Raw genomic sequence first — 461,373 nt, 5'->3', positions numbered from 1 at the left:
CCATATCAGCAGCTTGCACTTTTTCCGATTGGACTATCTCTAAAATTGCTGTTTCTAAAGCATCGATTCCTTGATTTTGGGCTGCGGCTGTGACAATTTTAGATTTTGGATTTGGGATTTTGGATTGAAAAATTTTTCTATCGCTTTCTTCTACTAAATCGATTTTATTAATCACTATAATCAACGGACGGTGTTGTACCTTTTGATAAATTTCTTCATCACCTGCTGTCCAACCTGCGGAAGCATCGATGGTCAGCAAGACTAAATCAGCTGCATTTGCAGCACGGCGCGATCGCTCGACGCCAATTTTTTCTACTTGGTCTGTTGTTTCCCGAATCCCCGCTGTATCTAGCACTTGTACGGGAATTCCCCCAACAACTAACTGAGATTCGACAACATCGCGGGTTGTGCCAGGTAAATCAGTCACAATGGCGCGATCGCTCCGGCTCCAAGCGTTCAATAAACTCGACTTACCCACATTCGGACGCCCGACAATTGCCACTTTTAAACCAGTGCGTAGCAACTCACCTCGATCTTTGGTTTGTAATAACCTAGTTATTTCTGCGGCAATTTTATCAATTTCTGATATAATCCCTTTATCATCCAACGGAGGTAAGTCTTCCTCAAAATCAATCCGAGCTTCAATTTCTGCCAAGATATCTAAACAGTTAGCGCGTAACTGCCGAATCGGATGAGCTAATTTTCCTTGTAAACCAGCTAAAGCACTTTGAGCCGCTTGGGGCGATTTAGCTCCGACTAAATCAGCAATACCTTCGGCTTGAGTTAAATCTAATCGTCCATTCAAAAAGGCGCGGAGAGTAAATTCTCCCGGTTGCGCTAGTCTAGCGCCATTTTCCAAACACAGTTGTAATACCTGTTGCACTGCGATAATTCCCCCGTGGCAATGGAATTCCACTACATCTTCACGAGTGTAAGAACGGGGTGTTTTCATCATCAACAACAAAGCTTCATCCACTATTTGTTGCGTCTGGGGATGGCGAATGTAACCGTAGAGAATCCGGTGACTTTCCCAAACTTGTCGCCCTGGTGTATGAAAGAGACTTTGGGCGATTGCCATTGCTTGAGAACCGGACACCCGCACAATCCCAACACTACCCTGTTGGGGGACAACAGCAGTGGCGATCGCGGCTATAGTTCCAGTAGTAGCAAACAGTTCTGACATGAGCGCCCTTTATAAAAGTGAGGAGTGAGGAGTGAGGAGTTAGGAGTAAAAATCATAACTCATAACTCATAACTCCTAACTCATAACTCATAACTCATAACTCATAACTCATAACTCATAACTCATAACTCATAACTCATAACTCCTAACTCCTAACTCCTAACTTTCTAAATAGTGAGTATTTAGACTAATGAGATACCAACTGGCAAGGTAAAATTTACCTGTAGGTCATGCCTGATAGTAAAGAGTTATCAGTGAAGAGTTAGAGATGAAAATCATAACTCACAACTTATAACTTATAACTTTTAGAGAGAGGAATGTACTGTGGAGCAAAAGATTGACTGCGCTGTAGCCTGTGTTAATGGGTGTGTTTTAGGGGATAAATGCCCCAATACCGAGTTTAAAGAGTCAGCCGCAAAATTTATTGAAGAGACTCCCTTAGAGAAAATGCTGGAGTTGGCACAAGAACGTCTGCGGAAAAAAATGACGGAACCGCCAAAATGGGTATTGCCTGAAGATCCATAGTATTTGGGGCAACAGACACAAGCAAAACAGCGTGGAAGTTAAATTGTATCTGGATCTATATTTAATTCTCGCAGTTTTGCTGCCAAGCGATCGCTACGTTGTTTCTGGTGTTGTGCCACTTCTTCCGGTGTGGGAATCAGTTCTCCTTCACGAGTGTAAAAGCGTAATTTTTCTTGAACAACCCCTAAATATAAACCTAGCTGTTGACTCCATAACCAGCCTTGGGGATTTTGTTCTAGCGGTTGATATTTACCATCCAGCAAATGGAACCCTGAAAATTCTAACGTTTCTGGGTCAAACCAGAAGTAATCTGGTGTGCGAAATATATCTATTTAAAATTCAAAACTGGTTAGGGTTAAAGCATTCCACAGCACCTAATTATTACGTGAGTTCCACAGACCTCTCCCGGACAGCCTCCCTCTCCTAAAAGGCGCTACGGTGTACACACAAGTCTGAAGTTGTTCAATAATCTGGGTTTTACCCCACCCTAACCATTGCTTGAATTCAACAAACGATCGCCCGAATTCAACAAACGACCGCCCGAATTCAACAAACGACCGCCCGAATTCAACAAACGATCGCCCGAATTCAACAAACGATCGCCCGAATTCAACAAACGACCGCCCGAATTCAACAAACGACCGCCCGAATTCAACAAACGATCGCCCGAATTCAACAAACGACCGCCCGAATTCAACAAACGATCGCCCGAATTCAACAAACGATCGCCCGAATTCAACAAACGACCGCCCGAATTCAACAAACGACCGCCCGAATTTAATATATTTATTGCATAAATTCTCAAAACCTCCCCCCAAACCTGATTTACTAAGGTTTTAGCTTTAGTTTTACCCGACTGGGGGAGAGGTCAAAATAGCACTCGTCGAACTCCTAAGAAAAAAGGCAGGAGGCAGGAGGCAGAAGGCAGAGGGGAAGAGGATTTGACTTGTTTCTTTCGCCCTTCCCGCAGGTGCGCCTCCGTTGGAGACTCACGTTAATTATTCATCACCGCATCTAAAAGCACATTCGCATCAAAGCGGACTACATCAGTGCAAGGTAGCCCCGTTTCTGCTATTGTTTGAGCGATGCTTTCCTGAGCCGCAGATTCATCTAAATGGGCTGTGTTCAATGCTATACCCGCTACAGATACACTTCCAAAAGCACCACCAGCATTAGCAACAGCTTCATACAGCCGAATCACCTCTGGTAAAGGTGGAATGATGACATGGGGATGATTGCGGACATGGACTTGTCCCGCCCGATGTACTAACAGCAGTTGGGTTGGTTGCGAACCACGGATTAGGGGTAGAGTTGCTGTTGAACCAGGGTGTAGCAGCGAACCTTGTCCTTCAATGTGCAAGATGTCGTAGTTTTTGCCATAGCGCATAACAATCTGTTCCACAGCACCGGCGGCAAAGTCTACCCGCACGGCATCTAAAGGCACACCGTCTCCTTCTAACATCATCCCAGTTTGCCCTGTGGCGAGGAATTTAGAACGCCAGCCCCGCAATTTTGACGCCCAATGTAACTCTAGGCTAGTTGACATTTTACCAATCGCCATGTCGGTTCCCACTGTCAACACCCGTCGGCACGGAAGGGTACGTGCCATTCCACTAGCAACGCTGATATTAGATGGTTCTTTGCGGACATCCCAAATTAGTTGCCCTGGTTTGAGCAGTGCATTTAATTCTGGCATACTTGCCATTGATGTATGTAAACCATTCACCAAAGACATGCCCGCTTCTAAAGCGTCTTTGATTTCTAGCCAGTAATCATCTGGTACAGCACCACCTCCTGGAGCAATACCAATTACTAAAACTTCCGGTTTGTACTCTAGGGCTGCGGCTACCGATGCCACAATCGGCACATCACGCTTGATACCTGTTAATTCTGGTAGGGATTTACCAGCACACTCGCGATCGATTACGGCTACAATTGGGGCTTCACTGTAACGTAAAATTGCTAGCCCTGTTTTGCCGTGAGTCCCAATAGTCCCTTCATGTAGCAAGATAGCTACTCGTTGATTAAATGGTAGACGCACTGTGTTGTACTCCCAAACCTGGTAAATCGTTTGGCAAAACTTTTCCTTGTTTTAGTAATGCACCTGTAAAAGGGTCATCAATTAAGTTCAGGTGACTGTCTAAATCTAAATAATCAGCTAGTGGTGCTAGCTGTAATGCTGCTGTATTAGCTAGCGAACTGTCAGAATAGCAACCGAACATTACTTGCAAGCGATATGCTCGTGCTGTATGTACCATTCGCATTGCCTCTGTTAGCCCCCCTGATTTCATTAGTTTGATATTAATGCCATCCACGTAATTTGCCAAATTGGGAATATCAGCGCTGGTGAAACAACTTTCATCGACAAAGATAGGTAAAGGAGAGTGTTGTTTGAGTTTGGCTAAACTTTTTTCTTCTCCCCGTGGCAATGGCTGTTCTACATACTTTATACCTAAATCAGCCAGCCAATTGCACATGGCGATCGCATCTTCTAAACTCCAACCCCCGTTGGCGTCAACAAAAAACTTTAGTTCTGGCGCTTCTTCTCGTACTGCTAAGAGCATTTTTTGATCTGCATCTATGCCATCTGGGCTACCTAGCTTCACCTTAAAAAGACGGACATCTGTAAATTGTAACCAGTCTCGCGCTCTCGCCCTAGCGCCTTCAGCTGAATTAATCCCAATTGTGACTGAAGTCGGGACTATTTGATTGCGATCGAGTCCCCAAAGTTGCCACAAAGGTAAACCTACGCGCTTACCCAACCAGTCATGCATTGCCATATCCAAGGCAGCTCTTGCAGCAGAAGGAATTTGGTTTTGTGTTAAAACTTGCTCAATTTCCTGACGTTGTAAGGGACTGAATGCTTGTAACAGAGGCACAACTTGCTCTAGAGTATCTTTGATTGCATCAGTTGATTGCCGATGATTACCCACACCAAACGGCGATGCTTCCCCCCAGCCTACGATATCATCATATAAAATCTTCACCCACACATTCGTTGTTTGTGCCGTTGTACCCCGACTAATGGTCAAGGGAAATCTCTTGTTTACTGTAAATAAATTTACATTTATTTGCATACTTATTCTGCATATTATGTTATTGCAAAAGCCAGTGTAAGTTCAAAATTTAAATTATCGGATACATCTGTTATACTTTTTTACATTCATTGCAAACTTTTTATACATACATTTTATTTGTTACTTAGTTTATGAACAACTTAAAAAAATGGAAGATTTTAAAATCAAAAATGGTTTTAGATAATCTTTGGTGTCAGGTAAGGCAAGATGAAATAGAATTACCAAATGGTAAAATTATAGATGATTATTTTGTCAGTATTAAGCCTGACGTTGCAATGATTTTACCTATCACTAGTCATAGAGAAATTATTTTTGTCCGGCAATATAGACACGCAGTCGGTGAATTTTTCTTGGAACTGCCAGCAGGTAATTTCGATCCCACAAAAGAGAGTGCAGAGGTAGCGGCGATTAGAGAACTGAGAGAAGAGACTGGTTATATTCCCCAAGAATTTAAAAAAATTGGAACTTTATACGATAAGCCGAGCAAAGATACCAATCAAATACATTTATTTTTAGCAGAAAATGTGAGCAAAGACGGAGAGCAGCAACTAGATATTACAGAAGAGATTGAAGTTGTACTTATTCCTGTAGAATCAGTTTTAGATAAAATTGCCCAAGGTGAAATTTCTGTTGCCGGAACTATTGCGGCTCTCTTATTAGGTTTAAACTTGCTAAATTATTAATAATCATCTAAAAGTAATTATTATGTTTATCTTTACAGTAACTGCTGATACTTTCCTGAAAGTTCGTCCAAGTGAGTTAGCGGAACTAGCTGAAGATGAAAAACTTCTCATTCAAGTCAAAAGTACATTAGAGGTTATTTCTTATGTTGAGGAGGAAGAATATTACAGAATTATCTTGAAAAACTCTATCAATGGGAAAGATACATGGTTTATCCGTAAGAAGTATATTAAAATATCTGTTTTACAGGATTTATCTGAATACACTCCAAAACCCGCGACATCTGATGCACCACCAGACGTGTTACTATACCAACCTAGACCTACAAGCCAACAAGCTAGACCTAAAAGCCTGACAGACTTGGTAGAGACTCAAGGCTCTACAAGTTTTTGGAAGAAGCTGTTATCGGCTAATATCAACTTAGAAAATATTCGTAAAGCCTTGAAATTTTTGGGTGACGATTTGGATAGTAAACCCATTGAGTTAAAGGTAGGAGCAAATAGTAATGTTCCAGTAAATGAGTTGGGTTGGGATAGTAGCGATATCAAGGATGAAGAAGAAGTTATTAAGCAGTTAAAAGCGCAACTACAAAAAACCCCAACTATTCAAGAACGATCTCCACAACCTGCTGATATAACGAAAGATTTGGTGGATTGCAGTGTGTTCAGTCCTTCTTCTGTAACTCCAAACGATATGTTCCTCGTCCAAGTATTTGTTCATCTTCCTGAACAAGTTGAATTTGCCAAACAGAATGCTCAACAATTTGATCCTGATGCTAAACAGTTAGGAGCAAGAAGTTTAGGATTACCTATTCAACGCGGAAGTGAACTCACTTTTAACCTGTCCATTCCAAAACTAGAAGTAGATGAGCCAATTCAAAAGTTGAGTTGGAATGGTAGAGCAGATTCTATTCAATTTGGGGTCACGGTTCCTGCTGATATCACTCAGAAAACAGTCATTGGAACTGTTACTGTAAGTCAAAATACAATTCCCCTTGGTCATCTAAAATTCAAGTTATCGATTATTGCTTCTGCATCTTCTACATCCAAAGACCCTCATCTAGTAGGAGAAGTTGCTCGACATTATAGAAAAGCATTCGTCTCTTACTCTTCTAAAGATCGGATAGAAGTTCTTAAAAGGGTGCAGGGACTAGCTGTAAGTGGTATTACAGTTTTTCAAGATATCCTTAATTTAGAACCTGGCGATCGCTGGGAGCAAGAACTTTATCGCAACATTGATGAGTGCGATTTGTTTCTACTATTTTGGTCTACTGCTGCGAAAGAATCACCGTGGGTACTTAAAGAAGTCTTGTATGCTCTTGAGAGACAAGGTTCTGATGGATTGCGTTCCCCGGAAATTATTCCTGTAATCATAGAAGGGCCACCGCCTGTTCCCCCACCTCCTGAATTGCAGAATCTCCATTTTAATGACAAACTTCTTTACTTGATAGCGACACCTAAATAGCAGACAGTAATCGAACAATTCACTTGAAGTGCACTATTAAAAGCTCGTTGTTGGTAGGCGATTATTTTCAGTTTTTTATCTTGCCCATTGCCGCAAAATATAATCATAAAAAGCCTCTTTATCTACCTTATCCATTGCATAGATTTTCCGACCACCAGGAACTACTTTAGTCCGCCCTTGACTAATACCAGTGGTGATAATTTCTGTTTCCCATTCGCGCAATTGATAAAATTCTGGATGTCCTAGATAAGCCGTTGCCAACACATCCCAAAAATAATAATCTTGAGGAATAACTAGTGCATAACATTGTCCGGCTAAATCAGAGATGGGATAGTGGCGTTGTCGTCCCATTTTGTATACTAGCTCCGATGTGACTGGGACATTGTTAGTTAAATCCAAAGGACACATAATAATTTCAATTTTGGTTTGCCATACCCGCGCTGCTGAAACCGCATCCCAATAAACATTCCATTCGGCAGAACCATCTTGTCCAGGTTCCAGACTTTTTTCCACATTCCCACCAACATTTAACGCACCCCCCATCCACACAATTTTGTGAATCTTGGCTTCAATGTCTGGTGCTTTGTCTAAAGCCACTGCTACCGTTGTCAACGGCCCAGTGACCATCAACGTTACGGGACTTGATGCGCCGCGTAACACCTGTATCATGAAATCTTGACCTGTTTGAGCAACCAATGGCGTAGTAATGGTTTCCCTTTGATTGAGAATGGGGAGATGGTCAACGATAAACGAATCACGGCGATAGAGAGTAGGAAATGGATTGATCCCGCGCACAGTGCTTTTTGCTACCGGGATATGAGAAAATCCCATCAAATCTATAATTTTACGTGTGGCGCTAACAGCCGGTTGAACGTAGCAATCTGCTGGAGTGACAACAACACCAAGGAGTTCAATACGATCCATCGTCAACAGCAGCATAGTTGCTAAATAATCATCTACACCGCCATCGTGATCCATTAATACTAGTTGTTTTGTCATAAAAGGAGAATTATATGGATGAGTTTATGAAAGCTGCAATTCAAGAAGCAAAACAAGGCAGACAAGAAGGGGGAATTCCTATTGGTTCGGTTCTTGTCAAGGATGGCAAAATTCTCGGCAGAGGACACAATAAACGCGTGCAAGACGGCGATCCTGTTACCCACGCCGAAATCGATTGTCTCCGCAATGCTGGGAGAGTTGGCAGTTATAGAGGGACAACACTCTATTCAACTTTAATGCCGTGTTACCTATGCGCTGGGGCAGTGGTACAATTTGGCATTAAAAAAGTCATCGCTGGAGAATCTAGAACTTTTCCTGGTGCTAAAGAATTTATGGTATTTCACGGTGTGGACGTTATCGATCTTAATCTTGACGAATGCGAACAAATGATGAGTGAGTTTATTGAAACTAACCCCGAACTTTGGAATGAAGATATTGGTAAATAGTCATTTGTCACTTGTACTGAGCGACTTGTCCTGAGCGTAGTCGAAGGGAGTCGAAGTATTTGTCATTGGTCATTGGTCATTGGTCACTTGTACTGAGTTTCGACTGCGCGGTAATCGAGCGAAGTCGAGATTCAACTACCGCGTAGTCGTTGGCGTGGTCACTGAGCGTAGTCGAAGTGCAGCCTCTCTAAGAGTTGTATTGGTCATTAATTATCTATCCTCCTCTGCTCCCCCGGTTACTGAGCGTTGGTCATTGAGTTTCGACTGCGCTCAACTACCGCGTAGCCGAAATGAGTCGAAGTATGCTCCCCTGCTCCCTACTACCCACTATCCATCTTTTAAGGATAGATATTTTAAAATCAGCTAGTATAAAGAGTAATGTGATGCCAGGAAATAGTCACTGCGTTTACTGTCTTGAAATAGACATTTAATTCCAGAAGGTATGGAATTAGATTTGAGAAACAAACCTCAGAGATAATTGAGCAAAACTATCATATCATGTCCGCATAATTAGTTATAATTTAGATAGCTATTGCACCCCTAAAATCATAGCGATCGCAATATCTGTCTGAAGTTCAGCAGATTAGGAAAATATTGATAATACTTAAGAAAGAAGCTGCTGATTATTTTATATTACACAATAATTTTAGTTACTGTAATTAGCTAAAATTTAAAAGTGTGAAAATGGCAAATTTAACTGAATTTTCATTATTTGCTCCTCGCAACAAAGGAGCAGCTTTAATTGGGTCTTTTTCAGATTGGAAAGAAATTCCCATGTCAAAAGATGAAGATGGTTATTTTCGCACGAAAATACAATTGGAAGACGGTGTTTATCAATATAAATTTCGCATTCAAACCAAAAGCCCAAATTTTGCACTTGATGAATGGATAGATATCATTGACCCCAAAGCGACAGATGTTAATGAAACAGAAAAATACGGCATAGTACGCATTCAAGATGGGCAACGCATTGTTGATAATTACCTTTGGCAAAATGATGAAACGCCGTTGCCTGATAACCGAGAATTAGTTATATATGAAATGCACGTTGCCGATTTTACTGGTGATGAAGTTGATTCTAACGAGCGAGGCAAATATTTAGGGATAATTGCTAAGTTAGATTATCTTTGCGAATTGGGAATTAATGCAATTGAATTAATGCCAGTTAATGAGTACCCTGGTGATTATAACTGGGGCTATAAAATTCGCCACTTCTTTGCTACAGAATCTAGTTACGGTTCAACAGAAGATTTAAAGCGGTTGATTGACGAGTGTCATGGTAGAGGCATTCGCGTTTTTATGGATGGAATTTATAACCATACAGATGAAGAATGCCCTTTAATACTAATTGACCGAAATTACTGGTACTACGAACACAAACATTATCCTGAAGACCCAAATAATTATTGGGGACCAGAGTTTAACTATGATAATTACGACAAAAACTTAAATATTAAACCTGCATGGGAATACATCGGCGATGTGGTAAAATTTTGGATTCAGGAATATCACATTGATGGAATTCGCTTTGATGCAGTGCGGCAATTGGCTAACTTTGAATTTTTCAACTGGCTGACTAAGGAAGCGAAAAATTATGCTGCACCTAAAGAGTTTTACAACATTGCTGAACACATTCCCGATACAAACACTGTAGTCAAGCCAGATGGCCCATTAGATGCTTGTTGGCATGAAAGTTTTCGCTACTTTATAATTCCATATATTTGTGGGAAATCATTTGAATTAGAACAACTCAAGCAGATTTTAGATCCCAAACAGCAAGGTTATGCGATCGCTACCAATGTAATTAATTATTTGGCAACCCACGATCGCGAACGTGTATTACGAGAATTAGGCAATTGCGGCATCTTTGACGCCGCCGCATTTGAACGAGCTAAGTTAGCTGCTGCTGTGTTAATGACAGCGATGGGTATACCGATGCTGTGGATGGGAGAAGAGTTTGGCGAATATCAGCAAAAAAGCGAAGATGTGACCAAACCGCAAAAGATTAATTGGTCTTTATTGTCAAACGCTCAGAATCATGATTTATTTGAGTATTATCAAAAGTTGATTGCTCTACGCCGACAAAATCCAGCTTTGCAAAGTGATAATATTAAGTTTTTCTTTGAAAATGCAGATAATAAAGTGCTGGCTTACACCCGTTGGGATGAGCATAATTCTCATGTCATTGTCGTGGCAAATTTCTCCGACCAAAATCTAAATCAATATAAAATTTCAGACTTCCCAACTGCTGAGTATTGGCGAGATTGGGTTAGCAATCAAGAAGTGAAATCTAAAGAGGATGGTTTAGTTACTGACTTACCAAGCTATACAGCTAAAATATTTGTTTCAAATTCACAGTAATGTAGTCTGTAGCTTTTTAATGTCAAAAGGTTATAAATACATTGTCGCAAGCAGTGCGTTCACTGGAGGTGTTGGCGCAGCCATCGCTCGTCAAACAAACTGCTTGCGTCGCAACAAAGTAATAAAACTAGCGATGGGAGCAACAGCAAATAAAATAATATCGTGTCCGATCGGATCAGCCCAAAACCCAGATTGTAGAGACGCGATTTATCGCGTCTTGAAAGACCAATCATCTACACCAATAACCCTTAACCCAAGCGTATTGTGTGTGACATAACACCATCTGCGAATAAGGCATTAGGCAGTAATTAACAGGAGGCTTTATGGTAATTGTTGACAATTTGCGCTTTCCGTTGACGCTTTTGACAGCACTAGGCTGCGGGTTGGTGGCTGGCGTCTTCTTTGCCTTCTCGACTTTCGTGATGAATGCCCTTGCCCGACTCCAGCCAAAGGAAGGCATTATTGCCATGCAATCGATCAATATCACTGCGATCAATCCGTTGTTCATGTTGGCACTCTTCGGAACGGCTGTGGCTTGCATCTTTCTAGCGATTTCCTCGGTGTTAAAGTGGCATCAACCTGGTGCTGCCTATTTGCTTATCGGTAGCCTCCTGTATCTCATTGGCACTGTTCTAGTGACGATCGCCTTCAATGTGCCACTGAATGATGCCTTAGCGATCGCCAAACCGGATAGTACTGAAGGCGCAAACCTATGGGCTAGATATCTTACCAATTGGACGTTCTGGAACCACGTTCGGACAATAGCGGCACTTGCGGCAGCACTTATACTCGGACTGGGCGATCGCACGGTGAAATAGAAATGATCGATATGTATGATACCCTTTGCTCGGTAAAATGAAGCTATATGAGTATTCAAGCAGCATACGATAATTGGTCAGCCACATACGATGCTGACGAAAATCTGACGCGCGATCTCGATCGAATCGTCACCAGAGAAACCTTGATGGGTTTGAAGTGTAAATCAGTCGTAGAAATTGGCTGTGGCACTGGTAAAAATACGCTTTTGCTTTCACAAATTGCTCTGAAAGTTTGTGCGATCGATTTTTCAGCACAGATGATCGAAAAGGCAAAAGAGAAAGTGAGGTCTGCGAATGTAGTGTTTATTACCGAAGACATTACCAAGCAATGGACTTGTGATAATGAGTCTGCCGATTTGGTCACTTGTAATCTTGTTCTAGAACACATCGAAGACCTCAGCATGATATTTTCAGAAGCATCTCGTGTCTTAGTCAAAGGAGGACACTTTTTCATCTGTGAGCTTCATCCATTTAAGCAATATCAAGGAACAAAAGCTAATTTTCAAAGACAGCAAGAGTCCGTTGAAATTCCGGCATTTGTGCATCATCTATCGGACTTTTTGAACACAGCGAAAGTTCATGACTTCCAACTTGAAGACTTCAAAGAATGGTGGCATGAACAAGATAAAAATAAACCACCAAGGCTTGTGTCAATCTTGTTGAGAAAGTAAAGACAATTTTGGTGTATTGAAATTTAGAGCAGTTGCAGAGATACTTGCAAGAGTGATAGAAGATGAGCGATTAATTATGGAATTTCCAAAACAGGTAGAGAATATTTCTGTCAGCGCTGACAATACTTTAACATCAGAATTCTCGAAAAAGATTCATCACTCATTAACACAGCGAGATCCTCAGTTTATTGAATCATTGATGCCTATATGGTCATGGTTTTACCGTTATTACTTTCAAGTAAAAACTGATGGATGGCATCACATCCCAACAACAGGGAAAGTACTACTGGTTGGCTCTCACAATGGGGGAATGGCTTCTCCAGATTTAATAATGATGATGTACGATTGGTTTTCGAGATTTGGAACCGAGCGTTTGGTGTATGGTCTAATGCACCCTTACGCTTGGAAAGTGAGTCCAGAAATAGCAGGATTAGCTCAGAAATTCGGAGCAATTGTTGCACATCCCAAAATGGCTAGCGCGGCTTTCGATCGAGGTGCTAGCGTTCTGGTATATCCTGGTGGACAATATGATATGTTTCGTCCTCATAGCCAACGTTATAAAATTCATTTTGCCGGTCATCAAGGGTTTGTCAAGCTAGCTTTAAAACAAGAAGTTCCAATTATTCCTGTAATTTCCGTAGGCGCTCATGATAGCTTGATCGTATTATGTGATTGCTATGATTTCATCAAACAATTGCATCAGTGGGGATTGCCGTGGTTATATGAATTAGACCCTGGTGTTTTCCCAATTTACTTAGGTTTGCCTTGGGGCTTGTCTATTGGCCCTCTGCCAAATATTCCTTTACCTGTGCAAATTCACACTCGTATCTGTCATCCAATTATTTTTGAAAGATATGGTCAAGATGCAGCTAGAGATCGTAACTATGTGAATGCTTGTTATGAAATAGTTCAAAGTCAAATGCAGGAAGAGTTAAATAATTTGGTTAGAGATACTCAGAAATCTAATTAAACCTCGTCTACCTTGAAAACCGTAGTTTTGTAGGTTGGGTGCAGCGATAGCGTAACCTAATATAAATAAGGTGGTAATGTTGGGTTGCGTTTCACTCCACCCAACCTACATAAATATATCTTTTAATATTTTTTAAAAAACTCTAGGTTTCAACATAGATGAGCTTTAAAACACGAATATTAGTGATGAAGTGACTTCTCACCCAGTAATTCCAAAAGCGATCGCTCCATAACTTCACTGACAAATTTATTTCCTTGCAAGTTGAGGTGAATGTGGTCGTGAAACAAACCTTGGGGGTTGGTAGTTGAATTAAAATTCGGTAAAAAGTCTATATAGTTAATTTGCTGTGCTTTGGTAAAATCGCTCAAGCGCTGACGTGCTTTAATTTCGTAATCGCGGGGGCCTGGTTCACCAATTTCTCGTAGTAAAGGAGTCATCACCAGCAGAAATTTGCTGTTGGATTGGCGAGTCAAGGCTTGAATTTTAGCGATCGCTTCCAAATTAATCCCCACGCGATCGCCTGATTCATTTTGCACGGCTTGCAGTTCAGGAATTGGCTTTTGCTTGACGATATAACGCTGCCACACTTCCACTAATGCCAAGGGAGGTTTACGATCGGGATAATTGCGATCGCGTCCTACTGGTAATGAAGTAGGAGGAGTAGCAAACAAATCATCGGTATTAATTAATAACACCACTGCTTGCGCGTTAAAATTGCCAAACTTCTCCAAATAAGCTAATTCATTTCTTGGCCCCCAAGAATTTGCTGAAGCATTTAGCACTTCTACTTCCTGATAATTACTATTAATAGATGATGCTAGAGAACGGATCATCAAACTAGATATTGTATTAGTCTGATCTGTCCACCAGCCACCATTAGCAATAGAATCACCTAAGAGGAGAATTCGCAGCCCAGAAGGTGCAGGTATCTTTTTTATCGGACTACCTCGCATAGAATATTCATTAATTTCAATGCGATTCCCAAAACGACGGGTACGTTGGTTAGGAGCCAACAAATAACCAATTTGCTCATCGCCAATATAAATTAGGGGATTACCAAAACCAAACAGCGATCGCAATCCAACCTCAATTACCAGAAACAATCCCACAACCACCGCCAAAATTACGCTCAGTGCTATTTTCACCTACTCACACCCTCTGATACTGAGTTGCTTTTCAATGATACTGGGGGATTGGTGATTGGGGATTGGGGATTGGGCATTGGGCAATGTTATTTTCATTGTCCCCTTGTCTCCTTGTCTCCCTTGTCTCCTTGTCCCCCTTGTCCCCTTATCCCCACTCCCCACTTCTAAATTTTTAAAGTGAATTTAACGTCATCCGCAAAGAGAAGGACTACAATCAAGACGGACAAATATTTCATGCTCCAACAACAGAGGATTACAAAGCTGTGTCCGACTTAAATCGCGGAATTATGAAATTTAAGGGTGCAGATTCCCCTAAAGTAGTCACTATCTCTACCGTGTTGCTTCTGGGATCGATCGCTGCTCTCGTAATCTGGGCGCTGCAAGCTGCCTATGCGCTAAACTAAAACCATTAGTAGTCTAGAAGGACACTTGTCTTAAACGGTTTCCGTCTTAACCAAGTGTCCATTTAGCAACTAATAAATAAACCCCCCTAATAACCATCAAAAATTTCAGAAAAACTTTAGATTTTAGATTTGAGGTTTTAGATGGAAAATTTAAATCTAAAATCCAAAATCCAGAATGTTTGAACCTTGGGGTATCTTAGTTATTTTAATTGTCTGCCCCCTTTTGGGCGGATTACCCCTGATTGCATGGATAACTTACGCCCTCAAACGGAAGCAGTTATCACAAGTTGGTACAGGAAATATTAGTGTATCAGCTGCCTTTTATCATGGGGGTAAAATTGTCGGAATTCTGGCAGTCTTGTCAGAAGCATTTAAAGGAGTTGCGGCAGTCTTACTCACCCGCATTTTCTTCCCAGATGGATCGTCTTGGGAATTGCTTGCCCTAATCGCTCTGGTAATCGGTAGATATTGGATAGGCAGAGGAGCAGGTACGACAAATGTTGTCTGGGGATTTGTCGTACACGATCCACTGGTAGCGATATTTGTATCTTTCTTTGCAGGTATTACTTTTACAATTCTGCAATCAAGAAAGTTAGTCAAATTTGGGGTTTTGCTACTTTTTCCTTTGTTTGTGGCACTTCTGCACTTTAGCGATATTCCCAGAATACTTGCTGCTGTAGCCTTAGCTGGTTTAATGGGCTGGATTTACACCAAAATTCCTGATGATATGAAACTGCCAGCCCAAGAGGCACAAACTGAATCTCTTGCGATGTTGGAATTTTTACGCGGCGAGCGCACAATGGTTTCTCTAGATGAAGAGTTGAATGCTGCCATAGTCGGAGAAAAGGCAGCAACATTATCTCAAATTAAGCGCTGGGGCTATCCAGTGCCGAAAGGATGGGTGCTAGCACCTATCGACAATCCAGAAGGGTTAACAGAATTTCTCCAGCCATCAGAATTATCCCCCTTGGTGGTGCGTTCCTCCGCTATTGGAGAAGACTCAGAATACGCTTCTGCTGCTGGACAGTATGAAACAGTTGTAAATGTTACTAGCCAAGAGGCATTACAAGAAGCGATCGCCCAAGTTCAAGCTTCCTACAATCATCCCTCCGCTGTCCAATATCGACGCGATCGCGGCTTAAATGATACAGCAATGGCTGTGTTGATTCAGCAACAAGTTCAGAGCGTGTATTCTGGTGTTGCTTTCAGCCGCGATCCCATTACCCAGCAAGGCGATGCAATCATCATTGAAGCCCTTCCAGGCAGCGCGACGCAAGTCGTTTCGGGAAAAATCACACCAGAACAATATCGCGCTTTTGTCGTTGAAACAGAAAATTCTTACTCTGTACAATTAGAGGGGTCAAGGACGAGTCCCGCAATCATTAATTAAGCAAGTTGCTTACCTTACTTACCGACTCGAAAAACGTTATCATGGCACTCCTCAAGATATCGAGTGGAGTTATGATGGGCAAACGCTTTGGGTGTTGCAATCTCGACCAATCACCACTCTGTTGCCCATCTGGACACGCAAAATCGCTGCGGAAGTGATTCCTGGAGTAATTCACCCCTTAACGTGGTCAATCAATCGTCCTTTAACTTGTGGAGTTTGGGGAGAATTTTTTACTTTAGTTTTAGGCGATCGCGCTTTGGGGTTAGATTTCACCAAAACAGCAACTCTGCATTATTCCAGAGCCTACTTTAATGCGTCCCTCTTAGGAGATATTTTTCTGAGAATGGGGCTACCGCCGGAAAGTCTGGAATTTTTAACCAGAGGAGCTAAATTAAGTAAACCTTCCTTGCAGTCAACTTGGGAAAATTTGCCAGGACTAGGAAAGTTGCTGAAGCGGGAATTGAGTTTAGAAAAGGACTTCAAGGAAGATTATCACAAACGATTCATTCCTGGGTTGTCGCAGTTGGCGCAGTCAGATATAGATAGCTTGGAACCACCCGCGTTGTTGGCAAGAGTTGATTTTATTCTGGAGTTGCTGCGTTATGGAACGTATTACAGCATTTTAGCTCCCTTGAGTGCCGCTCTGAGACAGGCGATTTTTCGGGTAAAAGATGGGCAAATCGATCATAGCGTCACTCCAGAAGTAGCGGCATTGCGATCGCTCAGTGCGATCGCAACAGATGCCAAGCAGATATTGGTTGAGTTTGAGCCACAGCAAGTATTTGAGCAATTAAAGCAAACCCCCGAAGGAGAAAAGATCCTCCAAGAATTTAACGAATTGCTGCAAGATTACGGCTACTTAAGCGAAGTAGGAACCGATATCTCCGTTCCCACTTGGCGGGAAAATCCCCAAATGATTCAGCAGATGTTTGTGCAGTTAATGCAGGGGAACGAACCACAAGCAGGTGCTAAAGACGCAATTAATAGTATCTTTGCCAGTAAGCGCAAACGCTCTTTTGTGCAACGCCGCGTGGATATCAAAGGACGAGTCACCGAAGTTTATTCCCGGCTTTTAGCTGAATTGCGTTGGAGTTTTGTGGCTTTAGAGAAAATTTGGTTAGAGTCTGGTTTACTTAGGCAAACAGGCGATATCTTTTTTCTCAATTTTGATGAAGTGCGGCGTTTAATTGGAGATGAAGATTCCAGCTTAATCGAACAGTTAAATGAGTTAGTGGAATTTAGGCGATCGCAATTCCTGCAAGATAGCGAGATTATTCAAGTACCTGTTTTAGTCTACGGCAATACACCTCCTCACCCCTTAGCTCCCTCTGAACTCTACTCTGACCAAATTTTACAAGGCATTGGAGCCAGTCACGGGCAAGCCGAAGGTAGGGTGAAAGTGTTGCGAAATTTACAAGAAGTGCCAGAAGTCGATCGAGATACGATTCTAGTAGTACCTTATACAGATTCCGGCTGGGCACCATTATTATTAAGGGCTGGAGGATTAATTGCCGAAGCTGGAGGAAGACTTTCTCACGGTGCGATCGTTGCTCGTGAGTATGGAATTCCCGCCGTCATGGATGTTCGCGGTGCTACATGGATCTTGCAAGATGGTCAACGAGTCAGGATTGATGGGTCTAGGGGTATTGTGGAATTATCTAACGATTTAAGACCCGAATGATTACCACTTCCTTGAAAGACTTGCCTGAAGAATCGGTTTCTCACAATGCCGAAATCAAGAAAAAGGTGATGTTACGCTTCGGCGATTTACCTCACCTAACTAACTTTTCTCAAGCACGTTTTGCTCCTGGACAAACCGCACCAGCACACGCGCATCAAGATATGTGCGAGGTATTCTTTGTAGAAGCTGGTTCAGGAGTAATTCACATTGATGATACAGAATACCCCTTGCTTCCGGGAAACTGCGTAGCCATTGAACCGGGAGAAGTACACGAAGTTGTCAATAGTGGCTCAACCGAACTTGTTTTGACATACTTTGGTTTGCGAGTCGAAAAATCGAGCTAATCATTAGACCTCTTGGCATTTGTGCCTTTTGCAAGAGGTCGGGAAATGGGGAAAGGTGAAAGGGGAAAGGGGAAAGGTTTTGAATACATCCTTTCCCCTTTACTCCTTATCCTTTCCCCAGACCACAAGGAAAGTGAAAAATGCTTATCCGAACCGTATTGACCCCCTCTTGGACACGGAGAGGAAAGTCAAAACCCTAATTTCTCGTTGCTCATCCCTTTCGCCGTGGGAGAGGGAGGCTGTCCGGGAGAGGTTCATCGAACTCACGTTAATATACCAAGGGTGTCGCCCCGCGCATCTGACGCAAAGAATTTATACAAGCAGGACAATCACAACCAAATAAGTCGATTGCCACATTGCTTTCTTCATCATTAAACTCCAGCATGGGAGCATCTTCTTGAGAAAACTCTATTTCACGTTGATAGTTAGGAATTTGAGCCAATACAGAAGCCCTGGCACATACTAAACCCACTTTATGTTTATTGCGTATACAAGATAGACGATCTGTGCTTTTGACTCCTGGTTCTGGCTCCATAGCTTGTGCGTGATTCAGCATTACTCCCATAGAGAGAAGAGAGCTAATCAGCACTGGAGAAGAAAGCAAACTCAGTATGAATTTGTTCATTGGTTTTCTTGAAAAACAATCTCGATTGCTCAGATTATCCGATTAAATCTTACAGTGCAAGTAAATGTGTATCAGGAATAGCCCAAAATTCAGATGTAAAGACAATACTTTTCGGTTAAAGGGGAAAGGGAAAAGGTTTGAATTTACCTTTATCCCTTACCCCGATGTTGGATTTTTTGGCGTTAGGGACTGACAAATAAAAAAATATACAACTTTTCTTGTAAGGTGGGCGTCTCGCCATTGGTGTCAAATTAACGTGAAACCGAACGTCCGCTAGGGATTAAAATCCCTGTCTCATAGCAAAAGTCCTCACTCAGAGGACTGAAGATTACAGTCCATTTTAATGGACTTGGGTTATTAGACTGCCGTTTTAACGGTGGGCGGACGCTTCAGTCAAAGTAGAAGTTGCTACAAGCTGCGCAAAACACGGAAACGCGAAGGCAGAAGTTGTTACAGGCTGCGCGAAACACCGAAACGTGAAGGCAGAAGCTCTTACAGGCTGCGCGAAACACCGAAACGTGAAGGCAGAAGCTCTTACAGAGAAGACGGAAGTTGTTACAGGCTGCGCGAAACACCGAAACGTGAAGACAGAAGCTCTTACAGAGAAGACGAAAGTTGCTACAGGCTGCGCGAAACACAAAAGTGTTAAAGCAGAAGTTGCTAAAGGGAAGGCAAAACAGAGAAGTTTATTGTTATACGAGGACTTTAATACTCAAAATAAGGGCTAGAGCCGCTTACTACAAACTACAAATCCGATTTTTCTGTGACACTTGCGTAAGTCCTATAATAGGATTTTCAACAGACTTTATCAAAAATTAAAGAGGTTGATAGTCAAAGTAGGTATTTTTTGAGCGCTATTGATTGCCATGTTTATCTTCAATAAAAAATATTTTTATCTCACACTTTTACTATTTTTAATAGAGGTATGTATTGCAGTTTTTATAAATGATAGTTTTATTCGTCCTTTTATCGGTGATGTTTTAGTAGTTATATTAATTTATTGCTTTGTCAAAGCTTTTTGGAATATACATTCATCCATAGTCGCTTTATCAGTTTTTGCCTTTGCTTGTGCAATCGAGATTCTGCAATATTTTAATTTTGTAAATAATTTAGGATTACACAAATACAAGGTTTTGGCTGTTGCTTTGGGAAGTGTATTTGATTGGAAAGATATTATTGCTTATGCAATAGGTATCATAATAGTCCTATGGTTGGAAAATAGAACATGATTACTCGATCGAGTATTTTGCGGCGTTCAATAGGGGGAGTAAATTCACGAAAAATATTCTAAATTCCATCATATCTATCTCCAATACAAGTCAGTATAAGAGCTATGATTTGGCTGTTAACCCAATTAGATTACAAGATTATTTTCTTGGAATGAGGCTGCGTAGGCGCAGCCCGCCGTAGGCATCGCAACCAAGTTGTGAAGACGTACAGCTTTATCATCTTTCCAATCACAGGGTTGTCCGATTACTCACTTCTCTCATATTTTTATAACAATCTTTTGGTTTTACTTATTTATTATTTTTAGGAGAATATAAACTGGGATGCATTGGTTTTCTTCGTTTTACTTGAAGATTATAAGGCATTTCAAAAACTAATTTATTACCCATCACATAGTATTGAAATCGACGTTTGATAATATCGTTAAATCTAGAAAGAAAATCATAAAAAATGATCGGATTTTTTCGGAATTCTCTCAATGCTAATAACCAATTTCCTTGTTTGAGAGGCAATAAAACTTGATTGTAAGCTAAATTTTTGTTATAAACTGCAAGATTAGAAGACAGAGCACGCATTAAAGCTAGATTTTTTTTCACAACTTTTTGCTGCATAAAAGAATAAGTAGCTATGCAAGATTGATTTAGACGTTTTAATCGGCTTTCACGTACAAGAGAAGAAGTGCGTGAACGGTAGAAATAATAGGCTTCTGGCACTAGAAAAAAGCGAGCGCCATTAATTAAGCATTTCATGTCAAGCCAAAAGTCCTCAGCTATGCTTAGGGTTTCATCGTACTCAATGCTGTGTTTAACCAAAAATTCTCGTTTGAACATAGGCTTACTTAAACCAAGATGTAGCCCTGGTTTTCCATAGACATCTGTCTCTACGAAATAAACGATATCAATTTGGAGAATTTTATCTATATGTTCTCCACTTTCTTGAATCAATGTACTCCAAGGAGATGTTGCACCATCTTTGATAAAATAAACATCGTCTGCAATCATATCTGCATTTGCTTGTTCTGCCAGCAACACAAGCTTTTCTAATCTTTCATGAGCATACCAGTCATCTGAATCCAGAACAGCAATCCATTCTCCTTGGGCTGCTTTGATAGCAAGATTACGCGCAGCAGAAACCCCAAGGTTTTGTGGATTAACTATCACTTTGAGACGTTCATCGGTAAAACTCTTGGCAACTTCTACAGTTTTATCAGTTGACCCATCATCGACAACGATAACTTCAAGTTCAGCGAGTGTTTGATTTAAGACTGACTCTATTGCCTCCTTAATATAAACTTCAGTATTGTAGGCAGGGATAATTACAGAGACTTTAGGATTCATCAAACTAAACTCCTGACTAATCGCTATATGTTTAGATTAGAATGTTAAAATTCCAATGAAAATTTGTTGAAGTAAAAATTCAGAAGTCAAAATCAAGACACTTAAGGATTCCTTAGCGTTAGCGTTAGCGTCACTGCAAGAGAAGCCTTTGGTAGAGAAGGAGCTTCGCTCTCAATCGGGAACTTAGACCCATTAATGAATTCTTATATCACCAAATTTTCTTGTTTTGTGAGGTTCTTAAAGCTGATGATTTCTTTGCTAATTGTCCAGAATTCAGAATAAATTATGAATTTTGAGAAATGTATTTTGTTTGATAATAATTTATTTTTTCATAGCGTAATCATCAATGATTTTTACTTATTTATATTCCAGATAAGTGAGACTTATTGGAATTTTTGTTTGTATGAACTACATACACGAGTTGTATAGTAGCACAACTGTGACTGCTGTTGTAAAAATTCAAAATTTTGATGATGTACCAGTTGCTGTTGCACGTTTTTGGGAACTTTTATGCATGTTCCTCAGATTTTCTTGTGTGTATAGCGACGCGGCGTATAAACCCAGATATTACCATCACGGCGCTTGATAGTTCGGGTTTTTGTGGAACCAACGAGAATAATTGTCCGCATATCAGCGCTTGCTGGCGTTAACTGCTCAAGTGCGATCGCTTTTACCGTTTGTCCTGGGCGGCCGAGATTCCGGGCCAATACTACTGGTGTATCTGGTGTTCGATGTCGCAGCAAAATATTTCTCGCTTCTGCCAGTTGCCAAGTACGCTCTTTGGAAACAGGATTGTAGAAAGCAATAACGAAATCAGCCTCAGCAGCAGCCGTAATTCGTTGGGCGATCGCAGACCAAGGTTTCAAGATATCAGAAAGGGAAATAGCACAGAAGTCATGCCCAAGGGGCGCACCAATGGCTGCTGCTGCTGCCTGCATTGCAGAGATGCCTGGGGCCACATGAATGTCGATACTGTCCCATTCGGGTTTAGCATAGCGATCGCATACCTCAAAAACCGCTGTTGCCATTGCATAGATACCGGGATCGCCAGATGAAACTACAGCTACATATCGCCCAGATGCAGCCAAATCTAGGGCCATTTTTGCTCGTGCTTCTTCTTCGCGGTTGTCAGATTCATGCCGTTGCTTGCCATCAGCCAGAGAACCAATTAAATCTAAATAAGTTTTATAACCCACTAGGTCAGTTGCCGACTTGAGTATCTCCTTCACTTCGGGAGACATCCACGGCGAACCACCAGGGCCCGTGCCAATAATCGCTAACCGTCCGCGTGGCTGACCGATGGTATTGGGGTCAATTACTTGAGGGGCAATAGCGATCGCAATGTTAGCAGAAGGAGAAGATAAAGGGGATGTACCTGTGGCGGCGATCGCTGCGGCTTGGGCGGGGCTATAACCTTGTGAAAGTAGACTTTCTAGCTGATTTGGGGTAAAAAAGCGGGTGGGCACTTTCAAGGCGCTAGCTACGGCGTGGATTGCGGGATCGGCGGCGGCGATGGGTGCAAATATCCCGGCGACTGATGCTGTTTCTAGTTTGGCATCAGCTAGTAGCTGTGGTACTAAAGCTACTGCATCATCAATCATGCCACTCATTGCGATCGCGATCGTTGCTGGATGGTAGACAAGGCAGTTGGCTGTAGGAGTCACCAAACGTTCTGTAACTTGGATGGTCAAATCTCCCTTGGGATCTATCGGTAATTTACTATCGCTTAACCAAGGTGCTATTCCTTCGAGATTAACTTGCGCCCCAGCTAACACATCTGAAATAAATTTCTTCGCATCGTCTGGGTTTGCTAAATGGTATCCAGAGGGAGGAGATAACAGCGTTGTGCCTAAACGTAAATCGCCTGTGGTCGTAATTGCAGCTTTGACATCCAGGGCTTCGGCAATGCGACGCGCTAAATCGTTTACTCCACCAAGTCCGCCCAAAAGAGGGACAACAGCACTACCATCTTCAGCTACAGCTAGCACTGGTGGTTCCTGTCGTTTATCCGAGATTACCGGAGCTAACGTCCTAATTAAAATGCCGGCAGCACAAATGCCAATCAACGGCCTTCCCTGCACAAATAACTCGCGCAGCGTCTCGCCAAAATTCGTAAAGCTAATATCAACCCCAGATGTGCGACCCTCTAAACCGTATAGCGTTGCCCCTGGTAGGACAGTGATTATTTTGCGTGCTACTGTCACGCTATTTTGACCTAGTATTAAAATGGCGGGTGCAACATTCATTATCATAAGTAGATATCTTGCAAAATTTGATATCCTTCAAATGAAACCACAGATTTAGTCATATAGTAGCTTTTTTAAACCTATTTTGGGTTTATCCCATATTAGGTTTTAGAATTTAACAGAGTTTAGCAATATCTACTAACTTTTATCGAGATCGAACAAACCATCGCCAGAAAAAAGGCGAGCTAAGGTGCCTAAATCAGTTTTCAGTGAAGATTACAATCGGTTTCGCCAGTTACTTATAGAAGCTCGGAAAGCTGCCAAGCTTACTCAAACAGAGTTGTCAGCCAAGCTAGAGCTTCCACAATCTTATGTATCAAAGTATGAACGTGGAGAACGTCGTCTTGACGTGATTGAATTTTTACAAGTTGCCCAAGTTCTGGAAATCGATCCGCTTGCTTTTATTAAAGAACTGTTGAAATACCAAAAGGAGACATAATAATCATTATTCAGTATGTTGACTTTAACGCAGCAGATACAATCATTAATACCCAATACCAGAACGAATGGCATGAGATTAGTAATACTCTTACTAGAATGCCTTTGCACATCAAGGCTTCAGATCAAGCTGGAATTCAGGGTAATACAATATTTGATCCAGTAGGTACGAACGAATATATTAAAGCTGCTTTTATTCATGATGGTTGGCAATCAAATATTTTCATTCCAGCACCTTATAAATTTTTAGGTACAGATGTTGATTTGGCCAAATCTGGCATCATCATTGAAATTCAATTTTCTCACTATGCCTATTTACTCAATAACACTTTGCGTTCAGAATTGTTTTTCAAAGCTAAAACTGAATTTGTTGGATACCCGACTAATTTGGTAATTATAGTAACAAAGGCTCTGATGTTTCCTGCTTCTAATAGCACTCTTTATTACGAGCAAGCTCTTAATCAGTTAAAAGCTTTGACTAAATACCAAGTTTTTGATGTACCAATCAGATTGGTTGGATTATTTTAACAACAAAATACAATAGTACCCATCATCTGGACTGAGTATTCATCTAAAAGATATTCTAGAACTGTGAATACTAGAGTTAGTCGCCAATGCCAAATCATTGCTGGACGTTCAGCCCGTAGTCGTTGTCTGCTTCGCTTATTGTAATAATTTCTCTATTAACTCCATAATCTCAGTTCAGTTTGTTCTACTTCTTCTATTTTTTTTAATATTGGATTTTGCAAAGAGGTCTTTTGACCGTTACCATTAAGCTTTGGATCTATTGGAATCTCTTCACCTCTTAGATTAGCTGCAAAAGCAGATTCTTCATAGATTAATCTATCTTCCATTTCTTGCAAGTGATACTCTTCTGGAGAAATTTTTGCTTTGCTGCGTTCTGAAGCTTTATTTCCTACTTGCACATCAAATTTAAATTTATCAATAGATTGACCAGTTTTTTCAACATAATCGCGTAATGTTTTTAAATTTGGAAAACAACCATTTTTATCTGGATTACCACTGAGACGACGCAACGCAACTTGATGATACTTTGGTTCAATTTCTGAGCCGATAAAATGGCGTTCATGGTTTCTGGCAACCACTGCCGCAGTACCAGATCCCATAAATGGATCTAGAACAAGATCATTTTTGTTAGTTGTAGCTAAGATAATTCTAGCTACCAAGTCTTCTGGAAATTGACAGGGATGTATAGTTTGTTCTTCATGGTTGTGTTTCACATTCCGAAATAGCCAAATATCACCAGGATTTTTTCCGTCTGGATTGCATGAAAGTTCCCCCTTCCGATTTCCCCGATAATGTTTCTTATTTTGATACTTTTGGGGAACTCTAATAGCATCTAGATTAAATTTATAGTTATCTGATTTAGTAAACCAAAGAATAGTTTCATGTCTACAAGAAAACTTTTTTTGGGCATGAAGACCATGTTGCCTAGCCCATATAATCCGGTTGCGAGGAATTAATCTGCATGACTCTAAAATCGGAAAAAAGCGAATATCCAAAGGAATTAGCATTCCTCGGTCAGAAAAAGCACCAACTTGCCAAAATAGCGAACCTGTATTTTTGAGAATCCGGCTACACTCAAGCAGAACGGCTGTTTGTTCTGCCAAATAAATCTCAAGAGCCTGTCTTGATTCGTATTCTTTGCCTAGATTATAAGGTGGAGAAGATATAACTAAGTCAACACATTCATCTGGCAGATTACTCAGCAGTTGTAAGCTATCCTCTAAGAGAATCTGGTCTAAGGGTAGATTCTCTCTATTAATCTTCATTACGATACCTACCTCGCAAGTAATACTAGGCTTTTGTCATCATAACCTATTTTAGGTTATTAGCAAATTATTAAGAAAAATATCAATAATAAGTAGAGTATAGTAGCATACTTCCTTTAGGGCTTTACCTTGCTACCGTAGACATACCAAAAGGCGATGTAAAGGCGATCGCACTCCTAATTCTCTCAAAAAAGTGCGATCGCTTATTAAATTAGAGATTGGGACTCCAACCAAATATCTAAAGAATTTCTTTCCCAATCCCCAATCCCAACTCAATTAGCTTTACGTTCTTTCAGCACTTGATCTAGCAAGTCTCTAGCAGGTTGTGCTTTAGCCAACGCTACTTGATGGTCATTATAAGCACGAACAAGGCGAGAAAGACCGCTCACACCTGTCTTGAGTTGCTCCAGTTCTTCACCAGCAACTAGTTCTCCATCAAGCATCCGCCCAATCAACGGTTTGATATCGCCCACTTCCTGCCGGACTTTTTGGAGCTTTTCTAGAGAACTCAGTAAGGTTTTTAGTGAGTTCAATATGTCATCAATATCCTGGGCATCCTCCACTGGTTCAGGCGGATTTTCAATTGCGATCGTATTTTTGTCTGAAGCTGTAGGCAATTCCTCTACAGACGTTTCACTTGTAACCCCGTTTGACCGTGCCATCAACGCTTCCTCAAGGAATTTTTCTCAGTGTATCGCTGATTTCAAGTTGCCAAAGATAGTATTGTTATAATTCGTTAAATAAATACTTGTACAAATTCAACTCTACGTTGCGATCGCGAAACCAAAAAATTCCTTTAGCTTTAAATTGGGGCTATTTCATTCTATTTTGAGGATTCAATTGGTATAGGTATAAGTAAAAACAACGGACAACATATAAACACAGCAATAATGATTGATTTTGAACCTTGGGACAGGTTGTTGCGTCAGTATGTCGATCGCCAAGGTCGTGTAAACTATATTGCTTGGAAAACTGAGCAACCTGAAGCGCTAGCTGATTGGTTGTCCCAGTCAAAAAAATCTGGCTTTTACAGCTAATAGCAACACTTCTGAGCAATTGGCATTGTGGATCAACCTTTACAATGCGTTCACCATTTCGGCAATTTTAGAAAGATACCCGCTTGAGTCAATTCGTCCGCGAATCTTAGGCATTCCCAACTGGTTGGCTTTTTTGTGGTTCTTCCAACGTCGTGCTTATTATATATTTGACAAGCATTACAGTTTAGCCCAAATAGAAAACCAAATTCTGCAGAATCAATTGCAGGAGCCACGAATTCATTTTGCAATTGTCTGCGCTTCCGTTGGTTGCCCGTTACTGCGGGCTGGAGCTTATTTTCCTCAACAAGTTACTCAGCAGTTAGATGAAGATACCCGTCGCTTCATTAACAATCCTGAAAAAGTCCGTTATGACTCAGATAGTAAAACGCTCTACTGTAGCAAAATCTTTAAATGGTATCGTCAAGATTTTCTTAAGGTTACACCCTCTATTCCAGAATATATCCGCTCCTACCTAGAAATAGACCTGCCAATAAATGCCTCAACGCCAATTTCCTATCTCTACTATGACTGGAGCCTGAATCAGCGAATATCTTGATAAAATTGTTTGAGATAATTTGCATCAACGCCAATTCCCCACAAAAAACCGATATAAAGGTAGATTGCGTTTGCTTTCCAGCTACCCCATTTTGCGACGCGGCGATCTGAAGAGTGAACAATGCGGTTCACTAGATAAATACGTCCTTTTTTAACCAATCTCAGGCATAAATCTCCATCTTCCATAATCGGTAATGCCTCATCAAATCCGCCGCAATCCCAAAAGTCAGTGCGACGACAAAACATTACCTGATCTCCAAACAACAGACGCAATCCTCGAAAAAACAGGTGAGGCTTAAATAGCAATGGTGCATAGAAGGTTTTTAAATAATTATGTAGAGAGATGCCCCAGCGAGTCGTTTGAGATCCACTCATCAGAGAAATGAACCCCCCACAGGCAATGGTTGACTCTACTAGAGTTTGCTCGATTACAGCGATCAGGTCATCCGGCACCCAAGTATCTGCATGAAGAAAGCAAAGAATATCTCCAGTCGCAGCCGATGCTCCGTAATTCATCTGAATAGAACGCCCACGTCGCTCAGATGAAAGAACTTGTACGCCTAGCGACTGATTGAATGACTCAAAGCATTGTTTTGCAACTGCCACTGTCTCATCATCGCTGCCACCATCTACTACTATCACTTCAAAAGCAGGCGGATTAAGTAAAGTCAATTGCCGCAATGTCCGCTCTAAGCTAACTGCTTCGTTTAAAGTAGGAATGACAATCGAAACTTGAGACATGCAGTATAAGTAGTTTTATCGTTGCTTTTATTCTACTTGCTTAATGTTGACAAGCTCTTAGTCCAAAGGTCAACGAATTTTGGATTTTAGATTTTGGATTTTGGATTGACCCCGACCACAAGGAGCAAGGAATTTTAGATTTTGGATTTTGGATTGAGTTTTAATCCAAAATCGCAAATACCAAAATCTAAAATTGAAGCGGGACGGGGCATGAACCAAAAAAATCTAAAAGAACGTGAATTCGACAAGTCTTATTTAACCTCTCCCCCAACCCCTCTCCGTGTCGGAGAGGAGAGCAAAAAGCTTAATTTTTCGTTGCTCCTCCCTTTGGGTTTCAAAGAAGGAGGCTGTCCGGGAGAGGTTCATCGAACTCACGTTAAAAGACGCTCGCGGACTCGCTAACGCTCCACTATCGGCAATCTAAAATCTAAAATTGGTGCGGTCAACATTCCTGAGCATGGTAAGTAGCTTTTAGTAGTTTTCCCCAAATTGCATTGTAAGGATGTACAACCTTTGTTGGATGACCATTTTGAAAGATCGGCCTGCCTTCGTTTGCCCACTGAAAAATTCCACCACTCAAGTTATAAATGCACTTAATCCCGGCTTCATCCAGTTTTTGGGCTAATTTTGCGCTCCGGTAGCCAACAGCACAGTACACAACAATTGGTCTATCTTGGGAAACTGTTGTAACTGCTGCTAAGTCCTCTATGAGAGGATCTATGCGTACTGCTGTTTCGAGATGACTGACTGCATACTCAGTCTGACTTCGTGCATCTAGTAATAATGGACGGGGTTTTGCAGAATCTAATAGTAATTGAGCTAATTGGTTACAATTAATTTCCTCAATAGTAGGAAACTGAAATCCAATCAGAAGTTTAAGAAAGTTAAATGTGAGCGATCGCACTTGTGAAAAGACTCTCTGATTGAGAAACAATACTGACGGGGGCTGTGTTTAATGTTTAAATATTTAATCGGAAAAACTCAAGTCTACAAAACAAACAGATAACTCATCAAGATTAGTTTATTTCCAAGTAAATATACTTATAATAATTACAGCATTTACTAATCACCTGCGATGATTTATGGCAATTCTTCAACTGATTGAACCCGAAGTTAAAAATCTGGGTGGTTTTTCTGCCCGCCGCAGTTTGCCATATCCTAATCGCCAAACGGTTGGGCCGTTTATATTTTTCGATCATCTTGGCCCGTCCGTTATGCCCCCCAATCAAGGCATCGATGTCCGACCACATCCTCATATTAATCTGGCAACGGTAACTTATTTATTTGATGGTGCTTTAATGCATCGCGATAGTTTGGGTACTGTACAGGAAATCCAACCAGGTGCAGTCAACTGGATGACGGCGGGAAAAGGGATTGTCCATTCAGAACGCTCGCCTGACTTTGACCGTCAGCAAGAAGCTACTATTCATGGCATTCAAACCTGGGTTGCCCTGCCTGTTGAACAAGAAGAAACCGAGCCAACGTTCATTCACTATCCGGCTGAAATCCTTCCTATCTGGGAAGAGAATGGCGTTACGATCAAACTTATTGCTGGGCAAGCATTTGGCTATACCTCACCTGTAAAAGTTCTTTCACCTATTCTCTATTTGGATGCAGTGTTGCCTGCCAACACCCACTTCACTATCCCTACAGATTATTCACAAAGGGCAGTATACAGCGTCACGGAGGGATTGAGGATTAATGATGAACCGATGGAGCAATATCGTCTCGCTATTCTAGAGCCAGGCGATCGGGTTGAAGTTTCTGCTACAACTGCTGCTCGATGTATTGTTATTGGCGGTGAGCCGTTAGGTACACGCTACAAATGGTGGAATTTTGTCTCTAGCCGACCAGAGCGAATAGAGCAAGCGAAAGCTGATTGGCGCGACTCTCGTTTTACTAGCGTGCCAAATGAAACAGAGTTTATTCCACTGCCAGAAGTGGTAACAGAAGCTAATCCTTTTTCATAAGTGTGTCACACTTGGACATTTACTATCTTGCTTTAAAATGGCCAATTTTAACCCAAGTTGCTAGTTACTCTTATGGGCGATCGCTTTGAGATAGTTACAGCTATTTTCAAGTAAAAGACCATACAGTAGGGGCGCAAGACCTTGCGCTTCTACAACAGATGTGGTTTCAATACTTGTCGGGTTTTGGGGAAAAGGCAAAGAAAAAAGCTTTAACCTTTTCCCCTTTCCCCTTTCCCCAATTCTAAGTTCAAAATCCAAGACCTGAGTAGTATTGACAGTTATGCCACTTGATAGGTGTATAGAGTTTCATCTGCATATTATATGGTGAAATATGGTAGCAACTGCTGTGAGGCAAAGCCAAATGACACTTATACAATTGTGGCGATTTATCACAATGATGTTGGCTTCCTTCAGTCTAGGCTTGTCTATGGCTCATTTGTTAGAACTACCGCGAAGAATGCAATTTGACCAACAACTCTGGGTAAAAGTAACCGTTTTTGAAAATGTTTATCGGTATTTTGGCTCAGTTGGCGCCGCATTTGAAATTGGCTCAGTTCTAGCAGCAATTGTGTTGGGGTTCCTCGTCCGTAAACGTGGCTCAACATTTTATTGGACGTTAGTAGGAGCGATTTTTTTAGTGCTGGCTCTTGTGAGTTGGGTAATATTTGTAGCCCCCATGAACGCGGAATTTGCAACGTGGCTGACTAATCGCGTCCCGTCAAACTGGACGCGATATCGTAACCAATGGGAGTATACACATGCAGTCAATGCCTTGCTCAAAATAATTGGCTTCAGTTCGCTAGTAATTTCTGTGCTGGTTGAAACAGCAAAACGAAAGGTTGCTCATTCTAATCACTTGTAAGAAAGTTCAAGTTGGTGATTATTTTAGATAGCACTTGCAAGTTAACCTCACAAATCAAGGAGATAGCCCAATAGGGTTCGGATAAGCATTTTGAACTCAGAATAGGGTTTGGGGAAAAGGGAAATGGGTTTGCGGTTAAAGGTTTTTAATTCCCCTTTAACCGAACCGTATTGGGAAATAGCCCACTAGTTCGGGCATTGCTAGAATCACTTGTAGGTGACTGTAGCGATCGCAAATCCAATTGCTAAAAATAGAAAGTAAAAGCCTAGTCATTAGGTAAATCAGCGATGTTTATTTTAAAGGTAATAATCGCAATTGTTTGGAACATTGCGATCTTTGGTGGTTTACTATTCTTGCCAGCAGGAACATTAGACTGGTGGCGTGCTTGGTTATTCCTCGGCGTTGTCGAAATTGCGACGATCGCCACGATGATTGGTGTTTTCCGAGAGAATCAAGACTTGCTCAATGAACGGTTCAAGCCTCCTATCCAAAAGGAACAACCACTTCCCGACAAAATTATAACCAGTTTGTTGCTGATCGCGTTCCTCGGTTTGGTTGCCTTCATTCCTTTATATGTGTTTCGATTTCAGCTGCTGGTGAAGCCAGGAGCGATCGCTTCGGCTGTGGGATTGATCTTTTTTATTGCAGGTTGGTGGATTATCTCTGCTTCCTTCAAAGCTAATACATTCGCGATCCCTGTGGTGAAGCATCAGGTAGATAGGCAACAAACGGTCATCGATATGGGAGTCTATAGCATTGTACGGCATCCGATGTATGCAGGGGTAACTCTGGTGATGATTGGGATGTCTCTGTGGCTGGAGTCTTACGCTGCGGCATTGCTAGCGATCGTTCCCATTAGTTTACTAGTTGTGCGGATTGCCTTTGAAGAACAATTTTTGAAGCAAGAACTCAAGGACTACGACGCTTACACCGAAAAAGTTCGATACAGGCTGTTACCGTACCTCTGGTAACTCAGAATTTAAGGTGCATCGTGAGTGTAAAGTCACTGGGACAAGAGGGAGCAAATTGTTGAAAGTCAGCGTCAGCAGTAGATAATTCAACTAAAGTTTTAGGTGTAAATAAATGCACAATGGTTTTAGGAGTAAACTGCCACTACTGCTGACATTCTGCTTATTTACTAGCTTTTTGCCTGCCTCTGGCTCAGTTTTATGTCCAGCCGTTGCCTCTGACGAATACTATAAAGTAGCGAGAAATTATGGCAGAGATGGACGTGCCGGAACCGATGGGCGATCGGGTAGAGATGGTAGCAGCGGTGAAAACCAAAATATTTTTGTCAATGGATCGCCTGTAAATCTTGATTTGTCGGGTAAAGATGGTGAAGACGGGGAAGACGGGGAAGATGGTTATCAACCTGACTGTGGTTCCCAACGCGGCGATCGCGCCAGCCATGATATAAATGCACCAGACGGTGGTAGTGGCGGTAATGGTGGCAAAGGAGGAGATGGGGGAAATGGTGGTTCTCTCACAGTCTATTACAGCAATTTGGCAGACTTACGGAATATTTCTGTTCGGGCTACTGGTGGGGAAGGCGGGCGCGGCGGTAGAGGTGGCAACGGTACGGAGGGCTGTCACTGTCACAGACGGAGATGGGAAGTAAAAACCTGCAAGGGAACTCCTGGTAGCCCTGATTACAAGTGTACTGAAAAGGTTTATCGATGTAGCGATGGTAGCGATGGGCGAGATGGCAGCGATGGTAGCGATGGTAGCCAAGGGCGCTTAGGAACTTTGAGTATTGTCAATAGCAAGGAACCTTTGGCAGCTGATACTCCAACTGTGCAGCTAGCAATGTCGGAACTGGTAAACAAACAGTTCCACCTCTCCAAGAATAAGTGGAATCAACGCACAGGCGCAGCTTCTCTACTTGCGCCTGGTTCTGCGATCGCCGATGATTACCTTGAGTTTGAACAGCGTCTAGAAGAGGCTTTTCAAATAGTTTGGCAAGAAAGACAACCCATTACCAGCTTTGGCAATCAAGACGTAACACTAAATTTAACTGATAGCAAACAAGTAGAAATTACTTTTTCTGAGGAATTATGGGTTGAAGGTAACAGCAAAAGTGAAGCTAACTTAACAACATTTACCGTTAACCATGCCATTCCCAAAAAAGATGTCACGCGGTTAGCTGTGGCAGAGTTTGCCGATGCCGGACAAAATCTCAATTTAAAAATAGTTGATTTGGCAGCCAAGTCTGATGCTATTAATACTCAATTTCGCGTCAAATTCCGCGCCCAAGATAGCTTGCACGGTTTTTCTGGCTACAAAACTGAATTTGAAGGGGATATTCCCACAGAACTTGTGACTCGTGACTACAACCGTTTTACTCTAGCTTTGGGCAAGCTAAAAATTCCTGACGAAGCTTTACGCCCTGGTGTCAACGTTGATATTGAAGTCGTAGCAACTCGTTCTTTAGGAATACGTTCTGCCAAGCAAACTATTAGCTGGCAGGGTGCAATCCGCAAGCCTAGATAAACTTTAAGAAGATTTTTTCCCATCTGAAACCATTTGCGAGAGAATATAGGCTGCAAAATCTAATAACTGATCTAGCAAAAAGCCAATGATGCCGATGTATAAGATTTCCTGGATTATGTAATCAGTATTGCCAGCTTTATAAGCATCCCAGAGGGTAAAGCCAAGTCCTCTTGGGCCTGTTAACATTTCTGTGGCAATAACGATAAACCAGGCTACCCAAATGCTAACTTTCAAAGCATGAAATATATGAAAAATAGCTACTCGAAAGTTATTATTCTGTCTCTTGAAATGCCGCATCCCTATTGCTGTGTTAATAATCATCGTCCAAAGAGTTCCCAGAAAAACTACTACAATAGCAGCCGAGTCGCTCTCTTGAAACGTAATGAGGGCAATAGGTAGCAAAGCTATAGGAGGGATACTATGTGGTATCTGAAATATCAGCCGAAATAGCTGATAAACCATGCTATTTATTCCGATTAAATATCCAATGAAACCACCCAATACAACTGCTGGAATATAACCAACAAATAACCGTTGCAGGCTAGCTAAAATGTCTAAAAACATATTATTTTCTCTGCCTCAGTTCTCATGGAAAACATTCGGTAAATACTGCGGCAACAACACAAAACAGGGCTGAGAAAAATGTATTGGATGACACATTCTATTTTGTTGCTAAATTTTTTTTATATCTTCTCCTCGTTAATTATTAATTAAAAAACTTAGGTATTATTACGATGTGATAGTAGTAGTACAAAGAAGAGGTAAAGCTTGACTTGACTAAACTTTATCAGAAATGCAAAGTTTAATTAGTAAATTAAATACAATTTCTATAATTTATCAAATAAGGCAGTTATTGCTAGAGCTTACGTGCGTAGTTTACCGCCGTAGGTCTTACCCTGAGCCTGTCGTACTCCTTCGGAGAAGCAAGCTACGCGGAGCGTCTCGTAGAGAAGGGCATCGCTCCTTGATTATCTAAGCTGATGGAACGAGCCAGAAAAAGTCTTGAACGACATATAAAAATCAATTGGATGGGTATCCAAACCCCAACCAATTGTAGACACTTGTAAATAATGACACAGATGGCTAGTTATCTTTAATAAAAGACGCGATCGCCTTTTTGATCGGAGAACCGGAATCGTCTCTGGTGTAATACGTAAGACCTTGATCGATGAATGCAGAGGTAGTATCTATTAACTGCTGAAGAATCTCGGAATTAGTATTATCTATTTCTGGACTAACTTTTTCTCCAGTAAATTTATTTTTCCGTTCTTCTGGAGGTAAGACAATGCGAGGATCTTTATAAGTCTCTTTTGGTTTGGGTTTAAATGTCTCATTTAAGTCAAACTGAAGACGTAAGTAACGTTTAGACTCATATCCACCCATAATTTGTCGGCAAATCGTACTATCAATCTCAGATGTAGGTTCCATGAAGATGTTAGTAAGATTTTTGATCCAGTCTAAGCCTCTCCATTTGCTGATTTGCTTATATTGATATGGCTCGCCAGTTTGACCTGTGCCAATAGAAAGGATAGAAATATCTTCTAATCGCAAATTATCTAGTTTATATTGTTGCTTGATTTCTGGAGATACTGAAGACTGGCTAATCCTCATCGCTAAACTCAAAGCTGCAAGAGCAGGGTTATTAGCAGAAACTCCTCCATCAATGTGTGGGAATTCCCAGTCACCAAATTTTTGTTTATCTACAGGTTCTAATTTATATGGTGGAAAAAAAGTAGGTGCTGAGGCAGAAGCGGTACATATTTCCCATAAATAACAGTCATCGTACCATCTGTCTCCTAAATCGGGATGACAATTTGTAAAAAAGGTTGTGTTGCGATATAGCGTATCGTAAGCAAGAATCAAAAGAATAGGTTTTTCGATATCCTTGATTCTTGTGGATTTATAGGCATCTTTGAGGACACTAGTAATTCCATCATGAGAATATTTAGATGGAGAAAATACCTCAATAATTGATTTGATGATGGACGGAAAATTTTTGTAGCGCTCTTTTATCTCCAGAGGAAATATATCTTTACCTCTATTTTTATACATTTTAATGAGTTCATCACTCTGCTTTCCAATAGCAATTCCTCCTGCTAATATCGAACCAGTAGAAGTACCAGCAACCATGTCAAAATATTCGTGTAAAAACTCTCCTTTTCCCTGATTTCTAATTTCTTGTTCTACTTGTTGAAGTATTCGTGCTGCAACTATTCCACGAATACCGCCACCGTCTAAAGCCAAAATTTTGAAGGACATAGCAATTCTCTTTGATTATTTCTGTGGACAAGCATCATGAGATGAATCACAATCCGATTCCATTAGCTTGTTTACTCTTATCCGACTTATTCGATTTATCCGACTGGAAGAATACCTAAGTTTCTTTTTAACGAAGTGCCTTCTCTACGAGACACTACCTATAGCTGGCTTTTGCGTAGAGGGGGTACGCGTAGCATTGGTGTTAACTTAACGTGAAAGAGACGCGATGAATCGCCGTCTCTACAATAGTCAATCTTTCGTCTTGACGGCGATTTATCGTGTCTTTGTGATATTTAACTTGAAACACTTAGAGATAGCAAAGTTCTACGTTGTGAGGTCAAAAAATATCCCACCCGCGCAATCTGGCGTGAAGGGTGGGGAGGAATATATCTTATGTAGTTGCTGTCAAGTTAAATGAATATTTGCTACAAGAAAGTTAAAGCTTGACCCCGCACTTGCGTATTTACCTGGCCTTTGTCATAAACTATTTCACCGCCGACAATGGTGGTTTTAGCCCAGCCGGTTAGGTTCCAGCCTTCAAAAGGACTCCAATGGCATTTGGTTAAAAGTTCCTCGCGCTGTACTGGGCGGTATGTGTTTAAATCTACAAGCACTAAATCGGCATCATAACCAGGGGCGATCGCTCCCTTATTCGGAATACCATAAGCCACAGCTACAGCTTTAGACATCCAGTTTACAACTTGAGCCACAGTACACTTGCCCTCCATTGCCGCAGTTAACATCAAAGCCAGGGAAGTTTCCACCCCAGGCATTCCTGAAGGACTATTGGGATATTCTTGAGCTTTTTCTTCTAAGGTGTGCGGTGCGTGATCTGTCGCAATGAAATCAATCACACCATCGCGCAAAGCTTGCCAGAGAACTTCGTTATCGTGGGGCGATCGCAAAGGTGGATTCATCTGTGCTAATGTGCCAATTGTTTCATAGGCACTAGTATTTAATAACAAATGCTGTGGTGTCACCTCTGCTGTCACCCAACTCGGTTTCTCCTGACGCAGCAAATCTGCTTCTTCGGCAGTTGACATGTGGAGAATATGCAGACGACGTTGATATTTTTGAGAAAGTTTTAATGCTAGTTGGGTTGCCAGCAATGCCGCTTGATTATCTTGAATTTGCGAGTGAACGGCTGGATCGTGAATATTGGCAAATTCTTGGCGGCGTTGGTTGATTCTAGCTTGGGTCTTCGGCATGAACGGCAATTAAGCGATCGCCTTTGGCAAATATCGCCTCCAATGCTGTTTCGCCATCAACCAACAACTGACCATGCATCGACCCCATGAAAATCTTAATTCCTGGTGTTGGCTTTGCTAAAAGCAAATCTGGTAAATTCTCTGCTGTTGCCCCAATAAAAAAGCCATAATTAACTAAGGATTTGTGTGAGGCCCGTTCTAGCTTGTCGTCTAAAGCCTGTTGTGTCGTAGTTAGGGGGCGCGTATTGGGCATTTCTAAAAAAGAAGTGACTCCCCCTTTAGCACAGGCACAACTGGCGGTGAATAAATCTTCCTTGTGTTCTAGTCCAGGTTCTCGGAAATGCACCTGCGGATCGATAACTCCTGGCAACAAAGTTAAGCCTTCTGCGTCAATTTCAGTGACTAGTGCTGTTTGGGAGATTTCTGGCGCAACTTCGACTATTTGGCGATCGCGCGTCAACACATCCCCAACCATCAGTTCACCATCGGGTAAGATTATGCGAGCGCGGCGAATCAGTAACATTTTTGGAGATGACATAGGGATAACCAAGTTTGGACAGCGAGCTATGTATTACAGAGAACCATGCTTTTAGGTTAAACTTATTCGCGATCGGAGTAACCAATTTTTGCCGCGCCTTAAAAAAAAGTTTATTTTTAACAACAGAGGCAGCAGGAGTTTAAGTCCCCCACAAAATCTCCGATTTGGTGGACTGCAATTAGATAAGGTTGAACGCGAGAGCGTCTTATATAAAAGCCTTACCTAAATTCAAACCTTCTACCCCCTGCGTGGTTGTTGAGCGTAGTCGAAACACTGCCCCCTGCCTCCTTCCTCCTTCCCAATCCACAATCTAAAATTGGTAGTCAAGATGCAAACATAACTAGGAAATTAAAATTTTCCCGTTAAGATTAACAGATAAAGTTTCACTAGGTGAGTTAATTACCTACATCTTTCGTTAAATTAAGTAATTTCATGCATAATCAAGTGTCTGATAACAACTCTAGTCAACAACCCGATAATTCTTGGATCGCAGAGCTAGGTAGAACAATTGTATTGAGCATCGTTCTAGCTCTAGGAATTCGTACCTTTGTTGCTGAAGCACGCTGGATTCCTTCTGGTTCAATGGAACCGACTCTGCATGGTACGCCAAACCAGTGGGAGGCAGACAAAATTATTGTCGATAAGTTGAAGTATAAATTTGCTGACCCACAGCGGGGAGATATAGTAGTATTTTCACCTACGAAAGAGCTACAAAAAGAACAATATCAAGATGCTTTTATCAAACGTATAATTGGCTTACCTGGAGAGAAAATACAACTTAAGGATGGCAAAGTATATATCAACGACAAACCTCTCCCAGAATCTAATTACCTCAGTTCTGGGCAGACTACAGTTATTGATGTTTGCCAATCAGGACCACAGCCACCTTTTTTGGCCAAACCCCAGACTATACCAGCCGATTCATATTTAGTACTGGGTGATAATCGTAACAGTAGTTATGACAGCCGCTGCTGGGGTGTTGTCCCTCGACAGAATATCATTGGACGTGCTGTAGTTCGCTTCTGGCCTTTAAATCATGTTGGCGGAATCGATAAATCGCCAATATATCCATAAATTAACAAACAATATTGCTCAAATAGCTGATTAACAAAAGAATTTTAGATTTTAGATTGGGGACTACTAAATCACCAATCTAAAATCCAAAATCCGTCTTGAAAAATTCAGTTTGCTCTTTGCAAGATACTGCGACTTTTCGCCAAATCTCAAATCGAAATATTGCTATGACCGAAAACGACTCATGATACAAAGCAACTAAATTTATTTATGGGTGTCTAAAATGTTTTGATTTTGAATACTTCGACAAGTTCAGTACAAGTTTTGAAATTTTGAATTCGGAGCGAAGCGACGTGACGCCTTACCTAGCTAAGATTTTACTGTATCCAGTTAAATCACTGGATGGTGTTGAAGTTGAGAACGCTAGAGTTCTTGCCAGTGGCGCACTAGAGTATGACCGCGAGTTTGCCCTTTTTGACGAACAAGGTAGATTTGTCAATGGTAAGCGTCATGCTAAAATCCATTTAATAAGGGCACAATTTGCACTCTTAAATAGAACTATCTCGTTGCAAATTCCCGATCGCAACTTACAACAAATTTTTCACCTGGATGAGGAACGGCAAGCATTAGAAGCAACTTTGAGTGATTATTTTGAGTTTGCTATCACATTGAGACAAAACTCTTTGATGGGTTTTCCTGACGATACACACTCACTTGGCCCAACGGTAATTAGTACGGCCACATTGGCAAAAGTAGCTTCTTGGTTTCCTGGTTTAAGTGTGGATGAAATCCGCCGTCGGATGCGTGCCAACATCGAAATTGGTGGTGTACCAGCATTTTGGGAAGATCGGCTATTTAGCGAACAAGGTGATTTAGTCTCTTTTCGAGTGGGAGATGTAGACTTTTTTGGGGTTAACCCATGTCAGCGTTGTATAGTCCCCCCCCCAACACGCGATTCTTACTTAGGGAAAGCTTACCCAAACTTTCAAAAAATCTTTACAACCCAGCGACAAGCAACTTTGCCAAATTGGGTTGCTTCATCGCCTTTTAATCACTTTTATCGATTGAGTATTAATACTCAACTACCCCCATCATCAGCCGAAAAAATTTTACAAATTGGTGATGAAGTTGACATAAATGTATAAAAAAGTTAATATTTAGTCAAAATAAAAAATACAAAGTAAATTTTCTTGGATTTTTTTTGTTTATGCTGTGTATTTGCATAACAATTCTAAAATTGCTGTAATTAAATATAAGTTCTTGTACAAGTCCAGGGGTTTCCAGACCAGAAAATCAATACATCAGCAATTAAAAATTAAATTTAGGATTGGGTGTTAATGGTGACCTGAATTTTAGAATGGCATACTGGAGCTTATTGGTTAAATTTCAGTTCATCTGAGAAAATTTGTGGAAATATTGCCAGATAAAACTGAGCAAATTTAAGTGCGATCGCCTACCCACGTAGGCAATTTCTATAGTGGACAACTCCTGTGCAAAGTTTGAAAATTAGACGTTGGAGGAAGTTAGCCAGTCAAACAATTATAAATATTTCGTACTATTTTATACTAAAAATATAAAATTTTCATAAAGAGCCATGTCTGCCGTAATTATACTTATATAGAATGTAGCTAGCACGGCAAAATGCACCTAGTAGATGCTGGGGAAGAATAAAACTAAAATGTTATCCAAACTTCAGCCCGTCAAATCATTTAATCGCTTAGTTGGCAAAGTTTATGCCAAGATGCCCCTGAGATATGTTCTGATTGTGCCTTTTATCTTGCAAATTTGTGGTGCGGTGGGACTTGTGGGCTATCTTTCGTATCAAAACGGGCAAAAAGCGGTAAGGGAGCTTGCTACTCAATTAGAAAATGAAATCTGCGATCGCATTGAACAGCATCTCGATAGCTATTTAACAACTCCAAAGCAAATTAATCAAATCAACTTAGATGCAATTGATCTAGGTTTGCTCAACCTTTCGGACTTTCAAACCACCGGCAATTACTTTTGGAAACAAATGCAGGTTTTCAATGTTGGCTACAACAGCTTTGCCAATCCCAAAGGTGAATTTATTGGTGTTGAGCGTCTAGATAATGGCCAGCTCTTAATTAATGAAGTTAGCGCCAAGCGTGGTACAGGCAAACTCTATGTTTATCCTACAGACAAGCAAGGAAATCGCCGCCATTTACAGCAAGTCAAAAATTACGATCCTCGCTTAGAAGCTTGGTATACAGATCCAGTCAAGATAGGCAAACGAGTTTGGAGTCAAATTTATCAATGGGAAGATAAACCAGAAGTTTTATCGATATCTTCCAGCTATCCTGTTTACGATAAAAATCGTAAATTTGTTGGAGTGATTAGTGTTGATTTGCTCTTATCACAAATTAGCAAGTTTTTAACTAAGTTAAAAATCAAAGAGTCGGGTAAAACTTTTATTTTAGAGCGTTCTGGTTTCATAGTGGCTTCTTCTACTAGCGAGTCACCATATACGATCGTTAATGGTAAAGGAGAACGTCTATCAGCATTAGATAGTCAAAATTCTTTAATTAAACTTACAACACAGTCTTTGATCGAACGCTTTGGTAGTCTGAAGTTGGTTGTGGGGAAGCAACAGCTAAGTTTTACTGCCGATGGAATGCGTTATTTTGTACAGGTAAAAAGCTGGAGGGACGAACTGGGTTTAGATTGGCTAATCGTGGCGGTGATTCCCGAAGGCGAATTTATGGAGCAAATTAATGCCAACACCCGCATCACTATTTTGCTGTGCATAGTTGCTTTTTTAGTGGCTACAAGAATTGGGATTTTGACTGCTCGTTGGATAATTAAACCGATTTCACAATTAAACAGATCGGCAAAGAAAATTGCTGAAGGTGAATGGGAGGAAACACCAGATATTCAGCGTTCCGATGAACTGGGAGAACTAGCTAAATCATTTGAAACTATGGCAAAGCAACTCCAAGCATCCTTTAGCGCTTTAGAAGCAAAGAATGCCCAGATGCAAGTTTTAAATGAGGCGCTATCTCATAATCAGAATCAGCTAACTCAATTTTTAGAAGCCATACCAGTCGGTGTATTTATCATCAATGCTGAAGGTGAACCTTATTATACAAATCAGATTGGGCAGCAAATTCTCGGTCAAGGAGCGATCGCAGAAGTTAAAGTCGAAGAATTATCAGAGATATATCAAGCTTACCTAGCCGGGACAGATCGACTTTACCCCAGCGATCGCTTGCCGATTTTGAGAGCATTGCTTGGGGAAAGCATCAGGGTTGATGATATGGAAATTCGCTATTGTGGGAAGATTACTCACATTGAGGTTTTAGGAAAGCCAATTTATGATGAATCAGGGAATGTGGCTTTTGCGATCGCCACATTTTTTGATATCACCCAACGCAAACAAACAGAAAAGTTATTAGCAGAATATAATCGCACCTTAGAGGCTCAAGTAAAAAAACGAACTGAAGAGTTCCAGCAAGTTATTCAGCAACTGCAAACCACCCAAGAAGAACTAATTCAATCGCAAAAAATCGCTGCACAGGAACAACAAGCAGCCGTTCGGGAAGCGGCGCGAAGTGCTGCCGCCAACCTTGCCAAAAGCGAATTCCTGGCTAACATGAGCCACGAACTGCGTACCCCACTCAATGCCATTCTTGGTTTTACCCAAGTCATGAGTCGAGATTATTCGCTATCTAGCGAACATCAAGAAAACTTGGCAATAATTAATCGTGCTGGCGAACATCTACTCAAATTAATTAATGACATTCTCGAAATGTCTAAAATCGAAGCTGGCAAAATCACTTTAAATTCCAGCAGCTTTGACTTAATTCATTTGTTGAAGAACTTAGAAGAGATGTTGCACTTGCGTGCTGCATCTAAAAATTTAGAATTACTGTTTGAATATGCGCCAGATATTCCTAAATACATAGAAACTGACGAAAATAAACTGTGTCAAGTATTGCTCAACCTCTTGGGAAATGCGATTAAATTTACCGAGAAAGGGAGTGTGACGCTACGGGTGAGACTAGGAGCAGGGGAGCATACTTCTCTACGAGAGGCTACGCCAACGACTACGCTCAGTAACCGGGGGAGCAGGGGAGCAGGGGAGCCGGGGGAGCAAAATCTTTCTTATCCTTCTCTTCTGTGCTTTGAGGTACAAGATACTGGCTGTGGTATTGCCCCACAAGAACTTGACTTGCTGTTTGAGGCTTTTGAGCAAACTGAAATCGGCAGAAAATTTCAACAAGGAACAGGACTGGGTTTAGCGATTAGCCGTAAATACGTGCAACTGATGGGAGGAGATATTACTGTCAGCACGATGCCTGGTGTCGGTAGTACATTTGCCTTTGATGTTCAGATTGCTCTAACTTGCCCTAGAGAAATCCCGATCGACCAAATAAAATCACAAATTAGAGCTTTAGCACCTAGTGAAAAAGTATACCGTATCCTAGTAGTTGACGATTCCAAAGAAAGTCGTATATTGCTAATTAAAATTCTCACAGCTCTTGGCTTTGAAGTTAATGAAGCTACAGATGGTAGTGAAGCGATCGCTAATTGGGAATCTTGGCAACCACACTTGATCTTTATGGATATGCGAATGCCAGTTATGGACGGTTACGAAGCCACAAGAATTATTAAAGCTAGAGAAATCGGGCATGGGACAGCCAATACGTCGCGGAAGTTCCCAAAATTAAAACAACTGGTGTCATCGGGGAGTCAGTACCTTGCTGAGGAGTTAACCGATTCCGGCGAGGGTGAGGTTCTGAAAGTTGTATGCAAATCTTCTACACCCGAAACAACTGGTGTTATAGAAAATGATGCTTCTGGTGCGTCCACTTGGCGATCGCGGATGCCAACAGCCTTGGCTCCCCCTTACGACTCCTCTAGAACAATGCCAGATCGCTGCAATACAAATACAATCATTATTGCCCTAACTGCTAGCGCCTTTGAGGAAGAACGCCAGAAAATTTTGTCCATTGGCTGTGATGATTTTATTCGCAAGCCATTCAAACAGGAAGTATTATTGGAAAAACTAAGCAAACATCTGGGTTTAAAATATACCAATCAAGTAGAAACCACAAACACAGTAGTTGTCGATCGAGCTACACAGATTTTTGTAAGTGTTGCCGAACTCCTGGGGTCAATTATCACAAATGCCACCTGAGTGGCTCCAACAGGTTCACTATGCCGCAGCCAGCTGTAGCGATGAACTGATTTTAGAGTTACTCAAACAAATTCCATCAGATAATGCTCAAGTTTTCCAAGTTCTCAGGGATTTAGCAAATAACTACCAGTTTGAGAAAATCATGGAATTGACTACAACAAACTTAGAATGAATTACGAGCATTTAGACCCTAATAAAAAAGATATTTTGATCGTTGATGATATGGCGGATAACCTCCGGGTTTTATCCTCTATATTGACAAGGGAAGGGTATAACGTTCGTAAAGCTTTGAACTGGCAAATGGCACTGACAGCAACTCAAACATTATTACCTGATTTGATTCTACTCGATATTATGATGCCAGAAGTAGATGGGTATGAAATTTGCCAGACCTTTAAAGCTTGGGATCTAACAGCCGATATTCCAGTAATTTTTATTAGCGCTTTAGATGATGTTTTTGACAAAGTTAAAGCCTTTAAAGTGGGAGGTGTAGACTATATCACCAAACCTTTTGAGTTTCAAGAAGTTTTAGTGCGCGTGCAAAATCAACTGGCATTGAGATCGGCGCGATTAGAAATCTTGAAATTAAATGTTGAACTAGAAGATCGGGTAAAACAACGGACTGGAGAGCTAGAAAAAACTCTCCAAAAACTTCAACAAGAAATCGATTCCCGCCAGAAATTGCAAAGTCAACTGCTAGATATAGCACTGCATGATCCCCTGACTGGATTATCAAACCGAGTTTTGTTTATTAGGCGACTAGAAAATGCTCTAAATCGCGCCAAGCAAGAATCTAGTTATCAGTTTGCAGTACTTTTTTTGGACTGCGATCGCTTCAAAGTTGTTAATGATTCTCTTGGTCATCCGGTAGGAGATGAATTGCTGATAGCCATTGCTCACCGCTTACAAGCATGTATCATACCTGCTGATACTTTAGCACGATTGGGCGGGGACGAATTTGGAATTCTTCTAGAAAATATCACAGATGTCAATATAGCAATCCAAGTTGCAGAAAGGATTTTGCAGCAGTTATCACTTGCTTTTCAACTGTCAAGATATGAAGTATTTATGAATGCCAGTATTGGCATTAGTTGGGGCAATAAAGATTACGATCGCCCAGAATATTTGCTGCGAGATGCTGATACGGCAATGTATCGGGCTAAGGCTCAAGGAAGGGCCAAGTATCACGTTTTTAATCCAGCAATGCATCAGGAAGCTATTCAGCTTTTAGAGTTAGAAAATGACTTGCGGAGGGCTGTGGAAAGGCGAGAATTTCTCGTTTACTATCAGCCAATTATTTCCCTGGTTACAGGTAGAATTTCTGGATTTGAAGCCTTGGTACGCTGGCAACATCCGATTCGTGGTTTGGTTTCTCCCATAGAGTTTATTCCTGTAGCCGAAGAAACAGGTTTGATTAATGCGATCAATACTTGGGTATTACAGTCAGCTTGTCATCAATTAAGCATTTGGCAACATTATCCAGTCACGCCAGAACCTCTAACTATGAGTGTCAATTTGAGTGCAAGATTATTTTTGCAGCCGAATTTTCTAGAACAGATTGACCGAATAATTTATGAAAATCAAATAAATCCTGCATATTTAGAATTAGAAATTACCGAAAGTGTAATTATGGAAAATACTGATGCAATCAAAATAATTCTTGAACAACTAAAGCAGCGAAAAATTAAGTTAATTATGGATGACTTTGGTACAGGATATTCCTCTTTAAGTTATCTGCACAGCTTTCCTTTAAATGCACTTAAAATTGATAAATCTTTCGTCAAGCGGATGCAGGATAACAAAGAGAATATGGGGTTAGTACCAGCAATGATTGGTATTGCGAACTCAATGGGGATGAGTGCGATCGCTGAAGGTGTCGAAACACAAGAACAGTTAGCCCAATTGAGAAGTTTAAACTGTAATTTTGCCCAAGGATATTTATTTTCTAAACCCGTAGAACAACGACTAGCTCTTGAGTTGCTCGCTTCAGCACCTCAATGGTAGCTATCAAGTAGCACCTGGAAAAAATTTCATTTTCGATCCTTGGCTAGATAATCTGTGAGTGCTATTTATTACAATCATGACAACAATTCATCATGTTGCCAAAGGTGATAAGTGGCTAATAGCTTCGATAATCTGCAAAACTCTCCAGCCACGTGAGAGTTAAACTATAAATATAAGTATTTCGGTGAAATCGGTCAACAAATTTTAGGGTGATTTCAAAGAAGGATTTACTATCCTTAATAATTATACGCGTAACTTTGATCGATAATGCATTTTAATCAAACTAACCATCAGAAAAGAAATATTTTGGTGGTCGATGATACCCCAGATAATCTGCGGCTTTTATCAGCGATGTTGACTGCACAAGGTTTTGAAGTTCGCAAAGCCTTAAACGGTAAAATGGCACTGACTGCATGTCAAATGGTTTTGCCCGATGTGATTTTGCTGGATATCAATATGCCAGGTATGGATGGCTACCAAGTTTGTCAACAACTAAAAGCTGACCATAAAACTAGTGAAGTCCCAGTAATTTTTATTAGCGCTCTAGATGATGTTGTCGATAAGGTAAAGGCATTTGATGTTGGTGGTGTAGATTATATTGCCAAACCTTTTCATGGTGCAGAAGTGGTGTTGCGAATTGAAAATCAGATTAATTTACGCTTGCTCCAAGTTAAACTGCAAGAACAAAACTTTTTACTCCAACAAGCTCTTGACGACTTGAAAGCCTCTCAAGTTCAACAAATTCAGAACGAAAAGATGGTGGCGCTGGGACAGTTAGTAGCTGGACTGGCTCATGAGATTAATAACCCGATCAGTTTTATTTATGGAAATCTCCAATATGCTGGCCAATATGTAGAAGACCTAGTGAAGATAATTGAGGTTTATCAGCAAGAATATCCCAAACCCACACCAAAAATTCAGCAGATAGCCAGAGATATAGACTTGAATTTTATCATTAAGGATCTGCAAAATCTGATAGGTGCAATGTATAGAGGCTCCGATCGCATTCAGGAAATTGTACTGGCGCTACAACATTTTTCTCGGCATGATGAAGCAGAGATGAAACGGGTCAATATCCATGAAGACATCGAAAACACTTTAGTGATGTTACAACATCGGCTCAGGGAAACAGCCAATCGTCCGGCAATTGTTGTAGTGAAAGATTATGGTAACTTGCCCCTAGTCACTTGTTATGCGAGTGAACTCAATCAAGTATTTATGCATTTGTTGAATAATGCGATTGATGCAATAGAAGAGGGAGTAGAGAACGGAAAGTGGAGAGCAGAAAATCAATTTCCAGATGAAGCAATGGGGAATGAAGCATGGGGAATAGGGAATCAATCTTCTCCTCCCCAAATTTGGATTCATACAGAGGTGACAGACTTGAACGTAGTCAAAATTGCGATCGCTGATAATGGTCTTGGTATTGAAGAGTCGTTGCGATCGCGTTTATTCGATCCATTTTTTACCACAAAACCTGTGGGCAAAGGTAGTGGACTAGGATTATCTATTAGCTATCAGATTATCGTCCAAAAACACCGAGGAAATATAAGCTGTAACTCATCTGTGGGCAAAGGAGCAGAGTTTGCAATCGAAATTCCCATAGAGCAGCCTGATATCTCATCGCAATTTTCAAAATCCGAAAAGGGATTGGGACTGGGGATTAGGGAGATGGAGAGCAGAGAAGCAGAGGAGCAGGGGAAGCAGGGGAGCAGGGGAGAATAATAATTCCTGACCAATGACCCAATGACAAATGACCAATAAATCTAATTAATCAACAATTCTGGTGCTACCAATCCTTTTTGAATAGCTAAGACTGCGGCTTGAGTGCGATCGCGTACTTCTAGTTTTTGTAAAATAGCATGGACATGAACCCGCACAGTACCAGGGGCAATGTAGAGAATTTCAGCAATTTCTTGATTGCTTTTGCCAGCTGCTACCAGTGCCAAAATTTCTTGCTCCCGCTTCGTTAAAGGATTTTCTAGAGATTCCTCAGTTTTTGCAGACTGCACCGCCATCGAATTGCCCTCAAAAGCGGCTCTAATTTCAGTTGTTGCCGTTTGATCCCACCAAGAAGCGCCCGCAGCAACCGATCGCACTGCTAATATCAAAGACTCAGCCGGAATACCTTTAAGACAGTAACCTTGCGCCCCGGCGGCAATTAACCGCGAAATCAGTGGTTTTTCAGAACGAGACGTTAAAACGAGAACTGGTAAATTTGGGTGCTTCTGCTTGATTTGGCGACAAGCCTCAATCCCGCCAATTCCCGGTAAACCTATATCCAGCAAGACCAAATCTAGAGGATAGTGATTGGCGAATTCTACAGCTTGTTCCCCATCTTCCGCTTCTGCGACAATCTCCAAACTGGTTTCTTGTTGCAACCGCATTCGCAAACCAAGGCGAAATAATTCATCATCTTCAACTAGTAAGATTTTTGTCATTGGTAATTGGGCATTGGGCATTGGGCATTGGGCATTGGGCATTGGGCATTGGGAAAGAGGAGGCAGGAGGCAGAAGTTTTTTAATGCATGAATTTTGAATTTTGAATTTTGAATTTTGAATTTTGAATTGATTTCTCATCTCCCCGGTGGCGGACAAGCTGGGAGTCGGAAAGCAAACAGTGCGCCGCGTGGTGAGCGATTCTCTGCCCAAATTGTACCCCCATGAGCAGTAATAATTTGCCTAGTCAAATAAAGTCCTAGCCCAGAACCAGAGACGTGGCGATCGCTATTTCCTTGATAAAATCTCTCAAATAAGTGAGGTAACTCTTTTTCGGTAATCCCGGAACCAGTATCGAGTATTTTTACCACTTGATCGCTAGAATAACCTTCAAATACTACTTCCACTTTACCGCCACGAGGGGTATGGTTAATGCCATTACTCAGGAGATTGCTGAAGACTCGCCCAAGTTGCAAAGAATCGCCATTTACCCAGAGAAAGCTGCGAAAATCTGATTCGCCATAGTGCAGAGAAATATAAACCTGGCGTGTTTTCGCTAGTTCTGTTAGGGTAGCAACGATTTCTTCCGCTACTGTCACCAAGTTAACTGGTGATATCTGTAGTTTCAGCCCTTCAGCATCATTGCGGTACACATCTAAAAGTGTTTGGACTAATTGCAATGTACTCTGATGACTACGAGCCATTGTTTGTAATACTTTTGCTTGCATGGGCGTGATTTCACCGAATTGCTCATTTTGAAAATATTTCAGCGTTTCAATTGCTCCTAATAAAGGTGTTTTCAAATCATGCGTTAGGGTAGAAACAAAATCTTCACGCATGATAGCTAGTTGTTCTTGGGAGCGTAATTGTGCTTGGGTATAAGCGATCGCTTCTTCATTGCGGTGGTTGCGATCGCTTAACCAACCTGTTACCATCAACGCCAACACTGCAATCAGCCTATTTGCCAACGTTGGAGAATTAATCATTTCTCCTCCGGGAACAAACAAATTCAATAATGTTAATCCTGTTGCTGCTAGAGTGATCCCCAAAACTGCTCTCCGATTCAATCGAGAATCTGCTAACAAAATCGTTCCCGTGTAGAGGTAGCCAAATACGTACTCTGGGGGTGTCAAATATTCTAGTATTATCACGATCGCAAAAGCGATCGCTATTAGTCCATAGGTCTTTCCCCGCTCATTTATAGCTTCTTTCATAGTCCATAATCGACTTAACATCGTCATTTATGATTTACTAAAAAATTGTGATTCTCCAATCTGTATAACTATTTAATTCACCAATTATGAGTTATCTGTAATCTATATCTGCAAATGCCAACTTCAGAATTAACCCGAAAATTACGATTCTCCAAATGCAATAAAGAAGACTGGAGAATAAAAACTGGGTAATTGCCCACAAGAAGCAGCGTCTCTACCACTATCTTCCCAAACCCTAATCCCATTAAGAAAATACTTTATGATATTTATATTCTTTGAAAGTAGCAAACTTGCAAAATGTATTGTATAAACAAATAGTCCTAAGTAGTGAGATAGATAAATTAAGAGTCAAAATTAAATATTCTTAACGAAAACTTTAATAAGTATCTGGATAGTCATAACTGAAAATATTCAGGAGTTATGTTAGCCGTAGTTGTACGTTCAGCCAGTATTGAGTAAAAAGTTATGAGTAAAAATTAGTACTTATGAATCTTACTACTCTCAGCCGAGGCACTTACTACTCGGAACTGATTTGATGCTGAGTGCGATTATTGCTTTTTGTACTCAGTACTGTTTAGGAAAATCCCTTGAAATCAAATACTCCTACAGTTAATCTATTATTTCTAAGAATTGGCTTGCTACTACTTAAATTTAATTTAGCGCGAAATATATGGGACAAGGTTTTTTGCAAATTGGCTTAACGCTGTGTATTGTCATAGCAATCACTCCATTATTCGGAAAATACATAGCTCGTGTCTTTTTGGGGGAAAAAACACTACTTGATTTTTTAATGAACCCCATAGAGCGGAGTATGTTCGTATTTGCGAGTGTTCGGAGAAAAGATGACATGACAGGTTGGCAGTATATCCGGGCCATACTCTGTTTTAACTTGATTATGGGCATTTCAGTGTATTTATTGATCTATTTTCAAAGACTTTTACCCTGGAATCCAAACGGTTTCGGTGCGCCCACCTGGGATGTATTGCTGCATACAACGATTTCATTTGTAACGAATACTGACCAACAACACTATGTAGGTGAGACAACCTTAAGCTATTTTAGCCAGGTAGCGGCTTTAGGCTTTTTGATGTTCGCCTCCGCAGCCACAGGTTTAGCTGTGGGAATTGCCTTTATTCGCGGGTTGACGGGTAGAAGACTGGGAAACTTTTACGTCGATCTCGTCCGTGGAATTACGCGAATATTGTTACCGATTTCGATTATTGGCGCGATCGCCTTACTTATAGCAGGTGTACCACAAACCTTAGCTGGAACTATGGATGTGCAAACCTTAGAAGGCGGGACGCAATATCTGGCCAGAGGCCCGGTGGCATCCTTTGAAACGATCAAACTTTTGGGCGAGAACGGCGGTGGCTTTTTTGGCGTCAACTCAGCACATCCCTTTGAAAATCCCAATGGCGCTTCTAACTTGATAGAAATGCTCGCCATGATTTCTATCCCAGCAGCCTTGATTTACACCTACGGTATATTTGCCAATAACATCAAACAAGCTTGGCTACTTTTTTGGATGGTGTTTGTGATTTTTGTCATTCTCGTGGGAGTTACAGCCGTGGGAGAACTGCAAGGTAATCCCCTGGTTAATACCGCCTTTGGATTAGAACAGCCCAATTTAGAGGGAAAAGAAGTTCGATTTGGTTGGGCACAAACAGCATTTTGGGCAGTGATGACTACTGCTACTATGTCTGGTGCTGTGAACGGGATGCACGATTCTTTGATGCCGCAAGGAATATTTTCGACTCTCTTCAACTTATTTATCCAGGTTATCTGGGGTGGTCAAGGAACTGGAACAGCTTACTTATTTATTTACTTAATTCTCACAGTCTTCCTGACTGGGGACTCATGGCAGGACGTACTCCAGAGTTTTTAGGACGCAAAATTGAAAAGCGAGAAATCGTCCTCGCTAGCGTAGTGCTGTTGATTCACCCAATTCTAGTTTTGATTCCCAGTGCGATCGCTTTGGCTTATCCCATCTCCCTATCTGGAATTAGCAACGCTGGCTATCACGGTATTTCTCAAGTAGTTTATGAATATGCTTCAGCAGCAGCAAATAATGGTTCGGGCTTAGAGGGTTTGGGGGATAACACCCTGTGGTGGAACTTGAGTACAATAGTGAGCCTAATCGGAGGACGCTACATTCCGATGATTGCTATCCTGCTGCTAGCTGACGGGATGTCTCGCAAACAACCAGTAGAAGAAACTCCTGCTACCTTAAGAACAGATTCTTTGGTATTTACTAGTATCACAGCTGGAGTAACGCTGGTTTTGGGAGTATTAACTTTCTTTCCCGTTCTGGCTTTAGGCCCCATAGCTGAGGGTTTGAAACTAGCATCTGGCAGTTAGAAAAGTTATGAGTTATAAGTTTGAAATTAAGAAGATATCAAAAAGTAATTCAGGAGGCAGGAGGAAGGAGTAACCCAGACTTAAAAGTGTGAGATTTGAGCAAGAAAGGTTATATAGCTGTAGTCAGACATATTAGGACAGTGTTGATTGCTCAAAACCTTGGAAGCAACTAGTAGTCTGCCAAGCCAAAAATGTGCTTGTGAGGGCTGGGTAAGGGGTAAAGGGGAAAGGGTAAGGGATTTAAAACCTTTCTCCCTTTACCCCGCCAAGTTCACGAGAGCGAACTACTAGGTTTACTCAGCACGGGATCAACGCCCCGCTATCCATGTACAGCACTCAGCTATATCTTGCACTACGCGTCTCGTACCAGTATCTTATTTTTAACTGGGTAATTACTCAGAACTAAAGTTTTCATTCATACTTATTTCCTCCTGGCTCCTGCCGTTATCTGATAAATTATTCGGTTTCGTAGGATGCGTTACTAACGCATCCTACAGGTTGGATATTTTTTTATTAGAAGTTCCTATAACTCCTAACTTCTCACTGCTAACTTTATTTATGAATCAAGTGGCAACTAACTTCAAAGCTAGACGCCCAAGTTTTCGTTCTGGCGATCGCCGCCAAAAACGTAAAAAGACCAGGGCAAATAATAAGTGGCTGTACTTAAGAGCAATTAGAGATGCTTTTGTCAAGCTCAACCCTAAGTATGCAATCAAAAATCCAGTAATCTTTGTGGTTTGGGTAGGGACAATCATCATCCTATTGCTAACGATCGATCCCAACCTATTTGGCCCAGCCCTGCAAAAGAACCCGCAAGTTTTCAACGCCTTGTTGTCAGGGATTTTATTCTTCACAGTTTGGTTTGCCAATTTTGCCGAAGCAGTGGCAGAAGGACGGGGTAAAGCCCAAGCCGATGCCTTGCGGTTAACAAAGTTAGAGGCGATCGCGAAAAAACTTGCTGCCGATGGCACAATTAGTGAAGTTTCATCCACCAGCCTTAAACAGGGCGATACCATTTACGTCGTTGCTGGCGATATCATCCCCGCCGATGGTGAAGTCATCATGGGTGTTGCCTCAGTGGATGAATCGGCAATTACTGGAGAATCTGCACCAGTATTAAAAGAATCAGGCTCCGATGTTGCCAGTTCCGTCACTGGTGGAACGCGAATTATCTCAGATGAACTAATTATCCGTATAACTACTGATGCAGGCAAAGGCTTTATTGACCGGATGATTGCCTTGGTAGAAGGGGCAGAACGCAGCAAAACACCCAATGAAATTGCCCTCACGGTATTGTTAGCAGTTCTCAGCTTAGTGTTTTTGTTAGTCGTAGTCACCTTGCCTGCACTTGCTTACTATGTCAACAGTCCAGTTAACGTCCCAATTTTAATTGCCCTATTAGTAGCGTTAATTCCTACCACCATTGGCGGCTTACTAAGTACCATCGGTATTGCTGGTATGGATCGAGTTGCCCAATTTAACGTCATTGCCACATCAGGACGAGCAGTCGAAGCCTGTGGTGATATCAATACTTTACTTCTTGACAAAACAGGTACAATTACCCTCGGCAACCGTCTGGCGGAAGAGTTTATTCCCCTCAACGGTCATTCAATGTCGGAAATTGCTAATGTTGCCTGGGCGGCTAGTGTCTTTGACAATACACCAGAAGGAAAATCCATTGTCCGACTGGCAGAAAAGTTAGGCGCACGGTTTGATTTTGACTCCACTCAGGCAGAAGGAGTCAGTTTTTCCGCCAAAACCCGGATGAGTGGCACGAATTTACCTGGTGGGTATGAGGCCAGAAAGGGAGCAGTAGAAGCTATTAAAGGATTTGTCCGTTCCCGCAACGGACGCGATACGCCAGAATTGGATGCTATTTACGAACGAGTTTCCCGCTTGGGAGGTACACCCCTAGCAGTTAGTCTAGATAACGAAATCTATGGGATTGTTTATCTCAAAGATATAGTTAAACCTGGTATCCGCGATCGCTTTCTTGCACTGCGACGGATGGGAGTGCGTACCATCATGCTAACTGGAGACAATCGAATTACTGCTTCTGTCATTGCTAAAGAAGCTGGGGTTGATGACTTCATTGCCGAAGCCACACCAGAAGACAAAATCAGTATCATTAAACAGGAACAAGCAGCAGGTAAACTGGTTGCCATGACGGGAGATGGAACTAACGATGCTCCAGCATTAGCTCAAGCTAACGTCGGCGTGGCGATGAATACAGGAACACAAGCTGCAAAAGAAGCCGCTAACATGATCGATTTGGACTCCGATCCCACAAAGCTACTCGATATCATTGGTATTGGTAAGCAATTGTTGATTACTCGCGGGGCATTGACGACATTTTCCATCGCTAATGATATTGCTAAATACTTTGCAATTATTCCAGTGATATTTGTCGCTGCTAATTTGCAAAGCCTGAATATTATGAATTTGACTAGCCCTAAATCTGCTGTACTTTCAGCGCTGATTTATAATGCTTTGATTATTCCCGCTTTGATTCCTTTAGCATTAAAGGGTGTGAGGTTTAGACCGCTGACAGCTAATCAGTTACTCCAACGTAATATCTTAATTTACGGCTTAGGTGGGGTGATTGCGCCGTTTATTGCCATTAAGTTGATCGATGTACTGATTACACTTGTAGGTTTGGCTTAAGGATAGCAAAAGTAGAGACGCTGAGAAACGAGCATATCTTGACCAAAGTAAAATAATAAACATTTTTACTTTTACCTGTTGATAGGAGGGACAAGAAGAATATGAATAAATATCGTTTTCATTCAGCACTGCTTTGGCGATATCCTTTGTTTAGTCGCAATGGCATAAACAACAGACCTCTTGCAAAAATAATTTTTGCACTCTTAGGGTAAAGGGTAAAGGTTAAAGGGAAAGGATTTGGAGTTTCTTTACCCTTTTCCCGGACAAATGCCAAGAAGTCTAACATTTACCACTCGCTATTTTTATCTTGCTGTGCTTGAATGTGGTAACTGCCCCAGTTGTTTATGCTGTTGCTAACAGCATCTTGTAACATCCTGCTAGGTGGGCAAAAGAATTAAAAATTAAAAATTAAAAATTAAATTATAGGCGCAATTGGAAAACTTTTTATGGCTATTATTCGAGAAACTATCAGAGCAATTTTTATAACTCTAATGCTTTGGTTGTTGACTGCAATCATCTATCCGCTGGTAATTCTTGTAGTGGGTCAAGTTTTTTTGCCCTATCAAGCTAATGGCAGTATCGTGCGGAATCTAAATGATGAACCAATTGGTTCGGCTTTAATCGGTCAGGTATTCACATCTGAGCGATATTTTCATTCTCGTCCTAGTACTGTTAGATATAGTCAAGGAAAAAAAGCCAAGCCAACCGGCATATCTGGAGCTAGCAATCTCGCTGCCAGCAATCCAGAACTACTTAAGCGGATTTTAGAAGAGGCAGATAAATTGCGAGAGGAAAATCTTCAACCGATAGCTGATTTAATTTATACCTCTGGTTCGGGTTTAGATCCGCATATTTCCTTTAAAGCAGCACGGCAGCAATTGACGCGGGTTGCTGGTGCGCGGGGAGTAAAAGAAGATGAGATTTTACGTTTAATTAATAAGTATACTGATGACAGATTTTTATGGATTTTTGGCGAACCAGGAGTCAATGTTCTGCGATTGAATTATGCTCTTGACTTACAAGATTTTAATCGTCAGCAAAATCAGTAATTTGTCATTTGTCATTTGTCATTGGTCATTTGTCATTGGTCAAAACAGTGTTGAGTAATGAGTAATGAGTAATGAGTAATGAGTGCTGAGTTAGGAGTTAGGAGTTAAGAGTTAGGAGTTTTATTTATCTCCTTGTCTCCCTTGTCCCCTTGTCCCCTTGTCTCCCTCATCTCCCTGCCCCCTGCTCCCTGCTCCCTGCTCCCCTGCTCCCCTGCTTTTCCTGCGTTCAGCAAGAACTGCTTTATCCCAATGACAAATTTTTACGCTAACCTACTTAGGATTATACAGATACTAAAAATGAAATGTCAGATCGTAGTAATACTGGTTCGACTGGGAATGCACCTTTAAATTCTGCAAGTTACTCGCTTTATCCAGCACGACGGCGGGGTAAGCATAAAATCTTTATTGGTATGGCTCCTGGAGTAGGCAAAACCTACCGGATGTTAGAAGAGGGACACGCACTCAAACAAGAAGGAATTGATGTTGTCGTTGGGCTTTTGGAAACCCACGGACGCAAGGAAACGGCTGAAAAGGCAGAGGGACTGGAAATTATACCCCGTAAGCAATATCCTCGCGGTGAGTTGACGCTGACGGATATGGATACAGATGCTATTTTAAAGCGATCGCCCCAATTAGTCTTAATCGATGAACTTGCCCATACCAATGTCCCTGGTTCTCCACGCGAAAAACGCTACGAAGATGTCGAAGTAGTTTTGGCAGCCGGTATTGATGTCTACTCCACAATGAATGTGCAACATTTGGAAAGTCTCAACGACTTAGTAGCCAGAATTACAGGTGTGGTAGTCCGCGAGCGCGTTCCGGACAGAATTATGGATGAAGCAGATGAAATAGTGGTAGTGGATGTCACACCAGAAACACTGCAAGAACGATTATTAGAAGGGAAGATTTACGCACAGCCAAAAATCCAACAATCCCTCGATAATTTTTTCCAACGCCGTAACCTGATTGCTTTGCGGGAGTTGGCTTTGCGGGAAGTGGCAGACAACGTAGAAGAAAATGCGATCGCCTCTACTCCCAACGGACAATTTTGTAATATTCACGAGCGGGTTTTGGTGTGTGTATCTACCTATCCCAATTCAGTGCAGCTGTTACGTCGGGGTGCGAGATTGGCTAACTATATGAATGCGCCGCTTTATACGTTGTTCGTAGCCGATCCAGAACGCTTTCTCACTAAGGAGGAAAGCTTACACATCCACACTTGCGAGAAACTTTGTAAAGAATTTGAAGGTACTTTTCTTCGTGTTACCAACAGTAATATAGCTAATGCGATCGCCCAAGTCGCCGAGAGACATCGTATCACCCAAATTGTAATCGGAGAAAGTCAGCGATCGCGCTGGCAAATGCTCCTCAAGGGATCTTTGACGCAAAAATTGGTGCGCTTGCTCAAAAATATCGATTTGCATATTATTGCCAGCGAAAAAATGGTTTCATCCAAATAGGGCAGGGGGCAGGGGAGCATACTTCGACTGCGCTCAGTAACCAGGGGGGCAGGGGAGACAAGGGGACAAGGGAGACAAGGAGATAAGGGACTGACAAATAATAAAATATCCCAATATTTCTTGTAGGATGGGCGTCTCGCCCGGACTGTGAACTGGGCGCTGATGTTGCCATTGGTGTCAACTTCACGTCAAACCGAACGTCCGCCAGGGATTAAAATCCCTGTCTGATAGCAAAAGTCCTCACTCAGAGGACTCAAGATTACAGTCCATTTTAATGGACTTGGGTTATTAGACCGCCGTTTTAACGGTGGGCGGACGCACAACACCCAACGAGTACGCTAGGGCTTGCTGAAGTTGACACCACTGGTAAGATGCCCACCCCACAATATTGGATAATTTATTTCTTGGAGTTCCCTAAATAAAACTCCTAACTCTTGTACAGACAAGGGTTAATCGCGTCTCTACTGTTAACTCCTAACTCAGCACTGGCTAAACGCCCCGCTGACGCTAACAGCACTCTCGATCTCATTTACTTAGAAACTGCTGTATTACACTATTCTAGTATTTCTGACTTTGGTTCTCTCAGTACCAACTCCGGGATCAAATCAGGCGAAAATGATTTTTGGTCATTTTTGAGTGTTTCAGTTTGTTCTTCAGCAGCAGGTAGCCAGTTGATAAATGGTAGGGGTAATAGGGTGCTGAGGTTAGTAATTAGCACCAATAGCCAAAGTGATTCAAAGTTTGTTGCGGTGATTCCCAGCCAATAGGTGATTAATGCCCCGAATGCATGGGAAACTGTTCCGGCGGAATTATAGACTGACATTAACAAGGCAAATAATGTCGCTTCCACACCAGAAGGACAAAGCCTTGCTGCTAGCACCATCACTTGCATAAAGGCAATTTTCCCCATCACAGTCAAAATCAGGCTATCACCCAAACTAAACCAGTGGTCATCTATACCCAATAGCCTGTTTGTGTGAGTTACCAACAATAGCATCGTCATCCCCAAAAGTGACGAAAGGACAGTACTCCAAGCAAAAATCACGCGAAAAGGGATGCTTTTGAGGAAACGTTGAAAAATCCAAACACCTGCCAAAGAAGCGAAACTTCCCACCAAGTTTACTCGCCCCAAAAATTCTGGTTCAAAGTGGAGTTCGTTGGTAGCGAAGTAGAAAAAGGCTGAGTCAGCATTTGGGGTAGCTTGCCAGATGAAGATAAACGCCGTTGGTAGCCAAATTGTTTTTTGGCTAATGGCTTGGCGTAGCTGTCCTAGTTGATGTTTGATTGGTACAGAGTTGGTCTGATTACTATCTTCAGGATCTTTGCTAACGGGGGACTCAGCAATTAACCAAGCCACCCCTGAAACGATCAAAGGAAATAAAGCGGTGATCCCAAAGACGGTACGGGTAGTAAAGTATTGAAGTAGTAGACCGCTACAGTAGGCTGTTATTAAACCTCCGATCGCAGAAGCACCCCAGCACAGAGATTGTAGTGAGCCGGCTTTTGCTTGCGATTCGCCTCTGGCTCGTTCTACAACTAGCGAGTCAACGATGACATCACTCATGGCGACACTAAGAGAACCAAGAGCGATCGCTAAGGTAGCTGCCCAGCTAGTATGAACTATTGTGGCCAGACTCATCCAAGAAGCAGTTCCCAGTATCCCGGATAAAATCAAGTAAGGACGGCGACGATAGCCAAATATAGGCAAGCCATCAGAGATAAAACCAAACATCGGCTTGATCATCCAAGGTAGGAAGACAATTCCCAATAGCGCCGATACCTGGACTGGACTCAGGAGTAGTTCATCTTTAAGAAAAAAGCTAACGGCTAGACGCGATAGCCCTAAAATTCCTTGGACAAAGTAAACGGTGAGAATTGCAATTAACTCCGCATTCGGTTCATTACCCAAGAAGAGTTTTTGTGTTAATAAGTCTTTGACCTTAGACAAGCCAGATGATTGATCTACCATTCGATAAATATTTTTTAAATTTTGTCTACTTGTCTATCATATCGATTCTTAAAAGGTGGGTTTTTTCTCACCTTTTCCTTTGGTTTCTTCACTTCTACTACGCGGTAGTTGAATCTCGACTTACTTCTCCTGTCGGAGAGGCTGCACTTCGACTACGCTCAGTGACCACGCCAACGACTACGCGGTAGTTGAGCGCAGTCGAAACTCAGTACAAGTCGCTCGATTACCGCGCAGCGATGCACTGAGCCTGTCCTGAGCGTAGCCGAAGGGCGCAGTCGAAGTGTCGAAACTCAGTACAAGTCAGGGCAAGTCGCTCAACAACCAGGCAGCAGGTTAGGAGTATCAATTAAAACTAAAGTTTTCGGGTCTGAGCTACAGTTCAGAAAAAGAATTATACCAAGACGCGCTGCGCGTTAGCGTAGCGGCACGAAGTGCGCTATTTGACGAAGCCATTGCGGTGAGCGGGTTCCCCGACATAAAGCATCCAATCGCCGAAGCAAGTAATAAATTAGACTTTTCAAACAACCTCTAATAGCAAGAATTGGTTGAAACGGACTAAAAATACTTTATTAGTCCGTTTCAACCAACTTGAGCTAATAGCCGGAAAATAAATTTTCGGGCAGTTTTTAAGCTTTTGTCACAGCTTTGAAGATGGTGGTTCTACACATATTCATATCGGGAATTAGGAATACTTAACATCTAGAAAAGGCAGTTGCTTGGAACCATTAGCGCCAATAACTTCAATACCTTGTTTGCCACGAATGCCGTCTACTGGTAGAGAAACTATATAAGGTGCGATCGCTGGTAATCCGATTCCGGGCAAAGTACCAACGACCTCAACTCCCCAATATTCAGGTTGCTGGACGTATACAAGTGGCACAAGATTCACTTCCAAATTCAAGTATGGTTTCGTTCCTTTGACAACTAAAATATAAGTGTCATTTACTATACCCGGACGAATTTCTGCTTCTTCAAAGTCAATTAATCGAGATGACTCTGGTTTTGGTAAAGCTCGGAATTGACTAAGACTTTGCTCTAATGTACTCATTTTTTCTCCTTTAGAAGAACTATGTTGTTGAAGCAACTAATTAAGGAGATAACAAGATATTTTCAATCTTGTACCTTCAACTTTTTAGTTTCTTAGTTAATTCATCAAGCTAGAAAGCAAAGTTTATGCAATGCCAACTTCTTCTTTACATTTATTTATCAAGCTCAGAAATTACCATACAAGGTGGTTAATCTAGAAGAATCTTTGCGTTGATAGTCATGTACCGTCGATCTCGTCGTTTGCGATCGCACGATCCTTGAAATCATCAGAGTTCCTGCATTACCCGAATCACGATCTCAAACAGTTCGCGTGCAGAGATACCAGCACTACCTTCGGCAATGGGGATTTGCAATCCACCCAGCCGTGAAAAACGTGGTTAAAGAAATCTACTATTTAATATGCCTTCATTTCCTGACGACTGTTTTTTTGAATAAAAATCTATTTTTGTCCAAAACTTTCCAATATAATCCAGTTTCAAATTCACCGTCCTCAGTAATTTCTTGGCGATGGTTAGGACGGACTACGCCTACGCTACGAGTGTATGTTTGGTGGAGGTTATCCCTAAGTAACTCTTGATAATGCGATCATCTTCTGGAGCGATCGCTTTCAACTCCTGTAACTTATCGTCACAACCTCACAGCATAACCCCAGATTTCAAAAACTCTCACAGCTTGCTTGTCTATTAAGGGCGACGACACGCTACACGAGCAAATAAAACAACTATTTAGCTGCTGTTTAGCTGCTGTTTAGCTGCTGTATTCGGGATTATTAGTGGTTTTCAGACATGAAGAATATATAAAGAGAAGTACTGAGATTATACCGATCGGCAAATAATGTAAAGAGTATGCAAAGATATGTCTATAAGTGTGGACATCTCAGTAAATCTTCAGATATGGTTATCAAAGTGTTATTTAGATGTTCCCCATTTTTAAGCTACACACTTACGGGCAATAGCCCACAACAACTGCATAAAAATTATTTCCCTATCGAAAGTGAATTATTCTCTATATTTACCACAGTAGGGCTACGCTTTGAGAAGAAATATGAAGTGTGGGTTTTAGGCATTCAAGCTTGATTTTTCGACACTTTGTCAGTGATGGCTGGGTTGATCTGCGGATCGAGAATGATAAAAAAAGTGTGAAACCATCTGTTTTCCTAAATACACGCTCATAAATATGTACAATGCTAAGACTTAGATAGTCTTAACTAGCATTATTAACGGGTACGCAAATAACGAATGAAAAAGGAAATAGGGAATAGGCAAAGAATTTAACTTTGAATCTCCTGCCTCCTGCCTTTTTCAAGTCAGTTAGATAAGTCCTACTTACAAGCTCATCAATAGGGTAAATCTTCGAGAAAATGCTAACCCTCAAGGGTGACATAAAAGTGTGTCGAAAGCATCAACTCTCGGCGATTTCCGTGTGTCCTCAAACAACATTAACAACAAGTTAATAGCTGAAGTTACTCAAAATATCGATTCAGGAAGGTAAGAGTTATGGTGAATATCATTGGAACCAACGGTAAAGATACTCTATTGGGTACTCAGGACGCAGATACAATTAACGCTAAAGTGGGTGATGATATCATCGATGGCAAAAATGGCAACGACCTTTTAAACGGTGATGCTGGAAATGATACCCTCATTGGTGGTGCAGGCAATGATACTCTCCTTGGTGGTACGGATAACGACTCTCTCCGTGGTGGTACGGGTAACGACTCTCTCCGTGGTGGTACTGGTAATAATCTGGTGCGGGGTGATGAGGGAAATGATACTCTTGATGCTTCCTATTCTTCTGGAAATAACATCCTCAGTGGAGATGCAGGGGATGACTACCTTGATATTAGCTATTCTGCTGGCAACAATACGGTTTCAGGCAAAGACGGCGATGATTCCTTTTACGCAGATGAAGTCCGGGGTAGAAACACTCTAAATGGAGGCGCTGGTAATGATGACTTCCATTTGTCCGTCTCAAAAACTTCCCCCTCTTCCTTAACGACTCAAAGTGTAAATGGAGAAACAGGTCAGGATTATTTGTCTGTATATTACACCCGTGCTACTACAGGAATCACTTCGAGTTTCGATGCTGCTACTAACACTGGCTCAATTAGTGCTGGTACAAATCGGATTAACTACACCAATATCGAACAATTAGAAATTAGAGGTACAACCTACGCTGATTTTATTGTCGGAAGCAATGGCAACGATTTACTCTTCGGAGGCAGTAGTGGCAACGATTCAAATTATGGCAATGATACAATTTTTGGCGGTGAAGGTAACGATTACTTGAATGTTGATTATTCAACAAGCAATAACATCCTTGACGGTGGTGTTGGTAACGATCAATTCAGTGCTAGCTCTTCAACAGGCAATAACTTAATTTCTGGTGGCGATGGCAATGATAATCTCTCTGCGTCTAAGACAGATGGCAATAACACCCTCAACGGTGGTGCTGGTGACGATCAATTAGATGCTAACTATTCAACAGGGGATAACCTACTGAATGGAGGCGATGGCAATGATTCTCTTAGCGCCTCTCGCGAATACGACTATTCCGCCTCTTTTACCTCCGGTGATAACACTCTCAATGGTGGTGCTGGTGACGACCAATTGAGTGTTAACTATTCAACGGGCAATAACATCCTCAATGGGGGGGATGGCAATGATTCTTTCTTTGCATCTGGCTACTACGACGACACAAAAGCCGAGGGCAAATTTGGTAATAACATTTTCAATGGAGAAAATGGTAATGATTCCTTCTCTTTCGTCCTATATACTTCTCCATCTTCCTTAGCGACTCAAACAGTAGATGGGGGAACAGGTAACGATTTGTTGAGCGTTTCGTATATCTATCCTAGTGGGGGAATTACAACGACATTCAATGCTGCTACTAACACTGGCTCGATTAAGGCGGGTACGGATCTGATTAACTACAAGAATATCGAAGGATTACATATCTCAGCTACAGCGTACAATGACTTGATTGTGGGGAGTAATGGCAACGATACTATCTCGCTCTATGCCAATAGTAGCAATGATACTATCGATGGCGGAAAAGGTGATGATTTATTAGAAGGCAATTATTACAGTAATTCTAGCGGGGGTGAGGGAATCACTTCGACATTCAATGCTTTTACTAACACTGGCTCCATTACATCAGGCACGAATCAGGTTAATTACAAGAATATCGAACGATTAAATATCTCAGGTACAGCCTACGATGATTTGATTGTAGGGGGCAATGGCAACGATACACTCACCGGAGGCGATCGCGGCAAAGATACTATAGATGGAGGAAAAGGTGACGATTTGTTGTCTTTCTATAACTATTCCATCAGCCAGGGAATCACTTCGACATTCAATGCTGCTACTAATGCTGGTTCGATTACAGCAGGCCCGAATCAGGTGAGCTACAAGAATATCGAACAATTAAATATTTCAGGTACAAACTACGATGATTTGATTGTGGGGAGCAATGGCAACGATACCCTCGCTGGGGGAGGTGGAAATAACACGATTCTCGGCGGTGCAGGTAAGGATTTATTGAGTGCTGACTATTCAAATGGGAATAATTCGCTCTCTGGTGGTGATGATAATGATTCTCTCAACGTTTCTGGCTCCTACGACGACTACCGAGGCAATTTTGATCTCGATGCTATCTCTGGTAAGAACACCCTCAATGGTGGCGCTGGTGATGATAACTTAGTTACTAACTATTCATCAGGCAATAACCTACTGAATGGAGGCGATGGCAATGATACTCTCACAGCCGCAGGTTCAGCCTCCTTATATTCCTCATACGGAGCTTATACTGTCTCTGGGAATAATACGCTCAATGGTGGTGCTGGTGACGATCGCTTGATTGTTGATTATTCATCAGGCAATAATCTACTGGATGGAGGCGATGGTAATGATACTCTCACAGCCTCTGGTGCCTCTGGTAAAAACACCTTCAACGGTGGCAAAGGTAATGATAACCTCTATGGAGGAGCTGGTATTGATACCTTTGTTTTCAATAGTTTCAGTGAAGGTGTTGATACCATTTATAACTTCAACGCGACTAATGAACAGATTCAGGTATCGGCTGCTGGTTTTGGTGGCGGGTTATCATCAGGTTTACTATCAGCTAGCTCTTTTACCCTTGGAGCATCTGCGACAACGAGCAATCAGCGATTTATCTATAACAATACTACAGGTGCGCTATATTTTGACCAAGATGGCAGTGCGGGTGGATTTACTCAGGTACAATTTGCCCAACTATCAGGTGGAGTGTCATTAAGTCAAAATAACTTGCTAGTTGTTTAATCCTCAACCCTACAGTCAAATAGAAATCTTCAGAATGCGAGGTGTTATATTCAGCACCTCGCATTCGCTTCATCAATGGAATTATTAAACCACGCGGTAGAATAATTGTTCCAATCGGTGCAGAATGGCGAAGCGATGTAATATGCTTCGTTCCGCTCCAAGAGCAAGCAGTTGTCCATCTGTTTTAAGAGCGATCGCTTGTAAATTATTGAGAGCTCGACAAAAAGCCTTAAATTGAGTATATCTATTCAGTTTAAATATAAGCTTTAGAAGTGTGGTGTCCAGAAAAAAAGCCAGTCAGATTACTCAGGTTTTGAAGAATCAGCAGAGAGCTAAGAAAGCTTTTAGCGATCGCCCCTACGCACTCATCGCATTAATCCTTTGCTTGATAATTGTTGCTTGCACTAACACATATCAATCCTCCCCTTCCCCACTTAATAAGTTATCCAGTGAAACTACCGATTTAAGGATTTGGTGGGATAAAGGTTTTACTCAGGAAGAGGATGAAGCTCTCAAGCAACTAGTTAGCGAGTGGGAAAAACAAACTGGCAACAAAATCAAGCTCTCTCTATATTCTACAGATGAGCTAACACGGAAGATTCAACGAGAAATTCAGGCTGGCAACCTACCTGATATTGTTACCAGTTATACTGCCGATCGCGAAATTATTCCCCGTTTAAGTTGGGAAGGCAAACTAGCAGATATATCAGATGTAATTGAGCCACTTAAAAGTTTTTACCCAGAAAAAATCCTCAAAACTGTTCAGTCTTATAACAATGTTACTCAAAAACGAAGCTACTATGCTCTGCCAATGAGCCAAGCAACTATTCACATTTTTTACTGGCGAGATTTGCTAAAGCAAATAGGTCGTAAGGAAAGTGATATACCAAAAAATTGGGATGATTTTTGGGAGCTTTGGAAACAAATACAGGATGACTTGCGGACAAAACAAATACCAGATAAAAAACAGAATATTTATGGATTAGGATTTACCTTCGGCATTAGTTCTGCTGATACATACTACTTATTTGAGCAGATTTTAGAAGCATACGACGTGCAAATTTTAGATTCTACAGATAAACTTATCCTTGACGATCCGAAAGTGCGTCAAGGTATTATTAACAGTTTAAAATGGTACACAAATTTTTATCAGCAAGGCTACGTCCCACCAGATGCCATAAATTGGTTGAATCCAGACAATAATCGTAGTTTACTTAATCAAAGCGTGGTTATGACTCCTAACAACTCGCTTTCAATTCCTGCTGCTGTGCGGCAAAACCCTGATACATATTATCAAAAGCTTGGTATTTTAGAGTTTCCGAATAAACCCAATGGCTTGCCAATGCGCTACTTAATTACAGTTAAGGAAGCGTTTTTATTTGCCGATTCTCAAAAACAGAAACTAGCTAAGGAGTTTCTTGCATACTTAATACAACCAGAAGTGATGGGAAATTATCTCAAGGCTTCTGGAGGTCGTCATTTACCAGTTTTAACATCGGCGTGGGAAGATCCTTTTTGGAAAAATTCCAAAGATCCCTATCTCTCGACTGCCGCTAATATATTTCTTAACAGAGAAACTCGCCCATTTTATTTTGTCCAAAACCCAGCCTATAGCTTGGTTTTAAAAGATAATGTCTGGGGTAAGGCGCTCAATCGAATTGTTGTAGATAAAATTTCTCCAGAGCAAGCAGCTGATGAAGCGATCGCCCGAATTAAGCAAATTTTTGACCAATGGCACTAAGCTTTTACAAATATGACATTTAAAACTAAAGCTAGTCAAATTGCTAAAGACTTTCATAATCAGCCGCAATATTACCATTATCGCAGATATGTGTTCATCGTATTGACACTCAGCTTGATAATTATTGCTTGTACTAACACCTCTCAATTAAAACAATCTTCAGTCACCCATTCGCCTACTGACAACACAGTTTTAAAGATTTGGTGGGATAAAGGTTTTACTGTCGATGAAGATGAAGCAATCAAGCAGTTGGTGAGCAACTGGGAAAAACAAACTAATAATCAAGTCAAACTTTCCTTTTATATTGGCGATGAGCTACCGCAGAAGGCGCGTAGAGCTATTCAGGCGGGTAATCCACCCGATATTATGATGAGTTACGGCGCGGAAAGAGCGTTGAATCCGCATTTGGCTTGGGAAGGGAAACTGGCGGATGTAACGGATGTAATTGAGCCAGTCAAAAATCTTTATCCTGAATATGCCCTGCAAGCTGTTAATTATTACAATAATGCTGCAAAAAAACGAAGTTACTATGCAGTTCCAATCAATCAGGCAACAGTTCACATTTTCTACTGGCGAGACTTGCTAAAGCAAATAGGTCGCAGTGAAAGCGATATTCCCAAAGATTGGGATGGTTTTTGGCAGTTTTGGAAAAAAGTACAGAACGATCTGCGGACGAAAAAGCAAAAACAGCATATTTATGGACTAGGTTTTCCTTTTTCTACTGGAGCTTCAGATACCTACATCTTTTTTGAGCATATTTTAGAAGCATACGATATACAAATTCTTAACTCAGAAGGTAAACTTTTGATCGACGAGCCAAAGGTCAGACAAAAAATTATCCAGGCATTAGATTGGTATACCAAATTTTACCAACAAGGTTATGTGCCACCAGATGCACTCAATTGGTTAAATCCAGATAATAATCGCAGCTTGCTCAACCGTGTGGTGATGATGACTCCTAACAACACCCTCTCAATTCCTTGCTCTGTGCGCCAAGATCCCGACACCTATCGCCATAAGCTTGGTATTTTAAAATTTCCAAACAAACCCAACGGCAAGCCAATGCGTTATCTACTCACACTTAGACAAGCAGTTTTATTCGCCGATTCCCAGCAACAGAAAAAAGCTTTGGATTTTCTTGCATATCTCACTCAATCACAGGTGATAGGTAAGTATCTGAAAGCTGCTGGAGGTTGTAATTTACCTGTCATCAAGACACTTTGGCAAGACCCATTTTGGAAAAACCCAGCTGACCCACACGTTTCAACTGCGGTTAAGACGGTGACGGAAGGTTCAACGCGGTTGTTTTATTATGTCCAAAACCCGGCATACAGCGTAGTGTTAGAGGAGAATATCTGGGGAAAAGCTCTGAATCGAATAATTGTAGATAAAATTTCTTCAGAGCAAGCAACTGATGAAGCAATTAAGCAGATAAAACAGATTTTTGCTCAATGGTAATCAATAATTATTTATATTAACTGAAGGAATAACCTATATACATGAATAATAAAAAAGATAAATATCTTTAGAATAAGAAACAAGTTGTAAATATATGAACTTCTGGAATCAGCACCTAACTATTAAAGTTGCCAGTTCCTTCTTATTCCTATCTTTGGTAACTGTAGGTGTAGTAGGAGGATTTGCTTTTCTCAATGCGAGGGAAGCTTTGAAGCAAGCTGCTTTTGAACGGCTCAGTGCTGCTGCTACCCTGAAAGAGGAAGAAATTACCCGTTGGTTTGAAGACCAAGAACGAGACTTTCTCTTAATAACTCAGTTTCCAGACGTACAAAATAATTTTCAAATCCTTTTAAATTCTAAACCCACCGAAGCAAATTATCGCAAAGCTTACAAAGTCCTCTCAGATTATCTTGCAAATATGGCAAAAATCAAGCCAAGTCTGGGAGAAATTTCCATTCTTGACCGGAGCAATCGGATTATTTTATCTACTAATAAACAGCGTGAAGGTCAATATGAAATTTCAGCTAACATCACCTATATTGAACAGATTCAATCAGGAGACTCTTTTGCTCCCATCTTTTATGCCTCACCGATTACTGGTAAGCCATCAGTTACTTTTGCAACCCCTCTACGTGATGCAGCCAAGGTACGTCAAGGTGTCCTTCTAGCCGATCTCAATTTAGGCAGAATAGATCAAATTGTACGGGAACGTACAGGCTTAGGTAAAAGCGGAGAAACTTATTTAGTTGGTTCTTTAGTAACTAAAAACGCTTTTATTTCTAAAGATAAAAATAAAACACCGGACTTTTCTCAAGGAGTTAGCAGCCAAGGTATTGATGCAGCAATGGGTGGAATTAGTGGTCAAGGACTTTATCCAAACTATGCTGGAGTGTTAGTAATTGGGGTATATCACTGGCTCAATGACCAAGACCTAGCCTTAATGGTGGAGATGAACCAGGAAGAAGCCTTTGCGCCGGCTCAACGATTAGCAGGAACGATGATGCTAGTGGGATTCTTATCAATGGGATTTTTATTGATTGGAGTGTCTTGGCTAACGCGACAGTTAAAAATTTCTGGCGAACAGTTAGAAAATTATAGCCATAGATTAGAACTAAAAGCCAAAGAAGCCGAAACTGCCAACCGTGCCAAAAGCGAATTTCTCGCAAACATGAGTCACGAACTTCGTACTCCTCTCAACAGCATCCTTGGCTTTACTCAGCTAATGATGCGCGATTCTTCTATCAATGTTTCTCAGTTAGAACATTTAGAAATTATCAGTCGCAGTGGAGAACATTTGCTTACCTTGATTAATGATGTGTTGTCAATGTCCAAAATTGAGGCTGGTTTAACGACATTGAATAACAATAGCTTTGACTTGTACACTCTACTTGATTCACTTGAAGAGATGTTTCAAATTAAAGCGGAATCCAAAGGTTTACAGTTGATGTTTGAACGTAGACCTGAAGTTCCTAGATATGTGCATACAGATGAAAGTAAATTGCGTCAAATCTTGATTAATCTCCTTGGTAATGCTATCAAATTTACTCAAGAAGGTGGCGTCAGTTTACGAGTCAGAATGAAAGAAGAAAGTAAACTACAGCAACAAGAAGGGACACAAGTAATAAGAAACTCTCGCCCTTCATTCTTCTGGCTTCATTTTGAAGTTGAAGATACTGGGACAGGGATTGCACCTGCCGAGATTGAAAAGTTGTTTAAACCCTTTGTTCAAACAGAAGCAGGTCGTAAATCTCAGCAAGGAACAGGTTTGGGTTTAACTATTAGCCAACAATTTGTGCATCTAATGGGGGGAAGTATTAGTGTTAGCAGTACTTTGGAACAAGGAACGATTTTTTCTTTCGATCTGCAAATTAGTCCAGCAGAAGTAGCTGAAGCTCCAATTCTACAGCTAAAACGACGAGTAATTGGTTTAGAGCCTAATCAACCAAAATACCGGATTTTAGTAGTTGAAGATAAATGGGAAAATCGCCAACTCTTAGTCAAGATGTTAGTATCCCTTGGCTTCGAGGTACGTCATGCAGAAAATGGTCAAGAAGGGGTGACTCTTTGGGAAACTTGGGAACCACAACTGATTTGGATGGATATGCGGATGCCTGTAATGGATGGGTATGAAGCTACTAAACAAATTAGAGCTACTTTAAAAGGTCAAGCTACTGTGATTATTGCCCTAACTGCTAGTGCTTTTGATGAGGAGCGATTTGTGGTTTTATCGTCTGGCTGCAACGATTTTGTACGTAAGCCGTTCCGAGAGGAAGTAATCTTGAATATGATGTCTAAATATTTAGGGGTGCGCTATGTATATGCAGAGAAACCCCTTCAAAAAGACGAATTTGCCGAAAATTCCGACCTGAAAATTTTATCATTAGAAGAGATGCTGGCTCAGATGCCTACTGAATGGGTCGCACAGCTCCACCAAGCGGCACTGTGTACTGATGAAAAGCTGATTTTTAGCTTGCTTGAGCAAATTCCTGAAGAATCTGCTCTTTTGACAAACACTCTGTCTGATTGGGTCAATAACTTTCGCATTGATAAAGTTATTGATTTAACACAATCGTAAAAAATGATTTTTGAATCAGAATTCAAAAGTCAGAACAAGAAAGTGGGGATTGAGACCTGCCACGAATTAAAACGATCGCCCGAATTCAATAAACGACCGCCCGAATTCAATAAATGACCGCCCGAATTCAATAAACGACCGCCCGAATTCAATAAACGACTGCCCGAATTCAATAAACGACTACCCGAATTCAATAAACGACTACCCGAATTCAATAAACGACCGCCCGAATTCAATAAACGACTGCCCGAATTCAATAAACGACTGCCCGAATTCAATAAACGACCGCCCGAATTCAATAAACGACTGGATTTAAGAAGAAACTCGATTTGTGTGTACGCGGTAGCCTTGGAAAGGGGGCTAAGGGGATCGGACGAAATATTTAATACTTCTCAGACATCCTCTAAATTTTTGTCTAGCGAATGCACCAGAAGATTTGGTGGGGATCTTAAACCGATTCATTCACCAGTCTGACTCCAATTAAATTCTAAATTTTGATTTATGACCGCAGCTAACGGAAACGTCTCCGGCTTTGCTCCTGAATTCTTTTCTAATAAATTAGTTCTCATAAATATGGATAACCATCAAGTTCAGCTACCAAAAGCAAATATTCTTGTTGTTGATGATACACCCGATAATCTGCGACTTTTATCAGCTATGCTAACTCAGGTTGGCTATGAAATTCGGAGAGTGATTAACGGACAAACAGCTTTGAAAACAGCACAAGCTGCACCGCCCGATTTAATTTTGCTTGACATCATGATGCCAGAAATGAATGGTTATGAAGTCTGTCAACATTTGAAAGCCTCAGAGAAAACCCGCGACATTCCGGTGATTTTTATTAGCGCCTTGGATGAAGTTTTTGACAAAGTTAAAGCTTTTGCAGTCGGGGGAGTGGATTATATTACCAAACCTTTTAGTGAAGAAGAGGTTTTTGCCCGTGTAGAAAATAACTTGACTATCGGAAGGTTGCAAAAACAACTGACCCAGCAAAATATACTTTTGCAGCAGGAAATTAGCGATCGCCAAAAAGCCGAATCAGCCCTGCGCCTTAGTCAGTTTTATCTAGATAAATTTAAGGATTCTATCTTTTTTGTAAATTCGGATGCCCAGCTAGTTTACGTGAATGAAGCCGCCTGCTGTCATCTTGGCTACTCCCGCGCCCAATTGTTGAGCATGACTGTTTACGATATAGATCCAAATTTTTCGACGGTTACTTGGCGATCGCACTGGGAGGAAGTTAGACAAAAAGGCTCTCTCACTTTTAAGTCTACTCAACGAACCCAAGATGGTCAGGACATAGCCGTGGAAATAACTGTTAATTATCTAGAGTTAAACGGACAGGAGTACCATTGCGCTAGTGTCCGCGATATAGCCTCTTACTAAGATTATTTTAACAAGCAAATAAAGTGATTTATATCAGGAACTTTCTCAAATGAATGAGTAGTCTTAAACTCTTGGAAAAGACGTTTTAGCCAAAACTTCTAATCTAAAACTGCTAACACAGGTGGATAAGAGATTTTTTCTGACGTTTACTGACATTTTTTACATAACTTAATAAAAGTTTTACGGCAAAATTCCTGACGACTCATGACTTTTTCATGCTGTTAAAAGTGAGTAATTTACTTAAATTAAAGGCATAGTCAAAGCCAACTTCAATCCAAAACCTCAAGAACGTCTAATAAGTAGAGGCAGAAGGAAAACCCCTAACAGCAACAGGTTATTCTGGTTTGCATTTTAGATTTAATTATCTGGATTGAACTGAGTCGGTGAGCAAAGGGTATTGCCCATTGCAACCATAGCCTACAAAGTATGCAAAATAAGGAAACTTGAGGAAAGAAAATAAGATGCTAAAAAATACTATAAATCAAGATTTTATCTCGTCTGAAGAAACTCTGTTGTTTAGCACCTCAGTTAAGAAGGATCTAAATGAACAGCTAGCATCCTTAGTTGTCGAAGCTCGTAGACATTCACCTGGAAGCCCTCAACGTCAGAAATTGCTCACGCAAATCATTCGTTTGACACAAGGTAAACTCTGGAAGGAAAATACTCCCTACTATCAAGACGCACTGCAACAAACTTGGTTGTATTTCTGCCGCAATGTTTGTGATGGTCTGACAGGTCAAGCCTATGACTCCACTCAAGGTAGTGTGATTAATTGGCTAGATGCTTACCTAAAACGCAGACTACAAGACTTTTATCTCAACCAAAACCGGGAAAAAGCCACAACAGTCTCCTTTGGAGTTCGTCAGTCTAAGTCGGGTGAGATTGGTGAAACTATTGACCCGATAGATAATATACCAGCCACCCCCCAAGCGCCTCCCATTTTGGAAAACCTGGAGACATGGGTGGAGACAGACTCGGATATGGAACTACGTAGTACTCACATTAAAGGGCGTCCAGACGTAAATTGTCAGGTATTAATTCTCAAACGCTTACCCCCGGAAGTTAGCTGGAAAGAATTATCTCAAGACTTTGGGCTGTCAATTGCAACATTAAGCAGTTTCTATCAACGGCAGTGTCTACCACGCTTGCGGAAATTTGCTGAGGTAGAGGGTTTATTCTAAACCAATATAGTTCAGTTAAGGCTCAAATCTGTGTAATCGAGCTATAATTCCCAAAAATGGAAAGAAAGTGTGACGCATCTCAAAGAATTCTCACTGCTGTCTCTCAAGATACAAAGTACGAGATATTTAAAGCAATAGAGTACAGCTATCCCAGCACAAATCATTGAACAGGCGATCGCAAATATAACTATTCTTCGGATTGCTAGTTAATTGGATGCAATTGTCTGAGTTTTCTTTAGCAGTAATAGATATAGCGTAGATCGTATCAGGAATAAAATAGTACATTTTTGCGCTACTCTATGTATCATTTAAGTATTATAAAAGAAATTCCTATTCTTTCTTGACAAGCCTTGTTGCCTGTTGAACTATATTGTCCTAAAACGAAAATGGCTATGAAAAAAGTAGCGGTATTTGGCAATGCTGGAGGCGGTAAATCAACTCTGAGTAAGAAATTATCAGAAATTACTGGTTTACCACTTCACGTTTTGGACAAGATAAAGTATTTCGCTGGAGGTGCTGAAGTTCCTCATGAAGACTACAAGCATATCCATCAGGAAATTTTACAAACTCAAAGATGGATTATTGACGGTTTTGGTTGCATGGAAACACTCTGGCAAAGACTTGACGAGGCGGATACTCTGGTTTTTGTCGATTTACCACTATATATCCATGTTTGGTGGGTAACTAAGCGATTCATCACAGGTTACTTTCAACCGCCTGAAGGCTGGCCACAAAATAGTCCTATATTGGAAAGTTCGCTTAAAAGCTACCGTGCACTTTGGTTATGCCACAAATTTTTAACTCCAAAGTATCGTGAGTATATCAAACAAGCTCAAAGCAACAAAAGTGTTTATCATATTCGCTCAACTAAAGAGATTTTAGACTTTTTTGAATTAATTCAAAATAAAATTAACTCTTAAGAGGCTTTTTATCAAGTAAAAATAAAATTATTGTAGGAGAGCCAGTTCGCCCTTGCGGTTCTTCAGAAAATTCTAGACAGTGATAGGGAAGCAGCGTTTCTTGCAAATTGCGAATTAGTATTATGGTTGATGTAGTAATTGCTTTGAGGTGACTGAACAGTGCTTTTTATACTCGAAAGTCACCATCGCCAATCCTAAAACAACTATTAATGCCCAACCGAACGCGCCTAGAAAAAATAATCTTTGAAATCTAGCTGCTTTTTGCTCTTGAACTAATCGAGCTTTGACTTCTTTAGTTCGTTCTGCTTCTAACCATGTCTCAACTTCTCGCCGATCGCATTCTTGGCTAGCTGCTAAAAATTGATAATCTAAATCGCTCAAGCTTTTGCCTTGTGACCAAGCTAGAGCTTCATGTAAGGCTGTCCCGCGTAATAGTCGGGAATTATCGCAGCGATCTGAGGCTATCCAAGCATTGAATGCTTGGGAGTAGGGTCGTAATTTTGCTAATTGTTTTTCTACCCAAGTTTGGTTAAAAACCTCTTCATAAATCCGATTCTTTACGATTAATTGCCCTTGCTGCTTGGTTACTAACCCCGATAACAGCAGTTCTATTTGTTCTTCTTCATCATCACTAGCTATCTGAATACCTTGTAAAATTTGCTGGTACAGTCCTAGTAAACCTCCAGCACGCTGTTCGTCGATCAGTAGGCGATCGCGGATTGTTTTCAAATGCTCTGGATCGTCCTTTGCCTCCCATTTCTCAATAATGTGGGTTTGTACTAGTTTTTCTAAAATTAATAAGGGAAATTGGTAATAAAAATTTATCAGATGTTGATTAATAATCGGTAAATGGTTATCCAATTTATAACGCTCATCAACTTCTATGCTTCTGTGATCTTCAACATTTTTGCTTCCACAAGTTCTTTCTTGTACTACTATCTGACATAGTTTTTGAGTCAGAAACGGCTGACCATTTGTCCAAGCTAAAATTTCTTTGAGAACTGCCATCGGATTAGCTACTTTACTTTCTAAACCTGCGGCTAATGGCTGAACTTCCGATAAATTAAAGCCGTGCAGTTCAATAGATTTACCAATATTAAATGGCGTACAGTTGCGATCGGCAATCAAATCTGAAGGTGTTGCTACTCCAAATAGTGCCCAAGTTAGTCGGTTATATTCGGGATTTTCGGCTCGTTGATTATAGCATGAGCGAATCAGAGTAAAAAAATCGACTACCGGAAAATTTAAACCTAAAACACTATCAATTTCATCAATAAAAATAAATATTTTTTCAGTTTTTAGTTCAACTAACAAAATGTCTTCAACAAACTGGCTCAATCGCTGTAATGCAGGTAAATCTTCACGCTCCGACCACCAAGCTTTGATATTAACTTTGCTAAAGAGATTAAAGCTCCTTAATAAGTCAACTACTATGCCCTTATACCATTGAGCAGGAGTAATATTACCGTTGCCGATACGAGTCATATCGATAGAAGCACAACTGTAGCCTGCTTGTTCTAATTTATGCCTTGTTTGTAACCGCAAGCTAGATTTACCCATCTGTCGCGAGCTAAATACATAACAAAATTCACCTTGAATTAGCGCATTATAAAGTTCAAAGTCAGCCTGCCGTTCTACATAACTAGGAGCATCAACTTTGAGACTACCGCCAATTTGATATTCGTATTTATTCATAGCGTTTAGGTTAATTGCTCTTGGAAATATAGCTGATACAAATCACAGCTAGGCATTGCCTGATTTCCTTCAAGTTTTACCAGACCCATACTTTCTAATTTATAGGCAGCGATCGCTTCTAGTTGTACACTTGTGGGAGAGGTAACTACCCGTTTAAGTGCGATCGCAAGTTCTGGATGTTCTTGGAGATTGGCTAGATGATGGCGTAAATAGTTGCTATAAATACCGGCAATTGTGGGAGCTTCTTGTAATAGCTGCTCTAGGGTTACTGTTTGATTTCCCAGGTTATAAAGAGCCAGACGAGCTAAATAAGGATGACCGCCAATCATTGCTCGTAGCAAAGCCAGCTTTTCCAATCCTTTCTCACCTTTGGCCCAATCCAGTCCATGACGCACTGCCAAATCCTGCATCTGCTCTAAACTAAATTCTGATAACTTAATCGGTAGGCCCACATTGAAAGGTGATTGATTAATATCTAATGGGATATAAGCTTCAGTGGCATGAACTACTACTAATCGGAGTTTTTGCCAGATTTCTAATTCAGAAGCATCTTCATACCAAGAACGCAGTAGCGGCAGAAAATCTCTAGAGATTTCTGGATACTCGAAAATTCGATTCACTTCATCCAAAGCTAAGACTACCGGAGCGTCGATTTTCTCTAGCAAATACTCCTGTAAATACAATGTGCAGCTAACTTTGCTACCAATATCCTCATCCCAATAATCATCTAGTCTGATCTCTAAATTCAACTGCCGACTGATGTTAGCGCAAAACCAGCGTAAGAATTTTTCCAAGCTAGTGAAAACTTGACTATCTGCTCTCTGTAAACCAATCTGTACAGTGTGTACGCCAGTCTGTTTAGCGTGAGTCAGAATTCTGTGCATTAGGGAAGTTTTTCCCATTTTGCTGGGGGCTTTGATTCTGATTAGGCTTCCAGGTTTATTGATTTCGGTATATGTGCGTTCTTCAATTGGCGGACGTTCTATGTAAAAAAAGGAATTGAGGGGCACTGAGCCACCAGGATTTTCTAAAAAGTCGGGATTAGAGACTGGGGTTTTTCTCTCGTCTTGTTTTTCGATTACCAAAGAAGACGCTGATATTCCATCTTTGGCTCTGTTTGTTGGCTGAGACTGTCTTAAGACTGCTGGCACAGGTTGTAATTGTTCTGACAAAACGCTATTTTGCGTAGGCAAAGCCCGCTGGAGGCCTCGCCGTCTCAATACTGAGCGAAAATTACTTTTTGTCACCTCTTCCCCGAAAGCTTGTGAAAGTAACTTCCATAACTTAGAACCAACATCTTTTATATAATTAGCATCGTAACCACAGCTTTCAGCGATATCTGGATAAGTTTTTCCTTCCCAAGCTTGACGAAATATTATTTCTTGAACATCACTTAAGCCATGTTCAAGAAATGTATCTAAAATTACTAACGCTTCTTCTATATTCATTTTGAAAAAGAATAAAGTTGGTTTTTAATAAGACTTTAGCGGAATTATTCATACTTTTTTGGTTATTTACTTAAATTTAAACAGTTAACTTCATTTCCATTTGCCATTTTCAGGTCTCAAGGAATGTCAAAAAATAAATTCTCCAATACTCCAATAAATGTAGAGAGGGTTAGCGATAGGATCGCGTACTCTGTACAATTTACATATAGCTATCGTTCCGGTGCTTGGTTGTTCTAATCAGCACTCTAATGGATCGATAGCTTTCTTGTGAATTGGCTCAATTAAAAACTGTCTGGAGTATTGCTCTATTATATTTGCAGTTTATTTCTCGTTCCCAGATTGGAATCTAGGAACACCAGTAACGAGTGTAAGTAGGAGATGATTATGCCGAGATGGAACGCAGAAAAAAAACAAGCGTATCGAACCGAGGTAATTCAACGCGTCACCGCAGCCATGCCCTCAGTAATGCAGGAATATGCCTCGATTAATTGGGAAGAGGAACTCAAAGACTACCATACTGAGCATGAATATTACCCTGACTATATCCACGCTCACATTCATGGGTCAACTGATTCCTACACCACTCCTCAGTCGTGTTTAGCCTGGGATGCTGTGATGGATGCTATTATTCCCCTCAGCCACAATGTTAGTTGTCAGCAGTTGCGCGAGACAATGGCTGAACTAATTCCTCAAGACGCTCAAATTGAGACGGTGCTGGAGCTTGGTGCAGGTACGGCTGGTGGAGCGCTGGCACTGGCACAGAGGTTTCCACAGGCCACTTTTCGCATTACTGATATTTCACCTTATATGCTGGTGATTAGTCAGCACAAATTTAACAAGGCTGGATTAAGTGAGCGGGCATCCTTCGAGCAGGTAGACGCTCGTAACACTGGCTACGCTGACAACTCCTTCGATCTTGTCACATCATCACTACTCTTTCACGAGACACCTAAAGAGTGGACGCCTAAGATTCTCAAGGAGATGTACCGGATTACCAAACCCGGAGGTTGGGTACTATATGCTGACACTTATCGGGGTGAATACGCCTTGAGTGCTTCTTTTCAAGAACCGTGGTTGGATGACTTTATCCATTTCAACTTCGAGTACGAGTTTGCAAAAGCAGGTTTTACAGAACTCAATTACATCCGCTATGCCGTGGGTTTGTGGTATATGGTTGGCCGGAAGCTAGAAATGTGAGGAAAAAACAATCACAACAGAAGTTGGCATTGTCCCAATACTTTTCGGGTTTTGGGGGAAAGGGGAAAGGGAAAGGGTTTGAATTTACCTTTTCCCCTTTGCCCTTTAACCTTTTCCCAGACCAAAAGAGAGATTGTTAGGCTTATCCGAAAAGTATTGGGCGTTGTCCCCTAGACAGTCCTGAAGCTCGCGATCAAAGCAGCTACGTAAACAAAGTTATTTTCAAGATAGTGTCGTTTACTGTACAAGTGCTGCTATAGCATAAGTAAATGCTGCAAATTACTCAAGTTGCATTCAGGCGTAGGCTGATCGGCGCGATCGCTCTACCAATTATCCTATTATTGTCATTGTCAGGAGTTTCAATCTGGCAAATTAACCGCCTGCTTTGGGCTATGCACTGGGTTGACCACACCGATCAAGTAATTGCCAGAGCAAATGGCTTACAAAAACTATTACTCGATCTGGAGACAGGAGTACGTGGATACCAGCTCACAAGTAAGCCACAATTTCTTGAACCTTATCAGCAAGCTAACTCTACCATTAATACTACTTTTGATCGGTTGGGCGATTTAGTTTCAGATAATCCCCAACAAAGTCAACGCTTAAAGCAAATCAAGGCAGAGAAAACAGGCTGGAAGAAATCTATTTCTCAAGCGATCGCCCGCAAACAAAGAGGTGAAGCTGAACCCCTATCAGCAATTGAGGTTCGCAAACAGAGCATGGATGTGATGCGAAATCAAATTACTAATTTTATTGCTACTGAAGAGCAGCTACGGTATCAGCGCAACCAAGCAGTCCAACAGACTACTGAGCGAGTCATCTTTACTAGCATAATCCTGTCGCTTGCTGCTGGTGGCATCCTTGCCTTTTATATTCGACGGCAAATTTCCCATGTGTCTGAAAATTATGAGAATGCTCTCAAAACTGCCCAAATACAAACTGAAAATGTTCAGCTTTCTGCCCAAAGACTTGCCGCTTTACATAACATTGACCGAGCAATTTTAGCGGCTGAGTCGCTCAAGTCTCTAGTCCGAACTGCACTGAAACAAATGCGTCAGTTAGTACCCTATGAGCAAGCATTTGTGGCCCTGTTTAATTTTGAGGCAGGTACAACTGAGATTGTCGCAGGCAGCAGCACTAAAGAATTACAACCGCTTGAAGGTACAAAAATGTCACTATCAGACTTTGCGCCTGAGCAAAGCTTACGACAAAACCTTAGTTATGTTAAAGACTTGACAAATGTTGATCTTTACCCGCCTATTTTAAAACGGTTGCATTCGGCAGGAATGCGTTGTTGTTTGCGGATTCCGATGTTAGTTGAAGAAACGCTGCTAGGAGAACTCAACTTAGCGGCGACTAAGACAGCCGTTTTTGATGCTCAAGCACAAGATGTTGTGCGTGAGGTGGCGGCTCAGTTAGCGATCGCTATCCAACAATCTCTGCTACGCGAACAACTTCAAAATTACGCTTTGGAACTAGAACAGCGTGTTACCGAGCGTACTGCACAGTTGCAAGAAACAAATCAAGAGCTAGAAGCGTTTACTTACACGATATCGCACGATTTACGCGCACCGTTACGGACTATGCAAGGCTTTGCTCAGGCATTACAAGAAGATTACACAGACAAACTAGATTCGGTTGGGCAAGAATACATTCAATATATTACAGAGGGTGCAGTCCAAATGGACACCCTAATATCCGAACTGCTGGCATACAGCCGCCTCAGCCGTGCCCAAATTCAAATGCAAAAAGTTGATTTAACTAATGTTGTTGAAGAAGCTTTAAAACAACTCAGCAAACAAGTGCAGGAACAGCTTGCACAAGTCACGGTGACAAAACCCTTGCCGCCAGTGATGGCTCATCGCTCTACGCTTGTTCAGGTAGTAACCAATTTAATCAGCAATGCGATGAAATTTGTGCAGCCTGGAATACAACCAAAAGTAGAAATCTATGCTCAAGAAAAGCAAGATTCGATCCAATTATCGATTGTGGACAACGGCATCGGCATTGCGCCAGAACATCAAGAGCGCATTTTTCGGGTCTTTGAACGATTGCATGGCGTGGAAATCTATCCCGGTACTGGTATTGGTTTAGCAATTGTCCGCAAAGGGTTAGAGCGAATGAACGGTCGAGCCGGAGTAGAATCGCAATTAGGTACTGGTAGTCGCTTTTGGATTGCCCTGCCAAAAGCCCTTCCTCACAGCAACGATGCCAATGACGCAAGTACTCCGCATTCTGATAATTGATGATAATCCAGGCGATCGCGCCTTAGTAATCCGAGAACTGAGGCGAGAATTTCCGCAATTTCAACCTCAAGAAATTCGCGAAGCTTCTAGCTTTGCTAGTGCAGTAGCAACAGGCGAATTCGATCTGGTTATTACCGACTATCAATTGGGCTGGAGTACTGGACTAGAAGTTTTATATACAATTAAGCAACAGTATCCCAACTGTCCAGTGATTATGTTCACTAATACAGGTAGTGAAGAAATTGTGGTAGAGGCAATGAAGTCTGGGCTAGATGATTATGTCCTCAAATTACCCAACCGCTACATTCGCATACCAGTTGCTGTGAGAGTTGCGCTAGAACGAGCAGAAACCAAACAACGAGCTACCTTACTTGAAATCCGTCTTCAAGGTTTGCTTAACCAATTAAAAGTAGGTATATTTCGTACTTATCCAAACGGAAATCTTATTGAGTGTAACCCAGCGTTTCTGGAATTGTTGGGGCTGGATTTATTATCACAAGCCTCAGCGATGAATTTATTAAACATCCATGAATACTACTCAATACTGCAAGAACTGCCGCCACCTCAACAGCAAGAGCAAGAAATTCAATTACAACGAGCAGATGGAAGATTTATTTGGGTTGGATTAAGCATAGCTCTAAATACAGTTGAGGGACAACAGGTAATAGATGGCTTAATTGAAGATATTACATCTCGTAAACAGGCTGAAATTGAAATTCAGCAACTCAACCAAACCTTAGAGGAGCGAGTCAGGGAGCGTACAGCTGAATTAGAAGTAGCAAATCGAGATTTAGCGCAGACAAATCAGGAATTAGCAGTGGCTAATCAAGATTTAGAAGCATTTACTTATTCAATTTCCCACGATCTGCGAGAACCATTACGTGCTATCCAAGCATTTGGTTCAATCCTCCTAGAAAACGAGGATAGCGAATCTAACCTAGAGAACCAACAAAACTATTTGCAGCGCATTATTGCAAGTGCACAGCAAGCAGACAAGCTTGTTCAAGATTTGCTTGAATACAGTCGCCTCAGCCGGACTGAAATGCCATTACAAGCTATTAACTTATCTTTATTGATGATACAAATACTGAGACAGCTAGAAGTAGAAATAACACAGCGACAGGCGAGAGTACAAGTTGAAGAGCCTTTAGCTGAACTTACGGGAAACCCTACTATTTTGATTCAAGTGATTACCAATTTGCTAACTAACGCGATTAAATTTGTAGCACCAGGAATCCAACCTCAGTTACGGATATGGACTGAGAAACGTAATAGATTGGTTCGCTTATGGGTGCAAGACAACGGCATTGGTATTGAGGAAAGACACCAAAAACGCATTTTCAATGTTTTTGAGCGCCTACACAGCTATGAAGTTTATCCTGGTAGTGGTATCGGTTTAGCAATTGTCCGCAAAGGAGTCGAACGTATGGGCGGACAAGTTGGTGTAGAATCCCAACCTAGACAAGGAAGCCGATTTTGGATAGATTTACCTATAGTTATAGATGTAAATTCCTAAAATCTTTCAATCGCCTTGATTACGGGCAAACATAAAGTTATTTCTCGCTCTTAAATATTTGGTGCAAAACCCTTACCTTATACCATGCCCTATGGCACACAGTAAGGGATGAAAAACTTTCTTTCCCCCTGCCCCCTGCTCCCGTTCGGCTACGCTCACGGCAAGCCTGCCCCCTGCCCCCTGCCCCCTGCCTTTAAAAACAAAATTTCATGAGTAAAGAGCAAGAAACTATTTTACTTGTAGAGGATAATCACAAAGATGTGCTGCTGCTGCAACGCGCGCTCCGCAAGGCTAATATTGTTAATCCAGTTCAGGTGGTAAATGATGGCGATGCAGCAGTGTTATATCTCTCTGGAGAGGAACCTTATGACGATCGCACTCGTTATCCCTTGCCTGTACTAATCTTGCTCGATCTGAAACTACCCCGCAGATCCGGCGCTGAGGTTTTGATGTGGTTACGGCAGCAACCAGAACTCAAGCGCTTACCGGTCGTAGTTCTTACCTCATCGAGAGAGTATGCCGACATTAATCATATTTATGACATAGGTGTAAATGCTTACATAGTTAAGCCAGTTATTTTTAATGAATTAGTAGAAATTGTTATAACCCTTAATCTCCACTGGATTATTTTTAACGAAAGACCGCAAATTTAAATTGTTTGAACATTTTTTGGGCATTCTGGTCACTGTTACCCTTACATAAATGTAATGTAGTTAGATGTTACGCATTCTTCTAATTGATGATAATTTGAATGACCGCCTACTGGCGATTCATGTACTAAAGCAAGAGTTTTTTGACCTCCAGTTTCACGAAATTGTGCAAGCAAAAGACTTGGAACAAGCATTAGAAACAGGAGAGTTTGATTTAGTAATCACTGACTATCAATTACGCTGGAGTGATGGCTTAACTGCAATCCGGGTAATTAAAAATCGTTATCCTGATTGCCCAGTAATAATGTTTACCAATAGTGGTACTCAGGAAATTGCCGTTGAGGCGATGAAATCGGGATTGGAAGATTACATCATCAAGTCTCCTAAGCACTATGTTCGATTACCCGCAGCAGTCCGGCGAGCAATAGAGCGGACTGAAGCTCAACGTAAAGCAGTCAGGCTAGAATCACGCCTTCAAACTTTGCTGAATAATTTAAATGTGGGAATTTATCGCTTAACGACAGATGGCACTTTACTCGAAGGCAACCCCGCGTTTCTGCGGCTGTTAGGTTTAAATTCTCTAACTGAAATTCCCGCAAGTCAAACCCTTGAGCCTTATTTCCAACCATTGGACTATGCCCAAGTTCTCAACCAATTAAAGCAAAATAGCGAAATCCGCGATCGCGAGATGCAATTGCGACGAGCCAATGGTACTTTAATTTGGGTGCGAATTAGTACAACTTTGACCCAAGTAGATGGTAGAACCGTTATTGACGGCTTAATAGAAGATATTAGCGAGCGTAAACAAGCACAAAAAGCTCTACACGAAAGTGAGGAACGCGCACAGCTTGCCGTTAATATCAGTCGGCTTGGGACTTGGCATTACGATCCCAATACGAACTTCGTCGAGTTGGACAAGCGAATGCGCGAGATTTGGGGCGAACCAGATGACACCGCGATTATCCCTCTGTCGATGGTAATAGAGCGCATCCACCCAGACGATTGCGAGCGTGTAGTCAACACCATCAGCAATACACTCGACCCCGATGTCGTCAGGTACTTATGAAATTGACTATCGGATCTTGTGGAAGGATGGAACTGAGCGGTGGATATTCGCTAATGGGCAGGTGCAATTTGAGGGAGAGGGGGTGTCCAAGCAGGCGGTGAGGTTTTTGGGAACCGCACTCGACATTACCGAACGCAAACGAGCAGAGGAACGGCTGCATCTGCTGTATGAAACAACCAGCGATTTACTGGCCACGGAACATCCCATGCAGTTGATGAATAACTTATTTAACAAGCTATCAGCCCAGCTAGAGTTACATTCTTACTACAACTATATGGTTGAGGTAAAAGACAACCAGCAAATGCTGCATCTGAGCAACTATGGGGGGATCTCTGAAGCAACGGCTCAATCGCTGGAATGGCTTGAACTTGGGCAATATCTTTGCGGAATGGTGGCACAAGAGCGACAGCAAATTGTCTTTAATCGAGCGCAAATCTCCACTCATCCCAACGCGCAGCTTGTCAACTCAATTGGCATCACGGCTTATGCTGGACAACCATTGATTGTGCAGGGACGGTTACTGGGGACGCTCTCCTTTGCCAGCCGCACCCGTACCTGTTTTACTCCCGAAGAAATCGATCTGCTGCAATCCACCTGCGAGCAGATGGCGATCGCTATTGAGCGGGCAAATTTACTGGCTTCAATCCAGCAACAAGCTCAACAATTGCAACAAGCCAACCGGATTAAAGATGAGTTTCTAGCAGTATTATCCCATGAGTTGCGATCGCCCCTTAATCCAATTCTGGGTTGGTCTAAGCTGCTCCAAACCTCTAAGCTTGACGAAGCCAAGACCGCTTATGCTCTGAGTGCGATCGAACGCAATGCCAAGTTACAGTCCGAACTTATTGAAGACTTGCTGGATGTTTCCCGAATTTTGCAAGGCAAACTTAGCCTGAATGTTTATCCAGTGGATCTAGTATCGATCGTTAAAGCTGCAATGGAAACTGTGCAGCTGGCTGCTGAAAGCAAGTCGATTCAAATTCATCTGAGGCTTGAACCAAATGTAGGGCAAGTTTTAGGCGATCCAAATAGGTTACAGCAAGTGATTTGGAATCTCGTCTCGAACGCGATTAAGTTCACTGACATCGGGGGACGAGTGGATATTCATCTCAAACAAGTTAACTCTTTTGCCGAAGTCACTGTTATCGATACAGGTCAAGGAATTCACCCTAACTTTCTCCCCTATGTGTTTGAATACTTCCGCCAAGCAGATAGTGCTACAACCAGAAAGTTTGGTGGGCTGGGATTAGGGTTAGCGATCGTCCGTCACTTAGTCGAATTGCATGGCGGAACTGTTCGGGTAGAAAGTGCAGGTGAAGGTCAGGGGGCAACCTTTACTGTAAGACTTCCGCTCATGGCAACTCCATCCCAGAAGAACGCAGGCAGTAAACCGCCTGAACCATCCTTAAATTTGCATGGCATCAAAGTTTTGGTGGTAGATGATAATGCAGATACACGGGAGTTTATTGCTTTCATGCTAGAGATGTATGGAGCGAATGTAACAACTGTCACCTCAGCCTTTGAAGCTCTCGCTACTTTAACCAAGTACAGAGCAGACGTGCTACTCAGCGATATTGGGATGCCAGAAATGGATGGCTATATGCTGGTACGCCAGCTGAGAGCCTTGCCCTACCAACAGGGTGGGAAGATTCCAGCGATCGCCTTAACAGCATTTGCTGGAGAAATTAACTATCAAAAGGCTATAGAAGCAGGTTTTCAAGGGCATATTCCGAAGCCTATCGATCCAACAAACCTGGTTGAGACGATTACCGATTTGGTTAAACAGACCCAGTAAGGGGGGCAGGGGGCAGGGAGCAGGGGGCAGGGGGAGAAATAAAAGCTTAATCCAAGCGTATTGGATCTACAACGATTTTATTTTGGTTTTGTTTAGAGATGGGTGTACGCCGTAGGCTTCTAGGGGAGAGGTTTTTCAATCTTTTTGTTTAGCGCAGAGACTTTAAGCTTTCAGTCTTTTGTACTAAGAAATCAGTGAAGATGCTCATAATTGTGCGCTGACGTAATTTCACATTCGCATTAATGGACATCCCTGATTGCAAGGGAATTTGACGTTGATTAATTAGTAACTTCTGCCCATGTAGGCGGACTTTTGCGGAAAAACGCCAGAAATTATAAACTTGGTCTGGAGGTAAGGCATCAGAGCCAATCTCAATTAGTTCGCCTTTGATATCACCATACTCTTGGAAGGGAAAGGAATCAATTCTCACATCCACTTGTTGTCCTTCTTTGACAAAGCCGATATCGCGGTTGGTGATATATACGTTAGCAACCAAGTTATCACTAGGAACGAGTTTTAGGAGCGGTTCGCTGGAATTAACTACAAACCCTGCTGTTTTGGCTTTGAGTTCAAAGACAGTTCCATCTACGGGTGCTGTAATTTTCTGATATTTCAGAGTTTGTTCTGCCTGAATCCACTTACTATCAATCTCTCCAATCTGACTATTAATTTCATAGAGGCGTTTTTGATTATCTACAATTACCTTGGTTAATTGGCTGTCAATTTCGGCAATGTTTTTGTCATTATCTGTAATTTTGGCTAGTAAATCTTCTTGAGACACAGCCGCAGTGTTGCGAAGTTTTTGATTTGATTGGGCGATCGCTAATTGTAATCGCTGCTGTTCCCGATTCAGTCGGATCACTTCTGCTTGTTTGCTGCTGACATCCTGCTGTTGTTTCAAGTACTGCACCTGGGAAATCGCCCCCTGCTGCGCTAGAGGTTCAAACTTGCGGAGAATTTGTTGATTAATTGTCAGCAACTCTTTAGCGCTAGTTAATTCCGCTTGAGTTTGGAAAAATTGCTGTTGCGTCTGTCCCGTTTCTAAATTAGCTGTGGCTAAACGCGATTCCAATTCTATTTGGCGATTTCGCAAGCGTAACTGTTGCTCTCTTGTAAAACTATTTCCAGCAGTCGCACCATTTAATTGTGTCCGATACAACTGGTTTTCGGCAATTATCGCGGCTCGGCTTTTGGTCAAAAAGGCTAATTCTGGTTTAATTTTCAACAGAGCAGTTTGCTGTGCTACTTCCTGTAATGATATGTTCCCTTGCATCTGGCGGCGATAGAAGTCATTTTCTTGCTCTAGCGCCTGTTTCGCCAGCAATTGAGCCGCTCGACTTTGCTTTAACGAAGTTAACTCTGCCTCCGAAGAAGTTTTTTCTAGGGTAACGAGTGTTTCACCTTTTTTGACTCGCTGACCATCTTTGACTAAAATCTCATTGACAACACCATGAATCGGAGCCTGAATTTCTTTGACTGCACCCTGTGGTTCTAGCTTGCCAGTAGCATGAATTGATTCATCAATTTGGAAGACTGAGGCCCAGATTACGGTGAAGGTGCTAACTCCAACAATAGTCCAGGCGATCGCTCTTGACCAAGTAGGTGTTTGTTGTAAAAGTACTGGTTGATCGAATTGAATATTCATAATAAATGGGGGATGGGGCATTGGGCATGGGGCATTGGGCATTGGGGAGTGCTGAGAGACGCGATGAATCGCGTCTGTACAAGAGTTAGAAGTGCTAAGGTTAAAGTTCCAAGTTCAAAGGCTCAACGTTCCAGCAAAAAGGTGCAATTTCCGAGTTCAAAGGCTCAACGTTCGAGTAAAAAGGTGCAATTTCCGAGTTCAAAGGCTCAACGTTCCAGCAAAAAGGTGCAACTTCCGAGTTCAAAGGCTCAACGTTCCAGTAAAAAGGTGCAACTTCCGAGTTCAAAGGCGCAACGTTCCAGTAAAAAGGTGCAACTTCCGAGTTCAAAGGCGCAACGTTCCAGTAAAAAGGTGCAACTTCCGAGTTCAAAGGCGCAACGTTCCAGTAAAAAGGTGCAACTTCCGAGTTCAAAGGCGCAACGTTCCAGTAAAAAGGTGCAACTTCCGAGTTCAAAGGCGCAACGTTCCGAGTTCAGAGGTTGAAGTTCCGAGTTCAGAGGTCAAAGCAATAATATTTCCCCCTGCCTCCTGCCTCCTGCCTCCTGCCCCCTGCCTACACTTTCGCTTCCTGTTGCTGATACAGACAGTAGTAATAACCTTTGAGCGCCATTAATTCTTCATGAGTTCCCTGTTCTACCACAGCACCTCTATCCATCATCAGAATAATATCGGCATTGCGGATTGTGCTGAGGCGGTGAGTAATGAAAAACACTGTTTTATCTTGGAAAGCTGTTGCCAAGTTACGGCAAACTTGGGCTTCGGCATTGTAATCTAAGGCGCTGGTAGCTTCATCAAGAATCAGCAATTGCGGATTTTGCAGGACAGTCCGAGCGATCGCTACTCGTTGGCGTTGTCCTCCAGACAGTCCCGAACCTCGTTCGCCGACACGGGTGTTATAACCACTGGGCAAAGACATAATAAAGTCGTGGGCATAAGCTATCTTGGCAGCAGTAATAATTTCTTCATCGCTAGCATCAGGATATCCCAAGGTAATGTTTTCGCGGATGGTGCCATCAAACAATAGGGTATCTTGTAACACCATACCAATCTGACGACGTAAAGAATAAAGTTCTACTTTGCTGATATCATAGTCATCAATCAAGATTTTGCCGGATTTGGGTTCGTAAAGTCTGGGTAATAATTTTAGCAGTGTGCTTTTACCAGACCCGCTTTGACCAACAATTCCCACAAAGGAGCCAGCAGGAAAGTTTAAGTTAATATTGCATAGTTGCAATGGCCCGTGTTCTGAGAAACTGAAGCTGAGATTTTCAAAGCGGACACTACCTTGAACACTGGGCATTAGGATATTTTGACAGTTACCGATTTCTACTTCTTGGGGAGTATCTAAAATATCAGCAAGGCGTTGCAGAGATAAAGCGGTTTCTTGGAAGTTCTGCCAAAGTTGCATTAGGCGTAACAAGGGACTGGTGACATAACCAGCCAGGATACGGAAAGCGATGAGTTGTCCCAAGGTTAGATGCTGATTGAGAACGAGAAAAGCTCCCACCCACAGCACTAACATACTGGAAAACTTGTTGAGAAAACTGCTAACAGAACCGGCAGTAGTTTGAGTAGAGACTGTTTTGAAACCTGCGCTGATGTAACGAGCATAGCGTTCTTGCCATTGCCAACGCGATCGCATTTCTAAATTTTGCGCCTTGACTGTCTGCATTCCCCCCATCACTTCCACTAAATAAGATTGCGTTTCGGCATTGCACTCAGCTTTTTCTTGCAATTGTCGTCGCATCACAGGTGATACCATCAAGTTGAGCAAGCCAAACAACGGTACTGTTGCCAAAGCAACTAAGGTCAACACTGGGCTGTAAATCGCCATCACTACAATGTAGACCACTGAAAATACAGCATCCATCACCACAGTTAAAGCTGTACCAGTTAAGAAAGAGCGGATGTTTTCCAGTTCGTGAATTCGCGTTGCCAATTCCCCAACCGGGCGGCGTTCAAAATAAGATAATGGCAGACGCAATAGGTGATTAATCACCTCAGAACCAAGGGCGAGGTCAATTCGGTTAGTAGTATCTGTAAATAAATGAGTGCGGATACTGGTGAGTACTGCTTCGATAACTGCTACTACTAGCAAAAAGATGCCAAAAACTTCCAGGGTATCGGGACTATTGCCAACCAATACTTTATCAATAATCACTTGTGTGGCAAGGGGATTTACCAGTCCAAACAGTTGGATAACAATGGAAGCGATTAGTACTTCAATTAATACTTTACGATAGCGCCGCAGCGAAGGTACAAACCAACTCAAACTAAACCGCGCCTTGGGAGTATTTTTGGTGGTTTGCAGTAGCAGGACTTCTCCTTCAGTCCCCCAGTTTTCCGCAAAGTCTCGTAATTTGTAGCGTAGTAGTCCCATCTCTGGAACGGCAATGAGTAATTCTCGATCGCTATTTTTGTAAATAATTGCAAAACTATCTTGCCAAGAAATCATTACTGGTAGTTGCAAGCGTCCGACTGCGGTAGCAGGAACTTTTACCATCTGTGTTGTCAACCCCATCAACTCAGCAGCAGCAGCGCAAAATTGCAGAGATATAACGCCTTTCTGTTCGTGCTGCTTGGTCAACACCCGTTGTAATGTATCTCTGCGCCAAGAGATGTTAAAGTATTGGCTCAACATCTGGAAGCAAGCTAGTGTTGCATCCAGCGGCCCTCTACCTTTGATATAAGGAAACTTCTTTTGTTTACCTTTAGCTGCTGGTGCTTCTGTGACAGTAATTTCTGAGGCGTAGGGAATCTCTGCGGGTAAGAGTGTTTTTGGTGTAGGAGATGCGAGATTTTCTCTAAATATTGATTTGGGCAATCCCACCAAACGCATATTTGTATTAAATTTCAGCTTGGGATTGAGTTCATCCAACTCTAAGCGACTCCCCACAGGGAACTCAGCATCAAAATTACTACTGACTAACCACAAAAATTCTGAATCTAACTGCTGGCGGAATTTGCGTGCAGCAATTGTTTGGATAATCGCAACTTCAGTTGCAGCTTGGGCAAGTTTAACTAAATTCCTGCTCCCGTCTGCGCGACGGCTGAGTTCTTCGGTAAGCAGTTCATGCACTTCTAAGAGAGTAATTTCATTTTGCAAGGCGTGAACAAAAGGCTGTTCCTGCTTGAGTAAAGTTAGAAAACCAGCAATAGGTAGATTAATCGCGATAACTTCAGTAGAAGCGATCGCAGTTTCACAAGCAATACCCCGTACATGACTTACCCAACCCAAAACCTCTCCTGGTGAGAGTAACTTCAGTGTCGCCGGATTTTGTCCTTGGGAATTGCAGGTTAATAAACGCGCTTGCCCTTGGTAGATAATGCTAATCCAATTGGGCATAGCTTCCCTGGTTACTATTACCTGCCCGATGCGATAACGACAAAATTGCACCTTGTCGAGCAAATTTTCTAAAACATTTGGTGACAGATAATTGAAAGGAAATAAATTGGCAATATATTCTTGAATATCAACGGTTGCATTTGTCATCATCTTGCACCCGATTTTAATAATTTTTCCTAATTTGCATTCTTAATTTTGAATTTTGAATTTTGAATTGGTATGATTCCCATCCAGGCTTTTTCTTCTGGTGATAGTTGACTTAGTTGCTGTTGAAACCAAGCTTCAAAATTCTCTTGCAGCAATCGTTGGCGCATAAAATCGTCCAACTGGGCACTTATAAACTTTTCCACGCGTATAATTATCCATGAGTCTCCAAAGGGTACGGGTGGTTGAACTATACCTACTTGACTTGTGCAAAGTAACTGAGCAAAATTGGGAGCGATCGTACCAAGTTCTACTGGGCCGATGATGCCATTTGTATCAGCTTCTGGCCCTTGAGAATATTCACGAGCTAGTTCCGAAAATGATTGTTCTCCTTCTGTAATTCGGAAGAATAGCTCGTTAGCAGTTCCTCTACTATTAGTCCGAATTAAAGAATAAATGACTCGATCGAAATGTCTTTTGTATTTGAGGAAATAAGATTCTAGTTGATGTCCCCAAGTTATTTGCTTGAACTTTTCGACTCTCAGCTTCCGGGTGGCGAAAAGTTCTAATTGTTCTTGAGTTAAACCATAACGCAAACACCAATCTTGGATTTTTTCTTCGCTGTTTAAATCCCAATGCTGATAAAATTGTTCTAGAGCCTGAGTTGTTTCGGCTGGTGTGCAAGTTATTGGTGCGTTGGCGTAGCCCGTCGTAGACATCGCTAATTCAATAATGCTCTGAGATAACAATTGCGGGATTAGATTGTAACTTACTAAAAAGGGAATAATTTCTGGCGGTAAGATGGCGCTGCCGCTACGCTCGTTGTAAACATCGCCTAGTTGTAATGTTTTATTCATAATTTGTGCAAATATTTGAGCCGTGCAGAGATAAATTGAGAAATGCAAGCGGTATTCAGGTATACATTTGTACCGCTTGCATCATTTGCATACTCTTGAAAGCATTGCCGTACAAAGCTTTCAAGTACTACTCACCACTGCTAATGCCTAAACTTAAGCAGGGACAGAGAACTGGCTAAAAGACACATTGTAGTTAGTGTTGCCAGTGAATTCAGTTACCTGCAAGAAATAGTCACCAGGAGTGTTAATGTTGGAAATCAGTTCTGAAGTAGTACCTCCATTATTAGAACTGGCAATTACCTCGCCTGCATCGACGATGCGATTGTTGTTAGAATCTCGAATCAGCCGGATATCAGCATCGCTGCTTAATCCTTCCAATCTGATGTCGACACCCTGACGGAATCCTAAAGAGAAGCTGTAAACATCAGTAGTATTCTGATTATTAACGTTACCTGTACGAGTGATGTTACCTGACAAGTTACCAAGTACAAATTCTTTAGGAAGAAGGTTGCTAGAACTAGCTGAAATCGGAAAAGTTCCAGCAGGTTCAGTTGCAGACAAGGCTAAATCGTAACTGACATTTCCTGAACTACCTGGAGCAAAGCGAGATACTTCCGCAAAAAAAGTACCTGAGCTAGTTTTAAAGTTAATCGCCTCATCTTGGTTGCTTCCGTGATTGGAAACAAGTCCAACTTTTCGGTCTAAGTCGTCTAGTACGCCGTTATTGTTCGCATCTCGAAACAGCCTGATGTCAGCATCATCGCCAGCGCTAATATCTGTCAGAGAAAGGTTGATATTTTTGCCACTGGTGATTTGGAATTTAAAGACATCTGTAGGATCGGATGTAGTTAAATCAAAGTTATTCTTAACAACAGGTGTGCTACCGAGTGTACCAAGATTGAAAAGTGCCATTTTTTTTTGTCCTTTAGATGTTGATTGTAATGCGGTCAAGTTCGTTCAGATTCAGTTATGGTTTGCACAGATGTAAATCTTCGATTTAAATCGATATTTACTGGATTTAGTGGCTTAGAGTTTGATGAAAATAAAGATTATTTATTATTTTCAATAAAGTCTTAGCTGTTTGGTTGTGTGCTTGCCGTGTTCAGAACTTGTTGTTTAACCATGAATCTAAATTAAACTGTTTTTTCAATAAGCACAGCATGAAAAAGACTTCTATAGTTAGGTGTTTGTGAAAGTAAATTCCCAGTGCTTTGTATTATTTAGTCATAAAAAGTCTTATGACTCACCATTGGCGTAATCGAGAATGAGTTCGATCAAATAATAGATGTGTGAAGAATTAGGCGAAAGCTTGTATCAAGGCGATGGTAGGACTACAAGCCTTGTTGTCATTAGACCTCTTGGCATTTGTGCTTTTTGCAAGAGGGGGAAAAGGGTAAAGGTTAAAGGGGAAAGGGGCAATACAGAGCCTTTTCCCCCGCCCCTTATCCCCAGAGGGGACCCCACCTTCCCCCTTCTCCTTTTCCCGACAAATGCCAAGAAGGCTATTGATACAAAAAAGCCTCTGAGTTATCAGAGGCTTCTTATGATTAACCGTAAAGCTGTACTAATTACAGGTGGTTCGCGGGGGCTAGGGCTAGTTATGGCACCCCATTTGATTCAAGCAGGAGCGCGTTTGGCGATTTGTGCTTGCGATCTGCAAGAATTGGAGCGATCGCCTACTGAACTAGAATAACGAGGTGGAGAGATTCTGGCTGTACCTTGTAATAAAATAAGGATAATCAGGTGTTTTGCATGGCAGGGGTAGACGCTATCTGTGCAGTGGTTATCTACAAGCTACATGACTAGCGATCGCTAAAGCCCACATAAGTGGATCGGCGTAAATAATTATTGTTGGGCTAAGGCAGGGGACAGGGGGAGAAAGAGTCTGAGCCTTATTTACTTTTTTTGACACAGTTTGGTTTTATTGCACCGACTTACTTATCTTTAGTTAACAATATATCTAATATTAAAATCTCAATCCAAATAGTTAATTTGAATCGTAGTTCCAGAAGAACTAAATTACTTACAAATGCAATTCAAAATCCAAAAAAACTTTAAAAAACAGCTTTTGAAGAAATAGCCACAACAGTTTACAGAGTAAATAGTAAAAATTTATAGTATCGATAGATTTAAAATTTGTTATACCATTTATTCTTTTTTCTCCTATATCTAAAGGTGGAAAAGCCGATTGAATATTACTAAGCATTAATCTAATTTGCTTGCTTAAAGATAACCTTCAATTTATTTAAATATAAGATTTGTGTTTTTAAACACACAATCACTCAGAATTAATCTCAGCCTACAGGTAGAAGTTCGGTTAAGTAATATACAGTTACTTGGTAACTATCAAGAACAAAGAATCAAACAACAAAAGGATAATTACTACAGCAGATGCTGCATTAGGCGCTTGAACAAAAGCAGTCTTACTTTATTTAGTTTTTTACTTCAAACCCAGCTAGTAGAAAGGAGAGTTAATGATTTCACAGAACCTACAAGAACAACCAAAGCCGCCGTTTCCTGAACAACAGCAAGATGTGCCAGGACTAGAGTCACAGATGAATCCGAAGCCAGATTATGGCGAAAATTCTTATTCTGGTTCTGGAAAACTGCAAGGGAAAGCGGCTATTATCACGGGTGGCGATTCTGGCATCGGGCGGGCAGTCGCGCTTGCCTTCGCCCGCGAAGGTGCTGATGTGCTAATTGCTTATTTAAACGAAGAACCGGATGCAGAAGAAACCGTTCGCATCGTCGAAAAAGAGGGGCGTAAGTGCATCGCTGTTGCAGGTGATATCCAGGAAGAAGCGCAATGTCAACAGATTATTGAACGGGCGCAAAGTGAGTTCGGCAAAATCGATATCCTCGTTAACAATGCCGCTTTCCAGATGACGCGAGAAAGCCTTGATGAGATTTCGTCAGAGGAGTTCGATCGCACTTTCAAAACCAACATCTACGCGATGTTCTACCTGTGCAAAGCCGCAGTGCCGCATATGCAGCCAGGTAGCGCCATCATCAATACTACCTCCATCAATGCAGCTGAACCGAAGCCGAAGCTACTGGCGTATTCGGCAACCAAAGGAGCGATCGTCAACTTCACTGGTGGGTTGGCGCAGTTACTAGCCGAAAAGGGCATCCGAGTTAACGCTGTCGCGCCAGGCCCAGTGTGGACACCGTTAATCCCGGCAACCATGCCAAACGAACAGGTGACACAGTTCGGGCAGGAGTACCCAATGAAGCGCCCCGCACAGCCAGCCGAGCTTGCACCAGTATACGTGCTGCTAGCTTCTTCCGAAGCCAGTTATGTTTCAGGTGCGGTGATTCCCGTTACTGGCGGTCAGCCCGTTCTTCCATAGCACTTTGCTTTGATGCCAATTTCTATCAGTCTCATTGCAGATGCTTTGGCTAAACCTGCCCTGGCATTTGCGGATTTGGCGAGAACCTGCTTTCAAATCAATTCAGTGGGGCGAAATTCAAGTCAAGAAACTCAGTATGCAACAAAAAAATATCTTCAAAAAAGCCTCACGTCGTCAAGTTCTCGGCGGCCTATCTATTGGCGTTGTCGCAGCGCAAACGGTACCAGTCTTCGCACAACAAACATCTACCCCAGCAAATCAAAAAGTGACACCCAACCAGGAAACACCCAACCAGTCTGTCAAGCAGAACCCAGTTAAGCAATATCCGAGTCCGCCTTTTTCGCAACAACCGCAGGAGCCACCTGGTCTTGCCAGCAAAATGATTCCGCGACCCGATCACGGTGAGACAAGTTATCAGGGTTCTGGACGGCTAGTAGGACGCAAGGCGCTGGTGACAGGCGGCGATTCCGGTATTGGTCGGGCAGCTGCGATCGCCTTTGCGCGTGAAGGTGCTGATGTTGCGATCAACTATCTGCCGGTCGAGGAGCCAGATGCCCGCGAGGTAATTCAACTGATTCGATCGGCAGGACGCAAGGCGGTGGCGATTCCCGGCGATATTCGCAACGAAAACTTCTGCAATCAACTCGTCGAATCCGCCGTGCGCGAACTCGGCGGACTCGACATTCTGGTTAACAATGCTGGTAGACAACAATCTGTTGACTCGATTCTCGATCTCACAACCGAACAGTTCGACTCAACGTTCAAGACGAACGTCTACGCGATGTTTTGGCTTACTAAAGCTGCTGTGCCGCACCTCAGTCCCGGTGCAAGCATCATCAATACTTCCTCAGTCCAAGCCTATGACCCTAGCGAGAACCTGCTCGACTATTCCCAAACTAAGTCGGCGATTGTCGCCTTTACCAAGTCACTGGCAAAGCAGCTTGCGAAAAAGGGTATCCGTGTGAATGCGATCGCGCCTGGGCCTTACTGGACACCGCTCCAGGTTAGCGGCGGTCAACCGCAGAGTAAAATCGAAAAGTTCGGCAGTGACTCACCGATGGGACGTCCCGGACAGCCTGCGGAGCTTGCCCCTATTTACGTGCTGCTTGCCTCGCAAGAGTCGAGCTATGCTACTGGGCAAGTGTTGGGCGCATCGGGGGGAAGCGGAAATCCTTAATGCCCAACCAGCAATGCAGCAAGCTAGATGAACTGGTATCCGCTCAAATTAACTACCGATCGTTCTATCGGGCTGGCTACGGTATGCATGAGCGAGGAACTCACCAAGGCTGGATTCGATCGGGCAGCCTCTACGTGAAGGCACAGAAGCATCCTGTTACCACAACTATTATTGTTGCTGGTCTTGGTACCTCAATCTGGTGGTTTACATCGTTTGCGGTTTAAGAAGTTCATTAGTGCTTCGAGCCGGCTGGCGATTCACCTTCTCTGACGAAACTGCTCAACGCCTTTATCGTGAGCCGAACGGCAAAACGAAGCATGGCATATTTTGTGGGCAGCACCGAATGCCAGCATTTTAGCAGGTGTAAAAATTGCCATAGTTCTTGCTGGAGGAAAACTACCCAGTTGTTGAGCGACTTGCCCTGACTTGTACTGAGTTTCGACACTTCGACTGCGCCCTTCTCTACGAGAGGCTGCGCCAACGGCTACGCTCAGGACAGGCTCAGTGCATCGCTGCGCGGTAATCGAGCGACTTGTACTGAGTTTCGACTGCGCTCAACTACCGCGTAGTCGAAGTAAGTCGAGATTCAACTACCGCGTAGTCGTTGGCGTGGTCACTGAGCGTAGTCGAAGTGCAGCCTCTCCGACAGGAGAAGTAAGTCGAGATTCAACTACTGCGTAGTCAAAGTAGTGTAGTCGTACCCCTTGGGGGTAGCAAGCTACGCAAAGCGTCCCGTAGAGAAGAAAGTCGAAACACTGTTTCCTGCTGTTACCAAAGGGAACAGGGGTTTAGGACAAGAACACCAAATTTTCTTGTTTTGTGGCTGGCGTGGTTGCAGACAAAAATGCTCTCTATTTAGCAATATTCAATGAATGGTTCCGTTATTCTCTTATATAACCTGATTTTAATTATTTCTCTTTTGTTTGCTCATGCTTATTGACTAATAAATGATTTTAAAAAATTTACTTAAACAATTGATATAAATAAAATTTTCATGACAACCACTTTCTCGTGTGGCAGATTTATGATAGTTATTAGGCACCTAAATATAATGCTTTTTTTTTAGATAACCTGGCAAAGATTGATAATGTATATGCCATAATGTCACGAGCTAGGGGTATATAAATTTATTGTTATACTTCATCACGTAAGTGGGGAAGGTATCAGTATTGGCTACGAAAAAATATAATGCTACTAGCTCGAACCGATTGATGAACGATCGGGTCAAAACTCTTGCTATATCTGGAAACCCAATATTGGGGTCTGGATTTAGTCTATAGCAGGGGTTGATTGAGTTATGGATAGGAGGAAATTTGATGAAATTGTTAGATTTAGAGAATCCTGAGGTTAAATTGACCTCTAAAACAGATAGTAATTTTGTGGACTTAACAGCAGCACACCCACGACCATTGTTAAAGCGATCGCACTGGCAATCTTTAAATGGGCTGTGGAAATTCGCATTTGATGACGAGGGAAAATGTGTGGAGCCGAGCGATTTTAGCGAATGGCATCATCATATAGAAGTTCCTTATGCGCCCGAATCTACCAAAAGTGGGATTAACGATCGCGGTTTTCATCCAAACTGCTGGTACGAGCGCGAATTTGAAACGCCACCAGGGGACGGCAGATTAGTCTTACACTTTGGCGCTGTAGACTATCGCGCTCGTGTGTGGGTAAACGATAAATATATAGCCGAGCATGAAGGCGGACACACCTCTTTCAGTCTCGATATTACCCATACCTTAAATGACAGTGGTACAACAAAGGTAACAGTGTGGGCGCAAGACGATCCGCACGATCTCGCCAAACCTCGTGGTAAACAAGATTGGCAGTTGAAACCCCATAGTATTTGGTATCCTCGCACAACTGGTATTTGGCAGACAGTCTGGCTAGAGCGCGTAGGTGAGACTTATATCGGCAATCTTCGTTGGATTCCCGACTGCGAACGGTGGGAAATTGGCTTTGAAGTTGGGCTAGCTGGTAATTTACCTACTTCAGGTGTACAAATTAAAGTAAAACTGAGCGTTGGCGATCGCCTGTTAGCAAGCGATACTTATGAAGTATTCAATGGGGAAATTAGCCGCCGCATTGTTCTGAGCGATCCGGGTATTGACGACTGCCGTAATGAATTACTGTGGAGTCCAGAAAAGCCGACGCTGATCGATGCCCAAATTCAGCTATGGGATAAAGAGCGTCTGTTAGATGAAGTGCAATCTTATACAGCGATGCGGACTGTTAGCATCCAGCGCGATCGCTTTATGCTCAACGGTCGTCCCTACTATCTGCGGCTAGTTCTCGACCAAGGTTATTGGCCTGAAACATTAATGACTCCACCCAATGACGAAGCATTACGACGTGATGTAGAACTCGTCAAAGCTATGGGTTTTAACGGTGTACGCAAACACCAAAAAATTGAAGACCCCCGCTTTTTATATTGGGCAGACGTTTTGGGGTTGTTAGTATGGGAGGAGATGCCTAGCGCTTACCGCTTCACACCAAAAGCCGTGGAACGGATGACGCGGGAGTGGACGGAAATTATCAAGCGAGATGTTAGCCATCCTTGTATTGTGGCGTGGGTGCCGTTTAATGAATCTTGGGGAGTGCCAAATTTGACTGAGACGGCGGCTCATCGTAACTACGTATTGGCAATGTATCATCTGACCAAGACTCTCGACCCGACTCGCCCAGTAATTGGTAACGATGGTTGGGAAAGTACAGATACCGACATCCTCGCTATTCACGACTATGAACGCCACCCTGAACGATTAGCCCATCGTTACAGACCAGATATTCAGATATCGGATCTATTCGAGCGTAGCCGTCCCTGGGGGACGTATCCTCACCCTAGATAACTATCCCCATCAGGGACAACCAGTGATGTTAACCGAGTTTGGTGGTATCGCCTATGCCCCTCTTGACCAACCGAATGCCGATCAAGCTCAAGCTTGGGGATATGAAAACTGCTCGAATATCTCCGAATTACAAATGAAATATGCTGCTCTCTTGGAAACCGTTAATAACATTGAGCTATTTAGCGGATTCTGTTACACACAATTAACAGATACCTTCCAAGAAGCTAATGGTTTATTGTACGGCGATCGCACGCCGAAATTTCCCATTGAGGCAATCCGCGCTGCAACCCTCTCAGGACAAGGTTTATGTACTCCCACAAGCTGTTAAAGCCCGACGGACGCAAACTCAAATTATACAGTCGCTACCCAATTACTAGTCAGTTAGAAGCCCCTAGCCCTAGTAATGAGCCAGTGCAAGCTAATCCCCACTTGCGCTGGCACCCCTTGCGGGGGGAATGGGTAGCTTATGCCAGTCACCGTCAAGGGCGGACATTCATGCCGCCTCCAGAATATAATCCCCTCGCACCTACCACCAACCCTGAGTTCCCAACGGAACTACCACAAGGTAAGTATGATGTGGCAGTGTTCGATAACCGCTTTCCCTCAATGAGTGCCACAGCCAACAATCCACCTGATACCATCGTGGAAACGTTACCTGCAAATGGCGCCTGCGAGGTAGTGGTTTTTACTCAAGATGCCCGCGCCTCCTTGAGTTCCTTAGAGTTGGATCATCTAGATTTGCTGTTGTCAGTCTGGGGCGATCGCACCCGCGAACTCGGATTAAATCCCCAAATTCAGTACGTCCTGCCCTTTGAAAATAAAGGTGTAGAGGTGGGTGTAACATTGCACCATCCCCACGGGCAAATTTATGCTTATCCTTTTATACCGCCTGTTCCAGCGCGAATGCTGGCGATGCAGCAGGAGTATTATCAAGAACATCGACGTGGTTTACTGCAAGACTTGATTCAAAAGGAAATTGCAGCTAACCAGCGAATTATTTATCAAGATGAGTATGCGATCGCATTTGTCCCAGTCTGCGCTCGTTACCCCTATGAAGTCTGGCTTGCACCAAAAGAGCCAGTTAGCACTTTTATAGATTTGACTCCACAACAACGTTGGGGACTTGCCAAAGCGTTAAAAACTGTCACTCTCAAGTATGACGGTTTGTGGAATCGCCCGTTTCCTTACTTGATGGCTTGGTTCCAAGCACCAACTGACGGTTTAGCTCATCCCGAAGCGCATTTACACGCCGAGTTTTTTCCACCATATCGCACAAGCGAAAGGCTAAAGTATCTAGCGGGAACCGAACTTGCAGCAGGGATGTTTGCCAATGATGCTTTACCGGAAGAGAAAGCGAAGGAACTACAAGCTGTGGTGGTAAACATTGAAGAACCGATTTCGGTGTGACAGGGTTTGGAAACTGTAACTTAATTTTTGGACAAACCAACGCATAAATTGGAAGTTTGTCCACCTCTTGAATTAGTTCATCAATAAACTGTCTTAACCGTTCCTTCTAATCGGGGACGGTTTTTAACTATTCTGAATTCTGAATTTAGAAGGACTGAATTCTTACAATTTATCAATTTAATCTGAAAGAAACTCTGCCTTTTTACTGCTTATTATAAATTACAACTACATATTTAAGGTATTGTCTATGCTCGCTAAAAAATATTTAGTCAGCAAAGCAAATTTTGTAAATGGATTTAAATAGCTAAATAGCTATTTAACTATTAAAAATAGTATTACGAAAAGTTTACAAATATATGAGCCAATACTTTTATACAAAGTCAACAATTACGAAGAAATATTTCGTTTTTTATATCGATTTGTGTCATATAGGGGATAAAATGCCTACTGGGCAAGCGTTTTCTGATAAAAAACAGATATTGCCTAAAAGATTGCAAGTTACCTATGGCTGATGATGCCGCTAGGAACTTCTTTCAGAGAACACGCATCAAAGGAGCCGAAGAAGCATGTTCACACACGTCAAGTCCACCATTAGACACATTGCGCCTGATAACTTACGCGGACGTAGTTTAATCAAGGTGGTCTATGTCGTGCTTGAGTCCCAGTACCAGAGTGCTTTGTCGCAAGCAGTTCGCACGATTAACGCGAACAATCCCAACTTGGCGATTGAAATCAGCGGGTACTTGATTGAGGAACTCCGCGACCCAGAGAATTACGAAGAGTTCAAACGAGAAATCGAGAGTGCGAATATCTTCATCGCTTCCCTCATTTTCATCGAAGACTTAGCACAGAAAGTAGTAGCGGCAGTAGAACCACACCGCGATCGCCTGGATGTTTCCGTTGTCTTTCCCTCGATGCCAGAAGTAATGCGCCTGAGTAAAATGGGTAGCTTTTCCTTGGCACAGTTGGGGTCAGTCAAAAAGTGCGATCGCTCAATTCATGCGGAAACGCAAAGAAAAATCCGGTGCAGGATTCCAAGATGGGATGCTGAAGCTTTTGCGAACCCTGCCGCAAGTGCTGAAGTTTTTACCTATGGACAAGGCACAGGATGCCCGAAATTTCATGCTCAGTTTTCAGTATTGGCTAGGTGGTTCTCCAGAAAATCTGGAAAACTTCTTACTGATGCTAGCTGATAAATATGTATTTAAAGGTTTAGACAAACAAAATTTTGCACCTTCTACATACGAACAGCCGGTAGTTTATCCCGATTTAGGGATTTGGCATCCTTTGGCTCCCAGTATGTTTGAAGATGTCAGAGAATACCTCAATTGGTATACAGCTCGTAAGGATATTTCTAGCGATCTCAAAGATCCCCTAGCTCCTTGTGTCGGGTTAGTATTGCAACGTACCCACCTAGTTACCGGGGATGATGCCCATTATGTAGCAATGGTGCAAGAGTTGGAAGCACTAGGCGCACGGGTACTACCTGTGTTTGCTGGTGGTTTGGATTTCTCCAAGCCTGTGGATGCTTACTTCTACGAACCAACTACTAACGTACAGTTGGTAGATGCAGTGATATCGCTGACTGGTTTTGCTTTAGTAGGTGGCCCAGCCAGACAAGATCATCCCAAGGCAATTGAGTCACTCAAACGCTTAAACCGTCCTTACATGGTGGCGTTACCCTTAGTATTCCAAACCACAGAAGAGTGGATGGATAGCGATTTAGGGTTACATCCAATTCAAGTAGCTTTGCAAATTGCAATTCCTGAATTGGATGGAGCAATTGAGCCGATTATATTATCCGGTAGAGATGGGGCTACAGGGAAAGCGATCGCTCTCCAAGACCGGGTTGAAGCTGTCGCCGAACGCGCCTTAAAATGGGCAAATCTCCGCCGCAAGCCGAAGTTGCAGAAAAAAGTTGCCATCACCGTTTTCAGTTTCCCACCAGATAAAGGCAACGTGGGAACCGCAGCTTACTTAGATGTATTCGGTTCCATCTACGAGGTGATGAAAGCCCTCAAAAATAACGGCTACGACTTACCCCAATTGCCAGAATCCGCCGAAGCGCTGATGCAAGAAGTCATCCACGACGCCCAAGCACAGTACAGCAGCCCTGAACTCAACATTGCCTATAAAATGTCGGTTCCTGAGTATGAAGCGCTGACCCCTTACTCTCAACGCTTAGAGGAAAACTGGGGCCCACCTCCCGGACATCTCAACAGCGACGGGCAAAATCTGTTAATTTATGGTAAGCAATTTGGTAACGTCTTCATTGGTGTTCAACCAACATTTGGTTATGAAGGCGACCCGATGCGGCTGTTGTTCTCCCGTTCAGCTAGTCCTCACCACGGTTTTGCTGCCTACTACACTTATTTAGAGCAAGTTTGGAAAGCTGATGCTGTACTGCACTTTGGTACACACGGTTCCTTGGAATTCATGCCAGGTAAACAGATGGGGATGTCTGGCGACTGTTATCCAGATAACTTGATTGGCTCAATTCCCAACTTGTATTACTACGCAGCGAATAATCCGAGTGAAGCGACAATTGCCAAACGTCGGAGTTATGCGGAAACAATTTCTTACTTGACACCACCGGCAGAAAATGCTGGGTTGTATAAAGGTTTGAAAGAACTCAGCGAATTGATTGCTTCCTACCAAACCTTGAAAGATAGCGGACGCGGCATTCCCATTGTCAACAGCATCATGGATAAATGCCGGATCGTGAATCTGGATAAGGATATTCACCTGCCAGAAACCGATGCCAGAGACATGAGTGCCGACGAGCGGGATAATATTGTTGGCAACGTCTACCGCAAGTTGATGGAAATCGAGTCTCGGTTGTTGCCTTGTGGGTTGCACGTGATTGGGAAACCGCCAAGTGCAGAAGAAGCGATCGCAACTCTGGTCAATATTGCCAGTCTAGATCGTCAAGAAGAAGAACTTCAAGGCTTACCGGCAATTATCGCCAATAGCATCGGGCGTAACATTGATGATATTTACCAAAATAGCGATCGGGGCATTTTAGAAGATGTCCAGTTATTGCAAGATATCACCTTGGCAACCCGTGCAGCAGTTACTGCTCTTGTACAAGAGCAAATCGACGCGGAAGGACGAGTTTCTCTAGTTTCCCGGTTGAATTTCTTCAATATGGGCAAAAAAGAACCTTGGGTAGAAGCATTGCATAAAGCAGGTTATCCCAAAGTTGATGGCGCAGCCCTAAAACCCCTATTTGAGTATTTGGAATTCTGTCTGCAACAAGTTTGTGCCGATAACGAACTGGGAGCATTACTCAAAGGCTTAGAAGGTGAGTATGTTCTACCCGGTCCTGGTGGCGATCCCATCCGCAACCCGGATGTATTACCCACGGGTAAGAATATCCATGCTTTAGATCCGCAATCCATCCCCACAACAGCAGCAGTCCAATCAGCCAAAATTGTCGTAGACAGGCTTTTAGCACGTAATAAAGCCGAAAACGATGGAAAATGGCCAGAAACCATCGCCTGTGTCCTTTGGGGAACCGATAACATCAAAACTTACGGCGAGTCCCTGGCACAAATTATGTGGATGGTGGGCGTGCGTCCGGTTCCCGATGCCTTGGGACGGGTGAACAAGTTGGAATTGATACCTTTAGAAGAGTTAGGACGACCCAGAATTGACGTAGTAATCAACTGTTCTGGTGTATTCCGCGACTTGTTCATCAACCAAATGAACCTGCTAGACCAAGGCGTGAAAATGGCAGCTGAAGCAGATGAACCCTTAGAAATGAACTTTGTTCGCAAACACGCTTTGCAGCAAGCCCAAGATATGGGGATTAATCTGCGTCAAGCAGCGACTCGCGTTTTCTCCAACGCTTCTGGTTCATACTCGTCAAATATAAACTTGGCGGTAGAAAACAGCACTTGGGATAGCGAAGCCGAGTTGCAGGAAATGTATCTCAACCGGAAATCCTTCTCCTTCAATTCCGATAACCCCGGAATCATGGACGAATCTCGGCAGATTTTTGAAAGTACATTAAAAACTGCTGATGCAACTTTTCAAAATCTCGATTCTTCTGAGATTAGCTTAACGGATGTTTCTCATTACTTTGATTCAGATCCTACAAAGCTGGTGGCAAATCTGCGGGGTGATGGTAAAAAACCAGCATCTTATATTGCAGATACAACCACAGCTAACGCTCAAGTGCGGACATTAACAGAAACCGTGCGTTTGGATGCGCGTACCAAATTGTTAAATCCCAAATGGTACGAGGGGATGCTGAATCACGGTTACGAAGGTGTGCGCGAACTCTCCAAGCGATTGGTAAATACAATGGGTTGGAGTGCAACAGCCGGCGCTGTGGATAACTGGATTTACGAAGATACTAACGAAACCTTCATCAAAGATGAAGAAATGCAGAAACGATTGATGAATCTTAATCCCCATTCTTTCCGCAAGGTTGTATCAACTTTGTTGGAAGTGAATGGACGCGGTTATTGGGAGACTAGCGAGGAGAATTTAGATCGCCTGCGCGAGTTGTACCAAGAAGTTGAAGACCGGATTGAAGGAATAGACTAGGATTACATAGGCAGGCATAAAGCCTGCCTTAACAATGAGATAAGGGTAAAAAATGAAATATAAATGATTCAAACATTTCAAAATAAAGCATTAGAAAATTTGTTTAGAGAAAATTTTAATAAAGGAGTTCCTGCAAACTTAGAAAAGAAAATTAGAATCAGACTTGAAGTTATAGACTCAGCGTTAACAGTAGAAGATATTAGATTACCAGGTTATGATTTGCATGAATTAAAAGGGGATAGGAAAGGAACTTGGTCAATTAAGGTATCAGCAAACTGGCGTATAACTTTTATATTTGAAGATGGTGATGCTTATGATGTCAATCTTGAAGATTATCATTAAGTTCTGTGTTAATATGATATTAATTGGCTAGACCATGCTAAATAAGGCTAACCAAATTCTTAAATAAGAAGTATTAATTATGGATAATTGGCAAGAGATTACTGATAATAGATTAGTAAGACCAATACATCCTGGCGAAGTAATTGCAGATATTTTAGATGATTTAGATATTAATACCGCAAATTTTGCAGAAATTTTAGGAGTATCTAATCAAACAATTCAGGAAATTATTAATGGTCAAAGCTCAATTACAGTAGATATAGCAATACGTCTTGGTAAAGCTTTAGGAAATGGGCCAAGACTTTGGCTTAATCTTCAGCAAAAAGTTGATCTTTGGGATGCTTTGCAAAGTCATAAAGAAGAATATGAGCAAGTTATGACGTTGGTTTAGAATAAATTATAAAGAATTATTTTTTGAGTAATTGAAATTTACAGCAATTTTCAGATAGTAGAGTAAAATCTAGTAATATAAGTTTTTTATATTACATAGTTAGTGTGCATTTAGCAAAGAGAGTAAAGACACTAAATGAAAATTTTTACCTACGTAGACAATTCTAACCTTTTTATAGAAGGCCGACGGCTATCTGCTCTAAACAAGAGAATTGATGGAGTTTGTAATATCTATGAAGCAATCAATCTGAAAATATTTGATAACGACTGGTATATGGACTATGGTCGCTTGCATGAATTTTTATGCGGCACAGAAAAGTCAGAGATTGGCGGAACTAGACTTTGGGGATCACCTCCGCCCAAAGATACCTTCTGGGATTACGTTAAAAGCAAAGGTTTTGATGTTCAAACCTACGAACGTTCAAAAGGTAAAGAGAAAAAAGTCGATACTGCGATTGCTTACCAAATTGGAAAAGATTCAGGCAAAATAATCGATAAAAAAAATGACATAATCGTTATTGCAGCAGGCGACAAAGATTATATGCCTTGCATAGATGATTTGACTAGTGATGGCTTCAAAGTTCATGTTGCTTTTTGGGGACACGCTGCAAGAGAAGTGCAAGAGGCGGCTACAAAATTTATTAATCTCGATCCACATCAAGATTATTTGAGTGCATTTTGGTGTCGGCCACAATAGAGATATCAACCAATAAGTATTGTTTTATTTTTGAGGTTTTCTATAAGGTGATCGCACCAATTTTCCACAATAAGCGATCGCTTTATTTTTGAGGTTTTTTGCAAAGCGATCGCACTAATCTTCCACATAGGCGATCGCCTTGTATCATGCCATCATAAAATAAGTAGCTTTTTGGCTTTATACTCTAATTCTGCTTATGAACGCCTTAACAATCAATCTCAAACCAGTATTATAACTGACAGATGAACAGTTTTTTAATCTATGTCAGGCAAACCGTGACTTGAGATTTGAACGCACTGCAACGGGAGAATTAATTATCATGCCACCCACTGGGGGAGAAACCGGAAATCGCAATGGTAGATTAAATCAACGGTTATTTAATTGGTCAGATCAAGATGGCACTGGTATTGCCTTTGATTCCTCCACAGGTTTTAAACTTCCCAACGGTGCAGACCGTTCACCTGATGCTTCTTGGCTGAGACTGGAACGCTGGAATGCACTGACTGGTGAACAACAAACAAAATTTATACCGCTTTGTCCTGATTTTGTAGTTGAGTTACTTTCGCCAAGTGATAGTTTGAAAGTTGCTCAAGAAAAGATTAGAGAATACATAGATAATGGTGTACGTTTGGGTTGGTTAATTAATCGTAAATCCCAGCAAGTGGAGATTTATCGGCAAGGACAAGAAGTTGAGGTGTTGGAATCGCCTGTTACTTTGTCAGGAGAAGATGTTTTACAGGGGTTTATTTTAAATATTGAAGCGATTTGGTAACTGAATAATAAAACAAGAGTTATGACATTTATTTTTGAGGTTTTCTGTAAAGCGATCGCCCACAATGCCATCATATAATCAGCGATCGCAACAGACAAAAAGACTTAAACTATCAGTCGATCCAACACTAACACTGTTAACGCTGGTAAAGACGGCAACCGCGCATCATTTGTCAAAAAAAATGATGCACCTCCACGAATAGCAGTAGCCTTTCTGTTTAGCATCTGGGGTTCTTAAGTTATAATTTGCCCTTAATTGTGCTGCATTTTCAGCAATGTCAGGCAAAACTTCGATAGTAGTCAAACCTTGGGAATTAAATAGAATTTCACGATATTGTTGAGCTAATGCTGTGTTTGCTTGTAGCAAGGGATAGACTAACACTTCCGTGATAGTCAAAACTGATGTTACAACGCTAAAATCACCACGAAACATCGCTTCAAAAAAAGCATCTGTAACATCCAAATAATTAGGATTTTCTTCAATAAAGTAAATTAGTGGAGCAGTATCCAAACCTACAATTTGCCCTTGTAGCTGGACTAGCCATTCCATGAATCACGTTCCTGATTAATGTATTCTTGAGCATCAATGCCATTCCAGATTTCTTTACCTAATCCACGTAATTCTAGGATACTATGCTTTTGCTTAGGTATCATCGTCACCTGCTGACGAATTAAGCTTGATAATTCTTCAATTAAGCGTATTTGCTCTTCAGGAGTTAAGCTTTGAGCTTGCAATAGTACTTCTTGATAATTAGACATAAAATATACATTGCCACTTCTCTGGACTTTAATTCAAATATACACAGAGAGACAAACTGCGTTTCTTTATTTTATAAATAAACGTAGACAGGCTTGATATCTGCTTGTTTATCAGAATAATCATTGCGATCGCACTCACTCTTGGACAACAGGCGATGTCTAACGACAAGCCACTACGCGTCTACGCTTTATTTTTGAGGTTTTCTGCAAAGCGACACCAAATAGCCCGTCGTAGAAATCGCTCTATTGGGCATCAAAGCAGATGCAGCGTTTGATTTGATGGACAAAATCTTGTCCGCTATATTTAAGGTGTACCAGTTGCTTCCTCACTCCCAGTTAATCAGCATGGATATCACAACTACTTTGAACGAAATCGCAACTCTTAGTGTTGAAGATAGAATCCGTATTGTGCAGGCAATTTGGGATAGCATCGCAGCAGAGCAAGTTTACCCTGATTTAACCGATGCACAAAAGCGAGAACTCGATCGTCGAACTGCTGACTACGATTCAAATCCAGATAATGTGTTGACTTGGGAGGAAATCAAAACATCAATTAAGGGACAGCAATGAATTATGTCCTGGTGTTTCGCCCAGAGGTTCGAGAAGAACTCAATGATGCACACAGTTAGTACGAGAGCCAGAAACCCGCTCTGGGTGACGAGTTTCTAGACTGTGTAGACGAAACGGTGAATCGAATCTCTCAGATGCCAGAATCCTATGTAATTGTCTACGGTGATATTCGACGAGCAGTAGTGCGCCGATTTCCCTATGCTGTGTACTATCGGATTGTGTCGAGTCGAGTAATAGTAACGGCAATTTTTCATAGTCGCAGAGATCCAAAATCGTGGCAGACGCGAACCTAAGACTATAATAACGGGCGATGTCTAGCGACAAGCCGTTACGCGTCTACGCTTTATTTTTGAGATTTTCTGTAAGGCGACGCCAAATAGCCCGCACAACTCTTGGAGACGCTGCGCGTAGCTTGCTTCCACGAAGTGGTACGACAAGCTCAGTGACCATCGTAGACATCGCTCCTCATCAACTATCGAAGCACAGAAATAAAAGTAATTAATAAAACAGCATGAGTATTATACTTAAAGATATAAGTATCATTTGTGAGAACTTTAAAAATAAAAAGACCAGCCTCCCACAGCTGGTCTAAAAAATGTTTTTGCGTTGTCTTCTCAAGAGAGTTAAAACCCAATTGCGCGTTCCTAAAATGCAACGGGCAACTTTTCTTAACAATATTGTAACAGCCAACACAGATTTTTCCAGAATATTCATCAAAAAAAGATATGGGCAAAGCTTAAAAGCCTCTATCTATCAGGAGAATTTAGCAGATTGTAAGGTATAGATGCCAGAGATAAAGAAAGACAAGGGAGAAGATTTTACCTTGTCTCCCTGTTCCTCTTATCCCAGCATCAGTCTTAACCGATTGATTTCAACTTGACAGACTACTAATACTAGGAGCGATTTCTGCATCTGTTGATGTTTCGCCCACACGAAGGATTTTAGCCCCCAATTGCTGCAACTTCATATCAAGTCGATCGTAGCCGCGATCGAGGTGTTGTAAACCCTGAATTGTGGTTTGTCCTTCTGCCGCTAGTCCGGCGATAACTAACGCTGCCGATGCTCGTAAGTCTGTACCTAATACTGGTGCGCCAGATAATTTTGGTACTCCCCGAACGAAAGCAGCATTGCCTTTGACACGAATATCTGCCCCCAAACGATTCAACTCTGAGGCATGACGCAAGCGATTTTCAAAGACGGATTCGTTAATTACGCTGTCGCCTTCTGCCACTGCCAGCAAAGCCATGAATGGCGCTTGCATATCTGTGGGAAAACCTGGATGGTATTGAGTTTCAATATCCGTTGCCTTAAGGGTTTCCGCTGGCAGAATGTGTAATTGGTCAGGCTTTTCATCAATTATTGTCACTCCAATATCCCGCAGCTTGGCAATTACTGGGATGAGATGTTCTGGAGCCACTGGCGAGAGGATAAGTTCTGAGCGGGTAATTGCTGCTGCCAGCAAAAACGTCCCAGCTTCAATGCGATCGGGAATAATACTGTAGTCAACAGAATGCAACTTGGGGACTCCTTCGATAACAATTCTGCTAGTCCCCGCGCCCTTAATCTTCGCTCCCATTGCGTTACAGAAGTTAGCTAGATCGACTACTTCCGGTTCTCTGGCAGCATTTTCGATGATTGTTTCACCCTCTGCTAGGGTAGCCGCCATCATCAAGTTTTCCGTCGCTCCAACGCTGGCAATGTCTAGGTAAATGTTCGCACCTTTTAATCTCCGGCTGCTGCCAGGAACATAAGCATTACAAATGCCATGCTCAATTTGTACTTCTGCTCCCATTGCTTGCAGTCCTCGAACGTGCAAGTCAACTGGTCTTGCCCCGATCGCACAACCGCCTGGTAAAGGCATCTGTGCTACTCCCAGTCTTGCCAAAATGGCTCCAATGGCGAAAAAACTCGCTCTCAACTGGGTAACTAATTCGTAGGGAGCTTTTGATGTTTTAATCTCGCTAGCGTTGATGTCTAAAATGTCACCTTGTCGCGTTAATTGCACACCCAAAGCTGATAACACCTGACCCATCCGCTCTACGTCCGCTAACAAAGGGACATTACGGATACGACAATCGCCCGGACACAGCAAGGCTCCAGCCATGATTACCAGTGCTGAATTTTTTGCCCCGCTAATTTTCACATGACCCCGCAAAGGATGCCCACCCCAAATTTGCAAGACTGAGGAGTCTGCTTCTGGAGCAATTTTGGCATCTGGTAAAATGGTAGAAGGATTAATAAGCCTACCTCCAAAAGTAATACGTATTTTATATGTTTGAAGTTGGTTTTGATTCTACAGTAAAGATTCAAAATGTCCACATTTTAAAGCACTGTTTGGTATAAAAAAATTGTTTTTTGGGTAAAAATTAAGGCTGAAAAGAAGTAGTAACAGGCTTTTTGAGCTTTTTAAAAAAATTAAAAAAAAGAATGAATCAGCAGTAGTTTTAAGCAAAATTAAATACTCAGTAAAATAACTTAAGTATTCTCTAAAAATCAATGCTGTACTGTCGAGTTAATATTTTGATTCGACCTTGTACCTAAAAAACTCGTTTCCAGTTAGAAACTTTTAACGAGGCATTATGCTTTTACTTGACAAAGGTAAAACATAACGCAATAATAAGAAATTGTCGATAAGCACAAATGCCAGCGGAACTGGCGGAATTGGCAGACGCGCTAGATTCAGGTTCTAGTGCCGCAAGGCTTCCGGGTTCAAGTCCCGGGTTCCGCATAACCAGTGCTGAGTAGTGAGTGCTGAGTTTTTCCTTCTCAGCACTCACTACTCAGCACTAACAACTAAAAAATGTTGACCAGTTTACAGAATTCTCTAGTCAAACAAATTCGCAAGCTGCACTCCACCAAGGAGCGGCATAAGCAACAGTTATTTTTACTAGAAGGGACGCACTTATTAGAAGAAGCTTGTGCGGTCAATTACCCACTAGAAACAGTATGTTGTACCCCAGATTGGCAAGTCGCCCATCCTTCGCTGTGGGAAGAAGCTTGTAGCCGATGTGATCGCGCCGAAATTGTCAGTCAAGAAGTCTTGGACGCGATCGCGACCACAGTCCAACCGCATGGTGTGGTGGCAACGGCAAAACGAAGCCAACGTCAAACTCAACTACCATTTACTGGTTTAGTACTAGCTTTAGAGACGATACAAGATCCCGGCAACCTGGGTACGATGATTCGCACCGCCGCCGCCGCCGGAGCATCAGGGTTGTGGATCAGTGGAGATAGTGTAGATTTAGATAGTCCTAAAGTTCTCCGTGCTTCCGCAGGGCAATGGTTTCGCCTCGCAACAGCCGTAACCGAAGATTTAAAAGCGACAGTCCAACAAAGTCAGCAGGCAGGAATGCAGATAGTGGCAACCTTACCCGATGCGACTTTAACTTATTGGGAAGTGGACTGGCGAAAACCCAGTATGATTTTACTGGGAAATGAAGGTGCTGGATTGTCAGCAGAGTTAGCAGCGATCGCAGACCACCAAGTAAGAATTCCTTTGAGTCCTGGAGTGGAATCCTTGAATGTGGCGATCGCAGCCGCTTTAATGTTGTACGAAGCTCAACGGCAATTTATTTGTCAGTAATGAATTTTAACTTTTTATCCCTATTTGGTTTTTGTTATTTCTTCGAGATATTGTTCAATATCAGCAACTGCGTCCTCAAGAGCCGCTAAATCAATATCTGTTAAGTCTGGATCGAGTTCGACTTCAGTAAAATTACTAGTATGCAGTTGGGGGATATCTTCTTCCTCAGTCGAAATTTCTTGTAAGATATCCTCCAACTGTTCGAGGGATTGTTGAAACACTCGATCGGCAGCGCGCCGCTGTTCTGGCTGATTTTGCTCCATAATATTAACTTAAAAATCCTGATTTACTAACTTAATTTTGATTCTAGTTCTGAGAGATTTAAATTTTGCACTAATAAGATCGTAGTTGTGTGCTGTATCAACTTTAGCAGTGGTTATGAAGAATATCGATAGCTGTCTGCAATTAAGAGGAGTCAGGAGTCAGAATTCAGAATTCAGAATTGCTTATTACTCTACCTATAAAGGGATAGAGTAATAAGCAAGGAAAAAGATTCAGCTGCGCTATCACCCAGTCGTACAGAATTTATTCTGTTAGCGGATAGCTAAGGTTTAGCCCATTCTGACTCTTGAGTTCTGGATTCTTCTTCATTTGATAGACTATCCTAAATTTGAAATTATAAAAACTGGTAGCTCAGGGCTGATAACTAACTATGAGTGAAGCCTTATTCTGTATCGAAAATCTGCAAGTTGCCTATCCTGGGCGAAGTGGAGAAAAAACAAGCTGGGCGGTTGATGATGTATCTTTCACCTTGAAACCAGGTGAAAGAATGGGATTGGTGGGAGAGTCAGGTTGTGGTAAATCAACTATCGGACGGGCAGTAATGCGTTTACTACCATCCTCTAGCCGTATTCAGGGACGGGTGACATTTCAAGGACAGTCCGTGTTTGAATTGACACCTAATCAGTTACGGAAATTTCGGGGAGAGGCGATCGCCTTAATTTTTCAAGATCCCATGACACGCCTCGATCCTTTGATGACCATTGGTAAGCATTGTATCGAAACCCTCCAAGCGCACTCACCAGAATTATCAACGCGGGAAGCTAAAGAAAAAGCACTTGCGACCTTAGCAAAGGTGAATATTCCCCCTAGTCGCTGGAATCAGTATCCTCATGAGTTTAGCGGTGGAATGCGACAACGGGTAGCGATCGCTTTAGCTTTACTCCTCAACCCCAAGTTTATTGTTGCCGATGAACCCACCACCAGTTTAGATGTCACCGTTTCCGCGCAGATATTGCAAGAATTAACTCGCCTGTGCAGTGAAGAAAACATGGGATTGTTGCTGATTTCTCACGATTTAGCAATGGTGGCTGAGTATTGCGATCGCATTGGCGTGATGTATAACGGCAAGATGGTCGAAATGGGTTCTACAGAAACCGTATTTAAGCAACCTCAACATGAATACACGCGATCGCTTTTAAAAGCAGCATTACATATTCAAGCAGTAACTGATAGTGGAGAATTGATAATTGCCAATGACGAAGAAAAGCAATTACCAATTATTAATCAGCAATCTCCAATTTTGAGTGTTACAGAACTCAAGCAACACTACACTATAGAACCTAACTTTATCGAACGACTGCTTAACACACAAACGCAGACAATTAAAGCAGTAGATGGAATCAACCTGGATCTTTATTCAGGAGAAATTCTCGGCTTAGTCGGGGAATCAGGTTGTGGTAAAAGCACACTATCACGAACTATATTGCAACTAATTCGTCCCACTAGTGGTAAAGTTGAGTTTTTAGGACAGGATTTAACTAAACTATCGCGTCAAGAAATTCGTTCCTCACGGCGACAAATACAAATGGTCTTTCAAGACCCTCATGCTTGTCTCAATCCAGCGATGACAGTGGGACAAAGTATTGCAGATCCTTTATTTATCCACAATTTAGCCAATCCTGCCAAAGCAAAAGAACAGGTTTTGTGGATGCTAAATAAAGTTGGCTTAACACCGCCAGAAGTGTATTATGAGCGTTATCCGTCGGATTTGTCTGGTGGACAACAGCAAAGAGTAGCGATCGCTCGTGCTTTGATTACTCACCCTAAACTTTTAATCTGCGATGAACCAGTGAGTATGTTAGATGCTAGCGTTCAGTCGCAGGTGCTAGATTTGATGTTGCAATTAAAAGAAGAGTTTGAGTTAACTTATCTATTTATCACTCACGATCTTTGGTTAGCTAGATTTTTGTGCGATCGGATTGCCGTAATGAATGGTGGTAAAATTGTCGAACTTGGTCTGACAAAAAATATTTTTGCCAATCCTCAGCATCCTTATACCAAAACTTTACTAGCTGCTGCTCCCTTACTAGCACGCGCTTAACTAAAAGACTTCCAGTAAAAAAAACACTCCATCGTAGTAAGGGCGTAAACTTTTACGCCCTTACAAATCTACAAATAATTTGGAATAATTTATTTTTTGCAAGTCCCTAAATAAAATCAGAAGTAAGAAGTTTTAAACTCCTAATTCTTCACTCCTAACTCCTAACTATCTTCCCTTACTTCAACTAATCTAGTTGGTTCTTCACTCGAACTATAAAGTTCAACGAATCTTTTAAATAGCAATGCAGTCTCGTGATTTGAAGTTTTACTTAAGTTGAATAAACGCCCTATATTTTTTTCGGCTAAAGCTCTTAAATACGGCAAATCTTCAAATAGGGTCAAGCAAGAAGCAAAATGCAAGATTATTTGTAATAATGGCTTTGGCCAGTCTAAGTCACTATAAATATCTATAAAAAATTGATGTTCTGAGTCATTTAACGGGAAAGCATGAAATATAACAATTATTCTTTTGTTATTGTAAACGGGGATACTTAGTTCAACAGTGTAAGGGGTGTGTAATATTAAATCCACCTCTACAATAGGTTGTCGCCAAATTCTCAAAGGATTAGCTGGTGAGTCTAATATTGTTTGAAATTTAATTATCCCACCAGTGTTTGTGGGCTGAAAGTGGCTAATTTGAAAAATTTTTAGGTTGTTAAGGCTAAACTTATGAACTGTTTCCAAATGCTTTAAGCTCAATAGATGATATATTTGGCAAATATAAGGAAACGGTAAAATATACTCCTGGCTTATCATGTGGAGTTTTTTTATTTGAAGCTTATTAGCTTGAGTGCGATCCAGATATTCTTGATACTGGCTTGGGTCTAAATCATTACTATTGAAGCTTTCTTCTGGCTTTAAATATAACCAGCTTACAAAAAAGAAAGAGGCTGTAAATAGCTGAAATATTTCTATAGGAGATAAATAACCATCGGCAAATGCGGCCATACTTCTATCAGTTATCCCAAAAAGCCAAGATGGAATCCCAAAAACCCAAATGCTACTTTTTATTTGATCTATAAAAAGTGCTATATCAACAACTTTTGAAACATTAGTATTTTGATTGATACTAAATTTATTATGAATATTCAAACAATTAATAGACATAGTAATTTTTTGTTTAAAATTAATTAAGTTATATTAATTCTAAAGATTAATATATGAGAGCAACCTCTATCTTTAGCTATATATATAAATTGTATTTATGACAGCAAATTGAAACCCAGCTTTTATTAGGATAACGACATGCAATTTGTTGTTAGGTAAAATCATCAAACATCTATGTATTCACTCAGGTAGAATGATTTGTAATCTATGCTGCTAAAGGAATTGAGGTGTTACTTTCTTATAGAAAGCTTGGAGGAAAAAGCAGTATATAAATATTCAGATAAAAATTTTATTTGTTCTGTTATGATAAAGTTATCTATTTCTCTAGGATGAATACTGAATCATGCTTTAGAAAGAAAAGATTATAACTTAAAAAAGTTTATTTGTTAAATAAAATACATTAAGTAGGGTGTTGTAATTTGGCTCTAGCCATAACAGCTGTGGTGACTTTTATTAGTAGCGCATTCCATACTTGGTACTAGGGTTAGCCATTATCTTATCTAAGGTAGACTATCCCTATCTGACAAAGTATCTGTGACAATTACGATAGAAACCGTAGAATTGCTACTATTAACACTGTATTATTCTTAAATATTTTCTGAACATTTTTTCTGAGACGGTAGCAATGACTATTCGCCATGCGACTGAAACTGACTTGCCTGCAATTGTGGCAATTTACAACACTGCAATTCCTAGCCGCATGGCAACCGCTGACCTAGAACCAGTATCTGTGGAAAGTCGCCTTGCTTGGTTTAAAGGGCGATCGCCTTCACAACGCCCACTTTGGGTAATCGAAGTAGAAGGAGTAATTGCTGGATGGCTTAGTTTCCAATCCTTTTATGGGCGACCTGCTTATAGTAAGACTGCCGAAATTAGTATTTATATCGCCCCTAGCTTTCATCGGTGTGGTTTGGGACGACAACTCTTAGCACAAGCAATTAGTGAAAGTCCTAGTTTGGGTATAAAGAGCCTAGTATGCTTCATTTTTGCCCACAATCAGCCCAGTTTAAAACTTTTTGAAACATTTGGTTTTCAACGTTGGGGACATTTGCCTAAAATTGCCGAACTTGACAACGTTGAACGAGACTTAGTAATCATGGGACTGCAAATTAGTAAACCTGTTATTTAAAGCGATCGCTATTTTCTGAGACTTGTAAATTAAATTTGGTAACAAATGATCTGAATTCATTGCCCGTAACCATTGCGATGATTCTCAGGTAATTCTTAGATAATTAGTAAGCGATCGCTTTTTTCTCATTTTTTCTAATTTCACATTGTAGTCTAACCAAAATCTACTATTTTCAACTATGTTTACAAACTAGTTGATTGAACTCGCTATCACATTACAAAGAAGATATTGTGTTAGGCTTTGAGCCTCCAAAAATGCCAGGACTAACGCAACTGGCACAGTGCGATCTCTAGCCAGTAGTACAGAAGTATTTAATTACCCAGAATGTGTTTGATTGGCTTTACTCGAATTAGTAATAATAATCAATGATGTATTTTGTTATTAAAATTTTTCTGGGAAAACTATTTACAAGCTCAAGCACAATTTGCTTTTTAATTATTTAATTGAGCAACTAAAACGTCCAGATATTGCTATGTCTTCTGTGTAGTTTTTGGGTGCTTGGTGCGCTTGGCACACCATTGCTTATGCCAGTTACGTAAGTCTTGAATGCGACATTACAATAACTTTGCAGTAGGATGATTTGCCTCTTTCTATTTAAAGTACAATCCTCATACTTAAATCTAACCACTTCGATTGAGTAATCGGCGCGCTGCTAGAAATATAGTCAACACCAGTTTCCGCCACAGCGCGAATCGTTTCCAAAGTCACATTCCCCGAAGCTTCAATTTTTACCTGGCTCTCCTGTTGGTGAATCAACTCTACCGCCTGACGCATTATATCCAAAGGCATATTGTCTAGCATAATAATGTCAGCCTTGTGCTGCAAAGCTTCTTTCACTTGCTCTAAACTTTCAGTCTCTACCTCTATAGTCAAGGGATAAGGAATTTGAGAACGAATACGGGTAATAGCTTTTCCAATTCCGCCAGCCGCCGCAATGTGATTATCCTTAATCATCACCGCATCATCCAACCCCATGCGGTGATTAATCGCCCCACCCAAAGCAGTCGCGTACTTTTCTAACAGTCTTAGCCCTGGCGTAGTTTTGCGCGTATCCACCAACTGAGCAGGTAAATCAGCAATTTTCTCTACATATATATTAGTCAGCGTCGCAATTCCACTTAACCGCATAGCCAAATTGAGTGCGACTCGTTCCCCCATAAGCAGCGCATCCAGTGAACCATGAATTTCAGCTACCACCTGTCCCGGCTCACACCATGTACCTTCAGCCGCAACCGCCACAAAGCTAACTTTTTCATTCAAAATCTGAAACACCCTAGCTGCAACTGGTAAGCCAGCAATTATCCCTGAAGCTTTAGCCATCCATTTAGCAGAGCCTAGCGTCACATCTTCTACTAATAGAGTATTTGTAGTGCGATCGCCCCTACCAATATCCTCCAATAACCAACTACGCAACAGAGGATCTAAAACTAGCCAGGGCGGCAAAACAGCAGAATAGCTCACAAATTTATTGGTTCCTAAAAGACTTCCAGCAATACTATAGCCTAAACCCCTTGTCTTGCATGGCTTTGATAGTGATGCCGAAGTCGTCCAAAAATATTTTGGAAAAAGTAGTTGACACGAGGAATTAGGTTCGCTATATTGAATAAGTGCTTGAAGCGGAGCGAGAAAGAGCAACGCTTAAAGGACACCGAACCTTGAAAATATTATAGTTTGAAAGCGATTATACAGCAAGTGTATTGCGTCAAGCAAATAAAAATAACTAAGCTGAAGTTAAAAAAGAGCAGCTATTGAGCTAAAGAGCTTTCCAATTCAAAACGGAGAGTTTGATCCTGGCTCAGGATGAACGCTGGCGGTATGCTTAACACATGCAAGTCGAACGGTGTCTTCGGACACAGTGGCGGACGGGTGAGTAACGCGTGAGAATCTGGCTCTAGGTCTGGGACAACCACTGGAAACGGTGGCTAATACCGGATGTGCCGAAAGGTGAAAGGCTTGCTGCCTAGAGATGAGCTCGCGTCTGATTAGCTAGTTGGAAGTGTAATGGACTCCCAAGGCGACGATCAGTAGCTGGTCTGAGAGGACGATCAGCCACACTGGGACTGAGACACGGCCCAGACTCCTACGGGAGGCAGCAGTGGGGAATTTTCCGCAATGGGCGAAAGCCTGACGGAGCAATACCGCGTGAGGGAGGAAGGCTCTTGGGTCGTAAACCTCTTTTCTTAGGGAAGAACACAATGACGGTACCTGAGGAATAAGCATCGGCTAACTCCGTGCCAGCAGCCGCGGTAATACGGAGGATGCAAGCGTTATCCGGAATGATTGGGCGTAAAGCGTCCGCAGGTGGCAATGAAAGTCTGCTGTTAAAGAGTCTAGCTCAACTAGATAGAAGCAGTGGAAACTACATAGCTAGAGTACGTTCGGGGCAGAGGGAATTCCTGGTGTAGCGGTGAAATGCGTAGAGATCAGGAAGAACACCAGTGGCGAAGGCGCTCTGCTAGGCCGTAACTGACACTGAGGGACGAAAGCTAGGGGAGCGAATGGGATTAGATACCCCAGTAGTCCTAGCCGTAAACGATGGATACTAGGCGTGGCTTGTATCGACCCGAGCCGTGCCGTAGCTAACGCGTTAAGTATCCCGCCTGGGGAGTACGCCGGCAACGGTGAAACTCAAAGGAATTGACGGGGGCCCGCACAAGCGGTGGAGTATGTGGTTTAATTCGATGCAACGCGAAGAACCTTACCAAGGCTTGACATGTCGCGAATCTTGATGAAAGTTGAGAGTGCCTTCGGGAGCGCGAACACAGGTGGTGCATGGCTGTCGTCAGCTCGTGTCGTGAGATGTTGGGTTAAGTCCCGCAACGAGCGCAACCCTCGTTTTTAGTTGCCAGCATTAAGTTGGGCACTCTAGAGAGACTGCCGGTGACAAACCGGAGGAAGGTGGGGATGACGTCAAGTCAGCATGCCCCTTACGCCTTGGGCTACACACGTACTACAATGCTTTGGACAGAGGGCAGCAAGCGAGCGATCGCAAGCAAATCCCGCAAACCAAAGCTCAGTTCAGATCGCAGGCTGCAACTCGCCTGCGTGAAGGAGGAATCGCTAGTAATTGCAGGTCAGCATACTGCAGTGAATTCGTTCCCGGGCCTTGTACACACCGCCCGTCACACCATGGAAGCTGGTAGTGCCCGAAGTCATTACTCCAACCATTCGTGGAGGAGGATGCCTAAGGCAGGACTGGTGACTGGGGTGAAGTCGTAACAAGGTAGCCGTACCGGAAGGTGTGGCTGGATCACCTCCTTTAAAGGAGACCCTACACCCCTTAGAGATCGAAAAGCAAACAGCTATATAGATACTAAGTTGGTCATTCCTTAGGTCAGTCGCAGACATTTGCATAATGTAGAAAGCTTTCAAACTATGATGAAGGTTCGATATGGGCTATTAGCTCAGGTGGTTAGAGCGCACCCCTGATAAGGGTGAGGTCCCTGGTTCGAGTCCAGGATGGCCCACCTGAATCAATTAAAAATGTAAAATGCAAAATTAAAAATTTATTTCACTTTTAATTTTTAATTATCAATTTTTAATTGTATCTGGGGGTTTAGCTCAGTTGGTAGAGCGCCTGCTTTGCAAGCAGGATGTCAGCGGTTCGAGTCCGCTAACCTCCACCTGATAGTGATTGCCATTAAAAAATTTTGTTTGTGAGAGTTCAGCAACGTGACATTTGTCAGACTGCTGAGTAAATTCTCAGCCAGAACCATGAAAACTGCATAGGAACGCAAATTAGCAGGCAGACACAGACATTATCGAGTGCTGAGTGCTTCGGCTTAGAGTGCTGAGTAAAATCAGTGTGAAGTGACGAAGTAAGCAGAACTAACTAGAAGTGATTGTGAATGCAATAGTTAAAAGACCAAAAAATTTGAGTGGTCAAGCGAATAAGGGCTAACGGTGGATACCTAGGCACACAGAGGCGACGAAGGACGTGGTTACCGACGATATGCTCCGGGGAGTTGGAAGCAAACATTGAGCCGGAGATTTCCGAATGGGGCAACCCTAAATACTACCTGCTGAATATATAGGCAGGAAAGAGCCAACCCAGCGAATTGAAACATCTTACTAGCTGGAGGAAGAGAAATCAAAACAGAGATTCCCTAAGTAGTGGTGAGCGAAAGGGGAAAAGCCTAAACCAGAGGGTTTACCTTTTGGGGTAGTGGGACAGCGATATCGAATCTAGCGGTTAAACGAAGCAGCTAAATACTGCACCAAAGAAGGTGAAAGTCCTGTAGTTGAAAACTCAAGGATAGTAGCTCAATCCCGAGTAGCATGGGGCACGAGGAATCCCATGTGAATCAGCGAGGACCACCTCGTAAGGCTAAATACTACTGTGTGACCGATAGTGAACCAGTACCGCGAGGGAAAGGTGAAAAGAACCCCGGAAGGGGAGTGAAATAGAACATGAAACCGTTAGCTTACAAGCAGTGGGAGGACTATTAAAAGTCTGACCGCGTGCCTGTTGAAGAATGAGCCGGCGACTTATAGGCACTGGTAGGTTAAAGCGAGAATGCTGGAGCCAAAGGGAAACCGAGTCTGAAAAGGGCGAAACGATCAGTGTTTATAGACCCGAACCCTGGTGATCTAACCATGGCCAGGATGAAGCTTGGGTAACACCAAGTGGAGGTCCGCACCGACTGATGTTGAAAAATCAGCGGATGAGTTGTGGTTAGGGGTGAAATGCCAATCGAACCAGGAGCTAGCTGGTTCTCCCCGAAATGTGTTTAGGCGCAGCGGTAATGATTATATCTGGGGGGTAAAGCACTGTTTCGGTGCGGGCTGGGAGACCGGTACCAAATCGAGACAAACTCAGAATACCCAGAGGAGACATTGCCAGTGAGACAGTGGGGGATAAGCTTCATTGTCAAGAGGGAAACAGCCCAGACCACCAGCTAAGGTCCCGAAATCATCGCTAAGTGATAAAGGAGGTGAGAGTGCACAGACAACTAGGAGGTTTGCCTAGAAGCAGCCACCCTTGAAAGAGTGCGTAATAGCTCACTAGTCAAGCGCTCTCGCGCCGAAAATGAACGGGGCTAAGCGATGTACCGAAGCTGTGGGATTAATAATTAACGATTAATCGGTAGGGGAGCGTTCCGTCGTAGGTAGAAGCAGTAGCGGCAAGCAGCTGTGGACGAAACGGAAGTGAGAATGTCGGCTTGAGTAGCGCAAATATTGGTGAGAATCCAATACCCCGAAACCCTAAGGTTTCCTCCGCCAGGTTCGTCCTCGGAGGGTTAGTCAGGACCTAAGGCGAGGCCAAACGGCGTAGTCGATGGACAACGGGTTAAAATTCCCGTACTGATTGTAAGTTGTGCAGAGGGACGGAGAAGATAAGTGTCAGCCGGATGTTGGTTACCGGTTCAAGCGTCAAGATGTTGAGAGACGGCGAAAACGTTTCGAGTTGAGGCGTGAGTACGACCCACTACGGTGGGGAAGTGGCATAGTCTAGCTTCCAAGAAAAGCTCTAAACACGTTAACTTACAGTTACCTGTACCCGAAACCGACACAGGTAGGGAGGTTGAGAATACCAAGGGGCGCGAGATAACTCTCTCTAAGGAACTCGGCAAAATGGCCCCGTAACTTCGGAAGAAGGGGTGCCCACCGTAAAGAGTGGGTCGCAGTGAAGAGATCCAGGCGACTGTTTACCAAAAACACAGGTCTCCGCAAAGTCAAATCGACGCAGTATGGGGGCTGACGCCTGCCCAGTGCCGGAAGGTTAAGGAAGTTGGTCAGGGGGCAACCTTGAAGCTAGCGACCGAAGCCCCGGTGAACGGCGGCCGTAACTATAACGGTCCTAAGGTAGCGAAATTCCTTGTCGGGTAAGTTCCGACCCGCACGAAAGGCGTAACGATCTGGATGGTGTCTCAGAGAGAGACTCGGCGAAATAGGAATGTCTGTGAAGATACGGACTGCCTGCACCTGGACAGAAAGACCCTATGAAGCTTTACTGTAGCCTGGAATTGTGTTCGGGCTTGGCTTGCGCAGGATAGGTGGGAGGCGATGAAGTATTCCTTGTGGGGAGTATGGAGCCAACGGTGAGATACCACTCTGGCGAAGCTAGAATTCTAACCCATGACCGTTATCCGGTCAGGGAACAGTTTCAGGTGGGCAGTTTGACTGGGGCGGTCGCCTCCTAAAAGGTAACGGAGGCGCGCAAAGGTTCCCTCAGCACGCTTGGAAACCGTGCGGCGAGTGTAAAGGCATAAAGGGAGCTTGACTGCAACACTGACAAGTGGAGCAGGTACGAAAGTAGGCCTTAGTGATCCGACGGCGCAGAGTGGAATGGCCGTCGCTCAACGGATAAAAGTTACTCTAGGGATAACAGGCTGATCTCCCCCAAGAGTCCACATCGACGGGGAGGTTTGGCACCTCGATGTCGGCTCATCGCAACCTGGGGCGGAAGTACGTCCCAAGGGTTGGGCTGTTCGCCCATTAAAGCGGTACGTGAGCTGGGTTCAGAACGTCGTGAGACAGTTCGGGTCCATATCCGGTGCAGGCGTTAGAGCATTGAGAGGAGTCCTCCTTAGTACGAGAGGACCGGGAGGAACGCACCGCTGGTGTACCAGTTATCGTGCCAACGGTAAACGCTGGGTAGCCAAGTGCGGAGCGGATAACCGCTGAAAGCATCTAAGTGGGAAGCCCACCTCAAGATGAGTGCTCTCACCACAATTAGTGGGTAAGGTCACCTGAAGAACACAGGTTAATAGGCGGTAGGTGGAAGTGCAGTAATGTATGTAGCCGAGCCGTGCTAACAGACCGAGGGCTTGACCTCACAAATAATTTGGTTGATTGGCGTTCCTGTGCAGTCTTCAGGGTTTTGTGAACAAGGGTAAAGGTTAAAGGTAGGTTTTTTCCTTTTTTCCCTTCCCCTTTCCCCCTTGCCCTCAAAGTTTTCCTGGTGTCTATTGCGCGGTGGAACCACACTGAACCCTTCCCGAACTCAGAGGTGAAACGCTGCTGCGGCAACGATAGTTTAGGGGTCGCCCTACGCAAAAATAGCTCGATGCCAGGTTTCATTTTTCTCACATCAAGCCCCACACTCATCTGGCGTGGGGCTTTTTGTTGATCCCAGAGCCACATTAGGTGGGTTAATTTAACGCAAGTTCGATGGATAAAAAACAGCAAAAAGCTTGCTAGATATAAAACATGAGAAATTGAGCAGGTGCATTCGTGAGAGGTCAAGGTCAAATATCATTTGTCAATAGAGAATAGTACTTAAAATATTGCTAAAAATCGGGTCGGAAAGATAATTTTTGAGCAGTTGATCGCCTCATCTTAATACCTGGGTTTAGACTAGTTCGACGATAAAGCCGGTGCAAAAGTAAATTTCCAAAAAAAAATAAGCATACGAATTTAAGATGTTTCTAGGAACTAAAACCAAGGCTTTTAGGCTTTATAGAATGAGCCTTCTGAGTTTCGCACCGAGAACTAGACTAAACTCTAGCGATACACATGATTCATTCTTGCCCACTAAGTCCAGTACGGTAGTTAATTTAGTTACTTCGTTTCGTCTCCATTTCCAGCATAATTTCTAATTGACAAATAGTAAGTTTAGTTTGGATTCTCACCGATGAGGCAAGTGTAGTAATGTTGCTTTCTGGTTTGAAAGCTTATAAATACAAAATTATGGAGTCTATCTATTAACAATTGCTACAACTATAAATTAGGTTAGCGATCGCACGAAGTAATTTAGCTGGCTCCACTGGTTTGGTGATATGCTGCCCAAATCCGGCGGCAATTGCCTGTTGATAATCAACCTCACCAGCATAAGCTGTAAGAGCGATCGCGGGAATTTTTCCTCCAAGTTCTGGTGACATAGCTCTAATTTGACGAATTAGCATATAGCCGTCTACTTCTGGCATTCCAATGTCGCTTAACAGCAAATTTGGCTGGAACTGAGGCATAATTTGGAGTGCTTCCATCGCAGATGCCGCCTGGATTACTACCGCGCCAGATTGCTCCAAAATGAAAGCAATTAACTCTCGTGTATCCCGCTCATCATCCACAAGCAGAACTTTCAACCCCTTGAAATCGGGCAAATCATCAGCTTGAGAGGCAATCTGATGGCTATTTAAATCGACCTCGATTAACGGTAGCATGACTGTAAAGATCGATCCCTGTTCTTCACCCAAACTTTCTGCCTTAACTGTGCCGCCGTGTAGCTCGACAATGTGACGAACAATAGCTAATCCTAAGCCCAGTCCGCCAAATTTTCTAGTGGTTGCACCATCAGCTTGTCGAAAGTAGTCAAAGACGAATGGTAAAAAGTCAGGGCTAATTCCCTTACCTGTATCACTGACTCGCAATTTAACCTGAGAACCAACAGACTCTAAACTGATTTCTATCTCTCCACCTTGGGGTGTAAACTTAATAGCATTGGAAACTAGATTCCAGATAACTTGCTGCAAGCGACTGGAATCACCTCTGACTAAAAATTTAGAATTTGAAGTTTGGCATTTTAAATTGTTAGGTTGCTGATTAAAATCGATAGAGTCTAAATTTATTTGAGAATTGTCTAATCCAAAATCCTTCGATGGTTCCTGAGCCTTGTCCTTCGCGTAGCGTCCCGCAGGTAAGGACTGAGTGCTTGCGTCGAAGTCTAAAATCGTAAATTGCAAATCGATCGATTTGGCTTCAGCAGCTAGACGTACAGTTTCTATTGCTGCGGCGATCGCAGTTTCTAAATTTACAGAAGCAATATTCAAACTCAGCTTACCTTGGAGAATGCGAGAGACATCCAGTAAATCTTCGATTAATTGGGTTTGCAGCTTGGCATTGCGCTCAATGGTTTCGAGAGCGCGAGTAGTGGTTGCTTCATCATACTTTTTCGTTTGTAGTAATTTCGACCATCCCAAAATCGGGTTTAGCGGCGTGCGAAGTTCGTGGGAAAGCACCGCCAAAAACTCATCTTTGATTCGATTAGCTTGGATTAATTCTTCTTTGCGTCGCTGTAACGAAGCCATTAACTGAGCGCGTTCCAGAGCAACCGCCACCTGATCGGAGGTTGCTTGTAATAGAGTTATTTCCCCAGAAGTGAAATTGGTACGGGTGCGACTGGCAAAGCAGAGGACGCCAAGCAGCTTTCCTTGAGCAATTAACGGTTGACCTGCATAGGCTGTAATTCCTAAAGCATTCAGGATGTTGGCATGAGGATGGGTAGAGCGCGGCACATTATTGACGACGATTTGACGGCGTTCTTGCACCACTAGTCCGCATATCCCTTGATTAAATTCCATATATTCAATTGCTTGAAATACTTCATCAGTAATGCCGTTCCAAGCTACTAACCGGAGTTTCTGTTTATTTTCGTGTGTATCGATTAAATAGTGAAAGTAACAGTGCAAATCCATTTGCGCCGAGAGTTTGTTAAACAAGCTGTTCATTAGATCCAAGGGGCGCTCGGTTGAAAGCAAATCACTGGTCGTTTCCGAAAGCAGTTTAAGTCTTTCACTGCGCTCTTGTAATGCTTGTTCTGCAAGCTGACGTTCGCGAAGGGCGCGTTCGCGTTCGGTAATGTCAATTGCAACCCCTCCTACTAGGCGTTGACCAGAGGCATCGGCAATGGGAAACTTATAAACAAAAAATTCGCCAAGGGTGCCATCTGTGCGTGGGGCAGACTCAATCGTTTGAACAACCTGATTCCTTTCGGCAACTATTCTAATGTTATCGAGGAGGGGTTGAGCAATTTGGACTGGGTATAGATCAAAAATGTTTTTATCGATCGCCTTATTTGTTGCTACATTGAACATGCTCAAATAAGTCGGACTGAGGTAAAGTACGCGTCCGTATGCATTCGTAATCCATGCGGCGGCGGGAATATTATCCATAAAAGCTTGAAATTGCTCTTGGCTTTGACTCAGTGCTTTTTTAGCTTGTTTGAGATCGCTAATATCCAGAATAAATGCGACTGATTTATGCCGAGATTCTCCTAAAAGGGAGTAGCCAACTACAACTGGGACGCTGGAACCATCTTTGCGAATAAATTCCTTCTCATAAGGAGTACAGGTTCCCTTCGCTATTGCTTCGGCAATAGCTAGTTCATCTAAATATTGATACTCAGATGGCGTGATATCAGCCCAGCTTAATCTACCTGCTTGGATATCCTCTTGGGTATAGCCGACAATTCGCAAAAACTCGTCGTTGGCTTCAGTGATGCTACCATTCACATCACCAAAGAGAATGCCAACTATATTAGCTTTCACAAAACTCCTAAGCCGTTCTTCACTTGCTTGGATTGCTGCTTCTGCCTGTTTGCGTTTGCTGATATCTGTAGTGCTACCAACTAAACGTACTGGCTTGCCATCAGCATCCCGTTGCACCACTATTCCTCGATCTAATACATAGATATACTGATTGTTTTTGTTGCGAATTCGGTACTCGGCAGTATAGCGATCGCTATTTGCCAAAGCAACTCGCGCTTCTTCTTGTACGTGTTGCAAATCCTCTGGATGGACAAGCTCACGCCACCAACTACCAGTTGCTTCAGCTTCTGCAAGAGAATAGCCCAAAATTCGAGTTAACCCATCAGTTCTTTCAACGCTATCTTGTTCTATATTCCAGTCATAAATCAGACAGTTGACCGCAGATGCTGCTAACTCAAACCGCTCGTTCGCTAACCTCAGACGTTCCTCTTTCTGTCGTAAAGTTCGTTCTACTTGTTTGCGTTCAGTGATGTCTCGGAAGAAAATGTCAAGACCATCTTCACTAGGATAAGCGTGAATCTCCACCCACAAGTCATGCTTGGGTGGTAAGTAGTAGTGATACTCGAAATGGACGGGAATTTGCTCTGCCATCGCCCGTCGGTATTGACGCTCTAAATTCGTGCCCAATAATATAGGCCACTCCTCCCAGTGCGACTTACCAATGACCTCTGTCCGGGGTTTACCGTTAATTCGCTCTGCTTCGGCATTTTGGTAGATGATGCGCCAGTCCCGGTCTAGAGTAATAAATGCATCACTCATGTTTTCTAGAGTGCGTGTGTTCCGCTGATTGGCTTGCTGCAATGCTGCTTCTGCTTGTTTGCATTCGCGTAGCGCAGCTTGCTGTTCGCTCAAATCAATAACAAAGGCAATGACCGTTTCTTGATTATCTCCCAGCATTACAGAACCGAGCAGAACCGGAATGCGATCGCCATCTTTACGAATGTATTCTTTCTCAAAAGGCTTACATATTCCTGTAGCTTTCACTTCTTCCACTAAACGTTCGCTCAAAAGAAGATACTCCGGTGGGGTAATCTCGCGCCAGTTTATTTGGTTAGCCGAGAAATCTTCTCGCGTATAGCCGATCATCTTCAGAAAAGCATCATTGGCTTCGATGATGAAGCCCTTGTTGATATCAGTTACGATTACCCCAATGATGTTGGATTTTGCCAGTCGGCTAAACCGCATTTCGCTATTTTGCAACAACTTGAGGCTTGTCTCTGCTTTGCGTCTAGCAGTTCGCAACTCTGAAGAAAGCGCAGTAATTAAGAAGGATACTAGTGAGAATGTGGTTAATCGTACCAGAACTTTGAAGCTGAGGAAATCGAAGGAGTAGACTGGATCGATCGAGAAATAGAGCGCAGTTGTCACAGATAAAGCGATCGCTAGTACTCCCAGTTTCATACCACCATACCAGGCGCTGACTGCCACAGCAGCATAAAATAATGTCAACACGCTCGGATCGAAAACTGGCAGTAATACTTTTGTCAACAGCAGTGCCGTTATGACTGCCAAAATCATCACACTAAATGCTATGAAGCGATAACGCATTATCCAAATTTTTTCAGGTACTTTCACCGCCATCCTAAAAGTCCTCCCGTTGCTCCGATTTTGGGAGATACTCGTTCACTAATCTTTTATCTGCTTTGCCCATCCTTTCTAACATTTCTTCAATCAGCTTTAGTGCCATCTGTGAAGGCACTGTAGATCCGTTCTCCCAACGATTGATTGTTCGTAAAGAAACTCCTAACTTGGCTGCAAACTTTTCTTGAGAAAGATGGAGTTGCTGCCGAAGTTCGCGGATCAAATCTGAAATTTTGATTGGTTTTCTTAGTTCCATAGTAGGAAGAGTAGGACAGATGTCTCGCCATTCGTCTCCAGCTTGAGGATGAGTTTTAATAATCATCAGTCGTTATCAATCTCATCTTTTGGCGGAACATCAATATTCAGTTATTAGTGTTCGTGGCTTACTGTTGGCTGTAGAAGGTATATCTAAAATAAACATTAAATTTTGCTTGATATAAGATTCGCAATAGTATCATTTAAGGCGGTTTAATTAAATTCCGATCCGCGATCGCGCACAGCTAAAAAAATGGTGGCGCGTGAGATTTTCATGAATTGCATTGAGATTAATTTTTCATATTTTTTATATAACAAGTATCTATATACAAGCTCATTTTGGATTTGATAAAAGCTTTTATCTCGCTAGTATAGCAACTACGGCAGATTGCTAAATGGTGAGTTACAGATAATCGTATGGGCACAACACGTTATGCCTTTATCCGTGTACTTCTCTGGTAAGATGGCAGTTACAAAACTAAGAAGCTATAATGCGCTTTTAATAAAATCATTTTGCCTAATCCTAATTTTTAACTGTTTTGATTAATCAACGCTCGGAAAACTTATTAAACAGTCAACAGGAAAATGTACCAGGTGAAGGCTATATATTTAACTGGTTTGATTGGTTTTGTCTTTGGTATCCTCCAGGGTGGCTAATTTTATTCAATCGCCATTGGCAGCACTACCACCCAGATCCAGATGGTTGGAATTGGCTAGAATATGGATTATTTTTAATTCCTGGTGGATTTTATCTAGCGTTGCTGAGTCGTTGGTTGCGTTTGGGTTTTCGTTCACCTCGAAAAGAAGTTGGTGAATTCGATCCTAAATATCAACAAGCTTTTGGCAAAGAAATTCTGGCCCCTATCGTTAAATACTATTTTCGGGGAGAGTTACAACAAGTTGAAAACTTGCCGCCAACAGGGCCATTGATTGTGGCAATGAATCATGCCGGGATGTGTTTCCCTTGGGACTTTTTAACCTTGGCTTATTTATTAAGTGAAGGCAAAGGATGGGTAGTCCAACCGATAGCAAATCCAGTATTATTTGAGCATCCTTGGGTGATTTGGTGGCTACCAACTCAATGGTCGCAGGTTTTAGGTGGAGTGCGAGCCGAATTAGATGATTTTGAGTCAGCTATTGCCCAAGGTAAAATTCTTTTATATGCACCCGAAGGTACTCGCGGGCCTGGTAAAGGTTGGAGAAGACGCTATCAACTAGAAAAGTTTCATGTGAGTTTTATTCAGTTGAGCGATCGCTATCATATTCCCATTCTGCCAGTAGTTTGCATCGGCAGTGAATCTCTGCATCCTTGGGCTGTTAATTTCACCAAGTTACAACGACTAGTCAAACTACCATTCTTACCTTTGTCGCCTTTGATGTTTGCCTTACTTGTGTTTCCCTCAATGGGAGTTTGGGCAATGAGAACTCGTTTGCGTTACTTTATTCAACCTTTGGAACTAGTAGAATTGGACAACCACTCAAAGAAATGGCGTGCAGTAGCTTATCAACAAGCGCAACAATTAAGAGACAAACTGCAACTTCAAATTAATCATTATTTAGGTAAATCTTAAGCTCGACTTTATCCATTTTTTTCAAAACGCGATACTCCTGCGGAGTCGTTGCACGAACGCTTACTCTGAAACCTTTGTATGACATTATGCACTTTGTTCATGTTCCAATGGAGTCAAATGAATCACTACTCGCTGATTAAGAGCCTGAGCGATTTTTTGGAGTATTGACAGAGAGTGTCCCTCGTAATCAGCATTTTCCAGCCGTGCAATCACAGGCTGTTTTGTGCCAACAAGTTCAGCCAGTTGTTTCTGTGTTAATCCTGCTTTTGTTCTAGCTTCATAAATCAACTGTGCCACTTCTGCATTGATTGAAGCTTCTGCCACCATTGCCTCAAGCTCAGGGTCGCTGCTAGTCATTTTGTCAATGATTTTTATAGCATTGCTAGTCTTGACCATCTTTTTGCTCCTCTACGTAGGTGTGAACTTCTGGGTTTTCTTCAAATAAAACCTTTCGAGCGATCGCCCGTTCAATATCAATTGGTGGTACAGATGCTTCTTCTTTTGTGATAGCGTGAGCGAGAATTGCCACATTTTGACCATGAAAGAAGTACAGAATGCGATATTGCACACAGATATGCTTTGCCCGAAGCTCATATATCCCATCGCGCAAGTAATCAGCAGCCGGGCGACGGAGTTCGTAGCCTGAAGCCGCAAGTTGTTTGATTCGAGCAACACAGTTTGCATAACCTTTGCGGTCTTCTTTCAAAAGTCGTGTCAGCCATTCAAGGACAGGAACTTCCCCTTCCTCTTCTTGGTAGAAAACAACACGGGTTTCAGGCACAGTATCCCTTTTTACTATAACAATATTGTTATAGTAGGACAATCAACGAAACGAAACTAAGAAACTTAGCAATTAATTTCTTACCAAGGATTGTCACAATCCCTGTATAGCAAAGAATTTGAAAGCCAGTATTGTGCAACTTGGTTTCTGTCCCAAACGTCTTGACTTTTTTTGTTACGAATGCTTATCCGTTAGTAACGACAACTTATGTATTCTTACCAATACAACCTGTTTTGTTACCAACACTTATTCGTTAGTAACGACAGCTTGTCCGTTTGTTACTAACATAACCTGTTTCGTTCCCCAATGCTTATCCGTTAGTAACTGACTCCATTGAGGAAGCACCAAAACGATAGCCTTTGCCGTAGACTGTGTGAATGAGCGCAGTTTCTTTACCTACCTCAATCTTACGGCGCAGCAAACGAATTAATGCCGCTATCACATTACTACTAGGTTCTTCTTCTTGCCACAAATTTTGCATAATCTGAGCATGAGTTAAAAGTTGTCCAGTGTGTTCCATAAAGTATTGCAACAACTGGCTTTCCTTTTGCGATAGCTCAATTATTCGTCCTTGACGATAGGCTACTTGATTTTCACAATCGAGTTCTAAATCAGCGACGGTTAAACGTCCGGTGGTAGTCTCATAAGTTTGAGTACCGGAACGACGCAACAAAGCACGGACTCTTGCTAATAACTCCCGCAGTTCAAAAGGTTTAACCAAATAGTCGTCCGCACCAGCATCTAAACCTTGTACGCGGTCATCAAGAGTATCTTTAGCTGTAAGAAACAATACGGGAGTGGTTTTGCTTTGGCGGCGCAATTCCTGACAAATCTCTAACCCCGTTTTTCCTGGCAGCATCCAATCTAAAATAAGTAGGGTCATAACTGCCAGTCTGTGCAAGTTCGCTGCCAGATGTCCCATCATAAACGGCATCTACGGCATAACCCTCACGAGTTAACAAGCGGCTCAAAGGTTGAGTTAGTTCAACTTCATCATCAACTAATAAAATTCTCATGCTGCTTGTGGTAAGCATATAGAGATATTCTCAATATTATTCAACTGCCAAGACGCTAAGGATACCAATCAAAAAAATGCTGACTGTTGCATTGCCAAAAGGGGAACTACTTAAAAATAGCATCCGCTTGCTACAAGCTGTCGGATTAGATTTTAGTGCTTTTTTAGATTCAGGAACTCGCCAACTTCAAATTCCTGACACTAAGGGAGTTGCAAAAGCTTTACTGGTACGGGCGCAAGATGTACCTGTTTATGTGGAATATGGTCAAGCACAACTAGGGGTTGTTGGTTACGATGTGCTGCGAGAGAAGCAGCCGCAAGTTGCCCACTTGGTAGATTTGCAGTTTGGTCATTGTCGGATGTCAGTGGCGGTAAAAGAATCAAGTTCTTACCGCTCGCCTTTAGATTTACCACCGCATGGTAGAGTTGCTTCAAAATATGTAAATTGCGCTCGTGAATATTTCCATAGCCTGGATTTACCTGTGGAAATAGTGCCATTGTATGGTTCAGTAGAGTTAGGGCCAATTACTGGTATGTCAGAAGCGATCGTAGATTTGGTTTCTACAGGGCGAACTTTGCGCGAAAATGGTTTGATTGAAATTGCTAGTCTGTATGAAAGCACGGCGCGATTGATTGCTCATCCTCTGAGTTACCGCCTGAATACGGGTAATCTGAGTGATGTGATTGGCAAGCTGCGGGAGGCCGTTTTGGTAAAGGTTTAATATCAATTTGTAATTTGTAATAATGCTTTTTTAGATGCTCGTTCCTAACTAACGCTGTACTATTTTTTGTACAGCGTCTCGTATTCAAGTGACTTGCAACTGAAAAAATACTCAACTGTTATACCAATTCAACTAATGATTGCAACATATCCTTTGGTAAAGACGCGATTCATCGCGTTTCTACAAATGGTCTATTTGTTGCATTATTTTTTCAAATTGGTATAACTTCTAGCTAAAAACTAGCGTTCTCCGACTTGTAGCAACTGGTGCGAAACTGAGAGAACATGGCAAGGTAAATAAATTGAATAAATAGAAGAGTCGCAAGATGAAAGGGTGGTACAAGGACGATCTCGCATATATCCACGATGTCGGTTATAGTAATTACGCTCTCAAATCTGCTCCCGGCATTATAGAAATCCTGAATCAGAGCGGAATACGGGACGGGCTAGTGGTAGATTTGGGGTGTGGAAGTGGATTATCAGCACAAGAACTGACGAAGGCTAATTATCGTGTTCTCGGAATTGATATCTCTGAGTCAATGATTGAAATCGCTCGTAAAAGAGTGCCAGATGCAGAGTTCCGAGTCAAATCGTTTTTCAAAGCTGAAATTTCACCGTGTCATGCCGTGATATCGATCGGTGAATGCTTTAATTACTTGTTCGATCCAGATCCCCATTCTCAAATGCTGGTTGATCTATTTGACCGCATATACAACGCCTTAGCTTCTGGAGGTATCTTAATTTTCGATATTGCAGAGCCACGACAGGTTGCACCAAAAATCACAACTAAGGGATTCAATGAAGGAGAGGATTGGATAGTACTTGTCGAAAAAAATGAGGATCAAAAGCAGGGAATACTCACCCGTCGAATTATCACCTTTCGGAAAATGGGAGAACACTACAGGCGGGATGATGAAGTCCACTATCAGCAGTTATATGAAGCGACAGATATCGCAGAAAAACTTCGTCAAGTTGGTTTCCAAGTCGAGATTGTACGTAATTATGGTCAGTACAATCTGCCCAAATATCATGCAGCATTCATTGCCCATAAATCAGTATGAGACTACAACAAAATATATGCGATCGCTTAGAGGTTGGTAAATAAGATGCGTTTGCCCTGGAACGAAACCCAACACTTCCTTGACTTTGTTGGGTTTCACTTCGTTCTACCCAACCTACAATTTTCTTAACTGAACGGTATTGAGTTATATCTATAATTATTGTTACAGACAAAATAATATTTTTTAACTTTAAAATTTGATGCGATCGCAAAAAAATTAACCAGTATTATCTTGAAAAAATCTTGATAATAAAAATCAATTTAAAATTATTATTAACACGTAATTTGATGATATTTAGTCAAAAAAAGTAAGTGAAAAGATGTTTCAAGCTACTCGCCGTCGTCTTGCAATTTGGTACACTGCCGTCACTGCTGTATTACTGCTACTGTTTGCCAGTGGCGTTTATTTATACGTTCGTACTACACTGATTGAGCGGATTGATGACACCCTTAACCATGTAGTGGAAATAGTGGAGCGTTGTCTCACAACCAGCGGTTGTGCATCTACACTAATATTTGAGCCAATTAATACTGATGCAGATAAATTTCGCATTAACGTAGAAGCTAGTTTTGGTAATAATACCGACACTGGAGAAGATGACCACATTGATTTAGAATGGTTTAGTCCAACTGGTAAATTACTTTGGTCAACGCTATCTGAACCCCTAAATATTCCGATTCGTGTCAATCGTACTGGTGAAACTGTACGCGTAGTCAAAGCAGAAAGTGAAAATTCAAAATTCAAAATTTCTAACTCCCCACTCTTATTACGCCAAGTCACCCAACGCGTAGAAGTGAAACGACAAGTATTAGGATATCTGCGCGTTAGTCATCCCTGGTTTGAAGTTACTAAACCTAGTCGCCAGTTAATTTTTGATTTGGCATTAGGTATTGGATTAATGGTGCTTTCTGTAGGTGCAAGTGGTTGGTTTCTTTCCGGTAAAGCGATGGAACCGGTGGGTGAATCTTATCAACGTCTTAAACAATTCACTGCTGATGCTTCCCACGAACTGAGAAGTCCGATCACTTTGATTCAAACTAATGTGCAAGTTGCCCTTGCTGACTTGGATTTAGCAGAAACAGAAACGACTACTTCTTTACAATATCGACAACAGTTAAAGGTGGTGGAACGGTTAACGCAACGTTTAGGTAAGTTAGTCAATGACTTACTCTTCCTAGCAAGACAAGATAGCGGTATTAGCAAAGATACTTTTTCACCTTGTCCGTTGGACGCTTTGCTAATAGAGGTGGTTGAAGAACAACAATTGTTAATCCCTGAAAAAGAAATTGCCCTTTCTCTAGACTTAGTTGACCCTCCTATCTCTGAAACTAGCCCCGAATTACTGGAGAATTGGTTCACCCTTGTAGGTAATTGGGATCAATTGGTGCGGCTGTTCACAAATTTAATTGCTAACGCTTTGCATTACACTCCAGCAGGTGGACGCGTGAAAGTGGAATTGGCGCGGATAGAAGGAATAAATCGTGTTTCTGGACTACGTAACACCAGTGCCCAGTTGCAAGTTAAGGTGAGTGATACCGGAGTTGGAATTCCAGCGGAAGCACTACCACGTTTGTTTGACCGCTTTTATCGAGTAGACCCAGCACGTACTCATAGAACAGGGAATACAGCCACAGCCAGCGCTACAGGTTCAGGATTGGGATTAGCGATCGCTCAAGCTATTGTCGAACATCATCACGGTCATATTCAAGTTGAAAGTGCCCAAGGCATTGGTACTACCTTTACTATCACTTTGCCAATAACTCTTGAGTATTAATTTATTAATAAATTTTTATTTCTTGTGATAGATGTAAAATTTTATTCGATTCAATTTGACTTTAATTACGATCGAGAAAATAAATCCTCTCGTAGTACACTGAATTTGACTGCGATCGAAATGTATTTAATGACAATGATTAACATTTCAAATCTTGAGAATGAAATCTTTCAAAATTTTTGAGATGATTTTCGTATCTTTAGCTAGATGCGATAAATCAAGTGGTTGGTTGAATATTTAGATGTACTCAAAGACCGATTAAAACCTAATTTAATTTCCGGCTAGAGAAATTTTTGTAACAAACAAATTGAAGTTTTCTAGGAGTCAAGAATGAATATGAAGTCTCAAAATTTTCGCCAGTCTAGCAAGTTATTTGGCGCTCTTTGTGGGGGATTGCTAATTAGTCTGCCAGCAATTCCTCAAGTATTAGCACAAAATTCTCCTGTCAAGGTTAACCCAAGTCCCAGTATTTTTAGCGAACCACCCTACAACCGCTCTCAGGCTCCCGGTTCGCCAGAATCAGGTGTCACACCACCACGCCCAGTTCCTCCAACTGAGGGGCAAGTATCTCCCGTACCACCACGCCCAGTTCCTCCGGCTGAGGGGCAAGTGTCTCCTGTGCCACCACAACCAGGTGCTAGACCATCACGCCCAATTCCTGGCGATCGAACTCAACAGCCTTCACCACCTACGGTTTCCAATGACCAACAACCACAGGTAGAACCACGGCAAGCCCCCAATGCGACGATCGCACTCACTAACGGGATGGTGAATATCAAGTTAGTGAATAATACTGCGGCTAGGATAACTTTCCAAGTGATTGGCGATACCGCACCGCGATCGCTAGAAGGTAAGTCAGATGTAACGCTGCAAGCTTTAAAAGCACCAGTAACAGTAACATTTGAACGACAAGATGGCGGACAGTTAATAGTGACTCCGCAAGGTTCTTCAGAACCAGGAAGTTTGGAAGTCACATTTAAGGAAGCCACTAATGCAACACAGGGCAGAAGTGCGATGAGAATTGAACGAAACGGTTCAGTGTTCTTGAATTAGTCGGGCTAAGGCGTGAATTAACTTATACAAAATAGGGGCAATTCATGAATTGCCCCTACTTTCAATAATGCAAAAGATTTTCGGTGTCTTATTGCTACTTTCGCTGAAGCATTTGAGTTAATTGATCCCGCAATTGCACTTCTTGTCTGCTATCTTGCAATGTCCGCGCCAGTATAATTGCCCTTTCGTAAAAATTGCGGGCAGTTAGGTAATTACCTTGTTGCTTATATAACTGGGCATAAGATTCAAAAGATTTTAATTCTTCGCGTAAATTTTGCAATTCTTTAGCGAGTGCTAAACGCTCCTCTAGTAAGTCAAAAGCGCGTTCGTAACGTCCGACAGCAGTGTGAGCTGTAACTAAACCGTCAATTGCCCGTAATTGATTAGTGCGATCGCGATTGGTTTTAGCTGTCCGCATTGCTTCACCATAAGTAGCAATGGTATCTTGATAATTTCCAGATGCTAAATAAGCATCTCCTAAGTTATTCAAGGTATTTGCTTCACCGATGGCATCGCCAGTCTGACGGCGGAAAATTAAAGCATTTTCATACAGTTTAATCGCCTTGTTATAATCTCCCAACCTGGCACTTACCAAACCCAAATTACTCAAAGACAATCCTTCACCTTCAATATTTTTCACCCCGTGAGCAATTGCGAGTGCATCTTCAATTGTTTCACCAGCAGCAGCAGATTCGCCTTTTTGCAGCAGAAATGTACCGATATTATTCAGCACAAAAATCTGAGATTGAAAGTCTTTAATATCACGAGCGATCGCTAATCCTCTTCTGAAAGCATCTTCTGCCTCTTTTGAACTACCAAGCTGCACATAAGCCTTAGCAAGCAAATTGTATGTCAAACCTTGTGCTTTTAGGTCGCCAATGGAATGATATAGTTCTAATGCTCGCAAACAAGACGCAATTGTTTTGTCGGCATGTCCTGAAGCGTATTCTTGTTGACCAATACGCAGCAAACCGTCTGCTTCATCTCTTGATTGTCGCCCAACGGAATTATTTAAAGGGCGATGGAGTTGTTCGGAAATATCAACCGCACCCGCTACAGGACTCAGCAAAAAAGCAAACAGGAAAAAGCTGTGTAAAAGTACCTGGGGACAAGAAATCGCACCTACACAAATTAAGCCTACCTTTTGGCAGGGAAATACAAGCTGTTGTTTCATAAAAATTACCCGTAAAGTTGCGGGTTTAAGTAGAAGGTCTAAGAAAAAGTTTTAAGTTGAAAAATTGAAGACAAGTAATATACGCATTTATACATAAGTTATGATTGAGCTAAATCTTCTCCAAAGTATATAGCGCGGATATCTGTGGGCAATTTGTCCTCTAGCATACGATAGCCTTCCTGGAGAAAATTGGCTACTTCATGAGGAGCGATCGCTTCTCCTTCAGCTTGTAGATAAGCAGCGATTCTAGTTTCACTCCAATGGAAAGTTTGAGCCATTAATACAATTAATCGTAAAACTGGCGGTAGTTGGTCTAATGCCTGTTGTACGTAGCACCATAGCGGCGGTGAAGTCGCTTGCAGAGAATAATGAATTGCTTCTGTGGGTGGTAGTTTAATCTCATTGATACAGAAAGCTGTCATATTAATTAACCAATTCTGCATGGTTAAAGCTTCCTCACCTGATTCAGAGTCAGTTAACTTGAGTCCACCGAGTTCGTAATAAATATGTCGCCACGTAAGGGCAAACAGATAATCTGCCTGCACAGGCGATCGCGCCGAATGCCGAATTAAGGTGTAGACTATGGGGCTATAACGGCAAAAAATCACCGTAAAGTACTTTCCGGCATCTGGATAGCGCTGAAACAGAGTCAGTAGTTCATGGTCGCTGTGATGGAACAGCGACTTCACCAGTGGGTGATTAGCTTCGGGAAAATGAGGAATTTGCACAAGTCTTGGAGTTGATAATTGTTAAAATAGTTTTGGGAATTGCACTCCCCTAGTTAATCGCATAATATCTTGGTGTTGCTCAGTTTGTAGACAAGACTCAGACTAGTTGAGTATTGATAAACTAAAAACAAGGACTTAATTTTAGTCTTAATCGACAATCATAAAATCAACTCTCTTAAAGAATCCTTATTTGTTCATGGTTATAGTAGTTAGTGCGATCTCGTTCCTGCTCAGTCCCCTTACTTTAGGCTCCTTTCTGCCTTCCCTGCCCTTAGATAGCCTATTCTCCACCCAAGGCATTATGGTAATGCTGCTAGCAGCTTACGCTGGTGCCATGTGGATGTTTCTCACCAGTGCCCCAAAAGTACACACTGTAATGGTGTCAGATTTGGAGATTGCCCGACAGTTGTATGAAGGACTGCTAGATTTGCCAGCAGCAGAGGTGCCATTGCACTACTACTACAACTACGAACAAACTATAGGCGCAACTGGCATCGATCCCTTATATATGTCTACAGGGCCGAGCTTGTCTAGCAAAATGATGAATAATGCCAACGATGGGCTGTGGTATCAATTGAAGAAAAATACCCAGCTACACGTCATTACTGGTGCAAGTTTAGGTAGCAAAAATCAGCAACGCCACGTTTGTTTTGACCACGACTGTCTGGAAATGATTTTAATGCGAGTCGAAATGCGTGGTTTGAAATTGAAGATTCGTAACCACAAACCCCTGAACTTTTTGGTCAAGGACTATGAAGGGCGAGTTATCGAAGTGGCTGAGGTAGCGAATTAGTAGTTAATAATTAGATTATTTTAGGTTGGGTGGAGCGTAGCTTGCTGCCATAGGCATCGCTCCACCCAATATTTTTAGATTTTATTTTAGTAACTGACAGAGGAGAAAACGCAATGTCTCAGCAGTATTCAATTGAGCAAATTCCTACAAATCTAGATAAAATTTTTCATGAAGTTGAACAAGGTGAATCAGTACAAATTATGCGACAGGGGCAACAAGTTGCTGTAATTCTGCCTACACCTATTTCAGACTATACCGATTTTCACGAACTTCAACTCGATAACTGGTTTTCTTAATTGAGTCGCCTACTTTTTCTCAAGATAGCAAAACTGCTTTTAACTGTGCTGTAAAAATTCAACTTTGGGCAATAACGGGGTCAGTCACAATACCCACACCGCTAAAACCCCAGCGTTTGAGCAAATTTCCCAACTGTGTACGCGCAATGGATTCTACAGCAAAACGATTTGCCACTTCTGCTGCATGGGCGTTGAGATAGCTAAGGGCGTCAAAGTTTTCTTGAAACAGCAATAAATAAGATGTTTCAGTATCAGGACGAGCTATCAGATAATTCCCGTCAGTTTTTGAGCGCACCAAGTAATAGACATCAGACAGCATGGAGATGAAGTTTGTTGGGAAGAAAAAAGTCCTTCAAATAAAAAACATAGAGGAATATCGCACAACTTTAATTTCCGAGTATCCCTCATTGCTTTAATATCAACAATGTAATGTGAAATAAATATTTATCCAAATTTGCCGCTGACGTAATCTCTAGTATCTTCCTGCTGAGGATTGTTGAAAATTACTTCTGTTGCATCATACTCTACCATATAGCCATTACGGGTTCCTGTTTCGGAAGTCCGAACATTAAAAAAGGCTGTCTTATCAGAAACACGCGCTGCTTGCTGCATATTATGGGTGACAATGACAATAGTATATTGCTCTTTAAGTTCGTGAATCAGTTCTTCAACACGCAAGGTGGAAATGGGGTCAAGAGCAGAGCAAGGTTCATCCATCAGGATAATTTCAGGTTGTACTGCGATCGCGCGAGCAATACATAACCGTTGTTGTTGTCCACCCGATAAAGACGAGCCACTTTGCTGTAGTTTATCTTTGACTTCATCCCACAAAGCTGCTTTTCTGAGACTGCTTTCTACTAATTCATCTAAATTACCTTTATAGCCATTGATTTTGGCTCCAAAAGTAATATTGTCATAAATTGATTTGGGAAATGGGTTTGGTCTTTGAAACACCATCCCAATTCTTCGACGCACTTCTACAGGGTCGATGTCGGATGCATACAAATTTTTATCATAAAAAAGTATTTTACCTTCTGCCCGAAATGACTCAATCAGGTCATTGAGACGGTTATAGCATCGCAACAAGGTACTTTTACCACAACCAGAAGGGCCGATAAAAGCAGTAACCTGATTTTTGGGTATATCTAGCCAAATATTCTGTAAGGCTAAAAACTTGCCATAGTAAACGTTGAGATTTTCAGTGCGTAAAACGGTATCAGTGTCATTCACTGTCCTAGTATTGGTAGCCATAAATTAAATCTAGTGTTTGTTTGAGCGATGGGGATCTGCACTGTGGATGGTTGCTTACTAAGCTTTTTTGCGAGTTACCCAGCGAGCGATGATACTTGTGATTAGAACCATCAATACCAAAATCAAAGATGCTGCCCAAGCTAGAGATTGCCAATTTTTAAACGGAGAAATGGCGTATTTGTAAACTAAAACAGCCAGGGAAGCTGTTGGTTGGAATAAACCATCTGGCCAAAAGTTAGAAAATAGGGCAGTAAATAGCAAAGGTGCGGTTTCTCCAGATGCTCTGGCGATCGCTAGCGTTGCCCCAGTTACAATAGCTGGTAAAGCTGCTGGTAAGACTACTTGACTTACAGTTTGAAAGTTAGTCGCTCCCAACCCTACAGAAGCTTGTCGCAAATCTTGCGATACTAACTGTAACGCTTCATCAGTAGTTCGCAGAATAATTGGCAACATCAAAATTGCCAGTGCAAACCCTCCAGCTAGAGCTGAATACGATCCTAAGTTCAACTTTACCATTGTCAAAACTACAATCCCATAGGCAAATACCCCAGCAATAATGGAGGGGACTCCGCTAAGGACGTTAGCCGCAAAACGCACCCATCTAGCTACTTTCGCCGAACTAAATTCTGTGATGTAAATTGCCCCTAAAACTCCAAAGGGGATACTTATCAAGGCAGCAATTCCTACCATCAGTAGCGTGCCTAAAATTGCATTACCAAAGCCTCCTCCTTTTTGGAGAGCTTTAGGTGGCAATTCAACAAACACGGCCAGATTCAGACTGCTAAAGCCTTTAATAATCACGTAAGAAAGCACTGCTAGCAAAGGTAAAAGTGCCAATACTCCGCAAGTAAAAGCGATTACGGTCATTACTGTATTAAACAGTGTCCTTTGAGACGTGGGAGAGCGAGTTAAACTGCGCTCTGGAAAATTAGAAGTCATAATTTAACTCAAAACTAAGCTATATTCGCTTGACTCTCAGAACGATCAACTCTGCCAGAATATTGACTACCAGTGTTAAAAAAAATAAAATTAAAGCCGCGTACATTAAAGCCGCAACTTGCAAACCACTCGCTTCTGAGAATTGATTTGCCAGTAGAGAAGAAATTGTATTGGCTGGTGCTAAAAGAGAAAGACTGATGTTGTTGGAGTTTCCTATTAACATCGTTACAGCCATTGTTTCTCCCATTGCCCGGCCAAGTCCCAGCATCACAGCACTAACTATGCCCGAAAAAGCTGCTGGAATGAGAACTTGCAAAATTGTTTCCCAGCGGGTTGCTCCCAGCCCTATAGAGGCTTGGCGCAAACTTGGAGGTACAGAAATCAAGGCATCGCGGGATAAGGCTGTGATGATGGGCAAAATCATAATTGCTAAGATGACTCCCGCCGGTAACATTCCTGGACCTGTAGGAGAAGTGCTAAAAAATGGCAGCCAGCCAAAGTAACCATTGAGCCATTTTCCCAAGTTGGTTAAGATTGGCACTAAAACGAAAATACCCCACACCCCGTAGACAACACTGGGAATAGCTGCGAGCAGTTCTACTGCGAAAACCAGTACCAGTCTCACTTTAGCGGGCAAAAAATCCTCGCTCAGTACAACAGCAGTACCAATTCCAATTGGTACTGCAATCAGCAGACCAATAAAAGAACTCAAGAGAGTTCCATAAATTTGGGGTAGCACTCCATAGCTATCATTAACCGGATTCCAAGTGGTATTGGCTAAAAAGCTGACACCAAACTGTTGAATGGCAGGCCAAGCACTAATTGCAACCTGCCACCCAATCCATAATAAAGTACCAGCAACCCCAAAAGCGAAAATTTTAGTCAGCCAGATAAAACCCAAATCTAGGGATTTTTCGGCGTCAGAGCGATTTTTCATCGCTGATGACAGATTTTGAGAATTTGTAGTCATGAATACCGACTTTCAGAATTAAATCAGAGAGAAATATGGAGGCAACCAGATTAGTAAAATTGTCGCCTCATCATCTATTTAAGCTGACTTATACAATAGTAACTCTGTGTACAAAGTTACTACTGGATAGGGGTGTTTTATTACTTACTTGCTAGCGCTATTACCACTGGCAACAGAAATTTTATATTCTGGGCTGATTTGGTCAGCAGCAGCAGCTACCTTTGTAATCACATTTGAGGGTAGAGGAACATATCCTAATGCACTAGCCTGCTTCTGTCCATCAGTTAAAGCGTATTCGATTGCAGCTTCAATCGCCTTGGCTTTTGCCGCATTGGGGTATTTCTTGTAAGCCAAAATCCAGGTGTAAGTAACGATGGGATAGGAATCAGCCCCTTCGGGATCGGAAATGAAGGAGCGAAGATTTGCGGGTAAAGGTACTGATTCAAGAGTTTTAGAAGCTGACTCCTCACTAGCTACAACAAACTTACCGCCTTTATTTTCCAAAGCAGCGAACTTGAGACTATTTTGTTTGGCATAGCCATACTCAACATAACCAATGGAACCTTGAGTTTGTTGGATTTGGGCAGTAACACCCTCGTTACCTTTAGCACCTACTCCCTTAGGCCAGTTGACGGTTTTGCCTTCACCAACTTTACTCTTCCACTCAGGGCTAATAGCGCTGAGGTGTTTTGTAAACACACCCGTAGTTCCGCTACCATCGGAACGATAAACGACTGTGATTGCCTCTTTCGGAAGCTTTGCACCTGGGTTAGCCTTGGCAATTTGGGCATCATCCCAGGATGTGATTTTGCCTAGTAGAATATCAGCGTAAACAGCTCGTGGCAGTTTAAGTTCTGGAACATCAGGCAAGTTATAAGCCAGCACGATGCTACCAGCAGTTACAGGCAGTAAAATAACACCCCTATCTGCTGGTACTTTCTGAATTTCTTCATCCTTCATCGCAACATCACTGGCACCAAAGTCTACAGTACCTTTGATAAATTGTTCAACTCCAGAACCGCTACCAACTGATGCATAGTCAACTTGCAGATTGGGATATTTTTTGTTTAAATCTGTGAACCAGGTATCGTACAGTGGTGCCGGAAAAGACGCACCAGCCCCGCTTAACTTTACGGTTCCGCCAAGGTCTAATTTAGCTGGGCTAGAAGCAGTAGTATCTGTAGCAGTGCCAGAAGGCGTATCTTTGGTGGCTGTACCATCTGGTGTTTGCTGTCCGCCACAAGCTGCTAGGCTGATTGTCAGTGCTAACACTGAAATTGAACCTGTGAGGCGATGAGTTTTTATTGCACTAAGACGTGAGAGCATCGCTATCAATTTTTTAGTAACTTTTCAGGTGAGCGTTTCTAAGATACTCCTAAAGGACAGCAATAAAGATTAACAATAGGTTAATAGAACAAAAAATGCTTGTTTTTTTTTGATGAAGAACAAACCCTTATTTTTAGTTCTGCTTGATAATTTTTATACTTTTACTGAAGTCGTTAGTTATATATAGCACTGGTTTAAGTAGCTCATACGCATTTACAAAAATTGATTATTAGAGTAAATTCTTTGGCTCAGTTGTGAAAAAATTCTAGTATGGAATAGCGCTTTTGCTTTGTATCCAATACACTTCTACCTCTCCTAAAAGGATAAAGGCTGTGAATCTTATTTCACTTCCTTGGGAAGTGGCTGTTCTTGTTAGGTCTGTATTAGACTCAACTGATAAGCACTATAAATATTAAGCACTTTGTAGCTCAATTTAGGCAATTATCTGAAAAAATAGTATAAATACCAAGCTGAATAATATAGATTTTACTATATTTACGGTCAAACACCAGAATTCAGAACACGCCTCAGTCAATAAAATTAGACAATAGACACCTAAGCTGAAATTCGTAAAACTGAAAAATTACATACTAAAAAGGCAAAAGAAAATATGCTAGTTCTTAAGATATCAGCACAAATTTCATTTCAATATTAATGAATATACTAGTTGCTGTTGGTTTTCCCTTTTGCTTTTCCTTGGTTGCCTGATAAATGTTTGCTGCTTCCAATCAATTACTATGGTCTATGATTGGCTTACTCCTGACAATGGGTGGTACCTTCTTAGAAGTTTATGGCATCACCTTACCTTGGACTTGGAGTCAGCACGGAATTCAGACTTTTTCTTTAGGTGTCACTTTTCAAATTGGCGCAGTATTGTTGGTGGGTTGTTTAGGAGGCAAAAATGCAGGTGCCCTCTCGCAAATTGCCTATTTAGTCATGGGGTTAACCTTATTACCAGTATTTGCCGATGGCGGCGGTATTGGTTATGTCAAGCTGTCTCAGTTTGGCTATTTACTAGGTTTTATTCCTGGAGCTTGGATTTGTGGCTTAGTTGCTTTTAAAGCGAGACCTCGACTAGAAACTCTTGCCTTTAGTTGTGTCTGTGGCTTATTAACTCTCCACCTATGCGGTATTACTTATTTGATTATTAGCTATTTTTTTCAGTGGAAAGGCACAGAAAATCTAACTTTGATACAAGCAATCCTTAGATATTCCTGGTTTGCACTACCAGGTCAACTAACCGTGGTCTGTGCAGTTACTGTAATAGCATATATATTGCGTCACTTAATGTTTTATTAGTTCATTGCCTTTCGTCCTTTGTCATTTGTCAAAAGCTCATGACCAATGACCAATGACTAATGACCAACGACCAACGACCAATGACTAATTCGCCATGCATTTAAAAAATCGTCTTTTCTGGATCGCTGCCTTCATTGCTTTTTTCTTAGACCAAATAACAAAGTACTGGGTAGTACAAAGCTTTAGCTTGGGACAGACACTACCACTCTTACCTGGTATCTTTCACTTTACGTATGTCACTAACACTGGTGCAGCTTTTAGTCTGTTGAGTGGGAAAGTAGAGTGGTTGCGCTGGCTATCTTTAGGAGTGAGTTTAGTATTGATAGCATTGGCGTTACTTGGCCCAACATTAAATTTGTGGGATCAGTTAGGCTATGGCTTGATTTTAGGTGGAGCTATGGGCAACGGTATCGACCGTTTTGTTTTAGGCTATGTCGTTGATTTTCTTGATTTTCGCTTGATTAACTTTGCTGTATTTAATGTGGCAGATTCATTTATTAGTATCGGTATTGTTTGCCTGTTAATTGCTTCCTTGCAAAAAACACCGACTTCAACTGGCAGATCCCATTAAACTATTAAGCCTGGGATGATTAATCCCAGGCTATTGACTTAGTGAAACCTTTGCTCAGTCTTATATGCGAAGACTTTACTTATAAGGTTTTTATCAATTTTTATTTGTCACCTAACACCAGTTATGCAAACTGGTGCAAGAGTTCACGAAAGATGCACCGACGATCGCTGATGGCAAACCATTATTTAGATTATGCCCCAGCTTTAAATTTAGTTACCTGTCGTAGGAGTTTTTGGTGAACTAGAGCCAGGAGTACTGGGAGAGCTACCGGGTTCGAGGCTGCTGCCAGGAGTGCCAGGAGTGCCAGGTTGTTCTGGTGTAGTTGAGCTACCTGGTTCGGTAGTGCTGCCAGGAGTAGTAGGTGCGCTTTCAGGAGTGTTTGGGCTTCCTGATGGTGGAGTTAAGTTGCTAGGTGCGCCTTCAGGAGTGGTTGAGCTTCCTGGTGGAGTTAAGTTGCTAGGTGCGCCTTCAGGAGTGGTTGGAGTAACGCTTCCTGGTGGTGGAGTTAAGTTGCTAGGTGCGCCGGGTGCCGATGGGGTTGTGCTTTCTGGTGCTGGAGTGGTTTCGGGAGTGCCAGATCCAGAAGGAGTGCTTCCTGGTGCAGTTGTGCTGTCAGGAGGGGTGGTGCTATCAGGCGTTGTTGTTTCTGCTGGTGTTGTTTCTGCTGGTACTGTAGTGCTACCAGGAGCGCTAGGGGTGAGTGCTGTGCCGCCGGGACAACGTGAATTAAGTGGAAAATTCTGGCATAGAATTTTCTTACCTTCTGGTGACAGCTTGATTTCCGCTGGTGCACTAGTGGAGTCGGTACTAGATTGGGCTATGGGGGATTTACTGGATTCGGCTACAGCAATATTAGTGGTAAGTGCCAAAGATAAAGCTGTACCAATCAAGCTCAGAGATTTTCCCATCATTACTGAAATTAACCTCAACAGAACACTCGCCCCATTAAAGCAGAGAACCAAGATTTAGAAAATCCTCCTAAATGAAGATATTTAGGTTTGTTTCAAAATATGTGGATATGTAAAATTGGTAACAATTAAATTCAGTTGTTTATTACTAGCTAGTGTTTAAAAAGACAAAATAAAAAATTATACTTGTAGTTATTGAAGGTTTAATACTAGCCTAGATTAAGCTTATGAGAACACATAAACAGTATTTCCTTCTATAAATAAGTAATTAAAATTACAAATATTTTAATAGTTTGAATATGAATTTAAGTATAAATTAAATCAAAAAGGTTCCGTAGAGCTAATTTATGCTTTGGCTTATGAGTAAAATGATGAAAGACTAACATCTAAAATTGATTGTAATTCGCCCGATTCTTCATTAAAAACTGTGATGTGAATAGCCGATGAGTTCTCCCCAACCCCCTCACAAGCCACAAACGTTACTAGGTCAACTGACTCAAGCAGTACATACGATTCAAGCTAGGGTCGATTTTTCAAAATTGGCGCTCAAGCCTAATGCCAAAGTACCGGAACTTTGGGTGCAGGATGCGGGGGCGGATAAAGCAGAGGTATATCCACTGTTGGGCGATCGCTATATTCTCGGTCGTAGCTCGAAATCCAGCGATATCGTTATCCGTAACCCTGTTGTCAGCCAAATTCACCTCTCATTATCGCGGAATTCTACTCAGCGCACACCAGTTTTCACGATCAAAGACGAAAACTCCACCAATGGCATTTATCGTGGGAAACGTCGTGTTAGTTCTCTAGAACTGCGTCACGGCGATATTCTGACTCTGGGACCCCCAGAACTAGCCGCTTCTGTACGGTTGCAATATGTCGATCCACCAGCATGGTATGTCAAAGCTGCAAGTTGGACAGCTTATGGTGTTGGTGGTGTCAGTGCCCTGTTAACGCTGGTGATTGGCGTCGAATGGCTGAAATTTTCAGTCAGACCTCTACCGACAGCGACACGCGCCCCAGTAGTTGTTTACGCCCGTGATGGAGCCACTCCCCTGAGAGAACCTCGGACAATCTCTCATGTAGACATGAAGCGATTAGAGGAATTTGGCCCTTATTTGCCTGCTGCGGTAGTGGCTTCAGAAGATAGTCGTTATTACTGGCACTTTGGGGTTGATCCTCTGGGGATTTTACGAGCTGTGTTGATTAATAGTCGCACCGGGGATGTGCAACAAGGAGCCAGCACTGTTACCCAGCAAGTTGCCCGTAGTTTGTTCCGCGAGTATGTAGGTAGACAAGATACCCTTGGCCGAAAATTGCGGGAGGCAGTTGTCGCCCTAAAACTCGAAACATTTTACAGCAAAGATGATATTTTGCTGATGTATTTAAATCGGGTTTTTTTGGGAGGAGATACCTCTGGCTTTGAGGATGCAGCCCGATATTACTTTGAAAAGCCGGCTAAAGAATTAACTTTGGCAGAAGCAGCAACATTGGTAGGAATTTTACCAGCACCCAACGCCTTCGATTTTTGTGGGGATGGGCCAAATAAGCTAGAAGCAGCTGAATACCGAAATCGCGTAATTAAGCGGTTGCTGGAGATGGGCAAAATTAAAGCAGAGGATGCGAACCGAGCTAGACGTTCCACTGTTCAAATTAGTCCTAAAGTCTGCGAACAGCAAGCGAAAACGATCGCACCTTATTTTTACAGTTACGTCTTCTCTGAACTCGAATCAATTTTGGGTGAGGGAGCTGCAAGAGAGGGAAACTATATCATTGAAACCAAGCTCGATCCAACCATACAGAGACAAGCAGAAGCAGCGTTGAATAATTCGGTGAACAACTCTGGTAGAACTTTTAATTTTTCTCAAGGAGCATTAGTCACTCTTGACTCTAGTACAGGCAGTATCCTGGCAATGGTAGGCGGGACTGATTACAAAAAAAGTCAGTTCAATCGTGCTGTTCAAGCCAAAAGACAGCCAGGTTCCACCTTTAAAATTTTTGCTTACACCGCCGCGATTCAACAGGGAATTCCAGAATCAAAAAGTTATTCTTGCGCCCCTTTAACTTGGCAAGGCTTTACTTATAAACCCTGTCGTGCTGGTGCTGATACTAGTTTAGATATTGCCACCGGACTGGCGCTTTCAGAGAATCCCATCGCCTTGCGAGTTGCCAGAGAAATCGGGCTGGATAAAGTCGTGGCAATGGCACAGCGTTTGGGGATAAAATCAAACCTCGATCCGGTTCCCGGTTTGGTACTGGGTCAAAGCGTAGTCAATGTTTTGGAAATGACTGGTGCTTTTGGCGCTATTGGCAATCGCGGTGTGTCAAATCCTCCCCATGCCATTAACCGAATTTTAGACAGTGGTGATTGCAGCGATCGCAATGATATCAAAACCTGTCGCGTAATCTACTCCTTCGACCAAGATCCAGGTGCCAACAAACGAGTGTTGACAACTAATGTCGCCGATGAAATGACTAGTTTGATGCGCGGTGTAATCGCCAGAGGTACTGGTCGTAGTGCTGCCATTGGATTAGGTGAAGCTGGTAAAACTGGCACGACTGATAAAAACGTTGACTTGTGGTTTATTGGTTTTATCCCCAGTCAGCGACTTGTAACTGGTGTTTGGCTAGGAAACGACAATAATTCCCCGACATCTGGCAGCAGTGCTCAAGCAGCTCAATTATGGGGAAATTATATGCGGAGAATTACACGGTAATTGGGCATTGGGTATGGGGCATTAAGAATTGGGAACTATCGATCGATAAATGATCGATGGACTTTTGTAAGAATATTTGATTTTGAGGACTTAGAAGTTTATCAACTTGCCCAAAAGCTAGCTAATGAAATTTGGCGTATTGCTAAAGGATGGGAAAATTTTACTAAAGATACACTGGGCAAACAAATTGTTCGGTCTGCTGATAGTATTTGTGCGAACATCGCAGAAGGTAGAGGCAGGTACAACGACCAAGATAATCGGCGTTTTGTCAAGATTGCGAGAGGGTCTTTGTATGAAACTATCAGTTGGTTGAGGTTAGCCTACGCCAGACAGTTATTGACAAATGAACAGGCAAGCAGATTAAAACCAATTCTTGATGAACTATTACCCAAGCTCAATGCTTACCTAAAAACCATAGGAAATAGGGAATAGCAACTTAATTCTCTTGCCCTATGCCCAATTACTGATATCCCTTCCAAGGAGTGACTTCAAGCTTACCGTTAGGCTTGAATATCACTTGGAAATGGGCTAGAGGTTCTTTGTTATTGGGAGCAGCTACATTAGAACCATAAATGTCGTTAAACATCTTAGGAAGAGGTGTTTCTCGGAAATAATCAAAGGCGACTTGATTAAGTGGTTCATAGTCAGCAATTACACCATCTTTGTTGACCGCTACTCGATATTTTAAATCTCGCGTAAAGGTAGGAGTGCCACTCCAGTTTTGGCGAACTGTATTATAAAGCTTTTGATTTAAACCTTTAGTGATATTAGAGTCAGTAATTTTTGCACCGACTACCTCTGGTGTCTTAGCATATCCTCGCCAAGGGCTAACTTGCAGCACACCATTTGTAGTAAACACTATTCGGAATTGGGCGATTGGTTCATTAGAAATGGGAGCGCGGTTAGCAGGATTATAAAGTAGGTTAGGCAGAGGAGTTTGCCCGACTTCTTGATTGGCTTCTTTATTCACCGCTTTATAACCAACAATCGCTCCATCCGCAGCTACACCCAAACGATAGATCAAATCCTGTTGCAATCCTGAACGCTTAGTCCAAGCTGGATGAACTTGGTTATACACTTGACGATTTAATGCACGCAACTGGGATGGGTCGGTAATTTCTGGAACTGTATTTAAAAGTGCTTCTAAATCTTTAACTACTGGCTTTTCATTGGCTGTGGGTGGTGTCGTCGGTGTTGCAGCCTCAATGGGTGTTGCAGCTGCTGATGCTGGAGGATTAAGGTTCTTTGTTGTAGAGCTAGATTGTTCATCTGGCTTAGGCTGCGGTGGACGAATTTGGGGAGGTGGAATCAAGTTAAATGCGATCGCTGCTACTGCTAAACTTGATACTCCTATAGCCGCAGGAACAGCCTGCTTGATTACAGCCTGACTGGCACCGCCATAGCGTCTAGTAACTGGTTGTAGTTCTAAGGATAATTCTGGTAAAGTCTGAGTATCAGCAAAAAACTGATCCACTGCTTCTACCAAATCAAACAACTGTACCGTATTCAAATCTATTTCAATCGGCGGACGTTTAGAATTATTAGAGCGATCGAACCCCTCTGGAGCATTCTCTGAATGTATGATTAACCTGTGGCGGTTGCCGTCAATTTTTTGAAACTCTACTAGCTCCGATTCCTGATTGTGTGCTTGCGGATTGGGTACAGTACTCAGAAATTCTTGGGCGTAACCACTAACAGCCCTCACCAAACTTTCAAAAAATTCTCGCCCTCCGGTTAGGGGTTGATTGTAACCAGATAAATAGCATTCTGCATTTACCAATATTGATAATTCTGGGCGCATTTCCTGAAACTGTGCAGCCCTAGTGACATCACTTAACCCTTCTAAAAGAAGAGTACAATTAGGTAGACTGTACTTACGTTGAATATTCATTCCACTTCACCGTCAAAAAGACTAATCCAGAACCGCTGCATTCCAGCAGTACCAGTACAAAATAGTAATTGTCCTAACAAATTTATTGCTAGCGCATCTAATTTTTCATCAGAAGTTAATGCTAGTACACCAGAACGTCGAGCATTCATCCGGCTTTTAAAATGCGCTCTAAACCGCTCTAAATAATTAGATAGCCGCAAATTCTGTTCTAATGGAATCTGTTTTTCTTCCATTTGTTGACATATCATTAATAACTGACGGATGACAACAGTTAAACGCCGTGCTATATAGCAAGCAATGACCACCAAAGCTTTTGCTTCCATAATAGTTAAAGGACGGCGTATGTGCGCTCTTCGTAGCGGGTTAGAGCTACGCATCCGCCATAAATTCACCCTGTCTTTAACAATTCCTTTAAGATCCAACTCTTGAGCAAAAGCCAGGATTGCTTCCGAACCACCAAGTTCTAAAGCTTCAATTGCCAGTAAAATCAGGTCAATTTGCAGCCTGGTTCTCCGAGGACACGTTTTGGAAGCGATCGCAGGATCTGGTAAAGTGTCCAGAATCATCGGCAGTGAATCTTGGGTTGGACTGTTGAACGGCGTTAAACTTGCTGAAACATTCATTCTATAAATACCTTGTGCGGTTCCAACAGACTAGATAAAACAAATTTAAGATCGGTAGCCAAGACTTGAGCCTTAGACTTGTGGCAGTAGCATGACTACCTGATATATACATTACTTAACTCTTTCTACTCAAAGTTTTCCCTATATTGAAATCAAAATTTTAAAACATAACTAAATTCACCTCATTTCTTAGTGAAATACCTTTTATAGCTTGGTTTAGATTCTAATTATCGTCAATGAAGAGCGAAGCTTCAGCCTTTATCCCTACTTGACCCCCAGCGTATGACATTATAGTGTACGATTTTTCAGGTATCTGAAATTGGGCATTAAGCACTTGTACTGAGCGACTCGTGCCGAGCAAAGCCGAGGTAAGTCGAAGTATTGGGCATTGGGTATTGCTGATTAATTTTTCTACCTCATTTCCCATGCCCCATTCCCCATTCCCTACTCCTTTATTCCCCATTTTATGGATTTAAAGTCTCTCGTTCGTAACATTCCAGATTTCCCGAAACCCGGAATTTTATTTCGGGATATTACTACGTTACTGCGCGACCCAGAGGGACTGCGCTACACTATTGACTTTTTAGCACAAAAATGCGATGAAGCTGGAATAACAGTTGATTATGTCATTGGTATGGAGTCGAGAGGATTCATTTTTGGTTCGCCTCTGGCTTATAAATTAGGAGCTGGTTTTATTCCCATCCGCAAAAAAGGGAAGTTACCAGCAGCCGTTCACTCAATTGAATATCAACTAGAGTATGGTACAGATTGCCTAGAAGTGCATCAAGACGCTTTACACCAAGGTAGCCGAGTTTTGATTGTCGACGACTTGATTGCCACAGGTGGGACAGCGAGTGCCACAGCTAAATTGGTGCAGAAAATTGGCTGCGAACTAGTAGGATTTGGGTTTATTATCGAGCTACGGGATTTACAAGGGCGTACACATTTACCGGACGTGCCGATTATCTCTTTAATTGAATATTAGTCATTAATCATTGGTCATTAGTCATTAGTCAGTAGAAAAACAACAGACAAAGGACAGATGACAAAGGACAAATGACAAATGACAAAAGACAAAGGACAAAATATAAATGACATCTACGAAAATTTCCTTGGAGACCGGTCGGGATTGGCTAATCAGGCTAGTCACGAGCGAAACTTTTGTTTATGTGGCAAAGCGACTATTGCAGGCACTGCTAACCTTGTTGTTGGCGTCAGCGTTGTCGTTTTTCATCATTCAACTCGCTCCCGGTGATTATGTAGATACGCTGCGGCAAAATCCGAAGATATCTCCTGAAAGAATTGAAGAAATCAAACGGCAGTTTGGTCTAGATAAGTCTTGGCCAGAGCAATTTGGGCTGTGGCTATGGCGAATCTTAACCAAAGGAGATTTTGGCACGAGTTTTATTTATCAACGTTCAGTGGCATCGCTGTTGTGGGAACGAGTACCAGCGACTTTGCTATTAGCGATCGCATCTTTAATTGTCACATGGGCGATCGCCATCCCTCTAGGGATCTTTGCCGCTGTCAAACAAAATAGGCCAGCAGACCGGATTTTACAAGTGATTAGTTACGCAGGACAAGGCTTTCCTAGTTTCATCACTGCCTTAGCGCTGCTGGTTTTAGCCCAAATCACCTCACCATTTTTTCCAGTGGGTAGCATGACTAGCATCAATCACTCAGAACTGTCGTGGTTTGGCAGAATCTTAGATATCGGGTGGCACATGATTTTACCCACCATCGCACTCTCAATTACTAGTTTTGCGGGTTTGCAACGCATCACTCGCGGCGAATTATTAGATGTCCTGCGTCAAGATTACATCCAAACGGCTCGTGCCAAAGGTTTACCAGAAAACCGCGTCATCTATGTTCATGCACTCCGCAACGCTATAAATCCCTTAATTACTTTATTAGGTTTTGAATTAGCTGGTTTATTAAATGGTGCCTTCATCGCCGAATTTTTCTTCAACTGGCCTGGTTTAGGGAGATTGGCTTTACAGGCTTTACAAGCTCAAGATTTATATTTATTAATGGCAAGCTTGGTTATGGGCGCAGTACTTCTGATTGTTGGCAATTTAATCGCCGACTTGATGCTCAAAGCAGCCGATCCACGCATTCGCCTAGAAAATCTTAATTAACGTGAGTTCGACAAGCCCTTTTTTGACCTCTCCCAACCCCTCTTGGACACGGAGAGGGGAGCCAAAACCCTAATTTCTCTTTGCTCCTCCCTTTCCCCGTGGGAGAGGGAGGTTGGGAGGGAGAGGTACATCGAACTCACGTTTAATTAGCAGCAATTATAAAATTCAAAAAATCCAAACTTATTGGGCGTTTTCCAAAATCCTGCCAACTATAAAACAACAAAGAAATAGCCAGAGTGCGGATGTTGTTCAAGAAAGTGTTGCTTATTCCTCATCCTAGAATTTGGCTACTCTCAGTTTCAAGCTATTTCTGTACGCTGCCAAAAATTGTGAATTGCTGTTTAACTATTTATGTGACTAAGATTTAGACTTAGGTTTTTGCACCCGTGTATTTAAGAGTTTTTTCTAAGCGGGCGGCGGGAATCGAACCCGCATTAATAGCTTGGAAGGCTATAGTTTTACCACTAAACTACGCCCGCAAATTTCCAACTCTACAAACTTAACACAGTTTCTGTAAAAATTCAAGCATTTAGTTGGAATTTGCGGGTTGCATTTTGATCCTGACATACAAATTGCTCAATTCTGGTTTTGTGCCATCGTTATTGTGGGCAGCAAGAAAGTTTTCTGTTTTGAAAACTTCCCTCAATACTTGCTCGTATGTACTTTTTTCACTTTGCAGTTTTGCTGGTTCTATTTCTAGAACTACAGCCTGTTGAAAGTTGCCATTCTGATCGATTATCAAGCTAGCCAAAAGTTGTGCTGGTTCGAGTTTTGAATTCTGGATAAGAAAACTTGGGTCTAATTGTTTTGTGTTGCTTCCCTTGTATAAAGCGATAACATCGGGTAAAGCATCTTGTCGGAATCCTTTTGATTGTATCAAGCTAATCACTTCATCTCTAGATAAGGGAGCTACTATTGCTACCGATGCTCCCCCAGTTGAAGTTGCGGGAGTTTCTCTAGTTGAAGTTGCTGGAGTTTCTCTAGTTGAAGTTGCGGGAGTTTCCCTAGTTGAAGTTGCTGGAGTTTCTCTAGTCGAAGTTGCTGGAGTTTCTCCAGTCGAAGTTGGTTGAGTTTCTCTATTTTCAGGTTCTAAAACTGGTCGATTTGATGGAATACCTGTTGGTAGTTGCGTTCCCTTTCCCAGTTTAATTTCTTGACGACGCTTCCAAGGTAAATTACCGATTGGAACTGTAGGTGTCGGCGTGGCTTTAGCTATAGGTTTCGGTGTGGCTTTAGGTGTAGGTTTTGGTGTCGGTGTTGGTGTGGCCTTAGCTATAGGTTTCGGTGTGGCTTTAGGTGTAGGTTTCGGTGTCGATGTGGCTTTAGCTATAGGTTTCGGCGTTGGCGTGGGGACTATCTGCTGTCTAGAAGGTTCGCTATTAGGTTGAGAGGCGTAAATTCGGCTCTTTTTCTGGAAATTTTCAGGAGGATTTATTGCGCCAATTTCTTCATTTCTAGGCGTAGTTCGTGCTGTTTGTGATGAACGTGCTGGTACAGACTTTTGAGTAGAGGATAGTGGCTTTGACGAAACTATTTTGGCTGTTGATTTTGATTTGATTATTGATTTTGTTTTAGGAGCAATTTCTATCAATTCGATGGGAACAGCAGATTGATTTTGCTGGGGAAACCACAGACTAAATGCATTAGATGAGCGCATCAGCCAGAACACCAGCAAGTGCAGAGAGACTGAACTGACAATGACAAAAATCCACAAACCTGGTGGATCGGTGTGTCGTCTCCAGACCTTGGCTGGAATTGGAGTTTTGTCTGCAACCGATGGTGTCATATTATATAAACTGGATATGATTATGCACTTTTACTCATTGGTAATGCTTTAAAATACCAGTCTAAATTTTAGCGATTAACCATTACCTCTGGTGAAACAGCAAAAGTCAAAACTGTTTCATCTACTCCTTTAAGTTCTAGCGGACTCCCTTTAGTAATTTCTCCTTCCTGCAAATAATCTGCTACGGCAGCAGAAACTAGAATCGTACCGGGAATAGCGGCAGCTTGCAACCTTGCGGCAATATTGACACTTGGGCCAATAGCAGTATAATCGGCGCGTTCAGCGCTACCAAACATCCCCACAACAGCAGTACCTTGGTGAATACCACACCGGAACTGTACGCTATTAAGTTTGTCGCTATCGAATACACCTTGCTCTCGCCAGCGCTGGTTCAAGTCAGCTAGTGAGTGGTGCATTGCTCTTGCTGTATTAATGGCACGACGCACTTGTTCGTTAGGGGTTAGTTCTTCCGGCGCTCCATATAAAGCTAAAATAGCATCTCCCATAAATTTATCTACAGTGCCGCCATTGCTAAAGACAACTTTGGTCATTGCTTCTAAATATTCATTTAGCAGCTCTGCAACTCGTCGGGATCTGAGAGTATTTGCTAGCTGTGTAAAACCCACAATGTCGCTAAACAAAACTGTAATTAAGCGTGGTTCTGGGCGCAAATCTAACGTTAAATCTCCGGTTGCGGCTTTTTGCACCAATACAGCAGGCAAAAAGCGCTTTAGCACCGATTCTGTTAGATAAGTATTTAACTCCACAATTCGCCGTTCATTTTCTTTCAACGCTAAAAGATTGCGAACTTCCGCCAAAAGTTCCCGATCGTTGAATGGTTTTGCTAAATAAGCGTCCGCGCCATGTTCTGTACCTTCGATGCGGGTTTCTTCATCTACTTTTGCTGTCAGCAGAATGATTGGTGTTCCTTTCAACGTCTCCTCATTGCGGATCATCTGAATCATCTCAAGTCCGCTCACTAACGGCATCATTAAGTCAGTCACAATCAAGCTGGGTAGAATTTCCTTCGCTCTACTGTGCCCTTCATGACCGTTACGAGCTGTCTGTACATGATAGCCATTACGGCGGAAAATTTCAGATACATAGGTTCGCAAATCGGGGTTGTCATCTACAACTAAAATTGAGTGCTGAGTCTCATGTGCTGAGTCTTGAGTATCAACACTGGGAGAGAGGTTTATTGTAATATCTTCAATATTGTCTGTTGTTGACTCTACTAGTTCTAAATCAGCTAATTCTACGCTAGCGCGGTTTGTATTCAGTTCGGTAGGCGTTTCTAGTACTTGCTGTGCAGGTAAATGAGCATTTCCAGTCACCAGCCATAAACTAAAAGTAGTACCTTCACCATAAACTGATTCTACAGTGACTTGACCGCCATGTAATTCTACTAATTCTTTAACTAAAGCTAAACCCAAACCACTGCCTTCATAGGAGCGGTTTGCTGAACCTTCAGCTTGGCGAAAGCGCTCAAATAGGTGGGGAATTTGTTCTTTAACAATACCAATTCCAGTATCCTGCACTTGTAATATGCAGCGATCGCGCTCAGATTTTAGCCTGACACCGATCGTGCCACCTTCGGGAGTAAACTTCATGGCATTTGACAAGAGATTGTAAACCACCTTGTCAAATTTTTCCATGTCCAAGTACACTGTCGAACATTCATCTAACTGGGTGACGAGATGCAGTCTCTTTTTCTCACAGTAGGGACGAAAAGATTCCACTATTTGGCTGACAAATTCCACTAAATCGCAGGGATGGAAGCTAGGCTGCATTCTCCCCGCATTCAGGCGTTGTAAATCCAAGAGTTGATTTACCAGTCGCAGGAGGCGGCGGGAGTTACGCAGGGCGATCGCACTTTGAGAGTAAGATAATCCCTCACCAGCCGCTACTGCCGACTCTAAAGGCCCTTGAATCAAGGTAATCGGTGTGCGGAACTCATGGGAAATATTTTGAAAAAATTCAGTTTTTTGTTTGTCTAATTCCAGTAAGCGTTCAGCTTGTTGGCGAGTTTTTTGATACAAGTGTGACTGCTGCACAGCGATCGCGGCTTGTGCTGCCACTGCTTTCGCCAAATCGATATCAGATGGCAACCATTGGCGTACTTTTTTACCTTCGTGCAAAGTAATACTACCGATACATTTACCATCAGCCAATAATGGCACAAACATTAGCGATCGCGCTGGCATTTTTAAAGGTAAATCAAAACCCCGCATATCTAAAGGAGAATGGCTGACATTACCAATTACCACAGGTTCATGTGTCTGTAGCATTTGTTGGAGGATGGGATTTTCCTGAATCGATGCTTGAGAATAGGGTAATCGCTGATTTGATAAGTGATGATTGCTACTTGAATTATTATCTGGGGCTGACGCTCTTAAATTTTCTAGATGTTGAAAACTATCATACAAACCCACGCATTCAACAAACTTATCTTCCTCTGTCCACAAAGACAAGACGCATCCATCAACTTGTAAAGCTTGTCCCAATTGTTGGGTAATAGCCGCAAAAATATCTTGAGGATCTAAGCTAGAGCGAATCGCGCTAGTAATTGTATTAATCAAGCTCTCTCGCTTGGCAAGGGCACGTACTTGTTCGTAAGCATAAGCTTGAGACAAAGCCAAGGCTGCCTGATCTGCTACCATCAAAACTAACTGCACCTCATCATCGCTCCAGAAGCGAGGAACAGAACACTGGTGCAGTGCTAGTACTGCCATCAGTTCTTGTTGGCAGATCAATGGCACAACTAAACTAGAACAAATGTTAGCAGCAGCAAAAGCTTGCGCCCGCAGACGCAGTTCGGGAGTGTTACCGTGAATGCGCTCATCATCAATCACATCGTGAATCACTTGAACTTCGCGGGTTTCCCACACTGTCTGAGCTAAAAGAGGGAGAGGAGTTGCAGAGGATATAGCGGGTAGAGGGGAAAGACTTACTGCCACTTCTTTTTTGCTCTCCTGCACCTCTGTCTCTTCAGAAAGAGGCTTCTGATAAATAAACCCTTTATCCGCCAACTGCTCATCTTGGAAGGGACGTAGCAGACAAACATCCACCTCCAACATGTGACCCACTGTGTCTACAATTGCTTGCAAAATTTGTCTGTAGTCTAAAGCACTGCGAATCGTATTGGTAACAGTATTCAGCAGCGATTCTTGACGGAGTGTGCGGGTAAGTTCGCGGGTTCTAGCTTTGAGGACATTGTGGGTATCCAAAGCTTGGCGTACCACTGCTTTGAGTTCCTCCGCCTCCCACGGTTTAGTGACATACTTAAATACCTTACCAGCGTTAATTGCTTCCACCAAGTCTTCGACATCGGTGTAGCCAGTTAAAATTATCCGAATAATATCTGGATATTGAGTTGCTGTCAGGCTCAAAAATTCTGTACCGCTCATCATTGGCATCCGCTGATCGGAGATGATCACCGCGATCTCTCCTTCTTGAGCCAGCAGATCGAGGGCCGCAGGGCCAGAGGTTGCCCTTAGCACCTTATAATCACGATAAAAAGTGCGGTAAAGCAAGTCAAGGTTGTCTGGTTCATCATCGACAACCAAAATTTTAGGCTTACTGTTTGCTTGGGATTTCATGCACCGCTTTCCTGCTGCAACGGCAGTCGGATAAAGAATAATCTGATCAGGTAAGGATTTTTCTGAGTCAGGTAAGAGCAGAGCATTTCGACCAATAGGGCTGTTTGGCTACATGACTGCTGAGTGTGGGAGCGTTTACTCACAGTAATTCGTCTCAATTGCTTGTGCCGATTACCGTTTGGGTTGGTGCAGGGTAATTGCTTTCATTGTCAGTTTTAGTGTTATAGAGTCGACGCTTGCTTGCCAAATCTTTTTTCACCTCCTGTGAGCAATGTCTGATAATACATACAGCGCTCATAGCCAGCAGAAAAATCCAGATAAAGCTGCATATTAAGTTTTCCCTCCACAGTTGTTGTAATAACACTTGCAGGTAAATTTTATTTATGGTAGTCATGGTAGAGTCAGCAAAATTAAAACAATAAGATTTAAAGCCAAAGTATACTATTAGACAAATACCTCTTTCTAATTTAGCAATCAGAACTATCATTAAGACAAGTGGTAGTGGTTGGGGAGTTAGAGATTAGGGATTAGGGAACCTTACAGATTCTTGTCACAGTAACTGTACAGCTTACTTCTAGGACTTAGTAGTAAAGTAGTATCAGTGTGCGGTAACTGCAAAAAACAAGTTCAGTACTGTAACCAAGGGTAGTTTGAAACCAGAGTTTGCCAATAGTGTACTTACTTAACAATTTTGGAGATGCTGCTTACAGATAAGTTATGCTATTCCTCTGCCCACTCGCTGAAAGCTCTATCACTTTAGAGATGTTTTTGTGGTAATCAGTTTGAGATTCTGCTTACCTAAAAGAAGGTATGCAATGAATATACTGAGTTTAAATAGATTTATGAAGTTGTAACTCCTAAGCTCGACTTCATCCAAAATTAAGAACTCGGTTTTCTTTATCCGGCAAAAATCCTGGCTTTTTGGCAAATACTTTTCCACGTCACAGATTATCAATGAAGTTAAAAAAGTAAAACTACCGTCCCACAAAGGTTTTAGCGATTGCGATCGCGTTGAAAAAAAATGGATAAAGTCGAGCTAATACTCTTTCAAAAATGCGGATTATAAAACTCCAAACTAAAATGTAAAATTTATTTAATCTACAAGAAAAAGCGAATTAGCAATATTGGTTCAGTTAAATCTCCTCGGCAACTCTATAAGTTCTGATTTAGTTTAAATCTTGTTTTAGGATATTTGAGAAAATTTTTGTTGAATAAAATCAATACTAAACTAGCCTTGAAATATCGGTTTTTTCACCCATACCACCAACAGCCAATCAATCCAGCTTCCTGCCAATTCCAAATTCGTACAGCTACACCTGCTGATTTGATTGGTGTTGCCCAAATTATTACTGAAAGCTTTCATTCCCACAACGGTATATGGGGATGGGCTTTTCCGTTGCTACGTCTGGGTATTTACGAAGACTTAAGGCATCGGATGGCATCACCTGCACCCCGTCATCTGTGCTTAGTTGCCCTTGAAGCTACTACTGGTGAGGCTAATAACTTAGTAGGGAGTGTGGAAATGGGTGTACGCTACAGTAGTGATTCATGGAGCGAGGTTGGTGTAGGTTTTCCTTACTTATCTAATTTAGCGGTTCACCCAAAATACCGTAGACATGGTGTGGCTTCAGGATTACTTACTAGCTGTGAAAAAGTCTCTCGCGAGTGGGGATTTCAAGACTTATATCTCCATGTTTTAGAAAATAACCATCAAGCACGACAGCTTTATTTCAAGCTGGGATATCGAGTGCATAAAGTCGAATCTAATTGGAATACATTTCTTCTAAGACGCTCAAGCCAGATGTTATTGCACAAGCACCTGAGTGCTGATTCCATTCTCTGAGTTTTATTTTGGCAATTGTCAAGTTTTGTATTCCATTCCAATTAATTCAATAAATCTGTAACTCATAGCGGTAATCAAACACAAACTAAGCTAAACCACGTCTACCTTTAGAACTATAATTATTTTGACTCAGAGAAAGCTCAAAACTCAAGCCAGGAGTAGATAATATACTCTTTTTAAGAACTCTAGGTTTTCAAATGAACGGGGTTTAATTAGAAATTTAGCCAATATTATCTAAATATCCAGATAAATCCGCTTTGATTTCCAAGATTTACTTGATTTAGCAGGCAAGAGCTAACGATAAAGAAGGCTCTTTGAGTTATACTAAGTTTTTTCACGCAATCAAATAGGAGTCTTATTAAATCAAAACTCAAAGATGTTTGTTAATTTACAAAGCGAGTAAAAAGCTTTTGATAATTTTTTATCAAAAGAATATTTGATTTTAACTTGATTACGAAAAATGCCCTCGTCGCTATAAACAAATTATCTTTTTGGTAAATATTTTTAATATTAAAAAATGTTAACTTTCACGTTTGGGATTTATGCTTAACAAATTTTTTCAAGCATTCGATATAGATGAAAATGGACTATAATGGGAACATAACGCAAAATCGCGTTGAAAGAAATCATTGCTTCCTCATAATAACTTTGTAATTCATATATTCATCTTTATAAAAACTTTAAGAAAACATTAGTATGATTTACAGACAAATGTAGTTATATCTCATAAAATATAATCACTCAATTACTGAAACAACGCCTATATATTGCTATTTTTAGTTAGATTGACAGAAAGGTCTTGATAATAAAAAAATTCAAAAACTTGATTTGATATAACAGCTAGTTCTGTTTTGAAGTGCATACTACAACAACATTCATTAAAAGTTTAAAAAACATGGATAGCGAACAGCATCGACGCTATCAGACCTCTATGGTATCAACTTATTACCCTGAAACTACTTTCCTTGACTCTGTTGTCATGTCAGACGGAACTGAGCAATCGCAAGGCTCGGATATCCTTACACGTTTGCACAGTGGAGAAGTTTTCATCGTCAATAGTCGTAGGCGAAATGGATTAATACTCTTTAAACGCTACCATGCAGAGTTTGCTGGGCCTGGGGCTGCTGTGGGTGGGGATTACGATTGTGATTGCCAAAGGGCACTGCCTATAGGTAATCTTTCTTTATTAACTCCTGAATCTAACGAAGAACGCCAGAAGGCTTACTTGATTAGACGACAGTGGATTCGATTGATCAAACAAATTACAGAAAATCCACTGCCTGGGCAGCGAGTCCAGAAGATTCTCGATCAATTTGAACAATACTTTCCACCAGAAATAGTGGCTCTTTTGCCGGATGTTGCTTTTGCTCTTTTAGTAGGTGTGCTGCCACAAACAGTTGGAGTAGTACGCCGTTTGGGCAGTGAGGTAAATAGCAGGTTTAATTACTGAGTAAATTGCTAAGATGACAAATTTGCCAAAGCAGCTTTTACTCGATTGACGGTGCGGGCGTTTTCTTCTATCGTTCCGACAGTAATTCGTAATCCTCCGCTAATGTGCCGTACAAGAGTGCCGAGTGTTCTAAGTTTCTGGTGGAAAGTTTTTAAAGCAGCTTCTTGTGAATTAAAGCCATTTGGTTTAAGACGCAGGTAAATAAAGTTGGCAGCACTTGGAGTAATTTGTAGTTTTGGTTGCTGGGATAAAATTTCGATGAGTTTAGCTCGTTCACTCAAGGTCTGGGGAATTGATTCCAGCAAGAGTGTACGATTTTGTAAACCAACTAAGGCAGCTGCTATGGAAAAACTGGGGAGATTGTAGGGTAAGCGAACTTTTTCTAAAATGGCGATCGCTTCGGGATGGGCAACGCAATAACCGATACGGAGAGATGCCAATCGGAAAGCTTTAGAAAAAGTGCGTAATATTACCCAATTAGGATGCTGTGCTAATTCACCTACTAGGGTAGTTTGACTGAATTCAAAGTAAGCTTCATCAATTACTACTAAAATATGGTGTGGCAAGCTTCTTAACCACGCTAACTCTGCCTCAGTTAAGCTGTTAGCAGTCGGCGAATTGGGATGGACTACGAAAACTACGCGAATGGGAGGATTTTGAGTTTGTTCGATCGCCGACTGTGCAGCGCTGATGTCAATTTCAAAATTTGTTTCATTTCTCCCCACCGCCACCACAGGAATGCCCAAAGTTTGCGCCAAAATTCCGTACATTGAGAAAGTAGGATTGGCGACAAGAATTGATCCTTCTCCTCCTAGACAAGTGGCGATTAATAAAGAGCGGATTAGTTCATCTGAACCATTACCAACAGAAATATTGGCAGCAGTAAATAACGATGATGAGAGGTCGGCTGACTGATTAACGTACTGTGCGATCGCATTCTTAAGTGTTTCATGTCCGCCATCAGGATAACGATTTGTTTCAATTACTTGCTGATAAGTCCACGCTAGCTTTTCTTTTAACTCAGGTGGTAAATCGTAGGGGCTTTCATTTGTATCTAACCGATCGAAATGTGTGGCGACAGAATTGGCTGTATCGCTGCTAGGATGAGGTTTATAGGCACTGAATTGGGCTAAATCTGACCGGATGAAGGGAAGCATAGTTTTAGTCATTAGTCATTGGTGAGCCGTGCGGTCTTGGGGAGCCAGTGCGGTCTTGGGGTTTCCCCAAGTGGAGCATCTGGCGTGGTTTCCCCCATGAGCAACTGGTGTTAGCGCAGCGCTAGCGAGCCTGCGAGCGTCACCCGAAGGGTCATTAGTCATTGGTCATTAGTAACTAACATAAGGACAAATGACTCAGAATATTCGTTATGTGTGAGTTTAATATTTTACAGCTTTAAGGTAATTGGCAAAAGAGGTGAATTGCCTGCCAAATTTCTTCCATAACATTACTCAAGGCGTGATCGCTGTCGAGTTCGATTAACTGCACCCAAGGACGCGATCGCGCAAAGTCACGACTAGCTTCGACAGGAATGACTTCATCCTTTTTGCCGTGCAAAATTAGCGTGGGGATAGGACGTTGCAAAAGTTTTTCTTGGTATTGGGCAGCATCTATGACGAAATCGTAACTTAAAGGAATTAATCGCTGCTCCCCATAGTGGTAGACCATGATATATTTTTCTTGCTGCCAACGCTGTACTTCTTCATCTCCTAGCTTGGGCAACCAATGAGATAAAAACCCAAAAGCTGGTGCTAGCAAAACTAAGCGTTGCACTTGCAAATTTTGTTGTCCCAAGTGGGCAGCGGTCAAACCACCCAAACTTGAGCCAATGAGTGTTAGTGGTGTAGAATCATTGCTGAATTCTGCGGCAACTTGCGCGAGCTGACGAGTGATTGTTAATTGGGAAAAATCGCCAGCATTGAGATCGGGAATTTTCAGCTTTGTCTGAATTTGGGTAAAGCGATCGCCTATATCCCGCGCTTTGGCAGATTTAGGACTAGAAGCAAATCCGTGAAGATATATGTAGTCCAAGATTGTTAATAGTTAGGAGTTAGGAGTGAGAAGTTATAAATTTTAAGTTTTAAGTTATCAGTTTATTTTTTCAACTCACAACTCGTAACTCATAACTATTATTACCGCAATGTGACAAATTCCTCTGCGGATGAGGGATGGATACCCACAGTGGCATCAAAGTCTTTTTTAGTTGCGCCCATCTTGACTGCGATCGCCACACCTTGGATAATCTCAGCCGCACTTTCACCTACCATGTGAGCGCCTAGAACTTTGTCGGTGTTACCATCAACCACTAACTTCATCATTGTCTTCTCTTGCTTACCAGTCAAACTGTGATACATGGGGCGGAAGCGAGTACGAAAAATTTTGACTGCATCACCGAGTTTTTCCCGTGCTTCGGCTTCTGTCCAGCCGACTGTCGCAGCTTCTGGGCTAGAAAATATGGCTGTGGGTACAGTTTCGTGACTGAATTCGCGGCGATTATTCCCAAATTCGCTATCGGCAAAGGCGCGACCTTCCCCAATGGCCACGGGAGTTAAATTGATTCGGTCGGTGACATCGCCAACAGCAAAAATATTCGCTTGACTAGTTTGACTATATTCATTGACTGCGATCGCACTTGTGGTAGGGTATCCAGGTCCTTCGATAGAACTAGCGACAATATCAACCCCAGCGTTTTCTAAACCTAATCCATCTATATTGGGAGTTCGACCGGTCGCTACTAAAAACACATCGGCAATTAGTGGTTCTTGGTCATCCCCTGATAAAGTCAGTTTCAACCCTTCTGGGACACGTTCAATTGCTTTCACCACATTATTCTTAATCAAGCGAATTCCGTGGTTCGTCATACCCTCTTCAATTTCTATGCGGACATCTTCATCAAAACCATTCAAAATCTTTTCACCTCTGGTAATTTGTGTCACCTCAGAACCCAAACCGCGCATAATACAAGCAAATTCCGTGCCGATATAACCAGCGCCAATAATGACGATGTGTTTTGGTTGTTCTTTTAAATGAAAGATTTCGTCGGAGGTAATCCCATGTTCCATCCCTGGCAAATCTGGTTTGACAGGACGCCCACCAACAGCAATTAAAATTTTGTCTGCTGTAACTTTACGTCCATCAACTTCTATGGTGTGGGGGTCTACCAATGTAGCGCGACCAGAAAATAGTTCTACTCCGGCTTTTTCCAAGAAGCTTATATGTAGTTGCGATAATCGCCGAACTTCCTTATCTATAGATGTAATGAAATATTCCCAGTCAAACTCAGCATTACCCACTTTCCAGCCATAGCCGGAAGCGTCGCTGAACAGTTCGGGAAAGTGAGAGCCATAGACCATGAGTTTTTTGGGAACGCAACCGCGAATCACACAAGTGCCACCAACTAAATCATATTCAGCGATCGCCACTTTTGCGCCGTAGCTAGCCGCTCGTTTGGAAGCCGCCAAACCTCCAGAACCCGCACCAATTACAAACAGGTCGTAATCAAAAGTCATAAGTTTATGTTCTCTTTAGCAACAAGTGAGTTCCTGGTAACTTACACACAGAACGTGATTGAACTATATAAGGATATCCGGTGAACGCTGTGTAAGTCCTGTCCTTGATTTAATCTAGCGTTAGCAGATGCTATCTGGTCGTAGGGAATATCACTTTTTGCTTTGGCGGCAGTAAAGGCAGTAGTTAACAGTTGTATAGTTCTGCCCCTAATCGAGCATAAGTTTGTGCTACCGCATTAGAGCAACTAAGTTCCACAGGAATTAGACAAAATTATGACAAGACGTACTGCCTTCGGCTTTCGCGTAGCATTTTTTACCCCAATTAGCAATTTTTATGTACTTGGAGAGTCAGTTGGAGTTACGGGTGTTACGGGTGTTACAGGTGTTGGAGTTACGGGTGTTACGGGTGTTACTGGTGTTACTGGTGTTGGAGTTACGGGTGTTACGGGTGTTACTGGTGTTACTGGTGTTGGAGTTACGGGTGTTACTGGTGTTACTGGTGTTGGAGTTACGGGTGTTACTGGTGTTACTGGTGTTACAGGTGTTGGAGTTACAGGTGTTGGAGTTACAGGTGTTACTGGTGTTACGGGTGTTACTTGTGTTACGGGTGTTACGGGTGTTGGAGTTACAGGTGTTGGAGTTACTGGTGTTACTGGTGTTACGGGTGTTGGAGTTACAGGTGTTGGAGTTACTGGTGTTACTGGTGTTACGGGTGTTACAGGTGTTGGAGTTACTGGTGTTACTGGTGTTACGGGTGTTGGAGTTACTGGTGTTACGGGTGTTACTGGTGTTGGAGTGACGGGTGTTGGATCTGTTGAGGTTACGGGTGTTGGAGTTACTGGTGTTACGGGTGTTACAGGTGTTGGAGTTACTGGTGTTACTGGAGTTACGGGTGTTACGGGTGTTGGAGTGACGGGTGTTGGATCTGTTGAGGTTACGGGTGTTGGAGTGACGGGTGTTACAGGTGTTGGAGTGACGGGTGTTACGGGTGTTACAGGTGTTGGGGTTACGGGTGTTACGGGTATTACAGGTGTTGGAGTGATGGGTGTTGGATCTGTTGAGGTTACAGGTGTTGGAGTAACAGGTGTTACGGGTGTTACTGGTGTTACAGGTGTTGGAGTGATGGGTGTTGGATCTGTTGAGGTTACAGGTGTTGGAGTGACAGGTGTTGGATCTGTTGGAGTGACGGGTGTTGGATCTGTTGGAGTGACGGGTGTTGGATTTGTTGAGGTGTTGGGTAATTTCTCAGTTGCAGTTGAGGTGTTGGGTAATTTCTCAGTTGCAGTTGAGGTGTTGGGTGATTTCTCAGTTGCAGTTGAGGTGTTGGGTGATTTCTCAGTTGCAGTTGAGGTGTTGGGTGATTTCTCAGTTTGGCCAACTGGTGGAGTTAGCTGCACAAAAGAGGGGTTTTCAATTACTCCCTCGCCTTTTATAGGTGACTGTGCTTTCAAAGCCGCAGCAGTTTCGGCTTGAACACTAGTAATTGCAGGATCGGGCGTAGGCACAGGACTCTGCCTGTTCAAATCAAGTTCCCGAACCATCTGGCTCGTTTCATAAAAATTTCTTAGATCAAAATCATATAATCTCTGAAATTCGCCTTTAATTATAATCACCATTTGTCCTGCTTCCAACACCTGAGTTTGAGAAGCTTTCTTGTTAGAAACTTCAATGCCGCTATTTGTCAGCGCACCCACAATCGTGGTGTCTGTTTGTTGGTCGTAGCGTACAAATAATGCCGATCCACGAATTGCTGCTGCTGCATTTGGTGTTTGTATACGTGTTTGCCCCTTTCCTGGTGGGATGAGCAACAACACAGTCCCATTTGTCAGTTTAAAGTCACGAGTCTTCGGTAAAAATTGAAATAACGCCTGTTCTCCAACTCGTGCCAAAGAGCCATCATTAAAACGCAAATCTGCGAGAGAAGCTCGACCAGTTGACAGCCCGTCTCCAGGGGTCATTGCATCTAATTTGCGTGCAGGACGTTTCTTCAATTTATCTTTGGGTATCAGTTGTACGATGTTGCGGAGATTTTGAATCTCTGCTCGCGTTAGAGGAGTTATAGCACTTACCCGATTTGGCAAAGGCAGTACTATAAGTCCCCATAAACCAATCACTAATAATGGAAACGATTTATAAAACATAGTTTGAGAAATTTTGACCTTCAACTAATATCATAAAAATTAAATTTTAAGCTAATACTAATTGTTGTAATAGTTTTTTAGGTAAATTAATTTAAATTTTAATTTAGATTTAATGCCTAAAATAGATAACAAGTGAAATAACTGACTCAGATTTGATGATTCTTTAAAACATTCAGTACACATCTATTGTTTTTTTCCTATTTACCTGTTCCTTATCTACGTAAGCAAGTTGATGAATCAAATTGGATTACTAATAACTATATGTATTTAGTTAATTTAACTTTTGCTGGTGAAAATGAAATTGTATTCAATAAAGTTTGTAGCATATTTAAAAGTTAGTATTTGATATAAATAATTAAATCAGAAGTACCTTACACATAATCCTTTATAATCAGTTCAGTTAGAGGCTCATTAATTATGAGGGACAATAACTTGCTAAGGATTTATTGTTAAATTACCCACTAGCTGTATTTCACTAAAATTTAAACAACAATTTATCGGAGCATCTCAGTTTGAGAAAAAATCTGGGTAAAAATCCGAAAAGCAGTAATTTTAGTTTGTAGTTTCAGTATATACCTACAAAGCTAAATATAGATACAATCAACTGTATCTTTGTAGTCGGAACTTCCGATACAGCTTGTGGGTCTACATTTGCCAAATGCAATCAATGCGATCTAACCAGATGCGACTCAAGAACTGGAAAAATTTGTTTTTTTGTATTTTGTTAACGTCCAGTGGTGGAAGCTGGTGTTGCATTAGAGTAGATGCGGCAGAATCTGCAATTACACATGTTTTACATCCTAATCATTTAGCAACTACACAGTTAACTCATGAGCAGTTATGTCATAAGTTGGAGCAAAAAGCAATTAACTCTTTGTGCAAGCTGTCGAGTGAGTCACATACTTTAGAGCTGATTCGTAAAGAAAATCTGAAGGATACTCAACTCGTTACTAGGTCTGAGTTTCAGCGAATAAGTATTTTTTTGACTCAAATTCCTGAAATCCTTGCAAGACAAGTACTTTACTTGAGTTTACAAATTAGCTCTTAGACTCTCGGATGCCGTTAAATCTAGCACAGCAAACACCAGAAACGACTCAAATCCCAGATCAAACCGAAGAACCTATAAATACTCAAAAGCAAAATGAACCGCCACAGCTAGAATCTCCGCCAAATAATTTGCCCATATCTCCTTCAGACTCAAAGGAGCAACTATTAAATTTACCTGAGAGAGAGTATCCTCAAAGGCGAGAGAGGTTGATAGAACTGCTACGATCGCCAAAACAACCGTTTGAATCTAATAGCGATCCTGAATTGGGATTGCGGGTGCGGTTACGACCCCCTAGAACAACAACCCTTAGAACAACAGCTACCACCACCGACAGAACAACCTGTACCTCAGTTCAAACCTATCGGCTATCTACAAGGACGTGTCGGCTACTTCCAAACGAATAACATTTTTTCCTCAAATGATAATCCCATAGAAGATGGTTTAATTATTTCTGGACTGACACTAGCCTCTACATATTTTCCTTTGGGATCTAAGACTTTTATAAATGGCTCAATTGATGGCAATCTGATTCGTTATATAAATCAGTCACAATATCATTACAATCAGGTGAGATTCAATCTCAGTATTTACCAGCAGCTATCTCAACGGATGTTTGGAGAAATCAGTTGGAGCAATCAACAGTTATTTTATGCCAACAGCAGCGATCGCCCCAATAGCTTCAAAGCAGGCGATCGCTTTTTAAATGAAAATTCCCTACAGCTATCTTTGGGACGCCGAGATCCCTTAACTTCAAGATTAACCCTAGATAGCTTCTACCAGTTGAATGTAAATTTTGCCGATCCCCAAAGTCGTAATCGGATAATCAATACCTTTTGGGTATCTCTAAACTACTACTTGCAAAAGCCTCTCCAGGTTGGTATTGACTACCAAATGAGTTTATCAGACTTTACACAGCGCGATCGAGAAGACGAATTTTATCGGCTATTCGGACACTTAAATTACCAAATATCCGATACCATTTATATGAATGTCCAGGCTGGAGTAAGTTTAGGTAGTTCAACCGCCGAAAACATTGATTTTGATGGTTGGTTCTTCAGTATTAATTATGGTTTGCAATTAGGTCGGTTTTGAAATTTGTCATTTGTCATTTGTCCTTTGTCATTAGTCGTTTGTCCTTGGTGATTTATCTTTTATTAAAAACTAATGACCAATACTTCGACTACGCTCAGTACAAGTGACCAATAACTAATGACTATAAATAAGAAATCCAATCACTCCAGCTACCAGCATAAAGCTTACCCTTATTAATATCAGCTAATTCTAAAGAAAGTAAATTCACACAAGCAGTAACGCCAGAACCGCAATATACCAATATTTCTTCGGCTGTTTTTAGCTTTTCCCAGCGACGGCGTTGTTCTTCTGGAGGGAGTAGGTAGCCGGAAGAGTCTGTAACTTCTTGCCAGGGATAGTTGACTGCACCGGGAATATGTCCAGCAATTCGATCGATTGGCTCTCGTTCGCCTCGGTAGCGATCGCTCTCTCTTGAATCTACCAATACTACCTCATGGCTATCTTTGCGGCTTTTCACCGCTGTAATATCTACCACCTTTTCTGTTTGTACTTGAGGGACAAACGTACCGATTCGGGGAGGAGGAATAACATTTGTAACAGAATACCCAGCTTTTTGCCATCCAGCCAAGCCGCCATCTAGTACTGCTACTTGCTCATGTCCTAGATAGCGCAACAGCCACCATAGACGAGCCGCAAAGGCAAAGCGCGAATCATCATAAGCTACAACTAAACTTTTTTGGTAATTTACCCCAATCGCTGCCAATTTGTTAGCTATATCATTAGGGTTAGGTAAAGGATGTCTCCCGCCATGCTTACCCACTGGACTGGAAAGATCCTGATTCAAGTCTAAATAATATGACCCCTGTATATGACTTTTTTGATACTGTTGTTGTCCTAGTTGTGGATCGGCTAAAGAAAAGCGACAATCCACAATAACGACTTGCGGATCTTCTAGATGTTCAAACAGCCAAGCTGGCGAAACAACAAATTGGGGACTTGTACTGAGCGAAGCCGTTGGCGCAGCCTCTCGTAGAGAAGTATTGGGCATTAGTCATTATTTAGTTTTTTTGTAAAATGTCAGACTTAGAGAATTTTACACCTAAGTTAACAGCAGATGGTTCTTTCACCTTTGTCTCTCATGAGTTTGGTGAATCCTTTCACAGCCATTCTGGAGCTACACAGGAGAGTTTTTGCAAGTTTGTAGAACCTACTCAACTGGCTACAGCAGCGCAAAAACCGATCTTGCGACTATTAGATGTTTGTTATGGTCTAGGATATAACACGGCTGCTGCTTTGCAAACGATTTGGGACGTGAATCCTAGTTGTTGTGTTGAAGTAATTGGTTTAGAACTGAATCCAGCAGTGCCACAAGCGGCGATCGCTCATCAGTTGTTCGAGAATTGGAACTGTAATTATATTGATGAAATTTTGAAAAAGCTAGCTTTTGAGCATCAAGTACAAACACCTTGCCTGAAAGCGAAGCTACTGATTGGCGATGCTAGAACTACGATCGCGCTAGTACGTCAGTCGGGTTTCTGGGCAGATGCAATTTTCCTCGATCCCTTTTCACCACCACAGTGTCCTCAATTATGGACTGTTGAATTTATTAAACAACTCTCATTGTGTTTACATCCAGATGGTTTATTAGCCACCTATTCTTGTGCTGCTGCTGTACGTACAGCACTTTTGGCTGCTGGTTTGGTGATATCTTCTACCCCACCTGTAGGAAGGCGATCGCCTGGTACCGTGGCAACACATTCTCAAAATGCTAAGTCTAAAGACGACTCCCTACTCACTACCCTTTCAGAAGTTGAAAAAGAACACTTGCTAACTCGTGCTGCTATTCCCTATCGCGATCCTCAATTGAGCGATCCAACTGAAGTCATAGTTAGGCGGCGACAACAGGAGCAAGAAACCTCTTGCCTAGAACCTTCCTCTCATTGGCGAAAAAGGTGGTTATTGGGAACACAAGATAGGGATTTTATGGGAACTAGTTTGTAGTTTGATTACAATATCATACAATATGCTACGTCTATGGACTGCAAGCCTAATTCAACGAGTTTTTACGAGTCAAATAGCTTATCAATATGTTAGTATTCAATATCACATAGTCTATAACAGTAATGGAATATTGCTATAACTAAGTAAGTAAAAGTAAGTAAAAACATTTGTATCTAATGATTACAATGATTACTATAAAAACTTGAAAGTCCAAATCAGATATTTCGATATAAAGAAGCCAAATATAACGCTTTTTGGCGTCAGAAAGCGAAAAAACCTCCGTAAAAAACCTGATTTAACATTTGCGATAATTTATAATACTGAAATTAAAAGCAAAAAATTTGACAACAAGATACATCTTGTTCGTAACATAAAAGATACATGCTGCGAAAAATCCCATCGCCAGCTTGACATCATGCATAATCCATATCGAAATTCTGACTCAGATACAGTCGAATCTTAAATTTGTTTTTAAAATCTGACACTGTTAACTAACTTGTGCAAAAACTTGGAGTGTCTTTGTGATTCAATGGAAATCCAACCATACAGGCTTTACAGAAAAAATTGTTAATGGATCAAACTCTATTAGCACAGTGAAGAGTATCGGTTCAAATCATGCCGTGGAATCGCAAAATGCGGAAGGTTATTCTTTAGGCTTATCTCAAGGAGACCTGATGCTTGAAGATAGACAAGCAATATCTTCTTGGATAAAATCTGATGTTAATTATGATGATTCATTGGTCTCTAGAACACTACAAGCCAAAGGTTCTAAAGTGAATGGGTTTGATTTAGATCCGCCGAAGGTTTTAGTTGTTGACGATCATGCCGCCAGCCGGATGACTGCTGTTGCCCTTTTGGGGATGGAAGGATATGAGGTGATTGAGGCGGACACTGGGTCTATCGTTGTGGGATTGGTAACTCAAAAACAACCAGATTTGATTTTGCTGGATGTGATGATGCCAGGAATGGATGGATTTGAAGTGTGCCAATTGCTTAAACAAGATGAGCAGACTAGACTAATCCCAGTAATTTTTATTACAGCGTTAAATGACAGGCGATCGCGCATTCGGGGAATTGAAGTTGGGGCAGATGATTTTCTCACCAAACCCTTCGATCGAGTCGAACTCGCAGCGCGTGTAAAGTCCTTGGTGCGGCAGAAGCGTATGAACGAAGATTTAGACCATGCCGAACAAGTACTGTTTTCCATTGCCATGTCTATCGAAAGTCGCGATCCCAATACAGGCAACCATTGCGAACGTCTAGTAAAACTGGGGCAATTTTTTGGTGAATACCTCAACCTCTCACGCTATCAAATTCGAGATTTGAGGTGGGGTGGTTATCTCCACGATATTGGTAAGGTGGGTATTCCCGATGCTGTGCTGCTAAAAAAAGGCAAACTCACCCCCGAAGATTGGCAAATTATGCAGCAGCACGTTTTGATTGGAGAAAAAATCTGCCAACCACTACGCAGTATGCGCGGTGTAATTCCGATTATTCGTCATCACCACGAACGTTGGGATGGTTCAGGCTACCCGGATCGACTCAAGGGAGATGATATTCCTTATCTAGCGCAAGTATTTCAGTTAATTGATATTTATGATGCCCTAACCAGCGAACGACCTTACAAAAAAGCTTTTACTTCAACAGAAGCCCTTTTAGTGATGCAAGAAGAAGCTGATTCTGGTTGGCGTAACCCCAAACTAATGCAGCAGTTTGCAGAGTTTATTTGCTCTTGTCAGGAAAATGGGAAGAGTGGGGAATAGGGAGTAATGATTTGTAGCTGCTGTAATGAACGCTAATTTGCACGATCGTAATCTCTGCTTTTGAGGAGTGAAATTATACCGACTCCAGAATTCTGGCTCCTTTAATATTTTCAGTCTTCTATAATTAGCTGGTATGATTTGAGCCGAGATTTTAAAGTACTAACAGCATTAATCACATTTCACTGATAGCTGATAGCTAATTATGGTAGTTGTAGCAATTTTAGCGGCGGGACGCGGCACACGGATGAAATCACGCTTACCCAAGGTTTTACATTCTTTGGGTGGGCGATCGCTAGTAGAAAGAGTTCTCGAAAGTGTAGAATCACTTTCGCCCTCACGGCGAATCGTGATTGTGGGATATCAATCTGAGGAAGTGCAAGCCGCCATGCATTCGATTCCCAGTTTGGAGTTTGTCGAACAAACTGTGCAATTAGGGACAGGTCATGCTATCCAGCAATTACTTCCTCACTTGGAAAATTACACAGGAGATTTGCTGGTACTTAACGGCGATTTACCGTTAATACGCAGCGAAACTCTTCTTCAGATGTTACAAACTCACGTCCAAAATCAAAACGCTGCCACTATTCTCACCTCGCATCTACCCGACCCCACAGGCTACGGGCGCGTTTTTTGTAACGATGAAAATATTGTGCAGCAAATGGTCGAACACAAGGATTGTACGGCTGCTCAACGAGAAAATCAGCGGATTAACGCTGGAGTTTACTGCTTTCGCTGGCCAGATTTAGCAAAGGTGCTTCCCCACCTAGAGGCAAACAATGCCCAAAAAGAATACTATCTTACCGATGCTGTGACTCAGGTAGGACAAGTGATGGCAGTGGATGTGGAAGATTACCAAGAAATTCTTGGCATCAACGATCGCTTGCAACTGGCAGCAGCATCCGAAATTTTGCAAAAACGAGTCAAGGAAAAATGGATGCTGGCGGGTGTCACCCTCATCGACCCCACAAGTATCACCATTGATGAAACAGTGGAATTGCAGCCGGATGTAATTATTGAACCCCAAACTCACCTGCGGGGAAATACGGTAATTCAAACAGGAAGTCACATCGGGCCGGGGAGTTTAATTGAAAATAGTCAGTTAAGTGAAAATGTCACAGTGCAATATTCAGTAGTCATAAATAGCACCGTGCAGGCCGGAAGCCGAATTGGCCCTTATACTCATTTGCGCGGTCAGGTACAGGTGGGTGCTGGTTGCCGTGTGGGGAATTTTGTGGAACTGAAAAATACGCAATTAGGCGATCGCACCAATGCAGCCCATTTGTCATATATAGGTGATACTGTTGTCGGCAGTCGGGTGAATATTGGTGCTGGTACAATTACTGCCAACTATGACGGCGTAAAGAAACATCGTACCAAAATAGGCGATCGGACAAAAACTGGCGCCAATAGCGTTTTAGTGGCTCCGCTCACTTTGGGAGATGATGTCTACATTGCAGCTGGTTCTACTGTGACAGAAGATGTGCCTGATGATTCTCTGGTAATTGCCCGTAGTCGTCAGGTGGTGAAACCAGCTTGGCGAAGGAAAAATGTTGAAAATGAAACCACAGATCGACATAAATAATTCATCGGTGTTAATTGCGCTCGATCTGTGGTTTTAGACTAGAAACCACGATTTTTGCTAGATGTCTAATCTAGCTAGATTAGTAGTATAGTCAAAATCTCAACACATAACATACATGGAAGAACTGCTAGAACTTAGGCAATTTCTAGAACAAGGCAAAATCCATGAGGCGCTACTGTTGGTGGATGAGTTAGAAGAAATGAGCCTCAGTGACAAAATCAATAAAATTGATAGTTATGGTGTGATTCTGCTCATCCATTTAATTAAACAAAAGGCCGAAAAACGTTCGACTCGCTCTTGGGATGTTTCAATAGAAAATACAGTGCGAGAAATCAACAAAATAAACAAGCGCCGCAAATCTGGTGGCTTTTACTTGAATCAAGCAGAATTAATCGATATTCTGGAACAAGGATATCAAGTGGCACTGAAAAGAGCGGCGCTAGAAGCTTTTGAGGGGCGTTATGAAGCCCAAGAATTGGCTGCAATGGTTGACCGGCAAGAAATTTTAGCCGAAGCCCTGAAACTGATTCAACAATAGCCGATCAGTTCGTTGCCAGTCCATTCCAAAGTATCACCAATTTTTTCGCCGTCATGGTAGGCAGCGAGTAAGATTTCGCTAGTTTTTCCCCAAGCGATCGCTCCACTAGCATCTAAGGCGATCGCTCCCAAATCGCGTTTGTTCTCGTGGGCTTCCCCAAAGGAGCGCTGCATCGCTTCCTTCAGTGACATCCCATCAGTAACACGCACTACAATCCGTGCGGCTAAACACTCATCGATGATATCTTCACCAATACCAGTACAGCTAACACCAGCATTACTAGTAGCATAATTACCTGCTGGCATCGCCGAATCACTTACCCTACCAATCCGCTCAAATCCTTTACCACCAGTAGAAGTGCCAGCAGCTAACTTACCAGATGCATCTAAAGCTACTACACCGATGGTACCGCGTCCGGCATTGCTGGTTTCTAGCAGTTCGGGTTCTGCTACTACGCCAGCCATTGCGCTTTTAAAATTATCCTGGCGCTCTTGTATCCACTCTTGTAACCGCAAATCAGTTAAAGCGTTATAGCTGGGAATTTGCATTTCTCGCGCCAACTCAGCCGAACCGAAATCTGATAGCACTCGGTCTGGGGAGCTTTGTAAAAATTGCGCTAAATCAATCGGATTTTTCACCCGCGAGATATTAATCACACCACTAAACCGCCCTGATGCACCATCCATCAGGGAAGCACTCATACGGATTTGTCCATCGGATTGCAATACTGAACCAGTACCAGCATTAAAACGGGGGTTGTCTTCAAGCATTAGGCAACCCTGCACCACTGCCTCAGAGGCAGTTGCTCCTGACAATAGCAGAGAATAAACTTCTTCTATTACTGTATGGAGCGATCGGCGCACCACCTCTAATCCTCCTTTACCGTGGAGAGAACTACCAGCCCCGCCATGAATAATTAATTTAGGTTGCACCTGTAACTCCATTAATCTCTTGCGCTATTTGCGTCTGTATCGCGGTTGGTTTCATTTTGAGCTTCAGAACGGCGACGACGACAACGTTCTGAGCAGTATTTCACATCGTCCCAACAATCTTGCCACTTTTTACGCCATGTGAAAGGACGTTGACATACCGGACAGATTTTTGTAGGTAAGTCAGATTTAGAACGAACACGTCCCATATAAATACTGTGTAAATGAGAATTTCATTTCTGAGGGAGATGGAAGATAATTATAACCAGTTTGCTACGAAGGCAGGATAAATTCGACGAACAAATATATTGTCAATCTATCCTTAGACTTATTTGCAACATCTATTCTAAAAAGAGAGAGGCTTTAAATCTTACTATCCTTCTTTTTTAGGGACTTGCAAAAAATAAATTATCCTAAACTATTTCTAGATTTGTAGAGGTGCAAGGACTTACATTGGTGTCAACTTAAGGTTAAAGCTTTTAGCAGTTTATCTCATTGGCTGTCGGAGAGTGGGAATGTTTAATGAGAGGCAGCATTTCTAGCCTCTGACTGGAAACGAGATATTAAAGGAGTTTTAGCTGAAGTTTACTGATACCAATAAAGGACATGAAACACCCCTGATGGGTTAGGGCAAGGAAGGCTGTTTCATGTCCTAAAAGGTGCTGATTTAGAAACGTTTTAAGCAAAAAATCAGGTGAATCAAAAATCTGATTGCACAAGAAAATAGTGATGCCTTCTCCTGTCAGAGACGCTTCTCTTCCAGAGACGCTAACGCGAACGCAAACGGCAAGGCTTCTCTACGAGAGGCTACGCCAACGCTAACGCATTGAAATTGACTCTTTGAGATAGTAATTTTTCGATTACTAACTTCCCCGCATTTACTGCCTATAGGACTCGTATTTGATTGCCTGAAAAAACTCAGTACACATTTATTCCTTCTTCCCTATTCCCTATTCTTCTCCAAATCAAAGTGGATTCCTACATGTTGTTGACAATATCCTTAATAGCTCGAATGAAATAGGCTTGGGATTAGGGGGATTAAAAGTCCTTAAACTCATATCGAAACACTTTTAAAACGACCTCTAAATACTAGACGTTGTAAATAGCTTGATAGTACATAGCAAAGTACTTTCCAAAAAAGTTTTTCATCCTATATAGTGTCAGTAACTTGATAGTAGAATGTTTTTTTACTTTGCAAAAGAAAATTTACGTAAAACTACTATTCATCGAATTCTAATAGTGCTATTCTTTGTATGCCACTAAAAAACAAGTTGTAGTGGTACGACCACAAACAAGTTGACCTTACTAATTCTTAGGAAAGTAAAATCATGATTATCAACGATCTTTCTCATGTAGAAACCGTTCTTGAAAATGAGAATGTTCAAGGTGGAATAGCTTTTGCAGATGCTAATTCAAAAGCATTCGCTTTTGGTAAAAACATCGCTATCACCAGCATTTCTACTAGCACCGTTGCTGTCTCCAAGAAATACAGCCTATCTGCTAGTGTCGGTTCATCTAGTTCTTCTGCTGGCTAAATATGCCTTAGTCCTACAGTGTACTACAGTGCATTTTAGATAGAAAAATTGCTGAAAGTTCTCAAAAACTTTCAGCAATACGTTCGTTTTTCAAAGAGAGCTTTTTTATGGAACGATTAAGAATTTTCGATCTCAGTTTTTGTGAAGATGAAGCTTCCGATCTTAGTCAAGTACAAGGGGGAGTTGCATCTGCTTACGCACGTAGTTATTCCACTGCTAAGAAGAGCAGTTATAAAGTAGACAAATCCGGTATTTCCGCTGAGATTTCAGGTGCTCTTAGTGCCGCTCTTGCTGGCGCTATTACTGATGGTGATAAAGCTATTGCATCTGCCAATACATCTGCAACAGCTTCCTAAAGCTTGCATAACCAGATTGTAGGTAACTTTTATGGGCAATGTCCATAAAAGCTTCTTATAAATATTTCTATACCTCTATCTTATACCACATAGTAGTATAAGACAGTAGGTAAAAGTGACACTTCAACGTTGCTCACTGACCATGCTTGTTTTTGAGTTCAAAGCTTCTGAAAAGTCAGCCCAGATAACAGCAATAGATAATGCAATTCTGCCTGTAAAAACTCATTAAAAATAGCTGTATTTGGCTATAGATGAATGTTAAAAATACAGTTAAAAAAGATTTGCATAAATTATTGAATTGATCGTGCTGTATTTGCAGGTAACTTTCCTTTTACTAATGAACTTAACTCAATGGTAAGACTTACCAGTGGAGAACAAGCATGGTCTTCTATCTCTTGGTTTTATGACAACTGTAAAAAGGGTACTCTGAGTTTAAAACCATTCATTTTTATAGCTATTTATTTGTATTTATTTAATGCTTATCTGTCAGGGTGCAAAATCACAAAATCATTTGCATACCTAATGACTTAGGGTTCCCATAAATCAATTTTGTACCGATCTGAATGGAATGCTAAGTAGGTAGCCGAGAAACCCGAAGAAATAAAACCTCGTTCTGCTAGAACTCGATCGATTCGATTTGTGATAGTAAGGGTAACTATATAAGTAGGTCGGCGTAAATAATTATTGTTGGGCTAAGGCAGGGGACAGGGGACAGGGGGAGAAAGAGTTTAAGTCTTATTTACTTTTCTTTACATTGGTTGATTTTATTACACCGACTTACTTATACCAGTTCAATTAATGATTGCAACACATCCTTGGGTAAAGACGCGATGAATCGCGTCTCTACAAATAGTCTATTTGTCGCATTATTTTTTCAAATTGGTATTACTTGCCCCATTTGCTTACCCTGAAGACTTGGTAGTATCAGCTTACCCGTTTGAGCAAACTCCTGAAAACAAAATATTTTTGAGAGATGGCTTAAACACAAAGACGCAAAAGCACTCCCTGCGCCTTTGCGTCTCTGCGTAATATATTCCTTACTACACCATCTCAGACGAAGCCTGCACTACCGGTTGCGGCTGTGGCTGGAACATGAATAACGAGTAAACAACGTCTCGGCGGATGTTAACCATCATATCCAAGAACAATTCATACCCCTCGCTCTTATACTCAATGAGCGGGTCTTTTTGCCCATAACCACGTAATCCCACCGATTCGCGCAAGGCATCCATTTGTTGCAGGTGTTCCCGCCACAGAGTATCAATGCGTTGCAAGATAAAGAAACGTTCCGCTTGGCGCATCAGTCCGGGTTGAACTTGGTCAATCTGCGCTTCTTTGAGATCGTAAGCAATTCGTACCTGTTCGTGGAGGAAGGCTTTAATCTCGTTGACTGTAATATCTTCTAATTGACTAGCTTGTAAATCCGCTAGCAGATAGACGAATTCTTTGACTTTCTCAACCAACTTTTCTAACTCCCACTCTTCCGAGGGTAAGTCTACGTTGATATAGTAGTCAACGATGTCATCCATCGTTTTTTCAGCGTATTTAATCACCTGTTCTTTCAAATCTTGACCTTCTAAAACTCGGCGACGTTCAGCATAAATAGCACGACGTTGATTATTCATCACCTCGTCATACTCAAATACCTGCTTCCGAATGTCATAGTAGTAGGTTTCAACTTTTTTCTGTGCGCCTTCCAAACTCCGGGTAAGCATTCCAGATTCGATGGGCATATCTTCTTCCACTTGGAAAGCATTCATTAACCCAGCGACGCGATCGCCACCAAAAATCCGCAGTAAGTTATCTTCTAAACTCAGGAAGAATCTTGTGGAACCAGGGTCGCCTTGTCGTCCGGCACGTCCGCGCAACTGGTTATCAATCCGGCGTGATTCGTGGCGTTCTGTACCAATGACGTGCAAACCACCGAGTCCTACTACTTCATTATGCTCTCGGTCGGTAAATTGTTCGTATTCCTGCTTAATTTGCTTATAAGCTTCCCGCAATTTCTGAATCACAGGGTCATCAATGGGAGCTTTTTCTGCGGCTACAGCTACCTTGTCTTCAGCTTCCAGTTCCGGTAAACTGCGTTCACCATACTCACGCACGGCAATTTCTACTGCATCTTTGAGTAGTTTTTCTGTTTCTTTTGTCAACTGAGTCGGGAAAATTTCTGGCGAAGCTCGCCAAGTTTTGACTTTTTTACCAGGGACAAAGCCTTGACCACCACCATGTCCTGTAGGCAATCCGGCTGCTCTTTGCACGCCAAAGGCATCTTCATCTTCTGGCATGACGATCCGGGGCATAAAGTATTCTCGCAGCTTCAGACGCGCCATATATTCGGAGTTACCACCCAAAATTATGTCTGTACCTCTACCAGCCATATTGGTAGCAATAGTAACAGCACCTTTTCGTCCAGCTTGGGCGACGATTTCCGCTTCACGTTCAACGTTTTCCGGTCGGGCGTTAAGTAATTCGTGAGGAATTGCCAATTCCTTCAATAGCCGACTGAGAAGTTCGGATTTTTCTACACTAGTGGTTCCCACTAAGACAGGTCTGCCGAGTTGGTGCATTTCGGCACATTCTCTGGCGATCGCCCCCCACTTGCCTGCTTCTGTCTTGAACACCATATCAGACAAATCTTCGCGTCTGCGATCGCGGTTGGTGGGAATTACCGCAACTTCAAGTTTGTAAATTTTTTCAAATTCTGGTTCTTCGGTTTTTGCTGTTCCTGTCATTCCACCGAGTTTTGGATACAGCAAAAACATATTTTGGTAAGTAATTGTCGCGAGAGTTTGAGTTTCTGGCTGAATCTCTACGCGTTCTTTCGCTTCAATGGCCTGGTGTAATCCATCACTCCAACGCCGCCCAGCTAATACTCGACCAGTAAATTCATCCACAATTACTACTTCACCGTTGCGGACGATGTAATTTACATCTTTGAGGAAAAGTTCCTTGGCTTTAATTGCATTGAAAATGAAGTGCGCCCAAGGATCTTCTGGGTCAAATAAATCTGTGACTCCTAAAAGATTTTCCGATTCCGCAAACCCTTCATCTGTCAATAGCACGTTGCGAGCTTTTTCATCCACTTCGTAATGCTCGTCTTTTTTGAGTGTGAATGCTATTTCAGCAGCTTGCAGATATTTTTCTGTAGGTCTTTCCACCTGCCCAGAAATAATCAGTGGTGTCCGCGCCTCATCAACTAAAATCGAGTCCACCTCGTCAATTACGCAATAATTAAACGGGCGTTGTACCACATCTGCCATTGATGTCGCCATGTTATCCCGCAGATAGTCGAAGCCGACCTCGCTGTTGGTAACATAAGTGATATCGCAGTCGTAGTTTTTCTGGCGTTCACTAGGAGTCATGCTTGACTGAATTAGCCCCACACTCAGCCCCAAAAACCGATGCACCTGTCCCATCCATTCAGCGTCCCGACGAGCTAGGTAATCGTTTACGGTGATGACGTGTACACCTTTACCAGTAAGGGCATTTAAGTAACTTGGCAAGGTGGCGACTAGTGTTTTACCTTCACCAGTTTTCATCTCGGCAATTTGCCCCACGTGCAAAATAATACCACCAAGGAGTTGGACATCAAAATGCCGCAAGCCTAATACTCGCCGTGCTGCTTCCCGAACAACGGCGTAAGCTTCTGGCAATATGTCATCTAGGGTTTCGCCTTTAGCGAGCCGTTGTTTAAATTCGACGGTTTTACCTTTTAACTCATCATCGGAAAGAATCTTAATTTCTTCCTCTAAAAGGTTAATTTCAGTAACAGAAGGTTGGTATTTTTTAAGCTTACGAGCGTTGGGGGTCGCCCAACAAAAGTTTTAGCATGGCAGGTTATAGAACTGAATCAAGGGGGATGGGAATTAAAGGATCGGCATTGATTATAAACATTTAACCCAGTCCAAACGTCTTGGTCGTGGATGGGTGTGAAATGAGAATTACCTCAAAAGCAGGATAAAAACTAGCCAATCATTTAATAAACTGATTGGTTTGAACTCTTATCTTATATTTACTCTTTCTTCATAGTATCATTTTGCCTCCAGATGGGGCCAGAGAGGGTGTGGGGGAATAGAGTTAGGAGTTAAGAGTTATGAGTTATGAATTTTTAAACTCCTCATTTCTAACTCCTCACGCCTCACTTCCACTCTGCTGTCAGGCGGCGGAAATTGTAATCATTAGCACTGGGATGACAGCTGACACAGCTGCCAACCTGGATGGGACGTGGTAACTCAACTCCTGGATGCAAAGCTTTGAAATAACGCGAGTTGTTGAGGCGATATGGTGTTTCTTCATCGTCTAGCTGCACGCGGGAGAAAGTCGAAAGATATTTCCACACTAAGATGCGTTGCGGATCGACTAAAGGCTGGAGTTGTGCGCCGTAGTGCTGCGAGTCTTGCAGGATATTTTTCCAAGTTTGGGTAGGTAAAACGGCTGGCGGTATGGCAATGTGACATCTGGAGCAGTTTTCTAAATAAAGTTCTTGCCCCAATTGGTATTGTGCAGGTACTACGTCAACAGTGCCAATTTCAGCGGGAGGAGTCGCACTTTGGGCGTTAGTTGCCAAAGCTAGAAGCCAGCCCATAGCTAAACTCCACGTTATAATTACCAGAAGTAAACCGAAAAATTGGCGTTTGAATTCACGTTCGGCGCTTGGCTGTAGCGCTTGGCGTTGACGTAGCCCACCGTAGGTATCGCGGATTTTGCGCTTAACAAAAATTGACATTCCTCACATTCCCAAATATTTAAAAGTGGCGCTTGTGCTAATCATAAGACTTACGCAGTATCGGCAGTGTTTCAAATTTTGTGTAAGTGGTTTTGTCAAGCAACACATCTTTTATATTGACAACAGTAATATAAATATCTATTTAGCGCACTACTGACTATGCAAGGAAAAATATTTTAGTAGTTATAACCTGACTCACTAGAAAAATTAGCCACAATATCTCGGATTTCATTTGCACCAATATCTTCTCGGTCAGAATTGGAATAAATCGTTAGTAGCAAAATACTTGTAGGTGACTCAAGTTGATAAATCAATCGGTATCCAGCACTCTTACGTTTTTGGATACTACTGTTACGAACTCTCAGTTTGTAAACAATACACACCTCACCAATGTGCGCGTGCGAGTCATGTCTGACTCTACTGACGCAAAATGAACCATAAAAGCGCAAAAAAATATTTTACCCAGCAAAAAATGCAGTTACCGCCACCTGGGATAGCTGTTTTTTAGATCGTCAAAATCATTTTACATTAAGGAATAGAAACCGATCGCAATAATCGCTCAACAACAGTTCTTGAATTGCGCCCTCCTCTAGGAATAAGTCGATGGCACAGAACATAAGGGACAAGAAATTTCACATCATCGGGAATGGCATAATCACGCCCTAATAGAAAAGCTAACGCTTGGGCAGCCCGTTGTAATGCTAATGTGCCACGGGGACTGACACCAAGGGCGATTTCCTCATCTTGACGTGTTGCCCGTACCAATTCGAGAATGTATTGTTGCAAGGAAGTTGCTACTTTTACTTGAGAGCAGAGATAACGCAATTCCTGTACTTCTGCCAAGGTAATACAAGGCTGCAAATCAGCAACTTTGACACCATTTTGGAGATTTTGTAGCATCAGGAGTTCTTCTGCTTCAGAAGGATAGCCCAAACTCAGCGACAACATAAACCGATCCATTTGTGCTTCCGGCAGGGGAAAAGTACCTTGATACTCGATAGGGTTTTGAGTAGCAATTACAAAGAAGGGCTGAGGAACTGCACGAGATACACCATCAACTGTTACCTGATGTTCCTCCATAACTTCCAATAAAGCTGACTGAGTGCGGGGTGTGGCGCGGTTAATTTCATCAGCCAATAGCACATTAGTAAAGACTGGCCCAGGAAGAAAAGTAAATTCGCCGCTTTTTGGGTTCCAGATGTTGGTGCCGGTAATATCAGTTGGCAGTAAATCGGGAGTGCATTGTAGCCGTTGAAACTTGCCATCCAGCGAGCGAGCTAAGGATTTAGCGAGTAGAGTTTTACCAACACCAGGAACATCTTCTAAGAGAGCATGGCCACCACCTAGCAATGCTACTAGCACCAAGCGTATTGCCTCAGCTTTGCCAACGATGGTAAGAGCCAGATTTTTTGTTAAAGCGTCGATTTTTTCTCTCATGCGTTGTAGGGAATGGGGAGTGGGGAGTGTGTAATGGGGAGTTGGGAGTTGGGAGTTAGGAGTTGGGAGTTAGGAGTTAAGAGTTATAAGAATTCTTCCCTAATGCCCAATGCCCAATTTTCCTAAATACATTGTTCCCACTCAGAACTCCTAACTCTGCCAATTTTAGATTTTGAATTTTGAATTTTGGATTGAAATAAAAATCTAAAATCTAAAATCCAAAATTGAATGACTCCAAACTCCTAACTCTTAACTCCTAACTTTTAACTTTCCGCTCCAACACTCAAAACTTCTCTAGCAACAACACAGTCAAGTTGAATTTGTGTTTTCAGGGCTTCGAGAGAAGGAAATTTTTGTTCGGGGCGCAAAAATTTAACTAGTTGCACAACCAGTTTTTTGCCATACAAATCACCAGACCAATCGAATAAATGTACTTCCGCAGATGAATAAGTACCGTTTACAGTTGGACGATTACCGATATTCATGACGCCCAAGTTCTCACTAGGAACAGTATCAGATGTTTCACCAAGAGTGAAAACACGGACAGCGTAGACTCCTTGGCGGGGCAAAAACTTTTCTTTTGGTAGTTGGAGGTTAGCGGTGGGAAAGCCAATTGTTCTGCCCAATTGTTGACCTTGAACGACATCACCAAGGAGGGTGTAAGGGCGTCCTAATAACAGATTTGCGTTTTTGATGTCTCCCTGCTCAAGGTTTTGGCGGATCAATGAAGTGCTAATACGGGCATCTTGAGTCGGAGTAGTACTGACGCAACTGGTTTGGGTGGACGAATCACCTGTATAAGTTTGTAAGGGAACGATGGTAACGGGAATATTGTGCTTGGCGGCGAGTAATTGCAAATCTTGAGCAGTACCACTGCGCTTTTCGCCAAAACAAAAATCTTGCCCGATGCTAATTCGTTGGCATCGCAGTTGTTGCACGAGAATTTTTTCGACAAATTCTTCGGGGGTTAACGCAGACAATTCTTTGTCAAAGGGTAGTAATACCAGTTGTTCTACCCCAAGCGATCGCAATTGTTGGACTTTTTCATCCAGTGGCGTTAACAATGTCCGGGGTTGCCCTGTAAAGAACTCCTGTGGATGGGGGTCAAAGGTGACAACAGTTGAATAGGTATATTCTTGTGTCAGTTGATTTCCCTTTGAGTGCGGATTACTAGCTCCTGACAAGTGACCACCAGTGTGCAAGACTGGTTGAATTACCCTTTGATGACCAAGATGAACGCCATCAAACTTGCCAAGGGCAACAGCAGTCGGCGTTAGTAGCCCAACGCTAGAAAAAGCAACCCGCACAGAACACCCATTTTTAGACAAATTTAGCACGTGGATTCTGAGATTTTAGGTTTATTTTAGCTCTCAGCAGGAAGCTACCCTATAGTAAACCGCCTTAAGGAGGACAGCTTTTGTAGTACCAATTTGTCATTTATCCTTTGTCCTTTGTCCTTTGTCATTTGTAAATAACCAATGACCAATGACCAATGACCAATAACCAATGACCAATGACCAGTGTGTCCTCCTGTTGTCGCCCTAATCCTGTGGTCGGCGTGACAATTCTGGGCAGCGCTGTCTCACCGTACAGCCAACAGGGACGCTCTGGCGCTGAAAGCCTCTGATCACCAATCTAATCTAAAATCTCTAATTCCTCCGATCGCAATCTTTAGGTAGAAAACTTGCTAACAGGAAAAGATTCTGATAAGACAACTGAGGTTGGAACCTGAAGTACCAATCCTTCCCGTGCCATAATCGCACCAGGAAATTTTTCAGCGGCTTCTTTGCCTACACGATCCAAAAAATCGTCATCGTGCGCTGGGGTCGTGATGGTAAATCACCAGAGTTTTGACGTTAGCGGCTTGTGCCACTTTTACAGCTTCTTGCCAGGTAGAATGTCCCCAGCCAATTTTCGGGGATTTTGGCGAGTGGTATTCCTCGTCTGTGTAGGTAGAATCGTAAACCAGAATGTCAGCATTACGAGCTAACCACAGCACATTGTCATCAAGTCGATCGGGAAAATGTTCGGTATCAGTGATGTAAGTAGCAGCACCACCACGCCAGTTGACGCGATATCCTACAGCTTCACCTGGATGATTTAAAGGTGCTGTTTCTACAGTAACTTCATCAATGTGGATTGGTTGCCCCGGTCGAATGTCGTAGAAATTTAAATTGGCTTGCATAATCTGCAAGGGTACAGGAAAGTTCGGGTGCAACATTTGATCGTTGAGGCGCTGTTCTATGGTAGAACCATCAGGTGCGATCGCGCCGTAAATATGAAAGTCATTCCCCTTTACAAACCCTGGCGTAAAGAAGGGAAAACCTTGCATATGATCCCAGTGAGAGTGGGTAAAAAATATGTGAGCTTCTAACGGCATTTGGCGCAACAGAGATTGCCCCAAAACATGTAGTCCCGTGCCAGCATCGAAAACTAAGCGTTTATCGCCCGTTTGCATTGATATGCAAGGGGTATTACCGCCGTAACGAACAGTGTGTGGCCCTGGGCTGGGGATGCTGCCACGAACGCCCCAAAATTGTACGGTAAATTGATTCTCTATCCTAGACATGGGTGTTGCTTGCTGGACTGAGCGGGCGATAAATGAAAGAATTGTTACTTATTTTGTCTAAGTTTATGCTGTCTCTCCAATTTTGCTAGAGGGAGGATTTCTTGGTAAAACAGCATATCCTGTTTCTGGCTGATTGTGTAAATGTGAATGAAATACGTCTGTTAGAATTTCCCAGGTTTTGGGGTGAATGTGTATCGGTTATTTCAAGAGTGCCCCTACGTTATAGCCTACATTTTTCCGTGATGCATTTGAATAACCTCATTTTTGTCCCGATCAATCAAATGATTTAAGGAAAATTGAATTCCCACTCCGATAATTTCTCTAATCCAGTTGCGTAAGTAAGATTGTATTGTAACGGAGTAATACTGATGTAATTTTTACGTACAACTTCCACATCTGTAGGTACATTTTGAGGCAGATTTAATCCGCTTGGGGGTTCTACATCCTCAATTACCTCTCCAGTTAACCAGTAGTACGTTTTTCCACGAGGATCGACTCGTTTGTTAAACACATCAATGTAATGCCGTAATCCTTGACGGGTGAGAGCAACTCCGGCAATTTCTTCCCATTTGACCGCAGGAATATTGACATTGAGCAACATTAAATCTGGCAGCGGTTTTTGGGCTAACTGGTCTACGAGAACTGTGGCAAACTTAGCAGCAGCTTGAAAATCTTTAGATGTATGACTCATCAGACTCAGCGCTATGCTGGGAATACCTTCAATTAGACCTTCCATTGCCGCAGAAACAGTGCCAGAATACAGAATTTCTGTTCCCAAATTCGCACCTTGATTAATACCAGAGAGAACCAAATCCGGCGGAGTTTCCAGCAAAGCCCACAGCGCCAATTTGACGCAATCTGAAGGTGTACCATCACAAGCCCAAGCTTTGACAGCAGGATGAAAAATCTCTTCAACAATTTCGGCGCGAATCGGTTGGTGTAAAGTTAACCCGTGTCCAGTTGCCGATCGCTCTCGATCTGGGCACACTACACTCACATCATGACCAGCCTCTGCCAAATAGTTGGCTAGGGTACGAATCCCCAAAGCAGAAACGCCGTCGTCGTTGCTAATTAGTAATTTCATAGTCATTGGTCATTGGTTATTAGTTATTAGTTATTGGTTATTAGCCATTTGTCAATGTCTGAGGTCACAAACAGCAAAAAACATTTATACTCACTAGTAGTTCGCTTTCGTAACTTGGCTCTTTTAAGGGCAAGGGGGAAAGGGAAAGATGTTTACTTCTTTAACCTTTAAGATGAACTTCTTTTCCCAGCCCTCACAAGCGCAATTTTGGGTTGGCAGACTACTAGAGTGTGTGGCGGGATTTTGCTTACCTTTAAGACAAGTTGCTCAATCCCCAAGTCTGGTTAAGTGAGATGTTAGCTGGATTTACGTGCCTGCTGTACTAGCCCAATCGTCTATCACTGATAAACAGAGGTTTGGTTGAAACCCTCACCTTTAGCTGATGTTAATGGTATGACTGTAAGTTTATTTATCGACCAGTTCACAGCTTTTGACTATAGACTAATGACTAATGACCAATGACTAATAACTAATGACTAGCAATTTAGAAGCTCAACTTTTAGCACTGCGGCAAGAAGGAGAAAAAGCGATCGCAGCTGCCGACACCTTAGAACGTCTGGAGGAACTCAGAGTTAACTATCTGGGTAAAAAAGGGGAACTGGGGGCGCTGTTGCGAAGTATGGGGCAGATGAGCGCAGAGGAACGACCAAAAATTGGAGCGATCGCCAATACAGTCAAAGAATCCCTGCAAACTAGTCTAGACCAGCAACGTGCTGCCTTAGAAGCCGCGCAAATTCAGGTACAGCTAGAGGCAGAAACTCTTGATGTAACGATGCCGGGAATTTACAGTCCCCAAGGTCGCATTCATCCCCTCAACGGCATTATTGACCGGGCGCTGGATATTTTTGTTGGTATGGGCTACACCGTGGCTCAAGGGCCAGAGATGGAAACAGATTATTATAATTTCGAGGCTCTGAATACCCCGCCAGATCACCCCGCCCGTGATATGCAAGATACCTTCTACCTGCCAGATGGTAATCTCCTCCGCACTCATACTTCCTCAGTGCAAATTCGTTACATGGAAAGAGAAGAACCACCAATTCGAGTTGTGGCTCCAGGGCGAGTTTATCGCCGAGATAATGTAGATGCGACTCACTCAGCAGTTTTCCATCAAATAGAACTTTTAGCCATTGATGAGGGACTAACTTTTACAGACCTCAAAGGCACAATTAAAGTATTTTTACAAGCAATATTTGGCGATTTACCTATTCGCTTCCGCGCCAGTTATTTCCCGTTTACCGAACCTTCGGCTGAAGTGGATTTGCAGTGGAATGGGCGCTGGCTGGAGGTGATGGGCTGCGGTATGGTCGATCCAAATGTACTTAAGTCTGTGGGTTACGATCCAGAAGTTTATACAGGGTTTGCTGCCGGTTTTGGTGTAGAACGCTTTGCAATGGTGTTACATCAAATCGATGATATTCGTCGGTTGTATGCTAGCGATTTGCGTTTTTTGCAGCAATTTTAGGGAAGCGATCGCTTTAAATAATTAGCCAACATTAAATCCAAAAACGATTGAAATTATCTCATTCGAGCTTTTATTTTAAGTAAGCTTTGATGATTTGATAAAAGATTGAAAACTGAATATGAGGTAAAATTGCAACCAACAATAGAACAATTGCGAAGCTTTTACCAAATGTCGGTGAGGATGAGCAATTTACTTCGACCAATTAATTTAGTGCGAATGGACGAACGGACAAAACGTATAGTCATGTTGGTGGGAGAGACAATAGAAATAGAAATTTATCCCAATGGAGAGGTATTTACCAAATGACACAACCAAACTTTGTGGATATGACTGATGCCGAGTTACGAGCTTACGTGTTGCAAAATCCTAACAACACTGAAGCTTTTCACGCATACGTCGATCGCTTGCACGCCGCCAATCCAAATCCACAGCTAATGTCGATAGAAGAGGCTGAAGCTGAATTGGAAAGGAGGGTAAAACAAGGTCAAAGATAGTGGTAAGCATCCTGAACAAATCTTCAGGATGCTTTGCAAAATTTTACCAGATCGAAGTAAACTATCAGTACGCAACTCTGCTTTATGCGATATGACCGCGATCGCTGGCAAACATCTAACGCTTGAGGAATATTTTAAGTATGACGATGGCACGGATAGCCAGTATGAACTGGTGGCAGGCGAGTTAGTTGCAACGCCACCCGAAAGCCCAAAAAATGTCCAGATATCTCTCTTTTTACTGGTAAATTTCCTCAAGTTTGTTCCAGTTAATCGGTTGAGTAACAAAGTTGAAATTGTTGTTGCTGGTTCTCGTGCAACAACTCGCATTCCTGACTTAGTTGTGCTGACGGATGAACTTGCAACCGCCTTAGAAGGTGCAACGCGATCCACAATCACCCTGGATATGCCACCTCCAGCATTAGTTGTTGAAGTTGTTTCTCCTGGCAAAGCTAACGAGGATCGGGACTATCGCTACAAACGTTCCGAGTATGCCGCAAGGGGAATTGCTGAATATTGGATTGTCGATCCACAAATAAATACAGTTACCGTACTGATATTAGTTGATGGGTTTTATGAAGAAACCAGATTTGTAGGAAATAGTGCGATCGCTTCTACTATTTTCCCAGAATTACAGCTTACCGCAGAGCAAATACTCAACGCTGGAGAAAGCAATTAGTGAGTTGTCTGCGAGGGATTAATGGCGTTGAACTCAATATCTTAACCATTTGGATGGTTGCAAACGATACAACCAAATTTGTCACCTTAGTGCCAGATTAAGGAGCCAACTCATGAAGGTACAGCACCCCCTATTCTCTCAAGTTGCCTTAGCACAAGACTTACCAGAATACAATCTAAAGCGAGGAAATGTTGCAAAAATTGTGGAATATTACCCCATGCCCGAAGGGGAAGAGGACGGGTATAGTCTAGAAGGGTTTGATCTGCCTTATGTGACGATCGAAGTACCAGCATCTCAAATTATCCCCAATGCCCAGTGGCAGCAAGAAGAAATGATTTTAGCTTTTCATAGATAAAATTTTATTTTCTTTCTTTACGCGAATTTACTTTCCGCTCTGGTCTGATGACCGAATGAACATATCTTTCAAAACATCCTTCTAAATTGGCTCCTTTGAAGTTAACTTCTTTCAATTTAGTTTTCTTTAAATTGGCTCCTTTCAAATTGGCTCCACCTAAATTTGCACCCCACAAACTAGCTTTACTCAGATTTGCTCCCTGTAAATTAGAATATGTTAAGTTTGTATCCCACAGTCTAGCTCCTTGAAGATTTGACCTTTGAAGGTTAGCTCTACTCAAGTTGGCATCTCTCAGATTAGTATTTTGTAGGTTTGCTCCTTCGAGATTCGCTCCATGAAAATTGATACCACTTAAGTTTGCTCCTTGGAGATTAGCATTTTGTAAGTCAACGTATGCTAGATTAGTCTTTTCAAGTAAACTATATGAACTAATCAAAGATACCACTCTCTGAGCAGTATCCAAATTTGGTGATCGAATATACAAATGAGAGTTGGACTTGCAAGTATTGTTTAACAGCTTTACCTCATTATTATCAATTTCTTCTAAAGTTTTTACAAGATTGTCATATAGCTCATAGCGCAACCACCAAATACACCACTCATCAAAACTAAAAGTATTCAAGATAGTTTGCAAATCTTTTTTTATAAGGTTGATTATATCAGTCCATTCACTATTTACTAATTCTACACCTATCAAAAGCGCCAAATTTTCTCGCACTTCATCTGATTCGAGTAAATTAGCAATTTTATAGACTATTTGAGTCTCATTATCTACTTTTATTAGCCTACAACGAGCGATCTCCAATAAAATAGCTTTTGCAAAAGCTTCGAGTGAGTTTAGTGAAAAATCTGTAATTAATTGATTCTTATCAAAGATGTGTATCATTTTTAAACTCCCCAAACACACATTGTAGATGCTTGACTTGTGCCTCTTATTCAGTTTTCCCATTAGCGGGTGCTAAATCACACGTATAAACTTCGATTAAAAATAAATAATATTGGTAAACCAGATGAAGCTATCTAAGAGGTGCAAGGGCGCACGTTTCTTGTGCTGTCGCTGCTATTGCTTCTGGTAAAAGCCTTGATATATACGCCTCAAGATACTTAGAATTTTGCACTAAAAGTAAGTAAACATGAGCAAACGAATATATATTTATTTTTGTAAAAACGGTGAAAGAATGTATTTGTAAGGTAGGTGCTAAATTTACATACTTATAAATTTTCTCGCCTGCTTACTTGGTATCTTTTCTAGTTCTCAATTTCAGTCTATTTACGATATGTCATTAGCCAAATTTTATTTATACTACAAATGTATTTATTAAATTTGCTATATACTCATGAACGCCATTGAACTAATAAATTTTACTTTATCGAAATATAAATTAGATCCTAGAAATCAACATTATTTAGTCATAGTAGATGCAATGCAAAAGTATCAGGCTAATCCTCCTGATATCATTATTAATGATATGAAGGATGCAAAGTATAGATCAAAGTATGAAAATTTAACAATAAATAAACAGTTTATTTTTGAAAAAGATAGATTAATCAGTTTAGATGATTTATTTTATAAATTTATCAGGTGTCCTAACGGTATAACTTCTGAGAATTTTAAACAAGCATTAACAGAATATGAAAATGAATTTATAAAAAATCCTAACATTATAGATCCATTTGACATTTAGCGATTTTCTGGTTTAGCAAAGCCATAAGCTGATGAAATTAGGAATCAGTTGTTGTATGGATAAATCCTTCCAATCCTGAATGATTTTGAATATCTCTCAAAGGTTCAAATCTACCACCTAAGTATTTGGCGAGAAACTCTTCGGCGATCGCAAAAAAGTGCAAGCGATTTTCTGGTCTGGCAAAACCATGTCCTTCATCACTGTAAAGTACATATTGCACTGGTAAACCAGCTTGTTGCATTGCGTTGACAATTTGATCGCTTACTATTCCTAGCATTTAAGCTTGTCATTATGTCCTAACCTATGTGACTACGGCTATAACTTAGCGGCAATTGTCGCAATGTCCGCAACGCAGGTTAGCAGCTTCTTTATCAAAACCAAAGGCATTTAACAAAAACTGCCAACGACACTGCTTAGTTGTTAGGTATTGCTGCATTTGTTTAGCGGCGTGTAATTGCGTCGCTGGCTGATTTTCGGCTTTTTGAGCAATGGTGTAATGAAAAGGATCGAGCCAGTTTAACTGGCCGCTGCTATGGAGTAAAGCTAATGCTGTAGCACCTTCGGGAAATTGTCGCGTTACTGCATTCACTTCTCCCTGTTTTGGTAATTTTTTCACAAGTTGCTGCGCTATTTGTTGTTGCGATCGCATTTGTTCTTGAAAAAATTCCTGTCTTTGCTTATCCCCTGAATCTAACCACCCCGTAGGTTCACTTACCAATGTCAACGCCTCTGCTGGTTTCCCATCCCTTCCAGCGCGGCCAATTTCTTGCACATATTCAGATAGCAGATGTGGTGCGTGAAAATGGGCAACCCAGCGAACATCTGGTTTATTTATCCCCATACCAAACGCACAGGTGCAAACCACAAATGGTATTTTACCACTTAACCAGCTTGCTTCTACTTCACGGCGTTCTGTTGCACCCAATCCCGCATGATAGCTAGCTGTGGCGTAACCCATCTCTGCGAACCATTGGGCTAAATCTTCGCTATCTCTCCGAGTGCGAACATAAACTAATCCCGATTGTTGCGGTCTATTTTGAATAAACTTTAATAATTGTTGTTTCCTACCTCGTGGTGTCCAAGCGATGCGAACGCTGGGATGCAAGTTCGGACGGTAAGGATTCAAGCGGAAAATCTCTGGTTGCTGTAATTGTAAAACTGTTTGAATAGTTTTTTGGGCTGAGGGGTCAGCAGTAGCAGTAAAAGCAGCGATGCTAATTTTTGTTCCTGGTGGTTTTGATTTGAGCAATGCCGGACGCACTGCCCCTAATCTGCGATAAGCTGGGCGAAAAGTATCACCCCACTGCACTAAACAATGAGCCTCATCTAAAATTAAGCCATTAATTTGCAATTGCGGGTGAGATAATCTTTCCCAAACTGGCGCACTGAGCAAAGTTTCGGGTGATAAATACAGTAATCTTAGCTGTTGGCGTTCCAAAGCTTGCAGAGTTGCACGGCGTTGAGATGAAGATAATTCACTATGCAAAAGTGCTGCTTTTTGGTGACTTTGTTGTAGTTCCTGTACTTGATTTTCCATCAGTGCCACCAAGGGCGAAACTACCAAGGTTAATCCTGTTTGTAGCAATGCCGGAAGTTGAAAACAAATTGACTTTCCGCCACCTGTGGGCATAATAATCAGGGCATCTTTTTGTGACAATAAACTGCTGACAATTTCTCCCTGTGGTGGACGGAAATCTTCATAACCCCAAATTTGTTTGAAAGCAGCACGGACTTCTTGCCAAGATTTTGTTTTAGGCTGATTCATAATCAATAACTATATGCACCCATATCATTAGACTTCTTGCAGAAGAGGGGAAAAGGGTAAGGGGTAAAGGGTAAAGGTATGGAATTTTCCCTTACCCTTTAACCTTTAACCTTTCCCCAACATCTTGCAAGATGTCTATTGAATGCTGAATATAGCCTTTGTTATCCAGTTAATGGTTCAGTAATTTCATCATCTTAACTGAACTGTATTGAGTTAGAAAGCAGGTTCCTCCTGCCTTCTGAACTATTTATTAAATTTCCACTGATAATCCTGGATTAAAGTAATTATTTGGTTCATCTGGATAACCACGCGGATTACAAATAACGCGAGTCAAACCGATTTGATAATCTAATTGATTGTGAATGTGGCCATGAATCCATAATAATGCTCCAGACTCCTCAACTAAAGTATCAAGATTTGAAGCATAAGCAGCACTTAAAATATCTTCTTGATATTGAAAAGGTATAGACTTTGCACTAGGAGCATGATGACTGATAATTACATTTTTACCAGACAAGCCAGATAATGTATTTTTTAACCAATTAACTGACTTTTTACAAATTATGGTTGTGTCAAGAGTTCTTAACTTTGAGTATTGAGGACTTAATCTAATTTTCTTATAATCGTTCATGACTTGACTAGCTTCTACACCTGCCATACGTGGTTCACCAAACAGTTTAAAATCAGTCCATAAGGTACAACCTAAAAAATTTACACCCTCAATGGTAACTAAATCATTCTCTAGAACATGAACATTAGTTCCTAATGAATAATCTTTCAGCTTCTCAACAAGCCTTGGATAAGCACTCCCATAGTATTCATGATTACCTAATACATATATCACTGGTTTATTGGGAATGTTTTGAATTGCCCATTTAATTCCTCTTTCTCTTAAATCAATATCTCCAGCTAAAACAACAATATCCGCATTTATATCAGGAGTATTAAAGGGTTGAAATTCAAGATGCAAGTCACTTAAGGGACTTCCAAAAAATAAAACATCCCATTTAAGATAATGATAATCATTTTAGGGGGGGGGGAGAAAGCGGCAGCCATCGGCTGCCGCTTTCTCCCCTCCTTTTTGTAGTAAATTCAGTAATGATGAATTTTTGGGTGCAGCAGAGGTGTCTATAGTATTAACTTCTTCACTGAAACAACTATTAAAACAAACAGCATCTCAATTAAAAGGTGCTGCAAAACGTAAGTTTATAGCGTCAACAGTCCAAGGTTTGGGTGTAGGTGGACAGAGACTTGCAGAATCGGAATTAGGATGGAATCGAGGTACTATCCGTAAAGGGATGAAAGAATTAACTAGTGGTGTTACCTGTATTGACAATATGAGCGCAAAAGGTCGCTATAAAGCAGAATTACATTTACCAAATCTCCTAGAAGATATCAAAAATTTAGTAGATTCCCAAAGCCAGACAGACCCAACTTTTAAAAGTCAAAGACTATATACTCGTCTCTGTGCTACCGAAGTGAGAAAGCAATTAATAGAAAAGTATGATTATAGGAATGAAGATTTACCTACGTCAGAAACGATTCGTCTGAAACTGAACCTCTTAGGCTATAACTTGAGACGAGTAGCTAAAGTTCAACCTCAAAAAAAATTCCCCAAACCGACGCAATCTTTGAGCAACTAGATATAGTAAATCAAAATGCATCTTCTGACGGAAGTGTCTTGCGTCTGTCGCTGGATGGAAAAGCTCGCGTCAAAATTGGCTCATTTGACCGAGGAGGTAAAAGCCGGGCTAAGGTCGAAGCTGATGACCATGATTATCATCCTAAAACAACCGTAACTCCTTATGGGATATTCCTTCCAGAGCTTGATGAACTTTTTTTATATTTTACGGAATCGAAAGTTACAAGCGATTTTATAGTTGATATTTTAGAGGATTTTTGGATGAGTGAGAAACATCGTTTTTCTCACGTTGAAACATTACTGCTCAATCAAGATAATGGGCCAGAGAATAGTTCTCGACGCACCCAGTTTATGAAACGTATAGTAGAGTTTGCCCAGAAATACTCATTGAATATACGTTTAGCTTACTATCCGCCTTACCATAGCAAATATAATCCCATAGAAAGAACATGGGCAGTATTAGAAAATCATTGGAACGGCAGCATCTTAGATGAAATAGAAACGGCTTTAAACTTGGCTGCTAGTATGACATGGAAGGGTAAACATCCAATTGTTAAGTTAGTTACTCAAACTTACGCCACCGGAGTGAAACTCACAAAAAAAGCTATGTCGGAAATTGAGAAACAAATTGAGCGTTTGACTCATTCTCAAAACGAATTTTTTCCCAATCTGGGTAATTGGTTTATTGATATTAATTTTGCCAAAACGTAAGTTATAAATAGTAATTTACAGCTTTATAGTTTTAAATAAACATAACTTCACTTTGCGGCTTGCTCGTGCGAGTGTAGATTTTTTCATGCTTACAAAGGGGGGAAGAGAGCGGCAGCCGACGGCAGCCGCTCTCTTCCCCTTAATAATGATTATCATTATTGAGTAACTGCCAAAAGATTAATTTTTGGGACAATTTATTCTTTGGAAGTCCCTTAATATGTGAATTTTCATGCTAATTCCATAATTGAAGCATTTTGAAATACTATAGGACTAGTATTTGATTTTTGAAATGCACGTAGTGGACTATCTACGCAAAATAGTTTATTAGACGTAGACGTAGGTTGGGTGAAGCGGAGCGTAACCCAACATATATCAGGATGTTGGGTTACGCAAAGCCTCCACCCAACCTACAATTTTCTTGTATCGTATTTGTATTGTAATAAGTTAGTTTTATGCCCCTGAATAGAGCGATAAGTACTAGAACAAAAACATAGTTACAGTTTAATTATTAATCTCAGAACAAAGATTCTAAATCTCGATAACCACTGGCAACACGAGTAATACTAATTCCGTCTTCCCTTGGATAGTAAAATATAATGTAATCATCCACAACAAAACCGCGCAGATTTGGTACAAACCTTTCATAGCTTTTTCCTATATTAGGGAAACTCGCTACTAATTTACATTTGGAGCGAATCTCCTCAAAAAGTTTACTGGCTGCTTTTGGGCTACTCCGAGCAATATATTCACAAATTTCATCTAAATCTCGAATTGCTGCATCTGAAAATGAATAATTACTCATTCAGAGGACTCCTCAGCAATTAAACGAATTTTTTCTTGTAATCTGGCAAATACAACTTCGCCGTCAGTTACTTGTCCCTTAGCAATTTGTTCAGTTCCTACAGCAATTTTTTGCCGTAATTCTTCAAGTCGTTGCTCTCTTTCTTGTAACAGTTTAAAGGCTTCATTGATGACATCATCTGCATTAGAAAATCTACCACTTGCAAGCTGTGCCTGAATAAATTGCTCTAGTTCTGGTTTAATTTGGATGTACATATTTTCTAGCTTTATAGAATTAATATTTTTATATAGATTCTAACAGCATTGACAGAACGAGAGAAAATCATGCTAACCAAGCTTGAGCAAAGTAGGGGCGAACCAGTGCGTAGGCGTAGCCCGCACTTCGACAAGCTCAGTGACCATCGTAGACATCGCTAACCCACATTGACAGTTAGATTACAATCTTAGGTATAGTTTCTCTGACTGGAGTTGTTCATCGGGTGATTCAATCCGATTCAATGACAAAGCATACCAGACAAGTATTACTTAGTGCGCTCAAGGTAGTTGTCTTATGCCTGACACTGTTCCTACTATGCACAAGCAATAGTTGGGCGCAAATCACTACTGACAGCAAAATTGCTCCGCTGATTGAGAAGCTGATAGATAACGATGCCCACATCAGAAGCCTTGCAGCAGATGCATTAGTTAATATTGGTTCCCCAGCAGTGCCGTCTCTAATTGAGGCTTTGAAAAATCAGGATATTAATCTTCGCTGGCACGCCGCTTCGGTTTTAGGAGATTTGGGTGCAGAAGCAGCACCAGCAGTTCCAGCCTTAAGTGCGGCATTGCAGGATGAAGATGGACAAGTCCGCCTGTACGCCACCTTAGCTTTAGGAAATATTGGTACAGCAGCCAAAGCAGCAGTTCCATCGTTGATGGCGGCATTACAAGACAAGGAGCAATTCGTTCGCATTTATGTTCCTTCTGCACTCAGAAAAATTGGTGTAGAAGCGAAAGTTGCTGTCCCAGTATTAACTGCTGCCTTAAAAGATAAGAACCCCACTGTACGTTATAATTCTGCCTACGCTTTGGGTGCAATGGGTACAGAAGCAGTATCTTCTGTCCCGAATTTAATTGCCCTGTTGAATGATAACCAGTTTTACGTGCGTTTAGGTGCTATCAAAGGTTTAGGAGGAATAGCGGCAGGTTTTCAAGACAAAGCAAATGCTTTACCTACCTCCAAGTTGCAGAAAGTCATCTCAGACTTTGAGCAGGTATTGATAACTATACAAAAATACAAAGATAAATTCACAGAGACGGACATTAGGCTGATACGTCGCCCTCTCAATGCCCTGAAAGCAGAAAAAGAAACTCGCCTCTTTGATAGAGTTCTGGAATCGCTATTTAAGCATAAATTACTTTTGGGAATTGCCGCCTACATTCTATTATTGCCTTCTGTGTGGTTAATTCTCTTGCGGGTTGCCCCTTTATGGTTGTTGAAAATTAATAACGCCCTCAAACCTTATACAGATTTTTCTCTCCCATTTATCAGCGTTAATGTACCTCTGCGATATGTGCTATTTGTTGGCTGGTTTCATTACCATCCCAGAGTATTAGATGCGTGGGTAGCTAAATATATTAAAGCAGCCCGCGAACAATTTCCCAAAAAGGATACAGTTAGCAGTCGCGCCTGTTACATTCCCATTCCCGTTGTTTTGGATGGTACAACAGTTCCCCAACTGATGAATGAGAATTTGCGCTCAACTTTCGAGAAACAACGTAGCTGCCTAGTAATTGGTGGGGAAGGGGGTGTAGGTAAAACCAGTTTAGCGTGTCGAATCGCTGGATGGGCAATGGCTGAGGCTGAAGACCAACAACTCTGCAAACATTTGATGTTACCTGTGCTGTTAGAAGAAGAATTTCGGGTAACTGAAGGTAAGTCGCCGCTTTTAGAAGCAATTAGAGGACAGTTGCAAGCTTTAATTGATGAGCCAGAGCCGATTTGTCAAGAATTATTGTTACGTTTGTTAAGAAAGAAACGTATTCTAGCGATTATAGACCGTTTCTCAGAAATGAATGCCACTACACGAGAAGCAATTGAACCGGAGTCGCCAGAGTTTCCGGTGAATGCGTTGGTGATTACTTCTAGAATTGAGGAAAAGCTGGGGCGTATTAATAAGACGATAATTAAACCTCTGCGGATTGAGGCGAATAAACTATCGTCCTTTATGGAAGCTTATCTGATGCAGCGAGGTAAACGCGATCGCTTTACCGATCAAGAATTTTTTGACGCTTGTAACCGTCTTTCTCTGATGGTTGGTCAAAATAATATCACTGTCTTGCTGGCTAAACTTTATGCTGAACAGTTAATCGCCAGTAAAGACATTACATCTAATATTTCTGCGTTGCCAGAGAATATTCCTAATTTAATGCTGGGTTATATCAATGAACTCAATCGTGATGTTACAGACGATCGATTTGACGATCGCACTGTTCATCAAATCGCCAAAACCATCGCCTGGGAATGCTTGCAGCAAAGTTATCAACCAGGAACCGCCAAGCGTGTAGATGCGGTTGCTGCATTAGCAGCTTTGGGTATTGATGACCCCGGAAGCACACCTCAATTATCTGGAAAAACGTTTGCATCTAATTCAAACTATCGGTTCTGCCAAAGACAGAATCCGTTTTTGTCTCGATCCTTTAGCTGAATATCTTGCAGGTTGGTATTTAATCGAATTGTATGGGAATAACGATGGTAAATGGCGATCGCATTTTTTCAAAAAGGCAGACGATTTAGTTAAAACGGGCAGACAAGATACCATCAAAGGCTTGTTGTTAGCGGTGCGAGATTGCTACTTATCTGAAGTTCAAGGTAGCAAAGAAACTGACTTTGTACCCCAGAAGTTGGGTAAACTGGCTGGCTTTATACCTCCAGCTAATACACCAGCTACTACTGTGCAAACACTAATACCATGAATGATATCCATTGCATATTTTCGATGATTATACTCACTCACTCGGCGATCGCTGCTGTTTTTTAAGAGCGCCAAGCGAGTGTACTATTCGATGAATACAACAAAATTAAACTTAGTGATTATTCTGATTTTGGGAATGGAAAGGACAACCACCTGCCGTTAGTTTCTGAAGAAAGACATTATTATCAAAATAATGCTCCAAAGATTCAATCTTTAAGTCTTCAGTCACGCGAGCAATACTAACTCCGACGATTTCTATTGTTTCACCTGTGGGTGCATAGTCCTTATAGGAACCATTAAATGTTCCCCAATGTCGCCACTTAAAGGTAACATTAGGCGGCCCCGAAAGGACTTCTGTTAATTCCCAAAGGAAGCCATTGGGGAAGGCTGTATGAAAAACTTGAAATGAAGATTCAAAGGTTTCTGTTTCAGAGTTATATTGCTCAGTTTTACCCAAAAACAGGTTATAAGTCCCTTCGGTTGCAACATCCTGAGCAGTGAATTGTTGTCCCCCATTGGTACTCATCTTAAACTTATCAGCAACAATCGAAAGCCACTGTTGAGGATTAGATTTATTAGAAGCTTCCATCTCAAAAGTGCGGACTAAGTTTTGAGCGATCGCTTCTAAAGACCCTTCAGGATGCTGAAATTTACTCTCTTGATGAAGAAATTCATTGGTGTAAGAATAATCTGGGCGTTTTCCTTCTCGCCACTGTACTTCTTCATCATGAGCAATGACTATATCTCTATCTTGTACCCAGAGCGGTAATTCTGTAGTTTTTTCGCTACTCATACAAGCTGACTGACTATAAACATCGTTTTTTAGAATAAAATTTTCTGGATACAAGTAAATCGAAAAATCTAAAAAAGTAAAAAATATTCATAATTAACTCAATAAATTTGACTTATAGTACAAATCAGAATAATAGTAACTACATACATCTGAATACTTCTAGTTATCCTATTTAATGTGAGTTTGACAAATATCTTCTTACATAAATTTAGGTCGATCGGACATCACTACAAGGCAACAAATTGCTGTACTTAAATCAAATCTAATTGCATTAAATTTCCTTCAGAGAAACCGAGACTGGAATAAACTGGTTTACCCGATGGGGAGGCATTAAGAAGCACTCGCGTGCAACCGATCGCTTTTAAATATTCAATTGCTCTATTAGTTAAGGATTTGGCAATTCCTTGTCTGCGGTAAGATTGTTCGACATAAACGCCCCAAATATACCCAAATTTACGGTATTCATCTTTGAAAACATTCGGGTATAAACCTGCAAACAGTTGACAACTTGCAGAACCCACAACTGTATTATCAATCTCTGCAATAAAAGCTTTATAAAACAAATCTCGACGTGCTTCTTCTATGAATTTGAGGGTAATATTCTGCCATTCCATAAGTAGATTACTCTCATCAACACCAATATCTAGCCACATTTGGTAAAAGTGTTGTGCAATCAGTGAATCTTCTTTGCTGGTGGCTTCCCTGATAATTATATTTTTTTCTGTCAGCATAATTTCTAACAAATTTTTGGAACTCATAAATAACTCCTCCCCAAAGTTGGAGAGGAGTTTGTCAGCATCAGCTAAAAACTAGCAGTTTCACAGATTCCGATCTCAGACTTTCTGTGCAGTTACTTCCTCTGGCTTTTCTTGAGTTTGCAAAGATGCATACAACCTATTCAACGCATTTACATAAGCTTGCGCGGATGCCACGATGATATCTGTGTTCGCTGCATGACCAGAAAACACTTTAGACTCGTAACGTAAACGAATCGTCACTTCGCCAATGGCATCAATACCGCCTGTTACTGACTGCACAGAAAACTCAATCAACTGGTTGGGTACATTCACCACCCGGTTGATGGCTTTGTAAACTGCATCCACTGGCCCAGTACCGATCGCCGCATCGGTTAATTCTTCACCTTCTGGGGTACGCAGAGTAACTGTAGCAGTAGGGGACGGGCATTGCTACCACAGGAAACTTGCACCAACTCTACCCGGAACAAATCGGGTGCTTGTTGGATTTCATCGTTAACGATCGCTTCCAAATCCCAATCGGATATTTCTTTCTTTTTATCTGCTACTTCTTTGAATCTGACGAATGCTTTATTTAATTCAGTATCCGACAGTTCAAAGCCCAATTCTTTCAACCGAGTCCGAAAAGCATTTCTACCTGAATGTTTGCCCAAAACGATTTGATTGTCTGTTAAGCCAATCAATTGGGCATCCATAATTTCATAAGTGAGTTTGTTTTTTAGAACACCATCTTGGTGAATTCCAGACTCATGGGCAAAGGCATTCGCCCCGACAATCGCTTTATTTGGTTGTACCAACATTCCCGTCAAATTAGAAACTAAGCGTGAGGTTTTATAAATTTGTCGGGTGTCGATATTTGTCAGGGGTTCTTGAGAATTTTCTGGTCTGCCGAGATAAGGGTTAAAATATTGCCGCCGCACGTGCAACGCCATTACCAATTCTTCGAGTGATGCATTACCGGCGCGTTCGCCAATGCCATTGATCGTACATTCTAGTTGGCGTGCGCCATTTTTGACGGCTTCTAAGAAGTTAGCAACTGCCAAGCCTAAATCATTATGACCATGTACAGAAATAATCGCTTGGTCGATGTTGGGGACATTTTCGATAATGCCTTTAATTATGGCCCCAAATTCGCTAGGGGTTGTGTAACCTACAGTATCGGGAATGTTAACTGTTGTTGCACCAGCGGCGATCGTTCGCTCTAACACTTGGTACAGAAATTCTGGATCGGAACGAGCCGCATCCATTGGCGAAAATTCCACATCTGTCATGAAAGATTTGGCATAAGCTACCATTTCTTCGGCGATCGCTAACACTTCTGCCCGTGACTTTCGCAATTGATACTCTAAATGAATATCAGAAGTCGAAATGAATGTGTGAATTCTGGCATTAACTGCTGGTTTTAATGCTTCCGCAGCCGCTTCAATATCTGCTTTAATCGCTCTTGCCAAACTACAAATTACCGGGCCATTTTCTGTCCCGACAATTTGAGCAATTTTCTTGACTGCTTCAAAATCTCCGGGACTCGCAAAGGCAAAGCCTGCTTCGATTACATCTACACCTAGACGCGCTAATTGCTTCGCAATAACTAGCTTTTCGTCTATATTCAAAGTCGCTCCCGGACATTGCTCTCCATCTCGCAATGTTGTATCAAAAATGATGATTCGATCTGTTTTGTTTGTCATTTGCCGTTTATTGTTTAGTGTTTAGTGTTTACTTGTGGCTTAATATATCTTCAACTCTAGTTTTTCTTTTACTCTGATTTTTGTAAATAATTGTTAAAGTTACTAACCTTCAGTTTTCTCTATTTGATCTCTGATATCATTTAAATCTATATATCTATCAGTAGCATTGCGTAGCTCTCTAGCAATCATTCCTTCTGTTGATACTACCGTAATATGTGTATTTTTTGAGCGTAATAGTTCGATTGCTCTTTCAAAATCTCCATCACCACTGAACAATACTACTCGGTCATACTGGTCTACTGTATTAAACATATCTACAACAATTTCAATATCTAAATTCGCTTTTTGCGAGTAACGACCTGACGTATCATCATAATATTCTTTGAGAATTTTAGTTCGTACTGTATATCCTAGACTAATTAGAGCGTCTCTGAAACCTCGCTGGTCTTGTGGATCTTTTAAGCCAGTGTACCAGAAGGCATTAATTAATGTTGTTTCTGATTGCTCATGTTTGAAGTATTCTAAGACTCGTCGCGGGTCAAAAAACCAGCCATTTTTTTGTTGAGCATAGAACATATTGTTTCCATCTACAAAAATAGATAGACGATTCATTGGAGAACCCATACAAATTTACACCTAATAATATATATGAATTTAGATGGAACAATAGATTATAGCAATTTTCAAATGCCTTGTTTGCTAATATCTATAACGTAGTTTTTTATCTATAGCTTTTATCCTACCTCTTTCAAGACATAAAAACGCTTGCAATATTGGAGTTGAGATCCAGGATGTTAACCTGATTCACTTCCAGCACTGCAAGAGCCACCAGGCGATCAAAATCTACCCATAAAATTGACCCAATAACAGCATTCATCGCTGCATAACACTAAAGTTTACTCCTAAAGAGGTATAACATAGGCTTAAGGTAAGATATAAATTAAACCCGATATTTTGCTAAAGCTGTCAGTATTAGGACACGCTTTCTGGAGATTACCAACATTGCGCCAGAGACAGAAGACAGCCTCGGACGTTTATGGTATGACACCCAGTTAGTAACGTACTTGTTGGTTAGGTTAGGGTAAAATCTTGCCAGAACCAAATGCGCTGATAGAGTATATCCGGCTTTGATCTATGAGACAATCACTACTTGTAACTCATTCAACAGAAAAAGAATAAATTAAGTAGTGGTTGAGTAAGAATTTTTTGGGGGCTGGCTCTGCCAATAAAATTTTGTTGATGAATAGAAGATACTTTACAAATGTATAAGATTATCATTTAAGTCTTATTTCAATGTGCTTACACTAAAACGCGGTCTGAATAAATAAAAGTGTTGGACTAAAATCAATCAGTAACACGATATGGCAGAAGAACCTACATCTACCTTAACTAAAAACTATGTCTCTACTGCCAATAGACTGTCAAGTAAACCAACAAAAGTGACTTCAACAGCATCTGCTCGCCACTCTCGCTGGATGGTTCGCTTAGGTCATCTACTGGCAGGCACTTGGGCAATTGGGGGCGCACTATTGAGCGCTTCTGGTGGGGAATCTGTTCAATTGATGGAAAATCAGGTGCTTTCTGGCTTTTTTCAAATGCGTGGGTCGATCGCGCCTCCAGAAGACATCGTAATTTTAGCAATAGACGACCAGTCAATATCGGTTCCCGAACAGTACTATAAAACAGATCCAAAACAGTATGCTTATTTAGAAACACTAAAATCTTATCCTTATAAACGGGCTGCATACTCCCAGGTAATTACAAAATTAATCGAAGCAGGTGCCCGCGCTGTAGCAGTAGATGTAGTTTTTGATACGGCGAGCAGCTATGGAGTTGCAGACGATCGCCAATTTCAGGCAGTATTGCAAAAATATGGCAATAAAGTTACCTTAGCAGCAGTTTACGAAAACTCTCAGACGCACCAAGGGTCTTTTACGCAACTAACAGACCCCACAACAAATGTTTCGTACAAAGTCAGTATCCATTGGTTCAGTTAATTTTCCTTTAGAAGTAGATGGAAAAGTTCATCGATTAGCAAGTGAGTATCCCAAATTATTAGGTGAAGATAATTTATTTACCAAAAAGCGACTCTCTTTTGATGAAGCCGCGCTGAAGGCAGCACAAGTAAATTATCCCCGGCCAAAAGGCGATCGCATTTATTTTTGGGGGCCTGCGGGTACATTTGAACAAAAACCTTTTTGGCACGTACTCGACCCGCAAAACTGGAACAGCTATTTGCAGAAAGGAAAGGTGTTCAAAGACAAGATCGTGCTGATTGGTGCAACAGATCGGTTACACAATGATTATTATCCAGTTGCTGGTAGTAATAGCACTGAACCGATGTCGGGCGTGGAAATTCACGCCAATGCGATCGCAACTTTGATGACAGGAAAAGCGATCGCCCCAGGAATTAAGAGTCCACCATTGCAGGGTTTGTTTGTGCTAATGCTAGTTGGCAGTTCAGCCTTGATGATTAGCAGACGCAAACGTAGCATCCATAGATTTTTCTATAGCCTCGCCCTGTCTGGCGCTTGGGTAGGAATTAGCTATGGGTTATTTGTCTATGGTCAATTAATTTTTCCTACTAGCGTACCAGCGATCGCGATCGCCATGACTGGAATTTCCTATTTGGCAACCTCAGTCATCAGAGAAAGCATCAGAAAACGCCAATTAGTAGACATTTTTCAGAAGTATAAAACTTCACCCGTTGTCCAAGAAATTATCAGCCAACAAGATGATTTCCAACACCTAATCCAGCAACGAGATTTAGCCTTATCAGGGAAAGTCTTAGCTAGACGCTACAAAATTGTCAAAGTTCTCGGTTCCGGTGGATTTAGTGAAACCTACATTGCCGAAGATACCCAACGTCCTGGTAATCCGCGATGTGTTGTCAAACAATTAAAACCAGCCAACACCAAACCAGAAGGATTGCAACTTGCCAGACGTTTATTTCACTCAGAGGCACAAACACTAGAAAAATTGGGAAGGCACGCTCAAATTCCTCAACTTTTGGCTTATTTTGAAGAAGATGAAGAATTTTATTTAGTGCAAGAACAGATAATTGGTCATCCTTTAAATCAAGAACTTCCAGCAGGTAGAGCAATTGAAGAAATTGCCGCGATCAAAATTATTAAGGACTTATTGCAAACATTAACATTTGTCCATGAAAACCACGTGATTCATCGGGATATTAAACCCAGTAATATCATCCGGCGACACTCAGACGGAAAACTGGTGTTGATTGACTTTGGAGCCGTTAAGGAAGTCGGCATCAAACAGCTCGATCGTCAAGAGTCTACTCCTTTTACCATTGGTATTGGTACTCAGGGTTACGCACCAAGCGAACAATGTTTTGGGCGTCCACAGTACAGTAGTGATATCTATGCAGTTGGCATGGTTGGAATTAAAGCCTTGACTGGTGTAGCACCCCGCGAACTAAATAGAGACGCAAATGGGGAAATCAAATGGAGCGATACCTACGGTGGTAAACTACACACTCAGGTCAGCCACTCCCTAGCTAAGATTCTCAGTAAAATGGTGTTGAATGACTTCAAAGAGCGATATCAGTCTGCATCAGAAGCTCTTAAGGATCTTGAAGCTCTTAAAGTTCTTGACGATTTGGTAAATTTCCAACAGAGAGACTATATTCCACAAGATGACTTATTAATGAATACTTTAGACGATTTAGACATACCCACAAAATCTTACTCAGAAGGACAAGAAACTTCCAAATAAAAAAATCTCCAATTACTAGACCTCTTGCAAAAGTAATTTTTGCAAGAGGGGGGAAAGGGATGCATGTTAAAGGGAAAAGGGTTTTTATGAGCCGCTTTCCCCTTTTCCCCTTACCCTTTTCCCCACTTGTGCAAGAAGTCTACTGTGGAAGCTGTTCTTAAGTAGGCAAAGCCAAATCTGATAGTTGTATTGGATACAAAAATTTGAATAATTTATACCAATTTGAAAAAATAATGCGACAAATAGACCGTATTGTAGAGACGCGATGAATCGCGTCTTTACCCAAGGATGTGTTGCAATCATTAATTGAACTGGTATTAATTTTTGGAGTTGTCAAAGTAATAATCTGGCACGAAAATAGGAAGGTGAGAAGAAGGATTTCCCTCTTCTCTATTTGTGGCTTTTTCACTCAGTCCTGCACATGATTTTAATTTAACGACAGAAATTCTTCTCCTGTCGTGGGATGAATGCCTATTGTTTCATCCAAATCTTCCTTGGTAATGCCCTTGCGAATTGCCACACCTAAACTTTGAATGATATCTGCTGCATGTTCGCCTACCATGTGAGCGCCCAAAACTTGCCCAGAATCACTATTTAGCACTAACTTTATAGTGGTTGGCTCATCCTGTTCGATCATTTGATACAACAGTGGTTGGAACTCGGTGCAGTAGCATTCTACAGATTCACCAAATTTTTCTCGTGCTTTCGCCTCCGTCATCCCCACACTAGCCGCTTCTGGACGGCAAAAAACAGCAGTGGGCACATAATCATAATTTAGTTTTTGCGCCTTGTTCCCAAAAACTGTATCGGCAAAGACAATACCTTCTGCCTTAGCCACTGGAGTCAATTGCACGCGGCTGGTGCAGTCACCCACAGCAAAAATGTTTTCTTGGCTGGTGCGACTGTATTCATCTACTTTGATTGCACCATGTTCGCCAAGTTCAACATGGGCATTTTCCAAACCCAGATTCTTGGTATTTGGAGCGTAACCTGTGGCAACTAAGATGGTATCTGCTGTAATTATTTCTTGGCTCTCACCAGTAATAGTTAACAACAAACCCTCTTCTGAGTATTTGATTTCTTGAACACTGCTATTGGTGAAAAACTTAATTCCGCGTTTAATCAACCCCTGTTGTACAGCAGAGCAAATGCGATCGTCAAACCCCGATAAAATCATCTCGTCTTTTTCAATCACCGTCACCTCACAACCGAAAGCGTGCATCATACTGCAAAATTCCACACCAATGTAGCCACCGCCAATAATTGCTAAACGTTTTGGCAGATAGGGTAACTGGAACATTTCGCGGGATGTAATGGCGTATTCTATACCTGGGATTTTGGGCTTAAGGGGTTGTCCTCCCACAGCAATTAAAATTTTGTCGGCTGTAACTTTGCGTCCATCAATATTGATAGTATGGGTATCGATGAAAGTGGCATGTTGAGAAATTAATTCAATTCCAGCTTTTTGCAATTGCTGAAAATAGGATTGGTTAACGCTGTCAATATGCTGATGTACTGACTTAATAAATAATGTCCAGTCAAAGTATGTTTGACAGTCACTCCACCCATAACTTTGTGCGATTTGATTTTTGAGGGCGAAGTCAGCAGCGTAGACAATCAGCTTTTTGGGAACGCAGCCGCGATTTACACAGGTGCCACCAATAGCTTCTTGTTCAGCAATGGCGACACGTACACCATAACTAGCTGCTTTTTTAGCTGCTGCCAATCCCCCAGGCCCAGCACCAATGACAAACAAATCGTAATCAAATGTCATAAAAATCTGTTCCTTTTTCACTTTTTGGAATGCAGAGCTATTTCATACCTTATAGTGATTCACACAAAACTTCATCTACTGTCTTTGGGTGGACAATTTGGGATGAAACCAAGCTAATATTTAGCAAATTGCCGCATTATTAATAGTCTTAAATCGAAAAGGAACAGCGATCGCCCAATACTTACTAAGTTATATTACACTTTATTGACAAACAAAGCATCTTGTTGAGTAAAAAAATTAGAAGTGCGATCGCTGGCGATAAGGTGTAACCCATTGCCTAATTTGAACAGCAGCCATGCTAGAAAACAGCTAGAAATACGTTGTTTGCAGATAATTATGGACAATCAAATAAAGTTTGCATCTCCTGTGCATCCCTTGTCATTCCCAATTGTTCAAAACCATTAATAGCTTGAATGGATAGTTGGCAGGCTTTTTGGACACTTCCCCACTTTTTCTCCCAGCGGGCTAGAGAACGTTGATAACGAGCCAGACGCCGTTTATTATTGCTACTTTCGGCGACAGTTAAGCCTTTAATTAATAGCTTTTGAGCTTCATCGCGATCGCCTTGTTCGATGGCGATATCAGCAAGCCAATTTTGAGCAGAATTAATCACCCGATGCCAATTAATTTTTTCTGCACTTTTCATCACATCTTGAAATAGCTTCTTGGTTGAAAGATATTCCCCTTCTGAATAAAAGATTTCAGCCCGATGATAAAGCACGGGAATAAAATAGCGGATATGCTGTCGCTCGTCTAGATTCGCCTCGATCGCTAATTTTTCTTCTATCATTAGCCAGTGGCGTGCATCTGGATAATTATTTTGTCTGATTCGCAGTCTAGCCATATTTTCGGCTAAGTCAGCTTGAACGCATGAATCTGCATGGTCGCGTAAAACCCATGCCCGCTGCAATATTTCGTCTGCTTGTGTGAGACTTTGGGGCGAACACTCCCGAATTAGCAGCCAGGTTTTGCGGATCATGAATTTCACCAAAGATGACCATTCACCACGTCGTTCTGATTGTTCTATCAGCCATTGCAACCAATCGAGGCGATCGTCCCAATAAGCATAGAGATTGGCGTAGTGGTTCAAGAGCAACCATAAATCCCTAACTTCTGCATAATGGTCTTGGTTTTTACACCAATAAAGTACTGCCCGTAGATTTCCTTCCTCTTCCTTTAACCTGTCGTAATGTATCCAGTTCTCCCAATCTTCTCCGCCGTAACTGTAAGCAAAATTTAGATACCATCTCACCCAACGCATCCGTGCTTCCCTCTCAAAATCTGGGTAAGCGGCTAATTGTGCTAAGGCATACTCACGAGTCAGAGAGAGCATCTCGTATCGCTTAGTTTCTGGGTTAAAATTCACTAACGAAAGTTGCTGCAAACGTACCAAGCCATTACTGACAGAATCAGGAGCAGATGTCAGTCCAGCAACTTCAGCCACAGCAGCTTGGATGGGAGCGTCAGGAAAAATCGCCAGTGACATGAGTAACTTGTGTGGTGGTTGTCCCTTCGTACCTTGCACCGATTGCTCAAAGCAAAAACGAGCCACATCGCCTGTAGCGGAGGCTAACTGCTCCAATACAAAGTTCAAAGGGTAGCCACTAGAAACTTGACCGAGTGCGTAGACAATAGCGAGAGGGATTCCTCCAGTGCGATCGTAGAGCAAGCTAGAGTCTTCATCTTGGATATTTATACCTTTCTCTTCAGCTTGTTGCTGAATCAACAGCAAACCATCATTCAAGGGCAAGTTTCGCAGACTGATTGGCAGCAGGGCAATTCGTTCGCGGGTAGTAATCACTACTTTGACGCAAATGGGTAAATTGTATAGAAATTCTATAACCTCATCCCTGTCCTCTATAGTCTCCATATTGTCCACAATCAGAAGCGTTCGCTGTTTAGAAAGACATTGGCGTACGCGATCGAATTGGTCATTGGGAGGAGATTGAATAATTGTAGAGTCGTTTAAGGCATTAGCAATCACCCGAAAAATCTCGCGCAGGTTACGCTGTCCTTGCTGTCGCTGCAAAATCATATCGGGAATCAGTTCTTGTTGTTTGGCCGAAGTGAAAATAATCGCATCAAATTTAGGTGCATCAGAATTGTTTTCGTTACTAGCTTTTAAGCACAGGTAAGCAGCTGCTAACACCAGCGCTGTTTTTCCTACGCCACCAATGCCATGTACTGTAATCATATGAGCGCCATGCATCGGCAAAAGCCTTTCCAGTAGCTTTTTCATATCTGCTTCGCGCCCAATAAATTCTGTGTAGGTTGGTGATGGCAGATTGTGAGGAATAGAGGCGCTTTCGGTACTAGATGCAGCAACACCTCTGCGATATCCATGTCTCTCTAGAATGTAAATCAGGTTGCTCGATCTGATGCTGTTATCTGGTTCTCCTGTTAAAGTTTCAATATCTCGATAGATATTGCTCAATCCCACTCTTACACTAGCGTTTTCCCTGCATAAGTCCTTACTTATCTTTGTCAAGCTATACCCACACAGCAACCCAAGTAACAGGTCTTTCTTAGTGTTTTGCCTGTATCGCTGTTGAATTTTAGACTCTAAATCAGTCAGCAAACGATCTATATCCCAGTCCTGTAAAACCTTTTGATACCAAGCTTTAGACAGATTCCCCCGCTCTGACTGATCTGACATAAATATCACCCTATTAGTTTTGTTGTTAAATGTTGGTTAGCAACATTTTAACTAACAAAACTTTCAGTATTTCTATTAGTAATTTTTAACTAACAAATTTTTAACATTGTTAATTACGTTATTTAGGGTCAATTTAGTAGGCTAATTACTAAGTTCATAATTGTTGGTAACAGGCTGCGTGCAAATGCAAAATCTATCCTGATAACCAATCAAAAACTCTGGCTGAATTATCGGTTTCACTTCTGACAACAAAGGAGTACTGAATGAATAAACTAATTCAAACTGTAAGTATCTTGGTTGGTCTAAAACAAGCTCGACTTTATTTTCCTGAAGAAAAACAAGTCTGTGTCTTTAATAAACTTCCGACACTTTACCGTGAGTTTACACCAAAGTCTGTCCAAGAATCAATCAATGAATTGCAAGAGCGATTAAAAACTCAAGGTTTACTTGCAGAGATTACTGGTAAATTTGACTTAGAGACAGACGAGGCTGTAAAAGAATTTCAAAAAAGAAATAATCTTTTAGCAGATGGGGTGGTTGGGCCGCTAACATGGGCTTGCCTTTTGTATCCAAAACTTTCTCGGAGTCAAAAAATTAAGTCCCCAGAATTAAGGAATGCGGTCAAGGAACTGCAAGTTATCCTTTATGATGAAGGCTTTTTGAAAAAAGAACCTACTAGCTATTTTGACAGTGCGACAGAAAGAGCAGTGAAACGCTTCCAAAGAATTTATGGATTGAAGAATGATGGCATTGTTGGGGCAGCGACTTGGGCAGTATTGCTGGGAATGCGACAAAAAATTGATAAAAGCTTTCCGAGGTTAATTTATTTTTTGTCGCCGCAATCATGGTTTTTATGGGAGCAATTTTTGATGATTTATTGCATCCTATTGGGTATTTATTGTAGTCCGATACCAGGTCAGACTCCTAAATTCACTACTGCTTTAGCAACTGCTTATGGACTCACCTGTGTAGTGCCTTTTTTGTTAGAAAGTCTACCGCTAAAGCCTTCAATTAAGCCGAGCTTATCTCTCTTGCAATATGCTCCTTATGTATTAACTGGTATCTTTTGGAAACCAATTATCAATTTCTTGGGACAATTGTTTAATTAATCATTCGGGAGTTGAATAATTGATGAGCGCTCAAATTTTTGCATTGTGCCTTTAAAAATTGCGATCGCTTCCGTCAAGTGTAGGCGATCGCACTTTTAAGCCAAAGCATATAAATATATGAAATGCGGGAGCCGTTAGAGTGATTTATTTATTAGATACCAATTTAATCTTAGTTACCCACAATAAGAGTGAATTTAATCGCGTGAATGGGTTACAAATTGAGGATTGGGAGGAAGAAGGTTGATAATTGAGTTAGTAGCTACGAATTACTATTAATCTGCTTCCACTACTTCTAATGTCAAAATCCCTTTTGGTTTATTTACAACCAACTGCATAATATCTAACCTTTTCGCTTTCTGCATCTATAGCGATAAACCAGTTGTAATGGTTGTCGATGAGTTGGGGACGAAGAGACTCAAAAATAGTACGACACCGCGCACCCAGTTCCTGACGTTGTGCTTGACGGAGATTTGTTTCTTCAGGCGTGACGTTAGATTTTGTCCATCCCCAACTTCGGCTTGTTTTTGATAATTGAGTCATATTGAATAAAAGTAGATTAGAAGCAGTATTTTAATTATTGCGTGCTATTGTTGATTGTCTATAAAATATTGGAATCGCTTCGGCTAATCTACCACTTCTTCTAAGAGAGTGTTTATAAAATAAATCTTAAGCAGTTGAGCAACGATGATTACAGACACCCTACTCTTACCCATCGCTGAAATAGAAAAACGATCATCAAAAATTAAATCGCTTTCTTTTTTGCGTGAGGTAAAAATCAAAAACAAAGGCGGGTGCGGGGATTGAACCCGCTAATCCCCACAATGGTGGAGACGTAACCGATAACCCTAAATTCCTCGGCCCCGAAAGGCAAGTTGCGAACAAGGATAACCCGCCATGAAGTATGAAGGATAAAGTTTTTCATCCTTTACCCTTCAGCAATATTTACAATTCACCCGTAGCTAGCATCTGAACGATCCGAGGTGTACCTGGGTCAAACCCTGCCAAATCCCAAGACAGCGGATCTTCAGGATCTACCAAAGTAATTTGGTAAGGTGTCAAGGTGACATACACCGCCTTGACGTTAGGATTCACCTTTTTGCGGTACTCCTTCAGCGCTTGACTTGGATGCTTATACCCAGCCCAGCTTTCTGAGTCAGTCCAAAAGCAGACTACATCAGCTTTAAACTTATTCTTAATCATCCAATCGTAAGCTACCGATGCATCCGTTCCACCGAAGTTTTGATTGCTAGCTTTGCGAACCGCAGAACTAAAACTATCTTTGGCAGTGATATCTAATTCGCGGAATTCCGTAGCAAAGCCGCGAATCACATAGTTTTTCTCTGCTTTTGCTGTCACTAGTGCCATTGTTGTGGCAATTTCACAGCAAGTTAGTCCCATATCTGCAACCATGCTACCCATAGAACCAGAAACGTCTACGGCGTGCATGAAAACTTTACCTGTGGGTTGCACAACATCAAAAGACAGTTCAACCGCCTTTTCTAATATGTCTACAATCCGAGGAACTGGATTCCAAGTTTTCTTACTGCGTCCTAATGTTCCACCAGATTGATATGTTTTGAGTGCTTTCAAAACATCAATCGGATGGATGCGACCTTTACGCAGATGTTCTCTGCGATTAAGAACTGCTTCCACTTGCAGTAAGTTGGCGCTTTCATCGGCTCGTAACACACCCAGTTCAGTCAAAGAACCCAAGTTACGCAGCATTGCACCTATTGGCATTTCCTGAAATAGCAGCTGCCAAGCAAGCTTATCCATTTTGCCCACAGGTGCAGCCATTTCGTGGGTTAACCGTCCTTGAGAAATAGCTTCATGGGTTTGAGTTGGATTCCGCTTCAGCCACTCATACCACCAAATCTGCGCTAACGCTTCTGAGGGGATATCTGCTGGTAATTCTTCCCAGCCTCTAACTACCCACTCAAATAGTTGACGGTGATTTTCTGTAGGCGGTTTGACATGAAACAACCGCAATGCATCCCGGTGGGAGAAGCCTTGACGCTGTTGATATTTCAACAGTTGATAAGCTAAACCCTTGACATCTTCCCTTGAGAGCCAAGTTTTACCAGCTTCCCGCACTACTTTGCCAAATCCCCGCAGAGATTTGGTGTAGTTCAGCCATTCGTAGAAGTGGCTACCAGTGCGGACAACTTGTGGAAATATTTCACCAAACGCCTGTTTTGCTTCTGGTGCTTCACCCATTGATAGCAACACTAAAGCCAATATAGGCGCACTGTTATTGATGGCGCGTCCATCGCTAGCATACAAAATTTCTTCTGCTACACGACCAGGATTTTCGGCAACAGCAAGTCTTACAACTGTCACAAAATCTTCAGTTAATTCCTGTTTACCAGCGTAGTAAGTGCTTTTTGCTGTGCCAACCAATAAACAACGGCGCAGCATTTTCCAAATACCAGCATCAAACATCCAGCCGCCGGAACGTCCCTGAACCATTTCTGCTTCTCGTCCGGGGATAGGTTGATTTTGGGGTGTAGTTGCCTTCTTTTTAGTGAAAAAATTATAATTCATCGTTTCATCTCCCGGCCCTTGCGGGCAAAAATGAAAGGTGGCGGAGCAGGAATCGAACCTGCGACCTCTCGAACCCTAATCGATAACCCTAATTCGTCGGCCTTTGCAGGCAAGGGGTGAACAAGGATGTTTAGCGCTCTACCTCTGAGCTACCCGCCACATAAAAATTTTGGATTTTGGATTTTAGATTTTGGATTGAATTTAAAATCTAAAATTAATTGGTGTAGTGGAGCGGGATTTGAACCCGCGACCCTCCCGCTTGGCAGGCGATAACCCTCAATTCGTCGGCCTTTTCAGGCAAGGGGTGAATAAGGATATTTAGGCGCTCTATCCACTGAGCTACCCACCACATATAAATTCAAAACTCAGCATTAAATTTGCTGTAACGAAGTAGGATTTTTACCTACACCTCCAGAAGTTTGATCGGGGGTGTTTTAGTTATATGCGATAACCCTCGATACGTCGGCCCTTTCGGGCAAGGTGGGCGCTCTGCCATTTGAGCTATTCGCTACTGCTGAAAGCTAACTCCCTCATGAAAGTTTACTTGTATTATCAATGTAGTATATGTATTATCTGTTGTCAAGGGTCTGGTAAGCCAATTTAGAATTATTGCTTTGGAAAGAAAAGCTGAGATGTGTTGCGATCGCCATACATCTCAACCCCCTTATTTTTTCTGGTAAAAACTTTTGCGCGTAGTTTACCGCCGTAGGCATCGCAGACCAATCTTATATGAGCAAAAAGTTAATAAGCCTATAACACTTACTGAATAAAGCTTTTGCCGAAAAATTTGCCGCAACTTTGCCAAAGGATACAAAAAAGTGTCTCAATTTTTGCCAATATAATAATATTATTTCCCAAAATTCACTTGGCAAAAATCGGCATGAGTGAGAAACCCATAGAAGGTAACGGTAAGGCTTTTCTCGTTCTACTTTTGCCCATCTCGTTTTTGATTATTTTCCTAGTTACTACCTGGAGAATTTTACTGGCGGTAATTGTGCTAGTAATTGCCTTCAAGCTTTGGCAGGAATATCAATGGCAACAGTGGACTGTGCGAGTTAACCCAATTTTTCATCAATTGGTTCGTGAAAATCAGGGCAGACTGACGCCAATGGACTTGGCAATCAGGGGCAATTTTCCTGGAACAACGGCAAAGCGCTACTTGGATAGTAAAGCCTCGGAATTTGGTGCCAGTATAGTCAACTCTGAAGATGCAGGGCAGTCTTATTACTTTATAACTGCTAGCATTCTCGGCAATATTCTTGATAGTAGTGAGCCTGTTAAAGAACTTCCGGCTCAACCAGTTACTAAAACAGCGCGTTCGTCGCAGACGTTGGCGCAGCCATCGCTATTAGCACCACCACCAACCCCGCAGGAGGAAGAACCAGAAACCGAATCACTTCCACAGCCAACAGATGAGGAAGTTAAACGATCGCTGGAAAAACAGTTAATTTTTGGCTCTCTGATCCAATCTGAACTTGCTAAACGGCTCAATGTCTATTCCAGCACGGTTTATAAACGGCGAAACGATCCAGAGTTTCCTGAATGGAGCCGCAGCAGAGACCCTGATGGTATTGCCTGGTCATTCTCGGAAAAAACTAAAGAGTTTTTCCCAGTGGAGGAAGGATAACAATTCAAAATTCAAAATTCAAAATTCAAAATTAGAATTTTGGAATTTTTGTTTGTAAACCCACAGCTTCGTTGATGGAATTTAATCCGCTTTGTTCTAGTAGGACAAGTAAACCAGCTAGAATTCGGCGTACCATCATTGGCCCTTCGTAAATCCAGCCTGTATAAACCTGAATCAAGCTAGCACCAGCAGTAATTTTTTCCCAAGCATCTTCTGGGGAAAAAATACCGCCAACACCAATAATTGGGATTTGTCCTTGAGTTTGCTGCCAAATAAAACGAATTACCTCAGTGGAGCGATCGCGCAATGGTTTACCGCTAATTCCGCCTGCTTCATCCTGGGGTGATTTGCCTGTTTGGGTCAATCGCCTGGGTTTTGAGTCCATCACGGCTGATGGTTGTGTTAGTGGCGATAATTCCCGCTAGTTGGTAGGTTTTAGCAAGAGTTACGATCTCAGCGATCGCAACCCAATCTAAATCTGGGGCTATCTTGACAAAAATAGGTTTATATGTAGTATTTTCTTGTTGTAATAAATCTAAGATGGCACTGAGCATAGAAGCATCTTGGAGCGATCGTAACCCTGGTGTATTGGGAGAAGAGACATTAACAACAAAATAGTCTCCCAAATCCTTGAGTAAACGAAAACTATCGAGATAATCCTGTGCGGCTGCTTCTAGGGGAGTTATCTTAGATTTGCCCAAATTTATTCCTATGGGTATTAAGTGGGTTGACTCCTGTTTTTCTTGTGTTAATCGTGCCGCCATTGCTACTGCACCACTGTTATTAAAGCCCATGCGATTGAGAGCAGCTTTATCCAACGGGAGGCGAAACAAACGGGGACGCGGATTTCCGGGCTGTGCGTGAAAAGTTACAGTTCCTAGTTCTGCAAAGCCGAAACCCAGGTTAGACCAAATGCCAGCAGCTACTCCATCCTTGTCGAACCCAGCTGCTAACCCTACAGGATTTGGAAAGTTTAGCCCAAACAAATTTTGTTCTAGGCGGGAATCGTACAGACATAAGGACTGCTTTAGGCGTTGGTTTACCCAACTAGCAGGAGGGCTAATATTTCTTTGCGATAGCCAACTAAAACTGCGAATCGTCTGCTGATGTAACCACTCTGAATCAGTTTTTACTACATTGAACAAAAGCGGACGAATAGCAAGTTGATAAATGTCCATTTCAATCCTTAACACTACGCGAATTCGGTAGACTGCCGCGCTTCCTCTTTAGCTCGTCGGAGTTCTTCTTTAGCTTGACGGAGTTCGTCTTTAGATTGCCGTGCTTCCTCTTTAGCTTCTCGGAGTTCTTCTTTGACTACCCGCACTTGTTCAGCAAACAGCCGGGTTTCTTCGGCAGAATTTCTGATTTCTTCAGCAAGCTGCCGGGTTTCTTCGGCAGAATTTCTGATTTCTTCACTAAACTGTCGCTGCTCCTCTTGTGAGAGCCTTTTATTTTCAGCAGACTCTCGCTCGTTCTCTTGTGAGAGCCTGGTATCTTCAGCAGACTCTCGCTTTTCCTCTGAGACTTGTCTCTGTTGCTCTTGAGCATCAGACGTAGTTTCGCCCATTTCCCTGGCACTCCATAATCTAAATTTAACGAACCTGTTACCTACAACTTTTAGCAAACACCTGTGGCAATATTACTCAGGGTGCTTTTCTGGGCATCTTATATATTACAAGTTATGTTAACCAATAAATCAGATGGGGCAGCCGCAAAAACCTATAGCCGCCGAACAACAGATCCTCTCTTTAGGGCGCGTCCTCCAGAGCCTCAGAGAAGAAGATGATGTTGACGTTCTGATTGAAACTACTATTTCTTATCTCAAAGAAGAGTTTGACTACAAACTGATTTGGATTGCTCTTTACGATCGCCTGAATCACATATTATTCGGAAAAGGGGGCATCACACCCGATCGCGATATGAGCTTTTTACGCCAAAGAGTTGTTCTCAGCCCTGGAGATTTATTAGAGCAAGTAGTAATTGAACAGCATCCTTTAGGCGTAGCTGATTTGCAAACTGAAATCCGCGCCGCCGAATGGCGAAAAGTTGCCGAAAAATTCCACATCCAAGGAACGATTATTTTACCGATTCGCTACAAAGACCGTTTCTTGGGCTTGGTATTACTGGGTTCAGAACGCTGGGGCTACCTACTGACAGGAGAAACAAAAGCACGTTTGATGATGGTTTTAGGTGAACTAGGGGCAGTGCTTTATCAAAATGAAATGCATAAGCACCAAAAGCAAACCAGGCGAACTGACGAGCCATTATTAGAATTGCTAGAAAATTTACGCAGCCTCAGTAACCTGAATCAAAGACTTGAAGCAGCAGTGCAAGCAACTCATAAATTTGTCTCCCCCAGCCGGACAAATGTTTACTGGTTTGAGCGAGAAGGGCGCTACTTTTGGTGTCGAATGAGCAATCAGCTGGTCAAAATGGATCGCAATTCTAGCACTCAGCAAGCAGCGGGAATGACTGTACAGGACTTAAGCGATTTTTATTATGCTTTGGCAGTTAACCAAATAGTCTCCATTGGTGATGCCCGCAGTTCTTTAAAAAGCCATTTTACGGCTAAATTGCTGCAACGCTTGCAGGTGCGATCGCTTCTGGCAGCTCCGATTTTCTGGCAAAAGAACTTAGTCGGTTTTCTGGCGGTGGAAAGCAATGAACCTCGCATCTGGACGGACACAGATAAAAATTTTGTCCAAGGTGTTGCTGGTTTAATCTCTCTAATTACACCTACCGAAAGCATGGAAAGCACTATCAAACAGATTCAAGAGGATGCTCAACTGACCAGCCAAGTTGCTCAAGGTATCTATAGCGAACATGACCTTCAGGTAACTTTACATAATTGTGCTAAAAGAGTTTTAGCTCGATTAGGTGCTACCCGCTTTTTGCTGTTGCAGTACGACGCCGAGCAGAAGAATTATCAATTTACTTACCAAAGTCAGCCCCAAAATCGTCGGCCGTTGACATTTACTCTTCATACTCTCAAAGAATTAGATGGGCAGCTTTTGCAAGGTTCAACACAGGCAGTGGAAATTGAGAACTTAGATGAAGATTTACGCTTTTTTAACTGGCGACCCTTGTTATTAGAGAATAATGTGCGATCGCTGCTTGTTTGTAAATGCACTCACGAGCATATACCAGCAGCACTTTTGGTGATTACTCATGAAAGCCATCGTTCTTGGACAACTCTAGAAAAAGAATTGCTGTGGGCTGTCAGTCAACAGATTGGTGTAATTGTTCGTCAGTGGCAGTTACATAACCGCACTACCCAGCAGCAAAAAACTTCCCAGGCTTTTGAGCAATGCTTACGCATCCTGACACAATCCCAGAACAGCATTGAGGTGGAAAAAAAGCATTTAGAACCTACAGCACTCGAACAAATAGCCTCAATTTTGGGCTGTCCCCTAGCGCTAATGCTATCTTGGGCACCTGGTGAAAGTCGGGCAGAAATTATTCCTGGAGTGATTGATAATAGCCAATTTGGGATTTTTTCTGATGTATCTATTTCTATCCGAGCTGAAGCCTTAATTCAGTGGGCACTTGCTACAGAGAATTATCTGACTTTGAAGGTGGATAATTTACCTCCAGAAACTCGGAAATGGTTGAATGTTCCAGACAAAAGTCAAATTATGGTAATGGCATTACGTACAACCGCTGATTATGAAACCACTGGTGTCGTGTTGCTTGTAGACTATCAAGAGCGTCGCTGGTCAGAACCAAACCTTAGTGCAACAGCAACTCTGATTTCTCAATTAGCTTGGTGGCGTCGTGAAAAGCAAATTACCCGACTTTTAGAATCCACAACCGAAGAATTACGACAACTCAACTGGTACAAACATCGTCGTCTAGAGGAAATTCAAAGAATAACGGCCCATTCCCTGAAACAAATACACGATTTGGGCATTCCTGCAAATGAACTAACTCAGATGCGCTACCAGCTATTGCTACGCCAGTTAGATCATACAGCCAACTCCATGAGTGGAATGCTAAAACTTGAGAACTGGCAGCTACATATTAGTTGGGAAACTATGCCCATAGCCAGTTTACTGAAGCGATCGCTCGAACGGATCGAAAATTTACTCAAACAACAAAAGCTGTGGATTGGCGTACATGGTTTGGGACAACCAATTGACGAGCAAGAAGCATCCAAGAATTCTTCATTAGTTAGAGGCGTTCCTCCCTCCAGCGCTCAATCTGCAATGGCGATCGCTGGTGATATTGTCAAAATTGAATTAGTTATCCATGAATTATTGGTTACTGCCTGTAACCGTTCTCAAATCGGTAGCAGAATTGATATTTGGTGCCGCCGTTTAGATGCGTCAAAACCCTTAGATATAAAATATTCTTCTTCTACAACTGGAGCGGCTGAACATCAGACATCGCTGGAATTATCGATCACATATAACGGTGCGATCGAACCACAGCTACTCACGGAACTACATAATAATACACCCAAAGATGTGCTTGCTCCTTCCTACCTCGACCAACCACCAGCTTTACATCTGGCGATCTGCCAAAACCTCATGCAAGAACTAGGAGGAGAGTTGAATTTCTATCAGTTACCAGATAATCGGGTAGTCAGTCGCTTGTTGTTACCGTTAGCTATTCATGATTCTTAGTGCAGCTTTGCCTAAAATCGCAGCGAATTGAGTGTTAAAATTTAAACGCAGATGCGCTTCGCATTCCCGCATCAAAGGTTAGTACATCTGTGCTGTGATTAATTACCTTACTTGTACGAGAACTGCTATAACTACAAGCATTAACAATTTATCTTTGTCATTGTCAAGGCTAATTAAACGTAAATATAAAATTATATTGGCAATTATCTCAACTGTTTTGTATATATTTACTGAGTCTATAAAGAGTTCAACAGTTAGCTTTTGTTCACTTGAATATCTCTCAAAAACGTGACATTCTTTAAAAGAATAGTTAACATATAACTTGACAAAATACTGAGCAAAACTATTATTAATTTTAATTTAGGTGGAAAATAATTGGCTGAACAACTTGTACCAAATTTGTATATATTTGGTTTACAAATTTTATTAAACCAGAAAACTCTAAAAAATATTCAGTATTTAATTATTTATTAAATATTAAGTTTAATGCTTTTTATAAATAATTAAATCAAAGTTGATTTTTAAAATTACATATCGTATTCACATATTTAATCAACCTTTTATATTGCTTTTGGGATAACAATAGCAGCTTGAGCCTACATTTTTTAGGTAATGAGATGAAATCAGTACAGCGAATTATAATTGTCAGTTTATGGATTCTAAGTTTACAGCGAAAAGAACTATATGGATGCTACAAAATATTTACAAGCATCAAGAGGATTAAATTCCGACTCTTAAGCTCCCATTTTGAGGAAAGTGAATATAAAATTTATGTGCCTGGAGGAATCTATCAATGAGCTTTAGATACCTTAAGCATTTATTGAGATTTCGTTCAATCCGAAGCATTATTGTTTTAGCTCTAATATCAATTCCTAACTTGTATAGTGCATCTGCTCAGACTACTCCGAAAGGAGGAATTGACTGGATTTTAGTAGTAGATACTTCTGCTTCTATGCGTGGTGTAGGTGGAACAAAAAATATTTTTGAATCAGTAAAAAATTCTATTACTGAATTTGTTAACACGGCTAGATTAGGTGACACAGTTACTATCTATAGCTTCGATCGAGATGTCACTCTAAATGCCAATGATATCACTATTAACAGTAATCCAGATAGAGGTAAACTCAAGCAAATAATTAGTTCACTTCAAGCTGAGGGTGTGCGTACTCATACAGGTAAGGCTGTGCAAAAGGCTTTGCAACATTCTGCTCTGTTAAATAAACGTGCTGATGCTCTTGGTCGTACTGTTAGTATAGTATTTTTGACGGACGGATTAGAAGATGTGCGTGGTATTCCTAATCCTGTGTCTATTCCTGGTAATACCCAATTTCTACGCGAGCAACAATGCAAGCCCTACATATTTTTTGTGTCTTTAGGATTAAAAGAACACGAAAAGCAACTGAATGATTTTGCTAGTAATCCAGCGCTTTGTGGGAAGGGACAGGTATTGCGAGATCCTGGAGGAGTTCAGCTTAACCAACTAGCTCAAAATATCCGACCAGCGCTTATTAAACCCAAACTTGATGTTAATTTACCCAATGCAAATTCATCGCCATTATTACCGGGAGCGACTACTGAACCACTCAATATTAATGCTATCAGTAATGTCAATGCTAAGGTAAGTTTGCAACTGGAAGACCCTCAGCAAAGTCGTATTCGCTTAATTTCACCCGATCGCACCATCAACTTAGTTGCGAATCAAGCAACAACCATTCCCGTGCGTTTACAGATACCACCGGAGGCAAAAGGGGGCGCTAGTAGCTTGCGCTTGGTGTTGAAAAGTGCAGACCAAGCGATAGCACCAATTAAAATTGACCTACCTGTAACCATTCAGTCACAACTACAAATACAACCTACAAAGATAGATTTTGGCTCAATAGAAGCAGGTAAAACCACTGAAACCCAAACTTTGGTACTTCGCACCAATATATTTGGAACAGCTAGCTTACAACTGCAAGGCAATTCCAAAGACGTTTCTATGGCAGAACCTTCAGCAGCCATATCCTTACAACCAGGAGAAACTAAAATTCCTGTGCAGTTACAGATTACTGATAGTAGTTTTGCAGGCGATCGCACTTTCACTTTAGTCTTAACCCCAGATAACTCAATTACTAATCCTGTCAGTGCGGAAGCTCATCTGTATATTTTGATGCCACTATGGCGAAAAATAGTTATTTGGTTGCTCTTACTGCTATTGGTGTTGTTAATTACCCTGATAGTAGTTTGTTTGATTCAACGCAAAACCCCCTTAGAATTAGCCGAAGATTTCCGCAACCGCAACCGCTTAGAAGGAGCGTTGGTAGTCCTAGAACCACTGCCACAATCATCGGAAGATGAAGAGATTAGTCTCACTCACCTACAAAAGGGTAGAGTATGCCTGAGTGATTTGATACCAGCTATCGCTGCAACAAATTCTGATGCCGAGTTAGTCACAGTTTGGCGGTTAGGCAAAAAGAATATAGATTTGCGGTGTTTGAAAGGTGTAATTTTTGTCAATACTAAAAAGATAAATACAGATGAACTCTTCAACGAGGACATCATCCAGATTGGCAATGTTAAGTTGCAATTTAACTGGATTGAACGTCAAAGACCCCTCTGAGACAAGCAGTGGGCAGACAAACTTTTGAATAATATCACAGGAAAGTGAATGTTAAGTCCCACGGTTGTGCGTCCCACGGTTGTTTTTCGTCCTACCGTTGTTATCGGGCTAGGAGGAACGGGTTATGAAGTCGTACTTAAACTTAAAAAGCGATTTATAGATGTTTACGGCTCAGTTCCAGAAGTTATTCGTTTTATTTCTATTGATACTACTGAAAATATCCAAGAACGAGAAAAATCACCTGATGGAACTAAGGTTGTCTTAGAACCTAATGAACTTTATGCAATTTCTGTCGCCAATCCCCTACCGCTAACACGTAACGACCATATCGCTGAATGGTGGCCTAGGGACATTTCCGCAGCCAGCTTGATCAGTGGCGCAGGACAGATTCGGGCACGGGGACGGCTCGCCTTATTTGCAAAAGTAGGCGATATTGATGCTTTAATTGCTCAAGCCATCAACACTGTCCGCGAAATTCGCACTAGTAAACAAGCATTTTCCGATAACTTTCAAGTTTCCAGTCGGGATGGTGTCGAAGTTTTTATTGTTGGCAGTTTGGCTGGTGGAACGGGCAGTGGCACATTCTTAGATACGGCTTTTTTAACACGGCAACATATCAATAATTTTTCTAATATTACAGGGGTATTTGTTTTACCCAGAGTGTTTGCCAATATTCCCCAAACTCACTTGGTAAAGTCTAATGCCTATGGCGCTCTCAAGGAAATCGAGCATTTTTGGGGATTGTCACCATCTAATAGCATTGAAATTGATTATGGCATTAAAAAAATCAAAGCCGATCGCCCTCCCTTTGATGCTGTATTTTTAATTGACGGGGTTAACAAAAATGGAACTGTAGTCGGCCGTCCAGACGATTTGCAAAATTTAGTTGCAGATGGCTTGTATATCCAGATTGGTTCTCAAATCGGTTTAGACGCTGCTAACGTTGCTGATAATATTCGCGCTTATCTGGCAACTGGTGAAAAAGTTCGAGGACGCAATATAAATTATTGTAGTTTTGGCTTTGCTACCCTGACTCTACCAGTACAGCAATACGAGCGGATGAAATTAGAGGATGCTCAAAGCTTGCTGAAGAATGAGTTGATGGCATCTACCGCAACAATCGATTTAGAAAGCGACATCACCCGGTTTTTGGAAGATTGCAAGTTAGCAGAAGCGACTACTCTCCTGAATGCGTTGACTGAAAGCGATCGCGGCGGACAGATGAAACCCGAATTTAGAATTGGCGAAATCCGTCAGGATCGTACAGCTTTGCCGACAATTAAAGAACTCTACAAACGGCAGTTAGATCAATTTGAGCAACGGACGGCTCAAGAACTGGGATTGAGTTTTTATCGCTTAGAGCAGACTGCATCTGCTGCGATCGCAACTTTCTGGGAACGCGGTCTTAACCGTCCCAATGGACTAGCTTATGTTTTGGAATTTTTGAACAAACTTTCCCAAAAATTAGACGAATTACAGCAGAGCGTACAGCGCAAATCGCAAGAGGCGCAATCCAGTTTCAATGCTTTGAAATTAGAACCACAAGAAGAAAAGATTAAAGAAGTTGCAGAAACTTTTTGGACAAATAAAAATAATATTCAAGCAGCTTGTCAGAGATATAAAGAACGGGCTGACCAAAAGTGGAAGACTTATTTACATTGGAAACGGTGTGATAAAGCGGCTGAACTATATGGTATGTTGCGGGCTAAGGTAGAGCAAATCCAGGAAAAGTGTCAGCGTCTACACAGCAACTTAGATAAAGTTTATCGAGATTTAGAACAGAGTTATCACGAGGTCAACCGTCAAGGAAGTAACGATAACCCTTTTATTCACACCATTCAGCGCATCAATATCCAATCGAAACGCCCCAAAGTTACTGGTGAAGATTTTATCCGTTGGCATCGAGAACAGTCTCAAACTTTAACCAATTGGTCTGAGAAAAAAGCTGAAGATGTCAAGAACGAAATTCTGAAATTTGTAAATGAAGCTTACTATCCTCTCACCAGCATGACTGTTGAGCAGGTTTTAGCAGATAGTAATCCCGAAGATGCGGGACAAGATTTGCAACAACTTGGCAAGCTTGCAGTTCCTCTCTGGCAGTATGAAGTATCGGAAATTCCCATTCAACAGCAGCACTTAATTACAGAATTTTATTACTACGGAGTAGAGAGCAACAACACAATTTTTAGCGATCCACCTCTTTCTAATCGCTTGCCTAAAGGAAATAATAATCCTTCTTTCGTACCGACAGGCGAACCCCATAAAGTGATGCTGTTTCGGGTAGAAGTCGGTGTTCCCTTATTTGCCTTCAACGGAATGAGGGAACTGGAGTCAGCTTACCTAGATCCGAATAAAGTCTTCAAACACTTACATCGCAATTGGACAAACTTAGCTAATTTAATTCCACCAGAAGACGACGGTGGGGCGTTGCGTTGGTTTGCCTTAGCGCTAGCACCCGATCAATATAAATTGATTGTCAATCAGAGTAAGAAATATTTCGTTTCTACAGAACAAGCCAAAAAATTAGAGGGCGGAGTTTTGCCATTGGGAGGCGATCGCAAATCAGCATTTAAAGCTTTCAAAAGCAACTTGCCTCTAGTTAAGGAAATTTCTGACAAAGTTGAGCGGATTACCCACGAAGACCAAGACAAAGCCAAATCTACTTTGCAAAACTACATCAATCACCTCAATCAAGTTTTAAAGGGAGGCAAGGTTGATGCCCAAATTCAAGAACAGGTAGAAATGGAAATCCAGGAAATTGAAGCTTACCTGGAAGATTTAGATGTGATTATTTAGCCCTATAGTTTGCACTCTGAGAGTGTCCCCATGCCAAAACCAACTATTTTACTTGCACTCGATCCTCACAGTGCCGCTTTTTGTACAGCCATTAAACTGCAACTGCAAAAATTTCCAGCCGATCAAACCTGTTTAATCCAAACTTATAACTTAACTTGGGATGGTCAAACTTTTGGCTTTAGTGGCGAGTTAGATCGGTTTGCTGACACGAGTTTTGATCTGGCTCAAACTCATAGTAAACAAGCTTATATTTCCAAAATTCGTACCCAGTTCAGCGACGCGACAGGCGAATTGCAAACTGCACTGATTGAATTATTGAAAACGGCTAGTCAATCAAAAGAAGCGATCGCAGCGAAACGTCAGGGAGTGGAAATCAGCAGCAGCCATCGAGTATATCTCATGCTATCAGCCAGCAATCAATTTGCTAGGGGAGTAGTTTTTGACATAGTACGCTTGATTCGTTGGCTATTTTCTAAATACTTTACAGATATTCCTTACAGCTTAGAAGCTTTATTACTATTGCCAGGGTTATTTACCCAAGCCACAACTACTGATTACGGTGCTGCTTACGCCTTCCTGAAAGAGTTAGATTACAAAATGATCGGTGGGGTTGTGATTACAGGTAGTCAAAAAGTACCACCTTTTGATAACTGCTGGCTGATGGATGAGCGAATTGGGGGACTGAGCGATAATTTGCCTAGCTATGCTGATGCTTTGGCAGGTTTTCTCACCGTGGAACCGGAAACCAACGGCTTATTGCTTGGCGCCCAAAAAGTACGGGGGAAAATACCCGCCTATAGTTCATTTGGTTATGGAGAATTGTTTTTCGCTGGAGAAACAACTATTAACCGTTTGAGTGCTGCCTTTGCTGCCGATATTATCAGGGAGCAGTTTTTACCGAAGGCAGAATTCACTCCCGAAGCAAGTCGAAAATGCCTATTAGATGCCAAAGGATTTGTCCTTAGCGAAGATTTCAGTAATGCTTTTCTGCAATTAGAACGAGATAACGGCAAACCAGTTTGGCAAGATTTTAATCCGCGTATTGAGATCCATGCAGGAATGGCGCGGGAATATGGGATGGAATTGCAGCGTGCTTATCGGCAGTTTGAAAATAAAGAGCTACTTTCTTATAAGCGCACGTTGGAAAAGTGTTGTAAACAACTACAAGCAAACCTAACCAGCTTCCTAGATCGCAGCATAAATAGCTATGTTGATGCTACACCTAGAGGCTTACATGAAGGAGTTAGGCTATTAAACATATTGACCTTTTTGTATTTGGAACTGCAAACGGATGCCATTGGCGATCAATCTCAAAATCTGGTTACAGAACTGCGAACGGCTGAAGCATTTCTCGATTCAAGATTGCAGGTAACAATTGATCCAGAAGCCACTCAAAAGTTGCTCAACCAAGTTCTATCCTTAAAATTGCGGCAGCAACAATTACAAGATGCTTTAACTGAAAGAAAATCTGAAGAACAACTGCAAGAGTTACAAACTACACAAAAACAGCTAGAAACAGCAGTTGCTGACTATCGTCAAGGGTTAAATGCCGAAATCGAACAAGCTCGACAAATTCGCTTTATGGCGATCGCTCGCGCTCGCGAACAAGCTGAAGCTGCGATCGTTGTCGCTCAGAACCACTTAACGGCCATTGAAAATCAACTCGAAACAGCTACAGATAACTTAGATGAACTCCTAACAGAAGAAAACCGTTTTCGATCGCAGTATCTGATCGTTTATCCGATCTTGGTTACTGGTGCTTTATTCGCCTTGCTGATTCTGACGGGAATTTTCAGTCAATCAACGCTGTGGCTGTTATTGCAAAAGTTTTGGGCTAACTTAGTTACTTATCTGCTTTGGACTGCGGTAACAATTTTGACTTACTTAGGTATAGTTTGGCTCAAGTACAGCACTAATCTTCGCGATCGCATTCAGAAGGTTCAGAAACAAATTAAACGCCTAGAAAGCACTATTAAAGCAACCGCCGTCGAATTGCGTCGCAGCTATAACGAACAATTAAAGTTAGAGTACGATTTATACGCCCAAAATCTCCGTGTCGAGGCGTTGAATTATTTGATTAAAACAGCTAAACAAAGAACTGAAACCTTACGTCAAACTCTGGCCGATTTCTCTGAGATACACAATAATTTAGTTGCTCAACGCGATCGAGCTACCACGAAGTTCTCCGAAATTCGCCTCACAGTTCTAACTGATGCGGATATTGATGCTTATTACCAAAGTTTTCTTTCCACATTACCAACTGAAAAGTTTACTCAAGAACAGGTTAGCCGTTCTCAATCGTGGAAAATTTCTGCTGAAGAATTTCAGAATCAACTTATACCCTTTGCTCGCCAGCAGTTCGAGCAATTGGGTAATTTGTCTATTGGCGAAGTATTAAAGCAATCAGATTTAATTGCCGCCAATACAGCTAATTTGCGTTTAAATCAACTTTATGATAGCGCTAATTTGTTGCTGCGAATTCAAGATATTGACACTAACTTAAACCCAACTTCTCAACGGGAGATTACCCTCTGGGTAGGAGCAAAAGATAAAGAACAAATTTTTTCGTTTTACAGTCGCTTTAGTCGTAGTTTAACCGCCTTAGTAGCTGAAGATAAGCAACGGTTGTATATTTTGACTCGTTCCTTGGGCTTTCCGGCTTATTTTCTCAGCCAAATTGAGTATTATCGAGACTGCTATGAACGGACTCAGAGCGAACAAATCGATGAAGACGAAAACATTCCTGATTTAATCCCAGAAGAAATTGGTTCTGGTAGAGAATTAAAACTAGCTTATCAAACGGTGATTTTAGCGATCGCTCTTGGGCTACTATCACAGCATTCTCAAGGCTATTATCAATTTAAGAGTCGGTCAATTGGTAAAGATAGAGAACAAATTGCCTTAGCTTTAGCAACTGAGTTTACCCTTCAGGAACTCTATGGAGAGTTAGAAGAACGTATCGAAACATTTGAAGGTGATTTTATTTACCATAAATTACAGGAATTTGGAACATCTGCCTCATCTTTAAATCCTTACGAACGTAAGCTTTTAGATCATCTGCTCTCAGACTATAACCCTCTGAATTAGGCATTCAATCACCTTTTTTACTTCTCTGGAAATTGAATATAGACCCTAACCCCAGCTCCTAAAGGACTTCCAGTTAAAAAAATATTCCATTTCTACGGGATACTCCGCTAACGTAGGGGCGCAATGTCTTATGCCTCCAGATATTGAATCATAGACTCAATGAATGCATTTCCAATTTCGGACTGGGAAGGAGAAAAGTCTTATTAAGTTAGGTTTTTAGGACTTGCGTGTACACCGTAGCTTTTTAAAGGGGACTAAGGGCGCTCTTTAGACTATGCACCTTAACCGAACCTTATTGCTACCAATTTTGATTTCGATAATTGGTACAGGCGATCGTTGCTTGATTTTACAGTTACTTGCTTGCTCATCGAAGGATGCTTTGGCACCAACATCACTTATGTGAACTTTTCTCTACTGAATTTGTGAACTTTTCTCTACTGAATCCTTACGTAAATCCCAATTAAAAAATGCTCTTTTTTACTTAAGCTTTACAAGAAACTAGTGGATGCACGACTAGTATAAATATGTAACCAATTGAACGCGCACTAAATTTAATAACTAAATTACTTATACGGTTATTACTTATATATAAATGCGCAAATGGTAAATAAAAATTAGTCCTGAAATAGAAGATTTCTTCTACATAAGACAAACATAGCTTGAAAAGTTCCCAAGCTGACCATCCTGCTTGCCTATAACTTGTTCTTACTTATCAGTAAGGCAGTAGACAAGCATGAAAAATTTGCAATCTTAACATCCTAAAAGAAAAGAAAAACTTGTATGAAAAGCTACACTAAAATTGTAAAGCGTTTTTTTGCATTGGCTACTCCAGCGATCGCTACTTCGATATTGGCAACCTTACCGAGCCAAGCTGCTACCATTGCATATTCTGAGTCAAAATTCAACATCAACAACTTTAGTACTAGCCCTTTAGATGTTAGGACTTTGACTGATAATGTAACCACAGCAATTAGTACAGGTGGTCAAGTAACTGCTGATGCTAACGCTGAGGCTAAATTTAATATCGATGCAAACAACTCTGCCTCCAATTTGTCCTTCAGCCAAGCTCAAGGTCAGGGTGATGGCTATATAGGATCGGCGGAAAGCTTTGCTGGGATTATCGGTTATGATTTCATCGTTGACAAAGAGTTTTCTTTTGATTTCAGTGGCTTATTTAACCTGAAAACATCCATTGATGATGCAGTGACTGAACGTGCAAATGCTCGTGGAGAGTTCTTATATGAGTTATACGACAGCGATACTGGTAATCTTTTAGACTCTTTCAAGATTTCTGGAAATTTATCAACTATAGGTAACAATGATGCTTTTGTATTTGAACCGAGTAGTAGCATAACTCTTGATTCAAATCAGACTACTATTGATAAATCTTTTGGCGGAACACAGGAATATGCTTTGACTAGCTTTAAGGGTAAATATTCCCGTACTTTCGATAAGTTAACTCGTTTAACCTTAATAGAATCTAAAAGTAATCAGGTGAGCGTCTATACTGTCCCAGAACCCTCAACAATTCTAGGTTCGCTGTTTACTTGCACTATGTTTGGTGCTGTCTCGATACGCAAGCGTAAAAGAGCTTCTTCGCTTGCGTTGTTGGTTAATAAGGATTGATTTAAGGTCTGTAAAACTTTCTTTTGTCACTCCGGGAACAGTAAAATCAGAAAGAAGGACTCAAAGCCAGGAGGGGAGAATGACACAGCCAAGAAGCCCCAAACCCAGCATCAAAAGTCAGAATAAACTGCCAGTCCTCGCTCATATAACAATACGGTTCAGTTAAGCCCAAGATCCAGATGTAGAGACGCGATTATCGCGTCTTCAAAGACCAATAATTCTTAACTGAATCGTATTGGACTATATCCGAAAGCGTCCAGAACGCGATCGCTCTTAGTATTTGTTGAACTATATTTCTACAAGAGAGTATGTTGGTCAACTCTAGTATCCTTCCCAGAAATTACCTCAACTGTGCGGAATCCAAGCACCGCCAACAGATTATTTTCAGGGAGCTTGACGGGAGCAGGTTGATCGCCGTGACCTGGAGCGGGGAGGGGATAAGCGGTCGTCGTAGCACTATGGAAGCGAATATTGCCTTCGCTGTGCTCGATCACTTGATGGATGTGCCCCGTTAACACTGTTACCGATGCAAAGCGAGATAGCAGTGAGAGCAACTTAGCAGAATCAGCAGTTGCCCATCCCCATTTGGGATAAAGGTCATATAGAGGAATATGGCTGAAAACAACTAGAGGTGTATCCTGTTTCTGGTTTGCCAAATCTTTGGAGAGCAAGTCCAATTGCGCCTCACCTAGTTTGCCTGTGCCAGTTGCCCCAAAGTCCAGCACATTGGTTAAGGAGACAAAGTGGATTCCCGCCCGATCCCAAACCTGTAAGCCTTCTTTGGCATCCTTGCGGTTAAAAGCTTCCTCGTAGGCTTTGCCGCGATCGCCAATTGTATCGTGCTCCCCTGGTAGAGTAAACAGTGGGACTTTCAATTGGGAAAGCAGTTGTTTCGCTCGATCGAATTCTTCTGGTTTAGATAAATGGGAGATATCTCCCGTGTGAATGACAAAGGCGGGTGGAGTGGGTAAAGTATTGATTGCATCGATCGCTTTCTGGAGCGTATCGGTGACATGTTCATTTGCAGGTTTTTTGAAACCGATGTGTGTATCGCTAATTTGAACGAAGGAAAACGGTGAAGTCGTGGATGATTTTTGAGCATTTGGTTCTCCCACCTTACAGGCAGTCAATAAGCCATTTGCACCAACAGCCCACACAATGCCGAGTCCTGTCCAGCCCACGTGTTCAATAAATTTTCTGCGTTGCATTGGTATTCCTCTGGTTAGTTTTTCTTATTTGTTACCTTCAACGTCCCTTTCATAAAGGGATGAATTGAGCAAATATAGGGATAGGTTCCCGGTTTAGTGGCAGTGTAGTTCCAGGTTTGATTGGTATCCAGTGCTTTAGAGTTGAAAGTACCATCCGTAGCCGTTGCCGTATGAGGTTCTTCATCGACATTGATAAATTGCACAGTTTTACCAACAGCGATCGCCAAATTCGCTGGCTCAAATTTGAAATTACGAATTTTGACAGTAACATCGGCAGGCTGTTGGCTAATTTGGGGCTGTTCCTTGGGTTGTTTCATCATCATTGGTTGCATAGTCGTTGCCTTATGGTTCGGACTACAGGATGACAACGACAACAGGATGACCAGAAAGGCACTGGCGATCGCGATGAAAAAATAAGAAATGTATTTCATGGGCGTTCTTCCATCCGCTTTGGTTGACGGCGTTTAGCAAATAGTCCAGTCATGCTCACTCCGGTAGCCACTAAACCAATTAGACCCTAGCCCATTTAAAACTGGCACAATGGCATCGAGTTTGAAGATTTGCATAGTGTGAACAGCGATCAAAAATCCAGCCAACTCTTCTTGATGCAACCATGTGTCGGCGATCGCAACGCTAATACCAGTCAGAGCCGTAAAGAGCAACGGCAAACAAAAGAGTGTAGCAATTAGCCGATGGTACTTGCGAAATGTGTTTTTCATAGTTTGAGTATTCTTGTAAGGATATTACTGGAAGGCATCAAGATTTGATTGGTAGAAGCAAAGCATTGGCTAATCAAGTGCCCGAAAGGATGCTTTCGATGAACTCCCGAATGCTTTGCCATGCCAGTTGAATCGCGGCGTTGTTTCATACCTTGGTCATGATTGATTCAGCAACGCCAGTTTTTTAGTCTGCTGTAAATCCTTGCAGTTGATCTTCAAGGTTATGGCGATAGGCTCGATCGCTTAACGTTTGCTCAGGTAGGCGATTCGCTTTGACAGCGGCTTGAATAATGTCTTGAGCCGTAATTGTTCCAGACGCGATCGCATCGATCAATGCACCATTGCTGGGAATACCTTGGTCTTTTAAGTAGCCTTGATATGCAAGAGTTGCCAGATTAAAAGACCCGATCTGGTTTGCGCTGTGTTGATTTCCCACGTATGGATTAAGGCTGATTGGTGCGGTTTGGGCCTGCGCCGCAGCAGGCAAAATGGTGGCAGACAGCAGCAATGTTGTTAACAGCACAGAAATAGAGCGTCGCATAGAATTACCTCTAAGATTGGTTGTTTGGCTACAGCAGTTTTACTGACCTTCAATGCATGGATGCAGCACAAACTTTCAGACAATTTGGTTGAATCCAAACTGCCAAAAAAGAGCGTTACAAATTGACGATATAAATTTCGTCGGGACATTGCAGTGCAATGGCCAGTGTTAAAAGCTGTAGGAGTGGGTAGGTAAGCAATTAGCGTGATTTCAGGAATTTAGTTACAACTTATGCCTGCAAAGAATGCTAACTGGGTTACTTACTTGTCTCTACCTTTAAGACGACTGAGAAGCAATTTTGGATTTAAACTTTTCAAATGCCTTTGCTAGACTGATGTTCGCGGTGCGTTCGGTTTGGGGTGCGAGTTAATCAGAACAAAATAACCGACTTCTACAAAATTTCGACACTAGACTCATCCAATTAGCTTCACCAATCGTTTTAGAAATGAAAGTAAGTTTGCTCTATACTCAAAAGTTGTGAAATCAGGATTGGCACTCACGCTGCAAGATACATTAGGCATTTTTGCAGAGAAATTAGCCTCGGTCTATTCACCTGAATCTATGGATCTAAGTTCTCGCGATCGCCATTCATCAGAACCTTCATCGAAGAGCGATGCTGCACTTTTGGATGACCTGAAGGCACATCTGCCAACGGCGTTAAGGTGTCTCTACGAGCGCTACGGCAGCGTGGTGTATGGAGTGGCGCTGAAAGTTTTGCAAAGCCAGCCGGAAGCCGAAGACCTAACCCAGGAAATTTTTCTGTCATTATGGCAGCGTCCGGTTGACCCAGCTCACCACGATCATTTGATGCGCTACCTGATTGTCATGACTCGCTCGCGGGCGATCGACAAACTGCGATCGCGCAGTCGCACCCTTAATTTGGTGCAACGTTGGGGGCAGAACGTTACTGCCGCACCCCCCGCGCCTACTCCGGTTGAGCAGGCTGTTTTCAATGAGCGATCGCAGCAAGTGCGGCAGGCTTTGGCCCAGCTTTCAGATCGGCAACGACAGGTGATCGAACTGGCCTATGATGTCGGACTGAGCCAATCAGAAATTGCCCAACAACTGCATAAACCCCTGGGAAGCGTCAAAAGCTGGACTCGCCAGGGACTCTTGAAACTGAAGCAACTTTTACAACACTCCATTGACTAAGGTTATGACTGAACCCCTTACTCCTCAAGCAATCGAAACCTTGGCAGCAGGCTATGTTGTGGGCGACCTCGATCGCGCCGAACTAGAAGTTTTCGAGCAACTGCTGGCAGAAAATCCAGCATTAGTGGCAGAAGTGAAGCGGCTTCAGGCAACCTTAGATCGGGTTGTTTACAGCTTAAATAGCGTTGAACCGCCTCCCCATCTCCAATCTGCCATTCTGGCTGCCGCTACCACGACTTTCCAATCCTCCCAGCCCAAACCGTCTCGGCTTTTCTGGTACAACATCATGGGTAGTGTCGCGGCACTCCTAATTCTGTATTTAGGAATGGATAACTATCGCTTGCGACAGGATTTCCGTATGGCTAGTGACATCAATACCCTACTGCAACAGTCACAGACACAACTTTTCTCTCTCAAGGCTGTGAATGCGTCGGATACCGCTACGGGTAGCTTTGTGGTGAATCTAGGACAAAGACAGGGGATTCTAGCCGTGCAAAATCTGCCAGCTCCCCCCACAGGAAAAGTATATCGACTTTGGGCGATCGCTGATGGCGAAAAAATTCCCTGTGGCACTCTGAAAATTAATGCTCAGGGAAAGGTGCTAGATAAATTCTGGATGCCTGCCGACTTTTATGACACAGGTATCTCTGGATTATTCGTGACGTTGGAATTGTCTGAAACTAGTCGTTATCCAACCGGAACTATCGTGATGCAGAGTAACTCATCGACCAATATCTAACCTCAGTAGCTCACGCTCTATCTCTAGCCCAAATACTATTACCACAATTAGATCGGATTTTCCCCAAAATCAAAAATCTGCGTCAGGGTCAAGCCATTCGCGCCTATTGGCCTGGAGTGGTAATTAATCCCACAACATTAACCAATCCAGCACCGATAATTGCAGAGGTGGAAGCTAAGAGTTGGTTATACCAATTTGAAAAATGATTGCGACAGATGGAAAACTGAAACACTTATCCAATGGATGTTTCACAATCCAAAATCTAAAATCTAAAATCCAAAATGGTATTATTTACCAGAGCAATAGCTATTAATTTCATTGACTATTGAACTTTCTTCGTTACTACTCTTTTGCAGAGATACCAGAAAGCCCTTTGCTGCGGGTAGATTCTTTTTATCTATGGCTGTTGCTGCATTATTCAATTGTTTGCTAATGTTCTGATAGAGTGTGATAAAGCGTCCTTGGAAACCTTGCAATTTTTCATCTTTAATTTCTAGTGTTTTCATCTCTTTCGCAAGTGGATCTATCTTAGCCGAAAGTTCAGTTAGAGCTTTGGAACCTTTTGCAGGATTGGGATTTTTAGCGAATTCCTGACCTAGAGTAGATCCCTGATTGGCAACTTTGATGATTTTGTTACATTGAGCAACTTTACTTTCGCCACAACCTGCAAATAATAAAGCGATCGCAGTAGTGGCTGAAAGTATAAAACTTTGCTTAAATACATGCTGCATAGGTTTTACGATCTCCAACTATGTTTCGTGAAAGTTGGGCAGTAAAAATGGAGGATGGCGAAAATACTTTTTCTAAAAAGAATCTTTATTTTTGTTTTTAACTCTCTTGCTGCCCTGTTACTTTATACTTCATTTTTTCAATAATGCCTATGTAATTACACGTAAATCAGCATAAATATGGGGAATTCCCCATTTAAGTAAGTCGGTGCAATAAAACCAAACTGTGTCAACAAAAGTAAATCTGTCCATTTAAAATATGCTTGAGTACACACCTAAAATTTTGTTTAGGGACTTCCAGAGAATAAATTAATCAATTTATTTAAATGATATTCTTCTTTCTCCCCCCTGCTCCCTGCTAAGCCACTTGACGGCAGTTGCTCCACTTGGGGAGACCCCAAGACCGCACTGCCTCCTCCACTTGGGGAGACCCCAAGACCGCAGTGGCTCCCCTGCTCCCCTGCTTACACAGTGATTGCTTATTTTTTTAATTGGAAGTCCCTTAGCTCCCAGTAGAACAATAGTATCGCTCTCCTATTTTCCAAAGCTGGAGCGCAACTATTAGAAAGATAATGCCTGCGATTGGTGATACATAACAAAACCACAAAGGCACTAAAAAAGCATCTTCTTTTTCAAGTACTGCAAGCAAAGGAAAATAACTAACGCAAGCAAGCGGTATCAAGAAAGTAAAGAATCGCTGAAACCACTTGCTATAAATTGCAAGAGGATATTGAGCCGTTTCGACTCCTCCATAAGTGAGGATATTCATAATTTCGAGAGATTCAATAGTCCAGAAGGTGATGGTTGCTTGCATAATAACAATGCCAACAAAGAGCGCAACCCCACCAATGAATGAAGTGCCTAAAAGCCATAAACTTTTAAAAGTTAAAGGGATGTGAAGAGATGAAAGTGACCACCACGTAACAACAATTCCTTGAAAAAGTCTTCCAATTCGTTTTAAAGTAAACTCTTTACCTAACAGTTGAAGTGCTGTGGTGCGTGGACGAACAAGTAAACGGTCGAAGTCTCCACTTTTAATTATTGTTGTAAATGAGTCAAATCCTTTTCCAAAGGCATCAGCACAAGCGAAAGAAATATTAACTATTCCATAAAAGAGAGTAACTTCATTTAAAGTCCACGTACCAATACTATTAAAACGACTAAAAAGTGCCCAGATTCCAAAAAATTCAACAGCAGTTCCTACAAGCTGCCCTATGACTTGCAGCCAGAAAGAAACTTTGTACTGCATTTGCGACTTGAAAGATACAGAAATATATCGAAAGTAAAGCAAAAAGTCATTCATAGTCGCGTTGTAATTCTTATCTAAAAGAAACTATCTAACCTATATTCCTGCTGAAAAAATTACGAATTACGAACTATTAACTTATCCTCCCTGAATTACAAGTTTTCTGATGCCATATCTCACAAGAACACGCCCAAAGATAACAATCACAACTATCCAAAAAGCTTGATGCAGTAATATATGAAATAGGGAATTTGGTTGAAGATTACCAGTAAAAAGACGAAAAGGTTTGTCGATTAGTCCTGAAAAAGGTAGTGCATTCAAAAAAGGCTTGCTCCACTCAGGGAAAAGTGGCAACGGAACAATCATGCCAGAGAAGATACTAACAAGAGTAGGTAGAATACTATTAATTCCCTCCCCCGAAATTGTCCACATCATTGATACAGTCAGAAGCATAGTTAATGCAGACGAAAGTAAAATTGCACCAATAAAAGAGAGAAAAAAGGCAACAAAAGAAGCAAAGGAGGGTGAAAAAGAAAGCGACCATTCATCAAGCCCCAAAAAGGGAAAAAGAAAAATTGTGACTCCAAGAAGCGGAATGCTACGAAGTATCAGGGGCGTTGTGCGAAGTGCCAAAGCGCGAGTAAACCAAAAATTATAAAGGTCTGTGGGTCGAAGAAGATCGTATCCTACAGCACCAGTTCGGATGAGTTCTTGAATATCTCTATCACCTCCCCAAGGGACAATTGCCATCAAAAACGCCTGTCCCAGCCACACATATCCTACAGCTTGTTGAAAAGTCATAGGTTGAGCAGAGGTTGTATGAGTAAAGAATGCCTGTAAAACCATTACTTTTACTAACCCCCAGAAAAGCTGAGTTCCAACGCCAGCCAAAGCAGCAGCACGGTATTGCAACAGCAGTGTAAATCTAGCAACAAACAGTGACCAATATGCTTTCATGGGATAATTCCTGCTGAAATTGCATAAAGTTCCGCAATTATCTCTTCAATAGGTGGATTTTCTACAAAAAGATCCTCTACTTCGTGTTGTGAGGTAACTTGGCTAATTAAAGACGCAGCAGAAAGCTGTGTGGGATCGAAGGACAGAGTTACGGTGCGACCTTCTTTAGAGATAATACTGACTCCTTGTTGTTCAAAAAAGAAATCATCCTTTGTTAGGTCGATTCTTAAGTACCGACGCGAGGAAACTTGAGAACGCAGTGCTGCTAGAGTTCCATCACAAAGGATTTCACCTCCACCAATAATAATTATGCGATCGCACAATGCCTCAATATCATCCATATCATGGGTAGTCAGGATGGTGGTTACATGATGAGTTTTATTCAGGGCTTTAATAAATTTTCTGACTGCAAGTTTTGAAACCGCATCAAGCCCAATAGTAGGTTCATCAAGAAAAAGAATTTCCGGTCTGTGAAGCATTGCGGCTGCAAAGTCACATCGCATCCTTTGACCAAGGCTTAACTGTCTCACCGGAGTTGAGAGAAAGCTTCCAAGACCAAGCAAATCAATCATTTCTTCGCGTGTCTGGCGATACTCCGATTGGGGAACGCGATAAATATCCCGCAGCAAATCGAAAGACTCAATCACTGGCAAATCCCACCAGAGTTGTGTTCTTTGACCAAACACTACACCGATACGATTAACGTGCTTAATTCGATCTTTCCAAGGAGTTCGTCCACCAATTAGGCATTTTCCACTGGAAGGTACGAGAATGCCGCTCAAAATTTTAATCGTAGTCGATTTACCAGCCCCATTTGGGCCAATGTATCCTACTAGTTCTCCCCGCTCCAGGGAAAACGAAACTCCTTTGAGGGCATAAACTTCTTTAGTTTTTCGCTGCACAAGTCCTCGTATTGAACCGAAAAGCCCAGAGGAACGTTCAGACACAAAGAAAGTTTTCCTGAGATTTTCGACCAGAATGTGAGACATATTTGGGCAGGAGGCAGGGGAGCAGAGGAGTAATAAGTAATGAGTAATGAGTAATGAGTTGGAGCAGGGGGGCAGGGGGCAGGGGGCAGGGGGCAGGAGGTCACTGAGCGTAGTCGAAGTGGGACAGGGGGCAATAAAATGGGCTTGGCTGGATTAAGAATTGTCTTGGTAGAGGTAGCTGGGGTGAGTAATGTTGGAGCGATCGCTAGGGAATGAAAAATTTCGAGATATATCATTTAATAATAAGTAAATTGCCAATGCAATCCCCACGTCTTTTTCCCTACACCCTTCTTCTTGGGGACTTCCAGAAAATAAATTATCCAATTTACTCAGATCATATTTTTCTTTCTCCCCCTGCCCCCTGCCCCCTGCCCCCCTGCCTACACCACGATAGGATATTTTTTTAGTTGGAAGTCCCTTGACGCAGGCATTCACTTACACCGCTAAAATAATTTCAAGGAAACTCTTCAGCAGAAACACGACGCTGAAAATTAGCCTGTAAGGATTATCTGGTGCGATCGCAGGAGGCAAAAAATGGGCTTGGCTGGATTAAGAATTGTGTTGGTAGAACCAGCTGGGCCGATCAATATCGGCGCGATCGCCAGGGTAATGAAAAATTTTGGTCTATATAATTTAGTATTAGTGAACCCCCAATGCGATCCGCTATCGACGGAAGCTCTGATGATGGCTGTTCACGCTCAGGAAATTATAGAATCTGCGGTAATAGTGCCAACCTTACCAGAAGCATTGCATGGATGTGTCCGAGCGATCGCTACTACTGGTCGCGTTCGTAGTTTAGAAACACCTTTAGAAAATCCTCGCACTGCACTACCCTGGTTACTGGAGGAACTAGAAAAACCCACAGCACTGATTTTTGGTAGAGAAGACCGGGGATTAAGCAATGAAGAATTAAATTATGCACAGCGGTTTGTTGGCATTCCCACAAGTAAAGATTACGTCGCCCTAAATTTGGCTACTGCTGTCGCAATTTGTTGTTATGAATTGTCACAATCTGCCCAAAAACTTGACATTCAAACTTTACCTCAAACTGAACTTGCACCCTTGGATGTTGTGGAAGGATACTACCAGCAATTAGAATCAGTATTACTGAAAATTGGTTATATATATCCTCATACGGCAGCTAGTCGTATGGGAAAATTTCGCCAATTGTATAATCGTGCTCACTTGAAAACTGGGGAGGTGGCCATGCTGCGAGGAATTTTGCAGCAGGTAGAATGGGCCCTGAAAAACCAGAGGGATAGTGAAAACTTGTAATTATTCGTTTAATATATACGCAATCATCCCCCCAAAATAATTAATATGGCTTAAACTAAACACAAAAATGCTACTTAGTGGCAAAGTGGAATTTGAGTATTAATATTGCTTAGAAATTAAGTTTGGGGCCAAGAGTCTGCAAGAAAACAGTCAAGTGGGTCACAAGGAGTAACGGTGTCAGAATCAAGTGGCGAACTAACAGCTTTCTCGCGGCGTCAACCCTTAAATCGCCGCCAGCAGCCACAAAAAGTTCAAAAAGTGGTGAAGAAGAGAGTTAAAGCTAATAGTCAGCAGCAAACTACAAATGGACAAGAAGGGTCATTAACACGCCCAAAAAATCAAATCAGTACTTCCCCAATCTCTGGCGCTACACGTAGGGTAAAATCGGGGTTAGTTATGCCAACGGCAGTAAAACCAATACCTAGTGTCAAGGGAAAAATTCCTCCCTTTCGGCCGGGTGCTGTAATGGTTAAAACAGTGCGGATGGAAAAGCCAAAAACAGGCAGACGCTCATCGCGAAAAACCCAGTTAAAGCCAATGGCCAAAACCGTATTGTATGTTTTGCGGTTATTGATTGTGGGCGTTGGGATGGGTGCAATTGTGGGCACTGTATTGTCAGTATTAGACCCCCAGCCAATCGCATCAGCACAAATTCGGCGTCGCAATCTAATAATAATGTTAGTAATGTGGCGCGATCGCAGCCACAACCTACCCAAACTCCCCCAGCCGCAGCTTCGAGTCTATACCTATCTCAAGAAATTACCTCTTTGAAAAATGCCGTGCAAAATTTGGCGGCGACCAACCCAAATCTTACACCTGGAATTTTCTTAGTAGATTTAGATACTGGTAATTATGTAGATATTAATGCCTCTACCAGTCTTCCGGCGGCTAGTACGATTAAAGTACCGATTTTGATTGCCTTTTTCCAGGATGTGGACGCGGGGAAGATTCGCCTAGATGATATGCTGACCATGCAACAGGATATGGTAGCCGGCGGTTCGGGAGATTTGCAATACAAACCACCAGGAACTCAGTACGCCGCTTTGGAAGTAGTCACTAAAATGATTACAATCAGCGATAATACGGCGACAAATATGCTGATTGCCCGACTGGGAGGAATGGACGCTTTAAACCAGCGTTTCCGTAGTTGGGGATTGACAACCACAACAATTCGCAATCAACTCCCAGATTTGCAAGGGACAAATACCACTAGTCCCAAAGAACTAGGAAATTTGATGGCGATTGTAAGTCAAGGAAATTTAGTCAGTATGCCATCACGCGATCTCATGCTTGATATCTTGCGTCGCACCCAAAAAGACACTCTGCTGCCAGCAGGTTTGGGAACAGGTGCCAGAGCATACCACAAAACGGGTGATATCGGCACAATGTTGGCAGATACAGGTTTAATTGTGGTTCCAACTGGCAAGCGCTACATAGCCTCTGTAATGGTACAACGTCCAGCAAACGATCCTCGCGCCGAAAAATTGATTAGCTCAATTTCTCGTGCAGCCTACCAAGAGTTTAGCCAAAATCCTGTCACACCCAACACGACTACAAACATACCCACAAATGGTTATCAGCCCCAGGTTGCGAATCCTGCTTTACCTAACAGTACAATAGGCACTGCGCCCATGAGCATTTATCAGCCTCCTGTTGCCACTCCTGTACCTAACGGCATGGGAAGTACAATACCCACAAACGTTTATCAGCCCCAAGTTGCGAATCCTCAATATTATCCTCAAAGATAATTTGTAATTCGTAATACTTTTCAAACAAGTGAAACTATTAAGATTTGATGATATGATTAAGGTCTAAATTACCATTCAAATCTTAAGAGTTCCTATTCCTAATAGCTAGTTTTCCACACCAAACGCAATTTATTTTGAATATTTATAGTCAATTAAATTGTTCTAACAATGTCTCAACACTAGCATTACGATCCAAAAAAGAAAATAAATGCCAGTAACGCAATTTTCCTTCTTTATCTAATACAAACTGCGCTGGCAAAGGCGCTCCCAGTGCTTGTCCTACTTGATATGTACGAAATACTCGACAACTAGGATCGCTCAAGAGTGGCATTCTTAAGCTTAAATCTTTGACAACTATTTGACTTTGCTTTTCATCAGTACTAGTAATCATCAAAACTTCTATTCCGCGATTTTTGAATTGCTCGTAGTTTTTATTCAAAGCTTTGATGTGAGGAAAACAAAGAGGGCAATATTGCTTTTCGGTAAAGATGCGAGTAAAGGCGAGTAACACTGGTTGTTTGCCTTTATAATCAGACAACTTTACTAAAGTTCCGTTGGTAATATCTGGCAATTGAAAATCAGGTGTTCCTACTCCCAATCTGAGTTGATTGCTAGCTGGAACTGGTAAAAAATTACGGAAGAATCGCTCATTTAATAAGCCACTAAAGTCAGTTGAAGTCAACATATTTTTAGCCTTGATTATTTAAATACTATTTTATAAAAAACCACAGATATTGACTGAGGTTGACATTGTTTAATGTGTATCTCTGTTTATCTGTGGTTTTCATTGATTTTGCTTTCAACTCTAAAAGGCTGGATTAGAGTTTTTTAGCTAGCGAAATTTAGACAGCAGAGAAGTAGACTTTAGACTTCACTGGGTCCGGATTCATGGTCTTGTCACCAGGTTGCCAACCAGCTGGGCAAACTTCGTCAGGGTGAGACTGAACATACTGAATTGCTTGTAATGTTCGCAAGGTTTCATCAACGCTACGACCAAAAGCTAGATTGTTAATGGTGGCGTGCTGTATGATACCATCTTTATCGATGATGAATAGACCACGCAAGGCTATGCCTGCTGCTGGGTCAAGAACGTTGTAAGCGGCGCTGATCTCTTTCTTGATGTCGGAGACTAGAGGATAATTCAGGTCGCCGACCCCCACCAGATTTACGATCTGTTTGAATCCAAGCGAGGTGAGAAAATTCACTGTCAACGGAAGCCCCAAGGACTTCAGTATTGATTTTCTTGAATTCTTCGTAGCGATCGCTAAATGCTGTAATTTCAGTAGGACAAACAAAGGTAAAGTCTAGTGGGTAGAAAAACAGGATGACATACTTACCGCGATAATCGGAAAGTTTGATTGTCTTAAATTCCTGATCTACCACAGCTGTTGCTGTGAAATCGGGAGCTTGTTGACCAACGCGGAGGCTTCCTTCGGTTCCGTAAGTAAGGGACATTAACCTAATTCTCCTTTATCGGTTTAGTAGCGTTGGAATTTGGGTCAAGTAAAATTTACCCATCCACGCTCTCACAGTTTAATTACGATCTGTTACGACTATATCATACTCATAACGATTTTGAGTAGCAAATGTCTGATTTAGATACAAGAGAATGGTTACTTACCAACGGCTTAGGAAGTTTTGCCAGCGGTACAATTTCTGATGTCCGCACGCGCACATATCATGGTTGGCTGTTTGCCGCGACAAACCCACCTTCTGGAAGGACTCTGCTGCTTTCGCACTTAGAAGCTAGCTTGGAAATATTAGGGCGCGTTGTGGCACTGGGGACAAATGTTTGGGGTAACGGTCAGATTGAGCGAACAGGCTACGAACAGCTACGCTGTTTTGATATTAACCCAGTTCCTAAATGGACTTGGGGTCAAGATAACTGGCAATTAACCAGACAATTGGTGATGCCTTATGGTTTGGTGGGGACTGGAGGATGGGGAGCAGGGGAGCATACAACTCTTGGAGAGGCTACGCCAACGACTACGCTCAGTAACCGAGGAGAAGTTGCAGAAAGTTTTTCCCCTCTGCCTCTTATGCCCAATGCCCAATTTTGCCATCGAATTTTAATCCAGTATCGCTATGAAGGAACTGAAACAGCGATTTTACGGTTGCGACTGTTGATAGCAGAACGTGACTTTCATCACCAGCAGATTGCTAGTCAAGAATTACAGTTTTCACAATTGCTAGGGGAACAGCAAGTCTGTTTACAAGCAATCAATTCTGGGCGCTTCGGCATACCTTGGCACTTGCGTTGGACACAAGGAAATTATCAACCAGATGCAGTTTGGTATTGGGATTATAGATTGTCTGAGGAGACAAAACGCGGATTAGGCGACAAGGAAGACCTCCACAGTCCTGGTTACTTGATAGTCACACTTCAACCAGGAGATACGGTAACTTTAGAAGCACGAGTAGGTTTTCCCGACTCAGTGCCAGGTGTTCTCACCGTCAAAACCTTCACAGAAGCTGTGGAGGCAGAGCAAGAAAGGCTCTCCCAAATTTTTGGATGGAGAGAGGGAGATAGAGGGGCAGGGGGACAGGGGGGCAGAGGAGCAGGGGAGCAGGGGAGAAGTTGCAGTAAGTTTTTCCCCTCTGCCCCTTTTCCCCTTAGCACCTCTGCCTCTTATGCCCAATTCTCAATCTGGCAACAACTACTCAAAGCAAGCGATCGCTTTATCGTCTATCGAGCCTCAATTGCCGGCCCTACGGTTATTGCTGGTTATCACTGGTTTAATGACTGGGGACGCGATACATTAATCGCTTTACCGGGGTTGGCACTAGTTCCACAGCGTTTTGACCTCGCAAAAGGAGTATTGCGAACTTTTGGGCATTATTGTCGCCACGGTTTGATTGCGAATGCATTTCCCGATCTCAATAGCGAACCAATTTATAACAGTATTGATGCGGCATTGTGGTGGATTGAAACTTTAGGACTTTATTTAGAAGCTACCCAAGACTGGGATTTTTTGGCAGAGCAATTTCCTGTAGTACAACAAATCTATAAAGCGTTTGTCGGTGGTACACATTTCAATATCCAGGTGGATGCTACCGATGGGCTAGTTAGTTGGGATGCTCGTGGTGTAGCTCTCACTTGGATGGATGTGATAATTGGGACACACCCCGTCACACCCCGTTATGGGAAGCCGGTGGAAATCAATGCACTGTGGTATTCTGCTTTATGTTGGCTGAGTCAGTGGGCAGAGCGCTTGAGCCAAATGGAATATGGCTCACCAGTGCGTCTTACTAAGCAAGCACAGCGTTATGCTAACCAAGCACAACACGTGAAAACCTCACTGCAAAAATTCTGGAATCCTCAGCTAGGTTATCTGTACGATACTATTGAGCCAGACGATCGCCGGAATTTTCAAATTCGTCCGAATGCCGTTTTGGCGCTGTCGTTACACCATTGTGGGTTTTTTGAACAGCAAGGGTGTCAGATATTAGATTTGGCAACTACCAGCTTGCTCACACCTTATGGTCTTCGCAGTCTCGATCCAGGAGATCCAGAATATCAAGGAAAATATGAGGGCGATCAACAGCAACGCGATCGCGCTTATCATCAAGGCACTGTTTGGACTTGGCTAATTGGGCCGTATATTCGGGCTTGGCAACGTTTTTATCCACAACAATCGTTGCCTTTTGATTGGCAACCCTTGCTAGATCACTTTTTCTTTGATGCTTGTCTTGGTTCTATTTCTGAGATTTTTGATGGCGATTCACCTCACACACCCAGAGGAGCGATCGCTCAGGCTTGGTCAGTTGCCGAAGTAATCCGCTACATTAAATAGTTGTACCGATATAGATGGTCTTGGATAATTATTCTTGATTAATATACATTCACAAATTAACGTTGCTAGTTGGAACCAACAAAACCACTGCTATACAAGCTTTTTATTAATTTATCTGATTATCCAAAAGTTACTAAACATTTTTGATGATTTCACAAATTGAGGCAGCAAAACCAAAAATGTTTATTTTCTTCTGTGAGGAAATATTTTATAAGAAAACTTCGTGAATCAGATGTAGTTTTATTGTATAGTAGCAATGTAGTTAAGGCTTAATTTAGATACTCTACAGGATGTATAATTAATAGCCCAATTACTATTGATCGCATCTAATTTTATATTTCCTTATTATGAAAAGCATCATATTTTAACCTTAAATAAGCCTAAAGAAGTATAGATATAAATTGAGAAATCAATTAATAAAATAAAGTACAAAAAATGAAGTTCACGTAGGAATAATTGTAAATAAAGTGACTCAACCTAATAACAACACTAACCTTCAAGAAGCAACAGATTTAGGGACTTCCATTGCTCTAGCTACTACTACAGATAAATGGCAAGTACTGTCATACAAGGCTCCAATCCTACCTATACATGCCGCTCTACTTCGTACTGGTAAGATATTCTTTTTCTGTGGCTCAGGTAACGATCCCAATCGGTTAAATACTCCCTATGACAGTGTGGTTTGGGATATAAACAAGGGAACCTTTTCGCGTCAAGCGCCTCCATTGGATAGTAACAATCAACCTATGGATCTTTTCTGTGCTGGTCACTCCTTCCGGCCTGATGGTCTGTTATTGGTTGCAGGTGGAACTTTGCGCTATGACCCATTTTATGGTTCCCCCTATGCTCTGATGTTTGATCCCATTGCTGAAAAATGGGTCAAGATCCTATCAATGAATAATGGTCGCTGGTATCCTACTGTGTTAACACTAGGCAGCGGTCGAGTCTTAGCAGTGTCCGGGCCAGATAAAGATGGCAAGCTCAATAGACAACCAGAAATTTATTCTGCTTTCTTTCCAAATGGTTGGAACGCTTTTCCAACAACTAGTGCTTTACCGGCATACGCACATCTGTTTCTACTAAGTAGTGGTAAAATTTTTTATTCAGGTGCTCAGATGGGTGTTACTGGAGTGACACCAAGGATATTAACCCTGCCAGAGAAATTTACACAATCCATTACAGAAACAGTGGTTACAGGGCTGCAAGATATAGCTTTTGGCGATCAAGCTGCCAGTGTGCTTTTACCACCTGCACAAGATCAAAAGGTGATGATTCTCGGTGGGGGTAGTGGTAAGACAGCAACAAAGAGAGTAAATATTGTCGATTTAAAAGCTAGTAATCCAACTTACGTAGCAGCAAAGCCTTTAAACTATGCTCGGATGCATCACAGTGCAGTTTTGTTGCCCGATCGCACAGTGTTTGTTTGCAATGGTAGCAAAATGAATGAGGACACAACACAAGCAATGCTGCCAGCAGAAATCTACAATCCAGCGACAAATACCTGGACAGTAGTAGCTAAACAAACTGTCCCCCGCGTATATCACTCGGTGGCTTTGCTGCTACCAGATGGTAGGGTTGCAGCAGCTGGAGGGAACCCTCAACGGACGGTCAATGAACTGCGATTAGAAATCTATAGTCCTGCGTATATGTCGCGATCGCGTCCAGTTATTCAGAGCGCTCCTCAAACAGTGACCTACGGGCAGCAATTTACGATTCAGACACGCCAAGCTGCGAATATTAAATGGGTTAGTTTTATTAGACCAATGGCAACTACCCATTCTTGCGATACGGAACAAAGGTTAGTCGATGCACCGATTATTTCTAGAAACGCTACTTCTCTTAAGGTCACGGTCATAAACAATCGAAATATCGCACCCCCAGGCTGGTACATGCTTTTTATTAGTGACAACAATGGAACACCCTCAGTAGCAACCTGGACGCAAATATATTAGCCTTATCTGTTTAAGTAAGTCGGTGCAATAAAACCAAACTGTGTCAAGAAAAATAAATAAGGCTCAAACTCTTTCTCCCCTGCTCCCTGCTCCCAGCAAGAACTGCCTTAGCCCAACAATAATTATTTAGGCCGACCTACTTATGTTCGCACTGCTACCTAATAAAAGTCATTAATTCTAGGAAGGAAAATATGAATTACAAGCTATCACGTCGACGGTTTGGACAATTGGCACTTGCTGGAACTGTAGTATCTGGACTTAGTTATCTAACCAAGAAAGCCTTGGCAGAAACACCAACTGTAAATATTGTCGGTATAGGTTCTAGCCCGATCGTTACTATTGACCAAACGGCTATTACAGAGGTAAACACCACTGAATTAGTAGAGAACACTGCCCTAAATAATGTAAGCACAGATATTAAGCCTGTAGGACTAGTTTTGCAATCCTTAATGACAGGCAAGGCTCAGGTACTTACGGATAAAACTACACCTCTATTAGAGCCTAATGAGATATTGAGTGGTTTTACCTCTTTAAGCGATGGCACACTTGTTGTAGCCATTACTCCGGTTGCGCTTAGTCGAAGACAGGCGACACCTACTCGCATTACATTTTTGGGTACGCCTGTAAAAACTTTGATAGTCTCAGGACTTAAACCAAATCAACAGCTTGGGAGCTTGCTAGGTACTAATGATGGGCGACTTCTTGGTTTAGTAGGTAAGAAGAACGGTACACCACCAATCAGATTGGTAGATATTAACCTTCAAACAGGAGAGATAAGTTCTATTAGTAAGGTTAAATTCCTGGACGATGAGCGGATCAGCAATCTAGCTGAGTCACCAGATGGAGTACTTTATAGCTCTGTAGTTGGTGCGTATGGTGAGACAACTCTGGTGCAGCTAGATCCAAATCAAAAAAAGCCCATCAGACTAGGACAATTGAAAGTTAATGGTCAAGCATGGAATAATGGCTTACAGAGCTTAGTTTGCTCTGCAACAGGTCAACTCCTCGCCTTTGGGGCTATGAGATATGAGACACCTAATGCTGTATTTATTGTTGATAAGAACAGCGGAAATATGACTCGGTTACAAGACTTTGATACTGCTCAGATTACGCGTGCTCGTGCTTAGAAGGAATTGATGTCTGGTTTTGAGGGAAAGGGACTCATGTTAAAGGGCAAATAAAAACCTTATATGTCCAGCCTTCCACTCCTTTTCCCCTGACCCTTTTCCCTTTAACCGAGCAGTATTAGGTGCAGCTTATTATTAACCTCAGTTCGGGAGAAGTCAGGTTTATTCACCTCTAGCTAGCTGAAACGACACAAGCACGTTAATATATCCCAAAATCAAGCAACGGTGTAATGAGGGTTTCAGCTTATCCCGAACTCAGGTTACTTAATTGGTACTGGTCAATTAAAATCATCCAGTAGACCGGAGCCCAAAAAGGGCAGATAATGATTCTGCCCTTTAGACGTTAAAACTTAATTTTTGATCTTAAAGCTTAGTAGCGCGATCTATTGTATCCACCGCCACCGCCGCCGCGACGATCGCCACCACCAAAAGAACCACCTCTATCTTCCTTTGGTTTGGCTTTATTCACTTTGAGATCGCGTCCCATCCATTCAGCTCCATCAAGAGCATCAATGGCAGCTGTTTCTTCAGCTTCTGTGCTCATCTCTACAAAGGCAAAGCCGCGTGGCCGTCCTGTTTCACGGTCAGTAGGTAACTGAACCCGCTTTACAGTACCGTGTTCGGCAAATACAGAATTGAGGTCATCTTGTGTGACTTGGTAGGATAGATTACCTACATAAATTGACATCCATTATCTCCAAAATCATAGGTGTGTAGAGATTTAGATTTCGGAGGCAAGTTTGTTAAGACCAAAAGGAAAAAGCCTGTCAATACTAAAAACAAAGAATGTAACCGAATTTTATTCTCACTTGATTATCTTAGCATATCATTGAGTTCTTACCCACTGTAACCAAGATTGGGCATGGGGCAGAGGGGAAAAACTTACTGCAACTTCTCCCCTGCTCCCCTGCTCCCCCTACCGCTCATGGGCGAACTCCGATACATTAAGTAGCAGAAATTCCCCAAATAATTGCAAAATAAATGCAGTTCGTCATTGTTACTAATTGGAAATGCCGACTACACTTGCTGAGGCACAAAATTTACTTTCTGACCTGATCGCCCGCTACTCTAAGCGTGTAGATTATCTGATGATTCGCCTGGAAGAAGCAGAAGGGACTGATATCTTGTTGCGTGGCGACAAGGTGGAAACTCTCAGTGAAGGCATCTCCATTGGTGGACATATTCGCGCTTGTTATAAAGGGGGATGGGGGTTGAGCTGCTTTAACCAACTGGCAACAATCGAAGAGCGCATAGAAGAAGCGATCGCAGCTGCGCGGATGGTTGGTAATGAAGAAACTTTACTTGCACCCATTGACCCAGTGCAAGCAGTATGCATTCTACCCCTAAAAGGTACCGATCCCCGAAATATCCCACTCTCGCAGAAAAAACAATTGTGCGATCGCTATGCCCAATTGCTTAAAAGCGTCGATCGCCGAATTACCACTACCTCGGTGCGTTACGGTGATAGCGCCCAAAAAGTAATCATTGCTACTTCTGAAGGTACTTTAATCGAGCAATCTTGGGTAGATATGGAAATGCGCTTTGCCGCCACCGCTAGAAATGGCGAAACCGTACAAACTGGACGGGAAACTACTGGCTCTCGCAAAGCTTACGAAGATTTAACTAGTTTGGATGAACAGGTAAAAGATGCTGCTCAAAGAGCGATCGCCGCTTTATCTCTACCACCGGTCAAAGGCAATACTTACACTGTAGTCATTGACCCAATTCTCACGGGTTTATTTGTCCACGAAGCCTTCGGACATCTTTCTGAGGCTGATATGGCTTACGAAAACCCCGATCTGCTGGAAGTTATGACCATCGGACGGCGGTTTGGGCCAGAAGAACTGCAAATTTTTGATGGTGCAGCTCCAGAGGGACATCGCGGTAGCTATTTTTACGACGATGAAGGCACACCAGCTACTACGACTCAACTAATTAAAGATGGAGTTTTAGTGGGACGTTTACATTCTCGTGAAACTGCTGGCAAATTGGAGGAAGCGCCTACGGGTAACGCCCGCTGTCTCAACTATCACTTTACTCCCATTGTGCGGATGACAAATACCTGGATTGAACGGGGTAAAACACCAGTTGCAGACTTATTTACCGATATCAAAGAAGGAGTTTATGCCCGTAATTGGTTGGGTGGGATGACCAATGGAGAAATGTTCACCTTTAGCGCTGGGGAAGCGTGGATGATTAGGAACGGCAAAATTGCTGAACCTGTCCGGGATGTGACGCTTTCGGGAAATGTATTCCAAACTTTAGCGGATATTGAGGCACTTGGTGATGATTTTTATTGGGATGAATCTGGCGGTTGTGGTAAAGGAGGGCAAAATGGCTTGTCAGTGGGTTGTGGTGGCCCTAGCCTCCGAATTCGAGACGTAGTGGTTGGTGGGGAAACATGAACTATCTACTTCAGTCGTAAGAATCATAATCTGTAAAAGAATAGGAATTGGTTTTGCCATAACCTTTAGCAGATGAACACCACAATTGAGTATAGCGATCGCTTTGCACTAATGCTTAACGTGAGTTCGACAGACCTCTCTCGGACAGCCTCCCTCTCCTTACCCAGACGAACGCGAGTGCGTCTGGGTAAGGAGAGGGAAAAGTAACGAGTAAGGAGGGTTTTTGCTCCCCTCTCCTGGTAGGAGAGGGGCTGGGGGAGAGGTCAAAATAGCACTCGTCGAACTCACGTTAATGCTTAACGTGAGCCTCCATTGCAGACTCACGTTAATGCTTAAACTTTTAAGTTGAGCAACATCCCTCCCAAGTATGAAATTAACTCACAACTCTAGGTAGTAGCGCTAGTAGTTAAAAATAGCTAGTCTAGACAAAGTTGATTCATCACACTAATCCTCCATGGCGCTTGCTGAAGATTTACAATTAGTCTAAATAGTTCAAAATTATTTATAATAGTTTGCTTGCAGACTCGCTACTACTGCGCTAACGTAATTCGTAATTAAAGACTATTTCAGACTCTTATTTAAACACCCAAACTGAAACAAAGCCACGTATATATAAATGGCAATTACATTCAATAATTACGAATTACGAATTACGAATTAGTTAAACGTTCCTTAACACAGCGACAGATATGAAAGCAGATCAACTCCTGAAAAACTATGCCGCAGGTGTCAGAGACTTTACTGGTATCAACTTGAGCGAGGCCAATTTAAGGGAAGCCGATCTCAGTGGCGCAATTTTAGATCGAGCAATTTTAGATGGAGCTAATCTGAGTCACGCTAATTTAGCGCACGCCAGTTTGATTGAAGCAGACTTAAATGGAGCAGATTTGAGCAATGCGGATCTCAGTAATAGCAACTTAAGCGGAGCAATTTTGGATGGAGCAATTTTGGATGGAGCAGCTTTGGATGGAGCTAATTTGAGTCAGGCCGATCTGACGGTTGCTAAATTGATTGAAACTAAATTGAGTGAGGCGGATTTGCAGGAAGCAAACTTGATAGCGGCGAATCTAGATGGAGCAGATTTAAGTGGTGCAGATTTAACTGTAGCTGACTTATCCCAGGCAAATCTCACTCAAGCAGATTTGAGCCAGACAAATTTGAGTGGAGCAAATTTGGATGGAGCCAATATAGAAGGAACTATTCTAGATGAGAATGTTTAATCTCGTTTCCATACAGAGCAAGGGTTCTAGGTTGCTGACTCAATACATTAACCAAAACAGTACCTCGGAACACCGAGATTAAAACTCGAAACTAGAGCTTGATTTTATGTTTGTTTGATTACTGAATTAAACCCGGAGAACTTCACACGCCAGATGCTCTACTTGGGAAACTCCAAGCGCTCGCGGACTCGCTTGCCGTCGGCGCTATCGCTCTTGGAGTCTTCTCTTCTCCCAAAGGGAGATGCTAGCGCCTTTCCTCCGGAACGCTCCGCGAACGCAAAGCGTCTCGTAGAGAAGAGAGAAGACCTCACTGGTTCCCTTAATCTCCTCTTTGCAGACGCGACAGCTTACACACAAGTTTTTTAGAGTTGCAATGGCATTGTTTTGACTGACAATGCGATTGTTTCGACTTACAATACGATTGTTTCGACTGACAATGCGATTGTTTCGACTGACAATGCGATTGTTCTGGCTGACAATGCGATTGTTTCGACTGACAATGCGATTGTTCTGACTGACAATGCCATTGAGATGAGAACTTAGTATATTGCACAAGAGTTTATGACTTTTGTGTACACACGATCTGCTTGCCAGAAAAAGTCAGATGGATATATTTTTTATACACAAGGATATTACCCTGAAAAAGTTTGCTACAAGTAGTGTTATTTACGATTGTCATAATTAAAACAATTGACTCTCAACTATCAATGGTGAACTCTACCCTCGTCGTCACACTTTATGTCAACCCTATGACAGGGAATGATACCAATACTGGTTCACGGTTGAGTCCTTTTAAAAGCCTCACCCGTGCTTTAAAAGTAACCAAAATCCCGACGATAATTCATTTGGAGTCGGGGACTTACAATGCCGCTAGTGGTGAGGTGTTTCCACTAATCATTCTTGGAGGGGTGACAGTGGTGGGTAATGAAGCTAACAAAGGTGTAGGGATTGTAATTTCCGGGAGTGGTGAGTATCAAAGTCCCAGTTTTGGTATACAAAATATTACGCTGCTCTTGGTAGATAATGCCAGTCTTTTAGGTGTAACTGTCACCAATCCCTCAGCTAAAGGTACTGGTATCTGGATTGAATCGGCTGCACCTACTTTAAGTAACAATACTTTGAGCAACTGTGGGCGGGAAGGTGTGTTTACCACTGGTACTGCCAAACCCGCAATTTTAGATAACATATTTGTACAAAATACTGCTAGCGGGTTAGTAATGGCAGGTCATAGCCAGGGAGAAGTACGGCGGAATGTATTTCAAAGAAACCCTTTAGGTATAGCAATTAGTGACTTTGCCGTTCCAACGATCGCCAACAATAAATTATCAGAAAATCGCACGGCGATCGCACTTTCTCGCAACGCCCAACCTGTGCTACGTCAAAATCTCATTGCTAAAAATACCCAAGGTGGTTTATTAGTCAATGGCAATGCAGTCCCCGATTTAGGTAATACCGAAGATCCAGGTGATAATATTTTTCGCGATCATAGTGAATTTGATTTATATAATGCCACTACACAAAAGCTAGTTTCCGTAGGGAATCAATTAAATGCTGCTCTAATCAAGGGCTTAGTCGAATTGATCTCAGCCAATGAAGTAACACTTAGCACCAGTTTTTCTGATCCCCCAACAGAATCCTCATCTCAACAACTCCCCTTGTCTCCTTGTCCCCTTGTCCCCTTGTCTCCTTCTCCTCCCCTTTCTGCATCTCCCGAACTAAACGGACATTGGGCAGAACCATTTATTCAGGCATTAGCGAGGATGGATTTAACTCATGCTTTTGCCGATGGTAGCTATCAGCCAGATAAACCCATGACTCGCGCCCAGTATGCAGCAATGGTTGCGATCGCTTTTAACCCATTTCCCAAAATCCCATCTCCTGATTTTACGGATGTACCCAAGGATTTTTGGGCTTATAGCGCTATCCAAATCGCGGCTAGCGGTGGCTTTGTTGGCGGATTTAGCGATCGCACTTTCCGCCCCGATCAAAGTGTGCAGCGGCTACAGGTGATTGTCTCCTTAGTAAACGGACTGGGATTACCAGCTGTTGATAGCGGTGTTGTAGAAGTATATAGCGATCGTCATACCATTCCCGACTATGCCCGAACAGCCGTTGCTACTGCTACACAAAGGGGAATAGTTGTCAACTATCCAGATCCGAAAGTACTTGCACCTTTACGTTTTGCAACACGCGCCGAAGTTGCAGCGATGGTTTATCAGGCATTAGTTGCCATTGGGCGAACATCTGCGATAAAAATAATTCGTAATACAACTCTTGGAGAGGCTGCGCCAACAGCTACGCTCAGTACAAGTTCGTAATTCGTAATTAAGTTTTGCAAGGAGGATAAAGACAAGAGCCACAAAACTTGCTGCGACTCGACGGCTCGACTGAACATTCGCCGAACGTCTTGTCAGTTGCTATGCAACTTAAACCCTTAGAATTTGTTAAATCAGTCTATGTGGGGTTGCATTCTAGAAGTTGACAAGTAAAATAAGGAACACTGCCTATCGGCTCGGCAACTCTTGGAAAAATAAACCATGTAGTTAAAAGCACGCTAGGCTAATATGCGATGGGTGACAAATCTTAGACCTATTGCCTAAAGCTAATAGCCCCATGTTAACAACACTTCCAGACACCTCTGCCAACTTGGCGATCGCCTTATTAATTAACTATAGTTTCGATCTTGGTGGGTATAGTGCCAATGAGCTAGTTGAGCGTTGGCAAACGCAATACCCCCTTAATTGGCTACACCTGGCAGTGATTGAGGCACTATATCAAGGTCGTTATAAAGCGGTTTCTGTGCAGCAAATTTTAGTATTTTGGCAACGCCGGGATCAGGCTACATATCATTTCAACATGGAATTTGAACGGATGATTTGTAGCAAGTTTCCTCAAAACTTAACGTCATCGACTGCGCCAGCTCTACCGCCAGCCAAGAAAAAACCCACTGTAGAGCAAGTTACGAGTCCTCAATTACCACCAGCTAAGATTCGCAACGGCTATCAACACAGCAATACTGCAATTCTCCAACTGAAAAGTTATCAACCAAAGACATCTTTGAGTGAAGAAGAAGGAAAGCAGGAAGATAGAGACAATAAAACCGTCTTAAAATCTCCCCTTCCTGCGAAATTTACCTCTTCAGCAACCCTTGAGCGATTATCTGCTGTCAGCCAAAAGCAAACTTCACAAGAAAGTCCCCAGTGCCTTTCGCGTCACCAAACCATCATCAACGACAGCCAAAACTGCTCCCGCCTGCTCCTATTCATGCCCCAATTGGGCAATTTACCCCCGAAACAAGCGATCGCCCTGATTCTTTTACATCTAAACTCAAAGCCATGTCTAGCGAACATAACCCAGGTGTGGGGAGCAGGGGAGCAGGGAGCAGGGAGCAGGGAGCAGGGAGCAGGGGGCAGGGGAGCAGGGGAGCAGGGGAGCAGGGGAGCAGGGAGCAGGGAGCAGGGAGCAGGGAGAGAATAACTAATGACAAACGACAAATGACAAATGACAAATGACAAACGACATTTTATTCTGCAATTAACAGCTTAAAACGTTCATCGTCGGCAATATCATCAAAATCGAGGTCGGTTGCTGCGTCTTCTTTATACCTGGGATTAAGTTCAATCGCTTGTTGTAGAGTTAACAGAGATCGGTCAACTTGTCTTTGCAGTGCGTAACAGGCTGCTTTGTTGTAATAGGCACTGGCATAATCTGGCTTAATTTCTAAGGCTTTGTTAAAACTAGCGATCGCTTCATCATCGCGTCCTAATCTTACTAATGTATAACCATGTTTATCCCAGATTTTGGGAGAATTAGGTTGGAATTCCAGCGCTTTCTCAAAGGAGATTATTGCCTCTTCGTATTGTTCTAATGCTACTAGGGAAAGACCGCGATTTAACCAAGCAACGGCATCATCTGGTTTGATTTGTGTAGCTTTATCAAATGAGTCAAAGGCTTGCTGATGCTGTTGTAAGTTACCAAAAGCAACGCCGCGATCGCACCAAGCTTGATGATAATCTGGCTGAATCGCAATCGCTCGATCGTAAGATGCGATCGCATCTTGGTAGCGTTTTAACCTTCCCAGAGTTAGACCACGTTTTAACCAAGTTACAGGTTCATCAGGTTGGATTTTAACTGCTTGGTTGTAAGCTGCGATCGCATCTTCATAGCGCCTTTGAGAAAACAGATCGTCTCCCTGTTTTACATACTCATCAGCAGTGAATTCCGGTTGTTGCGGCTGTTCTTGTACTTCTTCTTGAACTTCAGAATTTACCATCTCTATAATCGATTCCGGCGTAATTTCAGTTAGTTCTTGAAGAATCAGATCCTTTCTTTCTTCGGCATCCAATTGTAACTCAGAGAGTTGAGAGGCAAACTCAGTTTCTAATCTTTCTAACTTCTCTAAAATGAGAATCTTTTGTTGTTGAGCATTCCATTGGAATTCTGAGAATTGCGAACTAAACTCAGAGCCAGATTTTTCTAAATTCTCAATGATTAGCTCTTTGGATTTTTGAGCATCTGACTGTAACTGAGATAATTGAAATTTAAATTCTGACTGCAATACTTCTAAACTGGCAATAATTTTATTTTTTTGTTCTTGAGTATCTACCTGCAATTCAGATAATTGGGATTTAAGTTCCTGCTCAAATATACCTAAACTGTCAACGGCAATCTCTTTTTGCTTTTGAGCATCAACTTGTAATTCGGATAACTTTTCTACAAATTCTGACTGTAATTTTGTTAAGCTTTCAAAAATTATATCTTTTTCTTGTTGAGCATCAGACTGCCATCCAGAAAGTTGAGATATGAACTCAGACTTTGATATTTCTAAATCAGCAACGGTTAGTTCTTGCTGTTGTTGCACACCTAACTTTAACTTAGACAGTTCTTCTGCGATCGCAGATGCTAATTTTCCTAAATTTTCCAGTGCTATATCTTTTTGTTGTTGAGCATCAAACTCTAATTTAGATAACCCCGAAGCAAATTTCAACTCTAAATTTTTTATATTTTCTTGAGATTTTTTTAGTTCCGCTTCCAATCTAGTTAATACCTGCGTTTTCGCTAAATCTAAATCGGATATCAGAATAGATACATTTTCTTGTTCGTTTTTAATTTTTTGTTGTAAAGCAGTCGTTTGCTGTTCTAATTCATAATTTATTTTTTTCGCATCTTGAATAACATTTTCAGCTTCTTGTTTAACAGTGGTTAGCTGATTTTGTAATTTTTCCATTCCCTGGACTTGTTGCATTGCCCTATCAACAATTTCCCTAATTATCACCCGTCGCAACAGCCACAACAAAGCAATGACTGCGACTGGAAAAAGACTTAGTATAACTAGCCAAACATCGAGTAATATGGTTGTGCGACTAAAAGTATTCTTAAAATCAGATTGGACTTGCTGTTGAATTCGTTTTTCTGCTCGTAGTCGTGTTAATTCTTCCCGTTCTGAATTCGATAACACCGGAGTCGGAGTTAGTGCTGGGTTGGATGATGGTGCAGATTGTCCACTGGCGATTCCAACGGATAACAATAAGGGTAAAAATACAATCGTGCTTTTTACAATTAAAGCGAAAACAGCTTGATTTTTGCTCTGCATAACAACCATCTCAGTCTGTTGGTCAGTTTTTGAAGCGGCTTGCCTCTCTCCAATCTATAACAGAATTAAGTAGTTAAATGTTGTAAAGGCAGTGTAAAATTCTGAGCAATCCTTAACTAATCCGTTTTCCTGTCCTGAGTGTACGTACAACTTTAGTTAGAGAGCGCAGTCAAGTTTGTGACGCTTTTTGATGAGATACGTACTATAATATTACTACGTTGTGATTACTGCTAAAGATGTTGAAAGTCAAGCAGTACAAATAATAATTTATCAACCAGTAGAAGACAAAATGCGAAAGCATTGAGGCTTTGTTAGACCATCCACCAAACAAGGTTCAGACTTTGTTTTTACAGATAACAGGGCGTTGAAACTGGAAGTTCTACCTGTATGGGAAGTGCCATGTGTGGTTAGGTCAGATTAACATTAGATTATCTCCAGTAAGTAAATTACTTGTTCTCAAATTAACTTAACAAAGGCGGTAGAAAATGGGTCGCATAAATCCTTACACACTACAATTGCAGATTACCCGAATGTTTGAGCAAGGGCAATCATTTTTTGCCACAACCAAGGTACAGGAATGGTTGAAAGAACATAAACACAATCCAGAAGATTATGATATTATTTTCCATAAAAAACCTGCACCTCCTGGTTCCAAAGAAGTGATGGTTGTGGAAATTGAATTACGCCGCAAAGATGGACAACCTGTAGATCCTTGGTTGCAGGAACAAGCAAATCTCCATGCCTGATTTTCGCAACCATAGCAGTCCTAAATTAACCCCAGATTATATCTTGATTAATTGAGATTTATTCTGTAATTAACTAAAGCCTTTATTGTCTATGAAATTTCACAATAATAAGTCACGTTGCATCTCTAAGAGATGCAACGCCTAGCTTTTTCGTTCAAAATTTAACTCGGAATTCTGTCTTGTTAAATAAACTTCGTGCGAGAATTTTTCGGGCAGATACCAATTACAGATGGTCGGGGAACACCTGTTGCTTGCTCCTTACCACCATCAGTTTTCGATATATTACTCGGCCAACTACTGCCACGAGGTAAACTTCGAGTTTGATTGAATGTAGTACCATTCAAATCTAGTAATTCAATGCTGCGACTCAGCATTGTACCATCGTTAATTGGACAATCTTCACCAGGATGCTGTACTGAAATAATTAGTGTATTTCCGACAAAACTTGGCCCGGTCATTTCGCAACGCACTGGGCCATGAGCAAACGGTATTACCTGTCCAGCATTTGCACCACTGGTAGGGATATAAAACAGCCAGTTATTACCGAATACTCCGGTAAAATCAGAAACATTACCACTAACTGTATGATCGATTTTGGTTTGCTTACCTTCAGCACCTACATTAAAACCGTTGTGAGTGTCGGTAGACATATCCGTGACACCCCAAACATTTCCTTGATTGTCAAAAACTAGATTATCAACGTTGGCAAAACCAGCACCATTAACTGAACCGGCTTCGCCACCTTGGACAAATCTCTGCCACCGGAAGGTTAAACCTGTAGCATCGGCACTATCTTCAATAATTTTATACAGTCCTCCTGATTGCTGAGTCGCATTGGCATCTGTGTTTAACTTAGCAACTTGAAAAATCCGCGAATCAGGATAACCATCACTTCCTGGCGCACCATCAGTATAGGCAATGAATACTTCTTTGGTGGTTGGATGCACTTCTATATCTTCGGGACGCGCTGTGGGAGTTCCCCCAACTAAGTTGGCAGCTAAAAAGGCATCACTCAGAACAGCACCTTGGCTAGAGTAGAAGTCAGAGAGTTTCTTATTTTGATAATCAGGTAGTGCTTTTGCTTCGTTAGTGCGATCGCATTTAAATGTACCACCATCTTTGGTTTCACCTGCAATGCCACTACGTCTCGGTAGCGGTAAAAGACCTTCTTTTTGAACTTTCTGTAACGCAGCAAATTCTACAGAAGATAGAACTGTCGGCGTAATTGGATTGGTAGCAGTAGTTAAAAGTAACGGTATCCATTTACCTGTACCATCTGGATTGTAACGGGCAACATACAAAGTTCCCTTTTCCCATAAACTACTGTTAGTTTTACTGGTGGGTGAAGAAATCGTGTTTGCGCTGACAAATTTCCAAGTGTGTCCCCCACGTCTGTCATCACCCAAGTAAGCAACCAATTTCTTACCTTTTTCAACGCGCAGGGCAACATTTTCATGGCGAAAACGACCTAACGAAGTGTGTTTGCGGGGGCGGAATTTCGGATTTTTCGGGTCAATCTCTACAATCCAGCCGTATTTTTCGCCAACTAATCCAAAAGTCTTGCCAATCGTTTTGTCTGTATAATCTATCTGAGTACCATTAGCTTTGACTCCTTCTGTGAAGCTATTTTGGAAGTTCTCTTCCGCAGATAAAATCGTTCCCCAAGGAGTTTTACCGCCAGAACAATTAAAGGCAGTACCAATAATTTTGTTGCCCAATTCATCAGAGGATAGATTAAAAACTTGGGTTGCAGCTGGCCCAGTTCCAATTAAATAATTTTTGTCACCTTTTTGATGATTGCGACTTCCCCAAGCTGTGATACTTTTGTAGTCATCATTGCGTTGGCTATTGATACCCAACCCAGAAAGACCATGAAGCCGGCGATTTTTAGCATCTTTGACTACAGCAAAACGTTTACTTGTATTTTGGCGAGAGATACGAACGATTGAGCCGCCTTGATTATATAAAAATTCGCCTTCAACTTCAATATTTCTGCTGGAGGGTAAAGCCCAACCAATTACGTTTTCAAATGCGTCGGGCAGTCCTTTCAGATCGGATGAATCTTCTACGACTAAAGTAGAAAATGGAAAACTAATGTATTCATGATTCACCCATAAATACCCGACATCATTAGTTTTCCCAAGGGGAATAAATCCAGTGAAATCGTTATTGTAACCGAAATAATCATCTTTGTTGGGAAAGACGCGATCGCCCCAACTGACAATTACATAACGTTCGTACTCTGGCGGTACTATCACATCATCAATAACGTTATAGTTACTTAACTTAATATCAGCAGATGGATAAACAACTTCTCCCTGATCGATTCTTTTTGGCAAGAAATTTTTATGCTGTTGATAAATTGGTAGGGGATGTGGTAAGCGTACAGGTGTAAAGCTGATACTAGACGTTTTTGCATCTGCCCCACTAGCAAAACTATTTAGAAGTTTGTCTCCCAAAATAGCAGCACCAGCACTGCCAGCAAGAAATATTAAAATTTCTCTACGACTTAATTTAGACATTCAACTTTCCTCTGTGTGGCAGAAAAAATTAGTAAAAATAAACTCTAATTTCTGAAAAATTACTGTATTTGAAATACTTAATAAGTTATTAATAATAAAAGGATATTATTTTATAATTTACTTTAGTTGATAATGATTAAGCTGAGGTTATAAGTTAATTAACTAAAAATTATCACCTCTGACTATTTCCTTAGCTCAAATCAAGTAAGGAACAGTGTCAGCGCCCTATCTGTCCTATCCTGGAGATGGATAAATCAATAGTGTTGTGGGTGAGACTGTGTTTTTCAGCGTTGTGATACCGACTTATAATCGCCAACCGATTTTAGAAAAGTGCCTCCGCGCTTTGGAGTTGCAGGAGTTAAGTCAGCCAAGTGTGGTTACTGATTACGAGATTGTCTTGGTAGATGATGGTTCTACTGATGGCACATTGGAGTGGTTAGCAGCACACAAAGAAGAGTTTCCCCATGTGCGCTGGTTTGAGCAAGATCATGCTGGCCCAGCTGCAGCGCGGAATTTGGGGGTAAAAGAGGCGCTGGGAGACACAATTATCTTTATTGACAGCGATTTAGTAGTGCTGAAGAATTTCCTGCAAGCTCATGCTACTGCATTATTGCAGGGAAAAGAGAAATTGGGGAGCGATCGCTTGTTTACTTACGGCGCAGTTATTAATACTTGCAATTTCGACAATCCAACTGCTGAACCCTACAAAGTCACAGATTTTTCCGCAGCTTTTTTTGCTACCGGAAATGTAGCAATTCCTAAACATTGGTTAGATAAAGCCGGACTTTTTGACACCAGTTTTCAACTCTATGGCTGGGAAGATTTAGAGTTAGGTGTGCGACTAAAAAAACTAGGTTTGACACTAATTAAATGTCCAGAAGCCGTAGGATATCACTGGCATCCAGCATTTAACTTAGAGCAAATTCCCCGATTAATTGACCAAGAAATTCAACGCGGACGTATGGGAGTTTTGTTTTATCAGAAGCATCCCACATGGGAGGTACGAATGATGATTCAAATGACTTGGCTGCATCGCTTACTTTGGGGGATTTTGTCACTTAACGGCACACTGAATGAACGGACAATGGCTCCGTTATTGCAATGGCTAATTAATTTAGGTAAACCACAATTGGCTTTAGAAATTGCCCGAATTTTTCTCAACTGGTACAACGTGAAGGGTGTCTATGAAGCCTATGCTCAAATTCAGTAAAGATCGTAATTTAAACACTTTGAGAAGTAGCACCGTGTAATCAACCTGTTAAAACTTTGTTGGTTATGTCGCGCATTTCAACTCAATACCTGATTCTCTGATAATGAATAGATGCAGGATGTCGGGAAATAGAGGGTTATGCGACATAGGGTAAAAAACTTCTACTTTAAGGTATTTAGCGCTAGATTAAGTTACAAGCGATAGAGTCAGGTAATTTTCGGGAAACATATTTAGGACTTACGCACAGGTAACGGAAAACGAACCACAGAGGCCGCAAAGGGTCACGGAGAAATGAGAGTTTGAGAGGGTTTTTGCGTAACTCCTAATATTAACAGACGACTCGTTACACCGGGGAGCCTGACCAATTCTGACGGGGGCGGGTTTCTCCTTTGAAGGGCTTAGTCATGAATCGATTAATTTGTCATACATCAAAATACTGCTAGTGTTTTATTCAAACCCTACCCCTTTCTCCATACACTTGTCTAGACATAAAGAACTGAGAAATTTTTACTTAGTATCCAAAGATAAGGCAATAAACTGTTGTCAACACTTTTGAACAAGTGCTAAAATCTTCCCTATACAGGGAATAATTTATTTTTGTAAGAATTCAGGAGTCAGAATAGTTAAACGATCTGGAGAAAATTTGATTAATCAATATACCAATCATATTAAATTATTTCTAAATTATTATAAGTGCTGAATTCTTACTTATTTAATTAAAATATATGTCAAAAAAAGTTTAAAAAGTAACAACCTGTCTATATTTTTTCTAGGTTAATGTAGAGTTGAAACCTTGGAGTTAATGCGTATGTATATAGAAACTTTTACCCCTACTGAAGCTGCTGCATTTGTTGAATTACCAACAAAGAAGATTTATAAGGAAGTAGAATATAGAATTCTTCCTGAATATAATCCTCCAAGACTTAATTTCGCCGCATTAGTTTATCTACGTTTAATTAAAGAGATAGACTTTATTACTGTTGATTTTCGCTCATCTCTTTATCAAAGCTTAGTTAGAGCTTTGGAGCAAAAGTTACCAACTATTGAAATAGCAAGATTTGTAAAAATAGAAGTTGAGTCTATTGCCAAGGAAGTATTAGAATTTATCAAACGTTTTCAGGCGTGGAAAGAAAATTTAGTTTCCGATCCGAACATAATGGGCGGAGAAACAGTGTTTCCTAATTCTCGGCTTACGGTTCGTCATATTGGGTCAATGCTTGATAGAGGCGAGTCACTAGAGATTATACACGAAGACTATCCTTATTTGACTGAAGAAGATATAAAATTTGCTCAAGTCTACGTGAAAGCTTACCCAAGTGTTGGACGACCTAAAAAGAATTAAATTCCTAATTGATGAGGATATTTCACCAGCCGTTGCACGTTACTTGTGTAACGAGCTTTTTATTGATGCAATTGCTGTTAGAGATCGGGGGTTACTTGGTGCAAAAGATTATCAAGTTTTAGAATACGCTTTTAATCAAGAGCGTATTCTTGTAACAGCAAATGTTCGGGATTTTGAAAAGTTTGCTCGTACTACAGAAATCCACGCTGGTATTGTATTCATTTGCCAGGGAGATTTATCTCGAAATGAGCAAATTACTATTGTCAAAGAAGCTGTGAATGCAATAAATGCTGAATTAGAAAATGGACGCGATATATTAAATCGTGTCCTATACATGGAAGAAGATGGTACTAAAAGGTTTGAGAATTTGCGGTAAAACTAGCAAAAGTATTAGGCGAGCAAGGTTTATTCGCCCGTCAAACGTCTAATATAACTAAAAAATAAGTCCACTGCTCTGTCAGACTTCAAGGAGAGTTTGTATGACGAATGTATGACAAAATCAGTAACCTTTAGAGGGAGCAACGCGATTTTGTGAGGTCAGACAAAAAAGGTGCGATGCCTGCGGCGGCGTAGCGATCGCTTCCAACCATCTCAAACTACTCAAGCAGCAGAAGCTTCTCAACCAAAACTTTCTGCCCACGGTGAAAATGAGAACAGTCTAATTTAGTCTTCAACCGGAAGTTCAACAAGTCATAGCGAGGTTCACCATCTGGATGACTAGCCCTTGGTGGAATATCGAGTGCTTCGATTGGACAACCGCCAATTGTGGAATCTGGAGTTACCCTAAAACTCAAGCCTGGTAACTCAAGGCGCTTGACTACAATATTCCGCAACCGACGAGAATGGTGAATAACAAGCTCCACCTCAACTTGAAGAGAAATTAGCAACTCCATTATTGTATTTTTTAATATTTTCAACAGCTTTTATCTCTCTTCTATTAGTCTCCGTAAGGGCGATCGCTATTTGTAGAGACGCGATTCATCGTGTCTTTACCCAAGGATATGTTGCAATCATTAATTGAATTGGTATGAGATATATTACGTCAAAATCGCCCCACCCATTAAGCGCTCATATCGATATTTCAATTCTTCTTTCATTAAATACCAACGCTCTAAAGTAACATCCATTTCTATAATTTTCTCGGCTGCTTGCCGCGCTAAAAGTAAAACTTCCTCATCGTCAACCAAACTCGCTAAGGTAAAATCTGGCACTCCAGATTGACGAGTTCCCAGTACTTGCCCTGGTCCGCGAAAACGCATATCCATCTCGGAAATGAAAAAGCCATCCTGAGATTGCTCCAACACCTTCAACCGTTGTTGAGCATCAGGACTCCTAGAACTGCTCATCAACAAACAGTAAGACTGAGCCGCGCCACGACCAACGCGCCCCCGCAGTTGGTGCAGTTGTGATAAGCCAAATCGCTCTGCATTTTCAATCAGCATTACTGTAGCATTAGGTACGTCTACACCAACCTCAACAACAGTAGTAGAAACCAAAATTTGCGTTTGGTTATCACGGAATTTGGTAATAGATTCATCCTTTTCGGCTGAACTCATGCGACCGTGCAGTAACCCCACTTGAAAGTCGGGAAAAACGCTTTCTTGTAGCTTTTGATGCTCATCTACAGCCGATCGCAAATCTAATTTTTCTGATTCTTCCACCAATGGCAAAACCACATAAACTTGTCTACCTTGGACAATTTCTCGGCGGATCAGGTCGTAAGCATGGTTGCGTTGCTGACCTGACAATACTGTTGTCTGAATCTTTTGCCGTCCCGGTGGTAACTCATCAATTTGGCTCACATCCAAATCCCCATGTATGGGTCAATGCTAAGGTTCGGGGAATCGGGGTAGCTGTCATAGTTAACACATGAGGTTGATTGCCTTTTTGCTGTAAACGTGCCCGTTGTTCTACCCCAAAGCGATGCTGTTCATCTATGACTACTAACCCTAGTTGTTGGAAGTTTACGGGGTCTTGAATCAACGCATGAGTTCCCACTAACAGAGGTAATTCACCAGTTCCTAACTGAGAATGTATTTGTCTTCGTTTAGCAGCTTTAGTAGAGCCTGTAAGTAATTCCACTGGTAAATGCAGCAGATTAAACCAACTAACTAACTTGCGATAATGTTGTTCTGCCAAAACTTCTGTGGGAGCCATCAGCGCCGCTTGGTAGCCAGATTGAATTGCTGCAAGGATAGCCAGCACGGCGACGACTGTTTTACCAGAACCGACATCACCTTGCACCAAACGATTCATTGGCACGGGTTTTTGTAAATCGTTGAGAATGTCGTTGAGAACTCGTTGCTGTGCGCCAGTGAGTTGAAAAGGCAGTATTTCGTGGAATTTCTCTACAAGTTGACCGCGTGGAACAAGGACGGCGCTGGTTTGAATCGCTCTTGCTTGCTGTTGACGTTGCAGTAACCCAAGTTGCAGGTAGAAAAATTCGTCAAAAACTAGGCGACGACGGGCAACTTGTAGAGCGGCGCTATCGCTGGGAAAATGGATATTAGCGATCGCATCTTTCAATTCCATCAAACCGTACTTCTGCCGCAAACCGCTTGGCAAAGGATCTTTCAAATTAGCCGCAGCAGGCAAAGCAGCAATTACCGCCTGTCGTACTGTATTCGCCACCACGCCTTCAGTTAGTCCATAAATTGGTACTACCCGCCCAATATTTAGCGACTCAATCGTATCTCCTGGACTTGCCAAAACCTCTAATTCTGGATTATCCAATGTCAAGCCGTATTTACTTTCTTTCACCAATCCACAGGCTGCCAGAATGCTACCTACTGGATAACGGCGTTTTAAACTTTCTTGCCAAGCGCGACTGCTAAAGCGCGTACCTGCGTAAAAACGGCCAATTTTGATTTGACCGCTGTTATCTTTTACTACCAATTCTAAAATTGATAATTTCTGATTTTTAGGGCTAGTAAAGCAGTTGCAACGCTTTACCGTTGCCACTATTGTCACCGTCTCACCCGCTTGTAACTCGCGGATATTCACCTGACGCGCATAATCAATATGGTCGCGAGGATAGTAGAAAAGCAAGTCACGGACGGTATATAAACCAAGCCGTGCCAAATTATCAGCTTTTTTAAAACCTATTTCTGGTAAATCACTGAGCTTTTGCTCAATTTTTGGTGCAAGTCTCCGACTCACCTCAGTAACAATTGGAGATTTTGGATTTTTAATTTTGGATTTATAAATTCTCCCTTGCTCCTCTGCTCCTCGGTCACTGAGCGACTTGCCTTGAGCGAAGTCGAAAGGAGCCGAAGTGCTGCTCCCCTGCTCGTCCTTCCGCTGCTCCTCTTGCTGTACTTGGGAAAGATACCTACGAGTCTCTGCTACTAAATGCTGCCTTTCTTCCAGTGCTAGATGTGGATAACTAGCAAATTGCACCGCTAATCCTTGCCAACGGCGGCGTTCAGTATGGGGTAAGCCTGTTGGGAATTTGCCCAAAGTTAGGCTCAGAAATTCACTGAAACGGTATTCTCTGCCCATCAAGTCTGTAAAGCCACGTTCAGCTTCTATTGCCAAGGCTTTGTGCAATCGTATCCAATCTGGTTTTTCATTAGTCATTGGTCATTGGTCATTGGTCATTAGTCATTGGTGAGCCAGTGCGGTCTTGGGGGTTTCCCCCATGAGCAACTGGCGTTAGCGCAGCGTTAGCGACGCAGGAGCGTCACCCGAAGGGTCATTGGTCATTAGTCATTGGTCATTTGACTCTCGACAAATGACTAATCCTCAAACCAACTAGCGCGCCATGCAGCTTCCGCTTCAGCGATCGCCTTTTCTTTATATCTTTTTTTATACTCTCGTCCTAGTTTGTTTAACTGAACTAAAATACTGCGGATTCGCTTGCGATCGGAGGAAAGTGTCACATCGGCAAATTCAATTTCTCCTAGCCGCAGGTTAATAGCCATGATTTGAGTCAGTCCCGAATCTTCTGACTGTTGCTCATTTTCAATTTCAATTACTAAGTTTAATAAATTGGGTGGCCCTGGCATGACCTCAGCAGATGCTTCTGATGCTGCCGCCGCTGCTGCTAAAATCGGCTCTGGTAATTTTTTCGGCAATACTCCAGCTTTTTGTAACAAAAGATTAGCATCGTGCGAAAGTTTTTTCAGGATATCTTGCGCAACCTCTTCTAATTTTTGTTGCCATTTTGCCAGTTCTATAGGATCGGAGGTGTTGGCAGTGAGATACTGAGAATTGGAAGTGTCAAGAAATAGTGAAGATGAAGAGGGTGTTACTTCCTCATCCACTTCATGCATTTCATCTCCTTCATCCATCTCATCTACCTCATTTTCCCCTGATTCTTCACTTGTAAGATAAATGAGCAATTGTTCAGCTGCGAGTTCACCCAACTTGCGGATGGCTTGTTGCAATTGTTGGCGCTGATTCAATGATAAATGCAAAAAGTTTTCGGGATATCCTTGAGTGCAGAGGTGGTAACTCGCGAGAATCAATTGTTTGCGTACAGCTAGCCCCAAGGTGTTTAGATAACTAGCATAAGCGCTTTGTAGTTCGATTGCGATCGCCCGGATCGCTTCTTGGAGTGCTGCAATATCCTGCTCTATTCGCTCGATTGCTCTTGCCATATTTTTTCGCTCTTGCCCATCTGAACCATTACATAGTACAAATGTACAAATTTATTTTAAGATAACTTTTCAGAGAATTTTAGATTTTAAATTAAATGCGATATTTTACGTCTTTTACTAAATAAAAGACAGGTCAAGCAAATAACCTGACCTGTTTTTTAAAGAGTCATTAGTCATTCGTCATTTGTCCTTGGTAAAGACTAATGACTAATGACCAATGACCAACGACTAATATTACTTAGTACCCATTTGTGCAGCGACTTCATCGGCAAAGCTGATTTCTTGCTTTTCAATGCCTTCGCCCAGTATATAACGGACAAAGCGAGTCACTTGAATCTCTTCACCTAATTGAGCCTTGACTTGTTTGATCAGGTCTTCTACGGAAATACTCTGATCGCGAATGTAGGGCTGATCGAGCAAAGTTAATTCTTTCAGGCGTTTTTCAATCCGTCCCTGAACAATCTTTTCTTTGATGTTTTCAGGCTTGTTCGCCAAATCATCCTTGCCCATTTCAATGTCTTTTTCCTTTTGGGCAATTTCGGCGGGGATTTGGTCTACGCTCACATACTCGACATTGGGACAAGCCGCAACTTGCATTGCAGTGTTCCGTGCCAAGGTTTGGAACTCTGAATTAGCAGCCACTGACTCAGTTTGGGAACCCAGTTCTACTAATACACCAACTCGACCGCCAGTGTGAATGTAGCTGTCTACTACACCTTGTGTCCCTTCTGCTATTGCAAAATTAACAAAGCGGCGCACTTGGATGTTTTCACCAAGGGTGGCAATGGTTTGCTTGATAAATTCTTCTACAGTCGCACTTTCATTATCAATATAGGGTTGAGCCAGCAAAGACTCAACACTATTAGCTGTCGCTGCTTGCTTTGCTAGATTCTTAACTAAAGCTTTAAAAGCCTCGTTACGAGCAACAAAGTCGGTTTGGCAGTTGACCTCTATGAGTACACCCACTCGACCTTCAGGCTGAATGTAAGTGTCTACTAAACCTTCTGCCGCAATGCGATCGCTTTTTGCTCCCGCTTTAGAGATACCCTTTTTCCGTAGCCAATCCGCAGCTTCTTCTACGTTGCCATTAGTCTCTATTAGCGCCTTTTTGCAGTCCATCATGCCAGCACCAGTTTTTTGGCGTAGCTCTTGGACGAGTTTTGCAGATATTTCCGCCATGTTCCCTCAATTCCTAACTTGACCTCGAGTTGTAATCACTTAATTTAGTACTGAGTACTGAGTTTTGTTAGCGTTAGCTCGGCGTTTAGCCCGTGCTGAGTTTTGAGCGTTCAGTTATCAATTTTATTCTTCATTGACAAATCACAACTTACAACTTCAAAAATCAAGACTCAGCACTATTCAATTTGCTGAGTCTTTCTATCTTACTCAGGACTTAGCACTCTTGATTCAGCACTATTCTTCTGTTTCCTCGTCGGGAATTACGGCATCAGTATATTCGCTTTCTTCGTAGTCATCGTCATACTCACTACCGTCGTAATCTTCGTAATCATCCTCAACATCCAGCTGACCATGACGACCTTCATAAATGGCATCTGCCAATTTTCCGACTATCAGCTTAATTGACCTGATAGCATCGTCGTTTGCTGGGATGGGGATATCTACTACATCGGGGTCACAGTTTGTATCCAACATGGACACAATGGGAATATTCAGCTTTTGGCATTCTTGAACTGCGTTATATTCCCGGCGTTGGTCTACGATTACCACGATATCGGGCACTTTTCGCATTGTCTTAATACCGCCCAAGTATTTCTGAAGCTTCGTCATTTCCCGACGTAGCATTGATGCTTCTTTTTTCGGTAATAAATCTAGTGCGCCACTTTCCTCACGGCGTTCTAAATCTTTCAGACGGTCAACCCGTGTTTTGATGGTTGCCCAGTTGGTCAACATTCCGCCCAACCAGCGTTGGTTAATGTAGTGGGAACCACAACGGCTAGCTTCTTGGGCAATAATTCCAGCTGCTTGGCGCTTAGTACCGACAAAAAGAAATTTCTTCCCTTGTTCTGCGTGCGATCGCATGTAGTTGTAAGCATTATCCATCAACTGGGCAGTTTGCACCAAGTCGATAATATGTACACCATTGCGGGAAGTATAAATGTAAGGAGACATTTTTGGGTTCCAACGCCGGGTCTGATGCCCAAAGTGAACCCCTGACTCCATCATTTGAGCCAATGAAACTACTGGCATATATTTTTCAACTCCGATTCGGGTTAAACCTCCATCCAAGTGTATTTCCCAATCGGGAAACACCCGAATTCTTAGATGTGCGAGATTAGTTAACCATACTAGGTTAACATATTCTGAAGAGTTGTAGTTGCTGGATCGAGTGAGTCCAAGAAAATAGCGCTGCCTACTCAACAATTGGGCAGCACTATTAATGAAAATCTTGCTGTTTTAAAGGTCTACTAGCGGTCTTCTCAATCTTCGGGTTTAGGTTTTTGTCGCCGTTGTTCGATCTGATCGTCGATGGTTTCTCTCATTTTGCGATCGGCAGCGTCCATCGCAGAATACTTAAAGCGGTTGATTATGCCACTGAACAAGTTGCCAAAGAATCTTTCAATTTCTTGCATAATTTTATACCTCAATATTTAAAGGTAAATTCTTGACTTGACATTGGTCTTGGACTTTTTAGTGGAAGTTAGAAATAAAACACCAACCTCTGCTTCAAGTATCTATTAGTCTCTTAGCGTCTCAGGGTTCTTAAAAGGCTGGCGGTTTATTTATCCTTTGATTCAGTTTTGCTTGCGAATGACTGTATAAAACAGTCTTCTCTATAAAATCAGTATTGTTGAGACTTGCTAGATTGAAACGCGCTAGAGATTCATCTATTGTATTCTGTCTCAAGTAATAAATGTGGCAAACACACAGGTAACAAATTGTCTACTTGTTTATAACACCTAGTACGTCTACGATGCACGTAGCTATAGCAACTTCTGGTGCGTGTTACTCAATAGTATCGGTGTCTACATTGAGCGATGGCTGCGCCAACGCCAAGGGCGAACGCAACCTTACCTTTAACTGTTCTATTTGCAATTCTGCTTGTTCAGCTCGTTGGCGTTCTTGTTCAGCTCGTTGGCGTTCTTGTTCTACCAGTTCTTCTGCTGCTGTCTTGCTAAAACTTCCTGCCTTAAAGCCTGTGCCAGTTCGTCAGGGATCAGTAATTTTTCCCCGGTATCTTCTCGATAAAACCCAATTAGCCTTCCCTCAACTACCAAGTGCAGTTGTAAGGGTTCAGTGCGTCCATCCTGTATAGGTTCGTAGATTTCTCCCCGCAGGCGATAGCCACGTAACTGTTGTTCCACCCACTCGCTTTTAGGGTCAAATAGCCAGTATTCTTTGACACCTAGCTGCTCATAGAGGGTCTTTTTGAAGATTTCGTCTTGTCCCTTAGTTCCAAAAGATGTCATTTCAAAAATAACTGTGGGTACTTGACCTTCTTCCCAGATTTTATAGTTGTCTCGACCGCCAGGTGTAACATCAAAAATTACCATTACATCTGGGGCTACCCGCAACTTCGGAAAACCCTGTGCATAGTAAAGAAATTGGTGTTGCATATTTGCGGGATGAATTAGGCTTAAAGGGTGACAAAACCGTCATGGAGGTAATGAAGTAATAATTTAATTGAAAGCCTAAGCATTTCCTCTGATTTGGAATAACACAAAGTCTTACGATGGAGGCGAGCCAAATAATGTCTTAATCTTGTATTTTCTCCTTCAACTCTCGTCATATATGTTTTCTTAACAATATGATCTCCATGATCAATAAAACATGGATAAACCGGGTATCCATCTGTTACATAAAAATAGCTTCTCCAACACTTGATAATCTTCCATAACTTTTCAAAGGTTTTTGCACTACGGTCTCCTAATACCCAGGCGAGAATTCCCGAATAGCTTTTATTTACTGCCGTCCAAATCCATTTCTTGTTTTTTTTTACCAACAAAAGTTTCCAATTCATCCACTTGGGTTACTTCAGGAATTTCAATACTCGGCGGTGCATCAGGTAAGGGGTCTGCGGCTTGTTTCACCCATTGAATTACCGTATTATGGTTAACTCCTGTTTGTCGCTCAATTGCTCGAAAACCTGTACCATTAACATACATTGTCAAACATTGTCTCTTAATTTCATCTGAATAACCTCGCTTTGAATATGATTCTACAAATTGGCGATCGCATCGCACACAGATGTAGTTCTGCTTACCACGACGATGCCCGTTCTTACGTATATGAGTAGATGCACAATTAGGACAGTTCATCCCTTAATTATGCAACACCAAGAAATTGATTTCCTAATACTGTTGCCTGACGATTTGCCAAATACTGTTTCAGGACTTCTAAGGTAGTTAGTAAAGCATAAAGGTGGTCGTAGGTTTCTGCCACTGGTTGACCATCAGCACTGGGGTAGAAGATTTCTGATTCGACACTAACAGGTAAAGTAGCCGTCATGGTTGTAATTTCAGTGCTACGAGATTATTGTAGAACAACTCTACTTCTCTCTAAGTTGAGATGTGCAAGCTTTTCAAAATATAACTAGATAACTCACAAAATCCTTCCCCTTCGGCAGCAGTGGTAATGTAAGCAGGCTGATATTTCAATTGATTCACATATTCCAGCACGTTAGCCACGCCTACAGAAACAGGAAAATAACGCCGATCGAATAAACTTTCATCATTGGGACTATCGCCAACAGTCACAATTTGTTCTGGTGAGTACTGGGGCAAATATTCGCGCAATACTTGCAATAATCCCACTGCTTTATCTTGTCCTTGAGGTTTAATGTGACACTGCACGTTGCTATAGGTAAATCCCCAACCCATTTGTTGACAGAGATTATCTAGGGTTTGTAGTTCGTCTTCACGCAAACCAGCTACATCAAAAGTCCAGTCGGTGACGCGAAAGCGATTATCAGCAGATTCTTGGATTTGGGGAAATTTAGTTTGTAAATTCTCAAAAGTCGTAGCCAAGTGCTGGCGATGTTGAACTAAATCAGGAATGGGTGTTAAGACTATTGGTTTCTGATTTCCAGGTGGAAAGAACAAACCGCCATTTTCTGCCATCCCACCTACCACTGGCATCAAACTACTCAATCCACTTACCCATCCAGCCGAACGTCCAGTGACAATTAGAACTTTAATGGCAGCTGCTGCTAAATCCTCTAAAGCTTGTAGCAGTGCGGGAGTAAATTTTCCTCGTCTAGTCAAGGTGCCATCCATATCTGTGGCTATCAGACGAATCTTGCTCAAGTTTGTAGATGAAACCTCAGATAGGGGAGCGAGGCTCAAATCTCTGGACATATACGGTTTGTAAAAGGCTGTAAAAAATATTAATCATACAGCAAGATGACCTTAAAGATTTGGGCATCCTAAACATCAGGAGTCAAGTTTTTCAGTTTCCCACCATGTCCACTTCAATGTTTCTTGCCCAATCCTCTGGGAAAAAGGCTACTAAAAAGGCATCCCAGGAAGTGCCAGCAAGTAATCCTCAAATGCCACCATTATTGTTGGTAACTTCTGGAGGACTGGCTTTAGTGGTGATTGCTTTGATTGTGTATATTAAACTCCAGAAGGATAAGCTGGAGAAAAAACTTAAGTTTGAACAATTCCGCGCGCGAGAATTAGAGAAAAAGTTTAAGCTGGCGCTGGAAACAATTCGCAAAATGGAAACTAATCCCGATTTGGTGAACTCACGGGATTTTAACCTGGATTATCTGCGGATGCGGATGTCAGAGGAGGTGTTTCACTTTGCAATTCTTAATCAAATAAAGATTCAGATCAAAGAAAAAATTTCTCAAGCCCTGCGTCCAAGTCAAGCCCAACAAGGATCGGTTGGAATTGCTAATAGTGCTGGACGACAAGTAGATGAAATTTTTGATGTCGAGTATGAAACTGGTAGTCCAGGGAATTCTGCTAAACGAGTGCTGTTTCGGATTCAAATCAAGTTAATGAAGTTACCGACGCAAGCAACTTCTGCTACTATTAGTCAAATTATTGATTGTATAGAAACTTATTTAAGCCCGATAGAAGACGAAGATAGTTGGCAACCAATAATTCAAGGTCGGATTGCTACCATGCATTGGGATCAAAAGGCTAAACCTACGCCTCTACTAGTACTGGAACAATCGAATGAAGGTGTGAATGTAACTTTCCGTACCAGTCGCCAACCAAATACTCCAACTCCACCAAAGTCACCTGGAATTAAAAAATCAGGCTCGGCTAGACAATAAATTATGGTTGTCATTGGTCATTGGTCATTAGTCATTGGTCATTGGTCATTGGTCATTATCGGACACTTGTACTAAGCTTTATCGTTGACGCAGCCTCTCGTAGAAAAGTATTGGTCAATGGTCATTAGTCAAGAGTTACTAGCTAAATGAGCAAAATGACAAAGAACAAAGGACAAATGACTAAAAATCATGACTGAATAACTGTATTGGGGGAATTACGGGTTAAAAGACCATCTTCCATTTCGACGATGCGATCGGCTATGTCTAAAATACGGTTGTCGTGTGTCACCAATAAGATAGTAGTTCCTTGATTTTTGGCTAGACTCTGCATTATTTCCACGACATCGCGTCCTGATTGTTTATCTAATGCTGCTGTTGGTTCGTCTGCTAGTACCAAGGGGGGACGATTCACCAAGGCGCGGGCGATCGCAATTCTTTGCTTTTGTCCACCAGAAAGATTATCTGGGTAGTAATCAACTCGTTCTTCTAGACCAACAGACCCCAGCATAGCTTTAGATTTAGCCATTGCTTCTGCTTGAGAAATATTATCGTTCAATTCTACCGCCATTTGCACATTTTGCTTGGCTGTCAAGAACCCTAGCAAATTGTGAGCTTGGAAAATATAACCAATGTTGCGTCGCATCTGCACTAATTTGTTTTGACTGACGCCAATAAGTTCTTCACCTAAAAATTTTAAACTTCCCTCTTGTACAGACCGCAAACCACCAATTAAGCTCAGTAATGTTGTTTTACCTGAACCTGATGGCCCGGTCATAATCACAATCTCACCTGGATAAATGTTTAGGTTTATATTAAATAATATCTGTTTTCTCAGTGCGCCTTTGCCATAGAAGTGATTGAGATTTTTAATGGCGATTACAGGTTCTTTTTCCATCATGCTTTTGTTAGTTGTAAATTAGTATTTCAAATTTTAACTTTAGTGACTGTCAGAAATTAAATTTGCTAGTTATGAGCATAAGTCCAATTTATTATTAATATTTTTTAATTAAAATTAGATTAGTTAAAAAATATCTGCTGGATCGGCAGAGCGTAATTTTCTAACTGCGATCGCACCAGAAATAATGCACATCAGCATAGTCAAAATCAATACCATTACAGCCCGCTCAAAACTCATAAAAACTGGTAAAAGTGTGGCATTTCTGGCACTGTTATACATAAATAAGGCAAAAACTATTCCAGGAAAATATCCTAAAACTGCTAATAATAAAGCTTCTTGAAGAATAACTGTCAATAAATAGTTTTGTGTATAACCTATCGCCTTAAGGGTAGCGTACTCGGCTAAGTGGTCTGCAACTTCTGTATAAAGAATTTGATAAACAATTACAGTCCCCACAATGAAACCCATAACAGTCCCTAATGTGAAAATAAAGCCAATAGCTGTACTATTCGCCCAGTAACTCCGCTCAAAATCAATAAATTCTTGTTTAGTTAAAACATTTACTTCATTAGGTAAATACTTTCGTAATTGTTGGGCCACAACATTAGCATCTGCTCCCGGCTTTAATCTAATTAGCCCAATATCAATTAATCCTTTTTGGCGATTGCTAAATATTCGCAGAAAGTTGATATCGCTCGTAATTAAATTACCATCTGCACCAAATGATGCACCTAATGTAAAGAGTCCTTCTACTTTAACTCGCCGCCTTCGGACTTCTGCCGTTACAGGCTTTCCTTGGTCATAATTAGCAGCGATCGGCCCATACTCTACCCTAGAAGAACGGTCAAATAGAACTACATCAGGTAGTTTAAGTTTATCTAAATTTTCCTGAACTCCAGGTAAGTTAACTAAGTTAGTTTCTGGGTTCATTCCAAAAACTAGGATACTCCGAGGACGCCCGGTTACAGGATTTTTCCAGATTGTAAAGTCCAAATAGATCGGATGTACAGATTGAACTGCGGGTAATTCTAAAGCTTTATATAACCGTCGCTGAGAAAAGCTTCTCATCGCCAATATAGCGTTAGATTGACTATTAATTAAAACAATATCGCCTTGTAAGCTGTTATGAAATCTTACGTTACTATAATACAGAGCATCTCGAAAGCCGAGTTGCATAAACATTAAAATATCGGCAAAAGCAATTCCTGCTAATGCCACAGCTAGGCGAGTTTTTTCCCTTGTCAGTTGTAGCCACGACAGAGGTATTTTTTGATTCATTTTATAGGCGTCTCAACAAGTGTAGCGATTTTAGATTTTCAACCCATTATGGTGACACCCGTACCGGATTGATAGAATGTTTAAAATTGATTAAACAGACTATTGAATCATATTTTTAATCCAAAATATCAAATTATGGATTTGAATTACTGCTCACCTATAACTTAATTAGTTATTAATATCCACAAGAACTTTGGCGTAAGTTAAACCAGAAACTTTCTGGCTATCTTCTGGAGACAGAGCAATTTTAACTTCTACAACTCTGGCATCTACATCTGCGGCTGGATCTGTATTCAATACATCTTTTTTACCAATTTTTCTGCCAATTTCAGTGACAGTTCCCTTTAATTCACCGTTAAATGCGCCGTTATCACTGGTGATAGTAGCATTTTGACCAAGACGCACTTTAGCAATGCTGTCTTCAGCAACTTCAGCAATTACAAACATTTGCTTGGTTTGGCCAAGTTCAGCAATGCCATTTGCGCCGATCGCTTCACCCGATTTGGTGTAAATCTTTAAAATCTCTCCAGCGATTGGTGCTTGAACGTAGCTCAATCTCAGTTCTGCTTCGGCTTTTCTGACATTTGCGATCGCATTACTAACTTGGGCTTGCGCTACTTGCACATCGGTAGGACTAACATCTAAAATTCTGCTTAGTTTGGCCTTTTCTTCATCGATTTGTCTTTGCAAAGTTGCGACAGTTTTATCGCGGTTAACTTTAGCTTCGATTAACTGCTGTTGCAAAGTTGCTAAATTTTGTATTTGGTTGGCTCTAGCCTCAGCAAGTTGCTGTCGCAAAGTTGCTAATGTCTGCTTTAAGGTAGCTTGGCTTTCAGCCACCTGCTGATTAGCAGTTATTGCACTCAAGCGTCTTCTGTCTCGTTCTTGCTGAGAAATAGCACCTTCTTTGTATAAATAATCATAGCGTCCGGCATCGACTTGAGCATTGCGCTGTTCGGCTTGAATACGTACAACCGTTGCTCTTAGAGCATCTCTTTGCCCACTAAGTTCAGCTTCTAGGCGATTCACGGTTGCTTGTTGGACAAGTTTATCACCGCTTAACTGAGCTGCAACCCTTGCGATCGTTGCTTGCGCTGCATTCCTTTCGCCAATTAACTGCGCTTGTAGGCGAGCAATAACTGCTCTTTGAGCTTGAATATCCCTTGGAGAGCCAGCCCTGACTTGCGCTAAATTCGCACGGGCTTCTTGGACTTTCGCTTTTGCTTCTTGTAGTCCGGCTACTTGGGTATCGCGGTTGTCTAAAATTGCCACAATTTGACCTTGCTTTACCTGTTCGCCCTCTTTCACCAGAAGTTGCTGAATTCGTGATGATGGTGCTAATCCTGATGATGGGGCGGACAATTTAACAACTTCGCCTCGCGGTTCCAAACGCCCTACAGCACTAATGCTATTGGTAGATGGCATTACGGGTGCGGATGTAGTTAGTTTTCTTAACTGCTCGATTTTAGCCGTACCTAGTATGCCAGCGGCGATTACTACTGGCACGGCTACAGCGATACCCCACCAAATCTTAGGTTGTTCATGATTTAGTGTCTGTTCACTTGGTTTCGGCTTTTCAGTCACCCTTGACATAATATGTTGCCCATTTACCTGAATTGTGCTAATGGAAGTAATAAATAAAAAGGTTTTTAATCAACAGCTAGCTGTTAGGACAAACAACGTGGTTTCAAGCTGGGTATGGCTTAAAAATCGATTGTGTGATGAACGTTCAACACTATGGCTTAACAAAATGGTGTTTTCTATAACCGCTCATTATGTATGCAATACACTTTGACCTTTCTCCAAACGGCTTTGAGGCTTACTAAGGGGCGGGGTTAGGTCTGTATTGAAACTGAGAAATGCTATAGTAGCTGGTTATTCAATAACTCTGAGTATTATTGAGACATGAGTACAATCGGAGTTAGCAGAATTCACAAGCAGTATGAATCTAGATATAGAGATGCGATATATCGCATCTTTATAAAAAATTCTCAATTGGTATGATGCGGTACTTTACTGCTACATTCACTACAGCTATAGTTAGTCACAAAATTGAAAAGAAACATCAAAAATAGACTGTTGCCTTTGTTAGACACAATCTTGCTACAAAAGTTAGTCTTCCTTAAGTGAATCAACGATTAACTAACTAAAAAATGTCTATCAACTTGAACATTCCTAACATCAGAGTTTCCTTAACTTTCTGGTCAATGAGTTAGCTGTCTCTAGTTGTTTGCACTTACCAAGACAACAAACCATTTTGTGATATTCGCTTCAAAGACCTTGCTATTCTCCCTGTTGCTGTTTTGGAACTCCATAAAACTCTCGTTGAATGAATTCTACATTTATCCGTTAGCTGAAAACGTAGCAGAGCCTACAGATGGGGGAGATGAGGGTGATGGAGGAGATGATTAAGTTGGGAGGTCAAATAAAACTGTGGTCATATAATTTTCTGCCCAAGCTGGGCCAAAGGCTTTTTCAAGTACGCGGCGGGTTTTATCGTTTTGCTGCTGTTTGGTGCAGTAGTTGTGTTGTCCGGCGAGATTTTGGGTGACTTGTTCAACTGAAACAGGATGTGAGGCGATCGCTTGGATGCAATGAATGTCTAAAAATTCTCGCACCCGCGAGAGAAACATTGTTTCTTCTTCAGGAGAACTGGGGCGGACAAAGATGCAGAAATCCGAAAAAATATTTCCCCATTCTGGTAATTCACGGGGTTGGGAAAAGTTAAGCACTGTTAGCTGTGTCAGTGCCGAAGTATAAGATTCTGGTAAGGTGCGTTCTACTTGAATAGGAGAAAGGGTCTGCGATCGCTGCACTAATTTGACCTCTACCCCCAACTAAATCACAACCAAACATCGGCAGGTTGTATTCTGGACGGGGAAACATGACGCAGTGCAAAATATCCAGCATATTGCCGATTTTTGCCAGTTCCAAGTGCATTTTCCGAAACTGGGGCGTTTGATAGCAACGGTTTTCAATCGTCAGTTTTTCGCCTTCTAATCTACCTTCCACATACCCCAACTCATTAGGCAAATAGTAAGGGGATAAATCTAGGTGCTGATGCCAAGCTGCCTCAATACAATCAGCTAGCTGACGAATTAGGGGATGTTGTTGCTCGCGCAGCGAGGGCATAGAAGTAAATGACATATTCTAGTTGGGAATGCGATCTAATGGCCAGTCTACAACCTGTCGTGCCATACCTGTTGTGGTCTGCAATATAAGCAAACACTTACACTCAGCCAACGTAAATTTATAAGACAGATACTTTTCACAAGGATTATTTATTTTGTAGTCTAGGTTACAGAAATAATTTTAGATTAGCCCATTTGTGAAGGCTAATAGAAAGCTATGAAACTAGATTCTTATAAACCGGATTTTGCTGTATATACAAGAAAGCACAATAATCTCGAAGGCTTACAGAGGTTCAAAGCTTCTACTTGGGTAAACCTTTTGCAACTTCCCAACCCCTTTAGTTTTGACGAAGCACTTTTATTGTGTCCGGTTTCAGCAGATGAGTGGCTAGCCTGGATTCCAGATCATGGAGAGGCAATACTCAATATCAGGCAATTTAGTTATTAGTCATTAGTCATTAGTCATTGGTTATTGACTTTAGACAGATGACTATTCCTGCCAGAAATCAGTGACATCGTATCCCAATTCACTTAACATCTGCCGCAGCAGAGGTAAACTGAGTCCAATTACATTGCTGTGGCAGCCTTCAATTTTTTCTACAAAGAAACTTCCAAAACCCTCAATGGCAAAAGCACCAGCACACTTGAGCGGTTCACCTGTGGCAACATAAGCTTTAATTGCTTTCTCGTTCATTTGAGCAAAGTAAACTCTTGTAACTCTTGACTTGACTAAAGTACGGTTTTGCTGATGGTCAATTAAGGCGTGACCTGTGTACAAGTCGCCAAAGTTATCTTGCATTATCTGCCAACGAGCGATCGCTTCCGAGAAGTCTGCTGGTTTGCCATAAATTTCACCATTGATGGACAAAACTGAATCACAACCCATAATCAAAGCTGATTGAAACTGTGGGGCTACAGTTTCTGCTTTATACTGGGCAAGAGTTTTGACCAATTCTGCTGGTTCACTTAGTTCAATTTGCGACTCATCAAAGTCACTAGGTTGAACTATTGGTTCAATACCAACAGTTTGCAGCAAGCGGCGTCGGGCTGGAGAAGCTGAAGCAAGTACAAAAGGTGGAATTTTCATGAGATTTTAGAAAAATTGTTAATTAGGCATTGGGCATTGGGCATTGTAATTAAGTTTCTTTCTTATTCCCCATTCCCAATTCCCCATTCCCCATTTTCTACTCCCTAATTAATAAACAGAAAAAGAATTAACGACCTCATCAATCATTCGTTTAACTTTCTGCCAGCGTTTTTCAGGAATTGAGGCGTTGAAGGTAAAAAGTTTACCACGACTCACAGCAACGCTGGCGATGTTGTGTCGTTGTTGTTGATTGGGGAGTTTAACCTCATACTCTAAAAGGTAATATGTTTTACCATCTACTTCTCGCTGCGCAGCATTGACTAATTCAGCCGAACGACCAGAATCGGGAGGCGCAAGAGCTGCTTTTCCTAATTTGTATCCTACTTCTGTTGGGGTTCCCAATTCTGACAAAGTTTTGCCTTCAGGAACTGGGCTAATCACAACCGAAACGTTTTCAGACACCTCAATCAAATCGTGGAAAACCACATCTGGGCCATTGGCAACTTTAACTGGCAGCCAGCCGTTAGGATATAAAAACTGATAGCCATCACCACTGTCTACAAAGCTTTTAAGTCCAGCCGCAACCGCTACATCCGAATTACTCAGACTGAAGCTCAACACCAATAGCAAAATTAATACAATTCGTTTCCACATTTCTACAGATTCCTTTGGGCTGGAGATAACACAAGGCTTGCATCATTTCTCGTCTTTATTCTCCCACCAACCGGGACGCTTCGGATAATGTATTAGATGGTAAGTATAAATGCTTATGTTCCCTAACGCCTAATTTTGAAGAAGAATTCAGGAGTCAGAATTGTCATACCAATTTGAAAAAAGAATGTGACAAATAGACCATTTGTAGAGACGCGATTCATCGCGTCTTTACCCAAGGATGTGTTGTAATCATTAATTGAATTGGTATCAGAATCAAGACGTTTCTGGTAGAGAAGCGTCTCCGACAGGAGAAGAGAAGGCTTTACACTATCCGTCAGCGTACAGAATTCCCAACTAAATTCTGGCTCCTGAATTCTGTTCGATAAAAAAGAGAGGCAGATAATTCTACCTCTCCTATACAGGGATAGACAAGTTACTTCAACTATCCCATGATTAATTCCAACTTACTAGACTTAGTATCTGTTGGGTTTGTGAACAAGAAAGCTGAGAACTTGGCACTGCTTGATGTTATCAAAACCCACAACACGGATATAGCTGTTGTTAAATTGAGAACGGCATCCTTGAACTTCGCTCAATACTTCTTGAGTAGATTTAGCACCGAACAAAGGCAACTTCCACATTGTCCAATATAATTCTGTTGGCTCAGAAGTTTCGTTAAACTCGATCGCAGGAATGTAACCTTGATTCAAGATGTACTGGACTTGTTTAGAGATTTGAGCATCAGACAGAGGGGGAAGATAAGAAAGGGTTTCGTAACGACGCTCTTTTGGTAGAGTTTGCATAGCTTTTGATAATGGGTTGCGATTTTTACTAGTAGATTGACCGAACTAATTGGATAAGTTATCCAAATCTCGATCTGAAGGTGTTTGCTGTTCTGATTGCAGACTGGGGTTAGATGTGTCTATTTGTGTGATGCGTTCTAAATGCTGGCGACGCTGCTCCATGTTGGCTTGCTGAATGCCAGTGCGAACCATTTCCGGTAAAAATTCTGCAATTTCTGCCGCAATGTGTTCTCTGACAGTCATGATTCGCAAAGCCAAATCTGGTTTTTCTCGCAACAGTTGCTCAATGAATGACTCACCATTTTGAATTTTGCCAGACGAAAAGTTGTGCAACCAAAGTTCTAATGGCGGATTAGTTTCACCTAGCTGTGCCAATACTGTCCTTAGAGCCTGATAAGTCAGATAGCTTTGGAGAGTTTTGGCTGTGTCCTTCGCAATTTGCTTAAGATTCATGCTTGACCCCAGCCCTGAAGAGTTATGAGTTATGAGTTATGAGTTAGGAATTAATGCAAATCCTAACTCTTGTACAGACGCGATGAATCGCGTCTCTACTTCTAACTCTTAACTCTTAACTGTTAACCCAGATCAGACGGTATCCATTGCTTCAAACTCGAACTTGATTTCTTTCCACAGTTCGCAAGCAGCAGCCAGTTCAGGAGACCACTTGGCAGCTTCACGGATGATATCGTTACCTTCACGAGCCAAGTTGCGGCCTTCGTTACGAGCTTGAACAACGGCTTCTAAGGCAACGCGGTTAGCAGTTGCACCAGGAGCGTTACCCCAAGGGTGTCCCAGAGTACCACCACCGAACTGTAGTACGGAGTCATCACCAAAGATTTCTACTAGCGCGGGCATGTGCCATACGTGGATACCACCAGAAGCAACTGCCATTACACCAGGTAGAGAAGCCCAGTCTTGGGTAAAGTAGATACCACGAGACTTGTCTTGCTCAATGTAGTTTTCACGCAACAGGTCAACGAAGCCCATTGTGATGCCGCGCTCACCTTCCAACTTACCAACTACTGTACCAGTGTGGATGTGGTCGCCACCAGACAAACGTAGAGCTTTAGCCAATACACGGAAGTGAATACCGTGGTTCTTTTGACGGTCAATTACAGCGTGCATCGCACGGTGAATGTGCAGCAATAGACCGTTATCGCGGCACCAACGAGCCAATGTAGTGTTGGCGGTGAAACCTGCGGTGAGGTAGTCATGCATGATGATGGGCATTTTGAGTTCTTTAGCGTACTCAGCCCGCTTCAGCATTTCTTCACAGGTAGGAGCGGTGACGTTTAGGTAGTGACCTTTGATTTCACCGGTTTCTGCTTGAGATTTGTTGATAGCTTCAGCGACGAACAAGAAGCGATCGCGCCATCTTTGGAATGGTGCGGAGTTAATGTTTTCGTCGTCTTTGGTGAAGTCCAAACCACCGCGTAAGCACTCGTATACAGCGCGTCCGTAGTTCTTAGCGGAAAGACCCAATTTGGGCTTAATGGTACAACCCAACAAAGGACGACCGTATTTGTTTAACTTATCGCGCTCAACTTGGATACCGTGAGGAGGCCCTTGGAAGGTCTTGATGTAAGCTACTGGAAAACGGATGTCTTCTAGACGCAGTGCCCGTAGAGCTTTGAAACCAAATACGTTACCGACAATTGAGGTCAATACGTTGGTTACAGAGCCTTCTTCAAATAAGTCCAAAGGATAGGCAACGTAACAAATGTACTGGTTGTCTTCGCCCCGAACTGGTTCGATGTCATAGCAACGACCTTTGTAGCGATCGAGGGTCGGTGAGCAAATCTGTCCACACAGTTGTCCAAGTACCTGTGGAGGATTCAGCCGCAACAGCCGCACCTGCTTCTTCGGGAGGAACACCAGGCTGAGGTGTCATACGGAACGCAGCTAGAAGATCGGTATCTTTTGGTGTGTAATCCGGTGTGTAATAAGTTAGTCTGTAATCTTTAACCCCGGCTTGATACCCAGATTTGCTCTGAGTCTTCGTTTGAGCGTAAGACATAATTTTATCCTTCCCTGAAATCACTCTTGTTAATTATCAAATCACGTTTTGTGCAACTTCCCCTCACCCCGCTCTTGCCCCCCTGAGCGAGGGGAAGATCGGAAAAATTTTTTGTTAGGAGTTGCCTTTGGCAAAGGTTAGCAGTTTTTTTGCGGCGGACACAATGGATAGCGGTGGTAGCCCTCCTCACCAGTGTTTTCCCCTTCTAGGGGTACACGACCTAGCGCTTCTACTATTCCCTCTTGCTAAAAATCAAAATTCTTTTTTACCTCTTCTTCGCACCCAACTAAACCTTCTCTTCTCAATTTCACCAAAACTTCCGCACTTTGCGGCTTGATTTAGATAATTCCCCCATAAATTCGGGTATTCAGGGGATTGGGCTGGCTGGCACACATTCCCGCCTTTACACTCCTTATATCTTTCCCTTTGACGGAAAAGACACCAGAAAAGAATTTACTTGACAGAGATTTAGCAGAGTGGTGAGCAAAAGATAAAAGAATTGCACACCACGTAATTTGTAACTTGTTTCACAATATATCAAGAATTCGATAAGTTATTCTTTGAAAGTTTTTAACTTATCTATTTAATTTTGTTATTACATAAAGATTTAAACTTTTTGTTACAAATACTTTACAAAATGTCATTAATAACTGTAAAGAACTGAAAAGATGAGGGCGATGGCGAAATCCCCTGTTCCCAACAATACACTGAGTTTCGAGTGCGCGGTAATCGAGCTACTTGCACTGAGTTTCGACTGCGCTCAACTACCGCGGCGTCGAAGTGAGTCGAGATTCAACTACCGCTTGTCGTTGGCATAGCCTCTCCAAGAGTTGTGTCCCCAATCCCCAATGTTTAAAAAATCCCAGCTAGGGGAACACTGAAATTAACCCAAAGCCAGTTTAGGTAAATGCTATGGGTACTGTCTCCAAAGGAAATGTCACCGTGGTATTGTTTTACAAGCGTACTAGTTTATTAATTACTTCTATCTTGCTGGGGTTGATAGCTTTGCCAAATATGGGATGGGCGCAAAAAACCCCTGAGATTAATTCATCTGATGTAACTCCCGCTTACCCAGCTTCCGCACCGCCACCGCGAGTAGAATCTTTGCCCGATGAGCGGGGAGTTGAAGAAAATTCGCCAGAAACTGATTATCGTGTTGGTAACTTACTGGCAGATGTTACAGGCAATCTTTGGGTAGGTTCTTGGCGGGGACTATCGCGAATCGATCCTAAAACCGGCAAGATTATTTCTCGTGTTAGCTTACCAAATGTTGCCATTGGTGCTTTAGCCCAAGACAAAGTAGGACGTTTGTGGGTGGGAAGTTATGGCGGACTAGTTCGAGTAGACCCTCGAACTAATGAAATCACCGCACAGAATTTATTTTTGCCTTCTAAACGCGTGTTGTCACTGTTACTTGACAAACGAGGTTATTTGTGGACTGGAACCGATAGCGGTTTAGCCCTAATTAGTCCCGACCAAGGCTTGATTATGACAACATTAAAAAATCTGCCCGGTGTCAGTGCTAATGCCCTGACTTTAGATGCTGAAGGTCAATTGTGGGTTGGTACTCTGGATGGGTTGGTGCGGGTAAATACTGCTAGTGCTGCGATTATGAAGCGAATAGCTGATTTGCCAGGGACGACTGTACAAGCTTTAGCTATTAGTCCAGAAGGGTTAATTTGGGCGGGAATGCCGAATAATTTGCTAGTTATTAACCCAAAAACTGGTGCAGTGTTGCGGTCTGTAACTCGTCTGCGTGGGCGTGATGTAACGGCGATACGTTTTGCTAAAGATGGTAGTGTCTGGGTCGGGACTAATAATGGTTTGTTACGATTAGATCCAAATACAGGAGCCGTATTAGACCCAGAAGTTGCTGGACTTCCTTCTAGTCGGGTTCTTACCCTTGCACCTGACATCGCCAATAAATTATGGATTGGTACTAGTGAAGGGTCTAGCGTGGTTAATGCCCAAAACAGACAGTGCAAAACCCCATATTGCATTCAGTCGCGCCGTTAAATGATTAGTCGTTTGTCCTTTGTCCTTTGTCATTAGTCATTTGCTAAGGACAGAAGACAAAGGACAAAAAATCCAAAATCTAAAATCTAAAATCTAAAATTGGCAATGGCAATCACTACCCAGCAATTAATTCAATGGAAACAACAGGGACGTTCAATTGTGGCGTTGACTGCCTGGGATTATGCGATCGCTCAACTCCTCGACGCAGCTGGTGTAGACTTAATCCTCGTGGGTGACTCTATGGCAGTAGTTTTAGGGTATGAAACAACACTGCCAATTACTTTAGATGAAATTATATATCATGCTAAAGCTGTGCGCCGTGGGGTGAAACGGGCATTAGTAGTAGTAGATTTACCATTCTTGACGTATCAAGAAAGTCTCCAACAAGCGATGCACTCAGCTGGGCGGGTACTAAAGGAAACGGGCGCTCAAGCGGTAAAGTTAGAAGGTGGCTATCCTGCGATCGCTGAAACTGTGACTCGTTTGGTAGAAGCCGGAATTCCGGTTATGGGTCATGTGGGTTTGACACCGCAATCAATACATCAACTGGGTTTGCGACAACAAGGTAAGACGCAAGAAGCCAGTGAGAGGATTTTACAAGAAGCGATCGCTCTCGAACAAGCTGGTGTATTTTCTCTAGTTTTAGAGCATATCCCCGCAGATTTAGCAATGCAGATTTCACAAAAATTGACTATTCCCACAATTGGTATTGGTGCGGGAGTTCACTGCGATGGACAAGTTTTAGTTACTTCAGATGTCCTTGGACTGGCCCAGAAGCATCCACCATTCGCCAAAGTTTACACAAATCTACGCGAGACAATTACCAAAGCCGTCCAAGATTATGCCGCAGAAGTGCGAGACCGGAAGTTTCCTTGACTTCATCATTAACTATGGCTGAAAGTGAAGCAACAAATTTCTTAATAGTTCTACTTCAAAAAGAGCCAGAGCAAGTACAAGCTTGGTTGAGAATGGTTTGGGCAGAGCCACAGCAAGTACCAGAAAAATTTAACTGGCTTGGTTTGGCTGAAATCTCTACTTTCAGAGCGCAAGAACTAGCCAATGAAGAATCTAAGGAATCTCATTCAGAAAGCCTTGCTTGGGCAGAGATCGCAACTTCAGTTTACGAATTTTTAGCTGAAAATAATCCTAGTTTTTCTGAGAGCTATCTATATTCCTTAATGGGATTACGAGCTTACACGATCCTAAAATTTGGTGCTATTCCAGGGAATCCAGTTCTCGATGTACAGCAGATTGTTAATTGGTTTTTTGATAATTTACATATTTCCTATCAAGAAGCATTAGTTAAAGCAGCAGATTGGAGAGAAGCTTTAGCAGCCAAGAATCCAGAAGAAACTCAAAAAAAGTTTGATAGCGAACTTGAAGATTTCAGAAAACTAAGGTTGATTAAGAACCGGTTATCAATCATTAAATATTTATCTAAGAGTAAAGATTTTATTCCAAACGAGGAACTCAATATTTGGATTTCACTTTGGGAGAAATTGCCCTGAGTTATACTGCTGAAGTATTTTTAAATCTTTTTTTAATGTAGTACCGCAACCTAAATAATTAAATCAACAATAACTACTAAATAAAAGTTAAATAAAGGGCTAATCGAGAACATAAAAAACCCCGACTTAATGCCGAGGTAGATGGGAGAAGTCCAAATGTCGATGGGATATTGCAAAACCGAAGTCTGTTTTTCTTAGTTAACACCCAATGCAACCAAAACTATATAGGAAATAGACAAGGTGCAATTTTAGCTATGCAGCTTGCTTTGGCGCTTTACTAAGCTATGTAAATAAATATAACAATAATATTACAAATGGTCAACTAGACTTGACAAACAAAGACTGATATATTTTATAAGGATTACTTATCAGGGTAGTACGAGCGGCAAATAAAACGGGTTACTGAATAAGATAGTGCAATAAAAACGAGAACCAATTTTTTGGAGAGTAGAAAAACTAAGCGATTAACTGCACAATTCAGGGTAGGTGGAATTAAGCCAGAGATTTGAGAAGCTAGCTACTAGATCGCGAAAGTCTTTACAATTCCCTTGTTGACTCAAAAAGTATTTCTCGACCTATGACGAATCAAGCTCCTATACCGGTTATTGTCAACGGTGCTGCTGGCAAAATGGGCCGTGAGGTGGTTAAGGCGGTGGCACAAGCGCCTGACTTAAACCTAGTGGGTGCAATTGACTACAGTTTAGAACATCAAGATAAAGATGCCGGGGAGTTGGCGGGTTTAAGCGAACCTTTGGAAGTGCCAATTACCAATCAATTAGAACCGATGTTGGGGTATGTGGCTGGCGACAGACAATCTCCTCCAGGGGTGATTGTAGACTTTACCCATCCCGATTCAGTTTATGACAATATTCGCAGTGCGATCGCTTACGGTATTCGTCCTGTAGTCGGCACTACTGGGTTAAGTTCAGAACAAATTCAAGACTTGGCAGATTTTGCCGACAAAGCTAGCACTGGTTGCCTAATTATTCCTAATTTTTCCATTGGCATGGTACTGTTGCAACAAGCCGCGATCGCAGCTTCTAAATATTTTGACCATGTGGAAATTATCGAACTGCATCACAACCAAAAAGCTGATGCTCCTAGCGGTACTGCCATTCAAACAGCCCAGTTACTAGGAGAATTGGGTAAAACTTTTAACCCTGCTCTTGTAGAAGAAACGGAGAAATTACCAGGAGCGAGGGGCAGTATTGCAGATGAAGGGATTAGAATTCATAGCGTGCGCTTGCCGGGATTGATTGCCCACCAGGAAGTGATTTTTGGCGCAGCAGGACAGATTTATACTTTACGACATGATACGAGCGATCGCGCTTGTTATATGCCAGGAGTGCTACTAGCAATTCGCAAAGTCTTAGGGTTAAAGTCGTTAGTATATGGATTAGAAAAGATACTTTAAACTCACTATTGGGCATTCATTACTTAGCACTCATGTTAGTACCACTGACTCGCCAGAAATTTGAACAAGTTGTCCCCCTAATTGCTACTGGTTTGCAGTACAAATATTACTGGGGGAAGTTCTCAAATTTTTTGCAACGGCTGTTAATTTCTGTAGTTGCGGTAGTTGTTATTTTGCTTGTAACAGTTATTTTCAAGCTTGAGTTTGCTTCAATAGTATTTGTACTAGGGGTAATTAGCGCTTTTTTTTGGCTGTGGTATCCAGTGTTTCAAGCAAGTATGCGGAATTTACAATGCCGCCGTTATAAATACGGCGGCTTTTTCCGTGGGTCGAGTCCTAGATTGGTGGATTACAGACCAGTTAATAGGTAAAACCGAAACAGTCAACAACAAAGGCGAATTGGTGATTGTAGAAAACCGAGAAAAACAGATAAATTTAGAGATAGGTGATGATACAGGATTTAGCATTGAGTTTGTAGCGCCATTGCGTCCTGCCCACAAAGTTATTACTCGCGGTCAAATTGCAGAAATGGTAGTGATGTCCAATCGCCCAGATTTGAGCAGTATTGATGAATTTAGCGATATATACTTTCCTAATCGTGACCTGTGGGTTAGCGATTATCCTTATCTGCGCCGAGATTTCTTTAACGAAGTCGGTCGTCGCTTGCGTGAAGACCAACAACAAAAGCCGCGTCGGCGGCGTCGTAGAGTAGAGGATTGAAAAGGTAATTAGCTATAGGACAATACAGTTCAGAATGAGCAACAAAACCCAGATGTAGAGACGCGATTTATCGCGTCTTGAAAGACCAATGTCTACATCAATAATCCTTCACCCAAGCGTATTGCAGTATAGACTTCTATTTCACATATCCTGAATTTCCTGCCTGATTGCTAACGAGAGCATCCCACTTTGATGAGTTTTTCTTGCAAGCGATAAGTCACTGTCCCACAGGCAAAACCTGCCGAATTAGATTCTACATAAGGTCGTGTCGGCGGATTTTGTTTATCTAACCGCGATTTCCAATTGCCAGATATTTTTTTTAGAGTGGGATACTTGCTTAAAAATTGTGAGCCTGCAACAATATCGTGAGAACCTTTAACATTTATCTTAGAACTATTCATGTAGATATTATAATCATAAATAACGTTTTTATTTTTAGTCTTATTATTAATATTTTTTCCAGGATAAGCATAGAGAATGTTCCTGAGAATTCTGACATCAGATGATGTATAAGCAAATATTTGCCCGCCATTAAGTTCTGGACTTTGATTATTTAAAACAGCTGTGTTATTTACAATATCAACATGCTCGCTTAAAAATGCATGAATACCTGACCCACCATTATTAAATGCAAGATTATTTTGAACTAAAGTGTATCCTTTATATGCATCCAATTTGGAGTTATTTTGATCGTTTCTAGAACTATCTATAATAATACCATTACCGTCTGTGATCTTTCCGACTGCAATCCAAGGGATGTACATGCGATTGTTGTAGGTTTTGTTGTTAGTAACAAACATCTTGTATCCCCGCTTATTGTCAGAGTTCCAACTATTCAAAATTGAAATGCCACTGTTACCATAAACACTATACCAGGCATTATCGAACACTTCGTTATTATCTATTATCACATAATCCGATTCAATCGCTGAAATACCTGCTCCTCCACACTTATGTACCTTGTTGTTGATAATCCGTATATGGCGACTATGACCATTTGTTCGTCCATCCACACTGATGCAGTTTCCATTTGTAAGCGGGTTTTGTTTGTTAGTCTTCTGACTCATTGCATAATCAAGGGTTATATTGCGATTATTTCCTATCACCTCCAGCCCATTTATCTCGATGTATGAAGCTCCATTTGAAATCGAGATACCGTTCCATGTATTGTGCTGAATTTTTGGGAAATGACCGGGATATGCTTTATACTTAATCCATGCATTTGCAGTTCCAGAACGTCTAATACTTACTGCACTACCAGCTTTGCCTAAATTTGTGTACACTCCGTTCATAATCAATACTGTATCGCCAGGGTTAGTCAGATTTGCTGCCTTTTGAATTGTTCTAAAGGCGGATGAAATAGAGAGTCCGCTATTTGTGTCATTTCCAGCACCACTAACATAGTATGTTTTTGGAGTTACCGTAGTGCTAATTAGCTGACGGTTGGATAGGATAATTTCCTTATTAGTAGATACCTGACGAACGTTTTTAACTAAAGATACTTTTATTCCTTCTCCATCAGCCAAAAGACTTAATACCACAGGAATTGTAAGATATGCACTTAAATTGAAAGCTTGAATTACCACAAGAAAAGGCTCCTTGAACGGCACGACTTCAGAAAAATATGAGGATATTCAATGATTGATGAATACTCTTTTGGATACAAAATATAATCATAGAGTCGACTTTCCTAGCTCCCCCGATTTCCATCTTGTCCATAGGCTTGCCAAGCTAAGTCTACCAACCCATCAACGATCGCAGCTGCTACAACTGCATTACCTTTGCGGCCGTCAATTATAATGTGAGGTACTAGAGAGTCTTGTAAACGCTCCTTAGCTTCATCAACATTTACAAATCCCACTGGAGTTGCGATTATTAAAGCAGGTCTAATTTCCTCAAGTTCAATTAAATCCACCAGTGCAGTCAAGGCCGTTTGCGCTTGACCCACCACAAAAATTCCCTCTGGATAACGCTTTGCTAAAGTTTCTATTCCCCATGCTGCGCGAGTCTTTTCTTTTTGAGGGCGTGTGAGAGCTTCCATGCTGCAATACACTGGATTCGCAAAGGTATTTTGAATATCGTAGGCAATACCTACTTGTACCATCGGGACATCTACCACAATCGTGGTACGTGCGGCTAGCGCTGCTGCTCCAGCTTGCAAGGCACGCTCAGAAAAGCGAATCAAAGACTTATACTCAAAGTCAGCCGTGGCGTAGATTACCCGACGCACAATCTCATACTCTGCGGGTGAAAAGACATGATCGCCAATTTCACTATCAATGATTGCTAAACTTTGAGCATCAGTTACGTGCCATTCCATTTTTGTTGAGCTTCTCAAATATTAGCTTTCAGCTTATCAGCTTCAGAGAGTTAAGAGTTAGGAGTTAGGAGTTATAAGTTAATTAAACTATTCACTCCTAACTACTCACTCATAACTCATTACTAGAAGACCGATTGAAAATAGGAGATAGGTAGGCAACCAAGACGCCAATGAGAAACCCAGAGATATTGCGAACTAAAGGCAACCAGTCGCTTGTACGTGTCACAACTGGCCCAATGCCGAAGGCAATAAACAAGATTCCCCACAAAGGTGAGAAAATTAAAGCCCATTGCCAAGCAAAAACTTGTCCTTTTTGGCGGGGTTGAGCTGCAAATCCACAAATCACCCCACCAATAACTGAGGTAATCAAGGTGAGAATCCACTGCTCTCGTGGTAGTCCGGGGACAACATTACAACCCCCTTTGAGCAAACAGCCTTTAACCGATTCTAAAGCTTGTAGAATCGCTTGGTCTTCGCCTTGTTCGCGGACAAAATACAAATTACCGAAGCGAGTTTGCAGTTCTATCCAAAAAGTCCGGGGTAAAAGTTTATAAACAGCATCACCGACACTAAAACTGAGGATGTTACCGCCACGAGAATCGGCAACGAGTAGAATGCTTTTGTCATCCAAACCCCAATATTTGATAACTGCGCGACCTGGGGTGCGGTCATATTGGGTTAAGACTCGCAATTTCCAGCCTGTATCGGCTTCAAACTGCTCTAAATCTTTGACAAGCTTTTCTTCTTGCAGCACAGGCAGAGATTTAGCTAAATCCACAACTGGGGTAAAGGTGTCAGGAAGTAACTCAGGATTGTCATAAGCCAGTGCTGGGGGAGAATGCATCACCCAAATTGACCCAGCCAGGAAAAATATTGCAATAGATACTAGAATTCGTCGCCAAAAACAAGATTGCATGGACGTTTTTATACAAATATTAACGGTAAAAGCGAACAAGTTGTTTTAAAAGAGTACTAGAAAAATGATATGTTCTTTACACTTGTTTACTTTACTCTAATCTAGGGGATCAAAGCAAAAGGTTTTTGAGTATTGGGTATGCCCAATGACGGCAGTTGCTCCACTTGGGGAGACCCCAGACGCTCGCGGACTCGTTAACGCTACGCTATGCGCTAAAGCGTCTCCCCTTGGGAGAAGACCCGCACTGCCTCCCCAATGCCCTAATTCAATCTTCATCATCGAAATTGGTTTCCCAGCTAGTGGCATCGTTATAACCGTCATTAACGCGGTACACTTCTGCTTTGATTCGACGATTTTCTTGCCTCAACACTTCTCGTTCTCGCAACGTTAGTGGTGGTTTTTCATTGCTTGGGGTGCGATCGCTCGTCCGCCTTGCGGGTTTTTGGCGCGTGAAGTTTCTCCAAGCAGCTTTCGCGCCAATAAAAATGCTGCGCGTACTTACTTGCAGATTTTGAGCCTGAATTCTTGCACTATCAAGGCTTTGATCGACTTGTTTCACAACCTGACTAGCACTTTTTACGCCCTCACTGACATCATCAGTTAAGTCAGTGATTTCCAAACCAGTCACACGGATAGCTTCTAAAGTCGGTGGTAACTCCCGCGAGAGAGTATCAAATAGCTTTTCTGCACTGCGAGCCGCGCGTGCTAACTCCTGCAAAGCCGGTATCGCCGCCACTAAAACCGCAGTCAAGCTTGTGGCGACTAAAAGTAAGGAAAGTCCCAACCAAAACAGGGGTTCAATCACGGTTATGTCATTTATGAGCGTTCTAATTGCTGTGGAAGCGAATCTGAGTCTTTAACAGATGTTTGTCGCTTCAAGACTTGGCTTTCTCGCTGGCTGGCATCTACACCTGCTGCGATCGCTTCCCGTAATCGATCTAAAGTCTCATCCCAATTTCGTAGTGCGCTAGCAGAGAGACGATCTGCCTGAATTTGCACACTCATTGATAAATCTTCTGCCAATTCTGGGATAGCATTAGCAGATTTTTTCAAAATTTTACGCGTTTCGCGCCCTGTGCGTGGAGCCACGAGTAAACCGGTCAAAGCACCGATTGTAGCTCCCAGCATCAAACCGCCAAAAAATACTCCAGAACGGTTATTAGACATGTTATTGTTTCTCTCCTTACACCCATTTTAGGTGGGTTTTCTCCCCTTGTAAGACTCAACCGATTTTATTCAGTTAATCTATGGTGACAAAATATCAGCCAGAAATGTTGCTTTTATTCATTAATACTAAAAGCATTAATTACTTGTAATTCAAAACTCCCCGTATTTCTCAACGTTTTGATACCTCTGGTGGGCATCTTTTTGTGTTATGTCTTGGGTATTCCATACCCTTCTACTGAAGGAACGCTCTTAATAACAAGCTTTGAGGGTATGGAAAGAGGAAGTGATGCCTGCGGCGGTCACTGAGCTTTGTCGTACCACTTCGTGGAAGCAAGCTACGCGGAGCGTCTCGCAGAGAAGTGCGGGCTATGCCTACGCTAGAAGCCAATGCACCCTATGGGATCTTACTACGGATCTTTCTGTGTGTTCCCTGTCAGCCTTAATATAGACCTCTTGGCATTTGTGCCTTTTGCAAGAGGTTGGGAAATGGGTGCATGTTAAAGGGGAATGTTAATTTTATCCCTTTTCCCTTTAACCCTTACCCTTTACCCGACAAATGCCAAGAAGTCTAATGTTCATATGAACCTGACATAACTCATTTTGCAACTGTTCTTTTCCGAGATATTAACTCTAGCTTCAGAAAATAACGCTGCCAGATTTGCCGCCCTAGCAAAAGTAAATTGATAATTTGCCGCACTTGTTGAATTTGCATTTGTAGCGCTTGATTTCTCTGCCGTAAGTTATAAATATTCTGTTGGCTGAGATAAATATTTTCGGGTGCTTTATTCAGGGTTGTATTCGTACAACTTTCATAAGCGGTTAACCTATCTGCTATGTATGCTAACTGCTGCTTAAGTTGCCACACCCGCCAAGCCACATAAATTAGTATCAGTGAAATCAGGGTGTTAATTATGACAACTAAAATTACCATTATTTATCTTGACCAATATTAGCTTTGAGGAATTGTTCTATATACTTGATTTGGCTCTTATTTAATGATGAAGAAACTAAAGGATAAAATTTATGGCACAAAGTACATCCTGGATTCTGGCAATAAAAAGTAGTTAGATAATGCTCTAAGCAATATTAAAAGGCTTTACTAGGTAAAAATTAGTGTAACAAAGGCTGATGGCTAAAAAATCGCCAATTTGCCAATTTTGTAACAATGATATGTCCACACCTGGCAAAACCACAGCTACAATTGCCTTAGATTCACGACTCGGTTTGCGAAATCAACCCGTATGCTCCATAAGCCCCATTACTACCTCCCACTCCTTAACCTGCTAATCCTAATCAATGTGCGAGCTTTGTGGGATGTAAGCACAATGGTATAGACCCTTCAACAGATGGTGAGAGAACTACACTTCTTGGAGACTCCCCAGCATTGCCTCTATTATTGTGCTTCGACCTCTACCAGTTTTCCAGTTTGTCGTGTGCAGTTAACTAATATTTTGCCTGTAAACACCTCACTAGTGGATCGCCAATCAAAAATTGCTGGGTGTGGACTTGGGAAACAGATAAGTGATGGAGGAGAAAGTCTCTTAATTCCTCTTCCCTTAAACTTTACCCTTTTCTTTGCCGAAGCCTTCTCCCTCAGCCCTTAATCTCTTCTTTGCTGAAGACTCTCCCCTGGTATTTTACTAATACTTTACCAACAATGATTATCTTTTTTTATACATCCAGTAGGAGTTGAGGATGTCAAAAAAATCGCCATTGAATAATTTCTTCCCAGTTATTCTTGCTGCCTTAACAATTGGATTTGTTGGATGTAGAAATCAAGCTGTAAGCACTACATTCACTCAGACTAACACCCAAGTAAATGAGAATCTTCCCCAAGTTGTAGCGACTACAAGCGTACTGTGTGACTTAACCAGGCAGGTTGCTGGCAATACAGTTAACCTCACCTGCTTAACTTCCCCTTCTGCCGACCCCCAATTTTATAAACCAAAACCGGAAGATCGTAAAGCCATTGAGCAAGCTAATCTTATTCTTTATAATGGTTACAATTTTGAACCAAATCTGATTAAGTTAATTAAAGCAACTAAAAACCCTACACCAAAAATAGCCGTTGCTCAACTGGCAGTACCTAAGCCACAAAAATTTCAGGTAGGTGGTAAGAATATAACCGATCCTCATGTTTGGCACAATACCAAAAATGCTATCAGAATGGTGGAGGTAATTAATAGTAATTTGAGAAAATTACAATCTAGTGATGCAGAGGCTTATAGCAGTAATACTAAAAAAATTACCAATGAACTCACTCAACTAGATAGCTGGATTAAGTCAAGAATTGCCAGTATTCCTACCAAAGAACGTAAGCTAGTTACAACCTCTGATGCACTGAGTTATTACGCCAAAGCATACCGTATTTCATTGACAGGAGGATTGCAAAGTATTAGTACTAATGAAAATCTGACAACCGAACGAGTCAAAAATTTGGCTACAAACATTAAACGGGCTAAAGTCTCAACAATTTTTGCTGAGGCGGAAATTAATCCTAATTTGATTCAATCTGTAGCCAAAGAAGCTGAAGTGAACGTTTCTGACAGAAAGCTATATGCTGAGGGACTTGGTGAACCAGGAAGCGAAGCGGACACTTATCAGAAAATGATGATTGCCAATACACGCACAATTGTAGAAGGGCTAGGAGGTACGTATTTGATGTTTGAAAGAAAACCTGCTAGATAGCCATAACCTCAATTCAGTAATCCCAGAAACCGGATTTTTTATATTTCATAAAACTTGGTTTATTTAGTAGTAGTAGCACAGCAAGCTTAATTTATTGGGTTGAGTAATTCTGTTAATTATTGAATTTTGGTTTTCGTAAGTTTTTGAAACCCAACATTTTAAGCATATCGCGCTACTACATTGACCAAAGAAAAAAGGATACAAGCTCCTGAATTTATTTATGGAAAATAAAAAATGCAAAGCAACAACATTAATTCAAGCCCTTAGAGGATGTTTGAAAAGTTGGGAATGTTGTAAAAAAGCTCTCTCGGTATAGGCTGTGAATAGATAGTAGACAGCACCGAGAGAGCAGCATGAGTAAAGCATACCCCAGCAACCTGACCCGCACCCAATATGAATTTCTCAGTGAGATGATTCCAGAACCCAAACCAGGTGGTCGTAAGCGTGAAGTCAATATGTGGGAAGTACTCAACGCCATCTTCTATGTTCTAGTTGAAGGAGTGAGATGGCGAGCGTTACCTGGTGATTTTCCCGTGTGGCAGACTGTATACACCTATTTCCGTAACTGGCGACAAGATGGAACGTGGTTGCAGATCCACGATCGCTTGCAAGAGTGGACAAGAATCGAAATTGAGCGCCATCCGAGTCCATCAGAAGCGATAATCGACAGCCAAAGCGTGAAGAGTGCAGCGATGGTGAGTCAAGGAGTGGGCTACGATGCGGGTAAGAAAATCAAAGGACGCAAGCGATTTATGACGGTCGATACTTTGGGATTAGTGTTGAGGGTTGTAGTCACCGCAGCCAATGTTGGTGAACGAGAAGGGGGAAAACAAGTTCTAAAACGGGTCAAACAGTCCCATTACAAGATCTCTCGTTTGACCACTATCTGGGTAGATGGTGGTTTTGATGGAGAACCTTTCATGCAGTGGGTCATGAATTTTTGCCGTTGGATTGTCCAGGTAGTGTTGCGCTCCCAAGAGGCTAAAGGTTTTATCTTGCTCAAAAAACGTTGGGTTGTAGAGCGAACTTTTGGTTGGCTCATGGGATGTCGCCGATTAGTTCGAGACTATGAGTTATTGCCCGAAACATCCGAGACGTTTATTTACCTTGCCATGATCCGCATCATGGTGAGGCGATTAGCATAAAATTTGACCCCTCAAAACTTTTCAAACACCCTCTTAGATTTATCCGTGGGGTCTTCAATTTTGAATTTTGAATACTTCTGCTACGCTCAGTACAAGTTTTGAATTTTGAATTCACCGCAGGGTTTGACTCACCACCCCCAAGTACCAGGAGCGCCTTTAAATGGCCCAACAATATCACTGGTTATCCAACCGCCGTAGAAGTTACCTGGTTGTGGTTGCACTTCTTCGCCATTAACGTAGCATTTATCCATTAAATGAGCATAAAAAGCTACATAGTCCTTGATAGATTCAAAGGCTGATGTGGGTTTTGGGTAGAACCAGGCAGCATTATGGACTTGTTTATCACCAACTTGGATTGTGTAGTAACCAGCACTTCCTTTCCACTCACAAAAGCTAGATTGCGGAGTCATCTGTAGATATTCCATTTTGATATCCCCTGGGGGAATGTAGTAAGAAGGAGGATGACTAGTTTCTAAAACACGTTTGGCGCTGTGAGTATCTACAATTACTACTCCGTTAAAGACTATTTGGATATGTTTGGTTGTGTCCTCCAAAAGAGGAGGACGAGGGTAATCCCAAACTGATTCTTGTCCAGAAGCAGGTTCGATGCGTTGAAAATTAACCATCATCAAGAGTGTTGAGTGCTGAGAGAGAAAAAAGTACTCAGTACTAATGTACTTAGTGAAGCAGCAACTCTTCTTGTGAAGTCACTGCGGTTTTTTAACTCAATTCTTTTCATCGTACCTGTTTAAGAGCATCAACTTGCTTGGTAAACAACTCCGTGAATAAACTCAGCACAGTTCGTTCTTCGCGCACTTTTATATTGGCACTGATGGACATACCTGATTGCAAGTTAACTTTTTTGCCCTTAATCACTAGGGATTGTCTATCTAATGAGACTTTTGCCGGAAATCTGTAAAACTGATGGGTTTGGTCTGGCGGTAATGCGTCTGAACCTATCTCATTCACTTTTCCTTTAATATCGCCAAACTCGCTGTAAGGAAAGGAGTCAATTCTGACATCTACTTTCATACCTTTTCGCACAAATCCAATATCTTTGTTAGTGATGAAAACTTCAGCAATATAGTTTTCTTTGGGGACAATTTGCAACAATTTTGTAGTTGGAGTTGCGACAAATCCAGGATTTTTTGCTTGCAAATCGAAAACTGTTCCAGCTACAGGTGCGCGGAGTTCTTGATATTTAACGTTTAACTGTGATTGAGATATTTTACTATTGACATCTGCCAAACGCTGCTCATTTTCCAGCACAACTTTCATGAATTGGCTATCGATTTCGGCAATTCGCTGTTTGTTATCAGCTATCTTATCCAAAATGTTTTTATCAGAAACAGCGACCGTATTGCTTAACTCTTGTTGTCCTTTTTCTATATCAAATTGGAGACGTTTCAGTTCTTCACCTAGTTGCGCTACTTCTGCCGTGCGGTTTTGAACTTCTTGTTGCTGGTTGAGATACTGAAGTTGAGAAATACCACCTTCTTCTGCTAATATCTTCAGCTTATTTAAAATCCCCTCTTGAATAGCTAAACTTGATTTACTATCTTCCAGCTTAATTTGATTTTGAACCAGTTGTTTTTTGGTTTTTTCGACTTCTAATCGGGCTGCGGAAGACCGAGAGTCTAATTCTTGTTTGGCAACTCGTAGAAGTTGTTGTTCATCAATTCCGACTCCAGAATCTTGACCAGAATTTTTTAATTGAGTGCGGAATAATTCATTTTCTGCTACTAATGCTGCCCGACTTTTCAACAGAAAAGCAGTTTCTTGTGGCAAGTTACTACGCAAATATAACAGTTCAGATCCATTGGCAGTACTTGCATTCATCAATCGGCGATAAATCTGGTTTTCTTTCATTAATGCAAGGCGAATTTTATTCAAAGAATTTAATTCGGCAACAGAGGCTATGGAATCAAAAGTTAGCAGTAAATCACCTGGCTTCACTTCTTGTCCATCTTTTACATTAACTGTTTTCACTACTCCACTCACAGGAGCTTGAACTTCTTTGACTGTTCCTTGGGGTTTTAATTGCCCGGTTGCTGGCACTACTTGTTCAATTTTGGCAAAATAAGTCCAACCAATACCAAAGCAGGCTAGCCCCACTAGTGTAATCATGATTGTACGCGACCAAATTGGAGATTGGCGCAAGACAATAGACTGCTCAAATTCCAGATTGTTTAAGTTAGTTAAAGACTCTTGAGCAGCTTTTTGTTGTTTTGTCAGTACCTGTGAATCGTGCTTCACTCCATTTTTGTGATTGCCGTTTTTGTGATTGCCGTTGAGGTGATTCCCATTAAGTTGAGTCATAACGATTTTGGGTTTTGGACTTGTCGTGAGCGTTCAGTCGAACGATTTTGAATTTTTTGTGGGTTGGGCAATGTTTGCCGATGCCAAAAACCTTTGCCCTCAAGAATGACTAATTACAAGTTTACATCTTGTTGCTGATACAGGTAATAATAATGACCCTTAGTAGCCATTAATTCTTGATGGCTACCTTGTTCTATAACCCTGCTGTTATCCATCACAACAATCATATCTGCATTACTGACGGTATTCAATCGGTGGGTAATAAAAAATACTGTATCGCCCTTGAATGCTTTGGCTAAATTGAGACATATTTGCCGTTCTGTGGGATAGTCTAATGCGCTAGTTGCTTCGTCTAAAACTAATAATTTTGGTCGTTGTAAAACTGAACGAGCGATCGCAATTCTTTGTCGTTGTCCACCGGAAAGTGCAGAACCCCGTTCTCCCACCCGCGTGTTGTAACCGTTTGGTAAGTTCATAATAAACTCGTGGGCGCACGCAACCTGAGCCGCTTCGATAATTTCTTCGGTTGTGGCATCGGGATTGGTTAGGGCAATATTTTCTTGAACGCTGCCGTCAAACAATAATGTCTCTTGGGGAACTACACCAATTTGTCGTCGCAACGAATAAAGTTCTACTTTGGCAATATCATAACCATCAATCAAAATTCTGCCGGACTCAGTTTCGTAAAGTCTCAGCAGTAATTTCATCATCGTACTTTTACCAGACCCACTTTGCCCGACAATGCCGATAAATTTACCTGGCGCAAATTCCAGGTTGACATTAGAAAGTTGTAAAGGGCCACTTGTACCAAACCGGAAGGAAACATTTTCATATTTCACTGCTCCCTTGATTGAAGGTAAAGGTATATTGTAGCGGTCTGTTTCTGCTTCTTGTGGAGTATCGACAATATCGCTCAAACGCTCTAAAGACAAGGCAGTTTCTTGGAAGCTTTGCCAAAGTTGAGCTAAACGTAATATTGGGCTGGTGACATAACCCGATATAATCCTAAAAGCAATTAATTCGCCTAAAGTTAATTGTTGTTGCAGTACTAAATAAGCTCCTACCCACAAAACTAGTAAACTGCTGAGTTTGTTGAGAAAGTTGCTAGTAGAGTTAGCGAGGGTAGAAGTCACAACTGTTTTAAAACCAGCGGCGACAAATCGGGCGTAACGCTCTTGCCAGGAAAAGCGCGATCGCAATTCGATATTTTGCGCTTTTACTGTTTGAATGCCTGACATTACCTCCACTAAATAAGATTGAGTTTCGGCGTTGCGTTCGGCTTTGGCACGTAACTGTCTGCTAATGGTGGGAGAAGCAACTAAGGTGATAATCACAAATATTGGAATTGTGCTTAAGCCGACTAACGTGAGTTGCCAACTGTAAATCAGCATCACACCGATATAGACCCAGCGAAAACAAAGCGTCTAATCCGACTGTTAAAGCAGTACCAGTCAAGAATTGGCGGATATTTTCTAGTTCGTTTATGCGAGTGGAAAGTTCACCCACCGGGCGGCGTTCAAAATAGCGCAGTGGTAGGCGTAGTAAGTGGTCAATGATTTGCGACCCTAAACCCATATCGATCCGGTTCGTGGTATCGACAAATAAGTAGGTTCGTAAAGTAGTCAACACTGCTTCAAATAGTCCGACTACTAATAACAAAATCCCCAAAATATGTAGTGTGCCAATACTATTTTGAGTGATAACTTTGTCGATAATTAATTGAACGACTAGAGGATTTGCCAAAGCTGCCAACTGCACGAAAAAGGAAGCGATAAAGACCTCTATCAGAACTCGACGGTGCTTTGACAAATAGGGCAGAAACCACCGTAAACTAAAGCGTTCTTGAGGTGTTTGGTTGGTCGTAGTCAGCAGTAATACCCTAACTTTGGGCGGAAAGTCAGTTGGATCGACATCTAATTGTTCAACCAATTGAGCTACTTTGCAGCGCACAATTCCTTTGGATGGAACACCTACAACCGCAATATTTGCATTTACTTCATATAAAACGGCAAAATTATCACCGTAGTGAATAAGCGCAGGTGTCGGAATGCGCGTTACTGAAGCGACTGGTAACTCTATCAACTGCGCCTTCAGTCCAATTAACTCTGCTAGGTAAGCAGTAACTTGAAACGATATAGTCCCCTGACGTTTGATTTGCTCAGTTAAGATCCGGCGAACCACCTCGCGACGAAACGGCATTTCTAAATGCTTCGCGATCATTTGGAAGCAGGCGAAGGCTGAATTTAGTTCTCCTTTACCGCCAAAAAATGGATATTTTTGTTTTGACGGATTCTTCGAGTTTTGGGGGACTGGCTGTGGAACTATTTCGTCTGATGCGTAGGGAATAATATCTAAGTCGTCAGCGCTATCTCTATCTACTTTGGTTTCAGTTACCGCAAGTTCTATCTCATGACTAGTTTCTAAGATCAAATCTGACGGATGTATACCAAGCAAGCGTGCGGGGTTTTGACCGATGACCTGAATTTTGTCTCTGTCATCGTCTGGTTCTAGGCGATCGCCAGGTGAAAAATTCGTGACTGTACCACCGCCACTCACAAACCAAACGCTTTTGCTATCCAGTTGGTGGAAGGGAGTTTTGCCGGAAGGGAGATAATGTATTTTCGCCTGTGGTAAGGCTTTTTCTGTCAGTTCTCTGAGATTTAAAGTAGCGATCGCTTGCTTTTGCCAATAGGAAGCGAGAATATCGAAAACTTCTACCAAATAACTGCGGTTCTTGCGAGCTTCGGCAAAAGCTGGGTATGAAGCCAGAAAGCTAAAATATGCTGATGCACTCAAGGTTAAACATACTACTTCGGTGGAAGCGATCGCTGTTTCACAGGGGACATCGCGCAACAAACCAATTTCACCGATAATTTCCCCAGGTTGTAGTAATTTTAGGGTAATTGGCAATTGCGTCTGAGGGTCGTATCCCAACAAGCGCACTTGTCCCTCATAAATGATCGTGATGCGTTCCGGGAGACTTTCTTTACCGATGATTTTCTGGCCTATGCGATAGCGCCAGGCTTGCAGTTGTTCTGATAGATTAGCGATCGCTCCATCTGGCAACTGCTCAAACCCCTCTAGGGCGGTGAGAAATTCGGGAAAAGTGTTCTTAATATAAGTCATATAAAACAAGTTAAAGTGAGGAGTTAAGTTGAAAATATTAGGGGGTATCTCTTGTACTAACAGTAGCAGTGTTTGGTTTTATGCCAGCAGTAACAATACTTCTGTGGGATTCAGGTGTTTAAATGTGTAAAAGCACAGAGGATAAGTTCGTCTAATTGCAGACCTGTATTTATATCACACGGTGACGATTGTTATGTGTTTTTCAAAAGGAAGCATACTCTAAATAGATCGAAGACAAGTTATCACTTGGTTAACGCTACATAATTTATACAAAATTAAAATCAATATTTAGTATTGCAATTATGCAAGATGGATACTTATCATCAAACCAAAACACATAAACGTGGTTGTTAAATTTAGCGCTGCATATTTTAGTTTATGATAGTCAACATGAAAATATCACAGATGCTTTTCTAAGTAAATACCCTAATTAAGAATTATGTAATAAAAAAAACTTTAAATTTCTAAATTATTTTTGACAAATTCTTGAATACAGGGATTGACAATATCATTAATAGCGAAAAACAGGAGCTTTCCTCGTTAAACATCGCCTATACTTAATTATGAAAGAATTCTCCATCACTTTTTTGCTAGCTTAATTTAATAAAAATTAACTGGTAAAATAAAGATTTTTTGTCCCCTTAAAGGAGTCAACTATTAAATTTATGAAGGAAAGACAATAACTGCCTTCAGTAAATTTACTAGTTTAATTAATAGCAAGTCCATTTAATCACCATGCATAAAACAACCTCATACTGTAACCGGGATGAGGTTGTTGAATTTTCCTAAGTAATTAAGCTAATGCGCCTACATATTGCACAAACTCCGTTAAGACCGTCATTAGTCATTAGTCACTTGTACTGAGCGACTCGTACCGACTTGTGCCGAGCGAAGTCGAGGTAGCGGAGCCGAGGTAAGCCGAAGTATTAGTCATTTGTGTTTACCAACTGGACTTTGGACAATTGACTTAGGACAACCTTCACCAGTTGATGTGCTTTTCTTTTGGCGTAACAGCTTACTCGCCTTTGATACTAGCCAAGATTGGCACTCAAATTGACCTGCACAATTACATCGTTGTAATCTTTATCACCACCATTTGGTAAATCCTCAAAACCAAAGGTGTTATTTCCCAATAGTCGAATGTGATCTACCTTATCTGAATTAGCACCCAAAAATGTGAAGTAAACATTCTTATTGCCATTGCCACTAAGAATCGCATCAGGTCTGCCATCCACAATAATAAATGGTGCAAACAAAGAATTCGGATCAAAAGTGCCAGTGGAATTTGTAGTGCCTTGGTTGCTTACCGTCAAGTCAATGCCTGCAACACGCCCACGCACAGCAGCTTCGGCGTAGCCAGCCTGACCAACGAGAATATCTGCCGTGCCATCGCCATTGGTGTCAATACCACCATTTTCATCAGCCACCCGATAAAAGCCGACAAAGTTATTGTAAGATGCCTCTCTGTTGACTTGAAACTCAGCTGTTACCGATTGTGTCACACTCCGTAAATCAATCAGTTCGCCTTGATATTCACCTTGCACACCAGTACCTAAAGATACCTCTTGATTGGTTGGCTGAATATCCACAACCAAATTCTGAAAATTAAGAGAAAACCCTTGATTTTCTATGTTGTTATTTGTACCTGAAGAAAAAAGCACACTTGAGGAGGGGGTTTTTCCAGACAGTACAGCTTGAGTAGTACTGTTGGATACCAGATAAAATCTGAGTCTGGTATCAGAGTTGAATTCTAATATGTTTTTCAGGTCGGCGGGATTAAAACCATTAGGCAAATTGGCAAGAGTGGAGAAAACCACCTTTGAACGCAAAAGAGCCGCTTGTGTATAGCCTTCTGCACCAGGGGCTATGCCGTTAATCCTACCTTCTTCATCGTCAACAGTAAATACATTTAGTTCATTCACCTCTTTAGAGGTGTTGTTTTTAATCTTGACTGAGAGTTTTGCTTTATCACCTTCATTGTTCAGCTTAGTCTTGACACTAAAGATATCGCCTGTAATTGTGACTAGAGGAGTATTGTCAGCAACCGTAAGTTGAAACACATCACTGGTTTCCTCTCCAGCAATATCCTTAGCTGTGACTTTGATATTCAAACTACTTACATCCTCATTCTCAGGAGTACCACTGAAGGTAAAGGTAGTAGGATTGAAGTTCAACCAAGTGGGTAGTAGCTCATCATTTTCCAGGGTTGCAGTGTAGGTGAGGATGTCTCCAACATCCACATCGCTAAAGGTGTCATCTGGGACGGTGAAGTTAAAGAGTGTGTCTTCGGTGACTTCTTGGTCTGCAATTTCTTTTACCAAGACAGGAGGATCGTTGACATTATTAATCGTGATTTTAAACACATCACTGGCTTGCTCTCCTGCAAAATCTTGAGCGGTAACTTTGATGTTTATACTACCTACGTCTTCATTTTCAGGAGTGCCACTGAAAGTCCTGGTAGCAGCATCGAACTTCAACCCTGTCGGTAAAGGCGTATCGTCGGGCAGAGTTGCAGTGTAGGTAAGGGTATTTCCGACATCTGGGTCAGTGAAAGTGTCATCTGGTACAGTGAAGCTGAAGAGAACACCTTGAGTGGCTTGTTGGTCTGCGATCGCCTTGGACAAGACTGGAGGAGTATCAACAGTAAGTTTAAACACATCACTAGCTGTTTCTCCACCAACATCCTTAGCGGTAACTTTGATGTTTAGACTACCTACGTCCGTATTCTCAGGAGTACCACTGAAAGTCTTGGTAGTAGCATTGAACTTCAACCCTGTCGGCAAAGGCGTATCGTTGTCCAGAGTTGCAGTGTAGGTGAGGCTATCTCCGACATCTGGATCGGTGAAAATGTCATCTGGTACAGTGAAGCTGAAGAGAATACCTGGGGTGGCTTTTTGGTCTACGATCGCTTTGGACAAGACTGGAGCAGTTAGTACTGAAGCGTAAACTGCCATTACTTCTGGCTGAAATGCCAGAGTAGGAACAATTGCGCCCGTAGAAACTTCCAGTTCCCAGTCACCACCTAATGCAGTACTCCCCGTTAAGTTATCAGACGCCGCTACTACTGCACCTGTGAATTCACTCAGACGTTGTACAAATGCTTTACCTTGCTCTGTTTGCCCAACTTCGCAACCATACAATAGTAGTTGTGCATCTGTACTCAAAACATTTGCCCAGTCCATGAGTTGCCAAGCATAATGGTTGAGGGTTTCGTAGCTGAGTTGACTGTTTCCCAGGTAGACTTGCCCTGGTGCGCCGTGAGAAACAATGTGTAGAGTATTGATTTCCCGATGAGTTGCCAGCACTTGGCTAATTTGTTCAATGCCATTCTGGTCAGGATCTAAGACTACAACAGAGGTATTCGGCAATACACCTGCTACTAGACTTTGGTAGTTCTCAACCTGTGGGGTCTATGAAAACTAGGTGAGTAGCAGGTATTTGCTCATACAAGTCTTGAGTTGATTGGGTAGCGATCGCGATCGGGATGGTGTCTGACATAATTACTCTTATTAATTAATAGTTTTTTCGTTGCAGCCGTTGCGTGCTATATCCTGGAAATCACGTAGAAGCAGGATTTTTTTGGCATAGCCAAGGAGCCAATTATTAAACTGATATAAAAATCATATTTGATTTATGGACAAGATTTTAGATAAAATCCCGATCGAATGGGCTTTTCAGTCTCAGCATGTTTTCAAAAATTAAATCGGAATCCGAATATAAATATAAAAAGCTAATGGTAAACTTCAGTAAATATACTGCCTAAACCTTCGGCTCGATATTACCATACCATCAATAATAGACCTCTTGGCAAAAGTGCTTTTTGCACTCTTGGGGAAAAGGTTTTGGTTAAAGGGGAAGGGGACTTTTGCAGTACCTTTTCTCCTTTTCCCGACTTATGCAATAAGTCTAATAATAAATGGCCCAAACAGAGAATCAGCTTTGAAAGTCGCGGTGTAATTAACTGTCCCTTGGTTATTCACCGTCAAAAAATACCTGTAACACGCTGATGCACAGGTTCAAGACTGATACAAAGGTTTTATTGGCGATCGCATTTATACATATATGAGTCCATACGATCGCCATGCAGAAAACAACCTCACCCCGCAACCGGGATGAGGTTGTATTATTTTTATAAGTAATTACTCGCCTTCGATCTAGGCAAGATTGACATTCAAATTGATCTGCACAATCATATCGTTGTAATCTTTATCACCACCATTGGCTAAATCCTCAAAACCAAAGGTGTTATTTCCCAACAGTCGAATGTGATCTAGCTTATCTGAGTTAGCACCCAAAAATGTGAAGTAAATCTTTGGATCGTTATTGGCATTATTATCGAGAAACTTATCCGCTTTACCATTGATAATAATAAAGGGTGCAAATAACGAATCAGTTCCGAAAGTGCTGGTAGATGTTGCCGAACCTTGATTGCTCACCGTCAAGTCAACGCCTGTAACACGCCCACGCACAGCGGCTTCGGCATAACCTGCTTGTCCAACGAGAATATCTGCTTTACCATCGCTATTGGTGTCAATGCCACCATTTTCATCAGCCACCCGATAAAAACCGACAAAGTTGTTCAATGCAGCTTCTCTATAAACTTTAAAGTCAGCCTTTACCGGTTTTCCTACACCCCGTAAATCAATCAGTTCGCCTTCCTTTTTGCCTTGCAAATTTGTACCCAAAGATATTTCTTGATTTGTTGCCTGAACCGTTACAGCGAAATCTTGGAAGTTAAGAGAAAAGCCTTCCTCTGCTGTGTTGGTATTTGTGGCTGAGGAAAAAACCACACTTGAAAAAGATGCTTTTCCAGACAGTACAGCCTGAGTAGTACTGTTGGATACGCTATAGAATCGGAGTTTGGTATCAGAGTCAAATTCTAAGACGTTATTCACATCGTCATGCTTGAAACCCTTGGGCATATTAGCAAGGGAGAAGAAAATCACCTTGGAGCGTAGAAGAGCAGCTTGTGTATAGCCTTCTGCACCAGGAGCTATGCCATCAATCTTACCTTCATCATCATCAACATTAAATACACACAGCTCATTCACCTCTTTAACAGTGCTGGTTTTAATTTTGATGGAGATTTTTGCTTTATTGCCTTTAGTCTTCAGCTTAGTCTTGACACTAAAGATATCGCCTGTAATTAATGTGAAAAGAGTAGTAGGAGTATTTTTATCGGCAACCCCAAGCGTAAATGTATCACTAGCTTGCTCTCCAGCAATATCTGTAGCAGTGACTTTGATGTTTAGATTACCTACATCCTTTTTTGTGGGAGTCCCACTGAAGGTAAGGGTAGCAGGATCGAACTTCAACCAAGTAGGCAGTAGGTCATCATTTTCTAGAGTTGCAGTGTAAGTCAGGGTATCTTCAACATCTGCATCGCTAAAGGTTTCAACTGGAAGGGTGAAGTTGAAGACACTATCTTCGGTGGTTTCTTGGTCAAGAATTTCATTTGTCACCTCTGGCGCATGATTCAAAGAGGCACTAAACACCGCCACAGCAGAGTCATCAGATCCAGCAGTATAAAGGTATTTGCCATCGGAGCTGAGAGTTACAGAAACCGCACCACCAAGTCCATCAACACCATCTGTATCATCTTTTTGAACTTCTACAAAACTTAGTTTGCCTGTGGTTGTATCCCGCTCAAACACAGCTACAGCTGAGTCATCATATCCAGCAGCATAGAGGTATTTTCCATCGGAACTGACAGTAATGGAAGAGACACCACCAAGCCCATCGACACTACTGATACCATCTTTTTGAACTTCCACAAAACTCAGTGCGCCTGTGGTTGTATCCCGCTCAAACACAGCTACAGCCGAGTCATCATATCCAGCAGCATAGAGGAATTTGCCATCGGGGCTGACTATGAGGGATTTAGCACCAGCAAGTCCATCGACACCATTTGTATCATCTTTTTGAACTTCCACAAAACTCAGTGCGCCTGTGGTTGTATCCCGCTCAAACACAGCTACAGCCGAGTCATCATATCCAGCAGCATAGAGGTATTTTCCATCGGGGCTGACTGTGAGAGATTCAGCACCAGCAAGCCCATCAACACCATTTGTATCATCTTGTTGAACTTCTACAAAACTCAGTGCGCCTGTGGTTGTATCCCGCTCAAACACAGCTACAGCCGAGTCATCATATCCAGCAGCATAGAGGAATTTGCCATCGGGGCTGACGATGAGGGATTTAGCACCAGCAAGCCCATCGACACCATTTGTATCATCTTTTTGAAATTCTACAAAACTCAGTGCGCCTGTGGTTGTATCTCGCTTAAATACCGCTACAGCCGAGTCACTATATCCAGATGCATAGAGGAATTTTCCATCAGGGCTGACAGTGAGGGATTCAGCACCAGCAAGCCCATCGACACCATTTGTATCATCTTTTTGAAATTCTACAAAACTCAGCGCGCCTGTGGTTGTATCTCGCTTAAATACCGCTACAGCCGAGTCATCATATCCAGATGCATAGAGGAATTTGCCATCGGGGCTGACTGTGAGGGATTTAGCACCAGCAAGTCCATCGACACCATTTGTATTATCTTTTTGAACTTCTACAAAATTCAGGATTTTCTGTGTCATATTTTCCTTGAGATTGCAAAATAGTTTGTAAAAGTAATCTTCTTTTCTAGCAAAGTGAAGAATGTACTATATAGCTTATTGTCTGATTTTTATTCAAGCCTCAGTATATATACTACGTATTTTCCAGCTTCTAACTGATACAAGGGCTTTAATGGCATCAAATTTATACATGTATAGTTAAAGTTATTACCCACAAATAAAACAACCCCATCCCGCAAGCGAGATGAGGTTGAAAGCTATAACTATTTCTGTAAATTTAGATGTCTACAATAGCTCGATCTATACAAGCCCTCATTTTTTCAGCTAGAGTTCGAGCATGGGGTTCTCTAAAAATAGAGTCGTGGTTTCCTGGGACATTTTGAATATCCAAATCTCCTAATACCATTTCACTCCAACCCATTTTGGGGTCAACCTCCCGTTTTTCTAATGCATTGCGCTCTTCTGCTCGGAATACAGTAACTCGACCTGGATAAGCTTTTAGAACGTATTCTCTGGCTGCCTGTTTATTGGCCTCTTCGATTGTTAATTTACGGTAGTTATAAGGTACAGTCCGCCAGATTCTTAAGGAAAACTTAAAGATCAATTTTCGGAACTTTTCTTGAAATTTATACTTCAGCCAAGAACTTTTGTTCCTGATTTGCTCAAGCACGTAATTAGTTCCAAGTTTTGTCAGGTTGTCCCAATGCTGAGAAACTCGCTTTTCTAATGGCGCTTGTTTAATGTAATTTGGGCCAGTAGTATCAAATAAAGCTAACAGAGCTACTTTTTGACCTTGTTTGACTAGTTGTTGAGCCATTTCCCAAGCTACTAATCCGCCAAAAGAAGAGCCACCCAAAAAATAAGGGCCTTCAGGTTGAATAGTTTGTATCTCTTTGATGTAATGAGCCGCCATTTCTGCAAGCTTGGTAAAGGGAGCTTCTTTTCCACTTAATCCTCGTGCTTGTAGTGCATAAAATGGCTGATTTTCACCTAAATGAAGTGATAAATCTCGATAGTAGAGGACACTTAAACCAATTGCATGGATACAAAATAGAGGTGGCTTAGAACCGTTGGGCTGCATTGGTACTAGTGATGACCAAGGTATCGATTTTCCTGAGTTGGGAGTAGTACTACTTTTAACTTTATTATGGCTTTCTGGGAAAAACCCTTGCTGGCGAATAAAATTAGTTAATTGCTCAATAGTTGAATATTGCAAGAGAATAGCTAAGGGCAGGTTTAGTTCAAATGTTTTTTCAATCTGAGAAAACAAGTGTACTGCAAGTAGTGAGTTTCCACCTAAATCAAAAAAGTTGTCTTTTATGCCAATGGGATGCATACCTAAAAGGTCTTCCCAAATTTTAGTTAACTGAAGTTGTAATGGATCTTCTGCTGTGGCAAATATTTTTTCTGTTTTAGAATTAGTTGGATTCAGTGCAGATAAAGCTTTGCGATCGACTTGACCATTAGCATTCAATGGCAGAGAATCGACTATGAAAAAGGCAGAAGGCAACAAATATTTAGGCAGCTTTTGCTGGAGAAAACTCAGCAGTTGCTCACTCCCAAAAGTTTCTCCTTGTTTGGGAACAATATAAGCAACTAAACTTTTATCCCCAGGAACATCTTCTTTGGCAATCACCACAGTTTTTTGTACGCCTGGATATTGCTCTAAAATTGTTTCAATTTCAGCCAACTCAATGCGAAAGCCGCGAATTTTTACCTGATTGTCTAAGCGGTCTAAAAGCTCAATGTTGCCGTCATTTAAGTAGCGTCCTAAATCACCAGTTCTGTAAAGGTATGCCCCAGATTCGCTGCTAAAGGGATTGGGGATAAATTTCGCAGATGTTAATTCGGGACGATTAAAGTGGCCTTGGGTAACACCGATACCGCTGATGTAAATTTCACCAGTTACACCAATAGGGAGGAGTTGCGATCGCCCATCAAGAATGTAGACTTGGGTATTGGCGATCGCTTTTCCTATGGGAATTTCTGACCGAGTGTTACTGGCTTCAGTGGCAGTCTTAGGATCGTAAACTGTGGCGGTTAAGGTTGTTTCTAGCGAGCCATAAGCATTCAGCCAGCGTACTTGCTTGCCAACTTTTTCTACCCAAGTTAGATAAGCATGGCGTGAAACTTTTTCACCACCAACCATCACTAAGCGCAAGCTAGCTGGCAAGGTTTGGGGAGATAGAGATGGCTCTTTAACTAACTCATACCAAAAAGAAGTAGGTAAATTGACAACAGTAATCTGTTGTTGAGCAATGAATAGGAAAAATTGTGCTGTCGAGTTTTGTAGCTTTTGAGGCTGGAGAATTGCGGTAGCACCAGTAATCCAACAGGGGAAAAGTGATTCAATAAAAGTATCGCAGCTGATACTAGGTATAAGTAATAGGCGATCGCTCTGGGTCAACTCCCAAGTTTCACTTATTGCCAAGCTGTGGCTGACAAGATTATGGTGGGTAATAGCTATACCGTTTGGTTTTCCATTGGAGCCGGACACATACATTACACAGGCGAGAGTCCGATATGTGCCATAACTTTCTGGATTTTCAGTCACGTGTACGGCAATAACTTCCCACTCACTATCCAAACAGATAGCTTGTGCTTGATGCTCAGAGAGTTTGTCAACTAATGAGCTTTGGGTTAACACCAAAGATATTTGGGCATCTTCTAAAATCACAGCCAGACTATCTTGCCCAGATGTCGGAGCGATCGGTACGTAAGTTCCACCGACTTTTAAAATACCCAACAGCCCGACAATCATCTCTAGGGAAGGCTCTAGATAAAGACCGATGAGTACCCCCGATTCTACCCCTAAAGTTTGCAAATAGTAGGCTAGTTGATTTGCCCGTTGGTTAAGTTCTTGATAAGTTAGTTGCTGATTTTCAAACCTGACTGCAATCTTATTTGGAGTTGCTTTAGTTTGAGTTTCAAACCACTGATGGATACAAGTATCCTGGGGATAATCAGCTTGTTTGCTATTCCACTCAACTAACAATTGATGTTGTTCCGGTGCTGTCAACAGGGGTAATTCAGCGATCGGGCGATCGGGATTAGCAACAATACCTTCAAGTAAAGTTTTGAAGTGTCCCAACATCCGCTCTATGGTACTGGCATCAAACATCTCGGCATTGTAATCAAATACCATACCTAGACCATTATCCTGTTCCCGCAAGACCAATGTCAGATCGTATTTGGTCTTGCCATGATAGATGTAGCCAAATAAAGAAGTGATAGTCAAATCAGGTAGTTGCACTGATGCCATACCACGACCATTCGACCAAGGAGGATTGAGGGAGAATTTTACCTGCAACAGGGGCGAGCTATTGCGACTTCGCTGTTCTGGTCTAAGTTCTTCAATTAGCTTCTCAAAGGGTAGGTCTTGATGGGTGTAAGCTTCTAAGCAATCCTTACGCACGCGGTCTAATAATTCTCGGAAAGTTGGGTTTCCTGCAAAATTACTCCGCAGTACAAGAGTATTAGAAAAAAATCCAATCAGCCCCTCGGTTTCAACTTGTCCTCGACCTGCACTTGCAAAGCTAATTAGTAAGTCTTCTTGTCCAGAATAACGGTAGAGCAATAGCTCAAATGCTGCCAGTAGAGTCATGAACAGGGTGACACCCCATTTTTGACTCAAGTCTGTTAGGGCATGGTTCAGCGTCTTTGATAGCAGCAGGGCCCCGCGATCGCCTCGATAGGTTTGCACTCCTTGAGGACGGGGGCGATCGTAAGGTAACTCAATGATCGGTAAATTGCCTTCTAGCTTTTGCTTCCAGTAGTTTACCTGTGACTCTAAAACTTCTCCTTGGAGCCATTGATATTGCCAATTGGTAAAATCAGCATACTGTACTGGTAAGGGAGTTAAAGGAGAAACTTGACCTGCTGATAATGCTTTATAGATGGTAGTGAGGTCTTGATAGAACAGATCGGACGAAGCACCATCACAAACTATGCAGTGCATATTCCAGATTAGCAGATGTTCGCGATCGCTCAATCGCAGCAATAACACCCGCAAAATCGGCCCATTAGCTAAATCAAAGGGTTGATGAGCTTCTTTTGTTGCCAGTAGGTGAGCTTCTGCCTCTCGTTGTTCATCAGGTACTTGCCGCAAGTCAATTATTGGCAATGTCAAGGAAACATCGGTGGCAATGACTTGAGTGGGTTTTCCATTCACTGCTGGAAAAGTTGTCCGCAGAACTTCATGGCGACGGACGACTTCTCTTAAACTTTCCTCTAAGACAGCAACATTGAGATTCCCCGTAAAACGCACCACAACCGGCATATTATTTGAGGAACTATCAGGCTCAAACTGATGCAGGAACCATATCCGTTGCTGACCAAAGGAAAGCGGCAAGTTGCCATTCCGTTCACAAGCGACAATTGGGGGAATCTGTGAACTGGCGGCTGTAGTAATTTGTCGGAGAAAGTTGATGATTTCGGCTTTTTGAGTTTTTAACTCCGTCAGCAATTCTGGTGTGAGACTATCTTTTGCCGCCCGATAACGTAAGCGATCGCCTTCTAGCCAAAGTTTAACATCGCGCTGACGTAGCTCAGATAGTAGTTCATCTAATGTTTTCATAGCTCACCTTCCTCGTAATCATCAGCCGTTTCACTCTCAGCAGCTTGAACACCTTGGGTTGCCCAACGCAGAGTTTCCACTCGTTCAGCCAAATCTGCTACTGTTGGTAATTCAAATAAATTCGACATCAGAATTTCTGCTTGCAAAGCTTGGCGCATTCGAGAAATCACTTGAATTCCTAGTAGAGAATATCCACCCAATTCAAAAAAGTTGTCGTAAATCCCGACTCGCTTGACATTTAAAACCTGCGTCCAGATATCTGCAATCTGCTGCTCAATGGAAGTGCGAGGCGCTACATAATTTGCCTCCAGTTCTGGGCGGGAAGCATCTGGTTTTGGCAATGCCTTGCGATCGACTTTGCCATTGGGGGTTAACGGCATAGCTTCTAGTGCCATAAAGATCGTTGGCACCATAAAGTCAGGAAGCTGTTGTTTCAAGAATCGACGCAACTGTGAAATCACTTGCAAGCTATCTTGACCAGTTTCGGCAACAATATAACCGACTAGACTAGTCTCATTAGGAGTGTCTTCTCGAACAATGACAACGGCTTCTTTTACTTCTGGATGTTGCAAGAGTGCGGTTTCAATTTCACCCAATTCTATGCGGAAACCACGTAATTTTACCTGATAGTCGATACGACCCAAGTATTCAATATGCCCATCTAGTAAATAGCGAGCCAAATCTCCAGTTTTGTATAAACGCGATTCCGGGTTTGGGCTGAAGGGATTAGAAATAAATCTTTCAGCAGTCAGTTCGGGACGATTCAGATATCCCCTTGCTAGTCCTTCGCCACCAATATACAACTCACCTGATATACCAATGGGAACGGGTTGTAAATGGGAGTCTAAAATGTAGATTTGCGTATTAGCTAGAGGGCAACCAATGTTTATTGCTTTATTTGCCGTTGTCACCTTATAGCCTGTTGACCAAATCGTTGTTTCTGTGGGCCCGTAGAGGTTCCACAGACAAGCTCCTTTTGGTAATAATTGATTTGCGAGGTCTCTAGGTAAGGCTTCACCTGTGGAAATCATCTTCAATTGAGGACTACCTTGCCATCCGGCTGCCAGTAATAGCCGCCAAGTAACTGGCGTCGGTTGCATAAAGGTTGCGCCGGAGGTGGTTAGGGTTTTTAACAGTTGAGTACCATCAGCCGCAACTTCACGACTCACCAATACTAACTTCGCACCTACAGACAGAGGTAGAAAAATTTCTGAAACGGCAATATCAAAAGATAGGCTAGTAACAGAAAGGAGAGTATCTTCAGCAGTTAAACCGGGTTCTTTTGCGATCGCCTGAAGAAGATTAACAGCACTCTGATGTTGAATTTGAACGCCTTTCGGTTGACCTGTTGAGCCAGATGTATAGATGACGTAGGCTAAGTTATAGGCAGTGACGTTATCTGTCGGGTTATCTAACCCGGAATTATTTATGGATTGCCAATTGCTATCAAGGCAAACAATCTTTGCCTGATGGTTGGGTAGTCCCGATTTTAGCTTCTCCTGCGTTAGTAGCACTGACACCTGAGCATCTTGCAGCATGAAAGCTAAACGTTCTTGAGGATAAGCATAATCTAACGGTACATAAGCTCCCCCGGCTTTGAGAATGCCTAAAACTCCTATAACCATTTCCAAGCTGCGCTCGACACACAGACCAACCAGAACTTCTGGTCCGACTCCTAAGCTTTGGAGGTAATGGGCTAGCTGATTGGCTTGCTGATTCAGTTCGCGGTAGCTAATTTGTTCATTTTCAAAAACTACAGCGATCGCATCTGGAGTCTTCTCCACTTGAGTTTCAAACAGTTGGTGAATGCAGATATCTTGGGGATAAGCTGTTTGAGTATTGTTCCATCTTGCTAATAACTGTTGCTCAACTGCTGGCAAAATTGGCAATTTAGCAATAATTTGATTAGGGTTAGCAACTATACCAAATAACAAAGTTTCAAACTCTGCCATCCGGCGGCGGATAGTATCAGCGTCAAATAAGTTAGTGTTGTACTGGCATTCCAGAATAAGTTCACCATGCGATTCTGTAGCATTGATAAACAGTTCAAAATTCTCGAATGCGCGGGGATTGGAGAAAAATTCTACCTCTAAATCAATAAACGGAAGCCGATCGCTGTCTAAGGCTTGATCGACATTAAATATAATTGGTACTAAGGGAATGCGGCTAGAATCCCGTGGCAATACTAATTTTTTGACCAGACTACCAAAGGTAAATTGTTGATGGTCATAAGCATCTAAGACAGCCGATCGCCGCGTTTGCAAGTAGTCACTGAACGATTTTTCGCCATTAATTTGGCTACGCAATGGTAGTAAATTAACACAGTGACCTACGAGATTATATTGCCCTAAAGCAGCTTGTCCGGCGGCTGGAATACCTACAACTAAATCGTTTTGTCTTGTTAGACGGTGCAGCCAGACCTCAAATCCTCCCAGGATTGTAGTCATAAAGCTACAACCGAGTTTTGTTCCTAGTTGTTTGAGATTGGCAACTAATTCGGAATTTAAATGCCAATCTTCGCGAGCAGCGTTAAAGGTTCTGAGTGGCGGACGGGGGCGATCGCTAGGGAAATCGAGTACAGGTACATCAGCGAATTGTTGTAACCAGTATTGTTCTGTGGCGATCGCTTCTGGACTATCCGCCTCTTCTTCCTGCAAAATCGCATATTCACTTAAGTAGTCTGGTTCTTCTAATTCAGGAACAATACCCTGTTGCAAGCCAGAATAAAATTTACCCAAATCTGGTATCAGCACAGCCCAAGACCAACCATCACAAATAATATGATGGGCTGTCAAAATAGCTAGATGCTCCTGCGGCTGCAATTTGACAATTTTTGCCCGAAATAGAGGACCATGTTCTAAATCAAAAGGTTGCTCTACCTCTTGTCGCAAGATACTAGCTAATTTTTCCTGTTTTTCCTGTGGTTCTAGGTTAGACAATTCAATAATAGGAATTTCAATTTGCCGAGAAGCAACAATGCAGAGTGTATTGCCATCGGTACTAAAAGTTGTCCGTAGTGCTTCATGACGTTGTACTAACTTTTCTACCGCAGATTGGAAAAGTTTAACATCAAGTTCGCCTTTTAGTCGCAGAGATTGAGACTCATTATAAGCACAATTAGCAGCATCGCCCATTTGCACAGAAGCCCAAATTTCTTTTTGTGATTCTGTAGCGGGGGCGGTTAGAAGTAATTCTCCATCTGCAAATGGATCAAAATCAACCGCAGTTAATGTCGATTGGTAATCTACAGGTGATAAGGTCATAAAACTCTATTATTTTCTCAGTTTATTGAATGTGGATAAATCTCAATCTTTTTTAGATTACTGACTTTAAATACCTTGTTTAGCCAAAATTGTAGACTTTAAATAATTACGTGCCGGGACTTCTACATATTTATATGTCAATGATGCAGTCAATAAGACAATCATAAGAAATACCCCTAAAGATGTCAACGATTGATATTCTGTGAACTCTTTACCAAAAACATCATGAAATTTATAAAGCCAGAATGATTTTAACAATTCTTGAACAAACCAATGAACCATATAAATTGAGTAAGAGATAGTTCCGATGTATAGCATTAACTGTGAATTGAGGAACTTTGATATTAAAATTTTGTTGTTGATAGATACAGATAAAATTAGTAGAGAAAAAGCTGGTAAAACTAGCCAATCATGAATGTTACGGAAATGATGCCAGTAGTAATGCATAATCAAAATTATCCAAGTTATAGCTATAACTGCCAGAAAATTAAGATTAAAATACTTTTGATAATTACCTATATGATAAATTTTGTAAGTTATAATACCAAGGATGCATTCTAGCCCACATCTAGCTATCGAAGGTATACCAATAATCGTATCTAAATTTCCACGGGTAAAGGTGATTAGTAGTAATATACAAAAAAGAGTAGAACTATAAATTATCAAATCATTTTTGAATTTATTTTTTAATAAAAGTAATAATAAAAATGGAAATATACAGTAAATTAAAAACTCTACACTTATTGACCAAGCTGGCTCATTCCAATAGGTATTACACCATAATAAAGGTAGGCACTTTAGGTCAAATGCTTGGAGAAGAAAAATATTGGAAAAAAGAGCCGTTAAGTTAAATTTACCAGTAAAAGCAGAAGTGTTTAAGAAAAGTAATTTTACAACCTCTAATCCAAAAAATAGAAAAATAATAAATATATGCAAAGGATAAATTCTCGCAAAACGTGAGAATAAATATGAACGATAGTTCTTTAAACTAACTTTTAAACCAAAAGTATCGGCATAAACGTGGGTCATGATAAAACCACTTAGAATAAAGAAAAAATCAACCCATAAATATCCATTTTGAAAAAAATTAGTATAGGCTGACAAAGTTGAACCTGTTTTCGGTAAACCGTAGTAAGAAAAATGGTGTACAACAACAACCAAGGCTGCAATACCGCGTAAAGAAGTGAGCGATTTGATGTGTTTATACATTGAGATTTTGGGTTTTAATTTCTATCTATAGCAATCCTATTTAAATTGTAAATTCTTTTTTTAAATTAGATGCGTAGTTGATTTATTTTGGCTAAAAGAGGATGTACAAAAACACTTATTTAAGTATAAAAAAAGCTACGCAAAGTATCTAGAAGAGAAGATTTCACAAACTATTTAGAATTGCTATAGAACACCGATTCAGTATTCAGGCTAATTAATAATTAGTCATTTGAGAAAAATTAGATTTTTTTCACAATCTTGTTGATAAATTCCTTTAACTTTCCCTCAATAGATTTTAGTTTTAATACACCAGAGCGCAGGATCATAAATTTACTTTTCGGTTGGCGATCGGATAGAAGACCCAGAGCAAAAATTTTGAGCCGATCTTTCAAAGCAGATTTATCTGGTGGAGTGGGTTTTAATCCCAGTCTGCGTAAGTAGCTGTTGACTTGATATATTCTGGCTTTGAGATCGTAAGGTCGCAGATAAAAGAGGATACTCAAAGCTACAGAGACATTATTACCATTTTTAGCCCAATGGGGTGCCAATATCGGATGATGGAGTCCTTTGCCTGGTTGCAAGTGGTAAACTCTTGCTTTACTCTGATTTTCCTCTTTATAATTTGCTACGTTCAGGTCGCCTACATAAAATTTTTCAATTTCCTCTTCGCTCAGTACAGAACGATCGCTTTGATTGAAGAGGCTCATATCTTTCTCGCCCTGAATTTGAAACAGAAAATTCAACTCACTATCGATATGGTAAGGTGTAATAGAATTTGGGGAACCAATAAAGATGTAAGCACCTAGCCAGGTCATCTGCTGCCGAAGGGGTTTACCTGTAAGAGTTTCGAGTTCAGTTATAATCTGGTTGACCAAGGCAGCATATTCTGGATCTACTTGAACATCTTCAAGCATGACCCAAGAATCCGATTCCCCAATATGTGCGATCGCTTCGTTAATTTGCTTGATTCCAGGTCGCTGATTCCACTTTTGCTCAACAGGAACTTTGCTGATATAAGACTGGATTTTATTTGTTCTACCCTGACTTAGCATGGTATTTGCAAGCTCAACTAAGCGAGGGATCTCAAATAAAGGATGTCCTGCAAGGTTGTGCGAAAACATGAAGTGAGAAGAGTTGAAGTTTTCCCGAAAGTTTGAAAAATCGGTTTCAATGATTTGTTCGGGAATTTTTAGATCGGACTTAATAGAACTCGGTTCAAGTAGATTATCAACTGACATACAAAACCTGGATGGATGAGTATTTACTATTTGCAAAAATTACTGACGCTCGCTACACTTTCTATACACTTGATTTTTTAAAGCACTTCAGAAAACACTTGCGACTTGTAAATATTTCCCAGGACGCTCGGTATCGGGGATATACCAAGCGGGGTTTCCTTGGGGATCTCGTCCTAATTTGGCATCAGGTTGCGGAGGACGATTACGTAAACTGTTATTGGTTTGGCGGTTTGTTACTTCTATAGGCGGTGCAGACAAGAAGCCAGCAGACTGCATTTCGGCAATACTTTCTTTAAAGGCTGCCATTACTAAAGCCAGATCGGCTTCGGAATGGGCTGTTGTCAAAAAGCAAGGACGGTGATCCCAAGTATGCACTCCCTTATCCCGCAGCAAGTAAAACAGTAAATCTCCGTAGGGAAACTCTGGTAAAGACTTCACCATAAACAAGGAGCCGAAATTATAAGCTGTAAACGGAGCCTGAACTTGCTGGAAATAGCCCATGAGTTCCGCTACAAACTTATCGGTTCTGGCATTGAGATTTTGCTGCAAGCTGGGGCCACTCTGTTTTAAATGTTGAAGTACTGCTTTGGCTGCGGCTAGTGCTAAAGGATGGCGGACGAAAGTGCCGGCGAAGTAAGTCACACCTACTTCTGGAACGGAGTCATCGCCAAACTGCCAAAACCCACCATCCAAAGCATCCATATATTGTGATTTGCCAGCAATGACTCCAATTGGTAGCCCACCGCCCACAATCTTACCGTAGGTTGCTATGTCCGCCTTGATACCGAAATGCGCTTGAGCGCCACCTGGATGAATTCTAAATCCGGTAACGATTTCATCAAAAATTAGGGCAATACCAGCTTCTTGTGTGAAATCACGCAATTGCTGGAGGAATTCTTTAGGTTGGTATTCAGGGCGACGGCTTTGCACAGATTCCACCATCACTGCTGCTAACTCATCAGCCCGACTTCTGAGGATTTCTAGAGACTCAGGCGAATCATAGTCCACCACCAAAATGTTCTCTACCATTTCCGGTGGGATACCAGGAGCAGCAGGAATTGACCGGAGTTTCTTTGTACCTCGAACAATTACTTCATCCAAAATTCCGTGATAAGCTCCAGAAAAGATGGCAATTAAGTTACGCCCTGTGATAGTACGTGCCATCCGCATCGCTCCCAGCACCGCTTCCGAACCTGTGTTGCAAAAAGCTGCTCGGTCAAAGTTGGTCAACTCACACATTAGCTTTGCCACTTCTCCAACGAGGGGAGTTTGCGGCCCAATTTCCATGCCGAGTTTGAGTTGTGCTTCAATAGCTTCAGTAATGAAAGCTGGCGACCAACCAAACAAATTCAAGCCAAAGCCATTGCTTAAATCGACATATTCATTGCCATCAACATCCCAAAGTTTAGAACCTGAAGAACGAGACGCCACGATGGGGTAAACCATCTCTTTCATCGTCGGATTAAACCCAGAAACAGTTCTTGGGTCTGCCAAATAAGGGCGATGAGTTTGAGTATATTCTTTGGATTTTTGAGTCCGTTTTGTATATCTTTGGATAATTTTATCTAGATGAGTGCGTTGTTGGGCTGTCAAAGTTTTAGTCTGGGGTCTTTTCAATTCGAGCAGCCGCACCAAATGCCTTTTTAGCACCATTTGACTCTGTTTCTACTGATGCTGATTCTTTGCTGGTTTGGGTTGGGGGGACAGATACAGCATTTTGTGGCTTGACACCATTATTTTGAGATGTTGCCGCAGGTACAACTGGGACTGTTACAGATTGACTGCTATTCCCCAATAGCGCCAATTGCTGGCTCATAATTTGTAGCTGCTGATTAATCACACCTTCTAGGATGCTACTAGATGCAGCAGGTTGGAGGGAAATCTTAGGTGCAGATCCATTCGATCCATTTGTATGAAGTTCATGAACTACCAAGGTAGGTGATGTGGTTACAGGTGCAGGTTCTGGCAATGGGGCTTCGGGAACGATATCTGCAACGGTTTCTGTTAATCCTAATGCGGATAAAGTTTCGGGAGACAAGGCTGAATTGATAAAGTCAGCCAGTGTTCCTAAATTGGGGTAAATTTCTAGTAACTGCCTAAGTGTGACTTTGACTTGAAATTTTTTCTTTAACGCTAGCCCGACTTGTGTCAGAGATAAGGAATCTAATCCCATTTCTAAAAATGTTATCGAGTCGTCAACACTAGCAATTTCCAATCCTGATGTTTCTTCGATAATTTGTTTGAGCAGAGGAATAAGTTTTTGCTGAGGGGATGTTGTCATAGTTTGGGTCTTTTCTAATAATTGGGGATTTGGAAGTTTGGAAGTTGCTGCCCGATTGGGATGAGGTGGAGGATCAATCCAGAAGCGTTGGCGTTCAAAGGGATAAGTCGGTAGAGGAATTCGTTGTCGCGTTTCCCTTTGATAGAAGTTGCTCCAGTTAATTGATACTCCTGCTAACCACAGTTGTCCTACTGCCTTGAGTAATGCCGTCCATTCGGCTTCGTTTTCGGCGTTATCACCCAAAGAAGGAATCGCAATCTGTTGTTTAATGTCTTTTGCTTGTTGGCGGGCTAGGGTTGTAGTTGTGATTCGCGGCCCTACCTCTAACAGTAGGCGTTCTGGCTGCTGCCATAAGGTTTGTACGCCCTCTGCAAATCGCACAGTCTGACGCAGATGTGTAGCCCAATACATCGGATCGGTTGCTTGTTGGGCTGTAATCCAGTCGGCGGTAACTGTGGATACAAAGGGAATTTGGGGTGGCGATAATTTAACTGTCCCAACTACCTCAGCAAAGGGGTGAATGATGCTATCCATCATTGGGGAGTGGAAAGCGTGGGAAGTGTGTAAATGGCGACAGATAACTTCTTCATTTTCTAATTGTTTTTGCAGAGATGCGATCGCCTCTGTGGGGCCAGAAATTACACACAGAGAAGGGCCATTAATTGCAGCGATCGCTAGTTCTGCACTCAATCGCGGCTCTATCTCTTTGGCTGGTAGGCGCACTGAAAGCATAGCCCCTGCCGGTAATTCCCACATGAAGCGTCCGCGAGTTGCAACCAACATCAGCGCATCTTCTAAGGTGAATACACCTGCAATACAGGCGGCGACAAATTCGCCAATGCTGTGACCAATCATGGCTTGGGGCTTGACTCCCCAACTTTGCCATAGTTGTGCTAAAGCGTATTCAATGACGAATAGTGCTGGTTGGGTAAAGCAGGTTTGTCGCAATAAGATAGCCGCAGTTTCGCGCTCGCTCGGTGCTGGATAGATGATTTCTCGTAAATCCCTGCCCAGTAAAGGCTTAAGGATTTCAGCACATTCATCTACTGCTTCCTGAAACACAGGTTCGTAGTTGTAGAGATTCAATCCCATGTTCACATATTGCGATCCTTGTCCGGGGAACATGAAGACAACGGCTGGATTGCGGATTTCTATGTGACGGGTATTTACTTGATTTGAATCTAAAGATTGCAGGGCTGCGATCGCATCTGTAATATCGTGACAAACTATACTGCGTCGGTAGTTAAAAGCTTTGCGCCCTCGCTGTAGGGTATAAGCTACATCAGCTAAGTTAATTTCGGCATTATATTGTAAATGTTGCTGCAAATTCGCTGTTGCAGCCTCTAAAGCTTGACTAGTTTTTGCCGAAAGCAACAATAGCTGCTGCGGGCGAGAAGATCCGGAACTTTGGATTTGTGGCGCTTCTTCTAGCACAATATGAGCATTAGTGCCGCCGACACCAAAAGAACTCACACCTGCTCGTCGCAAAGTTTCACCTTCTGACCATTCAGCTAGTTTGGTATTTACATAGAAGGGGCTGTTAGCAAAGTCAATCTTGGGGTTGGGAGCCTCAAAATTTAAACTAGGTGGGATCTTTTTATAATGCAGAGCGAGAGCGGTTTTAATTAACCCTGCGACTCCTGCCGCCGCAACTAAATGTCCGACATTGCTTTTAAGAGAGCCGATCGCACAAAATTGTTTAGCATCTGTATGTACCCGGAATGCTTGCGTCAGCGCTTCAATTTCAATTGGATCGCCTAAAGGTGTAGCTGTGCCGTGAGCTTCAATATAAGAGATGGTTTCTGGATGGAAGTTGGCGTAAGCTTGCGCCATTGCAATGGCCTCTGCTTGTCCGTCTACGCTGGGAGCGGTAAAGCTCACCTTATCAGCGCCGTCATTATTGATACCAGAACCTCGAATTACGGCATAGATGCGATCGCCATCATTGAGTGCATCTTCTAAACGCTTGAGGACAACTACTCCTGCGCCATTATTGAACATTGTGCCCTGAGCGCTGGCATCAAAGGGACGACAATGCCCATCTCCAGACAACATACTGCCTTCTTGTGCCACATAACCACTATTTTGGGGTGTAGTCATAGATACACCACCAGACAAAGCCAAATCGCACTGATAGCTGGTTAAGGCTTGACAAGCCTGAATGACTGCTACTAAAGAAGTGGAACAGGCTGTATTGACGCTAACAGCTGGGCCTTTGAGGTTGAGTTTGTAAGCCGCACGAGTTGTCAAAAAGTCTTTTTCATTGGCTAACATCGTTTGAAACTCACCGATGCGATCGACAATTTCCATACGACCAGCAATATGGTTAGCAAAATAAGTATTTTGACCACAACCAGCGTATAAACCAATCAAACCCTCAAAAGACTCTGATTCATAACCAGCATTTTCTAGGGCTTCATAAACCAACTCTAGGAAAACTCTAGCCTGTGGGTCCATAACCACAGCTTCAAGTGGATTAATGCCAAAGAAAGCGGCATCAAAGGTTTCTCCCCCAGGAATTATTCCTCTAGTTTTTACATAGCTAGGATCTTTGCAAAGGTTCGGATCGATACTAGGATCTAGTTCTTCATCTTGAAAGAAAGTCGTTGATTCTAATCCCTCGCACAGATTGCGCCAAAATTCATCGACATTTCCAGCGCCAGGAAATCTTCCTACCATGCCAATAATGGCAACACCATCATTAGGATCTTGGTTATCGGATGCTTGCATATTTACCATTGCTTAAACACCTTGTTGATGATTACGGCGACGAGCACGAGCTGCTTGTTGGCGTTGGGCGCGATTTTGCAGTTTGTCAGAAGACGGTTGGCTGTTCTGGTTTGAATCCAAATACTTTGCTAAAGAGCCAATTGTTGAATACTGAAATAGCTTCACAGCAGATAGCTCAATATCAAGTTCTTGTTTTATTCGCGCAGCAACTTGGAGAATTGAGATTGAAGTTGCTCCCAAATCAAAGAAATTATCATCAATCCCAACGCGATCGATTTTGAGCAGTTCCGATAAAATACCTGCCAGCAGACGTTCTAAATCGGTTTGCGCAGCAATGTACGCTTGTTCGAGTTGCGGACGTTCTCTACTTGGTGCTGGCAATTTATGTCTATCTACTTTGCCATTTGCAGTCAAAGGCAGTGACTCTAACATCACAAATGCTGATGGCATCATGTAATTAGGTAGTCGCTGTTGTAAGAAACTACGTAATTTATTGTGCCTATATTCACTGTTATAGTGAGGAACAATATAAGCCGTTAACTGTTTTTCACCTGCTTCATCTTGACGAGCTAAGACGACAATTTCCCGAACGTCTGGATGTTGGGCAATTTCTCGCTCAATTTCCCCTAGTTCAATTCGGAAACCGCGAATTTTTACCTGATTGTCAATCCGACCTAAGAACTCGATATTGCCATCTGGAAGATAACGAGCTAAATCTCCAGTTTTGTAAAGGCGTGTTGCCAAATTGCAATCAAATGAGTGAGAAATGAATTTTTCGGCAGTTAGGTCTGGGCGGTTTAAATAGCCTCTAGCTAATCCATCACCACCAATGTACAATTCACCAGCTTCTCCAATTGATACTGATTGGAGGTTTTTATTTAATATATAAACTTGGGTGTTAGCAATTGGACGACCAATAGGAATCGAAACATCTAGTTGTAGTGGTGCTGTTATAGGATGGCAGCAGGTAAAAGTTGTATTCTCAGTAGGTCCATAACCATTAATTAGTTGACAGTTCTCTACTGTTTGGAGAAACTTCTGTACATGGGGAACAGATAAGACATCACCACCCGCTAAAAGTTGACGTAAGGATTTTAAAGCATCAATTTTTTCATCTACTATCAGGTGAAATAAACCGGCTGTCAGCCAAAGAGTAGTAACTTGGTATTGCTGAATAATCTGCCCTAATTCCTCTAAAGATGGTGTATTAGGAGGGTAAATTACTAGTCGCCCGCCATTAAGTAAACAACCCCAAATTTCAAAAGTGGAAGCATCGAAGGAAATAGGAGCAAGTTGCAGGATTACTTCTTCAGGTGTGAGTTGAGCATAATTAGTTTCTTTGACTAACCTAACTACACCACGATGGATAACGCTAACACCTTTGGGTGTACCTGTAGAACCTGATGTATACATGACATAAGCCAAGTTATCAGCAGTGACACTAGTGCTTAAGTTATCTTTTTTATTTTGAGCGATTGTGTTCCAATCTGCATCTAGACAAATTACAAATGCTGTGTGAGTAGGTAATTTGGTAACTAGTTCTTTTTGAGTTAATAGTATAGATATCTGGGTATCTGACAGCATGAAAGCTAAACGTTCTTGTGGGTAGCCTGGATCTAATGGTACATAAGCTCCACCTGCTTTAAGGATAGCTAAGAGTGCTACAACCATTTCAAAGGAGCGCTCTATGCAGATTCCTACAAGAATTTCTGTTCCTACCCCTAGCGATTGTAGATGTTTTGCTAGTTGATTAGCACGATTATTCAAATCTCTATAAGTAAGATGCTGATTATTAAAAATTAGTGCTACAGCATCAGGTGTTTTCTCGACTTGTGTTTCAAACAACTGATGAATAGACGCTTGTTGAGGATAATCAGTTTGAGGATGATTCAACTCTATTAGTAGGTTATTTTCAGATTTCAAAATAGGTAATCTTAAATTATCTCGTTCTAAGTTGCTTTCTGATGATGAAGGTTGACCATTAGTCATCAGTAATTCATTTTTATTTTGAGCCAATGAATTAGTTATTGGTTTCATTTTTAACTTGAAGCAGAAATATTTGTGTCAATGAATAACAAAAAATTGGGTATATTTAAATTTAAGAAGAGATGTTTATTTTTCGTATTTAGATAAACAGATAAAATCAAAAGTGGAAAAGCGTTTTTATATTTTTTTATTAGTGTTTACACGTAGGGTATATGGTTACATTGTTAGCTTTTAAATTAGATTAAAAGATTAATTTCACAAAAAATTATGCCGCAATCCTACAATATTTGTGTGAAAGGGCATTGACTCTAAGATTTAGTTCTCTCATTCTGACCTATTTCCTCAAAATCGTAGTTAGTTTCAGTACATCTTCACTGAAAATTAAAACTTTAGAGATGTTTGCAATGGGAATATTAACTGTACGCAGGCTGATTTCGAGATAACAAGAAGAATTAATACCTTGAGGAACAAGGAATACTGCGATTTTAGCAACTGATAAGTAATGTAAACTCTTCGAGGTAGGTTGAACTCCAGCAAAACGAGAATAGGGTGAGCATTACAATGCCCACCCCACAATAACCAACTATTTGCTGTAGTCTATGTAATTGAAAACCGCTGTTTCAACTGATAGTTATTTCTGCCGTGCTGCACTAGCCTAACAGACTAAGCCACAACACTAGCAGAGAAAACGAAGTCATTTGCTGTCAGGTTAGTTGAGGTAATTTGTAGTAATGAAGCCAACTCGGTATTTCCGAGTTTTACGATAGTGTCAGCACCCTGTTGCAATAGGGTTAGAGCACTAAATTGAGTGACGCCAATCCCGCCCAGCCCGATTTTATCAATACCGATCGCAAAATCAGTCACAATGTTCTTACTAGATGGCAGACTGGCGTTAACAATCCAGAACTGGTCAGCACCAGCACCACCAGCAAGGCTATTACCACCCTTTTGTCCAGCAAATAGCACATCATCACCATCACCACCAAATAGTGAATCATTGAAATTGGAGAATAATTTGTCATCTCCAGAGCCACCATAGAGACGGTTATTGCTACCATTACTGGTGAGGGTGTCGTTACCTGAGCCACCGAAGGATAATTGACGAGTACCTTCAACTACTGCGATCGTGTCAGCACCTGCGCCTCCAAACAAATTATTATTACCACTAGCTTCGACTACGGTAACTTCATCATTACCATTGCCACCATCAGCATTAGTGTTGTTAGCAGGGCCATTTGCGCCAATCAAGACTCGATCGTTACCATCCCCAGTGGACACAGAGGAGTTACTACCAACTACCACCGTGTCATCACCGCTTCCAGTCAAGATTGTATTACCTTTATTACCTTGTACAAAGTCTGCTCTGTCACCTGTAAATAAGGTTTGATTTGGCTTGAGGGTGACATCATCACTACTGGTAGAACCAAATTGAAGGTCTAGTGTTGTTAGTCCAACAGTACCACCATCAAACCCTGCGGCTGTAAAGTAATGAGTATTGCCTACACTTTGAGAATCGAGAATTGTAGCTTGACCATTAGCAGTTTCTTCTGAAGTCAAGACTTCTTTAGTGGAGAAAACTGTATCCGGGCCTCCTACCAAGGCTTCTGTAATGGCACGACCTTTCAAATCGCCATTACTGGGAATATCTAACCCTAAAATCCGAGCAAGTGTAGGCGTTACATCAGCATTACTAACGGGCGCATAGTCCACATAGCCTTGTTTAAAATCAGGGCCAATAGCCTCCATATTATTGAAGGTATCACCTCGACCAAAGCTGCCATGCATCCCCTGCCCTTGCTGCAAAGTTGTATCAGCAATTTCTACTTGAGCTTGAGGGTTGTTTGGGTTATTTGGGTCGCTGCTAAAGGTTTTGAAGTTGATAACTATAGATGGAACTGGTGTTTTAGCATCACCTTTTAGCCCGATCGCACTCAGTGGTAAAGCACCTGGAATAGTTCCGTAGGCATCGTCTACAAAAATACCACTGATGTAGTCTTTTTGTGAAAGCAAATTCACTACCTGTTTGGCTAAGTCAGCATTGCCATTAGGTAGATAAATCAAGTCAGAACCACCATTGGCAGCTACAACTATCTTTGTACCTGGGTCAAGCTGGCCATTAATTACCTCACCTGTGCCACCAATTACACCATTCCCAGAAATAGGACGTTGACCTTTTGTGGCATCAACAGTTGCATACTGGATGTGGTTAAGGTCTGGGGGAAGGGTTGTAGGGTTAGGATCGTATAAGGGTAGACCTAGATCGTGAGCCAAATCAATTGCCACAAAACCTGCTGGTAAAAATCCCGGATTTACGCCCTCGTATGTTTGGGTGGCAGCATAACTTGTAGTTTTTGTCCCTTGGCTATCAATAGCTTGTTTGCTGATGGTAGAAAAACCGTGGTCAGAAGTAACAAAGACATCAGTAGTCTTGTCCAAGCCTGTACTCTTGAGATAGTCAAGAAGCTGCTTTAAATTATCATCAGCATTTTTGACCCCAGCTTTTGAAGTAGGGCCATTGATACCTGGTGTCAAGGTATTTAAACTATCACCCTGATTGTGTTGACTACCATCAGGATCTCTTGACCAGTAAACCAATGCGAATGGTTTACCATCTTCCTGAAACTTGGGTAAAATTACTTTGGTAGTGGCATCTGCAAAGTATTGTTGTTGAGCCACATTGGCATTCAGGGTGCCAGGAGTTGTGTTGGTACCAGCTGGCTGGACTCGCGGTGTCGGTTTTACATCTAAACCAGCAGCTTGTAACCGACTAACAATATCTGGATCGAGTGGAACAGCAGAAGGTGAACCGGCAGCTGTAGGCGGCGGGGTTGCACCATTTGTAGTGTCATCAATAATAATTGTATCGGGAGTAGGAATAGTACCTGTAGTACCACCTTCTCGGTTAACTTGGGTAACATCTTGAATCGCAACAGGCCCTAATTTACCAACTGCTGCTGTGTTGAAACCCTGCGATCGCGCGTAAGCTAAGAGTGACTCTTCATCTAAAAAGTTGTTACCGGGGAATTTTTCATCAATATCCCCCAGAACCGCATCATTTTCGATAAATGGCGTGACACTACCATTGGCATTAGCACTAGGAAAACCAGTGTATATGGTGTTGCTAAAGTCACCTGTATCACCAAGATAATGCCCCGTGGCGATCGCAGAAGCATTTGGGGTGGTGAATGTCGGAAAGATCGAATGACTATTGGCGAAAGTAACTCCCTGCTGACGAATGCTATATAAAGTCGGGGTATCAATTGGGTTTACAGAACCGTTACGCAATCCATCTGCAACAAAAATAATGACATTTCTACCGTTGCCATTTGTATCAGTCATGCCGACTACTCCTTAAGTATTATGAGCTGCGAGCGATGCCTACGACTGGCTACCTCTACGCAGCAATTGTGTGTTTATATGAGCGATTAATTACACTCAACCCAGGCAAAAAATTTTTGGCTACAGAAACCCAAGTAGTATTTGGCGACAAAATGCTTAAAGTCTACAAAAATTAGTGGAGATAAATTAATGAACTTAAATCTGGTTACTTTCTCAAAAGATAGTTGTTCAATGTTTAAGGAAAGTTATAAACAAGTTAAGATTTGGGACAAGAAGCAGAAAGATTCTTAAAGGCAAAATTACTATATAGGAATCCGATTTGATTAATGAACATATTTGCGTAGGAAGGGAACAGGGAAAAAGGGATTTAGGGGTGTACTGAGTTTTTTCACCCAATTAAATATGAGTTCTATAGAAGATATAAAAAGCGAGGGAATATAATTCCCCCGCATTAGCAAAATCGTTACAGCTTAACTAATGAATGAATATTGAATCTAAGCTGTAATTATCTTTTGGCTAAACTACACTGGCAGAAAAAACGAAATCATTTGCTGTAAGGCTAGTTGCTGCAATTCCCAGCAATGAAACCAACTCTGTATTGCCGGTTTTTACGATAGTGTCACTACCTTGTTGCAACAGTGTTAAAGCACTAAATTGACTAATGCCAGTGCCACCAAGCCCGATTTTATCAGTGCCGATCGCAAAATCAGCCACGATATTCTTACTAGATGGCAGACTGGCGTTAGCAATCCAGAACTGGTCAGCACCAGCACCACCAGCAAGGCTATTACCACCCTTTTGACCAGCAAATAGCACATCATCACCATCGCCACCAAATAGTGAATCATTTACACTGGAGAATAATTTGTCATCTCCAGAACCACCATAAAGACGGTTATTGCTACCATTACTGGTGAGGGTGTCGTTACCTGAGCCACCGAAGGATAATTGACGCGAACCTTCAACTACTGTCAAAGTATCATTACCTGCTGCCCCAAGTAAATTATTAGTACCATTGGCTTCTACTACGGTAACTTCGTCATCACCAACGCCACCATCAGCATTAGTGTTGTTAGCAGGACCATTTGCGCCAATTAAGACTCGATCGTTACCATCCCCAGTGGACACCAAGGAGTCACTACCGACTACCACAGTGTCTTCACCGTTTCCAGCCTGGATTGTGTTGCCTTTAGTACCCTGTACAAAGTCTGCTCCGTCACCTGTGAGTAAGGTTTGATTTGGCTCAACGGTAATATCATCACTGCTATTAGAGCCAAATTTAATTTCTTCAGCTTGAGGTTGACCTAAACCAGGAGCAAGGTTAAGGGGCTTCTCTAACTTCAGCAGTAGAATTTCATTATTATCTATGACTGGATTTTGAGGATCGTTTCCAGGACGACCTGTAGAGAAAGGATAGTTGTTGTCATTAGCGACCAAAATGGTGTTTTTGTCAACAACTAAAACATTTTCAATTGTTTGAAAGGGAAAGTCAAAGTTAGTTTTGCCATCTCCATTGAGGTCATTGGGGTCTTGGATATTTAACAAGTCTGCAACTTCTTCTTTCGCTACATAGCCATTAGAATCTGTTTTAGACAAGTCTACTTTGTAGATTCTCTTAAATTTAGCCGCAGCTCCTTGATTGTTATCCCGTTCAATGACTAAGTATTCATTATCATTGATAACTGCTAAATCCCCAATCGAATTTGAGGGATTGTCCAGTCTGTAGTAAAGTTTTCTATCACTATACTTGTGACTAGCTAAATCAAATTCGTTAATCCGCAAAGCACCAGGAGTATCACCTTGAACCGTACCTTCTAGGAGGAAATAAAGCTTAGTTTTGCTGGCATTAATTGCTCCACCTTCAAAACCTTTAGAACCAGCCAAGTTAGCAAAAGCATCTCCTGAGAGAACGTCGGGATTTTGTGGCGATCGCACTACATTATACTGAGGATCGTCTCTAAGTTTATCCCGTACTTTATCGGCGATATCTGGGAAATCTGAGAAGAGTGCATCTACCCCTAATTGATAAAACTGTTGAATTTCTGACTCTAGCTTGCCTTTGTAATCTGCTGCTAAGAATTGATCTTCTGCCCGGAAAGTGTAGGGATGAACCTGCAATCCGGCATTGTGAGCATCTTGAATTAAGGTAGAAGGAGGTAATGTTGTTTTATCAGCATCATTGACTGCTCCATCCCCATTCACATCATCAGCTTTGCCATCACCATTAGCATCAGTACCTTTGACGCTAACAATCATCCGTTTCCAAGGGCCAATGCCATCAGCATAAGTCGCAACTTCAGCCAAGCCTTCTGGAGTTCGTAAGTCGCCATAGGTGCGAGTGTCACCACTGACTTTCAAATCATAAGGCTGACTTTCAATAATTTTACCGTTGATGTCAATATCACTGGCATCTAGAAGTTGGATGAGTGGAATATCTACGCCTGCCGCAGGCATAATGCGATCGTGCAGTTCTTTAAGGTTACTCACTTCAAAGGACTGGATGAAAATCCGACTGGGGTCAGTAAAGTTATTTGCTTTGAGCGTATCAATGAGTAACTGACTGATGTTTCTGTGTATTTTGTCCGTAGTGCCTACATAGGTGGCTTCATCAGCAAAATAGGTCGGATGCTTAGTTTCCGGGTAAATACCAATCTTTTTACCTGTCTTGGCTTCCACATCCTTAACCAAATTGATGATTTCCGTGAAGGTGGGAATCTCAAATTTATCGTCAAAGGAATGATCGCGGAAAGGTAAACGTTCTTCTGCTCTTAGAGTCTTGATTTCAGCTAAGGTGAAGTCTTCAGCAAACCAACCTGTAATTGTGTTTCCATCTAAGCTTACTGTTTTTTTGCGATCGGCAAACTCTGGATGTTTGTAAACATCTGTGGTTGTGTTGTTGAAATTGACAGTACCATCAGCGTTCAAAACTGCTAAGGCTGGCTCATGGCGAGCAATTAGCACACCATCTTTTGTCACAACCAAATCAGGCTCAATAAAGTCAGCACCGCGCTCAATTGCTTGCTTATAAGACTCTAAGGTGTGTTCTGGACGATAGCCACTTGCACCTCTGTGACCAATAACTTTAGGTGCTTCTCCATTTAATGTTTTGAATTGGTCGGGTGTAGCGATGGGAGCCTCTAATAACTTACCAGTGGCATCAAAATGCAGTAGGTAAGGGCCAAACTCGTCTCCCACCCAGATTGTCCCGTCTTTATCAAAGACGAATGACTCTACATCAAAGTCTGCACCAGTCAGCAATCTTTGAGTAGTTCCCTCATTCACAATTTCAAAAGGAACTTTATTGTTAGGGTCAGACAATTGAATGTAGTCTAAAACTTTAACGCTACCGTCGCCATTCTCTGTTCCCTTAAAATTCGGGTCTAAACGATTAATCCGCAGTAGGAAATCTGCACTATTGTCTTTGCTACCGTAACCATTGTCTGACAGGAAGTAGAAAGAGTTGCTGTTAGCAAATTGAACACCGCTAAAGCCTTGAATTGGCTGTCCTGGGAAAGGCCCGGTTCTGCCATTGGCTGAAATGTCTGCACCAGAAGCTGGCCCATCACTAAAGGTATCAGCAGGTAAAGAGGCAAAACCGACTAACTCAACTTTTGGCACTATTGAAGCAAACATTGTTTGGTAGATGTGGGTTTGATCGTTTAAACCCGCAATCCCTGGAATATCAGAACCGTAGGCGTTATAACCTTTACCTACCAAGCTATTTAACACTTCAGAACCAGCACCTTGGTAGTAAACAGGTACGGGACGGTTGGTGTGAGTTCCCCAACCATACTTGACATTCGGATCGGACCCCCAGTAATGTCCAACTTCTGCTGGAGTATCCAAATTGGTTAATGCTTCAGCACCTTGATTTTTTACTAAAGTCGGAAAATTACCGTCGAGAGTCAGGTAGTGATCGTGGTCAGCAGTAACGATTAGTAGATTTTCATCCCAACCACCATTTTTTTCGATCCAGTCAATCGTAGATCCAACTGCCTTATCGAAGTCCAAGGTGGTGCCGATCAAGTTGTCTATATTGTTATCATGGGCAGACCAATCGATATCGCCACCTTCAACCATTAACCAGAAACCATCGGGATCTTTACCCAATACATCTAATGCAGCACTTGTCAAGTCTTTGAGAGTTGGGTTTTCGTTAACCTCTTTGGCGATGAAAGATGCATCTGTCTCTCCCGGAAGCAGTGGACGTGTGGTGTCCACTTTGGTGTTATCACCTTGGTTAGTGAAAACGCTGAACATATCTAAACCAGTGGTGCTGTAGTCGCCGTTGGCAGAACTGACAGGCAAGTTACCATTTTGACCACGCGCACCGTATAGACCGAAGAGGCGATCGCCTTTTTCTGGATCGATTGTCGCCGCAGTTTGGGCTAGTTTCTGGGCGGCATTCTCACCCCGCTCCAAAAAGGTGTAATCGTAGATGTTATTAGTTGGTTTAGTGCTAAGTTCTGTGTAGGTGGATTGACTGATGTATTCATTGCTCCTATTAGGCTCAACCCCGTTTGGTAGTAAATCTCCAGGAGCAGAGAGTGGGTGTCCACCACCAAGTAATACTGTTGGTTGATAGACACGGAGTTGCTGTTGCAAGATGTTGTCTAATGCCGGATAGTCAGCATCATACTTGCTGCGACGGTTAACGTTGGCAGCAGCAGCAGCAGGTGTTGCATGATCGATGGGAACTGAAGTTACCAAACCAGTAGATTTACCAACTTCGTTTGCAGTTTTGAGAATTGTTTCTAGAGGATTCTCGAAAATATCAACGCCAACAGCGTTGTTGTAGCTTTTGACCCCAGTGTACAGAGTTGTTGCAGTGTTTGCAGAGTCAGGATAGCTGTACTTAATATATTCAGGATCGTTACCAGGAGTCCAAGGATTAACGCCGCCTCTGGTAGGGTCATAACCTACTAGGTTTCCAACAGCACCATCACTGACTTTTGCACCACCTGTTGGGGTATTACCTTGGTTAAAAGTTGGATCGAAGGTGAAACCAGGGCGAACCGGGCTTTCTCCTGTGATCGGATTAGTCCCGTCAAGGGCGGAATTACCAGTATTAAAAACTCCATTACTATCGGCGATCGTTGTCCCATAAGTGGTTGCCAAACCGTAGCCTTGGAGTGTTTGAAAGTTGAGTCCTTGACCCTTACCTTGTGTATAAAAATCACTCAGATTAGCGCCTGTCTTACCATTTTGAATCTCTTTGTAGATGGACGTAGCACGAGCCATTTCCCAGCCCATACCATCCCCAATCATAATGATGACGTTCTTAGCCATGAAAGAGAATCTCCCTGTGTTTAATTGTTGAGATGGTCTTCGCTCTAGTGGAATCAAAAAAGTAGTACAGCAGAATTCAGAATTCAGGAGTAAAACACGCTTTATACCTGAGTAACAGACTTTACTTGTGTACTTCAAAAACTTGAAATCTGCTGTGTTATTAGGGCAAAATGTGTAGTTCTAGACATCTAGAGATGTAGTTGAGTTGTAAACTTGTTGATTCTGAACTATTAAATATCAACCGCTATAATTGACATCTCACTAGAGGGTTAAGGTATCAAAATTAACAAACTTAATTGCATATTAATTAACATACATAGCAAAAGTTGTGAAAAAATTGTGGACTGGTTAAGAAATGTTGTATTGCAATCTTTTGCTTAATATGTTGTCAAAAATTTTGTGTATATTTCTGCTCGTATAATTTTTTTTGCATTTTTGTGTTAGTGATGAAATTGCCCAAGTATTTAGTTTTTAATAAAAAGCCGACTTTGCGATGTTTTTGTGAAAAGCTTTAGTCAGTGCGAAATAATAAGGAGACTATTTCCATGACATCAAAGGGCAGGAAAAAGACTTCACGACGTAGTTTCCTCCAAGGAGTAGCCATTAGCACAGCTGCGGTTACTGGAGTTGAGTTACTAAAAAAAGATGTGGCAGATGCAGCAGATGCTACAAGTGAAGGGCAGTGCGGGGAGATTCCTTCTCAAAGCACTGAATTTGACTTTACCGAGAAATCAGCAGCCTTACAGCCAGACAAAATTGTTAATAGTGCTTGCCAATTTTGTAATTCTCTGTGTCGTCTGAAAGTTCATATCAAAGACGGACGGATCGTAGATGTCTTAGGTGAGCCGGACGATCCAGTACAGGCTGGTGGTTTTTGCATCAAGGGGCCAATGATGACTGAGCTAGTCTACAATCGCTTTCGGCTAAAATATCCGATGAAGCGGGTTGCAGGAGAGAAAGGTTCACCAGATTCACAATTTGAGCAGATTTCTTGGGATGAAGCTCTTTCAATCATCGCCAGCAAGTTCTTGGCACTTAGAGATGCTGGAGAAGCTAGAGCGATCGCGAATAAAACTTCTGGTAGATTACCACGGGGAACAGGTTCTTTGGTCGGACGCTATTTCAATTTGTTGGGCAGTCCCAACGATACTGATGTCGGGCCTGTATGTAATGATGCTGGTGGCAATGCCTTGGCTTGGACATTTGGATTAGGCAATTTTACCAATGGTTATGGGATTGATGGCGCAACTAAAAAAGAAGACTTAGGCTCGGCTAAATTCTTCCTGTTTTTGGGTACGAATCAAGCAGAAACTCATCCTGTTACCTTTACTTACCTTTTGAGAAGCCGAGCGAAAACCAAAGCCAAATTAGTAGTCATCGACCCACGCTTAACTCCCACAGGAGCGCAAGCTGATGAGTGGATTGCACCCAAACCACACACAGACTTGGCTTTAGTCTTAGCAATGCTTTACCACATAGTTACTCATAACTTATATGATGCTGCTTTTATACAAAAGTGGGTGCTGGGTTTTGCAGAACTCAAAAAACACCTCAAGAGCAATAATTATACACCAGAATGGGCGGCAGAAATTACGGATGTTCCAGTATCAAAAATCAAATTTATAGCTGAAACTTATGCTAAAACCAAGCCTGCTGCTATTTTCTGCAATGCAGGCATTTCCCATCAACTGAATGCTTTTGATACTTACCGCTGTCTGGCATTCTTGGCGGCGATTACGGGCAATATTGGTATTCCTGGTGGTGGCTGCAATTTCATGCACAACACTTGGCCAGGGGGATTAAATCTACCACCGATTCAAGGCAAGATACCTAAAAAAGATATAGCTTTACCAGTTGGGCCGGATTATCTTAGCGAAGCTATCATCTCCGGTCAACCTTATCAACTCAAAGCACTCATAACTCAAGGCAATCCTCTGCTAGCTTGTTCCAACACAACTAAAGTACAACAGGCTTACCGCCAATTAGAATTTTATGTTTACACGGGATTATTTATGGAGGAATCGGCTTATTATGCCGACATCATCTTGCCCGTCACCAGTGGTTTTGAGATGGAAACTGTTTATATGCGACGAGACGATCGGGCAATTCGTTGGCAACAACAAGTAGTTGCGCCTGTAGGTGAATCAAAACCAGATTGGCACATTTGGATTGAATTAGCACACGCCACAGCTAAATTAGACAAACGTAATCCACCGCAATACTGGCAGGACAACTTTCCTTCTTCTTGGAAAGACTACCGCCATCTGTGGGCAACTTTTGTGGCGAACACTCCAGGCATGGCTGGTATGACTCAACAAAGGCTGAGTGAACGCACCGAACCCTTACGTTGGCCTTGCCCAACTGTAGATCATCCTGGTGTCAGCACTCTTTATCTGGATTGTTCGTCTTGGTATCAGGCCGCAGAAAGCCTGAATGTTGATAATATTGGTAAGCGATTTCTAACTCCTAGTGGAAAAGTGGAAATCTACACTTCAGAGTTACAAAAGCAGTTGACAAAAGCGGGACACTCTGCATTACCTATTTTCTATACCCACCCAGAAGTTACAGGTAGAAATCCGACAATCGAGTATCTAGCAGAACTAGTAAAAAATCCGGTGAATCCCCACGCACTGACTCACAATGTGAAGTTGGGAAAACTTTCGACTAATGAAATACATAAAAAGTACCCACTAATGGGGACTACTGGCAGGTCTAGTATAGTTCATTTTCATTCTGTTACTCACTGGACTTACACAGGCAAGCAAAAAAATGGTGTTCGCTTAGTACAAATTCACCCAAAAACCGCGCAAACTGCTGGTATTGAAAATGGTGACGAGATTATTGTTGAAAGTCCCAGAGGATCGATCAAAGGCACAGCATTGCTTTGGCAGGGAATTCGAGAAGATACTATTTTTGTACCTAATTGGTTTGGTTCCCAACAACAAATGGCTCAAGATTTAGGCACACCATACTATGAAGCAGCTAATGTCTTGATTGACCAAAAGTACTATGACAATCTTTCAGGACAGCAAGCTTTTAAATGTTTTGCGTGCCGAATAACAAAAGCATAATGGAAATTTAAAAGCACCAATCGAAGCATTATTGAAATCTTTGGGAAGTTGAAGCGATCGCATTTGACCTGATTTGAGAACAGACTGTTGAGTTTGATTGAGCAGAAATATGGGATGGTAGACTAAAAAAAATTGAGTAATTACGCCAAAGGCGAACGCGTCTTGGCATTTGTAGGCTGCGGGAGAACTTTATAAATAAGGGTTTTTGCAATCATTGAGTACAGCTTCATTAACTTTTGCTGTGTAATGAAGCTGTAACAATCATACTAGTAGTCTGGCAAGTCAACTTTGCAGGGTGAAACAGATTTTTGATAAGCTATTTGAAGTGTGGCTGCGGGTAACATCATGGCAAAGAAGTATACAGTAAATTTGAGTACAGAAGAAGTCGAAAAACTGCGATCGCTAATCAAAACAGGCAAGAGTAAAGCAAGGAGTATGACTCGCGCCCATATACTGTTGATGGCATGGGAGGGAGAAATTGACAAAGCGATCGCAGAATGTCTAAGAGTACACGTTTCAACCGTAGAGCGTACTCGTGCTAGATACGTAGAGGGAGGAATTGAATTAGCTGTACAAGACCGGCCTCATCCACCAAAACAACGTAAATTAGATGGTGAACAAGAAGCATTTCTGATTGCAACAGCTTGTTCTAGAGCACCATCAGGAAGAAATCGTTGGACGATGAAACTATTAGCAGAGCGCATAGTAAGTTTAAACATCGTAGATTCAGTTTCTAAAGAAACTGTTCGTTCCTATTTAAAAAAAACGAAATTAAACCTTGGTTAAAGGAACAATGGTGCATTCCCAAAGTAGATGCCGAGTATGTTTTACGGATGGAAGATTTACTAGATTTATATAGCCAACCAGATGACCCAAAACATCCAGTAATTTGTTTCGATGAACGCCCATATCCTTTATTAGAGGATATTAGAGAACCGTTACCACCCGAACCAGAGCAACCTCTTCGTTATGACTACGAGTATAAACGCAATGGGAGTGTCAATTTATTTGCAATTTTTGAACCTCATAAAGGTTGGCGGCATATTGAGGTTACACAACAGAGAACGAAAAAAGATTTTGCTTTACAAATGAAGAATTTAGTAGATATTCATTGTCCACAAGCCGAGTCAATTCGTCTGGTAGTTGATAACCTCAACACACATAATCCAGCTGCTTTGTACGAATTCTTTTCACCAGAAGAAGCACGTCGAATTGTCCAAAAACTAGAATTTCACTACACGCCTAAGCATGGGAGTTGGCTAAATCAAGTTGAGATTGAGTTATCCGTTTTAGCACGTCAATGCTTAGAAAGACGAATTGCTGACGTTCAAACACTATCTCAAGAAATCGCTTCTTGGCAGAGCGATCGCAATTCTAGTAAAGCGAGTGTAAATTGGCGCTTTAAAATTACGGATGCACGCAATAAAATGGGACGGTTATATCCGGATGTCTCACCTAGCAAAGTTGACTTGCCAGACTACTAGGCGAACAAATTAACCTACAACACTGCTAGAGAAAACAAAGTCATTTGCTGTGAGCCTAGTTGATGTAATTCCTAGCAATGAAACTAACTCGGTATTTCCGATTTTCACGATAGTATCACTACCCTGTTGCAATAGTGTCAGGGTATTAAACTGAGTAACACCAATACCGCCCAGCCCGATTTTATCAATGCCAACTGTAAAATCAGTCACAATGTTCTTGCTAGTTGGCAGACTGGCGTTAGCAATCCAGAATTGGTCAGCACCAGCACCACCACTCAAGCGATCGCTACCCCCTTGACCAGCAAATAGCAGATCGTCACCATCGCCACCAAACAGAGAATCATTGACATTAGAGAAGAGTTTGTCATCGCCAGAACCACCGTAGAGACGGTTATTGCTACCGTTACTTGTGAGGGTGTCGTTACCTGAGCCACCGAATAATGATTGACGAGAACCTTCAATTACTGTGAGATTATCATCACCTGCCGCCCCAAACAAATTATTACTACCATTGGCTTCCACCACAGTAATAACATCATCACCACTGCCACCATCGACACTGGTATTTTGAGCCGAGCCATTTTGACCGATAAATATGCGATCGCTACCATCTTCCCCGGAAACTGAAGAGTTATTCCCTGCAAGCACTGTATCATCTCCGTTTCCAGCTAGGATTGTGTTACCTTCAGCACCTTCTACAAAGTCTGCTCCATCACCTGCATTAAAGAATTGTCCTGGCTCAAGATTGACAGTATCGCTGTTGCTAGAACCAAAACCGTTCGGGAAAATAGGCTCTACACCTGTTAGGTTATTGGGTAATTCGAGAATACCCAGTTTTTCAGCAGCCGTATTACCTGTAATATTGAAATCGTTGTCGTTAATCAAAGCTAGAGTATTGGGTGCTACCAATGCTAGACCTTCTAATTTTTCCACCCCGGTGTAACCCAACTGAGCAGCATTAGCAATCAAACTCTTGCTGACAGGGGTAATATTGGCAGCAGCTAACTCCGCAGAGGTAAGTTGTTCAATAGTTTTACCAACTGGCAAGGTAAAGTTAGCAGGGTTGTTGATGTTGGTCGCCCCAGCTAAATCAATTTGGTAAATTAGTTTATTGCCAGCAGATGTAGCATTGTCATCTCGTTCAACTACTGCAAATTTGCCGTTACCCAAAGAAACTGCATCGCCAATCTTATCGGTTCCTAGTAGACCTTCTAGGCGATATAAATACTCTCCCGTTACCTGCTTGGTAACAATATCAAACTCTAGAATTCGCAGGTTGAGAGAAGCTTTGGAAGTCGCATCATTGGCGACATCTGGATTATCGATCGCACTCTGAATAAAGGCATATAATTTATTACCTTCTAGGGCGACAGCTTCAAATCCTCGATTATTGCGGCGTTGGGCATAAACTGCTGGCAATACCTCAGTGCCAAAAGTTCCGCTGGGTTGGTCTGGGTTGGGTGCTGTGGCAGTTCCTTGAGGGATAAAGCGGTCAATCAGCTTTCCATTAGTGTCAAAGTGGTAAATTGCCGGACGGTACTCATCCACCAACCAGTAATCTCCATTTTCCGCAACTACAATGCCTTCTAAGTCAGCACCCAAAGGATCGTTAGGTAGAACATTGTTGTCTAAGTCAACGGCAATTTCATCTGTGTAGGCTAAACCGTTTCCTACAGCTTGCAAGTTAGGCAATCCCGTTAATGGGGTCGTTCCATCTTGGCGAAATAGTTCTGTTCTGTTGGTAATGTTGATTTCACCTGTGGTGCGGTTGAGTTCAAAGCTGACTATTTCTGGTTGGAAGTCGGGTAATAAAAATGGTCTTTTGACACCATCAGGTTCTCCATTGGGGCCACGATCTGTGTTGGTGACAAATTTCAGGTTGCCATTTGCTGCAAACCCTTGGAAATACAACCCAGAAAAACCACCCAAGAAAATATCTTGATTTTTAGAGGTCGTGCCTAACTTCGGTAGATTTTCAAATTCATAGATAGTCAGCTTGGGTTGGGCAACAGGATTGCGAGGATCGTAACTAGTGGTATCGATATTTAGAGAATTGGGGAAGGCATTGGCTATATTTTCCCAAGGCACCAGTTTAAAGTTAGAGCTGATGTTTTCTTCTTCACCTTCATCGCTAACTATTTTGGCAGGTTCATTAGAACCATCTTGAGTGACAAATAAACCAAATGGGAAGTTAGGCCCCAGTGGCACATTAATTACATCAGCCCCATCTGACTCTTGCACGCTGTCAATTGACCCATTGTTACCAATGGCAAAGTTACCTACGTATTCGTTGTTACCTTCACGTGTGTAGGCAACAAAGGTGCTATTGCCTTGGCTGGATGCTAACAAGTAGCCTGTGCCGTTTTTGCCGTAATAAATAGTCAACCCTTCGGCATCATCGGTAAGGTGAGAACCACCCTCAAAACGGACGCGATCGATCAGCCTACCTGTTGTGCCACCGTCCGGTTCTGCCTGGAATTTCCAGATGCCCACATCTTCTTGGGCTATGTAGAGAAAGCCGGTTTCTTGGTCAACTACCATACCTTCTGTTTGAGGAGAACGCCCTTCTGTGGTAGGTGAGGGGATGGTAAATTCCCGCACCAGTTCAGCGCCAATTTTGCCATTCCCTTTGTCAATCAATTTGAACTGAGCTATATCTCCAGTTTCTCGCCGACTGGTAAAGACATAGTAATCATTAGTTATGGGGCTACGGTATAAGGTAACTCCGTAAGAACTGCGAGTTGATGCAGAATAGGGAGGTTCAAAAGGTGCTGTTTGGAAGATAGTACCAATATTGCTATCAGTGATATCTTCCAAATATTGTCCGGGGGTAGTGGGGTTGGGGTTGATTTTGAAGATTGCTAGTTTATCATTGTTGCGATCGCTAGCTACGGCAATATCAATAGATTGATTGCCTAATTTAAAACCGTATTGCAGGTCAATGTTATTGTAACGAATGCCACCAGGATTAACTGTTTGTAACAAATTGCCAGACAAGTCATAAACCCGCAGTCCGGCATTTTTGACTGAGGTTAGTACTAGGCTATCGGCAGAATTTGCGGCATTGACATAGATGGCAGGATCATCAGCATCAGCATTTCGATCTACAGCAGCTAGCGCTGGATCTTCATCGTCAAATAAAGCAGGACGAGTTTCTAGTGTAGGAGCAGCGGTCGGAACTAAGTCTGCACCCAAAGTGAGGATTTGGGTATATTGGGTACTACCAAAGTTGTTGTCACTTACCAGCACAATCGACTGACGACCATCTGCTAATTTGGGGCCGAAGGCAAGACCTTCTATATTATCCACTCCTGTAATCGGGTGGTTTGCATCAGTAGGCAGATTCAGGTCAGTTAAATTCAACAGCAGTCGTTTTTGAGCGGGTTTAATAGCTGCTAGTTGTTCAGTACTCAGATTGTTGAGAGAATCGTAGAAACTGATGTCAGTTGCACCTTGCAAAGAAACTTCGTAGATTTTGATCGTGTTGCCTACACCTTGTGCAAAGGAACGTTCTAACGCCAGTAATGTGCCTCGATTATCTATTGCTAATAAGTCTGCCAAACCATTGTCAGCGGAGCCTGTGCTAGGGTTGGGTGCTTCGGGAATGGCATCAGTAATATAGAGGTATTCTTTTTCTGGTTGTCCAGTAACTAGATTGTATTGCAGAATCCGGGAAGGGCTGCCACTGGTGAGCGAAGCCTTTAATCCATCTTGGGACAACGCGTTTTCAGTCGCAGTGAATAAGGTTTTCTGGTCGGGTGTAATGGTGAGGCTTTCAAAAGCTAAGTTATTGTAAACACCTGATGTCTGCGTATCACCTGCATCGATAACACCATTGCTGTTGCTGTCTTCTAGTACTGGTAGAAATTTGCTGGGGACAAATAGCGATCGCACTTCTTGCCCTGTGGTTAGCGAAAACTCTTTAATAAAAGGATTGGTAACACGACCAGCAGTAGGATTAACTTCGCCCTCTGAGGAGATGAAGACTGTCCCATTATTGGTTAAAGCGATACCTTCTGGATCTAGGCTGTTAGTTGCAAAAAAGTTGCCGTTGGTATCTTTTAGGGGTGTAACATTAGTAAAATTCACCCCAGAATTGGTAGCAGTGAAGGTATAAAAACGGGCAGGGGCAACTTGAGAGCGATCGTCTGAGATTGCATAGTAGCGGTTGTTAACTGCATCGTAGGTTACACCAGATAGTCCGCCTAGTGGAGTTTGTACCCCATTCACAGTTCCCGCCACGCCAGCAGGAATAAAGCCTGTGGCAAAAGTACTCTGCCCTACAAATCCAACATTGGGAATGGTTTTACCTGGTTCGGTTGCTCCGGTTTGCACATCTGCGAACACCAAGCGATGGTCAGAACTGGGGAAGGGAAAAGTACCTACCAAAGGAAATGTTGAATCAGTATTTAGAGGCCAAAATACTCCTGAGTTGGCAATTGTCAGGTTAGCGGAAGGTAGCACATAGTCAGTCCGCAGGTTTCCGGGAGTCGTATCGGCAAAGTCTGCGGTGTCAAAGCTAGGATTACCCTTTTGGCTAGCGTTTGCACCAGCTTGTAAGTCTGCTTGTTGGCGCGCACCCAGACTGGTAGGGATGACATTAGTATTGATATTGGGATTTTGCAACAATTGACGAATAGAGTTGTCAAAACTATCACCATCCAACGGATCTGCATTTTGATCGCCCACAATCACAAAGCTCGATCCAGTAGCAATACCGCCAGTTTTACCCTCATCATCGTAAATGTAATTACCATTACCAGGGGTAATATAGTCTGCCCAAAAGCGGATCTCGTCGTGGTTGCGCTTACCGTTGCGGTCTTCCACACCATCAAAGGTTGGGGGTGTGGGGTGGCTGGCGAGGACATGAATTGTCTCACCGTTTACTTGGATGGGTATATCCCAGTGACTTTTAGAAGAAAGGCGTAGGACTGCCAATTCCTCCTGAGAATACCAATCATTTGGCTGTGGTGTTGTCGGATCGTCAGGAAGCAAAGCATTAGGCATATCCTTCCATAGAAAATTTTGAAAGGTGCGGATGTTGGCAGTATCGATGGGATATTTGGATAACAGCAACATCCCATATTGACCAGGGAAATTCCCGAATCCGAAAGCATCATCGCCATATCCCAATTCGCCTGGGGTTGTAACTGTTGTGCCATTGTTGTTCAAGTCAAAACCAGAGGCAATACCTGTATTGGAAGGAGCGATGTAGAAGTAGGGGTAGTCAACGGGTGTTGTACCATTCTGGCTAACGGCTAGGTAATTTTGCCGGAATAATTGAACTGCCTCCGGGGAGTAGTCAAACTCGTTAATTAGCAACACATCCGGGTTATTACGCTGGATAATTTCTGCAACTGCCTTTGCTTGAGCGTTGTCAGGGGTAGACAAATCGCTGACTAACTGACCTTCGGCATTACGATTCAAAGAAGCGTTGAATTGAGAAAAGCGAATTGTATTAGTAGTTACCATGTTTAATTCTGAGATAGATTCTAGATATGAGACTGCTTTGAAAATTGGGAATAAGGAACCGCAGAGGCGCAGAGTACACAGAGAAATCGGAGTTTGATTAAATCTGCGTTAAATAAAGACGAAACGAGTAACAGCCACTGTCGAATATCTGATTGCTGCTAGCATTCCAACATTCCGTATTCCATACAAACGAAGATTCAGTACTACCAATGGTGGTTGGACTCGAAACTGTGCCGTCACTGAAATAAATAGTTGTATTCGGATCTATATTTACAAATGTGACAATAGACCAGCCATTTTCATTAGCATTGAAAGAGATAAAAGCAATATCGCCTTGTGTCAAAGCCATGAATAACGTCTCCTTCAATTTATTTTGTATTGTTTGAAAATTGCCTGAAAAGCTGATGTTCAGTAATAATTTGCCAACATAATCAAGTCACATTAGCAATCGCAAGATCGCTATTAAAAAAAACTATTTTTTAGTCAAAAAAGCTACGGTTTTTACTAGTATTAATCCCTATTCAGCAACCTCAAGTTATCTCAGCAACGTTAAGAAACTGCTAGCAAAAGGTTAAAAGAATAAATAATATACAGTTGGATTTAGATCCCCGACATTTTGAATAAGTCCGAGGGACAGCAATTTTATGTCCATAAAAAAAGGCAGACATCTTGTCCGCCCCACAATAAGTAGTTGGATATTTTTTATTTGAAAGTCATTTTGTATTAAAAGCCACTCTTGCTTACCGGAATTTACCAGGGTTGAGACGAACACCGTTAGGTTGAGACTGACGACGAATTGCAACTCCACTCCGCAAATTGTTTCCAGTACCACCATCTTGACGATCGAGGAAAGGTTTCAGATTAATCCCACTTCTAGATGAGCTAATCCGATTATTGCCACCGCCTAGAAGTGTGCGTCCTAAATTATATAATTCGTTGCCTCCACTACTGCGATCGCCATAAGTGTTAACGGCAATAGTTTGTTGTCCACTGTCAGCAGTAGTCAAGTTTTGGAAAATGCTATTGCGGATAACGTAGGGATCTTTGCCACGAGGGACTGTCAACACAATTCTACAGGTTGGGTTAGCTTCTGTTGTGACGCAGACAATATTTTCGTTATTTTCTACGGCTGTCTGGAGTTCTTGTAAACCATCTGGGCGATAAAGTTCCAAACGACTGGCAATTGCTGTACAACGCCTTTGTGCGTCCCAACCACCACCTAAAGCCGCAGGTGCTGCCCAAGGAAAGAATTGTCCTGGTTGACTTTGTGGCTGGTACATGACAGTATACTGTCCATTATAAGTCTGACAGGTAAACCGGGTTGTACCATCAGCAGAGGGTGAAGGTGGTACACCTGTGGATGTGTCTATTGGGACTGGTGCTGATGTGCCACCTGATGGTACTGTTGGTACTACTACACCATCGCCATTAGAATCATATTGCGCCATTGCTGCCGAATTGCCCAGACACAAAGATAAGCCAAGACTGCCCAAAGATATCAACCGCAGCATTTGTGATGACATAAATCATCCTCCAGGAGAAATAAGTAGGGAATTGATAGTTTCAGTGACGAATAATTCTGGCTTTTGATTCAGCAAAAACCTATTTTTTTCCTCTCTTGCTTTTTTCTGTGGGAGTAGCTTTTTCACCCGTGCTTGAATTTCTGTATAATGCCCCACTTCTTGATAGGCGTAACGGTTGTAGCACTTATTTGCTTAAACTGAGTCACTCAAATACTTGAAAATTTTATTTGTATATGCTAGGGCAAATTATTTGGATCGATACCTTGAGATTGTAGATAGGCAATTAGCCGTTCTTTTTGCTGCGTTCCTGTTCAATTTGTTCCACTGCCCAAAGTAACAAATTACCTGCCTCATCCCACCAGCGCAACCAGTAACCAGTTCTGGCTTCTTTTGTTCCTTATTTTATGGCTGACCAGTGGTTTGTTGCTGACGGGGCGATAAAAAAAGCTAGGATGCAGATAAAATCGCACTGATTCTCAACAAACACAAAAAACCCCGGCTAATTTAGCCGAGGTAAAGTCGAGAAGTGAGATTGACGATGAGATACAACGATACTGAAATCAAAAAATCTTAGCTAACACTAAAACCAACCAAAACTAAAGCGGTGACGATTAAAGTTGCAAAAAGACCCTGTAAAACGTATTTACGTTGTTCCCAAATTGCTGGGTACTCAGCATAGTACATTTTGGGTTCTGCTGCGTAGTTGTTGAGAATGCCGTCTTCGTTGGTGGTGGTGTACATAGTTTTTTCTTTTTTTCTTTTGTTATCTTATGTAAATAAATATAACAATTTCGTTACAAATGGTCAACATGGCTTGACAAAAAAAGACTGATAGTAAATATAAAAATGACTTATCAGCACACTACCACCGTTTGGGATACGTAAAACACAAAAAACCCCGGCGAAACTAACCGGGGTTATAGAGAGAAGTCTGAATGACGATGAGATACAGCGATACTGAAATCAAAAAATCTTAGCTAACACTAAAACCAACCAAAACTAAAGCGGTGACGATTAAAGTTGCAAAAAGACTTTGTAAAACGTATTTACGTTGTTCCCAAATTGCTGGGTACTCAGCGTAGTACATCTTGGGTTCTGCTGCGTAGTTGTTGAGAATGCCGTCTTCGTTAGTGGTGGTATACATGGTTTTTTCTTTGTTTTGTTATCTTATGTAAATAAATATAACGTTTTTGTTACAATTGGTCAATAAGACTTGACAAAAAAAAGACTCATGGTTGAGATAAAGCTAACTTATCTGCGATCGCAAATTCTGGCGAAGCAGTTCGAGCCTGCCAAAGTTAGATACCTCTCAAGATTTGTCGGTTAAGGGGCAATACGCTTGGGTTAAGGCTAAAATCTTTTAAAGTCAATTTTTTTAACGTAGATTTCGTGCAGCGTCTGTCTGCGACACGCTGCGCGAACGTAGAGAAGCTGATTGCCGCAGACTACCACAGAGGCGCAGAGAACACTGAGAGAAGAAAAAATGCTTAACTCGGCTGTATTAAGTTAAGGAGAAAAGGAAAGAAAAAACCTTTAGCCAACCTTGTATATAATAATTTGAGAAAAAATATCAATAAGCCCTCGGCTTACTCTTGGGTTCTTAAAGCTTGGGCTGCAAGATAGACTTTCGTCCATTCACCTAGCACTTGATGGGTTTTGAGTTTTAACTGTTCGGCTATGGCTTCTATTGAATTACCTGCTCTGCGCAAATCTAAGATTTGTCGCCCTAGAGAAGTCAATTTTTCATCAAGTTGCTGCCATTGGTTTTGGGTTAATCCCAAGTTATGTTCTTGCAAGGAAATTGAGAGCCAGTTGTCTACGAGTTCTGGATTGCCTTTGAGGGCAAAAACACGTACAGCATGGTAACTAATTTTTTCTCGCAGACGGTAGACTTCTTTAGTTGGCTTATTCAGTTTTTTGGCGATCTCTTCTTGGGACTTCCCTTGCAGATACAGCCGCAGCCATTCCACTGCTTCTGTGCCGAGATTTTCTTGTAAATAATTTTCAAATTCTTTTTGTACTGACTGGCGCAGCCCTTGTTGTTCTTCTAGTTGTTGTGCTTCAATATATTCTGCGATCGCCTGATTATCGACTAAGTTAACTCGATTGTCACTGTCGTCTGTGAGAACTTCTTCTGAGACTAGGCGAACCAAATCACGTCCCGGCACTTGGGTTAAACCACCGCGCTGAGTGCGACGCAAATAATTCACAAATCGGTAAGCTAATAGGGGTTGATTCCTTACTGGTCGCAGACAATATTCTTCTAAACTGGCAAATAGCAGAGCATCTCCCAATCGTCTATCGGTTGTATATTTGGCAATATCAGCCATTTGCTGTTGCATCTGGCTGTCGTTTTGGAGTAACTCTTGGAGTACTTCTTGTAACACATCCATTACACTACGCTGTCGATCGCGGCTGAGGGAAACCCAAGTCTGAATTTTATTCCGTAATGTTACTAAACTCCCCAATCGGGTTATCAAGTTGCGATAAGCACGTTCTCGCCCCAACCCCAAGTAGCGTTGACGTAAAATCCTCCAGCGATATTCCATCGCTTGCTTGGCGATATCTAGTTCTTTAGGATTATACAGATCGAACCGTTTTGAGTCAGATCCCAACAGCCAGAGAATAATGCTTTGCCTTGCGGCTTCATTTTGGTCTGGACATTCCACAGCCAAGCGCTTTTGCCAATCTAGAGCCAGTTTTTCCACATCCGTTGTCATAGTGAGATTGCCTTCCTCAAAACCCAGTCTGAGGGTGGCGATTCCCTGCCTCCTAGAACCTCCATACTCTATATACTCGACAATAGTTTCCTTTTGCTCCGAGTTTGTGGTGAATACTCTAAGTTGTGGGGTAGCGGTTTCCTGTATTGAAGAAGCTACAACCTGTACATTCTGGACAGGAATACCCAATATTTCAGTCAGCTTTCCTTCTCTGAACAGAGCCAAAATCTTCTCCATCCCCTCTTGGGAGCCTTCCAAAACTAACTTTACACTGCCTGTCTCAATTCTCTGTAGTGTCAAAGATGCATCTCCGGAAATTTGACGCAAATGAGCAATAATAGCTTCTGCTAGTGGCTTGTTAACTTCATCAATAGTGGCGCTCAATACAAATATATATTTAACAGGTTCTGGGTTATTCTTTACCTGTTTTTTTTTTCGTAAAGAACTGGGGTTAAATGTTCTGGAATACCTTCTATTTGAATCTCTACACAGCCAAACTTGTAAGCTTTATCAATTGAGCGGTTTGCAGCAAGTGCTTTGTAAAATCCAACAGCAAATGCGATCGCAGCCTTATCCCCAATTGCTTGATTCATACCAATAATGAAATTGATGTGCTGAGAAATTGCTTTTGCCTGAGTTTCTGAATAACAAGCATTCAAGATTACACAATTGACTTGTTCATCTACAAGTGCAAACAATGCCGCTAAAGCATCGGGTGTGACAGACTGAATTTTTCCTAATTCATCTTCAAAACAAAGCTCGCCAGTATTTGTACCATGACCAGAAAAATGTACAATATGAGGCTCAAAATCTAGTAGTGCCTGACTGATATCGCCTGGACGCACTGACATTCGTTGCTCTAGTACAAACTTCTCTCGGTATTTCCCAAGTTGTAGTCTTTCCTGAATATCTCGCAACTCTTGCCCCAAACGTAGCCGAGAAGCATCACTAGGATCGGATGCTAAAAACAATATTTTAATTGGATGATCGCTGTTCATGCAGAGGCATCGCACAAGTTTAATTGCTTATAATATAGCTTCCAAAGGTTCTTGAATGCGCAGCAGATTCTCGTCAGACATCGCATTCAGCCATCTCTCCGATTTAAAATATCTATAATTTAAATATCTAATCCAACTACCATTAAGTCGGGCGGATGTTCAACATTAAACTGGTAATATATCTCTCGTCGCTCTTGGGCTGGAAAAGTTAACAGCCATTCTAAAATCCCCATTTCACCGAGTTGAATTTGTGGATTGCTGCGACTGAGGCGTACTTTAATTTGCTCGTTGCGGCTAACTGGCAATTGTTCAGTTAATTTTAGATTTACTTCTTTCTCTAGTAAGTTAGTAACAATCAACCGATAACTATAAGTAATCCGGCGCTGGTTGCTAATTAATCTTTTATCTACCAGGCGTTCAACTAAGTCGCGCTCAATTTTTAAACCTTCGTCAATTCCTAAGTTCAGTTTGAATTCTTGCCCTGGTGCAATATTTTCTAACTGAGTTGTCCCAATAAAAACGTTATCGCGGAAAATATTCGCTTTGCCTGGTAACAAAGTCGCACCGTTGAGACTATTTTTCACATTCGCTTGCAGATAAGCAAAACTTACCAAGCGCGGCATTGCTACATAATCGAAGCTACAAGGATAATCATCGTTGAAAATCGTAGTTTTATGAGGTGCGCCATCGCTGGGAATGTTACCACCGCCATTCAATTTAAAGGTGACTACACTCCCTTCTTTGGATACTTCTGCTGTAATGGTTTCTGCTGGAATCAGACTATCTTCTGCAACTTCGTCTTGTTCTTCTTGCCAATCCACTCTGGCAGCAGAAGCAGGTGGCTCTGGTATGCTAGGGAGTAGTGGTGGCTGGGCAGCAAATCGAGCTCGTCGCATTCTTTGAGGAAGTGGCGTATCAATATACCAGGGTTCAAGTTTGGGTGGAAGTGTACCTAATCCCGGTTTAGCGGTAGAAAGAGTGAGATTTGCACCAATCCAATCTTCGCCAGTGCTTTGAGTGATTTCTGCAAGGTAACTCAGATGTACAATATCGCTGGTAGTGCTAAAGCGCAAGTCATAAAGCGGATTCCAACTAGCGCGATTTACTATGTAGGATATTTCTAATTCAAATTCGCCTTCACCCGCGACTTCAACGGCTACAACTAAGCTAAAACTCTCTTTAGGATGGGGCGTTTGGATTATTTGCAATGAGGTGTGGAGTGCTTGGAGTTGTTTGTCTAATTCCTGCTGTTGAGTTTTGCACTCTCCAGATGCGATCGCATATTCACTATACTGGCTGCCGAGAAAGTTGAGGAAATCTAAAGTTTCGCTCAGGCTGAGATTTTTCCGAGACAAACTTTGTGCAAAGGGTTCTTCTGTTTTTTCACGTAAGCCAGCGATAAAACTAGATTGCAATGCCAAAGCGTCTACTTGGGCTTGCAGGTGGCGTTTTTCTGCTTCTAATTGCTGAATTTGCCTTGTTAGATGTGCTACTCGTTCTGCCACAGGTTCAGTAGTGTAGATGCGATCGCTACTAACTCCCATCAAGCGCACCCCTACCGTACCTGTACCGCTAACCCGAACAGACTCAGTTTCTAGAGTCATTGGCACTGGGGTAATTACTAATTCCTGTTCAATTCCTGTTAAATCAACTACACCTCGCCGTGTAACCAATGCTCTGTCAGAATACACTGTAACAGCTACAATCTCGCTTTGTACTGTTTTGCGCCAAGATGGTATTTCCGGGTTAACCACTGCCAGTTTTCCCCCATTTTTAATGATTCTGCTGGTTAATTGTCAATGTTTATCGGTCTAACAGTCAACCCCTTTAGAGAATTCGTAATTCACAATTACGAACTACGAATTACGAATTCTCTTATCCATGAATTGGTTCAAAAGTACTATAAGCAGTATCAGCTTTTTGTTTAACAATATTTTTTGCCGCTGCTAGTAGATACTCATAATAGGCACGAGCGACGATAGATAGCTGCTTGCCAGATGGATAAACCATGTACCAATCCCGCTGAATGGGGAAGTGTTGCACATCTAAAATGCTGAACTCTGAAGCGTCTGATAGTAAGGTATGACGTGATAAAACAGAAATTCCTAAACCACCTGCGATCGCTTGTTTAATTGCTTCGTTACTTCCCAATTCTAGCTTGACTTTTACTACTACCCCTTCTTCTTCAAAGAGCTTTTGGACGGCGCGACGAGTTCCTGAACCTGGTTCCCGCATAATAAAAGGTTCGTTAGACAGGCGTTGTATAGGAATATTTTTTTCTTTGGATAAAGGATGATTAGTCGGTGCAAAGACTATCAAAGGATTTTCTAGAAATGGTTCGCAAGTCACATCGATATTGTCTGGAATTTGACTCATAATATATAAGTCATCCAAATTTTGACTCATCCGTTCTAAAATTTGTTCGTGATTTGTTACTTGCAGCGAGATATCAATCCCTGGATAAAGTTCGCAAAATGGCCCTAACAAACGTGGGATAAAATATTTTGCTGTTGTAATCACTGCCAAACGTAATTGTCCCTGTTTTAGCCCTTTTAAATCTGCCACCTTCATTTCATACTGGGCTATATTGTGAAAAATCTGCCGACAAGTAGCAAACAATTCCCGTCCCTGCCTCTGTCAGATACAATCGCTTCCCCACTTGCTCAAATAATGGCAAACCTACTGATTTTGTGAGTTGCTTGATCTGCATAGAAACGGTAGGTTGGGTAAGAAACAATTCCTCAGCAGCACGAGTAAAGCTACTGTGCCGTGCCGCTGCCTCGAACACCTTTAACTGGTGCAGCGTCGCTTGGTTCAAGAGTGATTCTCCTATATATAGCGATTAATAGATATAAAACTAGTATTGCTGAACACTGGCAAATGATATAGTGATGCTCACAGAAAGTTACGAGTTTTATCATAGACAAAACTCTATTACTTATATTAAAACAAAAATATTTACTTATGGATTGAAAAAGCTATTATTCAGAATAGCTAAAGCGTAAGATGCCTTCTATCTAAACGATGAATGCTGAACGATGATTTGACAAAATTCATCTGTCATCATTCATCATTCCATAATTCTTCTTGGACTTTTGTTGGTAGCTTGGTTAAGTCTGGTAATCTTAGTACCTCGAGTTCTGCAACTTGTTCTTTTTCTTTAACATTCACTGGCAAGTTTAACGGTTCGCGTTCTTCTATCCAGCAGCTTGCCAATGGCAAAGTTAACTCCATTTCATCCAGAGGTCGAGGAATTACCATCACTGCATTCAATTCCCCAATGCGTTCTGCTTCAAACATTCCCGCTTCCACTGCTACCGCCACATTGGCTACGGAACCACGAATAATAGCCGTACACAAACCCCCACCAATTTTTTCATAAGCTGCTAAATGAACATCAGCAGCTTTGAGCATGGCATCACACGCTCCGACCATCGCGGGAAATCCTCGCGTTTCTACCAAACCAATTGCTTGGTTACTCAGACGGCTGGAATTGCCCTCTTGCATTAATTTAGTGAAACGAGTTGTAATGGGAAGCACTATATCTAGGTTGGGATAAGGTCGGGGAATCACCAAACTAGAAACCAACTGACCAAACTGTTCAGCCGTTTGCACGCCAGATTCTACCGCCAGACGCACGTCAGCAATTCCACCCCGAACGATCGCAGTACAATGACCACTACCAATTTTTTCATACCCAACCAGGTGAACTCCCGCTGATTTCAGCATCATATCAGCCGTCCCAACGATTGCCGGAAAGCTACGGCAAGAAACCAAACCCAAAGCAGTATCCTGAAAGGTTTCTTGACTACTCGCTCCCTGGATAGTACGAATCGACCGTTGATTATATGTTTCCATGATGAATTCTCCAAAATACGGAAAAAGCCGACAACTTACAATTAACACTTACTCTGACTAATCGTCAGGGTTTGGGTCGTTCAAGGATTGTCTATGAGGAAACAATGTAGTCAACAGTCTGCTTATGCTCCCTTGTCCATAAATTTGAGTCCCAAAACCATTAGGGGATTCTAAGGCAGACTGACTGGGATCTGAATGATGTTCTGTTGACTCTTGGGATTCCCCCAAGGTGGAGTCAGTATCATTAGTCGGTTCCTCCACCGGAGGAGACTGACTTTCGGGAGTGGCGGGAGATTTAAAATAAGAAATCGACTTGTTTTGTTTGAAATCTACAAAAGCCGAAGCTGAGAAGTTAGTTGAGGAAACTACCTTTTCCTGAACTCCACCTGAGCTATTTTCTTCTTCCTTAGATGGTGTATTTGTAGTAGAAGTTGGGTTATTTGTAGATGCTTCTAGCTGTTTTGTTGGCTCAATCTGCCGACTGGTGTCTCCTAAAATTGAACCAGGCGGTACTACTTGTTCGGGTTCAACCGAATAGTTAAAAACTGTAGTCGCTGAACCAATACAAGCATTTGCGCCAATTTTGCCTTTACCAATCATCAAAAAACCGGCTCCCAGGTTTGCACCTGCTTCTACCTCTAGGGTGCCTTCATGGACTTGGAGAATTGCTCCCATACCAATACAGACCCCTGGCCCAATGACGATCTTGCTGTTTACAGCCGCTTGGAGGATTACCCCAGGTGCAAGTACCGCGCTTGGATGAATAGTCACCTCACCACTAATGTAAGTATCAAAGTTATTGCTGAGGCGCAGTAGCGGCACAGACATGGAAATTTTAACCTCGCAAGCCCTAAGAAGATAGGAGTTAAAAGTGAGGAATTAGGAGTTAGTTAAAAGTGGGGGAGTTATAAATTTTCAGTTTGGAGTTATCAATTAACAATCTTTTTTAACTCCTAACTTCTAACTCCCAACTCTTGTACAGACGCGATTAATCGCGTCTCTACTCCTAACTCCTTAAGGTCGTTGAATAATCGTTTCTAATACACGACGCTTGGCTTTGGGGTCAACACCAATTAAGCGCACATATTCTCCTTGGTATTCGCCGAGTTGTCTTTCTATGGCGGCGATCGCTTCTCTTTCTGAGGAGGCTTGAATTTGACCAGTGCTAGTCCAAGAACCTGTACGGAATCGTCGTTGATCTACGTGTTCAATGCTAATTTTTGAGCCGCTAGCCAATAATTGCCGGAGTTGATCTACTACTTCACTACTCAAGCGGGTAGCAGTAGCTGTTGCTGTTGCTGTTGGAGAGGGCGCACTGCTAGTATATGATTTCTGACTACCAGAGGAGGCTACTTGACCATTTGGACGTTGGATAATGGTTTCTAATACCCGCCGTTTGGCTTTCGGGTCAATCCCAATTAAGCGTACATATTCTCCTTCGTATTCGCCGAGGTGTGCTTCTATGGCGGCGATCGCTTCTCTTTCTGAGGAGGCTTGAATTTGACCGATACTAGTCCAGGAATTTATCCGGAAGCGGCGCTCATCCACGTGTTCGAGGCTAATTTTTGAGCCGCTAGCCAATAAATGCCGAAGTTGGTCTACTACTTCAGAACTCAAACGGTTAGTGCTAGCTGTTCCCCGATCGTAGGATGCTGCACTACTGCTAGTACTAGTATATGATTTCTGACCACCAGAGGAAACTGCTTGACCATTTGGACGTTGAATAATGGTCTCTAACACCCGCCGTTTTGCTTTGGTGTCAATACCGATTAAACGTACATACTCACCTTGATGGCTTGCTATACAGTCTTCCAAAGCGGAGATGACTTGATTTGTGGAAGTTGCATCAATTGGCGTGCAACTAGTCCAGGAACCAGTACGGAAACGACGCTCATCTACGTGTTCCATACCAATTTTGTAACCACCTGCCAAGAGTTGGCGGATTTGCTCTAGAGTTTCGCCACTGATTGTGCCACTGCTAGAACCGTTACTATTACCATTACTGCTGTAGCTGCTGTAACTGTTATTGCCACGACTAGCTGGCGCTTTAAAGCTGCTAGCTGGTTTTGCATCATCCTCGGGACGTTGGATGATGGCTTCTAGCACGCGCCGTCTACCTTTGTCAATGCCAAACAGTCGGACATACTCGCCGCTATGCTCTTGTAGACAGCCTTCTAATGCTGCGATCGCTTCACCAAGCGATCTCGGTTCGATTGGTTGGCAACTAGTCCAAGAACCCGTGCGGAAACGTCTTTGGTCTACATGTTCCGTACCAATTTTATACCCTTGCCCCAATAGATACCGCAACTGATCTATTGTTTCTCCACCCAAGCTATTGCTCGACACTTCACTACTCCTTTCCAACTCTAAAACAGTAATACCATTACCTGTATAAGATTTAGCGTTCTCATCCCGAATGGGTGCTATACATTTAGTATCCGCAGCACAGAGATAACCAGCTCGTAATGCCTGATTAATTCCAACCACATGATGAGCAAATTCTTTATCTTGATCTTGCACATCTGGCAAGCGATCGGCTTGCTGCTGGCTGGTAATTATCGCTCCCGAAGGTACATACTTCCCAGAGGGAATCTCTACGTCTTGAATCAAAGCGTGCATCATTACGATGCAACCTGCACCCACCCTGGCATTAAATATCGTAGAGCGAAAGCCAATGAAGGAATTATCACCTACATAAGCTGGCCCGTGAATTAGAGCCATGTGGGTAATACAAGCGTTTTTACCAATCCATACTGAGTATTTATTTTGGTCATCGCCAATTACTCGGCCTTGCTCCAACCCATGAATGACAACACCATCTTGAATGTTGGTGTTTTCACCCAGATAAAAAGGTGTGCCTTCATCCGCTCTAATCGTAGTCCCCGGAGCAACGATTACATTTGCACCTATTCGTACATCCCCAATCAGATTGGAGAATGAATGTACAAAAGCAGTTTCATGGATTTTGGGTTCAGCTAAATTCCTTGACCACGGGGTTGGGGGTGCCGCCGTGCTGCGGACTGCCATCGCGAGATTCCTCCTATATTGTCATTGTCAGTTGTCATTTGTCATTTGTCTTTTGTCATTTGTCGACAGCTAATAACTAATACATCTCTTAAAGAGGCTGCGCTAACAGCTTCTCTTAGAGACGCTAACCAAACGCGGTTCCTGAGCGTAGTCGAAGGGCAGCACAAGTGACCAATGACCAATGACTAATGACTAATGACTATCGATATTGATCTTTTTTGCTGTAAATTAAGCGATCTTCAACGTGAATGGTATCTACGATCGCCACTACTACTGCATCTAATGGACGCTGTTCATTTCCAAGCACTTGACGAGCAACACTGCCACGACTGACAAGTACCCACTCATCTACTCCTGCTCCTACACTATCTGCTGCTACCTCATATTGTGGCAGGATGTTTCCGTCTTCATCCACTAATTGTAACAACAGTAGTTTTACACCTCTAAGACTTGGATCTTTTTGGGTGCTAACTACTGTGCCGCGAACTTTAGCAACTTGCATTACAAATTACGGTCTTCTACCAAAAGGACGAATTGCATTCACATTTTCCCGGAACTGCTCTACATCTTCGGTATAACGAATTGGGAGGACGTATTCCAAGTTTTCGTGAGGACGAGCAATGATATGAGTAGACAATACTTGTCCGCCGTTGACCCGCTTTACAGATTCAACTCCTGCGGCCACAGAAGCTTGCACTTCCGAAACGTCACCCCGAACAATTACCGTCACCCGACCACTACCGATTTTTTCATAACCTACTAAAGTGACGCGGGCAGCTTTCACCATTGCATCAGCAGCTTCCACCACTGCTGGAAAGCCCAGCGTTTCAACCATTCCCACTGCAATTGACATTAGTTTTAATCCCTATTTCAAAGTTTTTAGTCTTGGACAAAAGTGATACTCTTTTCAGGCAAAAAGCGTTAATTACTTTGTTTAAACAGCTTTTAAGTACGGAATTGTTCCACCGCTTCTGTGTAACGTATCGGCAAGACGTATTCCAGGTTTTCGTGAGGACGAGCAATGATATGAGTGGATAACACTTCACCACCAAAGACTCTTTTTGCCGCTTCAACCCCAGCTGCTACAGAAGCTTGCACTTCCGATACATCTCCCCGAACTATCACGGTGACGCGAGCGCTACCAATTTTTTCATACCCTACTAAGGTGACACGGGCGGCTTTCACCATCGCATCAGCAGCTTCCACCACTGCTGGAAAGCCCTTCGTTTCAATCATTCCAACTGCAATTGGCATCGCAGAACTCCTACAAAATTAATGCAATCTGTACTGTCGTTTGAATTTTTTGACGGGGAGAGCCTGATCTTATAGCTAAGAAAACACTTCCAAATTAAGCATAGGAAAGCTTGGCGTTCCTGGCAATATAAATTACTATAATAGTTTATGATAAGAAAGTTTTAAAAAACTTAACAAAAAGTTATCTAGGCTTCTGAGCAATTAAAGTTTACAGATTCCTTGAGCAAGCACTTATGCTTTATAATTTCTTTATCACATTTATAAAACGACATTCATAACCAGGGCTAATCCTATCCGAACGAAGGTAAGCAGCGGCTGTATGTTTTGCTGTATCTATCTTTTCTCAAATATTTCTAAGTGTACAATGACTAGGTGAAACATATATAAGTTTTTTAAATATATTGTATAAATTACTTTGGTGAAAGTAGAAATACAAATGTAAAAAGGTCAGTGATATTAAGGCAAGTAAATGCTTTTGCTTATGTAAAGTTATATTTTACTTAATATTTAATAGGGTAGCGTTAAGTAAAAGTACTTCTGGAAGTTCAGTTAGAATAATAGTAAAGAAACATTGGTAATTTTGGTAAATTAATTTTATTAAATAAAAAATTGGTTGGAATTTTTTTAAAATCAAGGCTGAGTCATTAAGGGAAATTTAAATGGAGCAATTTCTATTTTCAACAAGTTGGTTTGTGCCTTTGTATAGCTTATCAGGCGCAATTTTGACCTTGCCGTGGGGAATAGGAATAATCAGGCGAACAGGGCCAAGACCTGCGGCATACTTCAACTTGTTGACGACCGTTTTAGCTTTTGTTCATAGCCTGTTTGTATTTAAAAATGTCTGGGATAGAGAACCAGAAACCTTACTAATCAATTGGTTCAAAGCAGCAGATTTAGACTTATCTTTTTCCTTGGAACTATCCCCAGTCAGCATTGGGGCAACAGTTTTAATTACAGGGTTAAGCTTACTGGCACAAGTTTACGCTCTGGGTTATATGGAAAAGGACTGGTCGTTAGCGCGTTTTTTTGGGCTGCTGGGATTTTTTGAAGCAGCGCTATGTGGTCTAGCAATCAGTGATTCTTTGTTTCTCAGCTATGCGCTTTTGGAAGTACTGACGCTTTCAACTTACTTGCTGGTGGGTTTCTGGTACGCTCAACCACTAGTAGTGACAGCGGCGCGGGATGCATTTTGGACTAAACGGGTAGGAGACTTGTTGTTGCTGATGGCTGTAGTGACACTTTCTACCTTAGCTGGGAGTTTGAACATTTCGGATTTATATGAGTGGGCGCAAACAGCTAATTTAAGTCCAATGACATCGACACTGCTAGGGTTGGCACTAATTGCTGGGCCTGCTGGTAAATGTGCCCAATTTCCACTGCATCTGTGGTTAGATGAGGCAATGGAAGGGCCCAATCCTGCCTCGGTAATGCGGAACTCTCTGGTAGTAGCTGGTGGTGCTTATTTACTGTATAAACTTCAACCATTATTAGCCCTGTCGCCAGTTGCCTTGAATGCCTTGGTAATCATGGGTACAGTAACGGCGATTGGAGCGACATTAGTATCCATAGCTCAAATTGACATTAAGCGATCGCTATCTCATTCCACCAGTGCATACATGGGGTTAGTGTTTTTAGCAGTGGGGTTACAGCAAGGGGGTGTAGCCTTGATGTTGCTGTTAGCTCATGCGATCGCTAAAGCGTTATTATTTATGAGTTCTGGTTCAGTCATCTTAACTACCCAAAGCCAAGATTTAACAGAAATGGGCGGTTTGTGGTCGCGGATGCCAGCCACCACCACTGCCTTTGTAGTTGGTTCAGCCGGGATGGTAACACTGCTCCCCTTGGGAAGTTTCTGGGCAATGCTATCATGGGCTGACGGTTTCGTGAATATTAGCCCTTGGGTAATTGGGGTTTTAATATTAGTCAATGGTTTGACAGCATTGAATTTGACGAGAGTATTTAGATTAGTCTTCTGGGGTAAACCGCAACAAAAGACCCGTCGTACCCCAGAAGTTGGTTGGCAGATGGCCTTCCCAATGGTGTTTCTGACAGTGCTGACTCTGCTTCTACCTTTGATGCTACAGCAATGGTACTTACTACCAGATTGGGAAAGTATTAATTGGTATGTGGTGTTAGCCTTGTTTGGGGTCTACCGTAGTGGGGGTAGGTGTAGGGTGTACAGTTTACCTGCACAAAGCTTGGTCAAGATCCAGAATCTTAACGTGGAGATTTCTGCAAGATTTGTTAGGTTATGATTTTTATATTGACCGAGTTTATCTTGTAACCGTGGTAAGTGTAGTAGCACTGCTATCTAAAATCTCTGCTTGGAGCGATCGCTACTTGGTTGACGGTTTAGTAAACTTGGTTGGGTTTGCGACCATTTTCGGCGGACAAACTCTAAAGTACAGCATTTCTGGGCAATCTCAGGGCTATATGTTGACCATCCTAGCAGTTGTCAGCGTCCTGGGTTTTTTCATCAGTTGGTCATTGGGTTTACTAGATAAATTGCCTTTTTAGAGAGACGCGATAAATCGCGTCTGTACAAAACGTAGAGACGCGATTTATCGCGGCTGTTATTCATGCCTCATCTCCCCTTACCCGAAGTCTATGCTTAGTGTTTTAATTCTAGTGCCGTTGATTGGCGCGGCTTTAATTGGTTTCTCGCCCTCTAGCATCAGTGGGAAATTTGCCCGTAGGGTGGCTTTGGTCTTTGCGATTATCGCTTTCTTGTGGACAATCGTATTAGTAAGTCAGTTCCATCCAGGAGAAATTACTCAACAGTTTGCTGAATCTCTCCCTTGGATAGATGCTATAGGGTTAAATTATAACCTTGGGATAGATGGTTTATCTTTGCCGTTGCTGGTTTTAAATGGATTGTTAACTTGTATTGCCATTTACAGCAGCGATGAATCCCTACAGCGTCCGAAATTTTATTACTCTTTAATATTATTATTAAACACTGGGGTGACAGGAGCCTTTCTAGCACAGGATTTACTGTTATTTTTCCTGTTTTACGAATTGGAACTAATTCCGCTGTATTTGTTGATCGCCATTTGGGGTGGCTCCAAACGCGGTTATGCTGCGACTAAATTTCTGATTTATACAGCCGTTTCGGGAATCCTGCTTTTAGCAAGTTTCCTGGGTATGGTTTGGCTGAGTGGTTCCTCTAATTTTGCACTAGCAACCTTGAACGCAACAACTCTACCTCTAGCCACACAGCTTTTATTGCTAGCGGGAATTTTGATCGGTTTTGGAATTAAAATTCCCTTGGTTCCCTTCCATACTTGGTTGCCAGATGCTCACGTTGAAGCTTCGACGCCGATTTCTGTGCTATTGGCTGGGGTGCTGTTGAAGTTGGGAACCTACGGCTTACTGCGCTTTGGCATGAACTTGTTACCAGAAGCTTGGGCTTATGTGGCTCCTTGGTTGGCGATTTGGGCAGTAGTGAGCGTACTCTATGGTTCATCTTGTGCGATCGCCCAAAGCGATATGAAAAAAATGGTAGCATACAGCTCCATTGGACACATGGGTTACGTGCTTCTAGCGGCGGCGGCAGCTACACCTTTAAGTGTGTTAGGTGCTGTGATGCAAATGATTAGCCACGGCTTGATTTCGGCAATGCTGTTTTTGCTGGTAGGGGTTGTGTATAAAAAAGCCGGAAGCCGTGATTTAGCAATCATTCAAGGATTGCTGAACCCAGAACGAGGTATGCCAGTAATCGGTAGCTTGATGATTGTCGGAGTTATGGCCAGCGCTGGTATACCGGGAATGCTAGGGTTTATTTCCGAATTCGTAATTTATCGAGGAAGTTTTGCAGTTTTTCCAGTGCAAACTTTGTTATGTATGCTTGGTACTGGTTTAACAGCAGTTTATTTCTTAATACTCGTCAACCGCGCCTTTTTTGGACGTTTATCTTCACCTGTTGTTAATTTACCACGTGTGTATTGGAGCGATCGCATCCCAGCTGCAATTTTAGCTGTGCTGATTGTGATTTTTGGCATTCAACCTAGTTGGTTAGTGCGTTGGACTGAACCAACAATTACAGCAATGATAAATACCCAAAACGTAGTAGCAACAGTGTCCTTAGATAAAGCAATGGGGAATGGGGAGTAGGGAATGGAGAGATGAGGGAGATAGGGGGACAAGGGGACAAGGGGGTAAACAAAACTCCTAACTCCTAACTCTTAACTCCAAACTCTTAACTCAGCACTCCTAATGCCCAATGCCCCAATTCCTAAACTTTTTGGAGAGATGGCAATGGTAACTATTAAAAAGAAAGCTACTCACAATCCTTTAGCTGAGTATATTGAACGCCTACAAAATGGAGATGCATTACTCCCCGATAGTCCAGAAAATGTCCTGGAAGTTGTTGGTATTCTGAAAAGCTATGGGGTAGTTTTAGATGCTTACTCAATAAATCTTAACTATATTGCCGAGCATCAGTTTTTAGTATTTTTCCCATTTTTTAAATACTTTAATGGAGAGGTTTCTTTTCAGAAATTACTCCGTCACTGGTGGCATGACCGAATAAATTTTGAATATGCCGAATATTGCATGAAAGGCATGATGTGGCATGGTGGCGGCGGACTAGATACGTATTTAGATACACCAGAATTTCAAGAAAGAGCGCAAGCCGTTATTAACGCAAAATTTAAAAATAATCCCTTGATTCTGGGTATTAACCAACTGTTTCCAGATTTCTTAACAGAACAGTTGCGCGTCTCTGCTTACTACAGCGGTTTAGGTCAATTCTGGCGAGTCATGGCCGATATGTTCCTCAACTTATCAGACCGCTATGACCGAGGCGAAATCAAATCGATTCCCCAAGTTGTAGACCACATTAAAGCCGGGTTAGTGGCAAATGCATCAAACCCAATTACCTATGCTGTCAAAATTCGAGATCAGGTCTATGAAATAATTCCTAAAAGCGTTGGTTTGACTTTCTTAGCAGATACAGCAATACCTTATGTAGAGGCAGTATTTTTCCGGGGAACTCCTTTCCAAGGTACTGTTTCATACAACGCCCAAGCTTATCAAATCTCCCCAGATCAAAGTCGATTTCAATATGGTGCATTGTATGCCGATCCTTTACCCATCGGTGGCGCGGGTATTCCTCCTACCTTGTTGATGCAAGATATGCGTCATTATCTTCCAGAATATTTGCACGAGATTTATCGTCGCAGTCTTCGGGGTGAAGATGATTTGCGAGTTCAAATTTGCATGAGTTTCCAAAAATCGATGTTTTGCGTGACCACAGCAACGATTTTGGGACTGATGCCTCATCCTTTAGATACTAAAGATCCAAATGAGCAAAAAGGTAATCTAGTTTATTTAGAGAAGTGGATGAGTCGGTTCCAAACTTCGCGGTTGCTGGATGTGAATAAATGACAGATGATTCCACCATTACTCACGAGGCATTCAAGCAATTTGAGCGCGACAAATTTTCTCTTGTAGCTCAAGAATACGATCGCGCGATCGCTGTTGTGACTTCTCAGGTAGATGAAGCCATATTGGATGCTGTGGGAGCTAAGGGTGGTATTCGATTGCTAGACGTGGCTTGCGGCACTGGCTGGCTTAGTGCCGCAGCACTAAAGCGGCAAGCTATAGTCACAGGATTAGACTTTGCAGAGAATATGGTGGCCATTGCCAAAGTGCGATGTCCTCAAGGGTCATTCTATCAAGGAGACGCTGAAAACCTAACTTTCGAGTCGGGTCAGTTTGAGGCAGTAGTTTGTAACTTGGGTATCCTCCATTTCCCAAACCCCGAAAAAGCGATCGCTGAATCCTTTCGCGTACTCAAACCGGGAGGACGCTACGCTTTCACCTGCTGGACACCGCCAGCACGCAATCCATTTATGGCTCTGATATTGGGTTCGGTGCAGACTTATGGCAGTATGGATGTGAATTTACCTTCTGGGCCACCCCTGTTTCGCTTTAGCGACCCCACTGAATGCGAAATGGTTTTAAGCGCCGAGGAATTCACTCAAGTATCTGTCACCGAACTACCCATCACATGGACTTTCTCTACACCTGAAGATGTGATGCCAAAGATTACTGTAAGTTCGGTGCGTCTGGGGTCGATATTGGCAATGCAAACCGATGAGCAACGGCGCAATATTGAAAACGCAATTATCGAGGGAGCCTCAAAGTATATCACAGAAAATGGTGTGGAAATTCCCGCTTCTGTGATGCTGACTCTCGCTTACAAAGCATAAGCTAGAACAACCTTTGAATTTAGTAATTTTTTAAGTATTTTTCCATGACAAAATTTATCAGCTTTTGCCCTCTACGCTCTACTTCTTGCTTTTTGATAACAATAAATCCCTGACTCTCAAAAAAAGGTTTAGCTGTAATACTAGCTTCTGTAAATAACTTTTCCAATCCTAAAGAATTTGCTTTTAATTCAATGTGTTCTAAGATTTTCTTACCAACACCTTTCCTTTGAAAATCTTTATGACAATAGAAACGGTCGAGATGACCATTAGCCTCTAATTCTCCAAAACCAATAATTTTGTCTTCTTCTGCTACATAAGTAAACTTACTTCCTAAACTTTTAATCCAAACTTCAATATCCATGTTTGCTGGTACCCAAGCATCTACTTGTTCTTGTGTGTAATCGTGAATATTCACTTCATGAATAGTGTCGTAGAACAACTTCATAATTTCTTCGGTATCAGCTATTTCGTATATTCTTAATTTCATAAAGAAAGTAATTAATCACAAATAATCCCTCTTTCCAGAAACAAGGCAGGAGGCAGGTGGTCACTGAGCGTTGGTCATTGAATCTCGACTTCGCGGTAATCGAGCGAAGTCGAGATTCAACTACCGCGTAGCCGAAATGAGTCGAAGAGAGGCAGAAGGCAGAAGGGAAGAGGATTTGACTTGTTTCTTCCATCCATTCCGTTATGGATGTAAATAAGTAGTTGATTTTTTATCGATATTATGCTTCTGGCTCAATGCCGAGCGATCGCAATTGAGCAGTCAGAATCTCATTTCGTTGGCGTTCAAGTTCTGCTCTTTCTGAGCCAGTCAACAACAAATTCCCTTGCAAATCCCACCAACGTAACCAGGGCAATTCCACGTTTTGATAAACTCCAAGCCTTATGCCTAATTCGACTCCTAAAGGAGGTATAGGATAATGTCCTCGTTCATTTGCTGCTAATAACTGGTATTGTCCACCAATGAATTTATACACTTCTACACTGGCTTTATTCACTTCATAAATGCCATAAAACGGAGTCCGAATTACTTGCTCATAAATCCAAAATTTGCCCTTCCAAGGGGTTGTATCTCTTTCCTCACCCCCATCTCCAGAGACGAATTCTAAGACAATTAATGGAGCGATGTGTTCTCGCCAAAATACATAAGAACGGCGCGTCAATCCATCGAGTAAAGGCGGGACATTTCCTACATAAAACCAATCTGGTACTGCTGCTCCTTTCTCTGGAGGATCTGTTAACCGCCAGTAAATACCTAAGTCCTGACCTATACAATATTGACCTTCTGGATGTAATTGCTGAAGAATGGGTGTAATTGAGTCAGTTAGTAAAATACTTTGGGGATGCTCTTGCCAAGTAGCATTAGATTTTGGTAGCTGCGTGTGGTCAGGAAATGGGGTGAGATCGGTATCGAGGTTGATTGCAGAGGTCATAAGTTACCTTTGCACTAGCTAAAGGTTGTTTTTAGTTTAGCAATAGAGGGAGAAAAAAGCGTAGGCGTAGCCCGCACTTCGGCAAAGCTCAGTGACCATCGTAGACATCGCACCAGTTCTGTTAAGCTAGGCTCAAGTTATTAAAGCTCTCTTGTGTGAGAATTAATCTAAGCATTTTGGGAGTTGCAAAGATGGCTTGGGTAGCTGGCGATCGCTTGCAAGGTGGAAAATACACCATTGAAAGAGAATTGGGAAGAGGACGCTTTGGCATTACTTATTTGGTCAAAAATAAGAATGGCGATCGCCAAGTCATTAAAACCTTAAATGATGATTTACTAAATTCCCTGAACCAGTTGGAACGCGGACGACTGGAAACGATGTTTTGGCAAGAGGCGGTAAAACTTACTCAATGTAAACACAAACATATTGTGCAGGTTGCAGAACCGTTCAAAGAAGGAGAACACTGGTGTCTGGTAATGGAATATGTCGATGGTGTGAGTTTAGCTGACCGTCGCCAACAAATACTTTCTGAATCAGACGCTTTACGCTACATTCAACAAATTGGAGAAGCGCTGATCGAAGTACATAAAAATCGGTTGATTCATCGAGATGTACATCCAGGAAATATTTTTTTGCGAGTGCGAGAAGGACAGCCGGAAGCGGTGCTAATTGATTTTGGTTTAGCTCTCGATTTCGACCATATCTTAACCACAAGTAGAACAAAGGAAACTTCTGAGGGATTTACGCCGCCTGAGCTTTATGCTCAACATACTAAACCAACTGGAGCATATAGCGATATTTATTCTCTGGCGGCAACTCTTTATGTGCTTTTGACTGGAAAAACACCAGTCAGTGCGCTCAAACGTAAGGTGGATAACGCTCCTTTAGTGGAACCGAAAAAACATAATCCTCAAATTAGCGATCGCACAAACCGAGCAATTTTAACAGGTATGAAGCTAGACCAGAAACAGCGATCGCAGTCAATGCGGGAATGGCTCGATTCTTTGGGTTTGACTGGAGAAAACTTGCAGCCTTCAGTAATTGAACCATCAAAAACTAACTCAAATTGGGAGCGAAACATCCAGTTTTGGGGAGTGGTGATAGCTGCGATCGCTGCTATTGGAACCTTACTTTCAGGCATAGTTGGTTGGATTCCTATTTTCCACCCATCTCCATCTTCCAGTCAACCGTCACAGTCTCCCAGTGCCTCATTTACTAAAACACCGTAGAATTAGCTCAACTCTCATTGCGTGTTGTACAAAATTCTGCAAAACTGTATTATTTGTGAAACACACTTAAGTCAAAAACATCCATATCCAGCCTTTTTAAAGTGTTTTAATTACGAATTACGAATTATTTAGAGGTATTTATGCCCTGGATAACAGGACAACAATTGCTAGGTGGCAAATATGTAATTGAGCAAGTTCTGGGACAGGGAGGATTCGGGATTACTTATAAGGCTTTGCATGTTGAACTAAAACAGACAGTTGTAATTAAGACACCTAATGAATATCTCAGTCACGATCCGGAATATGAAAAGTACATAGAGAGATTTATCCAAGAAGGGCGGATACTCGCACGCTTATCACAAGACCCCCATCCTCACATTGTGGGAGTGATTGATTTGTTTCAAGAAGGTGCTACCTACTGTTTAGTGATGGACTTTGTTGAGGGAGAAAATTTGTATGAGGTGGTGAGGCGTAGGGGAGCTTTACCAGAAGGCTTGATTGTGCCTTATATCCGCCAGATTGTGAAAGCCTTGATGGTAGTGCATCAAGAAGGATTAGTACATCGAGATGCCCACCCTGGAAACATCATGCTACGAAGCAGTGGTAAAGCAGTTTTGATTGACTTTGGCATCGCCAAAGAACTTATACCTAGAACCTTAAGTTCAACAGGCAATATGGCTCATCCTGGGTTTGCACCCTATGAACAGGTAACTAGGGGCAGTCGGAAGCCAACTGTCGATGTCTACTGTCTAGCTGCTACACTTTATTATGCGGTGACAGGTCAACACCCCACAACTTCTCTGGCTCGCAAACTAGAGAATACTTCCCTGACTCCACCTAAACGAATTATTCCAGGTATCAGTGACCGATTAAATCAGGCAATTCTCAAGGGAATGGCGTTGGAAGCAAAAGATCGCCCTCAGTCAATGCAGGCATGGTTGCTAATGCTAAAAGAACCAGTAAGGCATCGACCACGATTTGAGTTAATTTATAGACTAATCCAAACAATATTAAATGAATTTCGCCAAATATTAAGAATAGTTATTGACTTAATTGGAGACTGGTATCAAAATACAATCCCACTTGTACAAGCTCTATTACTAGGCTTCAATAGGATGATTGATGCGCTATTTAATCCTAACTCTCCTAATACCGTTTCCAAGCGTTGGTTGGCTGGTCTATGGGTAAGTTACGGATTGCTGACCTATCTCTTAGTTGTATCTCATGCTCCGTTCCGGACTGTGGTTTGGGCTGTAGCTTCAGCTATAGCTGTAGCAATGGCTTCGGCCTCAGCAATGGTTTGGATTGAGGCTACTGTGGCTTTGGTTGTGGCTTTGACTTCAGCGGTGGTTTGGGCTTCGGCTTCGGCTTTTTTTTGGGTTTGGGCTGTGCCTTCGGCCTGGTCTTCGGTTTGGGCTTTTTTTGTATCTATTTTTGTAGGTAGATTTGGAGATGAATTACGAACATCATTTAGCAGGTATCATACGTTTCTGATTTTAGCTTGCAATTCTGCTTTAGGATTGGGTTTAGGATGGCTAGCACACTGGGTACTTTATATAAATAAAAGTTCATAACTAATTCATAACTGGAAAAGTTCCACAAGCTAACTGACAAAAGATTTTATAGCGATTTATCAAGTATAGAAACGATGTCTAACAACAAGGCGCTGCGCGTCTACGTACCTTTAACCTCATACCAAAATATTAAATTTCCGGCTCAATACCAAGTGCTGGTTTTAAGAGCGTTGTTATGGAAGAGAAGCTAGGTAAATAAACTGATATCTACATTAAAATAGTCCGCCAACGCTTCTGCTTGAGTTTTAGTAATGGTGCGATCGCAAAGCGTCTCTGAAGGAGAATCGCCATTAACAATTTGCAAGGCAATTTCCAATGAACCAATTACCTCAGCTAATGCTTCGGTTGTAGTATCGCGTGCGTCCATTAGATGTACTAACATCGAATTGGGTGTACCTTGGAGAATTGGGTGATGGGTATCTTCAAACTGCTCAATTAAAGTCACCAACAGTTGCAACAGCATTTCTTCTTCTGGTGTCCGATTGGGACGATGTTCTAAGGTTAATGCGAGTGCGTAGACGCAAAGCGGCTTGTCTTTGACATCGCTTGTTCGTTTTCTGCATCCGTGGTAATGATTTTTGGCTGATACTCGGCTAGCAATTTACCATAAGATTCTGAATTAAAAGTACGGGTCATTTTTCCATTTATAGCTTCCGGTTCAACGCCGAGCGATGTCTGAGGACAACCTGCTATGCGTCTACGCCATATTTCTCTAAAACTCAAGCGATCGCTATTTAAATGTTATCTTTTTTTTATTGGTTCACTACCTAAGCAAAAATCTCCCGATTGGAATTCGGGAGAGTGTCAAAAAACCCAAATGTATTGTCTTTATTAAATAACAACTTCTTGCTTAGGCTTCCGCGCTGGACGCTTGCGATCGCTGCGGCGAACGCCCCCTGCCATTTTGTATTCATCGCTATTCTTGCCATACTTTGCAGCTACGCTAACTAACACATGTTCTGTTAATTCCATCAGCGACTTTTCGGCTAATTCAAAGGTTCCCTGAGTTAGATCCACGGTGGAGAGGGTGGAGTTATAAGCTTCCAACTTGTCCCTGTGTTGTTTTGATGGCGTCGGCAAAGGTGTCAATAGTGATTCCATTACCTAAATCTAAGGTGGGACTAATCGATTTCAAAGCCGCAATCCGACGCTGTGCCCTATCAAGTACTTTAGACCCACGTTTTGGACGTGACATAAATAACTTTCCTTTTATCGATCGTGCACTAGGATAAAAACTGAGTTCTATCCTTGTCTCTACAACATTAAGATAAACAAAATCGTGGCGATCGACACCCGCAATATTCAGTATTGTTTAAAATGTTTAATACAAAAAAGTATATTTTTTACGTAAATTTATTGAGATTTATCTGAATTCAATAAACGACTACCCAAATTCAATAAACGACTACCCAAATTCAATAAACGACTGCCCAAATTCAATAAACGACAGCCCGAATTCAATAAACGACTACCCAAATTCAATAAACGACTACCCAAATTCAATAAACGACTACCCAAATTCAATAAACGACTACCCAAATTCAATAAACGACTGCCCAAATTCAATAAACGACTACCCAAATTCAATAAACGACTGCCCAAATTCAATAAACGACTGCCCGAATTCAATAAATGATCGCCCTGATTACTCATGCTTAATCTATGTAAAAATATTTAGAAAATATCTTTACAAGTATAAAAATATACTTTAATATAAAAGCATAAGAAAGGCGATCGCCCTCGCGCAAGAGTCTGCGATCGCCTTCTTTTAACCCCAAAATCGGAGTCAAATATTATCATGGCACAATCAAAAAAGTTCGCCAAATCACAACTAGCCCAGTTTATCGGCACACAAGGCGGTGACGTACCTCCTTTCCATTCATCTTTCCAAGACTCATCACCCAGAAGAGAACGGATTAAACATTTATTAATTGGTTCACCCAAAGCTGTTACCGCCACCATTCACTTGTTGCATGTTTTGGGCTATGCAAATGTAGGTGATTGGAGTCCACTAGTACCAACAGCTAATCCCAATGAAATGATGAGTATTTTAACCCGTCAGATTTTGACGCAATAATTTATACTGGGGTGCAAAGGGCACCCCTACATCCCATATTCCGCATGAGTAATAGGCAAACTACTTTTGACTGCAAATAGTAGTAAAACCTTTACTTTCTCTAGCAGTTTCTACTTCATGAAAATGATTTATTGACCAATGGCATAGTAGCCGAAGTGGCTCAACTAACGTTTCTCCCAACGCTGTCAAGGAATACTCTACAGTAGGAGGATTAGTAGGATAAACTTTACGCTTCACAAGACCATCTCTTTCTAAATCACGCAGAGTACGAGTTAGCATTCGTTGTGAAACGCCTCCAATTTCTCTATGCAACTCACCATAGCGTTTCTTACCTTGGGATAGAACGTAGATGATTGCTGTAACCCATTTGTCAGAAATTAGTTCAAGTGTCTGCCGTAAATAAGGATGATCGTTGAGGATTTGAGGTGATTGAGCCATATTTAGGATAGATGCTACGTACACTTGTGTTCCTACTTGTGCAATGCTTGATGTTCGTTTCAGAATAAGTCTAGAGATTTCTAAGATCGTATCAACAGTCAACTAAAAAAATAGCACAATGAAATTTTCTGATTTCACTCAAGAAAACTCGGCTATGCTTCTGATCGATCATCAAGTTGGCACTATGAAGCTGATCAAAAACTTGCCTCTGACCGAGGTAGAAAAGAATACTCTTGCACTTGCAAAAGTGGCAAAGGTACTTAAAATACCTGTGGTTTTGACAAGTAGCCAAGAGGAGCGGTTTCAAGGTTTGCTGATGACTGCTTTAGCACAAAGTCTACCTGAAGCTTACGAGGTAAGAATTAAGCGTGCAGGTATTGTAAATGCTTGGGACGATAAGAACTTTGTTCAAGCAGTCAAAGATACAAATCGTACTAATTTAATTATGGCTGGCATAACTACTGACGTTTGTTTAGTTTATCCGGCTATCAGCGCAGTACGTGAAGGCTACAGTGTTCAAGCAGTTATGGATGCTTCTGGTTCACCATTCCATCTCTCGGAAGATTTAGCACGGCAACGGATGCATGATGCTGGGGTTGTGCTAACTGCTACAATCACTTTGATTGCCGAGTTGGTTAAGGATTGGAGCCGTCCCGAAGGCGTCGAGTTACAGCAATTATTGTTTAGTGATGTGTTGCCTCCTGAGTTCATTGAAGGCAATAGCACTCCATACTAAGGGGCTTCCAAAAAATAAATTATTCCAAATTAATTGTCTGTCTGTAGGGTAGCACAGTTGTGCTACCCTACAAACGCAGGCATCATTATTATACAGTACAAATATACTAATTAGCTGCTAAAATGCTTTAAAAGTCAGCTAGCCTTGCTTGAGGTAGTATGAAAAAAATCCCAGATACAGACAAAAAGCCCATTTTGCTGTTCCAGCCTACATTTGTAACTACTGCGATAGTGCCACTGCAACCCCAAGAAAAAAAAATCATCAGCGAACGGGAGCGTTTTATAACCCAAGTCGAACGCATCAATCAGATAGCGGCAGAGTTAGAAGCAGCGATATTAGAGTTGAAAGCAATCGCTAACAAAATGAATACTCAAAAACGTTGCCCATTCTTGATAAAGGAGATATGCAAAAATATTTGTCAGTATTTCGCAGTTAGCATCCCTTGGGTGAAACGAAAGTCTGACGAATCATTTATTTTGACAACGCGAAAAGTTGATTTATTCCGAGCCGAAAGGGAAGCTGCACTGCTAGCACAGCAACTTCGTCAGCAAACCAAAAAAAGATTAGCATCGCAGCGACACAGAAAAAATAAGAATGGGGCTGAAGCAGACACAAAACGCTTCTTCAAAAAGGTATTAGTCAACAAATCTTAAAATGATCAACATTCAACGGCAGATCGCCTCTGAGGTTGTAACAGTTATGCTGATTGAAGTGGCAGAAGGAACTTATTCCTCAAAATTACTAGATACTACACTGCCATTATTTCTTTGCAACCATAGTTGGTGACAAAGAAACAAAGCCGCCCTAATATTTGCACTTCCGTAAAACCAGAGTGTAACATCAGGGACAATCCATCAGCGCCCAGAAGAGGTAAAAAGAAGGTGTTAAAAACACTTTTAGTGATTGCCGTTGGTTTTTTACCGTCCCTGTTTTCCCTGTGGATGATCCGTAGAACCCAGCGATCGCGGTTGCGAATGAGGCAAGCAGCCATGAATTTTCCAGTGGTACAGGGACGGCAAAACCTTAGACCTGTGGAAGGCGATCGCTATTATTTAGAAGGGGTGGGTTATCTGATTGGCGATATCAGCTGCAAATTTAATGCCCGATCTGGCTACATTCGCTGTGCAATCAATCCCGATGGCCCGTGTAACGGTTGCCGTCACTACGAACCTAGAGAATTAACTGATAATGAAAAAAAGTCTTAATAAGTTTTACCTGTTTAATACTCAAATAATCTCAAATTACTGAAGAAGGAGAAGGAAGAAAGGCTGGGGTCGGCTGGCGAAGCAAGAGAGTTACTCAACAGTAACTTTTACCTCTGTTTTCCTCAAAGCGTCTTAGCGTATCTAAGTTTAGAAGAGAACTGGGGAGAAAACAATTTATCAAAGCGTCCGTTAACCGATGCCCTAAACTAAGTACAGCATTTCATAAATCCGTGACGAATTAAGCGGAATTTAGTAGAACCAAGTCCAGACGAAGTTGTTTTGCGATCCCTTGCACGGGTACTGCATGAGCTGTGTGTTGTTGGATGTCCGGGCGTTCAGGACGGTCAGGCACATGCCGGAATTGCGGTTGCGCAACTGGTACCAGTCGGGGTTGGGGGGGCCATTTACAACCGATTGCAGGTCGCGCCGTGGCGGGGAGACTTTTTGCGGGAGCCACTCCGCGTTGGCGCCACCGACGCAGGGGTACTGGATGACCCTGGCGTATTCTTTCTTGGAGGCGTTCAGCACCGTCAAGCACTTGTTGCTGGACAGGCTGCGGATTCTCTTGTAGTTGCCGGTTGTGTCGTCGAAGTACCACCTCAGGTTGTCCTTCCCGCGGTAGCACGTGTAGATGTCGATTATCACGTTGGCGGGGTTCGACCGCGGGAGGTCGACGCACTTTTTGGATTGGTATCCCACGATGTAGAAAGGCCCCTGGGTGACGGCGTTGGTCTGGGGCTGGGCCACCAGCGTTGCTGTAGAGACGAGAGATGCAGAAAATATGGCTTTGACTAAGTTTCTGATCTTCATGGTAAACAACCTAGATTTGATTAACTTTTTAGAACAACATTTATGATAACCACAATAATTGCCAACCCAAATATATGATAGTAGGTGTTTTGTTGGAAAGATTTAAACAGATGTAAAGTTTTAATTTCTGAATTTTTCTTTCAGTTTGGCTGGTATTGTACTATGAAACCACGTACCTATTTTGGATTCAGTTTCAGTTCTAAAAGCTATATAAATCAGTTACAAACCTTTACATTATTCAGTTCAAACTCATAATCTTCGTGCGATAAAACTGCTATTATCAGCCGTTGCATCAACACTGCTCGAATGAAACTCTACCAAAGTAAACTTTAGGTAAAAGTTTGTTTATACCATTTAATTCTGAAGAAATCATCCATCAACTTAGTCTGATACTTTGCCGTTAATCGGCTGCATCAGTTGAGACACTTAAATTTGACTCGAACATCTGACACTTGAGGGCGCTCACGCTTAACGATTCCCAAGTTCTCCCTGGGAATGGTAAAATTATGGCTAATTATAATTTGTATTTACAAGCACTTTGAATATTTCTCTTTGCATGGTCAAATAAGAATGATTTAATAGAATTCGTGCAAAAGTGTAAATCTGCATCATTTTGTTTGCAGATTATGAAAAATACTATTAGCTTTTGCCGAATATCTCATAACTAGATGATTATCCAACGATGAACAACGCGATCGCTCGGACAACAGCATTATTATCAACTTGCGCTTTGCTACTAACAGGCTGTGGTGGTGGCACTACCACAGTGACAAATTCTCCCACCAATAGTCCAAATAGTATTCCAAATAGTACCCCTAATAATACTGCAACCAATACCCCAGCAACAACAGATACATTATCAAGTGCTATTCCTATCGGTATTGGTGTTGCTCAAACTAGCAATGTGGCATTACTGGGCCAAGAGCAAGTCGCTGGAGCTAAACTTGCCCAGAAGTATTTTAATAGTAAAGGTGGTGTTAATGGTACACCAATTAAATTAGTTTTTCAAGATACTAGCGGTGATGAAGCAGGAGCCATAAACGCTTTTCAAACTCTAATTAATAAAGATAAAGTTATTGGAATTGTCGGCCCAACTTTGTCACAGCAAGCCTTTAGTGCCGATCCCATTGGCGAACGGGCAAAAGTACCAATTATTGGCCCATCAAATACTGCTAAAAATATTCCCGAAATTGGTGATTATGTTGCTCGTGTTTCTGCACCAGTTTCCATTGTTGCACCTAATTCAGTGAAAGCGGCACTTAAGCAAAATCCCCAACTGAAAAGAGTCGCAGTTTTCTACGCCCAAAATGATGCATTTAGCAAGTCAGAAGCGGAAATTTTTCAGCAAACAGTTAAGGATCAAGGGCTAGAATTGGTAACAGTGCAAAAATTCCAAACTAGTGACACAGATTTTCAAAGTCAAGCAACCAATGCGATTAATCTCAAACCAGATTTGGTAATTATTTCTGGCTTGGCTGCTGATGGTGGTAATTTAGTTAGGCAGTTGCGGGAACTGGGTTATAAAGGTTTAATTGTCGGTGGAAATGGTCTAAATACATCGAATTTATTGCCAGTTTGTAAAGCACTTTGTGATGGGGTATTGATTGCTCAAGCCTACAGTCCAGAACATCCAGGTGAAATTAACGCGGCATTTCGTAAAGCTTATATTGAAGAATATAAAAAAGAACCACCCCAATTTAGCGCCCAAGCTTTTGCAGCAGTGCAGGTTTATGTCGAAGCACTCCAATCTTTAGATAAAAAGAGCAAAGTCAACAAACTACAGCTACCAGAATTACGGACGCAGTTAAACAAACAAATACTTGCAGGAACATACAATACACCATTGGGTGAAATTGGTTTTACTCCTACAGGTGAAGTTGTGCAAAAAGATTTCTATGTTGCCCAAATCAAAATGGAGAAAGATGGAAGTCAAGGTAAATTTACATTTTTAAAATAGTTGCTAAATGAATATTAATATCTTTTTGCAGCAATTATTAAATGGGTTATCCATTGGCAGCGTCTATGCAATTTTTGCCTTGGGATATACCTTGGTTTATTCGATTTTGGGCATTATTAATTTAGCTCATGGCGCGATTTTTACCTTGGGTGCATATTTCACTTATGCGCTGATGGGTGGGAACTTTGGATTTAATGGTTTGCTGGCTAATGCAGCCTTGCCGATAAAATTACCATTTGCTATATCCTTGATTTTAGGAAGCACCTTGGCAGGATTGGTAGGAGTAGTAATGGAACGCGTTGCTTTTCAACCTTTGCGTCGTCAAGGCTCCGATCCTTTACTAACTGTTGTTTCCAGCTTGGGGGTAGCAGTGGTAATTGTGAATTTAATTCAATATTTAGTAGGTGCGGAAAGTTATACATACCCCGCAAATACTTATGGTAATTTGCCACCCGCGATTAACTTTGGTAGTTCAGAAAACCCAATTCCGATTCGTAGCGTTCAAGTGGTAATTTTTACTGTGTCAGTAGCAATCGTGGTAATTCTTACCTATTTTATCAATCGAACTAAATATGGTAAGGCAATGCAAGCGATCGCAGAAGATCCAACTACAGCTAGTTTGTTAGGAATTAATAGCGATCGCTTTATCATCCTAACATTCTTCATCAGCAGCTTTTTAGCAGGATTAGCAGGAACTTTAGTTGCTTCTAGTGTTAGTATTGCAGGGCCATATTTCGGCATTGCTTTTGGTTTGCGCGGTTTAGCAGTAATTGTTTTAGGTGGTTTAGGTAGTATTCCTGGTGCGGTGGTAGGAGGTTTGTTAATTGGATTAGTTGAGGCATTTGTCCCTGTTGATTATTCTGGATATAAAGATGCAGTAGCTTTTGCAATTTTGTTTATCATGCTATTAGTTAGACCCCAAGGTTTGTTAGGGCGGCGGTTTATTCAGAAAGTTTAAAGAGACGTAGCGCTATGAAAACATACATCAAACAAAAGTTAACTTTCGACCAATTTTTAGAACAGTGTCCAGAGGAGGGTTTATATGAACTTGTGGATGGAGAAATTGTAAAAGTGCGTGCAACCAGAAATCATGATGATCTCGCTGACTTTATATTGGTTGCTTTTAATGATGAAATTAGGCGGCTAAACTTAAATTATGTAGTTAAGAACACAGCAGTATTTAAAACTATAACTGCTAATGGCATAGAGCAAGGACGCAAGCCTGATGTAAGTGTCATAGATAAAGATAAATGGCGCTCAAATCGTTCGGCTTATGCTGCACTTGAAGAACCTATCCAATTAGCTGTGGAGGTGACATCAACTAATTGGGAAGATGACTACATTGATAAATTAGATGAGTATCAACGCTTAGGTATTACAGAATATTGGATTGTAGATTATTTGGCAATTGGGCTAAGAGAGTATTTGGGAAATCCAAAAGTTCCGGCTGTGTTTGTTTTTCTCTTAGATGCTGAGGGTAAATACCAATGCACACATTTTAGAGGCTCAGAACGAATTGTGTCACGAACTTTTCCTGAACTGACGCTGACAGCAGAGGAAATCTTAACAGCTTAAAAGTTGACAAAAGTGATAGTTTGATTGAGCTTATATGAAAATATTTTAAAATAAAATGGCTGATTTTTTTGCTACTTACGCTTCTTTAATTGTCTCTATGGTATTGGGGGCGTTACTAGGATTATCGCTTTACTTACCTCTAATGACAGGACAATTGTCTTTAGCTAGTCCCGGATTTTATGCTTTAGGTGGATATATTGCCGCAATTTTATCCACAAAAGTTTTTACATCTAGCAGTAGTTTATTTCCAATTCCCTTGTTGTTATTGGAGATGTTAATTGCGGGTGTAATTTCTGGTTTTTTGGGTATATTAGTGGGAATTCCGGCGTTACGCTTGCGAGGAATTTATTTAGCGATCGCAACTATCGCTTTTGTGGAAGTTCTACGTGTCATCTCCTTGAATCTAGATATTACAGGTGGTGCTGTCGGAATTTTTGGTATTCCTCAACCTTTCCAAACACAACTTGAATATTTATGGATTGCTTTGCCATTACTATTAATTAGTATGGTGCTACTTTATCGTTTAGAACGCATCCGCGTCGGCAGGGCTTTTATCGCTATCCGCGAAGATGAATTAGCTGCGGGTGCAATGGGAATTGCTCCCACTTATTACAAAGTTTTGGCGTTTACATTAGGGGCTATGCTTGCAGGGGTTGTAGGTGCAATTAGCGCTCACTTCCTCAATACCTGGAATGCTCGTCAAGGTACTTTTGATGCCAGCATTATATATTTAACTTTTGTTTTAATTGGTGGTTCGAGAACTTTTTTAGGCCCGGTAGTTGGAGGTATGGTATTTACAGCTTTACCAGAGATTCTGCGAAGCCTCGCTGATACTGGTGGTTTACCTAATTGGTTAGCACAGTTTTTGCGAGATGGTAGATTAATTATTTTTGGCTTTTTAATAGTAATAGGTACAATATTTTTCCCTCAAGGGCTAATTACTCCAGATGTTTTTCAAAGAAAAAAACGAACCGCCTTTCCTCCGGAACGCTAGGCGAACGCGAAGCGTCTCGTTGGCGCAGCCTCTCGTAGAGAAGATAAGCACGCAAAGGAATAAGAGTTTTAGAGAGTTATTGCGTAAGTTTTATATTCATAATAGTATGCAAAAATGTCACATAGTATTTCAGGAACCAATAACAGTATTGTTTTAGAAGCAAGAGCATTAACTCGCCGCTTTGGTGGTTTAGTGGCTGTAAATAATGTATCTTTTAGTGTCAAAAAACATGAAATTTTTGGACTGATTGGCCCTAATGGTGCTGGTAAAACAACACTGTTTAATTTAATTACTGCCTTCATACCACCTTCTAGCGGTAAATTAATTTATCAAGGTGCAGAAGTTTCTCAACTGCGTCCCTCATCAAATTGCGGCTTTAGGTATCGCGCGTACCTTCCAAAATATCCGCTTGTTCGGAGAATTATCGGCATTAGAAAATGTGATAATTGCCCGACATTTACATACCAAAAGTAATATGATTACGGGTGTTTTGGGATTACCACCAGCGCCTCGTGAAGAATTGAAGACTAAGCAAAAAGCTTTCGATTTATTAAATTTGGTAGGATTAAGCGATCGCGCTGACGAAAAAGCCAAAAACTTTGCCTACGGCGATCAGCGTCGGCTAGAAATTGCCCGTGCTTTAGCATTACAACCGCAAATTTTACTTCTTGATGAACCAGCGGCGGGAATGAACCCCAATGAAAAGCAGCAATTGAGTGAATTTATCCGTAGCCTGCGCAATGACTTCAATTTGACGATCGTTTTGATTGAACACCATGTACCATTGGTTATGGGTTTGTGCGATCGCATTGCTGTGCTAGATTTTGGTCAATTAATTGCCTTGGGTGAACCATCTGTAGTCAGAAACGATCCGGCTGTAATTGAAGCTTATTTGGGCAATGAATAATATCTGATTATCTATCTTACAATGACAAAACCTGTTGTAATTCCTCAATATTATTTGCTGTTACAACGTTCCGTAAAATTATCTTCAAACGCTCTATATCATTAATTTCCGTGATTTGTGGCATTAACTGTAACCCGTTGTTGCCAAATTTTAACTCCAAATTAATTTCAATACTAGAAAGTATTCCTCGCAGCTCTCCGCGTGCTTCTCCGCGTGCTTCTCCGCGTGCTTCTCCGCGTGCTTCTCCTCGTGCTTCTCCGCGTGCTTCTCCGCGTGCTTCTCCTCGTGCTTCTCCGCGTGCTTCTCCTTCACGTAAAATTTCTTGATACCAAGGCGACTCACGTAACACAACCATATCCCACCTCATGATTTCTTGAACGAGTCCAGTTTCTAAAACAAATGTAGCAAAAAAAGCTAAGACCGTTTCCAGTTGGTTTAGTTGTTCATTAGCACGAAGAATTTGCAATGCTTCTCTAATAGTAGATTCATTTTCACCACCTTTGAGAATGGGTACAAACGGCAGTAAAGATGGTAAGGGTTGTTGAAAAGCAATATTGACATCAACTTCCCACAGGTTAATTACTCGATAATCTTGTATTGCCCGTAATCCAGCAATATTTGATGTAAAGCTTGTGGGTATTTCGTTGTTGCCAGTTTTAAGAATGTTAATGAGAACGGGGTATGTTGGCAAGTTATATTTTTCTTCCGCAAGTGCAGCGTATGCACGCATCCGACGTGGCATTTTGGATTGATAGCGTAATTGCAATTCATTAAGAAGCAGAAATTCTCCGTGTTGGGGACTGTTGACACGGATTAAAACATCACTTTCCCGGCTAATCCACTGAAATTCGCTAGTTAGAATTTCCCCGGCAACGATATCAGAAATCTGCGTCACCCATCTTACCCAATTGTCAGGTGCAAGGCTAATTAATTTTTTGGTGCTGACATCAGCAGATTTTGCCATCGGGGTGTAGATGCACTCAGAAAGTGAGATTTATCATAACTTGAAGTGTGACATATTTATCAGGTAAAACTTTATCTAACTTATCCCTCAGCAATGTTGCTACTGGCGATCGGTTAGTGCGATCGCACCTGTAATATTCCACCTCATGATTTGTTGCACTAAAGGCGATCGCACCTACAAATTCAGGTAAACAAAATTTGCACGAATTCGTCTAAAGAATTCACTGCGATCGCGCTATCCATTAAGCTTTCTAATCTTTCCACACTCTCGCCTTCAAGCCTTGCTTCCACTTCATGAGGAATTTCATCAAAACGTCGTCGCAATACTCGGATTAACTGCCGTTGTACACCCTGCTGAAGACCTAGCTGAATACCTCTTTGCTCAATTTCCTGATACCAAGGCGATTCTCGCAATACTGCCATATCCCACCTCATGATTTGTTGCACGAAAGGCGTGTCTAACACAAAGCTAGCAAAAAATGCCAGCAATGATTCTAATTGGTTCAACTGTTCATCTGCTCGTAGCGCCTGTAATGCGCGTTGCACAACTGATACCTCTCCCCCTCCTCGCAAGATTGGCACAAAGGGTAACAACGATGGTAATGGTTGCTCAAAGACTATTTCAGCATCGATTTCCCACAAATTGATCGTGCGATAATCTTGGATAGCACGTAATCCCAAAAATTCCTGCTCGTAACTACTGACAATAGTTAAGCTGGATGAAGGCGGTAAAATGTTGATCAGTACTGGGTAAGTTGGCAATCGATAGCGTTCTTGTGCCAAGGCGGCATAAGCTCTCATCCGTAGAGGCATCTGTGTTGTGTACCGTAGTTGTAGTTCATTGAGTACGAGAAAATCTCCGTGAGTGGCACTGTATGCTTTCACTAACACATCTGTTTCGCGGCTAATCCAGTGAAACTCAGAGCCGAGAATTTCTCTCGCCACAACTTCAGGACGTTGTGTTACCCACTTTACCCATGCATCGGGAGCTAAATTAATTAGTCCTTTGCTACCAATATCTGCTACTTTTGCCACTGGACGCTTGATATATTTATCAGTAATTAATGGTACATCATAAAGATTGCGGTATTATGGCGTTAGTTTGAAGTTGAAGCAATGTCTTGGCACTGTTTTAAGAAATGTATGATTGATGTATCTTAGATTTTGAATCAACATTTCTGGATGTAAACCGCCGATGAAAGCCGATAGTAAACCAGACTATACAATTTTAGAAGTTCAAGAACTTGATGTTAATTATGGCGGCATCCAAGCTTTAAAAAAGATTAATTTAATTATTAAAAAAGGTGAGGTAGTTACTTTAATTGGTGCTAATGGTGCTGGAAAAACTACTACACTTCGCGCTATATCTAAAGTAGTTAATCCTAAGAGTGGCGTAATTATCTATAATGGACATAATATTACTCGTCGCCAAACTCACGAAGTTGTCCAACTTGGTATTGCCCATTGTCCTGAAGGACGTAGAGTATTAGCGCGGCAAACTGTATTTGATAATTTACTTTTGGGTGCTTATATTCGTTCCAATCAAGCCGAGATTAAAGCAGACATTCAGCGCCAATTTGAGCTATTTCCCCGCTTGTCACAAAGACGCAATCAACTAGCAGGAACCCTCAGTGGTGGCGAACAACAAATGTTAGCGATCGCTCGCGCTGTCATGAGTAAACCACAACTGTTGCTTTTAGACGAGCCTAGCTTGGGTTTAGCACCTGCGATCGTCCGGGAAATCTTTTCTATTATTGAAAATCTTCGGGCTACAGGCGTGACTATTTTGTTAGTTGAACAAAACGCAAATTTGGCGCTGCAAATTGCCGATCGCGGTTATGTTTTAGAAGCTGGTTCTATTACCTTAACAGGGGCAGCATCAGAATTGATTAGTGATGAGCGAGTTAAAAAAGCTTATTTAGGGTAATCTGACTTCTGAATTTTTCTTCAATTCCTGACAACTCTATTGTTGTAACACCGAGAGAGTACCTTCTAGAATCACACCCAGCGGTGCAGTTAGTTCGCGAAGTAGACGTTCATCATTGGCATCAAAGGGGCTACCTCCTAGTTTGTTAGTCAACACAACCACTGCAAACACTTGGTTTCTACTATTAAACATGGGTAAGCAAAGAATATTACAAGTATGATATCCAGTTGCTCGATCGATTTCTTTATAGAACTGAGGATTTTGCTGAACATCAGTTATATTTACACTTTCACCAGTTGTGGCAACATAACCGCTAATACTAGCATTCATCGGCAGGAAAATTTCTACCGCTTCTTCATTTTCACTCCGAGAAACCTTAGACCAAAGCTGGTTTTTTTCCCGATCGACCACAAAGATAGTTGCTCGATCCGCACCCATAATTTGGGCAATTTTCCAGGCTAACGCCCTAATCACTTCCTCAATATTTGCTTTTAGCATTTGCTCGCTGAGAATATTCATTGCTTGCAAAACTTGTTCAAATTCTTCTTTGAGCTTCTGAAGCAAACTCAAAAACTGAGGGATTGTTAATTCTTCGAGCGTGCGGCTCAATTCCTCTTTTTTCGCTTTCACTAATGAGGTCGTTGTACTCTCAATGTCTAGAATTGCTTGCTCTGTCGGCGATGCTAAACGGCCATCTTCTAAATGAACGATGCGATCGGCAATATCTAAAATTCGGTTGTCATGGGTTACTAGCAAAATGGTACAATTTTGCTGCTTTGCCAGTTTTTGCATTAGTTCCACCACATCTCGACCACTGGCTTTGTCTAGCGCTGCTGTTGGTTCATCAGCCAAAATCAGTTGGGGGTCGGTTTACCAAAGCTCGTGCGATCGCTACTCGTTGTTTTTGTCCGCCCGATAACTGGTGTGGATAAGAATGAATCCGCTTTTGCAGTCCCACTTGCTCTAATATTGCTTGCGATCGCTCTTGCGCTTCTTCCATTGCGATCGCATCATTCAGCACCAAAGACATTTGGACATTTTGGTTTGCGGTTAGGGAACCTAACAAATTATGAGCTTGGAAAATGAACCCTATCTGCTTGCGGACATTTTCCAGCAACCGATTGCTGGCTTTGCTTAACTCGTGTCCTAGTACCTGAAGGCTACCTTCTTGAACGGAACGCAATCCCCCAATTAAAGTCAGCAGTGTTGTCTTTCCAGACCCAGAAGGCCCGGACATAATCACAATTTCTCCAGGATAAATTTTCAGGGAAATATCAAATAATATTTGTTTGCGTAATTGACCCTTGCCATAATAATGATTGAGGTTTTCAATGACAATAATTGGTTCGGTAGACATCAGTTTATATCAACATCTATTCAAAATTTTTGTTAATAAATATCGGCAGGATCTATTTTTTTAAGTTTTCTGCTGGCAATCAGTCCGGAAATCACACACATTAAAACCGTTAAAAATAGCACGAGGCTGATAACGTTAAAATCCATTTCTAATTGCAGCCCTGTAGCCGTAGAAATTAATTGATAAAAAATAGAACTTAAGCACAAGCCCGGAAAAAAACCAAAAAATGAAAGAATTATCGATTGCAGAAAAATAATACTGACAAGATAAAAATTAGAATAACCAATAGCTTTTAAAGTGCCATATTGAGGTAGATTATCTGCAACATTACTATAGATAATGTTGTAAACAACGACAATACCAACCACAAAACCGATGATTGTTCCTAGTCCAAAAATAGCCCCAATGCCAGATGCTTGCATCCAATAATTTAGTTCTTTGGCAATAAAATGTTGTTTGGTGTAAACAACTATATCAGATGGTAAAGCTTGATTTAAAAACTTTTCTAGGCGATCGCTATTCGTTCCTGGCGTCACTTTGATGAGACCAATATCAACGTCGTTGAGCGATGAACGAAGCTTGGAATCAATGCCAGAAGGTCTAGTTGCAAAGATTCTCAGAAAATTAAGATCGCTGATAATTAAATTACCATCAGTTACAAAGTCAGCACCCAGTTCAAACGTGCCAATTATTTTGATGTTTACACCAGAAAGCTCAGTCGTCACACCCGGTTGCATAGAACCATAATCTTTGCGAGACCCTGCTATCGGTCAATACAGTATTAGGCATTTTGAGAACGGATTCAGCGGCTTGAATCTCAGGCAAAAGAAAAACAGGATCGTCTAAATTAAATCCCAGTACTCGGATAGACCTTTCCTCAGCAGTTCCAGAACGTCTCCAACTACCGAGAGTGATATAAAGAGGATAAGCGGCGGCAACGCCCTCAAATTGTCTAGCTTGATATAATCGAGTTCGATTAAAGGTTTCGTCAATAACGGTAACATAGCGTCGCTGACTGAGCATGATTAAATCAGCATTTAATACCTGAATAAACGCAACGTTACTATTCAACATTGCATTCTGAAATCCGAGTTGGGAAAACATCAGAAAAACTGCAAAGGCGATCGCAGCTAATGCTGTGACAAACTGCGATCGGCGCTGGAGCAGGTTGCGCCAAGCAAGGGAAAACTTAAAAAGGACAACTCGAACCTTTTTCCTAGAAAACATCAGCGGGATCTGCAACTAATACTTTGCGAGCAACAATAAGTCCAGATGCACTACATGTCAGAATCGTCAAGCCAAATACTAATAACATCCGGCTAACAGTCATGGCGACTGGTAGTCTTGTAGAAATAAAAATGGCTTGGTACATACCCAAAGCCAGAAGACAACCGGGAATAAACCCCAGCGCCGCCAGCACAACCGCTTCTTGGACAACGACTGTCAACAAACGCAGATTAGTATATCCAATGGCTTTTAAAGTTGCGTATTCGTGCAAGCGTTCAGTGACATCAGAACTCAGGACTTGATAGACAATGACAGTCCCAACTAAAAAAGCCATGACAACGGCAACACCAATGATATAACCGAGCGAAGAAGATTTAACCCAAAATTCCTGCTCTCTGGCCATGGCTTCCTGGCGATCGAACACCTTAATCGTTGCCGGCATGATTTGGCGTAAGCGTTGTACGACTTCATCAACGTTTACACCTGGCTCAACTTTCAGCAGCCCCAGACTCACATCATTTAGCGATCGCCCCGGATTGAGACGAATAAAATTTCCATCGCTAACAATCACAGTGCCATCAGCACGGATAGTGTTATTTAAGCTAAACAACCCCACAATCTCAACTTGTCGCCTGCTCAGTTCAGTTTTCAGACCTACTTCTCTCGGGCCAAATTCGGAGCGTGAAAAGCGATTCATTAGCAAGGTATCTTGGCGTTGCAGGTCTTGTAAATACGGATAAACTTCTGGCACGCGCAACACACGATCTCGATAATTAAACCCTAAAACCAAAAGCGCTCGTATTCGCGTCGTTTCTACATTGCGCCACGAGCCAAATGACAGGTATAGTGGTTTAGCAGCAGCAACGCCATTCATCCCTCCCGCCTGATACAAATAACGTCGGGGAAAGGGTGGAACATTGGTAGACTCTGGTGACTTGGATGAAATCAATACAATGTCAAAATCGAGGCTGTCATAGAGGAGCGTCGCTCCCTTCATCACTCCGCCAAAGAGTCCAAGTTGCATAAATATTAAGGAAACCGCAAAGCTGATGGCTGAAACTCCCACGCTTAAGCGAGCTTTACTCTGCATTAAGTTGCGCCATGCCAACGGGGGCCCTTTCCAGTGTTTGCGGTGCTGACGTTTAGTCACATTCTCTGACTCCTGATGATTTAGACATCTGCAAAAATTGTTAAAGTCTAAGTTCCCTATTCCCTATTCCCTATTCCCTATTCCCTTTTGAAAAACCTTTAGCGAATTAATTTAAATCAATCTCGGTATCTACTTGCAGATTACTGAGATCGGAGACAAGTTTGCTTCGATCTAAGCGGATTTTCACTTCTACTACTCGGACATCTGATTTTGCTGTCGGATCGTCCCCAATAATGTCGTTTTTGAACACTAGTTGACCAATTTTGGCGACAGTGCCAGTCATTTTTTCTTCAAAAACCGGACTGGTAATCGTTGCTCGCTGTCCGACTTTAATCAACTTAACGTCTGTTTCAAAAACCTCTGCCACTACATACATATTACGTGTGTTGCCTAGAGCCAGAAGCCCGCGATCGGAAATCACTTCTCCAGCCTGGGTGTAAATCTTCAAGACTTGGCCGTTTTTGGGCGCACGGATAATAGTTTGCTCTAACTGTGCTTGGGCCAGTTTTAAATTTTGGATGGCTGAAGTCAACCCACTATGGCTAGCGACTCGCTTTAAATTCATCTCTGAGCGTTTGAGGTTCTCTTGAGCTACTTTGATATCTTCTGTGCGGGTCGTGGTTAATTGCTCTAACTTGGCTTTGGCTTGACTTAAATTCTCTTGGGTTTGTACAACCAGTAACTTTCTAATCTCATAATCTTCTTTAGGAACTGCACCTTCAGCATAAAGTTTTGCATAGCGATCGCGTATGATAATTGCTTGATCCAACTCTGCTTGCGATCGGCGAACAGCAGCCTGTTGAGAGCTAATTTCTTGCAAACGAGGAGTAGAAATCTGACCAATCTGTGCTTGTGCCTGACCAATCTCAATTTTATTCAGGGAGCTATCTGTTTGTATCTGTTTTTGCACCTCCTCTAACTGGCTAGCAACCAAATTTCGTTTAGCCAGCATTTCTTGGTGACTTTTGAGATAAGCCAAAACTTGTCCGGCTTTAACCCAATCACCCTCAGAAACTTTTAATTTATCGATCTGCGCCCCCACTGGAACTGCAACTTTGGTAATTTCCCCTTCTGGTTCCAACCGCCCCAATGCCAAGACTTTTGTTTTTTCAGGGGGCAACGATAACGAAGATGACGAGGCGTTGTTGGCGGCTGACTGGCTAGATACTTTAGACAGGAAAACGTATCCAGCCCCGATACTTAAGGCAAGTAGACCAGCAAAGATACTAAGATTGCGAGCAGTAACAGTAGGGGTCACGTCGATTTTGGATTTTGGATTTACAATTTTGGATTAACCTCTTTTTTAAAGAAGAGGCTTCAATGATGATTTTTTGAAATATTCTCCATAAATGGAGAAGCTTGAAACCTTTTTTAGATTTTAGATTTTGAGTTTAATCCTTGCATCATTGCATCTAAAATTGTCTCGGTCATAAGTAGTCAAAGTTACCAGTTCTTATTCGTTCTTCAAGTTCAGCCCCGATCGCTGAATTTCGCTTTTAAGTTCGTCTAGAGATTGCTTGAGATTCCGAATTTCTTCAGATGTCTGTTCTTGAACTCCCCGTATTTGTTCTTCGGTGGTCATTACAATCCCAGTTTCTTGTTCCTGGAGCATTTCTTGTAAAAAGATGCTGAGAATTCCTCTAATCGGTTGCCACAACTGATGCCACCGTTTTTTGTCTTCTTCTAGCAGTTGAATGTAGGTATCGAAGCTGTGAGGGAAAGGAACACCTCCCATAAATTCTGCCGCTCCCCCAAAATTCAGAGAGACACCGTGATTTCCCAGTCCGATTACGTGGTGAACTTCTCCCACATGTTCGTAATTGCCTAAGTAAAGTTCCCCCAATCTCAAGCCATTGCCAGCCACCATACTTAAAGGGAAAGGAAGGCTAAAAGGTACTAGAGTAAACAGATCCAGTTGATTTTCGACGCGGTAACTAAATCCTTCTCCTAATTGTTCGTTGTAGTAATTGGCAAAATGCTGATTGCCAACTTTCACAGATCCAAAGGTGTATACTTTGACTCGTAAAACTGACTCTCCCAAAGAACTAAAACGGCGTTTTAAGAACAGAGCGCCGAGTTGAGCTAAACCACCGCCCAAACTATGACCGCCCACGAAAACCTCAAGGCGGCTGGTATTTTTAGGTATCTTAGATATAGAATTCAAGCTAGCGCCAGCCCTGCGACTATTCGATAACTCACTCATTTCTCTAGAAATATCTTCAAAGTTCAACAGTTCATCGCGGGCAAAACTCCAGGCTCGATTCAGGTTGCCGATCGCATCATAAGAGAAAACTTCCGAAATTAGTTTTTTTAATCGCCGCTCAAAGGCCAGTCCGAATCGGATTCCTCCAGCCGCAGCAATGGCATGGGCAATAGCAATTTGTTTGCCAGAATTCAAAGTTTGAAATATCTCAAAATCTTGAGCATTAATTTGACCTAAGAGAACCTGAAAAAAGGCAGCAAGTTCGTCTTTTACGGCTTCAAATCCTTCAAAAAATCCCCGTGCTACTTTGACTCGCGTATCTGGTAAAGAACCATAGTTAATTAATGACCAATTGAGATCGGTCAAAATATCCGTTAATTCAATTTGACCGCGATCGGTAACAATAGAGCCTCGAAAAATCACCGCAAATTGATTACTTCCTTCCCGTTTAAAAATGAAACCTCGGATATTAGTTTCATTATTATGCAAGCTATGAACTAATTTCCAGCCCTCATTCTTATACAGAGAGTTATAAATATCTTGGACTTCGGCATCTTCAACAGAGCCTCCCCCAACTTGAAATATTTCATAACTTCGTTTGGAGAACTTAGCCATTAAAATCGCTTCATCAAAGCTAAAACCACTGCGAAGCTTTAAAGGTATACTCATAAGAAGTAGGTCGGTGTGAATATTGATTATTGGAATTGGGCAGAAGGTAAAAGGGTTTAAGCCTATTTTATTTTTTTTACATAGTTTGGTTTTTTGAAGCCGTTCTAGTTATTTGCTTGATTTTTTATCCTCTGAATATAGATAGAGACTTGATTAGGATAATATCAGTTAGTACTGTTTTATAACTATCAGTAATAAAATTGGATATTTTTGTTATTATTTCTTTTTATAAATTTACTGATAGTATTATCAAGCTAATATAATCCTGCCAGGAAAGAACAAATCTACAATAGACCTCTTGCACTCTTGTGGGAAAAGGGGAAAGGTTAAAGGGGAAAGGTTTTTTTATTCCTTTTTCCTTTCCCCCAAACCCAATTCCCTACTTCTGCAAGAAGTCTAATACCTCCACCTTTTGAACCTGGACGCGATCGAGACAAGCTTTTAGCTTTTCGGCAAGTACTTCTACATGGGGCGGGAGAACTAAATTCAGATGGTTTCCCGGAATTTGATGAATCTCAACTCCGCCGATCGCTAGATCGCCCCAGCCAAGGGTTGCGTCTTGGGGATTTTTTCCAGTTTGTTTGCTTGTCCGAAAGAGAGTAACTTTACCTGGATAAGGCTGCGGCTTGTATTTGAGGAGGGCTGAGTTATTAGCTTGCATGACTTGGAATAGCCGTCGCGCAGCTGGTTGGAAAAGCTTACTCAGCCTGGACTGGTGGGCGACAACCTTAGCTATACTTCCTGGCTCAACCAAAAAATGCAATGGCTTCGAGGTCTTAGTTCCAATTTGTTGGGCGAGTTGTCGTTCTTCGACAGCAGTCAGAAAATGGTCTACTGTTTCATCCAGATAAGGGCCAAGATTGCGAAGCACGGAATTCACCAGAAATTTAGCCATCTGGAAGAAATTCTGAGTGCGATTGTCGCAAAAGGCGGGAGTATCAATCAGTGCCAGTAAGACAATGGTCTGTCCTGCTTGCTGTAGCTGTTGGGCCATTTCAAATGCCACCAGCGCCCCAAAAGACCAACCTCCTAGACAATAGGGGCCTTCTGGCTGCACCTGTTGGATACCGTGGATATACTCAGCAGCAATGTCTTCTATACAATCTTTTGATTTGCCTTCGCCAGTAATCCCGGCAGATTGTAGCCCATAGAAAGGTTGTTCTTGACCCAATAACTCTGCCAGATCGGAATAAACAGAAGCGACACCCATCACCGGATGAATGCAGAAAAAGGGTAGCTTTTCGCCTTGCTGCTGAGAATTTACTCCAGTCAATTGTCTGAGAATTTGAGCAGCGAGATTTGCAATGGGTCACACCTTCGAGAAACTTGACCACAGGAACATTGACTTCTAGATCGACTTCGATTTGATGTTTAATCTCGATCGCAGTCAAGGAATCGAGGCCTAGCTGATGCAAGGGTTGTTGGGGATGGAGTTTTGCCAAGTCAACTTTCAGTCCCCTGGCTAGTTTTGCTTGAATGTAAGACTCTAAGTGCTGCTGTCTTTGTGTGGGAGCGATCGCTAACAGTTCTGCTGCTGTGAGTTTATATTCGCTATCTGTGCCATCCCATTCGGGCAAGATGTCAGCAGCAATGATATCTAAACTACCTGTTTGAAATCCATTGCGGCAAGCAGTGCGGGAAATCTTACCACTTGAAGTTTTGGGAATGCTGGCAGTCTTGAGCAGCAACACTGCATAAACTGATAACTCATGAACCTGTGACACCGCTTGCCGAATTGCCGCGATCGCTTCATCTGCATTGAGCTTTCTTAAGTAGGTGCGCTCGATTTCTTGAGCAACGACGATTCTTTCTTCTCCTTCTACCTCAATGGCAAACACTGCTCCACAGCCTTGTCGGAGAGCCGAATAACTTTCCTGCACCGTCAGTTCAATGTCTTGAGGATAGTAGTTTCGACCTCGAATCACAATTAAATCCTTGAGTCGTCCGGTAACAAATAATTCACCATTATGCAGAAATCCCAGGTCGCCCGTTCGCAGAAACGAACCCTCATCTGTATCGTCTAAACAGGCATAGAATGTTTCTTGCGTTTCTTGGGGTTTCTGCCAGTACCCTTGAGCAATACTCGCTCCTGTAACCCAAATTTCTCCAACTGTACCATCTGGACATCTCTGGAAAGATTGTGGATTGACGATCGCAATTGTTTGACCTAACCCCGTCCTACCTTGCCCAACAATCTTGATACTATGCTGCTGTTGCTCTGCACACAGCACAACTTGGTTTTGTTTGAGAGCAGCACTTTCTACATTACACACCGTTGGGTAGCACTCTTTTATTCCCCCGGAAATCAACAATGTGCCTTCAGCCATCCCATAGCAAGGATAAAAAGCTTCAGGGCGAAAGCCGTAAGGCTCAAACTTGGCAACAAATCGCTCTAAGGTCTGGGCACGAACTGGTTCGGCACCATTGAAAGCAACTTTCCAACTGCTCAGGTCAAGATCCACTAATTGTTCTGGCTGAATCTTCTGCACGCACAAATCATAGGCAAAATTCGGCCCGCCGCTAATCGTCGCTTGATAGCGGGAAATTGCTTCTAACCAACGGTATGGCTTTTGCAAAAACGCAACAGGCGACATCAAAATTATTGAGGAACCGACGTAAAGGGGTTGGAGGATGCCGCCGATTAAGCCCATATCATGATAAGGGGGCAGCCAGGATACGCCTAATTCGTTGGCAGTGGTTTGGAAAAACTGATGAATCAGTTCTAAATTGTGCAGTAAGTTGCCATGACTGACCATAACCCCCTTGGGTGTCCCGGTTGAGCCAGAGGTGTATTGCAGAAATGCGATCGCGTTTGCATCGATTACGGGTTCGCGCCATAACTCTGCTTGCTGATTATTGATGGTGTCGGTAGTTAAAATCTGTTTTGTAGCCAGGTCTGGATGGTGGTTAAATTGAGTAGCGATCGTGGTCAGTAAGGAGGTTGTAGTCAGGGCAACCCTAGCCTGGGCATCTGCTATAATTGCCATCAGTCTGGAGATGGACTGATTTTGTCGAGGCGGATAAGCAGGAACGGCGATCGTACCAGCATATAAGCAGCCAAAGAAGGCGGTAATGAAATCAAGACCAGGCGGGTAGAGAAGCAGGACACGCTCATGCTTGGCACTGACAGTTTGCAATTGCGCCGCGATCGCTCGTGCTGATAGATCCAGTTCTCGATATGTGAGACTAATTACTTCCTGTTCTCCATCCAGCACAAAACTATAGGCGAGGCGATCGGGCTGTTGTTCGGCGCGACAACGCGTCAGTTCTACTAAATTTTTGACTGACAAACTGGATGTTAACAATTCATTGAATACCATATTCAGCCCTCTTCAAAACCCGATCTGCTTTTGCTTGTACTCGTCTCAATACCGAACTGAGGCTAAAGTGTTAACTCCTCTATTTCCTCAACAAAATTAGCAATCTGAATAGTTGGGATCAAATTTTTCAAAATTAATTGTTCGTGGCAAGCTTGAGCTAATTCTGCAATGCTAGGACTAGCAATAAACTGTTCGATTGGCAGTTCAATCTTTAAATTGGTGACAATGCGATTTCTCAAACTCACAGCCATCAGAGAATCGATGCCCATACTATTAAGTGGCTTTTGGACATCAACTTGAACAGCTTCACACTCTAAGGCTTGGACAATTTGTGCTTGAATGTAAGTGCTTAATAAATCGGTGCGTTGGCTATTTACCGCTACTGACCATTGCTCTACAATATCAATCTGTTCGGCAATCTGAGAGCCAACCGCACTAGAGGCTTCAACAGTATTAGATCCTAATCTATCTTGCCGTGAGGCTTCTGATTCCTGCCAGTAACGCTGTCGTTGCCACGGATAGGACGGCAAACGCACAAAAGAACCACCATGAGGATAAAGAGCATTCCAATCAATGGAATCTTCTAGGGTATAGCGCTCTGCTAAGGAATTCAACATTTGAGCGCATTCAGTACCAGGATTTTCCTCTACTCTACTGTTTTTATGTTGTTCTACATAGCCGGAAAACATCGAGGGGCGGTTTTCTTGTGCAAGAAAAGCCATTAAATGCTCGGCAAGTTGTTTTTTGGAATCAACCACCATTGCCAAACGGTGGGAGTGATGGCTACGGCGGAGACTAGCTGTGTAGCAAATGTCTGGCAAGGAAATTCCGGCGTTAGAATGCTCGGTTAAAAACTCAATATAAGCTTTAGCAAAGGCTTTGAGAGCCTCTGGGCTACGAGCTGACATTAAAAAAATTTGTGGTTGGTTAGCGATCGCAGTATCAATTGGCAAGGATCTTGGCTGACCAATCTCTACACCTTGCAGAATCACATGAACATTCGTGCCTCCCAGACCAAACCCATTCACACTGACGATTGGTGGTTGATTATCCTGATTTGTTAGTGGTTCTAAGGATTGTGCCACGCGCAACCGTAGTTCCTCCCAAGGAATTTTGGGATTGGGGGTTTGAAAATGCAGATTGGGTGGAATCTGACGATGGCTAACTGCTAGCGCTGCTTTAATCAGTCCGCCAATGCCAGCAGCCGCTTCCATGTGTCCAATATTTGTTTTCACAGATCCGATGGCGCATTCATTACCCAAAGCGCGATCGCTGCCGATCGCAGCCCCGATCGCTTTGGCTTCAATCTCATCCCCCATCGGCGAACTGGAGCCTTGAGTTTCTACATACTGCACCTGCTGAGGGAGAATTCCTGCCCGCTGATAGGCTTTTTGCATCACTGCCTGCTGCGCCAAAACTTCGGGGGCTGTAAAACTGCTGCCGCGACCGTTTTGATTGACAGCACTGCTGCGGATCGTTGCATAAATAGGATCGCCGTCAGCTAGAGCATGGGACAGTGGCTTGAGGACAACAACCCCCACCCCTTCAGCCCGCACAAAACCATCTGCTGCGGCATCAAAACTCTTGCAACGACCATCCGCAGACAGTAAAAATGCCTTACTCATGGCGATGCTGACTTCTGGTTTGAAGATGACATTGACCCCACCTGCTAGGGCAAGGCTACATTCCCCATTCCAGAGACTAGAGCAGGCAAGGTGAACAGCGACTAATGACGAGGCACAGCCAGCGTCAATCGGCAGACTGGGGCCTGTGAAGTCAAAGCAGTAAGAAATGCGATTAGGTACCAAGTTGAGGTTTGAGCTAACTATAGTGTGGGCATTAATTGCATCGCGATCGCGCTCCCCCAATTGAATGTAATTGTAATCCCGGTTAAGTACCCCAATAAAAACCCCGGTATCGCTGCCAGCTAGATGTGCCGGCACAAGTCCTGCATCCTCTAGCGCCTCCCACGTTGTTTCTAACAAGAGTCGTTGTTGGGGGTCAATCCGAGCCGCTTCCGCACCAGAAATCCCAAAGAATTTGGCATCAAACTGGTCTATTTGGTCGAGAAACCCACCCCAGCGGCTATACATCTTACCTGGTTCTACCGGATCGGGATGATAAAATTTGTTAACGTTCCAGCGATCGCCAGGTATTTCGGTAATTGCATCCCTGCCATTTTGCAACAGGTTCCAGAAGCTACCTGGGCTTTGGACACCTCCAGGAAAGCGACAACCAATACCAACGATCGCGATCGGTTCTTGATTCATATCCTACTCACTCGCCGATGAATTTCAGGCAAAAGCTGAACGCCAGATTCAAAATCAATCGCTCTAGCACCCAAGTAAAACACGTACATTGTCGTCAGCCAGTTGGTAAATTCCTGCTTAGAACCTAAGTGCCGCTCCATATTCAGCATAATCCAGCCCATCTGCGACCAAGTTTGGTAACAGGTTGAGCAATCGGGATGTTCGCTGGTGCAGCATGTCCCTGGTTGATTTGCCATCAGGATTGTAAGCGCGAAAGTGAAGATTATAGGGTTTACCATTTTGGAATCGGACTGCATTCTCTGGGCGATTTTCACTAATGCAAGGACAGACATCATAGCCCCAGGTTTCATCGTACATTTGCCCTGTAGTAAATACTTGATTCATGTAGGAGGTCATCAAGATGCGATCGGGATAGCGGGCAATCATCCGGTCGATTTCATGACGCACATCTGCAAACCCTTGTTGATTATCATAAACACCTCCTAACCCTGCCTTATCCCCGTAAAAGTTAAACATTACGCAATTACCGTTTTCGACACATTTTTCAACAACCCGTTCAATTTCATGGGCGTTACCAGCGGTCGTTGTGTAGTACCAAAAGGCTCTTCGATCGTCTTTGTAATTTTTGAGAGCCTTGCTGAAAACATCTAACTTGCCTTTTCCCCGCAGCTTTTTATCGGTTTCGCTATCTCCCCAAAGCGAAACACTAATAGCTGTATTTTCAAATCCCTCATAAGGAATTTTGATCATCCCGTTTGTGACAACAATCATCCAAAAATTTTGCGCCAGCTTTCGCAATCGATCCAGCATTAAGGTAGGCTCACCCCCAACTGCCGTAATGTAGTTAGTGCCTCTAGCTTTTTCTTGTGCAATTAAAGCCTCAAACTCAGCATCGTCTTTGGGTGCTGCATTTTGATCCAGGTCATCGGTAAAAAAACAACAACCCTCACACCGCAAATTACATAGATGAGTTAAGTCTACAGAGATTCCTTTAATAGCGCCCGCTTTTCTAATCTGTGCGAACAGGTGATACAGAAAGGGGTCTTCTAAATACTCCATTAAAGGATCTTGTACCTCGGTTTCTATTACTTGAGTAGCCATAGCAATTTATTTCCTTTACGAAAAACCGAGCAATATAGAAACGAATAGATCCTGAATTACTAGCAATTTACTTTACTCTGTGCTGAGTCTTGAGTAAGGAAAATTACTCAGTTATTTTGGACACAGGTATTAGCTTTCACCCTTCCGGGCAGTTTTTTACTCAGCACTGGCTCAACCTGAGCTATCCGCTAACAAAACTCAGCACTCTTGATTCGTTGATGAATTTCTGGCAAAAGTTGCACGCCGGATTCAAAGTCAACCATGCGGCACATCAGGTAAAACAGGTATGTCGTAGTCAGCCAGTTAGTAAATTCTTGTTTGGAGGCGAGATGTCGTTCTAGATTAATCATGATCCAACCAACCTGCGCCCAAGTTTGGTAACAGGTTGAGCAATCTTGATTATCACCTGTGCAACAACGCCGAGTTGATTTCAGATCGGGATTGTAAGCGCGATAATGGGGGTTATAACTTTTACCATTTTTAATCCGGTTTTGATTAATTTCATGATCTACAGTGAGACTGGTGCAAACTTCATAACCCCAAGTTTCATCGTACAGTTGCCGCGTGGTAAACACGTTGCTCATGTACGATGTCATTAAAATTTTGTCAGGGTAGCGGGCGATCGCTTTATCGATTTCACGTCGCACATCTGCAAACCCTAGATTGTGATCGTAAACTCCTCCTAAGTCAATGCGATCGCTGTAAAAGTTAAACAAGACACGATTACCGTTGGCTACGCACTGCTCGACAACGCTAGCGATTTCATGGGCGTTACCCGGTGTGGTAGTGTAATGCCAAATAGCACGCGGATCGTCTTTGTAATTTTTTAAAGCTTTGCTGAAAACATCAAGTTTACCACCCCCTCGGAGTGTCTTGTCAGTTTCACGATCGCCCCAAAGAGAGATCGCGATCGGCATTGTTTCAAATCCCTCATAGGGGATTTTGATCAGGGCGTTGGTAACAACCATTAACCGAAAATTCTGGTAAAGCTTCTGCAATCGCTCTAGCATCAGGCTGGGTTCTCCCCCAACCACTGTAATAAAATTTGTTCCTCTGCCCTTTTCGCGAGCAATAAATGTATCAAATTCGGCTTCATCTTTGGGTGCTTTGAATTGATCCAATTCATCTAAAAAGAAATAGCATCCCTGACACCGAAGATTGCACGCATGAGTTAAATCAACTGATATCCCTCTAATTTGTTCAGCTTTTCTGATTTGTTTAAAAAGGTGATTTAAAAACGGATCTTCCAAGTATTCCATTAATGAATCTTGGACATCAGACTCGACAACTTGAGTAACCATTTTCACCTGCTTTTGGAAAAAGAACGGGGACTGCAATACCGTTTGGTTAACGTGAGTTCGACAGACCTTTCCCGGACAGCCTCTCTCGCCTTTTAAAAGAGGGAGGAGTAACGAGTCAGGAGGGTTTTTGCTCCCCTCTCCTGGTAGGAGAGGTCAAAATAGCACTCGTCGAACTCACTGGTTAAGGTTTTTTGATGAAAGTTATAGATTACAAAGACGCGATTTATCGCCGTCTATACGAAGGATCGATCGTTGTTGTACAGACAGCGATTTATCGCTTCTTGTACCTTAGAACAATATTGACTGGGGAATTTTTATGGCGTAACTTTAACTTCTTGAGAAGCTTCATCTTTAAACTTGGCGAACAATTCCACCAAATCATCGATTGTCTTAAAGCTAGAAACTTCTGTTCTGGGAATTTTTATTTTGAGTTCTCGCATACAAGCAGAAACAATTTCTACGCCGTCAAGACTACTGGCTCCATATTCTCCGATGGTTTTATGTGGATCTATTTCAACATTTTCCAGTCCATCTATGTTGAGCTTAATATGTTTAATTACGACATTTAATACTTGCTCTCGATCCATGATGTCTTGTCTCCTATATTGAAAATCAAAAAACAAAATCTAGGCTAAATAAGCCGCTTCGATGTGTGCTAATGTCCCTGGAACGCCAAAACAGATTTTGTGCATTAGGTGTTCGCGGGACAATGCTGCTTGGAGAGCTTGACGCCGGGGTAATGACAAGGTGTCTTTTACCATCTCCAAAACATGTCTGGGTTTTTCGGCAATTCTTCTTGCCATATCCAAGGCTAAAGTCATAACTTCCTCAGTTGGAACTATGTAGTTAAATAAACCTCGTCCCTTGAGTTCTTTGCCTTTGTAGAGCTTGGCGGTAAGGAGCATCTCGCTAGCAAAGTGATGTCCAACCATTGCAGGTAAGACAGATAAGATACCCATTCCGGGGGTAAATCCCAAATCTGTAAAATTAACTCCGTACCGACTGTTTTCGGATGCGATCGCCATATCGCAGTAGAGCGCTAACGCTATGCCACCTCCCACAGCATGACCCTGCAAAGCTGCAATAATTGGTACGGGAAAGCTGAGTAGTTGGTTGGGCAGTGATAAATCTTTGACATCTGCATTGCCACTCACAACTTGTTTGATGGTGTCCAAGCTTGCTCCTGCGCAAAAGATATCCGATCGCCCACTCAAAATCAAGACTTTCAGGCTCGGTTCTGTCGCTAGATGAGTCAGGGCTGTCATTAATTCATCACACAGTTCTTCGCTCAAACGATTTTCGTTTTCAGGGTCATCGATTTGCAGTTGGAAGATACCGTCTTCTAGGTTGGCGAGCAAAATTTTAGACATGGGTTTTTCCCCTGTACTTTTGAAACCAAGGTGGCGAGAATCCCTCGGTGAAACTTTGAATTCCTTCTAAGACCTCCGGTTGTGCTAACCATGAAACAAGTTGATTCAGGGCAATATTGGTTTGTCGCTGTAAATCTGACCCATAGAGTTGTTCAAAATATTGTTTACTGGCAGCGATCGCTTCTGGAGAAGAACGAAATAGCCGTTGTAATTGTCGGTTCAAGGTGGTAGCCATGCCTTCAGTCGCCACTTCATCCACTAACCCAAATGCCTTGGCTTCTAGGCTGTCAATACCCCGACTGCTGAGGGTTAAATAATTGAGCTGTGCTATGGTCAGACGACGCAGTAAGAAGGGTGCAATCAGAGCTGGAATCATGCCAATGATGACTTCTGGCAACATAAATATTACGTTCTCGTTGGCAATGACGAGATCGCAAGCCGCAACTAAACCCAGTCCTCCACCTGTAACATTACCTTCAACACAGGCGATTACAGGCAAGTGGGAATGACAAATCAATTGCAGACAATTTATAAAGGCTTGAAACAGTTCTATTTGAGGTCTTCCTCCCTGCTGTAATATCCATTCCAAATCAAGTCCTTTGCAGAAGTCAGTTCCCTCAGCGCGAAGCACGATCGCCCGACAAGATGAATCAGCGATCGCAGCTTGTAATGCTTGAGTGAGTTGATTAATTAGGGATGGATTGAGCGCATTACCTGTTTGGGGTTGCACCAAGGCAATCTGGGCAACTCCTGAATCGATTTTATAGCGAACGGCCTCTACAACTAACTCCATTTATATTGCCTATAGTAATTTTCAACATTGCTTAACACAAGTAAACCTCGGCCTCGATAGCGTTTTTCATAGCGTTCATCTAAATAGTTTTCTAAGTTAAAGTCTCGGCGATCGCTATATTTTTCACGCGTCAATTCACTAGCTTCATAATCTGCAACGGATAAACGAAGTCGCTGATTAAGATGTTCGTCAATATTGAGCGATCGGACAATTTCAGTTGCAGCCTTTCCAATGGTGGCGCTGTAGAATTCTGCTTGGCAGCCACCACCATAGGCAAACAGGGAAATGCGATCGCCCGGATTAAGATCCTTAGCAGAATTTAAAAGACTTAACAAACAAATAAAATTAGAACCCCCATACGAACTACCAATTTGTTGAGCAAAATGTATACTCTCTGCAACTTTTGATTGAAAACTTAACTTAGCAGCCGCTTTGCCTACTGCCTCAAATCGGTTGAGTATGGTGCGATGTGCCTGAAACGTCATTGCTGGAAAGGGCGCATGATAAATGTGTTTTTGGAAATCAGCATCATAGTCTACAGAACCCACGATTTGCTCGTAGTGACTGAATGCTCCTTCCAAAGCATCTAAATAAGAGTAAAGACTCGTTTCACTTTTGATAACTTCGGTGTTGAAAGTGGGGCGCAAATAGTCAGAAATCTCTTTTGTCCAGTAACCCGCCTTATCCAGTTCAATTTCCAGAATTTGAGGATTAGCACTAACGAGCATCGCCACCGCACCACCGCCGCAGATAAACTCCTGGTCAGTATTGAGCGTGACGCTGCTGAAGTCCGTGTTAATTACCAATGCTTTTTTCCCAGGTCTCGCCCCTGAAGCTACCCAGGAAGCGGCCATTTTGAATGCCGCAGTGCCACCGTAACAAGCGTGCTTCACCTCAAAGTTACGGCAATTTGGAGACAAGTTACAAAACCGATGTACCCAGGTGGACAGGGATTTGCCACAATCAACCGCAGATTCGGTACCCACAATTAGTAGTTCAATATCTTGGAGGTCTTGAGGTGATAAGAGTTGTTTGGCTGCATTCACCGCCAGAGTAATCGCATCTTCATAGACCGGATAAACCGATCGCGTTTTGCACATTAAACTATCGGCAATGTGCTGGAAGTTTTTACCACGCGCTTCGGCAAGATCGGCAATATCTAGATAGAACTGCCCTGAGTACAGATTGAGTTTCTCGATTCCTATAGGCATAGAATGTTGGCTAATTGCTGACTGGGAACAGTGGGGTATTTTTTATTTGGGAGTCAATCAATTTTGGATTTGGGATTTGGGATTTTGGATTGAGGAATTTTTAATCTAAAATCGGCAATCTAAAATCTAAAATTTAAGCGGGGCGGGCATGAACCAAAAAATCTAAAATCTAAAATCTAAAATCTAAAATTCGTTGTCAATCCAACAGCGTTGGCGCTGGAAAGGATAAGTGGGTAGAGGAACTCGTTGTCTGGGAGAATCTCGATGAAATTCTGACCAATTAATGTTTATACCCTTCTCGTATAAAGTAGCTAAGGTGTCGAGGAGCGATCGCCAGTCATCATGCCCTTGTCTTAAAGAAGACAACCAAGTAGCAGTGTTTTTAGGTAGACAGCGTTTACCCATACTTGCCAAAGTATCTGTTGGCCCAATTTCCAAGAAAATATTATACCCTGCTTCTGCTAAAGTCTGGATACCTCGATCGAAACGCACAGGCGATCGCAGTTGGGAGCGCCAGTAGTTAGCATCTAGTACCCCTGCCTCGAATTCTCCCGAAAGATGAGAGATAAACGGCAGACTTGGGGGATGAAACTGCATTTGCCTCAAAGTTTGCTCAAAGGCATTTTGGATCGGGTCTACTAAGGGTGAGTGAAACGCGTGGGCAACATTCAACTCGCGAGTCATAATGAAATCCGATTCCAGACGGGCGATCGCTGCTGAAACCGCTTGTCTATCGCCCGCAATCACCGTTTGGGTAGGGCCGTTAAAGGCAGCAATGGCAACAGCATCCTGATAAGATGCGATCGCCTCCTCTACAATCTCCTTCGCTGCAAACACCGCCACCATTTGCCCTTCTCTAGCTTGCGTTGCCATCAATCGTCCCGGTTCCGCACTCAAGTACAGCCCTGCCTCCAAGCTAAATACACCTGTCACGCAAGCAGCTACATACTCTCCGACGCTATGACCCCATCACCGCATCGGGTTCAATGCCCCATGACTGCCACAATTTCACTAAGGCATACTCTACAGCAAATAAAGCAGGTTGAGCATAGGCAGTTTCATCTAGAAGATGAGGCCCTAAATTTCTTTCCCCTTCCCCTTTCCCCTTTCCCCTTTCCCCTTTCCCCTTTTCCCCTTCCCCTTTCCCCTTTCCCCTTTCCCCTAATGGATACAGTACTTCCAACAGTGGCCGATCCAAATAAGAGCGTAAGATGCGATCGCAATCGTCTAAGGCAGCACGGAAAATAGGCTGGCTGTTGTAAAGTTCCCATCCCATACCAACGTATTGCGAACCCTGTCCAGCAAACAAAAATGCAATCTTCGGCCGATTCTCCAGCTGGAGCCGTCCTGTTGTCTGTTTGCTAGTGGCGAATGTCCTCAGTTCGGAGATTAAATCAGGTAAATCGCCTGATGAAATGATGGCATGACGATGATTAAAATGCGATCGACCGATATTAGTTGTGAAACAGATATCGGGAATCGATTGAGCAGCGTAGTTTTCTAAACTATCTGCATAGCAACTTGCTAGTTCCCGTAACGCTGTCTCAGTTTTTGCCGAAAGCGTCAATAGGGATTTTGGATTGTCATCAGCATCATCCAATCTAAAATCCAAAATCGGCAATCTAAAATTGGAGGCTGCTTCCAGTACTACATGAGCATTAGTGCCGCCAAAACCAAAGGAATTAACGCCAGCAAACCGAGGCTTGATATCTATCGGACGATCGATTGTAGGAATCAAGAATGGTGTTGACTTGATGTCAATATGGGGATTAATGGTTTTGAAATGGGGATGAGGGGGAATTTCTCCGTGTTGCAAACAGAGGACAGTTTTGATGAATGCGGCAATCCCACCAGCAGCTTCTAGGTTGCCAATATTAGTTTTTACAGAACCGAGTCCGCAGGGTTGGTCGAGGTTTCGCCCCTGTCCTAGCACCCCGAAAATTGCTTGTAGCTCGATGGCATCCCCCATTGGAGTACCCGTACCATGTGCCTCAACATAGTCAATTTCATCGGGTGCTACTCTGGCATTTGCCAGTGCTTGCCGAATCACTGCTTGTTGAGCCAACCCATTTGGTGCAGTTAGGCCAACACTGCGGCCGTTGTGATTCACCGCAGTTCCCCGCAGTAAGGCTAAAATGCGATCGCCATCTTTAACTGCATCTGAAAGACGCTTCAGGATAACTACCCCACATCCTTCTCCTCGGACGTAGCCATCGGCTGTAGCATCAAAGCTTTTGCAACGTCCATCAGATGACATCATGCCAGCCTGGGAAAAGGTAATATTCACCTCCGGTAACAACATAATATTCACGCCGCCCACCAATGCCAGATTTGACTCTTGATGCCGCAGACTTTGGCAAGCGGTATGAATGGCAACCAGAGATGAGGAACAAGCAGTGTCAATTGTCACACTAGGGCCTCGCGCATCCAAAAAGTAAGACAGGCGATTTGCCGCCATACTATTGGCAATCCCGGTACCGGCTCTCGTGGGAATTGCGGTCATGGCTTTGTAATAATCACAAGTGGCAATTCCCACAAAGACACCAGTCTCAGAACCAGCCAGTTGTAAGGGGTCGTATCCAGCGTTTTCTAATGCCTCCCAACTTACTTCTAATAGCAGCCGTTGTTGGGGGTCAATGGTAGCTGCTTCGCTCGTGGAAATTCCGAAAAAGCCGGGATCGAATCGATCGATATTTGCTAAAAAGCCACCCCAACGAGTGTTAGTTTTGTCATAACTACTTAAATCGGGATCGTAGTAAGCATCTACATCCCAGCGATCGCTAGGGACTTCGGCGATCGCATCACCACCATTTTTGCACAACAGCCATAACTGCTCTGGAGAGTTAACTCCTCCAGGAAAGCGGCAACCAATACCGATGATTGCAATCGGTTCAGTTGCAGCATGTTCGAGGGTATTGAGCTTTGCTTGTAGAGCTGATAGCTCCAGCAATGCGTTCTGCATCAATTGTCCATAATCTCTGGTTTCGGAAGGACGACTCATAGCAGTTTTCCCTCTCTGATTGATGCTAGTTTTGCAGCTAGCAAATCTGCAATTTCGTCAAGGGATTGCTCCGACGATGACAATCTCGCTCTTTTTTCTAATGATGATTCTTCCAGTAAAACTTGTTGCTGGACACTCTCTGAGTTAGAGTTAGCCTCCTGGGCTGATGCTTGTGGATCTAACGACAACACTTGCGTTTCCAGATAATTCGCCAACGCTGCCACCGTCGGATAATCAAATAGTGTGGTTGGGGAAAGGGAACAGCCTAAACTATTTTGCAATTGGTCTTTCAACTCCGTAGCAGTTAATGAATCCATCCCTAATTCAAAGAATCCTTGCTGCAAACCGATGGACTGGGGTTGCTTTAAGCCTAAAACTTTGGCTACCAATGAGCGGACATGAGTAATTAATTCCTCCTGTCGCACTCGTGGAGGCTTGGTTAGTAGCGATTGGAGAAATGTTGATTGTGGCGTGTTGATGGTGGTAGCAACGGGCGATGGAAGATGATTGTGGTTGACTGGGTTATCGGTGCTGATGCTCTGAGCCAGAATAACAACCTGTTGGAATGAATCGCCGATCGCCTCGCAATCAGGCGCCAAATGCACAGCTTCTTGAAACCCACAATCAGACAACAATTCCAGCCAGTCACTCACCGCTAACAAAGGGTAGAATGGTCGCAATTCGTAGTCTGAGAATTTCCACCACCCTGGCGTTAATCCAAAAACCAAATCTAACCAGCGTCGGGGACTTGTTCCTTCAAGCAACACTAACAATCCTCCTGGTGCTAACAGGCTGCGAACATGACGTAAGGTTTGCTGTAAATCCTCAGTTGCGTGCAGGACATTTGCTGCCACAATGATGTCGTATTGATGGTTAGTAAATCCCTGAGATTGGGGGTCTTGTTCGATGTCTAAGGACTGATAGCGGATAAATGGGTAATCCCGAAATTTCTCTTGAGCCTTGGCAGTAAACCACGTTCCTAAGTCTGTGAACACATATTCAGTTCGCTCTGCTGGGAGATGGGGTAGAAGGTAAGCAGTTGTTCCGCCGGTTCCGGCTCCAATTTCCAAAATGCTGACTGTAGCGGTGGAAATCGCGGTTGAGATTGCCTTTTGGACTAGTGCGTTCATTACCTTTGCGCCGGGAGAATCCTGGTAAAGCTGGGTTAATGCTGTCAAATCGCCTTGGGGAAATAGCAACTCCAATGGACGAGTTTCACCTTGGAGTACTTGAGCCAGGTGCGAACCGCAACGCTCTAGCAGTGTCAGTTCTGCATTTGCTTGGGGATATTGCGATCGCAAATTATCCAGTTGCGCTTGTGGTGTGGGTAACTCTAGTATTCGAGTTACTTCCCACTGATTGCCAATTCGCTGAAGAATTCCTTCTTCAACCAGCATTTCCAACAGGCGCAAAGCGAGTTTCTGATGTTGCTCAATGACTCCTAGTTTGGTAAGTTGGGGGATGGAATAGCGATCGCCTAGCTGCAAATTCCATCCCATCTGCCGGAATGCCGCCACCACATAAAGGATACTTAGGGATTCTAAAGTACTTAGGGCTTCCCCATAGTTTTTTAGATTAAGTTGGGCTGTCAATTCAGCCAACTGGGGCACAAGCAAACGCTTGATTTCTGCTGGCGAACAGAGCGATTCTTTAGCAGTCACGTCATTAGATGCAGTTTCCATCCAGAAACGCGATCGCTCAAAGGGATAATTGGGCAACACTACCCGACGATTTTGAGAGCCATGATGGAAGCCTACCCAATCAACTGATATTCCAGACTCGTACAAAGTTGCCAAACTACACAACATCTGCTGAGAATTCGCTTCCTTTTTGAGGCTGGGAAGCCACACATACTCGTTACTCGGTAAGCACTGGCGACCCATTCCCAATAAAATCGGTTGCGGCCCTACTTCCAAATACGCTAAGGTTCCTAGTTCTGCGAGAGTTACCATTCCATCAGCAAACCGGACTGGCTGCATCACATGTTGCACCCAATATTCAGGCGTGGCGATCTCTGATGCAGCCAGTTGACCAGTGAGATTAGAAATAAAGCGAATATCGGGATTTGGCAGACAGTAGTTTACTTGCTGGACAATTTGCTCAAATTCCGCCAGCATGGGTTGCATCAACGGCGAATGAAAAGCATGGGAAACCTCAAGTGCTTTTGTCTTCACTCCCTTTGCTTCTAACCTAGCCACAGCCGATGTCATAGATTCAGATCCACCTGAGACGATCAGATGTGCGCCGTTCATTGCGGCGATCGCCAAATCTGAATACTCATCAATGATGCTCGATACTTCTTGCAACTGGGCAAATACCGCTACCATTGCTCCCACAGACGGTAACGCTTGCATCAGTCTTCCTCGTGCGGCAATTAACTTCAGCCCATCTTCCAGACTGAACACTCCTGCAACAGTTGCGGCAACATACTCGCCGATACTGTGTCCCATCACCACACTCGGTTTGATTCCCCAGGATTGCCATAGCTGGGACAATGCATATTCCAGAGCAAATAAAGCAGGTTGGGTATAAGCGGTTTCGTTAATAGAGGCTTGAGTTGAGTTGTCTAACTCACTACTTGGATATAGAACCTCTAACAAAGGTTGATTTAAGTATGGCTGCAAGATTTCAGCGCAGCGTTCTATAGCTTGCCGGAAAACAAGTTGCGTGTTGTAAAGTTCCCGCCCCATACCGATATATTGCGAACCTTGGCCAGTGAACAGGAAAGCAACTCCCTGACAACGATCGCCTGTTCTAGAAGGTGGTGAATTATAAATGAACGCTGCGAGTTCCTCGCAAAATTCCTCAGAGGATTCTGCAACCAGAGCTAGTCGATGGTGAAAATGCGATCGCCCCACATTGCTCGTATAACAAATATCCCTCAAAGATACTTCTGAATGAAACTCCAAAAACGCCACATACCGCCGAGCTAATTCCCGTAACGCCGTCTCACTTTTTGCCGAAAGCGTCAACAGCGATTTGACATGCTCCCCTACTTCCCCGGTTACTGAGCGTTGGTCATTGAGCGTAGCCGAAATGAGTCGAAGTATGCTCCCCTGCTCCTCGGTCACTGAGCGTAGTCGTTCGTGCAGCGTCTCGTAGAGAAGGGCTGCTCCTCTGCTCCCTGCCCCCTGCCCCCTGCCCCCTGCCCCCCTGCCCCCTGTTGGTGCTTCCTCCAGAACAACATGGGCATTCGTACCGCCGAAGCCAAAGGAACTTACCCCTGCAAAACGTTGCTCCCCAAAACCAGACCACTTCTGATTTTCGCTAGGAATTGAAAAAGGCGTGTCTTGGATGGTAATCTTCGGATTTAGCTGCTGGAGATGAAGCGTACCGGGAATCTCTTGATGTTGCAAAGCCAGTACAACTTTAATTAAGCCTGCAATTCCGGCTGCTGATTCTAAATGACCGATATTAGTCTTCACCGAACCGATCGCACAAGGTTGGTTTGGAGAACGACCTGACATCAGCACTGATTGCAAGGAATTAACTTCAATCGGGTCGCCCAAAGCTGTACCCGTCCCGTGAGCCTCAACATAGCTAATGGCTGCGGGTGCGACTCCAGCATTCACAAGCGCTTGATGGATAACGGCTTGTTGGGCAATTCCTCTAGGAGCAGTCAGCCCATTGCTGCGACCATCCTGATTGACTGCCGAGCCGCGAATCAGCGCCAGGATATTATCCCCATCTGCGATCGCATCAGTCAAACGTTTCAGCACTACAATCCCACAACCTTCTCCCCGGACATAACCATCTGCATCCGCATCAAAGGTTTTACAGCGACCATCCCCCGACATGAATCTTGCTTGGGAGAGGGCGATTGTCATTTGGGGGGTGAGAATTAAATTAACACCACCTGCCAAAGCCAAGTCACATTCCCCTAACCGCAAACTCTGGCAAGCCTGGTGAACTGCAACCAAAGATGAAGAACAGGCAGTATCGACAGCCCAACTGGGCCCGTGCCAATCGAACTGATAGGATAAGCGGTTAGCAGCAATGCTCAGAGCGTTACCTGTGCTGGCATAGACATCAATATCAGACAAGCGATCGAACTGGAATCGAGCATAGTCGTTGGTGCTGATGCCGATAAATACACCACTGTTGCTACCTGTCAAGCGATCGCTTGCTAATCCAGCATTTTCTAAAGCCTGCCAACTCACTTCTAGTAACAGCCTTTGCTGCGGGTCCATCCGCTCGGCTTCACGAGGAGAAATGCCAAAAAACTGGGGGTCGAATTGGTCAACTTGCTCGATAAATCCACCCCAACGAGTACTCATTTTCCCTGGTTGGGCGGGGATGGGGTTATAGAAAAGATGAGAATCCCAACGATTGGCGGGAATTTGGTCAATGGCACTTTTACCATTTCGTAGTAATTGCCAGAAAGCTTCCGGGTTATTAGCCCCAGGAAAGCGGCAGTCAAGACCAATAATCGCGATCGCCTCGACAGATTTGAGGTTTTGTCTGGGTTGTGGAGATTCTCGCCGTTGGGATAAATTTTCTGTGAGATAGGCTGATAGAGTGGCGATCGTTGGGTAATCGTAAGCCAAAGTAGGCAACAACTGACAACCTAACCAATCTTCTAAATCTGCCGACAGGCTGACTGCAGCAATAGAATCTAACCCGTAGTAAGCAAACGATTCACGCGGATCTATAGATTGGGGTGCAATGTTTTGTCGTTGAGCAATCTTATTTACCAACCAGTGTTGAATTTCCGCCGCTCCTTTGTCTTTTGACTTGCGGCTTCTCAATTCTCCCCGCTCCCCTACTCCTCGGTCACTGAGCGTAGTCGAAGTGCTGCTCCCACTTCGGCTACGCTCAGTGACCACCTGCTCCCCTGCCTTCCTCCACTGTCCCACCACTTCCAAAGTCCCCGCCAAAAATCCTGCACGGGTGGCATAGCGTTGAATCTTCCCACTAGAAGTTTTGGGGATACTGACTGGCTTCAACAGCAAGACGGCATAAACTTCTAACTCGTGCTGTGTTGTAACTGCTTGTCGGATGCAGCCAATTACCTCACTTGCATCAAGCTTCCGCATTGCAGTTCGCTCGACTTCACAGGCTACTACGAGTTGTTCTTCACCGTCTACCTCGATAGTAAATGCGGCTACTCCCTGCGTTCCCAAAGCCGAATGACTATTTGTAACTGTGAGTTCAATGTCTTGAGGATAATGATTGTGTCCTCGAATAATAATTAAATCCTTGAGTCGTCCGGTGATAAATAGCTCGCCGTCTTGTAAAAAGCCTAAATCTCCTGTACGCAGAAACGGGCCTTCCCCTGTATCTGCTAAATAAGCTGCAAATGTATGTTTTGTTTCTTCATATCGCTGCCAATAGCCTTGGGTGATACTCGCTCCCGCTACCCAAATCTCGCCCACTTCATCTGGTAAACATCGTCTCAATAATTCCGGATGAGCGATCGCAATTCGGGTATCGCCCTGCTGGCTATTGCCACATCCAACTAAAAGCCGCGTCTTGGAATCCTCTGCTGTTGCCAGCATTACCCGATTTTGTGCCAGTGCGGTTGCCTCTACCTTGATAATTATTGGCTGAGTTTGTGCCTCTACGGTAGTCACTTTCAGCGTCGCCTCAGCTAGCCCGTATGCTGGACAAAAAGCTGTTTCTTGAAATCCACAGGAGGCAAATGCTTTGGCAAACCGTTGGAGTGTTTCTGCTTTGACTGGCTCGGCACCATTGGAAGCAACTTGCCAAGAACTGAGATTTAGGCTAGCACGTTGTTCTGCGGTAATTTTCCGAAGGCATAGTTCATAGGCAAAGTTGGGTGCGCTGCTATGGGTTGCCTGATAGCGGGAAATAGCTTGCAACCAGCGAATCGGACGCCCAATAAAGGACACCGGCGCCATGATATAGCTAGGAAAGTTGTAGTACAAAGGTTGGAGTACTCCATAAATTAGCCCCATGTCGTGAAAGAACGGAATCCACGTCACCATCACGCTATTCGGTGTGTGATTCCAACCTTGGTCAATGTAGGCTAAATTGTGCAGCAGATTGCTGTGGCTAACCATCACCCCTTTAGGCATTCCCGTAGAACCGGAGGTGTATTGCAGGAATGCTAAAGTATTTCCATTGATATTAGGTGCTTGCCATTCCTGTGCGATTGCCTCAGAAATCCCATCGCTGGCCAACACTTTTAAAGATGCTAGTCCTGGATTGTCTGCAAAGTAGTTCTTAACGATTGGCAATAGTGCTGTTGTTGTCAGGATGGCAGTTGCTTGGGCGTCGGAAACGATCGCACCCAACCTAGCAATCGACTGATTTTGCCGAGGGGGATAGGCAGGAATCGCGATCGTACCAGCATATAAGCAGCCGAAAAAAGCAGTAATAAATTCTAAACCAGGTGGGTAGAGCAGGAGTACGCGATCGCCTGGCTTTGCAAATGTTTGCAAGTAGGTAGCGATCGCTCTTGCCTGTTTATCCAATGCTCCATACGTGAGTCTACTTCCCTCAGATTCACCATCTACCAAAAAGGTATAGCCTAGCGTCTGAGGTTGCTCAATAGCTCTGTAGCGCAATACGTCTACTAGCGTCTGACTAGTATGTTGTTTTTCCATGCACGGCTACTCCTAAAACCTGGAAATTGTTCAGACCGCTAATCTCTAGCACATTGACAAGCAAAGCCAACATCTGCGAGTAAATGAAGGTATTGAAGATTTATCGGACTGATGAAGCCATCAGTTTGATCGATCTTGGTGTTCTCCGAGAAAATCTTGGTTTGGTGTTATCCAAAAAATCTTAGTGTTCTCCGAGAAAATCTTGGTATTGTTTAGAATACCAATATTTCACTCTTCATGCATAAATTTTATAAATTCTCAACTATTTAAGGGATGACTTTTCTATCAAAATAACTTAATAGTTATCGCAGGAGACTTGTGGAATTTCTATTTAAATTAGCAGATGCATTCAATTTAGTGAAGCGATTGCCGTCCTGAATCTTACCCCAATAATAAAGCGACAGGTCTATTTTATGATCCAACGATCTTATGAAGAGAATGGCATAGCAGAGAATCAACAGCTAATTGAGGAACTGAAAGCCCTGCGGCGAGAGGTAGCTGAATTAAAAACAGAAAAAGCTGCTTTCCAGGCTCAAAAAAAGCTGCTGGAGCATTCAGTAGCAACAATCATCCGCGCTTCACCCGAAGAAGAGATGTTGAAAGCTACTTTACAAGACACGTTAGATGTTTGTAGTCAGCTTACTGGTGCCCAAAAAGGCAGTCTGTTTTTACTCGATCGCCAGGGTGCTGTCACCGATAGTATCCTCACGCAAAGGGAAACAACAGCACTGAAGGAACGCGATCGCCTGATTGGTTGTGTTTTAGCACAGGGGCTTGCTGGTTGGGTATACAGACAGCGCCAGATCGGGTTGATTGTAGACACTGAAACCGACGATCGTTGGTTGCAGTTGCCCAATCAGCCTTACACTGTACGTTCAGCATTAGCTGTTCCCATTCTCAGGAATGAAGAGGTGTTAGGCATTCTTACCTTGCTACACCAAGAACCGGGGCATTTTAGCCCAGAAATTGCCCATCTGATGCAGCTCACTGCTGACCAAATCGCTATAGTTTTAGAAAATGCCCAGCTCTATGGGAAAATTGAAACTTATTCCAAAGCGCTCAACTACGAATTAGAAAAAGGGCGGCAAATCCAGAGAGATTTTCTACCCAACGAAATCCCACAGCTACCTAATTTAGAGATTGCCACGTTTTTCTCTCCTGCGCGTCAAGTTGCTGGCGACTTCTACGACGTTTTTATGCTACCTGGCGACTACTTGGGGCTAGTTATTGCTGATGTCGCCGACAAAGGTGTAGGCGCTGCGTTATTTATGGCTTTGTTTCGGAGCTTAATCCGTATTTTTTCGGGACAAATTAGTTTGGGCGGACTCTCTATTATTGCCAATGAGGCGGAATTATCGATTTTGCTTGAGTCAGAGATGGCAACTAATTTATACCAAATTAACCCCCTGAAAGCAGTAGCGCTCACGAATAATTACATCGCCCAGCAGCACGCCCAGATGAGTATGTTTGCTACGCTGTTTTTTGGCGTGCTAGATCCGGCAACTGGCATTCTCACCTACATCAATGGTGGACACGAAACTCTGTTTGTTGTTGGTGAGACTGGTATCAAAGCCAGTCTCAACTCAACTGGGCCAGCAGTAGGGATGATGCCTAATATGAAATTTAAAATTCAACAAGTACAGTTGGAACCAGGCGATATCTTAATTGGCTATACCGATGGGGTAACTGAGGCACGCAGTCCCCCCAGCGGTCAATTTTTTACTGAAAAGCGACTGCGATCGCTCCTAGATCGATCTGCGCTTTTGCCGTCTCCTCTGCTAGAGCGCATTACAACTGATTTGTTCGCTCACATCAGCAACGCACCTCAGTTTGATGACATCACAATGCTGATTGTGCAGAGAAAGGCATCAGACTAAAGTTTCATCCTTTCACTCACCCCCAATCCGTAAAATATGGAACCTTTAACTGTGCCTGGAACACTGGACTCTTTAAAGGCGATCGCAGAATATGTGATGGCAGCAGCAATGGTAGCAGGTTTGAATAAAAAAACCTCCTATAGACTGCGTTTGGCGGTCGATGAAATCGTTACAAACATCATTAATTACGGCTATAAGGCAGCAAATCGCGAAGGCATATTGATTTTAAAAGCCGATTTTGACGATCGCTCCTTGAGCATTACGATTAAAGATACTGGTGTTCCCTTCAATCCTACCCAGAAGTTAACCCCAAATGATTTGAACAAGTCGCTACAGCAACGACAGATTGGCGGTTTGGGAGTTTATCTAGCTCTTAACAGCGTAGATCGGTTTATTTACCAACAAGACGGAAACCAAAATTGTAATATTTTAATTGTAAATCGTGACGACGGATTGGGAATCAGTTAAGTAAGTTTGCAGGAATATTAATTATAAAAAAATAACAATGACTTTAACAAGATACAACAAGAGTTACAAGTTAATTTATTTTTATTTACATAGTTTTGTTTTTCGACACCGTTGCACTCAAAACTGAGTGATTGTTGGACAAAAATCTTCCTAAAACTTGCTAGCAAATATTTACAAAGCTTTAAGTCCAATCCTTCCAGATTATCTTTTCACGTCACTTGTTACAAATGGTCACGAAGTTAGTAACTACAAAAAAATTTCATGTATTCTCAATATTCACAAGGTAGCGACCTGAAACAGCAAATATGTTAAAAACGGCCAAAAAAAGCATATATAGCAGTTACCAGATAGGTTAGGACATGAACCAATTGTCAAACCCCGACACCAAGGATTTTTAAGCCTGTTGCCTATTAGCTGTTGCCTGTTATATCAAACCACCAACTAATAGGGTTGCTTGTAGAAGCAAAGACATCCCGCAACAGCAAACGTGTCTAAGTTAGTTTGGAGCTTATGAATGTTAGAGAAAATTAATACCCTCAATGGTTTTCAGGCAAACTTAGCAGACCAAGAAGCACTCGAAACTACGCTCCTGACCCATCCAGAAATTGAAGAGTGTCGGGTATTAATCCGAGAAACAGAAACCGCAGATATGTGGTTCGTTGCCTACGTAGTTGCATCAGGAAAATCTTCGTTGGCACAACTAAATGCATATTTGCAGGGTCATTTACCAAACACTATCCCGCCTCAAGCCTACGTTTGGTTATCCAGATTGCCGCTCACCAGCGAAGGACTGATTGACGATCGCCGTCTAACTGATTTAGCCGTGATTGACATAGATTTGGTCGATCGCTGGGAGTCGTCTTTGCGATCGCTCCCCTCGATTAACCAAGTCGCAGTTATCGTACAAGACCAGACGAAACAACTACCACCATTACACGTTTCGGATTTGCTAGGGAATCCTCAAGCAACAAAGCTTAATTTTCAATTAGAGGATTCTGGAGAAAAATTAAAATCCGATGGCGTAAATCAACAATTTGAGCTTTCACAATCTCAGATAAAAGCCAAAGCAATTAGTCATGGCGAACCTTTACAACTGGAAATAGACGCGATCGCTAACTTAACGGAACTCCTCCAAAGGGCAGCGTTACAAAGCTCAAAAGGAATTACTTACATCCAACCGGATGATACTTACCAAAACCAATCCTACAAAGATTTATTAGACGCAGCTCAACGGATTTTGGCAGGTTTGAGAAAGTTAGGGCTTGTGCCTCAAGATAGAATTCTCTTTCAATTTAACCAACCTGAAGATTTCATTCCTGCCTTCTGGGGTTGTATTTTGGGCGGATTCATCCCAATTCCTTTATCCGTTCCTCAGAGTTACGATCGCTCTGATGGTTTCGTTAATAAATTAGCTCAAATCTGGCAAAGACTAGAACCAAGCTTAATACTGACTAGCGATCGATTAGCACCTGAACTGAGACGTTCCCTGACAGATTTGCCACTTGACAATTTGGCGATCGCTACCCTCAATGAGTTGCAATCTCATCATCCCGATCCTAACTGGTATGTTGCTGGTTTAGATGATTTGGCAGTACTGTTTCTCACTTCTGGTAGTACAGGTACGCCGAAAGCAGTTATGCAAAGCCATCGCAGTCTCATCTGTCGGTCGGCTGCGAGTGTCCAGATGAACGGGTTTACCCAAGAAGATGTTTCCTTAAACTGGATGCCACTCGATCACGTTGCTGGATTAGTATATTTTCATATTCGGGATGTGTATGTGGGTTGTCAACAAATTCATGCCGTCACCGATTGGGTGTTGCAACAACCCCTGAAATGGCTTGATTGGATGTCTGATTATCGCGTGAGTGTAACCTTTGCACCGAATTTTGCCTATGGGCTAATCAATGCAGCCGAAGCAGAACTTTCTCAAGGGCATTGGGATTTATCATCAGTGCGATACATCTTCAACGGAGCAGAAGCCATTGTCGGCAAAACTGCCAGAAGATTTCTTGAATTGCTGACAGCGCACGGACTCCCGACTACGGCAATACATCCCGTTTGGGGAATGGCTGAAACTTGTTCGGGAGTGACTTACTCTGACAACTTTTCTGGAGAATCAACCACGGATGAAGATGCATTCGTAGAAGTTGGCGCGCCGATTCCCGGATTTTCTCTGCGGATAGTTGATGCTCAAGACCAGCTTGTTGAAGAAGAAGCCATCGGAAGGCTGCAAGTCAAAGGATTGACAGTAACATCAGGTTATTTTGGTCAACCAGAACTGAATTCGGAGGTGTTTACAGAAGATGGCTGGTTGAAGACGGGAGATTTAGCTTTCTTACGACAAGGACGTTTAACAATTACAGGCAGAGAGAAAGACGTTATTATCGTCAATGGCCTGAATTATTATAGTCATGAAATCGAAGCAGTTGTTGAAGAAATTGCAGGCGTAGTTGTTTCCTACACTGCTGCGGTGGCTGTGCGTGATGGAGAAACTACAGAACAGCTAGCTATCTTTTTTCATGCAGGTGGCGCGAATGAAATGCAAATTTCAACGTTGATGCAAACCATTCGCCAAAAAATTGTCCAACGTTGTGGGATCAATCCCAGCTATGTGATTCCAGTTGAAAAAGCTGCGATTCCAAAAACGGCCATTGGCAAGATCCAGCGATCGCAACTGGTTAAACGCTTTGAATCAGGTGAATTTAAACCTATCCTCCGTCAGTTTGATATCTTGACTGGCAATGCTAACACAATCCCTGACTGGTTTTATCGCCGAATTTGGTGTGTTAAGCAGTTAATTCACAATCGGCAGCCAGTTAAACTTCCAACTCAGAAATACCTTGTATTTCTCGATAATTTAGGTTTAGGAAATTACCTGTGTACAGAACTCGAACGCCATAACCAATCTTATATCTGCGTTGAAGCAGGTACGGATTTTATCAAATCTGAGCAAGGCGATCGCTTTACCATCAATCCCGAAAATCCCGATCACTATCAGCGGTTGCTAGAGTCTTTGGCATCGGATATTCCCACTCAGATTTTGCATTTATGGACTTATAACGAGTCTGCGGGTCAAGTGTCTAGTAGTTCGCCAAGTGAACTTGGCGGGGGAAAGGGGAAAGGGGAAGGGGGAAAGGTTTTAAATCCCTTAGCCTTTACCCCTTCCCCTTTCCCCAGCCCTCACCCGACTTCTAGCCTAGAGGAACTAGAACGCGCCCAATACTTAGGACTATATAGCATTCTATTTTTAGTGCAAGCCTTAGCAAATGCCAAGGAAAAACACCAACTACTAGATATAGGCATTCAGTTACAAGTCATTTCTAACAACGTCCAGTTAACTAGCAGCGATGATGCGATCGCTTATGAAAAATCGACACTTATTGGATTGCTAAAAACAATTCCTTTAGAACTATCTTGGTTGCACTGTCGCCACCTTGACTTGGAAATTGGGTTACTGGAAACAAATGCTAACTATGTTTTCAAAGAATTAAATATTACGAAAGGTGATAGTGAAATTGCTTATCGTCAAGGTCAACGGCTAGTCTCGTCACTCGCCAAAGTCGATATGCTTGCTAGTCCAAGCCAGGAAATACCAATTAAACCAGGGCAGACTTATCTGGTAACAGGCGGATTGGGTGGAATTGGGACTTCCGTTTGCCAATATTTACTTAAGCAATATGGTGTGCGATTGCTGATTATTGGCAGAACAAATTTGCCACCAGCAACAGAATGGTCGCAGCATCTCGAACAGAATACAGCGATCGCCAAGCGACTGAAAAATTATCAATCTCTCTTGGCGATAAGTGGCGATTTATTATACAAGTCAATTGATATCTGCGATCTAACTTGCTTACAACAGGCTGTCACTGAGGCAGAGTCGAGATGGAATCAACCTCTGGCAGGAATTATTCATCTGGCAGGTGAAGGCGACCTCAAACACCACTGGACGGTGATGGAAAATCACTGGATAGCTGTGGCTACATTAGAAAGCTTTCGTACCATGCTACGTCCGAAAGTTCAGGGCACTTGGACGCTTTTTCAACTGATTCAGAATCGGCCAGATGCCCTTTTCATCGGCTTTTCTTCCGTAAATAGTGTGTTTGGGGGAGCAACCTTTAGTGCTTATGCTGCTGCCAACAGTTTTTTAGATGGTTGTTGTCAGTATCAGCAATACCATTACCATCCTCATGCTTACTGCTTTAACTGGAGCCAGTGGGATGATGTTGGTATGAGCGAGGGAAACCCGATGCACAGCCGGGAAGCAGCTCATCGCTTGGGGTATCAGAGTATTACTCAGGAACAAGGTTGGCGTTCCTTAGTGGCAGGTTTATCGCGTCATCAACCGCAGCTGATTGTCGGTTTAGATGGCAGTAATCCTCATATTCGTCGATATCTGAAGACAGAAGCCGATAACATCCAGAAATTAACTGCTTATGTCACCACTGTGGATGGTGCAGGGTTGTATGGTTGGGAGCAAATGAGAGTTAGCGATCGCTTTGGAACTCCCAGCCATTGTGAAATTGTACGGCTTGCAAAAATGCCCGTAACACAAACGGGTACGATAGACATTGCCAAAATTATTGGCAGCAATCAGAAGCACAACCAACCTTGGCAAGTCGTTTTGCCCCAAACTGACATTCAACGCCAGATAGCTCAAATATGGCAAGACGTGCTGGGCATTTCTTCAGTGAGTATCGATCGCAACTTTTTTGAACTAGGTGGCAGTTCGCTCACCTTGGTTCGGGTTCACGATCGCTTACAAAAACAATTTGGGCAACATCTGTCACTGATTGACTTGTTCCAATATCCAACGATTCAGACGCTAGCAGAGTTTCTGAATCAAGCTCAAATGCCATTGCCGGAGCGATCGCAATTATCGCCATCCGAGCGCGTGGGTAAAATGAAAGATACCCAGCAATTAGAAATTGCCATCATCGGTATGTCCGGGCGTTTTCCAGGAGCCAAAACACTCGATGAATTCTGGGAAAACTGCTGTAATGGCGTGGAATCGATTTCATTTTTCAGTGATGAAGAACTGGAGTTAGCCGGAATCGATTCCTCATCCTTTAATGATGCCAATTATGTGAAAGCTAGTGGTATCTTATCTGACATTGATTTATTTGATGCCGCGTTTTTCGATATCTCTCCCAAAGAAGCCCAAATCATGGACCCGCAGCATCGCCTGTTTTTAGAGTGTGCTTGGGAAACACTGGAAAATGCTGGTTACGACCCTGCAACTTATACAGGATTAATCGGGGTTTATGCAGGCATGGGGATGAATCTTTATGCAGGTCGAACCTACTGGAATCACAATCTTTACCCAAATCGGAAGCGATTAGAATACGTTGATGACTCGCAACTAGCGATCGCCAATGGTACAGATTTTCTTCCCACACGGGTTTCATACAAATTCAACTTGCAAGGGCCCAGTGTCAACGTGCAAACCGCTTGCTCAACTTCCTTAGTTGCAGTGCATCAAGCTTGTCGGAGTTTGATTCAGGGAGAATGCGATATGGCTCTGGCTGGCGCTGCGGCGATCGCAGTACCCCAAAAATCTGGTTATCGCTATCAGCCAGGGATGATTCTTTCACCCGACGGTCACTGTCGAGCATTTGATGCCAATTCACAAGGAACCGTTGGCGGCAATGGCGTTGGAATTGTGATGTTGAAACGATTGGCAGATGCGATCGCCGATGGAGATAATATTTACGCTGTTATTAAGGGTTCTGCGATTAATAACGATGGCTCCCAAAAAATCAGCTATACGGCTCCCAGCGTTCAGAGACAGGCAGCAATGATTGCCCAAGCCCAAGCGATCGCAGATATTAATCCAGAAACTATTACTTACATCGAAACCCACGGAACCGGAACGACTCTTGGCGATCCGATTGAAATTGCAGCCTTAACCCAAACATTTCGTGCCAAAACACAAAAGCAACAATTTTGCGCCATTGGTTCTGTAAAGACTAACATCGGACATTTAGATACAGCTTCAGGCATAGCAGGATTGATTAAAACAGTTTTGGCACTCAAGCACCGATTGCTGCCGCCTAGCCTAAATTTTAAACATCCCAATCCCAAGATTGATTTTGCTAACAGTCCATTTTATGTAAATACAACTCTATCAGACTGGCAAACAGACCAAACACCTCGGCGGGCTGGCGTAACTTCTTTGGGTGTTGGCGGTACGAATGTGCATGTGATTTTGGAGGAAGCACCGGGGGAGAGTAGGGGAGCAGGGGGCAGGGGGCAGGGGGCAGTGAGCAGAGGGGCAGGGGAGCATACTTCGACTGCGCTCAGTAACCGGGGGAGCAGGTGGGTCACTGAGCGTAGCCGAAGTGGGAGTAGGGGAGCATGTCAAATCGTTGTTGACGCTTTCGGCAAAAACTGAGACAGCGTTACGGGAATTAGCTCGGCGGTATGTGGGGTTTCTGGAGTCTCATTCAGAAGTATCTTTGAGAGATATTTGTTATACGAGTAATGTGGGGCGATCGCATTTTGATTATCGGCTGGCCTTGGTTGCCGATTCACCCGCACAATTGAGAAATCAACTCACAATATTTATTGCCGAAAATTCGCGCACTCGCTTTCAGGCTTCAGGGGTAGCTTTCCTGTTCACTGGACAAGGTTCGCAGTATATCGGCATGGGACGAGAACTTTACGAAACCCAACCTGTTTTTCGGCAAGCCATAGAACGCTGTGCCCAAATCCTGGACTCATTATTAGAGCAACCATTGCTAGAAGTCCTGTATCCATTAGAGGAGAGGGGAAAGGGGAAAGAAGGGGAAAGGGAAAAGGGGAAAGGGGAAAGGGAAAAGAACTTAGGGGGTCATATTCTGGATGAGACGGGCTATACCCAACCTGTCTTATTTGTCTTGGAATATGCATTGTCCGAGCTATGGCAATCTTGGGGTATCAAGCCTAGTGTTGTGATGGGTCATAGTGTGGGCGAATATGTTGCTGCAACTGTTGCAGGTGTATTCAGTCTGGAAGATGGATTGAAACTCATCGCCGCACGGGGTAAATTGATGCAAGCATTACCCCAGACAGGGGCAATGGTAGCGGTATTTACTGATTTGGCACAAGTATCTGCGGTTATTGATTCATTGCCGGAGGTGGCGATTGCAGCAATCAACGCACCAAGACAAATCACCATCTCTGGTGCAGCTGGGGCGATCGCATCGGCTGTGGCTATCTTAGAAGCCAGAGGAGTGCAAACAAAGTCACTGAAAGTTTCCCATGCCTTTCATTCGCCGTTGATGCAACCAATGGTGGCAGAGTTTGGGCAGATTGCCCAGCAAGTGAGCTACCGTACACCAAACCCGAATATTCGCTTCATTTCCAACATCACAGGGCAATTGGCAGGAGTGGAGATTAGCACGCCTGAATATTGGGTGCAGCATATTTTGCAGCCAGTGCAATTTGCTAACAGTATCGTCAGCCTGTCAGCGTTAGGAAATTTGGCTTGTTTGGAAGTGGGGCCGCACCCAATTTTAGTAAGCATGGGTCGTCAATGTATCCCAGAATCAAGACATCTGTGGCTAGGGAGCCTCAAATCGCAAGAATCAGATTGGCAGCAGATGTTGAGCAGTTTAGCGGCGTTGTATGAGCAAGGAATATCGGTGAATTGGTCGGAGTTTCATCGGGGATCTGAGCATCGGCGCGTGGTGTTGCCGAATTATCCCTTTGAGCGATCGCGTTTTTGGGTTGAACCAAACAAAGACAGCAGCTACAAAAATGTTCAACTCTCCTGTGCAAATCTCAAATCTTCTCATCCTCTACTTGGTTCTAGATTGCACCTGGCATCGAAAGAGATTTGTTTCCAGACGCAAATCAATTCTCATTTCCCCGCTTTTTTAGCTGATCATCGCGTTTACGGAAAAGTAGTCATGCCAGGAACCGCCTATCTAGAAATGGTTTTAGGGGCAGCAGCTAAGGTTTTGAAATCCAAAAATTTAATTTTAGAAAATGTCTTATATAAACGGGCATTAGTTCTATCAGAAAATGAAAAAACACTCCAGCTAATTCTTCACCCAACCGAACAACAGGGATATTCCTTTGAAATTTTTAGTTGTGAATTAGATGAGGAAGATTCACCCTCTTGGATGCTGCATGTTTCTGGAAATGTCACCGCATCCAATCTCAAACCATCAATGGAACTTTCTGCAACGCACTGGCTCCCCAAGGAAGTAGCTTCCTACAGCCAAGCCGAACATTATCAACAGTTTCTTCAACGGGGAGTTGATTATGGTGCTAGTTTTCGGGGAGTTAAACAGTTGTGGTTGAATTCAGAAGTAGTAACAGGGGAAATTGAGTTACCCCAAACATGCGTAGAAACAGATACCTATCAGTTTCATCCAGCATTCTTGGATGCTTGTTTTCAGGTTTTGCAAGCTAAATTCCCACAAGATAGTAGCAAAGAGGCTTATGTGCCGATCGCCATCAAGCGATTGCAAGTTTGCGATCGCCCCAGCAACCGACTATGGAGTTTTGCCAAAGTACATCCTAGCCAGAACAGTAACAAAACACTGATTAGCGATTTACAATTAGTTGCAGATGATGGTGAAATTCTAGCGGTTGTTGAAGGTCTGCAACTTCAAAGGGTCGCTGCGGCTACATTGACAGTCTCTCCTCAAGTGCCGCCAGATTGGTTGTATCAAATCGAATGGCGACCTCAAGCCCGAATGGGGCGATCGCTCTCACCGGATTACCTGCTCAATCCCAAGGACATCAGCCAAAACCTGATTCCTCAATTGGCCGAACTTTTAACAACAACCTCATCAAACGAGGAATTTTTACCCCAACTTGAAGCCCTCAGTGTGTCTTATGTAATCAGTGCCTTACAACAACTAGGATGGGACTTTCAACTCGGATTGCAGTTTTCCTTTACAGAAATAGCTGAACAGTTGGGGGTGATTAGCCAGTATCATCAACTGCTACATCGGTTTCTAGATATTTTGACTGAAGCAGGGTGGCTCAGACCTCTTGATTGTGCCAACGGCAGACATCGCTGGGAAGTAATTAGTGCCCTGGATCGCCAAACGCCGCAACCAGATCGACTGTTAGTCCAATTTCCTACCGGAGATACTGAGATCGCCCTAGTAGAACGCTGTGGTGCCAGCTTACCAGAGGTACTTCAGGGAAAACTTGACCCGCTACAATTACTATTTCCCAATGGTGATTTCACCCTGCTGACGCAACTGTATCGAGATGCCCCAGCTGCTAGAGTGATGAATACATTGGTGCAAAAGGCAGTTTCCGCAGCACTGCTGCGAGTACCACAGAAAAGCAAGATCCGCTTGCTAGAAATTGGGGCGGGAACTGGCAGCACAACCGCTTACATTCTGCCGCAATTGAATAATTATCAAGCTGAATACACCTTCACAGACATTTCACCGCTGTTTGCAGCCAAAGCACGGGAGAAGTTTCGAGATTACCCATTTGTCCGCTATCAGTCTTTAGATATCAGCCGAGATCCAGCGACTCAAGGCTTGGAAGGGCAACAATATGATGTGATTCTGGCAGCCAATGTGTTACACGCGACACCAGATTTACAACAAACATTGGCCCACGTCCACAGCTTATTAGCACCAGGCGGAATTCTGGTGATGTTAGAAGTCACCGATCGCCATTGTTGGCTGGATCTGAGCTTCGGTTTGACCCCAGGTTGGTGGTTGTTTGCCGATCGCTGGTTGCGACCGAATTACCCGCTCTTAAGTAGTGCCGAGTGGCAAGATGTGTTGCAAGCAAATGGATTTACATCGGCGGTGGCGATCGCACCTAAAAACAAAATCATCGGTTCCCTGGCTCAGGCTGCGATCGTTGCCCAAAAAGGAACCGAGAGCCACATACCACAAAACTGGCTAATTTTAGCAGATAGTCAAGGTATCAGTCAGAAACTTGCTCGACGGTTTCAAGAACGAGGAGATACCTGTACTTTAGTTTTTCCCGGACAGGAATACGAACTGTTGAGTGAGTTCGAGTTCAAGATTAATCCTCAGAAACCAGAAGATTTTCAGCAGTTGGTTTCGCAGATACTTAGTAAGCGATCGCGTCTCTCAGGAGTGGTACATTTGTGGAGCCTAGAGAGTAAAGAAACTGCACTAACCTTAACCGTCGAAGATTTGCAAGCAGCAACCCGTATTGGCTGTGGCAGTACTCTGTATTTGGTGCAAGCCCTAGTTAAAAAGATGGGTATAACGCCACCTCAGTTATGGGTAATAACTAGAGGAGCAGTTGCCGATGGAGGTGGATTAGTTCAATCGCCCCTATGGGGAATGGGGAAGGCGATCGTCAAAGAACACCCAGAACTCCAGTTTCGCTTGATAGATTTAGACCTCCAAGAAAATTATCGGCTAAATCAAAACCCCCTTGATGCACTATTTGCAGAGTTGACATCACCAGATCGAGAGAATCAAATTGCATTCCGTAATGGGATGCGTCAAGTGGCAAGACTGGTTCCTTACCGTAACTCTCATAATCGAGCAGATATCCCCATCCACCCAGATAGTACCTACTTAATTACTGGTGGATTAGGGGGACTGGGACTGCTAATTGCCCATTGGTTAGTAGAACGTGGGGCAAAGCACTTAGTTCTCATGGGACGCAAAGGGACAAACGAACAGAGCGATCGCCAGATTCAGCAGCTTCAGGCACAAGGTGTATCGGTGATGGTAATGCAAGCTGACGTGTCTGTGCAGTCACAAGTGGCAAAGGTATTGGCAGAAATTAGCCGCAGCCACCCGCCTCTACACGGCATTATCCATGCAGCCGGAGTTTTGGATGACGGGGTTTTACTCCAACAAACTTGGGAGCGCTTTCATCGAGTCATGGCAGCGAAAGTACAAGGTGCTTGGAATCTGCACGCATTAACCCAAACCTTACCGCTCGATTTCTTCATCTTGTTTTCTTCGGCTGCTTCTGTTTTAGGTTCTGCCGGTCAAGCTAATCACTGCGCTGCCAATGCCTTTTTAGATGCTCTAGCACATTATCGTCATCAATTGGGGTTATCGGGATTGAGTATTAACTGGGGAGCTTGGGCTGAAATTGGTGCAGCCGCCGAGCGTCAGTTCGGTAAGCAACTCCAACATCAGGGAATGGAAATGATATCGCCATCCCAAGGTTTACAGGCTTTAGAGCAGAGCTTTTTTTGGGAGGTTGCTCAAGTAGGTGTGATGCCGCTCAATTGGCTGACATTTATGCAGCAATTCTCACCGGAGAATTGTCCGACATATTTGACAGAATTTTCTCAGGTGGGGATTGCTCAATCGGCATCACCACCGCCGATGGAAATTCAGCAGCAATTGCAAACTCATAACTTCGGCGATCGCTTGCAAATTTTAACCATTTACCTGAAAGAAAAGATTGCCAAAGTCTTGGGTTGTTCTGTGGATCGAGTCGATGCCAGTCAAGCACTGAGCAAAGCCGGACTCGATTCTTTGATGGCGATCGAAATCCGCAATCGGCTCATCACAGAACTGGGAATTGACCTTTCTTTAGAAAAGTTTGTTGAAGGTTCCAGCATCAACCAACTAGCAGACCTGTTATTAAAACAGCTAGCCTTACAGGGACTCAACGAAAATTCGGCAACTGAAATCACTGAGGATGTGGAAGAAATAATACTATGAACCTAAATGCCCTTTTAGCCGAGCTTTCAGATCGGGGAGTGAAATTATTAGTTGATGGCGAACAACTCCGCATTCAAGCACCTAAAGGAGTTATCACTCCCGATCTCCGAAATGCTTTAGCGAACAATAAAGTAGAGCTAATCCGGTTACTACATCAGAACAAAATTGGTGCTGCTTCCATTCCTTTGGTTCCAATTTCACAAACGCAAAATGTGCCAGTATCTTTCCAGCAGGAACGCCTGTGGATTTTGGCTCAGTTAGCTGCTGTAGAATCTGCTCATAATATTGCTCAAGCCTTGCGGCTGAATGGGGATTTAGATTTAAACTGCCTAGAAAAAAGTCTTAATGAAATTTTCCGTCGCCACGATGTCTTTGGGACAACATTTGGGGTGTGGGAAGGTAATCCCGTGCAAAATATTGCTGCACCAGAACCGTTTAAATTATCTGTTTTAAATCTCGAGCATTTAGATGCAACCGAACAATTAAAAACTTTCTGGCAACTTGCCGATGAAGCAGCCGAAGCTCCCTTTGATTTGGCGATCGCTCCTTTATGGCGGATTAAACTCATTCGCTTAAATGCACGCGAGCATATTCTCTTGCTCGTCATTCACCACATTATTAGCGATATGATCTCGATGGGTTTATGGATTCGAGAACTGGCGACAGTCTATAGTCATTTCTACAAGGGACAGCCTTCTCCACTGCCAGAACCTACCATCCAATATCGAGACTTTGCCGTATGGCAGCGCCAGTGGCTCAATAATGATGCACTCAAAAGCGAACTAGCTTACTGGAAACAGCAACTAGAGGGGGCATCCTTTGAATTAAAATTGCCCATCGACCATCCCCGACCGCCACTCCAGAATTTCCAGGGTCGGCGAAAGTTTTTTAAACTCGATCCTGTGATGTGGGCTGCAATCAAACAACGAAGTCACGAACAAATGGGAATTACTTCCTTTATGACTTTCGTAGCAGCGTTTAAGGCTTTGATTTATTTGTGTTCTCAGCAAGAAGACATTTTAATTGGCTTTACCGCTTCTGGTCGAGTTCATCCGCAAGTGGAATCCCTGATTGGTTTTTTTGGCTATCCTTTGTTGCTGCGTACAGATTTGTCTGGCAATCCGACTTTTACCGAAGTACTCAGCCGAGTGCGATCGGTGTTGTTATCTGCTTATGCTCACCAAAATGTCCCCTTTGGTAAAGTCGTTGAAGTCATGGGGTCGAGTCGGGTTGCACAAGATACTCCCTTTTTTCAAACATTCCGCACCGGATTAAGCTATGTCAACAGCCAACTACCGAGCGACCTAACAAATTTACCAAATCTGACGTTTTCATTAGTTGATGAGGGAATTTGGGGACCGACTGATTTAGATTTGTATACTTATATTTACGAAGTCGGAGCAGATTTACAAATAGGAATTGCATATAACACCGATATATTTGAAAGTGAAACAATCGATGCTTTTGGTAATGCTTTATTTCAAATTTTAGCACAATGGGTTGAGTCAAAAGATATTCGCCTCAATGAATTTAGATTACCAACAGACCTTGAGAGAAAAGCAAGATTAGCCAGAAGTCGATATCAAAAACAAAAATTGGCGATCGCAGCTACTTTTACCGCCGATTCGGTGGCAGATTCTCTAAAATTCTGGATGCAGCAACTCAATTTACCCTCAGAAATTACCTTTGCTCCCTATAATCAGGTTTTCCAACAACTGCTGACTCCTAATAGTCTGTTATCGCAAAATGAAACGGGAGTCAATATTGTTCTAGTGCGGTTAGAAGATTGGGTTAGGTTACAGGATTCACAAGAGTTATCTAGTAACGAAAAAAAGAATGCCATTGAGCGCAATACTAAGGATTTAGTTATAGCATTACGTCAATCCGGCGAACGGAATAAAATTCCCCATTTGGTTTGTTTGTTGCCAAGTAATTCAATAATTGCTGATGCAGAAATGGCAATTTTTTTGCAACAAATAGAAGCAAATTTATTAACGGAACTTGCCGATATTAGTGGGCTGCATATTATTAATTATCAGGAGTTAGCAACAAGCTACCCAGTAACTAACTTCTATGATGCTTATAGCGATGAAATCGGGCATATTCCATTTACGCCAGCATTTTTTACAGCGTTAGGAACAATGTTGGCGAGAAAAATTCACTGCATACATAGACCGCCTTATAAAGTAATTGTCTTAGACTGCGATCGAACCTTATGGCAAGGTGTTTGTGGTGAGGATGGAGTTGAGGGTATTGTCATAGATTCATCCTATCAAGCATTACAAGAATTTATGATTCAGCAGTGCGATCGCGGGATGTTGCTATGTCTGTGCAGCAAAAATAATCAAGCAGATGTCTTTGCTGTATTAGACCAACGCTCCGATATGCTGCTAAAGCGTCACCATTTGGCGGCTTGGCAAATTAATTGGCAGACTAAATCAGAAAACTTGAAATTGCTGTCTCAAGAACTAGGGCTGAGTTTAGATAGCTTCATATTTATTGATGACAATCCCATCGAATGCGCTGAAGTCCGCTATCACTGTCCAGAAGTTTTAACCCTGCAATTGCCCACAAATGCCACTGAAATTCCCCAATTCCTGGCTCATATTTGGGCATTCGATCGTCTCAAGATCACTGTAGAGGATCGACAGCGAACGATTGTTTACCAGCAAAATCGCCAACGTCAGCAAGCGGCAAACGAATCTCTCACGTTGCGAGATTTCCTCAATAGCCTCAATCTGCAAGTGGATATTATGGAAATGCAGCCCTCCCAGGTAGATCGTGTTGCTCAACTAACGCAGCGAACAAATCAATTTAACACCACCACCTTACGCAGAACGTCGGCTGAAATCAAAACCTTTTGCCTGTTAGATACTCATACTTGCTATGTTGTAGATGTAAAAGACCGCTTTGGTAATTATGGTTTGGTGGGCATGATGATGGTACAGGCCACAGCATCAGCCCTGGTGGTAGATACCCTATTACTCAGTTGTCGAGTGTTAGGCAGAGGAGTTGAATATCAAATGCTCAACTTCCTGGGTAAAATTGCCTTGGCACGCGGACTAAAGCAAATCGATATTATTTACAAACCCAGTTCTAAAAACCAGCCTGTTGGCGATTTTCTCGAACAGTTGACAGCCATTGCCAAGGAACCTTTAGCAGAAAGCTATTGCTATAAGTTATCAGCAGATGATTGTCGATCGCTCGCTATTGCTTCTGAACGACTAGACAATGAAGCAAAACATTCGGCATCTGAAGGGAATTTAACGCCAAGCAATCGGGCAATACCCCAGCAATCTGCCTACACCGCCTTATTCCAAAAAATTGCTTCAGATTGGCATACACCAGAGCAGATTCTCCAGCACATGGAAGAGTCTCAAGTTCAATACCAACAGCATCAGACATTTGTTGCACCTCGCACCGAAACCGAGAAACACTTAGCTGACTTGTGGCAAAACTTACTTCACAGATCCCCACTCAGCATCTACGATAACTTCTTCGATTTGGGAGGCAATTCTTTGTTAGCAGTGCAACTGCTGTCTCGGTTGCGAGAAACCTTGCAAGTGACTATACCCATTCATCAATTATTAGAAGTCCCAACAATTGCGGGAGTGGCTCAAGTAATTGAAGCGATCGCTCAGACAGGAATGGCTGCCAATTTAGCGATCGATTTGGCAGCAGAAGCTGTCTTAGATCCGGCAATTCGTCCAACTACACCATTTAAGTTTATCGCCCAACCCCAGGCGATTTTGTTAACTGGAGCAACGGGTTTTCTCGGTGCGTATTTAGTAGAAGAACTCCTGCAACAGACCACAGCTAATATTTATTGCTTAGTGCGAGCGCAGGATGTAAAACAGGGCATCCAACGTATCCAAAGCCATTTGCAAGCATACGGACTTTGGCAAGAACAGTTTCGCTCCCGCATCATTCCAGTCATTGGTGATTTGGCGTTACCCAACTTAGGTCTGAACGAGTCACAATTCCATCAACTTAGCCATGAAATTGATGTCATCTATCACAATGGTGCTGTCGTCAATTTTCTTTATCCCTACGCCAAACTCAAAGCAGCCAATGTCCTGGGAACTCAGGCGATTTTGAGTTTAGCAACTCAAACAAAAGTCAAACCCGTGCATTTTGTTTCGACGCTGGGCATCTTTTCGGCTCCTGCTTATGCAAATGCTAACTCCATTCCAGAATCCGATGAATTAGCAGAATTTCAAGGGTTGCAAGGAGGTTATTTACAGAGTAAATGGGTAGCAGAAAAGCTAGTTATGCAAGCACGCGATCGCGGAATTCCTGTATGTATCTACAGACCAGGTGCAATCTCAGGACACAGCCAAACGGGAATCGCCAATGTGGATGACTTCTTTTGCAGCCTGACCAAAGGCTGTATCGAACTAGGTATGGTGCCGGATTTGGAATTCCCCCTCGATTTGACTCCAGTTGATTATGGTAGCAGAGCGATCGTTCACCTCTCTCAAAACCCTGACTCCTTCGGCAAGGCATTTCACCTTGTTTCTCCTGATTGTCTGTCTTGGCGTAATTGGTGTGAGTTAGTTCGGTCTTTGGGCTATTCGCTAGAGCAAGTTTCTTACCATGAATGGTATGCTAAATTGCTACACAATGCGAAACACAATATTCCAAATGCTTTACATGCTTTTCTGCCATTGTTAGACGAACAATTATTAAAAAACGTACAGCTACCTGCGTTTGATTGCCAAAATACATTGACTGGACTTGCTGACACCAATATTATTTATCCAACAATAAACACCGAATTACTCAATATCTACTTTGCCTACTTCAAGAAAAGTGGATTTTTCAGCGGAGTTTAGCAACTGGAGTTTAGACTAAGCAGCAAAAAACGACGCAGGAATGCTGAGTTGAAAACAAGCAGACTTCAGGCATGAAAGTTGGCAATGTTAAGTAGATTCTGGTTTAGAACTAGGACTTACGCACTGTACAAAAGAAGCATCTTGTGTATTAACGTAAATAGGTCGTTTTAGGCTTTTGAAGGGCGCTTTTGATTGCTGGCGTAGGCGCAGCCCGCCGCAGGCATCGCCAAAATATGATTGAAAAACCTAGCCAGAAGCCTTGAAAACGATACCTGTTATTTTCGCTTTTCTGTCAATGCGTAAGTCCTAAGAACTTACGCACTCAGATCCCCCAACCCCCTTAAAAAGGGGGCTTTAGAGGTTCCCCCCTTTTTTAAGGGGGGTTAGGGGGGATCAGGGTTTCAGGCTTCAGTGCGTAATATCAAGTTCGGGTGATTACTTATAATAAAATCTATCAATCGTAGGTTGGGTTGAACGGCTGTGAAACCCAACATGAACATGGAGTCGTAGGTTGGGTTGAGGAACGAAACCCAACCTACAGATATTATAAGTGTTTAACCGAACCTGATATAAGTCCTACAAAGCTGCTGACGAGGATGAAACAGTGCCATCTCAAGTTTTGTTTCTGGATCGCAATAGCTGGTTTTAGTATGTATGCTTTCGACCATTGCAGCCATAAAACGATCAAGCTAAATTTTCTACAAAGGTTGAGCCGATCCAAATTAAGAACAGATGTGCTTTTAGAATTACCCAAAGAATGTTTATAACGACCAAAAAGCAGGTTATTAATCATGCGTTTAAGTTTTTGCAAAAATCTGCTTCGGTTTGATTTAGTTTATATTAAAATATAAATCGTAATAATATGTTATATTAGTCATCTCATTCTTAAGATTGATTATTAGTAAAACAATTAACTAAAATAGATAGATTATTTAAGTATGATTTGCTAGTCTGAAATTTGACGTTAGCAAAAAGTATAAAAAATATGCCTTGATTAGCAAAGCTTTTAGTGAGAGCAGACAGACTTTAGTTTTTGATAGCTGATGTTTAGAGAGTTTTAATCAACACTAATCATACTGTAGGTAGAGCCAAAACAAATGAGAGAATATCCAAAATAGAGTTACAAATCTTAATAATTTCCGATCGTGGATGAAATTTTGTGTAGCTGCTCCTGGAGATGGAAAAATGGTTTTTATGGAAAGTAAACGCTTGCTCTTCGTTGCTGACTTTCCATCTGTACAGCAGGGTAAAGACTTTTCTCAAGCTTTAGTCCAAATACCACCGTCACCGCATTGCGAAGTTTGTGTAATTGTTCCAGTTCGCAATGAAGCTCAGATGTTGGCAGCAACCCTTACTGCCCTGATACATCAAGTTGATCTACAAGGACAGCTTTTAGATCCCAGACGCTACGAGATAATTTTGTTGGCAAATAATTGTAGCGATGAGTCAGCAGCTATAGCCCGGAGTTTCGCCCAAGAACATCCAGATATAGCACTGCATGTAGTGGAAAAAACTCTGCCTCCGGCACAAGCCTATATTGGTCGAGTGCGTCAGATTTTAATGGATGAAGCATACCGCCGTTTGTGTAGCTTAGGACGCACAAGGGGGGTAATTGCTTCAACTGATGGAGACTCGCAGGTAAGCCCAACTTGGATTGCTGCCAATCTGTATGAAATTAACTGTGGTGCTGATGCTGTAGGTGGGCGAATTCTTGTTGAACGCACTGGTCGTGCGGATCTACACCCTTACGCCAGAGCTTGCTATCTGCGTGAAGTGGGCTACCGCTATTTAATTACTGAATTAGAAACTTATCTCGATCCCGACCCTGATGATAGATTTCCTAGACATTATCAACACTATGGAGCAAGTTTGGCAGTAACAGCAGAAATGTATGCACTGGCGGGAGGCTTACCACCAGTGCGGACTCCTGAAGATGTAGCTTTTTACCGTGCTTTGGTACGGGTAAATGCCCGTTTTCGCCATAGTTCTTTAGTGCGAGTAGTAACTTCGGCCAGACAAATTGGACGTACCAATGTTGGTTTAGCAAATCAGCTGAATGAATGGATAGAAATGGGACGGCAACAACAACCATTTCTAGTCGAGTCAGCAGGGGCTATCGAAACTCGTTTTGTTGCCCGCCGCCAATTACGAGTGATGTGGTGGTGCGTTCTTAATGGCTATCAGCCAGATCGTAAGAGCGTCGTATGCTTGGCAGAGATGCTGGGAGTTTCAGCCCAATGGCTTTTAGAAAAATTGACCCAACCTTATACCTTTGGTCAGTTGTTTGAACAAGTCGAAGAACGCCAGCAGTCAGAACAAATTTGGGCTTCGCGTTGGAAATTTGTGGAAATTGAACAAGCAATTGGAGACTTGCGCTTGCGTCTTGAGAGTTTACGGCTCAGTCGGAGCAAACTCCACGGAAATTCGCCCCAGGATGATTTGGAACTAACTAAAGAGCTTTACCCTACGAAAAGCCCAGAAAATGGGGGTCTTAAACCCTCGATCTAAGCGCGTCACAGAACATCCCATCCCACCGATCGTTTTACCTCAGCAGAGGGCAGTTTTCCGTAAGCTCAAACTACTCTCCGCAATAACTGCCTTTTTTGGTAAAACTAAATCTCAAAAAATAAGGCTCATTTTATAGAAAAGAACAAGAAGATTGGGGGATAATTCCCCTTGTCTGTTTCTTCAATTCTCAGACTCGCTCGAATAAATCAAGTCGATATTCTTCATCCCGTTGACCTTTTAAATGCCGCAGTTTATTTGGGGTCAACTCAAAAAACGAGTCATGAACTTCATCCCCACTCAATGGATAATCACGGGCATAAAGTATCCAATGAACTAAAAGTAGATGTCCTCCAGGTTCCAGGTGTTCCAGAATGTACTGTTGGGATTTTTTCAGGTCTTCCCAGCACCAGTAATAGCCGACTTCTGAGACTAGGGTCAAATCAAACATTTCATTAGGATATTGCTCTGGGACACGCATAATCTGGAACTTGACATTGGAGAGATGCTGACAGCGCTCTTTTGCTCTATCCTGCGCCAATTTTGATACATCAACTGAGAGCAGTGATTCACAACGTTCTTGCAGTTTTTCAGTTAAAACGCCAATGGAACCACCGATTTCAAAGGCAGACCGATAGCGGTCTTTGGGTAAAGCTGCAATTGTGGCAGCATATTTGTTAGCTTCGTAAACACTTGTCTCAAACTTCCACGGGTCAGGATCTTCGCTGTAGAGTTTATCAAAGTAGCTAGGTGGTAGGGAATTAGATTGTAACGGGTTCATCGGTTTTCCTCTATATAAACTTCCCAAGGATGACTGAAGTTTGCTAACATTTCGGGAGTTAGGCGAAAGCCTTCTGGATCATCATCAATTAAGTCTGTAGTTTGGGAACGATAAGCAGCGATCGCTTGCTGTTTCAACTCCACCACTGCGCTAATATTCAATCGCCAAGTTGTCACCTCAAGAGATCCTGGCAGACTCTCTCGTTGGTCAAAGTCCCAATCCCAAATCGGATACTCAATCAATCGGGGGGATAAGGGCAAGTCATTCAGCACTGTGTGAATTAACTTCCACGTCGCTCGGTGGTCTGCATGAGGGTCATATCGCCAGGGTAAAAAGATAATTTGTGGGGCGATTTCTGTAATGTAAGCACGACAACTAGCTACTGCACTTTGATACTGTGTTGAAATTGACCCATCCTGTATTCTCCAGAAGGTGACATCATTAACCTCTACACCTAGTAATTTTAATGCTAATAGCGTTTCCGCTTCCCGCAGATTTCGCAGTTTATCTGCGGGATATTTCTGAGAATTAGGGTGTGAAAGAGTACCATCACTGATGACTAAAACTTGCACATGACAATTTAAAGACCGTAACAGAGCGATCGCACCTCCACAACCTAATGTCTCATCATCAGGATGGGGTGCAACAATCAGTACCGGGCTACAAGCGATCTCGTTAACTGAACGCCAGGGCAAAACATTAGGATTGTCTAGTGGTAATGCAATCAAGCCGAATTCATTCATCATTCCAAAGTATTGAAGCCGGATTACTTTCATGCAAGACATATTGCCCAACATTTGCCAAGGCTGCATCAAAAGCAGGTTGACGCAGATATAGAGTCAAATCTCGGATAATTCGTTCCATCGGATTTGGTGGTAGTAAGCCGCGAGTTCCCACAGAACGTTGACACAAATGCATCACATCAATACAAATTTGTTCAATTGCTGTCCTGACCATGTTGGCATAGGCGACGAGTTGGTTTGCTTGCGGGTGAACAACAGTGGGATCGCCACCAAACACTGGTGCATAGGCTGCTACTCGATCCGCAGCCCCCCGCAGCCAGAGATTACCACTTTCAATGGCGATCGCCATTCTGCCAAGCCGTTCCTGTTGATATGGATCGTTTGTATATTCCAACTTTTGTAGATACTGACGAGTTAGGTTAAACAGTGCTTCTGCCCCACCTAGTTGCACAGCAGCAAACCGAATTACCCCAACAGATAACCAAGGCTGTCGATAGTAATCTCCTGGCTGGCCGATTAAATAGCTTCGATCCAACTCGACATCGCTAAAATCCACTTTGTAACTAGCAGTAGCTCGCATCCCAGAAGGTTGCCACCAGGCGGGATCGCTAACTGTTGTCACTTCGTCCATTGGCACAATGCACATTTGCCAACCGCCTTCTGGCAATACTCCATTCACGAAAGGACGTTCAACATAGCCAGTACCAGTACAAAACGTTTTAGAACCTTCCAGCCGATAACGCCCATTCTCACAAGGAATTATCTTCACACCATCAGAGGCTTCAGCATTCCAAACGCCAAATATTTTCTGGCGATCGCGGGCATCATGAGCGCAGCTTGCGATCTGTTCTATGGAACCAAAGGTCTGAATCAGTTGTAGGGCGTTGATATGTCCTTCATAAATTCGCCCAACTGCCAGATTGCCATGCCCTATCTGCTTTAATAGCATTAAAAGCTCGTAGGTAACATTCGCATCAATTCCTGCACCCCATCCGCCTAATTCTTTCGCTAATGGTGCAGCCAATAACCCAGCCTTAGCAATTAGCTCAAACTCTTGCTTGGGAAAAGCAGTATTGCAATCGATTGCAGTGGCATTGTTTAAACAATAATCCGCAATTTCTGCGGCACGTTTCAGATCCAGAGCAATGTTGGAACTATGCCATTTTGGGATGATGACATTCTTTAATAATTGGATGCTAATAGCCGACTCCTTTCTGTAATATTTCTTTATATCTTGTTAAGAATAATTCAATTAAATCAGTTAGCATCTCTATCTTTTGTATGATTATATACCTAACAAAAGAGAGATTATTGTATGCATAAATTATTTTTTACGTAGGACAATGGAGTATACTTTAATTTTAGCAGAATCACCAGAGTTTAACCATCAATTCTCATCTGCCAATATGAAACGTGCCAAATTAGAAGAATTTCGTTAAGCAGCGTATAACTATTTAGGTAGAGCGTATGATGCAACTTTTGAACTGATGGATGCGATATTGCTGACGCGAAACGCTTACAGTTTGGTAGATTTATTGCTATCACTGAATGTCTGCTCCATTAGAGTAGTGTTAAGTAGGGCGGCAGACAATACTTGTCGGGTTTTGGGGGAAGGAGAAAAGGTAAAAAACCCTTAACCATCCTTTAGCCCTTTCCCAACAATGAACAAGGCTAAAATCCTCTTCCTTCCTGCCTCCTGCCCGATCCCAACTACTTAAATCTTACTAAGAATTACTTTTATCTCAGAACTGTTAGTAGTAAAGCAGATATAAAATAGCCCATCTTCTATTGGTTTTTCTAAAACTTTAGCATAAATATCAACACTTAATTCTTTGGGAGAAGTTGGTGATAAAACTAATTTAATATTACTGAATAAAGAAGGGATGACATCTTTTTCTATATCCTTGGGACGTACCTCGGCTCCTTTAGTAGAAAGTTTAACTAAATTGCCTTGAAAAAAGTTTTTTTCAATGTGCTTTTCATCTAAAATTGTATATTTTATTGGTATTGCTTCAGCTAAAGGTAGTAATTTTTCTTCTTCTTGAGTTAAAAAGAGATTGTATTTTCCAATAATTCCCCTAACTTCGTAAATATTTATCGGTAGTTTAATTCCTTTTACTTGTACTTGCTTTTGCCCAGAGATTTTAACAATTGACTCTACTTCTCTAAATGTCGATTCTGAAATAACAATCTGTCCTCCAATTGTATAGGATTCAATACGATAGGTGAGATTCACCTGGCTACCAACTACACCATATTTGGTTCGGATATAAGAACCAATATTTCCAACAACAACTTCGCCGGTGTTGACAGCTATTCCCATTTCTAATGATGGCAGATTCCACTGCTGCATCTTTTCATTTATACTCATCATTGCTAACTGCATAGCGATCGCACAAGCAATAGCCCTTGTAGTATCGTCTTCTTTGGCAGTAGGCGCACCAAACAACACTAAAATACCATCACCTGTAAACTCATCAATGGTTCCTTGATACTGGGTAATGATATCTGCCATTGATGCTAAATAAAAATTGAGAATTTGAACAACCTTTTCCGGGGGTAATTGTTCTGAAATACTGGTAAATCCTCTTAAATCGGAGACGAGTATGGTGATTTTGCGCCGTTCGCCCCCAAGCTGTAAACCTTTTGGGCTTTCTAATAAGGTAGTGACTACTTCTTTGCTTAAGTAACGCCCAAATGTATAACGAATTTCTCCAGCAGTACGGGCGATATAGACTGTAATAGCGATCGCAGATCCCAACAAAGCTAATAATGGTGGTACTACAGGTATCCACCAACTGGCGATAAAGGCTGTATATGTACTAACCAATAGCACACCTGCTGCCAAAATTGGGCTAGTTATTTTCTGGAGGGATAAAAATTTTATCCCGCCTGCATATCGCCATTGCCAAGTTAGACTTGCACCCACAAAAGACCAGAGAAAAATCCATCCTATTTCTATTGGTTGCGACCAACTCTTAATTAGTGGACGACCTACTGTAGCTGCACTGATAATTTGGCTAGCCATATTCGCATGAATTTCTACCCCAGGCATAGGTTCTGGAGAAGTCAACAAACCACTACTATAGGGAGTGAAGAATAAATCCTCAAAACTTTCGCTGACGTTACCAATTAAGATAATGCGATCGCGTCCCCATTCTGGTGGTACCTTGTCTTCTAAAATATCTGTCATCGTGACTGTAGAAAAGCGTCTGGCTGGCCCCCTGTAATTAATTAAAATTTGGTAGCCACGGTCATCAGCTCGCACATAGCCACCATCATTAGCGGCAAAAGGAATAAATCTTGTCTTTCCTAACTGCCAATTTTTTGCCTGTCCAGAAGTTTGGGGTGCAATACCTTCGGCATCAAGATAAAGTAAAGCTAAATATAATGCAAAACTGTAAATAGTCTCTCCATTTTTATCTGTTAAGTAGAGCAAACTGCGTCTTACCTTTTTATCTGGATCTAAAACCAAATCATTTGCACCTACTTGCCCTTTATCTTTGAGTGCTGGTGGCGGGTCAATTGGTTCGCGTTGGTTATCTCCTACCACTCTTTGAATCCCGACTAAATTCGGGGTAGATGTAAATACTTTGGTTAATTCTTGATGTCCTGGTTCTACAGGTAAATCGCGGTAGATATCTAAACCAATAGCTCGTGGTTTCCTGGCTTTTAATTTTTGCAACAATTGAGCATACAGACCATCTGGAACGATTGGCTGACGAATTTTTTTCATGTCTGCAAGATTTACTCCCACAATCACAATCCGGTTATCGGGTGCTTCTTGGGGTCGCAAACGCATATATCCATCGAAAGCCTCTAACTCCCAAGGCTGCATTAAACCAGCAAAGCGTAATAAGATGACTACACCAGCCACACTAGGAGTAGTAATCAAAACACCGCGCCATTGCCACAGTAGCTTTTTCCACTTTCTCCAGATCATCTTTTTTGTACCAAAATTAATTTTTCCGGGTAGCAAAGTAGCCGTTTTCACTTTGCCATATAGTTGTACTGAGGTTAGCGATCGCTCGTGCAGCAGTCAAGGAAAGGTTCTTTGGCGATCGCCCCTAGACCGACTGATTGTAAAAGTTCTTCCCATTCAGTTGGCTTCTCGCGGCGCAATTGAGCAACGGTATTCAGTGCTTCCTGCCAAATTTGAGACTCTGCATAAATTTTTGCCTGTTCTAGAAGTCCTGCCCCAGCTAGCTGACTTTTCAGGGATGAACTTACTTCGGTACGCTGGAGTAATCCCTTGACAGATTCATCCTGAGCGCGGTCTTGAAAATCGCAAATCATCGTGAAGTACCATCGATAATACTTGCCAATTTGGAGAGAAACATTTGCTGGTAATTCCAGTTTAATAATGCCAGGAGTACTAGGTAGTTTAAAAGTTGTCAGATAAACCTGATTTCCGGCTTCATCTGTCAAAGCCAATTCTCCAGATTGGGCAGTATTTTGAGGAATGTACCAATATAGTGTTGGATTGGCTGCAACCGTTTTCCCAAAATTCTTTTTTGACGGCATCAAAGGCGTTATCGGTATTCCTCTCCCATCGATACAAGAAGAGCCACGCGTTCCTCCACCCAATGTTTGAGAGGGCGCTCCTCTGTCATCTACAGGTGGGAATTTGAGACTAACTTTCCACTCCAAGTTGGATGCCGATCGCCGTAATGGCAAGCTAGCAAAAGTGGCAATGGTGGGAGAAAGTGCGCTAACAAGGATCGCTAAAAACAGAAAAAATTTTGGTAAATTCATGATCCGCGTAAGGACTTCTATTGAACGTAAATCTTTGAAACAGTAAATCAGTCTTTTCAGAAGTATAGTTGAGTGCTGTTAGCGGATAGCTAAGGTTGAGCCAGTGCTGAGTCAAAACCCAGTTGTTTCAAAACTTTGAGCAATCAATACTGTCCTAATCTGTGTGACTGCGGCTATATCTGAAAAATGCACTCTCTGAGGGACTTCCAATTAAAAAATATTTCGTCGCTGTATAGGCACAATGACAGGGGGGAGACAGAAAAATAGGATTTCAGTTTAATGGCACGCTTGTTAAGATACAGCCCTTTGCCTCCATAGCTTGACAAGAGGCAGAGCCTCTTGGAACTCGTTCCCAGCTTGGAGGCTGGGAACGAGGATACAATAAGTCTTTGGGCTTTTCTTAGTGCCATTCCGATCCCAGTTAATTGGATAATTTATTTTCTGGAAGTCCCTTACCAAGGATTGCCGACGAGCGTGAAACCGCTCCAATAATAAGGATGAGCAAATTCTTTGTCTCCTATCTGTCTTAACTCCGGCGGTAAAGGAAAACTTTTACTCGGTGTTACCAACTGACCCTTCTCTAGTCGCACCTGACCCCCTTGAGCATCGCTACCTGTGCTTGCCGCAGAGCCTCGGCTTTGATGGGAGTTTCTTTCAATTTCTCGTAGAAACTTGTCATTAGTCCCATTGTGCTTTCATCGTTGACAGACCATAGACTGCCCATCGCTGATTTCACTCCTGCTAACACCGCCAAGCCTGCAAATCCCAACTCCGCTTCTGGGTTCCCTAATGCTGTACGACAGGCACTCAAAACCAATAGTTCCACTGGCGGCTGACTTAATTTCAATTGCTGCAATTGGCTAATTAGTAATTTGCTATACCAAAACTCAATATAGGATTTATTGATATTACCAGGCTGAAAGTTAGCATGGGTAGAGAAATGGACAATACCAAAAGTTTGTAAAGCGCGGGCTTGTTTGAGCTTTTCCACGGTGAAGTTTTCGTTAAGGAAAGACTTGCCAGGCCACAATTGACTGACGATTAAAGACAACTCTAATGAAGCTGCTGGTAAGGGCTTTTGATCGGGGAAGCGATTGGCTCCCATCGCTAAGACTTGCTGATTTCTCACATTTGCATAGCGAGTATCAGTAAGTGATAAGCTGGGCATCAGACCAACGCTGTATCTTTCTACAATAAACCCTTGTCCGTCATGCAGAGCGGCGATGGGCAGGGAGCGTAAACCCGTGTCCATCAAAAAGCTAAGATTCGTGATTTTTTGAGCTTGTAAATCCTTTTCCAAAGGCTCAAGCAGCCACTTATAAAGCTTTTGAGCCAAAGCTAAATATGGGGGAGAGCGTTGAATGTTAGTGATAGCTGCTTGGAATTCTTGAGCGTTTTTGAGGACTTGCTCTCGCGTCGCTCCCTTTATCTCTCGTCTGATTGGTGTTCCAGAGGAAGTGACCATCACTAGTTCGAGCTGGTAGTTATCTAGAGCTTGTGTAGTGGGTTGTACTGGCTGTCGGCGCTGCTCTAAACTTTGAGAATTGAACTCCCAGATAGGTTGCGGTTGCTTGGCTGTCTCCTCTGGTTGAGATTTGGAGTCTTCCTCGGTTTTGGGTTGAAATAAGACATAAATCAGGGCAGATTTAATGCCAGTGGCTTGTTCAATTCGGCGCAATATAGCTTGGGCTTCTTTTAAGGTTTTGATGCGGACATTGCTGATGCCCAAATGGTTCTCAAAGGTCTTGGTGAAGGCTTCCTCCAGTTCTGGTAGGTTAATGTCAGTTGCTGGTGTGGAGGCGGCAAAGGTTACTTGTAGTGGCTGGGTAACAGGGAAGGGATTGCTGAGATCGACGGGATTAAAATTAACAAGTGGAGTCTCTGTTGCAGGTGGAGGGGGGATAATAGCAATTTTCCCGCCAACGATCGCACCAGCTGTACCATTTACCGAGGCATTGCCAATCTGAAACGGATTTAAGCTGCCTCCCCCATGCCGGATCGTGATGTCTCCCCCACTGTTACCGCCAAGGCTGGAAATGCTAGCCAGACCGTTGTTGCTGTCGGTGAAGGTGTCTGTGACGCGGAAAAATTGTCTAGCGGTGATATCTATGTCACCACCTCTACCGGTTTTCCCACCTTGGGCGTTAATCTGGGTAGCTTGAATGTCGCGGCTGGAGTCAAGGGTGACATTGCCACCGTTGCCGAAACTACTGCTGGAATCAATCGCGCCAGTGGTAATATTGGTGGCAGCTTTGGCGACGATCGCACCACCGTTAACTCCTGAACTGTTCAGATTGCCCGTGGAAATGTCACCGCCGCCTTCTAGAGCGATCGCTCCCCCATTTCCAGTTGTAGAACTAGTATTGAGAGTTCCGGTATTGATATTGCCACTGGTACTGGTTATTTTAATATCTCGACCTTGATTTACCACATCGCCAGTGGTAATGTTTTGGTTGGCTTGCAGGTTAAGGGTGGCATTGTCGGCTCCTGTGAGTTGAAATCCACTAGTGTTAATGGAACCTGAGCCAAAGGGCGATCGCAAAGTAACCGGGTCATTAAAAGTCACATCACCTGCCAAGGTAATAGTACCGCTACTGTTATCTCGCCCGATCGATATTTGAGAAAAGCCATTTTGCCAGGTGTTTAATTTACTGGCATTTAGATTTAAACGGGCATCGTTAATGTTGCCACCCAAGGTAATGCCTAAGCTAGGAGTCCGAGGCTGCAACTGAAGGATACCAGTACCTTTGATTTGGGTGGAGCCAAGGAAGTTCATTTCATCAGCAGTGAGGGCGATCGTACCACTGCCTGTTCCAGTGGGGTTAATGGAACTGTTTTTAATGCTAATTCCTTCTGTAGTGTTACCACTACTAGCGCCTTCTAAGCTGATATTTCCTGTTGCCGTCGATTCCACTTCTGCGCCGTCTTCCAGTGAAATGCCGAAGTTCCGATTTCCCTCTCCATTCCCGCCAGTACCCACGAGGTTGATATTTCCATTGGCTGAACTGACTTTGGAATTGCGACCGATATATATCCCCTCACTAATATCAGTGCCGACTCCGGCAATCCCTTCTAGATTAATTGTCCCCGTTTTAGTCGCGCTGATGATGCTACTGTTTACTTCAATGCCGTCGTTGTCCCTACCTCCTCTGGCGTTACTAGTACCTTGGAGTGTAATCTTCCCAGTACCAGTGGAACTCACCAGGCTATTGTTAAGCTGAATCCCGTTGTTGTTGTTTCCATTTCCGTAGCCTATGCCAGTTAAGCTGATATCTCCATTTTCAGCTATGATGCTGCTATTATTCAGCCAAACGCCTTTCTGCTCGCTCGCATCAGCGTTGTTTCCCTGACCTTTAATCGAAATATTGCCACTTCCAGAGTTGAGAGTAGCTCTATCAAGGCTGACTCCAATGGGATTTGCTGCTGTTCCTTGTGCCGGTTCGTTTAAGGGGTTACTACTACCGCCCAGAATTATATTACCTCCATTAGAATCGATCGCAGCACCGCTTTTGAGGGCGATCGCTCCTGCTTCGATCCCGTCTCGATTTGCATTGAGGGTGACATCCAACTTCCCCACACCACTGGCTGTTAGCTTGGCATTTGAGTTGAGAAAAATACTGTTATTAGCTTCTAGCGTTAGATTTGCATTGTTAGTACCCGTTGTACCGATGTTGGCATTGATGTTGATATTGCGATCGGCAGCTAATTTCAAGTCAGAACCGCTACTCCATGAGATCGGATTGCTGACTGTAATATCTCCTTTACCAGCCAAACCCGATGTTGTCGAAACGTTAACATTACTCAAAGCTAGTTGATTTTGTAGCGTAGTCGAGTTGAGATTAGAAGAGGTTGTAGTGGTGTCAGCAAATATACCTTTACCGAAGGTCATACTGTTGGTATCCATCGCGCTGCTGATAGTGATATCAGTCGGATCTAGCAGGAGCGTGCCGACTTCCCCCGCAGGCGAACGTAAATCAACTAAGCCTTGAAATAAAAGCAATCCTTTGCTAGATACTTCGACTAATCCGCCATTGCCAGTATTAAGCCCCCCGATGGCGTCGATCTTACCAAAGAACTGAGTGTTATTATCTGACCAAACGATCGCCCGACCGCCATCACCGTTTCGCAGTGCGTTAGCATTAATTACCGAATCACTGCTAACAAACGTCTGTAAGGCATTGGGTAAGATACCTTGACCTTTGTAGTCTCCGCCAATCCGAACGATGCCGCCACCAGCTGTGCCAGAGGCATTAATGTTAGCACCAATCAATCCGACGCGATCGCCCAAGACGTTTACTGTACCACCTGTCTGCATAACTTTTGTATTGGAAACATCTAGGGTTCCAGAAGCGATCGTAGTTCCTGCGGCAGTTGGGATAGTTGTACCAGCTCGTGTTAACTGTACTTTGCCAGCATCTAAAGAAGCGATCGCACCAAGATTTAGTCCCTTAGCTCCTTGGGTTAACAGCGTTGGCAAATCCAGAGGGTTAATTGCTAGGTGTTGGGTCTGTTGTATTTCTTGGCAGTTCTAGCTCTAAACTCAGCAGGTTTCCTGCTTGAGAGATCCGAATCAGGTTTGTCCCCGGCACTGCTGCAAGAGTGATATTGCCGCCGGGTGCGCTCAATGTCGCGGTATTGATAATATTCCCACCGATTAAAGCCAGATTGTGTTTTTCTAAAACTGACAAACTACCAGCATTGATAATAGTCCCAGGATTGGCGAAATCAAAGGCAAACCCAGAGGGATTGCCATTTAAATTTGAGTAATCATTTTTACCGACTGCATTAAACCAAAAGCGATTGTCAAAACCAATTGCTGTAGCAGTCGTTACGGTAAAATCAGCCGGAAGGTTAATTTGGGCATTCGGCCCAAAGATGACTCCTGCTGGATTCATGATGAATAAGTTGGAATTTCCTCCAGTTACCTGAATCAATCCGTTGATCGTTGAAGGATCTCCACCGACAACTCGTGTGAGAATATTGTGAATATCGGGATTCGAGAGAAAATTGGCAATCTGCTGTTGATTGAGTCCAAATTTCTCCAAGCTGTGAAATAGATTCGCTCGATCGCCAGAAAGCTTACCTCCTTGGATATCGATGCGATTACCCTCTTGAGTTACAACTGTCCCTGTCCCATCATTAGCTGGAACAATGGATTGTCCAAATACGGGTTTAGCAGCAATGCTCCCTAACCAGAAGCATAGGGTAAGCACGATCGGCAATGCAGCATTCTGACTTCTAAATACCAGTTGCTTTTGCTGACAAAGACGCTGTAAGTAGCTTGCTTCCCCAAAGGGGTACAAATGCGCAATTACCGACGCTCGATGACTCGCTACCGCTGACGCTCGATGACTCGCTAACGCTGCGCTAACGCTAACGCCAACGTACTGCCTTACCAACGGACTATTTCCTTTTGACTTTTGATTTTTTCTGTTCACTGCCAATTCCCCAAGCTTAAAGTTGATAATTCACTTGGAATAAAAGCCATCATCTATGAGCATTATTGCTATGTGCGATCGCCATAATTCTAGTGGTGGGCTACACAAACTTTTCCTCGTAGCCAGCAGAGGGGAAAGAACACTTGCGAACTATCTTCTTTTTGTCCAAAGTCCAAACAGTAGATATCTTTAAAATAGTATCATTCTAATATATAAGAACATTAGAAAATATTTTTACACAAACCTATGAGCGACATACTGAATTGAAGACAATCCTAAGAAACAAAGTTTTTGATTAGTTTCGAGTATGAACAATTACAACAATTAATTTTAAATACCCAATGATTGTATCATGAAAAACAAGCTTTATTAGACTTTAAAAAAGTGAAACTTATTGTTATACGAGGAGGTCGTAAACCAAAACTATCTATTAAAGAACAAATTATTTTCAAAGGCTCGACCTTAACTTCTCACGAATACATACTGCGTTGTCTTGTAGTCTAAAAATTTACTTTATAAATTGTCTCTTAATTAACGTAACCAATAATTAGCGATCGGCAGATGGTGTCATTAGCTTCATCTACTGTTACATTTCATACCTTAAAACCAAGTATGTCTTTTGGGAATTTAGCACGCGATGTGAAACAACAAATCACTACAAATATCTATCCAACGCAACGATCTATTTAGTATGATGCTAGCGTCTGGACTGGCAGTGGCAACAAAGGGAATGCTCTGAAATCAAGTACTAGCAAGTGTTGGAGTCACTAAGCTTGGTTTAGTTAACATTTTCCAGCGCTACGGGGTATTTCAACTCGAAGAAATTAATGCTGTAGCTTCAGCATCGGTGTTTCCAGGTGTTTTTGTGGTTGAGGCATTAAGGTTTCAGAAAAATATGTTTTTGAATTTTATATTTTCTGAGCCTTCACTCAGTCAGGAAACGATCGCGGCACTTGCAGACGATGCTATTGTCTACCTAGTTGATGCTTGTGCAGATTAGAGTTTCTGGCAGCGTAAATTTTTTTTGGTAGTAACTAGTTGAGTTTCTGTAAGGATTCAATATCATATTCATCAACTACAAGCAAGCTTTGGTCAAGTCCAGTTTTTTTGAGTGTTTCCAAGACCATTTCTTGCGGAGCAACTATGTAAATATTTGCATTAGCATCTATTGTTTGTTTAGCAAAAATGAGTACTCGTAGACCCGCACTGGCCATATATTCTAAGTCTTGCATCAACAACACGAGGTGTTTTGGATGCTCAACTGCTGCTTTCTCTACCTCTGTCTTGAAAATCGGTGCAGTCATTGCATCTAATTCTCCAGACAAAGTGATTTTAGCAACATCATTGCCGATTTCTAGTGTGACGCTCAAAGCCATAACTTTTTCCTCTATGCTTATTTATTTGAACCTATTCGTAAGATTTTAAGGTCAAAGACAATTTATCAACAAGCAATTAAATTTAAAATATTGCTGAAAATTGGCGTTGGAAACATAATTTTTGAGCAGGTGATGCCTACTTTGGGCTATACCTACGCGTCAGGGACTTCCAACTCAAAAAAGATCCCATCGCTGTGTAGGCAGAGGGGCAGGGAGATATATAACAGTCTATACTTTGACGACGCTTTCAGGAGCTTGTTGCCGGATAGGCACTTGAATTATGAAATTAGTGCCTTGCCCAAGGCTAGAAAAACATAGCAATTTCCCACCATGCTTTTTCGTAATGATTTGGTAGCTGATTGCCATACCCATACCTGTTCCTTTGCCTACAGGTTTGGTAGTAAAAAATGGATCGAAGATCCGGTTTTGAACCGATTCTGGCATTCCTTGTGCATTATCAGCGATCGCAATTTCTATTGATTGTGAATCAACTACTGAAGTGCGGATAGTAATTTGACTAGGATTTTCCTCTATCTGTTGAGAGGTGCGCTTGATGTCTGCTTCATCTAGGGCATCAATTGCATTTACCAAAATATTCATCAATACTTGGTTGAGTTGACCAGGATAGCATTCCACTTGCGGCAAGTTGCCATAATCTTTAATAACTTCAATTGCTGGATGGTCTGGTTTATCTTTAAGGCGGTGTTGCAGAATCAAGAGCGTACTTTCGATGCCTTCATGAATATCAACTGTCTTAAATTCCGCTTCATCCATACGCGAAAAATTCCGCAGCGATAGCACAATGTTACGAATTCTTTCAGTCCCCATTTTCATTGAAGGCAGTATCTTTTGTAAATCTTCAATGAGAAATTCTAGATCTATTTTCTCTGCTAATGCTTGAATTTCTGGGTCATGACTAGAATGGCGTTCTTGGTAGAGATAAATCATCTGTAACAAGTTTTCAGTATATTCATCTAAGTAAGTAAGATTACCGTGAATAAAGTTGACTGGGTTATTGATTTCATGGGCAATACCTGCTACCAGTTGACCCAGACTAGACATTTTTTCACTTTGAACTACTTGTGCTTGGGTACGTTGCAATTCATTCAAGGCTGTTTTCAGTTCAACAGTCCGTTGTTCGACTCGCGCTTCTAGTTCTGCATTACTATTTTCTAAAGCCACAAAGGATTCGCGCAATTGTCCTGCCATGTGATTAAAAGAGTGAGCAAGAGTGTTGAGTTCATCGATATTCCCCTCTTCGAGTGTCTGTTGTAAATCACCAAATGCTATTGCCTGGGTAGTCTGATTCAAGCGCAAGATAGGATGGGCAATCCAGCGTGAGGTAAATACGCCAATCGTTGTTGCTACTATCAGCGCCCCAAAACACAGCAGGATACTAATTTGGGTGTTGGCATGGATTTGCGCCATGTAAGTTTTTTCCGGAATACCAACTACCACTAACCAGTCCAAACCATGTTGGTCTCGCCAAGGTACAATATGCACGTAGAAATTTTCTCCTTGAACATTAACTTTCAGTTTTTGGGTATTGGTAATCGACTGGAAATTTGGAATGCGCTGCTGAAGCTGCTTGGCAATGTTTTGTACCGCCGGATTGGGGCTGTCGATCGCTTTCAGGCGTTTAATTTCGTTATTGACTACAGTAAAAGGCTTTTCTTGAGCAGAATTGGCAACCAACATACCATCACGCTCCATAATAAAAACTTGTCCAAAGTGGCTGACATTTAATTTTTGTAAAAATTCACTGAGTTTCAACAGGTGAATTTCAGCCCCCACAACACCAATCAGTTTTTTGCTGGCATCATAAATCGGACGACCTGCGGATGCCACAATATAAGGGGGATAAGCAGGATCGTAATAAGTATAAATGCGAACCCAGATAGGTTTCCCGGCTTTCACAGGTTCAGTATAGGCAAGTTCATTGACGGTATCCCAAGTACTGGTCGTCATCACTTTGGTTGGGTTGCCATCATTATCTGTTAAGTAAGTTTTCGTATTTTTCGGCAGACTTGGAGTTTTGATTGCATTATCATCAATGGTCACCGTTTTGCCATCGTAACGACCGGCTCCAGTCCCTTCTCCAGTTGCTAGGTTTAAGCTGATAAAGGTTAAGTCATAGGCTTGCATTTCGTGCCAGAAATACTTGCCAACCTTGAGGCGATCGCGCACATTCAGCAATCCCATACTAATTGCATCCGCATTTAACTGGATAACTTTATGGGGAATCGACAGGTAAGCATCCAAATGTTGATTTACTTCACTACTGGTTCGCTCCATCAACTGATCCGCCAGATCGTTCACCGCTTTCTCGCCATTTTTAAACGACAAATACCCAACCAGTCCCACGATGGCAAAAACTTGCAATACGAAAGGAACGATCAGAACAAGGTGTAATGAAAATGCACGGACTTTGCTAGATGAATGTATCTTCATGAGTGGTAAATCTTGGTTCGCTCAGGTCTTGGCTTAACCTAGATTACCCATCACAAACTTCATACTATCAAATACCAGAAAAATCACTTAGTTGTATTTATACTTCTTTCAGCTAATTTGTGCTTCATCTTCCCGAAGTTTATCCTCAATCAACCTCGTTCCTTGCTTCTGCGAACAAGATAAATACCTGTGTGTGCCGCTATTTGGGATATTTAATGTGATTTACTAAGTATTAATATTTAGTGATTAAATTTACTTTTATAATGCCAATTGAAAAATGTTTCTTTGTTGAAACATTACTTTAATAATCTTAATGAAATATAAATATTTATAATGATTTAATATCTAAAGAAATAAAATTCAAGCTTCTTGGATTCCAAAAACCAAATTTGGCAATCAAGAATGCCAAAAACTTCATAAATTAACTGTTTGCAAGTTCAGGCCTGATATCGGTATTCAGCAATCTTTGGTAATCAACCAAGCTAACTGAGTATCAAATTTGCCTTGCCTGTATTCAGAAATACTTGGTAATCAGCCCAGTGAAATGCGTATTAATTTTACGTATCAATTTTGCTTGGTTTTGATATTGCCGCTAGTATCACCTTTTCGATATTCACAGCAACTTTTGAGACAAATCGACCGACACTACTTCAACTCTTGAAATGACTAAAATTGTGAACACATTCGATCGCCTAACTCAGCAGCTAAATCAACTGCTCGCTCAGGATTACCTGGCATTTAGTATTACAAAAAATCCGGTTGCACAAATGCTGAACAAAGCAAGCTTTGCTCAGATTGCTTATATCATGCAGCAATATTCGATTTTTCCAAAGGAGTTGGTGGGTTTCACAGAATTAGCAAGACAGAAAGCGCTGGTAGCAAAATGGGACATTGTAGCCCAAGAACTCAAAGAAAACATTGCTGAAGAGATGGGCAAAAGTACACAAGGAATTTCTCATTACACGCTTTTAGCTGAAGGGTTAGAACAAGGACTGAGTGTTCCTGTGAAGAACGCAACGCCATCGATCGCTACATCCAAATTGTTAAGAACTATGCAATCGATATTTGAGCAACAAATACCCTATGTGCTGGGGGCAACCTATGCGATCGAGGCAACCTCAATTCCAGAATTAACTCTAATCGTGCAACTTGTAAATTGGTTGCTGGAAGGAGCAATGCCCAAAGATTTGGAATATTTCTTTAGCAAGCATTTAGATGAGTGGGAAATTGAACATGAAGCGGGTTTGAGAACATCTCTGGCAGCGTACATACAACCCGAACAATTTGGAGAGTTTGCAGCAGGATTTCGGGCAACGATCGATGCGATGGAAGCTTGGTGGCAGGAATTAGCACAAGAGGCAATCTCATCTGGGGTTGTTCTGACTACAGCGATCGCTCAATAGCACTGATTAAATAGAATTTAACAATATGATCTCGATCCATCCTTCATTTCTCGATCGCACTTCTAGTACCAATCAACCAAAATTTGGACTACCCGGTGATTACTACTTTAGCGAGCGAATTTTTGCTTACGAGCAGCAAACTATCTGGCGTAACACCTGGCAATTTGTAGGGACGTGAATCCGATCTACCTAATCCTGGGGATTATTTAACTTGCCAAGTTGGCGATCAGCCCATGTTCGTGATTCGCGATCGTAATGGTGAATTGCAAGCAATGCACAATGTTTGTCCGCATCGCGGAGCGCAGATGTTACAAGGGCAGGGTCATTGTCAACGAGTGCGTTGTCCGTATCATGGTTGGAACTTCAATTATGAAGGTAATCTTAAAGGTTTACCTCGCGCTGAGTGTTTTCCCAATTTAAATAAGTCGGCTGTCTATCTAGCGAAGGGACGAGTAGAGACATGGGGCGGCTTTATCTTTGTTTGCTCAGAAGCAGAAGGCGAATCCTTAGTCAGTTATTTAGCCGGATTCTCAACCTATTTAGAGCAATATCAGCACTCCTGGCAAGAACTTCAGCAGGTCGATCGTTGGTTTTATGAAGAGCCAGCCAATTGGAAATTTCCGATTGAAAATTATCTAGAGTGTTATCACTTGTCAGTTGTTCATGCCCAAAGTTTAAAGTGTTTCGATCCGAAGAATATTATTTACACTCCAACTGGGCGACACTATCAGATATTTGTTCCTTTTACAGATGATGAATTTGTCAAAGATCACCCTGCTTTTGCAGGAGAACCAAGGGGACAATCGTATCAGGGTTTCATCTTTCCTAATATGATGGTGAATACTGCAAGAGACAAAGTTTCAGTTTTTCGGCTGACTCCTTTATCTCCCATAAGAACTAAGTTTGAGGTTTTTATTTATCAAACCAAAGCCCAAATTGAAGCATTTCCTTATAAGCAGGATGAATTTCGACCTGAATTTGAGCGGGTGTTAAATGAAGACTTTGGGGCGGTGCGATCGCTACAAGCAAGCGTTCATTCCAAAGCATATGGTGTACTTCAGTTTGCAGATATTGAATATGGAATTTCTCACTTCCATCAAGTTTTGTCGAAGTACTAATTGCACTATTACGCAACTTTTTTATTACGAACGCCCGCAAACAGAGTTTCCGAACTATTCCTCAAGCACAACGTGCCCTCTTCAACCAACTGCACAAAGTTTTTTCTTTTTGTTGTATGAAACCACTCTGCCATTTCCTCATGAGCCTTAGGGGGCTAGGGGGGTTAGGTTTTTGAGGCTTTGATGTGATGAAAAATACTTGTTCATTCATCCTCTAAGGGCTTTGTCAACCCACGCGGGCGGTTACGCCATCGCTCTTAAGGCGGGCGAAGCAGTGCCTTCCAGTTAAAAAAATTGTAGGGGTGCAAGGCCTTGTGCCCCTACAAATCTAGAAATAATTTAGGATAATTTATTTTTTGCAAATCCCTAAGAGACTATTATGTTCCCGGACGAGAGCGAATACGATCGGGTATATGATGGCGATCGCCTAATATTTCGAGCAAAGGGCCATTAACGTCAAATTTAACCATACTTACCGAGGCGACCAAAATATTCACCCGATAGCGATAGCGTCCCAAATCAATTCCCAGTAAACTGCAAAGCATAATCCGAATCGTAGCTTTATGAGAAACTACTAAAACATTACCTTGGGGATGTTTTTCTTGAATTTCAGCAATTACAGGCATAGAACGGTTAGCAATATCTACCGCAGTTTCTCCACCTAGTGGTGCATTCCAAGCTGGTTCTGTCACCCATTTTAGATAGTTCTCTGCGTAATTCTCTTGGGCAAACGATTTACTCTTAGTTTCCCATTCGCCGTAACTACCTTCTCTAAGTCCGTCACGCAACTGCATATCCATACCGATAGCATCACAAAATGGTTTGGCAGTTGCAATTGTGCGCTTCATTGGGCTAACATAAACTCCCTCCCACTTCAATTGTTGATAAACATCGGCAAAAGCGGATGCCATCTCCATCCCCTCTGTTGTCAACTCCGCATCAGTTTCACCGCAGAAATTACCACTTTGACTAAAGGTAGTTTCTCCATGTCGCAGTAAATATAAATTGAGTGTCATAACTTGTATCGCGATTGGGATAAAGGAGTTTGTGCAAAGATAAACTACCATCATCTCGCAATCGAGTCTGTCACACCAGGACAAATTCAGAAGGCAGAAGGCAGGATAGCGCCGGCGGCAAGCGAGTCCGCGTACCCAATACTGCTCGCTTTGTGCATTTTTAAATCGGAATTGGGTTTGGGGAAAAGGTTAAAGGGTAAAGGTTAAAAGTTTTTTCTTTCCCTTTTCCCCCGCCCCTTATCCCCTTCTTGGGGCCCCACCTTCCCCTTTTCTCCAAAACCCGACAAGTATTGGTCTGCGTACCCTTACACGTTTATTTAATCCCCATCCTTTATCGTAAAATCTGGTCAATCATCCTATTGGCTTGGGAATCGTAACTACCCCCAAATAAATTGAAGTGATTCAAAATGTGATATAGGTTATAAAGCGTTTTTCTTTGCTCATAGCCTGCATCTAACGGAAACACCTCGTTGTAACCCTTATAAAACGCTGCGGGGAAACCACCAAATAATTCGGTCATGGCGATATCAACTTCTCTATCCGCAAAATAAGTTGCTGGATCGAATATCACTGGTTCCCCTGATGCAGTACACCCTGCATTTCCGCCCCATAAATCGCCATGTACTAAAGAAGGTTGCACCTGACGATCCGCCAATAGTTCCGGGATAGCTGCTAGTAACTTGTCTTGTTGGGGAAAATTACCTCCACGTCGCCTTGCCAACTGAAATTGATAACCCAAGCGATGTTTAATATAAAATTCCGTCCAGTCTGCTGTCCAAGTATTAATTTGGGGTGTGGAACCAATGGTATTGTTAATTTTCCAACCAAAAACTTGACTACTGCTAGCTTTATGCATCGCTGCTAACTTGCGCCCCATTTCCTGCCATGAATTGCTGTTACCGCTACCAAGTTCCAACCATTCCAGGATGATGTAGCTAGAATTATCAGCAGTACCCCAGCAAATTGGTTTGGGAACGCGAATACTAGCTGTTGCTAGCATTTGCTCTAAACCTAACGCCTCAGCTTCAAACATCGCAATTTGGGATGCAAGGTTTTGTTTGACGAAGTAAGTTATCTCACCATTAGAGACAGCATAACCTTGGTTGATGCACCCGCCACCAACCGATCGCCTTTGCTGACTTTGAAATTTTTCGCCAGTCACCTGGCTAATATGGGTGTCGATTTGAGTCCACATGATTAAATTGGGGAGTGGGGAATGGGGAGCAGAGGAGCAGCACTTCTCTGCGAGACGCTCCGCGAACGGCTACGCTCAGTGACCGAGGGGCAGGGGGGCAGGGGGCAGGGGGCAGGGAGAGAATAACTAATGACAAATGACAGATGACCAATGACAAATTTACGGCTTGACAAAAACTACACCATAAGCATATGGAGATAGATACTCTTTGGCTGCTTGCATCAAGTCTGTTGCATCTTGGCTCTGAACGATCGCTGGGTAGTTAAAGGCGGGTTCCAAATCTCCCACCAAAGATTGATAATAACCATACAACCCAGAGCGATCGCTTGGTGTTTCGTTACCAAATATAAATCTGTTAGCAACTCGCTGCCGTATACGGGCAATTTCTGATTCTGTTATCAACTCTGTCTGTAGTTTGCTAATGTGTTGAGCGATCGCATCCTCTACAACTGCTAAATTTTCTACTGCACATTTGGCTGAAATATAAAATATCCCTTGTAGCTCGTTGCTCATGTTGCTCACAGAAATTGAAGTAACCAATCCCTGTTCTTCTCGTAAATCCCTCACCAGTCTTGATGTGCGTCCGTGTCCCAAAATTCCGGCTAAAACATCCAATCCATAGGTGCGATCTAACTGCGTCATTCCTGGAACTCGCCAAACCATTACTAGCCTTGCTTGTTGGAGACTTTCATCGATAAATTCTCGACGAACAATTTCTGTAAATGGTGATTCAGGATTTAGTGAGGAGTGGGCAGACACGTCATTCATCTCGTCTGTATTGGGAAGTGGAGAGTTGCGAGTGGCTTTTGTAAATCCTTCAGCGACAGTTGCAATTAATTCTTCCACGGGCAAATTGCCCACAGCCACAGCCGTAATTGACTGGGGTTGATACCAATTAGCATGAAAATCTCGCATCTGCTGGGGTTTTAGTCCGGCAATCACCGATTCTGGCCCCAATACCGCACGGCGATAGGGTAGATAATCAAAGGCTGTCTCCATCGCCCGCCGATATGTACGCCGTTGGGGATTATCTTCTGAACGCCTAATTTCTTCTAAAACTACCAATCGCTCGCGTTCAAAGGCATCATCAGGAATACTCGCATTCGATACTACATCTATTTGTAGTGGCGCAAGCTCGGTAAAATCTTTGGGGGCAGTAGTTATATAGTAATGAGTATAGTCTTGGCTAGTCGCGGCATTAGTAACAGCACCCCGTTCTTCAATTCGACGTTCAAACTCGCCGCTTGCCAGTCGTTCTGTTCCTTTAAAAATCATGTGTTCTAAAAAGTGAGCCATGCCGTTAATAGCATCAGGTTCGACAGCAGAGCCAACTTTTATCCATAAGTTGAGGTTTACGGCTTCAACTGGCATTTGCTCGGCAATGATTGTCAAACCATTGGGCAATTGGTGCAGCGTCGGAGCATTGAGACGGGGAAATTTCCGCAGGGTTGAGGGTCATTGCTACTTGTGTGTGAGGAGCATATTACTCTCTTATCTTATCTGCGACTATAAAATAAACACTGCGATCGCTTCTCTACAAAAAAAGAAGCGATCGCATTAGCAAGATACGCAAAGAAGAGTTGACAGCTTGTGTACTTCATCAACTTGAAATTAGCTGTATATACCCGAAACATCTATCCAAAGTTTTGAAACGCTGGATAAATGCCAACTAGACACGCACTTGAAAGCAATGTTTGATTAACATACATAGAAATCAATACCCTCTTAGAGTTGATAAGGGCTTTACTTATAAAAGTTAGCAGAAGTAAGTTGCTTAATTTCTGCTTAACTATCTATATTGATGCAATACCCAGTCTCCTATCTGTCATATCGATCGTTTCGATCGTATCGGTCATATCTGTCGTTTCGATCGTATCTGTCATATCGATCGTTTCGATCGTATCTGTCATATCTGTCGTTTCTGCGATCGCCTACTGAAAACTCAGCTCGGCAACCATTTTTCACCCAAATACGATTTCTCCGATAGCCCCAATTTCCTCTACAACTGGTGTTAGACAATTGCCTAACAAGCCTCACTCTACCTCTTGCATTTACCGAACAAGTATTCCTTCGATTATTTTGGCTTGCACAAGTTATTATCTCGTCAGCTGAAGCTGGGGCAGCAATACTCAAAAGTGTACCTATACTAAGACTGGCCGCGACAAAGGTCGCAGCAATTGTGGGAAGGCGCATAATCATAATAAAATGCTAGATTTCTTCCAAATCTCAGAAACAAAAACTATAGTAATTCTAGCAAATTGCATTCCGAGCTAATGAATAAATCAGATTAAATGCAAAAAATATTAGCACTCCGAAGTTTATCAAAGATAACGGGTTTTATCAAGCAGTTAAGCATTGTAAGGGTTTGAACTATTTTGTGCTACAATGTCTATTTTAAGCGTTATTCAAAAATGGATACTATTAATTTTGATAAAGCTTTAAGAGGTGAAAAACTATCTAGTTCAATTGGAGATATTACATTTACAACCCATTATCTTGGGGAATTAATTTTAACTTCAGGAAGATTAGTAGCTTGTGACCCACTTGCTTTTCCTGAGAGTGAAGCTTTTCAAAAGTCTTTACCAATTGGTAAATATCCTGTTTTCTTAATTGTTGCTCATTATCCAATAAATAATGACCAAAGAGTGGCTTATGCCATAATTCGTATTAGCGAAGAAACTCCCATAAATTGGAAATTAGGTATTTGCTCTGATGAAGAACTAGCTTTGCTTACAGAAGAAAATGACACCTTGGGTTATCCAGTTGATTCTGGAGTTGGCTGCTTTATGGATTTTGATGCAGTAAAAATTCTTGATGATTCAATATACTATGCATACATTGCTAATCCCCAAGAAGAAAGCTTGATAGACCTGATTCAAGATGAATTAAGAAAAAATTACAGACCTACATGGGATTGGGCAAATGTTTGTATAGATAAATCTACCCAATTAAATATAATTGCCTTTTCATCAGGGTGTGGAGATGGTATTTACCCAACCTACTTTGGATACGACACTGAAGATAAAATTGTTAACATTGTCACTGAGTTTTGAATATTAAAATAATCAAAATTGCCGTTGGATTATACAAGTAGTACTCCAACCCAAAGAGCGCAAAGGGCTTGTTTTGTTTCCAAAACAACGGGTGATAGAGCGCACCTTGGGTTGGCTTGTTTGGTATCGGCAACGAAACAAACGATATTGCTGTTTATGCCGCCTAATTGGATAAAGTCGAGCTAAGACTTTGGTTTATAAGTCGAAGCAACGTGTAATTCTTTCAACTGTTTAGCATCTACACTCGAAGGCGCATCTGTTAACAAACAACGTGCTTGTTGTGTCTTTGGAAAAGCAATGACATCCCGAATCGATTCTTCTCCAGCTAGCAACATTACCAAACGATCTAAACCGTAGGCGATGCCACCATGCGGCGGTGTACCATATTCAAATGCTTCTAAGAGAAAGCCAAATTTATTTTGTGCTTCTTCAGGAGATAATCCAATCGCTTCAAATACTTGCTGTTGAATTTCTCGCTGATAAATCCGTAGACTTCCACCACCAATTTCTACGCCGTTGAGTATCATGTCGTAAGCTTGGGCGCGTGCAGTCTTTAAGTCGCTCAAATCATCAGGATGTGGTGCTGTGAACGGGTGGTGTAGTGCTTCTAAACGTTTTTCGTCAGCATTCCACTCGAACATCGGGAAATCTGTAATCCAGAGCAAGTTAATTTTTTCTGGATCGATTAAGTTAAATTCTCTAGCGATCGCTTGTCGTAATCTATCTAAAGTTTTATTAACTGTACCAGCTTCCCCTGCCCCAAACAACAGCAAATGTCCCGCTTTTGCACCTGTACGGCGCAAAATTTCTTGTTTTTGTTCTTCGCTTAAGTTGTCTTTAATCGCCCCAATGGTGTCAATTTCGCCATCATCTCTGACGCGGATATAAGCTAAACCTTTAGCACCGGCTTCGCTGGCTTCTTTAAATAAATCGCCACCTGGTTTAATGCGGACATTAGAAATTACATCGTTACCGTTGGGAATGGGCAGAATTTTGACGATACCACCATTGATAACAGTATCGCGAAATACTTTGAAACCAGAGTCTTTGACGATATCTGAAACATCAACTAATTCCAAACCATAACGTGTATCTGGTTTATCACTACCGTAACGTTCCATCCCTTCAGCATAAGTCAGACGCGGGAAAGGGCGCTGTAACTCAATGCCTTTAACTGTTTTGTAGATATGGCAAATTAAATTCTCATTTAGTTCGATAATTTCTTCTTGGGACATGAAGCTCATTTCCATGTCCAACTGCGTGAATTCTGGTTGTCTGTCGGCGCGTAAATCTTCGTCACGAAAGCAACGCGCAATCTGATAATATCTATCTAAGCCAGATACCATCAGCAATTGTTTAAATAACTGGGGTGATTGCGGCAAAGCATACCATTCACCAGGATTGACGCGACTGGGTAGAATGTAATCTCGCGCCCCTTCTGGGGTAGAACGGGTAAGAATTGGGGTTTCGACTTCGATAAAACCTTCCAAATCTTCTAGATAACGACGCATAGCTTTGACAATTTGATGACGCAGTTGCAAATTTTGCGCCATACGTTCGCGTCGCAAATCCAAATAACGATATTTCAGCCGTAAGTCTTCTCGTACTGTTTCGGTGTCAGCTACAGAAACTTGGAAAGGTAACTGTTTGCGAACAGCATTGAGTAGTTCAATTTTATCAGCGTAGATTTCTACCTCGCCTGTGGGGATGCGAGTATTCAACGATTCTTCGGGACGTTGTGTTACCCTACCAGTGATTTCGACAACATATTCATTTCGCAGGGCGTTCGCATATTCGTAAGAATCTGGGGTGCGTTGCGGATCGCTGACGATTTGGACAGTTCCAGAGCGATCGCGTAAATCTAAAAATATCACACCACCATGATCGCGGCGACGGTCTACCCATCCGTAAAAGGTAACAGTTTCTCCAATATGTTCTTTTCGGAGTTCGCCGCAATAGTGAGTTCGCATAAGTCTTAGTTATTGTTTCCGGGCTAGATTGGCAAGAAAATGTCAAAGCCTTCCCATTATCTAGCATCAATAGTAATTGTAGTAGTTCTGGTGAAAGAAAAAATCAAATAATCTCACACTATATATACAGCATCTTTCATGTATTTGAACCACACCCAATACTTGTCGGCTTTTGGGGAAAGGGAAAAGTTTAAAGGGGAAAAAACCTTGTATATCTATAGGACTTACGCACTGAAGCCTGAAACCCCGATCCCCCCTAACCCCCCTTAAAAAGCAGGGCTGTTTCATTCCCTAAAAGGCGCTGATTTACAAGCGTTTCAAGCAAAAAAGTCAGGTGACTAAAAAATCTGATTGGGCAATAAAATCGCGATCGCACTTAAATTTACTTGTTGAGGTGGTAGCTTTTCTTTTCCCCACTCAAGCAAATTTCTGACTCATACTCTTGACAAAATACCCAAGATATCGAATGAAACAGCCCTGCCTTAAAAAGGGGGGGAAGTCTAAAGCCCCCTTTTTAACGTAAGTTCGACAGACCCTCTCCCTCCCAGCCCTTGAAAGGAGGGGCTGGGGGAGAGGTCAAAATAGCACTCGTCGAACTCACGTCTTTTTAAGGGGGTTGGGGGATCTGAGTGCGTAAGTCCTAATCTAGTCTTCCACTCCTTTTACCCTTACCCTTTTCCCTTTAACCGAGCAGTAGGGGCGCAAGTCTTTGCGCCCCTACTGCTATTTTGGTTGATTAGGAAGATTTTCTTGGGGAGAGGCTCCGCCATCGCCAGGAGGATGAGGTGGAACACCTAGTGCGTCGATCAACTGTTGTTCAGTGACACCCAGCTTTGCTGCTGCGGCTTGAAAATCAGGTCTGGGTGGACGTTGATTGCGATCGCCTGGATTTGGCGGATTGGCTGGAACTCCTAACGCCGCCTTTAACTGGGCTTCTGTAACTCCTAACTTTGTTGCTGCGGCTGCAAAATCTGGTCTGGGTGGACGCTGATTGCGATCGCCTGGATTTGGCGGATTGGTTGGGACTCCCAATGCCGCCTTTAACTGGGCTTCTGTAACTCCTAATTTGGTTGCTGCGGCTTTAAAATCAGGTCGAGGTGGGCGTTGATTGCGATCGCCTGGATTTGGCGGATTGGCTGGGACTCCCAGTGCTGCCTTTAACTGGGCTTCTGTAACTCCTAACTTTGTTGCTGCGGCTGCAAAATCTGGTCTAGGTGGACGCGGCCGTTCGTTTGATGGTTCGTTGGGCGGTTGTTGCGCCTGTGCAATTCGATCGAATTGATTAGCGGCATTTGCTTGATTAAGTGAAAGAAAACCAAATGTGCCAACCAGAACAGGAATCGCTGTTACTACTAGTACTCTACGAATATTCATCATTAAATCTCCAAAGGTTTATATTTCTAATTAAGTCTTCTCAAAATAACAGTCTGCCCTGTTTTTAAATTACAGTTTT

At 42.2% G+C, this 461,373-nt stretch carries 329 protein-coding genes, 6 tRNA genes, 3 rRNA genes and 30 pseudogenes (1 of these 368 cut by a window edge); 165 read left to right on the top strand and 203 right to left on the bottom strand.

The features are described from left to right. On the bottom strand, positions 1-1,183 hold the 5' portion of the coding sequence (gene mnmE / locus NSTCB13_RS12440) for a tRNA uridine-5-carboxymethylaminomethyl(34) synthesis GTPase MnmE (RefSeq protein ID WP_448272549.1). It extends 212 nt beyond the left edge of the window; 1,183 of the gene's 1,395 nt are visible here — the first part of the coding sequence; the start codon lies at positions 1,181-1,183; its stop codon lies off the left edge, out of view. A gap of 324 nt (positions 1,184-1,507) precedes the next feature. Here mnmE and NSTCB13_RS12435 point away from each other — a divergent pair, with 324 nt between their 5' ends. After that, positions 1,508-1,708, top strand: a complete 201-nt coding sequence (locus tag NSTCB13_RS12435; protein ID WP_448272548.1) for a hypothetical protein — start codon at positions 1,508-1,510, stop codon at positions 1,706-1,708. Positions 1,709-1,746: 38 nt separating this feature from the next. Here the strand turns inward: NSTCB13_RS12435 and NSTCB13_RS12430 are convergent. The 4 genes and pseudogenes from NSTCB13_RS12430 to NSTCB13_RS12415 form a co-directional block, all read right to left on the bottom strand. Continuing rightward, a pseudogene (locus tag NSTCB13_RS12430) lies at positions 1,747-2,037 on the bottom strand (Uma2 family endonuclease); the annotation flags it as partial. A 158-nt stretch (positions 2,038-2,195) separates the two neighbouring features. Continuing rightward, the gene (locus NSTCB13_RS12425) at positions 2,196-2,513 is read right to left on the bottom strand and encodes a hypothetical protein (RefSeq protein WP_448272547.1); all 318 of its coding nucleotides are present in this window, start codon (positions 2,511-2,513) and stop codon (positions 2,196-2,198) included. 189 nt (positions 2,514-2,702) lie between these two features. After that, entirely contained in the window at positions 2,703-3,749 is a 1,047-nt protein-coding gene (locus NSTCB13_RS12420) for a DUF1611 domain-containing protein (RefSeq protein WP_448272546.1), read from the bottom strand. Further along, on the bottom strand, positions 3,733-4,785 hold the full coding sequence (locus NSTCB13_RS12415) for a dipeptide epimerase (protein WP_448272545.1): 1,053 nt from the start codon (positions 4,783-4,785) through the stop codon (positions 3,733-3,735). Before NSTCB13_RS12415 ends, NSTCB13_RS12420 begins: the two co-directional genes overlap by 17 nt. Before the next feature lie 131 nt (positions 4,786-4,916). Between NSTCB13_RS12415 and NSTCB13_RS12410 the strand changes: the two genes are divergently transcribed. Both NSTCB13_RS12410 and NSTCB13_RS12405 read left to right on the top strand, forming a co-directional pair. Next, positions 4,917-5,468, top strand: coding sequence for an NUDIX hydrolase (locus NSTCB13_RS12410; protein WP_448272544.1), 552 nt, complete (start codon positions 4,917-4,919; stop codon positions 5,466-5,468). A 22-nt stretch (positions 5,469-5,490) separates the two neighbouring features. Next, positions 5,491-6,930, top strand: coding sequence for a toll/interleukin-1 receptor domain-containing protein (locus NSTCB13_RS12405; protein WP_448265043.1), 1,440 nt, complete (start codon positions 5,491-5,493; stop codon positions 6,928-6,930). A gap of 75 nt (positions 6,931-7,005) precedes the next feature. Here the strand turns inward: NSTCB13_RS12405 and NSTCB13_RS12400 are convergent, their stop codons facing one another. Next, positions 7,006-7,929 (bottom strand): nucleoside hydrolase, encoded by a 924-nt coding sequence (locus NSTCB13_RS12400; RefSeq protein ID WP_448272543.1) that lies wholly within the window; start codon positions 7,927-7,929, stop codon positions 7,006-7,008. Positions 7,930-7,943: 14 nt separating this feature from the next. Here NSTCB13_RS12400 and NSTCB13_RS12395 point away from each other — a divergent pair, with 14 nt between their 5' ends. The 6 genes from NSTCB13_RS12395 to NSTCB13_RS12370 all read left to right on the top strand — a co-directional run bounded on the left by NSTCB13_RS12395 (position 7,944) and on the right by NSTCB13_RS12370 (position 13,195). Further along, positions 7,944-8,375, top strand: coding sequence for a nucleoside deaminase (locus NSTCB13_RS12395; protein ID WP_448272542.1), 432 nt, complete (start codon positions 7,944-7,946; stop codon positions 8,373-8,375). A gap of 684 nt (positions 8,376-9,059) precedes the next feature. Further along, complete coding sequence (locus NSTCB13_RS12390) at positions 9,060-10,736, top strand: alpha-amylase family glycosyl hydrolase (RefSeq protein WP_448272541.1); 1,677 nt, start codon at positions 9,060-9,062, stop codon at positions 10,734-10,736. Positions 10,737-10,755: 19 nt separating this feature from the next. Beyond that, a complete protein-coding gene (locus NSTCB13_RS12385) occupies positions 10,756-11,013 on the top strand; it encodes a hypothetical protein (protein WP_448272540.1) in 258 nt (85 codons plus the stop codon). 46 nt (positions 11,014-11,059) lie between these two features. After that, on the top strand, positions 11,060-11,554 hold the full coding sequence (locus NSTCB13_RS12380; protein WP_448272539.1) for an anthrone oxygenase family protein: 495 nt from the start codon (positions 11,060-11,062) through the stop codon (positions 11,552-11,554). Positions 11,555-11,601: 47 nt separating this feature from the next. After that, positions 11,602-12,225, top strand: coding sequence for a class I SAM-dependent methyltransferase (locus NSTCB13_RS12375; RefSeq protein ID WP_448272538.1), 624 nt, complete (start codon positions 11,602-11,604; stop codon positions 12,223-12,225). Positions 12,226-12,301: 76 nt separating this feature from the next. Beyond that, a complete protein-coding gene (locus NSTCB13_RS12370; protein ID WP_448272537.1) occupies positions 12,302-13,195 on the top strand; it encodes a lysophospholipid acyltransferase family protein in 894 nt (297 codons plus the stop codon). A 179-nt stretch (positions 13,196-13,374) separates the two neighbouring features. Here the strand turns inward: NSTCB13_RS12370 and NSTCB13_RS12365 are convergent, their stop codons facing one another. Further along, entirely contained in the window at positions 13,375-14,340 is a 966-nt protein-coding gene (locus NSTCB13_RS12365; RefSeq protein ID WP_448272536.1) for an SGNH/GDSL hydrolase family protein, read from the bottom strand. Between the two features lie 263 nt (positions 14,341-14,603). On the opposite strand from NSTCB13_RS12365, the gene NSTCB13_RS12360 reads away from it, so the two are divergent. From NSTCB13_RS12360 to NSTCB13_RS12350, 3 genes and pseudogenes are all read left to right on the top strand, one after another. After that, entirely contained in the window at positions 14,604-14,744 is a 141-nt protein-coding gene (locus NSTCB13_RS12360) for a hypothetical protein (RefSeq protein ID WP_190240958.1), read from the top strand. 175 nt (positions 14,745-14,919) lie between these two features. Further along, positions 14,920-17,815: pseudogene (locus NSTCB13_RS12355) on the top strand (glycerol-3-phosphate acyltransferase). Further along, positions 17,812-18,159, top strand: coding sequence for a cupin domain-containing protein (locus NSTCB13_RS12350; RefSeq protein WP_445628253.1), 348 nt, complete (start codon positions 17,812-17,814; stop codon positions 18,157-18,159). The pseudogene NSTCB13_RS12355 and the gene NSTCB13_RS12350 overlap by 4 nt, the downstream one beginning before the upstream one ends. 268 nt (positions 18,160-18,427) lie before the next feature. Here the strand turns inward: NSTCB13_RS12350 and NSTCB13_RS12345 are convergent, their stop codons facing one another. Beyond that, positions 18,428-18,784 (bottom strand): hypothetical protein, encoded by a 357-nt coding sequence (locus NSTCB13_RS12345; RefSeq protein WP_445628254.1) that lies wholly within the window; start codon positions 18,782-18,784, stop codon positions 18,428-18,430. An 866-nt stretch (positions 18,785-19,650) separates the two neighbouring features. On the opposite strand from NSTCB13_RS12345, the gene NSTCB13_RS12340 reads away from it, so the two are divergent. Further along, positions 19,651-20,013, top strand: coding sequence for a ribosomal maturation YjgA family protein (locus NSTCB13_RS12340; RefSeq protein WP_445628255.1), 363 nt, complete (start codon positions 19,651-19,653; stop codon positions 20,011-20,013). Positions 20,014-20,301: 288 nt separating this feature from the next. On the opposite strand, the gene NSTCB13_RS12335 is transcribed toward NSTCB13_RS12340, so the two are convergent. Both NSTCB13_RS12335 and cobJ read right to left on the bottom strand, forming a co-directional pair. Continuing rightward, positions 20,302-21,348 carry a glycosyltransferase family 2 protein gene (locus NSTCB13_RS12335; RefSeq protein WP_448265035.1) on the bottom strand — a complete coding sequence of 349 codons (1,047 nt, stop codon included), beginning with the start codon at positions 21,346-21,348 and terminating at the stop codon, positions 20,302-20,304. A gap of 521 nt (positions 21,349-21,869) precedes the next feature. Further along, on the bottom strand, positions 21,870-23,600 hold the full coding sequence (gene cobJ / locus NSTCB13_RS12330; RefSeq protein ID WP_448265034.1) for a precorrin-3B C(17)-methyltransferase: 1,731 nt from the start codon (positions 23,598-23,600) through the stop codon (positions 21,870-21,872). Between the two features lie 184 nt (positions 23,601-23,784). Between cobJ and NSTCB13_RS12325 the strand changes: the two genes are divergently transcribed. Further along, complete coding sequence (locus tag NSTCB13_RS12325) at positions 23,785-24,033, top strand: helix-turn-helix domain-containing protein (protein WP_099103407.1); 249 nt, start codon at positions 23,785-23,787, stop codon at positions 24,031-24,033. Continuing rightward, entirely contained in the window at positions 24,015-24,560 is a 546-nt protein-coding gene (locus NSTCB13_RS12320; RefSeq protein WP_448273189.1) for a BglII/BstYI family type II restriction endonuclease, read from the top strand. Before NSTCB13_RS12325 ends, NSTCB13_RS12320 begins: the two co-directional genes overlap by 19 nt. 155 nt (positions 24,561-24,715) lie before the next feature. Here the strand turns inward: NSTCB13_RS12320 and NSTCB13_RS12315 are convergent, their stop codons facing one another. Beyond that, a complete protein-coding gene (locus tag NSTCB13_RS12315) occupies positions 24,716-25,825 on the bottom strand; it encodes a DNA-methyltransferase (RefSeq protein ID WP_445628258.1) in 1,110 nt (369 codons plus the stop codon). 272 nt (positions 25,826-26,097) lie between these two features. Further along, entirely contained in the window at positions 26,098-26,487 is a 390-nt protein-coding gene (locus NSTCB13_RS12310; RefSeq protein WP_445628259.1) for a hypothetical protein, read from the bottom strand. A 228-nt stretch (positions 26,488-26,715) separates the two neighbouring features. Between NSTCB13_RS12310 and NSTCB13_RS12305 the strand changes: the two genes are divergently transcribed. Both NSTCB13_RS12305 and NSTCB13_RS12300 read left to right on the top strand, forming a co-directional pair. Then, entirely contained in the window at positions 26,716-26,862 is a 147-nt protein-coding gene (locus NSTCB13_RS12305) for a hypothetical protein (protein ID WP_448272535.1), read from the top strand. Between the two features lie 19 nt (positions 26,863-26,881). Beyond that, positions 26,882-27,418 carry a DUF547 domain-containing protein gene (locus NSTCB13_RS12300; RefSeq protein WP_448272534.1) on the top strand — a complete coding sequence of 179 codons (537 nt, stop codon included), beginning with the start codon at positions 26,882-26,884 and terminating at the stop codon, positions 27,416-27,418. On the opposite strand, the gene NSTCB13_RS12295 is transcribed toward NSTCB13_RS12300, so the two are convergent. Both NSTCB13_RS12295 and NSTCB13_RS12290 read right to left on the bottom strand, forming a co-directional pair. Beyond that, the gene (locus tag NSTCB13_RS12295) at positions 27,403-28,158 is read right to left on the bottom strand and encodes a TIGR04283 family arsenosugar biosynthesis glycosyltransferase (protein ID WP_448272533.1); all 756 of its coding nucleotides are present in this window, start codon (positions 28,156-28,158) and stop codon (positions 27,403-27,405) included. The two genes, NSTCB13_RS12300 and NSTCB13_RS12295, sit on opposite strands and share 16 nt — an antisense overlap. Before the next feature lie 442 nt (positions 28,159-28,600). Further along, a complete protein-coding gene (locus tag NSTCB13_RS12290; RefSeq protein WP_448272532.1) occupies positions 28,601-29,092 on the bottom strand; it encodes a rhodanese-like domain-containing protein in 492 nt (163 codons plus the stop codon). A 148-nt stretch (positions 29,093-29,240) separates the two neighbouring features. On the opposite strand from NSTCB13_RS12290, the gene NSTCB13_RS12285 reads away from it, so the two are divergent. Continuing rightward, a complete protein-coding gene (locus NSTCB13_RS12285) occupies positions 29,241-30,128 on the top strand; it encodes a pirin family protein (RefSeq protein ID WP_448272531.1) in 888 nt (295 codons plus the stop codon). A 60-nt stretch (positions 30,129-30,188) separates the two neighbouring features. Here the strand turns inward: NSTCB13_RS12285 and NSTCB13_RS12280 are convergent, their stop codons facing one another. Then, the gene (locus NSTCB13_RS12280; protein ID WP_448272530.1) at positions 30,189-30,326 is read right to left on the bottom strand and encodes a hypothetical protein; all 138 of its coding nucleotides are present in this window, start codon (positions 30,324-30,326) and stop codon (positions 30,189-30,191) included. Positions 30,327-30,489: 163 nt separating this feature from the next. Between NSTCB13_RS12280 and NSTCB13_RS12275 the strand changes: the two genes are divergently transcribed. The 3 genes from NSTCB13_RS12275 to NSTCB13_RS12265 all read left to right on the top strand — a co-directional run bounded on the left by NSTCB13_RS12275 (position 30,490) and on the right by NSTCB13_RS12265 (position 33,480). After that, a complete protein-coding gene (locus NSTCB13_RS12275; RefSeq protein ID WP_448272529.1) occupies positions 30,490-30,990 on the top strand; it encodes a hypothetical protein in 501 nt (166 codons plus the stop codon). 287 nt (positions 30,991-31,277) lie between these two features. Next, a complete protein-coding gene (locus NSTCB13_RS12270; RefSeq protein ID WP_448272528.1) occupies positions 31,278-31,961 on the top strand; it encodes a methyltransferase family protein in 684 nt (227 codons plus the stop codon). 112 nt (positions 31,962-32,073) lie between these two features. Further along, a complete protein-coding gene (locus NSTCB13_RS12265) occupies positions 32,074-33,480 on the top strand; it encodes a collagen-like protein (protein ID WP_448272527.1) in 1,407 nt (468 codons plus the stop codon). Positions 33,481-33,483: 3 nt separating this feature from the next. Here the strand turns inward: NSTCB13_RS12265 and NSTCB13_RS12260 are convergent, their stop codons facing one another. The 3 genes and pseudogenes from NSTCB13_RS12260 to NSTCB13_RS12250 all read right to left on the bottom strand — a co-directional run bounded on the left by NSTCB13_RS12260 (position 33,484) and on the right by NSTCB13_RS12250 (position 37,485). Then, positions 33,484-34,044, bottom strand: coding sequence for a nitrate transporter (locus NSTCB13_RS12260; protein ID WP_448272526.1), 561 nt, complete (start codon positions 34,042-34,044; stop codon positions 33,484-33,486). Positions 34,045-34,563: 519 nt separating this feature from the next. Further along, positions 34,564-35,739, bottom strand: coding sequence for a patatin-like phospholipase family protein (locus NSTCB13_RS12255; RefSeq protein ID WP_448265025.1), 1,176 nt, complete (start codon positions 35,737-35,739; stop codon positions 34,564-34,566). A gap of 425 nt (positions 35,740-36,164) precedes the next feature. Then, positions 36,165-37,485 (bottom strand): annotated as a pseudogene (locus NSTCB13_RS12250) (dihydroorotase). A 432-nt stretch (positions 37,486-37,917) separates the two neighbouring features. Between NSTCB13_RS12250 and lepB the strand changes: the two are divergent. From lepB to NSTCB13_RS12220, 6 genes are all read left to right on the top strand, one after another. Beyond that, positions 37,918-38,559 (top strand): signal peptidase I, encoded by a 642-nt coding sequence (gene lepB / locus NSTCB13_RS12245; protein WP_445628270.1) that lies wholly within the window; start codon positions 37,918-37,920, stop codon positions 38,557-38,559. A gap of 293 nt (positions 38,560-38,852) precedes the next feature. Beyond that, positions 38,853-39,644 carry an MOSC domain-containing protein gene (locus tag NSTCB13_RS12240; protein WP_448272525.1) on the top strand — a complete coding sequence of 264 codons (792 nt, stop codon included), beginning with the start codon at positions 38,853-38,855 and terminating at the stop codon, positions 39,642-39,644. 533 nt (positions 39,645-40,177) lie between these two features. After that, positions 40,178-43,657 carry an ATP-binding protein gene (locus tag NSTCB13_RS12235; protein WP_448272524.1) on the top strand — a complete coding sequence of 1,160 codons (3,480 nt, stop codon included), beginning with the start codon at positions 40,178-40,180 and terminating at the stop codon, positions 43,655-43,657. Next, on the top strand, positions 43,647-43,829 hold the full coding sequence (locus NSTCB13_RS12230; RefSeq protein ID WP_448272523.1) for a hypothetical protein: 183 nt from the start codon (positions 43,647-43,649) through the stop codon (positions 43,827-43,829). Before NSTCB13_RS12235 ends, NSTCB13_RS12230 begins: the two co-directional genes overlap by 11 nt. Continuing rightward, a complete protein-coding gene (locus tag NSTCB13_RS12225; RefSeq protein ID WP_448272522.1) occupies positions 43,826-45,661 on the top strand; it encodes a GGDEF/EAL domain-containing response regulator in 1,836 nt (611 codons plus the stop codon). The genes NSTCB13_RS12230 and NSTCB13_RS12225 overlap by 4 nt, the downstream gene beginning before the upstream one ends. Before the next feature lie 267 nt (positions 45,662-45,928). Beyond that, positions 45,929-47,386, top strand: coding sequence for a hybrid sensor histidine kinase/response regulator (locus NSTCB13_RS12220; RefSeq protein WP_448272521.1), 1,458 nt, complete (start codon positions 45,929-45,931; stop codon positions 47,384-47,386). A gap of 41 nt (positions 47,387-47,427) precedes the next feature. Here the strand turns inward: NSTCB13_RS12220 and NSTCB13_RS12215 are convergent, their stop codons facing one another. Beyond that, on the bottom strand, positions 47,428-48,102 hold the full coding sequence (locus NSTCB13_RS12215) for a response regulator (protein WP_448265019.1): 675 nt from the start codon (positions 48,100-48,102) through the stop codon (positions 47,428-47,430). A 135-nt stretch (positions 48,103-48,237) separates the two neighbouring features. Beyond that, a complete protein-coding gene (locus NSTCB13_RS12210) occupies positions 48,238-49,314 on the bottom strand; it encodes a sensor histidine kinase (protein ID WP_445628276.1) in 1,077 nt (358 codons plus the stop codon). 670 nt (positions 49,315-49,984) lie between these two features. Between NSTCB13_RS12210 and kdpA the strand changes: the two are divergent. From kdpA to NSTCB13_RS12190, 4 genes and pseudogenes are all read left to right on the top strand, one after another. Further along, positions 49,985-51,672, top strand: a pseudogene (gene kdpA, locus NSTCB13_RS12205) (potassium-transporting ATPase subunit KdpA). 558 nt (positions 51,673-52,230) lie between these two features. Beyond that, the gene (gene kdpB, locus NSTCB13_RS12200) at positions 52,231-54,336 is read left to right on the top strand and encodes a potassium-transporting ATPase subunit KdpB (protein WP_448272520.1); all 2,106 of its coding nucleotides are present in this window, start codon (positions 52,231-52,233) and stop codon (positions 54,334-54,336) included. A gap of 446 nt (positions 54,337-54,782) precedes the next feature. After that, the gene (gene kdpC, locus NSTCB13_RS12195; protein ID WP_448272519.1) at positions 54,783-55,385 is read left to right on the top strand and encodes a K(+)-transporting ATPase subunit C; all 603 of its coding nucleotides are present in this window, start codon (positions 54,783-54,785) and stop codon (positions 55,383-55,385) included. A 302-nt stretch (positions 55,386-55,687) separates the two neighbouring features. Beyond that, complete coding sequence (locus tag NSTCB13_RS12190) at positions 55,688-56,845, top strand: universal stress protein (protein ID WP_448272518.1); 1,158 nt, start codon at positions 55,688-55,690, stop codon at positions 56,843-56,845. Between the two features lie 553 nt (positions 56,846-57,398). Here the strand turns inward: NSTCB13_RS12190 and NSTCB13_RS12185 are convergent. Then, positions 57,399-58,814 (bottom strand): folate/biopterin family MFS transporter, encoded by a 1,416-nt coding sequence (locus NSTCB13_RS12185; RefSeq protein WP_448272517.1) that lies wholly within the window; start codon positions 58,812-58,814, stop codon positions 57,399-57,401. 682 nt (positions 58,815-59,496) lie between these two features. Continuing rightward, the gene (locus tag NSTCB13_RS12180) at positions 59,497-59,862 is read right to left on the bottom strand and encodes a hypothetical protein (protein WP_445628282.1); all 366 of its coding nucleotides are present in this window, start codon (positions 59,860-59,862) and stop codon (positions 59,497-59,499) included. A 1,495-nt stretch (positions 59,863-61,357) separates the two neighbouring features. Here NSTCB13_RS12180 and NSTCB13_RS12175 point away from each other — a divergent pair. The 8 genes from NSTCB13_RS12175 to NSTCB13_RS12140 all read left to right on the top strand — a co-directional run bounded on the left by NSTCB13_RS12175 (position 61,358) and on the right by NSTCB13_RS12140 (position 73,426). Further along, the gene (locus NSTCB13_RS12175) at positions 61,358-64,165 is read left to right on the top strand and encodes a beta strand repeat-containing protein (RefSeq protein WP_448272516.1); all 2,808 of its coding nucleotides are present in this window, start codon (positions 61,358-61,360) and stop codon (positions 64,163-64,165) included. Positions 64,166-64,206: 41 nt separating this feature from the next. Next, positions 64,207-64,353 (top strand): hypothetical protein, encoded by a 147-nt coding sequence (locus NSTCB13_RS12170; protein ID WP_448272515.1) that lies wholly within the window; start codon positions 64,207-64,209, stop codon positions 64,351-64,353. 89 nt (positions 64,354-64,442) lie between these two features. Continuing rightward, entirely contained in the window at positions 64,443-65,906 is a 1,464-nt protein-coding gene (locus NSTCB13_RS12165; protein WP_448272514.1) for an ABC transporter substrate-binding protein, read from the top strand. A gap of 12 nt (positions 65,907-65,918) precedes the next feature. Next, positions 65,919-67,364 carry an ABC transporter substrate-binding protein gene (locus NSTCB13_RS12160; protein WP_448272513.1) on the top strand — a complete coding sequence of 482 codons (1,446 nt, stop codon included), beginning with the start codon at positions 65,919-65,921 and terminating at the stop codon, positions 67,362-67,364. A 94-nt stretch (positions 67,365-67,458) separates the two neighbouring features. Next, positions 67,459-69,939, top strand: a complete 2,481-nt coding sequence (locus tag NSTCB13_RS12155; protein ID WP_448272512.1) for an ATP-binding protein — start codon at positions 67,459-67,461, stop codon at positions 69,937-69,939. Between the two features lie 501 nt (positions 69,940-70,440). After that, positions 70,441-71,325 (top strand): response regulator, encoded by an 885-nt coding sequence (locus NSTCB13_RS12150; RefSeq protein WP_448272511.1) that lies wholly within the window; start codon positions 70,441-70,443, stop codon positions 71,323-71,325. A 461-nt stretch (positions 71,326-71,786) separates the two neighbouring features. Continuing rightward, positions 71,787-72,506: a sigma-70 family RNA polymerase sigma factor gene (locus NSTCB13_RS12145; protein WP_448265006.1), complete on the top strand. Its 720-nt coding sequence runs from the start codon at positions 71,787-71,789 to the stop codon at positions 72,504-72,506. A 392-nt stretch (positions 72,507-72,898) separates the two neighbouring features. Continuing rightward, positions 72,899-73,426, top strand: a complete 528-nt coding sequence (locus NSTCB13_RS12140) for an adenylate kinase (RefSeq protein WP_445628289.1) — start codon at positions 72,899-72,901, stop codon at positions 73,424-73,426. 120 nt (positions 73,427-73,546) lie between these two features. Here NSTCB13_RS12140 and NSTCB13_RS12135 read toward each other — a convergent pair whose 3' ends face one another. Further along, positions 73,547-75,121, bottom strand: coding sequence for an AAA-like domain-containing protein (locus NSTCB13_RS12135; RefSeq protein WP_448272510.1), 1,575 nt, complete (start codon positions 75,119-75,121; stop codon positions 73,547-73,549). 5 nt (positions 75,122-75,126) lie between these two features. Further along, positions 75,127-76,569, bottom strand: coding sequence for an AAA-like domain-containing protein (locus NSTCB13_RS12130; protein ID WP_448272509.1), 1,443 nt, complete (start codon positions 76,567-76,569; stop codon positions 75,127-75,129). Positions 76,570-76,953: 384 nt separating this feature from the next. Between NSTCB13_RS12130 and NSTCB13_RS12125 the strand changes: the two genes are divergently transcribed. The 6 genes from NSTCB13_RS12125 to NSTCB13_RS12100 all read left to right on the top strand — a co-directional run bounded on the left by NSTCB13_RS12125 (position 76,954) and on the right by NSTCB13_RS12100 (position 85,039). After that, positions 76,954-77,766: a class I SAM-dependent methyltransferase gene (locus NSTCB13_RS12125; RefSeq protein ID WP_448272508.1), complete on the top strand. Its 813-nt coding sequence runs from the start codon at positions 76,954-76,956 to the stop codon at positions 77,764-77,766. Between the two features lie 269 nt (positions 77,767-78,035). Continuing rightward, positions 78,036-80,012: a CHASE3 domain-containing protein gene (locus NSTCB13_RS12120; RefSeq protein WP_448272507.1), complete on the top strand. Its 1,977-nt coding sequence runs from the start codon at positions 78,036-78,038 to the stop codon at positions 80,010-80,012. Next, positions 79,981-81,528: a sensor histidine kinase gene (locus NSTCB13_RS12115; protein ID WP_448272506.1), complete on the top strand. Its 1,548-nt coding sequence runs from the start codon at positions 79,981-79,983 to the stop codon at positions 81,526-81,528. Before NSTCB13_RS12120 ends, NSTCB13_RS12115 begins: the two co-directional genes overlap by 32 nt. Before the next feature lie 209 nt (positions 81,529-81,737). Further along, positions 81,738-82,181 carry a response regulator gene (locus tag NSTCB13_RS12110; protein WP_448272505.1) on the top strand — a complete coding sequence of 148 codons (444 nt, stop codon included), beginning with the start codon at positions 81,738-81,740 and terminating at the stop codon, positions 82,179-82,181. A 64-nt stretch (positions 82,182-82,245) separates the two neighbouring features. Continuing rightward, positions 82,246-83,244, top strand: coding sequence for a PAS domain S-box protein (locus tag NSTCB13_RS12105; protein ID WP_448272504.1), 999 nt, complete (start codon positions 82,246-82,248; stop codon positions 83,242-83,244). Then, the gene (locus NSTCB13_RS12100; protein WP_448272503.1) at positions 83,225-85,039 is read left to right on the top strand and encodes an ATP-binding protein; all 1,815 of its coding nucleotides are present in this window, start codon (positions 83,225-83,227) and stop codon (positions 85,037-85,039) included. The genes NSTCB13_RS12105 and NSTCB13_RS12100 overlap by 20 nt, the downstream gene beginning before the upstream one ends. Positions 85,040-85,187: 148 nt before the next feature. On the opposite strand, the gene NSTCB13_RS12095 is transcribed toward NSTCB13_RS12100, so the two are convergent. The 5 genes from NSTCB13_RS12095 to NSTCB13_RS12075 form a co-directional block, all read right to left on the bottom strand. Further along, positions 85,188-86,684 (bottom strand): HlyD family efflux transporter periplasmic adaptor subunit, encoded by a 1,497-nt coding sequence (locus NSTCB13_RS12095; protein ID WP_448272502.1) that lies wholly within the window; start codon positions 86,682-86,684, stop codon positions 85,188-85,190. Between the two features lie 100 nt (positions 86,685-86,784). Beyond that, positions 86,785-87,138 carry a hypothetical protein gene (locus NSTCB13_RS12090; protein WP_448272501.1) on the bottom strand — a complete coding sequence of 118 codons (354 nt, stop codon included), beginning with the start codon at positions 87,136-87,138 and terminating at the stop codon, positions 86,785-86,787. A gap of 99 nt (positions 87,139-87,237) precedes the next feature. Beyond that, positions 87,238-90,180, bottom strand: coding sequence for a peptidase domain-containing ABC transporter (locus tag NSTCB13_RS12085; RefSeq protein WP_448272500.1), 2,943 nt, complete (start codon positions 90,178-90,180; stop codon positions 87,238-87,240). Between the two features lie 26 nt (positions 90,181-90,206). Continuing rightward, on the bottom strand, positions 90,207-91,031 hold the full coding sequence (locus NSTCB13_RS12080; RefSeq protein ID WP_448272499.1) for a peptidylprolyl isomerase: 825 nt from the start codon (positions 91,029-91,031) through the stop codon (positions 90,207-90,209). A 153-nt stretch (positions 91,032-91,184) separates the two neighbouring features. Continuing rightward, the gene (locus tag NSTCB13_RS12075; RefSeq protein ID WP_448272498.1) at positions 91,185-91,943 is read right to left on the bottom strand and encodes a PPC domain-containing protein; all 759 of its coding nucleotides are present in this window, start codon (positions 91,941-91,943) and stop codon (positions 91,185-91,187) included. Positions 91,944-92,574: 631 nt separating this feature from the next. Between NSTCB13_RS12075 and NSTCB13_RS12070 the strand changes: the two genes are divergently transcribed. The 10 genes and pseudogenes from NSTCB13_RS12070 (at position 92,575) to NSTCB13_RS12025 (ending at position 105,800) form a co-directional block, all read left to right on the top strand. Beyond that, positions 92,575-92,724 carry an SDR family NAD(P)-dependent oxidoreductase gene (locus tag NSTCB13_RS12070; protein ID WP_448272497.1) on the top strand — a complete coding sequence of 50 codons (150 nt, stop codon included), beginning with the start codon at positions 92,575-92,577 and terminating at the stop codon, positions 92,722-92,724. A 781-nt stretch (positions 92,725-93,505) separates the two neighbouring features. Continuing rightward, the gene (locus NSTCB13_RS12065) at positions 93,506-94,381 is read left to right on the top strand and encodes an SDR family oxidoreductase (protein WP_448272496.1); all 876 of its coding nucleotides are present in this window, start codon (positions 93,506-93,508) and stop codon (positions 94,379-94,381) included. Positions 94,382-94,517: 136 nt separating this feature from the next. Then, the gene (locus NSTCB13_RS12060) at positions 94,518-95,558 is read left to right on the top strand and encodes an SDR family oxidoreductase (RefSeq protein WP_445628305.1); all 1,041 of its coding nucleotides are present in this window, start codon (positions 94,518-94,520) and stop codon (positions 95,556-95,558) included. A 1,316-nt stretch (positions 95,559-96,874) separates the two neighbouring features. Further along, entirely contained in the window at positions 96,875-98,410 is a 1,536-nt protein-coding gene (locus NSTCB13_RS12055; protein ID WP_448272495.1) for a glycoside hydrolase family 2 protein, read from the top strand. 25 nt (positions 98,411-98,435) lie between these two features. Beyond that, positions 98,436-98,738, top strand: coding sequence for a hypothetical protein (locus tag NSTCB13_RS12050; protein ID WP_448272494.1), 303 nt, complete (start codon positions 98,436-98,438; stop codon positions 98,736-98,738). Further along, the gene (gene galT / locus NSTCB13_RS12045) at positions 98,717-99,817 is read left to right on the top strand and encodes a galactose-1-phosphate uridylyltransferase (RefSeq protein WP_448272493.1); all 1,101 of its coding nucleotides are present in this window, start codon (positions 98,717-98,719) and stop codon (positions 99,815-99,817) included. Before NSTCB13_RS12050 ends, galT begins: the two co-directional genes overlap by 22 nt. 566 nt (positions 99,818-100,383) lie before the next feature. After that, positions 100,384-104,371: pseudogene (locus tag NSTCB13_RS12040) on the top strand (magnesium chelatase subunit H). A 63-nt stretch (positions 104,372-104,434) separates the two neighbouring features. Then, positions 104,435-104,713 carry a type II toxin-antitoxin system RelE/ParE family toxin gene (locus NSTCB13_RS12035; RefSeq protein ID WP_448272492.1) on the top strand — a complete coding sequence of 93 codons (279 nt, stop codon included), beginning with the start codon at positions 104,435-104,437 and terminating at the stop codon, positions 104,711-104,713. A gap of 79 nt (positions 104,714-104,792) precedes the next feature. Next, complete coding sequence (locus NSTCB13_RS12030; RefSeq protein WP_448272491.1) at positions 104,793-105,104, top strand: HigA family addiction module antitoxin; 312 nt, start codon at positions 104,793-104,795, stop codon at positions 105,102-105,104. 135 nt (positions 105,105-105,239) lie between these two features. Continuing rightward, the gene (locus NSTCB13_RS12025) at positions 105,240-105,800 is read left to right on the top strand and encodes an NYN domain-containing protein (RefSeq protein ID WP_448272490.1); all 561 of its coding nucleotides are present in this window, start codon (positions 105,240-105,242) and stop codon (positions 105,798-105,800) included. A gap of 5 nt (positions 105,801-105,805) precedes the next feature. Here NSTCB13_RS12025 and NSTCB13_RS12020 read toward each other — a convergent pair whose 3' ends face one another. Beyond that, positions 105,806-105,928, bottom strand: a complete 123-nt coding sequence (locus tag NSTCB13_RS12020) for a hypothetical protein (RefSeq protein WP_448272489.1) — start codon at positions 105,926-105,928, stop codon at positions 105,806-105,808. A 107-nt stretch (positions 105,929-106,035) separates the two neighbouring features. On the opposite strand from NSTCB13_RS12020, the gene NSTCB13_RS12015 reads away from it, so the two are divergent. Then, positions 106,036-106,572 carry a Uma2 family endonuclease gene (locus NSTCB13_RS12015; protein ID WP_448273187.1) on the top strand — a complete coding sequence of 179 codons (537 nt, stop codon included), beginning with the start codon at positions 106,036-106,038 and terminating at the stop codon, positions 106,570-106,572. 165 nt (positions 106,573-106,737) lie between these two features. Here NSTCB13_RS12015 and NSTCB13_RS12010 read toward each other — a convergent pair whose 3' ends face one another. After that, positions 106,738-107,121: a type II toxin-antitoxin system VapC family toxin gene (locus tag NSTCB13_RS12010; RefSeq protein ID WP_448272488.1), complete on the bottom strand. Its 384-nt coding sequence runs from the start codon at positions 107,119-107,121 to the stop codon at positions 106,738-106,740. Further along, positions 107,109-107,330 carry a hypothetical protein gene (locus NSTCB13_RS12005; protein WP_179063863.1) on the bottom strand — a complete coding sequence of 74 codons (222 nt, stop codon included), beginning with the start codon at positions 107,328-107,330 and terminating at the stop codon, positions 107,109-107,111. Before NSTCB13_RS12005 ends, NSTCB13_RS12010 begins: the two co-directional genes overlap by 13 nt. Positions 107,331-107,434: 104 nt before the next feature. Between NSTCB13_RS12005 and NSTCB13_RS12000 the strand changes: the two genes are divergently transcribed. The 3 genes from NSTCB13_RS12000 to NSTCB13_RS11990 all read left to right on the top strand — a co-directional run bounded on the left by NSTCB13_RS12000 (position 107,435) and on the right by NSTCB13_RS11990 (position 108,193). Next, positions 107,435-107,605 carry a hypothetical protein gene (locus NSTCB13_RS12000; protein ID WP_448272487.1) on the top strand — a complete coding sequence of 57 codons (171 nt, stop codon included), beginning with the start codon at positions 107,435-107,437 and terminating at the stop codon, positions 107,603-107,605. A 70-nt stretch (positions 107,606-107,675) separates the two neighbouring features. Further along, positions 107,676-107,900, top strand: a complete 225-nt coding sequence (locus NSTCB13_RS11995) for an addiction module protein (RefSeq protein ID WP_448272486.1) — start codon at positions 107,676-107,678, stop codon at positions 107,898-107,900. Between the two features lie 80 nt (positions 107,901-107,980). Next, positions 107,981-108,193: a type II toxin-antitoxin system RelE/ParE family toxin gene (locus NSTCB13_RS11990; RefSeq protein WP_448273186.1), complete on the top strand. Its 213-nt coding sequence runs from the start codon at positions 107,981-107,983 to the stop codon at positions 108,191-108,193. 578 nt (positions 108,194-108,771) lie between these two features. On the opposite strand, the gene murA is transcribed toward NSTCB13_RS11990, so the two are convergent. Beyond that, positions 108,772-110,139 carry a UDP-N-acetylglucosamine 1-carboxyvinyltransferase gene (murA, locus tag NSTCB13_RS11985; RefSeq protein ID WP_448270028.1) on the bottom strand — a complete coding sequence of 456 codons (1,368 nt, stop codon included), beginning with the start codon at positions 110,137-110,139 and terminating at the stop codon, positions 108,772-108,774. A gap of 407 nt (positions 110,140-110,546) precedes the next feature. Here murA and NSTCB13_RS11980 point away from each other — a divergent pair. Together NSTCB13_RS11980 and NSTCB13_RS11975 are read left to right on the top strand one after the other, a co-directional pair. After that, positions 110,547-110,628 (top strand) — tRNA-Leu (locus tag NSTCB13_RS11980). A 72-nt stretch (positions 110,629-110,700) separates the two neighbouring features. Beyond that, positions 110,701-111,483 (top strand): TrmH family RNA methyltransferase, encoded by a 783-nt coding sequence (locus tag NSTCB13_RS11975; RefSeq protein ID WP_448272485.1) that lies wholly within the window; start codon positions 110,701-110,703, stop codon positions 111,481-111,483. Between the two features lie 20 nt (positions 111,484-111,503). Here the strand turns inward: NSTCB13_RS11975 and NSTCB13_RS11970 are convergent, their stop codons facing one another. Continuing rightward, the gene (locus NSTCB13_RS11970; protein ID WP_448272484.1) at positions 111,504-111,746 is read right to left on the bottom strand and encodes a hypothetical protein; all 243 of its coding nucleotides are present in this window, start codon (positions 111,744-111,746) and stop codon (positions 111,504-111,506) included. A 389-nt stretch (positions 111,747-112,135) separates the two neighbouring features. Between NSTCB13_RS11970 and NSTCB13_RS11965 the strand changes: the two genes are divergently transcribed. Next, positions 112,136-113,806: a dipeptide ABC transporter ATP-binding protein gene (locus tag NSTCB13_RS11965; RefSeq protein ID WP_448272483.1), complete on the top strand. Its 1,671-nt coding sequence runs from the start codon at positions 112,136-112,138 to the stop codon at positions 113,804-113,806. A gap of 161 nt (positions 113,807-113,967) precedes the next feature. Here NSTCB13_RS11965 and NSTCB13_RS11960 read toward each other — a convergent pair whose 3' ends face one another. Continuing rightward, the gene (locus NSTCB13_RS11960; RefSeq protein WP_448272482.1) at positions 113,968-114,912 is read right to left on the bottom strand and encodes a hypothetical protein; all 945 of its coding nucleotides are present in this window, start codon (positions 114,910-114,912) and stop codon (positions 113,968-113,970) included. A 625-nt stretch (positions 114,913-115,537) separates the two neighbouring features. Between NSTCB13_RS11960 and NSTCB13_RS11955 the strand changes: the two genes are divergently transcribed. Beyond that, entirely contained in the window at positions 115,538-116,041 is a 504-nt protein-coding gene (locus tag NSTCB13_RS11955; RefSeq protein WP_448264989.1) for an N-acetyltransferase family protein, read from the top strand. Positions 116,042-116,635: 594 nt separating this feature from the next. On the opposite strand, the gene nadC is transcribed toward NSTCB13_RS11955, so the two are convergent. Next, a complete protein-coding gene (nadC, locus tag NSTCB13_RS11950) occupies positions 116,636-117,502 on the bottom strand; it encodes a carboxylating nicotinate-nucleotide diphosphorylase (protein ID WP_448264988.1) in 867 nt (288 codons plus the stop codon). Positions 117,503-117,813: 311 nt separating this feature from the next. On the opposite strand from nadC, the gene NSTCB13_RS11945 reads away from it, so the two are divergent. The 5 genes from NSTCB13_RS11945 (at position 117,814) to rrf (ending at position 123,059) form a co-directional block, all read left to right on the top strand. Further along, a 16S ribosomal RNA gene (locus NSTCB13_RS11945) occupies positions 117,814-119,302 on the top strand. Positions 119,303-119,434: 132 nt separating this feature from the next. After that, positions 119,435-119,508, top strand: a tRNA-Ile gene (locus NSTCB13_RS11940). A gap of 83 nt (positions 119,509-119,591) precedes the next feature. Further along, positions 119,592-119,664: transfer RNA gene (locus NSTCB13_RS11935), tRNA-Ala, on the top strand. A gap of 257 nt (positions 119,665-119,921) precedes the next feature. After that, positions 119,922-122,819 (top strand): 23S ribosomal RNA (locus NSTCB13_RS11930). A 122-nt stretch (positions 122,820-122,941) separates the two neighbouring features. After that, a 5S ribosomal RNA gene (rrf, locus tag NSTCB13_RS11925) occupies positions 122,942-123,059 on the top strand. Together the 16S, 23S and 5S rRNA genes with 2 tRNA genes alongside form the textbook arrangement of a ribosomal RNA operon. A gap of 628 nt (positions 123,060-123,687) precedes the next feature. Here rrf and NSTCB13_RS11920 read toward each other — a convergent pair. Both NSTCB13_RS11920 and NSTCB13_RS11915 read right to left on the bottom strand, forming a co-directional pair. Next, entirely contained in the window at positions 123,688-127,830 is a 4,143-nt protein-coding gene (locus NSTCB13_RS11920) for a PAS domain S-box protein (RefSeq protein WP_448272481.1), read from the bottom strand. A gap of 1 nt (position 127,831) precedes the next feature. Next, on the bottom strand, positions 127,832-128,152 hold the full coding sequence (locus tag NSTCB13_RS11915; protein WP_448270024.1) for a helix-turn-helix domain-containing protein: 321 nt from the start codon (positions 128,150-128,152) through the stop codon (positions 127,832-127,834). A gap of 472 nt (positions 128,153-128,624) precedes the next feature. On the opposite strand from NSTCB13_RS11915, the gene NSTCB13_RS11910 reads away from it, so the two are divergent. Further along, entirely contained in the window at positions 128,625-129,656 is a 1,032-nt protein-coding gene (locus NSTCB13_RS11910) for a 1-acyl-sn-glycerol-3-phosphate acyltransferase (RefSeq protein ID WP_448272480.1), read from the top strand. 84 nt (positions 129,657-129,740) lie between these two features. Here NSTCB13_RS11910 and NSTCB13_RS11905 read toward each other — a convergent pair whose 3' ends face one another. From NSTCB13_RS11905 to rppA, 3 genes and pseudogenes are all read right to left on the bottom strand, one after another. Continuing rightward, positions 129,741-130,052 (bottom strand): helix-turn-helix domain-containing protein, encoded by a 312-nt coding sequence (locus NSTCB13_RS11905; RefSeq protein ID WP_448272479.1) that lies wholly within the window; start codon positions 130,050-130,052, stop codon positions 129,741-129,743. Further along, positions 130,039-130,437: a type II toxin-antitoxin system RelE/ParE family toxin gene (locus NSTCB13_RS11900; RefSeq protein WP_448272478.1), complete on the bottom strand. Its 399-nt coding sequence runs from the start codon at positions 130,435-130,437 to the stop codon at positions 130,039-130,041. The genes NSTCB13_RS11905 and NSTCB13_RS11900 overlap by 14 nt, the downstream gene beginning before the upstream one ends. Before the next feature lie 310 nt (positions 130,438-130,747). Beyond that, positions 130,748-131,453: pseudogene (gene rppA, locus NSTCB13_RS11895) on the bottom strand (two-component system response regulator RppA). Positions 131,454-131,529: 76 nt separating this feature from the next. On the opposite strand from rppA, the gene hisG reads away from it, so the two are divergent. The 4 genes from hisG (at position 131,530) to NSTCB13_RS11875 (ending at position 136,061) form a co-directional block, all read left to right on the top strand. Continuing rightward, positions 131,530-132,174, top strand: coding sequence for an ATP phosphoribosyltransferase (hisG, locus tag NSTCB13_RS11890; RefSeq protein WP_445629718.1), 645 nt, complete (start codon positions 131,530-131,532; stop codon positions 132,172-132,174). Between the two features lie 325 nt (positions 132,175-132,499). Next, the gene (locus NSTCB13_RS11885; protein ID WP_448272477.1) at positions 132,500-133,234 is read left to right on the top strand and encodes a class I SAM-dependent methyltransferase; all 735 of its coding nucleotides are present in this window, start codon (positions 132,500-132,502) and stop codon (positions 133,232-133,234) included. 319 nt (positions 133,235-133,553) lie between these two features. Continuing rightward, on the top strand, positions 133,554-135,008 hold the full coding sequence (locus tag NSTCB13_RS11880) for a sensor histidine kinase (protein ID WP_448272476.1): 1,455 nt from the start codon (positions 133,554-133,556) through the stop codon (positions 135,006-135,008). A 336-nt stretch (positions 135,009-135,344) separates the two neighbouring features. After that, complete coding sequence (locus tag NSTCB13_RS11875) at positions 135,345-136,061, top strand: hypothetical protein (RefSeq protein WP_445629716.1); 717 nt, start codon at positions 135,345-135,347, stop codon at positions 136,059-136,061. Positions 136,062-136,155: 94 nt separating this feature from the next. On the opposite strand, the gene NSTCB13_RS11870 is transcribed toward NSTCB13_RS11875, so the two are convergent. Beyond that, positions 136,156-137,235 carry a tetratricopeptide repeat protein gene (locus NSTCB13_RS11870; RefSeq protein ID WP_448272475.1) on the bottom strand — a complete coding sequence of 360 codons (1,080 nt, stop codon included), beginning with the start codon at positions 137,233-137,235 and terminating at the stop codon, positions 136,156-136,158. A 98-nt stretch (positions 137,236-137,333) separates the two neighbouring features. Next, positions 137,334-137,963 carry a sigma-70 family RNA polymerase sigma factor gene (locus NSTCB13_RS11865; protein WP_448272474.1) on the bottom strand — a complete coding sequence of 210 codons (630 nt, stop codon included), beginning with the start codon at positions 137,961-137,963 and terminating at the stop codon, positions 137,334-137,336. Positions 137,964-138,159: 196 nt separating this feature from the next. Between NSTCB13_RS11865 and NSTCB13_RS11860 the strand changes: the two genes are divergently transcribed. Next, positions 138,160-138,756, top strand: a complete 597-nt coding sequence (locus NSTCB13_RS11860) for a glyoxalase-like domain protein (protein WP_445629713.1) — start codon at positions 138,160-138,162, stop codon at positions 138,754-138,756. Positions 138,757-138,869: 113 nt separating this feature from the next. Continuing rightward, entirely contained in the window at positions 138,870-139,052 is a 183-nt protein-coding gene (locus tag NSTCB13_RS11855) for a type II toxin-antitoxin system Phd/YefM family antitoxin (RefSeq protein WP_448272473.1), read from the top strand. A gap of 39 nt (positions 139,053-139,091) precedes the next feature. On the opposite strand, the pseudogene NSTCB13_RS11850 reads toward NSTCB13_RS11855, so the two are convergent. The 5 genes and pseudogenes from NSTCB13_RS11850 to pstS all read right to left on the bottom strand — a co-directional run bounded on the left by NSTCB13_RS11850 (position 139,092) and on the right by pstS (position 143,538). After that, positions 139,092-139,371, bottom strand: a pseudogene (locus tag NSTCB13_RS11850) (hypothetical protein). Positions 139,372-139,496: 125 nt separating this feature from the next. Further along, positions 139,497-140,303, bottom strand: a complete 807-nt coding sequence (gene pstB / locus NSTCB13_RS11845) for a phosphate ABC transporter ATP-binding protein PstB (protein ID WP_322694172.1) — start codon at positions 140,301-140,303, stop codon at positions 139,497-139,499. A gap of 57 nt (positions 140,304-140,360) precedes the next feature. Beyond that, complete coding sequence (pstA, locus tag NSTCB13_RS11840; RefSeq protein ID WP_448270002.1) at positions 140,361-141,242, bottom strand: phosphate ABC transporter permease PstA; 882 nt, start codon at positions 141,240-141,242, stop codon at positions 140,361-140,363. Positions 141,243-141,261: 19 nt separating this feature from the next. Then, entirely contained in the window at positions 141,262-142,212 is a 951-nt protein-coding gene (pstC, locus tag NSTCB13_RS11835; protein WP_445629704.1) for a phosphate ABC transporter permease subunit PstC, read from the bottom strand. Between the two features lie 144 nt (positions 142,213-142,356). Further along, positions 142,357-143,538, bottom strand: a complete 1,182-nt coding sequence (gene pstS, locus NSTCB13_RS11830; RefSeq protein ID WP_322694170.1) for a phosphate ABC transporter substrate-binding protein PstS — start codon at positions 143,536-143,538, stop codon at positions 142,357-142,359. A 711-nt stretch (positions 143,539-144,249) separates the two neighbouring features. Here pstS and NSTCB13_RS11825 point away from each other — a divergent pair. From NSTCB13_RS11825 to NSTCB13_RS11805, 5 genes are all read left to right on the top strand, one after another. Further along, positions 144,250-144,837: a biotin transporter BioY gene (locus NSTCB13_RS11825; protein WP_445629703.1), complete on the top strand. Its 588-nt coding sequence runs from the start codon at positions 144,250-144,252 to the stop codon at positions 144,835-144,837. A gap of 94 nt (positions 144,838-144,931) precedes the next feature. After that, on the top strand, positions 144,932-145,408 hold the full coding sequence (gene lspA / locus NSTCB13_RS11820) for a signal peptidase II (protein WP_445629702.1): 477 nt from the start codon (positions 144,932-144,934) through the stop codon (positions 145,406-145,408). Positions 145,409-145,708: 300 nt separating this feature from the next. Continuing rightward, the gene (locus NSTCB13_RS11815; RefSeq protein ID WP_448272472.1) at positions 145,709-146,377 is read left to right on the top strand and encodes a hypothetical protein; all 669 of its coding nucleotides are present in this window, start codon (positions 145,709-145,711) and stop codon (positions 146,375-146,377) included. Between the two features lie 382 nt (positions 146,378-146,759). Then, on the top strand, positions 146,760-149,030 hold the full coding sequence (locus NSTCB13_RS11810; RefSeq protein WP_445629700.1) for a transglycosylase domain-containing protein: 2,271 nt from the start codon (positions 146,760-146,762) through the stop codon (positions 149,028-149,030). Positions 149,031-149,102: 72 nt separating this feature from the next. Further along, complete coding sequence (locus tag NSTCB13_RS11805) at positions 149,103-149,462, top strand: four helix bundle protein (RefSeq protein ID WP_448273184.1); 360 nt, start codon at positions 149,103-149,105, stop codon at positions 149,460-149,462. Positions 149,463-149,490: 28 nt separating this feature from the next. Here NSTCB13_RS11805 and NSTCB13_RS11800 read toward each other — a convergent pair whose 3' ends face one another. Continuing rightward, entirely contained in the window at positions 149,491-150,921 is a 1,431-nt protein-coding gene (locus tag NSTCB13_RS11800; RefSeq protein ID WP_448272471.1) for a DUF4335 domain-containing protein, read from the bottom strand. Next, positions 150,918-151,544 (bottom strand): DUF3038 domain-containing protein, encoded by a 627-nt coding sequence (locus tag NSTCB13_RS11795; protein WP_322675299.1) that lies wholly within the window; start codon positions 151,542-151,544, stop codon positions 150,918-150,920. The genes NSTCB13_RS11800 and NSTCB13_RS11795 overlap by 4 nt, the downstream gene beginning before the upstream one ends. A gap of 466 nt (positions 151,545-152,010) precedes the next feature. Here NSTCB13_RS11795 and NSTCB13_RS11790 point away from each other — a divergent pair, with 466 nt between their 5' ends. Continuing rightward, a complete protein-coding gene (locus NSTCB13_RS11790; protein ID WP_322694165.1) occupies positions 152,011-152,529 on the top strand; it encodes an adenine phosphoribosyltransferase in 519 nt (172 codons plus the stop codon). A 106-nt stretch (positions 152,530-152,635) separates the two neighbouring features. Then, positions 152,636-153,682, top strand: a complete 1,047-nt coding sequence (locus tag NSTCB13_RS11785; protein WP_322675301.1) for an ABC transporter permease — start codon at positions 152,636-152,638, stop codon at positions 153,680-153,682. A 408-nt stretch (positions 153,683-154,090) separates the two neighbouring features. Here NSTCB13_RS11785 and NSTCB13_RS11780 read toward each other — a convergent pair. From NSTCB13_RS11780 to NSTCB13_RS11770, 3 genes are all read right to left on the bottom strand, one after another. Then, positions 154,091-154,161: transfer RNA gene (locus NSTCB13_RS11780), tRNA-Gly, on the bottom strand. 50 nt (positions 154,162-154,211) lie between these two features. Continuing rightward, positions 154,212-155,468 carry a hypothetical protein gene (locus tag NSTCB13_RS11775; protein WP_448272470.1) on the bottom strand — a complete coding sequence of 419 codons (1,257 nt, stop codon included), beginning with the start codon at positions 155,466-155,468 and terminating at the stop codon, positions 154,212-154,214. A gap of 68 nt (positions 155,469-155,536) precedes the next feature. Then, positions 155,537-159,067, bottom strand: coding sequence for a response regulator (locus tag NSTCB13_RS11770; protein ID WP_448272469.1), 3,531 nt, complete (start codon positions 159,065-159,067; stop codon positions 155,537-155,539). 1,204 nt (positions 159,068-160,271) lie between these two features. On the opposite strand from NSTCB13_RS11770, the gene NSTCB13_RS11765 reads away from it, so the two are divergent. Together NSTCB13_RS11765 and NSTCB13_RS11760 are read left to right on the top strand one after the other, a co-directional pair. After that, positions 160,272-160,910, top strand: coding sequence for an N-acetyltransferase family protein (locus NSTCB13_RS11765; protein ID WP_448272468.1), 639 nt, complete (start codon positions 160,272-160,274; stop codon positions 160,908-160,910). Between the two features lie 895 nt (positions 160,911-161,805). Beyond that, a complete protein-coding gene (locus NSTCB13_RS11760; RefSeq protein ID WP_194043947.1) occupies positions 161,806-162,360 on the top strand; it encodes a hypothetical protein in 555 nt (184 codons plus the stop codon). Between the two features lie 8 nt (positions 162,361-162,368). Here the strand turns inward: NSTCB13_RS11760 and NSTCB13_RS11755 are convergent, their stop codons facing one another. The 4 genes from NSTCB13_RS11755 to gor all read right to left on the bottom strand — a co-directional run bounded on the left by NSTCB13_RS11755 (position 162,369) and on the right by gor (position 165,866). Further along, a complete protein-coding gene (locus NSTCB13_RS11755) occupies positions 162,369-163,517 on the bottom strand; it encodes a histidinol-phosphate transaminase (RefSeq protein WP_448270429.1) in 1,149 nt (382 codons plus the stop codon). A 15-nt stretch (positions 163,518-163,532) separates the two neighbouring features. Next, positions 163,533-163,679, bottom strand: a complete 147-nt coding sequence (locus tag NSTCB13_RS11750) for a hypothetical protein (RefSeq protein ID WP_448269983.1) — start codon at positions 163,677-163,679, stop codon at positions 163,533-163,535. Positions 163,680-163,752: 73 nt separating this feature from the next. Then, positions 163,753-164,391: a YqiA/YcfP family alpha/beta fold hydrolase gene (locus NSTCB13_RS11745; protein WP_448270427.1), complete on the bottom strand. Its 639-nt coding sequence runs from the start codon at positions 164,389-164,391 to the stop codon at positions 163,753-163,755. A gap of 98 nt (positions 164,392-164,489) precedes the next feature. Beyond that, positions 164,490-165,866, bottom strand: coding sequence for a glutathione-disulfide reductase (gene gor, locus NSTCB13_RS11740; protein ID WP_445629694.1), 1,377 nt, complete (start codon positions 165,864-165,866; stop codon positions 164,490-164,492). Between the two features lie 273 nt (positions 165,867-166,139). On the opposite strand from gor, the gene NSTCB13_RS11735 reads away from it, so the two are divergent. Continuing rightward, on the top strand, positions 166,140-167,339 hold the full coding sequence (locus NSTCB13_RS11735; protein WP_448273247.1) for a hypothetical protein: 1,200 nt from the start codon (positions 166,140-166,142) through the stop codon (positions 167,337-167,339). Positions 167,340-167,632: 293 nt separating this feature from the next. Here NSTCB13_RS11735 and NSTCB13_RS11730 read toward each other — a convergent pair. Together NSTCB13_RS11730 and NSTCB13_RS11725 are read right to left on the bottom strand one after the other, a co-directional pair. Beyond that, a pseudogene (locus tag NSTCB13_RS11730) lies at positions 167,633-167,824 on the bottom strand (iron dicitrate transport regulator FecR); the annotation flags it as partial. A gap of 1,303 nt (positions 167,825-169,127) precedes the next feature. After that, positions 169,128-169,286, bottom strand: coding sequence for a hypothetical protein (locus NSTCB13_RS11725; RefSeq protein WP_448272467.1), 159 nt, complete (start codon positions 169,284-169,286; stop codon positions 169,128-169,130). 9 nt (positions 169,287-169,295) lie between these two features. Between NSTCB13_RS11725 and NSTCB13_RS11720 the strand changes: the two genes are divergently transcribed. Continuing rightward, positions 169,296-170,147, top strand: a complete 852-nt coding sequence (locus NSTCB13_RS11720; protein WP_448272466.1) for a hypothetical protein — start codon at positions 169,296-169,298, stop codon at positions 170,145-170,147. Between the two features lie 121 nt (positions 170,148-170,268). On the opposite strand, the gene NSTCB13_RS11715 is transcribed toward NSTCB13_RS11720, so the two are convergent. Next, positions 170,269-171,135: a sulfurtransferase gene (locus tag NSTCB13_RS11715; RefSeq protein ID WP_448272465.1), complete on the bottom strand. Its 867-nt coding sequence runs from the start codon at positions 171,133-171,135 to the stop codon at positions 170,269-170,271. A 26-nt stretch (positions 171,136-171,161) separates the two neighbouring features. Here NSTCB13_RS11715 and NSTCB13_RS11710 point away from each other — a divergent pair, with 26 nt between their 5' ends. The 4 genes from NSTCB13_RS11710 to NSTCB13_RS11695 all read left to right on the top strand — a co-directional run bounded on the left by NSTCB13_RS11710 (position 171,162) and on the right by NSTCB13_RS11695 (position 175,971). Further along, entirely contained in the window at positions 171,162-172,088 is a 927-nt protein-coding gene (locus NSTCB13_RS11710; RefSeq protein WP_448269978.1) for a tRNA (5-methylaminomethyl-2-thiouridine)(34)-methyltransferase MnmD, read from the top strand. Between the two features lie 521 nt (positions 172,089-172,609). Beyond that, the gene (locus NSTCB13_RS11705; RefSeq protein ID WP_448269976.1) at positions 172,610-173,851 is read left to right on the top strand and encodes a response regulator; all 1,242 of its coding nucleotides are present in this window, start codon (positions 172,610-172,612) and stop codon (positions 173,849-173,851) included. A 202-nt stretch (positions 173,852-174,053) separates the two neighbouring features. Next, the gene (gene glmU, locus NSTCB13_RS11700; protein WP_445629689.1) at positions 174,054-175,433 is read left to right on the top strand and encodes a bifunctional UDP-N-acetylglucosamine diphosphorylase/glucosamine-1-phosphate N-acetyltransferase GlmU; all 1,380 of its coding nucleotides are present in this window, start codon (positions 174,054-174,056) and stop codon (positions 175,431-175,433) included. 115 nt (positions 175,434-175,548) lie between these two features. Next, complete coding sequence (locus NSTCB13_RS11695) at positions 175,549-175,971, top strand: DUF29 family protein (RefSeq protein ID WP_448272464.1); 423 nt, start codon at positions 175,549-175,551, stop codon at positions 175,969-175,971. Here NSTCB13_RS11695 and NSTCB13_RS11690 read toward each other — a convergent pair. Both NSTCB13_RS11690 and NSTCB13_RS11685 read right to left on the bottom strand, forming a co-directional pair. Next, positions 175,962-176,915, bottom strand: coding sequence for an isoaspartyl peptidase/L-asparaginase (locus NSTCB13_RS11690; RefSeq protein ID WP_448272463.1), 954 nt, complete (start codon positions 176,913-176,915; stop codon positions 175,962-175,964). The two genes, NSTCB13_RS11695 and NSTCB13_RS11690, sit on opposite strands and share 10 nt — an antisense overlap. Next, positions 176,915-177,109 carry a DUF2256 domain-containing protein gene (locus tag NSTCB13_RS11685; RefSeq protein WP_289799005.1) on the bottom strand — a complete coding sequence of 65 codons (195 nt, stop codon included), beginning with the start codon at positions 177,107-177,109 and terminating at the stop codon, positions 176,915-176,917. The genes NSTCB13_RS11690 and NSTCB13_RS11685 overlap by 1 nt, the downstream gene beginning before the upstream one ends. Before the next feature lie 1,119 nt (positions 177,110-178,228). On the opposite strand from NSTCB13_RS11685, the gene NSTCB13_RS11680 reads away from it, so the two are divergent. Next, positions 178,229-178,435, top strand: coding sequence for a hypothetical protein (locus tag NSTCB13_RS11680; protein ID WP_445629686.1), 207 nt, complete (start codon positions 178,229-178,231; stop codon positions 178,433-178,435). Positions 178,436-178,542: 107 nt separating this feature from the next. Then, positions 178,543-178,791, top strand: a complete 249-nt coding sequence (locus NSTCB13_RS11675) for a hypothetical protein (RefSeq protein ID WP_445629685.1) — start codon at positions 178,543-178,545, stop codon at positions 178,789-178,791. Positions 178,792-179,831: 1,040 nt separating this feature from the next. On the opposite strand, the pseudogene secA reads toward NSTCB13_RS11675, so the two are convergent. The 7 genes and pseudogenes from secA to surE all read right to left on the bottom strand — a co-directional run bounded on the left by secA (position 179,832) and on the right by surE (position 188,610). Next, positions 179,832-182,625 (bottom strand): annotated as a pseudogene (gene secA / locus NSTCB13_RS11670) (preprotein translocase subunit SecA). Positions 182,626-182,932: 307 nt separating this feature from the next. Beyond that, the gene (locus NSTCB13_RS11665; protein ID WP_445629683.1) at positions 182,933-183,520 is read right to left on the bottom strand and encodes a cytochrome C; all 588 of its coding nucleotides are present in this window, start codon (positions 183,518-183,520) and stop codon (positions 182,933-182,935) included. A 176-nt stretch (positions 183,521-183,696) separates the two neighbouring features. Next, complete coding sequence (locus NSTCB13_RS11660; RefSeq protein WP_445629682.1) at positions 183,697-183,903, bottom strand: type II toxin-antitoxin system RelE/ParE family toxin; 207 nt, start codon at positions 183,901-183,903, stop codon at positions 183,697-183,699. 145 nt (positions 183,904-184,048) lie between these two features. After that, positions 184,049-184,957 (bottom strand): AAA family ATPase, encoded by a 909-nt coding sequence (locus tag NSTCB13_RS11655; protein ID WP_448269969.1) that lies wholly within the window; start codon positions 184,955-184,957, stop codon positions 184,049-184,051. Positions 184,958-185,220: 263 nt separating this feature from the next. Then, positions 185,221-186,294, bottom strand: coding sequence for a bifunctional riboflavin kinase/FAD synthetase (locus tag NSTCB13_RS11650; protein WP_448272462.1), 1,074 nt, complete (start codon positions 186,292-186,294; stop codon positions 185,221-185,223). A gap of 334 nt (positions 186,295-186,628) precedes the next feature. Beyond that, a pseudogene (locus NSTCB13_RS11645) lies at positions 186,629-187,526 on the bottom strand (MBL fold metallo-hydrolase). A 286-nt stretch (positions 187,527-187,812) separates the two neighbouring features. Continuing rightward, on the bottom strand, positions 187,813-188,610 hold the full coding sequence (gene surE, locus NSTCB13_RS11640) for a 5'/3'-nucleotidase SurE (protein ID WP_448270426.1): 798 nt from the start codon (positions 188,608-188,610) through the stop codon (positions 187,813-187,815). 472 nt (positions 188,611-189,082) lie between these two features. Between surE and pheS the strand changes: the two genes are divergently transcribed. From pheS to NSTCB13_RS11615, 5 genes are all read left to right on the top strand, one after another. Next, positions 189,083-190,075, top strand: coding sequence for a phenylalanine--tRNA ligase subunit alpha (gene pheS / locus NSTCB13_RS11635; protein WP_190935293.1), 993 nt, complete (start codon positions 189,083-189,085; stop codon positions 190,073-190,075). Positions 190,076-190,204: 129 nt separating this feature from the next. Next, positions 190,205-190,381 (top strand): DUF6888 family protein, encoded by a 177-nt coding sequence (locus NSTCB13_RS11630; RefSeq protein WP_448270424.1) that lies wholly within the window; start codon positions 190,205-190,207, stop codon positions 190,379-190,381. Beyond that, positions 190,378-190,569, top strand: coding sequence for a DUF6887 family protein (locus NSTCB13_RS11625; protein ID WP_334937599.1), 192 nt, complete (start codon positions 190,378-190,380; stop codon positions 190,567-190,569). Before NSTCB13_RS11630 ends, NSTCB13_RS11625 begins: the two co-directional genes overlap by 4 nt. Positions 190,570-190,660: 91 nt before the next feature. Beyond that, complete coding sequence (locus NSTCB13_RS11620) at positions 190,661-191,245, top strand: Uma2 family endonuclease (protein WP_448273182.1); 585 nt, start codon at positions 190,661-190,663, stop codon at positions 191,243-191,245. A gap of 112 nt (positions 191,246-191,357) precedes the next feature. Then, a complete protein-coding gene (locus tag NSTCB13_RS11615) occupies positions 191,358-191,600 on the top strand; it encodes a DUF4926 domain-containing protein (protein ID WP_448269963.1) in 243 nt (80 codons plus the stop codon). 4 nt (positions 191,601-191,604) lie between these two features. Here NSTCB13_RS11615 and NSTCB13_RS11610 read toward each other — a convergent pair whose 3' ends face one another. Next, positions 191,605-192,486, bottom strand: coding sequence for a pentapeptide repeat-containing protein (locus NSTCB13_RS11610; RefSeq protein ID WP_448269961.1), 882 nt, complete (start codon positions 192,484-192,486; stop codon positions 191,605-191,607). 451 nt (positions 192,487-192,937) lie between these two features. On the opposite strand from NSTCB13_RS11610, the gene NSTCB13_RS11605 reads away from it, so the two are divergent. After that, on the top strand, positions 192,938-193,285 hold the full coding sequence (locus tag NSTCB13_RS11605) for a hypothetical protein (RefSeq protein WP_448269959.1): 348 nt from the start codon (positions 192,938-192,940) through the stop codon (positions 193,283-193,285). A 37-nt stretch (positions 193,286-193,322) separates the two neighbouring features. Here the strand turns inward: NSTCB13_RS11605 and NSTCB13_RS11600 are convergent, their stop codons facing one another. From NSTCB13_RS11600 to NSTCB13_RS11590, 3 genes are all read right to left on the bottom strand, one after another. Then, positions 193,323-193,562 carry an alpha/beta hydrolase family protein gene (locus NSTCB13_RS11600; protein WP_448272461.1) on the bottom strand — a complete coding sequence of 80 codons (240 nt, stop codon included), beginning with the start codon at positions 193,560-193,562 and terminating at the stop codon, positions 193,323-193,325. Positions 193,563-193,607: 45 nt separating this feature from the next. Beyond that, a complete protein-coding gene (locus NSTCB13_RS11595; protein WP_448272460.1) occupies positions 193,608-195,050 on the bottom strand; it encodes a RecQ family ATP-dependent DNA helicase in 1,443 nt (480 codons plus the stop codon). Positions 195,051-195,300: 250 nt separating this feature from the next. Next, entirely contained in the window at positions 195,301-196,020 is a 720-nt protein-coding gene (locus NSTCB13_RS11590; RefSeq protein WP_448272459.1) for a metallophosphoesterase, read from the bottom strand. Between the two features lie 160 nt (positions 196,021-196,180). Between NSTCB13_RS11590 and NSTCB13_RS11585 the strand changes: the two genes are divergently transcribed. Further along, positions 196,181-197,403, top strand: a protein-coding gene (locus NSTCB13_RS11585; RefSeq protein WP_448270155.1) for an ISAzo13 family transposase whose coding sequence is annotated in 2 segments (ribosomal slippage) — positions 196,181-196,661 and positions 196,661-197,403 — 1,224 coding nt in all. Because the reading frame shifts where the segments join, the coding sequence is not laid out codon by codon here. 514 nt (positions 197,404-197,917) lie between these two features. Here the strand turns inward: NSTCB13_RS11585 and NSTCB13_RS11580 are convergent. Together NSTCB13_RS11580 and NSTCB13_RS11575 are read right to left on the bottom strand one after the other, a co-directional pair. After that, positions 197,918-198,205 carry a type II toxin-antitoxin system RelE/ParE family toxin gene (locus NSTCB13_RS11580; RefSeq protein WP_448269951.1) on the bottom strand — a complete coding sequence of 96 codons (288 nt, stop codon included), beginning with the start codon at positions 198,203-198,205 and terminating at the stop codon, positions 197,918-197,920. Beyond that, on the bottom strand, positions 198,202-198,459 hold the full coding sequence (locus NSTCB13_RS11575) for a type II toxin-antitoxin system ParD family antitoxin (protein WP_445629671.1): 258 nt from the start codon (positions 198,457-198,459) through the stop codon (positions 198,202-198,204). The genes NSTCB13_RS11580 and NSTCB13_RS11575 overlap by 4 nt, the downstream gene beginning before the upstream one ends. Before the next feature lie 242 nt (positions 198,460-198,701). Here NSTCB13_RS11575 and NSTCB13_RS11570 point away from each other — a divergent pair, with 242 nt between their 5' ends. Continuing rightward, complete coding sequence (locus tag NSTCB13_RS11570; protein WP_448272458.1) at positions 198,702-200,891, top strand: HEAT repeat domain-containing protein; 2,190 nt, start codon at positions 198,702-198,704, stop codon at positions 200,889-200,891. Next, positions 200,824-201,159: a hypothetical protein gene (locus tag NSTCB13_RS11565; RefSeq protein ID WP_448272457.1), complete on the top strand. Its 336-nt coding sequence runs from the start codon at positions 200,824-200,826 to the stop codon at positions 201,157-201,159. Before NSTCB13_RS11570 ends, NSTCB13_RS11565 begins: the two co-directional genes overlap by 68 nt. 111 nt (positions 201,160-201,270) lie before the next feature. On the opposite strand, the gene NSTCB13_RS11560 is transcribed toward NSTCB13_RS11565, so the two are convergent. The 5 genes and pseudogenes from NSTCB13_RS11560 to NSTCB13_RS11540 form a co-directional block, all read right to left on the bottom strand. Continuing rightward, the gene (locus NSTCB13_RS11560) at positions 201,271-201,951 is read right to left on the bottom strand and encodes a SnoaL-like polyketide cyclase (protein ID WP_448272456.1); all 681 of its coding nucleotides are present in this window, start codon (positions 201,949-201,951) and stop codon (positions 201,271-201,273) included. 251 nt (positions 201,952-202,202) lie between these two features. After that, the gene (locus NSTCB13_RS11555; protein ID WP_448272455.1) at positions 202,203-202,709 is read right to left on the bottom strand and encodes a GNAT family N-acetyltransferase; all 507 of its coding nucleotides are present in this window, start codon (positions 202,707-202,709) and stop codon (positions 202,203-202,205) included. 75 nt (positions 202,710-202,784) lie between these two features. Beyond that, positions 202,785-204,391, bottom strand: a pseudogene (locus NSTCB13_RS11550) (2-isopropylmalate synthase). A 102-nt stretch (positions 204,392-204,493) separates the two neighbouring features. Further along, positions 204,494-205,015 (bottom strand): LabA-like NYN domain-containing protein, encoded by a 522-nt coding sequence (locus tag NSTCB13_RS11545; RefSeq protein ID WP_041565194.1) that lies wholly within the window; start codon positions 205,013-205,015, stop codon positions 204,494-204,496. Between the two features lie 124 nt (positions 205,016-205,139). After that, positions 205,140-205,268 carry a hypothetical protein gene (locus NSTCB13_RS11540; RefSeq protein ID WP_448272454.1) on the bottom strand — a complete coding sequence of 43 codons (129 nt, stop codon included), beginning with the start codon at positions 205,266-205,268 and terminating at the stop codon, positions 205,140-205,142. A 484-nt stretch (positions 205,269-205,752) separates the two neighbouring features. Between NSTCB13_RS11540 and NSTCB13_RS11535 the strand changes: the two are divergent. Continuing rightward, positions 205,753-208,126, top strand: a pseudogene (locus NSTCB13_RS11535) (CHASE2 domain-containing protein). A 427-nt stretch (positions 208,127-208,553) separates the two neighbouring features. On the opposite strand, the gene gorA reads toward NSTCB13_RS11535, so the two are convergent. Together gorA and NSTCB13_RS11525 are read right to left on the bottom strand one after the other, a co-directional pair. Beyond that, a complete protein-coding gene (gene gorA, locus NSTCB13_RS11530; protein ID WP_448272453.1) occupies positions 208,554-209,900 on the bottom strand; it encodes a glutathione-disulfide reductase in 1,347 nt (448 codons plus the stop codon). A 334-nt stretch (positions 209,901-210,234) separates the two neighbouring features. After that, positions 210,235-212,556: an NB-ARC domain-containing protein gene (locus NSTCB13_RS11525; RefSeq protein ID WP_448272452.1), complete on the bottom strand. Its 2,322-nt coding sequence runs from the start codon at positions 212,554-212,556 to the stop codon at positions 210,235-210,237. A gap of 263 nt (positions 212,557-212,819) precedes the next feature. On the opposite strand from NSTCB13_RS11525, the gene NSTCB13_RS11520 reads away from it, so the two are divergent. Then, positions 212,820-213,665, top strand: a complete 846-nt coding sequence (locus NSTCB13_RS11520) for a peptidoglycan-binding domain-containing protein (RefSeq protein ID WP_448272451.1) — start codon at positions 212,820-212,822, stop codon at positions 213,663-213,665. Positions 213,666-213,980: 315 nt separating this feature from the next. On the opposite strand, the gene NSTCB13_RS11515 is transcribed toward NSTCB13_RS11520, so the two are convergent. The 4 genes from NSTCB13_RS11515 to NSTCB13_RS11500 all read right to left on the bottom strand — a co-directional run bounded on the left by NSTCB13_RS11515 (position 213,981) and on the right by NSTCB13_RS11500 (position 216,559). After that, positions 213,981-214,205, bottom strand: coding sequence for a hypothetical protein (locus NSTCB13_RS11515; RefSeq protein ID WP_445629663.1), 225 nt, complete (start codon positions 214,203-214,205; stop codon positions 213,981-213,983). A 402-nt stretch (positions 214,206-214,607) separates the two neighbouring features. Continuing rightward, entirely contained in the window at positions 214,608-216,209 is a 1,602-nt protein-coding gene (locus tag NSTCB13_RS11510; RefSeq protein ID WP_448272450.1) for a TROVE domain-containing protein, read from the bottom strand. Between the two features lie 37 nt (positions 216,210-216,246). After that, positions 216,247-216,368 (bottom strand) — tRNA-OTHER (locus NSTCB13_RS11505). Positions 216,369-216,428: 60 nt separating this feature from the next. Continuing rightward, a tRNA-OTHER gene (locus NSTCB13_RS11500) sits at positions 216,429-216,559 on the bottom strand. A gap of 530 nt (positions 216,560-217,089) precedes the next feature. Between NSTCB13_RS11500 and NSTCB13_RS11495 the strand changes: the two genes are divergently transcribed. After that, a complete protein-coding gene (locus NSTCB13_RS11495) occupies positions 217,090-217,836 on the top strand; it encodes a hypothetical protein (RefSeq protein WP_448272449.1) in 747 nt (248 codons plus the stop codon). 31 nt (positions 217,837-217,867) lie between these two features. Here the strand turns inward: NSTCB13_RS11495 and NSTCB13_RS11490 are convergent. Next, positions 217,868-219,014 (bottom strand): annotated as a pseudogene (locus NSTCB13_RS11490) (quinone-dependent dihydroorotate dehydrogenase). Positions 219,015-219,028: 14 nt separating this feature from the next. Next, positions 219,029-219,403 (bottom strand): hypothetical protein, encoded by a 375-nt coding sequence (locus NSTCB13_RS11485; protein ID WP_445629659.1) that lies wholly within the window; start codon positions 219,401-219,403, stop codon positions 219,029-219,031. 133 nt (positions 219,404-219,536) lie between these two features. Between NSTCB13_RS11485 and NSTCB13_RS11480 the strand changes: the two genes are divergently transcribed. The 5 genes from NSTCB13_RS11480 to NSTCB13_RS11460 all read left to right on the top strand — a co-directional run bounded on the left by NSTCB13_RS11480 (position 219,537) and on the right by NSTCB13_RS11460 (position 232,569). After that, positions 219,537-222,461 (top strand): GAF domain-containing protein, encoded by a 2,925-nt coding sequence (locus NSTCB13_RS11480; protein WP_448272448.1) that lies wholly within the window; start codon positions 219,537-219,539, stop codon positions 222,459-222,461. A gap of 793 nt (positions 222,462-223,254) precedes the next feature. After that, positions 223,255-225,060: a VWA domain-containing protein gene (locus tag NSTCB13_RS11475; RefSeq protein ID WP_448272447.1), complete on the top strand. Its 1,806-nt coding sequence runs from the start codon at positions 223,255-223,257 to the stop codon at positions 225,058-225,060. 48 nt (positions 225,061-225,108) lie between these two features. Beyond that, positions 225,109-227,856 carry a tubulin-like doman-containing protein gene (locus NSTCB13_RS11470; protein WP_448272446.1) on the top strand — a complete coding sequence of 916 codons (2,748 nt, stop codon included), beginning with the start codon at positions 225,109-225,111 and terminating at the stop codon, positions 227,854-227,856. Between the two features lie 30 nt (positions 227,857-227,886). Next, positions 227,887-230,943, top strand: a complete 3,057-nt coding sequence (locus NSTCB13_RS11465; protein WP_448272445.1) for a hypothetical protein — start codon at positions 227,887-227,889, stop codon at positions 230,941-230,943. A gap of 780 nt (positions 230,944-231,723) precedes the next feature. After that, entirely contained in the window at positions 231,724-232,569 is an 846-nt protein-coding gene (locus tag NSTCB13_RS11460) for a PEP-CTERM sorting domain-containing protein (protein ID WP_448272444.1), read from the top strand. Positions 232,570-232,865: 296 nt separating this feature from the next. On the opposite strand, the gene NSTCB13_RS11455 is transcribed toward NSTCB13_RS11460, so the two are convergent. From NSTCB13_RS11455 to NSTCB13_RS11440, 4 genes are all read right to left on the bottom strand, one after another. After that, positions 232,866-233,777, bottom strand: coding sequence for a metallophosphoesterase family protein (locus NSTCB13_RS11455; RefSeq protein WP_448272443.1), 912 nt, complete (start codon positions 233,775-233,777; stop codon positions 232,866-232,868). 14 nt (positions 233,778-233,791) lie between these two features. Next, entirely contained in the window at positions 233,792-234,208 is a 417-nt protein-coding gene (locus NSTCB13_RS11450; protein ID WP_448272442.1) for a cupredoxin domain-containing protein, read from the bottom strand. Between the two features lie 33 nt (positions 234,209-234,241). Further along, positions 234,242-234,496: a peptidase gene (locus NSTCB13_RS11445; protein ID WP_448272441.1), complete on the bottom strand. Its 255-nt coding sequence runs from the start codon at positions 234,494-234,496 to the stop codon at positions 234,242-234,244. Between the two features lie 184 nt (positions 234,497-234,680). Next, positions 234,681-235,037: a hypothetical protein gene (locus tag NSTCB13_RS11440; protein WP_448272440.1), complete on the bottom strand. Its 357-nt coding sequence runs from the start codon at positions 235,035-235,037 to the stop codon at positions 234,681-234,683. A gap of 477 nt (positions 235,038-235,514) precedes the next feature. On the opposite strand from NSTCB13_RS11440, the gene NSTCB13_RS11435 reads away from it, so the two are divergent. Both NSTCB13_RS11435 and NSTCB13_RS11430 read left to right on the top strand, forming a co-directional pair. Continuing rightward, a complete protein-coding gene (locus NSTCB13_RS11435) occupies positions 235,515-236,189 on the top strand; it encodes a sigma-70 family RNA polymerase sigma factor (RefSeq protein ID WP_448272439.1) in 675 nt (224 codons plus the stop codon). Between the two features lie 4 nt (positions 236,190-236,193). Then, positions 236,194-236,928: an anti-sigma factor gene (locus NSTCB13_RS11430; protein WP_445629651.1), complete on the top strand. Its 735-nt coding sequence runs from the start codon at positions 236,194-236,196 to the stop codon at positions 236,926-236,928. Positions 236,929-237,215: 287 nt separating this feature from the next. Here the strand turns inward: NSTCB13_RS11430 and NSTCB13_RS11425 are convergent, their stop codons facing one another. The 4 genes from NSTCB13_RS11425 to NSTCB13_RS11410 form a co-directional block, all read right to left on the bottom strand. Continuing rightward, positions 237,216-237,659 (bottom strand): hypothetical protein, encoded by a 444-nt coding sequence (locus NSTCB13_RS11425; protein ID WP_448272438.1) that lies wholly within the window; start codon positions 237,657-237,659, stop codon positions 237,216-237,218. Between the two features lie 499 nt (positions 237,660-238,158). Then, a complete protein-coding gene (locus tag NSTCB13_RS11420) occupies positions 238,159-238,959 on the bottom strand; it encodes an ABC transporter permease (RefSeq protein ID WP_448272437.1) in 801 nt (266 codons plus the stop codon). 81 nt (positions 238,960-239,040) lie between these two features. Then, positions 239,041-239,859: an ABC transporter permease gene (locus NSTCB13_RS11415; RefSeq protein WP_448272436.1), complete on the bottom strand. Its 819-nt coding sequence runs from the start codon at positions 239,857-239,859 to the stop codon at positions 239,041-239,043. Further along, the gene (locus NSTCB13_RS11410; protein ID WP_448272435.1) at positions 239,856-240,806 is read right to left on the bottom strand and encodes an ABC transporter ATP-binding protein; all 951 of its coding nucleotides are present in this window, start codon (positions 240,804-240,806) and stop codon (positions 239,856-239,858) included. The genes NSTCB13_RS11415 and NSTCB13_RS11410 overlap by 4 nt, the downstream gene beginning before the upstream one ends. A gap of 576 nt (positions 240,807-241,382) precedes the next feature. Between NSTCB13_RS11410 and NSTCB13_RS11405 the strand changes: the two genes are divergently transcribed. Further along, positions 241,383-242,123: an RNA methyltransferase gene (locus NSTCB13_RS11405; protein WP_448272434.1), complete on the top strand. Its 741-nt coding sequence runs from the start codon at positions 241,383-241,385 to the stop codon at positions 242,121-242,123. Between the two features lie 174 nt (positions 242,124-242,297). Further along, positions 242,298-243,871 (top strand): annotated as a pseudogene (locus NSTCB13_RS11400) (serine hydrolase). A gap of 148 nt (positions 243,872-244,019) precedes the next feature. On the opposite strand, the gene NSTCB13_RS11395 reads toward NSTCB13_RS11400, so the two are convergent. Together NSTCB13_RS11395 and NSTCB13_RS11390 are read right to left on the bottom strand one after the other, a co-directional pair. Then, positions 244,020-244,556: a peroxiredoxin family protein gene (locus tag NSTCB13_RS11395; protein ID WP_448272433.1), complete on the bottom strand. Its 537-nt coding sequence runs from the start codon at positions 244,554-244,556 to the stop codon at positions 244,020-244,022. 157 nt (positions 244,557-244,713) lie between these two features. Further along, positions 244,714-245,326 (bottom strand): annotated as a pseudogene (locus NSTCB13_RS11390) (peroxiredoxin). Between the two features lie 131 nt (positions 245,327-245,457). On the opposite strand from NSTCB13_RS11390, the gene NSTCB13_RS11385 reads away from it, so the two are divergent. The 3 genes from NSTCB13_RS11385 (at position 245,458) to NSTCB13_RS11375 (ending at position 250,744) form a co-directional block, all read left to right on the top strand. Next, positions 245,458-247,665: an amylo-alpha-1,6-glucosidase gene (locus tag NSTCB13_RS11385; RefSeq protein ID WP_445629641.1), complete on the top strand. Its 2,208-nt coding sequence runs from the start codon at positions 245,458-245,460 to the stop codon at positions 247,663-247,665. A gap of 467 nt (positions 247,666-248,132) precedes the next feature. Continuing rightward, a complete protein-coding gene (locus NSTCB13_RS11380) occupies positions 248,133-249,617 on the top strand; it encodes a galactose oxidase-like domain-containing protein (protein WP_448269890.1) in 1,485 nt (494 codons plus the stop codon). Between the two features lie 191 nt (positions 249,618-249,808). Beyond that, positions 249,809-250,744, top strand: coding sequence for a hypothetical protein (locus NSTCB13_RS11375; RefSeq protein WP_445629639.1), 936 nt, complete (start codon positions 249,809-249,811; stop codon positions 250,742-250,744). A gap of 370 nt (positions 250,745-251,114) precedes the next feature. Here the strand turns inward: NSTCB13_RS11375 and NSTCB13_RS11370 are convergent, their stop codons facing one another. Further along, the gene (locus tag NSTCB13_RS11370) at positions 251,115-251,432 is read right to left on the bottom strand and encodes an RNA recognition motif domain-containing protein (protein WP_445629638.1); all 318 of its coding nucleotides are present in this window, start codon (positions 251,430-251,432) and stop codon (positions 251,115-251,117) included. Positions 251,433-251,754: 322 nt separating this feature from the next. On the opposite strand from NSTCB13_RS11370, the gene NSTCB13_RS11365 reads away from it, so the two are divergent. The 3 genes from NSTCB13_RS11365 to NSTCB13_RS11355 all read left to right on the top strand — a co-directional run bounded on the left by NSTCB13_RS11365 (position 251,755) and on the right by NSTCB13_RS11355 (position 254,369). Further along, a complete protein-coding gene (locus tag NSTCB13_RS11365; RefSeq protein WP_445629637.1) occupies positions 251,755-253,149 on the top strand; it encodes a TldD/PmbA family protein in 1,395 nt (464 codons plus the stop codon). Between the two features lie 72 nt (positions 253,150-253,221). Beyond that, positions 253,222-253,356, top strand: a complete 135-nt coding sequence (locus tag NSTCB13_RS11360) for a hypothetical protein (protein WP_445629636.1) — start codon at positions 253,222-253,224, stop codon at positions 253,354-253,356. A gap of 482 nt (positions 253,357-253,838) precedes the next feature. Further along, the gene (locus NSTCB13_RS11355; protein WP_448272432.1) at positions 253,839-254,369 is read left to right on the top strand and encodes a pentapeptide repeat-containing protein; all 531 of its coding nucleotides are present in this window, start codon (positions 253,839-253,841) and stop codon (positions 254,367-254,369) included. A gap of 204 nt (positions 254,370-254,573) precedes the next feature. Here the strand turns inward: NSTCB13_RS11355 and NSTCB13_RS11350 are convergent, their stop codons facing one another. Then, entirely contained in the window at positions 254,574-254,924 is a 351-nt protein-coding gene (locus tag NSTCB13_RS11350; protein ID WP_448272431.1) for a hypothetical protein, read from the bottom strand. A 152-nt stretch (positions 254,925-255,076) separates the two neighbouring features. On the opposite strand from NSTCB13_RS11350, the gene NSTCB13_RS11345 reads away from it, so the two are divergent. Together NSTCB13_RS11345 and NSTCB13_RS11340 are read left to right on the top strand one after the other, a co-directional pair. Beyond that, a complete protein-coding gene (locus NSTCB13_RS11345; RefSeq protein WP_448272430.1) occupies positions 255,077-256,687 on the top strand; it encodes a DUF1565 domain-containing protein in 1,611 nt (536 codons plus the stop codon). 295 nt (positions 256,688-256,982) lie between these two features. Beyond that, positions 256,983-257,716 (top strand): annotated as a pseudogene (locus NSTCB13_RS11340) (hypothetical protein); the annotation flags it as partial. Between the two features lie 176 nt (positions 257,717-257,892). On the opposite strand, the gene NSTCB13_RS11335 reads toward NSTCB13_RS11340, so the two are convergent. Next, positions 257,893-259,962, bottom strand: coding sequence for a tetratricopeptide repeat protein (locus tag NSTCB13_RS11335; RefSeq protein ID WP_448272429.1), 2,070 nt, complete (start codon positions 259,960-259,962; stop codon positions 257,893-257,895). 485 nt (positions 259,963-260,447) lie between these two features. Between NSTCB13_RS11335 and NSTCB13_RS11330 the strand changes: the two genes are divergently transcribed. After that, on the top strand, positions 260,448-260,708 hold the full coding sequence (locus NSTCB13_RS11330; protein WP_179068682.1) for a hypothetical protein: 261 nt from the start codon (positions 260,448-260,450) through the stop codon (positions 260,706-260,708). A 182-nt stretch (positions 260,709-260,890) separates the two neighbouring features. On the opposite strand, the gene NSTCB13_RS11325 is transcribed toward NSTCB13_RS11330, so the two are convergent. Next, positions 260,891-263,230, bottom strand: a complete 2,340-nt coding sequence (locus NSTCB13_RS11325) for a PhoX family protein (RefSeq protein WP_448272428.1) — start codon at positions 263,228-263,230, stop codon at positions 260,891-260,893. 265 nt (positions 263,231-263,495) lie between these two features. Here NSTCB13_RS11325 and NSTCB13_RS11320 point away from each other — a divergent pair, with 265 nt between their 5' ends. From NSTCB13_RS11320 to NSTCB13_RS11310, 3 genes are all read left to right on the top strand, one after another. Further along, entirely contained in the window at positions 263,496-264,440 is a 945-nt protein-coding gene (locus NSTCB13_RS11320; RefSeq protein WP_445629630.1) for a glycosyltransferase family 2 protein, read from the top strand. Between the two features lie 808 nt (positions 264,441-265,248). Further along, positions 265,249-265,782, top strand: a complete 534-nt coding sequence (locus tag NSTCB13_RS11315) for a DUF433 domain-containing protein (RefSeq protein ID WP_448272427.1) — start codon at positions 265,249-265,251, stop codon at positions 265,780-265,782. Beyond that, positions 265,757-266,158 carry a DUF5615 family PIN-like protein gene (locus tag NSTCB13_RS11310; protein ID WP_445629628.1) on the top strand — a complete coding sequence of 134 codons (402 nt, stop codon included), beginning with the start codon at positions 265,757-265,759 and terminating at the stop codon, positions 266,156-266,158. Before NSTCB13_RS11315 ends, NSTCB13_RS11310 begins: the two co-directional genes overlap by 26 nt. Positions 266,159-266,378: 220 nt before the next feature. Here NSTCB13_RS11310 and NSTCB13_RS11305 read toward each other — a convergent pair whose 3' ends face one another. The 10 genes and pseudogenes from NSTCB13_RS11305 to NSTCB13_RS11260 form a co-directional block, all read right to left on the bottom strand. After that, the gene (locus tag NSTCB13_RS11305; RefSeq protein ID WP_445629627.1) at positions 266,379-266,675 is read right to left on the bottom strand and encodes a hypothetical protein; all 297 of its coding nucleotides are present in this window, start codon (positions 266,673-266,675) and stop codon (positions 266,379-266,381) included. 144 nt (positions 266,676-266,819) lie between these two features. Further along, positions 266,820-269,361: pseudogene (recG, locus tag NSTCB13_RS11300) on the bottom strand (ATP-dependent DNA helicase RecG). A gap of 158 nt (positions 269,362-269,519) precedes the next feature. Then, complete coding sequence (locus NSTCB13_RS11295) at positions 269,520-270,383, bottom strand: hypothetical protein (protein ID WP_445629625.1); 864 nt, start codon at positions 270,381-270,383, stop codon at positions 269,520-269,522. 234 nt (positions 270,384-270,617) lie between these two features. After that, on the bottom strand, positions 270,618-271,562 hold the full coding sequence (tsf, locus tag NSTCB13_RS11290; protein WP_448272426.1) for a translation elongation factor Ts: 945 nt from the start codon (positions 271,560-271,562) through the stop codon (positions 270,618-270,620). Positions 271,563-271,796: 234 nt separating this feature from the next. Continuing rightward, positions 271,797-272,591, bottom strand: coding sequence for a 30S ribosomal protein S2 (rpsB, locus tag NSTCB13_RS11285; RefSeq protein ID WP_448272425.1), 795 nt, complete (start codon positions 272,589-272,591; stop codon positions 271,797-271,799). Positions 272,592-272,821: 230 nt separating this feature from the next. Then, positions 272,822-272,989, bottom strand: a complete 168-nt coding sequence (locus NSTCB13_RS11280; RefSeq protein ID WP_448272424.1) for a hypothetical protein — start codon at positions 272,987-272,989, stop codon at positions 272,822-272,824. Between the two features lie 501 nt (positions 272,990-273,490). Continuing rightward, complete coding sequence (locus NSTCB13_RS11275) at positions 273,491-273,958, bottom strand: Uma2 family endonuclease (protein ID WP_448272423.1); 468 nt, start codon at positions 273,956-273,958, stop codon at positions 273,491-273,493. Positions 273,959-274,092: 134 nt separating this feature from the next. Continuing rightward, a pseudogene (locus NSTCB13_RS11270) lies at positions 274,093-274,660 on the bottom strand (IS1 family transposase); the annotation flags it as partial. A gap of 19 nt (positions 274,661-274,679) precedes the next feature. Further along, positions 274,680-274,850, bottom strand: a pseudogene (locus tag NSTCB13_RS11265) (Uma2 family endonuclease); the annotation flags it as partial. Positions 274,851-274,900: 50 nt separating this feature from the next. Beyond that, positions 274,901-275,698 carry an HAD-IIB family hydrolase gene (locus NSTCB13_RS11260; RefSeq protein WP_448272422.1) on the bottom strand — a complete coding sequence of 266 codons (798 nt, stop codon included), beginning with the start codon at positions 275,696-275,698 and terminating at the stop codon, positions 274,901-274,903. Between the two features lie 104 nt (positions 275,699-275,802). Here NSTCB13_RS11260 and NSTCB13_RS11255 point away from each other — a divergent pair, with 104 nt between their 5' ends. After that, on the top strand, positions 275,803-276,627 hold the full coding sequence (locus NSTCB13_RS11255; RefSeq protein ID WP_445629620.1) for a hypothetical protein: 825 nt from the start codon (positions 275,803-275,805) through the stop codon (positions 276,625-276,627). A 187-nt stretch (positions 276,628-276,814) separates the two neighbouring features. On the opposite strand, the gene NSTCB13_RS11250 is transcribed toward NSTCB13_RS11255, so the two are convergent. The 4 genes and pseudogenes from NSTCB13_RS11250 to NSTCB13_RS11235 form a co-directional block, all read right to left on the bottom strand. Continuing rightward, positions 276,815-277,522 carry a DevA family ABC transporter ATP-binding protein gene (locus NSTCB13_RS11250; RefSeq protein WP_445632266.1) on the bottom strand — a complete coding sequence of 236 codons (708 nt, stop codon included), beginning with the start codon at positions 277,520-277,522 and terminating at the stop codon, positions 276,815-276,817. Between the two features lie 126 nt (positions 277,523-277,648). Beyond that, entirely contained in the window at positions 277,649-278,803 is a 1,155-nt protein-coding gene (gene devC, locus NSTCB13_RS11245) for an ABC transporter permease DevC (protein WP_445629619.1), read from the bottom strand. A gap of 168 nt (positions 278,804-278,971) precedes the next feature. Continuing rightward, on the bottom strand, positions 278,972-280,396 hold the full coding sequence (locus tag NSTCB13_RS11240; protein WP_448272421.1) for an HlyD family efflux transporter periplasmic adaptor subunit: 1,425 nt from the start codon (positions 280,394-280,396) through the stop codon (positions 278,972-278,974). Between the two features lie 815 nt (positions 280,397-281,211). Further along, positions 281,212-281,950: pseudogene (locus NSTCB13_RS11235) on the bottom strand (phycocyanobilin:ferredoxin oxidoreductase). 201 nt (positions 281,951-282,151) lie between these two features. Between NSTCB13_RS11235 and NSTCB13_RS11230 the strand changes: the two are divergent. Further along, a complete protein-coding gene (locus NSTCB13_RS11230; RefSeq protein WP_445629616.1) occupies positions 282,152-282,382 on the top strand; it encodes a hypothetical protein in 231 nt (76 codons plus the stop codon). A 42-nt stretch (positions 282,383-282,424) separates the two neighbouring features. Here the strand turns inward: NSTCB13_RS11230 and NSTCB13_RS11225 are convergent, their stop codons facing one another. The 5 genes and pseudogenes from NSTCB13_RS11225 to NSTCB13_RS11205 form a co-directional block, all read right to left on the bottom strand. Continuing rightward, positions 282,425-283,021, bottom strand: coding sequence for a Maf family protein (locus tag NSTCB13_RS11225; RefSeq protein WP_445629615.1), 597 nt, complete (start codon positions 283,019-283,021; stop codon positions 282,425-282,427). A 108-nt stretch (positions 283,022-283,129) separates the two neighbouring features. Continuing rightward, on the bottom strand, positions 283,130-283,675 hold the full coding sequence (gene psbP, locus NSTCB13_RS11220) for a photosystem II reaction center PsbP (protein WP_445629614.1): 546 nt from the start codon (positions 283,673-283,675) through the stop codon (positions 283,130-283,132). Between the two features lie 473 nt (positions 283,676-284,148). After that, a complete protein-coding gene (locus NSTCB13_RS11215; protein ID WP_322696505.1) occupies positions 284,149-284,478 on the bottom strand; it encodes a ribulose bisphosphate carboxylase small subunit in 330 nt (109 codons plus the stop codon). 45 nt (positions 284,479-284,523) lie between these two features. Continuing rightward, positions 284,524-284,931, bottom strand: coding sequence for a RuBisCO chaperone RbcX (gene rcbX, locus NSTCB13_RS11210; RefSeq protein ID WP_448272420.1), 408 nt, complete (start codon positions 284,929-284,931; stop codon positions 284,524-284,526). Between the two features lie 132 nt (positions 284,932-285,063). Continuing rightward, a pseudogene (locus NSTCB13_RS11205) lies at positions 285,064-286,495 on the bottom strand (form I ribulose bisphosphate carboxylase large subunit). A 912-nt stretch (positions 286,496-287,407) separates the two neighbouring features. Between NSTCB13_RS11205 and NSTCB13_RS11200 the strand changes: the two are divergent. The 5 genes and pseudogenes from NSTCB13_RS11200 (at position 287,408) to NSTCB13_RS11180 (ending at position 292,153) form a co-directional block, all read left to right on the top strand. Next, positions 287,408-288,515 (top strand): annotated as a pseudogene (locus tag NSTCB13_RS11200) (ligand-binding sensor domain-containing protein). A gap of 101 nt (positions 288,516-288,616) precedes the next feature. Beyond that, complete coding sequence (panB, locus tag NSTCB13_RS11195) at positions 288,617-289,387, top strand: 3-methyl-2-oxobutanoate hydroxymethyltransferase (RefSeq protein ID WP_445629610.1); 771 nt, start codon at positions 288,617-288,619, stop codon at positions 289,385-289,387. A 14-nt stretch (positions 289,388-289,401) separates the two neighbouring features. Then, positions 289,402-290,019, top strand: coding sequence for a hypothetical protein (locus NSTCB13_RS11190; protein WP_448272419.1), 618 nt, complete (start codon positions 289,402-289,404; stop codon positions 290,017-290,019). Between the two features lie 577 nt (positions 290,020-290,596). Beyond that, positions 290,597-291,433, top strand: a complete 837-nt coding sequence (gene dapB / locus NSTCB13_RS11185; RefSeq protein WP_448269853.1) for a 4-hydroxy-tetrahydrodipicolinate reductase — start codon at positions 290,597-290,599, stop codon at positions 291,431-291,433. Positions 291,434-291,465: 32 nt separating this feature from the next. Further along, a pseudogene (locus NSTCB13_RS11180) lies at positions 291,466-292,153 on the top strand (phosphate ABC transporter permease). Positions 292,154-292,323: 170 nt separating this feature from the next. Here NSTCB13_RS11180 and NSTCB13_RS11175 read toward each other — a convergent pair. The 6 genes from NSTCB13_RS11175 to NSTCB13_RS11150 form a co-directional block, all read right to left on the bottom strand. Next, a complete protein-coding gene (locus tag NSTCB13_RS11175) occupies positions 292,324-293,739 on the bottom strand; it encodes a right-handed parallel beta-helix repeat-containing protein (protein WP_448272418.1) in 1,416 nt (471 codons plus the stop codon). A gap of 104 nt (positions 293,740-293,843) precedes the next feature. Beyond that, positions 293,844-294,473 carry a precorrin-8X methylmutase gene (locus tag NSTCB13_RS11170; protein WP_448272417.1) on the bottom strand — a complete coding sequence of 210 codons (630 nt, stop codon included), beginning with the start codon at positions 294,471-294,473 and terminating at the stop codon, positions 293,844-293,846. A 109-nt stretch (positions 294,474-294,582) separates the two neighbouring features. Continuing rightward, positions 294,583-295,389 (bottom strand): TPM domain-containing protein, encoded by an 807-nt coding sequence (locus NSTCB13_RS11165; RefSeq protein ID WP_445629606.1) that lies wholly within the window; start codon positions 295,387-295,389, stop codon positions 294,583-294,585. A gap of 265 nt (positions 295,390-295,654) precedes the next feature. After that, complete coding sequence (locus tag NSTCB13_RS11160) at positions 295,655-296,194, bottom strand: DUF948 domain-containing protein (RefSeq protein WP_448272416.1); 540 nt, start codon at positions 296,192-296,194, stop codon at positions 295,655-295,657. A gap of 11 nt (positions 296,195-296,205) precedes the next feature. Next, a complete protein-coding gene (locus tag NSTCB13_RS11155) occupies positions 296,206-296,556 on the bottom strand; it encodes a YtxH domain-containing protein (protein WP_445629604.1) in 351 nt (116 codons plus the stop codon). A 595-nt stretch (positions 296,557-297,151) separates the two neighbouring features. Further along, complete coding sequence (locus NSTCB13_RS11150) at positions 297,152-297,487, bottom strand: hypothetical protein (protein ID WP_448269847.1); 336 nt, start codon at positions 297,485-297,487, stop codon at positions 297,152-297,154. Positions 297,488-297,902: 415 nt separating this feature from the next. Between NSTCB13_RS11150 and NSTCB13_RS11145 the strand changes: the two genes are divergently transcribed. The 3 genes from NSTCB13_RS11145 to NSTCB13_RS11135 all read left to right on the top strand — a co-directional run bounded on the left by NSTCB13_RS11145 (position 297,903) and on the right by NSTCB13_RS11135 (position 300,389). Next, complete coding sequence (locus tag NSTCB13_RS11145) at positions 297,903-298,160, top strand: hypothetical protein (protein ID WP_448272415.1); 258 nt, start codon at positions 297,903-297,905, stop codon at positions 298,158-298,160. A gap of 91 nt (positions 298,161-298,251) precedes the next feature. Beyond that, the gene (locus tag NSTCB13_RS11140) at positions 298,252-299,244 is read left to right on the top strand and encodes a metal ABC transporter solute-binding protein, Zn/Mn family (RefSeq protein WP_448272414.1); all 993 of its coding nucleotides are present in this window, start codon (positions 298,252-298,254) and stop codon (positions 299,242-299,244) included. A 353-nt stretch (positions 299,245-299,597) separates the two neighbouring features. Beyond that, complete coding sequence (locus NSTCB13_RS11135; RefSeq protein ID WP_448272413.1) at positions 299,598-300,389, top strand: IS5 family transposase; 792 nt, start codon at positions 299,598-299,600, stop codon at positions 300,387-300,389. Between the two features lie 128 nt (positions 300,390-300,517). On the opposite strand, the gene NSTCB13_RS11130 is transcribed toward NSTCB13_RS11135, so the two are convergent. From NSTCB13_RS11130 to NSTCB13_RS11070, 13 genes and pseudogenes are all read right to left on the bottom strand, one after another. After that, complete coding sequence (locus tag NSTCB13_RS11130) at positions 300,518-301,015, bottom strand: DUF427 domain-containing protein (RefSeq protein ID WP_445632265.1); 498 nt, start codon at positions 301,013-301,015, stop codon at positions 300,518-300,520. 109 nt (positions 301,016-301,124) lie between these two features. Next, positions 301,125-302,708, bottom strand: coding sequence for an HlyD family efflux transporter periplasmic adaptor subunit (locus NSTCB13_RS11125; protein ID WP_445629601.1), 1,584 nt, complete (start codon positions 302,706-302,708; stop codon positions 301,125-301,127). A gap of 113 nt (positions 302,709-302,821) precedes the next feature. Then, positions 302,822-305,834 (bottom strand): annotated as a pseudogene (locus NSTCB13_RS11120) (peptidase domain-containing ABC transporter). Positions 305,835-306,865: 1,031 nt separating this feature from the next. Then, complete coding sequence (locus NSTCB13_RS11115; RefSeq protein WP_448272412.1) at positions 306,866-309,202, bottom strand: putative Ig domain-containing protein; 2,337 nt, start codon at positions 309,200-309,202, stop codon at positions 306,866-306,868. 786 nt (positions 309,203-309,988) lie between these two features. Continuing rightward, positions 309,989-312,427, bottom strand: coding sequence for a beta-propeller fold lactonase family protein (locus NSTCB13_RS11110; RefSeq protein ID WP_448269836.1), 2,439 nt, complete (start codon positions 312,425-312,427; stop codon positions 309,989-309,991). Positions 312,428-312,683: 256 nt separating this feature from the next. Then, positions 312,684-316,982: an amino acid adenylation domain-containing protein gene (locus NSTCB13_RS11105; protein ID WP_445629597.1), complete on the bottom strand. Its 4,299-nt coding sequence runs from the start codon at positions 316,980-316,982 to the stop codon at positions 312,684-312,686. Continuing rightward, positions 316,982-320,245: pseudogene (locus NSTCB13_RS11100) on the bottom strand (non-ribosomal peptide synthetase); the annotation flags it as partial. The gene NSTCB13_RS11105 and the pseudogene NSTCB13_RS11100, both read right to left, overlap by 1 nt. 66 nt (positions 320,246-320,311) lie before the next feature. After that, complete coding sequence (locus NSTCB13_RS11095; RefSeq protein WP_448272411.1) at positions 320,312-321,454, bottom strand: acyltransferase family protein; 1,143 nt, start codon at positions 321,452-321,454, stop codon at positions 320,312-320,314. 239 nt (positions 321,455-321,693) lie between these two features. Then, positions 321,694-322,692, bottom strand: a complete 999-nt coding sequence (locus tag NSTCB13_RS11090) for a cupin-like domain-containing protein (protein WP_445629595.1) — start codon at positions 322,690-322,692, stop codon at positions 321,694-321,696. 87 nt (positions 322,693-322,779) lie between these two features. Beyond that, positions 322,780-324,309 (bottom strand): aminotransferase class III-fold pyridoxal phosphate-dependent enzyme, encoded by a 1,530-nt coding sequence (locus NSTCB13_RS11085; RefSeq protein WP_448272410.1) that lies wholly within the window; start codon positions 324,307-324,309, stop codon positions 322,780-322,782. Then, entirely contained in the window at positions 324,290-327,712 is a 3,423-nt protein-coding gene (locus tag NSTCB13_RS11080; RefSeq protein ID WP_448272409.1) for a type I polyketide synthase, read from the bottom strand. The genes NSTCB13_RS11085 and NSTCB13_RS11080 overlap by 20 nt, the downstream gene beginning before the upstream one ends. Before the next feature lie 3 nt (positions 327,713-327,715). After that, entirely contained in the window at positions 327,716-329,740 is a 2,025-nt protein-coding gene (locus tag NSTCB13_RS11075) for a non-ribosomal peptide synthetase (RefSeq protein WP_448272408.1), read from the bottom strand. 612 nt (positions 329,741-330,352) lie between these two features. Then, a complete protein-coding gene (locus NSTCB13_RS11070) occupies positions 330,353-333,028 on the bottom strand; it encodes an alkaline phosphatase family protein (RefSeq protein ID WP_448272407.1) in 2,676 nt (891 codons plus the stop codon). Between the two features lie 35 nt (positions 333,029-333,063). Between NSTCB13_RS11070 and NSTCB13_RS11065 the strand changes: the two genes are divergently transcribed. Then, positions 333,064-333,204 carry a hypothetical protein gene (locus NSTCB13_RS11065; RefSeq protein WP_448272406.1) on the top strand — a complete coding sequence of 47 codons (141 nt, stop codon included), beginning with the start codon at positions 333,064-333,066 and terminating at the stop codon, positions 333,202-333,204. 340 nt (positions 333,205-333,544) lie between these two features. Here NSTCB13_RS11065 and NSTCB13_RS11060 read toward each other — a convergent pair whose 3' ends face one another. After that, positions 333,545-338,317: an esterase-like activity of phytase family protein gene (locus NSTCB13_RS11060; RefSeq protein ID WP_448272404.1), complete on the bottom strand. Its 4,773-nt coding sequence runs from the start codon at positions 338,315-338,317 to the stop codon at positions 333,545-333,547. 545 nt (positions 338,318-338,862) lie between these two features. Here NSTCB13_RS11060 and NSTCB13_RS11055 point away from each other — a divergent pair. Together NSTCB13_RS11055 and NSTCB13_RS11050 are read left to right on the top strand one after the other, a co-directional pair. Next, on the top strand, positions 338,863-341,388 hold the full coding sequence (locus NSTCB13_RS11055) for a molybdopterin-containing oxidoreductase family protein (RefSeq protein WP_448269822.1): 2,526 nt from the start codon (positions 338,863-338,865) through the stop codon (positions 341,386-341,388). A gap of 345 nt (positions 341,389-341,733) precedes the next feature. Then, positions 341,734-342,872, top strand: a protein-coding gene (locus tag NSTCB13_RS11050; protein WP_448272402.1) for an IS630 family transposase whose coding sequence is annotated in 2 segments (ribosomal slippage) — positions 341,734-342,154 and positions 342,154-342,872 — 1,140 coding nt in all. Because the reading frame shifts where the segments join, the coding sequence is not laid out codon by codon here. A 9-nt stretch (positions 342,873-342,881) separates the two neighbouring features. Here the strand turns inward: NSTCB13_RS11050 and NSTCB13_RS11045 are convergent. The 16 genes and pseudogenes from NSTCB13_RS11045 to NSTCB13_RS10970 all read right to left on the bottom strand — a co-directional run bounded on the left by NSTCB13_RS11045 (position 342,882) and on the right by NSTCB13_RS10970 (position 361,724). Further along, entirely contained in the window at positions 342,882-348,344 is a 5,463-nt protein-coding gene (locus tag NSTCB13_RS11045; protein WP_448272400.1) for a phytase, read from the bottom strand. Positions 348,345-348,441: 97 nt separating this feature from the next. Next, positions 348,442-348,693 carry a hypothetical protein gene (locus NSTCB13_RS11040; protein WP_445629587.1) on the bottom strand — a complete coding sequence of 84 codons (252 nt, stop codon included), beginning with the start codon at positions 348,691-348,693 and terminating at the stop codon, positions 348,442-348,444. A gap of 391 nt (positions 348,694-349,084) precedes the next feature. Further along, positions 349,085-349,867: a COP23 domain-containing protein gene (locus NSTCB13_RS11035; protein ID WP_445629586.1), complete on the bottom strand. Its 783-nt coding sequence runs from the start codon at positions 349,865-349,867 to the stop codon at positions 349,085-349,087. Between the two features lie 570 nt (positions 349,868-350,437). Beyond that, positions 350,438-350,608 (bottom strand): photosystem II assembly protein Psb34, encoded by a 171-nt coding sequence (psb34, locus tag NSTCB13_RS11030; RefSeq protein ID WP_194040917.1) that lies wholly within the window; start codon positions 350,606-350,608, stop codon positions 350,438-350,440. Positions 350,609-350,840: 232 nt separating this feature from the next. Further along, positions 350,841-351,011 carry a photosystem II assembly protein Psb34 gene (gene psb34, locus NSTCB13_RS11025; protein WP_292736552.1) on the bottom strand — a complete coding sequence of 57 codons (171 nt, stop codon included), beginning with the start codon at positions 351,009-351,011 and terminating at the stop codon, positions 350,841-350,843. Between the two features lie 442 nt (positions 351,012-351,453). Then, complete coding sequence (locus NSTCB13_RS11020) at positions 351,454-352,587, bottom strand: HetZ-related protein 2 (RefSeq protein ID WP_448273179.1); 1,134 nt, start codon at positions 352,585-352,587, stop codon at positions 351,454-351,456. A 174-nt stretch (positions 352,588-352,761) separates the two neighbouring features. Further along, a pseudogene (locus NSTCB13_RS11015) lies at positions 352,762-352,971 on the bottom strand (hypothetical protein); the annotation flags it as partial. 35 nt (positions 352,972-353,006) lie between these two features. Then, positions 353,007-353,585, bottom strand: a complete 579-nt coding sequence (locus tag NSTCB13_RS11010) for a CHAT domain-containing protein (protein WP_445629585.1) — start codon at positions 353,583-353,585, stop codon at positions 353,007-353,009. A gap of 119 nt (positions 353,586-353,704) precedes the next feature. Beyond that, positions 353,705-355,339 carry a mucoidy inhibitor MuiA family protein gene (locus NSTCB13_RS11005; protein WP_448272397.1) on the bottom strand — a complete coding sequence of 545 codons (1,635 nt, stop codon included), beginning with the start codon at positions 355,337-355,339 and terminating at the stop codon, positions 353,705-353,707. 121 nt (positions 355,340-355,460) lie between these two features. Beyond that, positions 355,461-356,403: pseudogene (locus NSTCB13_RS11000) on the bottom strand (LysR substrate-binding domain-containing protein). A gap of 245 nt (positions 356,404-356,648) precedes the next feature. Further along, a complete protein-coding gene (locus NSTCB13_RS10995) occupies positions 356,649-357,443 on the bottom strand; it encodes a BMC domain-containing protein (protein ID WP_448272395.1) in 795 nt (264 codons plus the stop codon). Between the two features lie 57 nt (positions 357,444-357,500). Next, positions 357,501-358,271 (bottom strand): transferase, encoded by a 771-nt coding sequence (locus NSTCB13_RS10990; RefSeq protein WP_448272393.1) that lies wholly within the window; start codon positions 358,269-358,271, stop codon positions 357,501-357,503. Positions 358,272-358,457: 186 nt separating this feature from the next. Next, positions 358,458-360,470: a ribulose bisphosphate carboxylase small subunit gene (locus NSTCB13_RS10985; protein WP_448272391.1), complete on the bottom strand. Its 2,013-nt coding sequence runs from the start codon at positions 360,468-360,470 to the stop codon at positions 358,458-358,460. Positions 360,471-360,669: 199 nt separating this feature from the next. Beyond that, complete coding sequence (locus tag NSTCB13_RS10980) at positions 360,670-360,972, bottom strand: EutN/CcmL family microcompartment protein (RefSeq protein WP_448272390.1); 303 nt, start codon at positions 360,970-360,972, stop codon at positions 360,670-360,672. Positions 360,973-360,978: 6 nt separating this feature from the next. Continuing rightward, positions 360,979-361,323 (bottom strand): carbon dioxide-concentrating mechanism protein CcmK, encoded by a 345-nt coding sequence (locus tag NSTCB13_RS10975; protein ID WP_010995041.1) that lies wholly within the window; start codon positions 361,321-361,323, stop codon positions 360,979-360,981. Between the two features lie 92 nt (positions 361,324-361,415). Beyond that, positions 361,416-361,724, bottom strand: a complete 309-nt coding sequence (locus tag NSTCB13_RS10970) for a carbon dioxide-concentrating mechanism protein CcmK (protein ID WP_012410633.1) — start codon at positions 361,722-361,724, stop codon at positions 361,416-361,418. 659 nt (positions 361,725-362,383) lie between these two features. Between NSTCB13_RS10970 and NSTCB13_RS10965 the strand changes: the two are divergent. The 4 genes and pseudogenes from NSTCB13_RS10965 (at position 362,384) to NSTCB13_RS10950 (ending at position 367,939) form a co-directional block, all read left to right on the top strand. Continuing rightward, positions 362,384-364,241: pseudogene (locus NSTCB13_RS10965) on the top strand (NAD(P)H-quinone oxidoreductase subunit F). A 90-nt stretch (positions 364,242-364,331) separates the two neighbouring features. Then, the gene (locus NSTCB13_RS10960; protein ID WP_448272388.1) at positions 364,332-365,837 is read left to right on the top strand and encodes an NADH-quinone oxidoreductase subunit M; all 1,506 of its coding nucleotides are present in this window, start codon (positions 364,332-364,334) and stop codon (positions 365,835-365,837) included. Between the two features lie 144 nt (positions 365,838-365,981). Continuing rightward, positions 365,982-367,112 carry a CO2 hydration protein gene (locus NSTCB13_RS10955; protein WP_448272386.1) on the top strand — a complete coding sequence of 377 codons (1,131 nt, stop codon included), beginning with the start codon at positions 365,982-365,984 and terminating at the stop codon, positions 367,110-367,112. After that, complete coding sequence (locus NSTCB13_RS10950; RefSeq protein WP_448272385.1) at positions 367,109-367,939, top strand: class I SAM-dependent methyltransferase; 831 nt, start codon at positions 367,109-367,111, stop codon at positions 367,937-367,939. Before NSTCB13_RS10955 ends, NSTCB13_RS10950 begins: the two co-directional genes overlap by 4 nt. Positions 367,940-367,958: 19 nt before the next feature. Here NSTCB13_RS10950 and NSTCB13_RS10945 read toward each other — a convergent pair whose 3' ends face one another. Both NSTCB13_RS10945 and NSTCB13_RS10940 read right to left on the bottom strand, forming a co-directional pair. Further along, entirely contained in the window at positions 367,959-368,426 is a 468-nt protein-coding gene (locus tag NSTCB13_RS10945; protein ID WP_448272383.1) for a GNAT family N-acetyltransferase, read from the bottom strand. 238 nt (positions 368,427-368,664) lie between these two features. Beyond that, positions 368,665-369,375 (bottom strand): Uma2 family endonuclease, encoded by a 711-nt coding sequence (locus NSTCB13_RS10940; protein ID WP_448272381.1) that lies wholly within the window; start codon positions 369,373-369,375, stop codon positions 368,665-368,667. A gap of 191 nt (positions 369,376-369,566) precedes the next feature. Between NSTCB13_RS10940 and NSTCB13_RS10935 the strand changes: the two genes are divergently transcribed. Continuing rightward, positions 369,567-370,604 carry a serine/threonine protein kinase gene (locus NSTCB13_RS10935; RefSeq protein WP_448272380.1) on the top strand — a complete coding sequence of 346 codons (1,038 nt, stop codon included), beginning with the start codon at positions 369,567-369,569 and terminating at the stop codon, positions 370,602-370,604. 140 nt (positions 370,605-370,744) lie between these two features. Next, positions 370,745-372,178, top strand: a complete 1,434-nt coding sequence (locus NSTCB13_RS10930; protein WP_448272378.1) for a serine/threonine protein kinase — start codon at positions 370,745-370,747, stop codon at positions 372,176-372,178. A 187-nt stretch (positions 372,179-372,365) separates the two neighbouring features. On the opposite strand, the gene NSTCB13_RS10925 is transcribed toward NSTCB13_RS10930, so the two are convergent. The 5 genes from NSTCB13_RS10925 to NSTCB13_RS10905 all read right to left on the bottom strand — a co-directional run bounded on the left by NSTCB13_RS10925 (position 372,366) and on the right by NSTCB13_RS10905 (position 373,831). Continuing rightward, positions 372,366-372,641 (bottom strand): helix-turn-helix domain-containing protein, encoded by a 276-nt coding sequence (locus tag NSTCB13_RS10925; RefSeq protein WP_448272376.1) that lies wholly within the window; start codon positions 372,639-372,641, stop codon positions 372,366-372,368. A 38-nt stretch (positions 372,642-372,679) separates the two neighbouring features. Beyond that, complete coding sequence (locus NSTCB13_RS10920; RefSeq protein ID WP_448272374.1) at positions 372,680-372,814, bottom strand: hypothetical protein; 135 nt, start codon at positions 372,812-372,814, stop codon at positions 372,680-372,682. 195 nt (positions 372,815-373,009) lie between these two features. Further along, positions 373,010-373,225 (bottom strand): hypothetical protein, encoded by a 216-nt coding sequence (locus NSTCB13_RS10915; protein ID WP_448272372.1) that lies wholly within the window; start codon positions 373,223-373,225, stop codon positions 373,010-373,012. Beyond that, complete coding sequence (locus NSTCB13_RS10910) at positions 373,212-373,373, bottom strand: hypothetical protein (RefSeq protein ID WP_448272370.1); 162 nt, start codon at positions 373,371-373,373, stop codon at positions 373,212-373,214. Before NSTCB13_RS10910 ends, NSTCB13_RS10915 begins: the two co-directional genes overlap by 14 nt. Positions 373,374-373,531: 158 nt before the next feature. Continuing rightward, positions 373,532-373,831, bottom strand: coding sequence for a hypothetical protein (locus NSTCB13_RS10905; RefSeq protein ID WP_448272368.1), 300 nt, complete (start codon positions 373,829-373,831; stop codon positions 373,532-373,534). A 145-nt stretch (positions 373,832-373,976) separates the two neighbouring features. Between NSTCB13_RS10905 and NSTCB13_RS10900 the strand changes: the two genes are divergently transcribed. Continuing rightward, positions 373,977-374,255: a hypothetical protein gene (locus NSTCB13_RS10900; protein WP_448272366.1), complete on the top strand. Its 279-nt coding sequence runs from the start codon at positions 373,977-373,979 to the stop codon at positions 374,253-374,255. Positions 374,256-374,315: 60 nt separating this feature from the next. Here the strand turns inward: NSTCB13_RS10900 and NSTCB13_RS10895 are convergent, their stop codons facing one another. Further along, the gene (locus NSTCB13_RS10895) at positions 374,316-374,717 is read right to left on the bottom strand and encodes a winged helix-turn-helix transcriptional regulator (protein WP_448272364.1); all 402 of its coding nucleotides are present in this window, start codon (positions 374,715-374,717) and stop codon (positions 374,316-374,318) included. Positions 374,718-374,811: 94 nt separating this feature from the next. Here NSTCB13_RS10895 and NSTCB13_RS10890 point away from each other — a divergent pair, with 94 nt between their 5' ends. The 4 genes from NSTCB13_RS10890 (at position 374,812) to NSTCB13_RS10875 (ending at position 376,634) form a co-directional block, all read left to right on the top strand. Beyond that, positions 374,812-375,429, top strand: a complete 618-nt coding sequence (locus NSTCB13_RS10890) for an isochorismatase family protein (RefSeq protein ID WP_448272362.1) — start codon at positions 374,812-374,814, stop codon at positions 375,427-375,429. A 158-nt stretch (positions 375,430-375,587) separates the two neighbouring features. Then, positions 375,588-376,082 carry a hypothetical protein gene (locus NSTCB13_RS10885; RefSeq protein WP_322712320.1) on the top strand — a complete coding sequence of 165 codons (495 nt, stop codon included), beginning with the start codon at positions 375,588-375,590 and terminating at the stop codon, positions 376,080-376,082. 1 nt (position 376,083) lies between these two features. After that, positions 376,084-376,215 (top strand): hypothetical protein, encoded by a 132-nt coding sequence (locus tag NSTCB13_RS10880; protein ID WP_448272360.1) that lies wholly within the window; start codon positions 376,084-376,086, stop codon positions 376,213-376,215. A gap of 95 nt (positions 376,216-376,310) precedes the next feature. Beyond that, positions 376,311-376,634 carry a DUF6464 family protein gene (locus tag NSTCB13_RS10875; protein ID WP_448272358.1) on the top strand — a complete coding sequence of 108 codons (324 nt, stop codon included), beginning with the start codon at positions 376,311-376,313 and terminating at the stop codon, positions 376,632-376,634. A gap of 249 nt (positions 376,635-376,883) precedes the next feature. On the opposite strand, the gene NSTCB13_RS10870 is transcribed toward NSTCB13_RS10875, so the two are convergent. Next, positions 376,884-377,444 (bottom strand): RICIN domain-containing protein, encoded by a 561-nt coding sequence (locus NSTCB13_RS10870; RefSeq protein WP_448272356.1) that lies wholly within the window; start codon positions 377,442-377,444, stop codon positions 376,884-376,886. A 682-nt stretch (positions 377,445-378,126) separates the two neighbouring features. Between NSTCB13_RS10870 and NSTCB13_RS10865 the strand changes: the two genes are divergently transcribed. The 5 genes and pseudogenes from NSTCB13_RS10865 (at position 378,127) to NSTCB13_RS10845 (ending at position 382,877) form a co-directional block, all read left to right on the top strand. Then, on the top strand, positions 378,127-379,401 hold the full coding sequence (locus NSTCB13_RS10865; RefSeq protein ID WP_448272355.1) for an ABC transporter substrate-binding protein: 1,275 nt from the start codon (positions 378,127-378,129) through the stop codon (positions 379,399-379,401). 7 nt (positions 379,402-379,408) lie between these two features. Then, the gene (locus NSTCB13_RS10860) at positions 379,409-380,359 is read left to right on the top strand and encodes a branched-chain amino acid ABC transporter permease (RefSeq protein WP_322692446.1); all 951 of its coding nucleotides are present in this window, start codon (positions 379,409-379,411) and stop codon (positions 380,357-380,359) included. A gap of 14 nt (positions 380,360-380,373) precedes the next feature. Further along, positions 380,374-380,976 carry a Uma2 family endonuclease gene (locus NSTCB13_RS10855; RefSeq protein WP_448272352.1) on the top strand — a complete coding sequence of 201 codons (603 nt, stop codon included), beginning with the start codon at positions 380,374-380,376 and terminating at the stop codon, positions 380,974-380,976. Positions 380,977-381,031: 55 nt separating this feature from the next. Continuing rightward, positions 381,032-381,970, top strand: a complete 939-nt coding sequence (locus NSTCB13_RS10850; RefSeq protein ID WP_448272350.1) for a branched-chain amino acid ABC transporter permease — start codon at positions 381,032-381,034, stop codon at positions 381,968-381,970. 114 nt (positions 381,971-382,084) lie between these two features. Then, a pseudogene (locus NSTCB13_RS10845) lies at positions 382,085-382,877 on the top strand (ABC transporter ATP-binding protein). Between the two features lie 16 nt (positions 382,878-382,893). Here the strand turns inward: NSTCB13_RS10845 and NSTCB13_RS10840 are convergent. Beyond that, positions 382,894-383,841 carry an Rpn family recombination-promoting nuclease/putative transposase gene (locus tag NSTCB13_RS10840; protein ID WP_445629558.1) on the bottom strand — a complete coding sequence of 316 codons (948 nt, stop codon included), beginning with the start codon at positions 383,839-383,841 and terminating at the stop codon, positions 382,894-382,896. Positions 383,842-384,023: 182 nt separating this feature from the next. After that, the gene (locus NSTCB13_RS10835; protein WP_448272348.1) at positions 384,024-384,875 is read right to left on the bottom strand and encodes an Rpn family recombination-promoting nuclease/putative transposase; all 852 of its coding nucleotides are present in this window, start codon (positions 384,873-384,875) and stop codon (positions 384,024-384,026) included. Between the two features lie 160 nt (positions 384,876-385,035). Here NSTCB13_RS10835 and NSTCB13_RS10830 point away from each other — a divergent pair, with 160 nt between their 5' ends. Next, positions 385,036-385,767 (top strand): ABC transporter ATP-binding protein, encoded by a 732-nt coding sequence (locus tag NSTCB13_RS10830; protein ID WP_448269767.1) that lies wholly within the window; start codon positions 385,036-385,038, stop codon positions 385,765-385,767. Between the two features lie 36 nt (positions 385,768-385,803). On the opposite strand, the gene NSTCB13_RS10825 is transcribed toward NSTCB13_RS10830, so the two are convergent. The 19 genes and pseudogenes from NSTCB13_RS10825 to NSTCB13_RS10735 form a co-directional block, all read right to left on the bottom strand. Next, positions 385,804-386,205 (bottom strand): GAF domain-containing protein, encoded by a 402-nt coding sequence (locus NSTCB13_RS10825; protein ID WP_448273177.1) that lies wholly within the window; start codon positions 386,203-386,205, stop codon positions 385,804-385,806. Positions 386,206-386,424: 219 nt separating this feature from the next. Then, a pseudogene (locus tag NSTCB13_RS10820) lies at positions 386,425-387,124 on the bottom strand (DevA family ABC transporter ATP-binding protein); the annotation flags it as partial. 32 nt (positions 387,125-387,156) lie between these two features. Beyond that, entirely contained in the window at positions 387,157-387,861 is a 705-nt protein-coding gene (locus NSTCB13_RS10815; RefSeq protein WP_448272347.1) for an ABC transporter permease, read from the bottom strand. Then, positions 387,839-388,351, bottom strand: coding sequence for a hypothetical protein (locus NSTCB13_RS10810; protein WP_448272345.1), 513 nt, complete (start codon positions 388,349-388,351; stop codon positions 387,839-387,841). The genes NSTCB13_RS10815 and NSTCB13_RS10810 overlap by 23 nt, the downstream gene beginning before the upstream one ends. After that, on the bottom strand, positions 388,341-389,501 hold the full coding sequence (gene devC / locus NSTCB13_RS10805) for an ABC transporter permease DevC (protein WP_448272344.1): 1,161 nt from the start codon (positions 389,499-389,501) through the stop codon (positions 388,341-388,343). Before devC (NSTCB13_RS10805) ends, NSTCB13_RS10810 begins: the two co-directional genes overlap by 11 nt. 106 nt (positions 389,502-389,607) lie before the next feature. After that, complete coding sequence (locus NSTCB13_RS10800; RefSeq protein WP_448272343.1) at positions 389,608-390,759, bottom strand: efflux RND transporter periplasmic adaptor subunit; 1,152 nt, start codon at positions 390,757-390,759, stop codon at positions 389,608-389,610. Positions 390,760-390,954: 195 nt separating this feature from the next. After that, a complete protein-coding gene (locus NSTCB13_RS10795) occupies positions 390,955-392,373 on the bottom strand; it encodes a lipase family protein (RefSeq protein WP_448272341.1) in 1,419 nt (472 codons plus the stop codon). 379 nt (positions 392,374-392,752) lie between these two features. Then, positions 392,753-393,544, bottom strand: coding sequence for a thioesterase domain-containing protein (locus tag NSTCB13_RS10790; RefSeq protein ID WP_448272340.1), 792 nt, complete (start codon positions 393,542-393,544; stop codon positions 392,753-392,755). Further along, a complete protein-coding gene (locus NSTCB13_RS10785) occupies positions 393,453-395,693 on the bottom strand; it encodes an AMP-binding protein (RefSeq protein WP_448272338.1) in 2,241 nt (746 codons plus the stop codon). The genes NSTCB13_RS10790 and NSTCB13_RS10785 overlap by 92 nt, the downstream gene beginning before the upstream one ends. Positions 395,694-395,755: 62 nt before the next feature. Then, the gene (locus NSTCB13_RS10780) at positions 395,756-397,963 is read right to left on the bottom strand and encodes a beta-ketoacyl synthase N-terminal-like domain-containing protein (RefSeq protein ID WP_448272337.1); all 2,208 of its coding nucleotides are present in this window, start codon (positions 397,961-397,963) and stop codon (positions 395,756-395,758) included. Between the two features lie 117 nt (positions 397,964-398,080). Continuing rightward, on the bottom strand, positions 398,081-399,064 hold the full coding sequence (locus NSTCB13_RS10775; protein WP_448272335.1) for a radical SAM protein: 984 nt from the start codon (positions 399,062-399,064) through the stop codon (positions 398,081-398,083). A gap of 188 nt (positions 399,065-399,252) precedes the next feature. Next, a complete protein-coding gene (locus NSTCB13_RS10770; protein ID WP_448272334.1) occupies positions 399,253-400,365 on the bottom strand; it encodes a 4Fe-4S cluster-binding domain-containing protein in 1,113 nt (370 codons plus the stop codon). 314 nt (positions 400,366-400,679) lie between these two features. Further along, entirely contained in the window at positions 400,680-400,952 is a 273-nt protein-coding gene (locus tag NSTCB13_RS10765) for a phosphopantetheine-binding protein (RefSeq protein WP_322692430.1), read from the bottom strand. 39 nt (positions 400,953-400,991) lie between these two features. Next, on the bottom strand, positions 400,992-401,735 hold the full coding sequence (locus NSTCB13_RS10760) for a polyketide synthase (protein WP_445629546.1): 744 nt from the start codon (positions 401,733-401,735) through the stop codon (positions 400,992-400,994). Next, positions 401,728-402,528 carry an enoyl-CoA hydratase/isomerase family protein gene (locus NSTCB13_RS10755; RefSeq protein ID WP_448272333.1) on the bottom strand — a complete coding sequence of 267 codons (801 nt, stop codon included), beginning with the start codon at positions 402,526-402,528 and terminating at the stop codon, positions 401,728-401,730. Before NSTCB13_RS10755 ends, NSTCB13_RS10760 begins: the two co-directional genes overlap by 8 nt. Next, a complete protein-coding gene (locus NSTCB13_RS10750) occupies positions 402,519-403,739 on the bottom strand; it encodes a hydroxymethylglutaryl-CoA synthase family protein (RefSeq protein WP_448272332.1) in 1,221 nt (406 codons plus the stop codon). Before NSTCB13_RS10750 ends, NSTCB13_RS10755 begins: the two co-directional genes overlap by 10 nt. A gap of 183 nt (positions 403,740-403,922) precedes the next feature. Further along, on the bottom strand, positions 403,923-404,672 hold the full coding sequence (locus NSTCB13_RS10745) for an acyltransferase domain-containing protein (protein WP_448272331.1): 750 nt from the start codon (positions 404,670-404,672) through the stop codon (positions 403,923-403,925). Positions 404,673-404,697: 25 nt separating this feature from the next. After that, the gene (locus NSTCB13_RS10740; RefSeq protein WP_448272330.1) at positions 404,698-406,740 is read right to left on the bottom strand and encodes a type I polyketide synthase; all 2,043 of its coding nucleotides are present in this window, start codon (positions 406,738-406,740) and stop codon (positions 404,698-404,700) included. Beyond that, complete coding sequence (locus NSTCB13_RS10735; RefSeq protein WP_448272328.1) at positions 406,737-413,309, bottom strand: beta-ketoacyl synthase N-terminal-like domain-containing protein; 6,573 nt, start codon at positions 413,307-413,309, stop codon at positions 406,737-406,739. The genes NSTCB13_RS10740 and NSTCB13_RS10735 overlap by 4 nt, the downstream gene beginning before the upstream one ends. Before the next feature lie 413 nt (positions 413,310-413,722). Here NSTCB13_RS10735 and NSTCB13_RS10730 point away from each other — a divergent pair, with 413 nt between their 5' ends. The 6 genes from NSTCB13_RS10730 (at position 413,723) to NSTCB13_RS10705 (ending at position 434,624) form a co-directional block, all read left to right on the top strand. After that, entirely contained in the window at positions 413,723-415,186 is a 1,464-nt protein-coding gene (locus NSTCB13_RS10730) for a PP2C family protein-serine/threonine phosphatase (protein WP_448272327.1), read from the top strand. 36 nt (positions 415,187-415,222) lie between these two features. After that, positions 415,223-415,654, top strand: coding sequence for an ATP-binding protein (locus tag NSTCB13_RS10725; protein WP_448272326.1), 432 nt, complete (start codon positions 415,223-415,225; stop codon positions 415,652-415,654). 514 nt (positions 415,655-416,168) lie between these two features. After that, positions 416,169-422,045: an SDR family NAD(P)-dependent oxidoreductase gene (locus NSTCB13_RS10720; RefSeq protein WP_448272324.1), complete on the top strand. Its 5,877-nt coding sequence runs from the start codon at positions 416,169-416,171 to the stop codon at positions 422,043-422,045. After that, the gene (locus tag NSTCB13_RS10715; RefSeq protein ID WP_448272322.1) at positions 422,023-427,281 is read left to right on the top strand and encodes an SDR family NAD(P)-dependent oxidoreductase; all 5,259 of its coding nucleotides are present in this window, start codon (positions 422,023-422,025) and stop codon (positions 427,279-427,281) included. Before NSTCB13_RS10720 ends, NSTCB13_RS10715 begins: the two co-directional genes overlap by 23 nt. Beyond that, the gene (locus tag NSTCB13_RS10710; protein ID WP_448272320.1) at positions 427,278-432,116 is read left to right on the top strand and encodes a thioester reductase domain-containing protein; all 4,839 of its coding nucleotides are present in this window, start codon (positions 427,278-427,280) and stop codon (positions 432,114-432,116) included. Before NSTCB13_RS10715 ends, NSTCB13_RS10710 begins: the two co-directional genes overlap by 4 nt. Before the next feature lie 1,149 nt (positions 432,117-433,265). Next, positions 433,266-434,624 carry a glycosyltransferase family A protein gene (locus NSTCB13_RS10705; RefSeq protein WP_448272318.1) on the top strand — a complete coding sequence of 453 codons (1,359 nt, stop codon included), beginning with the start codon at positions 433,266-433,268 and terminating at the stop codon, positions 434,622-434,624. A 187-nt stretch (positions 434,625-434,811) separates the two neighbouring features. Here NSTCB13_RS10705 and NSTCB13_RS10700 read toward each other — a convergent pair whose 3' ends face one another. The 10 genes from NSTCB13_RS10700 to NSTCB13_RS10655 form a co-directional block, all read right to left on the bottom strand. Continuing rightward, the gene (locus NSTCB13_RS10700; RefSeq protein WP_448272316.1) at positions 434,812-435,402 is read right to left on the bottom strand and encodes an SAM-dependent methyltransferase; all 591 of its coding nucleotides are present in this window, start codon (positions 435,400-435,402) and stop codon (positions 434,812-434,814) included. After that, the gene (locus tag NSTCB13_RS10695; protein ID WP_448269734.1) at positions 435,399-436,148 is read right to left on the bottom strand and encodes a PIG-L deacetylase family protein; all 750 of its coding nucleotides are present in this window, start codon (positions 436,146-436,148) and stop codon (positions 435,399-435,401) included. The genes NSTCB13_RS10700 and NSTCB13_RS10695 overlap by 4 nt, the downstream gene beginning before the upstream one ends. Then, complete coding sequence (locus tag NSTCB13_RS10690; RefSeq protein WP_448273175.1) at positions 436,138-437,262, bottom strand: acyl-CoA dehydrogenase family protein; 1,125 nt, start codon at positions 437,260-437,262, stop codon at positions 436,138-436,140. Before NSTCB13_RS10690 ends, NSTCB13_RS10695 begins: the two co-directional genes overlap by 11 nt. A 597-nt stretch (positions 437,263-437,859) precedes the next feature. After that, positions 437,860-440,088: a CHASE2 domain-containing protein gene (locus tag NSTCB13_RS10685; RefSeq protein ID WP_448272315.1), complete on the bottom strand. Its 2,229-nt coding sequence runs from the start codon at positions 440,086-440,088 to the stop codon at positions 437,860-437,862. A gap of 74 nt (positions 440,089-440,162) precedes the next feature. Beyond that, complete coding sequence (locus tag NSTCB13_RS10680; RefSeq protein ID WP_448272314.1) at positions 440,163-440,900, bottom strand: DUF928 domain-containing protein; 738 nt, start codon at positions 440,898-440,900, stop codon at positions 440,163-440,165. Positions 440,901-441,352: 452 nt separating this feature from the next. Further along, on the bottom strand, positions 441,353-441,490 hold the full coding sequence (locus tag NSTCB13_RS10675) for a hypothetical protein (RefSeq protein WP_448272313.1): 138 nt from the start codon (positions 441,488-441,490) through the stop codon (positions 441,353-441,355). Next, on the bottom strand, positions 441,481-445,377 hold the full coding sequence (locus NSTCB13_RS10670) for a CHAT domain-containing protein (protein ID WP_448272311.1): 3,897 nt from the start codon (positions 445,375-445,377) through the stop codon (positions 441,481-441,483). Before NSTCB13_RS10670 ends, NSTCB13_RS10675 begins: the two co-directional genes overlap by 10 nt. Before the next feature lie 10 nt (positions 445,378-445,387). Further along, positions 445,388-446,338, bottom strand: coding sequence for a filamentous hemagglutinin N-terminal domain-containing protein (locus tag NSTCB13_RS10665; protein ID WP_448272310.1), 951 nt, complete (start codon positions 446,336-446,338; stop codon positions 445,388-445,390). Between the two features lie 1,034 nt (positions 446,339-447,372). After that, on the bottom strand, positions 447,373-447,714 hold the full coding sequence (locus NSTCB13_RS10660) for an STAS domain-containing protein (protein ID WP_448269727.1): 342 nt from the start codon (positions 447,712-447,714) through the stop codon (positions 447,373-447,375). 228 nt (positions 447,715-447,942) lie between these two features. Beyond that, positions 447,943-450,165, bottom strand: a complete 2,223-nt coding sequence (locus tag NSTCB13_RS10655) for a sensor histidine kinase (protein WP_448272308.1) — start codon at positions 450,163-450,165, stop codon at positions 447,943-447,945. Positions 450,166-450,827: 662 nt separating this feature from the next. Between NSTCB13_RS10655 and NSTCB13_RS10650 the strand changes: the two genes are divergently transcribed. From NSTCB13_RS10650 to NSTCB13_RS10640, 3 genes are read left to right on the top strand one after another with little or no spacing between them, the layout of a single operon-like run. Further along, positions 450,828-451,568 (top strand): DUF3865 domain-containing protein, encoded by a 741-nt coding sequence (locus NSTCB13_RS10650; protein ID WP_448272307.1) that lies wholly within the window; start codon positions 450,828-450,830, stop codon positions 451,566-451,568. 25 nt (positions 451,569-451,593) lie between these two features. Continuing rightward, positions 451,594-451,746: a hypothetical protein gene (locus tag NSTCB13_RS10645; RefSeq protein ID WP_448272305.1), complete on the top strand. Its 153-nt coding sequence runs from the start codon at positions 451,594-451,596 to the stop codon at positions 451,744-451,746. A gap of 55 nt (positions 451,747-451,801) precedes the next feature. After that, positions 451,802-452,686, top strand: a complete 885-nt coding sequence (locus tag NSTCB13_RS10640) for an aromatic ring-hydroxylating oxygenase subunit alpha (protein ID WP_448272304.1) — start codon at positions 451,802-451,804, stop codon at positions 452,684-452,686. A 377-nt stretch (positions 452,687-453,063) separates the two neighbouring features. Here the strand turns inward: NSTCB13_RS10640 and NSTCB13_RS10635 are convergent, their stop codons facing one another. The 4 genes from NSTCB13_RS10635 to NSTCB13_RS10620 all read right to left on the bottom strand — a co-directional run bounded on the left by NSTCB13_RS10635 (position 453,064) and on the right by NSTCB13_RS10620 (position 457,096). After that, complete coding sequence (locus NSTCB13_RS10635; RefSeq protein WP_445629526.1) at positions 453,064-453,702, bottom strand: histidine phosphatase family protein; 639 nt, start codon at positions 453,700-453,702, stop codon at positions 453,064-453,066. A 331-nt stretch (positions 453,703-454,033) separates the two neighbouring features. Further along, a complete protein-coding gene (locus NSTCB13_RS10630; protein ID WP_448269721.1) occupies positions 454,034-454,897 on the bottom strand; it encodes a fructosamine kinase family protein in 864 nt (287 codons plus the stop codon). Between the two features lie 159 nt (positions 454,898-455,056). Next, entirely contained in the window at positions 455,057-456,343 is a 1,287-nt protein-coding gene (locus NSTCB13_RS10625) for a M16 family metallopeptidase (RefSeq protein ID WP_448273174.1), read from the bottom strand. 372 nt (positions 456,344-456,715) lie between these two features. Next, entirely contained in the window at positions 456,716-457,096 is a 381-nt protein-coding gene (locus NSTCB13_RS10620) for a DUF3011 domain-containing protein (protein WP_448272302.1), read from the bottom strand. A 212-nt stretch (positions 457,097-457,308) separates the two neighbouring features. Here NSTCB13_RS10620 and NSTCB13_RS10615 point away from each other — a divergent pair, with 212 nt between their 5' ends. Continuing rightward, a complete protein-coding gene (locus tag NSTCB13_RS10615; protein WP_448272301.1) occupies positions 457,309-457,950 on the top strand; it encodes a DUF4241 domain-containing protein in 642 nt (213 codons plus the stop codon). A 182-nt stretch (positions 457,951-458,132) separates the two neighbouring features. Here NSTCB13_RS10615 and aspS read toward each other — a convergent pair whose 3' ends face one another. Continuing rightward, positions 458,133-459,920 (bottom strand): aspartate--tRNA ligase, encoded by a 1,788-nt coding sequence (gene aspS, locus NSTCB13_RS10610; RefSeq protein WP_448272299.1) that lies wholly within the window; start codon positions 459,918-459,920, stop codon positions 458,133-458,135. A gap of 723 nt (positions 459,921-460,643) precedes the next feature. Next, a complete protein-coding gene (locus NSTCB13_RS10605) occupies positions 460,644-461,297 on the bottom strand; it encodes a hypothetical protein (protein ID WP_448272298.1) in 654 nt (217 codons plus the stop codon). Between the last annotated feature and the right edge of the window lie 76 nt (positions 461,298-461,373).

Source organism: Nostoc sp. DSM 114160 (genome assembly GCF_053470305.1).
This window is presented reverse-complemented; position numbering and strand designations above follow the sequence as displayed.

What these genes read in the sequence shown, in the direction of transcription:
- NSTCB13_RS12415 (WP_448272545.1), bottom strand. Translation starts at nt 4,785, where the DNA reads ATGCAAATAAATGTAAATTTATTTACAGTAAACAAGAGATTTCCCTTG.
- NSTCB13_RS12410 (WP_448272544.1), top strand. Translation starts at nt 4,917, where the DNA reads ATGAACAACTTAAAAAAATGGAAGATTTTAAAATCAAAAATGGTTTTA.
- NSTCB13_RS12405 (WP_448265043.1), top strand. Translation starts at nt 5,491, where the DNA reads ATGTTTATCTTTACAGTAACTGCTGATACTTTCCTGAAAGTTCGTCCA.
- NSTCB13_RS12400 (WP_448272543.1), bottom strand. Translation starts at nt 7,929, where the DNA reads ATGACAAAACAACTAGTATTAATGGATCACGATGGCGGTGTAGATGAT.
- NSTCB13_RS12395 (WP_448272542.1), top strand. Translation starts at nt 7,944, where the DNA reads ATGGATGAGTTTATGAAAGCTGCAATTCAAGAAGCAAAACAAGGCAGA.
- NSTCB13_RS12390 (WP_448272541.1), top strand. Translation starts at nt 9,060, where the DNA reads ATGGCAAATTTAACTGAATTTTCATTATTTGCTCCTCGCAACAAAGGA.
- NSTCB13_RS12385 (WP_448272540.1), top strand. Translation starts at nt 10,756, where the DNA reads ATGTCAAAAGGTTATAAATACATTGTCGCAAGCAGTGCGTTCACTGGA.
- NSTCB13_RS12380 (WP_448272539.1), top strand. Translation starts at nt 11,060, where the DNA reads ATGGTAATTGTTGACAATTTGCGCTTTCCGTTGACGCTTTTGACAGCA.
- NSTCB13_RS12375 (WP_448272538.1), top strand. Translation starts at nt 11,602, where the DNA reads ATGAGTATTCAAGCAGCATACGATAATTGGTCAGCCACATACGATGCT.
- NSTCB13_RS12370 (WP_448272537.1), top strand. Translation starts at nt 12,302, where the DNA reads ATGGAATTTCCAAAACAGGTAGAGAATATTTCTGTCAGCGCTGACAAT.
- NSTCB13_RS12350 (WP_445628253.1), top strand. Translation starts at nt 17,812, where the DNA reads ATGATTACCACTTCCTTGAAAGACTTGCCTGAAGAATCGGTTTCTCAC.
- NSTCB13_RS12345 (WP_445628254.1), bottom strand. Translation starts at nt 18,784, where the DNA reads ATGAACAAATTCATACTGAGTTTGCTTTCTTCTCCAGTGCTGATTAGC.
- NSTCB13_RS12340 (WP_445628255.1), top strand. Translation starts at nt 19,651, where the DNA reads ATGTTTATCTTCAATAAAAAATATTTTTATCTCACACTTTTACTATTT.
- NSTCB13_RS12335 (WP_448265035.1), bottom strand. Translation starts at nt 21,348, where the DNA reads ATGAATCCTAAAGTCTCTGTAATTATCCCTGCCTACAATACTGAAGTT.
- cobJ (WP_448265034.1), bottom strand. Translation starts at nt 23,600, where the DNA reads ATGATAATGAATGTTGCACCCGCCATTTTAATACTAGGTCAAAATAGC.
- NSTCB13_RS12315 (WP_445628258.1), bottom strand. Translation starts at nt 25,825, where the DNA reads ATGAAGATTAATAGAGAGAATCTACCCTTAGACCAGATTCTCTTAGAG.
- NSTCB13_RS12310 (WP_445628259.1), bottom strand. Translation starts at nt 26,487, where the DNA reads ATGGCACGGTCAAACGGGGTTACAAGTGAAACGTCTGTAGAGGAATTG.
- NSTCB13_RS12305 (WP_448272535.1), top strand. Translation starts at nt 26,716, where the DNA reads ATGATTGATTTTGAACCTTGGGACAGGTTGTTGCGTCAGTATGTCGAT.
- NSTCB13_RS12295 (WP_448272533.1), bottom strand. Translation starts at nt 28,158, where the DNA reads ATGTCTCAAGTTTCGATTGTCATTCCTACTTTAAACGAAGCAGTTAGC.
- NSTCB13_RS12285 (WP_448272531.1), top strand. Translation starts at nt 29,241, where the DNA reads ATGGCAATTCTTCAACTGATTGAACCCGAAGTTAAAAATCTGGGTGGT.
- NSTCB13_RS12275 (WP_448272529.1), top strand. Translation starts at nt 30,490, where the DNA reads ATGACACTTATACAATTGTGGCGATTTATCACAATGATGTTGGCTTCC.
- NSTCB13_RS12270 (WP_448272528.1), top strand. Translation starts at nt 31,278, where the DNA reads ATGTTTATTTTAAAGGTAATAATCGCAATTGTTTGGAACATTGCGATC.
- NSTCB13_RS12265 (WP_448272527.1), top strand. Translation starts at nt 32,074, where the DNA reads ATGCACAATGGTTTTAGGAGTAAACTGCCACTACTGCTGACATTCTGC.
- NSTCB13_RS12260 (WP_448272526.1), bottom strand. Translation starts at nt 34,044, where the DNA reads ATGTTTTTAGACATTTTAGCTAGCCTGCAACGGTTATTTGTTGGTTAT.
- NSTCB13_RS12255 (WP_448265025.1), bottom strand. Translation starts at nt 35,739, where the DNA reads ATGTCCTTCAAAATTTTGGCTTTAGACGGTGGCGGTATTCGTGGAATA.
- lepB (WP_445628270.1), top strand. Translation starts at nt 37,918, where the DNA reads ATGCATAATCAAGTGTCTGATAACAACTCTAGTCAACAACCCGATAAT.
- NSTCB13_RS12235 (WP_448272524.1), top strand. Translation starts at nt 40,178, where the DNA reads ATGTTATCCAAACTTCAGCCCGTCAAATCATTTAATCGCTTAGTTGGC.
- NSTCB13_RS12230 (WP_448272523.1), top strand. Translation starts at nt 43,647, where the DNA reads ATGCCACCTGAGTGGCTCCAACAGGTTCACTATGCCGCAGCCAGCTGT.
- NSTCB13_RS12225 (WP_448272522.1), top strand. Translation starts at nt 43,826, where the DNA reads ATGAATTACGAGCATTTAGACCCTAATAAAAAAGATATTTTGATCGTT.
- NSTCB13_RS12220 (WP_448272521.1), top strand. Translation starts at nt 45,929, where the DNA reads ATGCATTTTAATCAAACTAACCATCAGAAAAGAAATATTTTGGTGGTC.
- NSTCB13_RS12215 (WP_448265019.1), bottom strand. Translation starts at nt 48,102, where the DNA reads ATGACAAAAATCTTACTAGTTGAAGATGATGAATTATTTCGCCTTGGT.
- NSTCB13_RS12210 (WP_445628276.1), bottom strand. Translation starts at nt 49,314, where the DNA reads ATGAAAGAAGCTATAAATGAGCGGGGAAAGACCTATGGACTAATAGCG.
- kdpB (WP_448272520.1), top strand. Translation starts at nt 52,231, where the DNA reads ATGAATCAAGTGGCAACTAACTTCAAAGCTAGACGCCCAAGTTTTCGT.
- kdpC (WP_448272519.1), top strand. Translation starts at nt 54,783, where the DNA reads ATGGCTATTATTCGAGAAACTATCAGAGCAATTTTTATAACTCTAATG.
- NSTCB13_RS12190 (WP_448272518.1), top strand. Translation starts at nt 55,688, where the DNA reads ATGTCAGATCGTAGTAATACTGGTTCGACTGGGAATGCACCTTTAAAT.
- NSTCB13_RS12185 (WP_448272517.1), bottom strand. Translation starts at nt 58,814, where the DNA reads ATGGTAGATCAATCATCTGGCTTGTCTAAGGTCAAAGACTTATTAACA.
- NSTCB13_RS12180 (WP_445628282.1), bottom strand. Translation starts at nt 59,862, where the DNA reads ATGAGTACATTAGAGCAAAGTCTTAGTCAATTCCGAGCTTTACCAAAA.
- NSTCB13_RS12175 (WP_448272516.1), top strand. Translation starts at nt 61,358, where the DNA reads ATGGTGAATATCATTGGAACCAACGGTAAAGATACTCTATTGGGTACT.
- NSTCB13_RS12160 (WP_448272513.1), top strand. Translation starts at nt 65,919, where the DNA reads ATGACATTTAAAACTAAAGCTAGTCAAATTGCTAAAGACTTTCATAAT.
- NSTCB13_RS12155 (WP_448272512.1), top strand. Translation starts at nt 67,459, where the DNA reads ATGAACTTCTGGAATCAGCACCTAACTATTAAAGTTGCCAGTTCCTTC.
- NSTCB13_RS12150 (WP_448272511.1), top strand. Translation starts at nt 70,441, where the DNA reads ATGACCGCAGCTAACGGAAACGTCTCCGGCTTTGCTCCTGAATTCTTT.
- NSTCB13_RS12145 (WP_448265006.1), top strand. Translation starts at nt 71,787, where the DNA reads ATGCTAAAAAATACTATAAATCAAGATTTTATCTCGTCTGAAGAAACT.
- NSTCB13_RS12140 (WP_445628289.1), top strand. Translation starts at nt 72,899, where the DNA reads ATGAAAAAAGTAGCGGTATTTGGCAATGCTGGAGGCGGTAAATCAACT.
- NSTCB13_RS12135 (WP_448272510.1), bottom strand. Translation starts at nt 75,121, where the DNA reads ATGAATAAATACGAATATCAAATTGGCGGTAGTCTCAAAGTTGATGCT.
- NSTCB13_RS12130 (WP_448272509.1), bottom strand. Translation starts at nt 76,569, where the DNA reads ATGAATATAGAAGAAGCGTTAGTAATTTTAGATACATTTCTTGAACAT.
- NSTCB13_RS12125 (WP_448272508.1), top strand. Translation starts at nt 76,954, where the DNA reads ATGCCGAGATGGAACGCAGAAAAAAAACAAGCGTATCGAACCGAGGTA.
- NSTCB13_RS12120 (WP_448272507.1), top strand. Translation starts at nt 78,036, where the DNA reads ATGCTGCAAATTACTCAAGTTGCATTCAGGCGTAGGCTGATCGGCGCG.
- NSTCB13_RS12115 (WP_448272506.1), top strand. Translation starts at nt 79,981, where the DNA reads ATGACGCAAGTACTCCGCATTCTGATAATTGATGATAATCCAGGCGAT.
- NSTCB13_RS12110 (WP_448272505.1), top strand. Translation starts at nt 81,738, where the DNA reads ATGAGTAAAGAGCAAGAAACTATTTTACTTGTAGAGGATAATCACAAA.
- NSTCB13_RS12105 (WP_448272504.1), top strand. Translation starts at nt 82,246, where the DNA reads ATGTTACGCATTCTTCTAATTGATGATAATTTGAATGACCGCCTACTG.
- NSTCB13_RS12100 (WP_448272503.1), top strand. Translation starts at nt 83,225, where the DNA reads ATGTCGTCAGGTACTTATGAAATTGACTATCGGATCTTGTGGAAGGAT.
- NSTCB13_RS12095 (WP_448272502.1), bottom strand. Translation starts at nt 86,684, where the DNA reads ATGAATATTCAATTCGATCAACCAGTACTTTTACAACAAACACCTACT.
- NSTCB13_RS12085 (WP_448272500.1), bottom strand. Translation starts at nt 90,180, where the DNA reads ATGATGACAAATGCAACCGTTGATATTCAAGAATATATTGCCAATTTA.
- NSTCB13_RS12080 (WP_448272499.1), bottom strand. Translation starts at nt 91,031, where the DNA reads ATGAATAAAACATTACAACTAGGCGATGTTTACAACGAGCGTAGCGGC.
- NSTCB13_RS12075 (WP_448272498.1), bottom strand. Translation starts at nt 91,943, where the DNA reads ATGGCACTTTTCAATCTTGGTACACTCGGTAGCACACCTGTTGTTAAG.
- NSTCB13_RS12070 (WP_448272497.1), top strand. Translation starts at nt 92,575, where the DNA reads ATGATTAACCGTAAAGCTGTACTAATTACAGGTGGTTCGCGGGGGCTA.
- NSTCB13_RS12065 (WP_448272496.1), top strand. Translation starts at nt 93,506, where the DNA reads ATGATTTCACAGAACCTACAAGAACAACCAAAGCCGCCGTTTCCTGAA.
- NSTCB13_RS12060 (WP_445628305.1), top strand. Translation starts at nt 94,518, where the DNA reads ATGCAACAAAAAAATATCTTCAAAAAAGCCTCACGTCGTCAAGTTCTC.
- NSTCB13_RS12055 (WP_448272495.1), top strand. Translation starts at nt 96,875, where the DNA reads ATGAAATTGTTAGATTTAGAGAATCCTGAGGTTAAATTGACCTCTAAA.
- NSTCB13_RS12050 (WP_448272494.1), top strand. Translation starts at nt 98,436, where the DNA reads ATGTTAACCGAGTTTGGTGGTATCGCCTATGCCCCTCTTGACCAACCG.
- galT (WP_448272493.1), top strand. Translation starts at nt 98,717, where the DNA reads ATGTACTCCCACAAGCTGTTAAAGCCCGACGGACGCAAACTCAAATTA.
- NSTCB13_RS12035 (WP_448272492.1), top strand. Translation starts at nt 104,435, where the DNA reads ATGATTCAAACATTTCAAAATAAAGCATTAGAAAATTTGTTTAGAGAA.
- NSTCB13_RS12030 (WP_448272491.1), top strand. Translation starts at nt 104,793, where the DNA reads ATGGATAATTGGCAAGAGATTACTGATAATAGATTAGTAAGACCAATA.
- NSTCB13_RS12025 (WP_448272490.1), top strand. Translation starts at nt 105,240, where the DNA reads ATGAAAATTTTTACCTACGTAGACAATTCTAACCTTTTTATAGAAGGC.
- NSTCB13_RS12020 (WP_448272489.1), bottom strand. Translation starts at nt 105,928, where the DNA reads ATGTGGAAGATTAGTGCGATCGCTTTGCAAAAAACCTCAAAAATAAAG.
- NSTCB13_RS12010 (WP_448272488.1), bottom strand. Translation starts at nt 107,121, where the DNA reads ATGGAATGGCTAGTCCAGCTACAAGGGCAAATTGTAGGTTTGGATACT.
- NSTCB13_RS12005 (WP_179063863.1), bottom strand. Translation starts at nt 107,330, where the DNA reads ATGTCTAATTATCAAGAAGTACTATTGCAAGCTCAAAGCTTAACTCCT.
- NSTCB13_RS11995 (WP_448272486.1), top strand. Translation starts at nt 107,676, where the DNA reads ATGGATATCACAACTACTTTGAACGAAATCGCAACTCTTAGTGTTGAA.
- NSTCB13_RS11975 (WP_448272485.1), top strand. Translation starts at nt 110,701, where the DNA reads ATGTTGACCAGTTTACAGAATTCTCTAGTCAAACAAATTCGCAAGCTG.
- NSTCB13_RS11970 (WP_448272484.1), bottom strand. Translation starts at nt 111,746, where the DNA reads ATGGAGCAAAATCAGCCAGAACAGCGGCGCGCTGCCGATCGAGTGTTT.
- NSTCB13_RS11965 (WP_448272483.1), top strand. Translation starts at nt 112,136, where the DNA reads ATGAGTGAAGCCTTATTCTGTATCGAAAATCTGCAAGTTGCCTATCCT.
- NSTCB13_RS11960 (WP_448272482.1), bottom strand. Translation starts at nt 114,912, where the DNA reads ATGTCTATTAATTGTTTGAATATTCATAATAAATTTAGTATCAATCAA.
- NSTCB13_RS11955 (WP_448264989.1), top strand. Translation starts at nt 115,538, where the DNA reads ATGACTATTCGCCATGCGACTGAAACTGACTTGCCTGCAATTGTGGCA.
- NSTCB13_RS11920 (WP_448272481.1), bottom strand. Translation starts at nt 127,830, where the DNA reads ATGGCGGTGAAAGTACCTGAAAAAATTTGGATAATGCGTTATCGCTTC.
- NSTCB13_RS11915 (WP_448270024.1), bottom strand. Translation starts at nt 128,152, where the DNA reads ATGATTATTAAAACTCATCCTCAAGCTGGAGACGAATGGCGAGACATC.
- NSTCB13_RS11905 (WP_448272479.1), bottom strand. Translation starts at nt 130,052, where the DNA reads ATGGTCAAGACTAGCAATGCTATAAAAATCATTGACAAAATGACTAGC.
- hisG (WP_445629718.1), top strand. Translation starts at nt 131,530, where the DNA reads ATGCTGACTGTTGCATTGCCAAAAGGGGAACTACTTAAAAATAGCATC.
- NSTCB13_RS11885 (WP_448272477.1), top strand. Translation starts at nt 132,500, where the DNA reads ATGAAAGGGTGGTACAAGGACGATCTCGCATATATCCACGATGTCGGT.
- NSTCB13_RS11880 (WP_448272476.1), top strand. Translation starts at nt 133,554, where the DNA reads ATGTTTCAAGCTACTCGCCGTCGTCTTGCAATTTGGTACACTGCCGTC.
- NSTCB13_RS11875 (WP_445629716.1), top strand. Translation starts at nt 135,345, where the DNA reads ATGAAGTCTCAAAATTTTCGCCAGTCTAGCAAGTTATTTGGCGCTCTT.
- NSTCB13_RS11870 (WP_448272475.1), bottom strand. Translation starts at nt 137,235, where the DNA reads ATGAAACAACAGCTTGTATTTCCCTGCCAAAAGGTAGGCTTAATTTGT.
- NSTCB13_RS11860 (WP_445629713.1), top strand. Translation starts at nt 138,160, where the DNA reads ATGGTTATAGTAGTTAGTGCGATCTCGTTCCTGCTCAGTCCCCTTACT.
- NSTCB13_RS11855 (WP_448272473.1), top strand. Translation starts at nt 138,870, where the DNA reads ATGTCTCAGCAGTATTCAATTGAGCAAATTCCTACAAATCTAGATAAA.
- pstB (WP_322694172.1), bottom strand. Translation starts at nt 140,303, where the DNA reads ATGGCTACCAATACTAGGACAGTGAATGACACTGATACCGTTTTACGC.
- pstA (WP_448270002.1), bottom strand. Translation starts at nt 141,242, where the DNA reads ATGACTTCTAATTTTCCAGAGCGCAGTTTAACTCGCTCTCCCACGTCT.
- pstC (WP_445629704.1), bottom strand. Translation starts at nt 142,212, where the DNA reads ATGACTACAAATTCTCAAAATCTGTCATCAGCGATGAAAAATCGCTCT.
- pstS (WP_322694170.1), bottom strand. Translation starts at nt 143,538, where the DNA reads ATGCTCTCACGTCTTAGTGCAATAAAAACTCATCGCCTCACAGGTTCA.
- NSTCB13_RS11825 (WP_445629703.1), top strand. Translation starts at nt 144,250, where the DNA reads ATGTTTGCTGCTTCCAATCAATTACTATGGTCTATGATTGGCTTACTC.
- lspA (WP_445629702.1), top strand. Translation starts at nt 144,932, where the DNA reads ATGCATTTAAAAAATCGTCTTTTCTGGATCGCTGCCTTCATTGCTTTT.
- NSTCB13_RS11810 (WP_445629700.1), top strand. Translation starts at nt 146,760, where the DNA reads ATGAGTTCTCCCCAACCCCCTCACAAGCCACAAACGTTACTAGGTCAA.
- NSTCB13_RS11800 (WP_448272471.1), bottom strand. Translation starts at nt 150,921, where the DNA reads ATGAATATTCAACGTAAGTACAGTCTACCTAATTGTACTCTTCTTTTA.
- NSTCB13_RS11795 (WP_322675299.1), bottom strand. Translation starts at nt 151,544, where the DNA reads ATGAATGTTTCAGCAAGTTTAACGCCGTTCAACAGTCCAACCCAAGAT.
- NSTCB13_RS11790 (WP_322694165.1), top strand. Translation starts at nt 152,011, where the DNA reads ATGGATTTAAAGTCTCTCGTTCGTAACATTCCAGATTTCCCGAAACCC.
- NSTCB13_RS11785 (WP_322675301.1), top strand. Translation starts at nt 152,636, where the DNA reads ATGACATCTACGAAAATTTCCTTGGAGACCGGTCGGGATTGGCTAATC.
- NSTCB13_RS11775 (WP_448272470.1), bottom strand. Translation starts at nt 155,468, where the DNA reads ATGACACCATCGGTTGCAGACAAAACTCCAATTCCAGCCAAGGTCTGG.
- NSTCB13_RS11770 (WP_448272469.1), bottom strand. Translation starts at nt 159,067, where the DNA reads ATGAAATCCCAAGCAAACAGTAAGCCTAAAATTTTGGTTGTCGATGAT.
- NSTCB13_RS11760 (WP_194043947.1), top strand. Translation starts at nt 161,806, where the DNA reads ATGGATAGCGAACAGCATCGACGCTATCAGACCTCTATGGTATCAACT.
- NSTCB13_RS11755 (WP_448270429.1), bottom strand. Translation starts at nt 163,517, where the DNA reads ATGCTTCCCTTCATCCGGTCAGATTTAGCCCAATTCAGTGCCTATAAA.
- NSTCB13_RS11750 (WP_448269983.1), bottom strand. Translation starts at nt 163,679, where the DNA reads ATGACTAATGACCCTTCGGGTGACGCTCGCAGGCTCGCTAGCGCTGCG.
- gor (WP_445629694.1), bottom strand. Translation starts at nt 165,866, where the DNA reads ATGACTTTTGATTACGACCTGTTTGTAATTGGTGCGGGTTCTGGAGGT.
- NSTCB13_RS11735 (WP_448273247.1), top strand. Translation starts at nt 166,140, where the DNA reads ATGACAAGACGTACTGCCTTCGGCTTTCGCGTAGCATTTTTTACCCCA.
- NSTCB13_RS11715 (WP_448272465.1), bottom strand. Translation starts at nt 171,135, where the DNA reads ATGCCCAATACTTCTCTACGAGAGGCTGCGCCAACGGCTTCGCTCAGT.
- NSTCB13_RS11710 (WP_448269978.1), top strand. Translation starts at nt 171,162, where the DNA reads ATGTCAGACTTAGAGAATTTTACACCTAAGTTAACAGCAGATGGTTCT.
- glmU (WP_445629689.1), top strand. Translation starts at nt 174,054, where the DNA reads ATGGTAGTTGTAGCAATTTTAGCGGCGGGACGCGGCACACGGATGAAA.
- NSTCB13_RS11695 (WP_448272464.1), top strand. Translation starts at nt 175,549, where the DNA reads ATGGAAGAACTGCTAGAACTTAGGCAATTTCTAGAACAAGGCAAAATC.
- NSTCB13_RS11690 (WP_448272463.1), bottom strand. Translation starts at nt 176,915, where the DNA reads ATGGAGTTACAGGTGCAACCTAAATTAATTATTCATGGCGGGGCTGGT.
- NSTCB13_RS11685 (WP_289799005.1), bottom strand. Translation starts at nt 177,109, where the DNA reads ATGGGACGTGTTCGTTCTAAATCTGACTTACCTACAAAAATCTGTCCG.
- NSTCB13_RS11680 (WP_445629686.1), top strand. Translation starts at nt 178,229, where the DNA reads ATGATTATCAACGATCTTTCTCATGTAGAAACCGTTCTTGAAAATGAG.
- NSTCB13_RS11675 (WP_445629685.1), top strand. Translation starts at nt 178,543, where the DNA reads ATGGAACGATTAAGAATTTTCGATCTCAGTTTTTGTGAAGATGAAGCT.
- NSTCB13_RS11665 (WP_445629683.1), bottom strand. Translation starts at nt 183,520, where the DNA reads ATGTCAATTTTTGTTAAGCGCAAAATCCGCGATACCTACGGTGGGCTA.
- NSTCB13_RS11655 (WP_448269969.1), bottom strand. Translation starts at nt 184,957, where the DNA reads ATGAGAGAAAAAATCGACGCTTTAACAAAAAATCTGGCTCTTACCATC.
- surE (WP_448270426.1), bottom strand. Translation starts at nt 188,610, where the DNA reads ATGAAATTACTAATTAGCAACGACGACGGCGTTTCTGCTTTGGGGATT.
- pheS (WP_190935293.1), top strand. Translation starts at nt 189,083, where the DNA reads ATGACTAGCAATTTAGAAGCTCAACTTTTAGCACTGCGGCAAGAAGGA.
- NSTCB13_RS11625 (WP_334937599.1), top strand. Translation starts at nt 190,378, where the DNA reads ATGACACAACCAAACTTTGTGGATATGACTGATGCCGAGTTACGAGCT.
- NSTCB13_RS11620 (WP_448273182.1), top strand. Translation starts at nt 190,661, where the DNA reads ATGACCGCGATCGCTGGCAAACATCTAACGCTTGAGGAATATTTTAAG.
- NSTCB13_RS11615 (WP_448269963.1), top strand. Translation starts at nt 191,358, where the DNA reads ATGAAGGTACAGCACCCCCTATTCTCTCAAGTTGCCTTAGCACAAGAC.
- NSTCB13_RS11610 (WP_448269961.1), bottom strand. Translation starts at nt 192,486, where the DNA reads ATGATACACATCTTTGATAAGAATCAATTAATTACAGATTTTTCACTA.
- NSTCB13_RS11605 (WP_448269959.1), top strand. Translation starts at nt 192,938, where the DNA reads ATGAACGCCATTGAACTAATAAATTTTACTTTATCGAAATATAAATTA.
- NSTCB13_RS11600 (WP_448272461.1), bottom strand. Translation starts at nt 193,562, where the DNA reads ATGCTAGGAATAGTAAGCGATCAAATTGTCAACGCAATGCAACAAGCT.
- NSTCB13_RS11595 (WP_448272460.1), bottom strand. Translation starts at nt 195,050, where the DNA reads ATGAATCAGCCTAAAACAAAATCTTGGCAAGAAGTCCGTGCTGCTTTC.
- NSTCB13_RS11580 (WP_448269951.1), bottom strand. Translation starts at nt 198,205, where the DNA reads ATGAGTAATTATTCATTTTCAGATGCAGCAATTCGAGATTTAGATGAA.
- NSTCB13_RS11575 (WP_445629671.1), bottom strand. Translation starts at nt 198,459, where the DNA reads ATGTACATCCAAATTAAACCAGAACTAGAGCAATTTATTCAGGCACAG.
- NSTCB13_RS11570 (WP_448272458.1), top strand. Translation starts at nt 198,702, where the DNA reads ATGACAAAGCATACCAGACAAGTATTACTTAGTGCGCTCAAGGTAGTT.
- NSTCB13_RS11560 (WP_448272456.1), bottom strand. Translation starts at nt 201,951, where the DNA reads ATGAGTAGCGAAAAAACTACAGAATTACCGCTCTGGGTACAAGATAGA.
- NSTCB13_RS11555 (WP_448272455.1), bottom strand. Translation starts at nt 202,709, where the DNA reads ATGAGTTCCAAAAATTTGTTAGAAATTATGCTGACAGAAAAAAATATA.
- NSTCB13_RS11545 (WP_041565194.1), bottom strand. Translation starts at nt 205,015, where the DNA reads ATGGGTTCTCCAATGAATCGTCTATCTATTTTTGTAGATGGAAACAAT.
- NSTCB13_RS11540 (WP_448272454.1), bottom strand. Translation starts at nt 205,268, where the DNA reads ATGAATGCTGTTATTGGGTCAATTTTATGGGTAGATTTTGATCGCCTG.
- gorA (WP_448272453.1), bottom strand. Translation starts at nt 209,900, where the DNA reads ATGACATTTGATTACGATTTGTTTGTCATTGGTGCTGGGCCTGGGGGA.
- NSTCB13_RS11525 (WP_448272452.1), bottom strand. Translation starts at nt 212,556, where the DNA reads ATGTCAGATCAGTCAGAGCGGGGGAATCTGTCTAAAGCTTGGTATCAA.
- NSTCB13_RS11520 (WP_448272451.1), top strand. Translation starts at nt 212,820, where the DNA reads ATGAATAAACTAATTCAAACTGTAAGTATCTTGGTTGGTCTAAAACAA.
- NSTCB13_RS11515 (WP_445629663.1), bottom strand. Translation starts at nt 214,205, where the DNA reads ATGACTCAATTATCAAAAACAAGCCGAAGTTGGGGATGGACAAAATCT.
- NSTCB13_RS11510 (WP_448272450.1), bottom strand. Translation starts at nt 216,209, where the DNA reads ATGAATTATAATTTTTTCACTAAAAAGAAGGCAACTACACCCCAAAAT.
- NSTCB13_RS11495 (WP_448272449.1), top strand. Translation starts at nt 217,090, where the DNA reads ATGAGTGAGAAACCCATAGAAGGTAACGGTAAGGCTTTTCTCGTTCTA.
- NSTCB13_RS11485 (WP_445629659.1), bottom strand. Translation starts at nt 219,403, where the DNA reads ATGGGCGAAACTACGTCTGATGCTCAAGAGCAACAGAGACAAGTCTCA.
- NSTCB13_RS11480 (WP_448272448.1), top strand. Translation starts at nt 219,537, where the DNA reads ATGGGGCAGCCGCAAAAACCTATAGCCGCCGAACAACAGATCCTCTCT.
- NSTCB13_RS11475 (WP_448272447.1), top strand. Translation starts at nt 223,255, where the DNA reads ATGAGCTTTAGATACCTTAAGCATTTATTGAGATTTCGTTCAATCCGA.
- NSTCB13_RS11470 (WP_448272446.1), top strand. Translation starts at nt 225,109, where the DNA reads ATGTTAAGTCCCACGGTTGTGCGTCCCACGGTTGTTTTTCGTCCTACC.
- NSTCB13_RS11465 (WP_448272445.1), top strand. Translation starts at nt 227,887, where the DNA reads ATGCCAAAACCAACTATTTTACTTGCACTCGATCCTCACAGTGCCGCT.
- NSTCB13_RS11460 (WP_448272444.1), top strand. Translation starts at nt 231,724, where the DNA reads ATGAAAAGCTACACTAAAATTGTAAAGCGTTTTTTTGCATTGGCTACT.
- NSTCB13_RS11455 (WP_448272443.1), bottom strand. Translation starts at nt 233,777, where the DNA reads ATGCAACGCAGAAAATTTATTGAACACGTGGGCTGGACAGGACTCGGC.
- NSTCB13_RS11450 (WP_448272442.1), bottom strand. Translation starts at nt 234,208, where the DNA reads ATGAAATACATTTCTTATTTTTTCATCGCGATCGCCAGTGCCTTTCTG.
- NSTCB13_RS11445 (WP_448272441.1), bottom strand. Translation starts at nt 234,496, where the DNA reads ATGAAAAACACATTTCGCAAGTACCATCGGCTAATTGCTACACTCTTT.
- NSTCB13_RS11440 (WP_448272440.1), bottom strand. Translation starts at nt 235,037, where the DNA reads ATGCGACGCTCTATTTCTGTGCTGTTAACAACATTGCTGCTGTCTGCC.
- NSTCB13_RS11430 (WP_445629651.1), top strand. Translation starts at nt 236,194, where the DNA reads ATGACTGAACCCCTTACTCCTCAAGCAATCGAAACCTTGGCAGCAGGC.
- NSTCB13_RS11425 (WP_448272438.1), bottom strand. Translation starts at nt 237,659, where the DNA reads ATGCAGCATGTATTTAAGCAAAGTTTTATACTTTCAGCCACTACTGCG.
- NSTCB13_RS11420 (WP_448272437.1), bottom strand. Translation starts at nt 238,959, where the DNA reads ATGAATGACTTTTTGCTTTACTTTCGATATATTTCTGTATCTTTCAAG.
- NSTCB13_RS11415 (WP_448272436.1), bottom strand. Translation starts at nt 239,859, where the DNA reads ATGAAAGCATATTGGTCACTGTTTGTTGCTAGATTTACACTGCTGTTG.
- NSTCB13_RS11405 (WP_448272434.1), top strand. Translation starts at nt 241,383, where the DNA reads ATGGGCTTGGCTGGATTAAGAATTGTGTTGGTAGAACCAGCTGGGCCG.
- NSTCB13_RS11395 (WP_448272433.1), bottom strand. Translation starts at nt 244,556, where the DNA reads ATGTTGACTTCAACTGACTTTAGTGGCTTATTAAATGAGCGATTCTTC.
- NSTCB13_RS11385 (WP_445629641.1), top strand. Translation starts at nt 245,458, where the DNA reads ATGTCTGATTTAGATACAAGAGAATGGTTACTTACCAACGGCTTAGGA.
- NSTCB13_RS11375 (WP_445629639.1), top strand. Translation starts at nt 249,809, where the DNA reads ATGAATTACAAGCTATCACGTCGACGGTTTGGACAATTGGCACTTGCT.
- NSTCB13_RS11370 (WP_445629638.1), bottom strand. Translation starts at nt 251,432, where the DNA reads ATGTCAATTTATGTAGGTAATCTATCCTACCAAGTCACACAAGATGAC.
- NSTCB13_RS11365 (WP_445629637.1), top strand. Translation starts at nt 251,755, where the DNA reads ATGCCGACTACACTTGCTGAGGCACAAAATTTACTTTCTGACCTGATC.
- NSTCB13_RS11360 (WP_445629636.1), top strand. Translation starts at nt 253,222, where the DNA reads ATGAACACCACAATTGAGTATAGCGATCGCTTTGCACTAATGCTTAAC.
- NSTCB13_RS11355 (WP_448272432.1), top strand. Translation starts at nt 253,839, where the DNA reads ATGAAAGCAGATCAACTCCTGAAAAACTATGCCGCAGGTGTCAGAGAC.
- NSTCB13_RS11345 (WP_448272430.1), top strand. Translation starts at nt 255,077, where the DNA reads ATGGTGAACTCTACCCTCGTCGTCACACTTTATGTCAACCCTATGACA.
- NSTCB13_RS11335 (WP_448272429.1), bottom strand. Translation starts at nt 259,962, where the DNA reads ATGCAGAGCAAAAATCAAGCTGTTTTCGCTTTAATTGTAAAAAGCACG.
- NSTCB13_RS11330 (WP_179068682.1), top strand. Translation starts at nt 260,448, where the DNA reads ATGGGTCGCATAAATCCTTACACACTACAATTGCAGATTACCCGAATG.
- NSTCB13_RS11325 (WP_448272428.1), bottom strand. Translation starts at nt 263,230, where the DNA reads ATGTCTAAATTAAGTCGTAGAGAAATTTTAATATTTCTTGCTGGCAGT.
- NSTCB13_RS11315 (WP_448272427.1), top strand. Translation starts at nt 265,249, where the DNA reads ATGTATATAGAAACTTTTACCCCTACTGAAGCTGCTGCATTTGTTGAA.
- NSTCB13_RS11305 (WP_445629627.1), bottom strand. Translation starts at nt 266,675, where the DNA reads ATGGAGTTGCTAATTTCTCTTCAAGTTGAGGTGGAGCTTGTTATTCAC.
- NSTCB13_RS11295 (WP_445629625.1), bottom strand. Translation starts at nt 270,383, where the DNA reads ATGGCAAGAGCAATCGAGCGAATAGAGCAGGATATTGCAGCACTCCAA.
- tsf (WP_448272426.1), bottom strand. Translation starts at nt 271,562, where the DNA reads ATGGCGGAAATATCTGCAAAACTCGTCCAAGAGCTACGCCAAAAAACT.
- rpsB (WP_448272425.1), bottom strand. Translation starts at nt 272,591, where the DNA reads ATGCCAGTAGTTTCATTGGCTCAAATGATGGAGTCAGGGGTTCACTTT.
- NSTCB13_RS11275 (WP_448272423.1), bottom strand. Translation starts at nt 273,958, where the DNA reads ATGCAACACCAATTTCTTTACTATGCACAGGGTTTTCCGAAGTTGCGG.
- NSTCB13_RS11260 (WP_448272422.1), bottom strand. Translation starts at nt 275,698, where the DNA reads ATGTCCAGAGATTTGAGCCTCGCTCCCCTATCTGAGGTTTCATCTACA.
- NSTCB13_RS11255 (WP_445629620.1), top strand. Translation starts at nt 275,803, where the DNA reads ATGTCCACTTCAATGTTTCTTGCCCAATCCTCTGGGAAAAAGGCTACT.
- NSTCB13_RS11250 (WP_445632266.1), bottom strand. Translation starts at nt 277,522, where the DNA reads ATGGAAAAAGAACCTGTAATCGCCATTAAAAATCTCAATCACTTCTAT.
- devC (WP_445629619.1), bottom strand. Translation starts at nt 278,803, where the DNA reads ATGAATCAAAAAATACCTCTGTCGTGGCTACAACTGACAAGGGAAAAA.
- NSTCB13_RS11240 (WP_448272421.1), bottom strand. Translation starts at nt 280,396, where the DNA reads ATGTCAAGGGTGACTGAAAAGCCGAAACCAAGTGAACAGACACTAAAT.
- NSTCB13_RS11230 (WP_445629616.1), top strand. Translation starts at nt 282,152, where the DNA reads ATGAAACTAGATTCTTATAAACCGGATTTTGCTGTATATACAAGAAAG.
- NSTCB13_RS11225 (WP_445629615.1), bottom strand. Translation starts at nt 283,021, where the DNA reads ATGAAAATTCCACCTTTTGTACTTGCTTCAGCTTCTCCAGCCCGACGC.
- psbP (WP_445629614.1), bottom strand. Translation starts at nt 283,675, where the DNA reads ATGTGGAAACGAATTGTATTAATTTTGCTATTGGTGTTGAGCTTCAGT.
- NSTCB13_RS11215 (WP_322696505.1), bottom strand. Translation starts at nt 284,478, where the DNA reads ATGCAAACTCTACCAAAAGAGCGTCGTTACGAAACCCTTTCTTATCTT.
- rcbX (WP_448272420.1), bottom strand. Translation starts at nt 284,931, where the DNA reads ATGAATCTTAAGCAAATTGCGAAGGACACAGCCAAAACTCTCCAAAGC.
- panB (WP_445629610.1), top strand. Translation starts at nt 288,617, where the DNA reads ATGGCAATCACTACCCAGCAATTAATTCAATGGAAACAACAGGGACGT.
- NSTCB13_RS11190 (WP_448272419.1), top strand. Translation starts at nt 289,402, where the DNA reads ATGGCTGAAAGTGAAGCAACAAATTTCTTAATAGTTCTACTTCAAAAA.
- dapB (WP_448269853.1), top strand. Translation starts at nt 290,597, where the DNA reads ATGACGAATCAAGCTCCTATACCGGTTATTGTCAACGGTGCTGCTGGC.
- NSTCB13_RS11170 (WP_448272417.1), bottom strand. Translation starts at nt 294,473, where the DNA reads ATGGAATGGCACGTAACTGATGCTCAAAGTTTAGCAATCATTGATAGT.
- NSTCB13_RS11165 (WP_445629606.1), bottom strand. Translation starts at nt 295,389, where the DNA reads ATGCAATCTTGTTTTTGGCGACGAATTCTAGTATCTATTGCAATATTT.
- NSTCB13_RS11155 (WP_445629604.1), bottom strand. Translation starts at nt 296,556, where the DNA reads ATGTCTAATAACCGTTCTGGAGTATTTTTTGGCGGTTTGATGCTGGGA.
- NSTCB13_RS11150 (WP_448269847.1), bottom strand. Translation starts at nt 297,487, where the DNA reads ATGGTAATTTTAGTTGTCATAATTAACACCCTGATTTCACTGATACTA.
- NSTCB13_RS11145 (WP_448272415.1), top strand. Translation starts at nt 297,903, where the DNA reads ATGGTGAGAGAACTACACTTCTTGGAGACTCCCCAGCATTGCCTCTAT.
- NSTCB13_RS11140 (WP_448272414.1), top strand. Translation starts at nt 298,252, where the DNA reads ATGTCAAAAAAATCGCCATTGAATAATTTCTTCCCAGTTATTCTTGCT.
- NSTCB13_RS11135 (WP_448272413.1), top strand. Translation starts at nt 299,598, where the DNA reads ATGAGTAAAGCATACCCCAGCAACCTGACCCGCACCCAATATGAATTT.
- NSTCB13_RS11130 (WP_445632265.1), bottom strand. Translation starts at nt 301,015, where the DNA reads ATGGTTAATTTTCAACGCATCGAACCTGCTTCTGGACAAGAATCAGTT.
- NSTCB13_RS11125 (WP_445629601.1), bottom strand. Translation starts at nt 302,708, where the DNA reads ATGACTCAACTTAATGGGAATCACCTCAACGGCAATCACAAAAACGGC.
- NSTCB13_RS11110 (WP_448269836.1), bottom strand. Translation starts at nt 312,427, where the DNA reads ATGACACAGAAAATCCTGAATTTTGTAGAAGTTCAAAAAGATAATACA.
- NSTCB13_RS11105 (WP_445629597.1), bottom strand. Translation starts at nt 316,982, where the DNA reads ATGAAAACATTAGATGAACTACTATCTGAGCTACGTCAGCGCGATGTT.
- NSTCB13_RS11095 (WP_448272411.1), bottom strand. Translation starts at nt 321,454, where the DNA reads ATGTATAAACACATCAAATCGCTCACTTCTTTACGCGGTATTGCAGCC.
- NSTCB13_RS11090 (WP_445629595.1), bottom strand. Translation starts at nt 322,692, where the DNA reads ATGTCAGTTGATAATCTACTTGAACCGAGTTCTATTAAGTCCGATCTA.
- NSTCB13_RS11080 (WP_448272409.1), bottom strand. Translation starts at nt 327,712, where the DNA reads ATGGTAAATATGCAAGCATCCGATAACCAAGATCCTAATGATGGTGTT.
- NSTCB13_RS11075 (WP_448272408.1), bottom strand. Translation starts at nt 329,740, where the DNA reads ATGAAACCAATAACTAATTCATTGGCTCAAAATAAAAATGAATTACTG.
- NSTCB13_RS11070 (WP_448272407.1), bottom strand. Translation starts at nt 333,028, where the DNA reads ATGACTGATACAAATGGCAACGGTAGAAATGTCATTATTTTTGTTGCA.
- NSTCB13_RS11065 (WP_448272406.1), top strand. Translation starts at nt 333,064, where the DNA reads ATGCCTACGACTGGCTACCTCTACGCAGCAATTGTGTGTTTATATGAG.
- NSTCB13_RS11060 (WP_448272404.1), bottom strand. Translation starts at nt 338,317, where the DNA reads ATGGCTAAGAACGTCATCATTATGATTGGGGATGGTATGGGCTGGGAA.
- NSTCB13_RS11055 (WP_448269822.1), top strand. Translation starts at nt 338,863, where the DNA reads ATGACATCAAAGGGCAGGAAAAAGACTTCACGACGTAGTTTCCTCCAA.
- NSTCB13_RS11045 (WP_448272400.1), bottom strand. Translation starts at nt 348,344, where the DNA reads ATGGTAACTACTAATACAATTCGCTTTTCTCAATTCAACGCTTCTTTG.
- NSTCB13_RS11040 (WP_445629587.1), bottom strand. Translation starts at nt 348,693, where the DNA reads ATGGCTTTGACACAAGGCGATATTGCTTTTATCTCTTTCAATGCTAAT.
- NSTCB13_RS11035 (WP_445629586.1), bottom strand. Translation starts at nt 349,867, where the DNA reads ATGTCATCACAAATGCTGCGGTTGATATCTTTGGGCAGTCTTGGCTTA.
- psb34 (WP_194040917.1), bottom strand. Translation starts at nt 350,608, where the DNA reads ATGTACACCACCACCAACGAAGACGGCATTCTCAACAACTACGCAGCA.
- psb34 (WP_292736552.1), bottom strand. Translation starts at nt 351,011, where the DNA reads ATGTATACCACCACTAACGAAGACGGCATTCTCAACAACTACGCAGCA.
- NSTCB13_RS11020 (WP_448273179.1), bottom strand. Translation starts at nt 352,587, where the DNA reads ATGACAACGGATGTGGAAAAACTGGCTCTAGATTGGCAAAAGCGCTTG.
- NSTCB13_RS11010 (WP_445629585.1), bottom strand. Translation starts at nt 353,585, where the DNA reads ATGAACAGCGATCATCCAATTAAAATATTGTTTTTAGCATCCGATCCT.
- NSTCB13_RS10995 (WP_448272395.1), bottom strand. Translation starts at nt 357,443, where the DNA reads ATGGAAACATATAATCAACGGTCGATTCGTACTATCCAGGGAGCGAGT.
- NSTCB13_RS10990 (WP_448272393.1), bottom strand. Translation starts at nt 358,271, where the DNA reads ATGTCTGTGCCGCTACTGCGCCTCAGCAATAACTTTGATACTTACATT.
- NSTCB13_RS10985 (WP_448272391.1), bottom strand. Translation starts at nt 360,470, where the DNA reads ATGGCAGTCCGCAGCACGGCGGCACCCCCAACCCCGTGGTCAAGGAAT.
- NSTCB13_RS10980 (WP_448272390.1), bottom strand. Translation starts at nt 360,972, where the DNA reads ATGCAAGTTGCTAAAGTTCGCGGCACAGTAGTTAGCACCCAAAAAGAT.
- NSTCB13_RS10975 (WP_010995041.1), bottom strand. Translation starts at nt 361,323, where the DNA reads ATGTCAATTGCAGTGGGAATGGTTGAAACGCTGGGCTTTCCAGCAGTG.
- NSTCB13_RS10970 (WP_012410633.1), bottom strand. Translation starts at nt 361,724, where the DNA reads ATGCCAATTGCAGTTGGAATGATTGAAACGAAGGGCTTTCCAGCAGTG.
- NSTCB13_RS10960 (WP_448272388.1), top strand. Translation starts at nt 364,332, where the DNA reads ATGCTTAGTGTTTTAATTCTAGTGCCGTTGATTGGCGCGGCTTTAATT.
- NSTCB13_RS10955 (WP_448272386.1), top strand. Translation starts at nt 365,982, where the DNA reads ATGGTAACTATTAAAAAGAAAGCTACTCACAATCCTTTAGCTGAGTAT.
- NSTCB13_RS10950 (WP_448272385.1), top strand. Translation starts at nt 367,109, where the DNA reads ATGACAGATGATTCCACCATTACTCACGAGGCATTCAAGCAATTTGAG.
- NSTCB13_RS10945 (WP_448272383.1), bottom strand. Translation starts at nt 368,426, where the DNA reads ATGAAATTAAGAATATACGAAATAGCTGATACCGAAGAAATTATGAAG.
- NSTCB13_RS10940 (WP_448272381.1), bottom strand. Translation starts at nt 369,375, where the DNA reads ATGACCTCTGCAATCAACCTCGATACCGATCTCACCCCATTTCCTGAC.
- NSTCB13_RS10935 (WP_448272380.1), top strand. Translation starts at nt 369,567, where the DNA reads ATGGCTTGGGTAGCTGGCGATCGCTTGCAAGGTGGAAAATACACCATT.
- NSTCB13_RS10930 (WP_448272378.1), top strand. Translation starts at nt 370,745, where the DNA reads ATGCCCTGGATAACAGGACAACAATTGCTAGGTGGCAAATATGTAATT.
- NSTCB13_RS10925 (WP_448272376.1), bottom strand. Translation starts at nt 372,641, where the DNA reads ATGCTGTTGCAACTGTTGGTGACTTTAATTGAGCAGTTTGAAGATACC.
- NSTCB13_RS10920 (WP_448272374.1), bottom strand. Translation starts at nt 372,814, where the DNA reads ATGACCCGTACTTTTAATTCAGAATCTTATGGTAAATTGCTAGCCGAG.
- NSTCB13_RS10910 (WP_448272370.1), bottom strand. Translation starts at nt 373,373, where the DNA reads ATGTCACGTCCAAAACGTGGGTCTAAAGTACTTGATAGGGCACAGCGT.
- NSTCB13_RS10905 (WP_448272368.1), bottom strand. Translation starts at nt 373,831, where the DNA reads ATGAGTAATCAGGGCGATCATTTATTGAATTCGGGCAGTCGTTTATTG.
- NSTCB13_RS10900 (WP_448272366.1), top strand. Translation starts at nt 373,977, where the DNA reads ATGGCACAATCAAAAAAGTTCGCCAAATCACAACTAGCCCAGTTTATC.
- NSTCB13_RS10890 (WP_448272362.1), top strand. Translation starts at nt 374,812, where the DNA reads ATGAAATTTTCTGATTTCACTCAAGAAAACTCGGCTATGCTTCTGATC.
- NSTCB13_RS10885 (WP_322712320.1), top strand. Translation starts at nt 375,588, where the DNA reads ATGAAAAAAATCCCAGATACAGACAAAAAGCCCATTTTGCTGTTCCAG.
- NSTCB13_RS10880 (WP_448272360.1), top strand. Translation starts at nt 376,084, where the DNA reads ATGATCAACATTCAACGGCAGATCGCCTCTGAGGTTGTAACAGTTATG.
- NSTCB13_RS10870 (WP_448272356.1), bottom strand. Translation starts at nt 377,444, where the DNA reads ATGAAGATCAGAAACTTAGTCAAAGCCATATTTTCTGCATCTCTCGTC.
- NSTCB13_RS10865 (WP_448272355.1), top strand. Translation starts at nt 378,127, where the DNA reads ATGAACAACGCGATCGCTCGGACAACAGCATTATTATCAACTTGCGCT.
- NSTCB13_RS10860 (WP_322692446.1), top strand. Translation starts at nt 379,409, where the DNA reads ATGAATATTAATATCTTTTTGCAGCAATTATTAAATGGGTTATCCATT.
- NSTCB13_RS10855 (WP_448272352.1), top strand. Translation starts at nt 380,374, where the DNA reads ATGAAAACATACATCAAACAAAAGTTAACTTTCGACCAATTTTTAGAA.
- NSTCB13_RS10850 (WP_448272350.1), top strand. Translation starts at nt 381,032, where the DNA reads ATGGCTGATTTTTTTGCTACTTACGCTTCTTTAATTGTCTCTATGGTA.
- NSTCB13_RS10840 (WP_445629558.1), bottom strand. Translation starts at nt 383,841, where the DNA reads ATGGCAAAATCTGCTGATGTCAGCACCAAAAAATTAATTAGCCTTGCA.
- NSTCB13_RS10830 (WP_448269767.1), top strand. Translation starts at nt 385,036, where the DNA reads ATGAAAGCCGATAGTAAACCAGACTATACAATTTTAGAAGTTCAAGAA.
- NSTCB13_RS10825 (WP_448273177.1), bottom strand. Translation starts at nt 386,205, where the DNA reads ATGGGTGCGGATCGAGCAACTATCTTTGTGGTCGATCGGGAAAAAAAC.
- NSTCB13_RS10815 (WP_448272347.1), bottom strand. Translation starts at nt 387,861, where the DNA reads ATGCAACCGGGTGTGACGACTGAGCTTTCTGGTGTAAACATCAAAATA.
- NSTCB13_RS10810 (WP_448272345.1), bottom strand. Translation starts at nt 388,351, where the DNA reads ATGTTTTCTAGGAAAAAGGTTCGAGTTGTCCTTTTTAAGTTTTCCCTT.
- NSTCB13_RS10795 (WP_448272341.1), bottom strand. Translation starts at nt 392,373, where the DNA reads ATGAGTATACCTTTAAAGCTTCGCAGTGGTTTTAGCTTTGATGAAGCG.
- NSTCB13_RS10785 (WP_448272338.1), bottom strand. Translation starts at nt 395,693, where the DNA reads ATGGTATTCAATGAATTGTTAACATCCAGTTTGTCAGTCAAAAATTTA.
- NSTCB13_RS10780 (WP_448272337.1), bottom strand. Translation starts at nt 397,963, where the DNA reads ATGAATCAAGAACCGATCGCGATCGTTGGTATTGGTTGTCGCTTTCCT.
- NSTCB13_RS10775 (WP_448272335.1), bottom strand. Translation starts at nt 399,064, where the DNA reads ATGGCTACTCAAGTAATAGAAACCGAGGTACAAGATCCTTTAATGGAG.
- NSTCB13_RS10770 (WP_448272334.1), bottom strand. Translation starts at nt 400,365, where the DNA reads ATGGTTACTCAAGTTGTCGAGTCTGATGTCCAAGATTCATTAATGGAA.
- NSTCB13_RS10765 (WP_322692430.1), bottom strand. Translation starts at nt 400,952, where the DNA reads ATGGATCGAGAGCAAGTATTAAATGTCGTAATTAAACATATTAAGCTC.
- NSTCB13_RS10760 (WP_445629546.1), bottom strand. Translation starts at nt 401,735, where the DNA reads ATGTCTAAAATTTTGCTCGCCAACCTAGAAGACGGTATCTTCCAACTG.
- NSTCB13_RS10755 (WP_448272333.1), bottom strand. Translation starts at nt 402,528, where the DNA reads ATGGAGTTAGTTGTAGAGGCCGTTCGCTATAAAATCGATTCAGGAGTT.
- NSTCB13_RS10750 (WP_448272332.1), bottom strand. Translation starts at nt 403,739, where the DNA reads ATGCCTATAGGAATCGAGAAACTCAATCTGTACTCAGGGCAGTTCTAT.
- NSTCB13_RS10740 (WP_448272330.1), bottom strand. Translation starts at nt 406,740, where the DNA reads ATGAGTCGTCCTTCCGAAACCAGAGATTATGGACAATTGATGCAGAAC.
- NSTCB13_RS10735 (WP_448272328.1), bottom strand. Translation starts at nt 413,309, where the DNA reads ATGGAAAAACAACATACTAGTCAGACGCTAGTAGACGTATTGCGCTAC.
- NSTCB13_RS10730 (WP_448272327.1), top strand. Translation starts at nt 413,723, where the DNA reads ATGATCCAACGATCTTATGAAGAGAATGGCATAGCAGAGAATCAACAG.
- NSTCB13_RS10725 (WP_448272326.1), top strand. Translation starts at nt 415,223, where the DNA reads ATGGAACCTTTAACTGTGCCTGGAACACTGGACTCTTTAAAGGCGATC.
- NSTCB13_RS10720 (WP_448272324.1), top strand. Translation starts at nt 416,169, where the DNA reads ATGTTAGAGAAAATTAATACCCTCAATGGTTTTCAGGCAAACTTAGCA.
- NSTCB13_RS10710 (WP_448272320.1), top strand. Translation starts at nt 427,278, where the DNA reads ATGAACCTAAATGCCCTTTTAGCCGAGCTTTCAGATCGGGGAGTGAAA.
- NSTCB13_RS10705 (WP_448272318.1), top strand. Translation starts at nt 433,266, where the DNA reads ATGAAATTTTGTGTAGCTGCTCCTGGAGATGGAAAAATGGTTTTTATG.
- NSTCB13_RS10700 (WP_448272316.1), bottom strand. Translation starts at nt 435,402, where the DNA reads ATGAACCCGTTACAATCTAATTCCCTACCACCTAGCTACTTTGATAAA.
- NSTCB13_RS10695 (WP_448269734.1), bottom strand. Translation starts at nt 436,148, where the DNA reads ATGATGAATGAATTCGGCTTGATTGCATTACCACTAGACAATCCTAAT.
- NSTCB13_RS10685 (WP_448272315.1), bottom strand. Translation starts at nt 440,088, where the DNA reads ATGATCTGGAGAAAGTGGAAAAAGCTACTGTGGCAATGGCGCGGTGTT.
- NSTCB13_RS10680 (WP_448272314.1), bottom strand. Translation starts at nt 440,900, where the DNA reads ATGAATTTACCAAAATTTTTTCTGTTTTTAGCGATCCTTGTTAGCGCA.
- NSTCB13_RS10660 (WP_448269727.1), bottom strand. Translation starts at nt 447,714, where the DNA reads ATGGCTTTGAGCGTCACACTAGAAATCGGCAATGATGTTGCTAAAATC.
- NSTCB13_RS10655 (WP_448272308.1), bottom strand. Translation starts at nt 450,165, where the DNA reads ATGAAGATACATTCATCTAGCAAAGTCCGTGCATTTTCATTACACCTT.
- NSTCB13_RS10650 (WP_448272307.1), top strand. Translation starts at nt 450,828, where the DNA reads ATGACTAAAATTGTGAACACATTCGATCGCCTAACTCAGCAGCTAAAT.
- NSTCB13_RS10645 (WP_448272305.1), top strand. Translation starts at nt 451,594, where the DNA reads ATGATCTCGATCCATCCTTCATTTCTCGATCGCACTTCTAGTACCAAT.
- NSTCB13_RS10640 (WP_448272304.1), top strand. Translation starts at nt 451,802, where the DNA reads ATGTTCGTGATTCGCGATCGTAATGGTGAATTGCAAGCAATGCACAAT.
- NSTCB13_RS10635 (WP_445629526.1), bottom strand. Translation starts at nt 453,702, where the DNA reads ATGACACTCAATTTATATTTACTGCGACATGGAGAAACTACCTTTAGT.
- NSTCB13_RS10630 (WP_448269721.1), bottom strand. Translation starts at nt 454,897, where the DNA reads ATGTGGACTCAAATCGACACCCATATTAGCCAGGTGACTGGCGAAAAA.
- NSTCB13_RS10620 (WP_448272302.1), bottom strand. Translation starts at nt 457,096, where the DNA reads ATGATTATGCGCCTTCCCACAATTGCTGCGACCTTTGTCGCGGCCAGT.
- NSTCB13_RS10615 (WP_448272301.1), top strand. Translation starts at nt 457,309, where the DNA reads ATGGATACTATTAATTTTGATAAAGCTTTAAGAGGTGAAAAACTATCT.
- aspS (WP_448272299.1), bottom strand. Translation starts at nt 459,920, where the DNA reads ATGCGAACTCACTATTGCGGCGAACTCCGAAAAGAACATATTGGAGAA.
- NSTCB13_RS10605 (WP_448272298.1), bottom strand. Translation starts at nt 461,297, where the DNA reads ATGATGAATATTCGTAGAGTACTAGTAGTAACAGCGATTCCTGTTCTG.